Here is a 387,089-nt window from a genome sequence, read left to right on the forward strand (position 1 = left end):
TGCTTAGCAAGCTTTAATTCTCTATCGGGGGTCTTTTGAGTTTTCTTTATAAAGCTATGAAGCATGACAATTTTTTGTTTTACAACTAAGCAAAAGAAAACACGCGCAATACCCTCTGCACCTTTAAGCCTTAGTTCAAATAGGCCACCTCCAAATGCATCGGTATGAGGTAAGCCTAAGTTGGGTCCATGCTCCATCATTCGGTCAGTTAAGCCGATATATCGGGCTTGAAGCGTAACTGGCAAATTCATGATTTCTTCCTGAACCTCTTGACTGTAATAAATGATGGAGTATTTCATCGAACGATGATAACAAATTTGTTATCGTTGGGCAAGAGTAAAAAATTGCTGTTGCATTTATCAATGCAATCAAAGCAGTTACAAGCGCATTCTTTAATCTCTTGGATAATGGATCCATTCGATTGATATTTGGAGAACTTAAATGACTCTCAAAGAGCAAATTACCGAAGACATGAAGTCAGCTATGCGTGCCAAAGAGGCCGAGCGTCTTGGCACCATTCGCTTGCTGTTAGCGGCAATCAAACAGCGAGAAGTCGATGAGCGTATTACGGTGGATGATGCTGGAATTATTGCCATCATTGAAAAACTCATCAAGCAGCGCAAAGATTCAATTGAGCAGTTTCAGAAAGCAGGGCGCACTGACCTAGTTGACCAAGAATCAAAAGAGTTAGGTATCTTGCAAGCGTATATGCCAGCCCAACTATCAGAGGCTGAAGTGCAGGCGGCGATTCAAAAGACAATTTCGAGCTTAGGAGCTGCAGGCCCACAAGATATGGGCAAAGTGATTGGGGCGCTCAAGTCGCAACTTGCTGGGAAAGCAGATATGGGAATGGTATCTGGATTAGTAAAAGCCGCTCTCGCAAAATAATGCTTTAATCCATGGCGCTCATTCCTCAATCCTTTATCTCCGATTTACTTAATCGGGTCGATATTGTTGATGTGGTCGGAAAGCACGTCAAACTCAAAAAGGCAGGCGCTAACTACCAAGGCTTGTGCCCCTTTCATCAAGAGAAGTCACCCTCGTTTTCAGTATCTCCCACGAAGCAGTTTTATCACTGCTTTGGTTGTGGGGCGCATGGCTCGGCAATCGGTTTCATGATGGAGTACTCTGGTCAATCGTATGTCGATGCCATCGAAGATCTTGCTCGCTCGGTAGGTCTCACTGTTCCACGTGAGGAGCGCAATGTTCGTGATGTGATTGCGCAAAAGCAGGCCCTCGCGCTTGGTGAGGTGATGACGATAGCGAGCGATTGGTATTCCCAGCAACTAAAAGGATCGCAGCGGGCCATTGACTATCTGAAGGGGCGTGGTTTGACCGGCGAGATTGCAAAGCGCTATGGCCTTGGTTATGCGCCCGATGGCTGGCAGGGGCTCGAAGCGGTGTTTGATTCGTATAGTAAGGATGAAACCGCCAAATTACTGATTGAGGCTGGCTTAATTATTCAGGGAGAGGGGACGGATAACCAGGGTAAGACCAAGCGTTATGACCGCTTTCGCGATCGAATCATGTTCCCCATTCGTAATCCCAAAGGACAAGTCATTGCCTTTGGCGGCCGCATCTTAGATCAAGGAGAGCCTAAGTATTTAAATTCTCCGGAGACTCCTTTGTTCTCCAAAGGAAATACTCTCTACGGATTATTTGAGGGGCGCTTGGCAATTCGAGATCGGGGATTTGTGTTGGTGTGTGAGGGCTATATGGATGTTGTGGCCTTGGCTCAACTGGGATTCGCCAATGCAGTCGCTACTCTAGGTACTGCGTGCACGCCATTCCACGTTCGTACGTTATTACGCCAAACCGATCGGATCGTATTCTCATTCGATGGGGATGCGGCTGGTCAACGTGCCGCGCAGCGTGCGCTGGAGGCAACCCTACCCATCTTGAGTGACGATAAAGAAATTCGTTTTTTATTCTTGCCTAGTGAGCACGATCCCGATAGCTATATTCGCCAATATGGCGCTGCCGCGTTTGAGCAAGCGATTCAGCAAGCGATGTCATTATCGGGATTCTTTTTCAAGCTCGCGAGCGAAGGCAATGATCTCGGAACCCCTGAGGGTCGAGCTAAAACCCACCATGTTGCTAAGCCCTGGTTGCAATCGATGCCAGCAATTGCTTTGCGCTCTCAACTGCTGCGTGAGCTTGCGAATCGCACCGCATCGAGTGTGAGTGAGCTCGAGCAATTTTGTGCATTGACTCCTGCTACTAAAACTCCGCTCCCTACCACTCAAGCCCAAACTAAACCGCAGACTATCAAACCAGCAATTACAAAACCGATCGCCCCACGATCGGCAAAACAGTCCCGTGCCAACATTGAGCCGCCCAAGCCAACCGATTTATCAGAACATATCATGCGATTACTGATCCAGTTCCCGATTCTTGGAAAAGGCATGAACCCTGATCAACGTCAATTGGCATTGGAGGTCGCCAAAAAACGATCGAACAAGGCGCACGATTTAATGAGCGATCTGATTCATCAGTGTGACATTCTGGAGATTAATTCGCAAAATCCAAATTCCTCTTTTGCGGTTTTCCAAGATCAGTTGGCATCTAGCCCATTAGCCGAGCTCTATCAAATTCTCCGCCAACGCATTTTGGGGTCTGAGATCGAGTATCTTGGGGCAAAAGAAGATCTCGATGGGGTCCTCAGTAAGTTGGAATTGGGTCATCTAAAAGTCGAAATGACTGAAATTGCCGAAAAAATGACTCAGGGAACTGCAAATACACAAGATTTAGAGCGCTACCGGGAAATTAGCCAGCGTTTGAGTAAGGGGTAGGAAAAACAGAAGATCGATGACTTAAATCGATATTTTTTATGCTTTTGTAGGTCTTACTTGACTCAATCGAGTATAATACGCATTTCCAGAAAAAACTATTTGAATCAGCCACTTACCTCCTTGGCCTGAGAACCTTTGGATGATCGATACGGGTAAATGAACCAGATCGTCCGGACATATGGCTTAAGTAAGTAATCACTAACTTATTAGATTGATCGATTGCAAAGATACCCATGAAAAAACCAGCATCCAAAGCCGCTTCTAAAAAATTAGCAAAACCTGTGGCAAAAGCAAAAGCTCCAGTTAAAAAGGCAAAGCCAGCTCCTGCAAAGAAGTCAGTAAAGGCGGTTGCTAAAAAGCCAGCTAAGACCCCAGTAAAAAAAGTTAGCAAACCAGCGGGTAAGGCAATTAAGGCGCCAGCCAAAAAAGTTGTTTCTAAAAGCACAAAGCCCGCGGCAAAGACTGCCAAGCCAAGTGCTAAATCAGTGAAGGCCGCACCAAAGCTGACCGCGAAAGAATTGGCCAAAAAAGCAGCCGAAGAAAAAGCCTTAAAGAAGGCCCAAGAAAAAGCAGCTAAAGAGCAGGCAAAGGCAGAAGCCAAAGCTGCCAAGTTAAAAGCCAAAGAGGCTGCTGTCGAGCTTGATGAAAATGGTCAGCCGATTAAAAAAACCCGTGGTCGTAAACCAAAGGTCGAAGTGGCGGGCGAGCCTGGTGTTGACAATCGCACCGATCGCCAAAAGGCGCGCGACCGCAAAGCAAAAGAAAAGGCCCTCCTCAAAGAGTTTGCTGCACAACAATTAGGTAGTGAAGAGCAACAAGAGTTGCGTCGCGCACGCTTGAAGACCCTCATCAAAATGGGTAAATCCAAGGGTTACCTAACCCATGGCGAGATGAACGACGTGATGTCCGATGAGTTGTCGGAAGTAGATGCCCTTGAAACTCTGATCGGTCTGCTTAATGACATCGGAATTACCGTTTACGAGCAAGCCCCCGATGCAGAAACACTACTCTTAAATGAGCATGGCCCTACCGCAACCTCAGAAGAGGAAGCGGAAGAAGAGGCAGAGGCCGCACTATCGACCGTTGACTCGGAGTTTGGTCGAACCACCGACCCCGTGCGCATGTATATGCGTGAGATGGGCACCGTTGATCTGTTAACCCGTGAGGGTGAGATCGTCATTGCCAAAAAGATCGAAGCCGGTCTCAAAGATATGGTGATGGCTTTGTCTGCTTGCCCGGTCACAATCTCGGAGATCCTTACCAATGTCGACAAGATCGTTTCTGGTGAAATGGAAATCGATCAATTTGTTGATGGCTTAGTAGATCCCAATGCCGAAGATATTCCGATGGCTGCTGATGAGCCTGAGGATCTGGAGATGATGGATGAGGGCGAAGAGGGCGATGATGAGGAAGGTGGCGGTGGTGGTGCAAGCACTGCCAGTGCGAAGCAACTCGAAGAGCTAAAGCAGCGTTCCCTCGAAAAGTTTGCGGTGATTCGGACGCAGTTTGACAAGATGCGTCGCGCCCATGATCGCGACGGCTACAACTCACCCGGTTACCTAAAGGCGCAAGACGCGATTCGTAACGAGTTACTTGGCTTTCGCTTAACGGCAAAGAGTGTTGAAAAACTCTGCGATACCATGCGTGCGCAAGTCGATGAAGTTTGGAAGCTTGAGCGTGGCATTGTGAGTATTCTGGTTGATAAGATCGGAATCCCCCGCGCTGAAGTTCTGCAAGCATTTCCAAAAATGGCCATGAACTTGCGTTGGACCGCAAATCTTCTTAAAGACCCAAAACCCTATAGCGCTCTCTTAGAGCGTAATGTCCCAGCGATTCAAGAGCTACAACAAAAGTTGATTGATATTCAAACGAAGGTGGTCTTGCCCCTTAATGAGCTTAAAGAAGTCAATAAGCAAATGATTGCGGGCGAGAAGAGAGCACGTGAAGCGAAGCGCGAAATGACCGTTGCAAACTTACGCTTGGTCATCTCGATTGCTAAGAAATACACCAACCGTGGCTTGCAGTTCTTGGATCTGATTCAAGAGGGCAATATTGGTCTCATGAAAGCAGTCGATAAGTTTGAGTATCGTCGCGGTTATAAGTTCTCTACTTATGCGACCTGGTGGATTCGTCAGGCGATTACTCGCTCGATTGCAGATCAGGCGAGAACCATCCGTATCCCAGTGCATATGATTGAAACCATCAACAAGATGAATCGCATTAGTCGTCAGATTTTGCAAGAGACAGGACATGAGCCCGATGCCGCAACCTTGGCTCAGAAGATGGAGATTCCAGAAGATAAGATTCGGAAGATCATGAAGATCGCGAAAGAGCCAATCTCGATGGAAACACCGATTGGCGATGATGAGGATTCGCATTTGGGTGATTTCATCGAAGATTCCAATACTCTGGCTCCTGCCGAGGCAGCATTGCATGACTCGATGCGCGATGTGGTGAAGGATGTACTTGATTCATTAACACCACGTGAGGCAAAAGTATTGCGGATGCGCTTTGGTGTCGAGATGAGTACGGATCACACACTCGAAGAAGTTGGTAAACAGTTTGATGTAACGCGTGAGCGCATTCGTCAGATTGAAGCGAAGGCATTGCGTAAGATGCGTCATCCCAGCCGCAGTGATAAGCTGAAGACCTTCCTCGAAGAAGATTGATGAATTCTTAGGGGCCCATAGCTCAGTTGGTTAGAGCAGAGGACTCATAATGGACTTAACCATGAGGTCTAGTAGCAAAGACCTCAATGATTTCAAGCGGTTAGTGGTGAAAACGATGGTTTAAATTCACTACACACCGCTTACACACCAGGGCGTTTTTCATGGTGTGTAGTGAATAGAGTTTTAGTGTGGTTTTTGTGTAGTAAAACAAGTTAAGTAGGGCCCATAGCTCAGTTGGTTAGAGCAGAGGACTTAAGGGTGGTAAACCTAAAGCATTGCAAAATGTCATGGTTTACCGCCAATGGGTTGCATGCGAGCAAGTTCACTCTGCTTGTATGTAGAACTACTCAAATTCGGGGAAACCTCTGCATAACAGCGTGGCGATCCCGAGCCAAGCTAACTAGCAATAGTTAGAAGGTGTAGAGACTGTACGGGTAGGTCGTAATGACAAGAGACAGTCCAGACTACAAACCGGAAACGGGCAGTGAAAACTGTAGTAGTAAGCATAATCCTTTGGTCCCAGGTTCAAGTCCTGGTGGGCCCACCAGAAAACAAAAGGTACGTACTGATCACATCCTTTACAGTTCGTACCGAGCACATGGTTTACACTTTTTACCGTTCACACGCCAAGCACTTTGGGACCAAATGGATTGTCTAAGGCTTGCACCTTATTCGATTCCAAATCAAAGCACCCTAAATCGTAATCCATAAAGCTGACGAGCCAGAGAGCGTTACTTTAAGTAACGCTTGTTAAGATTGCTTACCTATGCTATTATGCATGAAATTTCATTAAAAAATCATGCAAAAAGAGCCTGCAAAACCCCCCTTAAATACTTCGCCTGAATTACGCGATAGCGCATTGGGGAGACTTCTCTCGCGTCTAAAGAAGGGTCATGTTTATAGAAGAGAGGATCTTTTAGGAGACTCCAATGCGGTTGACCGCCATTTAAAACAATTGGTTGATGCGGGTGATTTAGAAAAGCTGGCGCAAGGGCTGTATTACGCACCTAAGTCCTCCACTTTTGGCAGGGTGCCTCCAAAAGACGATGAGCTAGTAGAAGCTTTTTTAAAAGACGAGAACTTTTTGTTACTTTCACCTAATAGCTACAACTCCTTGGGGCTAGGAACAACCCAGCTCTATAACAAAACTGTGGTGTACAACCATAAACGCCATGGCGTCTTTAAATTGGGTAATAGAAGTTTTGAATTTCGGGTAAAACCGCGCTTTCCAAAAAAGCTGGATAAAGAATTCTTATTGGTGGATCTACTGAATAACCTAGATTCGCTTGCCGAGAATAAAGATGATGTATTGGCTAAGGCAGAGAAGCAGTTAAATAAGTTTGAAACTTCTAAATTGCAAAAAACAGTTAGCGCTTATGGGGCGGGAAGAACGAAGAAGCGGGTTTCATCTTGGTTGCGCAATACGCAGAGAGCGAGTACATAGTGCTTTTGCATGAACATAAGGATTTCAAAGATCTGATTGCTTCTATATCAGACAATATGGGTATTGATCCCACATTGGTTGAAAAGGATTATTGGATCATGCATTGCCTTTGGGGATTGCAGCAACAAGGATTTACATTTGAATTAAAGGGCGGAACTTCATTATCCAAGGGGTTTGAATTAATTTATCGCTTTTCCGAAGATATTGATATCCGCATTGAGCCGCCAGTAGGCATGGATGTTAAGACTGGCAAAAATCAAGATAAAGAAGCGCACATAAAATCTCGATCTGACTTTTACGATTGGGTGGCCGGTGAACTGAAGATTCATGGTATACAAGATGTTGTGCGAGATCATGCATTTGATGACTCAGAAAAAATGCGCAGTGGTGGGATCCGCTTAAATTACCAATCAATAATGCCATCGTTAGGTGGTTTAAAGGATGGTGTTTTATTAGAGTTAGGCTTTGACGATACGGCACCCAATCAGCCGGTAGATATTTCATCGTGGGCATACGATCATGCGATTAAGTATGCCAAAAACATTGATGACAATAGAGCCAAAAATGTCTCGTGTTACTTGCCTGAATATACTTTTGTAGAAAAATTGCAAACCATCTCTACGAAGTATCGTCAATACAAAGATGGCAAAGGATTTCCCAAGAACTTCCTAAGGCATTACTACGACGTATATTGCCTCTTGGATTGCTCATCAGTATTGGAATTTATTAAGACTGATAGGTATCAAACTAGGAAGGTAGAGCGTTTTTCCAAGTCCGATAACTTAAATATTTCTCAAAACCCAGCTTTTCTTCTAAGTGATTCGGAAGACCGAAAGTTGTTTGAATCGGAATATCAAAAAGTAGCTAGCCTATATTACAAAGGCCAGCCAAATTTTTCTGATCTATTAAATCGAATTAGTCAGCATCTAAAGGTCTTGTAGGTAAATCCACTTTGGAGCAGCGAAGTCGAAGATGGTTGCTCCAAAAATCCTTTGGTTTCGAAAACCAAAGCTGGAGAGGCCACTTCCTTTAAATCCATGAATTTGCTTGCACATTTGCTCACACACCGATCCTTAGGCGACGTAACCTCTTGATATCATAGAGGTCTGCTATGGATATCTGTGCTCATAATCCTTTGGTCCCAGGTTCAAGTCCTGGTGGGCCCACCAGAAATCAAAACCCTCATCATCAATCCTGGGGGTTTTGTCTTTTGAGTGTTACTTTGGATCGCATCATGCCTAGAATGGACCCTATTTTGGCTCACATTGACTGCAGTCAATCATGTTTCAGACCCAGCTTTTTATGATTTATTCAATGAGTAGAAGAGTAAGAGAGTAAAAAGAACACATGGAATTCGAAATACCAGAAACTCTGGCCAATTCCCTACTTAGAATGATCGATCAGGATTCATTGCTTGCTAGGCGGCTCGGCGAGTACGGCCTTTCCCGTGGCAAACGTGTGGTATCCAGCCGTCTTTTCGACGCTACCTCATTGAACGCACTCTACAGTCTGAGCCGTACAGCCAACGAGCGTGAACTGATGTTCCAAATGATTGCGTTAGACAATATCCACGCCGCGCCGGCTGCCCGAAAAATCCCCAGCTTAGAGCATCTGATTCCCGGTCTGATCGCTTGGCTGTCACGCGACATGATCGATGGATGGCTTTATAGGTTCGGCAAAGATGGCGTGTTACTGCCCTGGTTGGTCCATTCTATGCGCTATGTACAGCCTGTCGATGGCGCAGCTTACGTCATCATCGGCCTTCTAGCCAATACCTTGCAGGCCGCAGAACGTGAGCCGATTACCGATCCAAGGCTAAGGCGTACCGGCATGACAAACAGCATTACCTTTTATGCCGAAGATATTCAAGATCGCACGATTCCCGAATTGATGACGGGTTATGGATACTTCAAAGAATGTGTGGAATTCAAGAACGAACACGAGACACATTTAAAGCGTTTCATGCAGATGCAGCCGAAGTTTGGTGCGCAGTTTGTTGTTTCTGGTACCGTCTGGATGTCTAGCGAGGGACATCGCCCACAACTCGAATGCGTGCGGCTGCAGGCGGGCACAACTGCTCGCTGCGTTAATGACGAAGAGTTACTGGAACGCCACTTTGATACCACCGCCGAAGCAAGCTTCTGGCGCGAAAGCGGTATCAGCGAGGGTTTTGAGAGAATCCCCCAGCATTGCTATCTTTACTTATTTCACCTGGATTATCACCGCAGCATATGGGCGCATGTGCAAAATGTGAAGGCCTATCGTTATAAGCCAGAATTACGTGACAAGCTCGTTCTGCCAAATGCTCATCGCGACTTGATTGATATCTTGACCGCTAATCGTAACTTCTTAATGGAAGACATTGTCGAGGGTAAGTCAGGCGGCACAACCATTCTGTGTAAAGGCGCGCCTGGTCTTGGCAAGACGCTGACAGCAGAGGTCTATGCTGAAGTCGTGGAGAAACCGTTATACCGGGTACATTCTGGTCAACTCGGGGTGACGGCAAGCTCAGTGGAGGCTAACCTTTCGAAAATCCTGCGGCGCGCGGCGCGCTGGGATTCGGTGCTATTACTCGACGAGGCTGACGTCTACATTCGCCGCCGCGACAATGATCTTGACCATAACGCTATCGTGGCCGAGTTTCTGCGGACCCTGGAGTACTTCAACGGTTTGCTGTTCATGACCACCAACCGCGTAGCGGATATTGATGACGCTGTCCTATCGCGCTGCATTGCTATCATCCAGTTCGAGACACCGACACAAGAGCAGGCGAAACAACTATGGAAATCGCTCGCGCAGCAGTTCAACACCGAGCTGTCTGATGAACTAGTTGAGCGCTTGATAGTAACTTACCCAGCTGCCAGCGGCCGCGATATTAAGGAGTTGCTCAAGCTGACGCTCAAATTCTGCAAGGGTAGGAATTTGTTACTGAACGAAGAAGCATTTGCGCAGTGCGCGGCCTTTCGCAGCATCAGCAAATCTGTCTAAGATGGCAACGTTTGACACGTCTCTCCTGGGTGATTTGCTACTGGGCCGACTCAGTTTTCGACCAGGCGCTGTGCCCGACAGGGAAGCTTTGCCCGCTGGTCGTCACAACCTAGGTATTGCTAGCGAGCGCGATGCTGTATTGATCGTGCCTGAAGGCCTGCAACCTGGAGTTTCAGTCGCTCTGCTTGTGATGTTTCATGGTGCTGGTGGCAGCGCTGATAAGGTGCTGCCATTTTTGATCGAGCATGCGCGTCAGCATGGCTTTTTACTTCTGCTGCCGCAGTCTCAGTTTCCGACTTGGGACTTAGTGGTGGGCGGTAATGGCCCAGATCTAGAGCGGCTAGACAAAGCATTGCGCGAAGTGGCCTCACGTTTTTCTATTAATCCATCCCACTTGGGATTTGCTGGGTTTTCAGACGGAGGCAGCTATGCGCTGTCAGTGGGTTTGACCAATGGCGACGTTGTTAGTCATGTGATCGTATTTTCTGGAGGCTTTATGTCAGTCCTTCAGCAAAATGGCGCACCCCGTATTTTCATCGCCCACGGTTTGGAGGATGAGCAACTGTCAATTGAAACTAGTGCACGTCCCCACGTAACCAAACTTAAAGCCGCAGGTTATGACGTAACTTCTTTAGAATTCAGAGGCCCGCACCGTATCGAGCCACCAGTAGTTGCGTTGGCGATTGATTTCTTCCTGAAACCGACGGCGTAGCCGTAATAAGCTGGGCGTTTACTTTTTGATTAATAGTATCTTGCGGATATAGCTTTACAATTTCAGCATCATGATTCCTTCTGAACCAAATAATACAAATTCAATTGATCAAGCAAAGGAAGAAGATCAATCCTTAAGCCAAGCCAAGCCTGAGATTAAGTCTGAACCCAAGCCCACCATGAGTAAGCGAGAGATCATGGAAGAGTTATCACGCCAACGTTTTCCATGGGAAGAGTAATTGTTCACTCTTAGGTATTGCTAGTGCAGTCCGGTTTTTATCTCTCAATGATTCTTGCGAGTTTGGGCGCTATCTTATTTGCTGCTAAAGCGATTGTGGTGAAATTTTCCTACCAATATGGTGCGACTGCGGATGTCGTCCTGACCTTGCGCATGGTATTTTCACTGCCCATCTTTTGGCTAGCAGTTTGGTGGAACCAACGAGCCACATCACCACAGCCACTCCTTAGGAGAGATGTAACCAAAGTTTGTGCGATTGGCTTATTGGGATACTTTTTATCAAGTTATCTGGATTTTCTGGGATTGCATTACATCTCTGCAGGATTAGAGCGTGTGATTTTATATTTGACCCCAGCGATTGTGTTGGTGCTTTCCAAATTCTTTCTCAAAAAAGAGATTGATCGCAGGCAATATTCGGCAATGGCGGTTGCTTATTTAGGAATCATGATGGTATTTATGCATGATATCGAGCTCAATAACCAGAGCGCAGTCGTCTTGGGAAGTATTTTGGTATTTCTAGCAGCTGTGGTTTATTCCATCTATTTGATTTTTGCTGGTGAGTTAGTCGGCCGCGTGGGCAGTATCCGACTAGTTGCGCTTGCAAGTGCATCAGCCACCGTCGCAACTTGTATTCAGTCTCTCGTCCTAGGGGCAGACCAACTCTTTGTGCAGCAGCCCGAGGTGTATTACTTTGCTTTGATCAATGCATTGTTCTGCACCTTCATGCCCATGCTCTTTATCATGATGGCCGTTAACCGCATTGGTTCAAGTTTGACCGCTCAGGCAGGCACCATTGGCCCAGTAGGGACGGCATTTTTAGGGTGGTATTTCCTGAGTGAGCCGGTGAGTGCCTTGCAACTTGCAGGGATTGCCGTGGTGTTAATTGGGATTGCAATCCTGCTATCAATTGGCAATAAGCCCAATCAAAACACAGCGCCAACCCCAACGGAGTAGTTGCTTAGTTTTTAAATGTCACTACGTGATCAGCGCCTAAGCGAATCCCAATCTTTTCACCAATCGCATGGTTATGGTGGCTGGGGACGAATGCAAACACCTCTTGGCCTGAGCTCAGTTTGAGAGTGTATAAAAAATCAGCACCTCGAAATGCTTTACGTACCACCTCGGCTTGCATGGGGCTTTCATCATCATGCTGAATATCATCGGCGCGTAAGAGTACATCAATCTGTTTTCCAGGACTCAGTTCCTCGCCAGGATCTAATTGTAACTGCCCCAGTTCAATTTCAACAGCTCCCCCATCGTGGGTTTTGCCTTTGATAAATACACCGCGACCAATGAACTCAGCGACATAACGCGTATTAGGCTTGTGATAAAGGTCATAGGGTGTATCCCACTGAATAATTTTCCCCTCATTCATCACCCCAATATGATCCGCAATCGCAAACGCCTCAAATTGATCGTGTGTCACGAGAAGGGCAGTGACTCCATTGGCCTTGAGGATATCGCGCATCTCACTCGCCAAACGTTCTCGTAAATCAATATCCAAGTTAGAGAAGGGCTCATCGAGCAAGATGAGATCGGGTTCGGGCGCCATGGCACGTGCCAGTGCCACACGTTGCTGTTGTCCGCCTGAGAGCTCATGCGGATAAGCACTTGCTTTATCAGCGAGTGCGACGCGTTCTAACCAGAGCATCCCAATACGTTCACGCTCTGCGGCTGAACCGGTGCGGAGTCCAAACATGACATTCTCAAGAACACTCAGATGTGGGAAGAGGGCAAAGTCTTGAAAAACCATACCAACTTTACGTTCCGCTGGTGGAATTCGAATACCGGGTGAGCTCACCGTTTTGCCATAAATCTTGATTTCTCCTGCTTGCACAGACTCAAAGCCGCAAATGGCGCGTAGAACCGTAGATTTGCCACAGCCAGAGGGGCCCAAAAGACAGGCAATATCCCCTTTGGGGAGTTGGAAACTCAAGCCATTGACAATACGAATCACGCCTGAGCCTTCCTGCTTTGGAAACTCAATGGCTATGTTTTCAAGGGAAATCAGGGCTGGATTGGAATTCATCCCTATAATTTTCGCATTGAATCATAAAAATTCATAAAAACACCACAACCTACCCATCTATTTGATCCTTCACCGCAGTTGATGCGCACTAGCTCCATTCTTTTAGCCCTCGCTCTCAGTCTCCCGATTCTGGGACTGATCTTAGCGGCTCTATTAGGGCAACCTAGCCCCATCGCATCTGATGGGATAGTCGCCGAGCGTACGCTAACCCATCTCTGGAACTATGTGCTGACGGATTACATTGTCACGACGATCCTGCTGTGTTTAGGTGTCGGTATCGGCGTCTTTGTATTGGGCGTTGGAAATGCGTGGTTAGTGGCGAACTATCAATTTCCAGGAAAGGCCATCTTTGAATGGGCCTTGATCTTGCCACTCGCAGTTCCTGCCTATGTGATGGCCTATTTGTTTGTCGATTTCTTACAGCATGCTGGTCCTGTGCAAACCATGTTACGTGAGAACTTAGGTCTTTCATGGGCATTGCCCGATCCGCGCTCCTTAGGTGGGGCGATATGGACCTTCTCCATGTGTTTATATCCATACGTTTACTTAGTGGCTCGTACCTCTTTTTTAGATCGCAGCGCACGATTTATGGAGGTTGCCGAGACCCTGGGATACACCAGTGTGCAAGCATTCATGAAGCTGGTATTGCCTATGGCTAGACCCGCAATTTTTACTGGTATTGCGTTGGCATTGATGGAGGTCTTAGCCGATTTTGGAGCAGTATCGTACTTTGGCTTGCAAACCTTTGCGACCGGCATTTTTAAGGCTTGGTTATCGTTTGGTGATCGCAGTGCTGCAGTTCATCTATCCCTCATGCTCTTAAGTTTTGTCTTGATCGTATTTTATTGGGAGCGTCACAATCGAGCCAGGCAACGCTATGCCCTCACCAACACTAATACCCGACCTGCGATCCCAAAGCGCTTAGTCGGTCCGCACGCGCTCTACGCATTTTTATTCTGCGCCTTAACCCTATTTTTTGCATTTGTTTTGCCAATGGCAGTTTTATTTGATCTTCTAAGCGAGCAGGGGCTAGAGGCTGATCCGCGCTATTGGGGGTGGTTAAAAAATTCCTTAAGCTTATCCGCGTTCACTGCGATATTGGCTGTACTCTGCGCACTCTTTTTAGCGTATGCCGCACGCCTGACCCAAAGTAAAACTCTGCAAGGAGTCAATCGCTTACTCACGGTTGGCTATGCTTTGCCTGGAGCAGTTTTGGGTGTTGGTATTTTGTCTCTGTTGGGCTTATTGGATATTGCTTGGTTGATGTCGGTAAGCGTTGGTATCTTGGTCTATGCCTATCTCATTCGCTTTTTATCTGCAGGCTTGCAAAGCATTGAGACCGGGCTAACCCGTATTACCCCAGCGATGGATGGCACCGCTGCGCTCTTGGGCGCTAAACCGCTGGAGATGATTTGGCGGATTCATTTGCCATTACTAAGACGTAGTGTTTTAACGGCTCTGTTATTTGTGTTTGTGGATGTCATGAAAGAGCTACCAGCCACCTTATTATTGCGACCATTTAACTTAGACACCTTGGCGGTCGCTACCTATCAATTAGCAGCCGATGAGCGTCTGGCTGAATTAGCTTTACCTGCCTTAAGCATTGTTTTGGTTGGACTTTTACCGGTGATCTTGTTATCAAGGGCTATCGCTCAGAAACGTTAAAAACCACATAAGTATCAATATTATTGATAATCATTCTCATTCGTATTACAATGCAATCTTTGTAATCACGGACAGGAATGGTTTGACATGCAAGGAATTTGCTCAGGCTTCACATCTTCAATCAAGAAGGTATCCCTCATATTTGGTTTGGGTTTTGCAATTAGTGCACTACCTAGCCATGCTGCTGAGCCAAATACGGTTCTTAATTTGTACTCCGCGCGTCATTATCAAACCGATGAATCGCTCTACGCTAACTTCACAAAAAGTACCGGCATTAAGATTAATCGGATTGAGGCGGATGACAACGCCTTGCTTGAGCGCTTAAATAGTGAGGGCGCTAAAAGCCCAGCCGATGTGATCTTGCTTGTTGACGCAGCACGATTGTGGCGTGCTCAGGTCAATGGCATGTTTAAGCCGATTCAGTCCAAGGTATTGGATCAGCGCATACCAGCCAACCTGCGGGCCAAGGCTGATGCAGATGGAACCACCTGGTTTGGATTTTCAACTCGGGCGCGCATTATTGTGTACAACAAAGATCGCATTAAACCCGGCGATGTGAATACTTATGAGAAATTAGCTGACCCAATTAATAAAGGTAAGGTGTGCACTCGTTCCGGTTCGCACCCCTACATGTTGTCATTGGTTGGCGCCCTGATTGAGCGTGATGGCACTGCGGCTACTGAGAAGTGGGCTAAAGGTATGGTTGCCAATATGGCGCGTGCACCCAAAGGTGGTGATACGGATCAAATCCGCGCTGTCGCATCGGGTGAGTGTGCCGTTGCTTTAACTAACTCCTACTACTTAGCGCGCCTCATGCGCTCAACCAAGCCTGAGGATATTGTGGTGGTTGCTAAAGTGGGTCATATTTGGCCCAATCAAAATGCGGGTGGTGTGCACATCAATATCTCAGGAGGTGGGGTGGCCAAGAATGCGCCTAATCCTCAAGCCGCTGTGAAGTTTTTGGAGTACCTGGCTAGCGACGCGGCTCAAATCTACTTTGCTGATGGCAATAACGAGTGGCCCGTAGTGGCATCGGTTCGGGTTGATAATCCAGCCCTAAAGGCCTTAGGACCCTATCAGGTTGAAAAGGTCTCGATCGCTGCCATCGGCCGCAATCAAGTCGCAGCGCAGCGTATCTTGGATCAGGCAGGCTATCGGTAGACGGCTAACCGCGACCAACAAATGGCATCTTGCTTGCCATGATGGTCATGAACAAGATATTGCTTTCGGGCGGCAGTTTGGCCATCTGTAAAACAGCCTGCCCAACATGATCGACATCCATCCGCGGCTCGACTTTGATCGAGCCGTCGGCCTGCATAATGCCATTGGCCATGCGCTCGGTCATCTCGGTGGCGGCATTGCCAATATCAATTTGACCGCAGTTAATATTAAATGGCCTGCCATCAAGGGCGATGGATTTAGTTAGGCCGGTAATTGCATGTTTGGTCGCGGTATAGGGTGCAGTATTAGGTCTTGGCGCATGGGCTGAAATCGAGCCATTATTAATAATGCGACCACCTTGGGGTGACTGGGCTTTCATCATCCGCATAGCCTCTTGCGCACATAAGAAGGCGCCACACAGATTACTGTTGACGACATTCATCCACTGCTCATAACTCAGTTCATCCATGGGAATGGCTGGTGCGCCCATTCCTGCATTGTTAAATAACACATCAATGCGACCAAACTTGGCTTTGAGTGTTGCGAACAAAGTCTTGACCTCGTCGGGCTTGCCCACATCGCAGACTACGGCTAGGCAGTTGCTGTCATTGCCACCAATATCGTCAATTGCTTTTTGCAAACGTTCTAGATTGCGCCCAGTAAGCACGACCGAGAATCCATCGGATAGCAGGGCTTTGGCAGCGGCCTTACCAATACCAGTTCCAGCACCGGTAACAAGAGCAACACGCAGGGGATTTGAGTTCGTTGGCATGGGTTTAATCAGGGCATAATGGTTAAAAATAGAATGATAAAGCCATGAACCTTTTGTATCAGATCGCCTCTCGACCTGCCTACTTGGTGACGGCATTTATCGCGATCATTGCCAGCATCTTTTTGACGATCTGGCTGATATTACCCGGGCCTCCCAAGACGCTGACGATTGCTACTGGTTTTCCGGAGGGGCTCTACCATCAGTTTGCCAAGCAACTTCAAGCAGAGCTCGCGAAACAAAAGATCACTTTACGGATTCAGAATACGGGCGGCAGTGCGGATAACTTAGCACTAATGGCGGATCCCAAATCGGGTGTCGATTTAGCGATTATTCAGAGTGGGGTGGGCGACCCTAGTCGCTACCCAAAGCTCACTGCATTGGCAGGGCTCTTCTACGAACCTCTCTGGGTTTGGTATCGACCAGAAACGTTTGCCAAAGATGGGGGATCTTTGCAGCAACTCAGTCAACTCAAAGGAAAAAAAGTATCCATTGGTAATGAGGGGAGTGGCACCAATTTACTCTCCCGGGCGATTCTCAAACTCAATGATATTGAGCCCACGCAACTTCATTTATTAACCCTCAATCCCGACGAGGCGATTTCACAGCTACGTAAAGGGGGGATTGACGTTGCCATGATTGTTCTAGCGGGCGAGGCACCCCTCTTGAAAGATTTCTATCAATTACCGGGTATTCGCCTAATGGACTTTGATCAAGCAGAGGCATACACCCGTGTTCTGCCTTTTCTCAAGCGGGTTGATATCCCAAGGGGGATTGTGAGTATTGCGCATGATTTACCAAAAGAAGATATCCATGTGATCGCGCCTACGGCAACCTTAGTAGCACATTCGAATATCAATCCTGCAACGGTGAGTCTTTTGCTAGGTGCTTCCTATGACATATTGCGCAATTACTCGCGCTTGCAAAAACCCGGTGAGTTTCCTTCCAGTAAAGGCTTGGATTTTCCTATGGATTTAGACGCAGAGATTTTCTTAAAAGACGGCCCTTCATTTTTCTATCGACATCTGCCTTTTTGGGGTGCGGTATGGCTTGAGCGCGTCATCAAGATTTTGATCCCGTTGCTCATCATTTTATTTCCCATTTTTGCCTATCTGCCTGCGATTTTGAACCTAAGCTTGAGGATTCGACTGGGTCGACTGTATAAGGTCTTGAAGAATATTGAAAAGCGCTTTACCTCCTCAAGAAATGCAGATGATTTATTGACTGAGCTAAATGACCTTGAGAAACGCATTGAGCGACTCAATGTATCCCTAATTCAGTCAAAAGAACTCTATGATCTCCGTTCGCATATTGCTTTAGTACGTGATCAGTTAAAACAGGCAAAATAAGATTTCAATGTTAGCGCCCCCATTTACCCCTTTTGATCAACTCCAGCTTTCCTTGCAAGAGCGCGGCTATGCGGTGATATCCCCCGATAGCCTAAGCCAATTAGTGAGGGTCTCTTTCAAGGATCTGGAGACCTTGAAGACCTATTGGAATAATCTGCCGCGTGATCCGTATTTAAAGGATGGCGGGCGTTATCGCTTTCGTCGCCATGCTAGCTATTGGATTCATCAAGGAGCTCTTGAATTAGTACCCCATCGTGCCCATTGGCAATCAGTTGATTACAACGCTCTGCATGGCGGGATCGAGCGTTGGTTTGAGCCCATAGAGCCCGAATTGCAGAACAACTCTACTTGGCAACAATTAATGTTGGGGATCTCGCAATTATTTCCTGCATCTCCAAGATGGTATGTTGAAGCCCATCCTTTTCGGATCGATACCAGCGATGGTATTGGACGCCCTACACCTGAAGGGGCGCATCGCGACGGTGTCGACTATGTTGTGGTGATTTTGGTGGATCGAGTGGGTGTCAAAGGCGGGGAGACCCGTATTTTTGAAGCACAAGGCTCGATTGGTTTGCGGTTTACCTTACAGGATTCTTGGACAGCCTTAGTTTTGAATGATGCGAAGATGATTCATGAGACCACACCAATTCAACCGATCGGAACCCATGGCTATCGAGACACCTTGGTGATTACCTTTCGGCGTAACGGTTTTCAAGAGCCACCACACCGGCAAGATCAGCAATAAATCATTATGAGCATTCTGAAAGGGAATACACCATGGATGTTGGTAGCCCAGGTCGGTGCTCTATTAGGCTTTGCTGCATACGCCGTGACCCTGACCACTTTGCAAGGCGAGTGGGGCCTCTCTAATTTTGAATCCGGTCTAATTGCTAGTGCATTCTTTGTTGGATATATCGCAGTAGTACCATTTGCCACGGCGCTAACCGATCAGATGGATGCTCGGCGTATTTATATGACCGGAAGTTTGTTAGCGATTGCGGGTCAATTGGGAATGGGCTTTATCGCTAGTGGCTTTATCAGCGCTTGCGCTTGTATGATGGTGAGCGGCGCTGGGTTGGCAGCTACCTATATGCCAGGTCTCAAAATCCTTTCCGATCGAGCTATCCAAGGGGAAATCACCCGTCATATTGCGTTTTATACGGCGTTCTTTGGGGTTGGCACGGGCCTCTCCTACGTCATCTCAGGGTGGATCCTCGATCTGGGTGATTGGCATCATGTTTACCGTTGGGTCGCTTTGGGCCCAGCATGCTCCCTCCTGATCGTGTTGGTGTTGATTCAGCCAATACGTCATTCTCACTGGCAAGAAAAAATTACCATCGATTGGCGCAATATTTTTCCGATTCGGAAGTGGCAACAAGTTTTGCAAAATCGCAATGCCTCAGGATACATCCTCGGATATACCGTTCATTCACTTGAGCTCTTTGCCTCGCGCAGTTGGTTGGTTGCCTTTTTTATCCTTAGTACCCAGCTCTCGGGCGAGCAATTTATTCTGGCGGCTACGACACTTGCTGGAGTGATTAATTTCTTTGGGGTGCCTGCCTCGATTTTGGGTAACGAGCTTGCCTTAAAGGTGGGTCGCCAACAATGGGTGTGTATCGTGATGATCACCAGTGCTATTTTTGGGGTTGCTCTCGCTTACTCCATGGGGCATGCCAGTTGGATTATTTTGGCACTGGCGATTGGCCATGCTATTTTCATCATGGCGGATTCTGCTACGCTGACCGCAGGGCTGGTGACAAGCGCTGACGAGAAGCTCAAGGGAGCGGCAATGGGCTTGCACTCACTCATGGGTTTTGGGGGTGGATTATTGGGCCCAGCCATTTTTGGCTTTGTACTTGATCTCACTGGATCTCAGTCCGATCGAGTTTCTTGGATCTGGGCTTATGCTTCGATCGTCGTTTGGGGAGTGTTATTTGTGATCTATGAGCGTCGCAAGGGCTGGGTCCGCTAAGACATCAAGAAGGCATTTCTGGCTTTTTGAAGTCCACCAGCGAGGTCATGGCAGAAATACTCCGAACTCATCTTGTCATAGAGGCCAGAACGCAGCGCAATATCATGGGTTTGATGATTTAAGCCGCAGATATAGACCGATACACCCTGGGTTTGGCAATGGTGTATGAACTCCATCAAACTATCCATCCCAGTCGCATCCATGTAAATTACATTCTTAAAATCCAATATCACTGCACATTGGGGAAGCCGCTGCTCGATTTTCTCAAGTAGCTGAATGGCTCCAAAAAAGAGGGCGCCATAAATGCGATACGCCGCTACCTTATCCTCTTGACCCTCAAGAAATGGAAAGTCAGCGATGGGTGCGTTTTCAATGCGTGAGAGACTGGAAATCCGATAGACAAAGGTTACAAATGCCAAGATTAATCCCACTTGCACGGCAACCGTTAAATCCACTGTGACTGTGAGTAAAAAGACACTGATCATGGTGATGCGGTAGGGCAGACGAAATTGTTGGACATCGATGAACTTTTTCCAATCCCCCATGTTCCAGGCAATAAAAATGAGGATGGCGGCCAAGCAGGCCAAGGGAATATTTTTTGCCAACGGTGCTGCCAATACGATGATGAGCAGTAGAGTCACCGAATGAACAATCGCTGAGATTGGGGTTCTGGCCCCAGATTCAATATTGGTGACTGTGCGGGCAATGGTGCCAGTAACCGGCATCCCACCAAAGAAAGGCATGAAAAAGTTAGCAATCCCTTGGCCCATGAGTTCTTGATTGGGACGATGGCGCTCATGCGTTAAGCCATCAGCAATGCGAGCGCAGAGAAGGGATTCAATAGCACCTAATAGTGCCAGGGTCATCGCTGGGGCAATCACCAATTGAGCGCTCTCCCAAGTAATTCCTTGCCATTGAGGGCTGGGAAGGCCAGACGGAATCCCTCCAAATCGAGTGCCAATCGTCTCCACTGGTAACGAAAAGATGGTGGTCACCAAAGTTGCGAGTACCAGAACCCAAATGGTTCCTGGAATCATCCCCAGCTTGCCGAGGCGCTTATTAAACAGTCGCCATAGAATCAGAAAGATCAGACTTGATAGTGACAGAGCCAGCGTCGCTGGGTTCCAGGTACTAGCCAGATCAATGAGTGTTTGTACCATGCTAACGAATTGCGATGGCAATTGCGGAATTTGCAAACCAAAGAAATCTTTAATTTGCGAGAGGATGATGAGAACTGCAATGCCATTCGTAAAGCCAACAATTACGGCGATCGGAATAAAGCGAACTAGAGTTCCTAGGCGAAACAGTCCCATCAGAAATAAAAAAACGCCCGAGATGGTAGTGGCTAATAAGAGATTGGCAACCCCATACCGATCAACAATGGCATAAACAATGACGATAAAGGCACCAGCAGGCCCCGCAATTTGTACTTTAGTACCGCCAAATAGGGCAACAATCAATCCCCCAATGATGGCGGCAAAGATTCCAGCTTCGGGATTCAAGCCGCTGGCAATTGCAAACGCCATTGCTAGTGGCAGTGCAATCACTCCTACCGTGATACCAGCCAATATATCCTGTGAGAACTGTTGACGCGAATATTCGCTAAACGAATCAAGGATGGCTGGTCGAAAGAAAGCCATTGTGGGTTTTTAGGCTTTAAACCAATTCCCTAACCACTGAGTAATCCCATAGGCCAACAGTGAGCATGATGCTGTCAGAATACTGCCCCAGGCGATATCAATCAGAGCAAGCTTACTTGGAAAATCACGAATCACGGCTAGATTGGTGAGGTTATAGGTCATGTAGCAAAAGAGTCCAAAAAGCGCACCATAAATGAGTGCATCAAGCCACACTTGTTTTTGTAGGGCGGGATAAATCACAAAAATTAGGGCTCCAAGTCCGTACAACAAATAAAAGCCTAAAGCGGCCATCAGATTGGGATTGGGGGACATGAGGGTGCCCATTTCACTGCGATACAGGCCTTTAGCAATTCCTAATAACCAAATTAAATCAATCACTAAGAGGCAAAGCAGGAAGGCAAGGTAGGGGATTAAATACTTGAGCATTTTGGTCAGAACCAGCCGCACCGAACGTCAATCAGACTTAACATAGTAGTTCCAGTATAAATCGTTCAATTACTTCGTTGGAGGTCTCTATGTTTCAGAATTTAATCGTACCCGTTGATGGCAGCGATGTCAGTATGAAATCCTTAAAGAAAGTGGCTGAGTTAGCAAGGGCGGATGCTGCTAAAGTCACCCTAGTATATGTATCGGATCCATTGCCACCAATCGCTTATGCCGATAGCACCATGGGTGTTGTTTTTACCGATACTGAGCATAAAAAGACCTGCGAGGCCTTTGCAAAAAAAGTGTTGGCTAAATCTGCTGAAAAACTAGGCAAAGGATTAGTGATTGATACCCGCCATGTTTTCCATGTCAATTTGTACGAAGGAATTATTGAAGCCGCCAAGAAATCAAAGGGCGATGTGATTGTGATGGCATCCCATAAAAATACTGGTCTCAAAGGGATTATGCTCGGCAGTGAAACCCACGCAGTGATCGTGCACACCAAATTGCCAGTGTTAGTTTTGGGCTAGTTTCTATTTCTTTTTCTGTTGGCCCGCCTCAGCGCGGGCTGCAGCAATGTTTTCATCCATGCCACGTGCAAACTCGCTATCAGCAGGAACTAAGCCTTTTGCTTTGGCCCAATATTCTTCTGCCTTTTTGTAGTCACCCATTTCAAAATAAGCGGTGCCTCCCAGGGCAAGTGCTTTGAGATTATTGGGGTCGATCTGCAGTGCTTTTTGTACCAGGCGCATCGGCTCACCTTTAATGCTCTTATTCTCAAACGCCAAGAGATCAGCATAGTCCACTAAGAGTTGGGCATTATTGGGGTTGAGTTCCAATGCCTTTTTATAAGCCGCCCGAGCCTCTGCCATCCGGTTTAATGCAGCATATGAGCGACCCAGCATTTGCCAGCCCTCAGCGTTATTGGGCTCCTTCTCGAGCCGTTGCGCTAAACGCTCAACCATCCCCTCAATATCTTGTTGCGTCAGTTGCGGTTGGCCTTGATTGGCCTCTGGCAAGTACAGGGCCAATGGGGACCCGACCAAGAGGTATAAAACAATCGCCCCAATGGGTAGTATGGTGGCAATGAAAATGGTCGACCATTTTTTCTTGCGTTGATGTAACTCGCCATCTAAAACAAGTTGATCGGCCGCGATCGCTCGCTCTTCTTGGAGTAAGCGTTTTTCAATGTCAAGGCGCGAGTCGTGCAATTGCTCTTGGGTGATGCGACCTTCTTGGTGATCTAGTTCAAATTGACGCAATTGATTTCGAAGAATGGCAATATTTTCGTCTTGCTCAAGGCTAATTTTTTCTGGATTGAGCTTACTTTTGCGAAACGGAATAATGATGAGCAAAACTGCAACCACGGTCATCAATACAGCAATCAGGATGAAAAGAGTCATTACTGGTTTCCTAGTTTGCGGTCTAGCAGTTGTCTGGCGCGCTCAATGTCTTCTGCTGAAAACGTTTCTTGGGACAACTCTTGTTTGCGTTGCTTAATCTGGCGAACCAATAAGATGAGACCAAGCAGCATCAGCAAGAATGGACCAACCCAAAGCATTAAGGTGGATGCATTGAAGGGCGGTTTATACAGTACAAAGTCCCCATAGCGCTCGGTCATGTACTTTAAAATTTCTTGTTTTGAGCGCCCCTCACTCAGTTGTTGGCGAACCTGGTTTTTCAGATCCACTGCGAGATCAGCATTCGATTCCGCAATTGTTTGATTTTGACAGACCAGGCAACGCAATTCATTGGCAAGCTCTAAAACCTTCTTTTCTAGAACTGGATTGTCAGAGACCGTGGGAGCTGTATTATTTTGCGCAAATCCGCTACCGGGAATAGCAAAGCTAAACAAGAGTCCAGTCAAAAGAATAGACAGGTATTTCATGATTGGAGGCTGGAAATCAAGGGGATAATTTTTTTCTCAATCGCATCTTTGGTAAGTGGCCCGATGTGTTTGAGGCGAATCACGCCAGAGCGATCGATCACAAAGGTTTCGGGAACCCCATAAACCCCATAATCAATTCCGACTTGACCCTTAATGTCTGATACCGAGAGTTGATATGGGTCGCCAAATTGCTTGAGCCACGCTTGCGCCGCCTCAGGCTTATCTTTGTAGTCAAGTCCAATGAGGGGCGTACTTTGGGTTTTTGCAAAGTCAACCAGCAAAGGATGTTCATCCCGACATGCTGCACACCACGAGGCCCACACATTCAAAACCCATACCTGCCCCTTCATCTGATCAGGAGAAAAACTTGTTTGCTCTTTACCAAGCACAGGTAAGTTAAACATCGGAGCAGGTTTACCAATAAACGGCGAGGGCACCTCACGCGGCTTCAGTTGTAAGCCGATTCCTAAAAAAATCAGTAGAACTAAAAAGATGGCGAAGGGAAGCAGGTAACGCCGCATCTCACGCCTCTTTCTTGCGATAACGACGATCGGTAATTGCTAGGAAGCCACCGAGAGCCATGAGGAAGCATCCGCCCCAGATCCAATCAACAAATGGTTTGTGATAGATCCGCACACTCCATTCACTTTCATTAATTGGCTCCCCTAGGGACACGTATAGGTCGCGTGTCAGACCAGAATCAATCGCAGCCTCAGTCATGGGCATTTGGCTTGCGGTGTAAATCCGTTTCTCGGGGAACAAGCTAGTTACTGGCTTGCCATTCTTGCTGACATCAAATTGCCCCTGAATGGCGGCATAGTTAGGACCATTGATGGTTTTTAAGCCAACCATCTTGAAGTCGTAGCCACCTGACTGCGATACGCTACCAATTTGCATACGAACATCTTGCTCGGTTTCGAAGCCGCGCACTGCAGTAACGCCGATGATAAATACCGCTACCCCAAAGTGCGCTACTAGCATGCCGTAATAACCAGCCGGCTGAATCCGTAGGTTTTGCCACCAGGTTTTCGTGGGATTAATTCGAGCACGATCAATTAATTGACTAACTCCAGAGCTAATAATCCAGGCGGCAATTAATAGCCCAAAGCCAATCATGGGAGTCCAGGATCGCAACACGAGGGGGGCAATAATCGCGGAGATGGCGCTGGCTGCAAGTGCCCACTTCAATTTAGTTGCCAGTTCGATTGGGGGTGATTGGCGCCAGCGTGCAATTGGACCAACCCCCATTAAAAATAATGCAGGCGTCATGAGCGGCACGAATACTGCCTCAAAGTAAGGTTCGCCCACTGAGATCTTGCCAAGATTTAAGGCATCTAAGATCAGGGGATAGAGGGTGCCTAGCAATACTGCGGCGGCGGCAACCAATAAGAGAACATTGTTGACGAGAAGCATACCTTCGCGAGAGACGGTCTCAAAGTTACCCCCGATATTGGCTTTTGGGGCTCTCCATGCAAATAGCAATAATGAGCCACCAACGATTAGACCTAAAAAGCCCAGAATAAATACACCACGCTCAGGATCGGTGGCAAAGGCATGAACCGAAGTGATCACACCCGAGCGAACCAAGAAGGTTCCTAAGAGCGATAGTGAGAAAGCCAAAATCGCCAAAAGGGCGGTCCACATTTTGAAGCCACCTCGTTTTTCAGTAACGGCAAGCGAGTGCATCAATGCAGTACCGACGAGCCATGGCATAAAGGAAGCATTCTCAACGGGGTCCCAGAACCACCAGCCACCCCAGCCGAGTTCGTAATATGCCCAAGCGCTTCCAAGCGCAATACCAATCGTTAAGAAGCACCAGGCGGTGGTAACCCAAGGGCGTGACCAACGTGCCCAGGCAGCATCGAGTCGACCAGATAAAAGCGCAGCAATTGCGAATGCAAAGGCAACGGCTGAGCCCACATAACCCATGTATAAAAATGGCGGATGAATAATCATCCCAGGGTCTTGTAATAAGGGATTTAGATCACGTCCTTCGGGCGCTGGTGGAAAGAGCCGATCAAAGGGGTTAGAGGTCAGGATGGTAAATAGCAAAACACCCACGCTCAAAATACCCAACACGGCCAGAATGCGCGCAATCATTTTGTCTGGTAAGTGTTTCGAGAAAACGGCCACAGCTAAGGTCCAGGCCGCCAACATTAATGCCCATAGCAAGATGGAGCCCTCATGACCACCCCAGACAGCGCAGATTCGATAAATCAAGGGCAAATTGGAATTAGAGTTTTGTGCCACGTACAACACACTGAAATCATTTTGAATAAAGTTCACTGTGAGGCAAACGAAGGCAATTGCGACCCAGATAAAGAGGGCCCAAGAAGCAGGCCTGGCAATGGCCATCAGATGGGGGCGATTACTCTGGGCGCCCACCATTGGAAACACTGAGAGGATCAGCGCAGTTACCAGCGCCAAGATCATCGCGTATTGGCCGATTTCAGCAATCATTTTTTACCCCCATACTCTTTCAGAGTGGGTGCGGCTTGAGGATCCTTTGATTTGGCTTTTTCTAGAGCCTCGGCGGCTTCAGGTGGCATATAGTTCTCATCATGTTTAGCAAGCACTTGCTTTGCCTGAAAGATTCCGTTTTGATCGAGCTGACCTTGAGCAACCACTCCTTTGCCTTCCTTAAATAAATCCGGCAAAAGACCTTCGTATTGGACGGGGACATCATGTGCAGTATCGGTCACGATAAAGTTCACCTTCAAACCGCCAGGATCGCGTGCAATGCTACCTTCCTTAACCAAGCCGCCAATGCGGAATAGTTTGTTCTTTGGTGCCTCATTGGCATAGACCTGAGATGGACTAAAGAAGAACACTAAATTACTTTGGAAAGTCTGTAATACCAAGTAGGCTGCAACGCCTAATGAGGCCAGACCACCAGCGATCGCAAGACCGCGCTTTGTACGGGGTTTCATAACCCCCTATTTTGCCTAATTTCTTTGGGACTCGCGAATTTCAGAAATTAGGGTTTTTCGAAGGGTCTTATTCCTTCTTCGCAGCAGGGCTATCTCAATGACTAGTGCCAAAATGGTGACCAGATAAGACCCCCAAACAAAGAGGGCGTAGCCACCCATGTGAAGAAAGTCGGAGAAGCTGGACCAATAAAACATTACAGAACCTCCTTGACCCAGTCGGCATGGCGCTCACGTTCAAGAATTAGATTCCGACACCGATACAGGGCAACCGCAATCGAATACATCCAAAAAGCAAAAACCATGATCAGCATGCCCGTGAGCATCTGAGTAGCCATGGTTGGCGCCTTGGTCAAGCTGACAGACGCCCCCTGATGGAGGGTATTCCACCATTTCACCGAGAAGTAAATAATGGGGACGTTGATCACCCCCACAATGGCTAACAATGCTGCGCTACGGTCGGCCTTGCGCACATCTTCAATCGAGGCATGGAGCGATAAGAAGCCAAAATACAGAAAAAGTAACACGAGCTCTGAGGTGAGGCGAGCATCCCAGACCCACCAGGTACCCCAGGTTGGTTTACCCCAAACGGCACCGGTCCACAGCGCAATGAAGGTCATGATGGCTCCGGTGGGCGCTAGGGAGAGTGCCAGCATACTGGCCAAGCGAGCATTAAAAATGAGACCAATTGCTGCCCAAAATGCCATGACCAGATAAATCAGCATCGACATCCACGCTGCCGGAACATGGATAAAAATGATGCGATACGAGTCACCCTGCTGATGATCGGTGGGGGCAATACCTAAGCCGATCACTAAACCAATGATGGTCAGGATCACGCCGCTCACCACAAACCAAGGGATTAGCGATCCAGCAAGCCCATAAAAACGTTGGGGGGCTGCATACTTAAACCAATTTAGATTGAGTAAAGACAAAGTGATAAAACCCAACAGATTAATAAACTAAAAAGTATTGTAAGTCGATTGCGTGCGACCGTCTTTTATTCCAAGGCAATCCGAATGCTAGCGGCACTGGCAAAGGGGGCTAAAAATAATGCGATGGCGAGCATGGCGCCAAGTAAAGAAAAGTGGGCCGCAACCCCAAGACCACTCTGGTAAGACTCGACCGCCCCGGCTCCAAAAATGAGTACAGGAGTTACTAAGGGCAAAATGATCAGAGCCAACAGGGTCCCGCCCCCGCGACTTGCTAGAGTTAAGCCGGCACCAATAGAACCGATTAGGCTCAATAGAGGCGTTCCCAGTAGAAGGGATAAAAACAAAACACCGACCGTATCCATCGGTAAATTAAATTGCAAGGCAAGGATTGGTGAGATGAGGGCAAGCAATAGACCACTGCTCATCCAATGCGCAATGGTTTTGGCAAGCACCACCAGTGGCAAGGGTAGGGCGGTTAGAGCAATTTGATCTAAAGACCCATCGATAAAGTCCTCTGAAAATATTTTGTGAAGCGAGAGCATGGCCGCCAGCAAGGCAGCAATCCAAAGCATCCCTGGCGCAATTTGCATCAACAAGTTTTGCTCTGGTCCAATACCTAAAGGAAAAAGACTGGCTACTACGGCAAAGAAGATGAGGACCGCAAGGCTATCGCTTTTGCGTCGTAGAGCGAGTCGCAGGTCGCGCGCAATCACGCCTTGGAAGATTGCAAATCCGGAAGCGCTTTGACTCATAGCTCCAACCGAATCACACAAGGGTCGCCATCGATCTGTAAATCTTGATGACTGCTAAGTGCCACGATCCCTCCATGATTAACATGGTTGATTAATAGGCTTTGTAGGGCAAGGTTGGCCTCTCGATCCAAGGCATTGAATGGCTCATCCAAAACCCAAATTGTTTTTGCTTGAGGAAGACGCAAGCGACTGAGCGCGATGCGTTGCTTTTGACCTTGCGATAAGGTGCGAATAAAACGATGGGCTTGGCGTTCTAAGCCCGCTTCACGAAGAGCCTGCATAGCCTCTTCATCGGAAATCAATTGTCCGCCTAACAATGCCAATGACAGGAGATTCTCGAGCGCGCTGAAGTCTGGCTTTAGGGCGGGGATATGCCCAAGATATATCAGCTCACCATGAAATTGATCGCGGTCCTCAGTGATTGGATCCGACCCCCAAAATACCTGACCAGCATGGGGTGATAGTAGGCCGCAAAGAATGCGCAGAAGGCTTGATTTACCTGAACCATTATCCCCAGAAATGCGCAGAATAGACCCTGGTTTGATTTCAAGGCGGAGATCTTCAAATAAAGTGCGACCTCCGCGCACGCATGCAATAGACTCAAGCCGTAAGGATTTAGACATGCGTTCTCATTCTTTTGGAATGCTACCTAACATTAATAGCTGTTTGGTGAACGAGCCACTATCGCTTGGGCGCATGGTCCACAAATCGAGCTGAATTTTTGGGTTATAGGGATCCACATAGATGCCATTTTTTCGTAATTCGTAATGCAAATGGGGGCCGGTGGAACGGCCGGTCGAGCCAACATAGCCAATCTCCATCCCACGCCGAATATCATTGCCGACGACTAATTCATTATTGTAATTACTCAAGTGGGCATAATAAGTTCGATAGTTGCCTGGATGGTCAATGATGATGAGTTTGCCGTACGCCCCGCTATATCCCAGAAATGCCACTTTCCCATTTGCCACACTGAATACTGGCGTGCCAGTAGGCGCCGCATAGTCAATCCCCATATGGGTTCGATAGCGTCGGTCTTTGCCTTGGGCTTGCGGATTATTGGGATTGGTTCGTGAGCGAATCGGGACTTGCCCAACACCCCGTGAGATCCGTCGATAGCTCAGAGGGTTGGTCCAAAAGCTACGCTCAATGGAGTCGCCGTTGGTAGTAAAGAATGATCCCGGAATATCATCACGATCCAACCAAAACGCATCGGCGAGCACTTGATTGGTTGCCAGATTCAGAATCTCGACCGCCCAAATTTGTGCCCAGCGATCCCGGGTGCCAAAATCAACAATGACGCGCACTTGCTTAGGACTATTTTCTAGTGAGGCAGAGTCATCTGGATAGAGTTGCTTCACGATCGAGTTGAGTTCCCAGGCAAGCTCAACCGGCAATCTATCCCCTAAACGCTGGGGGTCATAGAGAACCTCTTGCAAGGGGATAAATAGCTCGGTCCAAAACTGCATTTGATCAGCAAGGTTTTCTTCTTGAACGAGGTATCCTCCAAATCCCGAGGTAGTAAAAGTCAAAATTTGAGATTTCTCATTTCGGCTTGGCCCATTCATGATGCTAAGTGACTCAAAGCGTCCCCGTTTTCCGAAAGCAACGACATAAGGAATGCAGGGACCACTTGCGGAGTCGAAGAACCGACCCGTTTGATTCTTAAAATATTCCAAAAACTCAGGATCGTTGATTCCAATCCGACTCGGAAGGTTGCTTTCTCGAAAGCCTCGTTTGAGGCAGCCACGTTGAACCTGAAAATCAGGGAGCGCATCGAATTGGCTGTACTCCTCGGTGCCGGGATCAGTCAGCTGTTGGTTTTGCTCTGCAGCCGATTTGCTCTGCAAGCCAGAGCCACCACTAACTGTTTTACTTTGTGCTCGTTGATTGACCTGAATCCCCTTTTGGGGAGCAGCCACTTTTTTGTTCGCCGGATTCGATTTAGTATTTGGGCTGGATTGAGACAGCACTAGCTGACTGCACAGTATGAGACCAATTCCAAAACATACTTTGCCCCAAAGAGCCAAAGATCGAACACTGAATCGAGAGGTATGGGATTGATACACACCTCAATTATCCAATATCAAGAAGGGTAATCGAGGCATTTATGCCGTAGTGCAACAATTTCGCATCTAAAAACTGGGTATGATCAGGCATTGACCTTAACGGAGCGGTAATCGATGCAAGCTGTGATGATTCGTCTGATGACCGCTGCCTGTGTATTGAGCGCCCCTTCCTCGCAGGCCTGGGCCAAAAGTTGCTCAGAACCATTGGCTCCACAAAATACTGCCCGCCCAGGATCCAAGCCAGTGAGCTACGACGATTGTGTCAAGCAGGCTCGTATGGATTGTGAGCGAACTGCACGAGATCGTAAGTTGATCGACGTTGCTAAAGAGAGTTTTATGAAACGGTGCCTCGCAGAATCCATCGGCAAATAATCGCTACAATCATTTTCTTTGATTGGTTAACCAAAAGAGGAAAAAATGCCGATTATTGAATCCGTTCAAGTGGCCAGCGTGCCAGTTCCCTTAGATGTTGTCACATCGTTTGCGACTCGAACCGTGAGCGAGCGCCATTACTGCATCGTTAAAGTTCGCAGTAAAGATGGTCACGAGGGGGTTGGCTTCTGTTACGTCGGATCTGCCGCCGGCAGTATCGCCAAAGTGGCCGTTGAGCAATTATTGGCTCCGAAATTGATTGGGCAGAATAGCCATCGCAGCGAAGGACTTTGGTCTGAGATGTATGCGGAATCGATTTTGCAGGGCCGTTCGGGCTCTGTCATGCGTGGTATCTCGATTCTGGATACTGCAATTTGGGATCTCAATGCCCGCTCCGTTGGTTTGCCTCTTCATCAATACTTGGGATGCGTGGTAGATGATCGTGTCCCCGCCTATGCCAGCGGTGGTTACTACTTAGAAGGTAAAACCCCAGCCAAATTGGGCAAGGAGATGGAATCCTTTGTGAAGCTTGGCTTTAAGGCAGTGAAAATGAAGGTTGGTCGCCTATCACCTCGCGAGGAGGAGGCTCGAGTCAAAGCTGCTCGCAGTGCCGTTGGTGACGATGTCCTCTTAACGCTCGATGCGAATAATGCCTGGCGCGATTTGCCAACCGCCATGGAGTATGTACGCCGCTTTGAGAAGTACAACCCCTATTGGCTAGAGGAGCCGTTTTCTCCTGATGCTATTGATTTACATGCCCGCTTAGCAAAAAATACCTCCATTACGATCGCCACCGGCGAAATTGAGGTCGGCCGTTGGCGCTTTCGTGAGCTGGTTGATGCCGGTGGCGCAACGATCCTGCAGGCGGATGCGGCAGTGTGTGGTGGCATTAGTGAATTCAGACGGATTGCTGCCTATGCAGACTCCAAAGGAATTACGGTTTGCCCTCATTGGTTCCATGATCTACATGCACCCTTAGTTGCAGCAACACCCAATGCTCGCTTTGTGGAGTTTTTCCCAGATAACCAAGTCTTAAACTTCAGACGCCTCATTAATAAGCAATTGGCATTTAAGAACGGTGATCTGATTTTGCATAAAACACCAGGATTGGGATTTGAGTTTGATGAAGCTGCGGTTAAGAAATACGCCGGCAAATCAGCTTGGACGACAATCAAAAAATAGTACGAAACGAATCATAAAAAAAGCCGCTTGATGAAAGCGGCTTTTTAATTGGTGACCCTGCTAGGCGGTGGGCTTGGGCTTGGCCTTAAAGTACTTAAAGAACTGCAAAATGAGTACAAAGCCAAATCCAGCAAAGCCAATCATATCGGCAGTTGGCGAGGTATAGGCCAAGGCAACACCAGAAACAATCATTAAGGTGCGCTCCAGAATGTTGGTCTTTTCAATAAACCAACCCTGTAGACCACCGGCCAGCGCCACAATTCCGACGATGGCGGTTAGCGTTGACCAAACAATTTCCATCCAATTGGCCTCGGCCAAAGCAGTGGTAGAACCCATCAGTAAGAGGCTAACCCCTGATTTATCGAGTACGAACATAAAGGGCACCAAAATCGCAGGCGCCACGTATTTCCAGCTTTGTAAAGTTGTTTTATATGGATTACCTTTACAAATCGCTGCCGCCGCAAAGGGCGATAGGGCAGTTGGTGGTGAAACCTCCGATAACACTGCGTAGTAAAAGATAAACATATGCGCCGCAAAAGCGGGAACGCCCAAGTTGATGAGTGCGGGTGCCGCAATCACAGCACAAATAATGTAGGAGGCTGTGACTGGTACAGCTAGACCCACAATCCAGACAATGAAGGCAGTAAATATGGCGGTGAGTAATAAAGAGCCGCCTGCATACTGAATTACAATCGAACTGAACTTTAAGCCCAAACCAGTTAATACCACGGTACCCACAATCAGACCAGCACCAGCGCAGGTTGCCGCAATGGCCAGAACACCGGTTGAGCCAGAAGCGAGCGCCTTGGTTAAATTGGATTCATAAAGACCTTTGAGGATGGGTTGCTTACCCATAAACCACTCGTAGGGGATGATGGCAGTGTCTCTGCGCAGCATGCTGGTTAACGCAGAAATAATCGTTGCCCATAACACAGCCATGACGGGCGTGAAGCCCATCATCATGAATAAAACAATGGAAATCAGTGAAAAGAAATGGAACCAGTATTTTTTACTAAGGGACCATGCGCTCTCGACCGCCTCAAAATGCATCGCTTTCATGCCGTACTTACGAACATCGATTTCCACCATCGTAAAAAGTCCGAGATAAAACAAAATGGTCGGAATAATCGACATTAATAAAACATCGAGATACGAAATCTTCAAAAAGTCGGCAATCAAGAAGGCTGCTGCACCCAATACCGGCGGAGAAATGATCGCCCCTAGGCCACCAGCTGCTAAGAGGCCGCCAGCTGCGTTTTTCTCGTAACCTACCTTATCGAGCATTGGGGCTGCTACTGAGCCGACGGTGACGGTGGTGGCTACGCCGGACCCAGAGGGGCCGCCCAGCAAGAATGAAGAGAGAACAATGGTGCGTCCTACACCAGATGATTTACCGCCCATGGCAGCAAATGAGAAGTCGATAAAAAACTTGCCCGCACCCGTAAATTGCAAGAATGCCCCAAAGATCGTAAAGAGAATAATGAGGGTAGCGGATACATCAACCGCGGTACCGTAGATACCCTCTAGGGTCATATACATAAACCCAACCAGACGGTCTACTGAGTAGCCTTTATGGGTCCAGGGGGCTGGAAGCAAGTCTCCAAAAAGTGCGTAGAGTAAAAATAGTATGGTCACTGATACCAAAATAGCGCCACTGGTGCGACGCACAGCCTCTAGGATTAATAGGATCAGTATGGAGCCCCAAACCACATCCATGCGGTCGGGCGCAGTATTGCGATCGCCAAAATCATCTCCACCGGCAATTGCGTAATAGGCAATATAAATCGCCAACAGGGCGCAAATCACATCCCACCACTTCACTTGATTCTTGTACCGCGCCAACATCGGAAAGCTTAAGAAGACCAAAAAAAGCATAAAGCTCACGTGTACTGTTCTAAGCACTTGGGTTGGAACAATGGAGTAAGCGGCGTACAAATGAAACAGCGACATACCAACCGCCATCAAGGTCAAAAAGATCGCAAAGATCCCTTTGTAATTATTGGAGTCACCCTCTTCTTGTTTAATCAGCGCATCTAATTTTTCTTGGGTTGCGCTATCAATTGCACTTTGGCTCATGGTATAGGTCTTTACTGAAAAATGGCCGCATTAGCGGCCATTCAAACAAAACGAAGAAACGAATTAATTGACTTTAATGTTTTTCTCTTTGAAGTACTTCAAAGCACCAGGATGAAATGGAACTGGTGTTGACGCAGCTTTTTGACCTTCGGGGGTCACATTGATGTACTCAAAGTGTGAACGTACCAAGTCAATCTTGTTATCAAACACGGCTTTCACGATGTCATAGGCCTCTTTTTCAGACATCTTTGAGCTGGTGACCAAGATATTGGCAACAGAGATCACGTTATTGTCTTTATCCATACCCTTATAAGTGGTCTTTGGAATCACATCCTTGAAGTAGAGGTTGCCATATTTTTTGTTCATGGCATCGACTTCTTTGGAGTGATCAATCATCACAATCTTAGTACCAGGAGTATTAGCCAAGTCAGTAACAGCGGCAGTTGGTAAGCCACCTACCCAGAAGAACGCATCAATCTTACGGTCTTTCACAGCATTGACTGACTCTGCCACACCAAGACGCTCACGCTTCATGTCTTTATCTTTATCGAGACCAGCAGCTTCAATGACGCGAAAAGCCATCACCTCAGTAGCGCTGCCAGGGCTTCCTGTGCTCACACGCTTGCCTTTGAGATCTTGCATCGTTTTGATGCCCGATGCCTCGGTGGTCACAATGTGCATCCGATTAGGATAGAGAACTAACAAGGTGTTGAGGTCAATTTTTTTACCCGAGAACTTGCCTTGACCAGTTTGTGCATCTTTAGCGGCATCGGCCATTGAGAAGCCAATGTAAGGCTTACCAGTGCCGATCAGGTTGAGGTTATCCACTGAGCCGCCAGTTACCTCAGCAGTCGCAGACATCCCAGGCACTTTTTTGGACAGAACAGCTGCTAGGCCGCCACCCATGGGATAGTAAACACCGCCGGTACCGCCAGTCGCGACCGAAAGATTTTGAGCTTGAACGCTGCCCCAAAGCAGTGCAAAGCACAGAGGCAACAATTTAAGTAGTTTCATGTAGATATCTCCTGTAATCATTATTGATCGTTACTACAAGCCGTAAGTCTATACCAATTTAATGGCCTTAAAGCCCTTCCATCTGGAAGTTAATTTTTTGCAGTTCGCAAACCAGTCTGTTTTGCTGCTCTGCATCGAGGGATAGTAAAGGAGGTCTCACGCGTAACCAATCAGGATCGCCGCTGTAGTGTGCGACCGCTGCCTTCATGCCAGGAATCATCGGGAACTGGGCAAAAATGGCCCGTACTACCGATAGGGACTCTTGGAGGGCATCTGCCCCTGGTTCTAGCCATCGCGTTGCCAGTTGGGCAATTGCTTTTGGATTGACATTCGCAGTAGCTGAGATGCAACCCACGCCCCCGGCTTTTAAGGTGCGCAGTAAAAATACCTCACTGCCTGCATAGACCCGAAATGCTGAACCCGCCAAGGCTTTAATCACAGATTCGGTATATGGCCAATCCCCCGAACTATCTTTCATCCCAATGACGGTATTGGGATAAGCTTTCACCAAGCGCTCCAAAAGGGGAATACTTAGGCCAATTTTGGTCACCGGAGGAATGTTATAGACATAGATTTTTAAGTTTGTATCAGCCACTTTTTCGATGACCTCAGCGTAAAACGCAAATAAACCGTCATCGGCGACGTCCTTGTAATAAAAGGGCGGGAGCATCAATACCCCAGCGCAACCAGCATTCACCGCGGCTCTTGTCATAGCAACTGCATCATCAACCGAGCATGCACCAGTACCGGGCATCACATTGTTTGGATTGAGTCCACCATCAATTAATTCCTCTAACACCATGATCTTTTGGCGCGCCGACATGGAGTTGGCCTCGGAGTTTGTTCCAAATACTGCTTGACCCACTCCATGACTTTGCAACCACTGGCATTGCCGTAGGAGTTTTTTGGCATTCGGACTACCATCGGCATTAAATGGGGTTAGCACTGGGGATAAAACGGCAGAAAAACTTGAGGGATGTACGGGCATCACAATCTCCAATTACATGGCAATAGGGGTTGGTAGAGGACGTTGATTAAAAAAAGCATCGAGATTATCAATCGCAAGATTCGTCATTGCTTGACGCGTCTCTTGGGTGGCGCTGCCAATATGTGGCGTGAGTAAAACATTGGAAAGCTCTAAAAAACGTGGATCAGGATTTGGCTCATTTTCAAATACATCCAAGGCGGCCCCAGCAATGATTTGGTTTTGCAAGGCGAATAGCAGATCTGATTCATTGACAACACTTCCGCGAGCAACATTAATCAAGTAGGACGAGGGGCCTAAAGCCTCAAGCACCTCCCGATCAATCATGCGCTCAGTTTCCTTACCGCCGGGGCAGCTCAGAATTAAGATATCGCTCATGCTTGCTAGCTCAATTAATGAGGAAATGTATGGATAGGAGAGGTGCTTGTCATGCGGACCATGGTAGGCAATCTTTACCTTAAACGGCACGAGGCGAGCTGCCAGCTCTTGACCAATTCGTCCCATGCCCACAATCCCAATTGTTTTGCCTGCCAAGGAAGTTGTAAACGGAAATGCTCCCTTACTCCAATTTTTATGAAGTACAAATTCATGCGCTTTTGGAATTTGACGGAGTAGAGCAAACAACATGCCGATCGTGAGCTCGCACACTGCATCGTTGAGTACCCCTGGCGTGTTCGATGCCATGATTCCTCTTTGCTTTAAATAATCGAGCGGAAGATTGTCATATCCAACGCCACAGCAGGCAATCATTTTGACCTGGGGTAATTGATCTAACAGAATGGGGGTAATCGGATAGCTGGGTCTCGTCAAAATCGCCTGAACATCTTTTTGTGGAATGGGACCTTGGGGGTCAGGCATCATGACTGGTGTTAGGCGGCGCAAGACCTCATCTTGCATGATTTCAGGGAAAAATCCCACTTGTAATACGCTATTGACTGGAATCATGTCTCGATTCTATTTTTATTGGAATAATGTGACATTGTAAGTCGATATTTTTAACATTTTGGATACCACCCATTGAGCACCATTAACGATCCTAAAGCTGCATCGAACAGCGCACCCCAAACCGGAATTCGCAAGGGCCTCACTCGCTACGGCGATACCGAATTTTCTCTATTCATGCGTAAAGCCTTCATTAAGGCAATGGGATTTAGTGATAGCGCTCTTGACCGGCCGATCGTTGGAATCACGAATACCTATAGTGACTTCAACCCTTGCCATGGCAATGTGCCACAAATGATTGAGGCGATTAAGCGGGGTGTGATGCAGGCAGGGGGGATGCCGATGGTGTTCCCAACCATCTCCATTCACGAGTCGTTTGCATTTCCAACCAGCATGTATTTGCGCAATTTGATGGCGCTTGATACCGAAGAGATGATGCGCTCGCAACCGGTGGATGCTGTAGTGCTTGTTGGTGGTTGCGATAAAACCATCCCCGCCCAATTAATGGCTGCCGCCAGCCTTGATGTGCCAGTGTTATCCATTCCGACGGGCCCAATGTTGACCACCTTGCATCAAGGCGATCGCTTGGGGGCTTGCACCGATTGCCGTCGATATTGGGGAAAGTTTCGGGCTGGAGAAATTGATCAGGCAGAAATTGATGAGATCAATGGCAAATTAGCCCCAACGACCGGTACTTGTATGGTGATGGGAACCGCCAGCACCATCGCCTGCATGGTTGAGACCGCTGGTTTGAGTTTGCCTGGCACAGCTGCTGCCCCAGCAGTCACTGCCGAACGCTTTCGTTTATCGGAGCTCACCGGCCGCAGAGCGGTTGAGCTGGGTAAAACGGCGAGCGAGGGTCGCTTTTCGCCTCGCACCATTTTAAGTCCCGAAGCGTTGACGAATGCGCTTGTGGTCCTGCATGCGATCGGCGGCTCAACCAATGCCTTGATTCATTTCACGGCGATCGCAGCACGTCTGGGAATCAAACTGGATTTGGAACGCTTTGATCGCTTGGGTCAAAATATTCCAGTCTTGGTGGATTTAAAGCCCAGCGGCTCCCACTATATGGAGCACTTATACGAAGACGGTGGCTTGATGGGTGTCTTGCGAGAGTTAAAGCCCCATTTGCACCTCGATTGCTTAACGGTATCTGGTAGAACATTGGGCGAGGAGATTGATGCAGCAAAAGTTACCAAAGCCCGCAAAGTAATCCGGATTGCGAGTGAACCAATTTACCCTGTGGGCGGCTTGGCTGTTTTGAAGGGCAATTTAGCACCACGCGGGGCAGTGATTAAGCACTCAGCAGCCAGCCCCAATTTGCTCAAACATCGCGGTCGGGCGGTGGTCTTTAAGTCTTTGGAGGATTTAGCTTTACGCGTGGACAGTCCAGATTTAGACGTTACGGCAGACGACATCTTGGTCTTACAAAATGCGGGCCCTAAAGGTGCGCCAGGTATGCCCGAAGCAGGCTACTTACCAATTCCCAAAAAACTCGCTCAAGCCGGAGTTAAGGATATGGTTCGGATCTCGGATGCGCGCATGAGCGGTACCGCCTTTGGCACGATTGTGTTGCACGTTACTCCAGAATCGGCAGAGAACGGACCACTTGCCATTGTTCAAGATGGCGACATGATTACGCTGGATGTTGAAAAACGTCTATTGCAATTAGAACTGGATGATGCAGAAATTGCGCGTCGAATTGCTGCTCTTGAAACACCAGCGAAGCGCTTGAATATTCCAAAAACGGGCTATCGTCATCTCTATCAAACGACGGTTACGCAAGCGGATGTTGGGTGTGATTTTGACTTTATGGTTCCATCCGCACATGGCGTGGTTCCACTATTGAAGGGAAATTGAGATGTTATTTAATCCAGCCGAAACCAAAGTATTAATTGTGGGTGGCGGAACCATGGGGGCTGATGTTGCCCTGGTCTGTGCTCGCGGAGGGTGCGCAACCCAAGTGTTTGAAGCAAGCGCCGAGCGCCGTGCTGTATTACCTAATTATTTTGAGACTAAATTGCAAGAAATTGGCTATCCGCAACGACTGCACCTACTATCAGTGGTTGATTCGCTCAACCATTTTGATTGGTCAGAAATTGACTTAGTGATTGAGTGCGTTCCAGAAAAGCTTGAAGTCAAGCAGGATTTATTTGCTCAACTCGAGCAGGTAGTTAATCCTGAAACTGTTCTAGCCAGCAACAGTTCTAGTTTTCCCATTAGCGAAATCGCTAAGGGTTTAAAAAGTCCTGCTCGTATGATTGGCCTGCATTTTTTTATGCCCGCACATTTAGTTCCTTGTGTGGAGGTGATCTATGGTGAAAAAACATCACGTTTGGTAGCAGACAGTTTGAGTCGTTTAATGACCGCGTGTGGCATGGTTCCAGTTACAGTCAAAAAAGATCTGCCAGGTTTTTTAGCTAATCGTTTGCAACACGCGCTCTCTCGTGAAGCCTTTGATCTTATCGATGCAGGGATTGTGACTCCCGAGGATGTTGATAAAGCGGTTCGTTTTGGTTTCGGGTTCCGTTACTTGGCTGCGGGCCCAGTATTACAGCGTGATCATGCCGGTGTTGAGGTTCATGCGGCAGCCGGAGCCAGTATCTATCCCTCGCTGAATAATAAAGGTGAGATTGCGCAATGCCTTAAGGAAAAGGTTGACTCTGGAAATCTCGGAATGAAAACAGGCCAAGGGTTTTATTCCTGGGATGCCGAGGCGATCAAAGCAGAGCGCCAGCGGTATGATGATTTGCTTCGTGCTGGATTGAAGCTCTTACAAAAAGAACTTCCTGAAATCAAATAAAGTGAGCACGCCGGTTCGTATTTGGGATTTGCCAACGCGCCTATTTCATTGGGCTTTGGCGATCTGTATTGTGCTCGGTATTGTGTTTGTGAAAATCGGTGGCAATGCTATTCAGTGGCATGCCTATTGTGGCTACACTGCGCTCGCACTGATCTTATTTCGAGTGATTTGGGGTTTTGTGGGATCGCAGCATGCACGCTTTGCTAATTTCGTGCCCAGCCCCGCAAGGTTAATTGCCTTTCTTCGGGGTCAAGCCGATGGCGGACTTGGTCATAACCCGCTCGGCGCCTTATCCGTTATCGCTCTGCTGACAGTCGTTTTGATCCAGGCTCTGACAGGCCTATTTGCTGATGATGATATTTTTTTCCAGGGGCCGCTCGCAAAATACGTCTCTAATGACACAGTTGCGCTACTCACTAGTATTCATCGCTTCAATCAATACCTCATTTTTGCTTTGGTCGGACTGCATATTGCTGCAATCTTGTACTACTATTTCATTAAGCGAGAAAATCTGGTCGGACCTATGGTGACTGGCGATAAATTAACCGATACAACTCCGAAGGTGGAGGAGACGGTTGATTCATCTCGCCAACGCATGCTGGCACTGGCAATATTTTTATTGATTATTCTCGGCTTATATTTTCTGATCGCTTGATCAAAAAATACAGGCCGAGTTGTGCCGAAAAATTACTTCTTACGGAAATCGTCGTGACAGGCTTTGCAGGTTTGACCTGTTGCGCCCAATGCCTTCTTCAAACTCTCCGGATTACCTGATTGGGCTGCAGTATTGAGCTCAGCAACGGCAGCTTGCATCTTATCGGCAGCAGACTTGAACTTGGCGCTTTCCTTCCAAATGGCTGGTTCAGCTTTCCCACCTTCGGTGCCAGGGCCAAATGCTTGCCAAGGTAAGCTTGAGAGTGTGCTAATAATGGCCGCATTACGAGCGACATCATCTTTGTTGTAAGGAACCTCACCCTTCACCACTGCAGACAATCGACCCATATGTGCACCCATCAGAGCAAAGGCGCTTTGGCGATATTTGATGGCATCTTCTGGTTTGGCAAATTGGGCCATCGCGGGTGTGGCCAAGGTAAGAGTAAGGGCCGGGATGAGAGTTTTGATGGAAATGCGAAGTGATTGAGTATTCATAAATCCTCCATGAGACTAATCAGAATTGATTCAGATTTAAGAATACTCTAATTTTGTGATCGGGATGTGGCAGGTCACCCAAGCGCACTAAGCGCCAAAAATCATCCTGATGGGGTAGGTGAGGCCCCGCACGATTGAGATGAAGAACTCACTTAAGGGAACCATCCACCATTGAGAGATAACTCCGGTAAACACCAGGCCCAAGACAATAAAAAAGCCCCAGGGCTCTAATTTCCCTAATAACAGGGCTTGGCGGTACGGTAATAATCCCGCCAGAATGCGGCCACCGTCCAATGGAGGGAGGGGAAATAAATTAAAGACCAAGAGGCCAATGTTCCAAAAGACACCCGCCTTAGCCATGGAGATCAAAAACGGCTCATTAATACCTGACCCTTGAAGCAAGATCCAAGCAATAGCCCAAGCGATCGCCTGAAAAAAATTAGAACCAGGCCCAGCGAGTGCAACCCAAATCATATCGATCCGAGGATTGCGCAAGTGATCAAAGCGCACTGGAACCGGTTTGGCGTAGCCAACTAAGAAAGGGGAGTTTGCCAGGATGAGCCCAATCGGGATTAAAACGGTGCCAATTGGATCAATATGTTTTAGAGGATTTAGGGTAACTCGACCAAGCAAGAAAGCGGTGTTATCGCCAAAGCGTTTGGCCGCATAGCCATGAGCCGCCTCATGGATCGTAATGGCAAAAACCAAAGGAATCGCATTAATTGCAATAGCTTGGATAGAATAGTCAGAAATCATATTAAGATCATATCGAGAGGAGACTATTGTGACCGATGAGAAGAAACCCCTAGCCAAATCTGCTGTGAAGGCGCCCAAGCTTCCAACCCGTCCGCCCGTCGGCAAGGGGCCTCAAAGTATGGGGGGAAAGCCGCAACAGGGGTTTGGGGGCGGTAAAGGCATGATGCGCAAGGCCGGCCGAGGTCGTTAGGCGCCCAAAATGTGGATAATAATACTTATGTCGTTTAGATAAAGGGGCGGACCATGAACGAATGGCAAAACGAAAGCAAAGACGTCATCAATAAAAAGATGATTACCTTGATTGTGATGTTGGCAGCCGCTACCAGCCTGGCGATTTTGTTTGCCTTGGTCGCAGCCCATATGGGTTACGTGTTTGGTTAAATACCAGTGCTTCTAGCACGATGAAGTAAATCGGTAACGCTTGCCATGATGTCAAGTAATTCCGCAAGTTATTCACCTCCCGGGGGCATTAAGGCCCCGGCTGCACTCGAACAAATCCTTCAGCAAGCCGGTATTACCGTTAACGGCACTCAGCCTTGGGACATGCAAGTTCATGACCCAATGGTTTTTGATCGGATTTTGCAAACATGGTCTCTGGGTCTTGGGGAGTCGTACATGGATGGTCAGTGGGACTGCCAGCGTCTTGACGAGTTCTTTTATCGTTTAATGCGCGATGAATTGGATGAGAGCGTGCAGGGTTTGGCTAAAGTCCGCCTCCTTTATGAAATCGCCCGCTCAAAACTATTCAATTTGCAATCCAAAGATCGAGCCTTTCAAGTGGGCGAGCAGCACTATAACGCGGGCAATGATCTCTTTGAAGCCATGCTTGATCCTCGCATGACCTACTCGTGCGCCTATTGGGCCCATGCGAAGAATTTAACCGAAGCACAAGAGCACAAGCTTGATCTGATTTGTAAGAAATTACAGTTAAAACCAGGTGAGTCGCTCCTAGAAATTGGCTGCGGTTGGGGTGGGTTGGCCAAATTTGCGGCTGAGCTCTATGGTGTGAACGTTTTAGGTATCACCGTATCGAGCGAGCAGCAGGCCTTGGCTACCGAACGGTGCCAAGGTCTGCCAGTTGAAATTCGATTAATTGATTATCGAGATCTTACGGGATCGTTCGATAAGATCGTTTCAGTTGGGATGTTTGAGCACGTTGGGCAAAAAAATTATGCAGAGTACTTTGATATCGCTCATCGCTTGTTAAGTGATCAAGGAATTTTTCTCTTACACACCATCGGCAGTTACGCAACGGTTAAAAAAACCGATGCTTGGATTGATCGCTATATATTTCCGAATGGGCATTTACCGTCTTTGGTCGAGCTATCGCAAGCATTGGAGCGTCGGTTCTTGGTCGAGGATTTGCATAACTTTGGACATGATTACGACAAAACGCTGATGGCGTGGTTAAGCAATTTTGAGCGTGCTTGGCCGCAGTTACAGACTCAGTATTCCAAGCGTTTTTATCGGATGTGGCGCTATTACCTGTGCTGTTGTGCTGGATTTTTCCGCTCTGGCCAAGGGCAACTTTGGCAACTGGTACTGACCAAACGTTCTCGTGAGCAAACCTATTTGGGCTATCGACCCAGTTTGTAATCATTCATAATCCCAGTTATGGGAACATCTAATGCCTTTGGATCAGTCATTGCTATCTTTTGTGGCGCAGGCCTTGGGGCGCTCTTACGAGCCTGGTTTATTTCATTATCAGTCCCGATTTCAAGTCTCATTCCGATGGGAACCTTAATTTCGAACTTAGTCGGCTCCTATCTGATTGGAATTGCGCTCGCATTCTTTTTGGATCATCCAGCGATCTCCCCCCAATGGCGACTTTTTATCATCACTGGGTTCTTGGGTGGGCTCACCACGTTTTCAAGTTTCTCGGCTGATGTTGTGATGTTGATGCAGCGCGATCAATTGATGCTCGCTTTGGGCCTTGCCCTCATGCATGTCTGCGGATCTTTATTACTAACCTTTTTAGGGATTTGGACTGTCCACGCCCTCAAATAAACCCAAAAAATCCCAGGATTGCGCCCAGGCCAATAAGATAAAGAGGGTGGCGTTTACTGAGCAAGACAAACAGAATGCTAAAGATAGTTAATGCATAGGCTGCCCAATTGCCATTAATCCGAATGGCAATTTGCCAGGCAGATGCAAGCACTAAGCCAACCGCAAGAGCACTTGCTGAGTACTCAATCGTTTTCTTCCATTGCAAATGTTGCAGTTTGGCGATCACCTGCTGAAGGTAAAAAATCAAAATGCATGATGGCCAGCAAACGGCTAGAGTCGCTAACAGTGCGCCCGCCAAGCCAAAGGCATTCCAGCCAATTAAGGTGACGGTTAGTAGGTTAGGGCCCGGAGCTGCTTGAGCAATCGCAAAATAATGAATGAATGTTTGCGGGTCAATCCAGCCCTCTTGATTAACCGAAATGTCATACAGGGTTGGGAGAAGGGCGTTGACCCCACCAAATGCAATTAAGGAGAACAGGGACAGTTTGATAAATAGTCCTAAGAGGCCAATCATCATCGCGCTTTTCTCCAAGCAACCAGTAGCGCGAGCGGCAAGGTGATGGCGACGACCCAGCCAAGTGCTAATTGATAGATCGTGGCGATCACGATGCTAATTGCAATCACTATCAGCATCGGTGGGTAAGTCAATTCATCTTTAAGCATCTTAAATCCGGTAGCGGCGATTAAGCCAACGCCCACCGAGGAGATGCCTCGCAAAATACCTTGTACCCGCTCAAACTCTCCATAGTGGTCATAGAGTAAAGCTAGCAAAATCACAACGGTCATGGGAGCTAGCATCAACCCACCAACAGCGGCGAATGCCCCTCGTACACCCCCAAAACGCTCGCCGACACACACAGCGAGGTTGACAATATTAGGACCCGGAACTAATTGGCAAACACCCAATAGCGCATTGAATTCTTGAGAGCTGAGCCACTGTTTTTGTTCAACCAAAGCTCTCCTAGCCCACGGCAGAACGCCACCAAAACCCGATAAGCCAATGAATGTAAACGTAATGAATAAACGAGCTGGGCTGAGCCGCATATCTTATGAATTGGCAGGGTAGGGCATCGGGACGGGCTTGCCATTGAGCCAGGCATCAAGCGTATCAACAAGGCCTTGGGCAAAACCCTGAAAAATAGGCTCAGCCACAAAGCCTAAATGGGGGGTCATCAGCAAATTTGGGATGCGATGAAGCTCCGAGTCTTTTGGAAGTGGCTCTTGATCAAAGACATCGAGGGCGGCTTGAGATGGTCTACCGGATTTGAGTGCTGCGATTAAGTCTTCGGTCACAATGAGACTCGAGCGTGAGGTATTTACCAATACAGAGTCCGTTCGCATCATCGCTAAGCGATCCTGATGAATGAGGCCTTTGGTGCGCTCACTGGCGACCAAATGCAAACTCACAATTTTTGAGGTTTGAAGGAGGGTTTCTAGCGGCAAGAACTCACACCCAGCCGCATTGGCGCGTTCGTGGGTCATATTCGGGCTCCAGCAAACCAATTCCATTCCAAATGCAGCGCCTACTTTGGCGACTAAGCTACCGATGCCGCCTAGTCCAATAATCCCAAGACGTTGCCCATGGAGCATGGGCAACACCGAATGGGCATTACGCCATTGGCCGTCACCTATCATCTGAGACTGATCAACCACCTGCTTGCTGGCAGCCAGAATGAGGGCCCAAGTGAGTTCAGCGGTGGTTTCTTTGGATGGCCCACCGCGCGTACAAGCGACCGTCACCCCTTGATTGAGGAGGGCGGCGTGATCAAGTAAAGCATTGCGTATCCCGGTAAAAACAAATAACTTAAGCTTTGGTAAGCGCCCGATGAGCGATGCATCAAATCGGGACCGATCACGAACTAATGCAATGGCATGTGCATCCTTAACCGCTTGGAAGAGCGATTCACCATCGAGGGGCTCATGGAAAAATCGCACATCGGCACGCGATTGAATGTGCGACCAATCCGCATAGTCTTGCAAGCAACGCTCGTAGTCTCCTAAGACGGCAATAATCGGTTTGGTATGCATACAGATTCGCAGAATCAATGAATAAATCGATGATAATTGATGTTTAACCGTAATCCTGAGGAAGCAAAATGATTCTAGAAGTGGTTGATATTCGTATCGATGAAAGCAAGCAAGCTGAATTTAATGAGGCAATCTTACGGGGCGTTCGCACCACCATCGCTCCTGCTAAGGGCTTTCGGGGCTTTAAAGTCAATCACAGCATTGAGTCACCTAACCGCTATCTATTGATGATTTATTGGGATACCCTTGAGAACCATATGGTGGATTTTCGGGGATCCCCAGCGTTTACCGAGTGGCGCAGCATTGTTGGCCCATTTTTTACCCAAGCACCTGCCGTTGAGCATTTCAACTTAGTTGGTAAGTCTGACTAAGTTCGACTAAGTCTGATTTTTCTTGGGCTTGAGTCTACCCTGGGGTTTGGCGGCAAGGCTGGGCTCTAGGGTTTCACGCTCATCAAAGACGAAGCAATCGCCCACATAGTGATCGCCACCAATATCTTCAAAGTATTGCAAGATCCCACCGTCTAATTGATAGCTGTGCTCAAGACCGCGTTCTCGCAAATATAGCCCTGATTTTTCACAGCGGATCCCACCCGTACAAAAACTGACCAAGGTCTTATTACTCAGTTCGGGAAGATGCTCCTCAATCGCCTGTGGAAATTCACTGAATTTATTGATATTGAAATGCAATGCATTCTTGAACGTTCCGTACTCCACTTCAAACCCGTTACGCGTATCAATCATCACCACAGGGCGTCCCAAATCATCTTGGCCTCGATCGAGCCATTCCTTTAATTTCTGCGGAGAAATAAATTTAGCCCGACCTTTTTCCGGGGCGATGGTCGGATGATTCATGCGAATAATCTCTTTTTTGATCTTGATCAAAAGCTTACGAAAGGGTTGCGTTGCTGACCAACTATCCTTCGTTTGAAACGACGCCAGTCGTGGATCATTTCGTAAAAAGACCAAAAAACTCTGAATATTGGTTTCGAGACCAGCCAGAAATAGATTGATACCTTCTTCTGATAGCAGAATTGTCCCTTTAAGGCGAAGTTCTGAGGCAACTTGATGCAGCGATTCTTTCAGTTGCTCGAGCTCGTTCAGACGGACAAACTGATAGCCGGCAATATTAAGGATGGAAGGGGTGCTTAAGTTCGAACGCTCATGATTCATGACACTATTATCGATCAAGTTTATGGGTACACTAATAGCACCGAAACACACCCACTTTATTCAATGACAATCGATCGTTTAATTCCGTACCAACCCCTTGATTTAGCAGAACCTGCCGATCTAGTTGCCGAGATTCGTAAACGCCGTGGCGGTCAGCTGATTAATCTGGATCGAATGCTGTTGCATAGTGAGCCTGTGGCCCGTGGCTGGAATCATTTTATTGGTAATGTGCGACAGCAACTCTCACTCGATCCAAAGTTACGCGAACTCGGAATGTGTGGTGTTGCGGTTCTCAATGGCGCCGAGTATGAGTTTTTCCATCATGCCCCACCGTTTCTGAAAGCGGGAGGCACACAAGCCCAAGTTGATGCAATGCGGTATTTGGGAGGTGACAACTTTGACCCTAGCTCCTTTAGCCCATTAGAGCGAGACGCTCTCGAACTAACCTTACAAATGACCCGAGCCATTCAGGTTGATCCTGCGTTGATGAAGCGCCTGCAAGAAGCCTTAGGTAATACTGCATTAGTTGAGTTGGTAACGGTGATTGCGGCGTACAACATGGTGTCACGCTTTCTGATTGCTTTAGATATTCATCCTGAAGATCAGGCTCCAAAGGCTTAAATAATGGACCGTCAAATTATTCAGGTGATTCCAAGTGTTGCAACCTCTGATGGGGCGGGCGTTCGCTTACGTCGTAGCTTGGGCGGTCAAGATCGGCAGCGCTTAGATCCATTTTTGATGCTCGATGAGTTTTCATCCAACGATCCGAATGATTATGTTGCTGGATTTCCACCCCATCCCCATCGTGGTTTCGAAACGGTGACCTATATGATCGAGGGCCATATGTTGCATGAGGATCATTTGGGTAATCGTGGTCACTTAAAAAGTGGTGGTGTGCAATGGATGACCGCCGGTCGCGGAATTATTCATTCAGAAATGCCTCAGCAGGAGAGTGGTGCAATGCGCGGATTTCAGCTATGGATTAATTTGCCCGCTCGCGAAAAAATGAAGCCTGCAGGGTATCAGGACATTCAAGATGCATCCATTCCAAGAGTGTATCTACCCCAAGGCGGATTGGTTAAAGTGATCGCAGGAGATTACCAGTCGCCTGATGGCTCTATCATTCAAGGCCCTATTCATGGATTGAGTACCGAGCCACTATTTTTTGATATTCACTTATCTGGCCACGATACTTTTAGCCATCCAATACCGATCCTCCATCACAGTTTTATCTATGTGTATGAAGGTGATTTAGCCGTTGGTGGCCAAGTGGAGCGAGTGCCATCTCAGGCGGCGCTCGTTTTGGGTGAGGGCGATCAAGTGACGATGCAATCTGGTGCACAGGGGGCTAAAGCCATTTGGGTGGCTGCAAAACCACTCCACGAGCCGATTGTTCAGCATGGACCCTTTGTCATGAATACCCAAGAAGAAATTATGCAAGCGATCACAGACTATCAGCAGAATCGACTGACCTGAAAGTCTGACTGGCACATTTATAAAACCGATTGTTTGCCGTAATATCGCTTATAGACATCAATCCCAAACTTACAGATTGAGATAAATAACAGGGCTCCCAAAATATCGCCAATGAGCATGGCAATCGCATTTGAGAGACTGCCGCTCGGGATACCCATTAGTACAAACCACACTTGATGTAATCCGGTACTCAAAAGAGCAAAGACTAAGACGCTAATCGCGATCATCTGTATATTGAGGTTGCTCAAATCCGGATTAATTTTGAGATTACGAATCACAAGCAGGCGCGCGAGATAGGGGCCAAAACCTGAAATAAGTCCAATTCCTACAATACTGATGATGTCTTCGCCCAGATCGCGCCCAAAGGTAATGAGAGCGGATGCAGTAGCAATGCCTAAGGCTCCAGATAGCCCAAAAATCAGGACCAGAAATAGCCTGAGTCCAGCGGGTAGATAAATCCAATTCACGCCGGGAGACACTTCCAAAAATGCCATCAGCCAATCATTGGCATAAAATAAAATGGCATATGCAAGGCCGCATCCAATGACCACCCTAAAGGAAACCGCAGATTCCTTTGAAAGATTTGCTGGGTCCATAAAACTTGATGCCGATTATTGTGATTAGAAGTCTTTTAGTATAGTGTTGATATTATTTTTTTGATTGGTGAATTCCGCTCATGCCACAACGCTCCTTGTCTTATTTACGTTTTCTGAATTGCCTAGATACGCTTGATCGTATCAATCCAGGGAAGAAATTGGATTTCACGGAGGAGCAGTTGTTAAATCGGGTGATGTTGGCCTGGGATCGTCAACAAACGATCTTGGTTGGGGATTTATTAACCGCCCATGAGCTTGGCTCGCAAGCCACCCTTCATGGACGGATCAAAAATTTGCAGGCGATGGGCTATATCAAACTGTCCATTGACAAAGCTGATGCTCGCAAGAAACACATCATCCCAACTAAATTGGCTTTAAGTCACTACGAAAAGCTCTCCATGCAGATGGAGAGTGTTCTGCAAACACCTTAGGTTAGAAGCGGTTTCCAAACAGTACCAACATCAAATCGGTGGAGTCGGCTGGAATCGAACAAAAACTTACTTTCAGGTAACTGATCACGTGTTCATATATCGGCAATAAATTCATTTTAGGGAGTACCAAACCCCGCGACCTTGACCGTGTTGTTCTAGATGGCTTAATTGAGTCAACTTTCTAAAATGCACCTTTAGAGCGTTTCGATTGGCGCCAGTATGATGAACGGCATCGCTGATGGTAATCTTGCCATGTTCACGAGCAAGTTCAACAATTTTGAGCGATAGGTTTGGCAAAGGGGCTAAGGTAATCTTTTCCTGCTCTACTTTTTTCTCAAGTTTTTGGACTTGTGTAGCCAAAGACTGAAAGAAAAACTTAACCCATTGCTGCCAGTTGGGGCTCTCAGTTCTGATCGTTCCCTGGGTCTGGCGGAGGGCAAGATAGTAGCCTTCTTTATTCTGCTCAATAATGCTTTCCAGGGAGCTGTATGGCACATAGATGTAACCAGTCTTTAGTAACAGCAATGTTGTTAGCACACGCGATAGGCGACCATTGCCATCCTGAAATGGATGAATTTCTAGGAAGATGACGGTCCATAGGGAAATAATGATGAGTGGATGCAATTCATCTTTATCAAGTTCTGTCCTAACCCATTCAATCACCTCTGTCATTAGGCGTGGTGTATCAAATGGTGTTGCTGTTTCAAAAACAATCCCGATTTGCACACCTTGTTCATTAAAGGCGGCAACACTGTTTGAGCTCGTTTTATATTGACCTCGATGCCATTCATCTTTTGAGCTAAAGCCCAATAGTTTCTGGTGTAACTGTTTGATGTAATTTTCGGTAAAGGGGATTTCATCCCAAGCTGAGAAAATCAAATCCATAACCTCTGCGTAGCCCGCAACTTCTTGTTCATCACGAGTTGAGAATTCTTTTATCTGTAGGTTTGATAGCAGTTGCTCGACTTCTCGGTCGGATAACTTGCTGCCTTCAATGCGTGTTGAGGAGCCGATGCTTTCGATAGTGGCTACATGACGTAGTTTTGAGAGTCTCTCGGGAGCAAGCGCCCCTAGTGCGCGCCATGCGCCCTTGAATTCATCAATTTTTGAGATGAGCTTAAGGAGTTCAGGGCTAATTTTTAGGGTGCTTGACTTGATCATGCCTCATTTTACACCCATTTTTACACCCAATTACACCCAATTATTAAGGATTTTTTACATATTTCCAATTTTTTACACCCAATTACACCCATTTTGATTTCCTTAATGAGCCCCCAAAATGTTGGCGGATATAAGCTTGGTGGATAGGGCCAGGAATAAGCGGGATAAGCAATTCCCCCGGGGGTTAACCAGAATAAAGAGGTGGAAAAGGGGGTAAAAGAGCCCCAAATCTACTTGACAAATTGGTGGAGTCGGCGGGAATCGAACCCGCGTCCGCAAACACGCTACAACAAGTTCTACATACTTAGTCTAATTATTTGATTTAACCAAGGCAACGCGAATCGACACGCTTTGCATTAGCGATTCACTCAGTTTTCGTATCAACTCTCGTGACGCGGGTTGATCTTATCTCTTGTAAATGACCCTGATGTAGCTTGCGCTACCTGACCCAAGAGAGAATCAGTTCAGGGGCAGCCGCAATCAAGCGGCTAGTGCGTAACGTTCGTCGTTAGCAGTTATTGCATTCCCATTGATTTACGAGATAACGGGTCCTCGGTATGCCCTTGATGCTTTGTAATCCACGTCGAAACCATGTCGACCCCGAATTATTTTCACACTAGGACAAATATTTTAAGTCTTTGGGGAATAAATTGCACAGCTATTTTGTAAACAGAATTTGGCGCAGATCCTGTGGGCGATGAATCAGGTAGTCTGCACCCCAGGCGTGCGGCGGCTCTTCGCACCCACAATAGCCATAGAGAGCGGCTGCTGTCTGCATCCCAGCAGCCTTACCAGACACAATGTCACGAATATCATCACCAATATAAACGGCTCTCTTGGGATCGACCTTGGCCAAGCGAGCGGCGTGCAAAATCGGTTCTGGATGGGGCTTGGAGTGGGGCGTGGTATCGCCTGAGACCACGCAATGGGCTCTTTTCAGTAAGCCCATTTGCTCCGTGAGCGGTTGGGTGAATCGTTGTTGTTTATTGGTGACAATCCCCCACGGAATCTTTTGCTCATCAAGTTCTTGTAAAAGCGCTTCCATCCCCTCATACAGTTTGCTGTGAACTAAGAGCGCTTCTTCGTAAAAGTGTAAGAAGCGATCGCGCAGGGAAATAAACTCAGGGTGATCGGGATCAATTCCAAAACTTTTCTGGATTAGTCCCCGCGCTCCAGCGGATGCCATGGGTCGGAGGACCTCATAGGCCATGGGCGGACGCTGGTTGGCAATCAGCAGACGATTGGCTGCTGCAACTAAATCTGGTGCGGTATCCGCGAGCGTGCCATCGAGATCAAAAAAGACCCCCTCAAATACTGGCGTGCCCATTATTGAGGCTTGCGGGTTGCCATCATGTAATTCACATCCGTATCACTACCCAAGCGATAAATTTGTGTGATGGGGTTATAGGTCATACCCTTGAGTTGCAATACCTCTAGGCCGGCAGTCCGAGTAAATTGTGCCAGTTCAGAAGGCTTAATAAATTTCTCATACTGATGCGTACCCTTGGGCAGGAGTTGCAAAATATACTCCGCACCAATAATCGCTAAGAGGTAGGATTTTGGGTTGCGATTGAGGGTGGAAAAGAAGAGATGGCCACCAGGTTTACAGAGATTTGCACACGCTTGTACCACGGAGGCTGGATCAGGTACATGCTCAAGCATTTCCATGCAGGTGACCACGTCATATGAATGGGGTTCTTCTTTTGATAAATCCTCCGCTGAAATCGAGCGATATCGCACGGTAGTACCGCTCTCTAATTGGTGCAATTCAGCGACTTTGAGTGCTTTGGTCGATAAATCGATACCAGTCACGCTTGCCCCCACCTTGGAGAGTGATTCAGTAAGAATGCCGCCGCCACATCCGACGTCGAGCACTCGCTTACCTTCTAAATTCGTGATCGATTCAATCCAGCCAAGGCGCAAGGGATTGATCGCATGCAAAGGTTTAAATTCGCTGGTCGGATCCCACCAGCGATGCGCTAGGGCGCTAAATTTATCAATCTCAGCTTGGTCAACATTGCTCATTGAAAATACCATTTAAGGAGTTAAGTAAGACTATACAAAAAAAGCAATAAAAAAGCCCGGCAAGCCGGGCTTTTGAAGTCCAAGGGACTAAATTACTTGACAGCTTGTGTGCCAACCACTTCGATCACAGCGCGACGGTTCTTGGCACGGCCTTCAGCAGTTGCATTGCTAGCGACTGGATCAGCCTTACCTTTACTTTCGGTGTAAACACGAGTAGCTTCAACACCACCATCATTGGTCAAGAATGCCTTAACCGCATTGGCACGGCGTTGACCGAGGGCAATGTTGTATGCATCAGTACCGATGCTATCGGTGTAACCAACAATAATGACTACCTCAAGCTTCATCTTTTTGATGTCTTGAGCAAGCTTATTCAAAGTAGCAACACCTTCAGACTTCAAATTGGACTTGTCAAAGTCAAACAAGGTGTCTGCTTGCAAGGTGATTTTCTTCTGAGTCACTTTGCTTGGTGCTGGTTTTGCAGGAGCAGCAGCAGGCTTAGGGGCGAGCCAGCCGTCGCAATTTGGAGCGGCGGTTGCTGGGGTCCAGCTAGCATCACGCCAGCAGAGTGTGCCGTCACCGTTTCTCCATGGAGTGCCGGTGGAGTTTACCCAGTTATCAACATTCTTTGGCTGGGCCATGACTGAACCGGCAGAAATCGTAATAACTGCAGCAAGCATCAGTTTTAGGGTTTTGTTCATTTTTTATCCTCAAAAAACATTTAATAAATTAATGCAACCGAATCGCCTAAAAGCCCAAAAAAGCCTAAAGCGCTACAACATAAATAGGTACTAACTATCGGAATATTAGCACAGGTTATGTGTCTGTGAAATGATATTATTTCGAGATGGAACAAGCCGCTAAAGAAACTCTCCCGATATCCCTAGAAGACGAAATGCGGCGGTCCTATCTGGACTACGCCATGAGCGTAATCGTCGGCCGAGCCTTGCCGGACGTGCGGGATGGGTTAAAACCCGTACACCGCCGGGTTTTATACGCCATGTATGAATTAAACAACGATTGGAACCGGGCTTTTAAGAAATCTGCCCGTATCGTGGGTGATGTGATCGGTAAATACCATCCCCATGGCGATACGGCGGTTTATGACACGATCGTTCGCATGGCCCAGGATTTCTCGTTGCGCTACATGTTGGTCGATGGTCAGGGTAACTTTGGATCGGTCGATGGCGACAACGCCGCGGCGATGCGTTATACCGAGATTCGTCTGCGCAAGATCGCCCATGAGCTATTAGCTGACCTAGATAAAGAAACCGTTGATTTTGGGCCCAACTACGACGGCAGTGAAAAAGAACCGCTCATTCTTCCTGCAAAAGTTCCCAACCTACTAATTAACGGCTCCTCCGGCATTGCGGTGGGTATGGCCACCAATATTCCTCCCCATAATTTGGATGAAGTGATCAGGGCCTGTTTGCATGTCTTGCATCAGCCGGATTGCACGATCGATGAGCTCATTGAGATCATTCCGGCACCTGATTTCCCGACCGCTGGAATTATTTATGGCGTTCAAGGAGTTCGCGAGGGGTATCGCACTGGACGAGGCCGCGTCGTGATGCGGGCCAAGACCCATTTTGAAGACATGGACAAGGGCCAGCGTCAAGCGATTATTGTGGATGAGTTGCCTTATCAAGTAAATAAGAAAAACCTGCTTGAGCGCATTGCTGAGCTGGTTAACGAGAAGAAAATTGAGGGCATCTCAGATTTGCGCGATGAGTCTGACAAGTCGGGGATGCGGGTTGTGATTGAACTCAAGCGCGGTGAAGTGCCCGAAGTCGTTCTGAATAATTTATACAAGAGTACTCAGCTTCAAGATAACTTCGGTATGAATATGGTGGCCTTGGTCGACAATCAGCCAAGACTCCTCAATCTCAAACAAATGCTCGAGTATTTCTTGGCGCATCGCCGTGAGGTGATTACCCGGCGCACCATATTTGAGTTACGCAAAGCGCGCGAACGGGGCCATGTGCTTGAGGGCTTGGCCGTTGCCCTTGCCAATATCGATCGATTCATTGCCATCATCAAGGCAGCTGCTAATCCAGTCGTTGCCAAACAGGAGTTAATGGCAGAGGCCTGGGACTCTTCATTAGTGCGTGAGATGCTAGCTCGTGCTGAGGGCGAGGCTCCCGGTGGTCGCAATGCCTTCCGGCCCGAGGGCCTCTTGCCAGAATATGGCATGCAAGACAGCGGACTCTATCGCTTATCCGATGATCAAGCCCAAGAAATTTTGCAAATGCGCCTGCAGCGCTTAACTGGTCTTGAACAAGACAAGATCGTGAATGAGTATAAAGAGGTGATGGATCAGATTGCTGATTTATTGGATCTGCTCGCAAAGCCTGAGCGTGTCACCAAAGTCATTGAAACTGAGTTACTTGAGGTGAAGGCAGAGTTTGGTTCAGAGGGCAGTGACTCGGGTCGTCGTTCTTATATTGAAATGAACGCCACAGAGCTGTTTACGGAAGATCTAATTACTCCGACCGATATGGTGGTCACACTCTCTCACGCTGGATATATGAAGAGCCAGCCTTTAAGCGAATACCGGGCGCAAAAGCGTGGGGGTCGAGGTAAGCAAGCTGCGGCTACTAAAGACGAGGACTGGATCGATACTCTGTTTGTCGCCAATACCCACGATACGATTTTGTGTTTCTCCGACCGAGGTCGGATGTATTGGTTAAAAGTTTGGGAGGTTCCGCAAGGAAGTCGGACTTCGCGCGGCAAGCCAATTGTCAACATGTTCCCACTGGTAGAGGGCGAAAAGATCACAGTGATTCTGCCGATTCAGGGCTATCAAGAGGATCACTATGTGTTTATGGCAACTCGCCGAGGCACTGTGAAGAAAACCCGTTTATCGGATTTTTCGAATCCTCGTAAGGCCGGAATCATTGCGGTTGACTTGGATGAGGGCGACTTTTTGGTTGGGGCAGCCATCACAGACGGCAAGCATGATGTGATGTTGTTCTCGGATGCAGGTAAAGCTGTTCGTTTTGATGAGAATGATGTGCGACCCATGGGTCGAACCGCGCGCGGTGTCCGTGGCATGAATTTGTCTGACGGTCAAGAGGTGATTGCCATGCTAGTTGCGCCTGCGGAAGTTGCCGAGGGGGCTGTGGCCGTAGTTGAAGATGCAGCAGCGCCAAATAGTGTGTTAACCGCAACCGAGAATGGTTACGGTAAGCGCACCCCGATTGCTGAGTACACCCGTCATGGGCGCGGTACGAAAGGCATGATTGCGATTCAGACGAGTGAGCGAAATGGTAAGGTCGTTGCTGCAGCTTTGGTTTCCCCAGAGGATCAAATTATGTTGATTACTACTGGTGGAGTACTCGTTCGTACGCGGGTATCAGAGATTCGGGAGATGGGTCGTGCCACACAGGGCGTTACTCTGATTAACGTCGATGAGGGAACCCATTTATCTGGATTGCAGCGCATCGCAGAGAGTGATTCGGATGAAGATGGCGACGACGTAGGCGATGCGCAAAGCAATAGCGAATCCGATGCAGCACCTGATGCCTAAGCAAAGCTTCAACTAACCGGACTTCATGATGAGTTTTGACCGCCGCATTTATAACTTCGCAGCGGGGCCAGCAACCTTACCTGAAGAGGTATTACAGCAAGCTCGCGATGAACTGTTGAATTGGCAGGGCCTCGGCACCAGCGTGATGGAGATTAGTCACCGCAGCAAAGAGTTTATGGCGGTCTATGAAAAAACCTTAGCCGATCTTCGCGAGCTTATGGCCATTCCAAACGATTACGAAATCTTGCTCTTGCAGGGTGGCGGAATTGGTCAAAATGCGGCGATTCCGATGAACCTGATGCCCTTAGCCAAGGAACCCAAGGCAGATTTTGTAGTGACCGGGATTTGGTCTGAGAAATCAGTCAAAGAAGCGCAAAAATACGGGGAAGCCCACATCGCTGCGAGTTCACAAGCGCAAGGGTTTCGGTCGATTCCCGAACAACAGACATGGACCCTGTCCGAAGATGCGGCCTACGTGCATATTTGTGCCAATGAGACGATTGGCGGCGTTGAATTTGCTGAGTTTCCAAAGCTTGGCAAGACCCCTTTAGTTGCTGATATCTCGAGCAATATTCTTTCAAAAGCCATGAACGTGAGCGAGTGTGGCGTACTTTTCGCTGGTGCTCAGAAGAATATTGGCCCCGCTGGGGTCACTATTGTGATTGTGCGCAAGGACTTAATGGGGCACGCGATGCCGATTACTCCTTCAATCTGGGATTGGGCTAAAGAGGCAGCAAATCAATCGATGTTCAATACTCCTCCTACTTTCCCAATTTATGTTTCCGGCTTAGTATTTGAATGGATCAAGCGGCAAGGTGGCGTGGCGGAGATGGAGCGCCGCAGTCAACAGAAATCATCCCTACTGTATGGATTCATTGATCAAAGCTCTCTCTATGAAAACCGCGTGGATCCAAAGTGCCGCTCGAGAACCAATGTCACATTCTTTCTGAAAGACGAAGGTTTAAATGCAGAGTTTTTGGAACAATCTAGCGCTGCGGGCTTGGCGGCTTTACGTGGCCATAAGGCTGCAGGAGGGATGCGCGCCAGTGTCTACAACGCCATGCCGATTGCTGGCGTTGAGACCTTGGTGGAGTTCATGCGTGAGTTTGAAAGGCGTGCCTAATGTCAAATGATGATCAACGGTTAGCTCCGCTACGTGCTCAGATTGATGCGATCGATCAAGAGCTCTTAGAGCTTTTATCGAAGCGTGCAAGGGCTGCTCAAGAAGTGGGTCACATTAAGAACGAGTCATCAACCCCGATTTTTCGTCCTGAGCGAGAGAACCAGGTGATTCAGAATGTTTTACAAAAGAATCCTGGCCCATTATTGCCAGATGGCCTTGCTTCGATCTGGCGCGAAATCATGTCGGCATGTCGCGCACTCGAATCCAAACAAACCATCGCATATTTGGGTCCAACCGGTACCTTCTCGGAGCAAGCAGCGCATCAATTCTTTGGGCAGTCGATTGATGGCTTACCATGCGCGAGTTTGGATGAGGTCTTTAAGGCGGTTGAAAAGGGGGCTGCCACCTTTGGAGTTGTTCCTGTTGAGAACTCCAGTGAAGGCGCGGTTTCGCGAACCTTGGATTTATTGCTAGAAAGTCCATTGCAAATTAGCGGTGAGGTAGTCTTGCCCATTCGGCATCACCTCTTAACCAAGCATGGAAGTTTGGATGGTGTAAAAACAGTTTGTGCTCATGCTCAGGCCTTGGCTCAATGCCAACAATGGTTAAGCGTGCATGCGCCTCAATTGCATCGGCAGGCTGTTAGTAGCAATGCCGAGGCTGCTCGGATGGCCAGTCAAGATCCAAGTATTGCTGCGATTGCTGGTGAGCCAGCTCAATTGGCCTATGGTTTGCAAATTGTTTCAGCGCAGATCCAGGATGATCCAAACAACCGTACACGGTTTGTGGTGATCGGCCAATACGCTTGTCAGCCATGTGGTCAAGATCAAACATCTCTGGTGTTGTCAGTCGCCAATCAACCCGGGGCTGTTCATCACCTACTGGGGCCATTAGCAAAACATGGGGTTTCGATGACGCGGTTTGAGTCGCGGCCGGCTCGCAAGGGGTCTTGGGAATACCACTTTTATATCGATATTGATGGACATGCGAGTGATGGCAAAGTAGCTACGGCGATTGCTGAGTTAAAAACGATTGCTGCTTTTTATAAAAACCTGGGCTCCTATCCCCGCGCTAAAAATTAAGAGTCTGATTCATGACCAAAAAAATTGGCTTAGATCATGTGCATGCAATTGCACCCTATGTTGGCGGTAGACCCATTAGCGAGGTAGCGCGTGAGTTTGGTTTAGACGAAAGCGCGATCGTAAAGTTGGCCTCCAATGAAAACCCTTTAGGTATGCCAACGTCGGCTAAGGAAGCGATGTTGCGTGCTGCCAATGATCTGGGCCGCTATCCAGATTCCAATGGTTTTGAGCTTAAACGTGTTTTATCCAAGCGTCTGGGGGTTCCAGAAGACTGGATTACCTTGGGAAATGGTAGCAACGATATTTTGGAGCTCACCGCTAGAGCGGTAGCACATGCTGGCGACGCCGTCGTATTTTCTGAACACGCGTTTGCGGTTTACCCTTTGGCAACCCAAGCGATTGGCGCAAAAGCAGTGGAGGTTGCTGCCGATGCAGGGTATGGACATGATCTGTCGGCCATGCTGCAGACCGTGCAATCACTGGGGGAAACTGCCAAGTTAGTATTCGTAGCGAACCCAAATAATCCAACCGGTAGTTACTTGCAACCAAAAGCCATTGAAGCATTTTTATCTGCGATGCCTGCACATGTGGTGGTGGTATTAGACGAGGCATATAACGAATACCTTGCCCCAGAGCAGCGCTACGACGCAATTGCTTGGGTAAAAAAATATCCCAATTTAGTGGTCTCACGCAGCTTTTCAAAAGCCTATGGATTAGCAGGGCTTCGCATCGGATATGGTATCGCGCAACCCCATTTAACCGATTTGTTAAATCGAATTCGACAGCCCTTTAATGTGAATAGTTTGGCGCAAGCAGCGGCTATTGCCGCCTTGGGTGACGAAGCATTTTTACAGCAAGGCTATGAGTTAAATCGAGCCGGTTATCAACAGTTGACCCAGGCGTTTGATCAAATGGGCTTAGCCTATTTACCTTCATCCGGAAATTTTGTTTTAGTGAAGGTGGGCAATGACAACGAAGCCGGTGGACGCGTTAACCGCGAGTTATTAAAGCGGGGTGTGATTGTGCGGCCTGTTGGTAACTATGGGCTGCCACAGTGGCTCAGAATCTCGATCGGCTTGCCAGAAGAGAATGCTATTTGCATTCAAGCCCTCAACGCCATTCTGAATCAGTCACAGGGCAGCGCATGAGCCGCAATCAGTTTGGAACGGTCGCCATTGTTGGTGTTGGTCTGATTGGTGGATCGATTGGCTTAGCGCTTAAGAAGGCGGGGGTCGTTACTGAAGTGATCGGCGTAGGTCGAAGCGCAAGCAATCTTGAAGAGGCCAAAAAACTAGGCGCGATTGATCGTATTGATGACCTTGAGGGTGCAAGTAAAAAGGCCCAGTGGATTGTTTTGTGCGTCCCCGTTGCACAAATGCGCGCATGTTTTCAAACGATTGAACCGCATCTCAATCCGCACACATTAATTACCGACGCAGGTAGTACTAAAAGTGATTTGATTGTGGCGGCCAAAGAGGTTTTGGGCAAGAAGGCTTGTCAATTTGTTCCAGCCCATCCCATTGCGGGTGGAGCGCAGCATGGCGTGGTAGCAGCGAAGGCCGATTTATTTCAGGGAAAGCAAACCATTATTTGTCAGTTGCAAGAGAACTCCGCAGCGGATGTGGCTTTGGTCGAGAGTTTTTGGCAGGCATTGGGGTCGCGCATTAAACGGATATCGGCAATTCAGCACGATGCAATCTACGCAGCGGTTTCGCATTTGCCTCATTTACTGTCGTATGCATTAATGACAAGCGTGCTGAACTCCGAAGATGCAGATCAAAAGCTTGGTCATGCCGGCGCTGGATTTCGGGATTTCACGCGGATTGCTGCCTCGAGCCCTGAGATGTGGCGCGATATTTGCCTTGCTAATAAATCGGCGATCCTGAAAGAGCTAGATCAATACCTCGTGATTGCGCATGCTTTACGTGAGCTGATTGCTAAGGAGGATTCGCAAGCGCTTGAGAAAGTTTTTCTGAAAGCCAGTGAAGCTCGCAAACGGTGGGAAGAGTCGTAATGGCGAGTGAGTCATTGCAGATTGGACCGTTCCAAGGCGCCAAGGGTCAGATGACCCTGCCTGGATCAAAAAGTATTTCGAATCGCGCATTGTTGCTCGCTGCATTAGCAAGCGGTACGACTACTCTTAAGCAACTACTTGATGCCGATGACACTCAGGTGATGCGTAATGCCTTACGTCAATTGGGCGTGAAGGCTGAGGATCATGGTCATGATTGTGAGGTGACAGGTTGCGCCGGTGTTTTCCCAGTCAAGCGCGCTGACTTATTCATGGGCAATGCAGGAACTGCGATTCGGCCGCTCACCGCGGCATTAGTGATGCAAGAGGGTGAGTATCGACTCTCTGGAGTGCCACGGATGCATGAGCGACCGATTGGTGATTTGGTTGATGGACTTTCGCAAATTGGTGCGCAGATTGATTATGAGCAAGCGGTCGGTTATCCACCCATTCAAATCCATGCAGGTAAGCTTGCCTTACCTGAGGTGATTCGGGTTAGGGGCGATGTCTCCAGTCAATTTCTGACGGCTCTATTAATGGCGCTGCCTCTCCTAGCCCGTAAACCAATTCAAATTGAAGTGATTGGTGAGTTAATTTCTAGACCGTACATCGATATCACCATTCAATTGATGGCTCGGTTTGGTGTAGAGGTTAGCAATCCAACGCCCCAACAGTTTGTGATTGCGCCCACTCAAGCTGGAGTTGTGTACAAAAGTCCTCAAACACTCTGGGTCGAGGGTGACGCATCCTCGGCATCCTATTTTTTGGCAGCCGGCGTGCTTGGTCGTGGTCCAGTGCGGGTTCTTGGGGTTGGTAAGGCCAGTATTCAGGGCGATATTGCCTTTGCAGATGCCATCGAGCAAATGGGGGCAAGAGTGCTGCGCGGCGATGATTTTCTTGAGACGGGCGGTGTTGTTCATGCCGATGGAAGATTGCGAGGCATTACGATTGATTGCACCACAATCCCAGATGCAGCGATGACCTTAGCCGTGATGGCATTATTTGCTCAAGGAAAAACACGCTTAGAGAAGATTGCTAGCTGGCGGGTGAAAGAAACAGACCGAATTGCAGCGATGGCAACCGAACTGCGTAAATTAGGGGCAGTGGTTCATGAGGGTGAGGATTTCATTGAGATTCATCCATTAAGTAATGAGCAATGGCAGACCCCGCCGCAGGGAATCGATACTTATGACGATCATCGGATGGCGATGTGCTTCTCCTTAGCAGCATTCGGTCCAAAGCCAATGGTGATTAACGATCCTCAGTGCGTTGCTAAAACATTTCCGCATTACTTTTCAGAGTTGGCACGAATTACGTATTAATTTCCTATGAAGGAGTATTTGGGTTGAGCCTTCCCCCGGTCATTGCAATTGATGGGCCCACCGCCTCAGGCAAAGGGACGGTGGCAATGCAAGTTGCCAACCGTCTTGGCTTCCATTATTTGGATAGTGGCGCCCTGTATCGTCTGGTAGCGCTTGCCAGCCAACAAAAGGGTATTTCGCCATCTGATAGCCGCGCTTTGGGTGAGCTTGCCCTCGCCATGCGGATTGAATTTAAAAACGGTCTGATTTTTCTTGGAAATATGGATGTCACAGAGGCTATTCGAGATGAGTCCATTGGGGTTTTGGCATCCCAAATCGCGGTTTATCCAGAGGTGCGAGATGCCCTGTTGGCACTCCAAAAAGGGTTTCGGAGGCCCCCAGGCTTAGTGGCCGATGGCCGGGACATGGCAAGCCGGATCTTTACGGATGCCGTTTTAAAGGTATTTTTGACGGCCAGTGTGCAGGCTCGAGCGGAGCGTCGATATAAGCAATTGATCGCTAAGGGAATTTCTGCTAGAATGGATGTCCTTTTGCAAGATTTGCAGGAACGAGACGCTCGAGACATTCAACGAGCAACCGCGCCTCTAAAACAAGTTGAAGGGGCGCATTTGCTCGATACCTCGAACTTATCGATTGATCAGGCAGTTGAGCAGGTACTTTCTTGGTACCAAGAAGTAAATAGAAATTAGAAGTAGAAGTTGAAGTTTGGCGCTTAAGTTAGCACCTACGGTAAAAACCGCTAGCTTAAGTTTTATTAACCTAACCCGTCAGTAATTGGCGGCACAAAGTGAACCTCATGTCTGAATCTTTTGCAGCACTATTTGAAGAATCCCTAACTCGTTCTAATATGAAAACCGGCCAGGTTATTTCGGCCGAAGTCGTTCGTATTGATCATAATTTTGTGGTTGTAAATGCCGGCCTAAAGTCCGAAGCATTCATACCCGTTGAAGAATTCCAAAATGACCAGGGCGAACTCGAAGTTAACCCTGGTGATTTCGTATCTGTCGCAATTGACGCCTTAGAAAATGGCTATGGCGATACGATTTTGTCGCGTGATAAAGCAAAACGCCTTGCGTCTTGGATGAACCTCGAGAAAGCTCTTGAAGGGGCTGAGATCGTTACCGGTACGGTGACTGGTAAGGTGAAGGGCGGCTTGACCGTCATGGTAAATGGCATTCGTGCCTTTTTGCCTGGATCGCTCGTCGATACCCGTCCAATTAAAGATACCAGCCCTTATGAAGGCAAGACCATGGAGTTTAAGGTCATTAAGCTAGATCGTAAGCGTAATAACGTGGTTCTTTCGCGTCGCGCCGTGGTTGAAGCTAGCCAAGGTGAAGAGCGTGCGAAGATGATGTCTAACCTTCAAGAGGGTAGCGTTGTTCAGGGCACCATTAAGAACATTACCGATTACGGTGCATTCGTTGATCTTGGCGGTATTGATGGTCTTCTCCACATTACTGACTTGGCTTGGCGTCGTGTGCGTCACCCCAGCGAAATGCTGACGGTGGGTCAAGAAGTAACCGCTAAGATTCTGAAGTTTGACCAAGAGAAAAACCGCGTTTCATTAGGCATTAAGCAATTAGGCGACGATCCTTGGGTTGGTATTGCCCGTCGTTACCCACCCAATACACGCCTCTTTGGTAAGGTCACCAATCTGACTGATTACGGCGCGTTCGTTGAAATCGAGAGTGGCATTGAAGGCTTGGTACACGTCTCTGAAATGGATTGGACCAATAAGAATGTGGCCCCAAGCAAGGCAGTCGCTTTGGGAACCGAAGTAGAAGTGATGGTCTTAGACATTGATGAAGATAAGCGTCGTATTAGCTTAGGTATTAAGCAATGCAAAGCAAATCCATGGGAAGAGTTCTCGCGCAGCCATCAAAAGGGTGACAAGATCAAAGGGGCAATTAAGTCCATCACCGACTTCGGCGTCTTTATTGGCCTGCCCGGTGGAATCGATGGTTTAGTTCACCTGTCTGACTTATCTTGGAATGAGCCTGGCGAAGAGGCCGTTAAGGCCTTCAAGAAAGGCGATGAATTAGAAGCTGTTGTCTTAGCGATTGATGTTGAGAAGGAGCGTATCTCCCTGGGCATCAAGCAAATGTCAGGCGACCCCTTTAACAACTTTACGTCGACCAGTGATAAAGGCAGCATGGTGACTGGTACCGTGAAGAGCGTTGATGCTAAAGGTGCTGTGATTGCCCTCGCTGATGAGGTCGAAGGTTATCTGCGCGCCTCAGAGATCTCAACCGATCGGGTTGAAGATGCACGCAATGCGCTGAAAGAGGGTGATTCTGTTACTGCCATGATCATTAATATCGATCGTAAATCGCGTTCGATTAATTTATCGATCAAGGCAAAAGATAGTGCTGATCAACAAGATGCCATGAATAAGTTACAGGGTGATGCTGGCTCTGGTACAACCAATCTTGGCGCCCTGTTGAAGGCGAAGATGGATAATCAAAGCTAAGGTGATTCCGCCACCCCTTGGGTGGCGGGCTAATTAGACTATGTCAGATCAAGAGCACCAAGCGATAACCCGTTCTGAGCTGGTTGAGAGCCTTGCGGAGCAATTTCCGCAACTCTTGCCTCGCGATGTGGAGCTAGCAGTAAAAACCTTGCTAGACACCATGACCCAAGCCTTAGCTGAAGGCAAGCGTATTGAGTTACGTGGTGTGGGCAGTTTTGTTTTGCATCATCGACCTGCTCGTACTGGACGCAATCCAAAATCGGGTGAGAAGGTCCTTATTCCAGAAAAGCGCGTCCCCCATTTCAAGCCAGGCAAAGAACTCCGTGAGCGCGTTGATTACAAGCCGCTCGATCAAAAAATTATTCTTGACTCAGGTAGCTCGGGTGCCTAATTCTGTAGTGGCAGATCTCCTAGGGATCTAAACTATTCATTCGCCACTGAAATGATTCAAATTGAAACCGGTTGGTTACTCCTAATCCCCATCTTCTTCGGTTTGGGTTGGCTAGCCTCTCGTTGGGATCTGCGTTTAGAGGCGCGTCAAGATGAGCGTGAGCGACTAAAACAACAACGCTCAACGTTTAAGGGTTTGAACCTATTGCTCAATGAGCAGCCCGATCAGGCGATTGAAACCTTGGTCAAGGTTGCCCAATTGGATCCAGAGACAGTGGATCTGCATTTTTCATTAGGTAATTTGTTTCGCCGTCGTGGTGAGACCGAGCGCGCGATTCGCGTTCATCAACATCTGGCCAACCGTGAAGATCTGAAACCGCGTGATCGAGATCATGCCGCATATGAGTTAGGCCGGGATTTCTTGCGTGCCGGTCTATTGGATCGTGCTGAGGCGTCTCTCAATCAAGTCGGTGCTGGCAAATATGCCATACCGGCCAAAGAAAGTCTTCTCGAGATGTATCAAATTGAGAAGGATTGGAAAAAAGCCATTATTGCTGCCAATGAACTTCAGGGTTTGCAAGATAAAAGCCATCAATTGGAAATTGCGCAGTTTTATTGCGAGATTGCGCAAGAGGCGCTGCGACGCACTGATTTTCCTGAGGCTGAGGGGGCGATCCATCATGCCCTATCTGCAATTCCAAACCATGCTAGAGCCTTAATCTTGCAGGGTGATTACTATTTGGCCAACGAGCGCCCCCAGCAGGCGATTGATGTTTGGGCAATTGTGGCGAAAGAGAATCCTGCCTATATGCATTTAGTAGCCGATCGGTGGATGGCTGCACATCATGCTGTCAACCAAGTAGATCTTGGTTTAGATCAATTACTCGCTCTCCTCAAAACTCAAGCCATTGGTGAGCTCTTGGACATCGTGCATAAGCATATGATGCAAATTCGGGGGGCTCAGGCGGCTGAAGCCATGTTGGTCGATGTCATGCAGCATTCTCCGACGCTCAGTGCTTTATCGAAGCTGGCGGAGACTCGTTTAGCCTTGGCAGAAGTTACTGGTCCAGAGACACGGGTGGCGGATTTAAAGTCAACACTTGGCTTACTTAAGCAGCGGACAACTGCTTTGGCACGGTATACCTGTGGAAATTGTGGATTTCGGGCAAGGCGTTTTTATTGGCAATGTCCTGGCTGTAATCATTGGGAGGCATACTCACCCCGACGCACTGAGGGCGCGGTTCCGAGTGGTCCGTCAATGTAATTAAGCACGCAAATCATCCAGTTAATATTCGACATTTGGGGATAAAGATTGAAAGTTACCATTGTTGGCAGTGGCTATGTGGGTCTGGTTACCGGGGCGTGTCTAGCCGAACTCGGTAATACCGTTTTTTGTTTAGATCTCGACCAGAAAAAGATCGATATCTTAAATTCGGGCGGCGTTCCAATATACGAACCAGGATTGCAGGAGATGATTGCCCGTAATCGCGCAGCTGGACGCATTCAATTCTCGACCAATGTGGCAGCGGCTGTTCAACATGGTGAAATTCAGTTTATTGCGGTGGGTACACCGCCGGATGAAGATGGCTCAGCCGATTTGCAGTATGTGATTGCTGCAGCACGTAATATTGGCAAACATATGAATGGCCCTAAGGTCATCGTCGATAAGTCAACGGTGCCGGTTGGCACTGCTGAGAAGGTGACCGAAGCCATCACCGAAGAATTAAAAAAGCGCAATTTAGATCCTGCATGGTGCTCAGTGGTCTCCAACCCTGAGTTTTTGAAGGAGGGTGCTGCGGTTGAGGATTTCATGCGCCCCGATCGCATTGTGATTGGTACTCATCAGGATGCCGCAGGACTGCGCGCCAAAGAATTGATGCGCAAACTTTATGCTCCATTTAATCGTCATCACGAGCGCACCTATTACATGGATGTGAAGAGTGCTGAGCTCACAAAATACGCTGCTAATGCAATGCTGGCTACCCGCATCTCCTTTATGAATGAGCTTGCCAATTTAGCGGATGCGGTTGGAGCTGATATTGAGGCCGTTCGCCAAGGGATTGGTTCAGACTCACGGATTGGCTATGGATTTTTATACGCAGGAACGGGCTATGGAGGCTCTTGCTTTCCAAAGGATGTATCGGCCTTGACCAAAACTGCTTTACAGCATGGGCGTGATTTAAAAATCTTAGAAGCTGTCGAGGCAGTGAATCGCCAACAAAAAACGATCTTGATTGAGAAGATCACCAAACGTTTTGGTGACGATCTTTCGAATCATCGATTTGCGGTATGGGGTTTGGCTTTTAAACCTAATACGGATGATATGCGTGAAGCACCCAGTCGTTTCATTATTGCAGAGTTGGTCAAGCGTGGAGCACAGGTGATGGCTCATGATCCTGTTGCAATGCCTGAGGCACACCATGCCTTTGAGATCGATTTTCAAGGAAAACCCGATCAACTTCAAAAAGTTTCCTTAGTAAAAACTCCGGAAGATGCCTTAGCAGGGGCTAGCGCACTAATCATTGTGACCGAATGGAAGGCATTCCGTAGCCCTGATTTTGATCATCTAAAGCAGGCGATGAGAAACCCGATCATTTTTGATGGGCGTAATCTGTATGAGCCCCAGTCGATGACTGAGCTGGGTTTTGAGTATTACGGGATTGGTCGGCATAATTGAGCTATAAATTGAATCTAAAGTAATGACCGAGAAAGCCGATCGAACCCAATTTAGTAAAGCCCGCCTGTTGGTGGTGGGTGATGTCATGCTTGATCGCTATTGGTTTGGTGATACCAGTCGCATATCGCCTGAAGCCCCAGTTCCTGTGGTACAGGTTAGCAAGATTGATGAGCGTTTGGGGGGCGCAGCTAACGTGGCCCGCAACGCCTCTGCGCTAGGAGCGCAAACCAGCCTTCTGGGGGTGATTGGAGTCGATGAGGCCGGCAAACGTGTGGAGGCCCTATTGCGAGATAGTGGTGTGCACAGCTGCTTACAGGCGGATTCACAAGTACCCACGACCGTTAAGTTAAGAGTGATTGCCCGGCAGCAGCAACTGATTCGTTTGGATTTTGAGGAGACCCCGAGTTCGGGTTCACTCGCTCAGAAGCTCAAGCAGTTCGAGGCACTATTACCCGAGACCGATGTGGTTATCTTGTCCGATTACGGCAAGGGCGCGTTGGAGCAAGTGGCCAGTATGATTGCTTTAGCAAGAGCGAATCATAAGATTGTGTTGGTCGACCCGAAAGGTGATGCGTATGCGAAGTATCGGGGTGCAACAGTGCTTACCCCCAATCGAAGTGAATTGCGGCAAGTGGTTGGAGCATGGTCCAGTGAAGCGGAGCTCACCCAAAAAGCTCAAGCCTTGCGAGAACAGCTTCAGGTTGAGGCTTTGCTCTTAACTCGCTCTGAGGAAGGCATGACATTATTTACATCAGCGGGTGCAAGTCATGTACGTGCGCAGGCCCGCGAGGTATTTGATGTATCAGGCGCTGGCGATACCGTCATTGCTACTCTGGCAGTAGCCTTGGCAGCCAAATGGCCCTTAGAGCGTGCGATGGCCCTAGCCAATCGCGCTGGAGGAATCGTAGTCGGTAAACTGGGAACAGCAACCGTTTGTGCAGAGGAGCTACAGTGACCTATATCGTGACTGGTGCCGCCGGATTTGTGGGTGCGAATATTGTTCGTGCTTTGAATGCCCGTGGTGAAAAAAATATTATTGCCGTCGATGATTTGCGACCCGCAGATAAATATCGCAATCTAGCTGATTTGGATATCGCCGATTACATTGATAAGAATGATTTTTTAGAAGGCTTTCATGAGGGCTGGTTTGGCAAAGTGAAAGCCGTATTTCATGAAGGCGCTTGTTCAGACACGATGGAGACCGATGGGGTTTTCATGATGAACAATAACTATCAATACTCCATCAATCTCTATGAGATTTGCACTGACCAAAAAGTTCCATTTCTTTATGCATCATCGGCTGCGACCTATGGAGGGTCCGATACGTTTGTAGAGGATCGTCAATATGAGAAGCCTTTAAACATTTATGGCTACTCAAAATTTCTGTTTGACCAATACATGCGTGCTCGGATGGCTGAAAAGGCGCCGACGGCTCAGGTGGTCGGCTTTCGGTATTTCAATGTATATGGCCCACGCGAGTCCCATAAAGGGAGGATGGCCTCGGTCGCATTTCATCATTACCATCAGTTCAAAAAAAATCAAACGGTCAAATTATTTGGTGAATATGGCGGCTATGCACCCGGTCAGCAATCGCGGGATTTTGTATCGGTTGAGGATGTAGTGAAAGTGAATCTCTTCTTTTTGGATCATCCAGAAAAAAGTGGTATTTTTAATCTCGGCACAGGTCGCGCTCAACCCTTTAATGACGTTGCACTGGCAACTGTAAATACCATGCGTAAACTAGCCAATCAACCAGCGTTACCATTGGCAGATTTAGTGCAGCAAGGTTTGATTCAATACATTCCGTTCCCAGACGACTTGCGCGGCAAATATCAGTGCTTCACCCAAGCGGACCTGACGCAATTAAGAGCTGCAGGTTACTCGGGAGACTTCTTAGATGTTGAGCATGGTGTCAGTCAATACATTGCCTGGCTATCAGCAAATTCTGATTTTTTAGCAAATCCCCTCTAGACCATTTATTTCGTCAACCCAATCGACCATTGGGCGTTGAAGAAGGCCATGACACATTCGTCATGGTTTGTTCATCAACCTCAAAGGAGAAATTATGGGTTTATCAACTCTGTTTCACACATCTGCTAATGTCTTATCCAAACGATCGATGATTGGCATGATGGTTTTGGCGCTCGCACTTCCTCTTAGTATGTCGCTTGCAAATGCCGCTCCAGTCAATGTCAACTCAGCCAGTCAGACCGAGTTAGAGAGCATTCGTGGACTTGGGCCATCAAAAGCGAAGGCAATTATTGCTGAGCGAGAAAAGGGCGGTGCATTTTATGATTCATATGATTTGCAATCACGGGTTCGAGGTATTGGTGAGCGCTCGGTTAGTAAATTAATGGAGAATGGTTTGAAAATCGAGGGTCAAAGCGGATACCGTGAGACAAAAAGTGGCCCACGCTCAGAGGCGCGTTCCACAAAAAAGAACCCCAAGTATCAAGCTAAAGCGTCTGCGGCGGAGAACGAGCGGTCGACTGGTTCGCGTCAGCGCTATTGAAATCAGCGGTATTGGGTGAAGTTATCGCTAAAATAACTCCATGACCCAATCCAATCCATCTGCGGCACTCTATCCAACGATTTCTCAAACCATTGGTAATACTCCTTTGGTTCGCTTACAGCGTATTCCTGGCGTGGAGAACGAGCGGCGCGGTAATGTGATTTTAGGTAAGTTAGAAGGTAATAATCCAGCCGGGTCGGTCAAGGACCGACCCGCGCTCTCCATGATTAGGCATGCTGAGTTACGTGGCGATATTAAGCCTGGCGATACCTTAATTGAGGCAACGAGTGGTAATACCGGTATCGCGATCGCGATGGTTGGGGCGATGTTGGGCTACAAAATTATTTTGGTCATGCCTGAAAACCAAAGCCTTGAGCGTCGACAGAGTATGGCTGCATATGGTGCAGAACTTATTTTGACCTCAAGTTCAGGCGGGATGGAGTTGGCTCGCGATTACGCAGAGCAATTGCAAAAAGAGGGTCGCGGCAAGCTATTAGATCAATTTGCTAACTCAGATAATCCGCGAGCTCATATTGAGACCACGGGTCCTGAGATTTGGCGTGATACACACGGGCAAATTACCCATTTTGTTTCTGCGATGGGTACCACGGGAACGATTACTGGCGTATCGACCTATCTAAAGTCCATGAATCCAGAGATCCAAATTATTGGTGGACAGCCTGAAGAGGGCTCGCAGATTCCTGGAATAAGGAAATGGGCACCTGCCTACTTGCCTAAAATCTACCAAGCTGAACGTGTCGATCGAATTGAGTATGTGACCCAGGCGGAGGCGGAGGAAATGGCCCGCCGTATGGCTAAAGAGGAAGGTATATTTTGCGGCGTGTCAGCTGCAGGCGCTCTGGTGATCGCATTGCGCGTTGCTCAAACGGTTGAAAATGCCACGATTGTATTTATAGTGTGTGATCGGGGCGATCGCTATTTGTCAACGGGCGTATTTCCAGCCTAATTACTTGGCTTTGGCGGCTTACTCGATTTCTTCGCTTTACTATCTTTCTTGACTGCTTTAGCTGGCGTGGATCGATTTTTACTAGCGGGCGCAGGCCCTGGTTTCTCGATTTGGTCACGTGCAAGCGCACTTTTGTTTTGATACCCTAGCGCCTGTGCAAATTCAGCAACACTTTGGGCATAAAAGTAACTACGGTTGTAGTTCACGATGCTGAGGAAGTTTTGGAGTCCAACAACATAAAGGATATCGGGCTCCTGATTGACTCCGGGCGATGGCAAATCAACAATCAAGGCTTTACTGCCAGGCTCAACCCCGCCTTGCAGAAGATCACCATTGCTGGGCTCCAGAATACCGAGTTGAATTAACTCTGCAACAGTAATTTTGGCAATCGGCTGGCCATCGGCTAGCTCAATAATTTTTGCCTGGGTTTGCTCATTTTGAATGACAGGAAAGTAGATGGGCATACCAGGTTGCCAGCCATGCACTTTGAGAAAGTTGGCTACGCTAAAGATTGCATCACGCCGACTATTGCGAAGATCAATTACGCCATCCCCATCCCCATCGGTGGCAAATTGCAAAATACTTCCAGGCATAAACTGGGGAAGGCCAATTGCACCTGCATAGGAGCTACTTTGATTGAGGCAGCGATTAAAGGCATCCTGCCGATTCTTGGCTTCTTGCCAGCACAAAATAATGAGGTCTTTCAGTTGATTCTGAAAAAGCAGCTCACGCGCTGCTTGATTAGGAGCCTCTGGGTAGTCAAAAGCAAGCGTACTTAATACGTCCTTGACCCGAAAGTTTCCCATTTGTCGACCATAAATCGTCTCCACCCCAATAATGGCCGCAATGACTTGGTGAGGAACTCCAGATTCCGATTCGGCAGCTTCTAGAGCGGCACGATTTTGCTCGATAAAGGTAAGGCCAGCCCGAATGCGAACCGATTCAACAAAGCGCGAACGGTATACCCGCCAGTTTTTTTGAAAGCTAACGGGTGGGGGAGCAACTAATTTTTTGACTTGAGATAAGTTTTGAACATCTTTAAAGCCGCTATCCAGAAATACCAAAGGGATGTTTTGCTGCCGAGAAACCTGATCAAGAAGCTCCTTGAGTGAAGACGGATCTCGTTTAGCGCTGGATATAGTGGATTTGCCAGTATGAGTCTCTACTTCGTTATTTGTAGGTTGTTGATTGGGTGTTGTGGTTGGTTGGGTGGGCGATGCGCAGGCACCTAACAAAACCGTTAGTGTCAGGCTGGATAAAAACGGTAGAAAGTTCAAGATCGCGCTAAGATAATAAAAAGATAGTATTTTTAATACAAATTCACACTAAGTATAGTTAGTTGTTATTCGATAAGAGACAAATATGAGCACAGCCTACATTAGCCATCCCGATTTTATGAAACACGAGATGGGCCGCCATCATCCAGAGTGCCCTGAACGAATTGCTGCGATTGAGGATCAGTTAATTCAGAGTCGTCTTGATGCGCATCTGAAGCGGATTGATCCACCGCTTGCATCGGACGCTGATATCACACGAGTACATAGCGAAGATCATTTGGCATTTGTGAAGAGTAAGGCTCCGAGTAGTGGCTACTCGATGATTGATGGCGATACCATCATGAACCCAGCAACGTTGACAGTCTCCTTGCGTGCAGCCGGCGCAGCAATAGCAGCAGTCGATGCCGTGATGCAAGGTGAGGTCAATAATGCTTTTTGTGCGATTCGCCCTCCGGGACATCATGCTGAGCCTCATCGCTCAATGGGATTTTGTGTATTTAATAATGTGGCAATCGCGACACGTTATGCGATCGAAAAGTATGATTTAGACCGAGTGGCCGTGATTGATTTTGATGTCCATCACGGTAATGGCACAGAGGCTGCATTCATCAATGACCCGCATATATTAATGTGTAGTTTCTTTCAGCATCCCTTTTACCCCTACAGTGGTTTAGATGGCGGGGAAAATATGGTCAATGTCCCACTGCCGGCAACCACCAATGGCAAGATCGTCCGTGACATGATTAGTAAAACCTGGATTCCACGACTTGATGAATTTAAACCCCAGCTGATTATTATTTCAGCGGGTTTTGATGCTCACCGTGAGGATGATTTGGGCCAAATGGGTCTGGTTGAAGACGATTACGTATGGATGACCAAGCAGTTAATGGAGGTTGCCAATCGCTATTGTGGCGGCAAGATTGTGAGTTGCCTTGAGGGTGGATACAACCTCTCGGCATTGGGCCGCAGCGTTGCTGCCCACCTGAAAACCTTGGCCGAGATTTAATCTGAATCACGATAAAATAGAGGTTTAGATAAGTAAAAAGGTTGTCTTTCATGAAGGTTTTGGTCGCAGTTAAGCGAGTGGTCGATTACAACGTGAAGGTTCGCGTCAAATCGGATCAATCGGGGGTGGACATAGCCAATGTCAAAATGAGCATGAATCCCTTTGATGAAATTGCCGTTGAAGAGGCGGTTCGACTCAAAGAGGCTGGCCTTGTTACAGAGATTATTGCTTTTTCAGCAGGCCCCCAAGCATGCCAAGAGACCTTAAGAACTGCCTTGGCGATCGGTGCAGATCGCGCTATCTTATGTGAGACCGATATCGAATTGCAGCCTCTGGCAGTCGCTAAATTACTTCAAGCAATCTATTCCAAAGAGCAGCCTCAGCTCATCATTATGGGTAAGCAGGCGATTGATGATGATAGTAACCAAACCGGCCAAATGGTGGCCGCCTTACTCAATCTTCCCCAGGCAACATTTGCTTCTAAGGTGACCATTAGTAATGGGCAGGCATCGGTCACACGTGAGGTTGATGGTGGTCTTGAGACCGTTGCAGTTTCTTTACCTGCGGTGATCACAACCGATCTTCGCTTAAATGAGCCGCGCTACGTCACTCTACCCAACATTATGAAGGCCAAGAAAAAGCAGTTAGATATCGTAAAGCCTGATGATCTAGGAATTGATATCACCCCGCGGCTGAAAACCATTCGGGTCGAGGAGCCGCCAAAGCGCTCAGCAGGTATCAAAGTACCCGATGTGGCAACTTTGATTGATAAATTAAAAAATGAAGCAAAGGTACTGTAATGACTGCACTGGTTCTAGCTGAGCACGATCAGCAATCATTAAAAATGGCCACGCATCATGCGGTAAGCGCTGCCAAGCAGTGCGCCAATGCGGTCGATATTTTGGTAGTGGGCCATGATGTGAATGCGATAGTCCAGGAAGCCAGCAAGATTGAGGGGGTTGGAAAGGTTCTTTATGCCAATGCACCGCATTTTGCGAATCAGTTGCCAGAGGCGGTTGCGGAGCAAATTCTTGCCCTTGCTTCTAGTTATGACTATTTTTTGGCACCTGCGACGGCACACGGTAAGAGTGTGATGCCCCGGGTTGCAGCCAAGCTGGATGTTGCGCAACTCTCCGATATCACCAAGGTTGTATCCGCCGATCAATTTGAGCGGCCCATTTACGCGGGTAACGCGATTGCGACGGTACAAACGATTGACCCTAAAAAGGTAATTACGGTACGGACCACGAATTTTGATCCTGCCGAGACTAGTGGATCATGCGCTATTGAATCAATCTCTCCAGTAGAGCCATTTACTGCTAGTCAATTTGTGGGTCGCGAGTTAACCAAATCGGATCGTCCTGAGTTAGCTGCTGCAAAAATTATTGTTTCTGGTGGTCGTGGACTTGGCTCTGCAGAGAAATACAAGGAGTTGATTGAGCCATTGGCAGACAAGCTTGGCGCTGCTCTCGGCGCTTCCCGTGCCGCAGTGGATGCAGGTTATGTACCCAATGATTATCAAGTGGGTCAAACTGGGAAAATTGTGGCTCCACAGCTTTATATTGCGGTAGGTATCTCTGGAGCAATCCAGCATCTTGCTGGCATGAAGGACTCCAAAGTGATTGTGGCGATTAACAAAGATCCTGATGCTCCGATCTTTGGAGTCGCCGACTACGGATTAGTTGGCGATTTGTTTACTCTTGTGCCTGAGTTAACTGCCTCGATCTAGGCCCAACTTATTGGCTGAGCTTTTTGGCCTCTTCAATTTGGTAGATAAAGAATTGTTCAAAGCCAATAGCCAGAAAGCTCATCATGACCCCTGCGCCAATCACCAGCGAGAGGATTACGCAAATCACGACAGGCCAACCCGATTCCGTTTTTTGTTTACCTTGAAATGAAGCATTAAATTGCGCATCCCACTTCTCATCGGGACGTAATCCAAACACAATCGTACTTAGCCAACTTGCTTCTATGGCAATAAACCCAAGAACAATTAATACCCAGGCTGCTGCAGAAGACTCTGGGCTTGTATTTAACAGCATAAAACCCAGAATGCCCGCGATTAGGGATGCAAACTGAATCCATGCCCAAAAATTTTTGATACCGAGCAAATAAAAGCAATTCAATCCAGTTCCTGGAAGAAAAAGTCCCAGCGCAGAAAATAGTAATTTGGACCGAAATGGAGTGCTCATGGATTGCTTCGTTGGATTAAGTTAAAACCTAATACTTCGCGGTTGGGTCCAATGATAAGTAAATAATTACCATCCCGTGCAATGCTTCGGTAATCCCTCAGTAAATATAAGAAATCGCGTTCAATATCCTCACGATTTGAAGCGCAGGCCATGCGAGTGGTGGCGATCTGTTCAATTTGAAAGCCCCGAGGATCTTCGATGATTTGGGCAGTGAAGCGATTGCAGCCACTATAACCACTCATTCGACTCTGGCTAAATTGCAAACTAATTTTTGGCCCACCATCATTGGGCATCGTACGAAGACGAACCTCACCCATACTGTTGGGTGTCATATTCCAGCGATTTAGTTCCCATTGAGTGCCAACCAGTTCGGAATAGGGTGGGGTCGTTTTCCCAGGGCAGGGCGGCACTATATTGGCGCAACCGATCAAAAAAATTGGAGATGAACTGATGAGCCCTATTAGCCTTCTCCTGGATTGAGAGATCTGTAGCCCGGAGTTTTTTATATAAGCGATTGATTTATATGTATTTTTATTGGTCACGGTCAATAATCTTTGGTGAAATGATGGAGTTTTTTGGGTATTTCGTCTAGAATATGAGGTTTTCTGTGGTCGTCGCACTCGTTGGTCAAAAACCCTTTTGAGCAACGACGATTCAGTCAACCATTTTGTAATCATTTGATTTTAAGGAAATACCTATGGTCGTCATTCGACTTGCCCGCGGCGGTTCTAAAAAGCGCCCTTTTTTTAGCATCGTTGCTACTGACAAACGCAATCGTCGCGACTCGAATTTCATCGAGCGCTTGGGTTACTTTAATCCCCAAGCTTCTGAAAAAGAGCAGGCAATGCGCCTTTCTCAGGACCGTTTAACGTATTGGTCCGGCGTTGGTGCGCAAATTTCGCCAACCGTAAAGCGTTTGATCAAGGATCATCCAGCGGCCTAAGCTTGGCCATGATTGAAGGGGGAGTGGTGAGCGGTCATCAGCCCCCATCTGATTTGATTGAATTGGGTATCGTCTACGATGCTCAGGGCCTAAAAGGCTACATCAAAGTCCGCCCGTACTCCCCAGACCCGATTGCTCTTTTGGCTTGTAAAGAGGCTTACGTACAAGGCCCTCACTCTGCTGCACTTCCCGCTATTTACCGCGTACAAAGTGCAAAAATTCATTCTGGTTATGTGGTAATGCTGTTGGATGGCATTTGTGATCGGGATGCTGCGTTAGCTCTTAAAGGTCAGACGGTTTTGCTCCCAAGAAAGGCATTTCCAGAACCTGAGCAAGATACCTATTACTGGATTGATTTAATTGGGTGTGAGGTTTACAACGAGCAGGGGATTCGTCTAGGCAATATTGAGGACATGGCTGAATTCGGGGCTCATCCAATTATGACGATTGGCAGTGAGCTGATTCCCTTTGTCCCTGCGATTGTCAAATCGGTTCAGTTGAAGTCGCCTGACTTACCCTCAGGCAGAGTCGTGGTGGATTGGCAACCCAATTGGAGTCAATGAGCATGGATGCGACCAAGATGAATTTTGATGTGTTGACACTTTTTCCTGAGATGTTTGCTGCTCTCACGCAATATGGGGTGACCGGCCGCGCCTGTGAGCAAGGGTTAACTTCTGTAACTACTTGGAATATAAGAGATTTTTCTGAGGATTCCCGAAAAACGGTCGATGATCGGGCTTATGGTGGTGGTCCTGGCATGGTGATGATGGCTAAACCCTTAGACTCTTGTCTTGAGGCTGTGGGCCGCTCCCACCTCAATCAAGGAATTAATCCCGGGCCGGTTTGTTTATTGAGTCCCCAGGGAGAGCAATTTTCACAAAAGTTAGCGACAGATATGCTCAGTTATCGACAATTAACCCTAATTTGTGGTCGATATGAGGCTATTGATCAACGGTTTATTGACGACAAAGTGGATCTTGAGATCTCAATTGGGGATTTTGTCGTCTCGGGGGGTGAATTGCCCGCCATGATCCTCATGGATGCTGTAATCCGCTTAATTCCGGGGGCTTTAGGGGATGAAGACTCAGCTCTACAAGATAGCTTTATGAATGGCCTTTTGGACCATCCCCATTACACCCGTCCAGAGGTTTATGGAAATAAATCGGTGCCAGACGTGCTTTTGGGCGGACATCACGCTAAAATAGTGGATTGGCGTCGGCAAAAGTCTTTGGAGCTGACGCTTAAGCGCCGCCCAGATCTCATTATCAAAGCGCGTGCAAATGGGTTGCTAAGCCCCAAGGATGAGGCGTTTTTAAAGACGCTTGAGTCTTAAAGGGTTTTGCGAAATTAAATTGCATCCTCTATTGAGTCCACTGATGTGGAATTAACGTCAATACGATGCCAAAGGAGTTGAAATGAATTTGATTCAAACGATTGAGCAAGAAGAAATTGCTCGCCTAACTGCCAACAAAACGATTCCGAGTTTTGCTCCTGGCGATACCGTTGTTGTTAGTGTGAATGTAGTTGAGGGTACCCGTAAACGCGCTCAGGCATTTGAGGGTGTGGTGATTGCCAAACGCAATCGCGGTCTTAACTCCAGCTTCATTGTTCGTAAGATTTCATCGGGTGAAGGTGTTGAGCGTACATTCCAAACCTACTCACCATTGATTGCTAGTATTGAAGTGAAGCGTCGTGGTGATGTGCGTCGTGCTAAGTTGTATTACTTGCGCGATCGTTCCGGTAAGTCGGCGCGTATTAAAGAGAAGTTAACTGCCCGTGCTAAAGAGGTCGTTGCTGAGCAAAGCGCTGAGTAATTAATCTGACACCAGCAATCAAGGCGACTTCGGTCGCCTTTTTGTTTATTTAAATCACCTAAAATGATGGCATGGTTAATTCGTCTGCATCCATCCGAAAAAGCTTAGCAGCGCCACCAGGTTTTAATCCACGAAGCGTACCCATTGTGCAGCGCTGCGAGGATCAGGTGCGGGTGGCTGAGCAACGGTTTGATGCCAATGTTCTACGACGGCATTTTGCTACTCCACCACCCTGGACCCTTGAAATTACCGATGAAAATCGGTATGTGTTGGCGAGCAATATCATCGCGCAACGCGAGGCGGAAGGGTTGATAACAGAAGCGGCTATTTTGTTACCACTCGTAATGCAGCCAAACGGCTTAAACGTTCTTTTAACGCAGCGAACTGACCATTTGCATGATCATGCTGGGCAAATTAGTTTTCCTGGCGGTCGCAAGGATTATGCGGATGAATCAATTATTACCACCGCATTGCGCGAAAGCGAGGAAGAGATCGGCTTGCCCAGTGATCATATTGATGTGATTGGGACCATGCCGGAGTATTTGACTGTGTCCGGTTATCGCGTGACCCCCGTAGTTGCTTTGGTTGAGCCCCCTCATGCATATCGTCCAGACCCATTTGAAGTGGCGGATGTTTTTGAGGTTCCTCTGCCATTTCTGATGAACCCAGCGAATCACGAGATACGGGTGTGGCATAGTGATGAGGGTTCGCGGCGGTTTTATGCCATTCCGTATGCGGATCGCTTTATTTGGGGCGCTACTGCTGGGATGTTACGAAATCTATATCATTTATTAAAAGCATGACCTTTTTCTCAATTCTCTTCGCTCTCATTGCCGAGCAATACCGGCCCGTTACCGCATCGCATTGGATTCGGAGGATGAGTGCCACATGGCTCGATTGGGTTGCTAAAGAGTTTGGTGGCAAATCCGAGCAGGGTGCAACTCCCGTGGGCGCCCGTTTGGCCTGCTTGGTTGGATTTGGCTTACCAACGGTGTTGGTATTCGCAGTCTATGTATTTGCATACATCGTGAACCCATTATTAGCATTTGTCTGGAACATCATCATCGTGTATTTGTTCTTCGGTTTTCGGCAATTTAGCCACTCATTTACCGAGGTCCATGAATCGATTCAAAATCATGATCTTCCTGCCGCGCGGCTTGCGCTCCAAGCGTGGGTGGGTGATGAGTTTGATACCTCGCATTTATCCGAAAGTGAGATCATCGCAATTGCTCTAGAGCGAGCCATTATTGGGGCTCATCGCCATGTATTTGGGGTATTTTTCTGGTTCTTAATGCCAATTGGCCCCGCCGGAGTTGTTTTATATCGGCTCGCAGATAAGGCGAGTGAGCGTTGGGAGAAGTTTGGTCTGAATTTATCTGAGGCGGCAAAACATTTTTTCTTTATTTTGGATTGGGTCCCAGTTCGCCTCAGTGCGATTAGCTTTGCTATCGTGGGTAATTTTGAAGATGCCATTTATGCATGGCGCAACTTAACTGGTAAGTGGGCAGATCCACTCTCTGCTGTTTTATTGGCTTCAGGTAGTGGTGCGCTCGGTGTTCGTTTAGGAGAGCCTCTGCGAGAGCCAACCAGTGATGAGGCGTTAGCACGTGCTGAGGCCGGTGAGCCACCCATCTACGAAATTGGTCATGAGCCTAGCGAGCGATCCATGCGCTCGGCAATCGGGCTGGTGTGGCGCGCTCTTATCGTTTGTATGGTGGTTTTAGCGATGTTGACCATCGCTCTTTGGCTGGGCTAATCCCCTGGATCTGAATATCGGCTGTCCTCGAGTCTGAGACCAGCTGTTTAAAGAGTGCCAAGCGCTCGCCTGCAATGACTCCTGCTAAGACGGCCGCTTGAACCGCACAATCAGGCTCATTATCGTGTTTGCAATTATGAAAGCGACACTGACCCAAATAAGGTTTGAACTCCCGAAACGCATGCTGTAACTGACTCTCCGATACATGCGCCAGGCCAAATTCCTGAAAGCCTGGTGAGTCAATGATCGCTCCCAAACCATTTGCATCGCGACCCCATTCTGGTAGATCAAAATAGCGGCAGGCTGTGGTGGTGTGTTTACCGCTATCCAGTTTTTGAGAGTATTCTTGGGTGACAGCAGCTGCATTGGGGACCCAGGCATTCAGAAGTGTTGATTTGCCCATGCCGGATTGACCGACCAAAACCGATACTTTGCCCTTTAAGAGGGGCATTAGCGCGTCGAGCGATTGGGGATTAAATTTTGCAGAGACTTCATGCACCGCGTAACCCATCGATTTATATGGGGCAAGCTGATCACGTGCCGCTTCAAGCTTATCGTGCAGGTCGCATTTGTTCAAAATGATATGAAGATCAATTTGATTTAGTTCAGCCGCAATCACGGCGCGTCCAAGAAGATCGGGCGAGAATGCGGGGGCGGTTGCTAGAACAATCAGTATTTGATCAACATTGGCAGCAATGCTTTTACTCTTAAATGCATCTGAACGATAGAGCAAATTCTTGCGAGGTTCAATCTCCAGAATACGGGCCTGATCCGCCGAGGTAGTTTCTAAAATCAACCGATCACCCACTGCCCCAAGGTGTTGTTTACCAGGAGCACTCACATGAATGAATGGGCCATGATGGGATCCATCGGCCTCAATCCGTTGCGCCAAGTAGTGCCTGCCATACGAAGCGCTTAGAAGGGCACGAAAAGGACCCATTACCGAATATCACTCATGCAAATCGTTGTAGATGCGCAATCCGCAATGGAGCGGGAGGGTGAGAACTATAGAAAGCCGTATAGATTGGATCGGGAGTGAGGGTAGAAGCATTATCTTGATATAGCTTCACCAAGGCAGAGATCAGGGCGCTTGCCGATGACTTCTGGGCTGCAAAATGATCTGCTTCGTATTCATGTTTACGCGAAGCAAGACTTCCTAGTGGCGTGAAGAAAAATCCAAATACAGGCGCCACCAGCATAAAGAGGGCAAGGGCTAGACCGCCGTTATAACCATTGAGATCGGGGGTTACGCCCAGACCAAAATAGAACCAGGGCTGTGAACTAATCCATCCCAAAATGGCTAGCATGACAAAACTGAGAGCAAATGAGACCAGTAAACGCTTACGGATATGTTGACGCTTGAAATGACCTAGCTCATGCGCTAAAACAGCCTCCACTTCTAGAGGCTCTAATTTTTCAATCAGAGTATCAAAAAAGACAATGCGTTTGGCTTTGCCGATGCCCGTGAAATAGGCATTGCCATGGGCACTTCGTTTACTACCATCCATAACGAAAAGACCTTGACTAGCAAAGTCACAACGTTTTAAGAGTTGCTCGATTTGGGCTTTGAGGGGACCATCTTCGAGCTCCTTAAACTTGTTGAATAAGGGCGCGATTACCGTCGGAAAGAGCCATAGCAGTAGGGCATTAAATAGCGTCCAAACCACCCAAGTCCACAACCACCAATACGAGCCACTAGTTGCCATGAGCTCGAGCACCACCCAGAGGAGCGGTAAGGCAAGCGCAGCCGCCAAAGCAATTCCTTTGAGGGTATCGAGCCAAAAGAGGCGTGGAGTCATTCGATTAAAGCCAAAGGCTGCTTCAATCCCAAATTGTTTTTTCCAGGTAAAGGGCAAATCTAAAATGCCGGAAATGAAGGCCAGAGAAACTAAAAGAAGGATTTGCTGGGCAATACCAGGCCCCATAACGCTCAATAGGGTTTGATTGAGCCACTCCAAGCCCCCCAGCAAGGTAAAGCCGATCAACACAAATGTACCAAAGGCATTTTCGAGAAGACCTAAGCGTAATTTAGCAATGGTGTAATCAGCTGCTTTTTGATGATCAGCCAAAGAAACTCGGGAAGCAAATTCATTCGGTACACTAGCGCGGTGGAGAGCGACGTGGCGTATCTGTCGCATGGCCAACCAGTGGCGCATACCGACGCTTAACAGGAGGGCGGCAATGAAGATCAATGTAAAGGTCATGAAAGTATTATAGAGATGAGTGAACAAACGAAGCACACCGCTAATGGGAATGATCCTCTAGTTTGGGTCGATATGGAAATGTCGGGCCTAAAGCCCGATAGCGACCGAATCTTAGAGATCGCGATGATCGTCACTGATGCTCACTTAAACGTAATAGCCACAGCGCCGGTATGGGTTGTTCACCAAACTGATGAGGTATTAAATGGCATGGATGCCTGGAACAAAGGAACGCATAGTAAATCCGGTCTGGTCGATAAAGTGAAGGCTTCCTCGCTAAGTGAGTCGGAGGTTGAGCAGCAATGCATTGCCTTTTTAAAGCAATATGTAAAAGCGAATACTGCGCCAATGTGCGGTAACTCAATTTGCCAAGATCGGCGCTTTATGGCTCGATATATGCCTCAGCTTGAAGCCTATTTCCATTATCGAAATGTTGATGTTTCAACCGTTAAAGAATTGTCAAAACGTTGGCAGCCTAATTTGGTAAAAGGTTTTGAAAAGCAACAGGCCCACACAGCATTGGCCGATATTATGGAATCAATCGAGGAGCTAAAGTACTACCGAGAACATTTTTTTCGGATGCCTGTGCCAAGTAGTAATTAACTACTTCTTTTTCTTAGGCCTAAAGGCTTTAACAATGGCCTCATCGGTTTCGATGCACGGCCCACCCATGAGCTCTATGCAATACGGTACAGCTGCAAAAATCCCATGAACTAAGACTTTGCCCTCGGGGTCCTTCAAACCTTCCAAGGTTTCTTGAATGGATTTAGGTTGCCCCGGAAGATTGAGGATCAGGGCGCTATGACCTTCAATTTCTCGTAGGACAGCCACTTGTCTTGACAAAATTGCGGTGGGTACAAAGTGCAGACTAATTTGACGCATTTGCTCGCCAAAACCAGGCATCTCCCGAGTTCCCACTTCTAGAGTTGCCTCTGGGGTGACATCCCGGCGTGCGGGGCCGGTGCCGCCGGTGGTCAAGACCAGATCACAGCCCATTTCATCAACGAGTTCAATCAAGCTTGAGGTGATGTGTTCTATTTCATCGGGGATTAGTCGCTCATGGAAAACAACCGGCGTGGTGATGGCGCGCGCTAGCCAACTTCGCAGGCTAGGAATGCCCTCATCGACATAAACCCCTTGACTGGCTCGATCTGAAATCGAGACCAAGCCAATTTTGGCTTCATTGGGAAAACTGCGTTCAAAAGGGCTTGGCTGCTTCATACTTCTATTCTAGCTATCATTAGAGGATGTTCGCATATTCACACGATCAGTTCAGAATCATTATTGACTTTATTTTGGCAGAAGCCAAGCGAGTTGGGGCCACAGACGCCGCTGCTGAAATTTCAGAGGGCCATGGCTTATCCGTCACGGTTCGCAAAGGGGCGGTAGAAACGATTGAGCAGAGTGTTGATAAGCAAGTCGGGGTTAGTATTTATTTGGGTCAGCGCCGAGGCAATGCCAGCACCAGTGACTTCTCACCTGAGTCATTACGAACCACGGTGCAAGCCGCTTTCCACATTGCTAAACACACTGCAGAAGATGATTGCGCAGGATTGGCCGACCCGGATCTGCTCGAGCACCACCCATTGGATTTAGATTTATTTCATCCGTGGGAAATCGACAGTAAAAAAGCAATCGCAATTGCACGGCAGGCAGAGAAAGCCGCTTTTGCGGTCGATCGGGCCATTGTTAATAGCGATGGAGCTTCGGTATCTGCACATCAGGCCCACTTTATGTTGGGGACCAGTAACGGATTTATTGGGGGTTATCCATACTCGAGGCACTTTATCTCATGCGCTCCGATTGCAAATGCGGCGGGGAAGACCAGTTCGATGCAGCGCGATGATTGGTACAGTACCTCTCGGGTACCCACCGAACTTGCTAAACCAAGCTTGATTGGTCGATATGCAGCCCAACGCGCCCTGTCTCGTTTAAATGCGAAGTCATTGAGTACACGTCGTTGCCCAGTCATTTTTGAGGCTCCTATTGCAGTTGGGCTGATCGGATCTTTAGTTCAAGCCACTTCAGGCGCCGCACTTTACCGACGCTCTAGTTTTTTACTAGACAGTCTTGGTAAACCGGTGATGCCAAGCCATCTTGATTTATTTGAGTTGCCGCACTTAAAACGACAGACCGGCAGCGCTCCTTTTGATGAAGAGGGGGTTCGTACCCAAGCACGCTCAGTCGTCGCCAAGGGAGAGCTGCAAGGGTATTTTTTGTCGAGTTATTCAGCTCGCAAGTTAGGAATGCAAACCACCGGCAATGCTGGCGGTGCCCATCATCTGAGATTGCACAGTCAACATACACCATCGGGTGGTTTACCCGGTTTACTTAAAGAAATGGGCACTGGTCTGCTGGTGACAGAGCTCATGGGGCAGGGCGTTAACTACGTGACCGGCGATTATTCACGCGGTGCGTTTGGTTACTGGGTAGAAAATGGCGAGATTCAACATCCGGTTGAAGAAATTACGATTGCAGGCAATCTAAAAGAGATGTTGATGGATATTGCCGCAGTGGGAGACGACACCATTATTCGTGGCACTAAGGAAACGGGCTCGATTTTGATCGGTTCGATGACGATTGGTGGTAAATAGTTAGTGGCGAACTCGATTTAGGGTCACATAACTGAACTGAATATCACCTTCGCTTGCCGAAATCTGTTCCACGATTTGCCAATTCTGTGGATCGGGGATTTCAAAAAAGGTATCACCCTCAACCTCAAGCTCAATCTCGGTAATGAAGACCTGATCTGCTAGGGGGAAAGCTTGATTAAATAATTGTTGACCACCGATCACAAACACTCGTTCAAACTCGCGCAATGATTGCAAGGCCTCTTCAAGCGATGAGACCAACTCAGCACCCTTTGCCTGATAGTTAGAATTACGACTGACCACCATATTGCGTCTTCCAGGTAAGGGTCTACCAATCGATTCCCAGGTCTTGCGCCCCATAATAATGGGGTAACCCATGGTTACTTTCTTAAAAAATTGCAAATCAGCCGAGATCTTCCACGGCATTTGATTGTCTTTGCCGATCACATGATTGCGTGAGCGAGCAACGATCATCGAGATGGCAGGTTTTGTTTTCAATGAATTCAGACCGCAACCGGCGCTTTTATATGGGGGTGAGACTCATAGCCCACGATTTCAAAGTCTTCAAACTGGTAATCAAAGATTGACTCTGGTTTGCGATGAATCTTAAGGCTCGGCAATGGATAGGGTGTACGTGATAGCTGAAGCTTCACTTGCTCCAAGTGATTAATGTACAAATGACAATCACCTCCGGTCCAAATAAACTCACCGGGCTGTAAATTACATTGCTCTGCAACCATATGCGTCAGCAATGCGTAGCTGGCAATATTAAAAGGCACGCCCAGAAAAATATCAGCACTGCGCTGATAGAGTTGGCAGGAGAGTTTTCCATTGGCGACATAAAACTGAAAAAAGGCATGACAAGGCGCCAAGGCCATTTTGGGAATATCAGCGACATTCCAAGCGGAAACAATAATGCGGCGAGAATCCGGATTGGTTTTGATGGTATGAATGATCTCTTTAATTTGATCGATATGCTCGCCATTGGGTGTGGGCCAGGATCGCCATTGGTAGCCATAAACCGGTCCAAGATCTCCGTTGGGAGCGGCCCACTCGTCCCAAATGGATACACCACGCTCTTTGAGCCATTGATTGTTGGTATTACCGCTCAGAAACCACAAGAGCTCATAAATGATGGATTTCAGGTGAAGCTTCTTCGTGGTAACAAGTGGAAAGCCCTCTGCGAGATCAAAGCGCATCTGATAGCCAAAAACCGATAAGGTTCCAGTACCGGTGCGATCCGATTTTTGGGCGCCATGCTCGAGAACATGGTGCATGAGTTCATGAAATTGGCGCATGCGAAATTAAGTCAATGCAATTTGGTATTACTTCTCGAGATGCTCAAGCTTACTTTTGACATCTTTCCAATCATCCGCATCGGCTAGAGGCGCCTTGGATTTTGTAATACTTGGCCACTGCTTTGCGAGCTCAAGATTGATTGCAATAAAGTTTTGTTGATCACCTGGCACATCATCTTCTGCGTAAATCGCATTGACAGGACACTCTGGTACACATACCGCACAATCGATGCATTCATCTGGATCAATTGCCAAGAAGTTTGGACCTTCGCGAAAACAGTCAACGGGGCATACATCAACGCAATCGGTGTATTTACAACGAATGCAGGATTCAGTGACAACGTAGGTCATAGCTCGCTCTGAAGAATAAATACCATCAAAAACACGAAAATAATCAATCACTGGATTTTATCCCAAATGGTGTAAAGTCTTGATTCCACCGATATCGCACCCCTATATAGAGCCATGACAACCAAACCAACAATCCTTGTTGCCCGTGCCATTTTTCCGGATGATTTAGCAAAATTGCAGGATCGTTACAAGGTGTTATCCAATCAGGCTGATCAGGTATTTACCCCAGATGAATTGCGTAATCATCTGGCGAATGTCGATGGCGCATTAGTCACTGGTAGCGAGCGAATCGATCAAAGTGCCTTGGCCGATGCCAAGCGCCTGAAAATCGTAGCTAATATTTCAGTCGGCTATAACAATTTTGATGTGCCAGCGATGACCGCAGCCAAGGTCATGGCAACGAATACTCCCGATGTATTGACCGACACAACCGCTGATTTCGGCTTTGCGCTTTTAATGGCGACTGCCCGACGGATCACGGAATCAGAGCATTGGATCCGAAATGGTCAATGGGATAAATGGTCTATCGTGCACAACCCCCTGGGAATGGATTTGCACCACAGCACTCTTGGCATTATTGGGATGGGTCGAATTGGGCAAGGTATTGCTAAACGGGCCTTAGGTTTTGGAATGAAAGTGATGTATCACAACCGCAAACGCTTAAGCGAGGCGGATGAAAGAGCGTGTGGCGCTCAATATGTTGATAAAGAAACCTTACTCCGCGAAGCCGACCATGTCGTCTTGGTGGTGCCATACTCTGCAGAGAGCCATCATCTAATTGGCGCTAAAGAAATTGCGCTAATGAAACCGACTGCTACGTTAGTCAATATTGCGCGTGGCGGTATTGTTGACGACGCAGCTTTGGCGGCTGCATTAAAAGCAAAAACAATCTTTGCGGCAGGCCTTGATGTCTTTGAGGGCGAACCGAAAGTTCATCCGGAATTGCTCAAGTTAAGTAATGTGGTGCTGGCACCGCATATCGCTAGTGCGACTGAAAAAACTCGACGCGCGATGATTGCGCTAGCGGCTGAAAACCTAGGCGCAGCCCTCGAGGGAAAGCGTCCGCCGATTTTGATCAATACCGAATTGTGGAAAGCCTAATCCACTCAGCTGTTATTGCTGTATATCGTCGGTCTCTTCGGTGAGCTCTTTGAGGGCAAGCTCAATGCCGCCAAATTTCTCTGCAACCCAGTTATAGACCTTACAGGCGATCCATAAGAGGCCAAAGCCCAAAATCGCATTTAGGACCAGGGCGGAAATCACCGTAAATCCAGGAATTGACCCGTCTCGAATAAAGGCGACAAAGAGCGCCAATAAAACGATGGGGACCGAAAAGCATAAGTAAACCAAAACCAAGGTTTTGGCGGTATGCATGGGATCTAAAAATACAATCTCTTTTTTAGTAAATTTCATGATCCCGCCATCTTAAAGCAGTCCATCAAAAATCTCCACATCCACCCAATCGCCAGGCGCAATATTTCCTTGGTCATGATGAAGAACGATGAAACAATTGGCTTCACTCATGGAGCGCAAAATCCCAGCACCTTGGCTGCCCGTGGTTTTAACTGCCCATTGACCCTGAGGATCCTGAAACAGGATCCCCCGTTGAAATTCGGTGCGACCGGATTTCTTTCGAATTCCTGTGGCAGATCGAACTGGAATCAAAGGGATCTCAACCCGTTTGGCACCATTCAGTTGTAATAGCGCATTGCGAACAAATTGATAAAAGGTCACCATCACCGCTACGGGGTTACCCGGTAAGCCAAAAAATACGGTGGGAGTAGACTTACTCGAACTTGGCTTTAGGCTACCGAATGCCATAGGTCGACCGGGGCGCATGGCAATTTTCCAAAATCCAACTTCACCCAGCTCTTCCATCATTTGCTTGGTGAAATCCGCCTCCCCAACCGAGACCCCACCTGAGGAGATGATGACATCAGCCGATTGGGCTGCCGCAATGAAAGCCTTGCGAAGATCATCGGGGTTATCTCGCACGATGCCGCAATCCATCACCTCCATACCCAGTCGCTCAATGCAGGCGCGTAGACTGTAGCGATTGCTGTCGAAGATCTTGCCAGGTGTTAACGATTCATGGATATCACAGAGTTCATTGCCGGAGGAGAGAATTGCCACCTTGGTCAGTTGATAGACTTCAAGCTGATGAATGCCCAAAGATGCCGCAAGACCGAGGTCAGCGGGGCGCAAAATACGGCCCTGCAAAATGGCTGCTTTGTCGGACTGCAAATCCTCACCCCGTAAGCGACGATTCTCGCCAGCACGAACGATGCTCCTGGAAAAGCTCACCAGACCATTGCTAAGAGTCTTGGTAAATTCCTGGGGGACAACCGTGTCGCACGTTGCGGGCATCAAGGCACCCGTCATGATCTTGATGCATTGACCAGGTTCAACGGTCAGCATTTCAGTTTGCCCAGCATGCAGTGTTCCAATGATGGTTAATGCAAGATCTTGGCGATCATCAGATAGTTCACTACTATTGAATGCATACCCATCCATGGCAGAGTTGTCATGGGCAGGAACATCGATGGGGGATAAAAGATCGCTCGCCAAGATTCGACCGAGGCATTGATGGAGAGGTAAGGTCTCTTTTCTGAGATGCATTGCCGACGATTTGTAACTTGATGTGATTAGGTCAGCAATGGCTTGCCGCGCATCCGTTACAGATAAAAAATCCGACTGGAATTCTTGATTTGCTTTATTGGTTTCCATACCTTTAGGTGGTAAATTTTTCTAATTGAGCCAGCTCCTCTGGAGTGTTGGCATTGGCAAACGCAGATTCATTTGTAAAAATAGTGGTGCAAGCATCATGAGACGCAAACCAGCGATCAATCTTGCGTTGCCCATCAGCCAAAAATTGTTCCAAGGAAAGAAGTACTTCTCGTTTCATTAGGCAAAAGACAGGTTGTGCCCAAATCTTCCCTTCAGAATCTTGACTAGATGCATAGGCAATATTCGCCCCTTGCTTTTCTAGTCGATCGGCGAGTGCCACGACTAAATCGGTTGGAAAAAGGGGAGAATCGCAGGGAGCAGTCACCATATAAGGCGTATCGCAAGCCTTAAGGCCAACCAGATAGCCCGCTAAGGGACCAGCAAAATCCTGACTCTCGTCGGTCACAATGGGGTAGCCATAGTGCGAATAAATATCCTGATTGCGATTAGCGTTAATTAATAAGCCTGAGACTTGTGGTGCAAGGCGATGAATGGCATGTTCGATTAAAGGCTTACCTTGAAACGGCACGAGGCCTTTATCGATTCCGCCCATGCGTTGCGCACGACCGCCTGCAAGTAATAGACCGGTAATTTCAGAACGCGCAATCATCCGCAGGCCTAACCACCAATATAGGACATTTCAACTTTGCGTTGCTTGCGTTCTAAATCCTTAGTGTGAAGGTGTCTGATCTCGGAGTAGCGATCATCGCGGTTCGACCATGTTTGCATAACAGCGTTTGCAATTTCAAGATCGGAGCGACCAGATCGCATGAGGGTTTTGAAATCAAATCCTTCGGTGGCAAATAAACATAAAAATAGCTGCCCATCTGTAGATAGCCGGGCACGGGAGCATTCATGACAAAACGCTTGGGTCACACTCGAGATCACACCAATTTCGCCCGCCCCATCCAGATAACGCCAGCGTTGAGCGACTTCGCCGGTGTAATTTGGATCAATTTGCTCAAGAGGGAAGTGTTCAGAAATCATGGCAATCACCTCGGCGGATGGCAACACTTGATCTAGATTCCATCCATTCGAGGAGCCTACATCCATGAATTCAATGAAGCGGAGCGTGATGCCGCGATTACGAAAATACTTGGCCATTGGCAAGATCTCGTGATCGTTTACCCCTTTTTTGACCACCATATTGACTTTGATGCCTTCGAAGCCCGCCTTTTGCGCTGCCTCAATTCCTTTGAGCACATCGCTAACTGGATAGTCGACATCATTCATCGCCTTGAAAATCGCATCATCGAGCGCATCCAAACTCACCGTTAGTCGTTGTAAGCCAGCCTCTTTTAGGAGGACTGACTTCTTACTTAAAAGACTACCATTGGTTGTTAAGGTTAAGTCCAGCGCTTGATGTTGTGGAGTTCGAAGCTTGGCCAGCATAGAAATTAAGGTTTCTAGATCTTTTCGAAGCAAGGGTTCGCCACCGGTTAAGCGAATTTTTTCAACCCCAAGAGAAACAAAAATCGTGGCTAAGCGATGAATCTCCTCAAAACTTAATAATTCGGATTGCGCCAGGTATGGATAGTCTTGATTAAATACCTCTTTAGGCATGCAGTAAGTGCACCGAAAATTACACCGATCGGTGACCGAGATGCGCAAATCGCGCAATGGCCGCTGACGACGATCAAGGGTGCGGCCATGCGCCTCGCTGAGTGTATTTGGGATCAACGGCAAAGGACCCCTGGGGGTCTCTTTGCGTATCGGTATGACAGGCTTCACCATAATTCACATTATGGCCTTAAACGACTAAATCGTTTTATCGATGGTTTTTTCTTGGCCGCCTGTTTCGATTAGCACCATTGGGCCTGTTGGCAGGCTTGCAGGCGCTTTGGGCACTCGCGGAACGCGGGGTGCCGGGCTTTCTGCCTGAATCTGGGTTTGAACTTCTGCCAATTTCGATTGATCTGTTCCCACCCAAACCATTCCTGCGCCTTGCACCACATCCTTTAATGGTTCTTCAGCTAAGGGTGTGAATGCTACTTTGGGTAATTCAGGTAGAGGTGCCGCAGTAAGCACTTCTAGGTTCATCGCAGGTATAGCAATCGGTTCAATTGCAGTTGGAGTCGCTTCTTCACGTCGCTCCCGACGCTGACTGGGACGCCGTCCTCCGGTGGATTCTCGGAAGGTGCTGACAATTCGAGTCAGTGGCACCGATGCTGAGCGACCACCGAGCCCCATCGGAAAGCCTGGATTGGATTCTGATGGCATTGCTGAGTTACCAGCCTCATTGCGCTCCGTTCGTTCGCCACGGTTGCGACCGCGACCTCGACGGTTACGACCCCGGCGGCGTTCTTCCCCAGCGTTTTCAGACTCATCAGCTGCACCTATCACTTGCGGTGCAGGATTAGCAGTTTCTAGCTTCTCTTGAGTATTTTGACGCTCACCCCGGTTACGACCACGACCTTCTGAACGTGGCGGGCGATTTCCTGCAGCCTCGGCCGGCTCGGCAGTTTTCTCAGTGCGATCGGATGAGTCGGCACGCTGATTTTTTTCATTGCGATTGCGACCCCTGTTGCGGTTGCGATCACCATTACGGCCACGATTTTCAGATCGGGGATTTGGTTTTGTCTCTGGAGCTGCCGGTGGCGTGCTCGAAGAAAAAAGTTTTTTGATAAACCCGAGGAAACCGCCTGACTCAGGAGTGGAGGAACTGGGTTTTGGATCCCGAACTGGACGCGGTGATGCGGCGGGCGCTGGTTGACTTGGGGTAATCCCTTTTACTGCAGCCTCAGGGCGAGCACGCACCTCATCATTTTTGCGACCAATGACTGCATCGGTTTCGAGTTCGCGCGAGGCTTCCTCCACCATGACATAGCTCAGTTTTTGCTCATCTAAGCGGGGGTCATCATGACGCAGACGTTCTAATTTGTAATGAGGGGTCTCCAGATGCTTATTGGGGATCATCAAAATATGCACCTTAAAGCGCGTCTCAATCTTGATCACTTCAGCCCGCTTTTCATTGAGCAAGAAGGCAACCACCTCCACTGGCACCTGGCAGTGGATCGCGGCGGTATTCTCTTTCATAGCCTCTTCCTGAATAATTCTCAGGACTTGCAATGCAGAGGATTCGGTATCACGAATATGACCTGTTCCATTGCAACGTGGGCAAGTAACGTGACTGCCTTCTGATAGAGCTGGGCGCAAACGCTGACGCGAGAGCTCCATCAAACCAAATTTAGAAATCTTGCCCATTTGCACCCGTGCCCGATCGTGGCGCAAGGCATCGCGTAGGCGATTTTCAACATCTCGCTGACTCTTCGAGGACTCCATGTCAATGAAGTCAATCACGATTAGGCCGCCAAGATCACGCAGGCGCATTTGCCGTGCAATTTCATCGGCCGCCTCGAGATTGGTTCGAGTTGCGGTCTCCTCAATATCTGACCCACGCGTTGCGCGCGCAGAGTTCACATCGACTGATACCAAGGCCTCCGTGTGATCAATGACGATTGCGCCGCCAGAGGGCAGGGGAACCGTTCTGGAATAGGCGGTTTCAATTTGATGCTCAATTTGGAATCGTGAGAAAAGAGGGACATCATCTTGATAGCGCTTTACCCGAGGCAAGTTATCTGGCATCACCACTGACATGAATGCCTGGGCTTGCTCATAAATATCATCGGTATCAATCAGAATCTCGCCAATGTCGGGCTGGAAATAATCGCGAATAGCTCGGATCACAAGACTCGACTCTAAGTAAATGAGTAAGGGCGCCGAGTTTCCTTTGGCTGCCTCATCAATGGCTTTCCACAATTGCATGAGGTAATTAAGGTCCCACTGCAACTCGGTGGCATCCCGACCAATTCCTGCGGTTCTGGCAATAATGCTCATTCCATCGGGTACCTCAAGTTGCGCCATGGCTTCACGTAACTCTTGCCGATCCTCGCCTTCAATGCGGCGTGATACACCACCTCCGCGCGGATTGTTTGGCATTAATACTAGATAACGTCCCGCTAGAGAGATAAAGGAGGTTAGGGCAGCGCCTTTTTGACCGCGCTCTTCTTTTTCAACCTGAACAATGATTTCTTGACCCTCCCGCAGCGCATCCTTGATCGACGCATTGCGGACATCAATGCCATCCTTAAAGTAGGTTCTAGCGACTTCCTTAAAGGGTAAAAAACCGTGCCGCTCCTCGCCATAGTTGACGAAGCAGGCCTCTAAAGACGGCTCAATTCGGGTGATGACACCTTTATAAATATTGCCTTTGCGCTGTTCGCGGCCGGCAGTTTCAATATCGATATCGATTAATTTTTGACCATCAACGATGGCAACCCGCAACTCTTCTTGTTGCGTTGCATTGAATAACATGCGCTTCATAACACTCTCCTAAATGGGAGACGGACTTGAGCGACACGAAGTGGATGACAAATAAGCTCTGAAGAAAATCCCCAGAGTTCTGGGGTGAGACAAACAAAGTTCCTAAACAGGAAAAGTACCAATTAAATTGGCTTAGGTCTCACATGAACGCTCGCCACAGAGATGTCCTTTAGTTCTCAATGTAGGCGCTCGTTTTAAAAACGGTCATCTGCTTTCGGGGGTCGCGGCAAATATCACGCCAACCCTTGCGCCTCATTAAAACGGGAGAGGGGCAACCCCGGGAGTCTATTCATGGGCGACTCCAAGCTCCGGAATTCAAATTCTTAGTCATCAATGACTTAGAGCCTTGATTATAGGACACAAAACGGTCGACAATGGGGATGATCCAATGAATAAATCCACAAAACCCCCCTCAAAACCCCGCATTTCTGGCAAGGAAGCCTCTAAAACCAAGGTTTTGGCAGCCGTTTTGGAAACCGTGGGACCTGATTTTGCCGGTCAGCGACTGGATAATTATTTATTAAGGTGGGCTAAAGGGGTTCCAAAAAGCCATATTTACCGAATTATTCGCTCAGGCGAGGTGCGGATCAACAAAAAGAGGGCCCTGCCAAGCTCTCGCCTGGTTGAGGGTGATGTGGTTCGCTTGCCTCCAACCCGATTGGCTGAGCCTAAGAAATTGGATCAAGTGATCTCGGAAGCTCAGGCTAAAACCCTGGCAACGGATATCCCCATTTTGTTTGAGGATGAATATTTGTTAGTGATTGATAAACCCTCTGGGCTGGCGGTTCATGGGGGTTCGGGTGTGCAGTTGGGGGCGATTGAGTTATTTCGTAAGGCAAGGCCAGAGAATTCATTTTTGGAACTAGTTCATCGCTTAGATCGCGACACTTCTGGAATCCTGATCATGGCAAAAAAGCGCAGTGCACTTCTGGAAATGCATCGGCAGATTCGGGAGGGCTTAACCGATAAGCGTTATCGCTTAATTGCCCATGGAGCAATGGATGCAATGACTGGCACCAAGCAGTTAAAGTTTCCTCTGCTGAAATATCTACTAGAGAACGGTGAGCGTCGGGTTCGGGTGGATCCAAAAGGACAAGCAAGTCACACGAACATTCGGGTTACAGAGCTCTTCCAACGCGATAGCACGAGTTTTACATTGGTTGAAGCGCAGTTAAAAACCGGGCGCACCCATCAAATTCGGGTGCATTTACAAAAAATCGGACATCCAATCTTGGGTGACGATAAATATGGTTTGGAATCCGGCGATAAGGAGTTGAGGGTTAAGCAACTTTTTCTCCATGCACATCTTGCGGTCTTCTCCCATCCTAAAACTTTGGAGAAAATGCGTATAGAAGCCGATCTGCCAAAACGGTTTCATGATTTTCTTGCACAATGGGACAGCCGTTTTTTGGCTAAAACGCAACAACCGAAAGAGATCGATTGAAGACAAACGAACGTCGTTATGAGTTAATCGTCTGGGACTGGGATGGCACGATTATGGATTCCACGCCAACGATCGTCCATTGCATTCAGCAGGCTTGCCGAGATCTGGATTTTCCGGTACCCGAGGACTCGATTGCGAGCTATGTGATTGGTTTGGGTATTCATGATTCACTGCGACGTGTAGTGCCAACCATCGACCCTAAGCATTTTCCAACGCTCGTCGATCGTTTTCGCTATCACTATTTAGCAAAGGATCATGAACTGCATCTTTTTGAGGGCATGCGAGACTTGCTTGAGAGCTTAAAAACCCAGGGCTTTATGTTGGGGGTAGCAACAGGCAAGCCCAGACGCGGGCTCGATCGATCGTTGCGTCATCATCAGTTAGAACATCTATTTCATGACACACGAACTGCAGATGAGTCCTTCGCCAAACCCCACCCAGGTATGTTGATGGATTTATCGGATCGTCTTCAAGTCCCAGTGCGCAAGATGTTGATGATTGGGGATACAACGCACGATCTTCAGATGGCTCAAGCTGCTGGAGTGGATGCGATCGCAGTTACTTATGGTGCCCACCCAGCCGATGCCTTGCGCTCTGCAAATTCTTTGGCTTGCTTTGATAATGTAGAGGTTTTAGGAAACTGGTTGATGCAGAATTTGCATCAACCATCCCAAGATCCTACCGAATTAAGTAAAGCGAGTTAAGAATATGAATCAAAACCCCGAGTCATCCAATTCAAATGCGCAGTGGGAGCGCAGTGCTCTCGAGCATTTATTGCTTGAGAACCTTAAAGAAAATCGCAAGGCAAGACGTTGGCGAGCCATTCTGCGTATCTTGACCCTGGTTGTTTTGGTGGGTCTTGTGACACAAATCTTTGATATTGGCTTACCGGGGAGCGGGGGCAGTGGCAAACATACTGCACTCGTTAGCATTGAAGGTGAGATTTCACCCAATTCGGTCGCAAATGCATTGGATATTAATTCAGCATTGAGCGCCGCATTTGAAAGCAAAGAGGCTGCCGGGGTAGTACTCCGTATCAATAGTCCGGGCGGCTCTCCTGTGCAAGCTGGCATGATTAATGATGAGATCAAACGTTTGCGTGGCCTGTATCCCGATAAACCTTTTTATGTCGTAGTTGAAGATGTTTGTGCTTCGGGTGGGTACTATGTGGCGGTGGCCGGAGACAAGATTTTGGTGGATAAAGCCAGTATTGTTGGCTCGATTGGAGTCGTCATGGGCGGCTTTGGATTTACCGGGCTGATGGATAAGATGGGTATCTCGCGACGTTTGATTACGGCGGGGTCGGATAAGGGCATGCTCGATCCATTCTCTAAAGAAAATCCCAAGCAAGTCGAGATGGTTAAAAAAATGCTCGATGAAATCCATGAGCAATTTATTACTGTCGTGAAAGAGGGTCGCGGCGAGCGCCTGAAGAATGACCCGGATATTTTTTCGGGTCGAGTATGGAATGGCGAACAGGCAGTTCAGTTGGGATTGGTCGATGGTTACGGCACGGTTGATTCTGTCGCACGCGATCTTTTAAAAACACCCGATGTGGTGGAGTACACCCTCAAAGAGAATTTTGCTGAGCGAGTCGCGAAGCGCTTTGGGGCGGAGACCGGCGCTGCGATTAGCAAGGCCTTATCGCGAAGTGCGGAGATGCGCTAACACTAAGCGAGCATCAAAAAAATAGCAGGTCTATTTTTGACGAGATCGGATAGGGCTTCCGGTTTGGTATAGCGCTTGCGCCAAGATTCAGTCGACCCAGTCCATACCCATTCACTATTTAGCGTTAAATCAATCGCTACGCAGAGACGAGTTTGGGGGGATAGCGAACTTAAGCAGCTTTGCAGCATTGCAGTGTTTCGATAGGGAGTTTCAATCCAAATTTGGGTCTCGCGGTGCCGCCTGGAGTTTTCTTCTAATTCCTTAAGCTTTTTTGAACGCTCTGCGGCTTCAACAGGAAGATATCCATTGAATTGAAAGCGTTGACCATTAAGACCGCTTGCCATCAGTCCGAGCAATATTGAGCTGGGACCTACTAAGGGCTTAACTTTAGCCCCACATTGATGTGCGGCTTGGACAATCTCTGCGCCAGGATCAGCAACGCCTGGAACGCCTGCTTCTGACAATAGGCCCACATCGTGCCCCGCTTGAATGGGGGCAAGCAATTCCTCCGGTTTAAGGCTCAAGGCATGTTTGCGGTCGGGGCCGCGCCACTCTTGCATCACCATCTCTTGTAATGAATGGTGTAGTGGTTCGATTTCATGAACGGCATTTAAAAATGCACGGCTTGTTTTGGCGTCTTCCACAATCCAATATTTAATTTTTGCAATCAGTCGAAGGTTCTCGGCTGGTATGACGTGATGGAGTTGCGCAGCTCGGTTGTCACTACCTAATGTATTGGGCACCAAATACAAGTTACCAATTTGCATGCTATTCAGATTTTTGTGTTGCAGGTAGAGGAATTCCCGCTTGAAGGAGTAGGCTTGTCAGGGCAATTAAAGGTAAACCAATCAGTGCCGTTGGATCTTCGCTCTCAATTTTTTCGAGAAGAATAATTCCCATACCTTCTGATTTAGCGCTACCAGCACAGTCATAAGGCTGTTCTAAACGAAGGTATTGATCCAAAACTTGCTCGGGTAGATTGCGAAATTGAACAGCGGTTGGGACATGGATTGTTTCGCAAAAACCCTGAGCGATTAGGCAAAGTGATGTATGAAAAACAACGACTTGACCCTGCATTTGTTTGAGTTGGGCTAAAGCGGCGGCGTGCGAACCTGGCTTACCAATGATGTGACCATTTAAATCGGCGCTTTGATCGGAGCCAATCACCCAAGCGTTCGGATGCAAGGATGCGATCGCTTGTGCTTTTGCTTGTGCTAACCGAAGTGTGAGATTTTTGGGAGTCTCGCCTGGTAGCGGGGATTCATCTAGGTTAGGTGCAATCGCTACAAATGGCACCCCAAGTCGTTGAAGCAGCTGCTGTCGATAAGGTGAGCTTGAGGCAAGAATCAGGGTGGTGGCCGACGGCATAAGTGAGTAACTAAATGATGTTTGATAATGTCAATGGCTTAAATAAATTACAAATCGTCGATCGAATGACACAGAACTCGCCTTACCCAATTCAATCTCTAGAGATGAACCCCAGCTCCTTGCTTAGAGTTGATATGTTAGCGCCTGTCTCTTATCAAGGCGAGGGATTTATCCAGCTTGCCGATTTTCCACGACTTTTAGCAGAATCAGCTTCTGTGAGTCCGGGCGATGGATTTGATTGCCAAATTGTAGGTTGGCATCGCGATGATCGGCCGTTCATTGAGGTAAAGATTCGGGGGCGGATAGCGATTGCCTGTCAACGTTGCTTAGAGCCCATCGGATTGGAGTTGGAAATACACAAGACCTACGTTTTTTTAAGAACGGAATTGGAGGCGGATCAATTCCCCATGGATCGAGATGACGAGGAGGCAATGGTTGCCTCAACCCACTTTAATTTGCTTGAAGCGATCGAAGATGAGATTTTGCTAGCGCTGCCTCACGCCCCTAAACACCCGGTCGGCCAGTGTCAATTGCGGCCAGTGGAGGCTGACTTGGAACGGCCTAATCCCTTTAAGGCATTGAAAAACCTCAAGAAATAGCCATCATTTTGTTGGCGAATGCGGGTTTTTACCACTTTATATGTTAGAATTGCGCCTTGCTTAGGAGTTCATTATGGCCGTCCAACAGAATAAAAAATCCCCTTCGAAACGTGGCATGCATCGTGCTCACGATTTTTTGACTGCACCCGCGATTGCAGTAGAGTCCACCACCGGTGAGGCCCATTTGCGCCACCACGTATCCCCTAATGGTTACTACCGTGGTCGTAAAGTCGTTAAAACGAAGAACGACTAATTCCTCATTGTTTGATCGAAGCGGCTCAGGCCGCTTTTTTCTTAAACACAATCGACGTTTCATACACATTCAATGAGTATCACTCTGGCAGTGGATGCTATGGGCGGGGACTTTGGAGTTGAAGTTACGATCCCAGCCTGCTGTGATTTTCTGCGAGATCATCCCGACGCTAAGATTGTTGCCATTGGCGATGCCCAAGCGATTGGGCAGTCGATTCGCAAATCCAATCCAAATTTACTAGACCGCTTTCAGATTCTTGGCGCCTCTGAAATCGTCTTAATGGACGACCCCATTGAAGTGGCTTTGCGTCGTAAGAAAGACTCATCCATGCGCGTTGCTATCGAGCAGGTGCGTGATGGCAAGGCAGACGCTGTCATTTCTGCAGGTAATACGGGCGCGTTGATGGCAATCTCCCGCTATATCTTAAAAACCTTGGATGGGATTGATCGACCAGCAATTGCGACGGCGATACCGAATGAGTTGGGAAAGGGCACTACCGTACTTGATCTCGGTGCCAATGCCGATTGCGAGCCAATTCATCTTTTACAATTTGCGCAAATGGCTGATGTGATGTTGCGGGTGGTTAATGGCAACCCACAGCCTTCTATTGGCCTACTGAACATTGGCGAAGAAGTCATTAAGGGTAATGAGGTAGTGAAACAAACTGCGGAACTATTGCGCCAAAGCCAATTGCATTTTTATGGCAATGTCGAAGGGAACGATATATTCAAGGGGACCACGGATATTGTGGTTTGCGATGGCTTCGTTGGCAACGTTGTTTTAAAAGCCAGCGAAGGCTTGGCGAAAATGATGAGTGGCATGATCCGTGAAGAATTTAATCGATCCTTACTAACTAAATTAATGGGCCTGGCTGCTTTATTGCCGTTGAAAAGAGTGCGCCAACGGGTGGATCATCGGCGCTACAACGGCGCAGTTCTGTTGGGCCTCAAGGGTTGCGTCATCAAAAGCCATGGCTCTGCTGATCGCTTTGCCTATAAGGTATCGCTTGAGCGTGCATACGATGCCGCCAAGAATCGCATGGTCGAGAAAATTGCTGAGTCATTTACGTTGAGGTCCGCATGAGTAAGAGTCGATTTGCTCGGATTGCGGGCACCGGCAGTTATCTGCCCGCATTAAGGCTGAGTAATCAAGACTTGGTTGACCGTTTAGCCAAAGAGGGTGTTGAGACCAGTGATGATTGGATTAAGACCCGTAGTGGCATTTCAGCCAGGCATTTTGCCGCCCCCGATGAACTAACCAGTGATTTGGCGGTCAAGGCAGCACAGGGTGCGATGATGGAAGCGCAATGGAATGCCGATGACATTGAGTTAATCATTTTGGCGACCTCAACCCCCGATCATCTAGGCGGTTTTCCAAGCACGGCATGCGTGATTCAAGATAAATTAGGTCTAAGGAATGGTTGTGCTGCCTTTGATGTGCAGGCGGTGTGTGCTGGGTTTTCGTATGCCCTGAGTACGGCGGATGCGTTTATTCGGGCTGGCATGTACCAAAAGATTTTGGTCATCGGGGCTGAAGTGTTCTCTCGAATCTTGGACTTCAAGGATCGGGGTACATGCGTACTTTTTGGAGATGGAGCGGGTGCTGTTGCGCTCGAAGCCTCCGATCAGGCCGGAATCTTAGCGAGCGCCTTGCATGCAGATGGTAGTCAACGTGATATTTTGTGCGTTCCTGGACGAGCAACTTGCGGCGGGATTGAAGGAGTTCCCTTTTTACGCATGGATGGCCAATCTGTCTTTAAATTAGCCGTGAAGGTGTTAGAACAGGTCGCCCACGAGGTTTTGCAAAAAGCCAATATGCAGCCTGAACAAATTGACTGGCTCGTCCCTCACCAAGCTAATATTCGCATTATGGAAGGAACGGCCCGCAAAATGGGAATGTCCATGGATCGAGTGATTGTCACGGTGCATGAGCATGGTAATACCTCTGCCGCATCGATTCCCCTGGCGCTCGATCATGGCATTCGATCGGGTCAAATTAAGCGCGGTCAGCACATTTTGCTAGAAGGAGTTGGGGGCGGTTTTGCTTGGGGCGCGGTTGTATTGCGCTATTAATGAGAAAAAATTGATATGACATTTGCATTTGTATTTCCAGGTCAAGGCTCACAATCCGTGGGGATGCTGAACTCGCTGGCTTCGCGAACAGAGGTGCATGCCACTCTGCAAGAAGCATCCGATGCGTTGGGTGAGAACATTGGTAAGTTAATTGCGGAGGGGCCAGCTGAGGCATTGGCCTTAACCACCAACACTCAACCAGTGATGCTGACCGCCGGTGTTGCTTGCTATCGAGCCTGGTTGGCCTCTGGCGGACCCAAGCCCAGCGTGGTTGCAGGCCACAGCTTGGGGGAGTACTCAGCCTTGGTTGCTGCTGGTGTGATTCGTTTTAAAGATGCCTTACCTTTGGTACGATTTCGTGCAGAGGCCATGCAATCGGCGGTGCCGGTGGGCACAGGTGGCATGGCGGCAATTTTGGGGCTTGATGATCAAAAAGTGATCGAAGTGTGTGCGCTCGCAAGTCGCGAGTGCGGCAAAGTCGTCGAGGCTGTTAATTTCAACGCCCCTGGCCAGATTGTGATTGCCGGTGCGACCGAGGCGGTGACTAAGGCATGCGAGCTACTCAAAGCAGCTGGCGCCAAGCGTGCTCTACCCCTCCCAGTCTCTGCCCCGTTCCATTCCTCGCTCCTGCAGCCTGCATCGGAAAAGCTGAAGAGTTATTTAGAGAGCATTGAATTTCATGCACCTTGTGTGCCAGTCATTAATAATGTGGACGTATCCATTTTGGTGACCCCAGAGCAAATCAAAGACGCCTTAGTTCGTCAAGCAGCTAAGCCGGTACGTTGGCAAGAGACCATTCGTGCTATGGCTGATCGCGGAGTTACTCAGGTTGTTGAGTGTGGTCCCGGTAAAGTACTGGCTGGATTAACAAAACGCATTGATGATCGTCTTCAAGGCATGGCGATTACCGATGAGTCAAGTTTAATGGACGCATTGCAACAGTTAAAAACCTAATTTGTGAAATTCTTATGAACCTCGATTTGACGAATCAAGTAGCACTAGTAACCGGCGCATCGCGCGGTATCGGACAGGCAATCGCCGATGAATTGGCCCTTTGTGGCGCAATCGTGATCGGTACCGCAACCTCAGAGTCGGGTGCGAATGCAATCTCCGAGCGATTGAGTTCATCTAAGGGCATTGGTAAAGTCTTGAATGTCACAGAAGGAGCCGCCTGTGATGCAATGATTGAGGATATCGTCAAGCAATTTGGGCGCATTGATATTTTGGTCAACAACGCAGGCATTACCAAAGATCAATTAGCGATGCGCATGAAAGAGGATGAGTGGTCAGATGTGATTGCTACCAATCTGAGTTCGGTATTTAAGTTATCGCAAGCCGTGTTGCGACCCATGATGAAGGCCCGATCAGGCCGGATTATTAATATCACCTCGATTGTTGGTCATATGGGCAATGCTGGTCAGGCAAATTATGCGGCTGCCAAGGCGGGAGTCGCTGGCATGACCCGGGCTCTGGCACGTGAGATTGGTAGCCGTAATATCACGGTGAATTGTGTAGCACCCGGATTTATCGATACGGATATGACCCGCGCTTTAAGCGAGGACCAGCAAAATAGCCTCAAGGCCAATATTCCCCTAGCACGCTTAGGCACCCCTGAGGATGTCGCCCAGGCGGTCGCTTTCTTGGCCTCACCCGCAGCGGCATACATCACCGGAAATACCCTCCATGTCAATGGTGGCCTATATCTGGCTTGAGTCTCCTGTCAAATGATCGGCGTCACAAACAAACTGATAAAATCCTGTAATTCGTTTTAACAAGTCCCGGAGGGAATGAATGGACAACATCGAACAACGCGTTAAGAAAATTGTGGCTGAGCAGTTAGGCGTGCCAGAAGCAGACATCAAAAATGAGTCTTCTTTTGTGAATGACCTTGGCGCAGACTCTCTTGACACAGTTGAATTGGTAATGGCTTTAGAAGACGAGTTTGGTATTGAGATACCAGACGAAGAAGCTGAAAAAATTACCACTGTACAGCTTGCGATTGATTTCGCAAAAACGAAAGCTGGACAGGCTTAATTCTTATCTAGGCTAAGCCGTGCCCGCATCAAATCAACCACGTCGCGTGGTGGTCACCGGCTTAGGTCTGATTTCACCAGTTGGCAATTCAGTTGGAACCGCATGGGATAACCTGATTGCGGGTAAGACGGGTATTGCTACGGTCACTAAGTTTGACCACTCAGCGCTTAGTGTGCATTTTGCTGGTGAGGTTAAAGATTTCAATGTCGAGGAATACATCTCTGCCAAAGAGGCTCGGCATATGGACACCTTCATTCATTATGGAATTGCAGCTGGCACCCAAGCCATTAAAGATAGTGGCCTAGAGGTAACTGATCAAAATTCTGAGCGAATTGGCGTATTGGTTGGCTCAGGCATTGGCGGTTTGCCGATGATTGAGGATACCAATGCTGAGTTGCTCTCACGTGGGCCGCGGCGCATCTCCCCATTTTTTGTGCCGGGCTCGATCATTAACATGATTTCTGGGCATTTGAGCATCCTCTTTAATCTCAAGGGTCCTAATGTCGCGGCGGTTACTGCCTGTACGACGGGTTTACATAGTATTGGTTTGGCTGCCCGCTTGATTCAGTATGGCGACGCAGATGTGATGATCGCTGGCGGCGCTGAGTCGACTATTTCTGCTTTGGGTATCGGCGGCTTTGCTGCTGCGAGAGCATTGTCGACCCGTAATGATGATCCCGCAACTGCCTCGCGCCCCTGGGACAAAGACCGCGATGGATTTGTTTTAGGTGAGGGTGCCGGCGTAATGGTGCTCGAAGAGTACGAGCATGCGAAAGCACGTGGCGCCAAAATTTATGCGGAGTTATGTGGTTTTGGAATGAGCGGTGATGCCTATCATATGACCGCACCAAATATGGATGGCCCGCGTCGTTGCATGGTGAATGCAATGCGTGATGCAGGGATTACGGCAGATCAAATTCAGTATGTCAACGCACATGGCACATCAACACCCTTGGGTGATAAGAATGAAACGGATGCCATCAAGGCGGCTTTGGGTGATCATGCCAAAAAAGTGGTGGTGAACTCTACGAAATCGATGACTGGGCATTTATTGGGTGGCGCTGGAGGCCTAGAATCGGTCTTTACCGTTCTTGCATTGCACCATCAAAAATCACCACCGACTATCAATATTTTCAATCAAGACCCCGAATGCGACCTTGATTACTGCGCCAATACCGCTAGGGATCTCAAAATCGATTTCGCCGTTAAAAACAATTTTGGATTTGGGGGTACCAACGGTACCTTGATATTTGGGAAAAAGCCCTAATATCTAGAGTATTGCAACTAATGGGTTGAGCAAAGCTCAATTTCGTATGAAAAAAATTCTATTGGTCGTTTTCTCGGTATTTAGCTGGGGAATTCTGTCGTTTTCACCGATGGTTTCCTCTCAAACAAACACTCAGCCACCTCGGGTCGCAATCCCAGATTTTGTGGAATTAGTTGAAAAGGCTAGTCCCGCAGTGGTTAATATTCGCACCACTGAGAGGTTATCCAATCAACAGGCTCAAGGTTCTGCTCCAGGCATACCTGATGAACAAGCAGAATTCTTCCGTCGCTTTTTTGGGGTACCCCTTCCAGGAGCACCAAATACCCCACGCGGTCAGGGCAACCGACGTGGCCAACCAGAAGAGATTGAACGTGGCGTTGGTTCGGGATTCATTATTGACTCCAATGGAATTGTGATGACCAATGCACACGTGGTTGAGGGTGCAACAACGATTTATGTCACCTTAACGGATAAGCGTGAGTTCAAGGCAAAACTACTCGGTGCTGACAAACGTACCGATCTCGCAGTCTTAAAAATTGACGCTACCGGCTTACCAAAACTCCCTCTAGGCGACTCCTCCAAGGTGAAGGTGGGTGAGTGGGTTGTGGCGATTGGCTCTCCCTTTGGTCTGGAAAATACCGTGACCGCGGGAATTGTCTCTGCTAAAAGCCGTGACACCGGAGACTACTTGCCATTCATTCAAACCGATGTCGCAGTTAATCCCGGAAACTCTGGTGGACCATTGCTCAATACGGCTGGCCAAGTGATTGGTATTAATTCTCAAATCTTCAGTCGCTCAGGTGGCTATATGGGAATTTCATTTGCAATCCCGATCGATGAGGCTATTCGGGTCGCGGATCAACTAAGAACCACTGGCCGTTTAGTGCGCGGACGAATTGGCGTGGCGATTGGTGAGATCAATAAAGAGGTGGCTGAAAGCCTTGGTCTTGGCAAACCACGTGGCGCTTTTGTCCGTAATGTAGAACCTGGTGCGCCTGCAGCCAAGGGCGGCATTGAGGCTGGTGATGTGATCTTAAGCTTTAACGGGCGCGATATTAATAAGTCCACCGACCTGCCTCGTATTGTGGGTGAGACCAAACCCGGCACCTCGGCAACGGTTAAAGTTTGGCGCAAAGGGGCAACCCGTGATTTAACGGTTGTGGTTGCAGATGCAGAGCCTGATAAAGCGGTTGCACGCAAGTCAGAGGCTCCAGCTTCGCAAGCTGGTACGGCAAACAAATCATTGGGTATCAGTGTTACCGAATTGACTGAAGCCAAAAATAAGGAATTGGGCGGCAAAGGCGGGGTTGAGATTACCAATGTGGGTGATGGCGCCGCTGCTAGAGCTGGCTTGCGGGTTGGAGACGTGATTGTCCGAATTGGTGATGCCGATATTACCGGGATCAAGCAATTTGAGTCTGTGACCAAAGCCCTTGACCCTAGCAAGGCAGTACCTATTTTTGTGCGTCGCGGGGATGCCACCATCGTAGTACCCATCCGACCCGCTCAGAAATAAATTCGGATACAGGATCAAAAAACCATCAAGGGGTGACCAAAAGTCACCCCTTTTTGCTTGGGTTATTTCCCTTGAGGGCAAGGAAAAGCGCTGATTTTTCTGCTCCCAGTACAATAAAGGAAAGACATCTTATTGCAGCGCATCATTGTGTTGCGTTGCGACAAGGCGTTTTATCAAGACCCCTATCGAACAGCGCCAATGGATCACATCCGTAATTTCTCCATCATTGCCCATATTGACCATGGTAAATCGACCCTAGCGGATCGCATTATTCAGCTGTGCGGCGGTCTTTCCGACCGTGAAATGGAGGAACAAGTTCTTGATTCCATGGACATTGAGCGCGAGCGGGGTATTACCATTAAGGCCCAAACCGCTGCCCTTACGTACAAGGCAAAAGATGGGAAAACCTACAACCTCAATTTGATTGATACCCCAGGGCACGTCGATTTCTCTTATGAGGTCAGTCGCTCTCTGTCTGCCTGTGAAGGGGCATTGTTAGTTGTCGATGCCAGCCAAGGGGTTGAGGCGCAAACGGTGGCTAACTGCTATACCGCCACAGAGCTTGGTGTAGAAGTCATTCCGATTCTTAATAAGATCGATTTACCATCCGCGGATCCTGAGTCGGCTAAGAAAGAGATTGAGGATGTCATCGGTATTGATGCAACCGATGCCATTACCTGTTCTGCTAAAACAGGACTGGGCGTCGCTGATGTTTTAGAAGAAATGATTCGGCGCGTGCCACCACCAAAGGGTGATGCCACACAAGCTCTGCAAGCCTTAATTATTGATTCATGGTTTGATAACTATGTGGGCGTAGTGATGTTGGTGCGAGTGGTGAACGGTACCCTAAAACCAAAAGACAAAATTACCTTGATGGCTACAGGCTCTACCCATTTAGTGGAACAGCTTGGTGTTTTTACTCCAAAGTCAGTGACGCGTCCCCAGCTCAGTGCTGGCGAGGTTGGATTCATTATTGCTGGTATCAAAGAACTGAAGGCCGCCAAAGTGGGCGATACCGTGACCCATGCATCTGGTCAACAGGGTCGCACCCCTGCGCCACAGCCACTGCCAGGGTTTAAAGAGGTTAAGCCGCAGGTGTTTGCAGGTTTATATCCAGTAGAAGCCAATCAATACGATGCGTTACGCGAGTCGCTTGAAAAGCTCAAATTGAACGACGCATCTTTGCAGTTCGATCCGGAGGTCTCTCAAGCTTTAGGGTTTGGATTTCGGTGCGGATTCTTAGGTCTATTGCATATGGAAATTGTGCAAGAGCGTTTAGAGCGGCAGTTTGATATGAGCTTGATTACAACCGCACCAACGGTTGTTTACCAGGTTGAGCAACGCGATGGTACGAATGTGGTGGTGGACAACCCATCCAAAATGCCCGACCCCAGCAAGATCGAAACAATCTTAGAGCCGATTGTGACAGTCAATTTGTATATGCCCCAAGAATACGTTGGTTCGGTCATTACCTTGTGCACTGGTAAGCGGGGCATTCAAACCAATATGACCTATTTAGGGCGTCAGGTACAGCTCACTTATGAGTTGCCGATGGCAGAAATCGTCTTGGATTTCTTTGATCGCCTGAAATCCGTCTCACGAGGTTATGCCTCGATGGATTATGAGTTTAAAGAGTACCGACCAGCGGATGTGGTGAAGGTCGATATCTTAATTAATGGCGATCGGGTTGATGCCTTGTCCATCATTGTGCATCGAAGTAATAGTCAATCGCGCGGTCGCGAGGTGGTTGCTAAGATGCGCGGCATTATTCCTAGACAAATGTTTGATGTCGCAATTCAGGCGGCAATTGGTAGCAATATTATTGCCAGAGAAAACGTCAAGGCTTTACGAAAGAATGTATTGGCGAAGTGCTATGGTGGTGACATTACCCGCAAGCGCAAGTTACTCGAGAAGCAAAAAGAGGGCAAGAAGCGTATGAAGCAAGTGGGTAATGTTGAAATTCCGCAAGAAGCATTTTTGGCCATCCTGCAGGTGGAAGAAAAATGAACTTTGCCCTCATCCTATTCATCTTGGCCATCATTACAGGCATTGCATGGGTTGCCGATAAACTCTACTTTGCCCCACAACGCAAAGCTGCCGGAATTGAGCGGATGCCACTTTGGCTGGAGTATTCGGCAAGTTTCTTCCCGGTTATTTTGGCGGTATTCATTCTGCGCTCATTTTTGATTGAGCCATTTAAGATTCCATCTGGATCGATGATTCCAACTTTGCAAATTGGAGATTTCATTGTCGTCAATAAATACACCTATGGCATTCGTTTGCCAGTAATCAATCAGAAAATCATTGAGATCGGCACCCCAAAACGGGGTGATGTGGTTGTCTTTCGTTACCCCAAAGATCAGTCAGTTGATTACATCAAACGCGTGATTGCGATTCCGGGTGATGACATCCTCTATGAGGATAAAAAGGTCACGATTAACGGCAAGCCACTTCAATATGCAGGTGGGGCGCCTTACCTTGATCCTGAGAGCATGCGGTATTCCAAGCTCTACCAAGAGAGCTTTCCAGCGGATCTTGGAGGTAATGTCCACGAGATTTTGAATGATCCCGATCGCAGCACGATCTATCAAGGCGAGAACTTTCCTGGATCGGAGAACTGCCAATATCAAGGAACTGCACTGCGCTGTAAGGTGCCAGCAGGTCATTATTTTGTGATGGGCGATAACCGCGACAACAGTCTAGATTCACGGTTCTGGGGATTTGTGCCCGATCAAAACTTAGTCGGTCGCGCCTTTTTCATTTGGCTCAATATGGGCTCACTCGGCCGGATTGGAAGTTTTCAGTAATGAACGCCCGGGCAACGCTCGATCTTGGCCCATTGCAGGATCGTTTGGCCTATCAATTTAAAAAACCTGATTTATTAAATCAAGCCTTAACCCATCGCAGTCATAGCAAAAAGAATAATGAGCGCCTCGAGTTTTTGGGAGACTCCGTATTGAACTGTGTTGTTGCCGAGATTTTGTATGAGCGTTATGCCGATCTTGATGAGGGTGACCTATCGCGAGTACGGGCAAATTTAGTGAAACAACAAGCGCTCTATGAAATTGCTCAAGCCTTGATGCTATCGGACTATCTCAAGCTTGGAGAAGGTGAGTTAAAAAGCGGTGGATTTCGAAGGCCCTCCATCCTGGCGGATACGCTCGAAGCCATTGCGGGCGCCATTTTTATTGATGGAGGATTTGATGCAGCGAAAGCGAGTCTGCGCAAACTGTACTCCACCATCTTGCAAAACGTGGATCCTAAAACTTTGGGCAAAGACGATAAAACCTTGCTGCAAGAGTATTTACAAGGCTTTCAGTTACCCCTACCCACATATAACGTGGTGGCCACCACCGGTGCTGCTCATAATCAGCAGTTTGAGGTTGAGTGCATTGTCCCGAATCTCAAGGTGAGCGTGAAGGGCGAGGGTGCATCGCGGCGCGCTGCAGAACAGGGCGCCGCAAAAATTGCTCTAGTTGCTGTCCAAAAAGCCTTGCCACAAGAGTCGCGCAAGCCCAAGAAGACCCGTGCTGCAAAAAAGAAAGCTGCCAAAGCCGATCCGGTTAAAGGCCAACTCCCCCTTAAGTTAAAGGACTAATATGTTTAGGTGCGGCACGATCGCATTAGTGGGCAGGCCCAATATGGGTAAATCCACCCTATTAAATGCACTCGTAGGGCAAAAAATTAGCATCACATCGCGCAAAGCGCAAACGACCCGCTACCGAATTGCTGGGGTGCAGACGCGTGAGCATGCACAGTTTATTTTTATCGATACTCCGGGCTTTCAGACGCGCGTCATGAATACCCTTAACCAAACCCTCAATCGAACCGTAACCAGCACTTTGCACGACGTTGATGTCATCTGCTTCATTGTAGAGGCGGGCTACTGGGGTGCCGATGATGTCAAAGTTTTGCGATTATTACCAAGTGACAAACCGGTACTGTTAGTTGCAAATAAGTTAGATTTATTTGCGTCGCGTTTTGATGATTCTGAAGAGCGTGATTTAGCACTCTTTGAGTTCATGAAAAAAATGGCACAGCCATGGGCAGCAATTGCTCAGCAAACCAAGGGTTGCGAAGCAGAAACGATTGCAAGCCCAGAGCAAACTTTTGCTGAGGTGATTCCAATGAGCGGCAAAAATAAGGATGATATTGAACGTTTGTTGGATGTGATTGCAGAGTATTTGCCGGAGGGCGAGGTGCGATACGAGCCTGACACCCTGACGGATCGAAGCGAACGCTTTATGGCTGCGGAGATCTTACGTGAGAAGGTATTTCGCTATACCGGCGATGAGTTGCCGTATTCAAGCTCTGTGGTGATTGATCAATTCAAGCTCGACGGTACGATGCGACGCATAGCTGCAACTATTCTGGTGGATCGCGACAGCCATAAGGCAATGATCATTGGTCAGAAAGGCGAGCGGCTAAAGAAGATCTCGACTGAAGCCCGTTTAGATATGGAAGCATTATTTGATAGCAAAGTTTTCTTAGAAACCTGGGTTAAGGTCAAGCGGGGATGGGCTGATGATCTTGCCGAACTACGTGCTCAGGGTTTGGAATAAATGGCAGGAGCTCGTGTTCTGGATGAGCCGGGATTTGTACTGCACAGCATCCCCTATAAAGAAACAAGCCTAATTCTGGATGTATTTACCCGTTCGCACGGACGACTGGCATTAATCGCTAAAGGTGCGAAGCGCCCTCATTCGAGCTTACGACCAGTTCTGCAGCGCTTTCAGCCACTGCTCATCTCGTGGAGTGGTAAATCAGAACTGAGAACTCTCACTAAATCAGAATGGGTCGGAGGTTCTCCGGCTTTGGTTGGAGATGCACTTTTGTGTGGTTTCTATCTCAATGAGCTGCTGGTGAAGTTTTTGGCTAGAGAAGATGCCTACGAGTCGCTCTACGATCATTATGCCGAGACAGTTTATGCGCTCTCACAAATCGAGTCCTCCGGACCATCAATCGAGCAAACCTTAAGACCATTTGAGCTGGCCCTTTTGCGAGAGACTGGATATGCTGCAGCTCTTGATCATTGTGTGGAGACCCGCTTGCAACCAATTGATGGCGAGCGATATGTCTATCAGCCCGAGAGGGGGATCCGTCCATGGCAACCCGATGACCCCAATCATTGGCCGGTACTTGAGGGGTCGGCACTGCGAGCCATGGCGCAGGGAGACTTTTCGGGATCAGAGACCCTAAGCCAGAGCAAACAATTAATGCGTTTTCTCTTGGGTATTCACTTGCAAGATCAGGCTTTGACCACTCGTCAAATCTTGATTGATCTAAAAAAGATCTAAGTGGGACTATGGCTTTAATATTCGGTATGGCCCCACTAGAGCTCGGAATTAATATCGATCACGTTGCAACCCTGCGTAATGCTAGGGGGACATCCTATCCCGATCCACTCATGGCCGCACAAATTGCCGAAGCAGCAGGCGCTGATTTGATCACCTTGCATTTGCGTGAGGATCGACGTCATATCAAAGATGCCGATTTATTTGCGCTTCGACCCTTGATTCGCACCCGTATGAACTTGGAATGCGCAATTACAGCGGAGATGCTGGGCATTGCGATTCAGGTTAAGCCGCAGGATGTGTGCTTGGTTCCTGAGAAGCGGACCGAAATTACTACCGAAGGTGGGCTCGATGTAACCACTCACCGGGATCAAGTGCACTCTGCCATCAAGCAACTGCAGGCTGCTGGTATTCGGGTCTCACTCTTTATTGATCCAGACTCTCGTCAAATTGATGTCGCTAAGGAGCTTGGAGCACATGTAATTGAGTTACACACTGGAGCCTATGCAGATGCTCAAATAGAGCATCAATCATTTGAGCTGCAGCGAATTGCAGAGGCTGCACGCTATGCAAAGAGTTTAGGTTTTCGAGTCAATGCCGGGCATGGTTTAAATGAGCAAAATGTTCAGCCCATCGCCAAAATCACTGAAATTAGCGAGCTAAATATTGGGCATGCGATCATTGCAGAGGCAATTTTTAAGGGTCTACCCAATGCGATTCGGGATATGCGCAGACTCATGAATGAGGCGCGTTCGTAATGATTGTCGGGATCGGGACTGATCTCTTACAGATGGGTCGACTGCAGTCGGCTTATGAGCGCACCCAAGGTCGCTTAGCCAAGCGGGTTTTGGGGGATGAGGAGTATCAGGTGTTTCAACAGCGACTTAGCCGTAATCACAAGCGGGGGATGGCCTACTTAGCTACCCGTTTTGCCGCTAAGGAGGCGTTTTCAAAAGCGATTGGCTTGGGTATGCATATGCCGATGAGTTGGCGGTCTTTGCAAACACTCAATGAGCCTAGCGGCAAGCCTTATACAAAATATTCAGGGGCTCTGTTGCAGTTTATGGAAGATAAACAATGGCATGCGCATGTGACGGTGACTGACGAACAAGAAATGGTGATGGCGTTTGTGGTCGTCAGTTATGGCACACCCATTGTTACCAGCTTTGATCCACAAAACTATCTTGGATGAGACCGTGGCAACCCAAAAAAAATTGACTCATAATCCAGGCCCCATTATTTTGGATGTTGAGGGGCTTACCTTAAACCAACACGATATCCGACGCATTAAAAATCCCTTGACGGGGGGCGTAATTTTATTTGGGCGGAACTTTCAATCTCGTAAACAATTAACTGCGCTTACTAAGTCAATCAAGCAAGTCCGCTCCGACATTCTGATTTGCATAGATCATGAGGGTGGTCGAGTTCAGCGTTGTAGGACGGATGGATTTACGCATCTTCCCGCAATGCGCCGTCTGGGTGATCTATGGATGCAAACTGGCACCGGGGCAAGCTCTGCTATTACTGCGATGAAAGCTGCAACCGCATGTGGTTATGTGCTTGCAGCTGAGCTAAGAGCATGCGGAATTGACTTTAGTTTCACACCCGTTTTGGACTTGGATTATGCCCGCAGTGGCGTGATTGGCGATCGCGCATTTCATCGCAATCCCGAAATTGTGTATATGTTAGCAAAATGCTTGAATGAGGGGCTTCGTTTGGGTGATATGGCCAATTGCGGTAAGCACTTTCCAGGGCATGGCTGGGCTGAGGCAGACTCCCATATTGCTATTCCGAAAGACGAACGTTCACTGAAATCCATTGAGAGAGATGATATGAAGCCATATCAGTGGCTTGATATCAGTCTTGCCTCAGTGATGCCTGCTCACGTCATTTATCCCAAGGTTGATGCATTACCCGCCGGCTTTTCTAGTATTTGGTTGCAAACCATCTTGCGCAAAAAGCTAAAGTTTGGTGGAGTGATTTTTAGTGACGACCTCTCCATGGAGGGGGCCAGTGTCGCTGGTGATGTGGTTCAGGGTGCTCAATTAGCACTCAAGGCAGGATGTGACGCGGTACTGATTTGTAATCGCCCCGATCTTGCTGATCGCTTACTCAATGAACTAAGCGTTACTCCAAAAAAATTCACGGAGTCTTCAAGACGGCTCAAGAAATTATTTCCAAAGGGTGAATCCCAGTCCTGGGATGAATTGCAGAAAGACGCTGAGTATCTGCATGCCAAGGATTTATTAAAAACCCTTGGCCTTATTCATTAGTTAGCGCGACTACGATATTCGCCGGTACGGGTATCGATTTCAATCTTATCCCCAGTACTACAGAACAAGGGAACTTGAATCTCAAAGCCGGTTGCAATTTTGGCGCTTTTAAGAACCTTACCGGAGCTGGTGTCACCTTTTACGGCTGGCTCAGTATAGGTAATCTCACGCACAACCGAGGTAGGTAATTCAACAGAAATCGCGCGACCGTCATAGAACACAACCTCAACCGCCATCCCTTCCTCAAGGTAATTGAGTGAATCACCCATATTGTCTTTCTCGACCTCATATTGGTTGAAGTCGCCATCCATGAATGTGTACATCGGGTCTGCAAAATAGGAGTAGGTGCATTCTTTCTTCTCAAGAATCACAACATCGAATTTATCATCCGCTTTGTAAACACCCTCATTCGGGGCTGCTGTTAATAAGTTCTTGTACTTCATTTTGACTACGGCCGAGTTACGGCCGGAGCGGCTGTATTCGTGTTTCTGGACGACCATAGGGTCACCATTAATCATGACAACATTACCCACGCGGAGTTCTTGAGCGATTTTCATAATAATTCCTGATATTTACGGATATTGGCCCCCATTGGAGCCAATTGATTCAAACCCAGCATTTTAACTGGTTAATGATTTAACTGACAAACCGAACTAATCTGCCCGCCAAGCCGCCATCGAATTGTCGATTAATTAGAGTTTTTTGCCAGTGTTGGGCGTGTTCTGACCACATCGCTAGCTGGTCCCACCAGTCTTGAGCCCCCCGCCAATCCATTGCATCTGTAATGAGATTTTGCAGTTGTGGATCGACACCCTCAAGGTACAGATCTAAAAATGCTTTGAGCTTCGTAAGATGGGCGCCGTCGTCTTGGGGATAGATATTCCAAATAAAGGGCTTGCCTGCTAACTGCGCTCGAATAAACGAATCTTCCCCGCGCACGATATTGAAGTCACAGTGCGCCAAGAGCCAGTCGTAATCATCTTGGGGAATAAATGGCATCGAAATCAGATTTAAATTTGGCCAGTGGTGCTGCTGCAGATTGAGCAATTGCGCATTACCAAATGCTAAAAAAATATCAAAGGGCTCTTCCAGTTGATTGAGGTTTGCGAGCCATTCTTTAATTGGCGCTCCTGGGTAGGAAAAAATACTCATTTTTTTTGAGTGGGAGTGAGACTGATTCCAGATTATCTTTAGGCTGTTGGGGCAGTGGTTCTGATGATTCTTTGGAATGGGATCAAGCAACAGCCCTCCGGTATTAGGTTGAAATCCCGGGAAGAAGAAATATTTTTGTAAACCATGCGTATTGGGGGATGGTTTGCCATGAAAGTCCGCAACCCATGGCTCTGCACTTAAATACTCGAGATGAATCAGAATCGGCTTTTGGGGCGCGACCAAAATGCTATTGAGATAGCGGGTGGGTAGCTCGCATGAGAACGCTTGGATTACAACATCCGGCAGCTCTGGCGGATGGCGGGTATTTTGATAACTGGTTTCCCAGGGAAGAACCTCAATACCCTTAAGATGGGATTGCTCCATCATGATGAGTTGCAGGGTATGCAAATCATCGCAAAATAGGCGTATATTTTGATCGTATTGAGTTGCCAGTGACCGCGCTAGACGCCAGCAAATACCCGCATCGCCATAGTTATCGATAATTTGGCAGAAAATATCCCAACGCATGACTAATTTACTTCCTGAATCCTTACGAATTGATTTAAAGGGACTTCCTGGGCTACCAGGCGTCTATCGTTTTTTTGATGAGTCAGGTCATATCTTATATGTTGGCAAAGCCAAGGATCTTAAAAGGCGAGTCTCGAGTTATTTTCAGAAAAATAACCATTCCCCCCGAATTGAGCGAATGGTCAAGCGCATTATCCGTTTCGAAATCACGATTACTCGCACCGAAACGGAGGCCTTGATTCTTGAAAATAATCTGATTAAAGAATACAGCCCACCGTTCAATATTCTTTTTCGAGATGACAAATCCTATCCCTATCTGATGCTCACAGGACACGATTACCCTCGTTTAGCCTCCTATCGCGGCAAGATTGATCGACGCAATCGTTACTTTGGACCCTTCCCAAACTCCTGGGCGGTTCGTAATAGTGTGCAAATTTTGCAAAAGGTGTTTCGCTTGCGAACCTGTGAGGATACGATTTTTCGTAATCGAAGTCGCCCCTGTCTCTTGCATCAAATTCATCGCTGTAGTGCACCATGCGTTGGTAAATTAAGCAAGGAGCAGTATGCGCAGGATGTCGGCCAAGCCCTGCGTTTTCTGGAGGGTAACCATCAAGTTGTTCTGGCTGAGCTTGAGCGTGAGATGGAAAACTACAGCGCAGCTATGGAGTTTGAGATGGCTGCTGTGATTCGTGATCGCATTGCTGACTTATCCAATGTTCTTCAGCAGCAGTCTATGGATGTGGCGGCCGAAGGGGAGGGTGATGTTGATATTTTGGCCGCTGCCGAAATCGATGGCCAAATTTGTGTCAATTTAGCGATGGTTCGTGGCGGCCGTCACTTGGGAGATCGTGCCTATTTTTCCAAGGGTATTAAGTTATCCGAAGACGAGCCAATTGATCTGCAGATTATTCTTGAAACATTTATTCAGCAACACTATTTATCGGCTGATTCGTCCACTGAGCTGGCTGTGATTACGCCCCCCGTCATGATTACGAACGTGCCATTAAAGGGCGAGCGAGCTGAAGTGATCTGCCAAGCGCTAATGGAACGCTCGACACGCCCCATTTCGTTTTTGTATCAACCACAGGGCCAGCGCAAGCATTGGTTAGCGATGGCCGAGGGGAATGCCAAGATTGCCTTACTGCGCCGCATTGCAGAAGCGGGCGGACAGCTTGCTCGGGTTCGAGCACTCACAGATGCCCTTGGTATTGATTTAGAGCAGCTTGATCAATTGCGCATTGAGTGCTTTGATATCAGTCATACATCCGGTGAAGCCACCCAAGCATCCTGCGTAGTCTTTGCCAAAAACGAACTCCAACCCAGTGAGTATCGACGCTTTAACATTACCGGAATTACAGCCGGAGATGATTACGCAGCGATGCAGCAAGTATTGCAACGCCGCTACGCAAATTTTCAGGAAATCCCGTCTGATAAAGTACCGCAACTTGTCCTCATTGATGGTGGTAAAGGTCAGGTGGAAGTAGCCAGGAAGGTTTTTAGCGAACTAGGGATTGATATTGGGCTGATTGTTGGTGTTGCAAAAGGCGAGGACCGTAAGGTTGGCCTAGAAACTCTGATCTTTGCTGATGAGCGGGAGCCAATCCGACTAGGTTCAGATAGTCAGGCGCTCATGTTGATTGCGCAGATTCGGGATGAAGCGCATCGTTTTGCAATTACCGGGATGCGCGCCAAGCGGGCTAAGTCAAGGACTGTTTCTAGACTTGAGGAGATGGAGGGCATCGGGGCCAAGCGCCGACAAAAACTATTAGCGCGCTTTGGTGGGCTGCGGGGGGTTGCAAACGCAACCGTTGAGGAGTTGGCGAGCGTGGAGGGAATTTCCCAAACTCTGGCAGAGCAGATATACCGTCAGCTTCATTAATCGATCGATTAAATCGTTTATTCTCCAAAAATGCCATTTAATTTACCCATCGCCTTGACCTGGCTGCGTGTAGCGGCCATTCCATTATTGGTGGGCATTTTCTATTTACCCAATGATTGGTTGTCGCTCACTGAGAAAAATATATTCTCAACTGGACTTTTTATTTTTGCCGCGATTACGGACTGGTTAGATGGATTTTTAGCAAGACGGATGAACCAAGAGTCGGCCTTTGGTCAGTTTTTAGATCCTGTGGCTGATAAATTAATTGTGGCCGCTGCTTTGTTGGTATTGCTCAATTTGGATCGGGTGCAGGCTTGGGTGGCATTGGTCATTATTGGGCGTGAGATCACGATTTCTGCTCTGCGTGAGTGGATGGCGCAAGTTGGTGCCTCACGCAGCGTTGCCGTGCATATGGTTGGTAAATTAAAAACGACCGCCCAGCTAATTGCTATCCCCTTTTTGCTATTCAATGGGCAAATTTTGGGTATCCACAGCTCTCTTTTGGGAACTTGGCTGATTTGGATTGCAGCTTTTCTGACGCTTTGGTCCATGTTTTACTACCTACAAAAAGCCTTACCGCAATTAACCAATAAGCCGTAATGACGGGAAATTTTGTTAATTAGGACCCCATCCCTGAATCTTTGCTAAACTGTCGATCCTGTAATGCGGGAATAGCTCAGTTGGTAGAGCGCAACCTTGCCAAGGTTGAGGTCGCGAGTTCGAGCCTCGTTTCCCGCTCCATTCATTGATGGGAAGCCCCAAAAGCTTCCCATTTTGTTTGAGTTGAAGTTTGGTGCATTCCAAACTAACTAGGGCGCGTTGGCCGAGTGGTTAGGCAGGAGCCTGCAAAGCTTCGTACGGGGGTTCGATTCCCTCACGCGCCTCCACCCATTATTGTTGACGAATTAACCCCCTGCCCTAAAATAAGGATAACTGCTACTTTTTATCCATTAGCCTTGGAACAAATCATGAATCGATTGATCTCGAAAACACATTTTGTTGCTCTTGCTGCTGCTGCGATGTTGGGAGCCTGTGCCACCAGTGATAGCCCTACTGGAACCCAGGAAGAAATCAATCAAATTCAGTCGCAGTTACTGGGCGATATGCCCTTGCCAACTGGGGCCAAAATTATTGGGTCTGATTCATTGATTATTGGTCGTGGTGATGGCTGGGTAGGCCGTGTCAATATCAGTGCCTTACAAGGCGCAACCGATGTGTATGCCTTCTTTCAGTCTGAGTATCCCAAAGCGGGGTGGACGACCGTTACCGCCACTAAATCAAAAACCAGCTTCTTGGTTTTTACCAAAGGCGAACGCACTTGCACGGTTGAAATTAATGAGGGATCCCTGACGGGCCCTAAATCGATGATCACCATCACCTCTTCGCCTAAAAATGCGAATGTGATTGCGCCGACCCGTAAGCCTTAAAGTCCGTTTGCTCGGATCAGCCCAACCGCTTGCCCTTCAAGGGCAAAGTTGGAATCTGCGCGAACGATGATGTTCTCAAAGTCAGGATTTTCAGCTTGGAGCTCGAGGTAGGAGCCGGCAGCCCCTTTCTTTTGCAAAAAGCGCTTCACTGTGACCTCATCGTCGATGCGAGCAACCACGATGTCGCCATTGCGCGCGTCAACAGTCTTTTTAACGGCTAAATAATCACCATCGAGAATACCTGCATCACGCATGCTCATCCCCTTGACCCGCAGTAGGTAATCAGCTCCCTTACTAAACAAGCTTGGGTCAACTGGAATATGTTTCTCAATATGTTCAATCGCAGTAATGGGTGAGCCTGCAGCAACCCGGCCAATCAAGGGAAGGGTGAGTTGTTGCAAACTGCCCGAAGGTAAATTCAATTGACGAAAATTTTTACCTTGCGAAACCGGTTGCATATTTGTAACCCGAATGCCTCGTGAGGTTCCAGGACTTAATTCGATATAGCCTTTTTTGGCTAACGCACGCAGATGTTCCTCAGCAGCATTGGCCGATGCAAAACCGAGCCGGTTAGCAATTTCAGCGCGGGTGGGAGGAAGTCCACTTTCCTCAATGGCCAAGGTAATAAGCCCCAAAATCTCTTCTTGCCGAGCAGTCAGTTTTGGTAAAGATGAGCTGTCAATTACTGTATTTATGTTCATACTGGGATTGTATACAGTAAAAAATGGCATTTCAAGAACTTTGCTTGGTTGGATAATGCTTAGATGTCAAATTCCTCTATTCCTTCATTCATTTTGGTGATTGGTACTGGTGGTACCATCGCAGGTCTCACGACTGATTCGGGCAATGGGGGCTATCAAGCTGGTCAGGTACCAATTTCAACGCTTTTGACCCAAATTAATACTAAATTTCCTATAAAAAACATGCAGTTATCAAATATTGATAGCTGTGATTTGAGTGAGCCCCATCTTAGCAAATTAGGTGCCCAGGTTCGCACGGGACTAGCAGACACCGAAGTAATAGGGATCGTAATTACCCATGGCACCGATACGATGGAAGAAACGGCTACTTTCTTGGAGTTTATTTGCGGTGGATCTGCCAGAAATTTCGGCAAGAAGGTCGTTTTAACTGGAGCGATGCTCCCTTCTGATCATCGCGAGGCCGATGGCCCGCAGAATTTATCCAATGCAATTGAATTTGCTGGGAAAAGGGATGGTCAGAGTGGAATTTGGGCTGTAATGGGCTCTAAGCCCATACCGGGCCTTGCATTGGTTAAAGGGCATAGCTCCCATATAGATGCCTTTTTTGAGGAAACCCTATCTCCTGATTGGATTCAAGTTAGCAATGACTTACCGATACCACCAGATAACCAATGGCCCTGGGTCGAAATTATTACAAGCCATTCGGGTGCCAGGCCGGATACCATTCGATCTTTAGAGGGTCTCGGGGTTCAGGGCATTGTTCTAGCGGGCACTGGTGCTGGTACCGTGCATGAGAACCTTGCGCCCGCTCTGGAGCGGTTTATGGAGGCTGGTGGAGCTGTGGTGCGTGCCTCCCGAATCGGTAGGGGCTATGTTGGTGGAAGTCTTGCCAATGGCCGATTAGCAAAGGCATTGAGCGCGGGTTATTTAAATCCTGCAAAAGCCCGTATTGCTCTGCAGCTAGCCTTATTCGCTAGCACCCAATCAAGTCCTAATCCATTGAGTTGGCAGGATTATTTTGCTAGAATGGTGGGCTTACCGGAATTTCGGTAAGCAATTTAAACAATTTGTTCCACCCTTGCTGCACTGGTGCTTGATTCTTGACAGCGGAATTAAGCAAGACGCCTAGGCAGTTTTATCCATAAGGAGTGATTAATGCGTCATTATGAAATCGTTTTTATCGTCCATCCGGACCAAAGCGAGCAGGTTCCAGCGATGATTGATCGCTACAAGTCGATCCTAACCACCCATGGTGGCAAAGTGCATCGCATCGAAGATTGGGGCCGTCGTCAGATGGCTTACATGATCGACAAGCTTGCTAAAGCTCACTACGTTTGCATGAATATTGAATGCGATCAAAAAACGCTTGACGAACTCGAGCATGCATTTAAATTCAATGATGCAGTGTTGCGTCACCTCATTGTCAAGATGAAGAAGGCTGAGACTGAGCCATCCATCATGATGAAAGAGGTGCAGCGTGAGGAAGCTCGTAAGCTTGCCCAGGCTGACGCACCGGCAGCAGCTTAATTATTGTTGAAAAGGAGGCTTTGATTCGTAAAAGTCGGTCTGATTGTGAAGCGTAGTTCAAACCTTCTCATCCTGACTGCTTCTCTGATCGCAAAAGACGCCATTCGATATACCCCAGCAGGTTTGCCAGTCATTCATTGTCAGTTACATCATGATGGTGAGTTAAGTGAAGCAAAGCAAATTCGGCAAATTCGGATGAATGTTGAAGCAGTGGCAATTGGTGAGATTCATCAAGAGTTGCTAACGATGGATTTGGGAGCAGAAGCAGTATTTGAAGGGTTCTTAACGCAAAAGACCTTACGAAATGAGCGCCTCGTTTTTCATATTACGAAGATCACATTGAATAAATAGGAAACCATTATGGCTTTTGGAAAAATGAACAAAAAGACAGACTTCAAAAAGAAGCCTGCACAGAACCCACTCTTTAAACGTAAGCGCTATTGCCGCTTTACGGTTGGTGGTGTTGAGCAAATTGACTACAAGGATGTCGATACGCTCAAAGATTTTATTGGTGAGAACGCCAAGATTACCCCAGCTCGTTTAACGGGTACCAAGGCGCTGTATCAGCGTCAGTTGGATACCGCGATTAAACGCGCTCGCTTTTTGGCATTACTGCCATTTTCAGATCAACATAAGAAATAATTAGGAGCCCACGATGCAAGTTATTCTGCTTGAGAAGGTAACCAATTTGGGCAACCTTGGTGATGTCGTTCGAGTCAAAGATGGTTTTGCTCGCAACTTTTTAATTCCACAGCGTAAAGCGCGTCGCGCAACCGAGGCGGCCATTGCTGACTTCGCTGCTCGTCGTGCCGAGCTTGAGAAGATTGCTGCAGAGAAGCTCGTAGCTGCGCAAGCAGTTGGTGAGAAACTCAAAGGCTTAGTGTTGGAGATTAGTCAAAAGGCCGGCGTTGATGGCCGTTTGTTTGGCTCGGTCACCAATCACGATATCGCTGAAGCTTTGGCGAAAAAGAGTTTTCAAATCGAGAAAGCTGCAGTTCGGATGCCAACTGGCCCATTGAAAGTGGTCGGCGACCACCCAGTGGCTGTTGCTGTTCATACGGACGTTATTGTTGATATTAATATTCGTGTGATTGGTGAGCAGGCCTAGTTGACTTCGGTACACTAGCTCCATGGCTGAACCTCGCAACCGTCCCGTAGCAATGAACCCAGGCATGCCTGGGCCTGGCGATGCGGTTGTGCAGGCTCTCAAAGTCCCACCCCATTCCGTCGAGGCTGAGCAATCGGTTCTCGGCGGTTTGCTTTTGGATAACACCGCATGGGATCGTTTAGGCGGCATTCTCTCCGAGCGGGATTTCTATCGCAGTGAGCATGCTTTGATTTATCGGGTCATCGAGCGTTTAATCGGCGATAACCGACCGGCTGACGTGATCACTGTGTTTGAGGCGATCAAGAATGAGCCCGAAGCGGATCTCATCGGTATCGATTATTTAAATTCCTTAGCGCAAAATACCCCAAGTGCAGCCAATATCAAAGGCTATGCAGAGATCATTCGGGATCGCAGTATCTTGCGGCGTTTAATTGAGGTCTCAGACAGTATTGTCAATACAGCATTCATGCCTGAGGGCCGCTCAGTTCGTACTTTGCTCGATGAGGCAGAATCTCGCATTCTGCAAATTGGTGAAGAGGGTAGTCGCAAAGCCGATTACCTGGAAATCGAGCCCCTCTTGAAAGCAGTGGTTGCGCGCATTGATGAACTATATAACCGCGATGGTGGCAGCGACATTACTGGAATCGCAACCGGTTTTATTGATCTCGATAAACAAACCAGTGGTCTGCAAAAAGGCGATCTGGTCATTGTGGCTGGAAGGCCCTCGATGGGTAAATCTTCATTGGCAATCAATATGGCTGAGCATGTAGCATTAAATGAAGGTCTTCCAGTCGCTATTTTTTCTATGGAAATGTCAGGTGCACAGCTGGCAGCGAGGATGCTAGGATCCGTCGGCCGAGTTGACCAAAGTCGGATGCGGACCGGTAAGTTAAACGATGATGAATGGCCACGAGTCACCGATGCGATTGCGCGACTAAGTAATACCCAAATCCTAATCGATGAGACCGGTTCCTTAACCTGCCTTGAGTTACGTGCGCGCGCTCGTCGTATTGCGCGTAATTATGGCGGCACCCTAGGAATGGTTGTGGTCGATTACCTGCAATTAATGAGTGGTAGCTCGGGCGGTAGCGGAGAAAACAGAGCCACCGAAATCTCTGAGATCTCACGTTCTTTAAAGTCGCTGGCCAAAGAGTTGCAGTGTCCAGTGGTCGCTTTATCTCAGCTCAATCGTGGTCTTGAGCAGCGCCCTAATAAACGACCCGTGATGTCCGATCTGCGTGAGTCTGGAGCCATTGAGCAAGACGCTGATTTGATCCTGTTTATTTATCGTGATGAGGTCTATCACCCAGACACCACAACCGATAAAGGTGTTGCCGAAGTCATTATTGGCAAGCAACGTAATGGTCCAATTGGTACGGTCCGCCTGAGTTGGCAAGGACAGTTCACCAAGTTCGATAACCTAGCCCCCAATACAGCTTCTTATGGTGGCGGCTTTAGCCCCTTTTAATTACTCTTAATCCGGCGGGCTTCGGTATAGCGCGCTGCCCAGTACGGCGAATCAATCCGCTCAAGACGTACCGTACCTCCTGCACTAGGAGCGTGCACAAAACGCCCTTGGCCGACATAAATTCCAGCATGCGAGTAGCGCTCACCGGTGGTATTAAAGAACACCAAATCTCCGGGCGCAGGGGCTTGCTGACCAATACCGGTACCAACATTACTCATTTGCTGGACTGTTCTTGGTAGTTTGATCCCTGAGCTATTCTGATAAACATAAACAATTAATCCACTGCAATCAAAGCCGCCGGCTGGGGTATTGCCGCCATAGCGATAAGGGACCCCAACCAAGCCCATGGCTGCAATGGATATCCCTTCATTGCCAACGCTTGTATCGTTCTTAAAGTGGGCAATCCGCGGGTTACTAACCACACCGCCAGATTTACGAGTTGGAGTGGTGGAGCAAGCACTGAGTGTTAATACACTCAGTGCGACCACTGCTGTGACTAGTAAATTGGTATTACAGCGCTTCGGCAGCATGATCGGCTAGTCGCGAACGTTCGCCACGAGCCAAGGTGATATGACCACTGTGACGCCAACCTTTAAAACGATCGACCACATAGGTAAGACCGGATGAGCCCTCAGTAAGATAAGGGGTATCGATTTGAGCAATATTACCGAGGCATACGATTTTGGTTCCTGGGCCAGCTCGTGTAACAAGCGTTTTCATCTGTTTAGGTGTTAAGTTCTGCGCTTCATCAATAATCAGAAATTTACTCACAAACGTACGACCCCGCATGAAGTTCATGCTTTTAACCTTAATTCGAGAACGAATAAGTTCTTGAGTAGCGGCACGACCCCATTCACCTGCAGTATCGTCACTGCGATGCAAAACTTCTAGGTTGTCGTCAAAAGCGCCCATCCAAGGCTGCATTTTTTCTTCTTCGGTACCTGGTAAAAATCCAATATCTTCACCGACCGGAACGGTTGCTCGAGTAATGATGATCTCGTTATAGCGTTTACTATCCAATACTTGCTCGAGGCCGGCTGCAAGGGCAAGTAAGGTTTTGCCGGTACCAGCTTGACCCAGCAGAGTCACAAAATCAATGTCTGGGTTCATGAGAAGGTTCATGGCAAAGTTTTGCTCGCGATTACGCGCGGTGATGCTCCACACATTATTTTTCTGATGGGAGTAATCCTTCAGAGTTTGAAGCAAAGCGGTCTTGCCATTGATTTCTCGAACCAGGGCATAAAAGGGTGTCGTGCCATCCGGATTTTCTTGATACACAAATTGATTGATGAGCATGCTGGGCACCAGTGGGCCAGTAACTCGATAAAACATCGTGCCACTCTTACCGTCTGCCCAGCTTTCCATGGCCTTACCATGCTTAGGCCAAAAGTCACTCGGTAATGCCATTACACCCGAGTACATTAAATCTCGATCTTCTAATACCTGGTCATTAAAGTAATCTTCAGCCGGAAGGCCAAGAGCTCTGGCCTTGATCCGCATATTGATATCTTTCGATACCAAAACAACTTCTTGCTGCGGCTTAGCCTTTTGTAGATCACGAACCACACCTAAAATCAGGTTATCGCCTTTACCCTCGGGCAGCCCTTCGGGTAGAGGGGCGGTGGAAAACTGGGTCTGGAAAAATAATCGCCCGGTTGCATCTTGGTTACCCAATTTGTTGAGCGGAATTCCCTCATCGAGCTGACCACTAGTAGCGGCAATGAGTTGGTCGAGTGAACGACTTACCATGCGCGCATTACGAGCAACCTCACTCATTCCCTTTTTATGGTTGTCGAGCTCTTCAAGGGTTGTCATCGGCAGATACAAATCGTGTTCCTCAAACCGAAAGAGAGAGGATGGGTCATGCATCAATACATTGGTGTCCAGGACAAATAGACTTGGTGGACCTGTGCGCACCGTGCGTTTTGGCCGCTCTGGCTTGGACTCCAATTGCCTTTCAAGGTGTTGGGCTGGAGCAATGGTCTTAATCTGTTCCAATGCTGCCTCGGCGGCTGACAGATCATCGTCTACATCAATATTGGGTTCTACCTCATGGGCCCAGCTTGGTGCTTGCGCTTTTTTTACCTTCTTGGGGGGATTTTTGAGATCCGGCGTTTTCTGACGACTTAAATTGACTTGATCGGCAATTTGGGTGGGCAGTGGAGGCAATGGCATGCGAGAACTTCTCCTAAATGAAAAAACCGCCTGCTAAGAGCGAAAGGCGGTTTTGAGGGGTGAGGCAGAGGACGGGACTATATGCACGATTTACAAGGGGACCGGTGTCCCATCGTGGTCTAGATAGACCTCGGTGCGGGTTTAATGGCATCCATCGCTTACGGTGCATATAGCCATACTGTAACCCAAATTGATGTCTTTGCAAGTACCGTACAAATCCCTAGGACATTGCCTTGGCGGCAGCGAGTACCTCGGCCACATGGCCTGCAACCTTAATACCACGCCACTCCTTTTGGAGAACGCCTTTGCTGTCAAATAAGAAGGTGCTGCGGTCAACGCCACGAACTTGTTTGCCATACATATTCTTCATTTTGATGACATTAAAGATCGTGCATAGTTTTTCTTCGGTATCGGCAACCAATTCAAAGGGTAAACCTAATTTTTGGCGAAAGTTCTCGTGCGAGCGCAAATTATCCCGTGATACCCCAACCACTAAAGCATTGGCTTGATTAAATGCATCAATATGATCTCGAAACTCTCCTGCCTCCACCGTGCATCCCGGTGTTGAATCTTTAGGATAAAAATAGAGCACCAGTTTTTTGCCTTGGTATGCTTTTGGCGAGAAGGTGAGGTTTGATGTTGCCGGAATCTCACACATTGGCATGGTCTGCCCAATCTTAATCGTCATCGTAATTCCCCTCGTCAATGGTTATGTGAAATTAGTTGCATGGCGCATTTGGATCATCAGTTCACCGCTGCGATTGGCAATACTGCCATACTGAAATGGCTCAGTGGCTATTTTATCGAGTTGCCCAGTCGCCAGCCAAGATTTGTGCAATTGGCCCATCGTAACCAGTTCGTGACCTTGCGCCATCCACCCTTGGAGTAATGCCTTGAAGGCAGGCAACAACTTTTGTCCTTCTAGCTCGGCATGCAGGGTAAAGACTTGATCATTCGGATTGCTTTGAGTGAGATCAAGAATTGCCTGAGCCGCCCCAAAAGCATCTCTTCCATCCACTCCAATAAGCTCATCAAAGGTTGGAAGTGTGGTGGGGTATTGAATATGCTTGCTTCGCTGATGATTAAATTGAATGCGGTAAGGCGCGAGATTTGGGGCAGAGCGCCCATCAGAGGCATATTGCATCCCCCAATCGTCCAGTTGCATTAGGGCTGCTTCATTCATTTGCCAGCCTGCAGCACCATGGGTTAGCGGTGGGTGTTTAAATATCTCGCAAAAACGATCATAGGCTTTTTGCATTTGGATTCGAGTCCATGCTACATCGCGTTGATAGACATGATCTTGCCAATAGACGTGATCCCAGGTATGGATCCCCGTTTCATGACCGGCCTCATCAACAGCGCGCATTTCATGTGCAGCAGTTTTGCCAATGTCAGGTGCCGGGAGAAGAACTCCGTATAAAAGGGTTTTGATGCCGTAGTGTTCTACCACCGAAGTTCGGGATACTTTTTTCAGAAAACCTGGCCGAAAAACTCGTTTTAATGCCCAACCCGTATGGTCGGGCCCAAGACTAAATAAAAAAGTCGCTTGAATACCGAGCTCTGCAAAAAGCTTGGCTAGATTTGGAGTTCCAACTTGGGTTCCAAGTAAGGTATCAATATCAACTTTCAGTGCAATTTTTGCCATGGGACTCAGTGCTATTCAACCAGATGCCGCGCTTTATCGACATCGTGGCGATAGGCTTCAAATATCTTGCTTAATGCATCGTTCATCGCAATAGTAGGTTTCCAGCCTAGCTCTGTCATCGTATTTTCGATGGCTGGAACTCGATTTTGAACATCTTGATATCCAGCACCATAGTAGTTTTTTGAGGTTGTTTCTACCAATTGGACTCGATCAGCTGTGACCGCATACTCCGGGATTTGCTTGGCAATCGTAAGCATCATGGTAGCCAACTCTTTGACTGAGTAATTATTTTTAGGGTTACCTACGTTATAGATCTTGCCATTGGCAATATCACCCTCATTGGTGATGATACGCATCAGAGCATCAATGCCATCGTCAATGTATGTAAAGGCACGTTTTTGCGAGCCCCCATCGACCAAATTAATCGGCTCGCCACGCACAATATGCCCCAGGAACTGGGTGACCACTCGTGAAGAACCCTCTTTAGGGGTGTAAATACTATCCAGGCCAGGGCCAATCCAGTTAAATGGTCTAAATAAAGTAAAGCGTAAGCCCTCCATGCCATAGCCCCAGATGACTCGATCCATTAATTGCTTAGCGCAAGCATAAATCCAGCGCGGTTTATTGATGGGACCATAAACCAAATTGGATGAGGCTGGATCAAATTCAGCATCTGTGCACATGCCGTAGACCTCGGAGGTTGAGGGGAAGACGAGGTGCTTGCCATACTTCACAGCCGAGCGCACGATGGGAAGATTGGCCTCAAAGTCGAGTTCAAAGACGCGCAGTGGTTGTTGAACGTAGGTTGCTGGTGTGGCGATTGCAACGAGCGGTAGGATCACATCGCATTTGCGAACGTGATATTCCACCCACTCGCGATTAATGGTGATATCGCCCTCAAAGAAATGCATGCGTGGGTGGTTGAGAAGATCACCAATCCGGTCGTTTTGCATATCCATGCCGTAGACCTCCCACGATGTGGTCTCCAATATGCGCTTTGAGAGGTGATGGCCAATAAATCCATTCACACCCAATATCAAAATCTTTTTCATAAAACCATTCCTTTGATGAACTTCAGAGGCCAGCGACCGACTACTCTTGCATTGAAAATAGCTCAAGAGCCTTGCCATCGCCGCACAGGCCAAAGTAACGATTATCGACGAGATGCATCCCCAACCCGGATTTTGTGAGGAATGCTGCGATTGAGGGGGGTAGGTCTACGCTAGGCTCGAGTGGTAGGGAGCTTTTGGTCAGAATCACCTTTTGCCCACTTAATTCGGTAAAGGCACCAGGGTAGGGCGGCGCCACCGCCCGAATTAGGTTGTAAATGGCCATTGCAGAGTTTGTCCAATCGATGCGACCATCCTCGGGTTTGCGACCCCCAAAATAAGAACCTTCTGTTAATCGATTGGCGTGCCGAGGAACCTTTCCTTGCATGAGCTGGGGTAAAACCCTATCCATTACCTGTTTTGCGGCTTGACTGACCTTATCAAACACTTCTTTGCCTGTCTCATGAATTTCAATGGGAACAGCCACTTGCCCCACAATATCCCCGGCATCAGGTTTTGCTTCCATGACATGTAGGGTTGCCCCCGTTTCGGTCTCGCCATGCAATACGGCCCAGTTCACAGGCGCGCGGCCACGGTACTTGGGTAATAGAGAGCCATGCATATTGAGAGCCGCAATGCTTGCAGTCTCAAGTAACTCGCTAGGCAGCATGAAGCGGTAATAAAAGGAAAAGAGATAGTCGGGAGCAATCGCCTTAATCTCGGGCAGCAACGTTAACAACTCACTTTGTTGCACGATTCGGCATGGTAGGCCCTGTTGATCACAGAGTTTTTGAACACTGCCAAACCAAATCGTTTCGTTAGGGTCATCGGCATGGGTGATCACTAAATCAATTTGCATACCTGCATCAATTAAGGCTTGCAAACAAGCAACACCGACATCGTGGTAGGCAAAAATAACCGCGTGCTTAGGTGTTTGATTCAAGATCTACGATTTAGATTGCTCTAAGACGGCACTAACCATATAGCGAGGCCGTTGACGAACCTGTTGGTAAATTCGGCCAATGTATTCCCCGAGGAGCCCAAGGCCAAATAGCATGACGCCAATTAAAAAGAAGGTGAGCGCAAAGAGTGTGAACACACCCTCGACTTCAGCGCCTAATACAAAGCGACGAATTAAAAGGAGAAGGAATAGTGAGCCTGCTGCTCCGGCCAATAACATGCCGAGGATCGAAAAGAGTTGCAGCGGCATTACTGAGAAGCCAGTGACCAAATCAAAATTAAGACGAATCAATTGATATAAGCTGTATTTCGATTCTCCAGCAAACCGTTCTTCGTGTTTGACAGTAATTTCAATCGGATTGTTAGCAAAGGTGTATGCCAAGGCTGGAATGAAGGTATTCGCTTCCTCACACTGCCGCACTAAATCAATGATGCGACGATGGTAGCCGCGCATCATGCAGCCTTGGTCAGTCATGGTGATGCGAGTGAGCTTATCGCGTAATCGATTCATGGCGCGCGAGGCCGTCTTTCGGAACCAGGAGTCTTGGCGGTTTTCTCGAATCGTACCGACATAGTCATGACCTTCCTCGAGCTGGCGCACAATTTTCCCAATCTCTTCGGGAGGATTTTGTAGATCGGCATCCAAAGTTATGACGTACTCGCCACGCGCATATTCAAAACCAGCCATGATCGCCATGTGTTGGCCAAAGTTATTTGCAAATAAAACCACGCGCGTTACATCAGGCCGCTTTTCATATTGCATAGCGAGCATGGCAGCGGAGCGATCTTTACTGCCATCGTTGATAAACACGAGTTCATAGCTCAGCGCATACTGACTGGCCACATGATCAAGCGCAGGGTAGAGGCGATCAAATAGGGCCTGTAAGCCCTCTTCTTCGTTGTAAACCGGGATCACGACACTTAGGCGTGGATGAGTAAAGCTGTTCATGACCCCATTTTGCCTGATCTAGAGGCGGTTACGCTAAAACCCCTTCTAGTGCCTTGACCACACGATCGACGTCGGCATTGGTCATGGTGGGGAAAAGCGGCAGAGTCAAGATGGATTGACCAATCGTATTGGCAACTGGAGTTGCCTGTGCAGAGTACCCATGCTGACGATACAGTGCAAAGCCGGTAATGATTGGGTAATGCACCCCAGTACCAATGCCACGTTCTTTTAAGGCAAGCATGATTTGGCTACGTGATTGACCTAAGCGCTCTAAGGGCAATACCACTTGGAACATATGCCAATTACTATTTGCAAAATCGGCGACCGGTAGGCCCAAGCCTATTTTGCTCAAACCCGATTGTTCGAAGCGATCAAAATAATGACGTGCGAGAGCGATACGTTGGGCTTGAAAACGATCCAATTGCTTTAATTGATGAAGACCAATAACGGCGTTGACATCCGTTAAGTTGTCCTTGCCGCCCAGAACATCCACTTCCATGCCATCGGGACCATGGCGTACTAATCCTTGCAGGCGTAGTTTCTCGGCCAGACTCACTTGATGTTCACCAAAGCGCTCGGTGTTAAAAACTAAGCAACCACCTTCGATGGTGGTTAGATTTTTATTCGCCTGAAAACTAAAACTGACTAAATCGTGCCGACCTTTTGTGCCAATGCGCAATCCCTTCCATGAGGATCCGAGTGCTTGAGCGGCATCTTCAATCACGCGCAATCGATGATTCTCTGCTATCGCATACAAGGCATCAATATCGAGAGGTAATCCAGCCAAATATACCGGCATGATGGCCTTGGTCTTGGCGTTAATGGCAGAGCGAACTTGATCAAGATCTAAATTACGGGTTTTTGGATCAATATCAACAAAAATAGGCTTTGCGCCCACAGCTAGGATCACATTGGAGGTTGCTACCCACGAAATTGGAGTCGTGATCACCTCATCGCCTGGGCCAATCCCAGCAACTTGAAGAGCAATTTTCATGGTGGCTGTACCGTTCGCAAAGCAACGAACAGTCGCGCCTCCTAAATACTGACTCAAGGCAGCTTCAAACTCTAAAACCTTTGGGCCGGACGTAATCCAGCCGGAGCGTAATACATCAGCCACTGCTGCAATGGTGGCCTCATCTATCGTCGGCTTCGTAAAGGGGATGAATGGCTGACTCATTTGCTCCATCCGCCTATTGTCGCAAAGGCTCTTGTGGATGTCGAACTACAACGCGTCGACTATCCCGACCCAATTCTTCCATAGGAAGCCCCAGGGATTTGAGTTCGTCGTACTTTACCGGACTCATGATTGCGACGGCATTGGGATCTTGGTTCCAGACGATAACAAACTCATTGAGCGTCGGAATCCATTTTTGAGGTTCTTGTTTGGCGCCAAAGGTCAGCTCATCGGTAAACTCGACCATGATGGTATTGCGTTCAAGGTAAAAGGGAACAGTGTGATCGAGTAAACGAACCGAATAAATTTTGGCATCGCTTGGGATTTGTGATTTAATCTTTTGCACTAGGTCATACCCAGAAACAGCGCGACCAAGAGTCTCATGCCCCGTTCCAGCGATGGTAGCGGTTAAGAAAAAACCAAAAGCAAATAGGGCAATACTGAGTAGCGCGTTGCGCTTAGCAAGGAGACTTGCTACCAAACTAAATGCCAATAAGCAGGACAGAGCGATGACAATCCAGAGGGTGTAAGCCTGGTATGCGTCCACTTCATCCGGTTGACCGTTGCGCCCAATTTCAGATAGGAAGAAAAATCCCGTGATGGCAAGTAAGGTAAAAAATAAGGTTTGTAATCGCCACCCAATGGAATGATGCGCATGCGATTCCAAATAATCAGCGATCGATTTGGCTGCCAAAATAGCCAAGGCTGGAAATACCGGCATGATGTAGCCCGGTAATTTTGAGCGGGAGATACTAAAAAAAATTAGGATGACTGCGAACCATGCCCAGAGCATCCATGGTGCCGAGAATGATCCGATTCGGTATTGTCTGAGCGTTTGCCATGCAGACCGAAAGAACTGGGGCATCCACGGTAAGAAACCAATTGCTACTAATGGCAAAAAAAAGTAAACCGGTGCTGTGCGGCGATGCGCTGTTGCCGTAAAGCGCTCAAAATGTTCATGAATAAAAAAGAAATGGGCAAATTCTGGATTCTGGATTGATACAGCAATAAACCAGGGAGCAGTGACGATTAAAAAAATTACGAGTCCACTAACAATATGCAAGCGAGCCAGAATTTTCCAGTCAAAGCGCGTCACGATATATGCAAATAGCACCATTCCCGGAATCACAATGCCAATTAGGCCTTTTGATAGGGTCGCCAGACCCATTGCCAGCCAGCAGACCCACATCCAATAGCGACCCGATTGTGGGCGATGGTGTTCGTAGGCATGTTGAGCCAGTAAGAGTGAGCACAAAGCCAAATTTAGAAAGGCTGATAAGCCCATATCGAGCGCATTGAAATGCCCGCCTACGACCCACATGGGACTCGATAACAAAATGAGTGCTGCTAAATATCCGGTCACCCGCCCAAACAATTTAGCCGCAGTAAATCCAACCAATAAAATGGTGAGATAACCAGTCAGTCCGCTCCAAAAGCGCGCTTGCCATTCCCCCAGCCCAAAGAGCTGAAACGTAATCGCTGAGGCCCAAATATGCAGTGGCGGCTTTTCAAAATATTTGTAGTCGTTATAGCGAGGCGTGATGTAATCGCCGCTCACCATCATCTCGCGGGCCATTTGTGCGTAGCGACCTTCGTCCGTCGGAATTAGATGCCGATAGTCCAGGGTGGCAAACCATAATATGCTCGCAAGGACGAAGACAATCAACAATGCAACTGCATTTAGTGGCGTGAGTTGGCGCTCAGCAAGCATCTGATTAATTTTTCTCTAAGATGATGGCGGCAAGCACTTTACGTCCCTCACCCATCAAGATGTTATAGGTGCGGCATGCTGCTTGGGAATCCATCATTTCAAAACCAATTTTGGCTTTAATGAGTGGTTGCAGAATCTTAGGGTTTAGAAATATCTGCTTCTTGCCGGTGCCTATGATCACCAACTCAGGTTGCAAACCACTAATCATCGAGAAATGATCTTCTGTGAGCTCGGGTCCTTCTTCAACCGGCCACGCCATCACTGCGCGATCAGGCTGAACGATCAGGGCGTGCGAATATGGGGTTTTGTTGACCTCAATAAAGCCAATTCCGTAGCCGGTAATCGTATTTTGGCTAGATTGTGGGTCAGAATGTAACTTCACGCTGAGGCTCTGTCATAATTAGGGGATTATAGCTAGCAAATTATCCCTAAATTTCAATGGCTTAACCCTGTAGAAGATCCGATTGTGAAACCCATACAAAAGTCCGACAAATTAAACAACGTCTGCTACGACATTCGTGGCCCTGTCCTTGAACTTGCACAACGCATGGAGGAGGAAGGGCACAAAATTATCAAGCTCAATATTGGTAATGTCGGGGTGTTCGGCTTTGATCCCCCAGAGGAAATCCAGCTCGATATGATTCGTAATCTGGGAAACGCGTCCGCTTATTCGGATTCCAAAGGGATTTTTGCGGCCCGTAAAGCCATCATGCAGTACTGCCAAGAAAAAGGGATTCAGGGCGTTACCTTAGATGATATTTACACCGGCAATGGGGCTTCTGAGCTAATTGTTCTGGCGATGAATGCACTCTTAAACAATGGCGATGAGGTGTTGGTACCAGCACCCGATTACCCGCTATGGACTGCGGCTGTTTCTTTATCAGGCGGGACCCCGCATCACTATTTGTGCGATGAGTCGAAGGATTGGCAGCCCGACTTGAGTGATATTCGCTCCAAGATTACGCCGCGCACCAAGGCCATCGTAGTGATTAATCCCAATAATCCAACGGGTGCTTTGTATTCCAAAGAGGTATTGCTGGAAATTATTGCGGTTGCACGACAGCATAATTTGATCCTATTCGTCGATGAAATCTATGACAAGATGCTCTTTGATGGTGAGAAGCACATTTCGCTAGCATCGTTATCGACCGACGTGGTCACCATTACCTTCAATGGTTTGTCAAAGAACTACCGCTCCTGTGGTTATCGCTCTGGTTGGATGGTTGTTTCTGGTGATAAGGCGATGGTTACCGATTACATCGAGGGTTTAAATATGCTGTCCTCGATGCGGCTTTGCGCCAATGTTCCCGGGCAATATGCGATTCAAACGGCATTAGGCGGCTACCAGAGTATTAATGATCTGGTAGCCAAGGATGGTCGCTTAACTCGTCAACGTGACTTGGCCTATAAGCTCATGAGTGAGATTCCTGGGGTTAGTGTCGCTAAACCAAAAGCAGCTTTATATTTATTTCCAAAGCTCGATCCACAGATGTATCCGATTAAAGATGATCAACAATTCATTGCCGATCTTCTCAAAGAGGAGAAAGTTCTTTTGGTGCAGGGTACTGGTTTTAATTGGCCCAAACCGGATCATTTCCGGATTACCTTCTTACCTCATGAAGACACCTTGCGTGAGGCTATCAAACGGATTTCACACTTTCTTGAACGCTATCGCACGAAACACGCAACTAATTCGGTCGCGGCAACCACAGTAAAAGCATGATGAAACCCATTCAAGTTGGACTTCTTGGTATTGGTACCGTTGGCAGCGGAGTCTTTACCGTTCTCGCTCGCAATCAAGAGGAGATTCAGCGGCGCGCAGGTCGCGGCATCCGGATTCATACGGTGGCCGATTTGAATACCCAGCGCGCTCAAGAGCTTGTACAAGGCCATGCCGAGGTGGTTAATGACGCACGAAAGGTGATTCAGAACCCCGAGATTGATATTGTGGTCGAGCTAATTGGCGGCTATGGTATCGCCAAGGACTTGGTTCTTGAGGCAATTGCCCACGGAAAACATGTGGTGACTGCTAACAAAGCATTAATTGCTGTGCATGGCAATGAAATCTTTAAAGCAGCGCATGCTAAAGGAGTGATGGTGGCATTTGAGGCTGCTGTCGCAGGTGGGATCCCCATCATTAAGGCATTGCGTGAGGGCTTGAGCGCTAATCGGATCGAATGGATTGCTGGAATTATTAATGGCACCACTAACTTCATCTTGTCAGAAATGCGCGACAAGGGTTTGGACTTTAATACGGTATTAAAAGAGGCGCAACGCTTGGGCTATGCCGAAGCAGATCCAACCTTTGATATTGAAGGAATTGATGCGGCCCATAAAGCAACCATCATGAGTGCTATCGCCTTTGGGGTGCCGATGCAATTTGCACAAGCACATGTTGAAGGAATTACCAAGCTATCCGCTATCGACATTCGGTATGCTGAGCAATTGGGCTATCGCATCAAGCTTCTAGGGATTACCAAGAAAACCCCGAGTGGTATCGAGTTACGCGTCCACCCAACCCTGGTCCCTGCGAAGCGTTTGTTGGCTAATGTTGAAGGCGCGATGAATGCAGTACAAGTTTTTGGTGATGCCGTAGGCACCACTCTCTATTACGGCAAAGGCGCTGGTTCGGAGCCAACTGCTTCAGCCGTGATTGCCGATTTGGTTGATGTTACGCGTTTACAAACTGCAGATTCTGAAAATCGGGTACCCCATTTGGCGTTTCAGCCTGATGCTCTGCAAAATACCCCGATCCTACCGATCGCAGAGGTAACGACGAGTTATTACTTACGCTTAGCAGTTGCTGATCAGGCTGGCGTTTTAGCCGATATCACACGAATTTTGGCTGCGCATGGCGTATCGATCGATGCACTGTTACAAAAAGAAGCTGCTGAAGGGGAAAGTCAGACGGATCTTGTAATCTTGACCCATGAGACCAAAGAAAAGAATATGAGCGCTGCTTTGCTGGAGATGCAAGATCTAAAAACAGTAATCGGCGAGATTGTGAAGATTCGTCTTGAAAATCTTTCCTAGACCAAGTCTCTACATATGCGTTATCAATCAACTCGAGGCGCAAGCCCAGAACAAACTTTTCAGGGAATCTTATTAGGTGGCTTAGCACCTGATGGGGGTTTGTATTTGCCAACTCACTATCCTCAGGTAACGAAGGCGCAGTTGGATTCTTGGAGGGGTCTCTCTTACCCCGACTTAGCATTTGAAATTATTCGGCTGTATTGCGACGATATTACCGCTGATGATTTAAAAGCCTTGCTTCAAAAGACCTATACCCCGCAGGTCTATTGCAATGGCCGTTCCAGTGACGCGGCAAGTGACATTACCCCGGTGCATTGGTTGGGTCAGGAGCAGGGCGCACAGTTAGGGCTCTTGAGTTTATCGAATGGCCCAACCCTTGCCTTTAAAGACATGGCCATGCAGTTATTAGGCAATCTCTTTGAGTACGCATTAAAGCGTGCTAAGCATGATCTCAATATCTTAGGAGCCACTTCTGGCGATACTGGAAGTGCGGCTGAATATGCCATGCGAGGCAAAGAGGGTATTAAAGTATTTATGCTGTCGCCGCGTGGCAAGATGAGCCCCTTCCAGTCAGCACAAATGTACTCCCTGCAAGACCCCAATATTTTTAATCTGGCCGTCGACGGGGTGTTTGATGATTGCCAGGACATCGTTAAAGCGGTTAGTAATGATTTGGAGTTCAAAGCCAAGTATCGGATTGGGACGGTGAACTCCATTAATTGGGGACGTGTTCTAGCGCAGGTGGTGTATTACTTTCAGGGCTACTTATTAGCAACTACGTCGAGTGAGGAAAAAATCTCCTATGCGGTGCCATCTGGTAATTTCGGAAACGTTTGCGCAGGACATATTGCCCGGATGATGGGTTTACCGATTGCGCAATTAGTAGTTGCAACCAATGAAAACGATGTGCTCGATGAGTTCTTCAAAACCGGTATTTACCGGGCACGCAAATCGGCGGAGACTTTGCATACCTCTAGCCCGTCGATGGATATTTCGAAGGCAAGTAATTTTGAGCGTTTTATTTTTGATCTACTTGGTCGAGACGGCAAGCGCACTGCCCAATTATTTAAACAAGTAGAAACGGATGGCGGATTTGATTTATCGAATGATCCGGCATTTAAAACCATCTCTACATTTGGCTTTGTTTCTGGTCGAAGTACCCATCAAAATCGTTTAGAGACGATTCGGGATATGGATGAGCGCTACGGTGTCATGATTGATACCCATACTGCTGATGGGATTAAAGTGGCGCGCGAGCATTTGCAAGAAGGGATTCCGATGTTAGTGCTTGAGACCGCCTTACCAATTAAGTTTGAAGAAACGATTCAAGAGGCATTGGGTCGTCCTGCAGATTGCCCAGCCGCATTTCGGGACATCAAAAATAAGCCACAACGTGTGACGAATGTACCGGCTAGCACTTTGACGGTGAAGGCCTTTATCCAAGATCACGTCAATTGATCATGGCCATTAGCGCATCCTCGAGTAACAAACCACCACTGCTAACTGCGGCCGACGCTTTATCGCATTTACTGAAAAATCCTGTACCTGTTGAGGCCCAAGAGTTAGTGCCAACCCAAGATGCGCTAGGGCGTGTGCTTGCTGAAGACATTGTTAGTATGGTTGATGTGCCGCCGCTCGATAACACATCAATGGATGGTTATGCGCTAGCCACTCAGGATATTTCGGAGCCAGGCGTGATCTTAAAAGTGGATCAGCGCATTCCTGCGGGATCAGTCGGCGAGCCGCTCAAGCCCAAGACCATTGCCAGGATCTTTACGGGTGCACCGATACCCCCAGGGGCCGATGCGGTTGTGATGCAAGAGGATTGCGTAACTCAGACTCAATCGGATTTGGTGCAAATTAACACTATTCCTGGTGTGGGGCAGTGGATTCGTCGACGTGGCGAGGATTTAAGTGTCGGAAAGGTCGCTTTATCGGCCGGCACTGTTTTAAGACCCCAGCACCTGGGCGTTGCTGCGTCTGCTGGTTATGCTCAGCTACCCGTCAAGCGGAGGGTGAGGGTGGCAGCCTTTTTTACGGGCGATGAACTTTCCTTGCCCGGCGAACCTTTAAAGCCAGGCGGTATTTATAACTCCAATCGGGACACCTTATTGGGACTGATTCGGAGTATGGGATGTGTTGGGACGGATTATGGGATTGTTCCCGATCGATTGGAGTCAACTCGCCAAGCCTTGCGAACTGCTAGCGAGGATCATGATCTGATCATTACTTCGGGCGGAGTCTCGGTGGGCGAAGAGGATCACATTAAGCCAGCCGTTCTTGCGGAAGGTCGACTGGATTTATGGCAGATTGGTATCAAGCCAGGTAAACCGCTGGCATTTGGAGCGGTTCGTAAACAAAACCAGGTAAATCACGAAGCATGGTTTATCGGTCTTCCTGGCAATCCAGTATCAAGCTTTGTGACCTTCATTCTATTTGTGCGTCCGTTTATCTTAAAACTTCAAGGGCGATCCGATTTAACGCCACCATCTTTTCATGTGAGAGCCGATTTTGATTGGCTAAAGCCAGATCGTCGCAATGAGTTTTTGCGAGTCAAAATGAATGCAGAAGGCGGCCTTGATCTGTTTCCTAATCAGAGCTCGGGTGTTTTAACAAGCGCAGCCTGGGGGGATGGCTTGATTGATTGCCCTGCCGGACAGGGATTTAAAAAGGGTGATATGGTTCGATATATCCCCTTTAGCGGACTACTTTACTAACCCATGACCATGAAACTGCATCTGCGTTTTTTTGCTTCGATTCGGGAGGGCTTAGGTGTGGCGCAAGAAGAGATTGTGATTCCCGACTCGGTCAAAACCATTGCGGATCTTCGCGCTTTCTTAACAATGCGAGGTGCGCCATGGTCCGATGTATTGTCTAAGGATCGCGTCTTGCGCTGTGCCCTCAATCAGCAAATGGTTAGTGCGGACACCACTCTATTGGAGGGTGCCGAGATCGCTTTCTTCCCTCCAGTAACCGGGGGCTAAGATGCCAGTTCGTATTCAAGAGCAGGATTTTGATCTAAGCACTGAAATCGCCAATTTGCGCAGTGGTAACGGTTCAGTTGGTGCAGTCGCTATTTTTATTGGCACGGTTCGTGATTTGAATGACGGTACCGCTGTACGGCAAATGACTTTGGAGCATTATCCGGGAATGACTGAAGCAGCCTTACAGTCAATTATTGACCATGCCAAGGGTCGCTGGGATCTTCATCAAGCGCTGATTGTTCATCGGGTCGGCCCCTTGCAACCGCTCGATCAGATTGTGCTGGTGGCCGTCACCAGCGCTCATCGCGGAGAAGCCTTTGCTGCATGCGAGTTCATCATGGACTACCTAAAGACACAGGCACCGTTTTGGAAAAAAGAGGATACTCCAAACGGCGCGCGCTGGGTCGATGCTCGCGTTTCAGACGATGAGGCTTTGGCCCGCTGGACTAAAACCTAGGACTGACTACCAAAGAATGCTCTTTTTTGTGAGCGCGGCAGACGCTTAACAGCACTTTCTGCTTTAGATGCGCCTGAGCGGTCAGGATAGGACCTTACTTCCAGCAACTTCACTGGCCCTCGTCCGCGCGTATAACGCGCACCAAGCCCTCCGTTATGCGCGTTGATCCGCTCCTCAAGCCTATTGGTAATGCCAGTGTAATAGCTACCATCGGCGCATTCGAGTAAGTAGAGGTACCAAGCCATCGCACGTTGCATTGAAATAAAAAACTTGAATAATGGGGTTTTACCCCCATATTCTAAGTAGACTTATTAATTAGTAAATAAATTCATTTAAATCATGCGGATCGATAAATTAACCACTAAATTCCAGGAAGCGTTAGGGGATGCACAAAGCCTTGCCCTAAGTAACGATAACCAGTTCATTGAACCCGAACACTTGCTCCTTGCCATGCTACGCCAGCAAGATGGAGGGGCGCGAAGCTTATTAACTCGGGCCGGTACCAATGTTGCTGGCCTTGAAAAAGCGGCTGAGGCGATGATCGCCAAATTGCCTCAGGTGCAGGGCGCCGGGGGCGATGTTCAGGTCGGTCGAACTTTATTAAGTTGGCTCAATCAAACCGAAAAAGAGGCAAGTAAACGCGGCGATCAATTTATTGCTGGCGAGCTATTTCTATTGGTTTTGGCAGACGATAAAGGTGAGCTTGGCAAAGCTGCCCGTGAGAATGGTTTAAGCCGCAAGGCCTTAGAGGCGGCGATTGATCTCGTTCGTGGTGGGGAATCGGTGAACTCAGCCGATGCCGAAGGGCAGCGCGAGGCTCTAAAGAAATACACCCTTGATCTGACCGAGCGTGCTCGACTTGGAAAGCTCGATCCAGTGATCGGGCGGGATGACGAGATCCGTCGTGCGATTCAGATTCTTCAGCGGCGTAGCAAAAACAACCCAGTCTTAATTGGTGAGCCAGGGGTCGGTAAAACCGCCATCGTTGAAGGCCTTGCGCAACGCATTGTGAACGGTGAAGTACCTGAAACCTTAAAAGACAAGCGCGTCTTGGTGCTGGATATGGCTCTTTTGCTAGCGGGCGCCAAGTATCGCGGCGAGTTTGAAGAACGCTTAAAAGCCGTTCTTAATGATGTTGCAAAAGACGAAGGCCGCACCATTATGTTTATTGATGAAATTCATACGATGGTTGGAGCCGGCAAGGCCGATGGAGCGATGGATGCTGGCAACATGTTAAAGCCCGCACTGGCGAGGGGTGAGCTCCACTGTATTGGTGCCACCACGCTGGATGAATATCGTAAATACATTGAAAAAGATGCTGCTCTAGAGCGCCGCTTCCAAAAAGTGATGGTTGACGAGCCCAGTGTTGAGGCGACGATTGCGATCTTGCGTGGCTTACAAGAGAAATATGAACTTCATCATGGAATTGAGATTACCGATCCTGCGATTGTGGCCGCAGCCGAGCTCTCCCACCGCTACATCACTGATCGTTTTTTGCCGGACAAAGCAATTGATCTCATCGATGAGGCTGGCTCTCGCATTAAGATGGAAATTGATTCAAAGCCCGAGGTGATGGATAAATTGGATCGCCGCCTGATCCAATTAAAGATCGAGCGTGAAGCGGTCAAGAAAGAGAAGGACGACGCCTCCAAAAAACGCCTAGATCTTATTGAAGAGGAAATCACCCGTTTGGGTGCCGAGTACGCCGACCTTGAAGAAATTTGGAAGGCAGAAAAGGGTGCAGCCTTGGGTGCTGCTTCCGTGAAGGAAGAGATTGAACGCGTCAAAGCAGAAATCGCCAAGCTGCAGCGTGAGGGTAAGCTCGAGAAAGTAGCTGAACTTCAATACGGTAAATTGCCTGAGCTCGAGCAAAAGCTAAAGTCAGCGGCTGCTGCTGAAGCAAAAGCAGAGCAAAACGACACAAGCCGGCCAAAATTGCTTCGCACCCAAGTTGGTGCCGAAGAGATTGCGGAGGTGGTCTCGCGTGCTACCGGTATTCCTGTTTCCAAAATGATGCAAGGTGAGCGCGACAAGCTCTTAAAAATGGAGGAGCATTTACATGAACGCGTGGTGGGGCAAGATGAAGCTATCCGGGCGGTATCGGATGCGATTCGTCGCTCGCGCGCTGGCCTCTCTGAAGAAAATAAACCCTATGGCTCATTTATGTTCTTAGGACCTACTGGCGTCGGCAAAACAGAGCTCTGCAAAGCGTTGGCTGAGTTTTTGTTTGATAGCGATGACCGACTCATCCGCATTGACATGAGTGAGTTCATGGAAAAGCACAGTGTCGCTCGCTTAATTGGCGCACCTCCTGGATATGTCGGCTATGAAGAGGGCGGTTATCTTACCGAGCAGGTTCGTCGCAAACCTTATAGTGTGATTTTGTTTGATGAGATCGAAAAAGCGCATCCTGATGTGTTTAATGTTTTGCTGCAGGTATTGGATGATGGGCGCTTAACCGATGGTCAGGGTCGCACGGTTGATTTTAAAAACACCGTGATTGTGATGACCAGTAACATCGGTTCTCATTTGATCCAGTCCATGACAGGTAAAAACCAAGCTGAGGTGAAAGAAGCAGTTTTTGGAGAGCTTAAGAATCATTTCCGACCTGAGTTCCTAAATCGAGTCGATGAGATCGTGGTCTTCCATGGACTTGATCAAAAGAATATTGCCTCGATCGCAAAAATCCTCTTGCAAAACCTATCCGAGCGCTTAGCTCGTCTTGATATGCAGTTGGATATTAGCGATGCAGCGTTGAATAAGTTAGCCGAGGTTGGCTTTGACCCCGTTTTTGGAGCCAGACCACTCAAGCGAGCGATTCAGCAACACATTGAAAATCCAGTATCGAAGATGATCTTGGAGGGTAAATTTGGCCCACAGGATGTAATTCCGGTGGATGTGGATAAAAAGGGCGATTTCAGCTTTTCACGTCTTGTGCATTAAGTATTTTGGAGGATTGGGCGACTGGCGCTAAACTAGTGCCATGTCGCTTGCCCAAGGCAGTTTTTACTCTAGTGATAACCGTACGATTGGCTTGATTAGCCTTGCGCACGGTACCTCGCATTTTTACCATTTAGTTCTTCCCCCGCTATTTCCCTGGCTCAAGATTGAATTCGGCCTGTCGTATGCCGAACTCGGTTTATTGATGACCGTGTTCTTTGTGGTCTCCTGCATCGTGCAAGCATCTTCTGGCTTTTTGGTGGATCATAAAGGCGCTCGTCCAGTCTTATTCGCTGGAATTGGATTGTTGGCCTTATCAGCAGTGACCTATGCTGTGAGTTCAAGCTATTTAGGATTAATGATTGGTGCGATTTTGATGGGGTGTGGTAACGGTGTTTTTCATCCAGTTGATTACACACTCATTAACCATAAGATTTCACCAAAACGATTGCCCTATGCGTATTCCTTCCATGGCGTTACTGGGTATCTAGGCTGGGCTTTGGCACCAGTCTTTATGGTGGCCATTGCCGAACTGGCAAACTGGCGAACGGCGATGATGGCGGCAGCTATCTTGGCACTCTCAGTTCTGGTATTACTGTGGTTTAACCGCGATTTGTTAACGGATGATGCAAAAGAACGTCAAGCTAGTAATTTGGCGAATGCCCGTAAGGAAGACCCAAACCATAGCCCCCTGGGAACTTTTGATTTCTTAAAGTTGCCTGCCGTTTGGCTATGCTGGCTGTTTTTCTTCTTTAGCATGGTGGCCATGTCAGGTATTCAATCATTTGCCCCAAGTGCCTTGTTTAAGACTTATGAAATCTCGGTTGCCTCCGGGAACTTTTTCCTGACGCTGCTTGCGCTTGGAACTGCTGGGGGTATGTTGCTTGGGGGTTATCTGGCAAGTCGTTTTGCTGCACCAGAACGTACAGTCGTGATCTGCTTATTTGTTAGTGCACTTATGTCCCTCATCATTGGTGCAGAGTTGGTGTCGGCTACCGTGATTCCAACTCTGTTTGTTGTGATTGGAATTGGCTTAGGTATCGCCGCACCCTCACGCGATTTAATGATTCGGTCAGCAACGCCACAAGGCGCCTCAGGTCGAGTCTATGGCATTGTCTACTCAGGCATCGACCTTGGCGCCTCAGTCGGCCCTCTTGCCTTTGGCATTTTGCTCGATGCCGGCAGACCCAATTGGCTCTTCTTAGGGGTTGCATTTATTCAATGTTTGATTATCTTTACGGCATTCAGAGTTGCAGGTAGCATCCCCAATCGACAAGCTAAAGCAGGTTAAATCTAATTCCCATCTGATGAAATCGAAATTTCATTAGATGGAATCATGGAAAAATGAAAATTGTTAGTACATTTCATTTTCTAAATCAATATTTCATATCATAAAATTATATTAATAAGTAACTGAATCTATTGATTTAATTTATTTATTGAACCAAAGCCATTTTTGGCATTATTTACAAGCAGCTCTCTAAACTCTTATATAAGACATAAGAGTTTGGGTTTCTCAAGCCCTCGTCGATATCCATTTTTATCGTGAATGAAGGAGAGCAATATGGTGACTCGTAAAGCAGAAGCAGCAATTATTCAGAAGGATTGGGATACCAATCCACGTTGGCAAGGGGTAAAGCGTGGCTATACCGCAGAAGACGTCGTTCGTCTTCGTGGTTCTGTTCGCCCGGAGTACACCTTAGCGAAGCAGGGTGCTGAGAAATTATGGAATTTAGTGAACAACGAAGCCTATGTAAATTGCTTGGGCGCATTGACCGGTGGTCAAGCCATGCAGCAAGTGAAGGCAGGCGTTAAAGCAATCTATTTGTCAGGCTGGCAAGTAGCTGCTGATAACAATACCTACGCAGCAATGTATCCTGATCAATCCCTCTATCCAGTGGATTCAGTACCTAAGGTGGTTGAGCGGATTAACAATACCTTTGAGCGCGCAGATCAGATTCAGTGGTCTAAAGGAATCAATCCAGGCGATCCTGGCTATATCGATTACTTTGCACCAATCGTTGCCGATGCTGAAGCGGGCTTTGGTGGTGTTCTGAATGCCTACGAATTAAGTAAGGCGCTAATTAAAAATGGCGCAGCCGGCGTGCACTTTGAAGATCAATTGTCATCCGTTAAAAAATGCGGACATTTAGGCGGTAAGGTGCTGTTACCCACTCAAGAGTCTGTACAGAAATTAATTGCCGCTCGATTAGCTGCCGATGTCATGGGTGTGCCAACCATTATTTTGGCAAGAACCGATGCTGAGGCTGCTGACTTATTAACCTCGGATTACGATGAAAACGATAAACCGTTCTTGACTGGCGAGAGAACCCCTGAAGGTTTCTATAAAACTCGCAAAGGTCTAGGACAGGCGATTTCTCGTGGTTTGGCGTATGCAGAATATGCCGATATGGTCTGGTGTGAGACAGGTACTCCGGATTTGGATTTTGCGAAGAAGTTTGCTGAAGCCATTCGTGAGAAGTTCCCCGGAAAAATGTTGGCCTACAACTGCTCACCGTCGTTTAACTGGAAGAAGAACTTAGACGATGCAACGATTGCTAAGTTCCAGCGCGAGTTAGGTGCGATGGGTTATAAGTACCAGTTCATTACCTTGGCCGGTATCCATTCGATGTGGTACAACATGTATGACCTTTCACAGGACTACGTCAAGCGCGGTATGACAGCCTATGTTGAGAAGGTTCAAGAGCCAGAGTTTGCAGCGCGGGATCGGGGCTATACCTTTGTTTCGCACCAGCAAGAAGTTGGCACCGGCTACTTCGATGATGTTACGACCGTGATTCAAGGTGGTAAATCATCGGTAACTGCCTTGACTGGATCGACCGAAGAAGAGCAATTTCATTAATCATTCATTCGCCTAATCGGCGGCTAATGCAGTTATGGCAGGCGCCTTAAGCATCTCAAAAGGGTGACTTAGGCGCCTTTCTGTTTTACAGTACTGACTATGAACCATTGCATTCTTTGCCAAGACGAGGGCGGGCATCTAGTGTGGCGCGGCGATGATGCGCGCGTTGTTCTGGTTGACGCTCCCGATTTGCCCGGCTTTTGTCGGGTCATTTGGAATCGACATATTGCAGAGATGAGTGAGTTATCACGAGTTGAGCGAGAAATCTTGCTGGCCTTGGTGGATGTAGTTGAGTTTGCTGTGCGCCGCGTCATGCGACCCCAAAAAATAAACCTAGCGTCATTAGGTAATCAAGTTCCGCATCTTCATTGGCATGTGATTCCCCGTTTTGCCGATGATCCATACTTCCCAGATTCAATTTGGTCGCCAAAACAACGCGATACAGCGGATACCGTGCTTAAATCGCGACGTGAGCTTGCTAAGGGAATTCCGGAAGCGATCCGATCAGGTATTGCCGACTTAGCTTAAGCGTTGATAGGCACGGGCTTGATGAAAACCGTGGGCATCCAGTAAGGCTTCCTTATGAAAGCCTGCCTGGTGAGCAAGCGATTGATATTCAGAGGGGCTCAAAGGAAAGTCATTGGCTCGAACATGCTCAGTAATGCGGGCGCGTTCGATGGGGTTGATCGCCACCCAGTCCTTTTCAACCATATATAAATATTGATCGAGATAATCATCTCGACTTTGTCCATCATTACGCATCACATCGATCAACACAAACGACCCTGAGTGTTTTAAGACCCGAAAGCATTCCTTAAAAAGAGTCAATTTGGATTGATCGGTCAAATGATGAATGGCATAACTTGAAAATACTAAATCAAGCGCGCAGTCTGGTATTTGACGAAGTTGCTCAAGCATATCTAAGCAATTTAATTCCAATTGCGAGGACCAGGGTGCCAAATTAACTTTAGCAAGCTGTAGTGCTGGTTGCGAAAGATCGCATGCTATGTAGCGTGAGACTTGGTTGTTTTTAAAAAGTATTTGACAGAGCGAGGCGTCTCCGCAACCAAGATCTACAAGAGACAGTGGTTGATTAATTGATTGAATCAGCCGTTGACTAGCATGAACTAATTCGTGATGAAACATGTAGTTATGCTCAAGTAGTTTTTGATAGGTTGCCCAATTGGAACGAAATAGAGTAATTGGGTCGGATTCAAAAGCTTGATTCATTAAAAGCCTAGATTAATTTTCGGATGGAATCAATGTATGCTAGAGCATCTAAAGCTTGACCGTTACGCTGCGATTCCCAAAGCATACGCCCTAAGCATTCCATAATTTGATGCTGGGCTTCATGCTCTGAATCTAATTTTCGACTAAGTTGCTCGGCCACCAACTTGATTCCCGGAGGCTGATCAATTGAAATCTGCTCACTAATCGATAGATGCATGGCTAAATGCAAAAAAGGGTTGGTTTGCCCTTGTTCGGGCGTGAATTCATGAGCAAGCGCTTGGTTGCTCGTCAAAATAGTGTGATATTCGGGGTGAAGCTTGATCCATGAGCAGGCCATCATCTCAAGGGGTGTTAATACACCTCCAGATAACTGTTTTTGCCACGCTCCGCAAAAGAATTGTCGAACCTCATCGCGACTTGGGTTAAACAGCGCCACGTATTTTTCCTTGATTGGTTTTATATCGATAGGAGCATAAAGGCTCGACGATGCATTGCGCACAATCCGGATTGCGAGCTTTACATACATAGCGGCCATGCAAAATCAGCCAATGGTGGGCATCCATGAGGTAGTCCTTGGGAATCCGTTTCATGAGTTTGCTTTCAACCTCAAGGACATTTTTGCCAGGGGCAAGACCTGTGCGGTTGGATACTCGGAAAATATGGGTATCGACTGCAATTATTGGTTCCCCAAATGCCGTATTGAGGATGACATTGGCGGTTTTGCGTCCAACGCCAGGAAGCGCCTCAAGGTCAGATCGGTTTCTCGGTACTTCACCACCATGGCGCTCAAGCAAGATTCGACAGGTCTCCTGTAAATGTTTACCTTTTGTTCGATACAGTCCAATATGTTGAATGTAAGGACGCACCCCTTCTTCGCCAAGCTCTAGGATAGCTTTAGGAGTATTGGCGACTGCGAACAATTGACGAGTACCCTTATTCACCGATACATCGGTTGCTTGCGCAGATAGTAAGACCGCAGTTAATAGTTCGAATGGCGAGCTGTATTCGAGTTCAGTAGTCGGCTTTGGATTGTTTGTCTTCAATTGCTCAAAAAAAGCAATGCGCTGCTCAAGATTCATGATGTTGATGAACCCGATTGCTTTACTCGCGCAATGGCTGCAGCAATAATCGCTCGTTTTCGTTCGATTTCATCGAGTTGCGTTTGGCTTGTGGCTTGATTCTGATCCAATGCGGCCAGTTTCGCTTTAGCTTTAGTAGCCAATCGCTCCTGTTGATCGCGCTCCTCACGTTCGAATCGATTTAAATGCGACTCGTAGCGAGCTCTGGCAAGATCGGCTTGAGCGGGTGACCAGGCATTCCAGCCGGTCTGCTCACCCGTTACATTCAGCATATGAATGCAATCCACTGGGCAGGGGGCAACGCATAAATCACAGCCGGTACACCATTCAGGAAGAACGGTGTGCATTTGTTTTGACGCCCCAACGATCGCATCGACTGGGCATGCCTGGATACATAGTGTGCAGCCAATGCAGGCTTGCGGATCAATCCAGGCGACTGGACGGGGGCGTTCAACCCCACACTCCGGATCAATCGTGCGGGTTTCTTCATTTAATGGGTAATTCAGAATTTGGCTAAGACGAATGATTCCTTCTGCGCCGCCTGGGGGGCAGCGATTGGGTTTTTCGCCCTCAGCGAGCGCCTCTGCGTAACCGCGGCAATCGGGATAGCCGCACTTTGTACACTGTGTTTGCGGAAGTGCGTCTTCGAGTAGGTCAGCCAGCTTGGTTGAGGGCATGGACTTTAAATCCGATGCAATTTAATTCGCGTCTTGATTGCTGGGGTTCGATGAGTGGTGAGCGCGAATAAATTGTTGGATGCGGGGATAGACCTTATTGCGCCAGCGACTTCCAGAAAAAATACCATAATGACCGGCACCGCTCACTTCGTAATGCTCTTTCCTCGATTCCTCGATTCCCTTGCACAATTTATGAGCCGCACGCGTTTGACCGCTCCCAGAAATATCATCCATCTCCCCCTCAATCGTCAGTAAGGCGGACTGCTGAATGTCTTGTGGCTTAACGAGCTCATTACGAACCATCCAAGTCCCATTGGGTAGAGCATAGTCCTTGAAGACAGTACGAATGGTATCTAAGTAATAGTGGGCATCCATATCCAGCACCGCGTTGTATTCGTCATAAAAGCGGATATGGGCTTGTGCATCTTGTTCGTCACCGCGCACTAAGTTTTGAAAATAGTCCCAGTGCGATTGAAGATGATTGCTTGGGTTCATGGCGATAAAACCCATGTGCTGCAAGAACCCTGGGTAGACTCGTCGTCCGACCCCGGGGTGGGGTGGAGGTACATTGTGAATCGTATTTGCCTCAAACCACTCAATCGATTTGCTCATCGCTAAAGAGTTCACTGCGGTCGGTGATTTACGGGCGTCAATTGGACCGCCCATCATGACCAAAGAGCGGGGCGTGTTTTCACCGCGCGAAGCCATTAGAGAGACAGCACCTAGTACTGGTACGGTTGGTTGGCATACTGATATCACATGCAAGTTTTCAGCGCCAATATGACGAATGAAATCTTCAACGTAATGGACGTAATCGTCTAAACCAAACACACCCTGATCATTTGGAACCATGCGGGCATCGATCCAATCAGTAATGTAGACCTTGTGATCTTGCAACATGGTACGCACGGTATCGCGCAGTAAGGTCGAGTGATGACCTGAGAGTGGGGCAACAATTAAAACAACCGGGTCTTGCTTCATTTTGGAGATGACTTCAACATCATCTGAAAAACGCTTAAAGCGGACCAAATTACAAAAGGGCTTGGCTAGGGCAGTAAATTCTTGGACAACAACCTCTTTACCATGCGCTTTAACAGTACGAATTCCAAACTCGGGTTTTTTATAGTCCTTGCCAAGACGGTGCAAAAGTTCGTAACTCGCTGCTAGACGCTCTGCGCCGGGTACCAAAGAGAGCGGGTTAGCAGGATTAACAAAAGTCTCAGCAGTCGTTTTTGCCCACTCCGTTAGGGGTTGCAATAATGCTTTTTGGAAATCGTAGATTTGATAAAGCATTCAATACTCTCCAGAACCAGCAAAGATCCTATTTTGACATGAGAACCCGGGCAATTGCCTGAGCGACCCGATCTATATTTTTGGTATTTAAGGCAGCAACACAAATTCGTCCTGTGGATAAGGCATAAATGCCATCTTGCTCTTGCAGTTTGGCGACCTGATCCGAAGTCAATCCTGAGTAAGAGAACATTCCTCTTTGTGCCTCAATAAATGAAAAGTCTTGCGATACACCAGCTGCCGCCAGTTTCTCTTTTAAACCATGGCGCATGGATTTAATTCGATCGCGCATTTGAGCTAACTCATCCTCCCACATTTGACGCAGCTTAGGTGAGTTGAGAACCGTCGCCACAATCGCAGCACCATGGGTTGGCGGGTTCGAGTAATTGGTTCGAATCACACGTTTGAGCTGAGAGAGCACGCGAGCAGATTCTTCTTTACTTTGTGTCACGATAGACAAGGCGCCAACGCGCTCACCATACAAAGAGAATGATTTGGAGAAAGAGCTCGATACAAAGAACGAAATTCCCGAATCAGCAAACATACGTACGGCAGAGCCATCTTCTTCAATGCCATCCGCAAAGCCTTGGTAGGCAATATCAAGAAATGGAATCAACTGTTTTTGTTGGCAAATCGAAATAATGGTTTGCCATTGATCTTTGGTGAGATCCGCTCCCGTTGGATTGTGGCAGCAGGCGTGGAGGATGACTAGGGTTTTCGCAGGAAAAGACTCTAGCGATTTCACCATGCCATCAAAGTCTACGCCCCGTGTTTTTGGGTCAAAGTAGGTGTACTCCAAAACCTCGTATCCAGCAGCTTCAAAAATACCGCGATGGTTTTCCCAGCTTGGGGAGCTAATGGCTGCCTTCGCAGTGGGTTCGAGGCGTTTTACAAAATCTCCACCAACGCGAAGGGCCCCGGTGCCACCAAGGCACTCGGCAGTGACCACTCGCCCAGCTTGAATCAATGCCGAGTCTTCACCAAAAAGTAAGTTCTGCACTGCTGAGTTATATGGATTCGGTCCTTCAATCGGAATGTAGGCGCGCGGCGCTTCTTTAGCAACGACTTCTTTTTCGGCCTCAAGGACAGCGCGTAAGAGGGGAACTTTGCCTTCGTCGGTGTAGTAAACCCCCACCCCTAAATTAACTTTGCTTGGTCTTTGGTCGGCGTTGTAAGCCTCAGTTAGGCCAAAAATCGGATCTTTGGGAGCAAGCTGGACGGAAGAAAACAGGTTCATGGTGGCAATGTCGATTAATTGTTGTAAATCAGGCTCTTAGAAGCGGTTGGTGTAAACGGAATAAAAACGGCAAAATTGAAGATTGTTTATAAATTGCTAGGTAGTTCATCCTTAGCCGTAAATGATAGCCGAGATGCCAAAGCTCACCCCAAAATCGACCAACAAAAAAAAGAATCCAGATTCAGTCGTTTTTACCGATTCGACTAGAGCTGATGAGGATGTTGCACTCAAGATTGAGCAGGCAGCGACTCTGGATGAATCGAAGTTTGTTTCCTTTCCCAATTCACCCTATCAACTCTATCAACCATTTCCTCCAGCTGGCGATCAGCCAGCTGCGATTGATCAGTTATGCGAAGGACTCGAGGATGGATTGCTTTTTCAAACTCTGTTAGGGGTTACGGGTTCGGGCAAAACATTCACCATGGCCAATGTCATTGCGAGGATGGGACGACCGGCCATTATCTTTGCGCCCAATAAAACACTCGCAGCACAGTTGTACTCTGAGTTTCGGGAATTTTTCCCCAGAAATGCAGTTGAATATTTTGTGAGTTATTACGACTACTATCAGCCAGAAGCCTACGTTCCTCAGCGCGATTTGTTCATCGAAAAGGATTCATCGATTAATGAGCATATTGAGCAGATGCGCTTATCTGCTACGAAAAGTTTATTGGAACGCCGAGATGTGGTGATTGTGGCAACGGTGTCGGCCATTTATGGCATTGGCAATCCAGGCGATTATCACAGCATGGTGTTGACCTTACGTCCCGGTGATAAATTAAGTCAACGCGATATTGTGACGCGACTCATTTCAATGCAGTATGAGCGCAATGAAATGGACTTTCAGCGAGGCATTTTTCGAGTCCGCGGCGATACGATCGATATTTTCCCGGCTGAGCATAACGAGCTGGCAATTCGGGTTGAGCTGTTTGATGACCAGGTCGAATCACTCCATTTCTTTGACCCCTTAACTGGAAAGATCAAGCAGAAATTACCGCGTTTTACGGTCTACCCGAGTTCGCATTATGTGACCCCGAGAGAAACGGTTTTAAGGGCCATTGAAACCATTAAAGCCGAGTTACGTGAACGCTTAGACGAGTTTGTTAAAGACAATAAATTAGTGGAAGCTCAGCGTTTAGAGCAACGTACCCGATTTGATCTTGAGATGCTCTCGGAGCTCGGCTTTTGCAAAGGGATTGAAAACTATTCACGTCATTTATCAGGTGCGAAACCGGGTGAAGCGCCACCAACTTTAGTCGATTACCTGCCGGATGACGCGCTGATGTTCTTGGATGAGAGCCATGTTTTGATTGGGCAGCTCAATGGGATGTATAACGGGGACCGCTCTCGCAAGCACACCTTGGTGGAGTATGGCTTTCGTTTGCCATCGGCAATGGATAACCGCCCACTGAAATTTCCAGAGTTTGAGACCAAGATGCGTCAAGCAATTTTTGTCTCAGCAACCCCAGCTGATTACGAAAACCAAAAAACGGGCCAAGTGGTTGAGCAAGTCGTGCGACCTACTGGATTGGTGGACCCTGCGATTGAGGTTCTACCCGCTAGCTCTCAGGTGGATGATTTGCTGGGTCAAATCCATGAACGTGTTCAAGCGGGTGAGCGTGTATTGGTCACAGTGCTTACTAAGCGTATGGCCGAGCAATTAACAGAGTATTTGGCTGATAACGGCGTCAAAGTACGCTACGTTCACTCGGATATTGATACGGTCGAGCGTGTCGAAATTATTCGTGATTTACGTTTAGGCGTTTTTGATGTGTTAGTTGGTATCAACTTGTTGCGGGAGGGTCTCGATATTCCCGAGGTATCCCTAGTCGCAATTTTGGACGCGGATAAAGAGGGATTCTTACGAGCAGAGCGGAGCTTGATTCAGACCATTGGAAGGGCGGCGCGAAATGTTCATGGCAAAGCGATTTTGTATGCCGACAAAATAACGGACTCGATGAAAAGAGCGATGGGGGAAACTGAGCGTCGCAGAAATAAGCAAATTGCGTTTAACTTGCAGCATGGTATTAAGCCTAAAGGGGTGCAAAAACGGATTAAAGACATTATTGATGGCGTCTACGATGTTCAAGAAAAGCGCGTAGAGTTGCAAGTTGCTCAGCGTAAGGCGCAATACGAGATGATGAGTGAGCGTGAGTTGGCAAATGAGATTGGTCGCCTTGAGAAGCAAATGATGGCTGAGGCTAAAAATCTCGAGTTTGAGAAGGCAGCAGCGACTCGAGATCAGATTGCTAAAATCAAAGAGATGGCATTCGGGGCGCTTGCTAAAGATTCTATATAAATCAAGCGGTTATCGTTTTTATCCCCACATTACCCCTATGGCTTATTCCTGATAAAAATACTCGGGAATATGTTATACTTGACCAGAATTGTCAGGTATTACCCTTCTGACAATGGCTGTCCATATCAACCCACAACCAAGGTGATTTATGAGACTTACTACTAAAGGTCGTTTTGCCGTAACCGCGATGATTGATTTAGCCCTGCGTGAAGCGCATGGCCCCGTAACCTTAGCTGGGATTAGCCAGCGCCAGAAGATTTCTCTTTCGTATCTAGAGCAACTCTTTGGAAAATTGCGTCGCTTCAACATTGTTGAGAGCACACGCGGTCCAGGCGGAGGCTATACCTTAGCCCGTAAAGCCGAGGAGGTTAGTGTGGCCGACATTATTGTGGCCGTGGATGAGCCCCTAGACGCTACCCAGTGCGGTGGTAAGGGAAATTGCCATAGCGAGGAAGACACCCATAGTCGCTGTATGACCCATGACTTATGGACCAATTTGAATGCCAAGATGGTTGAGTATTTAGACTCGGTCACCTTGCGCGATTTAGTGAAGCAGCAAGAAAGCCGCGGAGTAGTGATTGCTGATATGCGCGAGAAAAAAGTGCGTGTTGAGCCTGCGAAGTTGAAAAAGCCAGCAGTCGCTGCAGTTGCTAAAAAAGAAGAGGCTCCTAAGCGGCCCCTAATTAACTCAGTATTCAATTTAGCAAGACAAGGTTAAGTATGAACGCTCCACTCAAGGCGGCATTGCAGCCCGTTTCGATTTATAGCCCGAAGCATTTCCCGGTCTATATGGATTACTCGGCAACGACGCCGATTGATCAGCGCGTGGTTGACAAAATGCTGCCTTATTTGCGGGAGCAATTTGGTAATGCGGCCTCCCGTAGCCATGCATTTGGATGGGCGGCCGAAGAAGCGGTCGAGGAGGCGCGGGTTGAGGTGGCCAAATTAGTTCATGCCGATCCCCGTGAGATCGTATGGACGAGTGGTGCGACCGAGAGTATTAACTTGGCTCTAAAGGGTGCGGCCCATTTTTATAAAGAAAAAGGTAAGCACATTATTACCGTGAAGACTGAGCACAAGGCGACACTTGACACCTGCCGCGAGCTCGAGCGCGAGGGATATGACGTCACTTACCTCGACGTCATGGAAAACGGTCTGATTGATTTTGCTCAGTTTGAAGCCGCTATTCGTCCAGACACCATCTTGGCATCGGTGATGTATGTCAATAACGAAATTGGAGTGATTCAAGACATTCCCCGGCTTGGCGAGTTGTGCCGCTCGCGTGGAGTTATTTTTCATGTGGATGCTGCGCAAGCAACGGGTAAAGTTGAGATTGATTTGGAGAAGCTCAAGGTTGATCTCATGAGTTTCTCAGCACATAAGACCTATGGTCCCAAAGGGATTGGTGCTCTATTTGTACGCCGCAAGCCCCGAGTAAGGATCGAGGCGCAAATTCATGGCGGCGGTCACGAGCGCGGAATGCGTTCGGGAACCTTGCCTGTTCACCAAATTGTTGGCATGGGTGAGGCGTTCCGGATTGCTCGGATTGAGATGGCCGAGGAATCCGCTCGCATCCGCAAATTGCGTGACCGCTTACTAGCTGGTCTAAAAGACATTGAAGAGGTTTATGTCAATGGTGATATGGACCAACGAGTTGCCCATAACCTCAATATTAGTTTTAACTATGTTGAAGGCGAATCGATGTTGATGGCATTAAAAGACATTGCGATCTCTTCTGGATCTGCCTGTACCTCTGCATCTTTGGAGCCTTCTTATGTATTACGCGCTTTGGGGCGCAACGATGAGCTTGCCCACAGCTCGATTCGTTTTACGATCGGCCGCTTCACCACTGAAGAAGAAGTAGATTTCACGATTGCGTTGGTTAAAGACAAGATTGCAAAATTGCGGGAACTTTCTCCCTTATGGGAAATGTACAAAGACGGCATTGATCTCAATACGATTCAATGGGCTGCTCATTAATGATGTTTGTTGTTCTAAACGAGGTAAATTGAAATGGCATATAGCGATAAAGTAATCGATCATTATGAAAACCCCCGAAACGTTGGCTCCTTTGCGAAGGGTGACGAGCAGGTTGGCACGGGAATGGTTGGTGCGCCCGCATGTGGCGACGTGATGAAATTGCAAATTCGCGTAAACGATCATGGCGTCATTGAAGATGCAAAATTCAAGACCTATGGTTGCGGTTCTGCGATTGCATCCTCCTCATTGGTGACAGAATGGGTAAAAGGTAAAACGCTTGATCAAGCTTTGGAGATTAAGAACTCCCAAATTGCTCAAGAGTTGTCATTGCCACCCGTGAAAATTCATTGCTCGATCTTGGCTGAAGATGCCATTAAGGCAGCAGTAAAAGATTACAAAGATAAGCATTCTGTTAAATAAAAATCACCATGTCCATCACCCTGACTGAAAAAGCCGCTAACCACGTCAACCGCAGTTTGCAAAAGCGCGGCAAGGGCTGTGGTTTGCGCTTGGGTGTGCGCACCACCGGATGTTCAGGCCTTGCTTATCAATTGGAGTATGTTGATGAAGCGGCACCAGAAGATCAAGTGTTTGAATCTCACGGCATCAAGATTTTTGTTGACCCAAAGAGCCTGACCTATATCGATGGTACTGAGCTTGATTTTGTCCGTGAGGGCTTAAACGAAGGTTTTAAGTTTCAGAATCCCAATGTGAAAGATGAGTGTGGTTGTGGCGAATCTTTCCGCGTCTGACAACTACTTCACTTTTTTTGGCCTTACTCCCCGATTCGTATTTGATACGTCGGCATTGGATCAAGCTTATTTAGCAATTCAAAAAGAAGTTCACCCCGACCGTCACGCCTCGGGATCTGATGCCGAGCAACGGTTGGCGATGCAAATGGCAACCTATGCCAATGGCGCTTACCGAACCCTGAAAGACCCCATCGCGCGCGGCCTCTACCTATGCCAGCTTCATGGTGTTGAGGCAAATCTAGAAACGAATACTGCGATGCCAGCCCAGTTCTTGATGAAACAAATGGAGTGGCGTGAAGCACTGGATGATCACGCTGATGATTTAGAGGCTCTGGAGCGCCTTGCTACCGAAGTTGAACAATCACGTCATGATTCCTTGTTGGAACTCAACGATGCGTTTGAGCAATCGGCATATACCCAGGCGGTGGATATCCTCCGAGGCCTACTCTTTATCAATAAATTTTCTACCGAGCTCGATGATGCAATCGCGCAACTGGTCTAAGACAAACGAATATGGCCTTATTGCAAATCGCTGAACCTGGAATGGCACTCGCGCCCCATGAGCGTAAGGTGGCTATTGGTATTGATTTGGGAACAACCAACTCCTTAGTTGCGGTCGTTCGTGATGCCTTACCCAAAGTCTTAACGGATGCTGCTGGTCAGGCTCTATTTCCATCGGTGATTCGGTATTTACCAAATGGCGGCACGCAAGGCGGATTTGAGGCTTTGGCTCACGTGATCGAGGATCCAAAAAATACCATTGTCTCGGTAAAGCGTTTCATGGGACGCGGCTTAAATGATTTCAGACAACAAGACTTTCCGTATGCATTGATTGATGAGCCTGGCATGGTCAAGTTACGAACCGTCGCAGGGGATAAAAGCCCAGTGGAAGTGAGTGCAGAGATCTTGGCACGATTACGACAACTGGCCGAGGATTCTGTGCAAGATGAAATCGTCGGGGCGGTAATCACAGTTCCCGCTTATTTTGATGATGCCCAACGTCAGGCCACGAAAGACGCTGCCAAGCTTGCCGGGCTCCACGTCCTGCGGCTATTAAACGAGCCCACAGCGGCTGCGATTGCGTACGGCCTAGATAATGCCTCCGAGGGTATTTATGCCGTCTATGATCTTGGCGGCGGAACCTTTGATATCTCGATTTTGCGAATGAGTAAGGGCGTGTTTGAAGTTTTATCCACTGGCGGAGATTCTGCCTTGGGCGGTGATGACTTTGATCGATCAGTGTATGACTGGGTTATTGAAGAAGCTAAGCTGATAAACCTTGAGCCTAGGGATCAGCGAGCGCTACTGAGCGCAGCCAAGCGTGCCAAAGAAGAGTTAAGCAATGTGACCGAGACCCTTATTGAGCTCACCCTCATGAACGGACAATCCATCTCCCTAATTCTGACTCGCGATCAGTTCGGAGTGCTTACAAAGCCATTGGTGGATAAGACCATGGTTTCGGTTCGTAAAGCACTGCGAGATGCTCAACTCCAAGTAGGTGAGGTGAAGGGTGTTGTGATGGTTGGCGGCGCCACTCGAATGCCGCAAGTGCAAACTGCAGTCGGGGCATTTTTTAAGACCCAGCCCTTAAATAACCTTGATCCCGATCAGGTAGTTGCCCTTGGCGCAGCAATGCAGGCCGATCTTCTAGCGGGCAATCAAAGCAAGAACAATGAGTGGTTATTACTTGATGTTATCCCGCTATCCCTTGGTTTGGAAACCATGGGTGGACTCGTAGAAAAAATTATTCCGCGCAATACGCCAATTCCGGTTGCCAGGGCACAAGATTTCACGACCTTTAAAGATGGTCAGACCGGTTTATCGCTCCATATTGTGCAGGGGGAGCGTGAGGTCGTCGATGCTTGCCGATCCCTGGGGCGATTTGAGCTTAAGGGTATTCCTCCAATGGTTGCTGGTGCTGCGCGGATTCGTGTCACGTTTCAAGTGGACGCAGATGGGCTTTTATCAGTACATGCGATCGAGCAAAGTTCTGGGGTTCAGGCATCCATTGAAATCAAGCCATCGTATGGACTCAATGATTCTGAGATTGCACGCATGCTGCAAGATGGATTTCAGGCCGCAGGCGATGATATGCGCGCGCGCGCATTACGCGAGGAGCAGGTGGAGGCAAGGCGCTTATTAGAGGCAGTAAGCGCAGCACTGCAGGAGGATGGTGATCTACTAACCGATGTCGAGCGGGCCCTGATTCGTAAGGAAATGACTCAGTTGCAGGCACTTTTAGAATCCGAAACAAGCAGCGATATGTTGCGTAAAGCGATTGAAAAAGCCGCCAAGACCACCGATCCGTTTGCCGAAAAACGTATGAATGCGAGCATTCAGCGTGCACTGACAGGAAAAAATGTTGCTGAAATTTAACTCTTGAGAATAATGTAATGACCCAAATTGTTGTGTTGCCACATTCTGAATATTGTCCTGATGGCGCAGTGATTGAAGCCGAGCCAGGAACCAGTATTTGTGAGACCTTGCTTGCCAATGATATTGAAATTGAACATGCGTGCGATATGGTGTGCGCTTGCACCACGTGTCATGTCATTGTGCGCGAAGGCTTTGCGAGTCTTAATGAGCCCGATGAAAACGAAGAGGATATGCTTGATCGCGCCTGGGGTCTGTCGCCACAGTCCCGTCTGTCGTGTCAGGCCATCGTGGCTAAAACGGATTTGGTGATTGAAATCCCTAAATATTCGATCAATCACGCCAAAGAAAATCATTAGCCCTAAATTTTATGTTGGGTCGGATTCGCCAAAAGCAAATTGATTCAATCGAAGCGGCATCAGTCAGCTCTAATCCAATTATTTGCCCTATTTGCGAGCGTGAGATTCCTTCTGCACAAATGGATGCGCATCATCTGATTCCACGCTCTAAGGGTGGCAAGGAGACGCAGTATTTGCACCGAATCTGCCATCGTCAGATCCACGCTTTATTTACCGAGACGGAGTTAGCGAAGCGTTTGAACTCTGCGGATGCAATTCGCCAACATCCGCAAATGCAGCGCTTTATTGAGTGGGTCAAAAATAAGCCAGACGGCTTTTACGAGCGGGTTTCCAAAAGTTCCCGCTTAAAAGAGCGGTAAGTTTATTCGTCTTCCCGACGTAAATGCGGAAACAGGATCACATCACGAATATTGGGTACGTCGGTGAGCAGCATGACTAATCGATCGATGCCAATACCGCAGCCTCCGGTAGGGGGCATGCCATATTCAAGGGCCCGAATGAAGTCGTGGTCAAAATACATGGCCTCTTCGTCGCCAGCATCCTTTTGGGCGACTTGCTTTCGAAAGCGCTCAGCCTGATCCTCGGCATCATTTAGTTCTGAGAAACCATTTGCAATTTCACGGCCTGTAATAAAAAGCTCAAAACGCTCGGTTACTCCTTTACGAGTATCGGACTCGCGCGCCAAGGGACTTACTTCGATGGGGTAATCAATAATGTAGGTAGGATCCCAAAGATGTTCTTCGGCCACCAGTTCAAATAAGGCAAGCTGTAAGGCTCCCAAGCCAGCATTTTTTAGTGGCGGAGAGTTCAGGTCTTCACCACCTTTTTTAAGCTCGCCGCGAATAAATTCAGGATCCTCTAGCTGATTAGCAGAGTAGGATTTTTTCGAAAGAGGGCTGTACTTTAAGATCGCCTCGGTAATGGTCAGACGGTCAAAGGGTTTGGCAAGATCCAGTGGGCGACCTTGGTGGGTCAGGGTTGCGGTCCCCTGGGCATCGATGGCTGCACTGCGAATCAGGTTCTCCGTGAAATCCATGAGCCACCGATAGTCGGTATAAGCCGCATAAAACTCCATCATGGTGAACTCGGGGTTATGGCGGGGACTTACACCTTCATTGCGGAAATTACGATTAATCTCAAAAACGCGTTCAAACCCCCCCACGATTAAACGCTTTAGATACAACTCTGGAGCGATACGCAAAAACATTTGCATATCAAGTGCATTATGGTGGGTAATAAATGGTTTGGCTGCAGCGCCACCAGGAATCGGATGGAGCATGGGCGTCTCGACTTCCATAAACTGTGCGTCAGTCATGTGGCGACGCAGCGAAGTAATCACTTTGCTACGCGCTAAGAACGTATTTCGGCTATCTGAATTCACAATCAGATCTACATAGCGTTGCCGATATTTCAATTCTTGATCGGCAAGCCCATGGAATTTATCGGGCAGGGGGCGTAAAGACTTGCTTAAAAGTCTCAGTGTGGAGCACTCAATCGATAACTCACCCTTGTTCGTTTTAAATAAATAGCCTTCGGCAGCAATAATGTCACCAAGATCCCAATGCTTAAATGCCGCATGAACTTCACCGCCGGTGACATCATCACTGATATAAAACTGAATTTGACCACTGCGATCTTGAATGGTCGCGAAGCTGGCTTTACCCATCACTCGCTTTAGAACCATCCGGCCGGCAACTTTGACATGAATACGCTTGCTGGTTAATTCTTCTTTATTAAATGAGTCGTAATGCTGATGAAGGTCAGCCGCCAAGTGAGTTGGAACAAAGTCATTGGGGTATGCAATTCCTGCTTGGCGTAGCTTTGCTAATTTCTCACGCCGCTCGGCAATGATGTGATTTTCATCTTGCGCTGGAATCGGTGGGTCTTGTTGGTCTAAGTTACTCATAGCAGAATCTTACACGCCCTGTTTAAGGCTGGCCTCAATAAATGCGTCAAGATCACCATCCAAGACTTTCTGGGTATTGGAGATCTCAACATTGGTTCGTAAATCTTTAATACGACTTTGATCAAGTACGTAAGAGCGGATTTGATGTCCCCAACCAACATCGGTTTTGCTGGCCTCTAACTTGTCTTGCTCGGCACGTCGTTTACGCATCTCATGTTCATATAAGCGTGACTTGAGCATGCTCATTGCCTCAGCCCGGTTGCGATGCTGGCTGCGATCATTTTGACACTGCACCACAATGCCTGTTGGAATATGTGTGAGTCGAACTGCAGAGTCAGTCTTATTAATGTGTTGACCGCCAGCACCAGAAGCGCGATAGGTATCAGTACGAATATCGGCAGGATTGATTTCAATCTCGATCGAGTCATCAATCTCGGGGTACACATAAATACTGGCAAATGAGGTATGGCGACCGCCAGAGGAGTCAAACGGTGATTTACGGACTAAGCGGTGCACACCCGTTTCGGAGCGGAGATGACCATACGCATATTCCCCATCAACCTTAATCGTGGCGCTTTTAATGCCGGCGACATCACCGTCAGACTCTTCCAAAATCTCTGTTTTGTAGCCTTTGCGCTCACAGTATTTGAGGTATTGGCGATACAGCATACTGGCCCAATCACAAGCTTCAGTACCGCCAGCCCCCGCCTGAATATCAATAAAGCAATTGCAAGGATCCATTTCATTATGGAACATCCGCCTAAATTCGAGATCGGCAATAATTTTTTCATAAGCACCAGCATCCGCTTCAAGGGATAGCAGGGTATCCAAATCATTCTCGGCGCGAGCGAGATCCATTAGTTCCATGCTGCTAATAATGTTTTGCTGTAAATCAGTTAGGGTACTCACTACACCTTCGAGTAACTTTTTTTCTTTCCCAAAGGCTTGTGCTTGTTTTGGATCATCCCAAATTTTGGGATCCTCCAAAATACGATTGACTTCAATTAGGCGGTTTGTTTTGGCATCAAAGTCAAAGATACCCCCGAAGGGCTTGCTCGCGAGCGAGGAGATCTTTGAAGGCGTTGGTAATTTGATTCAGTTGTTCGGCTTCCATGAGCGAATTATACGGGTAAGAGCCTATTGGAGTGGGTCATCGATGGCTTCAATGATCAGTTGGATACGGGCCTCGTCACGAAAACGATCGCTCACTAGACGAAATGCTAGAAATGCGAGTTGCGGTAGCGTTTGAGTGCGATTAAACCAAACTGCCGATACGACGGGCGTATGGTTTTCATCATTCGCAATCGGGCGAAGTAAAAGACGTAAGTGCTTATCCTTCATCAGCGACTGCTGTAGCACCTCAAATTTGCCATAGAAAAGCGGTTGCGGAAAACCTTGACCCCAGATCTCTTGCATCAAGCGATCGGCAATTTCAACGGTGAATTGATCTGGATCCAAAGAGCCATCATGGATACAGCGCCTTTGCAAAATTTCATCACCGAGTAGGCTAGTGCTGATCTCTCGAAAGTAATTTTCAAAGTCATCAAAGTCGGATTGGCGAATCGTGAGGCCTGCTGCCATGGCATGGCCGCCAAACTTCAAAATAAGCCCAGGGTATTTTTTTGAAACTAAGTCAAGGGCATCACGCAGATGAAAGCCCTGAATCGATCGACCGGAACCACGCAGCAATCGAGTACCAGAATCATCATCCGCAGGTGCAAAAACAATCGTTGGGCGATTGAAGCGTTCCTTTAGTCGCGAGGCAACAATGCCCACTACACCCTGATGCCAATCAGGATGCCATAAGCAGAGTGCTGGTTGTTCATTAACGGATAAATTAGCAAGGCTCGCAAGCGCGGATTCTTGCATGCCGGACTCGATCACGCGCCGCTCTCGATTAATCCGATCAAGTTCCTGTGCAAGCGATGTTGCGCGAACCTGATCGTCACATAGCAGTAATTGAATTCCTAAGCTCATATCGGCTAAGCGACCAGCTGCATTTAAGCGAGGCCCAATTGCAAATCCTAGATCAAAGGGGCTGGCAGACCTGGGATCTCGCCCGGCTACCTCAAATAAGGCCAGCAATCCTGCTGGCGCGAGACCCTGACGTATTTTTCTAAGACCTTGTGAGACCAAAATACGGTTATTGCGATCGAGTTGGGCAACGTCTGCAACCGTGCCAAGTGCTACCAAGCTAAAGAGCTGCTCGAGTTTTGGTTGAGTCTCGACTGTAAATACACCTCGTTCTCGTAATAGGGTGCGTAAGGCAATCAAAATATAAAACATCACCCCAACACCCGCCAGCGCCTTACTTGAAAACGCACACTCCGGCTGATTGGGATTGACGATTGCAAGTGCGTTTGGCAGCTGATCGCTGGGTAGATGGTGATCGGTAACCAGAACATCGATGCCGTGTGTCTTGGCATAGTCAATTCCTTGATGGCTAGCAATCCCGTTATCAACCGTAATTAAGAGCGATGGTCTTGGATTGAGTTCAAGTGCCATATCAACCACCTCTGGGGTTAGCCCATATCCCATCGTGAAGCGATTTGGAACCAGGTAACCCAATTGCTCGTCAGATGCCCCCAGCATCCGTAATCCTCGCATCCCAACGGCACAGGCGGTTGCGCCATCACAGTCGTAATCAGCGACAATCACCATCGGTCGTTTTGCGCTGATTGCATCGGCCAATAATCTCGCCGCTATCTCACATTCCTTGAGTGAAGAGGGCGGTAGTAAATGCTTCGCCTCAAGACTTAGATCTGAGTAATCCTGAATGCCTCGAGCAGCGTATAAGCGGGCAAAGAGTGGATCAATGCCATGCCCTTCTAAGCTCGCAGTAATTTCATTTGGATAGGTGCGTTGGCTAAAAATACTCATGCCTGTAATTCTTCCCAGGTCGGTGGCTGATTTTTATACCAAAACTTCCATGCAGGGCCCCGATAGTCTTTGGCTCGGAGCGTGCGTTTGCGAATGCTGCCGGGAAAATCAATTAAGGTAATTTCAAGGTCGGACTCAAGCATTGCTTGGATCAAGCGAGGCCATTGCTTATCAATATGCTTTAACCATACAAAGGTATTACTTGCTTGTTGTTCCCATTGAATAGACTCAGAGCTCAAAAGAGGGATGCCACACTGTGCAGCAATCGATGTCATCCAGGGATGATCACTAATCATTTGAGTTGCATTGGTTAATTCAGGCGAATAAGTAATATCGGTTGCTTTACCAATCCCGTAGACCCATACCGAATTAATCCGGGGTAATCCTTGCGCCTCCCGCGCCTCATTGATGGGGTGAATATGCCAGCGCATTTGGATCTCATTCTGAATCCTGCGCCAACATTTAGCTAAACCTGATACAACGGTATCTTTTGGAAGCCACCAATCGATATTGCGCCCTGTAGCCTGCGCAACGCTGTGGGTGTAGAGTGATTCATAATCGTTTGCAGCATAAATCCAAGCATTTGGACTACGCGAGATTGGAATAATTCCTTCTTCATTCAGAATGGTATTTGCCTCTTCCATCAAGATCATGATTTCATCAGTGGGTATCGATAACTCTGATAGTGGAAGCAGGACAAGATGATCGCGCGTCGCATGTAAATGAACTGGTTCAATACACAGTTGAATTTGATCATTTGGATTTGCATGAAGAACGCTGCCAAGAGCAAAGGAGTCGCCAATCAGATAGCGCTCATGCGGCAGGGCCTTGGGTGCATACGCAATGTCATGGTTGAGCTGATCCTCCCCGGAAAGAAGAATGTTAATTTGTTGACTCATGACCCTAATTTTAGGTGGCAATTACTCAACTTGCTCAGTAGGTGGTGCCAATTGCTTAAACTGTGAAGATGTGGAAGATTCCGATTGAACTGGAGATTGGCCTAAAGTACACTCGCTCGCGGCGTAGGAAGGCCGTTGGTCAGCGCGATGGGTTTCTATCCTTTATTTCTGGGATCTCTATGGCGGGGATCGCGCTTGGGGTTGCAGCCCTAATTGTGGTGCTCTCAGTTATGAATGGATTTCAGAAAGAGGTGCGAGACCGCATGCTTTCGGTTCTCTCGCATATTGAGATCACTTCCCCGAATGGTTTATCTGACTGGGAACCGCTCGCCGAGACACTCGCAAAGCAAGCTCATGTTCTAGGGGTTGCCCCGATGGTGAGTTCTCAAGGTCTTCTCTCCCGAGCTGAATCGATGCGCGGGGTTGTTCTTCGCGGGGTTGATCCAGCTTTAGAGAGTCGAGTATCCGATCTACCCAAGCAATTGATTGTGGGTTCAATCAGCGATCTGAAGCCCGGGCAATTTGGGGTTGTTCTTGGAACGCAACTGGCAGGCACGCTTGGTGTGCGGGTTGGTGATCGTGTAAACCTATTAGTTCCAGAAGGTGACTTAACCCCTGCTGGAATGATGCCCCGAATGAGGGCTCTTCAGGTTGTTGGCATGGTCGATAGTGGCCATTATGAATACGATAGTACTTTGGCAGTCATGCACTGGAAAGACGCCGCTGCCTTATTACGAATGACCGACCCAACTGGTTTGCGAGTGAAGGTCGATGATATGCAAAAGGCCCCTGAAATTGCTGTGCGCTTAGCCCAGGTGGTACCGCAAGCGCTTTGGGTCAGTGATTGGTCACGCTCAAATCGTAATTGGTTTGCTGCAGTCCAAACCGAGAAAAAAATGATGTTCATTATCTTGACCTTAATTATTGCAGTAGCAGCATTTAACTTAGTTTCCACTCTAGTAATGACGGTGACGGATAAGCAGGCAGATATTGCAATTTTGCGAACCATGGGAGCGAGTGCGGGACTGGTACAACGAATATTCTTAGTTCAAGGTTTGGCAATTGGTTTATTGGGCTCGCTGCTCGGGGTGGCGTTTGGATTACTCATTGCCCTCAATATTGACGTGATCGTGCCGTTTATTGAGACTCTTTTCCGAGTCCAGTTCTTGCCCAGAGATATTTACTTCATTAGTCAGTTGCCATCGGATGTGCGTCTCGATGACGTGCTAAAGGTGGGAATCATGGCATTTGTTCTATCGATTCTTGCAACGATTTACCCAAGCCGAAGGGCGGCACAGGTTAAACCAGCCGAGGCATTGCGCTATGAGTAAACCAGTTCTCAAAGCCTCTCATCTTGCAAAAACCTATGGCGCAGGTTTGAATGCGGTGGAGGTACTGAAAGCAGTCGATTTGGAGCTAAGTCCAGCCGAGAAGGTTGCCATTGTGGGATCCTCCGGCTCAGGTAAAAGTACTTTGCTCCATCTCTTGGGAGGATTGGATACAGCTAGTGCTGGTGAGGTGGAGTTGGCCGGTCAATTACTCAATCGGATGAGTCCGAAGGAGCTTGATCGGATTCGTAATCAACATTTAGGCTTTGTGTACCAGTTTCATCATCTGCTTGATGAATTAACAGCGCTTGAGAATGTCGCCTTACCTTTACGCATTAGAGGTTTAAGTCAGGAGGATGCTCAAGCCCCAGCACAGGTTTTATTGGATGCGGTTGGTTTAGGAGCGCGCTTGCATCACACCCCAGCGGAGTTATCGGGGGGTGAGCGTCAACGGGTTGCGGTAGCGCGTGCTTTAGTTGGAAAACCCGATTGTGTGTTGGCCGACGAGCCAACGGGTAACTTGGATACGGAGACTGCTGATCGGGTATTCGATTTAATGCTCGATATTGCTAAAGAGCAGGGCACCGGATTTTTGATCGTGACCCATGATCCCGTTCGGGCAAAACGGTGCGATCGTATTTTGCGCTTGACCCGCGGCGTACTCGAGCCATTTGGGGAATAGTGATCGATGTGGCTTGATACCCATTGCCACCTCGATGCCCCAGAATTTTTGAGTGATATCGAGAGCATCGTAGAGCGTGCAAAACACGCTGGCGTAGCTGGTATCTTATTGCCTGCGGTACGAGCTCAGGATTTTGAGACTGTTCAAGAGCTTACCCATCGGTTTAAGCATGAGATTCCGTATTTAGTCTATACCCTTGGCATTCATCCGCTATATACCGATCACGCTAGTGAAGGTGATCTAAAAACGCTAGAGGCTGCGGTAGCCAATGCTAAAAATGATCCTCACTTTGTCGGAATTGGAGAAATTGGCCTCGATTATTTTGTCGCTGAGTTGGATCCACATCGACAAGCCCTCTTTTTTCATGCGCAACTAGATCTGGCCCAACACTATCAACTGCCGGTGATCTTGCATGTCCGTCGTTCACAAGACATGATTTTGAAGGCGCTTCGTCAACGAACCATTAGTGGCGGAATTGCCCATGCATTTAATGGCAGTTTTCAGCAGGCTCAGCAATTTATAGATTTAGGATTCAAATTGGGTTTTGGAGGCGCAGCGACCTATGAGCGTGCTTTACAAATTCGCCGGCTTGTTCAAGAACTGCCACTTGATGTGATCGTGACCGAGACCGATTCGCCAGATATTCCACCAGCATGGTTACGCTCCGAACAAGGGCGTCGTAATGAGCCCGCATTTTTACCTCGTATTGCGCAGGTGTTGGCAGAAATCCGCGGTGTCCAGCCAAACTCTCTTTCAGAAGCCGTCATTCACAATGTAAGTCAGGCCCTACCGCGCTGGGGCCAACTTCTGAACCAATAACGTGCTACGCATCGCAATTACGGCATGGATTGCCGGAGGGTCGGCTTTTCTCTTTTTAGCCAAATTACCAAATCACGGCCCAGAAGTAAGCATTATTTCTGGAATCTTTTTTCTGATCATTAGCTATTATTTGCGAGATCGCAATCGCATTCTCTCGTTCTTCGCAGTATCACTAGCTCTAGCATTATTGGGATGGGGCTATCACTTTCATTATGCAAAGGAGAGACTTGCATCGCCCTTACCAATTTCTCTTGAAGATCAAGAATTAACGATACGGGGATATGTCGATCAACTACCTAGTGGTGATCATCAACATCAGCGCTTTGCCTTTGATGTAGTTGACTGGAATGATGTTCAATCTGAGACCTTGCCAAGAAAAATCTACTTGAGTTGGAGTGGGGCATGGCAAAAAAATCGTTTGATTCCAGAGCTCGCTCCGGGTGAAGAGTGGCAATTTGTTGTCAAACTCAAAAGACCACATACCTTAATGAATGACCATGGATTTGATTTTGAACGATGGATGTTTCATCAAGGCTTTGGAGCACATGGTTCAGTTAGGTCGGGTAAGCGAATTCAAGAATCCCGATGGATTTCATTAAAAACAGCCATCGAGTATCAACGCTGGCGACTTCGTAATAAGATCAAAGCGGCTCTTGAGCCTTCTGCTCCCTATGTTGGGGTATTAATTGCCTTAGTGATTGGCGATCAAAATGCCATTGCGCAATCCGATTGGCGGGTATTTAATGCCACCGGTGTCGGCCACTTAATCTCCATATCGGGCTTACATGTCACGATGCTCTCTGGATTGGGTGCCATGCTGGGGGCTTGGGTATGGCGACGTCGTGAATGGCCGCTCATCATTCCTGTGCAAAAAGTTGCAGCTGCCACTGGGTTGTTGACTGCGTTTTTATACGCATGGTTAGCTGGATTTCAAATTCCCGCCCAACGAACGCTCTACATGGTTGGAATCGTGGCTTTTGCGCTCTGGACCTCCAGAATTCCACGCGCCTTTGATATTTGGTGGATTGCCCTCTTGCTGGTTCTGGTGATTGATCCTATGGCTTCTTACACCCCAGGATTCTGGTTGTCGTTTGGAGCGGTAGCAATCATTTTGTATGGAATGGGCTCCTCATCAAGTCTCATTGGCATCCCGAATGGGAGTGAGTGGGAGCGCAGTCGACTCGAACGACTCAAACAAGCCTTTTTTGAATCCTGCCGCTTGCAATGGATTGTGACCATTGCGTTGATACCGTGCACTTTATATTGGTTTTACCAGGTATCCATCGTGTCGCCATTCGCCAATGCGCTAGCAATCCCGGCGATTAGTTTTATTGTTACGCCCTTGGCAATTGCTGGCGCGATTCTTCCTGAGTGGTTTGCGCCAATCCTTCTCCATCTTGCACATGGAGCAATGGAATGTACGGCGAAGTACCTAAATTGGCTTGCAAAATTTGACTGGGCAGTCCATTGGTCCCGCCAACCGACCCTCTGGGCAATGGCTTTATCGTTTTTAGGGATCTATTGGCATATTCGTCCGGGTCCGATGGCAAGTCATCTGATGAGTCGGATTGTGGGACTTGCCCTTTGTGCCCCATTATTTTGGCAGGCGACCCATACGATCAATCATGGTCAATTTAAAGCATATGTATTTGATATTGGGCAGGGCACCGCAGTCCTCATTGAGACAAGATCGCATCGGCTCTTATATGATGCTGGCCCACTTTCCGGAAAAAACGACAATGCTGGGGAGCGGGTATTGCTACCGTACTTTCGTGGAGAGGGAATTAATCGATTGGATCGCTTGGTCATAAGCCATAAAGACTTAGATCACATTGCTGGCGCCAGCACACTAATGAAGAGCCTACAGATCGAATCATTCTTAGGCACGATGCCAGAGCATCATCCCTTAATGAATGATGTTAAACAATCATCCATACCAGCGCTGCCCTGTCAGTTTGGTCAAGAATGGCAATGGGATGGCGTGGACTTTAAAGTTTGGCATCCGTCTGAGGAAGTAAGCTTTAAAGCAAATACGCACCGAGGAAAGCCTAATGAAAACAGTTGTGTGCTGGAAATCCGAAATAACAACACGAGTTTTTGGTTAACAGGCGATATTGAAAAACGAGGAGAGCATGAGCATGCTCGACGTCTAGAGGAGATGGGCTACCAAAAGCCCAACAAAGTGGTCGCAATGGCTCCGCATCACGGTAGTAAAACATCGTCATCACAGATATGGCTAGATGCCATTCAGCCAACTGCGGCATTTTCTCAGCACGGATATCGAAACCGATACGGGCATCCACATAGCGTTGTGAGAGAGCGATATCGAGACAATCAAATTCCACTTCTTGAAACTACCCATACTGGCGCACAGCATTGGCACGCCACTACTGATGACCTTACCGTTGAGTTCCTAAGGCCCAAGCAAAAGCGATTGTGGCATCACGACTAGTTTGGAAAAATGAATACCTAAAACTAAGTATTCTGATTGGGGTAAGCGTGAGAGATTGGTTGCGGGGATAGGATTTGAACCTATGACCTTCGGGTTATGAGCCCGACGAGCTGCCAGACTGCTCCACCCCGCGCCTGAGCCTTAGATTCTACCATTTTTTACTTTCACCTGTCGAGCTTTTCCCTGTTTTAAGTGATTTAAAGGGCGTATCATAGCCACAAGATCATTTTTACCCAATTGTTGAATGACGATTAGTAAGCCTGAGTACTCCAATTCATCTCTATTAGAGCCGGTTGAGATTCCTAATAGTGGTGAGCATCAGAAGAAGAGTTTGCCAATCATGATGCTTGCGGCAATGGGCATTGTCTTCGGGGATATTGGCACTAGCCCGTTGTACGCTCTCAAAGAATGTTTTAGCCCAGAACATGGCATTGCGTTCTCGAACGAAGCCCTATTTGGTGTGATCTCGATGATGATCTGGGCTCTTCTAATTGTGGTGACCTTCAAGTATGTCTTCATAGTGATGCGCGCTGACAACAAAGGCGAGGGCGGGATTCTATCTTTAATGGCACTTGCTTTGCGATCCATGAAGAGTGATTCGAAGCAATATTTCTTGGTGATGGTGCTCGGGATGCTGGGTGCTTGTATGTTGTTAGGTGAGTCTGTGATTACCCCAGCAATTTCTGTGCTTTCTGCTGTTGAGGGTATCGCAATCGCAACCCCCAACTTGGCAGATGCAGTAATCCCAATCTCGTTACTAATTTTGGTTTGTCTATTTTTAATCCAGAAATATGGCACTGCCGCTGTGGGGCAATTCTTTGGGCCCATCACTTTAGTTTGGTTTTTGGTCTTGGCTGGTTTGGGTGTGATGAATATTACCAAGTCGCCCGACATTATTTATGCGTTTAATCCCCTCTATGCCATCAACTTTATCTCCGATCATCCGGTTACGGCTTACATTGTTCTAGGTGCTGTTGTGTTGGTAGTAACCGGTGTTGAGGCGCTATATCTTGATATGGGGCACTTTGGAAAAAATCCTGTACGTCTTACATGGCTAACAATTGCTTTGCCTTGCTTGCTCCTTAACTATCTGGGTCAAGGTGCTCTGCTGTTATCAAATCCGAATGCCATATCAAACCCATTTTATCTCATGGTTCCGGAGTGGGCTTTGTGGCCTATCGTCGGTCTGGCAACGGCGGCAACCGTGATTGCATCTCAGGCGGTCATCTCTGGTGCCTATTCCATGGTGAATCAAGGAATTCTGCTGGGCTTCATTCCCCGTATGAATATTTTGCATACCTCAGACTCTGAGCGCGGTCAGATTTACATACCAGCTGTAAATTGGGCGCTTCTAATCATGGTGATCGTCACCGTATTGGAGTTTAGGGAGTCTGTCAGCTTGGCAGCGGCATACGGACTATCCGTTACCTCCACGATGCTGGTGACCACAATTTTGCTAAGCATTGTGATGCGTCGTGAGTGGCATATTAATCCGATCATTATTTTGTGCATGATCGTGATCTTTTTGATGATTGATATTGGCTTTTGGACCGCTACCTTGATCAAGATTAAGGATGGTGGCTGGTATCCCATCACACTCGCTCTGGTGATGTTCACCTGCTCGCTGACTTGGTATCGCGGACGCAAACTCTTGCGCGATAAGTTGATTGTTGAATCCATTCCGCTTGAGGGATTCATTAAGAATCTGTTGGCTCATCCACCGCATCGAGTCGAGGGCACCGCTATTTTTCTGACGCCGCATATCGATTTTGTACCGGCGGCAATGCTGCATAACTTAAAGCATAACCATGTGATGCATGAGCGAGTCTTCTTCTTAAAACTGAGTACCTGGGATGTGCCTTTTGTACGCGATGAGGATCGCTTATCTTTGAAAGACCTTGGTGGAAATGTGTATGTGGTGCGCAGTGTGCATGGCTTTAAAGAAACGCCCGATATTAATAAAGTACTTGAATTAATTACCAAACAGTATGGGCTGCCATTTGATCTGATGGATACCACCTTCTTCCTCGCGCGTGATGCAATTACCCCATCCAAATCACCAGGCATGGCGGTATGGCGTGAGCGCCTCTTTGCCTGGATGATGCAAAACGCTGCCAAGCCATCGGATTTTTACAACATTCCCGCTAATCGCTTAGTCGAGCTAGGCGCCAAGGTTGAGATCTGATGAAGCATATCAAGCTATCTTTAGCTTTCGCCATTCTTTATGGATTGACGATTGCTCCAGTCAATGCATCGACAAGTGACGAGCTGGAGCTTGAAAAGCTTAATCAAATCGAGGCTCAACTAACTTTGCAGCGGGAATGGGTTGAATATCGTTGGAAGAAAGCGAGTGCAGAGTGCTATGACAAGTTCTTTGTCAACTCCTGCCTTAGTGATGCGCGTGCAAAGTATCGGCGTGAAATTGATCCGATTCGGGCGCAAGAGGTTTTGCTTAATGAAAACCAGCGCATCATTAAAGAGCGAATTAAGACTGAGCGCGATGCCCGCCGGGCTGCTGAACGAGCCGACCCAAAGCGTGCACAAGAGCGTGCTGAGAATGAGAAAGCGTTTTTACAAAAGCAAAAAGATGCAGCTGCACGTGCTGCAGACCTAGAGGAGCGTCGCAAGGATGCCCCACGACGTGCTCAAGAAAATAAATCTGGCGTTAAATTAGACTGAGATGGCGAAGACCAAAACCCTCTATGTTTGCCAGGCGTGTGGAGGTAGTTCTCCTAAATGGCAGGGGCAATGTCCTGCGTGCGATGCTTGGAACACGCTTGAAGAGTCTTTGGCCGAGACCACTAACCACCGTTTTCAAGGACTTGCGAAATCAATCCCTCGACAAAAATTAGTGAGCATTGAAGCTCAGGATTCGCCACGTTTGCCCACAGGAATTACAGAGCTCGATCGCGTCCTGGGTGGGGGATTAGTCGCGGGCGGCGTAGTCTTACTCGGCGGTGATCCTGGGATTGGTAAGTCCACCTTATTATTGCAAGCCTTAGCTGAGCTGAGTATGCAAGGGATTGATGTTTTATATAGCTCCGGAGAGGAGTCTGCCGCTCAAATTGCATTGCGTGCTCAGCGAATTTCCCTCAATGCGCCTCAACTTGAAATCTTGGCAGAGATTCAGTTAGAAAAGTTATTGCTATCGGTTGAGGCTGCTCAACCACAGGTATTGGTAGTTGACTCCATCCAGACGTTGTATTCCGAGGCATTTACATCCGCACCTGGATCGGTTGCACAAGTTCGTGAGTGCGCCGCTCAGTTAACGCGTCTCGCAAAGTCAAGTGGCATCTGTGTTTTATTAGTTGGTCACGTGACCAAGGATGGTCATCTAGCTGGTCCACGCGTACTTGAACATATTGTCGATACGGTTTTGTATTTCGAGGGCGATACGCATTCGTCATTTCGCTTGGTCCGCTCGATTAAAAACCGCTTTGGCGCGGTCAACGAGCTCGGCGTCTTTGCGATGACCGAGAAAGGTCTTAAGGGTGTCAACAATCCCTCCGCTCTTTTTCTATCGCAACATCCGCAAACGGTGCCTGGCTCCTGTGTATTGGTAACGCAAGAGGGGAGTCGGCCGCTATTGGTTGAGATTCAGGCATTGGTTGATACGGCCCATATTCCCAATCCTAGACGCCTAGCAGTCGGTTTGGAACAGGCGCGTTTGGCTATGCTGTTAGCTGTTTTGCACCGTCATGCTGGAATTGCTTGCTTTGATCAAGATGTCTTCCTCAACGCAGTGGGTGGGGTCAAGATTACCGAGCCTGCCGCTGACCTTGCTGTTCTCCTTGCAATTACCTCCTCAATCCGCAATCGTGCTTTGCCAAAACATTTGGTGGTATTCGGTGAAGTTGGTTTGGCTGGGGAAATTCGCCCATGTCCGCGAGGTCAGGAGAGACTCAAGGAAGCAGCTAAATTAGGCTTTAAGATCGCGATTATTCCAAAGACTAATTTGCCAAAATCAAAAATTGCTGATTTACAAATGATTGCAGTCGAGCGAATTGATGAGGCGATTGCTGCCGTAAACGACCTGTTCTAGGAAGTGCTAGCGGCGTAAATCCTCTGCCTCAATCAAGCATACCTGCCGATCACCCGCCGATACCTCCAACCAGATTGGGGAAAGATACCCAAAGGCTTTTTGGAAATGTTCATACTCATTACCGATCTCAAGTACTAATGCACCACGTTCATGGAGGTATTCGCCGGCGGAGTGAATGATCTGACGAATCAGATCCATGCCATCTGATCCACCAGCAAGTGCTTCGCGTGGCTCAGCACGGTACTCTGGCGGAAGGACTTGCATCGATAGTTCATTCACATAAGGTGGATTGCAAACAATTAGATCAAATCGTAAATCCTGTTGGGCAATCGGTTCCCATAGGTCGCCATGCAGTAATTCAATGCGATCGCTTAAGTGATGGCGATCGAGATTGCGAGCAGCCAGAGCCAGAGCTGGCAAAGAGAGATCGCTCGCCACAACTTGCAAGTCCGGATAGTGAAGGGCCATGAGAACTGCCAGTGAACCATTGCCGGTGCATAAATCAAGCACCTTGCCATCCGCGGGTAACCAAGACTCAAGTGATTCATGAGCGATTAGCTCGGCGATGAATGAGCGCGGGATGATGCTTTGCGGAGTGCAGTCAAACGGCACCCCCATCAACCAAGCCTCGCCCAAAAGGTAGGCGAGAGGTTGACGTGACTCAATCCGTTTTTGAGCCACCGCGAAAGCCTTTTGGCTAAGTTCTCCAGAAATCATCGAGTCTAAATGCTCAAGAGTTTCTGAGGGCGATTGCTCTAATTGCTTGCTAACAATCCACAATGCCTCGGCCTCTGCATTGCTCGCACCATGTCCGTAATGAAGATCGGCTGATTCCAAAAGACTCTGAATACGTTGACAACACGCATCAATTGTCATCACGGACAAATTAGTTGATATGGGAATGGGGTCCATGCGAATAGGATAACCCAGCAAATCCTTAGGCAATTAGCTTTTCGAGTGCGCGACGATAGATATTCTTTAGAGGCTCAATCGAGTTGAGCGCCACGCGTTCATCAATCTTGTGACTAGTTGCGTTCACAGGTCCAAACTCAATCAGCTGCGAGCAAATTTTGGCAATGAACCGACCATCGCTGGTACCGCCGGTAGTTGAGAGTTCCGTTTGAACCTGGGTTTCGGCCAAAATGGCCTCACGCATAGCGCCAGCTAATTCGCCATCGCCAGTTAAAAACGGTTCGCCACCTAAGGTCCAGTCGATGCTGAACTGAAGCTTGGCGTCTCGCAAGATCGATTCAACCCCGGCTTTTAACTGCTCTGGTGTACTCTCGGTTGAGAATCGGAAATTAAAGTCAATCACTAACTCGCCCGGAATGATATTGTTTGCACCGGTACCTGCATGAATATTTGAGATCTGAAAACTGGTCGGTTGAAAGTATTGATTGCCGCGATCCCACTCTTTGGCAACCAATGCTGCTAGCGCTGGAGCGATCTCATGAATTGGATTGCGACCTAAATGAGGGTAAGCAATATGCGCCTGAATCCCTTTGACTTTTAATTTTCCTGAAAGCGATCCACGTCGCCCATTTTTGATCATGTCACCGAGGTGCTCTACGGAAGTGGGCTCACCAATGATGCAGTAATCCAGTTTCTGACCCCGCTTTTTAAGGAGGTCGCATACGATCACGGTGCCATCATGGGCAGGACCCTCCTCATCACTGGTGATTAAAAAGGCAATCGACCCAGAGTGTTTGGGGTACTTTTTTACAAATTCTTCGCTTGCCACCACAAAACCGGCAAGGGAGGTTTTCATATCCGCCGCGCCACGACCGTACAAAAACTGATCGCGTTCGGTAGGGGCAAAGGGGTCATTGGTCCACTGCTCGAGTGGTCCGGTTGGAACAACATCCGTATGCCCAGCAAAAGCCAGTACCTTACCTTGAGGGTCTAACCCTCGTTTGATCGCCCAAAGATTGGTGACCGAGAAGTGTTCGGGCCCGCTGACGATGGTTTCGACCTCAAAGCCAATTGCTGCTAAGCGCTTCGCAATCAGTTCTTGGCATCCGCCATCTGCAGGAGTAACCGAGCGACACGCAATTAGCTCTTTGGTAAGCGAAAGGGCCGAGGTCATCAATTAGTCACGCAGGAGTTCGTTAATCGCCGTCTTCGCCCGAGTTTGAGCGTCCACTTTTTTCACAATCACTGCGGCATACAAACTGTATTTGCCATTACTCGCTGGAATCGATCCTGGAACTACGACGGATCCTGCAGGGACACGACCATAATGAACCTCACCGGTTTCGCGGTCATAAATTTTGGTGCTCTGGCCAATATAGACGCCCATCGAGAGAACGCTGTTTTCTTCAATCACCACTCCTTCAACCACCTCAGAGCGAGCACCAATAAAGCAGTTGTCTTCGATGATGACAGGGCCCGCTTGAATCGGCTCTAGAACACCGCCAATGCCAACGCCGCCAGAGAGATGTACGTTTTTACCAATTTGTGCACACGATCCAACCGTGGCCCAGGTATCGACCATCGTACCTTCGTCCACGTAGGCGCCAATATTCACATAGGAGGGCATGAGCACAACGTTTTTGCCAATGAATGAGCCGCGACGCGCAAAAGCCGGTGGCACCACCCGAAATCCACCCTTTGCAAAGTCTTCGGGTGAGTAATTTGCAAATTTGCTGGGCACCTTGTCGTAAAACTGGGTAAACCCACCGGCAGACATCGGTTGATTGTCCTCAAGGCGAAACGAAAGCAAAACCGCTTTTTTGACCCACTGATTGACGTCCCATTGACCGATGGCCCGTTTCTGAGCAACCCGGATTGAGCCATTGTTAAGACCCTCTAAAACAGTGCTAACCGCTTGTTTAATCTCGGCCGGTGCTGAGCTCGGAGATAGATTGCCACGGTTTTCCCAGGCTTGATCAATGGTGTTTTGTAGGGCTTGCGTCATAAGGTGTGGATAACTATAGGATTGATAAGGATTTTTAGAAAAAACTCAATTTTGAATGCTTAGTAATCATTATATTGGGGCTTGCACGGAAGGGTTAAATGGTCCTGGGATTGTTATCATCATGGATTAGAACGTTTGGACCATTAATCCCCTAATTTGCCTCACTAAGAAGAACATCCGTGCAACTGAAATCAATCAAATTATCTGGCTTTAAATCTTTTGTTGACCCAACCCATTTTGAGCTACCTGGCCAGTTAATTGGTGTGGTTGGTCCCAATGGTTGCGGCAAGTCGAACATCATTGATGCGGTTCGTTGGGTACTCGGAGAGTCACGGGCAAGTGAGTTGCGCGGTGAGTCGATGCAGGACGTCATCTTTAATGGCTCTGGTTTACGTAAGCCATCTGGTCGCGCCAGTGTGGAGCTCATTTTTGATAATGCTGATGGTCGTGCGCAGGGTCAGTGGTCTAGTTTTGCTGAGCTCTCGGTTAAGCGTGTCTTGACCCGCGACGGTAACTCGAGCTATTACATTAATAATCAAGTGGTGCGTCGCAAAGACGTGCAAGACATTTTTCTGGGAACCGGTCTTGGTCCACGTGCTTATGCCATTATTGGTCAGGGCACGATTTCTCGTATTTTGGAGTCCAAGCCTGAGGAGCTGCGGGTGTTTTTGGAGGAGGCTGCTGGCGTCTCAAAATACAAGGAGCGTCGCAAAGAAACTGCTGCCCGTTTAGAAGACACCCAAGAGAACCTGGTCCGCGTACAGGACATTTTGCGGGAGCTTGAGCAGCAGCTAGCCCGCTTGGAAGCGCAGGCGGAGGTGGCTAGCCGCCATAACGAACTGCTGACGCAAATGAAATCCCAGCAGCAACTGCTCTGGTTTGTAAAGCAAACGGAGTCGGGTAAGGAACAAGAGAAACACGCCAACTCGATTCGTGAAACCCAGGTCAAATTAGAAGAGGAAACTGCAAAGCTGCGTCACGCAGAGTCTGAGCTAGAAACGATGCGTACACAGCAGTATGCACTGCAAGATGTGGTGTCAAAAGCACAGGGCGATTTGTACGAGACCAATGCGGAAATTAGTCAAGTTGAAGCCGAGATTAAATACGTTCATGAATCACGCCAACGCCTTCAAGAGCAAGTCGCTGATTTGCAAGCCCAGCTTGATCGCTGGACCACGCAAGAGAAAGAGGCCGCTCAAGCTCAGCGTCAGGCCGAGCAGGAGTTTCGGTCTGCGAGTGAGAACGAAACAAAACTACAAGCAGAGTTTCAGGCACTTCAATCACAAGCACCTTCTTACGATGAGCGTTTCCAATCGGCAACCCAGGCACTCGATGCGGCGCGCGCTTCATTAGCGAGCCTTGAGCAGCGACTTGTTAGTTTGCAAGAACGGATTCATGCTGGTGAAGCCCAGTTTGAAGACGCCACCTCACGGTCGACTCGTTTACAGGATGAGTTGGCGACGATGCGTAAACCAGATGAAGAAGCCCTGCAAATGGCTACAGATCGTCACATCATGGCTTTGCGTAAAGCGGAAGAGGCAAAAGCGAAGGCTCTTCAAAACCAAGAGCACGTGCCTGTCACTGACGCCAAGCGTCAGGCCGCATTGGATCAGATTCAAAAAGCCAATCAGGATGTGCAGCAAAGCGAGGCCAAACTCAGCGCCCTTACTGCTTTACAGGCTAGCGTTCAAGCACAAGGCAAGATTGGCCCCTGGTTAGAAAGCAAAGGTTTAAAAGAGAGCAAACGCTTATGGCAAGAGCTCAAAGTTGAAAAGGGATGGGAGCCTGCTCTCGAATCAGTATTGCGCGAACGTTTAGCAGCATTAACTGGTAAAAGTTTGAATGAGACTCTAAGCCTTGCTAAAGAAGCACCGCCAAGCCGCCTGGCCATTCTCTTGACTGATGATTTGGAGTCGGGGGAGATGAAGGCTCCATCCGGATTTGTGCCATTCATCTCACGTGTACAGGCATCCGGTGTCATCGCCAATGTTTTGCAAGAGTGGTTGAGTAATATTTATATTGCCGATACCTTGGAGGATGCGTTACGGCGACGCACACAACTCACCCGTGGCGCCGCTTTAGTCACCGCAGAGGGGCATTTAGTGACACGCGCTGGAGTTCAGTTGTATGCACCGGATTCTGAGCAGGCGGGGATGTTGGCTCGCGCACAGGAGATGGCGAGTCTTGAGAAGCAACTTAAGGCACAGCAGTTGATTCAGAGTGAGTTGCAAAGTGAGCTCGAGCAAGCCAATGCAAACTATCAAGCTGCACTTGCTGCCGCCGATCAATCTCGAGTTGCAGCTGAACAAGCAGTTCAAGAAGCACATGCCTTTGAAGTTGAAAAAATGCAGCTGGTGCAAGCCAAAGAGCAGTACAGCACTCGGGCCGCACAAATCGATTCTGAGTTATCGGAAATCAATCAACAGTTGAGGGGTATTTCAGAGGCGAAGACTCAAACCGAAGGGCAGCTGCATGATGCGAATGCTCAAAAAGTGGATCTGGAGTCCCAGCTCACGACTACTCAGAATGGTTTAGAGCAAGCCAGTGCCGCGCGCGAACAATTGCGCCTTGCCTTGCGTCAAGCAGAAATGACCGCCCAAGAAGCTGCATTTAATAGTCGTTCCTTGCAACAACGCATTAACGACCTGCAGCGTGATCAAAGTACCGCTAGAACCCAAATTATGGAGCTTCAAGACCGCTTTGATGCGAATCAAAACGAGCTAAAGACCTTAAGTGATGAGGCGGCACAAAATAAATTACAAAGCTTGTTGGTCACCCGTTCTGAGCGCGAGGCTTCCTTAGCGAAGGCAAGAACAGAGCAAGAGGCGATGCAGCACCAGCTACGCCAGGCCGATGAGGCACGTTTAATGCTTGAGCAAACCCTGCAGCCAATGCGCGAGCGGGTGGTTGATCTGCAGTTGCGAGAGCAGGCAGCTCGCTTAAGTTATGAGCAGTTCACAACTCTATTGAATGACGATGAGGCGGATTACCAAGCACTTGCTGAGCGCTACAGCCCTGATCTGCGTGCAAGCAGTCTGCAGGGGGAGGTCACGCGTCTTAATAATGAGATTCAATCATTGGGACCGGTCAATATGGCGGCCCTTGATGAACTATCGAGTAGCCGTGAGCGCAAGTCATTCTTAGATGCACAATCAGCCGATTTAAATGAAGCCATCCAGACATTGACGGATGCGATTGCGAAGATTGATGCAGAGACGCGTGATCTATTGCAAGGCACGTTTGATCAGGTAAATACCCATTTTGGGCGATTATTCCCTGAGCTCTTTGGTGGCGGTCATGCGCAGTTAGTCATGACCGGTGAAGAGATCTTGGATGCGGGTGTCCAGGTGATGGCACAACCGCCTGGTAAGAAAAACAGCACGATTCATTTGCTCTCCGGAGGGGAGAAGGCTCTAACGGCCATTGCTCTGGTCTTCTCCTTATTCTTGCTAAATCCCGCACCGTTCTGTTTGCTCGATGAGGTGGATGCACCACTTGATGATGCGAATACGATGCGATATTCTGATATGGTCGCAAGGATGTCGGATAAAACCCAATTTGTCTTTATTTCACACAATAAGATCACCATGGAAATTGCTAGCCAGTTAATTGGCGTCACGATGCAGGAACAAGGCGTATCGCGGATTGTTGCTGTTGATATTGCATCGGCTGTTTCGATGGTGGAGGCGGCTTAATGCCGCTTGACCAGTTCGCATCTCAATTGGGTTTGTCTGAGCTTCAACTGGCCCTTGGAGCGGTTGGGGTTCTTTTCTTAGTTTGGGTGGTAATCTATAACGTTCGTAATGCTCGAGCAAAATCCAAAGCAGGTGAAGAGCGTATTGAGCCAAGTTCCAATGCCGCCATTGACGAGCCAAGCGAGTCCCCCTCTGTTACTGTTGATACAGCAAACCAATTTCCGACACCTCAAACGATCGATCCCCGGATTGATTGCGTGATTACTTTGCGTTTTAACCAAGCCATTTCTGGAGTGGAAATCTTAGATGCTCTCAAATCTTGGAGCGATCTTTCAGTTGCATGGATGGCTGATGGGCTACATGTAACCGGCGCAAATGAGGGTGTTTGGGAGACCCTTGAGGCAGATCATTCATATCTTGAGATTCAGCTTGCGGTTCAACTTGCCAGTCGACGGGGCCCCATTGGAGTTCTTGAGTTGTCGGACTTCTGTTCCCGCGTTCAGGCATTGGCTGAGTCCTTAGATGCTCAAATTGATATGCCGGCTGTAAATATGATGCTTGACAGCGCAAAAGAATTGGATGCCCTTGCTGCACAAAGCGATATCTTGTTGGGAATGAACATTGTCTTTGATCAGCAAACATGGTCTTGGCCTCAAATTGAGTCAGCTTTTACCCAAAGAGGCTACCGCATCAGCCCACAGGGTTACGCCTTTGAATATGCAGTGGATGGTAAGCCGGTATTTCGGACCGGGACATTTGATCGGCAGGCACCGATTGGACAAATCACCTTCTTATTGGAAGTACCTGTCGTTGCACAGCATTTGCGGCCTTTTGAGCTCATGCTCAATGAGGCTGCCGATGTGGCGCAGGCCTTGCAAGGACGCTTAGTTGATGACAATGGGGTTCACTTGACCGAGAACTCGGTGTATGTGATTCGCCAGCAACTTGACTCTCTTTATGCTCAGCTCGACAAAGCAGGCATCCCAGCAGGGTCAAGCACGGCACTCCGTTTATTCTCTTAGGGCTGGATCTTGAGTCAAGGTAGATCCTCGGCCGCGGATCGTTATCACTATTTACAGCAAGAACTTGCTCGTCTTGAGCATGCGTATTACGTCTTAGACCAGCCCTTAGTTCCCGATGCTGAGTACGACCGTTTATATCGCGAGTTATTGGATCTTGAGGTGCAGCACCCCGACTGGGTGACCCCCGACTCTTTATCGCAGCGGGTGGGAGGTACTCCCCTTAAAGAATTTATGGAGATCAAGCACTCGGTCCCGATGCTCTCCTTAAACAATGCCTTTGAAGAGTCTGAACTCATTGGGTTTGATCGACGCTGTCGTGAGGGCTTGGGTTTAGATCGTGTGGAGTACGCATGTGAACTGAAGTTTGATGGATTGGCAATCTCATTGCGCTACGAGAACGGCGTTTTGGTCCAGGCAGCAACCCGCGGCGACGGGGCGAGTGGCGAGGATGTGACGAGTAATATCCGAACGATTCGGGCAATCCCTTTGCGTTTGCTGGGGCCCAATCTTCCAAAGGTGATCGAAGTTCGTGGCGAAGTATTTATGCATCGAGCGGATTTTGAGAAGATGAACAAAATGGCTGCAGCCAATGGTGAGAAGGAATTTGCCAATCCTAGAAATGCGGCTGCAGGAAGTTTGCGTCAGCTGGATTCAAAGATCACTGCAAAACGCCCCTTAAGCTTCTTTGCCTATGGTCTAGGTGCTTTAGAGCCAAGTCAATGGCTACCCTTAACCCATAGTGAGTTGCTCAATCAGTACGAGGTGCTTGGTTTACCTGTTTGCCGAGAGCGCACGGTAGTCGATTCGCTCGAGGGCTTAATGACGTTCTACACTGAAATTGCTGCCAAGCGTCAACAGTTGCCGTATGAGATTGATGGCGTGGTTTATAAGGTGAACTCCTTTGCCGAGCAAACGCAACTGGGGTATGTATCGCGTGCACCACGCTTTGCCATCGCGCATAAATATCCTGCCCAAGAAGAAATCACCACGGTCCTTGGAATTGATGTGCAAGTAGGCAGAACCGGAGCGATTACCCCTGTGGCTCGCTTAGCACCTATTTTGGTAGGTGGCGTCACCGTAACCAATGCCACCTTGCATAATGAGGATGAAGTACGACGTAAAGATGTCCGAATCGGTGACACGGTGGTCGTTCGTCGCGCGGGGGATGTGATCCCAGAAGTAGTGTCGGTCGTTTTGGATCGTAGACCAGCTGATGCACAGATCTTTCTCATGCCAACCCGCTGCCCGGTGTGTGAGTCGCACATTGAGCGCTTATCGGATGAAGCAGTTGCCCGCTGTAGCGGCGGCCTATTTTGTGCCGCACAGCGCAAGCAAGCACTATTGCATTTTGCACAGCGCCGTGCGATGGATATTGAAGGCTTGGGTGACAAAATTGTGGATCAATTAGTTGATCTCAATTTGGTTCGAACTCCAGCAGATCTCTATCGCTTGGGATTTACTGCTTTAGTCAACATGGAGCGTATGGGGGAAAAGTCTGCGGATAACCTCTTGCAATCCATTGCTCAATCCAAGAAAACCACCTTAGCACGGTTTATCTTTGGATTAGGAATTCGTCATGTGGGAGAAAGTACTGCCAAGGATCTGGCGAAGCACTTTGGAGGCATCCATGCCTTAATGGATGCCCAAATGGATGAATTACTCATGGTCAATGATGTTGGACCGGTGGTCGCTGATTCAATCATGAGCTTTATGTCAGAACCCCATAACCGCGAGGTGATTGAGCAACTGCTGGCATCTGGAATTGAGTTTCAAAAGGAGGAGAGAACAACTACCGTTGATCTAAGTGGTAAGACCTTTGTTCTGACCGGAACACTACCAACACTCTCTCGAGACCAAGCAAAAGAATTACTAGAAGCAGCCGGAGCCAAAGTGGCAGGCTCAGTCTCTCAAAAAACCTCATTCGTCGTTGCTGGCTCAGAAGCGGGAAGTAAGCTTGAGAAAGCGACAGAGCTTGGTATACCCATCTTGGATGAGGGAGCATTGCTCTCAATGCTCAATGTAGGAAAAAACTGACAACAAAATCAGTTTGGTATTTAGGGCTCTGAGTCTTATTCTTTTGGTTTCTCAATTGACCAATAAATATGAATTCAGCCCATTTACTTACAAAGTACTTTGTCACCAATCCTGTTGAGTTACTTCGTCAAATCAATCAATTAATTTTGATCAACTCAAAGTTGATGTGGAACAATAAGTTCCAAATTCACGGCCACATCACCGCCAGTGGACTTGTTATCAAGAACGACAAGGTTCTTCTAATTCGACATCCATTTATTGGTAAGTATTTTCAGCCCGGAGGCCATATTGATGAGAATGAGACACCTCTAGAAGCTGCCATTCGTGAGGTATACGAGGAAACTGGTTGGAAATGTAGCCCATATCGTGCGCATCAACAGATTTTGGATATCGATATCCATTTAATTCCTGAAAATAAGAAAAAGCTTGAGGCTGCCCATTGGCACATTGATCTGTGCTATCAGCTGAATCCGACAGAGCAAACTCCTGCAAGCGAGAGCCTATCTGCCACATGGGTCGAGATCAGTCGTGTTGAATCCCCAAGAGTTCAAAGGGCATTTAAAAAAGCCATGCGTCTTGATCAGGCCGCTAACACTTCCAATAACTCAGTCTCGAGCTGAATTTGTAGTTTCGGATTCTTACTAAGATTGCGACCATCAAGCAGCATGATGTCTTCCACACGCTCGCCCAGTGTATTAATTCGGGCAGTATGAAGCGAGATTTGGTGCTTAACAAGCGCTTTGGCTACTGCGTATAAAAGTCCTGAGCGATCTGATGCGGATAGGCTCAAGGCAAAGTACTGATTGCGTTCATCTGGTTGCAAACTAACTCGCGCTTGGATTGGAAAGCTCTTCGATTGTCGGGATAGGCGTCCCATATTGGGTTCAGGTAGAGGTGCGGATTTTTTGATGGACTCCGCAAGCTCATACTCAACTAGCTGAATCAAGTCGCGATAGCTGCCACCTTCATCAACCAAATGACTGCCAGATATTTGGAAGGTATCCAAGGCATAGCCATGCTTTGTCGTATGTATTCGTGCATCCCAAATGGAAAAATGATGGCGCTCAAAATAGGCGCAGATGCGGGCGAATAAATCCAATTGGTCTTTGACATAAACCGCGACTTGCAAACCTTCGCCTGCTTGAGAGAGTCGGGCGCGGACAATGGGCTCATCCGTATGCACATGTGAAAAGAGATGTCGAGTAAGCCACGCAATATCGCTTGCTTCTTGGCGCAAGAAAAATGCCACATCTAACTGCTGCCATAAAGCTTGTGGCGCATCGTCATCAATTCCTGCCAGACGCAGTTGGGTTAGCGCTTCTTCTTTATGCTGAATCAACTCAGACGATGGATCGGGTTTGGCGCCCCCCAGGACCCGAAGGGTTGCTCGATAGAGGTCTTCCAGTAACTTGCCTTTCCAGGCATTCCAGACTTTAGGGCTAGTACCCCGAATATCCGCAACGGTTAGTAAATAGAGTGCGGTTAAATGACGCTCATCACGCATGCGTTTTGCAAAGGCAGTAATGACCGCGGGATCCGTAATATCTTGCTTTTGAGCAATTTGGCTCATCGTTAGATGTTCGGCAACTAACCAAACCAATAGTTCGGTTTCATCAGGGGCTAAGCCATGATCTTTGGCAAAAGTACGCGCATCGCGTTTTCCCAGCTCGGAGTGATCACCACCACGCCCTTTGGCAATGTCATGGAAGAGAGCAGCCAAGACAATAATCCAGTTTTTATCAAAGCTTGCGATCAGGTTGCTGCAGAAGGGAAACTCATGCGTATGCTCAAGGATCATGAAACGTCGCACATTACGTAAGACCATCAAGATGTGTTGATCAACGGTGTACACATGAAATAAATCATGTTGCATTTGACCGACGATGCGACGGAAGGATGGCAAGTAACGCCCTAGAACGCTGGTTTGGTTCATGAGGCGAAAGGCGGTGGTTACCCCATCTGGTAGTTTGAGTAATTCCATGAACACAACACGATTACGTGGATCTTTACGCCACGAGGCATTCATGAGCTGCCGTGCGTTATAGAGCGCCCGAAAGACACTGGCTGATAGACCATTGATCGCGGGGTTTTGGGCAAATACCAAAAACGTCCGCAAAATTTGCTCGGGGTGTTTTTGGTATAGCTGAGGATCGACAATATCTAATAAACCTTGGCGCTCGATAAACATCGTGTTATCGGGACCTGAGATGGGATAGGTTGTACGGGATTCATTAGGAAATAAGATTGCTTCGATATTTTGGAGCAGAATCGTATTGAGTTGACTCACGGCCTTGGCCGCCCAGTAATAACGACGCATCAGCTCTTCGCTGGCCAGTCGGCCAGATTCTTGATCAATCCCGATTTGCTTAGCTAAACCTGCTTGAAGATCAAATACCAGAACGTCCTGACGGCGTTTGGCAAGCAAATGCAAATTCGCTCGAATGTTTTGCAGTAACTTCTGATTGCGATTGAGCTCTTTCAGCTCACGCTCCGTGATTAACCCTTTTTTGAATAAATCAGCAAAGCTATTACCAAGGGTTGCAGCTTTACTAACCCAAAGGATGATTTGCAAATCACGCAATCCCCCTGGACTCTCTTTGCAATTGGGCTCAAGCGCATAGGGCGTTTCCTGAAACTTATAGTGGCGCTGCTGTTGTTCGAGTAACTTCGCCTGGAAGAATGCTTTGGGATCCATTGCCTCATCAAGGCTGCGCTTGAATAATTTAAATAAACCACGATGACCGCCTAAGAGGCGCGCCTCTAAAACCGAGGTACGCACGGTGATATCTTGTTGGGCCTCTGATAAACACTCGGACAGCGTGCGAACCGCGGAGCCGATTTCTAGACCCGAGTCCCAACACAGCGCAATAAAGGATTCTAGGTTGGACTGTAGTTGGGGATCCTCGCTGCGCGCATCATCAAGCAAAATTAAGATATCAATATCTGAATGAGGAAATAATTCAGAGCGACCATAGCCACCAACGGCTAGTAAGGCAGCATCTGTACTGAGATTGCAGCGATTCCATAAATCCAGCAACTGCTGATCGGTTGCTTGGGTTAAACGCTGCATTAATTTGCCAACATTCTGGTGGACTAAAAAATCAGAACACGCCAAGCTCCGTGCATCTTTGAGTGGATGGGATTCCGAACTCATGAGCGCGTTTTAAAGATGAGGAGAATCTAAGCAGCTATTACGCTGGGTCGATAGATTAGATTGCCAACACAAGTGGGCGCCTTGGGCGTATCTGCAGACCAGGTTAAAACCTCAACGCCATGGTGAGTGACCAAAACGGTGTGTTCCCATTGGGCTGAAAGACTACGATCTTTTGTTTTCACGGTCCACTGATCGGGCATGGTTCGGATCTCGCGTCGACCAGCATTAATCATGGGTTCAATCGTGAAGGTCATCCCTTCTTCTAATACTTCCCCAGTCCCTGGTTTTCCATAATGAAGAATTTGAGGATCTTGATGGAATACTTTACCAATACCATGGCCGCAGTACTCGCGCACTACCGAGTAGCCAGCCTGCTCGGCATGCGACTGAATCGCAAAGCCAATATCTCCTAAACGCGCTCCAGGTTTTACCTGGGCGATGCCAAGCCACATGCATTCAAACGTGATTTGGTTCAGTCTGGCGGCCAAGATCGAGATGTCGCCAACTGCAAACATCCGGCTGGTGTCGCCATAGTAGCCGGCTTGGGTAATGACTGTGATATCGAGATTAACCACATCCCCATTTTTAAGCACCTTGTCACCTGGAATGCCATGGCAAATGACATCATTGACCGAGGTGCAGATTGATGCCGGAAAAGGGGGGTAGCCTGGAGGTTGATAATTTAATGGGGCGGGAATAGTCTTTTGCACATCACGCATATACGCATGACAAAGACGGTCTAGTTCCCCAGTACTTACACCGGGTTTGACAAAGGGGCCAATGTAATCGAGAACCTCGCTCGCAAGGCGGCCAGCTTCTCGCATCCCTTGTAGATCTTTTTCATCAGTAAATACGCTGTGCATAGTGCATATTATGGCCGAATCTGGTCGATTTCGAGTAACTGCTAAATCACTAGTGGATTGATATTTAAGGTATAATTCGCAAATCGGTCTCATGGTGAGACTGAAATCCCAGATCAAGCCATCCAGGGTGGCGCTTTTGAGCGCAGTCAGGACTTGATCTTAGAACCAACCCTTAGGAGATTGTAATGTCAGTGACAATGCGTGAAATGCTGGAAGCTGGGTGCCATTTTGGCCACCAAACGCGCTTCTGGTCCCCCAATATGGCCCCCTACATTTTTGGCCATCGTAACAAAATTCATATTATTAATTTAGAGAAGACCCTGCCCATGTTTCAGGATGCCCTGAAATTTGTGCGACAGGTAGCTGCTAACCGCGGCACGATTCTCTTTGTTGGTACGAAGCGCCAGTCTCGGGAAATTATTGCCCAAGAGGCAACCCGTGCTGGTATGCCTTACGTAGATAGCCGTTGGCTTGGAGGCACTCTGACCAATTTCAAAACGGTTAAAGGTTCGATCAAGCGCTTAAAAGATATGGCTGCCGCAAAAGAGGCGGGCGATTGGGAGAAGCTCTCGAAAAAAGATGCCCTCACCAACGAGCGTGAGTTTGATAAGTTGCAAAAATCACTTGGTGGTATTCAAGACCTTAACGGTGTACCTGACGCTATTTTTGTCGTGGACGTGGGTTATCACAAAATTGCAATTACCGAAGCCAATAAACTGGGTATTCCCGTGATTGCTGTGGTCGATACCAATCACTCGCCAGAGGGCGTTGATTACATTATTCCGGGTAACGATGATTCGAGTAAAGCGGTCATTCTTTATGTTCGCGGTATTGCAGATGCCATCCTAGAAGGTAAGGCAAATGCGGTACAGCAGGTCCTCGAGTCTGTTAAAGAGGGCGAAGAAGAGTTTGTTGAAGAAGGGAAGGAAGACTGATGCCCGCGATTACCGCAGCAATGGTTGGCGAACTCCGCGCCAAAACCGATGCTCCCATGATGGAGTGCAAAAAAGCATTAACGGAAGCCGATGGTGATTTAGTTAAAGCCGAAGAGATTCTGCGTGTGAAGTTGGGAAGCAAGGCTAGTAAAGCTGCATCACGCATTGCCGCAGAGGGTGTGATTGTTTCCTATATTGATGGAACAACCGGTGCTTTATTGGAAGTGAACTGCGAGACGGATTTCGTATCGAAAAACGATGACTTCTTAGCATTTAGCAATGGCTGCGCCAAACTCGTTGCTGAGAAAAATCCCGCAGATGTCACCGCCTTGGCTGCTTTAGAGCTCAATGGCAAGCCTGTCGAGGCAGTGCGTACTGAGTTGATCGGTAAGATCGGTGAGAACATGAACCCCCGTCGTTTTAAGCGTTTTGCTGGTGGCGGGCAATTGGTTTCTTATCTCCATGGCAACCGAATTGGTGTGATGGTGGAGTACGAGGGTGATGCAACAGCGGCTAAAGATGTCGCTATGCACATTGCTGCAATGAAGCCCGTTTCTTTATCGACTGCAGATGTTCCCGCAGAAAATATTGCAACCGAGCGTAAGATTGCTGAGCAAAAGGCTTTGGAGTCTGGCAAGCCAGCTGATATTGCTGCCAAAATGGTTGAGGGTTCGGTTCAAAAGTATTTGAAGGAAGTCTCTTTGCTAAATCAAGCCTTTGTAAAGAACGACAAACAAACCGTTGAGCAAATGCTAAAAGCAGCTAATACGACCATTAAATCCTTCACTCTGTATGTTGTTGGTGAGGGCATTGAAAAGCGTCAAGACGATTTTGCTGCAGAAGTTGCTGCCCAAGTTGCTGCTGCAAAGGCAACTGCCTAAGGTATATGCCGGGATATCAGCGCGTTCTATTGAAGTTGTCGGGCGAGGCCCTGATGGGTGAGGATGCCTATGGAATCAATCCGAAAACGATTGATTCCATGGTCACCGAAATCGCTGAGGTGGTTCAATTGGGCGTTGAAATCGCCATCGTGATTGGTGGCGGCAATATCTTTCGTGGTGTAGCAGGCGGTGCAGCTGGGATGGATCGGGCCACGGCTGATTACATGGGGATGTTGGCCACCATGATGAACTCGTTGGCCTTACAAGATGCGCTAAGACAAAAAGGCGTTGAGGCAAGAGTGCAGTCTGCTTTGCGAATGGATCAAGTGGTCGAGCCTTATATTCGGCCGCGAGCCATTCGAGCCATGAAAGAGGGCAAGGTCGTAATTTTTGCTGCTGGTACGGGTAACCCATTCTTTACAACCGATACTGCGGCCGCATTGCGTGCCGCGGAAATGGGTGTCGAGGTGATGCTCAAAGCAACTAAGGTGGATGGCATCTACAGCAGCGATCCTAATAAAGATCCAAGTGCAACGTTGTATTCCACTATTACTTTTGATGAGTGCCTCATCAAAAATCTTCAGGTGATGGATGCAACTGCATTTGCTTTATGCCGCGATCGAAAATTACCTATCCGCGTGTTTTCGATCTTAAAACCAGGTGCATTATTGAGTGTTGTGCGGGGCGAGCCAGAAGGTACCCTAGTTCACGTTTAAAAGGAGAGTGGCATGTCGGCTGGACAAATAAAGACCAATGCAGATCAAAAAATGCAAAAGTCAATTGAGGCATTTAAAGCTAATCTCGCAAAAATCAGAACGGGTCGTGCCAACCCAGGTATTTTGGAGCACCTAATGGTGGATTACTACGGTAATCCCACGCCAATCTCGCAAGTGGCTAATCTAGGGCTTGCCGATGCGCGCACCATTAATGTGACCCCATGGGAAAAAAATATGGTCGCGGTCGTTGAGAAGGCGATTCGCGAATCAGACCTTGGTCTTAATCCTGCAACTCAGGGTACGGTGATTCGGGTGCCAATGCCCCCATTGACTGAGGAGCGTCGCAAAGAGCTGACCAAGGTCGTCAAAGCAGAGGGCGAAGAGACCAAAGTGGCAATTCGTAATTTACGACGCGATGCCAATGAGCATTTAAAGCGTTTGACCAAAGATAAAGAAATCTCTGAGGACGATGAGCGTCGTGCCCAGGACGAGATCCAGAAATTGACCGATAAGTTTGTGGCCGATGTGGATAAATTGGTGGTTGAAAAGGAAAAGGAAATCATGACGGTTTAACCGTCATGATTTGGTCAAATGACCCAAGCAGCTACCAGCTCTACGCTTGCTGTTCCTGCCGTTGGTAGTGTTCCTAGGCATGTTGCTATCATCATGGATGGCAATGGTCGTTGGGCAACTAAACGGTTTATGCCGCGTGTCGCTGGGCATTCAGAAGGGCTTGAGGCGGTACGCAAGGTGGTTGAGGAGTGCGTCAAGCAAAACGTTGAATACCTGACCTTATTTGCCTTTAGTTCAGAGAACTGGCGAAGACCCCCTGAGGAAGTTGGATTTTTAACAAAACTGTTTCTCAAATCCCTCCGTAAAGAGGTTGCTCGTCTTGCTGAAAATAATATTCGTCTGAAGATGATTGGCGACCTTAGTCGCTTTGGAACTGCGATCACCGAAATGGTCGAGTTCTCGGAAGAAAAAACCAAGGATTGCAACCGCTTAACCCTGACGATTGCCGCCAATTACGGTGGGCGCTGGGATATTTTGCAAGCGGTGCAAAAAGCATTGGCGCAAAACCCCCATCTTGATCCAGAGGGTATTTCCGAGGAGTGGTTGGCCCCCCATCTTTCGATGGCCTATGCCCCTGAGCCTGATTTATTCATTCGGACCGGTGGTGAGCAGCGGGTGAGTAATTTCCTCTTGTGGCAATTGGCATATACCGAACTCTATTTCACGGATATTCTTTGGCCAGACTTTAATGCGACTGAGTTGCAAAAAGCATTTCTTTGGTACGCCCAGCGGGAGCGTCGCTTTGGTCGCACTAGTGCCCAGCTGGTAGAAGAGTCCAACCCCATTCCCTTCTCTGATGCCGTCTAATTGGCATGCTTAAAACTCGGATCGTAACTGCCGTCATCATGCTGGCCATTTTGTTGCCAGTATTGTTTTTGTTACCCCCGATCTATCTCTCAGGATTATTTTTACTAATCCTAGTAACGGCCGCTTGGGAGTGGAGTCGCTTGATTGCCCCCAATGCATCGTATGCAGCCTATTTTTATGCGCTGATCTGCGCCATGGTCGTTCTTTTCCTCTGGCTCTTTGCAATTCCAACGGTGGAAATCGCTTTACTGAGTATCGCGCTTGCGTTTTGGATCATTGGTATGCCAATGATCCTATCTCAAGGGATTCATCTTTCCTTGTTACGGTGGCGATTTATTTTTAGCGTCCTTGGCTTCATTATTTTGCCAACCGCGTGGCTATCTCTGGATGTGCTTCGTGAAATCGGCTTATGGTGGTTATTAAGCGCTTTGATATTGGTTTGGCTCGCTGATATTGGCGCCTATTTTGTTGGTAAGTCTTTTGGTCGACGAAAGCTCGCTAGCCAAATTAGTCCAGGTAAGTCTGTGGAAGGGGCTCTCGGTGGCTTAGCCCTCTGTTTGGTGTACGCCATCGGCTGCGCACACTATTTACCAGCGGGCGATACCCTATTTGGATCGTTCCAGTCGAAATGGGGCTGGGGATGGATGCTTCTCATGACTGCAGTTTTGGCGGCTTACAGCATTATGGGAGATCTATTTGAGTCGCAACTCAAGCGGATCGCAAAAGTGAAGGACAGTAGCCATTTATTGCCGGGGCATGGAGGGTTCTTGGATCGTGTCGATGCTTTATTGCCGGTCATGCCAATCGCTGCATTATTCTCGATAATGGTGAGAAGTTAAAAACGACCCCCCCTTATGCACGATCTCATCACCCGAAATCTCTGTATCTTAGGATCCACCGGATCGATCGGCATGAATACGCTTGATGTGGTGCGCGCTCATCGAGATCAATTTAAGGTAAGTGCACTCACTGCCGGTCGGCAAATCGAACGTTTGGCTGAGCAATGTTTGGAGTTCAGACCCAAGATCGCAGTGGTTCACTCTGCGACTGACGCAAAAACGCTAAAGGAACTCCTAGAAGGCAAGGGTCTATCGATTGCTGTGCATCATGGCGAGGCGGGTCTCATTGCCGCAGTCTCAGAAAGTGACTGCGATACCGTGATGGCAGCCATTGTTGGTGCCGCTGGTCTGTTGCCCACCTTACGCGCGGCCGAACTTGGTAAGCGCGTATTGCTTGCGAATAAAGAGTCTCTAGTGATGTCTGGAGATATTTTTATGAGTGCCGCAATCCGAGGTGGCGCAGAGTTATTGCCAATCGATAGTGAACACAATGCAATTTTTCAGTGCTTACCACCGCACTTCACGAGTCCCAAAAATACCTCGCGGATGAAAGAGCATTTGGGGGTTGAGGAAATTTGGTTAACGGCTTCTGGGGGCCCTTTCCGGAATACTCCAATCGATCAACTGGCCAATATCACACCAGATCAGGCATGTGCTCATCCGAATTGGGTGATGGGTCGCAAAATTTCAGTTGATTCTGCAACCATGATGAACAAGGGGCTTGAAGTAATCGAGGCGCATTGGTTATTTGGTTTGCCGCTCGACCAAATTAAGGTGCTCATTCATCCGGAGAGCGTGGTGCACTCCATGGTGCGCTATCGAGATGGTTCGGTCATGGCTCAGCTCGGACAGCCAGATATGCGCACACCCATCGCATTTGGCTTGGCTTGGCCCAATCGCATTGATGCTGGTGTTGCGCCTCTCAATTTGACTCAGTTATCCGGTTTGCACTTTACCGAGCCCGATCTTTTGCGTTTTCCATGTTTAGGTCTTGCCTTTGCTGCTGCGAGGCAAGGGGGGACAAGCCCCACGGTTCTAAATGCTGCCAATGAGATTGCCGTCGCTGCATTTTTAGAAGGCCGCTTGCCATACTTGAAAATTGCGCAGGCCGTTGAGTTCGCGCTCAATCAGCTTCCTAACCAAAAGGCGGGATCTTTGGATGAGGTTCTATCGGTTGATCGAGAGGCCCGCCTCAAAACCAGTGATTGGATTACACGCCAATAAGCATGGAAGCGATTTCAACACTTCTTTATTTCTTAATCACCATTGGGATCTTGGTGAGTTTTCATGAGTTTGGTCATTACAGCGCCGCTCGGATGTGCGGGGTGAAGGTATTGCGGTTTGCTGTTGGTTTTGGCAAACCACTCCTAACCCTGAAATCAAAATCTGGAACCGAATGGGTCATTGCTGCGATTCCTTTGGGCGGTTATGTGAAGCTTTTGGATGGGCGAGATTCCGAGCAGCAGATATCGGCAGAGGAGCAAGCGGTTGCCTTTGATACTCAGCCCTTATGGCAGCGCTCATTGATTGTGGCTGCCGGTCCACTAGCTAACTTCTTGTTAGCCATTGTTCTGTTGGCGTTCATCTATATCAATGGCGTACCTCAATTGCCTGCACAAATACAGGCGCCTGCTGAGCAAACCATTGCAGCCCAGTTGAATATGGAAAAGGGCGATGAGATCTTGGCCTGGAAGTCTGCTGGGGATTCTCAATTTATACCGATTGTGAGTTGGAATGATCTACGCTGGCGTTTATTGGATGCAATCACCGCGGAGCGCGGCTTCTCCCTGGAGCTTGAGGCGGAGTCTGGTAAGCGCCATATTGTGGAATTTAAGGGCGATGCATTGCCTCGCCTGTCACCGGGGACGGACCCCTTTGCACGTTTGGGCATCCTACCCATTCCAGGTAAAGATTCCGAGGGAGAATCTACATGGTTTGAGCTCCAGCTCGGTCCAATTGACTCTCTGGTTTATGCCAGTGAACGGGTTTGGTTGATTACCAAGGTCTCGACCCGAATGATGATCGGCTTAATTACTGGGGAGACCTCCTTAAAACAGCTAAGTGGCCCGATTAGCATTGCCGATATGGCGGGTAAATCTGCCCAGTTTGGCTGGCAATCCTTCGTTTCTTTTCTGGCACTTCTTAGCATTAGCATTGGATTACTAAACCTCATCCCTTTGCCAATGTTAGATGGCGGTCAGCTCCTGTATGATGCATGGGAGTTGGTCTCTGGAAAGCGCTTATCCACTCAGTTGCAGGCAGTTTTTCAGCGATTTGGCTTTATATTGATTATTGCGCTCACACTATTTGCTGTATTTAACGATCTACAACGCTTATTTCTGTCTTCATGATCCGTTTTTCGTCACTTCCTAATCGCCTGATGCAATATTTAGCCTCGTGCTTTTGCATCATTCTGTTGGCCATTGCTGGATTCAATCAGCCGGCTCTTGCTGCGGACTCATTTATTGTCAAAGATATTCGGATTGAAGGTTTGCAGCGGGTTGAGCCTGGCACCGTATTTAGTTATCTACCTGTTCAAGTCGGTGAGCGGTTTACCCCTGAAAAGGCGGCTGACTCAATTAAAGCTTTATATGCCACCGGATTTTTTCGGGATGTTCAGATTCAGGCGCAGGGGGATGTCTTAATTGTGATTGTGGACGAGCGTCCCACAATCTCGCGGATTGAGTTCACCGGCATGAAGGAATTTGATCCTGAAGTGGTTCGCAAATCATTACGAAGCGTCGGGGTAGCAGACGCACGTTTTTATGACAAGGCCTTAATTGATAAAGCAGAGCAGGAGCTCAAGCGTCAATATGTGAGTAAAGGATTGTTTGCCGCTGAGGTGGTTACAACGGTTACTCCAGGAGCTCGCAATCAGGTGGCGATCTTCTTTAATATTGATGAAGGACCAGTAGCCAAGATTAAAGAGATTAATTTCATTGGCAACCAAGTATTTAGTGAAAGTACTTTGCGCAGTCAGATGCAGCTACAAACCGGTGGTTGGTTATCGTGGTACTCCAAAGATAATTTGTACTCAAAGCAAAAGCTAACTGCTGACCTCGAGACCATTCGTTCGTATTACCTCAATCGGGGCTATCTCGAGTTTGTGATCGAGTCCACCCAGGTTTCAATTACTCCTGATAAGCGCGACATCTATTTAACGATCAGTATTCGTGAGGGTAATAAATTTACCGTGAAGAATATTAGCCTCGCCGGGGAATTGCTGGGTAAAGAAAAAGAGTTTCAGTCACTCTTGACGATTAAAGCGGGTGATACTTTCTCATCGGCAAAGTTAGCGGAAAGTACCAAGGCTATTGCTGAGAAGTTAGGTTCGTATGGCTACGCCTTTGCGGTGATTAATCCGCAACCCGATATCCGGCGCGATTTGAATGAGGTCGATATCACGCTGGTGATTGATGCGGGTCGGCGCGTGTATGTGCGTAAAGTCGAAATTACGGGGAACTCAAAGACTCGCGATCTGGTGATTCGGCGTGAAATGCGACAGTTTGAGAGTGCCTGGTTTGATAGTGAAAAGATCCGCATTTCTAAGGAGCGGATTGGTCGAACTGGTTATGTGAAGGATAGTGAAATCACTACTGCCGATGTTCCTGGCTCACCCGATCAGGTGGATGTGAACGTGAAGGTTGAGGAAAAGCCAACCGGCGCGATCTCGATTGGTGCTGGATTTTCTTCTACTGAAAAATTGATCCTGACCGCTGGTATTAATCAAGAGAATGCGTTTGGAACCGGAACCAGTATTGGTCTTAATTTCTCGCTCGGTAAGATTAATCAATCCTTAGCGCTTTCGCAGTACGACCCTTACTTTACCGAAGATGGCATTAGTCGCTATACCGACTTTTTCTATCGTTCCAATAAGCCGCTGTATTACGTGGGAGATCCTGATTATCAGATTAAGTCTTTTGGTACCAACTTAAAGTTTGGAGTGCCTTACACCGAAGTGGATCGGGTATTTTTTGGAACCGGCCTCGAGTTTTTTGATATTTACGTGACTCAAAATACTCCGCAACCCTATCAGACCTATGTGCAAGACTGGGGCCAAACCATCCCAAGTCGATTGCAAACTTATAACATTCCAATTACGGTTGGCTGGGCACGCGATGGCCGTGATAGTGCACTGATTCCATCGAAAGGATCTTTACAGCGTTTATCAGGAGAGGTTGGAACGCCTTTGGGTAATTTGCTGTTCTACCAATTGAATGCTCAATATCAGCAATACCACTCATTCTCCAAGGGCAATATCTTGTCTTTCAATGGTGAAATTGGCTATGGTGAAGGCTACGGTAACAAGCCATACCCGATTACCAAGAACTACTTTGTGGGCGGCATTGGTTCGGTTAGGGGCTACGCACCGGGATCGCTTGGGCCGAAGTATTTCAACACTACCACGGGTACTTTCTTGCCTACCGGTGGCCAGTCGAAGATCGTCACCAATATTGAATACACCTTCCCAGTTCCTGGCTCGGGGGCAGACAAGACCTTGCGCCTCTTCACCTTTGCGGATGGCGGTAATGCCTTCCAGGACATTAACTTAGTACTACGGTATTCCTACGGGGTCGGTTTATCATGGATATCCCCATTGGGTCCGTTAAAATTTAGCTACGGTATTCCAATCAATGCACAGCCGACGGATAATATCCAAAGACTGCAGTTTCAGGTGGGTACAGCGTTTTAATCGTAAGGAAAATGATGATGATTCAGGGATTAATGACCAAAGGGTCTAAATTAGTTATAACCGCATTCTTGACGGGTGTTTGTTCCGTCGCTTTTGCTCAAGAAGCTGCACCTCGTATTGCGTTTGTGAATGCCGAGAAGATTTTTGTTGAGTCCAATATGGCAAAAGCAGCTCAATCGCGTTTGCAAAATGAGTTTGCAAAACGTCAAAATGAAATTCGGGATGGCGCACAGAAAATTAAGGCCGCGGCTGAGAAGTTGGATAAAGAGGCTGCCGTAATGCCTGAGGCTGAGAGAATTCGAAAGCAGAGAGAGTTGGCTGACTTTGATCGTGAGTTGCAACGTAAGAATCGTGAGCTAAACGATGATGCCAATCAACGTAATGCTGAAGAGCGAGCAAAAATTGCTGAAAAGGCAAATATTGCAATTCGACAAGTGGCTGAACAGCGTAAGATCGACGTGATTTTTCAAGAACCCCCAGCGTACCTCAATCCAAGACTTGATGTGACCGATGAGGTTATCAGGGTGTTAAATAACCTCAAGTAATTCAGATGCCAACCGCCATCGAGCTAGCCGAACAATTTCAAGTTAGCTTGGTGGGGGATGGTTCACGATTATTACGAGGGCTTGCTCCGCTTGAGCGAGCCCAGTCGGACGAGATCTCCTTTTTATCGAATCCCCTCTATCGCCAACAGGCGCTTGATAGTGATGCGGGTGCATTAATTGTCAGTGAAGCGGATTTAAAGTTCTTGCAAGGCCATTCTCAGTCAGCAAAGACAAGTTATCTGGTATCAAAAAATCCCTACGCCAGCTTCGCTAAGATGGCACAGTGGTTTGCAAAGCAAAGTGCCCCAATCTACCCCCCGGGAATTAGTCCTATGGCAGTCGTGGATACTACTGCTGTGATCCCCGCCTCATGCCATATTGGACCCTTTGTTCAGATTGGCCCTGGAGTTCGCTTGGGAGAGCGTACAGTTCTTCTGGGTCAAATTAGTATTGGTGAGGGCACCACCTTAGGCGATGATTGCCTCATTTACCCCAACGTGACGATTTATCACGATTGTTTAGTGGGCGATCGTTGCATTATTCATAGCGGTGCCGTGATAGGGGCTGATGGCTTTGGCTTTGCCCCTGACTTTTCATCGCAAGGCGGCCAATGGCTCAAAATCCCACAAACGGGTGGAGTGCGGATTGGTCAGGATGTTGAAGTGGGAGCCTGTACGACGATTGATCGGGGAGCAATGGCGAATACCGCCATTGGCGATGGTTGCAAGATCGATAACCAAGTACAAATTGCACACAATGTGGTGATTGGTGTTCATACCGTGATTGCTGGTTGTGCTGCCATCGCTGGTAGCACGACCATTGGTAATTACTGTGTGATTGGTGGCAATGCCAATTTCGCGGGCCATCTTCAGATTGCAGACTGTACCACCGTATCGGGCGGCACCCCTGTAATTCGTTCTATAACAGAGCCTGGTACGCACATTACCGGTGTTTTTCCTTCCATGCCCCATTCCGCCTGGGAGCGAAATGCAGCCATTTTGCGCGGACTGGATAAAATACGGGAGCGGATTCGGGGTCTTGAAAGCAAATCATCCGATTCGGTTGGTAAACCCGATTAGTAACTTTTTTATGGATACGCTATGAGTCAAGCAGTGATTGATATTCACAGGATTCTGAAACTACTACCCCATCGATATCCATTTTTATTGGTCGATCGGGTCATTGAGTTGGATCCTGGAAAAACCATCAAGGCATTGAAAAATGTCACGATGAATGAGCCATTCTTCCAAGGTCATTTCCCTGACTTTCCGGTCATGCCAGGTGTTCTCATTATTGAAGCCCTAGCTCAAACCGCAGCACTCTTAACATTTTCTGAGGAGCACGACCCCGAGGATGTGTATTACTTTGCCGGAATCGATGGCGCACGTTTTAAACGGATCGTATTACCTGGTGACCAGCTCATCATGCACGCTACATTTGAGCGCGGTAAGGCGGGAATTTATAAGTTTCAGGTCAAGGCGACCGTCCAAGATGAATTAGCGGCTGAGGCATCGATTACCTGTGCGGTTCGAAAGAAGAGTGCGTAATGGCCACAATTCATGCAAGTGCCATCGTTGATTCCAAGGCCCAACTAGCCGATAGCGTCGTTATTGGTCCCTATGCTGTGATTGGGCCTCATGTCACCATGAGTTCAGGTTGTACGGTTGGTTCACACAGCGTGATTGAGGGGCACACAACGCTCGGACAAGATAACCGGATTGGTCACTTTGCAGCCATCGGCGGCGAACCGCAGGACATGAAATACCGTGGTGAGCCCACCCAATTGATCATTGGTGACCGAAATACGATTCGGGAGTTCACCACCATTCATACGGGTACTGCCCAAGATCGGGGAATCACTCGAATCGGTAATGACAATTGGATCATGGCCTATGTGCATATTGCGCATGATTGCCAAATTGGTAATCACACCATCTTCTCAAGCAATGCCCAGATTGCAGGGCATGTTGAAGTAGGGGATTGGGCGATTCTTGGTGGAATGTCCGGCGTTCATCAGTTTGTGCGCATTGGTGCGCATGCCATGTTAGGTGGGGCCTCGGCGCTCGTGCAAGATATCCCCCCCTTTGTGATGGCGGCGGGTGATAAAGCTGGACCGCATGGAATCAATGTCGAGGGCCTAAAGCGACGTGGTTATTTACCGGAGGCGATTATGGAGCTTCGTAATGCCTATAAGGTTTTATATAAAGATGGGCTAAGTTTTGAAGAGGCGAAAGTCGCTATCGATGCCATGGCAAAGCAACAAACTGATCCCAAAACCCAAGGGGCCTTGGTTCAGTTCTATCAATTCTTAGCCGCCTCCAGTCGCGGCATCATCCGGTAACTGATTTTGCCGAGTCTGGCTTGTGTTGCAGGAGAGCCGTCTGGGGATTTAATCGCAGCCCCTGCGCTTTCAGCCCTAAAGCAAATACCGTACACCCGTGATCTTAGGATGTTTGGGATTGGCGGGCCAGCGATGCAAGCAGAAGGTTTTAATTCCCGTTGGCCGATGGAGACCTTAAGTGTGCGGGGATACGTCGAAGCGCTTGCGCAACTACCTGCCATTTTGCGATTACGCTCTGAGTTATTGCACTACCTTTTAAAGGTCGAGCGGCCCGATGTCTTTTTAGGTGTTGATGCGCCTGACTTTAATTTGGGGGTCGAGACCCGCTTAAAGCAGCATGGAGTCCCAACGCTTCATTTAGTCTCCCCATCCATTTGGGCCTGGCGTGGTGGCCGCATTCATAAGATTGCTCGCGCGGTCGATCGGGTTCTGTGTTTATTTCCATTTGAGCCGGAGATTTATGAGAAGGCTGGGATTGCTGCAAGTTATGTTGGTCACCCCTTAGCAAGTGAGATCCCAGAAATCGTGGATCAGACTGCAGCGAAGAACAGTTTGGGCATTGATGGCATCGCGATTGCGGTGTTACCTGGCAGTCGTCAGTCGGAAATTGAACTAATCGGCCCACTATTTTTTGAGACTATTGCCATTCTTGCAAAACAATTGAAGGGGCAAAAGCTTCATTTTGTGCTTCCTATTGCCGCACCTCATTTACGACCTGCCGTTGAACGTTTACAGCAACAATTAGTAGCCAACAATCCCGATATTCAATTAATCTTATTGGATGGAGATGCCAATCTGGCCTTAGCCGCTGCCGATGTGGTCTTGATCGCAAGTGGAACCGCAACCTTACAGGCGGCCCTTTGGAAAAAACCCATGGTGATTTCATATAAGGTGCCTTGGCTAACGGCCCAGATTATGAAACGACAGGGGTATTTGCCATACGTGGGTTTGCCCAATATTCTGTGTGGCGAGTTTGTGGTGCCCGAGCTTTTACAAGATGCAGCCAAGCCCGAGGTCTTGGTTCGCGAAGTGATGCATTGGTTGAATCACCCCGCCGCGGTTCAAAAACTCCAAAAGCGCTTTGAAGAGCTGCATCGAATACTGAAACGGCCAACTGGGCTTTTAGTAGCCCAAGCAATTGAGCAAACCTTGCGTGAGAGAGCCTAGTTCACCATGAGTATTTGGATATGCGGGGTTGATGAGGCGGGGCGCGGTCCATTGGTTGGTGCAGTCGTCGCAGGAGCGGTCGTACTAGATTCTCAGCAACCCATTGTTGGATTAAAAGACTCAAAAAAGTTGAGTCCTGCCAAGCGCGAAGCACTTTATGCTGAAATTACGTCAAAGGCGAAGGCCTGGGGTATTGGTGAGGCATCCCCTGGGGAGATCGATAAGCTCAATATCTTGCAAGCGACCATGTTGGCGATGCAACGAGCGATACAGTCCTTAGTTGATCAGATGGGTGAGTGGCCAGGCGAAGCCCTGATCGATGGCAATCGTTGCCCATCCCTGCCTATTCCAGCGCGCGCAATTATTCAGGGGGACGCAAAAGAGCCAGCTATCTCAGCTGCATCGATCTTGGCTAAGGTACATCGCGATCGACAGATGCAAATCCTGCATGAACAGTTTCCTCAATATGGCTTTAATCAGCACATGGGCTATCCAACCGAGGCCCATATTGCCGCTCTTAAGCACTATGGCCCATGTGCGGAGCATCGGCGCTCATTTGCGCCAGTGCGGGAGCTCATCAATGCATAACTCCAAGGGTGTCATTTCATCGAAAGAAAATAATTTACTCAAGCGCATTCGTCAGCTTCAGCAAGCCGGTAGTAAAGGGCAGAAGGCTCGCCAGGAGTCTCAGCTTGCGGTCATGGAAGGCATCCATTTATTGCAAGTCTGGCAAGGCGACCCGCGTTTGCAGAGCATCTTGATTACTCCAGCAGCACTCACGAATGCGGAGATTGCAGCGATTATTGATAGCCATTGTGAACAATGTCCGGAGGTTGAGATTCAGTTGGTTGATGAGTCTTTATGGTCTTCCATCACTGAGCTAGAGCGTGCTCCGCAAATCATGGGCTTGGTTCGCCTAGAGCCTCCAAAAAATACCTCGAAGAATCTACTGGGGGACACTATTGTTTTGGATGCCATTCAGGATGCTGGGAATGTCGGAACGATTTTGCGTACCGCCTTGGCCTGTCATTTCAATCAGATTGTGTGTACGGCAGGAACTGCCCATATTTGGTCGCCGAAGGTGCTTCGTGCGGCCATGGGAGCGCATCGTTACCTGACTTTTTATGAGGCACAAAGCATCGATGCCGTGACCAGTAATATTGAGGCACCCTTATTGGCAACGACCATGAGCGCGGAGCACTCACTGTATTCAATCGAAGCAAGTCTACAAAAGCCGGTTGCTTGGGTATTTGGTAATGAGGGGCAAGGAGTGTCTCCAAAGCTCTTGGGGCAAGCTACCCTGATTCGGGTTCCTCAAAATCCGAAGCTGGAGTCTTTAAATGTGGCGAGCACCGCCGCGGTTTGTTTGTACGAGACTCTGCGTGCGCGAGGGCAATTTAATTCCTAGGCATCCCTAGCCAAGGATGGTTTTATCGGAGCGAATGGCCTGAAGAATGGTGGTTGCAATCTCTTCAATCGATTTGCTAGTGGTCGAGACCCATGGAATAGACTCGCGTCGCATCATGGCAGTGGCTTCATTAATCTCATATCGACAGTTTTCTAGCTTGGCATAGTTACTTCCCGGCCGGCGTTCGTTTCTGATCTCAGAGAGGCGTTCGGGGTCGATCGTTAAACCAAAAATCTTTTGTTTATGAGAGAGAAGATCCTTGGGCAACTGGCCGCGCTCAAAATCTTCGGGGATTAAGGGGTAATTGGCTGCCTTTAATCCATACTGCATCGCCAGGTAAAGGCTGGTTGGTGTTTTGCCAACTCGAGATACGCCCACCAAAATCACATTCGCATCGACTAGATTTTGATTAGACTGGCCGTCGTCATGGGCTAAGGAATAGTTAATCGCTTCAATGCGATTTTTATAGGCATCGGTATCGGCATTGTGATGCAGGCGATTAATCGCATGGGTTGAGCGCATTCCTAGAGTTTGTTCAAGGGGCGCCACAAAGGTTTGGAACATATCAAGTACCAGGGCCTTGGCTTGGCCAACGATCTGATTCACCTCTGGATTGACGAGGGTGGTAAAGACAATCGCTTGGCCATACTTGGGATCGGTGCCATTGATTTGAGATACCGCGTCATGCGCTTTATCCACAGTATCCACAAAAGGAATGCGAACCTGTCGAAAGCTGGTCTCGAACTGCGCCAGGATCGATTGACTAAAGTTTTCAGCGGTAATACCTGTTCCATCCGAGACGATGTAAACAATGCGAGGTAGGGTATTGGCGGAAAGAGTCATGGTGTTTAGCGAGACAAAGATTGATTAAAAAATAGGCAAATTAGGGTCCAGTAATACAATAATGTTTATTCAAGTATGCCCGATTTTAGGAGCAACGCTTTACCCAGTTTTTTAACTTTACGAGAGTCTTTATGTCTATGCAAAATAAGCAAAACGCCTATGTTTTGCCTTTTGAGGAGCTGCGTGTCGGCGATGTTGAGTCGGTAGGCGGTAAAAATTCCTCACTAGGTGAAATGATTTCACAATTGGCATCTGCAGGGGTGCGTGTTCCAACCGGTTTTGCCACTACATCGATCGCATTTCGGGATTTCTTAAAACATAATCAACTGGATCAAAAGATTTCAGAGCGGCTTGCTAAGCTCAATGTTGATGATGTTCGCGCTTTAGCAGAAGCGGGTGCGCAGATTCGTTCATGGATCGAGGGAGCCAATTTTCAACCTCAATTAGAAGCCGATATACGAGAGGCGTTTCAAAAACTCGATGCATCGGGCAAGGGATCCTTCGCGGTCCGCTCCTCAGCAACGGCTGAGGATCTGCCAGATGCCTCTTTTGCTGGTCAGCAAGAAACCTTTTTGAACGTATCGGGTATCGATGATGTGCTAAAAAAGATACGGGAGGTATTTGCATCCCTGTATAACGATCGCGCGATTTCCTATCGCGTTCACAAAGGATTTGCCCACGCCGATGTGGCGCTTTCTGCGGGTGTGCAACGCATGGTACGCTCAGATCTTGGAGCAGCAGGCGTGATGTTCACGCTCGATACCGAGTCTGGTTTTCCTGGGGTGGTCTTTATTACCTCAAGCTATGGTTTGGGCGAGACCGTGGTGCAGGGCGCAGTCAACCCCGATGAGTTTTATGTCTTCAAAGAAACCTTAGCAAAAGGCAAAAAAGCCATCATCAGGAAGTCATTGGGATCGAAATTAATTCAGATGCAATTTGCTCCCCAAGGTTCTGCAGAGCGCGTACAAACCGTTGAGGTAGCCCCCGAAGAGCGCAATCGTTTCTCAATTAGCGATGAAGATGTCACAGAACTTGCCAAGTATGCGGTCATTATCGAGAAACACTATGGTCGACCCATGGATATCGAATGGGGCAAAGACGGTGTGGATGGCAAGATCTACATCCTTCAAGCCCGTCCAGAGACCGTGAAGAGCCAAGCGGCCGATCAAGTGGAACTGCGGTATCACTTAAAGGGAAATTCAAAAGTCATTACAACGGGCCGAGCCATTGGTCAAAAAATTGGAGGTGGCCCGGTTCGTGTGATTCGGGACGCCAGCGAAATGGATCGGGTTCAGCCTGGTGATGTGTTGGTAGCCGACATGACCGACCCGAATTGGGAGCCCGTGATGAAGCGTGCCGCGGCGATTGTTACCAATCGAGGTGGGAGAACCTGTCATGCCGCCATCATTGCGCGTGAACTTGGTGTTCCTGCAGTTGTGGGTTGCAGTAATGCAACCGATGTCTTACAAGATGGTGCGGTAGTTACCGTTTCCTGCGCTGAGGGTGATGAAGGACGTATTTATGACGGCCTGATTGAAACCGAGGTTACTGAGGTGAAGCGCGGTGTTTTGCCAGAGATACCAGTCAAAATCACCATGAACATCGGCAACCCTCAGTTAGCGTTTGACTTCTGCCAACTGCCCAATGCAGGGGTTGGCTTAGCTCGCTTGGAATTTATTATCAATAACTACATTGGCGTGCATCCACGAGCTGTGTTGGAGTATCCCAATATTGATGCTGATCTAAAGCGGGCGGTAGAGAGTGTGGCCCGCGGCTATTCTAGTCCTCGAGCATTTTATGAGGATAAATTGGTCGAAGGCGTAGCAACCATTGCAGCGGCTTTTTATCCCAAGCCAGTGATTGTGCGCTTATCTGACTTTAAGTCCAATGAGTATAAAAAGTTGATCGGTGGATCGCGTTACGAACCAGATGAAGAAAATCCGATGCTCGGTTTTCGGGGGGCATCGCGGTATGTGTCGGAGGATTTTGGCGAGGCCTTTGCTCTCGAATGCGCTGCGATGAAGCGGGTGCGCGAGGAAATGGGCTTAGATAATGTCGAGATCATGGTGCCGTTTGTGCGTACGATTGCACAAGCAAAGCGTGTGATTGACATGATGGCCAAGTTTGGTCTACAACGTGGAGTGAATGGCCTGAAATTGATCATGATGTGTGAGATTCCATCGAATGCTATTCTGGCCGATCAATTCCTGGAATACTTTGATGGCTTCTCAATCGGTTCAAACGACATGACCCAGTTAACCCTGGGACTTGATCGCGACTCTGGCATGGAACTCTTAGCAATTGATTTCGATGAGCGCGATCCTGCTGTGGAGTTCATGATTGAGCGCTCGATCGATGCCTGCGTCAAACAAGGGAAGTACGTTGGTATTTGTGGACAGGGCCCATCGGACCACCCAGACTTTGCCAAGTGGCTAGTAAGAAAGGGAATTACCTCAATCTCACTAAACCCAGATAGTGTCGTACAAACCTGGGAGTTTTTGGCCAAGAACGGATCGTAGGTCTAATCCAGAACGACCAATAAGGCGGGCAAGACCCGCCTTATTTATTTGCTTCTTGGTCGTTTTACTTGTCTTGAAGATTTGCCTTTGGGCTTATGAATAGGCACCGTACCCAGTTTCTTTGAAGGCGATTGAATGGAAATACTTTTCTTGGAGCCATTCCAACTGGGCTCTGGAATGCTGAGCGCCACTTCCTTGAGTTTCTCTCCCCAAATTCGGTGCATCATCTCAAAGTAGGGATTATCTTCATCAATCGTGATTAACTTATCTAAATTGAAAGAGTCTTTCTCATAGACCAAAAGATCGAGTGGTAAGCCAACGGAGATATTACTTTTGATGGTTGAGTCCATCGAGATCAGGACACATTTAGTGGCTAAATTCAGTGGCGTATTAAAACGAATCACTCGATCGAGAATAGGTTTACCGTATTTAGATTCGCCAATTTGAAAGTAGGGAGTCTCTGGTGTGGTTTCAATGAAGTTACCGGCAGCATAAATATTGAATAAACGGGGTTTCTCACCCTGGATTTGTCCACCAAAAATTAAGTTGCAATTGAACTCAATCCCTGACTTTTGCAGATCCTCAAAATCGCGCTCCCGTACTTTTTTAACGGCTGAACCAACCACTGTCGCTGCCTCGTGACAGCTTTTGGCATTCCAAAGATTGATGCCATCAAACATTTCGCCCTGGAGGAGGATCTCTTTGACTGCTTGGGTAATGGCTAAGTTACCCGAGCTCATGAGAACAAAAAAGCGCTCGTGATCTTGATGAAAGAGGGCCATCTTACGAAAGGTGCCAATTTGATCAACTCCCGCATTGGTCCGAGTATCGGCCAAGAACACCAGGCCCTCATTTAGGCAAAGGGCAACGCAATAGGTCATGGTTAAAGCACTTTCACTTGTTGGATGGCAATGCGAGCCTGAAGCTCTTCTTGGCCACCACCGGAACGGATTCCTTTGATGGGCGCAGCTGAATAATAATCCCTTCCAGTTGCCAAACGAATATGCCGTTGATCCGTCAGGCAGGCATGGGTTACATCAATGCTAATCCAGCGACCTTGATTTGCATTCAAACAAACATCCACCCAGGCGTGACTCGCTAGGTTTGGGGATTCTTCGGCAAAAAAGTAGCCGCTGACATAGCGCGCAGGAATATTGGCATACCGACATAGGCTCAGCATGATGTGGCTATGGTCTTGGCATACCCCAGTTTGCATCGCAAATGATTGGGCCGCGGTCGTTGCAAAGGTTGTGACACCCGCTTGATAGCGAATGCCTACACGAATCGCATCGGCTAAAGCCAAAACGGAGTCAATGTCACGTTTTTTTGGAAGTGCCGATTCAAAATACGATTGCATTGGTTCCGATATTTGTGTCAGGGTAGTGGGCTGCAAAAGATAGTACGGGGATACTGCATGGGCATCATCCTGGTACTCATAGCATCCAAAGCTTTTAACTTCTCCTTTGGCAGTAATGCTCATTGATTTATAGGGCGTGTCGAGCACTAATGTTTGGCAGGTATTCCCAAAAGTATCTTGAGTGGATTTTGCTTTCACGGGCGACTGAATTTGCCATTTCACAATCGTTTGCCCTTTGCTATCGAGAGGGCTTAGTCTTAACTCCTGAATCGAATAGCGAACTAGATTGTCATATTGGTATTCGGTACGGTGCTCAATTTGTAAGTGCATAGATTTCATCTTAGGCAACGGCAAGGGGGATGAGATATGCATTACTGAGCTCGTCACCGATGTGGTTAATTCGTTTTAAAAACTGCTTGGTGAACTCTTCAAGACCCACATGAAAGACTTCATTGATATCCGAGTAATCAAGGTCTGCTTGGAGTTTGCCAATAAGACGTTCTATCTCTTTAGAATTCTGATTTCGAACTTCACCCAGCAGCACAATTAAATCCCCCACGCAATAGCGCAATGAGCGGGGCATTTGTTGATTAAAGATTAGGAGTTCTGCTGCCTTTTGAGGAGTAATTTGGTCTGAGTAAATCTGCCGATAGATCTCAAAAGCAGATACAGAACGCAACAGGGCAGCCCAATGATAGAAATCAAAGAATGCTGAATCCGCCTCCTCATGGACATCTTGAATGGGTTTTAGTTGACGCAAGCTGGCTGGATCTTGGTACTTGGTTTCTAAGATGCGAGCAGTATTATCGGCGCGCTCCAGTAGGGTGCCAATTCGCATGAAGTAGTAAGCCTCATTTTTTAGCATGGTGCCATGCATGACCCCCCGTGAGAGGTGGCAGCGATATTTAACCCAATCTAAGAGGCTGCTAGGATCCGCATAATCCTGTCTAGCAAGTAATTGCGATAATTCAAGCCAGGTAGTGTTCTGAGTTTCCCACAGCTCAGAGGTAATCCGTCCACGAATCGCCCGGGCATTCTCGCGAGCGGCGCGCAAGCAAGACACAATGCTCGATGGATTATTCGCATCCGCGATCATGAACCGCAAAATGGATTCCTGGTTCATCTGAGAATGGCTCGCTAGGAACGCCGGTTCCAGTTTGGAGATGGTGAGTAATTTACGCCAACTTTGGTCTCGATATTCAGAGGGCTGCGGCAGCAACGAGGTTTGATAGTTCACATCGAGCATACGCGCGGTATTCTCAGCCCGCTCGGTATAACGAGCCATCCAATAGAGGCAATCGGCGGTGCGGCTTAACATGAACTAGTCCTCCAATACCCAAGTATCTTTAGTACCACCGCCTTGTGAAGAGTTCACAACCAAGGAGCCCTCCTTGAGGGCAACGCGAGTTAGTCCTCCTGGAACCATCTTGATGGTTTCGCCAGAGAGCACAAAGGGTCTAAGATCAATATGGCGCGGAGCTATCCCAGATTCAACAAAGGTTGGGCAGGTTGATAGGGAGAGGGTGGGTTGGGCGATGTACTGGTCGGGGTGTTGGATTAAGTTTGCTCGAAAGCGCTCAATCTCCTCTTTGGTGGATGCTGGGCCTACCAGCATGCCATAGCCACCGGCGCCATGGGTCTCTTTGACGACCAGCTCATTAAGATGAGCTAGCGTGTACGCCAGATCTTCAGCCTTGCGGCATTGATAAGTGGGCACGTTGTTAAGGATAGGCTTTTCACCTAAGTAGAACTCAATCATTTGCGGTACATAAGGATAAATGGATTTGTCGTCCGCAATTCCAGTGCCAATCACGTTGGCTAGGGTGACATTGCCCGCACGGTAAGCATTGAGTAGACCCGCTACGCCCAATGCAGAATCCGCCCGAAACGCTAGAGGATCTAAGAAGTCATCGTCAATGCGTCGATAGATCACATCGACCCGCTGAGGCCCTTGGGTGGTTCGCATGAACACTTCTTCATCTTTGACATAAAGGTCCTTACCTTCGACTAGTTCGACACCCATTTGTTGAGCAAGGTAAGTATGTTCAAAGTAGGCCGAGTTAAACATGCCTGGTGTGAGTACAACCACATTTGGTTTTTTCACTCCCTCAGGTTTAACGGACTTGAGGCACTCTAAAAGAAGGTCAGGGTAGTGCTCAACAGGGGCAACTCGATAGCGCTGGAATAGATCGGGAAAGAGTCGCATCATCATCTTGCGATCTTCGACCATATAGGACACGCCAGATGGAACGCGCAGATTGTCTTCTAAAACATAAAACTCACCGGCACCCGCACGCACAATATCAATCCCTGCGATTTGGGCATAAATATTGCGTGGGACCTCCACATATCGCATTTCAGGGCGATATTGGGCATTATTAAAAATCTGCTCCCCGGGAATAATCCCGGCTTTGATGATTGCCTCGTCGTGATAGATATCATGAATAAAGTGATTGAGTGCGGTCACGCGTTGCCGCAGACCTGCCTCAAGTGTTGACCACTCTTGGGCCGTAAATATCCGCGGTACTTGATCAAATGGAATGGTGCGTTCAGTCCCTAAGTCGTCACCATAGACCGCAAAGGTGATGCCAACCCGCCGAAAGATGAGATCGGCCTCAGCCCGTTTAAGGGCCATCAGAGCATCACTTTGCTCAGTCAACCATTGCTGAAAGATGGCATAGTGGGGTCTAGCCGCACCATGTGCATCCAACATTTCGTCATACGGGGTTTTCATAGCCTTTACGGTATTACGCCAGCATGACAAATCAACCGGAAATTGGCATGCCTTGGTGCAAATATGCACCTAAATGGTGCAAAAGAGAGGATTATGATAATTGGCCACGCACGATTCTGGCCTTTTCTCGTTCCCAGTCGCGCTCTTTACTGGCTTCGCGCTTATCGTGCTGTTTCTTGCCGCGGGCAAGTCCAATTTCACATTTGACTCGACCTTTTGAGAAGTGCAAATTGAGTGGGACCAAGGTATAGCCCCGCTGCTCAACTTTACCAATTAGTTTCCGAATCTCGCTCTCATTTAAGAGGAGCTTGCGGGTTCGGGTGGGGTCAGCATGAATGTGAGTCGATATCGATGAGAGTGGGCTGATGTGAGAACCAATCAAATAAATCTCAGCATTTCGCACCACAACATATGCTTCTTTAATTTGCGCACGCCCAGCACGAATTGCCTTAACCTCCCACCCTTCGAGGACAAGGCCCGCTTCATAGCGTTCTTCAATAAAATAATCAAAGAACGCTTTTTTGTTATCAACGATACTCATGGTTTAGAGTTTTTATAGGTTCCACGGTTTCATTATGGCAGACGTCAATAAGACGGTTTTGATTGGTCAGTCCGCTGACCGCATGTACAGCCTAGTAACGGATGTTGCCCGCTATCCAGAGTTTTTACCCTGGTGCGGCGGTGTGGATATTTATGAGCAAACTGAGACGGTGCTCGATGCCAAAATCAAGATTCACTTTAAAGGAATTGAGCAATTCTTTCACACCCGGAACACCAATCATCGCCCTGATTCAATTGACATGCAATTTGTCGATGGTCCCTTTAAAAAGTTCACTGGCCAGTGGCGCTTCATTCCCTTGCGTGATGATGCGTGCAAGATTGAGTTCAATTTGCACTGGGAGTTCAAAAGTGCCATATTGGATAAGATTATTGGCCCGGTGTTTTCCTACATCGCCAGCACCTTTGTGGATTGTTTTGTAAAGCGTGCGGAGCAACTGTATGACCACTAAAACCCAGTCTATTGAAATACTCGTATGCGATGCGCGCCAGGATCCACCAGCGCTGCAGATTCATCATCTTCCTTTAAATGGTGTTCTAAAGCCTACGGTGGGGTGGGCGCTTCAAATCTTGGGCATTGCCAAAGATCAAGATGATCCAGTAATTAGCCGTAAGGGCTGCTATGGGGTATTTGGTAAGCGCAAGGATTGGAGTAGTCCGCTATATGCCGGCGACCGTTTGGAGCTCTATGCGCCATTACGTATTGATCCAAAATTAGCCAGACGAAAGAAGGCCAATCGTGATAAAGATAGCCTTTTAAAGGCCAAAGCCCTGCGCCGTCAAGCTGCAAAACCGAGACCTTAAAGGGCCCTCGACCCAGAACCTTTATAATCGGATTTTGCGACTAGGGGTTTTGCATGCGACTCATACAAAAAGCACTGACCTTTGATGACGTGCTCCTTGTGCCGGCCTATTCGGCCGTCCTTCCTCGTGACACCAGTTTGGTCACCCAATTAACGCGCGATATTACGATCAACATTCCCTTGGTATCGGCCGCGATGGATACGGTCACTGAGGGTAGGCTCGCGATCGCCATGGCAAGTGAGGGCGGTATTGGAATCATCCACAAAAATTTAAAGCCTGCCGAGCAGGCCAAAGAAGTGGCCAAAGTAAAACGCTTTGAGTCAGGGGTTCTGCGTGACCCCATCACCATTCCTCCAGAAATGACCGTCCGTCAGGTGATTGCTCTATCGAGGGAGCATGGTTTTTCAGGATTCCCCGTGCTTCAAGGAAAAACGGTGGTTGGCATCATTACCAATCGCGATCTTCGGTTCGAAGAAGATTTAGATGCAAGCGTGAAGACCAAGATGACCCCGCGTGAGCGCCTTATCACCGTGAAGGAGGGCGCCAGTCTTGAAGAGGCCAAGCGCTTGATGAGTAAGCATCGCTTAGAGCGCGTACTTGTTGTGAACGATGCCTTCGAGTTACGCGGCTTAGTAACCGTTAAGGATATTTTGAAGGCGACCGAGCATCCTAATGCTGCTAAAGATAGTGAAGGAAAGTTGCGCGTTGGCGCTGCCGTTGGTGTGGGTCCAGACAACGATGAACGTGTAGAGCTGCTGGTAAAGGCCGGCGTTGATGTCATTGTGGTCGACACCGCGCATGGCCATAGCCAAGGCGTTCTTGATCGCGTGAAATGGGTCAAGAAGCACTACCCTCAGGTTCAAGTGATTGGCGGCAATATTGCGACTGGCGATGCTGCAAAAGCACTCGCAGACCATGGCGCTGATGGTGTGAAAGTTGGCATTGGTCCAGGCTCGATTTGTACCACCCGCATCGTGGCAGGTGTCGGTGTTCCGCAAATCACCGCCGTGGTGAATGTTGCTAATGCGCTTAAGGGAAGCGGTATTCCATTAATTGCAGACGGAGGTGTGCGCTACTCAGGAGATGTTGCAAAAGCCCTTGCAGCGGGCGCCAATAGCGTCATGATGGGCGGCATGTTTGCTGGGACGGAAGAAGCCCCGGGTGAGGTCTTTTTATATCAAGGACGATCGTACAAGAGTTATCGTGGCATGGGTTCATTAGGCGCCATGGCCGATGGTGCTGCTGATCGTTACTTCCAAGAAGATATCAGCGCAGCGAATGCCGAGAAATTAGTCCCCGAGGGGATTGAGGGGCAGGTGCCTTACAAAGGAAGTGTCCTGAGTATCTTGCATCAACTGAGTGGTGGTATTCGTTCGTCGATGGGTTATTGTGGTTGCAAAACCATTGCGGAATTACATGAGAAGGCCAGTTTTGTGGAGATTACTTCTGCAGGCGTGCGTGAGTCGCATGTCCATGATGTGAAGATCACGAAGGAAGCCCCTAACTATCACGTTGACTAAGAGTCGCTTGGGCAAAACTGTGCACGATACGATTCTGATTCTGGATTTTGGTTCGCAAGTTACTCAATTGATTGCTCGCCGTGTGCGGGACTCAAAAGTCTATTCCGAGATCTGGCCGTATGACTCGGATCCGGAGCGAATCAAAACATTTATTCAAGAGCGTCGCTGCAAAGGAATCATTCTTTCGGGTGGACCAAGTTCGGTGACGGAGCCCAATAGCCCCAGGGCCCCTGAGATTGTTTTTCAACTGAATGTTCCAGTTCTAGGTATTTGTTACGGCATGCAAACGATGGCCACCCAACTGGGCGGTCAGGTTGCCTCGGCAGAGTCCTTGGGCAAAGCGCGTGAGTTTGGGTATGCCGAGGTACGCGCCCGTGGCCATACCGATTTGCTAAAGGATATTGAGGACCATCGCACCGCCGAGGGACATGGAATTCTCAAAGTGTGGATGAGTCACGGTGACTCGGTGACCGAGTTGCCACCCGGATTTAAATTAATGGCCTCGACGCCATCATGCCCGATTGCGGGAATGGCTAATGAAGAGAAGCATTTTTATGGTGTCCAATTTCATCCTGAGGTCACTCACACCTTAAAGGGCAAAGAGATCTTAAATCGTTTTGTACATGAAATTTGCCAATGCCGAGCTGACTGGGTAATGGGTGACTACATTGCGGAAGCAGTAGCCAAAATTAAGGAGCAAGTCGGTAATGATGAAGTCATTTTGGGATTATCGGGCGGTGTCGACTCCAGCGTGGCTGCAGCCCTTATTCATCGAGCGATTGGACCTCAGCTAACGTGCGTATTTGTCGATCATGGCTTGCTGCGCCTTCATGAAGGCAAGATGGTCATGGATATGTTTGCCCGGAACTTAGGGGTCAAAGTGATTCATGTGGACGCCGCTCATGAGTTCCTATCCCGATTAAAGGGTGTGACCGATCCCGAGCAAAAGCGCAAGATTATCGGTAAAGAGTTTGTTGAGGTATTTCAGAGCGAGTCTGGCAAGATCAAAAACGCGAAGTGGCTTGCACAGGGCACGATTTATCCGGATGTCATTGAGTCAGCAGGTAAGGGTAAAAATAGTGCCCATACCATCAAGAGCCATCACAATGTTGGTGGATTGCCTGAGGATATGCACCTCAAACTTCTTGAGCCATTACGAGAGTTATTTAAAGATGAAGTGCGAGCCTTGGGCGTTGAACTGGGCTTACCAAAAGAGATGGTCGATCGCCATCCCTTCCCAGGTCCAGGACTGGGCGTCCGAATTTTAGGAGAGGTCAAACCTGAGTTTGCCGATCTTTTGCGCAGAGCAGATGCCATCTTTATCGAAGAACTTCGTAATACGATTGATCCAAGCACCAAGCAATCCTGGTACGCATTGACGAGTCAGGCATTTGCAGTCTTTCTGCCCGTGAAATCGGTTGGGGTCATGGGCGATGGACGTACCTATGAATACGTCGTCGCACTGCGTGCAGTGCAAACCCAAGACTTCATGACTGCGCATTGGGCGCATCTGCCACACGAACTGCTAGGTAAGGTATCGAATCGCATCATTAATGAAGTGCGCGGTATCAATCGTGTGGTCTTTGATATCAGTGGTAAACCACCCTCCACAATCGAGTGGGAATAGCTATTTGTCTTTAGGAGTTTCTATGAACCCCCTACGTCGCCTTGTGATTAGTTCGGCTGCTTTAGCCCCTTTGGGGTGCGCAACCGCTACCTTTGACCGCGGAATTCCGGTAGCCGCTCCTAAAAAAATCCCCAGTGTGCGTTCACCCCAATTGGGCCAGGAGTGGACTTATCTGCAGTTCGATACATTCTCAAGTAAGTTACTCGATGTGGTGACCGAGCGTGTTGAGATTGTGGGGCCAGGAGTCACGATCTCCCGCAGCAATCGTGACGGCGCAAATCTTGCCAGTGAGATTCAATCTTCGTGGGGAATGATTGCAACCGATCCGCACTGGGGTCGTATTCAGAACTATAGCCCTCCAATTCCTCTTTGGCCTGAGCAAATGCAGGCCAATTGGAGTAAGCAATTCACAACACGCTATTCGATTGCAGGATATTCAGATAACTCCTTTGGTTGGCAGCAGTATATGTATTGTGCTGGATGGGAAAAGCTCAAGGTTCCAGCAGGAGAGTTCACCTGTTTGCGCTATCAGAACCTAATTAATTTTCAGAGTGATGATGCCAATAAGGTGGATTGCATTCGCCATGAAATCATTTGGTTTGCGCCAGAAATTGGCCGCTGGGTCGCACACGAATCCTCTGGTTCCTATCAGATCCAAGGCCAAATCGGCCCAGTGCTACTTGAGAACAGCACGGCTTGGCAACTACGCTCCTGGAAGTAGTCCAGATGCTATTTAGATACCTTTCTTGGCGAAGCGCAGCCACGGTTACGGCTAGTTTGTTATTGACCGCATGCCTGGGTTCCGTGTCGCATATTCCAAAGACTGAGATTGCACCCCCTCAATCAATCCCCATGGTTCGAGCACCAGCGGTTGGTCAGCAGTGGGTCTATGAGGTTCGCAATGTTTTTAATGGTGAGTTGGTTGATATTTTGACCGAGACAGTGGTCTCAGTGGGCCCCAAAGTACAGATTGCCAGAGAGGGTAAAAAACTAGGGAAGTTACCTGATGAGATTCAAGAGCCTTGGGGAATGATTTTGCAAGATCCCCACTGGACCCCGCCGCAACGGTTTACTATGGTTGTACGACTCTGGCCACAAGAAATGAAGCCTGGCTGGTCTGGGTTTTACCGGACCCGCTATCAAGTACTGGGAGTTCCAGACAATGATTTTTATTGGGGCCTAACCATTCAAGCAAATGCTTGGAATCGGATTAAAACGCAGGCCGGTGAGTTTGATGCTCTCTACTATGTGAGTACGGCGGATAATTTTGAGAGTGACGATTGGTTTAGATTGGCCAGTAATCGCCGCGATCGTGTTTGGTTCGTCCCACAAATTGGACGCTGGGTGGTGCGCGAGAGTTTTGGCGAGTACCTCTGGTTAGGTATGACCGGCTGGTCCCAATCCATCAAGGAGGACTATCTACGCTGGGAACTAATTTCTTGGAAGTAAGTCTGGTTTATGTATTCCGTTAAAGAGATCTTTGCAACCTTGCAAGGTGAGGGCGCACAGGCTGGGCGCGCCGCAGTATTTTGCCGATTTGCAGGTTGCAATCTGTGGTCTGGGCGCGAGGAGGATCGATCATCCGCCATTTGCCAGTTTTGTGACACGGATTTTGTCGGAACCGATGGCATCGGGGGTGGTAAGTTCGCTAGTCCCGAAGAGCTTGCGCAGGCCATTGAAAACGCCTGGATTGATACGATGCGAACCCGTCGTTATCGCTATGTAGTCATGACCGGGGGAGAGCCCTTGTTACAGCTCGACGAACCTTTAATCAAAGCCTTGCATGCCAAGCAGTTTGAGATCGCGATTGAATCGAATGGCACGATTGCGGTTCCCAAGGGGATTGACTGGGTTTGCTTAAGCCCTAAGGCTGGGGCTGAATTGGTTGTGAAGCAGGCCCATGAAATTAAGTTAGTCGTTCCGCAAGCGGGGCATCAGCCAATTGAATCGGTTTTGCAACGCTTTGAGGCCATGGACTTTCGCCACCGTTATATCCAAGCGATGGACGGGCCAAATCTAAGCGACAATATGGCCTTTGCGGTTCAACTGTGCCAAAAGCACCCACTATGGCGCTTAAGTGTGCAAACCCACAAAATGATTGGAATTCGGTAATGCAGCAACTCACGATTACACGCCGCCTCGAATTTGATGCGGGACATCGCATTCCCAATCATGGCGGGCAATGCCGCCACTTGCACGGTCATCGTTATGCAATTGAGTTAACCGTTCAAGGCCCTGTCCATGAAAGTCGCGGGCAGGCAGATGATGGCATGGTGATTGACTTTGGTGAAATTAAGCGTATTGCATTGACCCATTTGGTTGAGCCTTGGGATCATGCATTTTTGGTGGCCAAGCAAGATACTTTATTAGTTCAATTCTTGGAAAGCCTGCCTAACCATAAAACCGTGGTGTTAGATGATGTGCCAACGGTTGAGAACTTAGTCAAGTTTGCCTTTGATCGTCTGGCACCAATTTTTGCAGCCGAGACCCAAGGAAAACTTTCGCTCTTTAGTGTGCGGCTCTACGAGACCCCTAATTGCTGGGCTGATTATCCTGTTCGAGTGGCTTAAGGACTAATGGTATTGCCACAAGACGAATCCTTTATGCGTCTTGCCATTTTGCAAGCTCAAAAGGCAGCAGCATGTAACGAGGTTCCGGTGGGCGCGGTCCTGGTATTTGACGATCAGGTCATTGGTCAAGGTTACAACCAGCCAATTGGATTGCACGATCCCAGCGCTCATGCTGAGATGATGGCGATTCGGGAGGCGGCAAAATCCCTTCAGAACTACCGAATTCCACAATCAACCCTATATGTGACATTGGAACCCTGCGCAATGTGCTGTGGAGCTATTCTTCATGCTAGAGTCAAACGTGTGGTGTTTGGAGCAACTGATCCAAAAACTGGAATGGCTGGTAGCGTCGCCAACCTCTTTGACCTGAAAGCGATTAATCATCAAACTGACATTGAGGGTGGTGTTCTGGCGGATGAATGTGGCAACTTATTAAGAGAGTTTTTTAAACAACGACGTTCATGAAGATTCATTTAATTGCTCCGTCTGGCGCAAGCCCCGATATGCGTAGCCCAGAAGCTGGCTTGCGCTGGCTCAAAGAGCAGGGCGTTGTGGTGCATAACGCGGGCTGCACTGAGCGGGTGTTTGAGCGTTTTGCGGGGACCGATCACGAGCGATTAGCAGAGATGAATGCGATTCCCACAATTGATCCAAATGAGGTCGTCATGGCGGTTCGGGGTGGTTACGGCCTACATCGCCTGCTTGATGCAATTGCCTGGAAAGAAATTGCGATCTCAGTAAAGCAAGGTTTGCAGATTTGTGGACATAGTGATTTTACGGGATTTCATTTGGGACTGCTTGCTAAAACTGGGGCGATGAGTTTGGCTGGACCGATGCTGAATTATGATTTTGGACCGCTGAACGAGTATGGTGAGCCTCAGACCCCAAGTGCTTTCACCTGGCGCCACTTTCAAACTGCGATTCAGTCGCGCCGCATGAGTGTTGCGGTACCCGATCTTCAGCACTTTGCTGGCGAAGTCGATCTCTCCCAAAATATTCAGGGGATGCTGTGGGGCGGCAATCTCAGTATTCTGACTACGCTATTAGGAACTGCCTATTTTCCGAATGCGAAGCAGATTCAGGGTGGCATCTTATTCCTTGAAGATGTGAATGAGCATCCCTATCGCATTGAACGAATGCTCTTGCAACTGCATGAGGCTGGGGTACTTGCTAGTCAACAAGCCATTATTTTGGGACACTTTAATCAATATCGCTTATACGAAGTGGATCGTGGTTATCAATTAGACAGTGCGATTCGATACATTCGGGAGCGTTTGCCAAAGAAGATCCCAATTCTTACGGGCCTGCCATTTGGTCATGTGACCGATAAATTAACCTTACCTGTAGGTGCCCAAGTGAGCCTACAAGCAAGCTTAAAAGGATTTGTATTGGAAGGAAAATGGTAAAACGTGCATTGCAAGCAATTATCCCTAGCCTGATTTTTTTGGTATCCACACCACTCATGGCACTCGAAGAACCCAAATACACCGTGATCGAAAGTGCTGCTCCATTTGAGTTACGCCAATATGCGCCCATGATCATCGCTGAGGTCACTGTCGATGGGGATATGAGTGATGCGGGAAGCAAGGGGTTTCGCTTAATTGCTGGATATATTTTTGGTAAGAATCAAACCAAAGCCAATCGATCGGACGACGCCAAATCAAATGAAAAGATTGCAATGACCGTTCCAGTGACCATGGAGCCTGCCAGTGAGAAGATTGCCATGACCGCACCAGTCACGATGGAAAATCAAGCGGGTCCCAATCAATGGCGTATGTTCTTTGTCATGCCTAGTCAGTACACCTTAGCCACCTTACCAACACCGCTAAGCCCAGAGGTTAAGCTCAAGGAGATTCCGGCGCAGCGTAAAGCCGTGATTAGTTTTACTGGGTTTAACTCAGAAGAAAAGACCCAAGAGAAAACTGCGGAACTCAGGGCTTGGATGAAATCGAAGAATCTTACCCCATTGGGTGAGCCACAATTGGCACGTTACAACCCGCCTTGGAGTATTCCCTTTTTGCGACGCAATGAGGTTATGCTGGACTACTAGTTTCCAAGACAAAAGTTGCGCTAGTATCTTCACCCAAGACCCTTTGCAAAATCGGTAAGGTCCTTTCTAGGAAGGGCGCTAAGGTCCAAACTGGATTAATGACCCATACCCCGCTCGCTTGGAGTCGCCTCTCACCAAGCGAATGAGCGATACGCAGCTCGGCTCTTAACCATGGACGTTGAAATTCCTCAGATAAAGCACGTAAGCGTTTGATGAGTTGCTTGGACTCTGGGCGTTGTAAGACCGGATACCAAATGAGATACGTGCCAGTTGCAAATCGGTCTAAGGCCTCACGCACACTCTCTTCAACCGCTTGGTAATCGGTCTTGAGCTCATACGATGGATCCATTAGGATCAAGCCCCGCCGGCTTGGCGGTGGTAGCAAGGACTTTAAGAAGGCAAAACCATCCTGTTGGCGTATGTCAATCTGGGAGCGCTTGTCTAAGCTTGCAATATTGGTTTGCAAAATACCAGTATCACTTGGGTGAAGCTCAAATAGTCTGAGGCGATCTTGAGGGCGCAGGAGATGCGCCATGATAAATGGAGAACCGGGATACACATCCAGCACACCTTTGGGATTGAACTGACCAATTGCCTCTCGATACGGCCCGAAGTCGGGCTCATCAAACTCCTGGCTTGACCATAGACGATCGATTCCACCTTGGCATTCTTGGCTAATTGCCGCATAACCATCGCGCAGTGAATAGATACCTGCACCCGCATGGGTATCAATAAACATTACTGCCCCATCCTTTTCTTGCAGGTATTGAATGCTATGAATCAGTACCAAGTGTTTTATAACATCGGCATGATTACCCGCATGAAATGCGTGGCGGTAACTAAACATTGGATTGCGGTTTATTCTGGCGCATCACAAACGCCAGCAACGTGATGAGAACGAGTGCACTGCCGAGGTATTGCAAGACTTGGTTGTGCGGAAAATCCAAGACCGTGGTTTGTAAGATATAGAGCTCTAAGATTCCAGCGACGGCAATGATTCGAGGAATGAGGCTCGTTGGGGTGAGCTGTTGATTCTTCACATAACTGATGAGGCGACTGGCAATCAGGCCACACCAGATACCGAGGGCCGACCCCACCAAAATATCCCCGGGCCAATGAGCACCAACAGCACTACGTGAGATACCGGTTAGAGTGGCAATCACAAATAACACCAGTAATAAATTACGACGTGCCGGGGTGGTGGCAAAAAATATGGCGCTCGCTACCGAGAACACCGTGAGGGTATGACCAGAAGGGAGCGCATGTTGAAGTAAGGGGTTGCCCAAAATCGTAAAACTGTTCTCGGCTAGTACACCGGCGGGTCTGGGTAAATTAATCAAGGGTTTTAGAATGAGGCTGATGATGGCGGCAAAGCCGCCTGCAAGCAGAGCCGCACAGAGCTGCCGGGGGGCAATTAAGAGCAGGGGGAAGCACAAGGCAAACACTCCCCAGCCATTGCCTAAGAATGTAAACCATGCCCAAACCCAGTTTGGTAGGATTTGCGCTGCTTGATTCATCCACAAAAAGAGTTCAACTTCGTGCCCACTCAATACCAAAGCGAGCCAGAGGATGAGTGGCAGAAGTGGAACTGCCCAAGCACGACCCAGCGACATGGGCATCCTTATGACGCGCGGACGCGATCAGCCGCAGTAATTTGCACGGCCAACTGCTCCATCACCTGCGACACCGAAATGGATTTCATGCAAACATTATCCTGACAGGGTGTCTTGCGATGGTTAGCGGCACTGACGCACGGTGAGCAGGCGAGATTTGCGGTAATCGGAATGGAGTTACCGAGTGAGCCATATAGAGCCGGGGTCTCTGGTCCAAATAAGACGACCGTATGCAATGCAGTAACGGATGAGAAATGCCCAGGACCAGAATCATTGGTGACCATGGCATGTGCAAGCGAATAGAGGGCAGGGAGCTCAGAGAAGCGAACATGGCCCGCAAAATTAAGAGCACGTTTGACGTTGGCTGCTAGGCGTACACCCTCAACATAGGTGTGCTCCGCGGGCGACCCAGTAATCAGAATTAAATCTTCCGGATAGCGCTGATGAACTGCCATGATTAGTTCTGAAAAACGTTCAGGAGCCCAACGCCGCTGGGGTAATAAATCACTTGCGTTTGGATTGATCAAAATGATGCGTTGCTGACCTACTTTAAATGGAATGAGGGCTTGCTGAGCCAAATTCTCAATCCGGATTTGCAAGTTTTGTTTGACACTCGGATCGATGACCGCTTGGGCTAGCCGGATCTCATCATCAGCAATCGCAATTTTGCTAAATGGCAACTCTTCCTGCTCAGCAAAGGCTGCGTACACCAAGGAAATAAAATTCTTGGCAATATGAATATGGGGGTTGTAATGCACCTTGCGTGTGAGCATGGTGCCACGCCATAAACCTTCACCATGAAAAATATCGTATCCCACTCGCCGTCTTGCGCCGCATAAACCAGTTAATAGGGCGGTAAAGCGTGAGAAGAGTTCCAGGTCAATGACTGTATCGATACGATGAAAGCGGGCTTTGATCAAAAATCCCAAGGTATCGAGTGCTAATTTCCAAAGACTCGATGAGTCAATCGTAAAAATATGCTTGGGGTTCACGGTGTTGAGTAAACCCAAGCTTGCCGCATTGCTTTTAAAGATTAAGAAGTAAATCTCCGCGCCATTTGCTTGTGCTTTACGCATGGCAGGATCCACCAAAATTGCACTGCCCATCTCAGAGAGTTCAATGAAGAGGAGTCGCTTGGGCGGGCCTGGCTTTCTGAATGGTTTTGCAATCAAATCGAATAAAGCCACGATTGGACTGGCAAGTGCGCAAAGCGGTATACCCACCCAGTGATCAATGGTTCGCATTGCGTTAACGCTGATTGCCATTCTATTTTCCTAACAGTCGAAGACTGTATTTTATGCTGAGAGGGGCCTACTTCCGTTTGAGGAGTTGATAGGCGCCCGGAAGAACGCATAACAGGGTAATGGCGCCATAACTAATTGACCCTAAAACAGTCAATGATGGGCTCACGCCCCAGAGGGCCAACACTGATGCCAAGGTGGCCTCACGCAGACCCCAACCAGAAATACTAATGGGTAGCATTAATAGCAAACTCAAGGCTGGTAAACCGATCATAAGAGCTTCAGTGGGAACATCCGCTCCATAGGCTTTTAAACAGAACCCAAGCGCCAGAATATTAAAACAATGAATGCCTACGGCAAAAATAGCCTGCCCAATATTGGTTGGCCAAGCAAAGGCAAACCGAATTCCAGGTAAGGCATGATCCAAAGAAAAGCGTGTTAGTAGCGAACGAATCATGGTCATTAATGGTTGATAGGTCAGCGCAAAGGCTAATACAACGCCGCCCCCCAGCATCAGTGCCAAGACCCAATAGCCTAATTCAGTTCCCCAGGAGGCCAGGGTAGCCCCACCCAATACCAAACCAATCCCACCCAAAATGTTATTACCCATGAGGCCGACCACGCGATCCAAGAGGGTCATTGCAAAGCCTAGCCGTAATTTTGGGTTCTGCTTAGCAAGGTCATCAGCATGAGAAAGCTCTTTTGTAAGCTCTTGTTGTTGACTGAGCTGGCCGCTAGGAGTTAAGTGCGTACCGGCAATGGCTCGGTAACTATCACCACCTAAAGTGCTTGGTAAGCCCTGATTAATTAATCCCCCCGAGAAATACAGTCCAATGTATCCCATTAGACTCCCCTGGAACCCTGCTCGTCGCATGAACAATCCCCAACGCAGGCCACCGCATATAAAGGCGGCAGTGATGCACAGCGCACCAGCAATCAACCATTGGGCTTCTAGTTGCAACTCGGATTCAAAAAGGGTTTTCCAATCAATCCCACTCGTCGCTTTCCACAACAATGCAATCGATAGAACAATCCGAATCGTGGGCCAACTCTTCTTTAGTACGGTTTTCCATGAGGCGCTCATGGGCGTAAGGATAATGCCTCTCGTTGTGGGTTTGCCTTTCCACCCCAACCCTGACAGTAACTCAGTTCAAATTGGCTTAGTGCTTCACCCATATGCCCAATACTGAGTCGATCCAAGGGGCGGCAGGTCCGAAATTGACCTTCCCCCACCGGAGGCTTAAAGGACATTTGCGACCAATTGAGCAAAATAACATTCGATCCCTCGGGCAGTGACCCAAACCATAGATCAAATTGATCAAATCGATCATCCAATACAAAAACAGAGGTTGGTCTGGCATACCATGCGACTCGGCTTGCCAAGGTCCAGTTCTGGACTGCAATACCACTTGCCTTGAGTTCTTTCACTAAGAGATTAGCAAGCGTCGATGCGGAGCGCCAGCCGTATAAATCAGCTAGCGGATTTGATTTCATCTGATTAGCAATCGGATAGCCAGCAGTCATTACGAGTGTTAGTCCGACTGCAACCAGCGTCCCTTGTATGGCCAAAAATAAACTGATTAACCAATGCTTACCTTGCTCCCACCATAGTGCGAGACCAACACCCGCCAAGGGGGCTAAGCAAAACCATGCCGGTGTAGTCCAATGAGGCAAGCCGCCACCTCCGGATAATGCAGCAAACACTGTAAAGGGGAGGGCAAAGAAAATAAATAACACCACCAACTTCTTGGAAGATTGGGCTAATGACCAGCGCAGTACACTCCATGAGCCCAGCAAGGGCAGAAATCCAAAGACACCAATCTGAATTCCAATAAAGGCAGCCACTCGGCGCCATTTCCATTCACCACCGGCACCATGATCCATTTGATATCGAAATGAGATCCAGTCATGGGTGGCATTCCACAGAAGTACGGGACTAATGAGGAGCAGTGCAAACAGAATAGCAATATAAAACCCTGGCTCCCTTAAGGCGCTCCACCGTGGGACGCTCAAGCATGCGATGCAAAAGGCCAGTGCATATAAAACAGCTGTGTATTTACTTAGTCCAGCCAATCCAAACAACGCCCCTAATAAAATCCATTGGCTAAAACGATATTGCCCATCTTGCACAATCCACCGCAGGGCCATCCACACAATACCGAGGGCAAGGGGCGTTAATAGGGAGTCCGGAACCAATCCCACCGCAAGGACATGCGGTAGGGGAGCAAAAACAACCACAGTAACTGCAAACAATCCCGCACGTGAGAACGATTGTGTCTCTGATTGTGGGTGATAAAGATTCCATACTTGCTCGGCAATTTGATAGACCATTACGCAGGAAATGATCCACAGCACAATCGGGATGAGACGCAAAATACCATCAGGTGCATTGATCGCTACCAGTGGCCACTGTATCCACCCTACCAGTGGTGGATGATCAAAATAACTCCAGGCAAGACGATCCGCATAGAGGGCGTAATGCGCCTCATCAACCGATAGCTCGGTCGTAAAGCCCAATGCCAAATGAATAATTGTGCCGATCGCAACCAGAATAAATGCCCAAGCATAGGGTGTTTGCTTGGTAATTAGCGTCGACATAGAACGTCAGACTTTATTAGCTATGTAAAGTTGGTAAAGAGCGTGATAGCCATCCCGTGCCATGCCGTCATCGAGCATCAGTTGGTAGAGACGCTTCGCTTGCTCCAAGCCTGGCAAACGAAGCCCCATCTGCTCTGCAGACTCAATGGCTAAACCAATATCCTTCATAAAGTGCTCAGCCATGAATCCCGGGGCAAAGTCGCCTTTAATCATGCGCGGTCCTTGCACATTCAGTTGGGTACCGCCTGCCGCACCACTTCCAATGACTTTGAGGACCGCCGAGGCATCAAGCCCCGCCGCTTGGGCATAGCGAATGCCCTCACAGACCCCCATGATGGTGGAGGCAATCACAATCTGATTACAGAGTTTGGCATGCTGACCAGATCCAGCAGGACCCAGGAGCGCGATGTTATTGCCCATGCATTGCAAGATAGGTAAAGCGCATTCATAAGCGCTTGGAACACCACCGACCATGATTGAAAGACGCGCATCGCGTGCACCAATATCACCACCGGATACCGGTGCATCTAGAACAAAGACTTGACGCTCATCAGCGAGTTTTGCAATACGCACAGCCAATGCCGGACTTGAGGTGGTCATATCGATGGCAATGCAGTTTGGCTTTGCGCCAGCCAAAATACCATTTGTGCCTAGATAAACCTCCTCAACATCTTTGGGATAGCCAATAATAGTGATGACCACATCACATTGAGCAGCCAACTCTTTTGGGGAAGAATGCCAAATAGCACCTTGCTCAAGTAATGCCGCTGCTTTCTCGGGAGAGCGGTTAAAAAGGTGCAATGGATAGCCCGCCTTTAATAGGTGCGAAGCCATGCTCTTGCCCATAATGCCGGTGCCAATAAAGCCGATGGTAGGTAAGGATGTCACTGGAGAGTTCATCGGCCTATTTTAAAGGGGCTGGGGCCGAACAGGTTTGCGCTGGACCCCAAGCCAGATCAGGGCAAGGGCAATGATTGTGAGCGGAACAATTGATCCTAAATTAAGGAGGGTCCAGCCTTGCGTCGTGATTAGAACGCCGGAGCTCAATGCAGACAAAGCGGTGGCTAGAAACACAAAGAAATTAATGGCACCTTGAGCCTTATCACGCTCCGATGGGCGATAAGCCTCTAAGGCTAGGGTGGTACTACTCGTAAATAGAAAGTTCCAACCCACCCCCAGTAAAAATAGTGCAGTCAAAAAATGGAAAAAAGTAATGCCTGATAGAGCAATCATGACGCAGGCGATGTTGAGTACCACTCCCATTCGCAAGACCCACATCACGCCGATACGCTTAATGAGGGCGCCAGTAAAAAATCCAGGAGCAAACATGCCAATCACATGCCACTCAAGAACCCATGCGGTTTTATCAAAACTAAATTGACAGGCTTCCATCGCTAAGGGTGTTGCCGCCATGAGTAGGTTCATTACACCGTAGGCGAGTGCGGCAGTAAGAGTGCAAACAATAAATAAGGGCTGGCGCATGATTTCGGAGAGAGGGCGACCTGGCTCTTGGTTTGGATCCACGCGTTTTTCAGGAAAGTGAATCTGACTAATCACTGCAAATGCGATCACCGCAACACCAGCTAAGGTGATATAGGCACCCGCAAAGGGTTGCATGAACCAATCGCGTGTCCAGCTTGCCATATTGGGCCCTAAAACAGCACCTAAAATGCCTCCAGCCAACACCCATGAGATCGCTTTCTCTTTGGCTGTTTTATCCGCGAGCTCAGCGGCCGCAAACCGATAGAGTTGGGCATTAGCGTTATAAAACCCAGCAATCACCGTGCCAAAATTTAGTAGCCAAAATTGTTTCTCTAAGGTCGCAAAAGCACACAAGAGCGACGAGAATAGGGCCACGAGTAAGGCAATCTGAAAGGAGCGCTTTCGACCCAAGCGCTGTTGAACTTTAGCCACCAGGGTGGTTGCCATAGCACTGCCCACCACATAGGCCATGACCGGTAGAGTTGCCAACCAAGGCTCTGGTGCCAGAGCAAAACCCACTAAGCCATTAATGGCGATAAAGGTAACGTTATTGGTGAGATAAAGCCCTTGTGCCAGGGTCAGAAACCAGAGATTTTTATTCATTCTGCACAGTCATAAAAGCTCTACGATAATGCATTGCATGATGCGCAGGCATATTGGTCTAATCCCTCTGTACCTCTTCCTAGGCTATCTGTTACAAGGTTGCGCCGGGTTTAGTGCTGACTCTAGTCAGTCCAGCGCAGATAAGCTCGACCCCTTGGTGGCGCGTGACGATATTAAGAAGTTTTCAGCACAACCTGCGAATGAACCCCTACGTGGCTGGAGTTTTTATCGCTTGGCACCCTATAAGAAGAATACCGCTTATCGCCTTGAGAACTATCAGGGTCGAACGGTGCTCAGTGCGAATGCAAAAAAATCAGCATCCGGGTTAGCGGTGAAACTCAAACCCCGGCCATCGCAACATCTTTGGCTGGAGTGGGAATGGAAAGCCACTGGTACTTTAGATCAGGCTAATAATTTAGATCGGTATGCGGATGATGCACCACTCCGAATCTTGGTTGCATTTGATGGTGATCGATCAAAGTTAACTTTAAAAGACAAAATGGTCGGTGAGCTTGCTCAGATCATGAGTGGACAAGAAATGCCATACGCCACATTAATGTATATCTGGTCGCCCAATGGTCAGCTCAATCAAATCAAGCCTAATTCACATACGAATCGGATCAAGATGATTGCAGTCGATGCCGGTAAAGAAAATCTTGGTCAATGGCGCAAGCACAGTAGAGACCTAACCGCTGACTATGAAGCGGCTTATGGTTACGCGCCAGGGAATTTGATTGGTATTGCGCTGTTGACCGATACGGACAATACCAACGCAGAGACCAAAGCGTATTACGGCGATATTGAGCTGAAATATAAGAACTACAAGCCCAATTAACTACTAGCTTGGGAAATTTCTGCTAGTTCCCGTTATGATCAGCTTTAAAGGACATATTTCTTGCATTAAAACGCTTTAAGGAGACAAAATTGGCGGTTAGTACGGAACAGGTTCAGCAAGCCCTCAAAGGGGTAAAAGATCCAAATACCCAAATTGATTTTGTGAGCTCAAAATCAGTTCGTAATCTCAAAGTCAATGATGGAGATGTCTCCCTTGATATTGTTTTGGGTTATCCAGCCAAAAGCCAAATTGATCTGATTCGTCAATTGGTGGTCAGTGCGATTCGTGAGCTTCCAGGTATAAAAAATGTCAGCGTGGCGATTACCACCGATATCGTTGCGCACGCAGTGCAACGCGGCGTGAAGTTGCTGCCTGGGGTAAAAAATATTATTGCGGTCGCCAGCGGTAAGGGTGGCGTTGGAAAATCTACCACCGCAGTGAATCTCGCCTTGGCATTGGCTGCTGAGGGTGCCCAAGTTGGAATCTTGGATGCTGATATCTATGGCCCAAGTCAACCGATGATGCTGGGCATCACTGGGCGTCCCGAGTCGCTTGCTGAGAACACGATTGAACCAATGGAAGGGCATGGCTTGCAAGCAAGTTCAATTGGATTTCTGATTGAGCCCGATAACCCCATGGTTTGGCGAGGCCCTATGGTGACCTCGGCCTTAGAGCAACTGTTACGCCAAACACGTTGGCGCGATCTTGATTACCTGATTGTGGATATGCCACCAGGCACTGGTGATATTCAGTTAACACTCTCACAAAAAGTTCCGGTCACTGGATCCGTGATTGTCACCACACCTCAAGATATTGCATTACTTGACGCTCGCAAGGGCCTCAAAATGTTTGAGAAAGTGGGGATACCCATCATCGGCATTATTGAGAACATGAGCACGTATGTGTGTCCCAAGTGCAATCATGAGGAACATATATTTGGTGAGGGCGGTGGCAAGAAAATGTGCCAGGACTATGGCGTTGACTTCCTTGGGGCCCTCCCATTAAATCTCTCCATTCGTGAGCAGGCGGACTCGGGAAGACCAACCGTTGTGGCTGATCCCGATAGTGCAATCAGCGCGATTTATAAAGGAATTGCGCGTCAAGTCGCCATTCGAATTGCGAACCTGAGCAAAGACATGACCAGTAAGTTCCCCAGCATTGTGGTGCAAAAGACCTAACCGGGCACATACCATGCGGTTTGCCATCGTCATTCGAAAGCAAAAGATTGATAATCCATGGCAAAACTATCGTTGGCGCTTGCTTGAAGTTGTTCCTGATATTGGGCAGTTTGGTAGCGCTTTGGAACAGGCTGGTACAGAGATCAACCCTAAGGTGGTGGGGCGATTTCTGGAGCGGGACGATGATGGTGAGTCTTGGTTATTTGCAGGATTTGACTTCCAGTTCTTTCGGGATGAAGCTGAAGGCTACTATTTAAATTCCACCTCACCCGATCCATGTTGGTTTGTGATGTGGCGTCTTGAGACTGATTTCGAGTCTTATTTAGAGCCAAATTCAATTCCGATGGTAAGTAATGATGATGGGGCGGGGCTTGCAATACCTCATCGATTAATGTTGAGCTACAACGAGGCAGCCCGATTGATTGATGGGGGGGAGCAGGTCGATACAAGCCCACTGCAAGACGAGATGAAAGTATTCTTAGCCCAATACGTTGGGGAAAATTACAAACCAGAACCAAAAAAACGTGCGAAGCCAGCCTCCTTTAAAGGGGCCAATCGACCGGCGGAGCCTTAATGGCTGAGAACAATTTTTTATCTCGCTGGTCTCGAAAAAAAGCTGGGCTTGCAGAAGAGGCCGCTCCAGTGCCATCGACTGCTCCCATTATTAAAGCACCCGATGCACTATTAAAAGAAGTAAATGATGAAGTAAGTAATGAAGAAAAAAAAGAAACTTCTACCCCAGATCAGACGCAGCAGCCCCCAGCTCCAACCATTGAGGATGTTGAAAAAATCGATGTGAAATCACCTGATTTCTCGGCCTTTATGCGTCCCGATGTCGATCCTGTCGTGCAGCAGGCCGCCCTTAAGAAAATGTTCAGTGATCCACATTTTAATGTGATGGATGGTTTGGATATTTACATTGACGATTACTCAAAACCCGATCCAATTCCACTGGATATGCTCAAACGCATGCAGCAATCAGAGCTCTTGGGTATCTTCAAATCGACCGAGGAGCTCTATCCCGAGAGTAAGCAAGATGCCCTGGATCAAGCGAATGCGATTCAGACACCGGCTGAAGAACCTACGCAAATTGAGGAATCATCACAAGCGGCTCCCATGGTCACCAAAGACAGTGCCCAACCAATGGATATAGAATCAGAGTCATTAAAACCAAAAGTGGTTAATGAGAAACCGAGTGGAGAGAGACAAGCGAAACGCGATTTCGATTCATCAGAGTCTTAGCGTAAAGCTTTAAAACAAAATGAGTAAAAAATTAGTCTGCGATTGTAATCGCAGCATGCCGCTTGACCCAAAAGAAATGGGTATGCCCATTCATACATCCTTATGTCGCCAAGAGGTGGGACAGTTTTTGAATGCCTTAAATGAGTCCGAGCCCATTGTGGTCGCTTGTACCCAAGAGCGTGCTCTGTTCTCTGAGCTTGCAAGTCAGGTAGAAAAGCCACTGATTGCGCCTCTTAAGTTTGTCAACATTCGCGAGATGGCTGGTTGGTCTAGGGATGCGAAGGAGTCCCACCCAAAGATCAAAGCTTTACTTTCAGTAAGTGATTTGCCCGAGCCCGATGCGGTACCGATTGTTGACTATCACAGCGATGGACGTGTACTGATCATTGGACCGGGAGATCAAGCCATCTATTGGGCACAAAGGCTTGGCCAGTCATTAGAAGTGAGTGTCTTGTTAACGGAGGCTAGTACCTTGCCTACTGGGCGTAGCTACCCAGTATTTACTGGAAACATCACAAGTCTCGAGGGCTATCTGGGGCGCTTTATCGCCAAATGGGAGCTTAACAATCCAATTGATCCTGAGATGTGTACGCGGTGCGGAGCATGCGTTACCGTATGCCCTGAAAATGCGATCGATTTATCGTTTCAGATTGATTTGGATAAATGTAAGTCCCACCGTGCCTGTGTCAACGCGTGCGCTGGTATCGGTGCAATTAATTTTGAGCGAGCTGAACGTTCTCGTGAGGGTGAGTTTGATCTAATTCTTGATCTGCAAACGAATCCTAGTATTCAAATTAGTCAAAAACCTCAGGGATATTTTGCGCCTGGCCCAGACCGATTTGAGCAATCTTTGGCAGCCAGTCAATTGCTCGGAATGGTTGGTGAGTTTGAGAAGCCAAAATATTTTGTCTATACCGAAAAAATTTGTGCACATGGACGTAATGGCAAGGTCGGTTGCTCCGCATGTATTGATGTGTGTTCAACAAAAGCAATTCAGTCGGTGTTTAAGGATGGACAGGGTAAGGTAGAAGTCAATCCAAACCTCTGTATGGGATGCGGTGCTTGTGCGACGGTTTGTCCATCAGGTGCGATGCGTTATAACTTTCCAAGCGTCCCGTATCAGGGGCGGCAGATCAAAACACTGGCACAAACCTACTTGAACGGAATTGTTAGCTCAAAGCCTGGTCAGAATGCTCCAAGCTTATTGATTCATAGCCAGCAGGCTGGCACCACTCTTTTGGAGAATCTCGGGCGTGCCGCTCGCACAAAAGCGAAAGAAGTAATTGGGCTGCCTGCATTTGTGATTCCGTTTGCTGTTGAGCATATCGCCTCAACTGGAATTGATTTATGGGTTGGTGCAATGTCTTATGGTTTTGGTGAGGTCATATTGCTGCTGAGTGGTGACGAAGACCCTGGATACCGAAGTGCGCTTGCCGAGCAGGTCGACTTAGCGAATTCCATTTCTCAAGCATTAGGCTATGGCCAGCGTGTGCGCTGCATCATGGCCTCTTCAAGCTCAGACGTGGATACAGTCAATCAGGTCATGGCTGAATTGCTCACTCGCAAAGCCCAAAAATTGATGGCACCTCCAGCCAGCTTTGCGTTAGCGATGCAAAAGCGCGAGACCCTTGAAATGAGTTTGGAGCATTTATTGCAATTTGCTCCACAGGCTTTACCTGCCGAGGGTGTGCCATTGCCAGCGCACTCACCTTTGGGGGCAATTGCGGTGAATAAAGACGCGTGCACGCTTTGCATGTCCTGTGTGGGAGCATGCCCTGAGGGTGCTTTATTAGATAACCCCGATGAGCCACAGCTCTCGTTTATTGAGAAACAATGCGTGCAATGCGGACTTTGTGAACAAACCTGCCCTGAGAACGCAATCACTTTAAGCCCCCGTTTGAGTTCGATTGAACAGCGAAAGCAAAAGGTCTTGCTCAATAAAACCGAGCCATTCCATTGCATCAGCTGTGGCAAGGCATTTGGAACCCTGAAGATGGTTGAGCTGATGCTGGGTCGAATTGGCACCCATCACGCCTTCTCAGGTGAGGCCTTGAATCGCCTGAAAATGTGTAGTGATTGCCGGGTCGTGGATATGATGAAAAAAGAACTGTGAACAACATTCATGAGCGAAGCAAATATTCCCCAGACACCAGAACTTAGCCAAGAGGGCTTAGCTGAAGACTTGGCACGTGCCGATTTGTACGGCCTCCTTGCGAACTTATTTTTTCAACCCCCGGATCAGGTATTGCTTGATCAAATTAGTGCATCAGGAAATACAGATGCTCCAGATAATCAGGCACCATTGGCAAGTGTTTGGACCGACTTGGTTGAGGCAGCCAAGCATAGTAAGGCATCGGATTGGAAGGCTGAATACGACAGTAGTTTTTTGGGAGTTGGCAAACCCAATGTGTTTTTATATGGCTCCTACTATCTCGCTGGGCATTTGCATGAAAAGCCGCTCCTAGACATTAGGCGCTCACTTTTGCAATTTGGACTGGAGGCCTCTGATTCAGTTGCCGAAACCGAGGACCATATTGCAGCCTTATTTGAGGTCATGCGTTACCTTATCGCAGGGGAGGATGTGGAGGTAGCAAATTTGACCAATCAGCGAATATTCTTCAACGATCATATTCGCCCTTGGTATGAGGAATTGTGCGATGCAATCGACGCCGATCCGGAAACCCATTTGTACAAAGCCGTCTCGGCGCTGACCCGAGAGTTTTTGGCGATTGAGGGTCAAAGTTTTGATATGGTTTAGTCAAATTCAATTGACACCATAGTTCTTGCATTTAAGGGTAAATCCTAGCGTATAAAACATGCAAAAACTTACATAAATATTTCAATTCTTCTACACTCAAAGTGTTGATATGCATCAACTATATTCGTGTAAAGGAATATTTATGGATAGCAAAAAAGTTGTAGACGCTCAAGAAAAATCCAAACCATCTCGTCGTAAATTTTTCATTGGCGCGGGAGTCACAGTTGGTGCCGCTGCTGTTGCTTCTCAAACACCGCTTGGTCAGGCAATTGTTCAGGATGTTGCTGAGGCAGTTACCAGTAAGCCTGATGGCTATCATCTGACTGCTCATATTAAGAAGTATTACCAAACAACGCTCGTTTAATCGAGCGTTTTTTATTGAACAAAACTATTTATTGCTTATCGCAGGAGTCTCATCATGAGCCTAACTCGCAAATCAACCTCAACCTCTAGCCGGGTTTCTTCCCAACTGATTGGTAGCCTATCCCGCGGATTGCGTTCAGCAGTTCCGACTATGGACCGCCGTACGTTCCTAAAACGTTCCGGTATTGGTGTTGGTGCTGGTATTGCCGCCACTCAATTAAATATGCTCCAAAAAGCGAATGCGGCTGAGACCAAAGCGATGCTTGATGGCAAAGGCAAGATTGAAGTGAAGCGCACAGTTTGCACCCATTGCTCAGTAGGGTGCTCGTTTGATGCAACCGTTGAAAATGGGGTTTGGGTTCGTCAAGATCCCGTGTTTGAATCGCCTATCAATATGGGTGGCGCATGCGCAAAGGGTGCTGCATTACGTGAGCATGGGCATGGCGACTATCGTTTGCGCACTCCCATGAAGTTAGTGGATGGCAAATACCAGAAAATTTCTTGGGATCAGGCGCTTGATGAGATTACCACCAAGATGAAAGATCTGCGTTCAAAGTACACGCCAGACTCCATCTTCTTTATTGGCTCATCAAAGTACAACAACGAGCAAGCCTATTTGCTCCGTAAGTTTGTGTCGTTCTACGGCACCAATAATACCGACCACCAAGCGCGTATTTGCCACTCGACTACCGTTGCAGGTGTAGCAAATACCTGGGGTTATGGTGCAATGACCAATAGCTACAACGACATGATGAATTCGAAGGCTGCGTTGTACATCGGCTCGAATGCCGCTGAAGCGCATCCCGTATCCATGTTGCATATGTTGCATGCGAAAGAGAATGGCTGCAAAGTGATCGTGGTTGATCCACGCTATACGCGAACCGCTGCAAAATCGGATCAGTACGTACGGATTCGTTCTGGCACTGACATCCCATTCCTCTTTGGTGTGCTGTATCACATTTTCCAAAACGGTTGGGAAGATAAGAAATATATCAACGATCGCGTCTTTGGGATGGATGACATTCGCAAAGAGGTCATGGAAAAGTGGACTCCAGCCAATGTCGAAGCGGCTTGCGGAGTGCCAGAGGCACAAGTGAAGAAGGTTGCAGAAACTATGGCCAAGAATCGTCCAGGAACGATTGTTTGGTGTATGGGACAAACGCAGCACACGATTGGTAATGCCATGGTTCGTGCATCTTGCATCTTGCAATTAGCACTCGGTAATATCGGTGTATCTGGTGGTGGCGCAAATATCTTCCGCGGCCACGATAACGTTCAGGGCGCAACGGACGTTGGTCCAAACCCAGATTCTTTGCCAGGCTACTATGGTCTCGCCGCTGGTTCCTGGAAACACTACGCTGCTGTGTGGGGCGTTGACTATGAGTGGATCAAGGGTCGCTATGCCCCTGACATGATGGAGAAGTCAGGCACCACCGTTTCTCGTTGGGTTGACGCTGTCCTTGAAAAAGATGACATGGTCGATCAGGCAACCGCGGTCAAAGGCGTGTTCTTCTGGGGCCATGCACCAAACTCCCAAACCCGTGGCTTGGATATGAAGCGCGCCATGGACAAATTAGACCTTTTAGTAGTGGTGGATCCCTATCCAAGCGCAACGGCCGCAATGGCAGCAATGCCACCTGCTCCTGGCGGTACAGTCAATAAAAACCGTGCTGTGTATTTGCTACCAACAACCACTCAGTTTGAGTGCGCAGGTTCCGCAACCGCATCCAATCGTTCAGTGCAGTGGCGCGAGAAGGTCATCGACCCGCTCTTCGAGTCTGTGCCTGACCATGTACTCATGCAGGCTTTTGCTGACCGCTTGGGCTTTGGTAAAGAGCTCTCGAAGAACTACAAGATGCTTGATTCCAAGTTTGCTGGCAAAAACTGGAAAGAGCCTGAAGTTGAATCCATTCTGCGCGAAATTAATCAAGCGGTTTGGACCATTGGTTACACAGGTCATACCCCAGAGCGCTTAAAGGCGCATATGCGCATGATGAGTGTCTTTGATCCAAAGACCTTGCGTTCACGTGGCGGTAAAGATCCAGTGAGTGGCTACGATACCGCAGGGGATTATTTTGGATTGCCATGGCCTTGCTTTGGTAACGCTGCCCTCAAGCACCCTGGTTCACCCAACCTCTATGACACCAGTAAGCATGTGATGGATGGTGGCGGTAATTTCCGAGCCAACTTTGGTGTCGAGAAGGATGGTAAGTCCCTCTTAGCGGCGGATGGCTCGTTCTCGAAAGGCGCTGACATCAAGACCGGCTACCCCGAGGTCGATCATATTTTCTTGAAGAAGTTAGGTTGGTGGAATGAGCTAACCGAGGATGAGAAAAAAGCTGCCGAAGGAAAGAACTGGAAGACAGACCTTTCGGGTGGAATCATCCGAGTCACCATGAAAAACCATGGCTGCCACCCATTTGGAAATGCGAAGGCGCGTGCTGTGGTGTGGAACTTCCCAGATGCAATTCCGATTCACCGTGAAGCGCTTTATAGCACTCGTCCAGACATGGTTGCGAAGTATCCAACCCACGATGACGTGAAGACTTTCTGGCGCTTACCGACTCTGTTTAAGACAGTTCAGGACAAAGCAATTGAAGATAAGCTCTATGAAAAGTTCCCCATCATTCTGACTTCGGGTCGTTTAGTGGAGTACGAGGGCGGTGGTGAGGAAACTCGCTCGAACCCATGGCTTGCTGAGTTGCAGCAAGAGAACTTCGTGGAGATTAATCCAAGTGCAGCAGCCCGGCGCGGTATCAAAAACTGGGACTTTGTTTGGGTGAAATCGCCAACTGGTGCCAAGATCAAGGTGCGCGCATTGGTGACCGAACGGGTTGCGCCAGATACTGCCTTTGTGCCTTTCCATTTCTCGGGATGGTGGGAAGGAAAAGATCTGCTCGATTTTTATCCAAAAGGAGCCTATCCGATTGTTCGTGGTGAGGCCGTTAATACAGGCACTACTTATGGATATGACCGCGTCACCATGATGCAAGAGACCAAGACCACGATCTGTCAGATCGAAAAGGCTGCTTAACTAACACCGCAAAGTCAGGAGATTAACTATGGCAAGAATGAAATTTATCTGCGACGCAGAACGGTGTATTGAATGCAACGGTTGCGTTACAGCATGTAAGAACGAGAATGAGGTACCTTGGGGTGTTAATCGCCGAAGGGTAGTTACCATTAATGATGGTGTCGTTGGCGCTGAAAAATCCATCTCAGTAGCATGTATGCATTGTGCAGACGCACCATGTATGGCTGTTTGCCCAGTCGATTGCTTCTATCGAACCGATGAGGGCGTGGTACTTCATAACAAGGACACTTGTATTGGATGTGGCTATTGTTCATATGCCTGTCCATTTGGCGCACCTCAGTTCCCAAGCTCTGGTGTATTTGGTTTGCGTGGCAAGATGGATAAGTGCACCTTCTGCAGCGGTGGTCCCGAGAAGAACGGTAGCGTCGCTGAGTTCGAGAAGTATGGCCGTAATCGTTTGGCCGAAGGCAAATTACCACTTTGCGCTGAGCTTTGCTCAACTAAAGCATTGATTGGTGGCGATGGCGATGTCATTGCGGATGTGTTCCGAACCCGTGTGGTCAAGCGGATGGCTGCTGGTAAGAATGCTGGAGCCGATGTATTTGGTTGGGCAACTGCTTACGGCAAACCCAATACTCCCGCACCCGCTGCTAAACCAGCCGCTGGAGGTAAATCATGAAACTCGCTATAACGAGCGCCTTAGTTGCAACCGCTTTATTGGCTGGCTGTAACGAGGCGAATGTAGGTACCTCGGCGTCTAAGCGACCCGATATGGCTCCTTACATGGGTGCTGATAATGGGTTTATGGCGAAAGGTTGGAAACCAGGTGATCAGGCGAGCTGGAATGCTGAGATTACGAAGCGGAATCAGTTTCAGTCTGAGTACAGCAGAATCAAATAAAAATTAGAATAATTTGGAGATGATCCGATGAATGCATCATTTGGCTCTGTAATACGATCTATCCTGTTGGCAGCAGGTCTTGCTATCAGCTCTCTAAGTATTGCTCAACAAGGAACCGCCCAGTCGCCGACTCCTCAGAAGGTTGAGTCAGTCAATATTCTGGATGTTGGACGGTCATCGAATGCAACTACTCAAGCTGCCGTTGAGGCGGGTAAAAATCAACCAGGAAACAATGCACCAATCTGGAGAATGGTGAATAGCGACGAGGTGCATTACACCTCGCTACCAGGAGCTGAAAATGGTGTATTGATCCAAAAGACCGGGCAAGAGTGGCGTTTAATTCGTAACGGCGTAATTACTGTTTATGGAGCCTGGCTTTTAACCCTTGCACTCTGTGGCGTAGTCGCGATGTATATCTTCAAGGGAACTATCAAGCTACATGAGCCGATGTCGGGACGTAAAATCCAGCGCTTTACCTTGTTAGAGCGAATTACCCATTGGACCATGGCGTTTACCTTTGTCGCACTTGCCTTTACCGGCATCATGATCTTATGGGGTAAGTACTTCTTATTACCATTAACAGGGCCAGCATTCTTTGGAACCTTCTTATTGGTATGCAAAAACGTGCATAACTTTGTGGGGCCGGCATTCACGGTAAGCATCGTGGTGTTCTTTATCCTGTTTGTCCGCAGAAACCTTCCAGAGAAGGGCGATATGGCCTGGGCGCTTGGCTTTGGTGGTTTGATCTCAGGCAAGCATATCCCTGCTGGATTTTTTAATTTCGGTGAGAAGTTCTGGTTTTGGGTTGGAATGGTGATTTTGGGATCAGCAGTGTCCGCTTCGGGTTGGGTGCTCGATATGATCGTGCCATTTATTCAAATTGAATACTGGCGCGGCACCATGCAGATTGCCAACATCATTCATGGCGTTGGAGCGATTTTGATGACTGCGCTCGCGCTTGGGCATATCTACATCGGCACGATTGGTATGCAAGGCTCAATCGATGCCATGAAAACGGGATATTGCGATGAGACTTGGGCTAAAGAACACCATGAGCTTTGGTATAAAAAATTAGGAAAGGGGTAATTCACATGAAACGTTTGCTTGTTGGTTCTGTCTGTTTAATCGGATCAACCGTCGCCTTAGCTGCATTACCGCCCCCAACCCCACAGCAAGCCGAGGCGGCTGCTCTTGCTAAAGCAAAAACTGCTTATGCAGGAACCGTTGCCAGCTATCAGCTTTGCCAATCCATAAATGCCATTGCGATGAAATATAAAACAGCAGGTACGCCCAATCCTGCTCCTTGTGTTGCGCCACCCCCATTTGTACCTCCGGCAACAGCCGCAGTCGCACCAGCGCCTGCACCTGCTAAAAAATAACTCAATATTTCTTAATAGGAATCCCCAAGGCGCACCTTGGGGATTTTTTATTTGACTGCTGGATTAAGGGTATATCGCCCAGTGATCTGCGCACTTCCCAAAATATGACGCTGAAGAGCTGCTACAGCGGTTTTGCCATCAAAGGTAGTGCCTAAACCAAGTGATGGGGTATCGAGAGCGTAAATCGTAAAAATATAGTGGTGCCAAATGCTGTCATTCCATGGCGGGCAAGGGCCATCGTAACCAAAGTAATTGCCCTTCATTTCAGCATCACTTGAGAACCACGCGGTGTAATCATTGATCCCATGTAAGGCGCCATGGTGGGTTCCCGGTCCGGATTTACCTCGGGGCACCACCTCGGTTGAGTAGTGACCAGCTGGGATCTCAGTGATCGTATTGGGAATATCGACCATCACCCAGTGAAAGAAATCAATGCGGGGTAGGGATGCGGGTACCGTTTTACCTTCTTGATTGACGTCATCCGGTTTGGAGGGAACATCTGGATCATGGCAAATCAAAGCAAATGATTGCGTGCCAGCAGGAATATCCTCCCACCGTAAATGGGGATTGTGATTTGACCCAAGACATACATGTCCACGATCATTGGGAATGCAAAACGCATACTGTCCTGGAATCACTGCATCATCTTGAAAGCTTGAACTGGTGAGTCGCATAGGGTCTCCTAAAATTGAATAATTGACTTATTGTGCAATAAATTCGCGAGCAAGAAACTGGGAACCCTCTTTGGTCTGAGGGTTTTTAAAGAAGGCATCGGGGTGGGTAATTTCTAGGATTTTGCCGTCTTGCATGAAGATGAGATTGGACGCTAGGCGCTTCACCTGGGCCATATTATGAGAGGCAAATAAAACCGCCTTTCCATCTCTGGCTAACTCAGCAATCATCTGCTCTACATCATCGCTCGCGTTCGGGTCTAGATTGGCGGTGGGTTCATCGAGAAGTACTAATTTGGGGTTTTGCAAGCGAGCTCGGGCAAAGCAAAGCTTTTGGCGTTCCCCAGCAGAAAGGCGTTGAGCGGGATTATTGGCTAAATGTGCAATTCCAACAGATTGCAGGGCCTCATCAATTGCTTGATCGCTAATGGTTCGATGGGTATCCCTTAACAAGCTAAGGTGCTCTCTAACTGTGGCTTTGAGCATGGGGGTGTAATGAAACACCAGTGCACTCTCATCGGACGTGAAGGGGCGCTGGCATTGACCCTGCGATGGCTCAATTAAGCCATGGATTAAGCGTAATAAGGTGGTTTTCCCAGCACCATTGGGACCAATCAGGGCAGTAATACCCGCTAGGGGAACTTGAAGATCGCCAGATTGCAAAATAATGCGCCCATCACGGATGACTTCAACATTATGTAGACTAAGCAATTTATCCATAACGTCGCTCCGCAACTTGTCGAACGACAAATATGAATATATTTGCCACTATCACAATACCAAGAAGGACAATTCCCAAAGACAAGGCAAACGCAAGATCGCCTTTGCTGGTTTCTAGTGCAATCGCGGTGGTCATGGTGCGCGTTACCCGATCAATATTGCCGCCCACAATCATTACTGCCCCGACTTCTGAGATCGCCCGGGCAAAACCAGCCAGAATGGCGATCGTGAGTGAGAAACGACAATCCCAAATGAGCCACTTAAGACGAGCAAAGTAGGGTAGACGCAGAGCCATGAAGGTGTCGCGATGGATTTTCCAAGAATCTTCTAGTAATTGGCGGCTAAGCGCTGCAATTAAAGGGGTAGTGATAAAAAACTGAGCCACGATCATTCCCTTGACCGTAAATAACCAGCCCCACTCGCCAAAAGGACCGCTTCTTGACAGAATCAAGTACACCAAGACGCCCACGATCACCGTCGGAATCCCCATCATGCTATTCAGGATCACGATTGCAACGCGCTTACCCGCAAACTCTTCGGTGGCTAGCCAAGCCCCAAGCGGCAAGCCCACCAAGGTCCCCAATATTAGGGCCGTGATACTAACCTGCAAAGAGGTGATGACAATGCGCACAATTGCCGCATCGAGATGGGCTAGCAGTGCAAAGGCATCAAGAAAGGTGGAGCTCATGAGCAAAAATCATTAAAAGATCATTGGATTCTAACAATCAATGCTCCCTAAGTCTCGGTGGCACAATGGTGTGATGTCAATTACTGTTTGTGTCTTTTGTGGATCCCGACCTGGTTCTAATCCGAGCTGGTCGACTGCCAGTAGCCAATTGGGCTCTGAAATTGCTATGCATGGCTGGCGACTCGTGTTTGGGGGTGGCGGGGGAGGTTTAATGGGCGAGCTCGCACGGGGTGCGCTTGCGTCCCATGGGACGGTGATTGGGATCATCCCGAACTTTCTGACGGAAGCGGAGCCCGTCATTCAGGATCTATCCGAGCTGTATGTGGTTGAAAGCATGATTGAGCGCAAGGAGATGATGGTTGACGTCTCCGATATCTTTGTGGTGATGCCGGGTGGTATTGGGACCATTGAGGAGCTCTTTGAGGTATGGACCGGTAACCATGTCAAAGCCTACTCCAAGCCTATTCTGATCGTGAATCTCGACGGATTTTTTGATGAACTACTGACCTTTGCTAAGAAGCAATATGAGAATGGGTTTTTAATTGAACGTCATTTCAGCTATATCACAGTGGTGAACACAATCCCTGAGGCAATTGCCTTTCTCCAATTGAAGGCGCGGTAATTCAGTATCATGATCGCTATGGCGGATGTCATTTGTTTATGTAACCAAATTTGGGACGAGGATTTGCGAGAGTACTTGGCAGCCCATGAAATTAACTCCATCGAGGAGTTGCGCCAAGAGGCATCGATTTGTAATAAGTGCATGCAATGCGAAGAGCTCGTTCAAACCGAAATTTATCATGCGCGCATTCGACGCCAGCAGCATTCATCCTAGTGCAATCCAGCCTGCCTCTGGTTTGCGGGTGGTCACGATTAATATGCATAAAGGGATGTCTCCCCTCAAAATTGATTCGACCGTCTATCGTTTACGTCAGCGTTTGAGATCTCAACATCCCGATTTAATTTTCATTCAAGAGCTACAACAAGAGAACATCCGTCGACAGAAACGTTTATCCACCTGGCCGAAGCAAGAAATCACCCATTTTCTGGCTGATGGATTTTATGCAGATTGGCATTACGGCAAAAATGCCGAGTATCGACATGGTCATCACGGTAATGCCATTCTTTCTAAGTTTCCATTGCACAAAGGAGATAACTACGATATTTCAGCCTATCGGTTTGAGCGTCGCGGTCTCTTGCATTCCACCATTCAATTAGCAGAGGGACCGCCCATTCATTGCTTTTGTGTGCACCTCGCCTTATTGCAACGTGGACGTGAGCGCCAAGTCGATACCATCTTGCAGCATATTGAGACTCTATCAAAGCATGAGCCTAGCATCATTGCGGGCGACTTTAATGACTGGCGTAATTCTGCGAGTGAGCCGATGGGTGAGGCTGGCTTTGTGGATGCGTTTGAGAGTTTGTATGGTGCCCCGGCTAAAACCTTCCCAAGTGCGAAGCCGATGTTAGCGATGGATCGTATTTATGTGCGTGGCTTAAAGATTCAGAAGGCACAGGTATTAACCGAATGGTCGAAATTATCGGATCATTTGGCTGTATACGCAGAGTTGGATCACTAATATGATGCATCTGTTCACCGGCACGATTTTTGGTTATCACGTCCCGTGGTTTGTGATCCTGCACGTCGTGATTGCGATCTTATTTTTCCTGCGGATCATTTGGGTTCGACGCCCAGTAGGTGTAGCAGTCTCATGGCTACTGATTATTGTTTCCTTCCCAATTATTGGCTTGATTCTTTATTTGACCATTGGTGAGCGACCCGTTGGCCGAACACTCACAAGCAAGATCATTCGCATGGAAAAGGAGTACGCCAAAATTAGTAAGGCGATGCGTCAGCTGCATGAGCCCGACCGAACCCTTCTACATCCCGATGCGCATGCCATCAGTCTACTGGCGCAGGCCAAGAACGGCACACCAGTAGCCGCTGGTAACCAGATCGAACTGTTTACCAACTCGCTGGAGATCCTGCAGCACTTTATTGATGAGATCAATCGTGCCCAAAAATCCATTCATATGGAGTTTTATATTTGGTCGCTCGGTTGTGATGCTGACCGAGTGGGCGAGGCCCTGATTGCGGCTTCCAAGCGCGGAGTGAAGTGCCGTGTTTTGCTTGATTCTTTGGGAAGTTCTAGCTGGTTTAAATCAGCTTGGCCAAAGCGCTTTGGAAAAGCCAAGATTGAGGTGACCGAAGCTCTACCAATTCAGTTTGGCCGTTTTCAGTTCCGGCGCGCCGATCTGCGTTTGCACCGCAAGATATTCATCATTGATGGTGAGACAGCATGGACTGGAAGTATGAACTTGGTTGATCCGCGAACCTTTAAACAGGACTCTGGAGTAGGGGAGTGGGTCGATGCCATGGTTCGTATTCAGGGACCCGTGGTGTCCCAGTTTGAGCTTACCTTTTCATACGATTGGAGTGTTGATAACCCAAGGGTGATGCACTTTAGTGATCGCGATGGCCTCAATAAGAAGCCCGCAGGAAATGCTTTGGCTCAGGAGTTCTCGTCTGGACCAGTTTATCGTGATGACATTCTTTATCAGGTCTTGCTCTCTGCGGTACTCGATGCGCGCCAGGAGCTCGTGATTACCACCCCGTACTTTGTTCCGGATGAGGGTCTGGTACAAGCCTTAATGGCCGCCGCTCACCGTGGAGTGAAGGTGAAGCTAATCGTACCGCGCTTGAATGATTCAACTTTGGTTGCTTGGAGCAGTCGAAGTTTTTATAGTACGTTGCTGGGTGCCGGAGTCGAAATCGCAGAATTCAAAGGCGGTTTACTACACACTAAGAGTCTCCTGATTGACGAGAGGATAGCTATTTTTGGTTCAGTTAATTTTGATCAGCGTAGCTTACGCCTTAATTTTGAAATCAGCCTTATTGTGTACGACCAAACCTTTTGTGCTCAACTTAAAGAATTAACCACTAGTTATCTAAAACGCTCACAAATTATTAATCGGATCGGCTGGGAACGACGACCACGGTGGCGCAGACTGCTGGAGAACACAGCACATCTGGCATCGCCTTTACTTTAAGGCCCTGCCAAATAAATATTCAGCAGGGCATACTCTAATTAGTAGGTCTTATAGGCCAGATATTTCCCAGACAATACAACCTGAACTCGATCACCTTTTGGGTCGGGTTCGCGTTGAATATCCATTGAGAAGTCAATCGCACTCATAATGCCATCCCCAAACTCTTCATGAATTAACTCTTTGATGGTTGTGCCGTACACGCTAACAATTTCATACCAGCGATAAATCAGTGGATCGGTTGGCACTGCTGTAGGAAGTGATCCTTTATAGGGAACGATTTGTAGCCATGCCATCTCTTCATCCGTTAGGTCAAATAATTTCCCGGCGGCTTCTGCCTGAGCCTTAGTAAAAGTCATTTGCCCCAAGCATCCAGCGGTAACCCATTCTTTGGATTCCCCAATGGATTTAGCAATATCAGCCCACTTTAATTTCTTTCTAACTTTTGCCTCAATAATTTTTTGAGTGACAACTTCACGATTCATCATTTCGAAAGCTCCTTAGTTGATTTGAGTTGATTGATTTGTAAGTATTTGATCTTTTCCAGGTCGAACAAGCCGCGGCTTTAAGCGCTGAGTGATATCCCGGACATTATTTTGATTCTGCGTGGCATGCGAGCTTTGTTGTACCAATTTTGAGCGATGCACTAGGAAATCAACGAGATGATTGCGCATGGGGTAGTACATAGGATCGTGGTGCATGGTGGCGCGCTCACGATTTTTGGGAAGCGTATTCTCAACAATTTCTGCAATTCGAGCATTTGGACCATTACTCATGAGCATGATTTTGTCGGACAGTAAAATTGCTTCATCTACATCATGCGTAATCATGAATACGGTTTGCTTGGTTGATGCACAGATTTTGAGTAGCTCATCTTGGATTACCCCACGGGTTAGGGCATCAAGTGCTCCAAAAGGCTCATCTAATAACAGCATTTTTGGTTCGATGGCGAAGGCGCGAGCGATGCCGACCCGTTGCTTCATGCCACCGGATAATTCAGATGGCTTTTTTTGCTTCGCAGCATCGAGGCCAACTAATTCAATGTATTTCTCTGAATGAGCCGTAATTTTTGCTTTGGACCAGTCTGGATATTTGGATTTCACTGCAAAATTGATGTTCTGCAATACCGTCATCCATGGCATTAAAGCATGCCCTTGAAATACCACACCACGTTCAAGGCTGGGCCCCTTAATTTCACGACCCAACATATACGCATACCCCGAGCTTGCCTCTTCTAAACCAGCTAAAACATTCAAAATAGTGGTTTTGCCACAACCCGAGTGACCAATAATGCAAACAAATTCACCTTGCTGAATATCGAAATTGACATTCTCAAATACGGGAGGGGATCCAGCGACATACGTTTTGGAGAGGTTTTCAACCTTCAAGAAATCAATATTAGTCTGCATAAGTCACCATCTTTTGTAATTTGGCAAACAACATATCGAGAAGCATTCCTACAAAACCAATTACCACGATGGCAAATAACACACTTGAGATTGCTAAGTTATTCCATTCGTTCCAAAGAAAGTAGCCAATTCCAGTCCCGCCAACTAACATTTCAGCGGCAACGATTACCAGCCAAGCAATTCCCATTGAAATCCGCATGCCCGTGAGAATAGTTGGTGCTGCCGCTGGCAGAATTACTTTGAATGCCTTGCGGATCGGATTGACCTCTAGAGTCTTCGCAACGTTTAGAAGTTCTTTACGAACGCTTGCGACTCCAAAGGCTGTGTTAATTAACATCGGCCAGATTGAGCAGATGAAAATTACAAATACACCAGATACTGAAGAATCCTTAATCGTATAGAGAGCAATCGGCATCCAGGCGAGCGGTGAGATCGGTTTTAATATTTGAATAAATGGATTGAGTGCCGCCGAGAGTAGGGGGGACATGCCAATTAAAAAGCCAACTGGCAACGCTACTACGAGAGCCAATAAAAATCCAAGGCTGACTCGAGCTAATGAGTAAGCCAGCTGAATCCCAATCCCTTTATCGTTTGGACCTTTGTCATAAAAGGGATCAGAAAGTTGTTTGTAAAAAGTCTCTCCCATTTGCGATAGGGTTGGAAATCCGGATTTTTGATCAGGGGCTACATCTTTACTCCCCTTGCCCATTAATAAGTCATATTCAGAATTTCCACTCGATGCACTTGAAGTGGATACTCGGTCCGGTGAATTGCTCCCAGATTTGGGAGCCGTGGCAAGATGCCATACCGCCAACATCATTAAAAATAGAATGACGGACAGTAGGGCACCTTTTAGCTTGATGGAATTCATCATTAATCCTATGCCTTTGAAATCGCAAACGACTTACTGTAAGCGGCCGCATTCGCAGGATCAAATTCACGACCCATAATCTTGAACTTTGGATTTCCAGTGCTGGCCTTGGCTTGCGCAGTCATCGGTGCATTGGTTTCTTGCATATACTTGCGCGCGTCAGTCAGCAGGAATACTTTCTCAGAAATGTCTTTATAGTTCACATCCCCTTTGACATATCCCCAGCGCTGCATTTGGGTGAGCATCCAAGTTGCCATGGAGTACCAAGGAATGGGGTTGAAATCGATTCGATCCGGTACGTTTTGTACATTACCCAGTCCATCAGCAAACTTACCAGTCAATACTTGCATCACGACTGTCTCAGGTTGGTTGAGGTAGTTTTGTGGTGAGATCACTTTGGCAATCAATGGACGATTTTCAGGATTGCGAGCCATTGTTGATGCATTGATCACGGCGCGATAGAGCGCTGCAAAGGTATTGGGGTTCTTCCGAATAAATTCCTCAGAAGTGCCAAATGCACAGCAAGGATGGCCATCCCAGATATCTTTTGTCAGAATGGTGATAAACCCAACCTCATCGTAAACGGCACGTTGATTAAATGGATCGGGACCCAAGAAGCCATCGATATTACCGGCGCGCAAGTTGGCAACCATTTCAGGTGGCGGCGTTACCCGAATCTGGATATCTTTATCAGGATCGAGTCCTGCCTGGGCTACGTAATAGCGGAGTAAAAAGTTATGCATGGAGTACTCAAAAGGAACTGCAAACTTCATTCCTTTCCACATCTTTGGATCGCGCTTGTCTTTATGTTTATTGGCTAGGGTAATCGCTTGACCGTTGGTGTTTTGAATCGTGGCAACCCGCATCTGACTGGGATCGGAGCCTAATCCCATCGACATCGCAATTGGCATTGGCGAGAGAAAATGCGAGGCATCATGTTCTTTGCTCAGCATTTTGTCGCGAATCAAAGCCCAGCCAGCAGTCTTATTTAATGTGACGTTTAAGCCCTGTTTTTTATAAAAGCCTAGCGGGTCGGCCATGATGAGCGGTGTTGCGCAGGTAATCGCAATAAATCCAATTTTGAGGTCTCTTTTTTCTAAAGGAGCCTTCTCTTGAGCCATCGCCTGCAAAGCGCCAACTGGAAGGAATCCTGAGAGGGCGCTCATCGCACCACCTGTCCCTACCGCTCTTAAGAAGGCACGACGGCGTGCTTCTTGAGGGAAAAGAGCCTTTACAAGACTAGCCTCAATGAAATTGGCACTTTCTTGCTCTTCATTAATTTTTTGTAGATTAGCAGCCTCGTGTTCAGCAGCCGATGCATGCTTGCCACAACTGCAGCGATTGCTAAAGAGAGGACGATCAGGATCAAACGGCTTATGAATACTCATTGCTGGCTCCTTATAGAAATGTTCTATAAGTAACCCTGCAAGAATCGTGCCAGTTCTAATGCGCCCGCTTAATAAGGGCGCAAATTAGTGCAATGCCTAATTTAGGTGCTTTATAGGGATTTAAATCCCAAATTGGTGCATCAATGCACCAAAGAACTAAATACTCTGATCCTCTTTGAGATTTTGAATCTGCTCATCCGAATAGCCCAGCTCTCGCAAGATTCTCTCGGTATGTTCACCAACCGCTGGGATCTTGTCCATGCGATATTCATACGCAGTATTGATACCTGGTGGCAATAGGGCGGGGATTGGGCCATTGGGAGATTCCACCGAATGCCAGCGTCCGCGCGCGCGCAATTGTGGGTGATCCCAAAACTGATGCATATCATTTAGAGAGGCGTTAGCAATCCGAGCCTCCTCGAGTTTGGCTAAAACCTGCTCGCTCGTCATCTCAGAGAAGATCTTCAAGATAATGGCATTGAGTTCCACACGGTTCTCATTGCGCTTAAAGTTCTTATCAAAACGTGGATCAGTCGCCAGTTCGGGTTGTGAGAGGACTTTCTCGCAAAATAATGCCCACTCCCGCTCATTCTGAAGGCCCAACATAATCGTTTTGCCATCGCCAGCTAAATAAGGACCGTAGGGAAAGATGGTGGCATGCGAAGCGCCGGTGCGCGGTGGAGGAGAGGCGCCATCCATGCTGTAATACATCGGGTAGCCCATCCACTCTCCAAGCGCCTCTAGCATGGAAATATCAATCACAGACCCTTTGCCCGTCTTTTGACGTTGCAGCAGCGCTGCCAAGATATTGGTATAGGTATACATACCTGCCGCAATGTCTGCAATGGAAATACCAACCTTGCTAGGAGTTTCAGGGGTGCCCGTAATGGATAAAAGTCCTGCTTCACTCTGAATCAGTAGATCATAGGCTTTTTTATCCCGATACGGCCCATTCTCACCATAGCCCGAGAGATTGCAATAAATTAATTTAGGATTACTTGCTTGTAATGCTTGGGCGTTGAGCCCCATCCGAGCTGCTGCACCGGGAGCGAGGTTTTGGACAAACACATCGGCGGTCTCTAGCAATTGACGCAGGATAGCAAGCGCAGAATCCTGTTTGAGATCAAGGGTCAAACTTTCTTTGGAGCGATTCACCCAGGTGAAATGCGAGGACATCCCTTTGGCACGCTCATCGTAGTTACGTGCAAAGTCACCCGCACCGGGTCGCTCAATCTTAATCACGCGTGCGCCAAGATCGGCTAATTGACGCGTGGCAAAAGGTGCCGCAATGACGTGCTCGAGAGCAACGACTGTAATACCGTCTAAGGGTCGCATCACTAGAAAGAGCGTGGTAAGCCTAGCAAGTGCTCGGCTACATAAGAGTAAATAAGGTTGGTCGAGATTGGGGCGACTTGATAGAGTCTCGTCTCTCTGAACTTGCGTTCGACATCGTATTCGCAGGCAAAACCAAAGCCACCATGGGTTTGTAAGCAAACATTAGCAGCTTCCCAGGATGCCTTGGCTGCTAAATACTTCGCCATATTCGACTCAGCCCCACAGGGTTCTTGACGATCAAAAAGCTCGCAGGCCTTAAAGCGCATTAAGTTGGCCGCCTCGGTCTCGATGTAGCTATCTGCGATCGGAAACTGAATACCTTGGTTCATACCGATCGGACGATCAAAGACTACGCGCTCAGTGGCGTAGCGACGCGCGCGCTCAATAAACCAATAGGCATCACCAATACATTCCGCAGCAATCAGAGTTCGTTCTGCATTTAAGCCATCCAATATGTACTTAAAACCCTGACCTTCGGCGCCGATTAGATTCTCTGTCGGGATTTCTAATTGATCAAAGAAAACCTCATTGGTTTCATGATTGACCATATTCGCGATAGGGCGCACATCCATCCCCTTGCCAATCGCCTCATGGAGATTGACGATAAAGATCGACATCCCCTCAGACTTCTTTTTAACCTCTGTAAGGGGGGTGGTGCGCGCTAGCAAAATCATTAAATCCGAATGCTGAATTCGCGAGATCCAGACTTTCTGACCATTGATGATGTAGCGATCACCTTTTTTGGTCGCAGTAGTCTTTAACTTAGTCGTATCGGTTCCGGTGGTGGGCTCGGTGACCGCCATACTTTGCAGTCGCCATTCACCTGAGGCGATCTTCGGCAGATACTGTTGCTTCTGCTGCTCTGAACCGTGGCGCAGTAAAGTACCCATGTTGTACATCTGACCATGGCAAGAGCCAGCATTGCCTCCCGAGAGATTAATTTCTTCCATGATGACGGAGGCCTCGGCAAGCCCTAGTCCTGAACCACCATATTCCTCTGGGATCAGTGCTGCCAACCAACCCGCATCGGTCATCGCTTTAACAAACGCTTCAGGATAGCCGCGTTCATGATCAATTTTTTGCCAATAGGCAGAGTCATAACGCGAACAAAGATCTCGAAGCGCCTCGCGCATCTCCTGATATTGATCCGGTTTTGGAATCGTCAATGCCATAATTAGTTTAGGATTTTGTTGGTGATATCGATGCTTTGATAGGGGAGTTGGTCGACTGGCCAGGCCCCTGATTTATTACTCTCAAAAATCTTTTTTAGATCCAAGGTGACATAGCTGGTGCGATTTGCATAATTAGAAATATGCCATTGCTGATTATTGAGATCCTTGATGTTCACCCACTGGGTGTAATCAGAAATCACTTTATCACCATCTTTTGAGGCAGCCACACCCACTGGAATATCGACATTGTTCAAAATATGACCAGTGAGTTGTACGCCCTCAGCTCGATTGTTGGGTGGTGTAGCAAGTTGGCGCAAGTAGGCTGCCCGAATAAATCGGGAGGGCGGGGTGTAATCCGCAGGCAAGCCCATCAGCCCACCACCTTGACCAATCTCAGTGACATTTTGGCCATTCACGGTGACTGAGCTTCTAGCAAAGTTTGTTAGGTTTAAGTAATTTCTGGCATTCAGAATATGCCAATCGTAGGTGGGTGCGTTGGTTAATACCTGCGCAACATTGTCATGAATGCGCATTTGGCCCTTTACAAATTCCACCACAATGCTGGCGCCAGTGCGATCGGTGAATACAAAATGTAACCAGGGGGGTGTTGGGCCTGCAGGTAAGCTCGAGTCATACCAAACCTTGTAACGGGGCAAGTCTTTGCGTAATTCGGCGACATTAGCAAACATGCCTAAAGCAAGTGTCCCAAAATCCAGAATCGAGACATAGTCCAAATCTTTAGCGGTGACGGTTTGGTACTCGGTAAATCCTGGTAAGAAATTACCACTCATTGCTAGCCCGGCGCTATTCTGACCCTCAAGAAGAGCAGGTGCACCTGGCAAGATTCCTGGGGAAATTCCGAGAACAGCATATTTAGTGATGAACTGGATTGGAGGCAATTTGAGATTCTCGGGGGCCGTGGTGCGAAATTTGGTTCCTTGCGGGATGCTATTGATAGTCCATTTCATATCAAAGGCCCACTCCATCGTGCGACCGGCGATGACTGTGCCGTCTTTAGCCTGAATATTCACGGCAGTGCAAGCAAATGAACTATGAAAAAAACTCAGCAGCGTGAGACCAACCAACCATTGTTTCATTGTGATTCTCCAACTCAGGATTCGGAATCTTGTAGTTTAATCTAGATACTTTCTTGATTGATGGGGCTGATTGCCATGCAACAAATCCTCTCCGGTATTCGTGTTCTAGAGCTTGGCCAATTAATTGCAGGACCTTTTGCTGCCAAGACCTTGGCGGACTTTGGGGCAGAGATTATTAAAGTTGAATCACCTCAAGAGGGTGATCCATTGCGTAAGTGGCGCATGCTGCATGAGGGAACCTCGGTCTGGTGGCAAGCGCAGTCACGTAATAAGCAGTCGATTTGCATCGATTTGCGCCAACCCGAGGGTCAGGAGATTGTGCGACATTTAGCCCAAGACGCTGATGTTCTGATTGAAAACTTTCGACCCGGTACTATGGAGAAATGGGGCATGGGTTGGGATGCGTTGCATGCGCTTAATCCGAAATTGATTATGTTGCGCGTTTCTGGCTATGGACAAGATGGACCGCGTCGGGATGAGCCTGGCTTTGCCGCCATTGCAGAAGCGACCGCTGGATTACGTTATTTAACAGGGCATCCTGGACAGGTGCCTGCGCGTGCGGGCTTATCGCTCGGTGACACGATTGCTGGTTTGCATGGCGCTCTGGGCGTCTTGCTTGCACTATACGAGCGTGACGCGAGGGGTGGTCAAGGGCAGATGATCGATGTGGCACTCTATGAAGCGGTCTTTAATTTGACCGAGAGCCTCTTGCCGGAGTACCACGTCTTTGGTGCAATCCGTCAACCAGCAGGGGGTGCATTGCCAGGAATTGCTCCCTCGAATGCTTACCCTTGTATTGATGGCCAGTACGTATTAATTGCTGCCAATGGAGATTCTTTATTTAAGCGATTGATGGATCTGATCGGTCGTAACGATTTAGGCAACGATCCTGAATTGGCGCGTAACGATGGGCGGGCTAAACGTGCTGACGCCATTGATGAAGCAATTGGGCAATGGACGAGCCAACGAACCCTTGAAGAGATTCTGGCTGCTTTGCAGAGTATTGCTGTTCCTGCTGGACGTATCTATAGTGCGAAAGATATTGCGGAGGATCCTCACTACCGTGCGCGCGGTGTGATTGAAACCATTGAGAGTGCAGACGGTTTGAAAGTAGAGATGCCAGGCATCATTCCAAGGCTCTCTCAAAATCCTGGGCAAATTCGGCATCGCGCACCGACCCTTGGCGAACATACTGAATCCATTCTCATGCAACATGGATTTACTGCCGAGCAGATTCAGACCTTGAGGGACGCTGGCGTACTACAGTAATGGAAGCGCTTATTCATTCGGTAATGGATTGGTTTGGTATGCCCACCGTGGGTCTACCGGCAGTATTTATTGTGGCAGCAGTATCCGCCACGCTAATCCCGATGGGCTCAGAACCCGTTTTGTTTGCATACGTCAGCTTAAATCCAGAGGATTATTGGTTGGCGATTGGCGTGGCAACCCTGGGCAATACCTTGGGTGGGATGGTTAACTGGTGGTTGGGATTGCTCGCTCGAAATACCTATGAGTCATTGCGGGGAGAAACCCATTCACGCGCCCAAGCGTGGCTAGAAAAACGAGGGCCACCGATGTTGTTACTCTCGTGGCTGCCAATCATTGGCGACCCTTTGTGTTTGGTAGCGGGTTGGCTACGTCTGAAATGGTTACCGTGCATGATTTACATGGCGATTGGTAAGTTACTGCGGTACATCACTCTCACATGGCTGCTAACCTCGATACCCAAGTCCTTTTGGCAAGAATTAGGCCGACTCATAGGTCTATGAGAAGATAGTTGTTTTATTGGTTTAAACGAGGGCTTCAGGATGCTTTTAAAAGGGAAAACCGCTTTAGTGACGGGATCAACAAGCGGTATTGGACTGGCGATGGCTAAGGCCATGGCAGGCCAAGGCGCCAATGTGATGGTGAATGGGTTTGGTGAGAAAGATGCGGCGATCGCCGAGGTCAAGGCTTATGGCGTTGAAGTGGATTATCACGGTGCCGACATGAGTAAGCCCGATGAAATCGCGCAGATGATTGCTGCCACTGAAAAACGCTTTGGTGCAATTGATGTGCTCATTAATAATGCCGGGATTCAGCATGTCGCAAGCGTGGAAGATTTTCCAGCAGAGCGCTGGGATGCAGTGATTGCGATTAACTTGAGTTCGGCGTTTCATGCCACGCGCTTGGCACTTCCGGGAATGAAAGAACGTAATTGGGGCCGCATTATTAATATTGCCTCGGTCCATGGTCTTGTGGCCTCAATGCAAAAAGCAGCATACGTGGCGGCAAAACATGGCATCGTTGGTTTAACCAAAGTCGTTGCTTTAGAAACTGCGCGCACGGGAGTGACTTGTAATGCTATTTGCCCAGGTTGGGTGTTAACCCCGCTCGTTCAAAAGCAAGTCGATGCACGCGCGGAACGCGAGAAGATTTCCAATGATGCGGCTAAATTAGCGTTGGTCTCCGAGAAGCAGCCCTCTGGCGAGTTTGTGAAACCCGAGCAACTCGCTGCATTAGCCGTATTTTTGTGCGGACCCGATGCATCAGAGGTTCGTGGTGTCGCATGGAATATGGATGGCGGTTGGACTGCACAATAAATCATTAGTCAAATTAGAATAAGAAGAACTTCGTCATGCATCGAATTGTCATCGTAGGTGGTGGAGCAGGAGGGTTGGAGCTAGCAACTCGTCTAGGCGATCGATTTGGTCCTCGCAAAGGTAAATCGGGAAAACTATCCATTACTCTGATTGATAAGAATCGTACGCATATTTGGAAACCAAAACTCCATGAGATTGCGGCTGGCAGTATGGATTTGGGTGACCATGAAGTTGATTACATTGCACAGGCCCACTGGCATCACTTTACTTATCGCATTGGTGAGATGATTGGCTTGGATCGCGATCGCAAAGAGGTGATTGTTGCGCCGTATAAGGATCATCTGGGCACCGAAATTACTCCGCAGCGTTCAGTACCGTATGACATCTTAGTGATGAGCATTGGAAGTCTCAGTAATGATTTTGCGACCCCTGGCGTTGAGGAATACGCCTTACGCTTAGAGTCTCAGGACGATGCCAAAAACTTTCATCATCAAATGCTCAATGCGATTATTCGGGCACAGGCACAAAGCAATCCACTCTCGCCCGACCAATTACACGTGGCCATTATTGGTGCAGGGGCAACCGGTGTTGAGCTTGCTGCCGAACTGCATCGCACCACGCGCGAAGTTGTTTCGTACGGTCTTGATCGGGTAGACCCCAATAAAGATTTAAAGGTAAGCGTGATTGAGGCGGCCCCCCGAATCTTGCCAGCCTTACCGGCGCGACTCTCAAATGCAACCGAAGCCTTATTGCAAAAGATGGGTGTTGAGGTCATTACGAATAAGAAAGTGGCGCGGGTGTTTCCCAAAGAGGTGCAGTTTAGTGACAACACGAGTCTGCCCGCTGAATTGATTGTTTGGGCAGCTGGAGTCAAGGCGCCTGATTTTCTCAAAGACATCGGGGGCTTGGAGACGAATCGAATTAATCAGCTGGTGGTGCTGCCGACCTTACAAACGACACGTGACCCCGACATCTTTGCCATGGGCGACTGCGCGGCCTGTCCTTGGCCAGAAGCAAACGAGGGGCAGGGCGGCTTTGTACCGCCGCGAGCCCAAGCAGCCCATCAACAAGCCTCTCATTTGTTTAAACAAATCCAATTGCATCTAGAAAACAAGCCCCTGAAACCATACCGCTACCGTGATTTTGGTTCTTTAGTATCTTTAGGAAAGTACAGCACCGTTGGCAATATGATGGGCGGCCTGATTGGTGGCAACCTCATGATCGAAGGCGTCTTTGCCAAGCTAATGTATTTGTCTTTGTACAAAATGCATGAGCTGGCATTGCATGGCTGGGCCAAAGTGAGCCTTGATACCTTGGCGCGCATGATAACGCGCCGCACCGAGCCCCACGTCAAATTGCACTAACTAAGTTCGGAGCGAACTTGAGCAGAGCGATCCCAAAGATTAGGGATCTGCGACGAGGAGTAACCCGAAACAAAGTTTTTGACAGACCCTGTTTGCGGGTCGTAGACATGGCGCTTCACTGCCCCAATATTGCCTCCATAGACATGGATGCTAATTGATGGCTTGTCGTCAAAGGCATTCTTCACAATATGAATATCCCCAATGCTCGGGCTGACCTCATCCACATCACCAGGCAATAAGGTTTCTTCATGACCGACAGCTTCTAATTGGCCAGCTGAATTACGGATATAGCGTTGACCTTTTTCAGAGCCCCGCAGCATGCCAATTAGACCCCAAACCATGTGATCATGAATTGGAGTGGCTTGGCCTGGTCCCCAAACAAAACTGACGACCGAGAATCGCTCCAGTGGGTCGGCGTGCAATAAATACTGCTGGTAATACTGAGGGTGAGGAACTGCGCAGAAATCCGGTAACCAATCATCGGTCTTAATTAAATCCTGTAATAAAGCCTTGGCTTTTGGACGAACAATATCTTCAGCTTGACTCTGGCCAACCAATTGGGTCATTTGAGCCACAAAATGCCGTAAAGGGGCGATTTGATCGATTACAGCAGGATTTGTCATATGACCATTATATGAATACTTTGGGGATTTCCCCAGCAAGCAGCGATAGGCAAAGACCCTTAAAATAGAGATATTCCATTCATTACACCCTAGGGGAAATATATGTTTGACCCCATCATGTTGAGCCGGATCCAGTTTGCTGCCAACATCACCTTTCATATCTTATTTCCCACTATTACGATTGCCTTAGGCTGGGTTCTGTTTTATTTCAAGATTAAGTTCAATCGTACAGGTGAAGTCTATTGGCAAGAGGCGTATCAATTTTGGGTCAAAGTATTTGCCCTGACCTTCGCTTTGGGAGTTGTGAGCGGCATCACGATGAGTTTTCAGTTTGGTACTAATTGGCCAGGGTATATGGAGACCGTCGGCAATATTGCTGGACCGCTACTTGCTTATGAAGTACTGACCGCCTTCTTCCTTGAGGCTACATTTCTTGGCATCATGTTATTTGGTGCAAAGCGCGTTTCACAAAGGGTGCATACCTTAGCAACTTTCTTAGTCGCTTTCGGAACCACTTTGTCTGCATTCTGGATCATTGTTCTCAATTCCTGGATGCAAACTCCGCAAGGCTTTGAGATGATCGATGGCCAAGCGCATGCGGTGAGTTGGATGGAAATCGTATTTAACCCATCGATGCCATACCGCTTTGCACACATGATGACCGCTTCATTCCTAACCGTGTTTTTCCTGTTAGCAGGTTTATCCGCCTATCGCTATTTACAAGGTAGTCGTACTCAAGCGAATAAGGCTATCCTCAAATTTGGTATCGTGGCGGCCGCGATTGTGACCCCCATCCAAATTTTCTTGGGGGATATGCACGGACTCAATACCCTCAAATACCAACCAGCCAAATTAGCCGCGATGGAAGGAATTTGGGAAACGGGTAATGGCGTTCCTGCTGTTTTATTTGCTATCCCCGATGAAAAAACGCAATCCAATAAGTTTGAGATCGCGATTCCGAAATTGGCTTCTTTCTATCTAACCCACGATTGGAATGGTGAGGTCAAGGGCCTAAAAGATTTTGATAAGACACCGCCAGTCAAACCAGTCTTCTTTGCCTTTCGCATCATGGTTGGAATCGGTGTCCTGATGCTGGTTTTGTCTTGGTATGGATGGTGGCGGATGCGACGCGGACAGAACTTACCCAATTGGTTAGCCCGCGCTTTTGTCTGGATGACCTTTTCAGGATGGGTAGCAGTGGTTGCTGGTTGGTATGTCACTGAAATCGGACGTCAGCCTTATTTAGTGCATGGCGTTTTGACAACTGCAGAAGCTGCCACAAAATTGCCAGGTGGCATGGTATTTAGCAGTTTGATGATGTATTTGTTTCTCTACCTCACCTTGATCGTTGCGTATATCTGGGCCATTTTCTATATGGCACGACAGGCAGACAAAAAGAGTGCAGAGGCAGAGGCTCCAATTTCAATTCAGCCCTCATCCACTTCACTGCAAACCTAAATGATCCCAGCCGACTGGTCGCAAGCCTCTGTATGGCTCCCCCTGTTTTTCTTGGGGGCAATGGGCTTTGCCATGTTGTCGTATGTGGTGTTGGATGGCTACGATTTGGGAGTTGGTATTTTGCTCAATCGTGCTAGCGATGCTGACAAAGATGTGATGATCTCCTCGATCGGACCTTTTTGGGATGCCAATGAGACCTGGTTGGTGCTTGGTGTGGGTATTTTGCTGGTTGCATTTCCATTCGCACACGGCATTGTTCTGACCGAACTCTATTTGCCAGTGGCGATTATGTTGGCTGGACTCATTTTGCGCGGGGTGTCATTTGATTTTCGGGCTAAGGTGAACTTAGCGCAAAAGCCGCTTTGGAACTTCTTATTCTATTTTGGTAGCTTAGTAACCGCGGTATCTCAAGGCGTAATGATTGGACGTCATATTATTGGTTATGAGTCTGGCTTATTAGGCTGGATTTTTGCTGCACTTGTCGGAATTTGCTTGCCAGCAGGATACGCCTTGCTGGGCTCAACCTGGCTCATCATGAAAACCGAGGGGGCGTTGCAGTTGCGAGCGATTTTGTGGGCGCGGGCAAGTTTATGGTTAACCGGATTAGGCATAGCCTTGATCTCAGCAGCAACTCCGTATTTCAGCCCAGAGATCATGAGTCGTTGGTTTAGTTATCCCAACATTGTTTGGTTGGCACCGATTCCGATTGCGACCGCGCTCTTGTTTCTAATCACGGATCGTGCACTGCATCAGCTCAAAGCGAACCCCAGCCGGCGGGAATGGCTGCCATTCACATCAACGGTCGCGATCTTTTGGTTATCGTTCTTCGGGATTGCCTATAGTTTATTTCCTTACTTGGTCGTTGATCGCATGACGGTGTGGCAAGCGGCTGCATCCACTCAATCGCTGTGGGTCATCTTCTGGGGTGCGATTGTGGTCTTACCAACGATCTTGGCCTACACCTTGTTCTCCTACCGCATTTTTAAGGGCAAAACACAGCCACTGAGCTACTACTAAAGAGATCGTTAGAATAGGGTGTTCCATTTAAAAGAGTGCCTATGAACACCACTGATCTTTCTGCCTTAAAACCACTTGCCGGAATTCGTGTTCTCGAGATTTGCAATGTCGCTGCAGGACCATTTTGTGCTTTGCTGCTTGCCGACCTCGGAGCCGATGTCATCAAACTAGAGAACCCCGGTGCGGGGGACACATTACGTGCCTGGCCTCCCCATACTGGTCCTGAGAATGACCGCTTAAGTGAGAACTTTGCATCTTTAAATCGCAATAAACGGTCAATTACCCTGGACCTAAAAAACCCAGACGATAACGCGAAGGCTAAAGATTTGATTGCCAATGCGGATGTACTGATTGAGAACAACCGCCCTGGTGTGATGAAACGTCTCGGCCTGGATTTTGACTCAGCCCTTGCCATTAATCCAAAACTAATTTATTGCTCGATCTCGGCCTATGGTCAAACTGGACCACGTGCTAATGAGGGCGGTTTTGATGTCACCATTCAGGCGATGAGCGGCATCATGAGTGTGACCGGAGAACCCGATGGCGCCCCCGTCAAATGCGGTGTGCCGGTTGCGGATTTCACGGCAGGGCTATATGGGGCTATGAGTATTTGTGCCCAATTGCGCGCCGTGGCACAAACTGGCAAGGGCGTTCATATTGATGTGCCAATGATGGGCACCTCGTTAGCAATTGCCGCCTTGCAAACCTCGGAGTACTTTGGAGTTGGCAAAGATCCAGTTAAATTAGGTTCAGCTCATCCTCGCAATGCCCCTTATCAAGCATTTAAGGCTAAAGACGACTATTTAGTAATGGCAGCCGGTACACAGGCCCTTTGGGAAACCGTTTGCCAGATCTTGAAGAGCCCTGAGCTTTTAAAAGACGAACGTTTTACTAGCACAGCGCTGCGGGCAAAAAATCAAATCGCTTTAAAAGAGTTGATCGAAGCAATCTTACAAAAAGATACCGCTACTAATTGGATTACACAATTTAGCCAAGCGGGTGTGCCATGCTGTCCAATCAATCAGTATTCCGCTGTTTTGAATGATCCACAAACCCTTGCAATGGGTTGGGTACAGCCCATGGTGATGGCCAATGGCCAACAAACCAAAACCGTCATTAATCCCATTAAATTTAATGGTACAACGGCTCCCATCGAGCGCAGACCACCGCGCTTGGGTGAGCATAATTCTGAGATCGTGGAGTAAATATGAACACCTTACGGGTAGAGCATTCGGGTCACATCAAACGAGTCACCCTTAATCGTCCAGAGAAGCGCAATGCGATTAGCTATGAGTTAGCTTGTGAGCTGCTCGCCGTCACCAAGGAGGCGGAGACCGATGGTACCCGCTTGCTGATACTGCGAGGCGAGGGCCAGGGCTTCTGTGCTGGCTTTGATTTCTCAAACTTTGATGACGCAAGCCCAGGCGATTTGCTATTGCATTTTGTGCGTATTGAGCAAATGCTCCAAGCCATTGCGCATGCACCATATGACACGATGGCATTAGCGCATGGACAAACGATTGGAGCGGGGGCGGATTTACTCTTGGCATGTCGTCACCGGGCGGGTTCGGAGGATATGCGCATGATGTTTCCTGGGGCCCGTTTTGGTTTGATCTTGGGTTCCCGTCGATTAGCCGAGTGTGTGGGCCCTGATCGCGCACAGCAGCTGATTGGAAATCCGCGCCGTATTGATGCGCATCAAGCTAAAGATTTTGGGATTCTGACCGCTGTCCTGGAGGCGACCGATTGGCATGCCTATGAAGCACAAGTTCTTGAGCATATTTTGGAGATGCCGGCGGACGCGCGTGCGATGGCACTGCATGCCTGCAAACGCGATACCCGTGCCGTTGATTTATACGATTTGGTGCAATCGGGTTCGGTGCCTGATATTAAGCACCGTGTTGCTGAGTATCTAGCAAAAGTGAAAGCCGCAGCGAAGAAGTAACTAAGAAGTAACGAAGAAGTAATTTAGTCCTGACAGATCTTGTCGTAGAGTCGATCAACCTTGCCTGCAAGCAGAACCTGACTTGGCAAGGGGCGATCGACCAAAGTGCGCAACTCCGCTGCACACTCGAGTAATAAATCAAGGTTCATATTGGTATGAAAGCCCATCAGATCGAACATATGAACCAATTCCTCGGTGCAGATATTGCCAGTCGCTCCTGGGGCATAAGGGCAGCCACCTAAACCACCCAAAGATGAATCAAAGCGCACAATCCCCGCTTGAACAGCAGCTAAGGCATTCGCTAAACCCATACCACGGGTATTATGAAAATGCAGGGTCCATTGCGTATCGGGATACTTGGATTGCGCCTTCTCGCAAATTTCAGTGACTTGCCGAGGATTAGCCATACCAGTGGTGTCGCAAATACTAATGCCCCGAACGCCTTGGTCAACAAAATGATCAATCCAATGCATCAGTTCGTTCATGGGGGTCATGCCACTCATCGGGCAACCAAAGCTGGTGGAAAGGGAGATGTTGACGGCCACCTTGGATTGATGTGCCAAGGAAATTACTTCACCAAGAGCTTTGGCTGAATCAGCACGGGACATTCGTAGATTGGATTGATTGTGGGTTTCGCTGACCGACATCACGAGATTGAATTCATCAACGCCGACTCCAAGGGCGCGCTCAGCACCGCGTAGATTTGGAATTAAGACGGTGTATTCGACCCCAGGAACGCGCTCAATGCCATGCATCACGGCCTCCGCATCGGCAAGCATTGGAATGGCCTTAGGGCTTGTAAAGGAGGTCACCTCAATCTTGGCATAGCCCGCACGACTTAAGCGATTAATTAAGCGAATCTTCTCTTCTGTAGGAATGAAACGCGGTTCTGCCTGAAAGCCATCGCGGGTAACCACCTCTTGGATGTAAATCCGACTTGACGGATTGACGTGTGTTTGACTATGCATACGACCTCGTTGATTCGACGAATGGTTATATAAATCCTTATTTTAATTAAGAAAACCCCATTTCGGGATGGATAAAACAAAAATTCCAGAATGGTCTATAGTTACAGCACTGAGTATTTATCAACGTGTTCGCTCTGTTACTAAAAAAGGAAAAAAATGGAACATACATTGCCCCAGTTGCCTTATGCGCTTGATGCGCTCGCACCTTATATTTCAAAAGAGACATTGGAGTATCACTATGGCAAGCATCATCAGACTTATGTGACCAATCTCAATAATCTCATCAAAGGAACCGAGTTTGAGAACTCGAGTCTCGAAGACATTGTCAAGAAATCATCCGGCGGTATCTTTAATAACGCAGCCCAGGTCTGGAACCATACGTTTTATTGGTTTGGTTTAAAGCCAAACGGTGGCGGTGCTCCAACCGGTGCCTTGGCAGATGCCATCAATGCGAAGTGGGGCTCATTTGATAAGTTCAAAGAAGAGTTCACCAAGTGCGCAGTGGGTACTTTTGGATCGGGTTGGGCCTGGTTGGTCAAGAAAGCCGATGGTAGCCTCGATTTAGTATCGACTAGCAATGCTGCGACACCATTAACAACTGATGCAAAGCCACTGTTGACCTGTGACGTATGGGAGCACGCGTATTACATTGACACTCGTAATGCTCGCCCTAAGTATGTCGAGAACTTCTGGAATCTCGTGAATTGGGATTTTGTTAGCAAAAACTTTGCAGCGTAATTCCTCTAAGAAATCCATATGACATCCATTCTGAGCTCATTAGGCAAGACCGTTCTGGTCGGATTTATCCTGCTTGCCCTCATTGTGATCACCCTAGGCGGATCCAATGTGGGGAGCTCAGCGTGGGTTACCTTTGTATTTCGCTTCCTGCACGTGATTTCAGGGGTGATGTGGGTGGGTCTATTGTGGTATTTCAACTTTGTACAGATTCCATCCATGGCAAAGATTCCGGATGAACAAAAGCCTGCGGTGGCAAAGGTGATTGCACCAATGGCCTTGAAATGGTTTCGTTACGCAGCGATGGCTACGGTATTAACCGGATTTATTCTGGCTGTACTCAATGGCTACGCGCATCAAGCATTCACACTTCAGCAACCTTTTTTGGCAATTGGCCTGGGAATGTGGATTGCTTTAGTTATGGCCTTTAATGTTTGGTTCGTAATTTGGCCCAATCAGAAGCGCGCCCTCGGAATTGTGGAAGTAGACGCAGCGACTAAAGCAAAGTCTGCACGCGTCGCGATGCTCACTTCGCGGATCAATACCATTTTGTCGATCCCCATGTTGTATTTAATGGTAGCTCAGCAAAACGGCGGTTTGTAAATCTAATAAATCTTAGCCTCTCCAGCGGGTCGATTCTTAAAGCGCTTATGGACCCAATAGTATTCGGCTGGGCGCAGCCGGATCTCATCTTCAAAGTATTGATTAAGGCGGGCCGTATCGGCATTTTCATCATCACTTGGAAATGACTCAAGTGCTTTACCGATATGGCAAATATAACCAGAGCGATCAGGATTGAGGGTCGTTTGCATAATGCACACTTCGGCGCCACTGAGTTTGGCTAAACGTGAAATCGCAGTAATGGTATTCGTTTGAACGCCAAAGAAGGGCACAAATACGGAGTCCTTGGTGCCGAGATCAATATCGGGTGCGATAAAAACAAAGTTTCCTTTTTTGATCTCGCGGACTGTTTCGATGAGATGACCTTGTCTTGGAATGGATCGTCCGCCAAAGCGACCGCGCCACTCAATAATCTTCTGATCAAAATATGGATTTTTCATCTTTTGATAGAGGGTGACTCCGCGTGGCCAATTCATCTTCTCAGCCAAGGCGCACAAAGCAATGCCACCTTCAATGCCTACAAAATGGGGGTTGACCAAAATGCGGGGCTTTCGATCCCCTAATTCAATCTCAGAATCAATCTGAATCATCTCATTGATCTGTGCAGGGGTTCCCAGCCAAATACGACTACGCTCTAAAATGCTACGACCAAATAGCTGCCAGTGCAGCAAAGCCAGAGCCTCAATTTCTTGAGTTGATAGTTGTGGAAAACAAAGACGTAAGTTAATTAAGACCACACGCTGACGATCACTTGGTATGTGCGCGACGATCCATCCCAAGCCATTGCCAAGACTGATAATCCATGCATACGGAAAAACAAGGACGACGCGAAGAGCGGATACCGTTAGGTAATTTAGAAAAGTTTGCAAGCAGGCCTTATAGAACCCTCACTATATACCTTGATTCGTATTTGGGTTGACATACCGTAAACTAGACCCATGAAACAAACCATTTTGCGGATCCTCTGGGTATTGAGTGGCGCAAGTGTGGCCTTGTTTTTGGCTCTCCATGTGGTCCGTCCACAAGATTCCACCTTATTACTTGCCTCCTTGGGTGGTTCAACCCTATTCTTGTTTGGTCTAACAACGCTGCCGCCGACGCAGCCCAGGGCATTATTTGGTGGTCATCTCCTATCTGCCTTGATTGGGGTGATCTGTTACCAAACCTTGGGTGATGCAACCTGGGTATTGGTTTTATCGGTACTCATTACGATTGCGGTGTTATTGCTAACAAAGACTGTTCATCCGCCCGCAGGAGCCAATCCGCTGATCATGATTCATGCGCATGCAGGATTTATGGATATCTGGACCCATGTTTTATTGGGTGTCATAGCGCTGGCTGCCACAGCATTTGTCTGGTCACGTCTTGGGCCTGGAAAGGTCAAATATCCCGTGAAATGGAACCAAGAGTCTCCACCCGGACCCCATTGGGGCCCATGGGGATCAATCTAAGCTTGATTAATTAATTTACGAACTGCCTTAGCTAACTCAAGTGCGGTCATGCCATTGGGCCCAATTCCGGATTGAACCAGTTGATCGGCAGCGCTCGCGTGAAGCTCAACTGCAAGACAGCTTGCCTCCCATAAATTGAGATGATGGCAAATTCCTTGGGCTGCAAGTGAGGCGATGAGACCCGTTAAGACATCCCCCATGCCACCGGTTGCCATCCCAGGATTGCCTGCATTGCAGGTATAGATCACATCAGCTGGCGAACCAACTAATGTATGGTGACCTTTGAGAACCACATAGCATTGAAATCGATCAATCAGTAACTGAATTGCCCCAGATCGATTGGCTTGAACTTGTTCCGCCGATATTCCTAATAGACGGGCTGCTTCACCGGGATGAGGCGTGATTGTGCAAGGACCTTTACGCTCTCGCAATAATTGAGCTAACCGTGGATGGTCAGCAATAAGATTTAAGGCATCCGCATCTAAGATCAGTGGACCGGAGAAGGCAAGACCTACCTCTAAGAAATGCAGAGCTTGGTCACTCAAACCTAAGCCGGGACCAAGCCCTAAACAGTCAGGCGCAATACCCTTTATGAAATGATTGGCATCAACTATCTGAGAGGCATCTTGAATCATTAATTCAGGTTGATCAACCTGCACATGAGCCGATTTAGAATCCAAGACCCCAATAATGGTCCACCCAGCGCCGCTATAAAGCGATCCATACGCCGATAAAAAAATTGCACCCGCCATACCCGGTGCGCCACCCACAAGCAATACCTTCCCCATATCGCCTTTGTGTTCATCCGATTTTCGAATCAGGCGGGAACGCAGCGCAAGGACATTTAGGTTTGGCATGATTAGAGAGGGTAGGTGCTGTGGAGCTGAGGTAGATGAACATGCTCCCAGCCCAGTTGTGAGTGAATGACTGCTTTCAGTTGCTCTGCGGCGTGGGGTTCTCCATGCGTAATATAAACATGTGATGGGGCTTGTCGAAATCCCTTTAACCAACGAATGAGTCCGGCTTGATCGGCGTGGGCTGATAGCCCCCCAATGGTATGAATCGAGGCTTTCACAGCAACTTCCTTACCGAACAAGTGCACGAGTTTGGCTTGGTCAACTAAACGCCTACCCAAGCTGCCTTGTGCCTGAAAACCGGTGATGATGATGGCATTATTGCGGTGAGGAAGATTCCATTTGAGGTGGTGCACAATCCGACCAGCCTCGCACATGCCGCTAGCAGAAATTACGATGGCGCCACCCTTAATTCGATTGAGTGCTTTGGACTCTTCAACGTCGGCAATAAATCGCAGATCTAAGCGATTAGGATTGGCTTGATGCCAATCGTAGACAGCTTGTGCGGCTTCATCGAGTGAAGAACGATATTCCTCGGTCAATCGAGTCACAGATGTAGCCATTGGCGAGTCAACCCAGATCGTGAGATAGGGCAGGCGTTTGCGTCGAATTAAATCCATTAATACAAAAATGATTTCTTGAGTACGCCCAACCGCAAATGCGGGAATGATGATATTGCCGTTGTGCTTGAGCGTATTCGTAATGACCTCTACGAGCTCATCTTCTGTGTCCTGCAGCGATCGATGTAAGCGATCACCATAGGTCGATTCCACAATTAAGGCGTCAGCATATTCAATCAGCTCAGGATCATTCATTAAAGGTCGCTCGAACATTCCTAAGTCACCCGAGAAAACGGTACGGTGGCTTTGTTGATTCTCTTTTTGAATATCGATGACGGTAATCGCAGCCCCCAAAATATGGCCCGCATCCAAAAATTCAATTTCGATTCCTTGACCTGGACTAAAGCGCCGGTGATAAGGTACGGTCTTTAGGTGTGCTAAGCAATCGATTGCCTCGAGGGTGCTATAGAGAGGAACTGGAAGATCGCCCTTCCAATGACCCTGAGCTTGTTTGCGTTGGGCGCGTTCATAATCGGCTTCTTGTAGATGAGCGCTATCTAAAAGCATAATTTTGAGTAAAGAGGCTGTTGCAGGTGTGCAATAGATGGCCCCTCGAAATCCTTGAGCACATAAGCGCGGCAACAATCCGCTATGGTCAATGTGTGCGTGGGTCAGAACTACAAAATCGAGCTCATCGGCAGGAATTGGGAGTTCAGCCAAATTTTTATCGTCCGCCTCACGGCCTCCTTGAAACATCCCATAATCAACCATGAAGCAGTGATTAATCCCACATGCTTTGCCGCGGATAAGGTATTTAGAGCCGGTGACCTCTTGGCCTGCGCCAAGGAATTGAATATGCATAAAAAAATTAGGGATATAGGCGGCTGAATTTGATATGGATCAAGGGAATACCTAATAATATTGCTACACTGCTAGCACTAATTACATTGTGGAGGGAGATCATATGAAAATACTACTACCAATTGACGGTTCAAAGACTTCGTTGAGTGCGGCCAAATACGTTGCTCAATTAGTTGGCAATATGCGCAGCAAATGCTCTGTTACCTTGATTAATGTCCATGATGACTTCGGACTTAATCACGTTAAGCAATTTGTCAGCAAAAGCGTAGTGGATGACTATTTACGTGAAATCAGTGAGAAAGAGTTAAAGCCCGCCCAGAAAGTTCTGGATGCGGCAGGCGTTAAGCACAACATGATCATCAAGCGTGGCCATGTATCAAAAGAAATCCTGGATACTGCTACCAAAGAAAAGTTTGACATGATTGTGATGGGTGCCAAAGGTCGTGGCGGCGTGCTCGATCTCTTGATTGGATCGGTAGCTCAACGGGTTGTATCGTCGGCCAAGCAGCCTGTTCTCTTGGTGAAATAATTTGCCATGAACTCGATAGAAGGGCTGCCTTGGCAGCCCTTTGTTTTTGTAAGCCCGCATGACCATTTCATCGACACCGTGTTACCACTGCGGTAGTGATACCGATGCAGCAGATGCCTTGCATGCTGATTTAGGTGGGATCCAGCGCCCATTTTGCTGTGCTGGCTGCATGGCAGTCGCGCAAACTATCTATGGGGAAGGGCTTGAAAGTTTTTATCAGCGCCAGATCCCTGCTGGCGAACGCCCTGACTATTTAGTAGCTGGTGATGAATTACCTGAAACACTCGAAGTCTATAACGATCCAACCCTGCAGGCGCGCTTTGTGAAGGTTCTGGATTCCGGCCTTGCTGAATCGATCTTATCGCTCGAAAAAATCCGTTGTGCGGCCTGTGTTTGGCTTTGTGATCATCATCTGCAGCGTGTTTTAGGAATTGATGATGTACAGATTAATTACGTTACCCTAAAAGCGATTGTGCGTTTTGATCCTCAGAAAATATCTTTACCAAAAATATTGTATGAGGTGCAGCGCATTGGGTATCTAGCCTGGCCTTATGAGCCTTCGGAGTTAGCTCTTCGCAGTAAGCGCGAGCGTAGAAATTTATTGTTTCGTTTGGGGGTTGCTCTATTGGGCATGATGCAGGTCATGATGTATGCCTGGCCAATTTATACCGACTCCGTTGACCTATCCCCCGAAAACAACCTCTTACTGAACTGGACGAGTTGGTTACTAACAGTACCCGTCGTTCTCTATTCCGCGGCCCCAATCTTTGGCTCTGCATGGCGCAGTGTGCGATCTTTTGTGCAAACGCGATCTTTAGGGATGGATGTACCAATTGCATTAGCGCTGGGTATGGCCTTTACCGTAGGTACCGTCAATTTATTGGTGGGGGATGGCCCAAGTTATTTTGATTCGATCACGATGTTTGTGGCCTTTACCCTCGGCGCGCGTTATATCGAATTGATTGCTAGGCAGGACGCTCAAAGTGGTTCAGAGGCTTTGGCCAAACAGCTTCCGGCCAGCTGTGAATGCTATCTTGATTATCCCAAGAGCACTTCGGTTGAGCGCATACCTGTTGTGCGTTGCCTCGTTGGCGATCGAGTTCGGGTGGGTCCTGGCGAGATTATCCCCGCAGATGGCGTGCTCATAGATTCGTATACCAGCGTGAGTGAAGCGTTATTAACCGGTGAATCTAGACCGGTGCAAAAGTCACCGGGTGACCGCTTGTTTGCGGGTACACATAATATTCAAAATAGTATTGCGATGGAGATTACAGCGGTAGGTCAAACCACGCGCTTAGCTGGTATTGCAATCCTATTGGATCGTGCTCTTCAGGCAAAGCCGCCTATGCTGGGATTGGCTGAGGTATGGGCCGGTCGATTTGTGATTCTTCTAATCATCGCTGCGATCATTAGTAGTGCCACCTGGTTACTGGTCGATCCAAGCCGAGCTTGGCCTGTAATGCTCGGTGTGTTGGTGGCTAGTTGTCCGTGCGCATTATCGTTAGCGATACCCACAGCACTGGCCGCTGCTCAGGGTGCACTAACCAAGATTGGTCTATTTGTAATTCATGGTCGGGCCCTTGAGGGTTTGAGTAAAGCAAACACTTTGGTCATGGATAAAACTGGAACCCTAACGATCGGTGAACCTCGTTTACAAACCATCACCATATTTCGAGATGGTATGAGCGAACAGGATGCATTGGCGCTAGCGGTCGGTATGGAGGAGGGTCAAAATCATCCCTTGGGGATAGCGCTTGGTGATGCGCTACGTGAACGCAACCTTCCGCCCCATCATTTTTTGTCACGAAGTGAAAATCACTTGGGCAAGGGACTATCGAATGGTAACTACCGCCTTGGTAAGGCCGACTGGGTGGGCGTGGAGGCGTTACCTACCCCATTTGATGCTCTCTATAGTCATGTTTACTTAGGCGATGATCAAGGACTCATCGCTCAATTTAGCTTCTTAGATCGCCCCAGAGAGGGCGTTGAAGCTTTATTGCAATATGCCCGTGCCCATGGGATTGCGGTTCATTTATTGTCGGGTGATGCGCAGGCTACTGTTGAGGCTTGGGCACGCTATCACGGAATTACGCAGTACCTTGGTGGCGCCAGCCCCGAAGAAAAATATGAGTTTATTCGTGATCTACAGGCAAATGGTGCCAAGGTATGTGCGATTGGTGATGGGGTGAATGATGCACCGTTCTTGGCAAAGGCCGATGTATCCATCGCAATGGGAAGTGGTGCTCCGTTGGCAGCTGCCGGTGCAGACGCTGTATTGATTAGCCCTAATTTTGAGACCTTGGTGAAGGCATTTACCTTGGCACATCGCACCCAACGAATCATTCGCCAAAACCTTCTATGGGCATTCCTATACAACGTCACGATTATTCCAGTGGCGATGATGGCTTGGATTAATCCTTGGGTTGCTGGGATTGGGATGGCATCCTCATCGCTTTTAGTAACGCTCAATGCATGGCGTTTGCGTAAGGTCTAGATTAGACTATCCACATGGAAAGCCTGTATCTTCTGATCCCCTTATCGCTCCTTCTAGTAGCTGGCCTTGCCTACCTACTGTATTGGTCAATTCAGGGTGGTCAGTTTGACGACCTGCAGGGCCCCGGGGAGTCAATCTTGCTCGATGATGACAGCCCGCAGCGCAAAGACCCCCCTAATATTTGATCTACATCAAAATACCAACATTGCGCTAACTCGATAATTTCCCAAAGCTTTTAGCCCAGTCATTTTGCTTAGGGAGGTTGTATGGCGTTAGCCATCAGTGGGTCGCAGGACGCGAACTTTAACTATAAGGTTGTTAGCCAATTTGCCATCGTCACGGTGTTGTGGGGCATTGTTGGCATGTTTGTGGGGGTGGTTCTGGCAGCTCAGCTGATTTGGCCAGAAATCACGATGAACATTCCCTGGTTAAGCTATGGTCGCTTACGACCTTTGCATACGAATGCGGTGATCTTTGCCTTCGGGGGTAGCGCTTTATTTGCAACCTCGTATTACATTGTGCAACGCACCTGTCAGGTCCGACTATTTAGTGACAAATTAGCTGCATTTACCTTCTGGGGTTGGCAGCTCGTCATTGTGGCAGCTGCGATTACCTTGCCACTTGGTATTACTACTTCAAAAGAGTATGCCGAATTGGAGTGGCCCATCGATATCTTGATCACGATTGTTTGGGTTGCTTATGCAATTGTGTTTTTTGGCACCATCATGAAGCGCAAGACCAAGCATATTTATGTATCGAACTGGTTCTTTGGTGCCTACATTCTGACAATCGCTATTTTGCATATTGTGAACAATATTGAGATGCCAGCGAGTTTATGGAAGTCATACTCGGCATACTCTGGCGCACAAGATGCCATGATTCAATGGTGGTATGGTCATAATGCTGTAGGCTTTTTCTTGACCACTAGCTTCTTGGGCATGATGTATTACTTTATTCCCAAGCAGGCTGATCGCCCAATTTATTCTTATCGCTTATCGATTGTGCATTTTTGGGCTCTTAACTTCACGTATATGTGGGCAGGCCCCCATCATTTGCAGTACACCTCATTACCGGATTGGACCCAATCGCTAGGGATGGTGTTCTCATTAATTCTGTTGGCACCTTCGTGGGGCGGCATGATTAACGGCATCATGACCCTATCAGGGGCTTGGTACAAATTACGCAGCGACCCCATCCTCAAATTCCTAATCGTGGCGCTGTCGTTCTACGGTATGTCAACTTTTGAAGGTTCGATGATGTCGATTAAGACCGTCAATGGCTTGTCGCACTACACCGACTGGACCATTGGTCACGTTCATTCTGGCGCTCTCGGCTGGGTTGCCATGATCACGATTGGATCTTTGTACTACCTGATTCCACGTTTGGTAGGAAAGAAGGAGATGTATAGCACCCGCCTGATTGAGTTGCATTTCTGGATTGCCACTATTGGTGTGGTTCTTTATATCGCTGCGATGTGGATTGCTGGTGTAATGCAGGGCTTGATGTGGAGAGCTTTTGAGGCCGATGGCACATTGACTTACAGCTTTGTTGAGTCGGTTAAGGCCAGTTATCCCTTCTACGTGATTCGACTCTTGGGTGGTATTTGCTATCTGGGCGGCATGTTCTTGATGGCGTACAACGTATTCAAGACCTTGTATGGTGAGCGTTTTGTGGATGCGCCGATTCCAGCAAACGTTCAAGTGGCTCATTAATCGGGGGGGAAAAATGTCAGATCAAAATAAATTTTTCTCTCACGCCACTCTCGAAAAGAACGTCGGTTGGCTCATCATCACGACCATTTTGGTTGTCAGTGTGGCTGGCTTGGTACAGATTGTGCCGCTCTTTTTCCAGCACTCAACCACCGAGCCAAGCCCAGGAATCAAGCCCTTTACAGCATTGCAATTGGCTGGACGTGATATTTACCAGCGTGAGGGTTGCGTTGGTTGTCATTCGCAGCAAATTCGCACATTGCGTTCAGAGACCGAGCGCTATGGCCCATATTCTGTTGCCGGCGAATCGGTTTTTGACCATCCATTCCTTTGGGGTAGTAAGCGGACAGGACCCGATCTTGCCCGTGTGGGTGGACGCTACTCCGATGACTGGCAACGTATCCATTTACGCAATCCTCGTGATGTCGTCCCGGAATCCAATATGCCAGCTTACCCTTATTTGCAAAATGCGCCAGCGGATGCGTCGAGTATTCAAAAACACATGCGTGCATTAAAGCGTTTAGGTGTTCCATATACCGATGAAGAAATTGCGAATGCCCCCAAAGAGCTTGAAGGGAAAACGGAAGAGGACGCCTTAGTCGCCTATCTGCAGGGCTTGGGTCTTAATCGTCGCGCCACCACCAAAACTGCCAGCCAATAAAGGAGATCAGCATGCAAGCATTTACCGCTTATCTATCGGCAATATCGAGCACCTTTGGCTTGTTTGTGTTTTTAGGAATTATTTGGTGGGCTTGGTCTAAGCATCGCAAGGCCGCTAATGAGGAGTCAGCAAATTTACCATTTGCACTTCCGGATGAGTTTCAGAAGGATCAATCATGAGTGATTTTTTTAGTCCCGGTTGGAGTATTTTTATTGCGATCGTAACGATCGTCGGCATTATTTGGTGCTTGTGGCTATTGATGTCGCAACGTAAAACCAAAGTACCAACCGATTCTTCGGGCAATGTAACCGATACGGGCCATGTTTGGGACGATGATTTGCGTGAATTGAACAATCCGCTGCCACGTTGGTGGATGTGGATGTTCATTATCTCGTGCATCTTCGGAGGTATTTATCTGGTTCTTTATCCCGGCTTGGGCGCCTATCAAGGTATCTTGGGATATAGCACTCAAGCGGAGCATGACCAATCCGTGCAGACTGCAAATAAAGATCTGCAACCGGTTTATGCCAAATACATGCAGATGAGCATTGAGCAGGTTGCGGCTGATCCTAAAGCTAAAGAAATGGGACAGCGCTTATTTTTGAACTATTGCGCACAATGCCATGGATCGGATGCGGGGGGTTCTAAGGGGTTTCCTAATCTGCATGACAAAGATTATTTATATGGTGGCGAACCAGAGATGATTCGGGCATCGATTGTGCAAGGACGGGCAGGCGTTATGCCCGCCTTTGGCCACCTAAGCTCTGCCCAAATTAGCGAGGTGGTCGCTTATGTCCGAAGCCTCTCGAACTTACCTGCCGATGATCTTCGTGTTGCTCAGGGCGAGGCTGTTTATAAAACGAATTGCGCCGCCTGTCATGGAGCAGACGGCAAAGGAAATATTGTTCTGGGCGCACCTAACTTAACCGATAAAGTTTGGCTCTACGGCAGTTCCGAGAAGGCGATTACTGAATCGGTACAGAAAGGTCGTAACGGCGTCATGCCGGGTCATGAGGCAATCCTAACTCCAGAAAAGATTCAGATTCTGACGGCGTATGTCTGGGGTTTATCGCATCAGCCGATGAGTACAAAGAAGTAAGCTCATGAATCAAACTTCATCGACACAGACTGCTGGCGACAGTAAGCCTGTGATCGAGATCGTGGAGCAGTCGCTTTACGAAGTTCGTAAACATATCTATCCGCGCTCGGTTAGCGGACCCTTTGCAAGTTGGCGTTTGGTCTTTGTGGTTCTGACCCAGTTGCTGTATTACGGATTGCCATGGCTCAGTTGGAATGATCGTCAGGCCGTTTTATTTGATTTGGTGCAGCGTAAGTTTTACATCTTTGGCTTGGTGTTGTGGCCGCAGGATGTGATCTATCTTACGCTTCTTCTGATTTTGTCGGCGCTTAGTCTCTTTCTATTTACTGCAGTCGCAGGCCGTTTATTTTGTGGCTACGCTTGTCCACAAACGGTCTATACCGAAATTTTCATGTGGATAGAGCGCAAAGTGGAGGGCGATCGGTTTGCTCGCATTCGCTTGGATGGAGAAGAGTGGCCTTGGAGTTTTAAAAAATGGCGACTGAAGATCACCAAGCATGCTTTGTGGATTGCAATCGCTTTGTGGACTGGATTTACCTTTATTGGATATTTCACGCCCATTAAAGAGCTAAGTGCCAACATCTTGGCTTTTTCTTTGGGGCCATGGCAAACCTTTTGGCTGTTCTTTTATAGCTTTGCAACATGGGGCAATGCGGGCTTTATGCGCGAGCAGGTTTGTAAATATATGTGCCCGTATGCCCGTTTTCAAAGTGTGATGGTCGACAAAGACACCTTTGTGGTGACCTATGACAAGATGCGTGGTGAGCCGCGGGGTAGTCGTAATAAATCAGACAATCAAGCTCAGAAGGGCTTAGGGGATTGTGTCGATTGCAGTATCTGTGTGCAGGTATGCCCCACGGGGATTGATATTCGTGATGGTTTGCAATATATGTGCATCGGCTGCGGCGCCTGTATCGATGCTTGTAATCAAGTCATGGATAAGATGCACTATCCCAAGGGCTTGGTGCGCTATACCACGGAGCGCGCCATGCTCAATCGCGAGTCAAATCAATCAGCACGTAGTCATTTGTTTCGCCCGCGCATCTTGATCTACACCTCAATTGTTTTGGTGTTGACTTCGGTGTTCTTATTTTCGCTCTTGACGCGCAACCCTTTGCGAGTCGATGTAATGCGTGACCGCGGTGCTCTAGCCCGTGAGGTTGATGGGCGCTATATTGAGAATGTCTATCGGGTCCAACTCATGAACTCTTCTGAGTCGCCGATGCGAGTCGATATTAAAGCAACCGGTTTGCCAGACATTGCAGTATTGGATTCTAGCGGCAAGGTTCTTCATAGTGTGGTGATTGCGCCAGCTAGTAATTTATTGATTCCAGTGAAGGCAAGCGTAGCGATCAATGAAGTGATATCCGGATCGCACCCGATTCAGTTCCAGTTTCGTGGGCAAGAGGGCGAATATATTCGCTCGCGCGATGAAAAATCAAGTTTTATTGTGCCACGCCAATAAAGGGAGTTCGTTATGAAATCAGAATCACAAATTTCAAAACCTTGGTGGAAACAGCTCTGGCCCTGGTTATTAATTCTGGGACCTGCCTTGGCAGCGATTGGTTGTGCGATCACCATTTATTTGGCATTTACCGTACATGCTGATGAACCCGTGCGCGATGGCATTAAGCGGGGCCTGAAGGTTGAACAGGTGCAACCGTGAAACTCAAGACAGCCATTTGGATTCTTTGGCCATCCTTTTTGGCAGCCATTATTGCTGAAGGTTTGGTATTTAGTTTATTTAAGCCTGAGGATTTACTGCTGTTTGGCCAGCCGCATCAATTATCGAACGAGGCGATTTACTCAATTGGTTTTTTTGCCTTTTGGTCGATTTGCGCGATTTCAAGCGCGATCTCATTATTTATCGTACGCGACTGTTTCTTAAACTCTAAGTCAGCAGACGATGATCTGCTTAACTAAGTCGCACGGGCGATGAGCAGTTGGTTTTCTCATTCGCGTTTGGCACTCCAGCGAGTTGATAAAGCCCCTCAATATCAATCAGTTTGACGTGCCGTTGTTTGATTTGCAATAAACCCGACTCGGTAAAGCGTGACAACATTCGACTTACTGTTTCAATTTGAATCCCAAGATAGCTACCAATGTCCTCACGACTCATCTTTAAATCAAATTCAGTAAATTCATATCCGCGAGCGGCATATCGTTGGGATAGGTTAATTAAAAAACCTGCGAGTCGTTCTTCGGCTCTGAGAGTTCCCAATGACAGTAAATGATGTTGATCCTGAGTTAGTTCACGACTTAAGATGCGATGGAATTGATGCTGCAAACTGGGAATTTGTGATGCTAAGTTCTCGAATTCGGAGAAGCGAATGATACAAACCTCACTCTCTTCAAGCGCAATTGCATTGGATTGGTATTGGTGCTCGCCAATGCCGTCTAAACCCAAAATCTCACCAGGCATATGAAAGCCAATGATTTGTGCGCGACCATCCGGTAATGAGTGCTCAGTTTTTAGGGTACCAAAACGAACGCTGTATATGGCGTTGAGCGGTTCACCGTGTCGGTATAAAGTGTCACCCTTGTGGAGATGGACTCGATCTTTGACGAGGGTGTCCACTTGGGTCACTTCGTTGGCAGAAAGACCAAGTGGCAAGCAAAATTGCCCCAAGACGCAGGTGGAGCATTTGTTCAGAATTTCTTTACTGGAAGAAATATTCATGATGATGCATATTCTAGTCGAGTGTCCAAAAAACTTCTATTTCACGCCCCATGCTCAGTAGCACATTATTTATCGGAATTCTCCTAGCCACAATGGCTAGCAGTTGGCATTGTGCCCTGATGTGCGGGGGAATTGCAGCCTCGATTGATCAATCGGTGGCAAAAATTAAGGTTTACCCCAATCGGTCAAAGGTCGTTTGGGATCAAATGGTGGTTCATTTGGCGAGGATTGCCAGTTATATGGCTTTGGGAGCGGGGGCTGCCTGGCTGGGAATTGCTTTTTGGAGACAAGAGGTGATCCCAATTCAGCGAGCATTATTTGGGATTACTGCCGGGATTCTCTTCTATCAAGCCTATCGGTTGATCAATCCAAGCGGTAAGAAAATCACCCATCTTTTTGGACAAAAGATTGCACAGGCCTTATCGCAATGGTGGGCAAAACACTTCGCAAAATCTCGCACTGGCCTGGCGCGCTGGATGACGGGGATGCTGTGGGGCTTGGTGCCGTGTAGTTTGGTGTATGGAGTCCTGGCCCTTGCATTTTTGTCGGGCGATCCAATCGTAGGCGCATTACTAATGCTGGCAATGGGATTGGGTACCTTGCCTAGCCTATTGGTATTTACTAAGGTCAGCGGTGCCTTGATGCAGTTCGGACAGAAGGTCTGGGTGAGATACCTTGCCGCACTCTTATTGATAGCAACCGCTGTGTATGGGTTTTATCGTGGCATGACCTTGCCAGCAGAGTTATTAAAGGGCGGCTTTTGTTTGACTTAAAGCGCCTTCATTGCCAAACCAATCGCAACGAGCCCCGAGAAGCCCGCAAAAATGAGTTGAGTCCATTGGCTACTGATGCCAGGGGCAATTAGGCGACCCGCCATCATTCCGACAATGGCGCCAATTGCGAATGGAATTGCGACTAACCAGTTCATGGTCCCAGCGAGCCCGGAGCCTGCAACACCCCCTAATGAAATCAGAGACAGAACGCCCAAGGAGGTCGCAACGATCGATTGCATTGGTAGATCACTAATGCGTTTGAGTGCGGGAACAATCACAAAGCCACCCCCAACGCCTAAAAGCCCTGATAAAAATCCTGCCAGTGCTCCAGAGCCAATCAGGGCACGTGCGCAAGGAACGGTCCAAATTAAGCGACCTATGGATAAGTCAAGGGAGCAGGGTACTGCCTTGGGTTCTTTGTAAATCCCCTTTGATTGTTGGTAGGCATCAACAAAAATTCGGACAGCGACGTAGAGGAGAACGATCGCAAAAATCAGCATCAAGGGTTGATTGGGAATTTGGTGCGCTAACCAAAGCCCTGCGGGGGATAGTAGCAAGCCGGCAAAGGCCAACAGCATGGCGGCGCGGTAGCGTAACAATCCAGTTTTCAAAGCCATGATGGCGCCTAGGGCAGATGATACGGTGACCGCCAATAGTCCAATCGGACTTGCCTCAACCATGGGCAGATGGAGTACAAAGACGAGCAAAGGAACCGACAAGATCCCACCCCCGGCACCCGTTAGCGCCATGATGAGGCCAACGAATACGCCAAGCCCTGCAGGGATGAGGTGGGGTTGTAAAAGACCGATTAAATCCATCAAGATAGTATCAACGACTTGCCTTTAGTTAAATCATAATATATTATATATTTATATATATTGTAATTCACCTTGGATAAGGAGTAAAGCATGCAAAAGCCAATCGTCAAAGCCTTTTTTGATCAGGGAACATGGACCTTTACCTACGTGGTTTATGAAAAACCGAATACGCCATGCGTGGTGATCGATTCGGTACTGAACTATGACCCAAAATCCGGTCGTACTAAAACCAAGTCTGCAGACGAGGTGATTGCCTTTGTCAAAGAGCAGGGGTTAACTGTCGATTGGATTTTAGAGACCCATGCGCATGCGGATCATCTCAGTGCTGCGCCGTATCTTCAAAAGCATCTTGGTGGCAAGATCGCCATTGGTTCGCATATTCAGGATGTGCAAAAAGTATTTAAAGGAATTTTCAATCTTGAGAGTGAGTTTCCAACCAATGGCTCCCAATTTGATTACTTGATCGAAGAGGGCCTGGATTTGCATGCGGGTAACTTAACTATCCACCCCTTATTTGTTCCCGGACATACACCAGCATGCATGGCCTACGTGATTGGCGACGCCATCTTTGTTGGCGATACGATCTTCATGCCCGATGTTGGAACTGCGCGTTGTGATTTCCCGGGCGGGAACGCCAATACGCTTTACCAGTCGATGCAAAAGATTTTGTCCTACCCAGATGACACGCGTTTATTCATGTGCCACGACTATCCCCCTGCCGACCGTCCGATTGCCTATGAAACCACCGTGGGTGAAGAGAAGCGGAAAAATATTCATGTACATCAGGGGGTGACCGAAGCGCAGTTTGTAGAGATGCGTAATCAGCGTGATAAGACCTTGGAGATGCCAGTTTTGATCTTGCCCTCAATTCAGGTCAACATCCGTGCCGGTCATCCACCGCCTGCTGAGACGAATGGCAAGACTTATCTCAAAATCCCGTTCAATGTTCTCTAATTGCCAACTGAGTGACTATGAATATCAATTTAAAGAAAATGCGCCAATCGGCTGATAAAGCAGTTGACTTAATGAAGGTTTTGGGAAATCGAGATCGAATGATGTTGTTGTGCGAAATTAACCAAGGGGAAAAATGCGTGGGTGAGTTGGAAGATTCCTTGGATATTCATCAGCCAACCCTCTCACAGCAACTAACGGTATTACGTAAGAAAAAGCTAGTGAAAACCCGTCGCGAGGGTAAGCAAATTTATTACTCCAGCGCTAATCCCGTGGCGATGTCGGTGATGAACTTGCTCTACCAAAATTACTGTAAATAACCAATTGATTTAAAAGGAGGTTTATGATGCAATGTAACGTCGGCCATACAGATCGGGTCCTGCGAATTACGGCAGGAAGTTTATTAATTCTTTTATCTTTAAGCGGAGTGATTGGAGCATGGGGCTGGATCGGGGTTGTGCCATTAGCAACCGGCATCTTTCGTTTCTGCCCAGCATATCCGCTCTTAGGGATGAATACCGCCAAGAAAAAGTAGCGCATTAATTATGGGCAGTTTCAAGGAAGACTTCAAAGATACCGTTGTTGCCCTTCTTGAAACGGCTCAGGACCAGTACCGTGATGCCGTTAGTTTCGTTAAAGAAACATGGCCACTGCTTGTCCTTTTGGCCATTATTTTAATTGGCCTCATCGCCTACTGGAATCCACCGCCCCCGCGTTACGTCATGATGGCCTCAGGTATCGAAGGGGGGTCGTACGAGCAATTAGCGGCCAAGTATGTGGAGTTCTTTGCAAAAAAAGGCGTCACCATTGAGCTGGTACGCACCGAAGGTTCCCAAGAAAATATTAATCGCCTCGCGGATCGTAAAGATCCAGTTCAAGCAGCGTTTGTTCAGGGCGGTTCCTTGCATGCCAAACAAGTTCCTGGTGTTGAGTCGCTTGGCAGTATTGACTATGAGCCGATTTGGGTCTTCTACAGAGGACCGTTTCTAAAAAATGGTGCCTTAGATCTTGATCGACTTGCCAAGGCTCGGGTAGCGATTGGCCCTGAGGGTAGCGGCACTCATGTTCAAGCAACGAAAATCTTTGGTGCTGGGCAAGTGATACACATGCCAACCTTCTTGTCCTTAGAAAACGAACAGGCAGTCAGCGCCTTACAAAAGGGTGAGATTGATATGGTAGTGATGGTCGATGGCTTGCGTGCAAAAAATGTACAAACTCTGTTAAATGATCCGAATATTAAAATTCTTAACTTTGTTCGCGCCGCAGCTTACACCAAAAATATTCATTACCTAGAAGAGCTTGAGGTACCAATGGGCGCTTTTAATATTGCGCGTAATTTTCCACCCACCGATATCAACATGATTTCCACGGTCACTAATTTGCTGATTGATGATCGGATGCACCCAGCGATTCAGTTTCTATTTTTAATGGCGGCGCAAGAGATCAATGGCAAAGAATCATTTTTTGCCAAGCGGGGCCAGTTTCCAGCTTTTATGAACTCGGAGTTTCCGGAAAGTCCAATTGCGCAACAGTTTCAGCAGCGCGGTTTGCCGGTCTTAATGGATTTCTTACCATTTTGGGTGGCTGAATTTATCCATCGCATGTTCTTTACCTTGCTGCCATTCTTTGCGATTGCCTATCCGATCCTTCTCTCCCTGCCTAGCTATCGCTTGAGGCGTGTGCGAGCAAAACTCAATCGTATTTATGGTGAATTAAAGTTTTTTGAGAATGATTTGTTAATCAGCTACGATCCCAACAAGATGCCTGAGTATTTGGAAACGTTATCCGATATGGAAAGACGTGCCTTGGCTTTGAAAGTTCCAAAGAGTGCCTCCAGTGATTTTTACACGCTCAGAAGTAGCATTGATTATGTACGTAATGCGCTTAATCGGGGCGATCACCAGATTCTGGGTCGTGAGAGTTCAATTTGATTTGGGATGCCATCATTGTTGGTGGCGGAGCTGCCGGACTCTTTTGCGCTGGAATTGCTGGACAGCGTGGTAAAAAAGTTCTGGTACTGGATCATGCTCCAGTATTAGGAGAGAAGATTCGTATTAGTGGTGGCGGGCGGTGTAATTTCACAAATCTGAACTCAGCCCCCGAGCATTTTTTATCCCTCAATCCCCACTTTGTAAAAAGCCCCCTGGCGCGGTATTCATCAAAGGACTTCATTAATCTCGTACGTGAGTACCGCATTCCGTTTCATGAGAAACATCGCGGCCAATTATTTTGTGACGACTCTGCAAAAGACATTATCCAGATGCTGTTGACTGAGTGTCATAAGGGTGGAGTCACTATTGAGCACCCAGTATCCGTTACCCAAATTATCAAATCGCAATCGAACTGGACTTTAGAAACAACGGATGGAATCAAGAAAGCGACCCATTTAATCATTGCGACCGGAGGATTACCGGTACCGGCGATTGGTGCAAGTGATTTCGGTCTACAAATTGCCAAGCAGTTTGAAATCCCAACCACTTCGGTGCGTCCTGCATTGGTACCACTCGCATTCACCTCAGACGAGTTTTCAGTATTCACCAGCTTGGCTGGGATAAGCTTGGAAGCTAGCGTCCAGGCAGGACAGCGTAACCACGGTTATGGAACCTATCGTTTTGATGAAGATCTTTTGATAACCCATAAAGGGCTCTCAGGACCGGCCATTTTGCAAGCCAGTAGCTATTGGCATGAGGGCGAAGCGATCCACATCAATTGGCTAGGAAAGACTGATTTTGATGCGATCTTTTCTGAGGCGCACCAGAAAACAGTTGATACCGCTCTTGCAGAGGTATTGCCGCAACGCGTTGCACAATTGTTGACCGAGCAACTCAATCTTACAAAACGTAATTGGGCAGAAGTCTCTAAGAAAGATCGAGAAGCCTTGCGTACCCATTTAACCAAGGCACAGATGAAGCCTGCGGGAACTCTAGGTTGGAAAAAGGCAGAGGTCATGTTGGGTGGGGTCGATACCAAAGCATTAGATGGCAAAACGATGATGGCCAAACAACATCAAAATCTTTACTTCATTGGCGAGTGTGTGGATGTTACGGGTCATCTTGGAGGGCATAATTTTCAGTGGGCCTGGTCATCAGCGTTTGTTTGCGCAAATGCCCTATTAAATTAGTCGACTTAAGTAGTCTTAAGGGTTTTTACTGACTCGTTTGCAAGACCCTTGTTCTTCATTCCCCTTGTCCGTAATATGGAAGAAAATAAGCAAAATTATCATTTACTTGATGGGGACTTTCTAATGCAGAAATCATTATTAATTAATGCTGATAAATGCACGGGTTGCTTGCAATGCGAAATGGCATGTAGTTATGAAAACTACGGCGTCTTTAATACTGCTAAATCCCGCATTAAGGTCTTTGATTTTCATACTACTGGAAAAAAGGTTCCTTATACCTGCACTCAATGCGATGAGGCGTGGTGTTTAAAGGCCTGCCCAGTTGATGCAATTCGGATTGATGCAAGCACTGGAGCAAAAGTAGTCATTGAAGATGTGTGCGTCGGTTGCAAAGTCTGTACCATCTCATGCCCATTTGGCACGATTAATTATGTTCAGGATTCCGGTAAAGTCCAGAAATGCGATCTCTGCGGGGGCGATCCAGCATGCGCCACCTCCTGCCCGACGGGCGCCATTACCTATGTCGACGCCGATTGGACTGGCCTAGATCGAATGAGAGCTTGGGCAGACAAGCTTGGCAACCAACCCGCCGCTTAAGAGGAGATCATTATGTCTTGGTCAGGAAAAATTCTTCGTGTCAATTTAACCAAGGGAACTTGTCAGTCTGAGCCACTCAATATGGAGTGGGCTAAAGAGTATCTCGGTTCGCGTGGCCTAGCCTCCAAATATCTTGTCGAGGAGATCGATCCTAAAGTTGATCCTTTGTCTTCCGAAAACAAAATCATTTGGGCTACAGGTCCACTAACTGGAACCATGGCATCGACCGGTGGGCGCTATACCGTCGTGACTAAAGGCCCGCTGACCGGAGCCATTGCCTGCTCGAATTCCGGCGGATATTGGGGGGCTGAGCTCAAAATGGCAGGCTGGGACATGATTATTTTTGAAGGTAAATCACCCAAACCGGTGTATTTATTTATTCAAGATGATGATGTGCAATTATTGGATGCCAGTTCGCTTTGGGGCAAATCCGTTTGGGAGACAGAGCCAAGCATTAAAGCCAAACACCAAGATCCGCAAATTCGTGTTTCATGCATTGGCAAGGCTGGTGAGAATCAGGTTTTATTTGCATCCGTTGTGAATGATTTACACAGAGCTGCAGGGCGTTCTGGAGTGGGCGCAGTGATGGGGAGTAAAAATCTGAAGGCGATTGCCGTTCGGGGAACCAAGGGGGTTGGCAATCTGAAAGACCCCAAAGGCTTTATGAAAGCGACAGCGGCAGCGAAGGCTGTTCTAGCTGGACATGCAGTGACCGGAGAAGGATTGCCGACCTATGGCACGCAAGTGCTGATGAATGTGATTAATGAGGTTGGGGCATTGCCAACCCGTAATCATCAAGATGTTCAATTCGAGGGCGCCAAAGATATTTCAGCGGAAGCAATGGCTTCCCCGCGTGAAACGGACGGTAAACCCCATTTAGTTACGAATCAGGCCTGTTTTGGTTGCACGATTGCCTGTGGGCGCATCTCAAAGATTGATGAAACGCATTTCTCGATTCAGAATCGCCCTCAATACATCAATGCCTCTGGCGGTCTGGAGTATGAAGCTGCATGGGCTCTTGGTGCCGCTAATGGCGTGAATGATCTTGAAGCTTTGCAATTTGCCAATATGGTTTGTAATGAGCAGGGTATGGATCCCATCAGCTTCGGCGCAACGATTGGCGCCGTAATGGAAATGTACGAAATGGGGGTGCTTAAGAAAGAACAGTTAGGCATTGAAGCCCCATTTGGCTCTGCTAAGGCACTTTGTTACTTTGCTGAAATTACTGCAAACGGCGAGGGCTTTGGAAAGGAGATTGGACTTGGTTCAGCAAAGTTAACCAAAAAATATGGTCAGCCAGATTTGTCGATGAGCGTGAAGGGTCAAGAGTTTCCGGCCTATGATGGGCGCGTTGTTCAGGGAATGGGTTTAGCCTATGCCACTTCTAATCGAGGCGCTTGCCATCTTCGGGGTTATACGGTTGCATCCGAGGTCTTGGGTATCCCTGTAAAAACTGAGCCTACCGAAACGAATGGTAAACCCGAGTTAGTCAAAGCATTTCAAGATGCGACGGCTGCTTTTGACTCAGCGGGTATTTGCTTGTTTACCAGCTTTGCATGGACTCTTGCTGACGTAGCACCTCAGGTGCAAGCAGCCTGTGGTGAAGAATTTACGGTTGAAAATTTAAATACGATCGGTGAGCGCATTTGGAATATGGAGCGTGACTTTAATAATCGTGCCGGCTTTACAAGTAAAGACGACAATTTGCCAAAGCGCCTGATGACTGAGCCTGCAAAAACAGGACCCGGTAAGGGCACCGTAAGCGGTCTCGACAAAATGCTTCCCGAGTACTACAAAGTCCGCGGATGGGATAGTGAAGGTCGTCTAAACGCTGAAACACGCAAACGTCTAGGTCTTTGATCGATGATGAATCACGTCATTCTGGGCAATGGCCCAGCGGGAGTTATCGCTGCCGAGCAAATACGTCGTCTAAGACCAAATGATTCGATTATTCTGATTGGATCAGAGGACTCCCCGCCGTATTCACGGATGGCGATACCTTATCTCTTGGTTGGAAATATTTCTGAAGAAGGAACATTTCTGCGAAAAGATACACACCATTTTGCAAATCTAAAGATTAACCTGAAAAAAGCGCGCGCTACACAAGTCGATTCCGGAAAGAAGCACGTAAGCCTTGATTCGGGCGAGACCATTTCTTACGATCGACTACTCATTGCCACTGGCTCTAAGCCAATTCGCCCCAATATTCCAGGCATTGATTTGCCTGGTGTGCATCCCTGCTGGACTCTAGAAGATGCTCGTGCGATCCAAAAGATTGCAAAGCCAGGCGCCAGAGTGCTCCAGATGGGTGCAGGGTTTATTGGCTGCATTATTTTGGAGGCTCTTGCCAGTCAAGGTGTCAAACTGACGGTCGTAGAGATGGGTGATCGCATGGTGCCACGCATGATGACCGAAAAGGCAGGTGGACTCATTAAGCAATGGGTTGAGCAAAAAGGAATCACGGTTTATACGAAGACGAAGGTGGAGGCTATTCATCAAGGAGGCTCTGGTCTGCAAGTGAGCCTGTCGAATGGCGAGCGTATCGAGGTTGATCTGGTGATTTCAGCCACAGGTGTAAAGCCTAATATTGAATTCCTAAAAGATGCTAACTTAGAAATTAATACGGGAGTTGTGGTCAATGATCGGATGCAAACTTCGGACCCCAATATTTATGCTGCTGGTGATGTTACCGAATCAACGGATTTCTGTACCGGCAAATCGATTGTGAATGCTATTCAACCGAATGCGGCAGATCAAGCCATGATTGCTGCAACGAATATGGCTGGCGGTAATGCACAAACCCGGGGTGCTTTGCAGGTAAACGTTCTTGATACATTGGGCCTAATTTCTAGCTCATTCGGTCAATGGGCTGGCGTAGAGGGCGGTGAATACGTTGAAAAAGCCAATCCTGACCAATATCAGTACATTCGACTGGAGTTTGATCAAGATCGTTTAATCGGCGCAACAAGCTTGGGCCTCACAGACCACATTGGAGCACTGCGGGGGTTGATTCAGACCCGCGTTGCCCTAGGGGAATGGAAAGAGAAATTACTTGAGGATCCAACCCAAATAATGGCTGCGTATCTTGCCAAAGGGCAATCTCAAGCAGCCTGGGTCTCTTAAAATTAAGTGATGCAAGTCACCCTTAAACTTTTTGCAAGCCTTTCTCCCTATTTGCCAAAACATGCTAAACGCAATGAGGTGCAATTAGATGTGCCAGAGGGCATTACCGTTGCCCAGATGATTCAAATGCAAAATTTGCCCAACCAGCTAGTACACCTAGTTTTGCTAAATGGTCATTTTGTTGCTCCAGATCAACGGGCTACTACGGTTATTCAAGAAAATGACGCTCTTGCTCTGTGCCCACCCGTTGCGGGCGGGTAATGCAATTTGAGCGCCTGATGGGCTGTACAGCTCATGATTTGCAACGCTGGCTTCCGGATGCTCTTGGCAGTTATTACCCACGGTGCTCACTTGAAATTGATGGAATCACGATGATTCATGCTGAGAATCCACTGATTCAGATGGTTGGGTTCACAAAAAATGATCGTCAAATTGCATTACTCCGAATTCCTCAACTTCAGCTTCAATTAAAATTTACTGATCTTGCCGATCATCAAATTCAAGCACTGTTAGAGCGGTTTGATCTTTACACTCGTAGAGGTGGCGGTTAGATCATCAGGAGAATTGATATGACTTTATTTATTGACCGTGTCGATCACCTTGTATTGACGGTGACTGATATTGAGAAAACCACTCAGTTTTATGAAAAGGCACTCGGTTTTGAACGGGAATTCTTTAAAGGACCCGAAGGGCAGCCTCGTTATGCCTTGTTATTTGGGCAATACAAGATCAATCTGCAAGATAAAAATACCGAGACCCCGACTAAAGCAAAAGTACCGACCATTGGAGCAGGGGATTTTTGCTTGATCTCTAAAGTTCCACTCGATGACTTCATTGCTCACCTTCAAAAGGTTGGCATAACCATCGATACTGGACCCGTACAACGGCGTGGCGCCCTGGGGCCCATTCGCTCGGTGTACTTCAGGGACCCAGACGGAAACCTGGTTGAAGTAGCCGAATACATCTAATTTTCACCTGCACGACCATCAAAAGCCCCATATTGGGGCTTTTTTCTATTTTATTAACCAATTGATTTAAAAGGATATTTTTATCCTAATTCCCATATAAAGGCATATTGACACCCAAATATGTATATTTATATTGACAAAGATATATGTAAATTTAGAATTACACTTAAGAAAAGTAGGTTATTAAGATTTTGTGGCAGAGGGTGTCATAAAACCCGCGTGCGGGTGGAGCACGAGCAGTAGGGTGTCTTTCAAAGGGAGAAAACTATGTCAGACCCAAACAAGGTATGGCCCACCGGCTTAACGGAGGCTGAATCTGAAGAGTTACACCGTAATCTGATTCAAGGCACGCAGTTTTTTGGCATGATCGCAGCTCTTGCCCATTTGCTTGCGTACATTTATTCGCCTTGGCTGAAATAAGGAGATAAAAATGATTTACGGAAAAATGTGGTGTGTCGTAAAACCATCCGTCGGGATCCCATTGTTCTTGGGCGCCTGCGCAGTTGGTTCATTTGCTGTTCATACAATGATTCTCAACAATACAACGTGGGTTAAAGCATTTTTGAATGGCAATGCTGATAAAGTGGCTAGCGCTTCAGCATCGGCAGCAGCAGCACCTGCAGCACCTGCAGTGAAGAAGTAAAGTACTTTAATTTTTCACTAGTCCGAGGTCGGCGGGCCTCGGACTTTTTGCATTTTGATAGTGAGTCTTGACGCCGGTTGATCCTGATGGTGAGATAGCTATACATGAAACGCTTGAGCGAGAAACTAGTGCAATCCTGGGCCAGCCTTGGTCCTAAGTTTCTGCCGTTTGCAGACGCTGCTACTCCCGATTTACCCCTCTCGCGACTTCTGCGACTCTCTTTATTTCAAGTTTCGGTTGGCATGGCCCTGGTCTTACTAATCGGCACGCTCAATCGTGTCATGATTGTCGAGCTTGGCGTGCCTGCTTCCCTAGTGGCGATGATGGTTTCTTTGCCGCTCGTATTTGCACCATTTCGAGCATTGATTGGTTTTCGCTCCGACACCCATCGCTCTGAGCTTGGCTGGCGACGCGTTCCCTATATTTGGATGGGAACGCTCGTGCAGTTTGGTGGTTTAGCAATCATGCCATTTGCATTGCTGGTTCTATCTGGCGGCGGTCAGTCCGCAAATGCTCCTGCTTGGATTGGTCAGGCGTCTGCCGCACTCGCATTCTTGTTGGTGGGCGCTGGCATTCATATTACCCAGACCGTTGGATTGGCACTAGCGACCGACTTAGCGCCACAAGAATCGCAGCCCAAAGTGGTTGGGCTCATGTATGTGATGTTGCTCCTTGGAATGATTGTGAGCGCTTTTGTGTTTGCGGCGGTCTTAGAGGATTTCTCACCAGGTCGCCTGATTCAGGTGATTCAAGGCTGCGCGATTACCACGATGATTCTGAATGTCATTGCCTTGTGGAAGCAGGAGACCCGTGACCGCAATCGACGCTTTAAGAATCCCAATCAGCCAACCTTTAAGCAATCCTGGGAACTCTTTTGTAAAGGCGATCATGCGATTCGTCGCTTAACCGCAGTTGGTTTGGGGACGATGGCGTTCACCATGGAGGACGTTTTATTAGAGCCCTATGGGGGCGAGATTCTGAAACTCAGTGTTAGTTCAACGACATTCTTGACTGCAACTTTGGCAATGGGTGGCTTGATCGGATTTGGACTGGCATCGCGCGTGCTCAGTCGTGGGGCGGATCCATTTCGGATGGCAAGTATGGGCGCGATGCTTGGCTTACCCGCCTTTATAGCAGTGATTCTGGCAGCCCCGTTAGCCTCTGCATCACTATTTAGCTTTGGGGTCTTCCTGATTGGATTTGGAGGTGGCTTATTTGGTCATGGCACATTAACAGCCACCATGAATCTTGCACCGCCGGAGCAGCGGGGATTGGCTCTGGGCGCCTGGGGTGCTGTGCAGGCCACGGGGGCAGGGATTGCAATGGCCTTGGGCGGAGTGATTCGTGACCTTGTCAATTACTTCGCCATGAACAGTTTCTTCGGAGCTGCTCTCGTTGACCCAAGCACGGGATATATTGCTGTGTATACCATTGAGATCGCGCTCTTAATAGCAACGATTGTTGCGATGGCCCCATTAATAAAGCAACGGGTAATGCCGCAACCCTTGCAAACAAGTTCAGGCGGCATGGGTCGTAGTTCTTAATCAAGGAGAAAGCAATGGAAGCAGGGTACGTTGTTGCAATTTTGATCGTTGCGATTGGCGCCATGGTCACCATTCGGAATATGAATCGCCGCAAGTAAGTATTGCTTAAGAATCGCCTTTGCGCTTTTTGCCTAAGAACGATTCCACGATGATCGAGCAAAATACTGCTCCCAGAAGGGCGGTAATTACCGCCATGATCGGACCGCTGATTTGCATACCAAACGCATAGCCAAATTTCAGGCCGATACCCACTGCAATCAGGTAAGGGATCAAAAAGAGGTAGTTGCGAAGCTTCTTCATAGGTATGATCTTAGCGGCAGAAATTCCTCTAAGCAATTTTGATGGGCTTGGATCATAATGAATCTTCAATCGGAGGGTTCATCATGGCGATCAAACAGTTTGCTATTTCAGTGTTCTCAATTTTCTCAATCGTGTTTTCATTGGGGGCATTCGCTGCCGACACCGGCCCAAGCGAGTCGGCTCCATCCTGGCAAGCGGAAGCTCAAAAAGAGATTAAGGCCAATAAATACGATGCTGCCATCAAAACACTACTGGCAGCCAATCAACCCAATTCGGCAGATTGGAACAATTTGCTCGGTTATGCGCAACGCAAAAAGACTCCGCCGGATTTAACTGCTGCTGAGCGCTACTATCAGGCCGCACTCAAAATTGATCCAAAACATCGTGGCGCTTTGGAGTACTACGGCGAGTTATTTTTAATGAAAAATGATTTAGCCGGAGCCGAACAGATGCTTGCTCGACTCAATAAGGCCTGCTTCTTACCGTGCGAGGAGTATCGCGAGCTAAAAGATGAAATTACCAAGTACAAGGCTCAAAAAGGCATAAAGTAGCCTTTAGCTGAAAATCGGGGCTTGGGTCTCAATATCTGAGAAAATAGAGTTTTGATTAATGAGTTTAAAGACCCGCCATCATGCCAGCAGGGAGAACCACGCTTTCAGAGTATTTAAGCCAGCAATCGGCTCAGCACCCATCGCTCCACCCTGATCTTGGTTCGCTCGTATTAGAAATTGCCAAAGCTGTTCAAGAAATCGCTTTATTAACCTCCCAAGGGGCGCTTGCGGGCGTATTGGGCAGTTTAGAGAGTCAAAACGTTCAGGGTGAGACCCAAAAAAAATTAGATGTTCTCTCCGATGAGATTTTGATTCAGACCTTTCGATCTGGCAATCTCGTCGCTGGAATTGCATCCGAAGAGAATGATGAGCCACTGAGTAATCCCAAGGGTGGATCCTTTCTATGTTTATTTGACCCACTCGATGGCTCATCCAATATTGACGTCAACGTCTCAGTCGGAACCATTTTTTCAATACTGCCTACAAGCCCGAACGCCACGCTGAAGGTAAGCGATTACCTGCGTGCGGGTCGCCAGCAGATTGCGGCAGGGTATGCGATTTATGGACCGGCAACCATGCTGGTTTTTAGTTTGGGGCATGGTACGCATGGCTTTACCTTTGATGCGGCGTCGGGCGAATTCATATTGACGCATCCTGCGATTCAAGTACCCGCCGATACCAGTGAATTTGCCATCAACGCCAGCAATGAGCGCTTCTGGGAGCCGCCTGTGAGTCGCTATATCAGCGAATGCAAGCAAGGTAAAACCAGTGTGCGAGGACGTGACTTTAATATGCGCTGGATTGCGAGCATGGTGGCGGATGTCCACCGGATCTTGATGCGCGGTGGAGTCTTTATGTATCCCAAAGATACAAAGGATCCGAGTAAACCAGGACGCTTGCGTCTGATGTACGAAGCCAACCCAATGACATTTGTGGTAGAGCAGGCCGGCGGCTTGGGTTCTACTGGACGTCAACGTATTTTGGATGTTCAGCCGGAAAGTATTCATCAACGGATCCCTGTGATTTTGGGATCCAAAAATGAAGTAGAGCGCATCGAGGACTATCACCGCGAACACGATCGCGCGTAACACCAATAAAAAGAATGGATATGAGTACAACATCACTAAATCGTCGCGAACTGGCTAATGCCATTCGCTTTTTGGCCATCGATGCCGTTGAAAAATCGAAGTCGGGTCATCCAGGTGCGCCGATGGGGATGGCTGACATTGCCGAGGTCTTATGGCGCGATCATCTACACCATAATCCTGCCGATCCAGCATGGATTAATCGGGATCGCTTTGTCCTTTCCAATGGCCATGGATCAATGCTGATCTATGCCTTATTGCATCTCACCGGCTATGCCGTCAGCATTGACGATCTTCAGAAGTTCCGCCAGTTGCACAGTATTACGGCTGGCCACCCCGAAGTCGGCATCACGCCCGGCGTAGAAACTACTACCGGCCCCCTTGGCCAAGGCCTTGCCAATGCGGTGGGGATGGCTCTGGCAGAGTCCCTCTTAGCCAAGCGCTTTAACCGCCCAAACCACTCCATCATTGATCACCACACCTATACCTTCTTAGGGGATGGTTGCCTGATGGAGGGCGTGAGTCATGAGGCCTGCTCCTTGGCGGGAGTCTGGGGCTTAAATAAACTCATTTGCTTTTATGACGACAATGGCATCTCAATTGACGGGCATGTCGATGGTTGGTTTCGAGACGATACCGCCAAGCGTTTTGAAGCCTACGGTTGGAATGTGATTGGTCCAATTGACGGTCACGATGCCAACGCCATCTCACACGCCATCGGGCAAGCCAAGAGCGAGTCCAAGCGCCCAAGCTTGATTATTTGTAAGACCACCATTGGTTGGGGAGCCCCCAATATGGCGGGCACCCATGATGTACACGGCGCCCCCTTGGGTGAAAAAGAAGCCCAGGCAACCCGCCAAGCATTGGGCTGGACCCACGCACCGTTTGTGATCCCTGCATCAATCAAAGAGGCATGGAGTGCGATCGCGGCAGGTAAGGCTAAACAGGCTGCTTGGGATGCAGCGTTTGCCAACTACCAGCGTGAGTTCCCTGAGCTTGCCAAAGAATTACTACGCCGCGTTGATCAAAACTTCCCCGAGGGTTGGAACAATACCAAGTCCCAACTCTTTGCTAGCATGAAAGCGACTGAGGCGCCAACAGCCAGTCGTAAATCATCGCAACAGGTTTTAGAGGTTTTGGTTCCAGCATTACCTGAGCTATTGGGTGGTTCTGCTGATCTCACTGGTTCTAACCTCACTGCTGCGAAAGCCAGCATCACCTGGCACCAAAAGCCCGATCAAGTGGCGAACTATTTATCCTATGGCGTGCGCGAATTTGGTATGAGCGCCATCATGAATGGCATTGCATTGCATAAAGGCTTTATCCCCTATGGCGGCACCTTCGCAGTGTTCTCGGATTACGCCCGCAATGCCATGCGCATGAGTGCTCTCATGCACCAACGTGTCATTTATGTGTTGACGCACGACTCGATTGGTCTGGGGGAGGATGGGCCTACCCACCAACCGATTGAACATGCGGCTAGCTTACGACTCATTCCAAACCTCGATCTCTGGCGACCCTGCGATGGATTTGAAACGGCTGTCGCATGGACTGCTGCAATCGAGCGCACCGATGGACCCAGCGCACTCTTTTTATCTCGCCAAAATTTACCCCAGCTCACCCAGGCGATTACGGAAGCTCAGGTATTAAAGGGTGCTTATGTCCTATCAGATGCTCCCAATCCCGAAGCAGTGCTGATCGCAACCGGCTCCGAAGTGAGTCTAGCGATGCAAGCCCAAGCGCTCTTACGCACCAAAGGTAAGTCGGTACGCGTGGTATCCATGCCATGTACCTCGGCCTTTGATCGTCAGTCTCGCGAGTGGCAAGACGAGGTCTTGCCCAAGGGTGTGCGCCGAATTGCGATTGAAGCCGGGCAGGGCGATCTCTGGTGGAAGTATGTCGGCTTAGACGGCGCCGTCGTTGGTATTAATCGGTTTGGAGAATCAGCGCCTGCACCAGCGGTTTATCAAGCCTTGGGTGTTACCGTTGACCGAATTGTTGAACTTGTTTTGTCCTAGAGGAAAAAATGGCATTAATTTCATTAAGACAGCTTTTAGATCACGCCGCTGAGCACCATTACGGACTGCCAGCATTCAATGTCAATAACATGGAGCAGATCCATGCCATCATGCAGGCCGCTGATCAGGTTGATAGCCCTGTAATTTTGCAAGCCTCAGCAGGCGCTCGCAAATATGCGGGTGAGCCATTCCTGCGGATGCTAGTGCTCGCAGCGGTTGAGCAGTACCCTCACATTCCAATTTGTATGCATCAGGATCATGGCGCATCACCCGCCGTCTGCCAAGCATCGATTCGTAGTGGCTTTTCTAGTGTGATGATGGATGGCTCACTAAAAGAAGATGCCAAGACCCCAGCTGATTTTGCCTATAACGTGGATGTGACCCGTCGAGTGGTCGATATGGCGCATGCGGTTGGTGTCTCAGTGGAAGGTGAGTTAGGTTGCTTAGGTTCATTAGAAACTGGACAAGCGGGCGATGAGGATGGCAGTGGGGCAGAGGGCGTACTTGATCACTCGCAGCTCCTCACAGATCCAGACGAGGCAGCCGAGTTCGTTGCGAAGACCCAGGTGGATGCGCTCGCGATTGCGATTGGTACCAGTCATGGTGCGTATAAGTTCACCAGACCACCCACTGGAGATATTTTGGCAATCGATCGCATTAAGGCCATCAATCAGCGGATTCCGAATACGCATTTGGTGATGCATGGATCATCGAGTGTGCCGCAAGAGTGGTTGGCGATTATTCGTGAACATGGAGGCACAATTAAAGAAACCTATGGTGTGCCAGTAGAAGAGATCGTTGAAGGAATTAAGCACGGCGTGCGCAAGATTAATATTGACACTGATATTCGTTTGGCGATGACCGGAGCGATCCGGAAATTTTTCTCAGAACACCCAGAAGAATTTGATCCACGCGCTTTTCTCAAGGTTGCTACGGCAGCCGCCAAAGGGATTTGCGAGGCGCGCTTCAAATCGTTTGGATGCGCTGGGCAAGCGAGCAAGATTAAGGTGATTCCCTTGGAGAAGATGGCAGTGCGCTACGCCAAGGGAGAACTAAAAGCCGTTGTGCAGTAATGATTGAGTACAAGAAATCAAGAGGAAAACATGACGATCCGAGTTGCAATTAATGGATATGGCCGGATTGGCCGGATGGTATTGCGCGCGCTCTACGAAGAGGCGATGCAGAATAAAAAACGTGATATTCAAATTGTCGCCATTAATGCGATGGGCGATATTGATATCAATGCGCATCTCACCCAATATGACTCCGCCCATGGCCGTTTTCCGGGAACAGTAAGCGTTGACGGCGATTACATGGTGGTGAATGGCGATCGGATTCGGATGTACTCGACTCGCAATCCCCTTGAAACCCCATGGGGCAAAGAGGGCGTTGATCTGGTGCTCGAGTGCTCAGGTAAGTTCACTTCGAAAGAAAAGGCCATGGTGCACATTCAGCAGGGAGCTAAGAAGGTATTGATCTCAGCCCCCGGTGAAAAGGATGTGGATGCCACAATTGTGTATGGCGTCAATGAGAAGGTCTTAAAACCAACCGATGTGGTGGTCTCCAACGCGAGCTGTACCACCAATTGCTTAGCACCCCTCGTTAAGCCCTTACTGGAGAAGATTGGAATTGAATCTGGCCTGATGACCACGATTCATGCGTTTACCAACGATCAAGTACTTACCGATGTGTATCACAAGGATAAGCGTCGGGCACGCTCAGCCGTGAGTAGCATGATCCCCACCAAAACCGGTGCTGCTAAAGCGGTTGGTCTCGTACTACCAGAACTGGCTGGCCGCTTTGATGGCTTTGCGATGCGCGTACCCACCATCAATGTCTCGGTCGTTGATCTCACCTTTATTGCCAAGCGTCCTACCTCGGTGGATGAGGTTCATCAAATACTGCAGGCGGCAAGTGAGCATGAGCTCAAAGGCATTTTGGGCTTTAATACCTTGCCTTTGGTATCGATTGACTTTAATCATGACCCCCGACCCAGTATTTATGACGCTTCACAAACACGGGTCTCGAGCGATGGCAAGCTGGTCAAGGTCTTGGCGTGGTACGACAACGAATGGGGCTACTCCGTGCAAATGCTCAATGCGGCAGAAGCCCTGATGGCGGTATAAGGCATTGGCCAGCCGACCCCCTACCCGAAAACAAGACCCTGACTCGGCCTTGGTTGACGATATTCGTCTGCTTGGGCGCATTCTAGGGGATGTGATTCGGGAGCAAGAGGGCGTTGCAGTATTTAATTTGATTGAGCAGATTCGGGTCCTATCGGTCCGGTTTCATCGCCATGGTGATGAGAATACCAACAAGGAGCTTAAGAAGCTTTTAAAAGGATTGAGTGCCGATGATGCGGTGAAGGTCATTCGTGCCTTTACCTACTTTAGTCACTTGGCAAATTTGGCAGAGGATCGTCATCAATTACGACGTCAAGCCGCCCAAGAGCGGATTGCCAGCCAACAGCCCGGTAGTATTGATTTGGCCTTAGAACGAATTCATGCGGCAGGTATTAGTAAAGAGACCATTGTTAAGACCCTTACTGATAGTTATTTGTCACCCGTACTGACTGCGCACCCAACCGAAGTGCAACGCAAAAGTATTTTGGATGCAGAGCGGAGCATTGCTCAATTATTGCTAAATCGCGATCAGATTAAGGATCGAGCAAAAGCGTATCAGCTCAAAAAAGATCGTTTATGCGAGCGTGAGCTTGCCGACAATGAATTGCAAATCAAAGCACGCGTGATTCAGTTATGGCAAACCCGTTTATTGCGTTACACCAAACTGAAGGTTGCCGACGAAATTGAAAATGCTTTGAGTTACTACGAGGCTACTTTTTTACGGGAGATCCCCAAGCTCTATGCTGAGCTGGAAGACCGTTTGGGGCAACCGCATATCGCATCCTTTTTGCGGATGGGTCAATGGACCGGGGGCGATCGGGACGGCAACCCGAATGTTACTGCCCAAACCTTGGAATATGCTCTAAAACGGCAGGCCGAGATGATATTGCGGCACTACTTAACCGAGGTGCATTATCTGGGTACGGAGCTCTCGCTGTCCGCATTCTTAGTGGGTTTTCCAAAGCCTATGCAAGCCTTGGCAAATCGCTCCCCCGATGAGAATGAACATCGCATGGATGAGCCTTATCGGCGAGCCTTGACCGGGATTTACTCGCGACTCGCCGCCACACTCAAAGACTTAACCGGGGGCGATGCAGCGCGACACGCAGTACCACCCCAAAATCCCTATCAAACTGCTGAAGAATTCTTGGGCGATCTACAGATTATTGAGAGCTCATTACGGTCTCACTCTGCAGAGGCTCTCATTAATCAGCGTTTAAGGGCGCTCATCCGTGCGGTTGAAGTATTTGGATTTCATTTGGCCACTGTGGACTTACGCCAGAGCTCGGATCAGCATGAGGAGGTATTGCAAGAGTTGCTGGCTGTCGCCAAGATTGAGAACAACTACCGAGATTTAGACGAGACCGCTAAGCAGGCATTATTAATTCGCTTACTCAATGAAGCACGACCGCTGAGGGTGGTTGGCGCAGCGTATTCCCCCCACACGATGAGTGAGCTTGCTATTTTTGCCCTTGCCAAAGGCCTGCGTGAGCGTTTTGGTGCGGATGCGATCCGACATTACATTATTAGTCACACTGAGACCGTCAGCGATTTGTTGGAGGTGATGTTGCTGCAAAAGGAACTAGGCCTGTTGCATGGCACCTTGGATTCGAAGGCACGCATTGATCTCATCACAGTACCCTTATTTGAAACCATTGAAGATCTTCGTAATGCAGCACCCATCATGCGCGACTTTTATGCTTTGCCAGGCATTGCTAATTTAGTAAAACGGTCAGGTGGCGAGCAAGACATTATGTTGGGCTATTCCGACAGTAACAAAGACGGCGGGATCTTTACCAGTAATTGGGAGCTGTACCGCGCTGAGATTGCTTTGGTAGAGCTCTTTGAGCGTTTAGCCAACAGTCACAATATCCAGCTGCGCTTATTTCATGGGCGTGGTGGAACAGTAGGACGGGGTGGCGGCCCTAGTTATGAAGCCATTCTGGCACAACCACCTGGGACTGTTCGAGGTCAAATTCGCTTGACGGAGCAGGGTGAAGTGATCGGTTCTAAATACGCCAACCCAGCAATCGGCCGACAAAATCTAGAGGCATTAATTGCAGCTACTCTTGAGGCAACACTCTTACAGCCAACCAAGCCCGCAACACCCTTATTCCTTAAAACGGCTGCACAGATTTCAGAGTCCAGCATGCGGGCCTACCGCCGTTTGATCTATGAGACCGAGGGATTCGCTGAATACTTTTTCCAGGCTACTCCGATTCGTGAGATTGCCGAGCTCAATATTGGTTCACGACCTGCATCCCGTAAAGCGACGCAGCGTATTGAGGATCTTCGAGCCATTCCATGGGGATTTAGTTGGGGCCAATGCCGTCTAACACTCCCTGGTTGGTTTGGTTTCGGATCTGCCATTTACGAGTTATTACATGACGTCAAGCCCAAAGAGCGCGCTACGAACTTGGCTCTATTAAAACGGATGTATCGTCAGTGGCCATTCTTTCGAACCCTCTTATCGAATATGGATATGGCTTTATCCAAAGCAGACCTTGATTTGGCTGCTCTTTACAGTGAGCTGGTTGCGGACTCGCGCTTACGCAAAAAGATCTTTACGGCCATGTGCGAGGAGTGGGATAAGACCATTGATGCACTTGTGCAGATCACGGGGGAGAAGCAACGCCTTGCTAATAACCCAATCTTAGCTCGGTCGATTCGCCATCGCTTTCCTTACATCGACCCTTTACATCACATTCAGGTTGAATTGGTGAGGCGCTATCGAGCTGGGCAAAGCGATGAGCGGGTCAAGCGCGGCATCCACTTATCCATCAATGGCATTGCATCGGGTTTACGAAATACAGGATAAAGCCGCTAATCACTTGTGGTGATCGGCAGGAAGCTCAACACCACATGCACGACAGTATCTATCCGTTGCATTGAGATCATCGGCTAAGCAGTTTGGACAGGTTCTTGGATCTTGGTCTGGCCGATGGCGCCGCAGTGCCATTTCGCTCGTCACAATTCCAGTGGGAACCGCTAAAGTACCCCAGCCCATGAGCATCATGATGGATGCAATGAGCTTGCCTAAGTCGGTTTGTGGAGTGATATCGCCGAAGCCAACCGTTGTCATGGTTGTAATCGCCCAATAGATGCTAATTGGGATATTGGTAAATCCATTCTGGGGCCCCTCCACAACATACATGAGGGTGCCCATCACCATGACAATCATTAGAACAACCGATAAAAACACCATGATTTTGCGACGACTGGCCGCTAGGGCATTTGCTAGATGGTTGTACTCGACCAAGAAACTCGTGAGCTTGAAGATTCGGAATATGCGTAAAAGACGCAGAACCCGAACATCAATCAGTGAATGTAACTCTGGGAAGAAGAGTGCGAGGTAGGTGGGTAAAAATGCGATGAGGTCAATGATTCCAAAAAAGCTCAGCGCATATTTACGTCGATCGGGAGCGCAGTAGAGGCGCGCAAGGTATTCAATAGTAAAGATGAAGGTAAAAAACCACTCCATGGCAAAGAGGATGGAGTGAAATTTGGCCGATACGCTTTGCACACTATCGAGCACCACCACCAGAATGGAAACCAGAATGACAAAGATTAGGATCCGGTCAAAGAGCCGGCCGGCATGGGTATCGGACTCAAAAATAACCCGATACAAGGTCTCTTTCAGAGTCTGCTCTTCATGGATCTCAGGCTTGGCGGTCATATCGGCCTTGGGGGTTCAAAACAATTAGAATAACGGTTTACCAAGTAATCATTCATTTAGCTTAAATAATAAGGAATTTGTATGCCAAGCCTTTTGCCCAATGTAGACCCGGATGGTCTATTGGAATTCTCGGTAGTCTATACCGATCGTTCTTTGAATCACATGTCAGCGGAATTTAAAAAAGTTATCACTGATATTTCTGCAATTCTCAAGGATGTGTATAAAGCGCATTCCACCGTCGTGGTACCTGGAAGTGGAACCTACGGTATGGAAGCAGTGGCACGGCAGTTTGCTCCTGGCAAAAAATGCTTAATTATTCGTAACGGCTGGTTTAGTTATCGCTGGACGCAAATTTTTGATCTCGAACAGTTCACCCAAGACGTTCATGTGATTAAGGGCCGCCAAGTTGAGCAGACTGCGCAAGGTGCGTATGCACCCCCTCCGATTGAAGAGGTTGTTGCCTTTATTCAGAAAGAGAAGCCAGACGTCGTATTTGCTCCGCATGTTGAAACGTCCGCTGGAATTATTCTGCCCCCCGAGTATTTGAGGGCGATTGGCGACGCCGTGGAATCGGTTAATGGATTATTTGTGTTGGATTGCATTGCTTCTGGTGCAATGTGGGTCGATATGAAGGCCAGCAAAGTGGACGTCTTGATTAGCGCTCCGCAAAAAGGGTGGAGTAGCTCCCCATGTTGTGCTTTGATTGGGCTCTCCGAGCGGGCTCGTCAAAAAATTGAGCATACTCAAAGCAATAGCTTCTCAATCGATCTCAAGAAGTGGTTACAGATTATGGAGACCTACGAGAAGGGTGCGCATGTGTATCACACCACCATGCCAACCGATGCATTGAAGATCCTTCGTAACGCCATGAAAGAGACCCAATCGCATGGATTTGATTATCTCAAGCAGCAGCAGATTGAGTTGGGCGCCAGAGTCAGAGCCTTAATGGTTGCCAAGGGCTTCCCAAGCGTAGCCGCTACGGGTTATCAAGCACCATGTGTCGTCGTGAGTTACACCACTGATCCGGATATGCAGTCTGGTAAGAAGTTTATGGAGGTTGGTCTGCAAACTGCAGCGGGTGTGCCATTGCAGGTGGGCGAGGGCCCTGAGTTTAGGACCTTCCGTATCGGATTATTTGGTCTTGAGAAGTTACTTCATATTGAGCGCGCCATCACGCATCTTGAAGCTGCGATGGACAAGATCACAGCGAAGTAATTACTTTTCGATCTTTAAAACCGCAAAGGCAGCCTGAAGGCGCTTGGAGTAAATCTCCTTAAGCGCCTTTACTTTTTCAGGGGTCCATGACCAAAAGCCAGCAAGACTTTTGGTTCCTGTTCTACCACTCTGAACCATATCTAGAATCGATGCAGGCATTGCGGTGTCATTGCAAAGCGCTGGATAGATCTCCTTAGCCGCATTGCAATTGACATCCCAGCCCGATAATTCTTTTTGGGTGATGGGCCCGACTGCAGCATACCGAAATCCAAAACTATAGCGGACCGCGTCATCCACATCCTCGGGCGTTGCGATACCGCGATCGATTAAGTAAAGCGCCTCTCGCATTAAGGCGTGCTGGATACGATTGGCCAAAAACCCTGGAATATCTTGCTTCACCAGAACCGGTTTCTTATCAATGGATTGATAAAAGGCATACACTGCATCTGCAATCTTTGGATCGGTTTTCTCACCCAATACGATTTCGACTAAAGGCACCAGTTCAGCGGGCATAAAGTAATGCGCCCCCATCATACGATGGGCTGTTTTCAAACCCTGTGCGATTTTGCTAATTGGGTAGGCGGAGCTATTACTCCCAATCGGTATTGCCTCTGGGACACGTTGGTCTAGCGAACAAAATAAGGCTTGCTTGGTTGGCAAATCCTCAATAATCGTTTCTACAATCCAGCGGCAGTCAGCCCAGTCGTTCCATGTATCAATTTCTCCAGCGCGAGATGATCCAGCGGCACCCCGTTTTTCAGGGGAGCATAATGCGATCGCATCGTTTAGGCATTGCTGCGCCTTTTCTTGGGTACGCCCCAAAACCACGACGGGGACGCTCGCCTCCAAGAAGCCAGCCGCAATGCCAGTTGCCATGGTTCCAGTTCCAATTACCGTCACATAAGCCATCAAAAGCCCCTATTAGCGTCATGAAATAAACAAGAGTCTAATTCAGTTTGGCAAATGTCAGCCTGGCTTGACAGGCCATCGCACCCAGTTGGCCAAATAGGTAATACCCCATACAGGTCAAGGCAAGTGAGCCCTGAAACTGGTATAAATGGAACTTCGCTTTTTTAAGCCATTGCCATTCATAACGACAACGACAGACAAACTATGCTGAAACTTGACCAACATCCATCCGGTAGACATTTTTTACACATCCCAGGACCCAGTCCGGTTCCTTCCAGGATCTTACGTGCGATTAGCTATCAAACGATTGATCATCGCGGCCCAGAGTTCGGTGAGTTGGGTCTCCAATTATTGGCTGGTATGCAAACCATCTTCAAGACCAAGCATCCAGTGATCATTTATCCAAGTTCGGGAACGGGTGCGTGGGAAGGTGCTCTCGTAAATACCCTGTCACCTGGTGATCTCGTCCTGATGTACGAGACCGGTCATTTTGCAACCCTTTGGAATAAATTGGCTCAACGCTTAGGCATTAAAACCGAGTTCATCGGCTTGCCCGGTGCCCAAGGTTGGCGTCATGGGGTTGATGCGGCCAAAATTGAAGAGCGCCTCAAGGCGGATACGGGCCATCAAATTAAAGCGGTCTGTGTGGTTCATAACGAGACCTCAACGGGTGTTACTTCCAATATCGCTGCGGTACGTAAAGCCATTGATGCGGCAAAGCATCCTGCGCTTTTAATGGTTGATACGATCTCCGGTCTGGCCTCAGCTGATTTTCGTCACGATGAGTGGGGCGTTGATGTGACCGTGAGCGGTTCGCAAAAGGGTTTAATGCTCCCTCCAGGCATCGGATTTAATGCGATTTCACCAAAAGCGCTGGAGGCTAGTAAGCGTGCGACCTTGCCCAAAGCATATTGGGCTTGGGATGAAATTCTAGAGTCCAATAAGACTGGTTATTGGCCCTCAACGCCTGCAACCAATTTGCTCTATGGCTTGCACGAGGCGATTGAGATGATTTTGAACGAAGGCATGGACAATGTGTTTGCTCGCCATCAGCGCCTTGCCAAGGCTTGCCGCGCAGCGGTTGAGGCATGGGGCTTGGAGGTGCAGTGCAAAGATCCTGCGGTTTATTCCCCGGTATTGACTGGTGTGCGTACCCCAGAGGGTGTGGATGCCGATGCCTTGCGTAAATTAATCTTTGAACGCTACAACCTATCCCTTGGTACAGGCTTGGGTAAGGTAAAAGGTCAATTGTTCCGCATCGGACACTTGGGTGACTGCAATGAGTTGTCTTTGCTTGCTGCCATCAGCGGTTGCGAAATGGGTATGAACCGGTTTGGTATCAAACTCAAAGGCAGCGGTATTCTTGCCGCTCAAGAAGCCCTGCAGTAATTACGATTGATTGAGTTGTTTCCGTAGCGCTTCGATCTCCTCGAGGAGGTCAAGCGCCAATGCAACCCCTGGGGTATTGACCTCGAGATCTCGCACTAAACGGCTAGCGATCTTGGCGCGACGCAACGAATGCCCCGTAAAGCGCCATTCACTCTGGCTCGAGCCTTGCGGCTGAAGGACGCCCTCGGCGACCCATTCTTCTATATGCGTATGGGTGATTGAGCATGCTTGGCAGATTTCAGTAACGGTCAAATGCAGTTGCTCTTCAACCACCACGCCCTCTAGTAACACTGAACGATTTGTACTCATATCGATTACTCCTAAGCGTTTGCACGTGGATTAAATGCAGCAAATGACTTTGCCATTGCTTGATAAGCCTCTTTATCTGAATCGGAGACAGCTGGTGGGGTAACCAGACGAATGGCTGCGTATAGATCGCCCGGCTCTTGACTCGGAATACCCTTGCCCTTGAGGCGGAGTTTCTTGCCCGCCATGGTATTGGCTGGTATGTTCAATTCAACTTTGCCAGTGGGAGTGGGGAGGTCTACGGTTGCTCCTAATGCCGCCTCCCAGGGAGCAAGGTTTAAGTCAACCGTGACATCCTTGCCATCAACCTTAAACAGACTGTTTGGTTTGATCACAATCTCTAAATAGAGGTCACCCGCTTTGCCATTACCAAATCCTGGACTTCCTTGGCCAGCGAGGCGTAAATGTTGACCGCTTCGAATACCCTTGGGTATTTTGACCTCTAAGGTGCGCTCTTGCATGCGCAGATGACCTTGATCATCCAGTGCAGGCATTTTGAGTCCGATGCTTCGTTGTGCACCTAGATACGAATCAACCAAATCAATCTCGATCTTAGCGTGGTGATCTTCACCCGGAATATTGAACTGAGCACTTTGTTGATTCGCCTGTTGAGCGCGGCGCCCAAAAATGGATTCAAAGAACTCACTATGGTCGGGATTGGCACTATCACCCCAACCATTGCCCCGAAACTCGTAACCAGAATCCCAGTTAGGCGGGGGATTAAAGCCTTGACCACCTGACCAGTTGCTACCCATCTGATCATACGCTGCTTTTTTCTCGGGATCTTTCAAAACGGCGTAGGCCTCACCGATTTCCTTAAAGCGCTTTTCAGCATCCGCCTCTTTACTGACGTCGGGGTGGTACTTGCGCGCCAGCTTGCGATAGGCCTGTTTGATTTGATCAGGCGTTGCATCCCGCTCAAGGCCGAGTATTTTGTAATAGTCTTGGTATTCCATGAAGGCACAAAGAAAGTCAATCAATAATCCTCGATTTTAATCGGATTAAACCATTCAGTAGAATGGGCGCATGCCTGAAATTGATCCCTTAACCGCTGACGATGATTTACCACCTAGTAAATCAGAGCTCAAACGTCAAATGGCCGAGCGCCAAAAATTAGCTGAAGCGTTAAGCACTCTTACAAGTGATGCCTTAAAGTCGATTCCAATCGATGAAGATTTGCGCGATGCGATTGCAGAAACCTCACGCATTCGCTCTTTTGAAGGGATTCGGCGCCACAAGCAATACCTGGGTAAACGGATGCGCTCATTATCGGACGAGGATATTGCAGCCATTAAGAGGCAGCTTGAAGTGATTGAAGGACCCGGTCGGGTCGAAACTGCAAAGTTACACCGCTTAGAGCGTCTGCGTGAGCGCTTATTGCAAAGTGATGAGGCACTCCAAGAGCTCATTTCCCAACATCCCACGCTCGATATTCAGAATATTCGGACCTTGATTCGTAACGCGAAGAAGGAGCGCGAGGCCAATAAACCTCCAAAAGCCTATCGCGAGATTTTTCAATACCTAAGAGAGCTTGAGGCCTAAATGAGTAAAACTAAACAGGATCGTGGTGAAATCTACGTATTCATCCAGGCGATCTTATTGATTGCATTATTTTTTGGACCCACCGATCTCTTTGGCAAGCCAGAAACGATCTACTATCCATTATGGCTGGCAGGTAGAGCCCTTTTTTATATAGGACTGGGTATTGCGCTCTGGGCTGCCATTGCCTTGGGACCCAATCTCACTCCAATGCCAAAACCTAAACGCAATGGTGAGCTGATCCAAACAGGGATTTATAAGCTGGTTCGGCACCCGATTTATTTTGGAGTGATTGTATTGAGCTTTGGCTGGGCAGCAACCCTACAAAGTTGGTATACCCTAGCCGTTGCAATTGTTCTGCTCATCTTTTTTGATCTGAAGTCCCGCAAAGAAGAGGAGTGGTTGCTGGAAAAATTTCCGAGCTATCAAGACTATCAACGGCGAACTAAAAAACTAATTCCGCTGATTTATTAAATCAACATCTAATTTATTTAACCGCTTTATACCCCGGCGTTTTATTAGAGCGATTCTGGATAGCCTTAACGAATGCGGTTAAGGTTTTATTACGTCTGAACTCTGGTTTCATGGCGAGATAAAACGTTTCAGTCTCTAGAGGAATAAAGTGCAACTTATATTCCTTAGCGATGTACTGCAGGCCGACGCCAACATCGGCCTGTTCAGCCAGAATGCTGGTCGCTACGGCGCTATGGGTAAACTCTTCGTGCCCATATCCTTTAATTAGCTTGGTCTTAAGACCTTCGCGCTCTAAGAGTCGATCGAGCAAGAGGCGTGTGCCCGCACCCTTTTGACGATTAATCATGCGCACTTCAGGTCGGGCTAGATCCCGAATGGAGTGGATCTTGAGGGGATTGCCCCTTGCTAACAAAAGTCCTTGGACACGCTGCATTAAAGGAATAGTGATAAGACCGGCGCGTCGCAGATGTTCTTCGATGGCTTTGATCTCGCCTGGATCCGATACATGAAAACCAGCAACCGTCGCCTTATTCTCCATGAGGCGATCCAATGCATGTCCCGATCCCATGGTTTTATATTCAATCTCGTCAAATTTTGAATGAATTTGCTCAATCAAGGGATCGTTGCTGCTGCAAAAGATGTATCGATCAAATGTCTTATTGAGATGATTGGAAAGCTTCTCACTAATATCGGTTGCTAATCGCTGTGCTTCGCCAGATAGCTGCAAATCTAAGCGTTCTAGGGAATGAATCAGCAATTGTCCGGCGGGAGTAATTTTGGAGCCATGCCCCTTAATTCGTTCTAAGAGCCGGCAACCCAATTCCTGCTCGGCCTCTTGTAGCTCATTCCAGACCGTGCGATAGGACACATTCAGATCCTTTGCTGCCGCAGCTAGCGTACGCCCCTGATCCACGCTGCGTAATAAATTACCAATATGCGTTAGATCGAGGGTGTGCTGATGGTAGTTTGGGGTCTTCAGTAGCAGGGTGGGTTGGATCACGAGCTTCATATGAATATTTTTGCATATTGATTATTTAAACCGATCTCTTGATGATAAAACGTTTTCAACCAACTATTCATCATCATGAAAAATCTTCGCTCTATTCTTTCTATACTGACCCTCTCTTTATTGCTGTCCACCGCTGCGTATGCACAAAAGAGCATCGTTGTTTCTTCGACCACTTCGACGGAGCAATCGGGTTTATTTGGCCATATCCTGCCGCCCTTTGAGAAGAAGACCGGGATTCAGGTCAAAGTCGTTGCAGTGGGAACAGGGCAGGCTCTGGACATTGGCCGCCGCGGTGATGCCGATGTGGTAATGGTCCACGATAAAGTTGCTGAGGAGAAATTTGTTGCCGAAGGATTTGCCGATAAGCGGATTGAAGTGATGTATAACGACTTTGTCTTAATTGGACCGAAGAGCGATCCAGCCAAAGTTGCTGGTGGCAAAGATATTCAAGCGGCCCTTAAGAAAATCGCTGACAGTAAGTCAACCTTTGTATCGCGAGGCGACAAGAGTGGAACTCATGCGGCAGAACTTCGATATTGGAAAGGTGCTGGGGTTGAAGTATCACCCACCATGCCTTGGTATAAAGAAACTGGATCTGGAATGGGTCCTGCCTTAAACACGGCATCCGGTATGAATGGTTATATCTTGTCGGACCGAGCAACCTGGCTCACCTTTAAGAACCGCGGTGATCTGGCTATTTTGGTACAAGGCGATCCCAAGCTCTTTAATCAGTATGGCGTGATGCTGGTAAGCCCAGCCAAACATCCCAAGGTCAAAAAAGCCGAAGGCCAGGCCTTTATCGATTGGATTACCTCAAAAGAAGGTCAAGATACGATTGCCAGCTATAAGGTGGGCGGCGAGCAGTTATTTTTCCCAAACGCCAAGTAATAACTTAGTAGGTCCCCGGCACCAAAATATCGCTGGTGACATTATGGATATCACGGTGGCCTGTAAATGCCATCGTGAGATCCAGTTCCTTATGAATAATCTCTAAACATTTAGTTACGCCCGGGCCACCCATCGCTCCCAGACCATAGAGGAACGAGCGACCAATCATCGTGCCGCGCGCACCCAAGGCCCATGCTTTAAGAACATCCTGCCCGGAACGAATACCGCCATCCATCCAAACCTCGATGTTCTTGCCAACCGCATCTACAATTGGAGGCAGTGCCTGAATGCTCGACATTGCTCCATCGAGTTGTCGACCGCCGTGATTGGAGACCACAATCGCATCGGCACCCGATCCAACGGCCGCACGCGCATCCTCTGGATCCAAGATACCTTTGATAATTAGTTTGCCGTCCCAGTGTTTCTTAATCCACTCGACATCACCCCAATTGAGGCCGGGATCAAATTGTTCAGCAGTCCACGATGACAGGGATGACATATTCCCAACGCCTGTGGCATGCCCAACAATGTTTCTAAAGGTACGACGCGGGGTTTGCAGCATTCCCATGCACCAACGTGGTTTGGTCATCATATTAATAATGTTTGGAATGGTGAGTTTCGGTGGCGCGCTCAAGCCATTTTTGATATCTTTGTGACGCTGACCTAAGATTTGTAAGTCCAAGGTGAGAACAAGGGCTGAACATTTAGCCGCCTTAGCCCGTTCAATCAGACGTTCAATAAAACCACGATCTTTCATGACGTAGAGCTGGAACCAAAATGGTTTAGTGGTTCGCTCTGCCACATCTTCGATGGAGCAAATGCTCATGGTCGATAAGCAGAAGGGGACGCCAAATTTTTCAGCAGCCTGTGCAGCCAAAATCTCCCCATCGGGATACTGCATTCCGGTTAAGCCGGTGGGTGCCAGCGCAACCGGCATCGCCACCTCCTGGCCAACCATGGTCGTCTTGGTGGTGCGATTTTGCATATTGACGGCGACCCGCTGGCGTAACTTAATCTTCTGAAAATCCGACTCGTTGGCTCGGTAAGTAGATTCAGTCCAAGAGCCTGAATCTGCATAGTCATAGAACATCTTGGGGGTACGCTTTTGATGGAGAACGCGCAGATCTTCAATATTGGTAATAATTGGCATGATGAGTTTTTTTAAGGTAAATACAACTGACTGTATCAGACAGGCTAATGATTTGTCTATTATGAATGATCCTAAGTAAACCCCAAATCCTAAGATGAAACCAACCGTACTAGCCTTTGATGTATTTGGAACAGTGGTCGATTGGCATGGCTCGATTGCGGCTGAGGTCTCTCAACTGATTCCCCAGGTGGACCCCATTGCTTTTGCCAGCGCCTGGCGCTCCGGCTATAAACCTGCCATGGCAAGAGTCCGCAGTGGCGAGTTGGGCTGGACTCGGATTGACGATCTGCATCGGATGATTTTGGATCAAGTGCTAGATGATCTAAAAATTGATCATCTAACCGAATCTCAAAAGAAACATCTCAACCTGGCCTGGCACCGATTAAAACCATGGCCAGATACGGTGCGCGGTTTAACACTCCTAAAACAAGACTTTACGATCGTCACCCTGTCAAACGGTAATTTAGGTTTGCTTGCCAATATGGCAAAAAATGGTGGCTTACCTTGGGATCTGATTCTCTCCGCTGAAGTGTTTCGGCACTACAAACCCGATCCAGAGACCTATCTGGGTGTTTGCCAAACCTTTGACCTAGAGCCCCAAGACGTGATGCTAGTTGCCGCCCATAAAGACGATTTAGAAGCTGCGCATGCTTGTGGCTTGCAAACGGCCTTTATTGAGCGGCCCACTGAATTTGGACCGAGGGTGATTCGAGCGGACCTTGGGCAAGAGTCCTGGACTACCTACCATGCTAAAGACTTTATTGACCTGTCAAACCAACTAAAAGCCGTCTCGTAAAATAATGATCTAGATCAAACGTAAACCGAAAGAAAAGATCATACTTAGAGGACTAAAGGGAGGATCCTATGGCAAATCTAACGATTGAAATTGAGAACCTAAAATGCGGTGGCTGTGAGAACACCATCGTGAAGGGCTTAAAAGCGATTACAGGTGTCCAAGCGGTCACAGTCGATCATGCAAATAGAGCCGTTGTTCTGGATGCGGACTCTAATTTGCGCCAGCAGATTGTTGATAAGTTACTCAGTATGGGCTACCCAGAAAAGGGCTCTGTCGCGGGTCTTGATAAAGGAATTGCGACTGCTAAGTCATTTGTGAGTTGCGCGATCGGCCGCATCGGCTAAGTGATCTATCAATCAGCTAAGATGCCAGGATGTTTCATATTGACATCATTGGATACTTAGCCGCTTTGCTGACCACCTTCTCCTTTCTGGTTCAAGCCATCCAATCTTGGCGAAGCAGAGATCTCTCGGGCATCTCACTTGGCATGTACAGCATGTTTACCCTAGGGGTGGCATTGTGGTTAATCTATGGCATTGTGATTGAGAGTTGGCCCTTAATTGTGACCAATGCCTTAACCTTCTTATTTGCCCTGAGCATCTTGCTCATGAAACTAAAACAAATGTCAAAATAAGAGATGCACACTGTATTCTGATTCGATTCTGATAATGAAAATTCTGAAGATGCTAACAATTTTGATCGTACTGGCGATAGCAACTGCAATTGGTGTCGCGTACTACACGGCCAGTAAATTGGATGGGTATGTAAAGCGTTCGATCGAGAACTATGCCACGCAATCCCTTGGCACAAAAGTAACGGTTGGAGAGGTTAATCTTAGTCTGCGTCAAACCCAAGCAACGATTCGTGATCTGGAGGTTGCCAACCCTCCGGGTTTTGAAGGGGCTCATGCATTTAAAGCGGGAACGATTGAGATTGCGCTAAACCCTAAGGAATCCAAATTAGACTCCGTAGTGATTGATCGCGTGCTCTTGAATCATCCGAGTGTGCGCTATGTCAAAACGAAAGATTCAGACAATCTATCGGTTCTACAAAATCATGCCAAGCAATATAGTGCAGCCAACCAAAAGGAAGATACTCAAAACAAAAGCGATAAGGCGAGTAATTCTAGGCAGCCACGCATTCTCATAAAGCAATTTGATATTCAAGGGGCTGATCTGGTGTATCAGGATATGCGAATCCTAGGCACAAGCGTTAACCTTAAGTTAGATGACATTCAAATCATAAATATTGATACCGGTAAAGATGGTGCAGGAACCAAAGAAGCCGTCGGAAAAATCATCGATGCCATCATTCCAGTAGTCAAGAATGCGGCCCTAAAAAGTGTTAATAGTTATTTGAATATTGCTTCTGATACTTTGCGGGACGTGACGGGTAACGCCCAGCAATACGGTAAGGATGCGATTAACACCATCAAGAAGCTTTTTCAAAAATAACCAACACAAACCCATGACCCTTAATGCATACAACGGACGCCTGACCTCACTCTCGCATGGAGGTGGCTGTGGCTGCAAAATTGCCCCCGGCGTCTTGAGTGATATCTTGCGAGCCTCACCCCTCAAAATGATTCCATCTGCTTTGTTGGCTGGCTCAGAAAATAATGAGGATGCAGCGGTTTATCAAATTAATGATCATCAGGCGATTGTGGCTACAACAGACTTCTTTATGCCAATCGTCGATGATCCCTTTGACTTTGGTCGAATCGCTGCCACTAATGCGATTTCAGATATTTATGCGATGGGTGCTCAGCCCTTATTTGCGCTCGCCTTGCTAGGTATGCCAATCAATGTGTTACCCCTGGAGGTGATTCAGAAGATCATCGCGGGCGGCGAGTCAGTATGTCAATCAGCGGGGATTCCCATTGCTGGTGGGCATTCGATTGATACGGTTGAGCCTATCTATGGCTTGGTTGCGATTGGTATTGTTGATCCGGCCAACTTGAAGCGCAACAGCGGTGCAGAAGAGGGGGATGTAATCATTTTGAGTAAACCCCTGGGGGTTGGTATTTTGAGTGCCGCTCTTAAGAAAGAGCGTTTATCAGCCAAGGGATATGAGTCAATGATTGCCTACACCACTCAGCTAAATCTGCCTGGTATAGCCCTCTCAAAGATGCCAGAAGTTCATGCCCTGACCGACGTCACGGGCTTTGGCTTGGCAGGGCATCTTTTGGAGATGAGTCGCGGGGCAAACCTGAGAGCCAATTTGAACTGGAGTGATATTCCACTCATTGCCGAGGCGGTGGAGTTTGTTAAAGAAGATATCTATACCGGCGCCTCAACCCGAAATTGGCAAGCTTATGGTGGGGAGATTTCGTTTAGTTCAGATACACAACCCTGGCAACAGCATTTATTGACCGATCCACAAACCAGTGGTGGCTTACTGATTGCTTGTGCACCGGATGCCAAAGACCAGGTTCTGGGTTTGCTCCATCGCTCGGGATTTCATGAGGCGAGAGCAATTGGCCATTTTGGGGGCGGTCAAGGCCTTGCCATGACCTAGAAATGAGTCTGGGCCTCGGTCTCACCAATTGCCATAAAACTGGCTACAATCAATATTCATTTGAAAGTAAAGGCCTCACCATGAAAAACCAGAGTTTTGCAGCGTGTTTTCAGTCCTTCATGCAAAGCATGATGGGTTCCCCAATGAAGCGGGGCGAATGGTTTTTGCAGCTGATGATCGATAAGCGTGATGAGCGCTTGCGTAAAAAGATCTATTAATCGTGGTTTGATCGAATGCGATCAATCGTGACTCGATGGGGCACACACTTAGCGGTGTGCCTTTTTATTTTCCCAATTAGTGCATCCGCAGCCGGTCTTGCGGATGTGGTTGGTGAAGGGCAGATTCGGTTTCTCAAAACCAAGCCTGATCCCAATTCCTACACCTACGAATCAAAGGTCACCATCCTAGAGACCAGTCTTGATTCTGGCTTGGTACAAATCCAGACTTGCCACAAAAAATTGGATCCGATTCGCAAAGTGGTCATTTTGTTTAATAAAGATCGAATCCGAGATATTCAAGTTCGGACCATGGATGGTATTGCGATGGCCGAAGTCAAAGACAATCGCGTCACCCTCAGTGAGGTGCAAAAGGGTGGATCGATTTGCATTGATTTGCAGTCGAAGGCGTTGGACTCACTGGGTAACGGCCTCTATCAACTCAATGCTGGCCCTTTAATGCGCAGACTCTTTGATGGCTATTTACCCATGACCGCAAACATGAAGTTCTCTTGGCCAGACAAACTGCTCGCCGTTCAAGAAACCAAGCCAGCCACTCAAGATGGAGTTGATATTAAGTCTGCTAATGATGGTCTAGAGATGGACTTGGTGTTTGCCGGAAAAATGACAGCGCAGATCCTACTCAAGCGCTCCGATTAAAGCCTAGAGCTTTTCACAGCGGTATTGCTCCGAGCCGATGGTTAAGCGCGATTCGCTCTGAATCAATTGCGCAATCGATGCCTTGACATCGCCAACCTTGCAGCTTTCATCAAAATAGCTGACTAGCCCGAGACTGCCACAAAAGCGCAGCTGCCGATCGCCAATCATCATGGTCGATTGCTGCAAGACCATGACTACTTTTTTGCTGGGGTCATTCTCGGGAATGCAGTTCCAGGTGGTGTAGTCGGCTTGACCGCATGCCGAAAGTGAAAGAACTAGGGGTAGAAAGTAAAAAACGCGCATTTACAGGACAATAGAAATTACATTCGATCTATTGTATGAGTCAAACCTTATTGCCGCTGACCCTGTTCTATGATGGCGCCTGCCCACTGTGTCAGGCAGAGATTCTTTATCTGCAGACCCGCAATCAACAGCAATTACTTCAATTTGTCGATGTCAACAGCAGCGCATTCGACCCAGAGCGCGTTGGCGTTTCGTGCCAGGCTGCGCTTGATCAGATGGTTGGGCAAATTGAGGGGCAGGCCCCGATTCATGGCGTCCCTGTCTTTGCAGAGGCCTATCGGCGTGCCAATCTACCCATCTTAGCTTGGCTATTTTCAAGAAAATCTCTGAGACCCATTTTGAACCTAGGGTATCGGATCTTTGCAAAGAATCGTCATGCGATATCAGGTGCCATCGGACCCTTCGCATTAAAACTGGTCAAGCGGATGACTCAATCACCCCGGTGAAGTAGCGCAAGATTTTGTTGGCCGATTGAGCATTCGCGAGGCCCAGGAATAACCATGACGGCATCGCCTGCTTGAATTCGTCCTTCTTGCAGTACGCGAAGGTACCAACCGCTGCGAGCGCCTTGGATCATGGCCTTAGCTGCTGTTGCAAGACCGGTCTTCGCTGTGAACTTATAGCAGGGCTCGCGTAATTTCGTAACCGCGCATTCAATGGTACCAATGCGAAGGCGATCGCCAACGTAGACATCGTACTCACTAAGACCACTAATGGTTAGGTTCTCACCCAAGTAGCCATGCTCTAAATGAATGGATTGGCCTTTGGACTCAGAGAGTAGCGAGGACCAAAAGGGATAATGCTCTTGCGGATACATATAGAGGGCTTTTTCAGTCCCTCCATGCACTTGAGGATCGGCTTGCTCATCACCAACAATGCCGGTTGATATAACTTGAATCGTCCGGGGTTGAGTGATGGTGCTAATTGGAGTTTTGTTGATAGCTGATATGACCGTACGGAGGTCCTCTCCGTCACGAACCCACAAGGGTTTTGCCAGCCCAGCACTAATGGTTTCTAGACGAATTGCCATAACCCATTATGCCGAAGAAAGCCCCAAGCTCAAACTCGGGGCCATATGGATTCATTTACTTCTTCTCGGCGCGAATCGATTGATCGCACTCGCGAATACTGTGGTTATAGCGCTGATGGTGATTATTTTTATCCAGCGATGCTTTGCAATCGGCGATGGAGTAGCGTACGTTCGCTTGACTGTAATTTGACATAAAGACTCCTTTATTGATTTATTAAAAAAGGCCAGGAAAAGTCCTGCGAAAGAAATATAGAGCCCTGTTCGTGAAAATTCAAGGGCGATCGATTAAGATGAAACGATGAACTGGTTAAAGAGGCTTCCCTCAGCGCGTCGAGAGCCCCCTGGCTTTGAGTGGGTCATCTTGCGCCATACGCCGAAGCTAATGTTCTATGGCACCAGCGTATTTGTTATACCGCTTGCCATTTTGCAATACGGAATAGAGCCCAGCGGATCATCTAAGCTCTGGGAGCTTTACTTAATAGCGGGACTCATCTTCTTCTGGACGATGCTTTTCACTGCCGCTTTATGTGCTTTCATTGTGTATTTAATGAAAGGCCCGGCATTTGTTGCTGATGCGTACTACTTGGAAGATTCGGATTTACCAAAATGAAGGGTAGCGCAGGGGTCGGCGCGCTCGATGCTGGGGGTAATCCAAACAAAATCATAGAGTTTGGCTAGCTCCGCTAGTGCTTTAGGGTTATGTCGATCCTCTTCAACAAAACCAACGCTCACCCGTTTTTTGGAGGGGTCAAGAGATCTTAAAACTTGGGGAACTCCATAATCATTGCGAATATGGCCATTACCGGCAAACAGAATCGCGGGGGAATGGCGCATCATGATCTGCGCCATGGAGATATCTGTTAAGCGCTGTACCCGAAACATGGGTTCTAAATACTGGGCGGGAAGCTTGCCACAATGCCCGTCGATCAAATCCTTCTCAAGACTGCGTTTTGCCTCACCTGTCAAAGCACTTTTTTGGTAATCCGATTCCATTGCAGCTGGGATGGGCCCACCAGAGAAGATGGTTTTGGAAATTGAACGATCTAAATTAGAGCCATAGAGCGGGAATCCAGATACCCGAATCGCTTCAAATAGGGGTTGATAAAGCTTCCAAGGCCATGCCTTTGAGGAGAATCCTGCTTGCTCGAGAGACTGCAGAGTCGATCCAGTCCATCGGACCAATGGACCGTTGGGTAGATACTCAACAACCGCTACATATTTTTTGCTGGCAATTGCAGCAATCAATCGACCGCGTGCCTCGTGGTGATGGGGGTTATCGTGGAGCTCGCCAAGCAAAATATAGTTAGCGCTGATGAGCTCGGCAGTCAACTGATCTTGATTAATGGCGGTCTGACTACGAAGATCAATGATTGGACTTGCCGTCGTAGCAATACTCACCAAAAGAAGGCAGCAGCCTAAATAAATTTTCTTAATGGCATTCATTAAGAATATTTCTCGAGTGCAGCAAAAAAACGTTGCCCCATCGGCGATACAGGTTCATGCGGGACGCCGACTTTACCAGTAATGCGTTGGACCTCCTGCACCAGCTTACGACCAAAACCCATTAGCCGGTACATGGGTTGAACATAGATGTACTCAATATCACCGTTATTGGAATACCAGCAGTAAGCGATTGTGGTGTTTTGGTTCTTAATCCAAATCGTTTGCTGATCAACTTCGATTGAATAGTCCATGGGGTTGACTAATTGCATTATTTCCTAAATCGCTTGTAGAATGAATCTTGATATTTTATGTTTAGTTTTGAATTCTAGTATTGCAAGCCTATTTGTATTTCCTAGCATTTATGTACCGAATAATAAAAATCGACCCCGTCAAAGAGCTGGTCTACGTTGCAGACGAACCAAAAGGGAAATCCTTTGAGTTTTACTTCCCAAAGCTTAGTGACGCTGTTTTCATTGAGGAATACACCTTAAAAGTAATGAGTAGCGACGGTCGCTACAAAATTATCTCGCTGCTAGGCCGATAACGACCGGCATGCCGTTCTCCCGCGTTGAGCCAGGTCTTGATAATCAATTTATGCCCATCGAGGCCCAGTTGATCTTGGATAGCTATGAGCATTTTTTAGGTAAGTCTTGCATTGAATTAACTAGTTCAACGAATGCAGCGCAAGTGCTTTATGAAGCCCCTTTTGCGGTGGTAGCGCACGATACGCAAGCCGATCCAATCTTTGGCTACGCCAATCGCATAGCTCAGAATGTATTTGAAATGGCTTGGGCTGAAATCACATCGATTCCATCACGCCAATCGGCAGAGCCGGTCTTACAAGAAGAGCGCCAATCCTTATTGCAGCGCGTGCAACAGTTTGGTTTTATCGATGATTACTCCGGAATTCGGATATCCAAGACTGGCAAACGGTTTTGGATTCGTAATGCCACGGTCTGGAATTTAATCGACACGAATGGAGTACAGGTGGGTCAAGCCGCCCGATTTGATCACTGGGATTATTTGTCAGCCTAAAGATCGCGAAGCTCAGCGGCTTTATCTTGAATTGCCTGTTTGGTTTGATCGGTCATGCGCCCAAGATTGCGAACCTGCATGAGCATGCGCGGATTCTTGCTCATGGCGCTCTCATGACGAATCAGAAAATCCCAATACAGCGTGGTAAATGGACAGGCATTAGGACCAGTGGATTGATCGGGATTAAAGACGCATTGCTTGCAATAGTTACTCATACGATCAATGTATTTGCCGGTTGCAATATAAGGCTTGCTTGCCATTAAACCTCCATCCGCAAACTGGCTCATGCCAATGACATTGGGGAGCTCAACCCACTCAACGGCATCCACATACATACTCAGATACCACGCATGAATCTCCTTTGGCTTGACTCCAAGAAGTAGGGCGTAGAGACCGGTAACCATGAGTCGTTGAATATGGTGTGCATAGCCTGTACGCAAACTCTGGGTAATGGTTTGCGACAGACAATGCATTGGGGTATTGCCGTCCCAGAAGAATGCCGGTAGAGCTTGATTGGCGTTTAACGCATTGAGTTCAAGATACTTTGGCATGTTCATCCAATAGATGCCGCGGACATATTCGCGCCAGCCTAAGATTTGACGAATAAAGCCCTCCACTGCAGCAATCGGCGCGCGACCCTGATGATAGGCTTTCTCTGCAGCAGTTACTACTTCTTGAGCCGATAGCAACTTGAGATTTAGGGCGCTTGCGATATGCGAATGAAATAACCACGGCTCATCAGTCCACATCGCGTCTTGGTACAGGCCAAACTCTGGAAGACGATTTTGAATAAAGTCATTCAAGACACGCAGAGCCTGTTGCCGATCGACCGGCCAGCCAAAGCCAGAAGTGCTTGCGGCGATCGAACCCGGATGAGATGCAAAGCGACTCTCAACCAGTTTGATCACCTCTTGGGTAATGTGATCGGGCTTTAGGCGTAATGGTGGCGGGATGGGTGGGGGACCCTCTTTGCCAAAGGAGGAGCGGTTTTCGGAATCAAAGTTCCATTCGCCACCAGTAGGGGAGTCCCCATCCATGAGGACGCTATGCTTTTTGCGAAGCTCGCGATACCAATACTCCAATCGCAGTTGCTTACGACCTTTGGCATGTTCAAAAAACTCCCGAACGGTCGAGAAAAAATACCGATCCTCACGGATTTCTAGTTCAATGCCGGTTTGCAAGGATAGCTGCTTGATTTTCTCGAGAACACGCCAATCCCCAGGGGCAGTCATGATCAAACGGTTCGGTTTAGATTGACCAGTGACCCTTAAAAGCTCACCCTCAAGCATTTGGGTATTGCTAGGATCATCGAGCTTGCTGTAATGCAAGACAACTTTTTCTTGACGTAACGACTCTGCAAAATGCCGCATCGCACTAACAAATAATGCAATACGTTGCTTTGAAGACCAAATGTGGGTGGATTCTTCATCCACTTCTGCCATCCACACCGCATCTTGCTTAGGATCAAATCCATCAAACGCGCTCGCATCCCGATTGAGCTGGTCGCCAAGAACGAGGATTAGGTTTCGCATGACTTAGGAACCATAGACATTGAGGTGCGATTGATCATGAGATCAATTATCCTTGAAAGATTGATAACTTATTGTTAATGCCATGACGAGTATTGATTTCAGTAAAGATGCAGCCCAATTCTGGGATAAACGTTTTTCTCAGTCCGAGTATGTGTTTGGTAGAGAGCCAAATGCCTATTTAAAGATTCAGGCATCAAAGTATGTGAAGCCTGGTGCTAATGCCCTATGTGTCGCTGATGGTGAGGGGCGTAATAGTGTGTGGTTAGCAAAGCAGGGAATGACGGTGGAGGCCTTTGATATATCGCCGGTAGCGGTAGAAAAAGCAAAGGAGTTAGCAAAACACGAACAAGTATCGGTTGCCTTCAGTATTGCCAGTACCCATTCTTGGGAATGGAAACCCGAGCACTACGATTTGATCGCAGCTATTTTTATTCAGTTTGCAACCCCCAATATGCGCGTTGATCTATTTGCCCAAATGCGCGATTCCTTAAAACCCGGCGGATATTTAATCCTTCAAGGCTATACGCCCAAGCAATTGGATTACAAGACTGGTGGCCCACCGAGCATTGACCACCTTTACACCACTGAATTAATTCAGGACCTCTTAAGAGGGATGGAGATCTGCGATTGGCAAGAATACGAAGCGGAAATCCATGAGGGTGAGGGGCACCGTGGAATGTCCGCTCTCATGGGCGTCGTCGCTCGCAAACGCTAAGGTCTCACACGGTCAATTGCTGTTGGATATAGCGATCCAGATCTCCATGCCCTAGTGCGCCACTGACTCGATTCGTTTCTTTTCCACCCTTAAAGAATGCGAGGGTGGGGATAGATCGGATCCCAAACTGAGCAGCAATACCCTGTTCCTCCTCGGTATTGAGTTTCACAAACAAAACTTGATTGGTGTATTTTTTAGCAAGCTGATTGAAGGTGGGCGCAAACATTTTGCAAGGCCCACACCATGGTGCCCAGAAATCCACGATAACGGGTATCTGAGTTTGTTGAATTAGCTCCCCAAAGTCACCTGTATTCGCCTCGATCGGTGCGGAGAAGAGGTCGTGCTGGCAACTACCGCAAATCGGCTTGCTAGCCACTTTTTCAGGGGATAAGCGGTTTAATTTGTTACATGACGGGCATTGAATCAGCATTTAGTTTGCTCCCCAATCAGAAAGAATCAGCAAATTTTTCTAAAGAGTGCTAGGATTATTCCATGGTAAAGCAACTCCTATTGACTCTTTTGGTCGCCATTCTGCCCATTCAATCTTGGGCGGTGGTGGATATGAGTCTGCAAAAAGAGGCTTTACAGTTTGGCAGTACATCGATTTCCTCCCAAGGCATCCATCATCCTTGCCACCAAGAGGTGGTACTAAATTCCGATGATCAGGGCACTGAAAGCAAGCAGACCAGTTGTTATGCTTGCAGTTTATGTATGGCCTTTGGTGCTACCTTAATCACTAATCCTATTTTGCGCTTTGAATCACCAACGCAAAGTTTATTTACCGATCTTCAAAGATTTAGTAGTGAAGATCTTGTTTTAGGAATTAAGCCCCCGATTCTTTAACTCCCTAGGATAAGTCCGCCCAAATTTTGGGCACCTTTTACTTTGGAGAGTTAAATGAAATACCTTTTATTACTAATCGTTAGCCTGTTTTCCCTATCGGCTGCTGCAGCCTCAGAGTGGGTTAGGGCAGAAGTCGTTCGTGTGGATACCGCAAAACAGCGGATCGTTCTTAAGCATGAGCCGATTCCCAGTATCAAAATGCCGGCTATGACTATGCGCTTTGACGTGGTTAAAGAAGTGCCACTGGATTCGTATCGGCCTGGAGATCGTGTGCAATTTCAGTTTAAGGAAGCCGGTGGCAGTCTAGATGTCACCGCGCTGGAGAAGCTGAAATGAATCGACTCTCCCAACTCCTATTGCTTGGGATATCTGTGTTAGCTAGTCAGGTAAGTGCTGCCCCCATGGGGTTTAAGAACAGCTGGATGATCATGGGGGACTTCTCGAAGACCTACCAAGAGTTTGCTGTGAACTATGCAACTACAGCGAACGATGCATTTGGGTTCTCGACTAGCGCAATGCAGACCGATAACTCGGTATCGAAACAGCAAAATGCTGAGGCAGTCTATACCCGTAAGCTCGCGCGCTGGAATATGCCCGAAGCACAAGCCAATATTTGGTTTATTGGTGGGTTGGGCGCTACAACGGGTAACACCTTTGTGGGAACTAAGGCAATGGCCTCTCCAGGTATTCAGGTGGATTATGAAACCACTCGGTTTTATTCCATGGCATCGGCCCGAGTGTATGCCGCGGAGGGGGCAACTAGCAATATCACGACGGCACGATTGGGAGCGTCATTTTATGAAGTTGATTATGACGAGGCTCAACCTTGGCTGGTGATTGAGGCGAGGCGGATGACCTTTGTCTCTAAGCAGTATGAATTCACCCCGATGTTACGAGTGATTCATAACCGTTATTTCGTGGAAGCAGGTGCCAATTTATCAGGACAGTGGCGCTTTAACTTTATGTACAACTATTAGGAGAATCATGATGAAATCAATTTATTCCATTCTATTTATTGCACTCATGGGTTTGGGGTCTGCAGCACATGCCAGTATGAAGGTGACGGTAAACGGTATGGTGTGCTCCTTCTGTGCCCAAGGAATTGAGAAGAGCATTTCGAAGATGGGTGAAACTAAGGCAGTGTTTGTAGACCTCAAGAATAAGGTCGTCGTCATTGAGCCCAAAGAAGGAAAAACACTCAATGAGAAAGAAATTTCTGCCGAGATTAAAGATGCGGGCTACGATGTAGTGAAGATTGAGACCATTCCGCAGACCGTTGCGCAATTTAGAGCTCAGCAGAAAGAGAAGAAATGACCACCGATGGTTTACAGGAATCAAAATCGGGATTTATCAGCTCGGTCATTACCTTACTGGCAAGCTCCAGCACGCTCATCTGCTGCGCGATTCCTGCGCTACTGGTTAGCTTGGGTGCTGGGGCTGCGCTGGCCTCATTGGTTGCGGTTTTCCCTCAAATCGTTTGGATTAGTGAAAATAAAGAAGCTATCTTTGCGATCAGTGCTTTGCTAATGGTGCTCGGTGGAATTTTGCAGTGGCGGAATCGCAATGCACCTTGCCCAGTTAACCCAGCACTGCGCGACGCCTGTCTAAAAACCCGAAAAAATTCTTTGCGGATTTACTGGTTTAGCGTAATTCTGCTACTAATTGGGGCTTGGTTTGCATTCATCCAACCCTTGATCTAATCGATTGACCCAATTCGTTTGATTGATTTGGGTCAATTTTTGATAAAGACCAGCGCATCTTTGGAAAGGCCTACAAGGATTCGGTCTTTTTAGGGCCTGATCTTTGTTATCATCCAAGATGGTTTTATCGTAGGTCAGGCATTGATTGCCGGCTTGTGATGCGTGCTTTGATCACCCCAACAGTGACATTTGCTTTATGACCTTATTGACGATTATTTTATTGCCACTGCTTGTTGGAACAACCTTGGCTTTGTTGGCTGCTCGCTTTAGTCGAGTAGCCTCTGCTTGGGCCGTGGCAGGGGTCACAGCGACTAGTCTTGGACTGCTACTCAGTTATAGCAGTCGTATCTTTAGTGGTGAAAAGATCATCGCGAAGTACACCTGGCTTCCCGAGCTTGGTATTGATTTTGCCTTTCGTCTCGATGGACTTGCTTATTTATTTGCTCTTCTGATTCTGTGTATTGGCTTACTGATTATTTTGTATGCCAAATACTATTTATCCGATACCGATCCCATTGGTAAGTTTTATGCCTACCTCATGCTCTTTATGGCAGCGATGTTGGGGATTGTTCTAACTGAGAACATTTTGCTCACAATTGTTTTTTGGGAGCTCACCAGTATTTCATCATTCTTGTTGATTGGATATTGGAACTTTAAGTCTGAGTCTCGACGTGGGGCTCGCATGGCTTTAACAGTGACCGGTGGCGGAGGCTTAGCAATGCTTGCCGGTTTCTTATTGCTGGGGCATGTGGCTGGCACCTATGAGTTATCCGGGATCTTTGCCGCACGCGAGACCATTCAATCAAGCCCGCTTTACTTGCCGATCTTAATCTTAATTTTGTTGGGCGTATTTACAAAATCAGCACAATTCCCATTCCACTTTTGGTTACCGCAGGCTATGGCGGCCCCAACTCCTGTATCGGCCTATCTGCACTCGGCCACGATGGTGAAAGCAGGGGTTTTCATGTTGGCCCGTTTATATCCAGCCTTAGGTGGTACCTACGATTTTGAAATCATTGTTTCAGTGATTGGCTTAATCACGATGGCATTCGCTGCTTATGTGGCCATCTTTAAGCACGATTTAAAAGGACTCTTGGCGTATTCCACGATCAGCCATCTCGGACTGATTATCTTTTTGATTGGCTTAAGTTCGCCGCTCTCAGCTGCGGCAGCGGTCTTTCATATCATCAACCATGCGACCTTCAAGGCGTCGCTATTCATGGTAGCAGGCATCATTGACCACGAGTGCGGAACCCGCGATATGCGCCGTTTGCGAGGGCTCTATAAGTTCATGCCCTACACCGCAACGCTGGCGATGGTGGCTGCAGCCTCGATGGCGGGCATCCCATTATTTAATGGGTTCTTATCCAAAGAGATGTTCTTTACAGAGTCTTTGACCTTATCGCATCTTGGATGGTTTGGTGTGATCGCACCAGTGGTAGTAACCTTTGGGGGAATGTGTAGCGTTGCCTACTCCGCACGCTTTGTACACAACGTGTTCTTTAATGGCACAGCCAAAGATTTGCCTCATACTCCGCATGAGCCACCGCGCTTCATGAAGATCCCAGTTGAGTTATTAGTGGTGATTTGTATTGCTGTTGGCGTATTACCAGCGATTACCGTAGCGCCTCTCGTATTCCTGGCTGCTTACGACGTCTTTGGTGGCCCAATTCCTCCCTATACGATTGCAATTTGGCATGGATTTAATACACCGCTCATCATGAGCATCATTGCTGTATTCGGCGGAGTCGTGATGTTCTGGTTATTACAGCATCGCTTTAATTTGCATTTGCATGCACCCAAAGAGTTAAACGGCACGCGGATTTTTGTGCACTTTATTGAGTCCTTACTAGGCACTGCCCGTTGGATCACCCGGACCATCCAGAATGGCTCCTTGCAACGCTATCTTGCTGTCTTGATTGCTGCGGTTCTTCTAATTGGATTGTGGCCATTCATGCAATATGGCTACACCACGGGCGATGCTTCTCTGACCCCAGCTAATCCAGTAGCCATCGTGATTTGGGCCATTGCTGTCTTGGCTGCGATTGCAACTGCCGTGGTTCATCGTCACCGTTTAACGGCAGTGATCTTAGTTGGGGTGGTGGGGTTGGCAACCGCGCTGACTTTTGCGTATTTCTCGGCACCGGATTTGGCCCTAACGCAGTTATCGGTGGAAGTGGTAAGCACCGCGCTCATGCTAATGGCCTTAGCTTTGATTCCTCGTAATGGTCCTAAGGAGTCTAGCTCAAGCCGCAGAACCCGTGACATTGTTTTATCAATTCTGGCAGGCGCTGGGGTATCCGCTTTACTGTGGGCGGTATTAACTCGACCCCATGAATCAATTGCCTGGTATTACTTGGCACAAAGTGTGCCATTGGGCGGTGGTAGCAATGTGGTGAACGTAATCCTGGTCGACTTCCGGGGCTTTGATACCTTTGGTGAAATCATCGTTCTTGGGATTGCGGCAATTGGCGCATTGAGTCTGATGGATGGATTAAAAATCGAGCGTCAACTACTACCAGGTTCATTAAATTCCGTGATGCTCTCGGTTGCAGCCCGAACTCTCTTGCCCTTTGCGGTTCTGGTTAGTGTTTATATCTTCTTGCGTGGCCATAATCTGCCAGGTGGGGGATTCATTGCGGGATTGATTACATCGGTTGCTTTAGTGATGCAGTACATGGCCGGCGGACTAGTTGCAACATCTGCCAAGCTCAAAATGGATTTCCCCAAGCTGATTGGTAGTGGTGTGCTGATTGCCGGAATCACTGGACTCGGAAGCTTTATCTTTGGGGCAGGATTCTTGACGAGCACCTACGGTTACCCGGCCTTACCCCTCATTGGAAAAATTCCACTTGCGAGTGCGGCAGCTTTTGATCTAGGGGTCTATCTCACCGTCGTTGGGGCAACCTTGTTAACCATCTCTGCGCTCTCAGGCGCAAGCCAACGGGATTCCAACGCGAAAGGGATCGCCTAGATGGAACTTTTGCTTGCATCCGCCTTAGGCATTGTGACTGCGTGCGCGGTGTATCTGATGCTACGTGGACGAACCTTCTCCGTAGTTCTCGGCCTATCACTACTCGGTTATGCCATCAACCTCTTTATCTTTGCAATGGGTCGTCTCACCAGTGGTAAGCCTCCCGTGATTGATCAAGCCGTATCGTCTTATGCCGATCCGATTCCTCAAGCGCTTGTATTAACGGCCATTGTGATTGGTTTTGGAATGACTGGTTTTATTGTGGAATTAGCCTTACGGGCTCGGAATGACACTAAATCCGATCACGTGGATGGTGAGGAGCCGGGTAAAGGTTCAAGCTCAGAGTCAGATCAAGAGCCAAGTGCCAAGCATAAGGAAGAGCAGGGATCATGAGTCACCTTCTTGTGCTGCCGATTGTCTTGCCTGCGCTTACAGCGGCTCTATTACTTCTCATGGGGCGCCAACTCGCAATTAGTCGCGTGATTAGTTTTGTTGCTAGTGCATTATTGCTACTCATCGGAATCCAATTATTTCAGGATGCGAATAGCGGGGCGATTCAGACCTATGTATTGGGTGATTGGGCTGCACCGTTTGGCATCGTATTAGTTCTGGATCGTTTATCAGGATTAATGGTATTGCTGACCTCGATTGTGGCAATTGCTGCACTGTTTTATGCGATGCAGGGCTGGGACCAGCGTGGTAAGTACTTTCATGCTTTATTTCAGTTTCAATTGATGGGCATCAATGGGGCGTTCTTAACCGGCGACTTATTTAACCTATTCGTTTTCTTTGAAGTCTTATTAATCGCCTCCTATTGCTTATTAGTTTATGGATTTGGTGAGCGCCGTTTGCGGGCAGCGGTTCACTATGTGGTGATTAACCTGACTGGTTCTGCCTTATTCTTAATTGGGGTCAGCATTCTATATGGTCTGACTGGCACCTTAAATATGGCCCAGTTGGCAGAGCGGATTGCTAGTTCAGCCGCGGACGACATCGCCTTGATACGTTCAGCTAGTTTATTGCTAATCGCTGTCTTCGGAATTAAAGCAGCACTATTTCCTCTGTATTTCTGGCTTCCCAATGCCTACTCGAGTGCATCGGCACCGGTTGCTGCCTTGTTTGCCATCATGACCAAGATTGGTATCTATGCCATTTTCCGCTTTAACAGCTTGATATTTGGTGGCTCTGAGGGCGTGACGGCTGATATCACTAGCCCTTGGCTGATGCCTGTGGCTATGTTGACCCTGATACTTGGGGGATTGGGTGCATTGGCTGCAAAGCGTCTTTTAGAGCTAATTGCTTACTTAACGGTGGCATCCGTTGGAATGATCTTGATGGCCTATTCGATTGGCAATCAGGCTTCGTTCTCAGGGGCCTTGTTTTACATGGTCCACAGCACCTTAATTTCAGCGGCACTCTTTTTGCTAGCCGAGATGATCGGACAGGCGAGGGGATCGATCGAGGAAAAACTTCAAACGGGGCCGCTCATGAAGCAGGGGGTTGCCTTGGGAATCGCCGTTCTAATTGCTGGGGCAATTGCGATTGGTCTACCTCTGTCATCTGGCTTCTTGGCAAAGCTAATGATCTTACAAAGCGCAACATTAAATCCACACATGCCATTGATTTGGACCCTCATCTTGCTAGCAAGTTTTATTGGCTTAATTGGTTTATCTCGGGCCGGAAGCACCTTGTTCTGGAAAACATCCCATGTATATGCCGCTGATGCGCATTCCCCAAGTTTTGGTCAGTGGTTGCCGATTCTTTTCTTACTCGGTGCAAGTTTATTGATGGTGGTTTATGCGGCCCCCTTAAAGCAAATAACCGATCAAACCGCTGCACAAATGAAAGCGCCACAACGCTATATTGAAGCGGTGGTTGGCCAAACTGCAGATCGTGCACCGCGGGCCTTGCCACGGGAGTTGAGACCATGAAGCGTTGGTTGCCGCACCCAGTTCTATCGATCCTGCTTTTTATTGCATGGCTACTTTTATCTGCTGATTTCTCTTTAGCGCATATTGTGTTGGCGGCCATCTTGGCGTGGGCTATTCCTTATGTATGCCGGTCATTTTTAGCGGGTTTGCCTCCCGTTAAAAGTCCTTGGGCAGCATTGCGGCTTCTTTTTGTGGTTACCTACGATATTGTGGTGGCGAATGTGGTGGTTGCTCGGCTGATATTGGGGTCTCCCAAAAAACTCAGACCGCTGTTTGTGGAAATGCCAATCACATTGACCCAGCCCATGTCGATTTCATTATTGGCCAGCATTATTACCATGACCCCCGGGACGGTATCTGCTGAGCTCACGGATGATAATCGCGTATTAATCATCCACGCCCTCGATTGTGCTGACCCAAGTGCCCTAATTGCCGAAATTCAGAATCGATACGAAAAACCTCTCATGGAGATTTTTGGATGCTAGATCTTTCTATCAAAATCACCTTAGTCGCAATTGCGCTCTCAATGGGCATTACGGTGTATCGCTTAATTAAGGGGCCCGATGCGCCGGATCGTATTTTGGCTTTAGATACCTTGTATGTCACTGCGGTAGCACTTTTAATTGTGCTCGGTATTTATGATGGTAGCCCCATCTATTTTGAAGCCGCATTATTAATTGCCTTGATGGGTTTCGTGGGCACGGTTGCGCTATCGCGCTATTTGGCTCGTGGCGATGTGATGGACTAAATCGGGGATATGCCATGCTTGAACTAATCACCTCTGTCTTATTGCTCATCGGCGCCTTCTTTATTTTCGTTGGCTCTTTGGGATTATTACGTTTGCCCGATTTCTTTATGCGCTTGCATGCGCCCACCAAAGCATCAACCCTGGGAGTGGGTGGAGTTCTGCTTGCATCCATGGCCTATGCCCTAAAAGACGGTCTGCTTATTCACGAGTTGATCATCACCTTGTTTGTATTTCTGACTGCCCCTGTAAGCGCTCATCTCCTGGCACAGGCTGCATTACGCCTGCGCCTCTACTCGAAAGCAAAGCTACCAGATTAATAATCGAATTAATTGGCAGACCGTGGCGGAATCCGTCGCCACAGATAGATCACCCAGATACTACAGAGTAGGTAGAGTCCCAAAAAGAATGCGGGCGGTAAATCCCAGTAGAGCAGTTGATTAAGTTGGTAAGCCCAGAAAGACTCTGGGGCGTTTATTTCTCGAAGCCAGGATTCCAAAACGGTTAAAGGACAGGTGATGGCAAACACTGCCTCAATCGCAACAAAGAGCATGAGACCCGCATGAATCTGCCTAAAGCGACGATTACGAATCCAGGACCAAGAACAAATAAATCCAAGCGGAATGAGCAGTAAGCCCAGCGTAATAAAGAGGGCGATACCAAAGTGAAGGGCCAAGACAAGATCTGCAATGAGTGCCATACGTAATTTTAGGATCAAAAAACCTTCGTCATCGATTCGATATAGAATGAACTGATACCGATTTGACTTAATTCACTAGGAGTCTTCTATTATGAAATCATTCTTACAGTTTTTTATTGGATTAGGGGTGCTTATTGCTACCAGTGTATTTGCTGCCGGTCAGCCAATTACAGCGACACAGCTAGCTGAAATTGAGAAGCAAGGTAAGTCAGCGGTGATCTCCGTCCATGCGGATTGGTGCTCCACATGCAAAACGCAAGACAAAATCTTGTCAGAGTTCATGAAAAATCCAGAGTATAAAAATGTTACTTTTTATCAGCTTGAATACGATACTCAGAAAGATCTTTTAAAAACGCTCAAGGTGCGCTCGCAAAGCACAATTATTGTTTTCAAGAATGGTAAAGAAGTTGCACGCGCGACAGGGGATACAAAAGAGTCAGCACTTGCGAAGTTAACGAAGCAGGCGATTTGATGGATTTTGGGATTGGGTCATTCCTCTTTGCATTTCTAGCGGGCGTTTTATCGACTCTATCCCCTTGTGTTTTACCTCTAATTCCCATCATTATTGGGGCAGCCACTAATCAGCATCGACTGGGACCACTTGCGTTGGCAGGCGGCCTGACATTGTCGTTTGCTGTGATTGGTACGGCCTTGGCTAGTCTTGGGTCTTCGATTGGGATTGCTCAGGATGGATTTCGCTTGTTTGCAGCAATCATCATGGGTCTGATTGGTATTGTCTTGATTTCTACACACTTACAAGAGCGTTTTGCGGTTGCCATGTCGGGTATTAGTGGCGCGGGCAACACCTTGTTATCCAAAGTGAGTATTGATGGCTTATTTGGCCAGCTTCTGATTGGTATCTTGCTTGGCTTGGTCTGGACTCCCTGCGTAGGGCCCACCCTCGGGGCAGCCATTACCCTGGCTAGTCAAGGTAAGGATCTTGAGAAAATCGTATTTGTTATGCTGGTCTTTGGTCTAGGAGCGGGCTTACCACTGGCATTGCTCGGTGTTTTATCGAGAAATGCTCTGATGACAGCCAAGGGAAAGCTTGGTCACGCAGGTAAGTTTGGTAAACAATTTCTAGGGGGATTTTTGATCCTCATTAGTGCGTTGGTTTTAACTGGATTAGATAAGCCTGTAGAAGCCTTCCTTCTAAAGCATTCACCCGCGTGGCTTACAGACTTAACCACGATGTTCTAAATCCAGATTTATGGATGTTGATTTTGTGATGAGTAATAAAACGATTCGCCATTGCTTGGGTTTAATCGTGCTTTCTTGGACTGGGCTGGCCTCAGCTGCTTCGATTTCAGTTGAGATTCGTCAAACTGGGGGCGGATTTGATATTCAGGGGAGCTATATGTCACCCCTAACCCAATGTCAGGCCTATGTGTTGTTAACTGATTTTTCCTCCGACGAGCCATCCGAGGGAATTAAATCCTCAAAAATTACTCGTTTGTCAGATCAGACTATTCGGGTAGAGCAAAAGGTGGAGGATCGATTTCTATTCTTCACCACGAAATTTGAATCCATCATTGATTACACCGAGTATCCAATGCGCGGTATGGATCTCCAACAGGTCAAAGGCTACTTCAAAGAATATCGTGGTAGTTGGCGCTTAATCCCTAAAGAGGGTGGTACCTTATTTACCTATCAAGCGTTTATCCTGCCCGAATCATCAATCCCGATGTTTCTGATTGAGCATTTCATGAACAATCGAGTCCAGCAACGCTTTGAGAAAATGGCCAATCGTGCCAACCGAAAAAAAGACTTCATACCTGAGCGCTGCCAATGAAAAAAATCCTAGTGCTATTTGTAAAAGACTGGGATCAGCTCGCGATTCAAACCTATCAAGAGAGTAGTCGATACCAGTTCTATTTTGAAGGCTTTGATTTATTCCAGTTCCCGCAAAATGCTCGATTACTTCATTTTCAGGTCCTTGAGTACATTGGTCATCTGGAACGAAAGTACCGCAAAATTGGACTTGATGGCATTGTCAGCAATCACGAGCAGTACGGCGCTTTAATTGCCGCGGTTCTAGCGGAGCGCTTGGGCCTGCCTGGGAATGATCCACGAGCGATCATCGCCTGCCAGCACAAGTATTACAGCCGTATGATTCAAGAAAAGGTTGTTCCGGAAGCGGTCCCGCGCTACGCCCCAATTGCATTTCCTCTAAAAAAGGATCAAATCATCGATTTGCCGTACCCATTTTTTGTGAAGCCGATTAAAGCAACGTATTCAGTTTTAGCAAAAGCCATTCAGCAGCGATCGGAATTGGTTGATCTTCTCCATTTTGGCTATTTTGAGGAATGGATTATTCGTCGTCTTGTAAAACCCTTTGCCGATATCATGCCTCTCTATAGTGACCATACTGTTGATCCCAGCGGAATGCTTGCCGAAGAAATCATGATTGGGGATCAAATCAATATTGATGGCTATTGCCATCAGGGCCAAGTATTTTTTCTGGGAACAATTGATGAAGTGATGTATCCCGGCACTAACGCCTTCATGCGTTTTGAATATCCATCGCAGTTATCGCCATCGATTCAAGAGCGCGCCAAGACTATCACTAAAAAAGTACTTGAAGCCATTCATTATCAGCATGGATTTTTTAATATTGAATTCATTTACAACAAGAGTAATGATCAACTTAATATCATTGAAATTAATCCTCGGATGGCATCTCAGCTGGTTAATTTATACCAGCGGGTAGATGGCTATAACCCATACGACATTCTTTTTGAACTCGCAGTTGGAGAAGAGCCAAAAGTAAGGCAAGAACCGTCGCAATTTCAATCGGCTGCCAGCTTTATTTTTCGGAAGTTTCATGAGCCCGCAGCCCAAAGTATTCCGACGTCAGACCAGATCCAACAAGCTCTCGTACCTTACCCGGATGCCAATCTGATGCTCTACTTCAAAAAGGGATCGCAATTAAAGCGGGAGTTGAAATGGCTAGGAAGTTATCGGTATGCCGTCCTCAATCTTGGCGGAATCAATCGAAGTGATCTTTTTGAGCGATGTCGGTCAATTTCCCATAGACTGCAGTTTGATTATCCATTTGAAGCAAACATTACATGACGCAATCCGTGATTCCTGATTACTTGCGATACACCCCATATCCTAGTCAAGCAACGCTGCTGACTTGGCTTGGGGATTCAAATTCCTTGACCAGGCATATCCTGCAAAATCTGCAAGCCGGGCAAGAATCGGTTCCAGAGCAGGAGATTCTAAATCCTCCTCATTGGGAGTTCGGCCATATCAGCTGGTTTCATGAGTTTTGGGTTCATCGACGCGGATTAGAGACCAATCAATCCCGGCTTTCCAACGCGGATGGATTGTTTAATTCATCACTGGTATCGCATCGTTCGCGCTGGGGACTTCGGATTCCTGATCTCGATACACTTTTTACCTATAACCAAGCAACATTTGAGCGCACCGCTGATCTATTGGGGCGACCTTTAGACAATGAACAGCTGTACTTCATTACGCTATCGATTTTTCATCAGGATATGCATAATGAGGCTTTTGCCTATATGTGGCAAACCCTTGGCTATCCTCAACCCTTCATGCCAAACCATCAAAGTATGAACCCCCAAATTCCAGAGCGTGATCTGGAGTTTTCTGGCCAAACCCGACAATTTGGATCCCAGTTAGGTGAAGGCTTTGTATTTGACAACGAAAAGTGGGCCCACCCAATTCAACTCAAGCCTTTTTCAATCGCATCCCATCCGGTGACAAATGGCGAATATCTGGAGTTTTTACAATCTCAATCCAATCAGTTGGAGACTTGGATCCCCCGCTACTGGAAGCAGGATGCTGGTCAATGGTATGAACGCTATTTTGATCAATGGCAAATTTTGCAAGAAAATATGCCTGTGCGACATGTTCGGCATGATCAGGCTCAGAGTTATTGTGAGTGGCGCCATCGACGACTACCTACGGAGCATGAACTGACGGTTTTGTATTCTAGCGGGGCGAATACCTATCAATCCTCAGGGCTATGGGAATGGAGCAGTAGCGTTTTTCAACCGTTCCCAGGCTTTACTGAAGACCCATACCGAGATTATTCGAGGCCATGGTTTGATGGTCGTCATCAAGTCTTGAAGGGTTGGAGTACTTATACGCCAGAGCGTCTGCGCCGTGCGGCGTTTCGTAATTTTTATCAGCCCCAGCGCGCAGACATGTTTTGTGGATTTCGTACCTGTTTAATCGAGTGATATGACATTGGCAATCAAAAGCAAAATTTTCCAAGAAATTGTTGATGGCTTACAAGCGAATCCGGCTTCAATTTCCCCAAAGTTTTTTTATGATGAATTGGGTTCCAGTCTTTTTCAGGCGATTACCCACCTTGAGGAGTATTACCCAACCCGTGTAGAGCGGGGGATCATGCATTCCAAGCTTGCCGAGATTACAAAAGCGATTGCTGCAGTTGATGTCATTGTGGAGCTAGGGGCCGGTAATTGCGAAAAGGTTAGGCCGCTATTGGATAGCATTGTGCCTAAACAATATCGAGCCTTAGATATTTCAGTGGATTTTTTAGAGGCTGCCTTAGCTGATTTACATCAAGATTATCCAGCGATCGATATGCAGGCCATCGCCACGGACATTACAGAAGAACTCTTATTTACAGATTTACAAGATCAGAAAATACTATTCTTTTATCCTGGTTCATCGATTGGGAACTTTGATCCCCCCGAGGCCTCCCGTTTGTTCTCAAATCTGGCCAGGGAGTGTCATGGAAGCGGCGGTTTGCTGATTGGGGTTGATTTAATCAAGGACATTCACGTATTAGAGCGAGCTTACAACGATTCCCTGGGCGTAACCGCAGCATTTAATTTGAACGTGCTACGACAACTTAATCACGTGATCGGAAGTAATTTTTCTATTCCGGATTGGGAGCATTATGCCTTCTTTAATCAAACCCGCGATCGCATTGAAATGCATCTTCGAGCCAAATCGGATCAGTTGGTAAGTTGGCCTGGTGGACATCGTCAGTTTTATGCTGGAGAAATGATTCATACTGAAAATAGCTATAAATACCCTAATGCTACGTTTCTAAAAATGCTCCAGGAGGCTGGTTTTACTGAAGTGACAGCTTGGACTGATCCAGAGTCTAATTTCTTAGTCTGTTTTGCTGGATTTAAGTAAGCGAGTCACGAGTTTTTGTATAGAAGACCGTTCATGGCCGGGTTGGACAAGCTTTTGTAATTTCTTCACTTGATCTTGAAGTTTCTTGTAGAACAATTGATCGGTTTCTGCGCGATGCAGAAGTTTGGCAAGGGCTTTTTCACTGCCAACCGGAAAATATCCCAAATAATCTTTCCCAAGCAGCCCACAATTGCCTGCTATCTTTGAGGCAAGGACTGGAACATCTGCGGTAATTGCCTCAGAAACTACATGAGCACCACCTTCCATGCGACTGGAGATAACCATGATGTGACTGCGCGCCAGGGTTCTTAGTGTCGTCTGATGACTCACCTTGCCTTGCCAGGTATAGCAACCATATTGTTTGGTGGCTTGCAACGCGATTTTTTCCATCTCCCCACTCATGGCCATCCCCAAGTGTTGAATAGTGATTTGACTATCGCTATGTAAGTGGGGTAGTGCGCGTACGATACAAAAGGGATCTTTCTCAGGGCGAAGATGCCCAATCACACATATCCTGAATTGATCCTTAGGCTTCTGCTGTTTAGGTATCCGAGGTACCGACTGATGAATAACCGTTACCTTATGATGCCATTTTGCGGGAATGATTCGTAATGCCTCTGTTTGTAAAACTACCAATGCATTTGCTAATACCATCGATTCATGAACTTCAGGGTGGTTTGCCATATCCCGGTACAGATCGGTGCCTGTCAGAATCAGAATTAAAGGACGATTAGGGTGTGCTAACTTAAATGCATCAATTGATGCATGGCTTCGGTAGGCATGTAAGGCAATCAAGAGATCGGCATCTTTTCCAGACCAGGATTCGGTGATGGGGACTTGATAGCCAAGTTGTCTTAAAAAACCTTGCCATCGTTTGGCGGTCATACGATTACCGTGAAGGCTCCCGGGAGGAGCAGGGGTAACGATTTCGATACGGTGCATATTCAAGACCTATTCTTTGAAATGCGATTCAGAAAAACAAGCCCCAATACAGGACCCGGCAATAATAACCATGTGATGTAGTGATTCATAAGTGGTAAGACTAGGGTGCTGATTTGAATGGAGATCATCGTAATGGTGAAGCCAATCGCATTTTGAATCGTCAATGCAGTACCGACGATTTCGGGAGGGCAGGCTTGAGCTGATAGGGCCGAGAACTGTGGTGAGTCAGCGACGACACTCATGCCCCAAATAAGCCAAAACAGAATTTGTGCCCATAGTGGTAGCCCAGTAATCCATGGATACAGCAGACAACAGAGACCGGACAGTGCCAGGGCAGTTGAGGCAACCTTTATGCCACCCACCGATTTGCTAAGCTGCCCTCCAAGGAAACAGCCAAGTGCCCCAACACCGATCACCGAAAATGCCAACCCAGACAAATCTAAGGGGTTTTGAATGGGATATGTACTGGCAATCAGAAATGGCACCAGTGCCCAGAAGGCATAAAGCTCCCACATATGACCAAAATAGCCCAATGCAGATCGACGATATTCGGGGATTGCAAAGAGCTGACGAAAGCCGCTTAGCTTCACCCGCGAGGCGGTACCTAATTTCAGGTGGGGACCATCGCCAAGCCAAAAAATAATTGCCATCGCAATGACGGCTAGGAAGGAGGAGAACAGAATTACCTCTTGCCAAGGCCAATCCACACCGAAGAAGCGTGTGGCATGTGGGATGGCCGTTCCCAGTGTTAGCATGCCGACCAGTTGAGCAATGCGTGATGATGCCTTCTGGGGATCCCAGGTCATGATCAGTTTCATGCCAATGGGGTATATGCCTGCTAAACAAATCCCAACCAAGAAGCGCAGCATCGATCCCATCCAGATGCTATCGGCCCAGATAGCAAATGCAGTATTAAATAGTGCACCGAGCAGGGCGCAGGCAGCAAAAAGATGGCTGGGCTTAAACCGATCTGCGATGCCGCTTAAAGCAAATACCAAGGTGCCTGCTACAAAACCTAATTGCACGGCATTGGTCAAAACACCAATGCCCGCAAGATTAATATCCCATGAATCAATCAAATTATCGGCTACTCCATTGATGGAGAACCATAAAGAAGTGCCCATCAGCTCGGCAATCACAATCAATAGCGAGGCTAAATTGGGGCTAATCGATCGAGCGGGTTTTGTAATATTCAATTGAGGTGAAAAATTAGGGGTAGCCGAAGCTACCCCTATTATGGTACTGCCTAAGGTCGGGTATTAGTCAAACCGATCTGCATTCATCACTTTGACCCAGGCCGCGATGAAGTCATTGACAAATTTTGTCTGGTTATCATCTTGGGCATAAACCTCAGCATAGGCGCGCAGTATGGAGTTGGATCCAAATACAAGATCTACTCGGGTTGCGGTCCAGCGCTTTTTACCTGAAGCACGCTCGACAATATCGTAGCTATTCTTGCCAGTGGGTTGCCACGCGTAGTTCATATCGGTGAGATTGACAAAGAAATCGTTTGTGAGAACGCCTTCTCGATCCGTAAACACACCATGCTTACTGCCACCATAATTAGTGCCCAGTACACGCATGCCACCAATTAATACGGTCATTTCATTGGCGGTTAAGCGCATGAGTTGAGTACGGTCGAGCAACAGTTCTTCAGGCGTGACCACGTAGTCTTGCTTTAACCAATTTCGATAGCCATCGGCTAAGGGTTCTAGCACTTCAAACGATTCAATATCCGTCATTTCCTGGGTAGCATCCCCACGACCAGGTTTGAAGGGGACGACTACAGTGTGGCCGGCTGCTTTGGCAGCTTCTTCAATTCCCACGTTACCAGCAAGTACGATGACATCGGCTACGCTTATGCCAGCTTCCTTAGCAATCGCTTCATAGACAGCAAGAACTTTGGCTAGACGCTGCGGCTCATTACCAACCCAATCTTTCTGGGGTAACAAACGAATCCGTGCACCATTAGCACCACCACGCTTATCCGAACCTCGGTATGTGCGTGCACTATCCCATGCGGTTGCAATCATCTCGCTATTGCTTAGACCAGCTGCCTTGATTTTGGCTTTGACCGAGTTCACGTCATAGTCTTTACGTCCGGCTGGTATAGGATCTTGCCAAATCAGCTCCTCTTTCGGTACATCAGGACCAAAATAACGTGCCTTGGGGCCCATATCACGATGCGTTAATTTGAACCATGCACGAGCAAAGGTCTCTGAGAAGTAGGTAGGATCTTTGTAAAAACGCTCAGAGATCTTGCGGTACTCAGGATCAACTTTCATGGCCATATCGGCATCGGTCATGATGGGATTGCAGCGAATGGATGGATCTTCCACATCCACCGGCTTATCCTCTTCCTTGATGTTAACTGGCTCATACTGCCATGCACCCGCAGGACTCTTTTTGAGCTCCCAGTCGTAGTTCAATAACAAATGGAAGTAGCCGTTATCCCATTGTGTGGGATGTGTGGTCCAGGCACCTTCGATGCCGCTAGTGACGGTATCGCGACCAATGCCACGTGTTTTGTGATTCATCCAGCCAAATCCTTGCTCCTCAATCGGAGCGCCCTCGGGCGCAGGACCTAAGTTGGCAGCATTCCCATTCCCGTGGGCCTTACCAACAGTATGTCCACCAGCAGTAAGCGCCACTGTTTCTTCATCGTTCATTGCCATGCGTGCAAACGTAACGCGCACATCGTTGGCTGTTTTTAATGGATCTGGCTTGCCATCCACACCTTCTGGATTGACATAAATGAGACCCATCATCACCGCAGCCAATGGGTTGGCTAAATCGCGCTCACCCGAGTAACGACTACCCTCGCCACCACTCTTTTGTAGCCACTCCTTTTCAGAGCCCCAGAAGATATCCTGTTCTGGGTGCCAGATGTCTTCCCGGCCAAACGAGAAGCCAAAGGTTTTGAGACCCATGGACTCATAGGCCATATTGCCGGCCAAGATCATGAGATCAGCCCAGCTCACGGCGTTGCCATATTTCTTTTTGATGGGCCATAAGAGACGACGTGCTTTATCAAGATTGGCATTATCTGGCCATGAATTAATTGGGGCGAATCGTTGGTTACCAGTTCCAGCACCGCCACGACCATCGGCAATTCGGTAGCTTCCTGCAGAGTGCCAAGCCATGCGGATCATTAAGCCGCCATAGTGACCCCAATCGGCGGGCCACCATGCTTGACTATCGGTCATCAAGGCCTTCATATCCTTTTTTAAAGCCTCGACGTCTAGAGTTTTGAGTGCATCTCGGTAATTAAATGACGGGCCCATAGGATTGGTCTTGCTATCGTGCTGATGCAAGATATCGAGGTTCAGTGCCTTAGGCCACCAAACCATTGGGCCATCGCTGGCCTGCGTATTGGCGCCATGCATGACAGGGCATTGGCCGGAGGGTGTTTGATTGGGTTTCATATTGATATCCTTTCGAGTGGTGGATTAAGCGGTGTAAGCTAAGTTTGCTAATAGCTTAATTAAAGTGTTGTGTGCAGATGACAGTGAGATGGCTGCTGTTTTCATGTTTCCTCCATTTGATGTGGTGTGTCCAATGTAATGGTAGGAAATTAATCTGTAAAACAAATTAATTTGATAAATATAATCGTTTAAATCGATTAAAGAATCATCACCAATCGAAGGTGATTAGTTTAGTGTAACCAGGCTTGAGGCAGTCAGTTACTCCAAGCTTGCATCCGCGTAGAGGGGCAAATTCCGAGTCAGCATGCTGCGGATACAAAATTCACTAATTTCTTCATTATCTTGATTACCAAGCTTTAATTCATAGCCCGGGAAGGGATGCTGCTCAAGCTGGTATTGCTCTTCTAGGGTGTCGAGCATTTCTTCAATCTGGTCTTTTAAGCTTGGAGGCAATTCCGGACAGCGATTGAGAGCGCGTAAGGAAATAGTGGTTTGCTCGGCAAGCACTGAACAATGCGTTCTAGAAAGTTCCATGACTTTTGCAAGTGCGCCCATGAGTAAAACAGTATGCTGGGTATTCATCATCGTATCCTTATTGATAATCATTCTCATTTATAGTATCATACGAATACATACAAAGGAATGCAAGGATGATTGAAAAAAATAATATTCAGCCAAAGGATCGGGCAATTTTGGCCATGAGCCTACTGACGATTACTGGAAGCATTCTTTTATGGATTGCAATCTAGAGTGAATGGATCTTCTATGACTCGAGAGGAAGAAACATTAAAACCATCGGCGCCGATATCAAAAAATAATATGTGGGTATACCGCAGCGAAGTGCTGTTTGGTTCGAAAAGCGCGATTCAGATTAATCATCATGGTGTGATTTACACCTTACGAGTTACCCAATTAGGTAAATTGATCTTAACCAAGTGATATGAATTCAGAACAGTTACTGCGTTCGTCTTCATTCAAAATTACTCTATCGGTATGCATAGGACATGCCATGCTAATTGGTTGGATGATGACTGCAATAACTAATCATCGGCCTGAGTCGCCTGCCATCCTTTATGGACAATTGGTTGAGCGCGAGTCGAATACGATTCAAAAAACAGTAACTTCGCCTATTCATGCAAAGCAAGATCCCATTAATCAAGCGAGTGTACCGATTGTTGAGAGTAGCCAGGGGATCACAACCAGTCAACAGTCAGATAGCAGAAGCCCAAATGTTTCATCTGCACCCATATCCTTACCATCCGCTGCTGACCCTAGGTTCAATAACCCAAAGCCGCCGTATCCGATCGCTAGTCGAGAAAACGGCGAGGAGGGCAGGGTATGGCTTTCATTATGCGTATCTGAGCATGGCGCTATCAGTCGCTTGCAATTAGCTCAATCATCTGGTCATCCAGCGCTCGATCGTTCGGCCTTGAATACGGTGACTCATTGGAAATTTCATCCGGCGCGCCAAAATGGTGCTGCTATTCCTTACTGTTATCGATTGCCTATCGTCTTTGTATTAGCTTAATTTCCATACAAGAAATATTGTCAATAGCACTTGACAATGAGAATCATTCTCATTAAAGTAGAGATTCGTTTAAACTAAAAAACGATTATGTAAACGTCACAGCCCGCCGTCGCTAGCTAGTGTCATCAAATTCTAGCGAGCATGAGTCTAAGAAAACACCCATTTGCGGCTATTGCAGCCATCACCATGGCGAGTATTGCCATGAGTGCCCATAGTCAGACAGCAACCACTGAAGATGGAAGACCCATTGAACAATCCCGTGGCGAGCGGGGCGAGGTGGATGTCATTCTGAAAGAGGTTACCGTAACATCGACTCGGTCCCCTCGGAAGGTGGATAACGTACCCAATGTTGTTACCGTAACAACGGCCGAAGAAATCCAAGAAAAGGGCGACCGGAATATTAAAGACCTTTTTAATAACTCCGTAGATGTTACGGTTCCCCAGCAAACGCAACGTTTCAGTTTGGCTGTCGGATCTCAGGGGCGGGCAGGAAATGAAAGTATCAATATTCGTGGTCTGCAAGGCAATAATGTTTTACTGCTTGTGGATGGGATTCGGGTGCCAAACGCGTTCTCGTTTGGGGCCCTATCGGTCGGGCGAGGAAACTTTCTGGATGTTGATGGGTTTCGTCGAGTCGAGGTAGTACGCGGCCCATCGTCAACCCAGTATGGCAGTGATGGCCTTGCTGGGATTGTGAACTTTCAGACCTTTAATCCAAGTGATTTCATCAAAAAGGGTGAGACTCACGGCGGATTTGCTCGTACCGGCTACTCGAGCGTCGATACATCTTCGAATACGACGTTTGGCTATGGCGGTATTCAGGACCATTTGCAAGGGATGGTGCTTGGAAACTTTCAAGCTGGCCATCAATATCAAAATCAAGGATCCAATAACTCAACCGGCATCACCAGGACGGCGCCCAATCCAGCAGATTACAGCAATTGGTATGTTCTGACTAAGGGATTTGCCCAAATCGATCGCAACCAAAAACTGGGCATTACCTATGAGTCTCAAAACGTCACGCAAAACGTGAATAACTTATCGGATTTGGGAACCGGCGGAGGTTGGATTTCCTTTGGAGGGCCTGGTGGATTTACCTATAACAATGTCGTGACATCCACCAGCCAAGATAAGACCACCCGCAATCGCGTCTCGGGTGAGTACGACTTTAAGGACAGTGGGGCGCTGTATGTTCAAAAAGCCAATGTCATGGTGTATTACCAAGATGCAGATGTCACTCAAAATGCCTACCAGCAGCAAGTTGGCAATTCACGTCTCTCATCATGGCGCAGCCGCAACAACACCTATAGCCAAGATACCTACGGCATCAATACGACTCTAGAGAGTAATACCACCAGTATCGTCAATCAGCGACTGACCTATGGATTTGATTGGAGTTCTTCACGTATCTCGAGTCAACTCAATGCGGCGGGTAATGGAAGCTCAATTACACCCGCACCCAAATCAACTTATAACTTAGGCGGCGCGTTTTTGCAAAGTGAAATGGAGTTTAATCAAGTGAGTGTGATTACAGCACTTCGCTATGATAGTTACTCGATTACACCAGTTACTGGTTCATTGCCATCGAACTCCGGATCAGCAGTATCCCCTCGAATTGGGGCTATCTGGAATATAGCTCGCGAGTTTCGTCCGTTTGCAAACTGGGGAACTGGATTTACTGCGCCTACACCGGATCAAACGCTATCTTATTTTGCGGGTAGCGGATATACCAACATCCCAAATCCCAATCTAAAACCGCAAACTGGCAATGGCTTTGAGGTCGGTGCTCGCGGTCAGCTTCAGCAGTTTCGTTATCAGGCATCGGGGTACGCAAACTATTACAAAGACTTTATCTCTCAGGTTAATTACTTAGGTTCGTATAACGGTAGTGCACCTCAGACCTTGTATCAATTTCAGAACTTATCTAACGTCAATATTTGGGGATGGGATGTTCGAACGGATTGGGCGTTTGCTCAGGGTTGGCAGGCGAATGCAGCGATGGCCTATAGCTATGGTGAGCAAACCCAAAATGGGATTTCAGCACCGCTAAATACGATTCAACCTTTGCGCGCCATTGCAGGATTGCGGTATGACGCTAGTACTTGGGGAGCGTTTGCCAATGTCATTTGGAATCAGGGTAAATCGGCTGATCGTGTGAACTTTAATAACGCTACCGGTGGTACAGCCAATCAATTTTTGTCGCCCACATCCACCGTTCTTAATCTGACCGGTTATTGGAAGCCTCTTAAAAAACTAACGATCAATGCCAATCTCAATAATGTGTTCAACACCACCTATTGGAACTGGTCGGATGTTCAAGGTTCGGTTTTAACTCAAAACCGAGCAGCGGCTGGCGGATTTTCGGGGTACAACGCCCAAGCTGCTCAACAATCAGCCACGGCAGCGCCGCGGAACTGGCAAATCTCAGCTCGTTATGACTTTTAAGGAGGCATTATGAAACCGACTATTCATCGCATTCGTCAATCGTTTATCACCTTGCGCAAAGAGGGACGCTTACGGCATCGAGAAATTGCTGCGATGCTTACTATTTCTGAGGGTGAGTTGATTGCCGCTCACGTTGGACTTGGTGCTACGGCAGCTAAGGGCTTAAGAGCAATTCGTCTGGATGCTAATTGGCCTGTGCTGATAGCCTCGATTGAGTCGATTGGGGAGGTCATGGCTCTCACCCGTAACGAAGCCTGCGTCCATGAAAAAATTGGTCAATACCGTCAAGTAAGTCAAGAGGGGTCGGTAGGTCTGGTCGTGGGTGAGATTGACTTGCGGATCTTTTATCAACAGTGGTTTGCAGGATTTGCGGTTACTGAAAGTAGTTCTCAGGGAGAGCAGCGCAGCTTGCAATTCTTTGATGCGCAGGGACGGGCGATTCATAAGGTTCATCTGAAGCCACAGAGTGATGTGTCGGCATTTGACGCAATCGTTTCATTGTTTGCGACCCCTCAACAAGAGCCTGGTCTTGAGGTATTAACGCTCAAGGTAAAGCCAACCCCAGCCCCAGATTCAGAGATCGATCGCGCCGGATTTTGGCAGGCATGGAGAGATCTCAAGGATACCCATGACTTTTATCCACTCTTACGAAAATACACACTTACACGCACTCAGGCACTTCGTTTAGCGGAGCCAGAGTTTGTTCGGGAAGTTTCTAAAGACTGCCTACGATCAATGTTGCAGCGTGCAGCACAGACTAAAACCCCCATCATGGTTTTTGTTGGTAATCCTGGAATGATTCAGATACATTCGGGACCCATTAATCGGATCATGGAACAGGGGTCTTGGATCAATGTGATGGATCCCCGCTTTAATTTACACCTTCGTCAGGATCTGATTGAGCGTGCCTGGATTGTTCGTAAGCCAACGGTCGATGGCATCGTTACTTCCATTGAGTTTTTTGATCAGGGCGGCGAGGCCATTGCAATGTTTTTTGGAGAGCGCAAGCCTGGTAAAGCTGAACTTGCATCCTGGCGAGATCTGGTAACCGAGATTGAGGGTGAACATGGATTAATGGAGGCCTGCCAATGAATAATCTTAGTCATACAGGGCGTCGTCGTTTTCTGTGCGCAATGGCAGCCATCCCGATGGCATGGCTTGAGAAGCCAGCTTGGGCAGAGCGAACTCAAGCTACCCTAGGTCGCCAACGTCTGATTTGTATTGGATCGGCAGTTACAGAAATTGTGTATGCACTAAATGCTAGTAATTTGATTGTGGGGGTTGATACGACCTCGATTTATCCGGATGCCGCACGCACGTTACCCAGTGTTGGGTATTCAAGAACCTTATCGGCAGAGGGCGTTTTATCGCTATCCCCAACCCAAATCTTATGTACCGAGGATGCCGGACCTCCGGTAGTTATTCGCCAGATTCAAGATGCTGGGATTCAGATACGGCGCTTGCCTGCCCATCACACCTTTACCGGAATCTGCGATCGGGTGATTGCGATTGGTCAAGCGATTCATCAACAAACTCGAGCCGATCAATTGAAGCTTCAGTTGCAGCAGCAGTGGGCTCGTATCGAAGATGAGATGCAAGCCAAACCCTTTCCAAGCACAACCCCTCGTGTGCTCTACATTCATTCAATGAACCCCTCCCAAGTGATGGTCTCTGGCCAAGAAACCAATGCCAATGCCATGATCCGGTACGCTGGTCTACGAAATGCGCTCGATGGTTTTAAAGGGTACAAACCGCTAACTCCCGAAGCAGTGATTATGGCCAACCCCGATTTAATCCTGGTCACAGATCAAGGGCTGCAAGCGATTGGCGGACGTAGTCAGCTTGCACGCCTGCCCGGTATGGAAAGAACGAAAGCGATTCTGCGTCAGAAGATTATTTCAATGGATGCCGTTTATTTATTGGGATTTGGTCCACGAATGCCGGATGCAGTCTTAACGCTTCATCGTCAGGCACGCACCTTGTTAGGATGAGACAGGTCGTCAGTCCACTTGACTACTCAGCCTGGGGTGCGAGGCTTGGGTTACTTCTTGTAGGGTTAACTGCATTTCTAATCGCAGTGAACTTAGGTGCTGTGGATATTCATGGTTTGGACTGGTTGCAAGTTTTTAATCCACAGAATGGTTATGAGGGTGCCAGTTATGTGCTTTGGAACATTCGGATCCCGCGCGCCTTATTGGCCATTACGGTTGGAGCAGCACTGGGCGTTGCAGGCGCTCTCGCACAAAGCTTATTTCGTAACCCCTTAGCTGATCCAGGCCTATTGGGGGTCTCTGCGGGAGCCAGTTGTAGCGTAGCGATCGGTATCGTGATATTTGATGGCTTTCGTTTTATTCCGACGGAGGAGCTACGGGTCTGGGCAATCCCAGTTTTTGCATTCTTGGGTGCTATAGCGGTTTGTTTCTGCCTTGATTATGTCGCCCGTGTTATATCTCCGGGATCGATTGCGGGTCTGCTATTAACCGGCATTGCATTGAATGCCCTAGCGGGTGCCGTGATCGGTCTATGTACCTATTTAGCCAACGATGAACAATTGCGCAGCTTTACCTTTTGGACCCTTGGGTCTCTCGCAAGCGCACGCTGGATGATGGTCGGGGTGTTGGTTGGAGCCATAGTTATCGGATGGGTCTGGATTCGAACTCTTTTACAGGATCTCAATGCCTTGACATTGGGTGAGAACATTGCCAATCATCTCGGGGTAGATGTTTCACACCTACGAACCAAGGTCATCGTTTTGGTTGCCACTCTTTCTGGATTGGCTGTTGCATGGTGCGGCATGATTGGCTTTATTGGTTTAATGGCGCCCAACCTTGTGCGTATTTGCTTGGGGTCTGATCAAAAGAGGGTAGTTCCCTATTCCGCAGGGGTGGGGGCTATTCTGCTACTCATTGCCGACACAATTGCCAGAACCATTGCAATCCCTGCAGAGGTGCCAGTCGGTATTTTCACTGCCCTGTTAGGCGGCCCATTATTTTTGATCTTATTACGGCAATATCGATCAAGGCTTGATTGATATGAAATTACAACTCCATCATGCCTCTTTACAGCTTGGAAAAAAACTCTTTGGGCCATTTGATTTCACGATCAAGCCGGGTGAGCGGATTGCGATCCTGGGTAAAAGCGGTGCCGGTAAGTCAACGATTATTCGACTGATTGCGCGAGAGTATCAAATTAAAAGCGGCTCAATTTTGATGAATGGCACCTCGATTGAGCAGTATTCCTCGGCGCAACTAAGTCGGATACGAGGGGTCTTACCTCAGAATACTCAGATTGCCTTTGGGCTGATGACTGATCTTGTGATTGAGCTAGGACGAGTGAGCGCCACTAATAAGATCAACCACGAAACGATCGTTATACACGCAGCCCAGATGGCGTGCGCAGAGCATCTTTTGGGGCGTGCATTTAATACTCTGTCTGGCGGTGAGCAAGCACGAATTCATCTGGCAAGAGTATTTGCTCAGCTATGGGATGTCCGCGATGGTCTGATTTTGGTGGATGAGCCAGTGGCAGCATTAGACCCAGGGCTGCAGTATCAATTGCTGGATACCATTGACCGTTTTGCGAGAGAAAGAAACCACGCGGTGCTAGCAGTTTTGCATGATATTAATCATGCCCTTGATTTTGATCGATTGCTTCTAGTGGAGCAGGGGCGCATTATTTTGGATTGTTCAGCTGATCATCATGCCCTAGAAGACCTAGAGCGTTTATATGGAATTCAGTTAGAGCATCTACGCGATAGTCAGGGTAGGAGTGTGCTGATTCAGGTTCGCCCATCCGGTATTTACTCATAACCGAACACTTTAATTTATTTGTTGAATGTCATATGATCCATTCATTAGCAACTGTCATGGAGGGGACATGATTGATCATCTGGATCATTTGGTTTTGACAACAGCGCACGAGGAACAGTGCATTCATTTCTATACGAGCGTACTTGGTATGAAACTCGAGTCATTTATTGGCGGCACACCACCGGTTGAGCGCAAAGCATTCAAGTTCGGTCAGCAGAAGATTAATCTTCACATCAAGGGTAAAGAATTTGAACCCAAGGCGGATCTTCCAACACCCGGTTCCTTGGATCTGTGTTTTATTGCAGACCGTCCCTTGAGAGAGGTGATTGAGCAATTGAATGCTAAAAACTGGCCCATTATCGAGGGACCGGTGGTTCGCACTGGCGCAACGACCAAAATCAATTCAGTCTATGTGCGCGATCCCGACCAAAATCTAATCGAGATTAGCGAGCTACTTTAAGAGCGCGCTTTCAGGTAGCTTTCGAGTCCTTGAGCCGCTCTTGAAGAAAGTAATACCAATTAGCCTGGCGCTGCCAATACTCCTTCCATAGCGATCGCCAGCTCGCCTTAGGTAAGCGCATATGTCCCTCGACATCGCCGTAGATATTCCTCGATTGCAAGCCATGCTTAGCGCATAAATATCGGATCGCTTGATTTTCGATCACGCAGTGCATATAGAGAGTGCGATATCCACGGTTTTGGGCCCAGGTGATTGCTTCACTGAGTAGCTGATCAGCTATTCCTTGGCGACGAAACTCTTTTTTCACAATCACCCCAAATTCAACTGCATCATTGAGACAGGCAATATGAATCACGCCAGCCCAATGACCATCATGATGAGCAATCAGAAAATGATGATTTGCTTTGTCCTGTTTAAATTTACGGACGAGGCGATTGATGCCCTCAGCGCTTAAGCTAATCCCAAAGTAGTTTCTAAGTGTCTGCGGATCCAAGGTTTTCAGCCACGATCCATACCGATTGATTTGGGTATTGGGCAGAAAGTGGGTAAAGACCGTCATCTTAGGACCCCATGGGGTAACTTTTTCGGTTTCTTGCGATGTACGCTAAGCGAGCCTCAGACCAGGCTTCAATGATGCTTTTTAGGTATTTCACTAGATTTTTCATATTCTATCCTCTTGTAAAGGGTTGATTTCAATAGGAATTAACTCTTTTTAAGGGTTAACCCTAGTTACACTATACGCCCTTTTTCAGAATGCTGCATGACAGCAAAAAAAAGAGGAATCCAAACCCATACTCACAGATCCCAAAGGGTTGGCCATGGTTGATTGGCTAAGTTCATCACCTGTTCACTAAATACGGAACAAATTACAACTTGGGGTTATCAGTACGGGGCAGTACAAAATCAAAACTGATACCATCGAATGGTTCAATTCATTAAAAATAACAAGACCGATCGATGCCGCATGACGTTACCTTAATTGCAATTCTGGCTGGAGGCTTTGGGCTCGCTCTTGTTTTTGGGCTTGCGGTCTCTTACCTGAAGATGCCACCGTTATTAGGCTATCTAATTGCAGGCGTGGTAATTGGCCCGGCAACGCCAGGCTTTGTTGCCGACATTGGTTTATCGACTCAGCTTGCAGAAATTGGAGTGATGTTACTGATGTTTGGGGTGGGACTTCATTTCTCAATTAATGATCTGCTGGCAGTCAAAAAAATTGCGGTTCCTGGTGCACTTTTCCAAATGGCAGTTGCCACTGCACTTGGTTATTTGGTGGCGCATTACTGGGGCTGGTCCTTAATTGGCTCCATCATATTTGGCTTAAGTTTATCGGTAGCTAGTACCGTTGTTTTACTGCGAGCCCTCGAGTCAAAGGGGCTTTTAGAGACCGTGAATGGCCAGATTGCAGTCGGGTGGTTGGTGGTTGAGGACTTGATGATGGTTCTAGCCTTAGTGTTGGTACCGGTGATGGCTGAGATCTATGGCAATGATGGATCGGCTGCACACTCCACCAGCCCCAGTGAATTACTAAGCTTGGTCGGAATAACCTTGGCCAAGGTCACTGCATTTATCGTTTTGATGTTGGTCGTGGGCAAACGCTTGCTACCAAAAATGCTATGGATCGTTGCGAAGAGTGGTTCACGCGAGCTCTTTACCTTAGCGGTGATTGCAGCAGCAATTGGGATTGCTTTCTTAGCCGCAGAACTATTTGACGTCTCGTTTGCTCTGGGCGCTTTCTTTGCTGGCATGATGCTTGGTGAGTCTGAGCTTAGTAAGCGAGCAGCCGATGAGTCATTACCGCTCCGCGACGCATTTGCAGTATTGTTCTTTGTATCCGTCGGCATGCTTTTTAATCCAGAGATTATTTGGCAAGAGCCCATCAAATTACTGATTGTGATTGCCATCATCATGGTTGGTAAAACATTAGCGGCAATTTTGTTGGTGTTGTTATTTAAGTACCCCTTGGGCACTGCCTTGACCGTTGGCGTTAGTTTGGCGCAGATTGGCGAGTTCTCATTCATTCTCGCTGGTATGGGCCTTGCCATGAATCTAATTCCGAATGAGGCATACAGCCTAATTCTGGCGGGAGCGATTTTATCGATCGCCTTTAACTCCTTCTTATTTAATGGGATCGAACCAGCCTTAGTATGGGCCAGAAAGCGCTCACACCTGGCACGTAAGCTTGATGAGCGCTTGGACCCCCTGTCATTATTACCCACCACCGTTAATGAATCGCTCTTGCATAAGCAAGTGGTGATTGTTGGTTACGGTCGTGTTGGTAAGAAAGTCTTTGAGAACCTCAAAGCACAAAATATTAACTGTGTGATCGCTGAAAAAGAGCGTGGCATGGTTGAAGAGCTACGCAAGCAAAATATCCCAGCGGTGACTGGTGATGCAGCCGACCCCTTTGTTTTGATTCAGGCACATATCGCCCGTGCAGCAATCTTGGTCATTGCAACCAAGGATTCAATTGATATTAGTAAGATGGTGGAGACTGCGCGCACCCTTAATCCCGAGGTCAAAATCTTTATCCGAGCGCGAAGTCCTGAAGAGATCGAGCTCTATGAGAAAGAGGGCTGGGGTAAATCCTTTACGCCCGAGGATGAGTTGGCAGCACGCATAGCTGGTGAGGTCATCGCGGAGATGGCAAAATAATTTATCTATTTGTTTAGTACTGAAAATAATGGACCACAAAACCTTGATGGCTAAACCAAAAAAGCCCATTTGCATTGCAGTAAGTATTGCGGCGACCTTATTGCTAGGTGCTTGTGCGGGAGGCCAGTCCAATAATAACTTTGGGAATGCTGCAAACGTGAGTGCGAGCCCTCAAATGTTATCGAGTGCACAGTTGGAGTCATTGGTTTCTCCAATCGCCCTATACCCTGATTCATTACTATCCATTATGTTGTTGGCTTCAACCTACCCACTTGAAGTTGCTGAGGCCTATAACTGGCGCTCGAGCAATGCAAGTTTGCAAGGTAGTGCGCTTACGAATGCACTCAATGCCCAATCATGGAACGATAGCGTCAAGTCATTGATTTCATTTTCTCAGGCATTAAGCATGATGGGTAAGCAGTTGCAGTGGACACAAAATCTCGGAAATGCTTATAAGTTGCAACCGGCAGATACGATGAAAGCCGTGCAAGCACTGCGCAAGAAAGCACTAACCGCCGGTACCTTAAAAAGCAATGCCCAAATGACTGTGAGCACTGATGCCAGCGGGAACATCATTATCGCGCCGCCCAATACACAAATTGTGTATGTACCAACCTATAACCCAACCCAAGTTTATGGTCCTTGGCCCTATCCTGATTACCCGCCATACCCCGCGTACGATCCAGCCTGGGGCGCAATGTCATTTGGTGTGGGTTTAGCCGTTGGAGGGGCCTTATGGGCAACGCCGGCTTGGTCAAGTGGCACGATTAATGTAAACAATAATGAGCAACGTCCTAACCGAGGCTTAATTGGTCCGAGCAGTATTGCCAATCAGCAACGCCTCTTAAACGATTGGAAAAATAACGCCACTCCACAAGAGCGACAAGATGCCCGCAATGCTGCGCAGCGTGCCGATAGTGCATTTGAGAAAAATGCTACAGCCCAAGAGAAGGCTCAAGCCAGCCGTCTTGATCAAGAAGGGCGTTCCGCAATTGCAGCGGATCGAGCCAACCCCAATGCAACTCGGGAGGCCGCTCAAGAAAATGCGATGCGGGAACAGGCGCGCTTTGATGAGAGTCGGGATCGCTTCGGAGGCTTCCGTGGAGGAGGTTTTGGCGGTGGTCGCATGGGTGGATTTAGGCGCTAATCATGCTATCAATCAAAATACGATCAATGAAAACAATGAAGATACTTTTGGGATTGACATTCGGATATTTGGCCATCATTCCGGCAATCAGTTATGGGCAAGCAAAACCGCATGATGCGTCGACTGCTGCCATGGTAGAACTTTGCAAGGCGCGAAACGATATTGATGCTCAGAACTTTTGTTTTGGATTTGGTGAGGGGGTGTATCAGGCTTATTTAGCCAGTCGCCCAGCGGGCTCAAAGCCTAGCATCTGCTTTGCATCCAGCAACCACACGCGCGAGCAAGTGCTAGAGGATTTTCTGAAATGGAATCAACAAAATCCTCAATTTAATCAAGAGCAGGCCGCCAAAACCCTGGTACGTTTCTTTAGACAGCGCTACCCCTGCAAATAGTGGCTTATTAAGGCAATCGTTATACAATCATTTTGAGTCCCGCCGATCCTCTTTGCTGAAAGGAAAAAAACATGCTCCAGATGCTAATTAATGATTCAATGAGTACCACTGACAAGATCATGAAAATTGCTGGTTTTATTGGTATGGTGGTTAGTATTACGGTTGCGTTTTACTTAATCTTCTCCGCAAGCGCCCCTGACTCAAAAACCGCTGTGTTTGTCTTCTCTCTGGGCTCTGGTCTTGCCCTTGGTTATTTGTCATTTGCGATTAAACAAAAATCCCGAAACTAATTAAATAGACTCAACCCTTGATGGCTCCATTGCGGAGCCATTTTATTTTTAAGAGCACTCAATGAAAAATGAAACCAAAGGCATGCTGATTGGTTTCATTGGTATTTTTATATTCAGCCTGACCCTACCAGTTACCAAAATAACCGTTGAGACTCTTAATCCCTATTTTTTGTGCTTCGCGCGTGCATTGCTCGCTGGAATCTTGGCGGGAGGCTATCTAATCTATACCAAAGCACCCATTCCAGATACGAAACAAATTCGTCAATTTGCAATTGTGGCGCTTGGCGTGGTCTTTATCTTCCCGCTATTCATTAATATCGCGATGACTACGGGTGAGGCCTCTCACGCTGGGGTTATTTTGGGAATCATGCCATTGGCTACGGTCGTTGCAGGAGTGTTGCTCTTTCAAGAGCGCCCGTCCTTGGGCTTTTGGGCGAGCGCTTTAACAGGCTGCTTCTTAGTTTGCACCTACGCATATTTAAATAGTGAAGGGGGGTTTCGGTATACCGATCTCTTATTATTAATTGCTTGTGCAGCCAATGGAATTGCCTATGCAATTGGCGGCAACTTGTCGCGTACGATGAATGCCAAACAAGTGATCTCATGGACCTTAGTTCTCTCATTGCCGATCAACTTGATTGGAAGTGTCTTCACGTTTCAAGAGTCTTACTTAGTAGCGAGTGCCAGTATCTGGATTAGCTTTTTATACCTCGGGATCTTTTCAATGTTTATTGGATTCTTCTTTTGGTATGGCGGTATGGCGATTGGCGGAATCTCACGCGTGAGTCAGGTTCAATTATTGCAACCCTTTTGTACCTTACTAGCCTCTGCTATTTTGGTCTCCGAGCCCATTACATGGATGAACATCCTATTTGCCGGTCTGGTGATTACAACAGTCATGATTGGGCGCAAGATGTTGGTGCGTCGGGGACCGGCTGTCTAATTGGATTGACGGATAAATGGATTCAGATTATGAAATTAACCGCAGAATCAAGCCAGTAAAGGGTCTGATGGCGGTCAAGATCCCAAAAAAATGCGGGATTATCCCTAGAGTAATCCCCTTGTGTTCATGGAATCTGTGTTGCAAACTCTAATCGTTATCAGTTGCAAATCACTCGGTAATTGGTAATAAAGATTTAGGAGACTTCTATTTTGGGCTGCTGATGCAGTCCATTTTTGTAAAGTTTATTAATTGTTTGTTTAAAGGAAAAATATGAATAAAGCTGAACTCGTAGAAAAAATTGCTGATGATGCTGAACTTTCAAAAGCTAGTGCAGAGCGCGCTCTAAACTCCGCAATTGAAAATATTATCAAAGCAGTAACGAAAGGTGACTCTGTTCAGTTAGTTGGTTTTGGAACCTTTAGCCAAGGTAAGCGCTCAGCACGTACTGGCCGCAATCCAAAGACTGGTGAAGCAATTAAGATTGCTGCATCAAAGACCGCAAAGTTCTCTGCTGGTAAGGCGTTCAAAGACGCTGTCAACAAGCGCAAGTAATACCAATTCGGTATTTCCAAAAAGCCGCCCACGAGGCGGTTTTTTGTTGCCACGCATCATTTTTAAACGCCTAAATACTCAGCGTTACCTATTTAATGGGCTAGAATCCAAACATGCTTGAGTTCATTCGCAAAAAATTGGTTCATACCTTTGTGATTGCCTCCATTATTTTTGGATGCTCAGTTCAGGCCGCCACCCCGTCTTTTAAAGAAGATTTAGACGATTTTGAAGAGATGCACTATGTGCATCAGGAGGGCTTATCTGTATTACAAGCTGAGCCCCTGGTTATTTTGTGGCAAAACGAAGATTTAGCGCAGGCGCTCATTTGCTCGTGTGGTGCAACCGATGACCTTGAGCAATATTCGCCGGTGATTTCTCACAGTCATTTTGTTCTTACCTTAAGTAATCGCCCGCATTTCTTTTCCCATCGTGGGCTACCAAAACATCCAATAGGCCTTTCTCAGGCCAGAGCACCGCCATCGTTTATTTGAGTTAGAACGATTGGGGTAGAGCTTGCTCTACATGTGTATGCCTCTTGCTCGGAGGGTCAATGTATTTTTTAAAACTGCAACTTTGTTTGCTGCTATGTTGCCTAAGCATCAATCAAAGTTTTGCTCAACAGCCATCAAAGGGGATGGATTTGAGGCAATTGTGGAGTGAGTTGAAACTCCATAATCCTCAACTTACCTCTTTGCGCGAGAATTACTTATCGGTTAAGGCAACGGTGCCGCAGATTGCTGCGCCCGCTAATCCTCAATTGGGGTTGGTATGGTCAGGAATGCCGCCCAATTCGCCGTTGGGACTTGGCGGTGCAAACGCGAATGATATTAGTAGTAACAATTCAATATCCATTGCTCAGCCTTTTCAATTTCCCGGTAAAAAAAGTCTCGCATCAGAAATTGCTAATACCTCGGCAGAATCACTTTTGGCTCAGAGTGAGGCCTCTTACCTGAGCCTTGGGGCGCAGTTATCAACCCTGTATTACAGTGCACTCTCGGCGCAGAAGCAATTGGAGGTCTCAAAAGAGGTGGTTGCACGATTTGAGTTGGTAAAGAATGTATCACGTGCTCGATATGCCAATAATTCAGCTGCCTACGTTGAGTTTTTAAATACTCAGGTCGCCCAGAGTGCGGCGATTGCGGATCAGTTCAATATAGAAAAACAACTTCAAACCGCCTATCGGAGCATTAATCAATTAATCGGTCGAGATCCACGTGAAAAAATTACTTTATCCGGAAATGTTCAGCAGGCGATTCGAATGGTACCAACCCTTATGGAGCTTGAGAACTATGCAGAAACTAGCCACCCTCTATTGCGAAGCTCCCAACTCGATGTAGATGCTGCCCGCAAAGGAGTCAGCCTTGCTCGAAAAGCCTATCTCCCAGATTTTCAAATTATTGGATCTTCTTACACCCCCCGGGGCCCATTTGCATCCAATAATGGAGCACTCTTTTATCAATTGGAATTCGATATCGTGATCCCTCTTTATTTCTTCATGAAGGAGAAATATGGAGTAGAGCAGGCAATTCGAAAACAAGCTTCGGTCGAAGCAAGCAATATTGCCAATCGACAGCAAATTATTTTGGGCGTTACCAATGCTTATACCGCCTATGAGCAAGCCAAAAATCGTATGCAGTTTATTCGTGACAGTCAGCTATCACAGGCCGATGCAGCTTACAAGGTTTCGCTTGCGCAGTACTCAAATAATGGTCAGGGATTCAATGACTTGCTAACTGCACAAAATCAATTACGACTTATTCAAAACCAACTGACAGTAGCGGAAAGTGATGTTTTACAAACTTACGCTGTACTGATGGTTGCTGCTGGACGTGAACCTTTTTAGGACATATTGTGAAACACCATTTCAATCCAAAACTGATTGCCTACCTAGAGTCATTGTTTAGTCAATTAGCCAATCAGATCGTTACCCTCCCTAATTATTACTGGAAGCTGTCGCCAGAAAAGCGTTATCGACTTCGGTTGGCTGCATTTGCATTTGCAATCTTGGTAATTGGATTTACCATCGGCCGTATTACGAATGTTAATCGTGAAGTTCGCATTGAGGCGCAGGAACGGCAGCTGATGGTTGATAAGACTGGAGCTATGTCGCTTCAGTTGCCTGGGGTTACTTTAAATCCAGAAATATACCGATTTGAGCGATTAAAGTTAGAAACGCTTCCACAAGAATTAAAAGTGCCCGGGCGCCTTACATTCAATGCCGAACAGGGGAAATTACTTAGTTCGAGAGTCACTGGTCGGGTTGAAAGAATCTATACCTTTGAGGGCTCTCCCGTAAAAGTTGGAAGTCCCGTGCTGGAGCTCTACAGCCCTGAATTTCAATCGGCTCAACAGGAGTATTTAATAACAAATCGAACAGTCAAGATATTGAGTGAAGGGACGACCCTGACCAACTTATTGGCTGATGCAAAGATTACTCTCGATGCAGCGACTAATCGACTGCGTAATCTTGGATTTGCTGATGCGGATATTCTGCAACTAGGCAAAACTGGTCAGGCCAATCCAAATCTAATCATGCGCTCGCCAATCTCGGGAATTGTGGTGAAGCGGCATATTGAGCCTGGTGCCAGCGTTGCGGTAGGTGAGCCCTTGGTATTTCTTGCGAACCCCAATGCACTATGGTTTGTAGGAAATGTTTTTGAGCAAGACGCGCGTTTGATTGAGCGGGGACAAAGCATCAAAATTTCCTTAGAGGCATTTCCAGACCGCGAAATTTTTGCCAAAGTAAATTATGTGGCGCCAACTATTGATTCGCAAACGCGCGGGTTGCTAATACGAGCAGATATTACCAATCCTGATGGATTTTTACGTCCCGATATGTTTGCTAATGCTAGGTTACAAATTGGATTAGCGCAAGCTATCGCTGTTCCACAGGCAGCAATTGTGCGAGATAAAGATATCCGTTATGCCTTTATTCGTACCTCTTCAGAAAGTTATCGACGAGTGATTGTTAAAGGGTATGACCTTGATGGTCGACGTTTTGCAATTACTGAAGGGGTGAGCCCAAATGATGAAATACTCACTCAGGGTGCCGTTTTGCTTAATGAACGATTTAGTAAGCAGGACTAATAATGAGCTTAATCACTTCATTAGTCCGGGGCGTTATTCATAAACGGGGCATTGTTTTAGCTTGTTGCGCTGTGTTGCTCATTCTGGGGGTATTGGCACTCCGATCGCTCCCAATCCAACCTTACCCTGGGGTTGCTCCTTTGACGATACAGGCTATTTCCCAATGGCCGGGTCGCGGAACAACCGAGGTCGAGCAGCAAATCACAATTCCTGTTGAGAATGCGCTTGCTGGTATTCCTGGTGTGCAAACATTTCGGTCAGTGTCCTTATTTGGCCTGTCCGTTGTGACCCTGAAATTTGATAATCGAAGCGATGCATTTAAAGCAAGACAAATTTTTACTGCAAACCTTTCTAAGGTTGAGTTTCCTCCTGGCGTGATTTCAACCATAAGTCCCGACTCCGATGCGACGGGTGAGATCATGCGCTATCAAGTAACTTCCAATCATGCCGACTCACAACAATTAAAAACACTTCAGAACTATGAAATTTACAAAGAGTTAAAGCAAACACCTGGGGTTGCTGAGGTATCTTCGTTCGGTGGCAAAGTTCGTCAATATCAGGTGATCATCCGCCCCGAGGCTCTGCAGGCAAAAAATATAACGCTAACTCAGCTGATTGATGCTCTTTCGGCCTCAAATATTAATACTGGTGGCGGTTTATTTCCAAGTGGTGAGCAACAATTTGTTGTGCGAGGCGTTGGACTGCTCAAAAACGTAAACGATATTAAGCAAGTTGTAGTAACCAATAACAATGGCATCCCCATTCGCATCGGAGATATTGCTGAAGTCAAAATAGGACATGCTCCGCGATTGGGTATGTTTCAGTTTAATGATCAGCCCGATGAGGTTGAGGGCATTATCTATTTACGTCGAGGGGAAAAGGCAACCGAAGTGCTGGCTCGTGTTCGGGAGCGTATTCACAACTTAAATACGAATGTCCTGCCGCCAGGGATTGAGATTAAGCCATTTTATGATCGTCAAAATTTATTGGATATTACAGTTGGTACCGTAAAACACACATTATTTTTTGGCATCTCACTAGTGCTGGTGGTTTTATATGTTTTCTTAGGTAATTTGCGCGCTGCCGCAGTTGTTGCAGCGATTATTCCCCTGGCATTATGTTTTTCATTTATCCAGATGGATTTATTTTCAGTCCCTGCCAATTTGATTTCGTTGGGGGCAATTGATTTCGGAATCATTGTAGACGCCGCGGTGATTGTGACCGAAAACGTCATGCGGCATCTGGAGGATGGCAAAAAGCGTCTAAACCAAAGCATCGTGCTGGCTGTCAGCGAGGTTCAGCGAGCGATGATTTATTCGGTTTGCATCATCATTGTGGCCTACTCTCCATTATTTTTAATGGGTGGGGTAGAGGGCATTATTTTTAAACCAATGGCATTTACCATGGGTTTTGCATTAATTGCAGCCATGATTCTCAGCTTAACGTTTCTACCGGCAATCATGTCATTGATCTTTGGAGAAAACTTCCATCATCGGCCACCAAAATTCATTACCTCCATTCTGATTTGGTACAAGCCATTACTGCGTGGTTGGATGGATAAGCCGCGTACCATTGCCGCAGCCTCTGTTTTTATTTTGGGCCTAACGCTATTGAGTGCCACCCGACTAGGAACTGCCTTTCTACCGACACTTGAAGAAAATAATATTTGGCTTCGCGTGACCCTACCTAATACGGTTGACTTGGATTACTCGGTCAAAATTGCCAATCAACTGCGGGAGTTGTTTCGAAAACAGCCAGAGATTCAAAATGTAGCAGTTCAAATTGGTCGCCCAGATGATGGGACGGATCCTACCGGGGTCTTTAACCAAGAGTATGGGTTATATCTTAAGCCGCCAGATCAGATGCCAAAGGGCAGTAGTAAGAAATTATTGATTAATCATCTAGAGGATGAGCTCAACACAATTCCGGGAATTACGTACAGCTTCTCGCAGTACATTCAAGATAATGTGAATGAAGCTATTTCAGGTGTGAAGGGTGAGAATTCCATCAAAATTTATGGCCCTGATCTAGAGATATTGGATCAGAAGGCGAATGAGGTTCTTAAGGTCCTTCGGCAAGTCAAGGGTGTTACGGATGAGGGAATATTAAAAGAGCTCGGTCAACCTACTCTAAATATTGAAATTGATCGAGAGCGTGCCGCACGTTATAACATTGAGATGGATGAAATCCAAGTCGTGGTATCCAATGCGATTGGAGGAACTCCTATCACGCAGTTATTAGAAGACGAAAAGAGCTTTGGTATAGCGATTCGTTTAAATGAGAATAATCGTAACGATACAACCGACATTGCCAGTTTGCTAATTGATACACCCAGTGGCGCGCGAATACCGTTATCAATGGTTGCCAATGTCAAGATAGGTGATGGCCCATTCTTTATTTATCGTGAATCTGGCAAGCGCTATATTGCGATTAAATTTAGTGTTCGAGATCGAGACCTTGGAAGTACTGTCGAGGATGCGAAATACTTAGTTGGCAAATCGATCTCCCTTCCCCCTAATTACTCCATTTCGTGGGATGGTCAGTTCAATCAGATGAAAGAGGCACAAAAACGCCTAATGTTTATTGTGCCACTTGCATTATTGGCTATCTTGCTATTGTTAATTAGTGTCTTTGGCAATTTAAGAGATGCATTAATTGTATTGATCAACGTTCCATTTGCCGCAATCGGAGGGATTGTTGCTTTGCACTTAGCTGGTGAGACATTAAGCATTTCTGCGCTTTTTGGATTCTTGTCATTATTTGGTATCGCGATTTTGGATGGCGTTATTTTGATCTCGTTTATTAACAAAGTACAAATTGAAAACCTGTCTGACATGAAAAATGCCATGGTCGAAGGTGCTAGCTTAAGGGTCCGCCCTGTTTTAATGACAGCGCTACTATCAGGCCTGGGCCTATTGCCCGCCGCGCTCTCTCAATCAATTGGCTCGGAAGCGCAGCGACCCTTGGCTCTCGTGATTGTGGGAGGAATGGTGACTGCCGCCACCTTAACTCTCTTTGTTCTTCCAGTGCTGTATGCATGGGTTCGATCAAGATCATTCGCCAAGAACTATACTGTCTAAAATAATTCAAAAAAGTTATGTAGGTGAATAAAGAGACGGATATCTTAATCATTGGCGATGGTTTCTCAGCCGCTGTCGCCTTGATTCATCTGCTGCGTCAAGGGATCGATGCGCAGTCAATTACGATTCTTGGTAAGCATTCTCCCGGACGGGGTAATGCATATGGGTGCACAAGCCCAGCATTTCGGTTAAATGTCCGTGAAGATCTTCCAATTATCTTCTCCGAAGACCCGCTGCATTTTGCCAGGTGGGCAAATGAGCATATTAAGGATCCCCAAGCTAAAACAAGCGCAGGCTACTTCTATCGCCGCAGTGATTTTGGCACTTACATGAATCAATTGGTTAATCACCAACTCGACGGTAGAGACCTTAATCATATTCAAGGTGAGGCACAGCGCATCACCGGGTCTGATGGTCGGTGGAGAGTGGAGCTCAAGACTGGTGAGTATATCGATGCAAAGGTAATGATTCTGGCGACTGGCAATGCCACGCCGACCTGGCCATGCCCAGTTCACATTGAGCAGACCTCAAGTCAGCTCACTCTGACTGAGAACCCATGGCCGGGTGACTACCTTCATCGGATACCCGTAAATGATCATGTCCTATTACTCGGCGGTGGATTAACCGCATTGGATGCCATTAATGGTTTGGTAGAGCAGGGCCACCAAGGAAAAGTCTCAGTGATTTCTCCACGAGTACTTTTTCCCCCATCTCAGGCGCCATGGACCAGAACCAAGCAACCACAATGGCCTAATCCCATTACACCTGCACGATTGGTACGCTTCATGCGCCACTATCTCCCGAATACCCCAACCGATCAATCGGAATGGCAATGTGCCTGGGAAGAGCTGCGACCCGATCTCAATCGTATTTGGCAGGGATTTAATGCTTATCAGCGCAGAATCTTGATGAAACGCTTTGGCTGGCTTTGGAATCTCTATCGATTTCGGGCTTCACCCCAAACTATTGCGGCTTACCATCAAATGCGCGATCAGCAACAGATTGAGTTTCGATGCGGACGCGCCAAGAATATTACTGTTCGTGATGGTGCGATTCATGTAACACTTCATGATGGAGAAGTAGTACATGGCCACCATTTAATTAATTGCACTGGGGTAGCGCGCGATCGATTACTTGATCAATTGATAAGCGACGCCATTGCAAGCCCTGATGCACTCAAGAGTTCGATCGCAATCGATTCACAGCTTAGTGTTCTTGATCCAAGGGGCAGGGCCCATCAAAGCCTTTGGATGATTGGACCAGCAACTATGGGCAGTTTGGGGGACGTGATTGCGGCAAGCGCAATTGCTAAGCAAGCCGAGCAACTCGCTAAAGCAATCCGATTAAACTGGATGCCTAGTTCAAATGTTCAATAACGCTATTATGAAACGACTCTCGACTTCCTCCCAGTGCAAATTCATCGTATTGGCCGCATTAATAATGCTGCAGGGCTGCGCTGCTGTCTTTACGGATGCATCGGACGCCAATCATGTCACCTTTTTGAATAGCGCAGATGAGTCACTTCCTCAACTGACAGAGAAAGCAAATGCCTACTGCCAACAGTACGGCAAGAGAGCGGTGTATCGCAAGGGCGATAATTTACTAGTCGCTGTATTTGACTGCCGCTAAGCTTACTTTGTTTTCTTGGGAGTCGGTTTAGTATTCAAAAGCTCAGGCTGCATCGTCGTATCTTCCTCGATTGATTTACGATAGCCCGGCGGGTACTTGCTCCAGTCATAGCCTTTGCGAGCTCGCTGATAAGCGTAGTCATAGAGCGCCTGCATGTATTTGGTATCAAATTCTTCAACATGCGGGAAAGTAAAGTCTGCGCCAATATAAGCTAGATTGAATCCAACTCGATCATCCTGGGTGATGTTGTAAATACGATAAAGATCGCCGAGGCCTTGCGATTGAATCAATTGCGAGATCGCACGACCCGCGATACTCAGGGTGCGACGCTCGGTTTGCTGCCAATCGACATCCAGGCGAGCATTGCGAATGATGTAGGCCTGGCGATTCGTATTACGCTTCACACCAATTTCCTTGGCACGGTTTGCTGCCGCCCCAGGATAGAGAAAAACCTGAGTGGTTGCACCACCATCAACATGCATCTCCTGAAACTCTTTGCCATCGATCATGAAATCAAACATTACAGGGGGAAAGGCCGCTGGAATCGAAGCCGAGGCTAGCAAGATCTTACGAAAGAGCTCTAGAGATTCAGGGGTGCCGATACTCGCGATTTGCCCCATATTCCAGATCACTGGAGTGCCTGCATCAATATTGGTTGTACCAATCAAAAGCCAGCGACCCCGGTTGTTGTACTCATGCGCCACTTTTTTCAAAAAGTCGGCGGTGACATATTTGGATATCAACTGAAACAAAGGGGAAGTATCCGCTAAGCCATCACCAAAGAACCCGGATAAAAAGCCGCGCGACTTAAAAATATCACTGGGCTTAACTTTAGTATAGACCTCGGTGAGAACAGGATCATAGTCTTTGCCTAAATAGGCAAAGGGTGCAATGAGGGCCCCGGTGCTAATGCCAGTCACCAAATTGAATTCAGGGCGCGTGCCTTGCTCAGTCCAGCCAACCAAAAGACCTGCACCAAATGCCCCATTATCACCACCACCGGATAGGGATAGATAATTGCTCTTGCCATCAAGAACCGTTTTGCCCAAGCGTTTATTGAGTTGATTGACATCATCAACAAAGCTGTTAATTCCGGCGGAAGTGGCGATTAAATAGCGCGAACTTTGCATGCCAGCAATTTGTGCACGGGTTAAATCCGAAGCTGGAACAGCGGCTTTGCGCTCTAAGGTACCGCAAGCGCTAAGCGCTAAAGTACTAAGAATGAAAACGGCATAACGGATGAATGGCGAGCGCATAGAGAGTTTCAATCAAAAAATAAAGGGATAAAAAAGTTCAGGTATGAAAGAGTCTAAGGAGTAGCGGAGCCACCTAAGGCAAGGTATAGATTGACTCGTTGGGTTAGGGCATCAACTTGCCCCTGACGGAAATTGATCTCAGTAGTATTTGTTTTGATCTTCTGTTGCTGAATCTGACGTTGGTCAATACGACCAATCACAAACTCTTGTTCGGTATTTTGTAGGATTTGTTTTTGCTCCTTCAGTTGGGTCTGCAGTGCGAGGGTGCGCTCGCGCCAAGTCATTTCACCATTGAGGGCATTCTCAACATCACCAAACGCATTTAGAACGACTTTCCCATAGTTGGCTAATGCTGCTTGTGCCTCTGCATTCTGATAGGCAATTTGTGCCTCAATCGCACCACCCTGAAAGAGTGGCATCATGACATTTGCCCCAACACCCAAACTACTGCTTGGGCCACTGATCAAACTAAACACTTGGCTATTGATATAGCCAAATCCAGCGGTCAAGCTAATCTTGGGAAGACGCGCCATGCGTTTCTCGGCAGCGGCATAGAAGGCGCTGTTCACACGTGCCTCGGCCGCCATAATATCGGGGCGACGCTCTAAAATATCAGTTGGAATACCTGGCGCAACTGGAGGTGGTAAGGCAGGAAGCTGTGTGCTCTTGAGTGGTTTGGCGTGGGGATAGCGCCCCACTAAAATCTCAACGGCGCGCAGTGCCTGATCGCGTGCCTGTTTCGCAATCAGTTCCGCCTCTTTGCTTTGTGCAGCGCTTGCTTTTGCTGTCGAGACCTCGGACTTCGATGAGGCGCCAATATCTTCCCGTATGGCAGTGAGCTCGGCATAGCGTGCTGCAGCATTGGCATTCTCTTCGGCTAAGCGTGCCTGATCTTGTAGTCCTCTGGCAAGCCATACCGTTTTGGTCAAGGTTCCCACCAGCGAGAGTTGGGCTGCCTCTTGTTCTGCATTGAGGGCACGTGCATTCTCACGCGCACCAGCGACCTGATTACGTACTCGACCCCAGAGGTCTAGTTCCCAATTGGCACCAATGTAATAACCAGTTAAGCCTGTACCACTTGATCCAACCCGACCGCCCGTATTGCCAACCACCCCTAAGCTTGGGTATTGCGCACCACCTGCCGCATCAATCAAAGCCTGGGCCTGTAAGCGCCGTGCAGCCATCACCCGAATGTCGGGCTGATTTAGTAGTGCCTCGGCTACTAACTCATTCAGTTCTGGATCATTAAATTGTGCAAGCCATGCCTTATCGAGCGCTGGTCCGCTTACGCTTGGGGTGCTAAATTGATTGGGGATGGCGACCTTGGGTAAGGACTGCTCACGTAGCGCCTGACCTGTTAATGGATCTTGAATTGCGCATGCACTTAGCCCCAGTGCTAGAGCACCGCTAATGCTGGTAATGAATCGAGTGCGCATCCGCCTAAATATCATTTAGTGCAGCTTTGGAATGATGTAATTGAGTTTGGTGCCGACTCTTAACATCACCTTACGAATAATATGTAAAAAGGCTAAGTGATTGGTATAGACCGCACCTTCGCCAACTGCACCTGCAGGAAGGAGGGGATAGTTCTTGGTCTCATCCAGGGACAACTTAACGGCAAAGCGATTCGCAGTAATGTCTCTCAGGCCAATCGTAGGCAGATTGCCGCTGACATTGAGCTGACCTTGACCCTCGGCATAAATGATCGATTCAACTTTAGCCTTGAGGATCTCCCCTGGAAGACTCGGAATGAAGAACTCTGCTTCATTCCCAGGCTCAATCTGATGCAACTCATTTTGTTTAAAGAGGGCATAAATTTGTGGGGTGTCCTCCATAAAGGTCATCACCGAGGAGATCGGAAAGGCTGCCACATAAGCACCTGGTCGCAGTTGCACATTCACTATGATGCCGTCAGACGGAGCGCGCATCACCGTTTGCTCGAGATCATATTGCGCATGCTTGAACTGTTCTTGAAGATCAAGTAAATCCGCCTCTGCCTTCTCAAGATCAAAACGATTGCCAGCACCTGCGGCAACTAAGCGTTGATTTTCTGAGACCCGAAGTTTGGCTAGATCCAGTTTTGCCTTAATCGAATTTACCTGGGCTTGGTATTGGGTCGCATCAATCTTAAACAGCACATCTCCCTGTTTGACACGCTGATTAATATGCACAGGAACTTCAACGACGCGGCCTTTCACCTGACTCACAATCCCTACGCTATTGCGAACAACGATCACATCCCCAGAGGATGGGGCAAAGACGTTGAGCAACAAAATCATCGTAATCATGCCGACTACTGGAATGGTCACCACAATGACCTTGGCCGAGGTGGTCCAAGGCAACAGCTTGAACTTAAAAAAGATGAGCCAAACAATCGTGGCATAGATGGCAAGGAGTAATGCTTCCATTATGTGTTACTCGACTCGGGTTTGGATTTGGTATCGGCCTCGTTAATCGGTGAGTACCGATCCGTTCCATAGGCGAGCTTGTACATGGTCGGACGCGTATAGGCCCATAAATAGGCAAAGGGCCACAGAAGACCCCCAAAGAATAAGGAGAGAACGCAGAGCGCATGAATGGCATCGCGTTGCGGATGCTGACGTCGCTTTGCAACCGTATCGGGCCAAATATGGACAAACCAAAAGAGCGCAATTAGCGCAATTGGCAACACAATAATCACCACCCAGGAAACAATATTTGCAAAGCCATCAATTAAATGAGCTGGCATGAATGAAGCATGGGCGGGTAGGGGCAGGAGTAATACAACCATCATCGCAAAAAGGAGGGCGCGAGTATTCATTGGCAATTCCTTAAGTTGGCATGAATTGGGCAAGGCAAATCATACATTGCCCATAGTATTGTCGGTAGTCTAGGGTAAGGCTATTAGCTATAAGGCTAATATTCCTCTCTTCTTTTAGAAGGCTTCTTTCTCAGCTTCTAAATAGGCAAGGCTCGTGTACTTACCAATATTTCCATCAAAACCCTGCATTGTTTTGGCTCGCTTACTGACACGAGGATCTTTCAACACCAATGATTTGGCCACACTTAAATCTTGACCATCTTTGACCGCTTTGACACAGGTATCGTAAATACCCGCTAAGAACTCGCCGTATTCATTGAGAAGCTGTTTGCTGGGTTCACCGTGCCCAGGCACCCACAACTGATCACCTTCGGTTGCTTGTAAATTCTGATAGGTCTTAAAGGTGCCGACATAGGAGCCGTCATCAATATTGGCAATGCGATTGCCCATTGCAATATCACCGACATAGGTCACCTTATCTTCGATCACCTGCATGCATATATCACCAGGGGTGTGCGCAGTGCCATGGTGATGCACCTTGATGCGCACATCGCCAAAATTAAATACATCACCTTGATTGGCGTCGTGAGTCGGCGGAATCACTTTGGTACCCGCGGTCGCTTGATTGGTCCAGCGCTCCATCAAATTACGCCAGGCATTACCTTCAATTCCTTTGATCTGTTTGATGGAATAAGGATGTGCATAAATGGGCATGTCCTTACTGTAGGTTTCTACAAATGCTTGATTACCTAAAAAATGATCGCCGTGGTAGTGCGAATTAAAAATCGCAATCACCGGTTTATTCGTGACCTTCTTAATCATGCGGATTGCCATCTCACCAATTTGCAAGGAGGCACCGGTATCTAATATGACCACCCCTTTGCTAGTGTCCACGAAGGTTACATTAGCCATCATGCCGCGGTTCTCGGGTGTTGGGAAGCCATCGGGCGAGTAGATTAACCAAACGTGCTTACTAATCTGCTTGGCAGGAATATCCTTAACTGGCGGTCCCTTGAAAAAATCCTCCGCCGCACTGGCAAACTGCATGGCTTGCGGGGCAAGCATGATTCCCCCAGCTCCTGCGATCCATTTGAGTGCTTGACGACGTGTATCAGCAACCATTGAATACTCCCATTGATATATTCAGTTTAGCGAATATTTGCCCAGCCTATCAATTTCAATGATTACTTGAGTAATTTGTTCATCAATCGCTATCCCATGACCAATTTAGCAATCTGGGTGTAGAGCGGGATCCCAAGGATTAAATTGAGTGGGAATGTGATACCCAGAGACATACCCATGTACAAAGCAGGGCTCACCTCGGGCAAAGCATGTCGTAATACAGCGGGCACCGCAATGTAAGACGCGCTAGCAGCTAGCACCATCAACAAAATCGTATTACCCAATTCCACCTTGAAGATGTAGCAGAGTAAAAGCGCAAAGAGAGAATGGCAAAGGGGTGCTACAAAGGCATACACAATCAAACGTCTGGGCTTGCCCTTGAGATCCACAAAACTCTTGGCGCTCATTAAACCCATATCCAGTAAGAAAAATGCCAACATCCCTTTAAACAAATCCACGGAGAACGGTGCCATTACCTTTTGCCCATCGGGTCCCGAGATGATGCCAATTAACATCGCACCAAGCAGCAATAGTTGCGCGCCGTCCGTAAATGACTCGTGTAGCAGTTTGCCAACTCGCATAGGTTGCTTGGTTTGCAATACAGAGGATTTCGCACGATTGGCGAGGAAGATCGCCAAAATAATTGCTGGGGATTCCATCAGCGCCATGGCAGCAGCCATATGGCCACCATATTCGATCTGAACATGGTTGAGATATTGAGTGGCAGTAATAAAAGTCACCGCACTGACCGACCCATACGTCGCGGCAATCGCTGCTGAATCAAGAGCGTTGAGTTTGGTCTTTAGAAAGTAATAACTAACGAGCGGAATAATGCAAGCAAGGGCAATCGCAATCCCCAAACTGGTGGTAATTGCGAAGGTAAGCCCAGATTGGTGCAAAGCGAACCCGCCCTTGAGGCCCAAAGCCATTAAAAGGTAAAGAGACAGAAAGCGGGTGATGGGTTGCGGGATCTCAAGGTTGGAACGAACCAATCCTGCAAACACGCCAAAGATAAAAAACAGAATGGCGGGATCAATAATGGTACTCATGAGTTCTTATTTTCTCATTTTTATAAAACGTCCAGCAAAAAAGCGATTTAACCCCCAAAAAGTGCTTGAGTAGAATAGACCCATGTTTACTAGGGAAATCACTAATTCGCGATCTATGGTCAAATTCACCTATCGATTTTGGGGAGTAGCCTGCCTAGCAATGGGTCTTGCGCATCGACATTCCGGAAAGCCGTTAAGAGCCAACCCGGTGCGCGAGGGGAATCAGTCCTTGGCCAGACCAGTTTTAAGTATTGGAAAACTGTGGACCCCTATTTAAGCGTGATTCGCCGAGTAGTTCATATTGCCCTAATTTGGGCATGTGCTGCATTCCCCACCTGGGCGCAACCGCAATCCACCAAAACCGTCTTTACTCTTGATCAGCTCATTCAACTTGCCTTAGAAAGTAATCCGCAGGTGATGGCCGCACGCGATCAGACTCGGGCGGTTAGCGGTCAATTGCGTAGCGCGAGAGCGATTCCGAACCCGGAGTTTGAGGTCAATACCGGTCAGCAGCGTGGTACCTCGGGTGGACTGAGCACCGGTAACCTCTCCCAATGGGTTGTGACCCAGCCTCTCGATATGCCGTATACCCGTTTCCCACGGGTGAATGCTGCTGAGGCCAGCATGCGTGCCGCTGAAGCAAATCGGATTGCGTTTGAAGTTGAGACGATTGCGCGTGTGCGCCAAAGTTTCTATGAGCTGGTGCGTCGTGAAGCCGAGTCACGCGCTGCGGATGAGGACTTGGATCTCACCAAACAAATCCGCGATCGCATGCAATTGCGCTACGACGTGGGTGAGACCGCACGCTTTGAGTTGATTCGTGCACAGACCGAGTTTCTGAATGCTGAGATTGTGGCCCAAGGAAGCAAGCTCCGGATTGAACAGGCACGCAGTCAATTGCGTAAGGTCGTGGGCTTTAATCTTCCTGCAAACTTTGAGATCGCAGCCAAACTAGATTCCATCCCTAAACTGCCCGATTTCAAAGTCTTATTGGATAACCTGCGCAATCAGAGTCCTGAGCTAAAGCGCGCCAAGGCCGAGGTTGAAGCCAGCGAGTCACGCCTAAGTTTTGAGCAAAACTCGCGCTTACCGCAATTGGCAATTAAGGCTCAGCAATACAACGACCCGAACTTTACCGATCGCCTCTATGGTTTGGTGGTCAGTATCCCGATTTGGGATTTCCGCCAAGGCCAAATTACAGAAGCCGAGGCCAATGCCTCGAAAGCCCGTAATCAATTGAATGCTCAGATGCAAAGCCTCGAGACTCAGCTCGAGTCAGCCTACAAACTCTTTGAGATCACGAGCTTTCAGGTCAAAACTTTGGACGAGCGGGTCGTGCAACTTGCGGCCAGTGCTCGCAAGATTGCGGAGACCTCTTATCGCTTTGGTGAACGTGGCATGTTGGAGTTCTTAGATGCGCAACGAACCTTTCGGGCCGCTCGTAATGATTTAATCCGAGCCCGCTTTGAGTTGGCATCGATTGTGAATGAGATTGAACGTTTAAGTGCCTCGCCAGAATGGGTGGCCATGATTGAAGGTAAAAAATAATGAGTGCCGAACCAAAACTCACTAAAAAGTTAACTGACCACATTCAAAAAGGGCGTACCCTGATTGGGGAGCAAATCACCGCTGCAATTCATGCAATACGGGATTGGCAAAAGCAGGGCTACGGCCAAATTCGCGAGTTTGCAAATCAAAAAGCTCCCGCAGTTTTACAAAAGTATGATGCCAGTCCAGCTTGGGTCAAGTCAGGATTCTTCGTTTTGCCTTGGGTGGTGGTTGTTTTATTAACTCTGTATTACTTCGATGTATTTGATTCCAAGCCAACGCCTCGCCTAGTGCAAGACCCAAGCATTGTGTATGTGAACGATGATCTCGGTAACTTGATCAAAAACGGCAAAGTTGAGTTAGCCCCATTTGTCGAGGAGCTGCGAGTCTCTGGCCGAATTGATTTCAATGAGCGCTTCTTGGCACGAATTGGTGCCAATGTAACCGGACGTGTCTCTGAAATCTTAGGTGTGCCTGGTCAAGAAGTTCAGCAGGGTGAGATCTTGGCGAAGATCACCTCAACCGAGCTCACTCAGTCACAACTTGCGTACTTGAAAGCACGAACCGCTAGCCAGCTAGCCGAGCAAGCCGCTAATCGCGCACGCATTCTCTATAAAGAAGACGTAATTGCTCTGGCTGAGTTGCAACGCCGTGAAGCTGAGGCCATGAGTGCCAAGGCTGAGTTACGTGCTGCGAACGATCAACTGCGAGTGCAGGGCATGGATCAGAAGAGTATTGATCGACTTGCTAAATCGGGTGTGATTGAGTCGATTAATAATGTTGTAGCAACAATCCCCGGTCAAATTGTGGAGCGCAAGATCAATAAAGGGCAGGTAGTGCAACCTTCTGAGGCGCTCTTTACGATTGCAGACCTCAGTACTCTGTGGGCGGTAGCTGAAGTGCCCGAAGGCAACTCTTCATTGCTCCAAAAGGGTCAAAAATCCTCGGTGATTATTCCTGCGCTGCGTAATCGCGTGATTGAAGGGGTGATCTCGCATGTGGATGCCATCGTTAACCCACAAACGCGGACAGTCGTGGTGCGAATGGACATTCCCAACTCGACTGGGCAAATACGTCCCGGAATGTTAGCGACCATGTTGATTGATAGTGAGCCAGTGGAGCGCTTAGTCGTACCTAATTCTGCAGTGATTCGGGATGATAACCAAGATTACGTATTTGTACGAGGCGAGGACGATCAATACAAAATGGTTCCCGTCAAAGCAGGGCCTGAGGGCAAGGGGATGCGCGCGATTCTTTCTGGCCTCAAAGAGGGTGACGAGATTGCCATTGAAGGCGCATTTCATCTAAACGCGGAACGCAAGCGTCAGCTTAGTGGTGGCGGCTAAGGCCATTCAATATGATTGAGCGCATTGTCCGTTTTGCTCTTCAGCAACGCCTACTGGTGGTGGTGATCTCCGTTTGCCTATTCTTCGTGGGCTTATTTGCTACGAAGCGCTTATCAGTTGATGCCTTTCCAGATGTCACGAATATCCAGGTGCAAATCGCAACCGAGGCTCCAGGTAAATCACCCGAAGAGGTCGAGCGTTTTGTCACCATCCCGATTGAGTTAGGCATGACGGGCTTGCCAGGGCTCGTAGAGATGCGTTCACTTAATCGCAACGGTATTTCCATTGTGACCCTGGTCTTCACTGATAAGACCAGTATCTACTTCGCTCGTCAACTTGTTCTGGAACGTTTGATTGAGGTTGCCTCTCGCATGCCTGATGGGGTCACTCCTGTCTTGGCGCCACCGACCACGGGACTAGGGGAGGTTTATCAGTACACCCTAGAACATCCGTCCGATGGTAATCGCGAGTTGACTGAAGACGAATTACAAGAGCGGCGCACGATTCAGGATTGGGTAGTACGGCCGATGTTGCGCTCGATTCCAGGTGTTGCTGAGATCAACACCATGGGCGGCTTTGCCAAAGAGTATCAAGTGCTGGTTAATCCTGAGCGCTTGCGACACTATGGGATTACTTTGCAAGATGTGTATGTCGCGCTGGCTCGGAATAATGCCAATTCTGGTGGCGGCCAATTACCGACCTATGCAGAGCGGTATTTGATTCGTGGGGTTGGTCTTGTGGCAAAGCCAGAAGACATTGGCAAGATCATTCTGAAAGAAGTGAAGGGCACCCCAGTTTATGTACGCAACGTAGCTGAGGTCATGATTGGTAATGAGATTCGGCAGGGCGCCATTATTAAAAATGGTGTTACCGAGGGTGTCGCCGGCATTATTCAGATGAACCGCGGCGCGAATGCTCGAGAGGTGGTCAATCGCATTAAGACCAAGGTCGCCGAGATTAACGAGCGTAAGTTATTGCCTGAGGGTTTGCAGATTGTTCCGTTCTATGACCGAACTGATCTGGTCAATGCGGCGATGTTCAATGTTGCCAAGGTCTTAGTTGAGGGCATCATCTTGGTGATCGTGTTGCTCTTCTTGTTCTTGGGCGATGTGCGTTCATCGATCATTGTGGTGGCCACTCTGATCTTGACCCCGCTACTCACATTTTTTGTGATGAACCGCTATGGCATCTCTGCGAACTTGATGTCCTTGGGTGGTCTCGCAATCGCAATCGGCATTATGGTCGATGGCTCAGTCGTGGTGGTTGAAAACACTTTTGCTAAGTTAGGCGCTCGCCTAAAAATGGGTGAGTCCCGCAACCGTATTATCTTGGAGGCCGCTACCGAAGTTGGTAAACCTGTGCTCTTTGGTGTGGGCATCATCATTTTGGTATTTATGCCCTTACTTGCGCTCGAAGGCATGGAAGGCAAGATGTTTGCCCCGATGGCGATCACGATTGCGATTGCGCTAACGATTTCATTAATTCTCTCGTTTGTACTATCTCCCGTCCTATGCTCATACATCCTCAAAGGCGGTAGCGAGGACGACACGAAGATTGTGGCAAAGCTGCGTAAACCCTATAACTTTATGCTCGATTGGAGCTTAAAGCATCCGCGTTTAGTCGTAAAACGCGCTCTGATCGCGCTGGGTGCCAGCGTTGTTCTATTTATCTTTTTGGGTAAATCATTTATCCCGGTGATGCAAGAGGGTTCAATCACTCCCGTGATTGTGCGCTCCGCCAATATTGCGCTCGATGAGTCGATTAAATTGGAGTTTGAGGCCCTCAAACGAATCATGACTATTCCTGGTGTGGAAATGGCGGTATCCCGTCTAGGACGTGGCGAATCCCCAGCCGATCCTGGTCAGCCATTCGAGTCCGATCCGATCGTAACCTTGAAGCCCTTGGGTGACCGGGACTTGAGTCAAGAGGAGATTGCCAATCAAATCCGTGAGAAATTAAAGACCTTGCCCGGTGTGGAGTTGGTGATCTCTCAACCGATTGCGGCACGGGTTGATGAAATGGTCTCGGGTGTACGCTCACAGGTGGCGATCAAGATTTTTGGTGACGATATTGAGACGCTCATCAAACTGGGTACTCAGATCAGCCAAATTTTGTCGCGCATGAAGGGCAGTACTGATCTGCGAATTGAGCAAGCCTCTGGCCAAAACTACCTCAATATCAAGATTGATCGCGATGCGATTGCGCGCTACGGTATCAATGTGGCCGATGTCAACGACGTGATCGAAACGGCAATCGGTGGAAAGCAGGCCTCCACGGTTTATGAGGGCGAGCGCCGTTTCCCAATGGTATTGCGCTATCCAGCTCCTTACCGTGACAAGATCGATGCTATTGAAAACATCATCCTGCTATCGCCTAACGGCGCCCAGGTGCTCATGAAGGATCTGGCGAAGATTGAGTTACTTGATGGTCCGCCGCAAATCTCACGCGAGTCGGGTAAGCGTCGCTTAGTGATTGGAGTCAATGTACAGGGTCGAGATTTGGGCGGTTTTGTGGATGAGGCCCAAAAGAAAATTGCTCAGGATGTGAAGTTGCCCGAGGGCTACACCTTAGTGTGGGGCGGTCAGTTTGAGAACATGGAGCGCGCCATGGCACGACTCATGATCATTATTCCGCTCACCATTGCTGCGATTTTCTTCTTACTCTTTATGCTATTCCAATCGATTCGCTTGGCTGGACTGATTATTTTGGTTCTGCCGTTTGCATCGATTGGGGGCATCTTCGGTCTTTTTATTACCGGCGAGTATTTATCGGTACCCGCCGCGGTCGGATTCATTAATCTTTGGGGTATTGCGGTACTAAATGGAGTGGTGTTGATCTCCTTTATCAAGCAATTGCGCGACGATGGCATGCCTTTGCGTGAGGCTCTCATTGATGGGTGCGCACATCGTTTTAGACCTGTGATGATGACCGCCTCCGTCGCGATGTTGGCCTTAATTCCCATGCTGTTCTCGGGAGGTCCAGGATCGGAGGTCACAAGACCTCTTGCTATTGTGGTTATTTCAGGTTTAATTACCTCAACGGGCTTAACATTATTGGTATTACCGGTCTTATACGGTTGGTTTGAAGAGAAAAAGGTTGAAGCGTGATTGAAATAAAAGCAGTCATTCGTCCCAATAAATTACCGATGGTGCGGGCCGCACTGATGGATACTCCTGGCTTTCCTGGGATGACAGTCACGAAGGTTGAGGGTTGCAGTGCCCCCACTCGAGTTGAAAAAACTACTATCAAAGATGAGCTAACCGATTACTCAGCAAAAGTTCGGATTGAGATCGTTTGCAACGATGAGGTAGCCGATACGATCATGGATCGCTTAGTTCAGGCTTGTCAGACCGGACAGGTGGGAGATGGCATTGTGTGGAAGGTGAATGTCGACCGTGCCTTCTTTATTGCGAAGAACTACCCAAACCCCATTAGTTAAGTGCGCGACTGCTGATGGCTTTGCCTTGTGCGTTCACTTTTACAAGAAGCATTTGTCCTACACCAACCGACATACCTGTGTAGGCATAGGTATTGACCTGATGGGTCACCAAAATCAGCGGTAACTTACTCGACTTTGATAGTTGCTGCCGCACAAATACCTCTAACTCCCTGGTCTGTTTACCGCTCTCGCTCATTTCATTAAAGAATGAACCGAGTGAACGCTCCGAGGTTACTGGCCCTTTATTCAGTAGAACCGCCGTATCGAGGCAGCGGCACCAGGGGCTACTGAAGACACGCGCTTCACTAATGCCCTGCTTACTTAACCATGCACCAATCTCTTTGGCTTGCTGACGTCCATACTCACCAAGATTGCGTTGGGTCGAGCAATCGCCAATCCGATAACCTTGGGGATCGCCGATCCCAGGGGCATCGGCATGACGCATGATGATGAGACTTGAGCCTGATTGAAGTTCAGAGAGCAGGTTGGCATTTGCCAATGGCATGAGCACCAGCCACGCCCAGAGCGCGACAAGGATTCGGATCAAGGTAATACCTTACCTGGATTCATGATGTTCTTGGGGTCTAGCGCAGTTTTAATGGAGCGCATCAGCTGGTGCGCCACCGATCCGCGATGCGCTTCAAGGTCAGGGAGTTTGAGTTGCCCAATGCCATGTTCGGCCGAAATGGAGCCGTAGTGTTTCTCGACCTGAGAATAGACCACATCATGAATGGCTGCTTCATGAGCACGATTGAACTCGCTAGGATTAGCACCAAGTGGTGGCGCAATGTTGTAATGCAAATTACCGTCGCCCAAATGCCCAAAATTGATGATGCGTACCCCAGCAAATTTCCCCCGAATCAATTGATCGGTCTCGGTGATAAAGGCATCAAGACCTGAGATTGGTAGCGAGATATCGTGTTTTAGATTGGCGCCTTCTTGCGCTTGTGCCATGGTGATATGCTCACGCATGGTCCAAAACGATTGGGCTTGCGAGAGATTGCTCGCAATCACCGCATCACTCGCAATACCCGCTTCAAACGCAGATTCAAGAACTTGTTCCATTAGATTACGAGCGTGTTCTTCGCCCTCATGATCGGATAACTCGACCAAGACCGTATAAAGAGGGTCATTGGCAAGAGGGTTTTTCATGTGAGGAAATTGCTTAGCGGTGAGGTCCAAGGAGTCCTTTGACATCATTTCAAAGCCAGTGAGTAGGGCAGCAGTACGTTTCTGAAAAAGACTCAGCAACTCAATCGTCGCCGGAATATTCGGGACGGCCACTAAAGCAGTCCATTGGGTCACCGGTAAGGGATATAGCTTCATCACCGCGGCGGTAATGATGCCAAGACACCCCTCGGAACCAATGTATAAATCACGCAAATCAAATCCGGTGTTGTCCTTACGTAAGCTACGCAGGCCATGCAAGATCTCGCCCTGGGCAGTGATCACCTCAAGGCCCAAACACAACTCACGGGCGTTGCCATAGCGTAAAACATTAGTGCCCCCCGCATTGGTGGCTAGATTGCCGCCAATCTGACAGCTACCCTGGGCGCCAAGACTAAGTGGAAATAAGAACCCCTGTGCTTTGGCAGCCTCTTGCAAGGTTTGCAAAATACAGCCTGACTCGACCACCATGGTTTGGTTGCTCGAATTAATTTCGCGGATCGCATTCATCCGCTTAAGATTCAGAACGATTTGCTTGCCCGAGTCATTGGGGGTCGCTGCCCCGCACATACTGGTATTGCCGCCTTGTGGAACAATGGAAATCGAAGCTTGATCGCACGCTTTGACAATCTTGGCAACCTCTTCGGTCGTTTTAGGAAGTAAAACGGCGAGCGCTTTACCGTGATAGCGATTGCGCCAATCGCTTAGATAAGGTGCTTGATCATTGGGGTCGACCAATACATAAGCATTTCCAACAATCGACTGACAATGGGAAATAAATTCAGAGTGATTCATGGGATGATTCTAGTGCTTTGCTTCATCAGCTGCTTTTGCCTTAGCCGCTGCCTTAATGGGTTTGAGATACATTAATAAGGCAATAAAAACTGTTACCGATAGGATCAGTTCTAGGATCGCCATCCACATATTCCAACCTGGTTCGGTAATCCGGGTCAAGGCTTCGGTGGTGTAAATCAGGATCGCCATGCTACTCCATTGCATGGTGTACACATTTGCGCGCCATACCCCTGGTAGCATGATGATTAAAGGTACTGCCTTTAATACTAACCATGAGCCCCCCGGCCGCAGCGGTGAAATAATCCACTCCCAAGCCACGCACAATACAATTAAGTCAACGATTGCAGCACTCGCAATCAGTACATACTTATCTTTCTTTAGCAATCCACTTAGCATGACTTATTTGCTACCGTGAAGACGTAAAGCGACCTCAGCCAAACGCTTTCCCTGGGCGATGGCTAAGCGAGATTCCTCTGCACTAATCGGGGCACTGCCATCAGCGTGCGCAAGGTGCGATACACCATACGGTGTTCCACCGCTCGTGGTGCTCATGAGTTCGGGATTGCTATAGGGCAGACCAAGCAAGACCATGCCATGATGAAAAAGAGGGATCATCATGGAGAGGAGGGTGGTCTCCTGACCACCATGCAAACTACCGGTGCTGGTAAATACACAGGCGGGCTTGCCTTGCAATGCACCGCTTAACCATTGTGAGGTACTGCCGTCCAAAAAATACTTGAGCGGTGCAGCCATATTCCCAAAGCGGGTCGGTGATCCCAGCGCTAGACCAATGCATTCCTCTAAATCAGCATACTCGACATACGGAGGTCCATCCTTCGGTACGGGTGGCTCGCTGGCTTCACAAACGGTTGACACAGCAGGCACCGTTCGTAGACGCGCGCTAACTCCGGGCACACTTTCTATTCCTTGGCTAATCAGTCGAGCGAGCTGCTCAGTCGCGCCGTAGCGGGAGTAGTACAACACCAGGATCTCGAATGAACGCATACGCTGCACTTTCTTTGGAATTTCAGATAGATCCCCTATGATACGGTCATGCCATTATCTTTTCCGATCGAGCGTTGGTTGCCCTTAGGCAAAGAGCTCTGGGATCGCAATCAACATTTACGCTTGAGCCAGGTATCGGCCAGTTTGGCCTTCACCACGATTTTGTCCCTAGTACCAATGCTGACCATCGGGTCGATCCTACTGAGTCAATTCCCGGCGGTGATTAATCTACGTAATGCCTTTCAAACCTGGCTACTAAAGAACTATTTCCCGGGTGGCATCAGCCAACAAGTATTTAGTTACTTCAACCAGTTCTCAGCCAAAGTCAAGGGATTAACCATTGTGGGCTCGCTTGGGCTAGTGATTACGACGATTCTAACGATGGTGGTGATTGAGCGCGCCTTTAATGAGATCTGGAAGGTCAAGGAGCGCCGACCCTTTTTAAAAAAACTCATCATCTATTTAGTAGCAACCGTGATCGGCCCCATTCTCTTGGGCCTAGGGATTTATCTCAGCAGCGTATTGCTGGGTTCGGCTAGCGGCTGGTTCCCGACCTTATCGGCAGGATTTAAATTCATCAGCACCATCATTCCTAGTCTATTAGCATTCATTGTTTTTGCTCTAGCCTACCGAATCCTGCCCTATGCCCCAGTGACCTGGCGTGATGCATTTGTGGGGGCCGCTTTTGTGGCCGCGGCCTATGAGATTACCAAGTTTGGATTTGCCTATTTCATGACCCAGGCCGCCTTCTATAAAACCGTTTATGGCACCTTTGCGATCGTACCCCTCATGTTGATTTGGATCTATATCACCTGGTGGCTCACCCTTGCCGGTGCCGTGATCGTTGCAAACTTGCCTACGATTCGGCAAAACCGCCTGCGGGAACGGTCGCCTACCTAATGCCATAATGACGGTATGTCTGGAAATACCTTAGGCCTTCTATTTACTGTGACCACCTTTGGTGAGTCACACGGTCCTGCGATCGGTGCAGTGGTGGATGGTTGTCCTCCTGGAATGGAGCTATCGGTCGATGATATTCAGGTGGATCTGGACCGTCGCAAACCTGGGACCTCGCGCCATGTGACCCAACGTAAGGAAGAGGACAAGGTTGAGATTTTGTCCGGCGTCTTCGAGGGCAAAACCACGGGCACCCCCATTTGTTTATTGATTCGCAATACCGATCAACGTAGCCAAGATTACAGCGAGATCCTGCAAACCTTTCGTCCCGGTCATGCTGATTACACCTATCACTATAAGTACGGCTTTCGCGATCCACGCGGTGGTGGGCGCTCCTCGGCGCGTTTAACTGCTCCCGTGGTTGCTGCTGCCGCAATCGCAAAAAAATGGTTGCGGGAACACTACGGCACCCAAATCGTGGCACATATGAGCCAACTGGGTGAGATTGCCATTCCATTTGAGGACGCAAAAGAAATTGCTCGCAATCCATTCTTTGCCGCGAATACCAGCATCATTCCAAAGCTCGAAGAGTATATGGATCGGCTCCGTAAAGCCGGGGATTCGTGTGGGGCCAAGATTGAGGTTGTGGCGCATCAGGTGCCGATTGGTTTGGGCGAGCCGCTCTTTGATAAGTTAGATGCCGATATCGCTCATGTGATGATGGGTATTAATGCCGTGAAGGGTGTTGAGATTGGCGAAGGATTTGGGGTAGTGGCCCAAAAGGGTAGCGCTCATGGTGATGAGATGCATCCAGATGGCTTTGCGAGTAATAATGCCGGCGGTGTATTGGGCGGGATTAGCACCGGGCAAGATATTCGTGTATCGATTGCGATTAAGCCGACTTCAAGCATCATGAGCCCCAAAGAGACCATTGACTTGCACGGTAAGCCCGCAACGATTCAGACCAAAGGGCGTCATGATCCCTGCGTCGGAATTCGTGCCGCACCAATTGCTGAGGCGATGTTGGCTTTGGTGCTGATGGATCATGCTTTGCGTCATCGTGCTCAGTGCGGTGATGTCGTGGTGAACCCTCCCGCAATTGCTGCCTCTCGTAGCACCTAAGGATTCATGACAGCGTCTTCGCGTTGGGCCTTCGGGGCCTTTTTCTTTTTGTACTTCGCCTACATTGGCCTCATGTCGCCGTATGCAAGCTTGTACTTCTCGGAACTGGGGTTTGGGGCAATCGAGATTGCTGCTTTGATGTCGATGTTGCAGGTAACCCGCATCTTGGGGCCGTTCTCTTGGGGATGGCTCTCGGATTATTTATCCAACCGGGTGGGCATCATGCGTTTTTGTGGCGTCCTAGCGGTTCTATGTTTCTTGGTCATTTTCTATTTGGAGCAGTACATCCCATTTTTAATCTGGATGTTTATTCTGCACACCATTTTGAGCAGTATGGTTCCTCTTGGAGAGGCAGCCACTGTTCATGCCTTATTTAAAGATAACTCGTTTGACCATCGTTATGGGCGCTTGCGCCTGTGGGGATCGATTGGATTTATTGCCATGGTCTTACTCGCTGGTGAAGTATTTCAATGGTGGGGGATTGAAGTCTTTCCATGGTTGGGTCTAGGCGTATTGATTGCATTAGCCATTGATACCTTTTTACTACGAGAGCCAAAAATAGAGCGTCAACCCTTGGTGCGCGGGGAGCTTCGTACGGTATTGCGGCGTGTAGAGGTGCGCTGGTTTTTGGTCTCCGCATTTGCCATGATCTTTGGTCATGCTGCACTCTATGTGTTCTATTCTCTATACCTTGCAGATTTGGGTTACAGCAAATCCGAGATTGGGTTTTTCTGGACATTGGGAGTGACCGCGGAAGTGATCTTCTTTTACTTTCAAAGTAAGGTCATGTCGCGATTCTCACCAACGAGTGTGTTGCAAGCAACATTCATCATCGCGGTGATCCGTTTTGTGTTGATTGGCTACTTTGCAAGTACCAGTCTCTTGATCCTAGCGCAGCTCATGCATGCTGCTACCTTTGCGGCACACCATAGTGCGAGTACCAAATTAATTCAGGGTTGGTTCAGTGGCCCCTTGCAAGCTCGCGGTCAGGCACTCTTTACGACGGTTGCCTATGGCTTTGGTGGAACCTTGGGTGGCTTATGCGCAGGCTGGATTTGGGATCATTGGGGCCCCAATCAAGTGTTTGGTATGGCAGCGGTGGCGTGCGCCTTGGCCGGTGTTGCGATTGCGCAGGTTAAAACCAAACAAATTGCTTTACATTCCTGAGTAATTGGGTCCACCGCCCCCTTCAGGGGTAACCCATACAATATTTTGGGTGGGATCTTTGATGTCACAGGTTTTGCAATGTACGCAATTTTGGGCATTGATTTGGAGCTTGGGCTTACCTTCCACCTCGATGTATTCGTAAACACCGGCAGGGCAATAGCGTTGCTCAGGACCCGCATAAATATCCAAATTAATGGCTACCGGCACACTTTCATCCTTGAGGGTTAAGTGGGCTGGTTGATTCTCTTCATGATTGGTATTGGAGATAAATACTGAGGAGAGTCGATCAAAGGTAATCCTGCCATCGGGTTTTGGATATTCAATGACCTGATGTAAGCGAGCCGGTTCGAGATATTCGTAATCGGCTTTTTTCTGATGAATGGTCCATGGCACATTGCCACCAAACACTTTCTGTTCAATGCCAACCATGAGGGTGCCGAGATATAAACCTTTGGACATCCACGCCTTAAAGTTGCGCGCCTGCTTGAGTTCGGTATACAGCCAACTGTTTTTAAAGGCGCTGGGGTAAGCGCTCAAAATATCATTGGCCCGATTTTCAGAAAGTGCAGACATGGCTGCCTGGGCCGCTAACATGCCGGATTTAATCGCTGCATGACTGCCCTTAATGCGGGATGCGTTGAGGTAGCCCGCATCGCAGCCAATCAGGGCACCGCCGGGGAATACCGTTTGCGGCAAACTATTTAAGCCGCCAGCAGTAATGGCGCGCGCACCATAGGCCAAGCGCTTGCCACCCTCGAACGTCGGACGAATCGCGGGGTGCAATTTATAGCGCTGGAACTCATCAAAGGGACTGAGATAAGGGTTGCGATAGGAGAGGCCAACCACCATTCCGACTGCAACCTTGTTCTCGCCAAAGTGATACAAAAATGATCCGCCATAGGTTTGGCGATCCAAGGGCCATCCTGCCGTATGAATCACAAGACCCGGGCGATGGTTCTCAGGTGTTACTTCCCAGAGTTCTTTAATGCCAATGCCATAACTCTGCGGATCGGACTCACGATCGAGTTGGTATTTAGTGATGAGTTGTTTACCAAGATGACCGCGTGAGCCCTCGGCAAATAAGGTGTACTTAGCTCGCAATTCCATGCCGAGCTGAAACTGTTCAGAGACCTGCCCATCTTTATGGATTCCTAAATTACCGGTAGCGACCCCACACACCGCACCCTGGGCATTGAACAAAATTTCTGCAGCAGCAAACCCAGGGAAAATATCAACCCCCAGTTGCTCGGCTTGACCACCCAGCCAGCGCGTGAAATTACTTAAACTCAAAATGTAATTACCGCGGTTGCTAAAACAATTCGGGAGCAGAAGGTGGGGAACCGTGAAGGAGCTCGATTCGGTCAAAAAGATGAATTGATCCTGACTAACTGGGGTCTCGAGCGGAGCCCCCAGTGCTTGCCAATCGGGAAATAATTCAGTGAGGGCACGCGGATCCATGATCGCGCCCGACAAAATATGAGCACCGACCTCAGAACCCTTTTCTAACACGCAAACCGAGATCTCGCGACCCTCGCGTTGGGCAATTTGTTTGGCATGGATTGCGGCCGATAGTCCAGCGGCACCACCCCCAACGATCACGAGATCATAGTCCATGGCCTCGCGCGGGCCGTATTGAGCAAGTAATTCCTCGGTATTCATATCCCTAGTTTAGTGCTTTTGAGCCACGAATCGGTCATGCAGAGCGGTTATCATTTAGGTGATATGAGGTATTGATTGAAGAACGTGAAAGAAAGTTAGGCGAATGAACAAGATATATCCCAATGCCCGCGCTGCTCTTGAGGACATTATGAAAGATGGGCAAACCATCGCGGTTGGCGGTTTTGGTTTGTGCGGTATCCCAGAGGCACTGATTGCTGCAGTTAAAGACTTGGGTACCAAAAATCTCACAGCAATATCTAATAATGCTGGAGTCGATGATTTTGGCTTGGGGATTCTTCTGGCGACTCGGCAGATCAAAAAAATGATTGCTTCCTATGTCGGAGAAAACAAAGAGTTTGAGCGTCAATATTTGGCCGGCGAACTCGAACTGGAATTTACCCCTCAAGGTACGCTCGCAGAAAAGTTGCGTGCGGGTGGCTGTGGTATCCCTGCGTTTTATACGAAGACTGGAGTTGGAACGATTGTGGCCGAGGGTAAGGATATGCGCGAGTTTGATGGCGAGCAATACATCCTGGAGCGCTCATTGGTTGCTGATGTCTCGCTTGTTAAGGCATGGAAAGCCGATAAAGCGGGTAACTTGCTGTATCGCTTAACGGCTCGTAACTTTAATCCAGTCGTCGCGATGGCAGGAAAGATCACCGTGGTGGAAGTTGAAGAGATCGTGGAGAACGGAGAGCTTATTCCAGATCAAATTCATACCCCTGGTATTTATGCCCATCGGATTGTGCTTAACCCTCAACCTGAAAAACGGATTGAGCAACGCACGCTTACTCAATAACCGCTCACTTGAAAAGATTACACAGAGGAAATTGCAATGCCTTGGAATCGCGATGAAATGGCAGCCCGTGCTGCAAAAGAGTTAAAAGATGGTTACTACGTCAACTTAGGTATTGGTATGCCCACCTTGGTGGCAAACCATGTTCCTGCTGGGATGGAAGTTTGGCTCCAGTCTGAGAATGGCTTGTTAGGGATTGGACCATTTCCCACGGAGGCGCAAGTGGATGCCGACATGATTAATGCCGGCAAGCAAACCGTGACCACTTTGCCAGGATCCGCTATTTTTTCATCGGCTGATTCGTTTGGAATGATTCGGGGCGGCAAGATCAATATTGCGATCTTGGGCGCGATGCAGGTCAGTGAGCATGGCGATTTAGCCAACTGGATGATTCCCGGAAAAATGGTGAAGGGCATGGGTGGTGCGATGGACTTGGTTGCTGGCGTGAAACACGTCGTGGTATTGATGGAACACGTGGCCAAGAAAAAAGACGGTACCGAAGAAATCAAAATTCTGCCCAAGTGCACCTTGCCATTAACCGGATTGGGTGTAATTGATCGCATCATCACCGATTTGGGTGTTCTCGATATTACGCCCAAAGGATTGAAGTTGGTGGAGTTAGCGCCTGGCGTAACCAAAGAAGAGATTCAGGCGAAGACCGGCGCCCCCATCGATACTAGCGCGGTGCATTGAAGAGCGATCCACTTCATGCTCATAAACGCGGGGATGCGCGCCATACCCACGCGGTAGCCGATCGCAAGCAATCCTTTTTGTGGATTGCCATGCTTTTTACACTGGGCTTTGCATGCGTTGAGTTCTTTGCAGGTCTAATCTCAGGTTCCTTGGCACTGATGTCCGATGCCGGACATATGGTGACCGACTCTGCGGCACTGGGGCTTGCCATTCTGGCGCAATACATTGCAAGGCGCCCACCTTCAGCAAAGCATTCCTTTGGATTCGGTCGCGCCGAAGCGTTAGCGGCTTTTGTGAATAGCTTGGTGATGGTTGGTCTAGTCATTTGGATTGCGATTGAAGCCGTGAGTCGCATTCAGGACCCGCATCCAGTAGCAGGGATGACCGTGACGATTGTGGCTGCTCTGGGTCTTGCTGTAAATCTGATCGTTGCTTGGGTACTATCACGCGATCAAAAGAGCGTCAATACCCGCGCCGCACTGGTGCATGTGATGGGCGATCTCTTGGGATCGATTGCTGCCTTGGTTTCGGGAGTGGTGATTCAGCTCACAGGGTGGATGCCGATTGATCCCATCTTATCGATCTTTGTGGCGCTCTTGATCCTCAAATCCACGGCAGCCATTCTCAAAGAGTCCTATCACTTTTTGATGGAGGGTGTGCCGCTTCATATTGACTACGTGAAGGTCGGTGAAGACTTATCCCGTATTGAAGGGGTTATGGCAATTCATGATTTGCATGTTTGGGAGATGAGCCCTGGTCACCCTGCATTAATCGCCCATGTGGAGATCAAACAATTTAAGCAGTGGCCGCGGATTCTTGCAAACTTGACCACCATGCTGCGGGAGTCTTACGGCATTGACCACATTACGCTACAACCCGAAGAGGCTGGCAAACAAGAGCTTGAATCGCCTCCGGTCAGTGTTGAGCAAGCGCGTCATACCGCCTTACTCAATCGTGACCATCATGGTCATACGGATTACGTGCAATGCACCAGTCCAGCTGGATCGCACCGTATGGCGTTTCATACCTGGGGCGATCCACAGAATCCGAGCGTGCTGTATTGCGTGCATGGTCTATCGCGCCGGGGTAGTGATTTTCGGGCTATGGCTGAGGCCTTGTGCGATCGCCATTTTGTGGTTTGCCCAGACATCGTCGGCCGAGGAGATTCTGATTACTTAAGTAATCCGATGTTCTACACCGTTCCCCAATACGTGACCGATATGACCGCCCTAAGCGCTAAATTAGGCGTTCACTCGGTCAATTGGTTTGGAACCTCGATGGGTGGCTTAATTGGTATGGTGTATGCAGCCATTCCTGGCAACGGCGTCAAGCGACTATTACTCAATGATGTCGGACCACGAATTGAACCGACGGCACTGATTCGGTTGGCGAGTTATGTCGGTAAACCCTTTTCCTATGTCAATCGTGATGTAGCGATGGATAAGCTCAAATCGATTTGTGCTCCCTTCGGAAAACACACGGATGCCGAATGGGAGCTTCTCAATGGACCCATGCTGATTGAGAAAGATCAGCAGTGGGTCCTGCACTATGACCCAGCTATTTCAGTGCCATTTGCCTCAGTAACTCCGGCCTTGGCTCAAGCGGGTGAGCTAGCCATGTGGCAAAGTTTTCAGCAAATCGAGTGTCCAATTTTGATTGTGCGTGGTGCGGATTCGGATTTACTGTCAAGGCAAACAGTGGATGAGATGTGCCAATTAAATCCTCATGCAAAGAGCATTGAGATCCCCAATACTGGTCATGCCCCGGCCTTTATCAAAAAAGAGCAAATTGACATTGCGCGCCAATTCTTTCTATAGTGGCTTATCTGCTAATAACGATTGATTGCTGTGAGTCCAAACGAGTCAGTATTGCCGTCGTCGACAAATCCCATCCAAGCGCTTGAGGGCGATGCCTGGTTTGGTGAGCCTGAAGAGGCTCATTCCCATGCTGTCGCAGAGATTTTACAAACGCTACGTCTGGATGAGGCAAGCATCATTGCTGCGCATCATTTACACAGCACCTTAGGCAAAGAAGCTTTAGTCAAGCAACTCGGACAAGATGCTGCCACCTTATTGATTGGGTACCGCGGCCTGCGTCAGGCGCAAGCGAAGCTGATTAAGCACGACGGGCAGTCACGGGTAGCAGGCCAAGAAGAGATCTTGCGCAAAATGCTATTGGCATTTGGCAATGATCTTCGTGTGGTACTTATTTATTTAGCATCACGCTTACAAACCCTACGCTGGATTGCAAGACATCGGATTGCAACACACGCTTCATGGGCTCAGGAGATCTTGGATATTGATGCGAGTCTCGCGAATCGCTTAGGTATTTGGCAAATGAAATGGGAGATGGAGGATCTGGCGTTTCGGGTTGTAGCGCCAGATACCTATAAAGAAATTGCGGGGCTATTGGATGCCAAACGCGTAGAGCGTGAGCAATTCATTGCCGATGTTATCAAGCGCCTCAATCACGAGCTATCGCTTGCCCACATTACAGCTGATGTCCAAGGAAGACCCAAGCACATCTACAGCATTTGGAAAAAAATGCAGGGCAAATCATTGGAGTTTGCCAATCTCTATGATGTGCGGGCATTTCGGGTATTGGTTGATGATGTCAAAGCCTGTTATGCGACTCTGGGCTTAGTGCACAACATTTGGCAACCGGTGCCAAAAGAGTTTGATGACTATATTGCTAGGCCCAAACCAAACGGTTATCAATCCCTGCACACGGTTGTGATTGATGAGAATGGGATTGCATTTGAGATTCAGATTCGCACGCAAGAGATGCACCGTCAGGCAGAGTACGGCTTAGCAGCACACTGGCGCTACAAAGAGGGCGCGTACGCAGCTCAAGCAAAAGATCTTGGAACCTATAGCGCTGCAGTAGCCTATGAGCGCCAAATCGCTTGGGCGCGACAGTTGATTTCATGGAAAGAAGATGCCTGGGAACAGCTCAAGCATCACGAGATTGATGATCATATTTATGTGCTCACTCCACTAGGAAAAGTAATCGCTTTGGAAAAGGGTTCGTCGCCGATCGACTTTGCATATGCAGTGCATACCGATCTTGGCCATCGCTGTCGTGGCGCTCGGATTGATGGAGCCATGGTGCCACTCGATACTGCCTTAGACAATGGCCAGACTGTGGAAATTATTTCGGTGAAGCAAGGTGGGCCCTCAAGGGATTGGCTAAACCCTGAGCGTGGCTATTTGCGTTCACAACGGGCACGGGCACGGGTGCGTGCGTGGTTCAATGCGCTTGATGATGAGGCGAGCCAAGCGCCCAGTAAAGCAAGTGATAGCAAGATTGATAAGGGCACAGATAAGACACCCGATAAGAAGGAAGAGATTCAGATTCGCACGCGCGCAACCGCAGCCAATCAGCGCGGAGATGTATTGGTCGTGGGAGTGGATTCCTTACTCACGCAATTGGCCAAATGCTGTCGACCGGTCCCCCCCGATCCAATCGCTGGATTTGTGACTCAAGGCCGTGGGGTATCGATTCATCGACGCAGTTGCAGAACCTTTCGAGGGCTCTTGGAGCGTGCTCCAGAGCGTGTGATCCAAACCGCATGGAGTGCCAAATTAGATCCAGAGCAGGGCAGTAACAAAGAACGCGTTTTCCCTGCCGATTTATCAATCATTGGCCTTGATCGACCTGAGCTGATGCGGGAACTCTTTGAGATTACTTCCAAGATTGGCATCCATGTGATTGATCTCAAAAAATCGGTTCGCAAAGGCGTGGCGCATATTCAATTAACCGTTGAAATCTCCAATGCGGAGGCCCTTCGTTCAGTACAAACGGGGCTTGAGGGATTGCGCGGCGTTACCGAAGTGCGCCGGCGGTGATAAACTCTTGATAAATATAGGCTCGTAGCTCAGCTGGTTAGAGCACCACCTTGACATGGTGGGGGTCGTTGGTTCGAGTCCAATCGAGCCTACCAACGAAACAGATCGGATGCGCGTTGTGTTCATAGTGTTTGGGACGAACGCGCATTCTCTTTTATGCATGGAGTGTGTATGGTTGCGGTTACTCTTCCCGATGGTTCGAAGCGCGAGTTTGCTGCGCCAGTGACCATTGCTGAAGTTGCCCAATCCATTGGTAGCGGCCTAGCCAAAGCTGCACTTGCAGGCTCCGTGGATGGTCGCCTAGTGGACCTGAGTCACACGATTGACCATGATGTGCAATTGGCCATCATTACCGACAAAAATCCCGAGGGCCTGGACATCATTCGTCATTCCACCGCCCATCTACTTGCATATGCTGTTAAAGAATTGTTCCCCGATGCGCAGGTTACGATTGGCCCTGTGATTGAGAACGGCTTCTATTACGACTTCTCGTATCACCGACCCTTCACCCCAGATGACCTAGCCGCCCTAGAGAAAAAAATGTTGGAGCTGTCAAAGAAGGATGAGCCCGTTGTTCGTCAAGTGATGCCCCGAGATCAAGCGGTTGAGTTCTTCAAAAAGCAAGGCGAAATTTATAAAGCCGAGATCATTGCGAGCATTCCGCAAAATGAAGAGGTCTCGCTTTACACCGAGGGTAAATTTACCGACCTCTGCCGTGGTCCTCACGTGCCCTCGACTGGAAAACTCAAGGTATTCAAACTCATGAAGCTCGCCGGTGCGTATTGGCGCGGTGATAGCAAGAATGAGATGTTGCAACGGATTTATGGTACCGCTTGGACCAAGAAGGAAGATCAAGACGCCTACTTGCATATGCTGGAGGAGGCTGAGAAGCGTGATCATCGCCGCTTAGGTAAACAGCTTGATTTATTTCATTTTCAGGATGAGGCGCCAGGTCTGGTGTTCTGGCACCCCAAGGGTTGGGCCATTTGGCAAGAGGTTGAGCAGTACATGCGCCGCGTGTATCAGCAAGAGGGCTATCAGGAGGTCAAGGCTCCGCAAATCCTCGATCGTGGTCTTTGGGAAAAATCCGGACACTGGGACAACTACAAAGAGAATATGTTCACGACTGAGTCGGAGAACCGTGCCTATGCATTAAAGCCCATGAACTGCCCAGGCCATGTGCAAATCTTTAATTCAGGGTTGCATAGTTATCGTGAGTTACCGCTGCGCTTTGGTGAGTTTGGACAATGCCATCGTAACGAACCCTCAGGCGCACTTCACGGATTGATGCGGGTGCGTGGATTCACCCAAGACGATGGCCACATCTTTTGTACCGAGGATCAGATTCAGGCAGAGGTCGCCGCATTTGACCAAGCAGTTCGAGCGGTCTATCGCGATTTTGGCTTTACAGAAGTCGCCGTGAAATTAGCCCTGCGCCCTGCTAAGCGGGTTGGGGATGATGCCATTTGGGATAAAGCCGAGGCATCGCTGCGGGGAGCACTCAAAGCATCCGGCCAAACCTGGGAAGAGCTTCCTGGTGAGGGCGCTTTCTACGGACCCAAGATTGAATACCACCTAAAGGATTCGATTGGACGTTCTTGGCAATGCGGCACCATGCAAGTCGACTTTTCCATGCCAGCCCGCTTAGGTGCTGAGTACGTGGCCGAAGATAACAGTCGTAAAGTACCCGTGATGCTGCATCGGGCCATTGTAGGTTCCTTGGAGCGATTTATCGGGATTCTGATTGAAAATCATGCCGGCGCCATGCCGGTTTGGCTCGCTCCAACCCAGGCAATCGTCCTCAATATCTCTGAAAATTCCGCCGAATATGCCCAAAAAATCCAGCAAATGCTGAAAAAACAAGGGTTTAGGGTGGAATCTGATTTGCGAAACGAGAAAATTACGTATAAAATACGCGAGCACGCATTACAAAAACTGCCTTATTTGCTTGTTGTTGGCGATAAAGAGCGTGAAAGTAATACGGTGGCCGTTCGTGCCCGTGGCGGAATTGATCTAGGGGTAATGCCCGTAGATGCCTTCGTCACCCGACTCCAGCAGGATATTGCCCAGAAAGTCGGACCCGAGCCTAGCTAGGGGGTGTGATGGCTTTTGATTGTTTTTGAGAGAGGAATTAGAAGATCGCTACTGAAAAATTGCAACGCATCAATCAGGAAATTACTGCCCCTGTAGTGCGTTTGATCGGATCCGACGGCAATGTGGTCGGTGTAGTTAAGTTGAACGAAGCCTTGCGGTTGGCTGAGGAAGAAGATACCGATTTAGTCGAGATTGCTCCGAATGCTGATCCACCCGTAGTCCGAGTGATGGACTTTGGTAAGTTCAAATACCAAGAAGCCAAGCGTCAGCACGAAGCTAAGCTGAAGCAAAAGGTGATTCAGGTAAAGGAAGTGAAATTCCGGCCTGGTACCGATGACGGTGATTATGGTGTGAAGCTACGGAATCTGATCCGCTTTTTAGAAGACGGCGATAAAACAAAAATTACGCTTCGGTTTCGGGGTCGCGAAATGGCCCATCAAGAAATCGGTGCAAAGATGTTGGATCGACTGAAGGTAGATTTAGAGCCTTATGGTCAAGTCGAGCAGTTTCCCAAGATGGAAGGCCGACAAATGGTGATGGTCTTAGCGCCCGCCAAGAAGAAGTAAGAGTTTGTAGTAGTAGGCAGTACTAAGTAGCGAATCATCGGTACAGGAAGAGCAGCCGTCGGTTGCCACCGTAATCGCACAGAGAAGAAAAGGGAGCAGTCATGCCCAAAATGAAGACCAAAAGTGGCGCAGCCAAGCGCTTCAAGGTCCGCGCAAGTGGATCAATTAAGCGAGGACAGGCATTCAAGCGTCACATCCTCACCAAGAAAACCACCAAGAACAAGCGTCAATTGCGGGGTTCCGCTCCGGTCGCGAAATCCGATGTTAAGTCGATTCGCGCCATGATGCCTTACGCATAAATCTTAGGAGAGCACAATGCCAAGAGTAAAACGTGGGGTTACAGCGAGAGCCCGTCATAAGAAAGTCACCGATGCCGCAACCGGCTATCGTGGACGTCGTAAAAACGTATTCCGAATTGCTAAAGAAGCGGTCATGCGCGCTGGGCAATACGCCTATCGCGATCGTCGTAACAAGAAGCGCGTATTCCGTGCTTTATGGATTGCTAGGATCAACGCTGCTGTGCGTGAACACGATATGACCTATAGCGTGTTCATGAATGGCATGAAGAAAGCGTCGATCGAACTCGATCGTAAAGTTCTCTCGGATATGGCTGTGTTTGACAAGGATGCATTTGCTGCCTTGGTCACACGCGTCAAATCTGCTGTAGCACACGCTTAAGTTCCTGCAGCCATGGTTTCTCTCGACCAACTTGTCGAGGATGCCAAACGCGATTTCTCCAAAGCCAGCGACCCCGCTGCTTTGGAGGATGCAAAAGCTCGGTATCTCGGTAAATCAGGACTCTTAACTGAGCGCTTAAAGGCGCTTGGTGGAATGTCGCCTGAAGAGCGCAAAAGCGCGGGTGCGGAGATTAACCGAGCCAAAACAGCCGTTGAGGACGCCTTAAACGCGCGCCGTCAAGCCTTAGTAGACCAAGTATTGCAAGCCCGACTTGCTGCCGAAGCAATTGATGTCTCATTACCAGGTCGTGGGCAGGCGTTCGGTAGTTTGCATCCTGTGATGCGAACCTGGGAACGAGTTGAAACGATTTTTCATTCGATTGGTTTTGATGTCGCCGATGGCCCTGAGATTGAAACTGATTGGTTTAATTTCACTGCCCTCAATAGCCCTGAGAATCACCCAGCACGTTCCATGCAAGATACCTTTTATGTTGACGGCAAGGATGCGCAAGGCAAACCACTTTTACTAAGAACGCATACCAGTCCGATTCAGGTGCGTTATGCCAGTGAACATGTCAAGCGTTACGGACAGGACGATATGCCGCCAATCAAAGTGATTGCGCCGGGCCGGACCTACCGCGTGGATAGCGATGCAACGCATTCCCCCATGTTCCATCAAGTGGAGGGCCTGTGGATTGCGAAGGATGTGTCCTTTGCTGATCTCAAAGGTGTTTACACCGATTTCTTGCGGACCTTTTTTGAGACTGACGCCTTACAAGTGCGCTTTCGGCCATCGTATTTTCCATTTACTGAGCCCTCGGCTGAGATTGATATGGCCTTTGCGAGCGGTAAATTAGCGGGTCGATGGTTGGAGATTTCGGGGGCGGGCCAAGTTCATCCTAATGTATTGCGTAATATGGGCATCGATCCTGAGCGGTATATGGGCTTTGCCTTTGGATCGGGGCTCGAGCGTCTAACCATGTTACGTTATGGTATCGACGATCTGCGTCTTTTCTTTGATAACGATCTGCGCTTTCTTGCGCAATTTCCGGCCTAGTTCCCATCATGCATTTTTCTGAATCCTGGTTACGCCAGTTCGTTAATCCACCCATTGATAGTGAGGCACTGTCGCATGCTCTGACCATGGCCGGTCTTGAGGTTGAGGAACGACGCTCACTAGCGCCACCATTTACTAAGATCGTGGTTGCTGAAATTATTTCAGCAGAGCAGCACCCCGATGCTGATCGCTTACGGGTATGCCGCGTGAATGCAGGACCCGATCATCCCAATTTGCAAATTGTGTGTGGCGCGCCGAATGCACGTGCTGGCATCAAAATTCCCTGCGCCTTGGTTGGGGCTGAGTTGCCGCCGAGTGAAGTTGGTGGAAAACCATTTCAGATCAAGGTTGGCAAGTTACGTGGTGTGGAAAGTAATGGGATGTTATGTTCGGGACGCGAGTTGGGTCTCGGCGAAGATCATGCCGGGATTTTGGAGCTGCCCAGTGATGCGCCGATCGGTCAAGATCTGCGAACCTATTTGCACCTTGACGATCAACTCTTTACGATCAAATTAACTCCCAATAAAGCCGACTGCTTATCCATCATCGGGATTGCGAGAGAAGTTGCTGCGATTACAGGCGCTGCTCTTTGTGTTCCAAAGCGCGAGCCACTTGCGTCAACAATTAACGACCGTGTGCCGGTCAACATCATGGATTCAGATCTGTGCGGCCGCTTTGCCGGTCGCGTGATCCGTGGAGTGAACGTCAGGGTAGAGACACCAGCTTGGATCAAAGACCGCCTAGCGAGCGCTGGTCAGCGTAGTATTTCACCATTGGTAGATATCTCCAACTATGTGATGCTCGAGATCGGCCAACCTAATCATATTTTCGATCTCGACCAACTCAAGGCTCCGATTGAAGTGCGTTGGGGTAAGCCAGGCGAGTCATTGAAGTTACTCAACGATCAAACCGTGGAAGCTCATTTAGAAGGACTACGCGTTGGAGTGGTTGCGGATCAAGCAGGCCCCATCAGTCTTGCTGGCATCATGGGCGGCGATCGTACCGCAGTGAGTGATGCAACTCAGAACATTTATGTTGAGGCAGCCTTTTGGTGGCCTGCTGCGATAGCAGGGCGTGCAAGGCGCTATCACTTTACGACCGATGCGGGACACCGCTTTGAGCGTGGCGTTGATCCGCAATTAACCATTTCTGCATTGGACTACCTAAGTCAGCTTATTGT

At 48.1% G+C, this 387,089-nt stretch carries 406 protein-coding genes, 4 tRNA genes, 1 other RNA gene and 1 pseudogene (1 of these 412 only partly in view); 274 read left to right on the forward strand and 138 right to left on the reverse strand.

The window, feature by feature from the left end; translation table 11 throughout:
- A protein-coding gene (locus tag AOC32_RS02085) for a type II toxin-antitoxin system RelE/ParE family toxin (protein ID WP_108507907.1) crosses the window boundary here: on the reverse strand, positions 1 to 299 show its 5' portion. It extends 25 nt beyond the left edge of the window; the window shows 299 of its 324 coding nt (coding positions 1-299); its start codon is at positions 297 to 299; its stop codon lies beyond the left edge, outside the window.
- Positions 300 to 441: 142 nt separating this feature from the next.
- Here AOC32_RS02085 and AOC32_RS02090 point away from each other — a divergent pair, with 142 nt between their 5' ends.
- The 9 genes from AOC32_RS02090 to AOC32_RS02125 all read left to right on the forward strand — a co-directional run bounded on the left by AOC32_RS02090 (position 442) and on the right by AOC32_RS02125 (position 11,796).
- Positions 442 to 888, forward strand: a complete 447-nt coding sequence (locus AOC32_RS02090; protein ID WP_108507908.1) for a GatB/YqeY domain-containing protein — start codon at positions 442 to 444, stop codon at positions 886 to 888.
- Between the two features lie 11 nt (positions 889 to 899).
- Positions 900 to 2,792 (forward strand): DNA primase, encoded by a 1,893-nt coding sequence (dnaG, locus tag AOC32_RS02095; RefSeq protein WP_108507909.1) that lies wholly within the window; start codon positions 900 to 902, stop codon positions 2,790 to 2,792.
- A gap of 233 nt (positions 2,793 to 3,025) precedes the next feature.
- A complete protein-coding gene (gene rpoD, locus AOC32_RS02100; RefSeq protein WP_407675547.1) occupies positions 3,026 to 5,461 on the forward strand; it encodes an RNA polymerase sigma factor RpoD in 2,436 nt (811 codons plus the stop codon).
- Positions 5,462 to 6,260: 799 nt separating this feature from the next.
- Entirely contained in the window at positions 6,261 to 6,905 is a 645-nt protein-coding gene (locus tag AOC32_RS09835; protein ID WP_234409777.1) for a DUF6088 family protein, read from the forward strand.
- Positions 6,872 to 7,846, forward strand: coding sequence for a nucleotidyl transferase AbiEii/AbiGii toxin family protein (locus tag AOC32_RS02110; protein WP_234409778.1), 975 nt, complete (start codon positions 6,872 to 6,874; stop codon positions 7,844 to 7,846). The genes AOC32_RS09835 and AOC32_RS02110 overlap by 34 nt, the downstream gene beginning before the upstream one ends.
- Before the next feature lie 406 nt (positions 7,847 to 8,252).
- Complete coding sequence (locus AOC32_RS02115; RefSeq protein WP_108507911.1) at positions 8,253 to 9,893, forward strand: ATP-binding protein; 1,641 nt, start codon at positions 8,253 to 8,255, stop codon at positions 9,891 to 9,893.
- A gap of 1 nt (position 9,894) precedes the next feature.
- Positions 9,895 to 10,605: an alpha/beta hydrolase gene (locus AOC32_RS02120; protein ID WP_108507912.1), complete on the forward strand. Its 711-nt coding sequence runs from the start codon at positions 9,895 to 9,897 to the stop codon at positions 10,603 to 10,605.
- 70 nt (positions 10,606 to 10,675) lie between these two features.
- Positions 10,676 to 10,843 (forward strand): hypothetical protein, encoded by a 168-nt coding sequence (locus AOC32_RS09725; RefSeq protein ID WP_159074879.1) that lies wholly within the window; start codon positions 10,676 to 10,678, stop codon positions 10,841 to 10,843.
- Positions 10,844 to 10,890: 47 nt separating this feature from the next.
- Entirely contained in the window at positions 10,891 to 11,796 is a 906-nt protein-coding gene (locus AOC32_RS02125; RefSeq protein ID WP_108507913.1) for a DMT family transporter, read from the forward strand.
- A gap of 4 nt (positions 11,797 to 11,800) precedes the next feature.
- On the opposite strand, the gene AOC32_RS02130 is transcribed toward AOC32_RS02125, so the two are convergent.
- On the reverse strand, positions 11,801 to 12,871 hold the full coding sequence (locus AOC32_RS02130) for an ABC transporter ATP-binding protein (RefSeq protein ID WP_108507914.1): 1,071 nt from the start codon (positions 12,869 to 12,871) through the stop codon (positions 11,801 to 11,803).
- Positions 12,872 to 12,952: 81 nt separating this feature from the next.
- Between AOC32_RS02130 and AOC32_RS02135 the strand changes: the two genes are divergently transcribed.
- Together AOC32_RS02135 and AOC32_RS02140 are read left to right on the forward strand one after the other, a co-directional pair.
- Positions 12,953 to 14,536, forward strand: coding sequence for an ABC transporter permease (locus tag AOC32_RS02135; RefSeq protein ID WP_108507915.1), 1,584 nt, complete (start codon positions 12,953 to 12,955; stop codon positions 14,534 to 14,536).
- A gap of 87 nt (positions 14,537 to 14,623) precedes the next feature.
- A complete protein-coding gene (locus tag AOC32_RS02140) occupies positions 14,624 to 15,697 on the forward strand; it encodes an extracellular solute-binding protein (RefSeq protein ID WP_108507916.1) in 1,074 nt (357 codons plus the stop codon).
- A gap of 4 nt (positions 15,698 to 15,701) precedes the next feature.
- Here the strand turns inward: AOC32_RS02140 and AOC32_RS02145 are convergent, their stop codons facing one another.
- The gene (locus tag AOC32_RS02145) at positions 15,702 to 16,469 is read right to left on the reverse strand and encodes an SDR family oxidoreductase (protein WP_108507917.1); all 768 of its coding nucleotides are present in this window, start codon (positions 16,467 to 16,469) and stop codon (positions 15,702 to 15,704) included.
- A gap of 44 nt (positions 16,470 to 16,513) precedes the next feature.
- Between AOC32_RS02145 and AOC32_RS02150 the strand changes: the two genes are divergently transcribed.
- From AOC32_RS02150 to AOC32_RS02160, 3 genes are read left to right on the forward strand one after another with little or no spacing between them, the layout of a single operon-like run.
- Positions 16,514 to 17,815 (forward strand): TAXI family TRAP transporter solute-binding subunit, encoded by a 1,302-nt coding sequence (locus AOC32_RS02150; protein WP_108507918.1) that lies wholly within the window; start codon positions 16,514 to 16,516, stop codon positions 17,813 to 17,815.
- Positions 17,816 to 17,822: 7 nt separating this feature from the next.
- Positions 17,823 to 18,560, forward strand: coding sequence for a 2OG-Fe dioxygenase family protein (locus AOC32_RS02155; protein ID WP_108507919.1), 738 nt, complete (start codon positions 17,823 to 17,825; stop codon positions 18,558 to 18,560).
- Between the two features lie 6 nt (positions 18,561 to 18,566).
- A complete protein-coding gene (locus AOC32_RS02160; protein WP_108507920.1) occupies positions 18,567 to 19,787 on the forward strand; it encodes an MFS transporter in 1,221 nt (406 codons plus the stop codon).
- Here AOC32_RS02160 and AOC32_RS02165 read toward each other — a convergent pair.
- Both AOC32_RS02165 and AOC32_RS02170 read right to left on the reverse strand, forming a co-directional pair.
- On the reverse strand, positions 19,784 to 21,427 hold the full coding sequence (locus AOC32_RS02165; protein WP_108507921.1) for a SulP family inorganic anion transporter: 1,644 nt from the start codon (positions 21,425 to 21,427) through the stop codon (positions 19,784 to 19,786). The two genes, AOC32_RS02160 and AOC32_RS02165, sit on opposite strands and share 4 nt — an antisense overlap.
- Positions 21,428 to 21,436: 9 nt before the next feature.
- Positions 21,437 to 21,874: a DUF2177 family protein gene (locus tag AOC32_RS02170; protein WP_234409779.1), complete on the reverse strand. Its 438-nt coding sequence runs from the start codon at positions 21,872 to 21,874 to the stop codon at positions 21,437 to 21,439.
- Between the two features lie 68 nt (positions 21,875 to 21,942).
- Between AOC32_RS02170 and AOC32_RS02175 the strand changes: the two genes are divergently transcribed.
- The gene (locus AOC32_RS02175; RefSeq protein WP_108507923.1) at positions 21,943 to 22,383 is read left to right on the forward strand and encodes a universal stress protein; all 441 of its coding nucleotides are present in this window, start codon (positions 21,943 to 21,945) and stop codon (positions 22,381 to 22,383) included.
- 3 nt (positions 22,384 to 22,386) lie between these two features.
- On the opposite strand, the gene ccmI is transcribed toward AOC32_RS02175, so the two are convergent.
- The 10 genes from ccmI to AOC32_RS02225 form a co-directional block, all read right to left on the reverse strand.
- The gene (gene ccmI / locus AOC32_RS02180) at positions 22,387 to 23,256 is read right to left on the reverse strand and encodes a c-type cytochrome biogenesis protein CcmI (RefSeq protein ID WP_108507924.1); all 870 of its coding nucleotides are present in this window, start codon (positions 23,254 to 23,256) and stop codon (positions 22,387 to 22,389) included.
- Positions 23,256 to 23,741, reverse strand: coding sequence for a cytochrome c-type biogenesis protein (locus tag AOC32_RS02185; RefSeq protein WP_108507925.1), 486 nt, complete (start codon positions 23,739 to 23,741; stop codon positions 23,256 to 23,258). The genes ccmI and AOC32_RS02185 overlap by 1 nt, the downstream gene beginning before the upstream one ends.
- Complete coding sequence (locus tag AOC32_RS02190; RefSeq protein ID WP_108507926.1) at positions 23,738 to 24,262, reverse strand: DsbE family thiol:disulfide interchange protein; 525 nt, start codon at positions 24,260 to 24,262, stop codon at positions 23,738 to 23,740. Before AOC32_RS02190 ends, AOC32_RS02185 begins: the two co-directional genes overlap by 4 nt.
- A gap of 1 nt (position 24,263) precedes the next feature.
- The gene (locus tag AOC32_RS02195; RefSeq protein ID WP_108507927.1) at positions 24,264 to 26,201 is read right to left on the reverse strand and encodes a heme lyase CcmF/NrfE family subunit; all 1,938 of its coding nucleotides are present in this window, start codon (positions 26,199 to 26,201) and stop codon (positions 24,264 to 24,266) included.
- The gene (ccmE, locus tag AOC32_RS02200; RefSeq protein ID WP_108507928.1) at positions 26,198 to 26,671 is read right to left on the reverse strand and encodes a cytochrome c maturation protein CcmE; all 474 of its coding nucleotides are present in this window, start codon (positions 26,669 to 26,671) and stop codon (positions 26,198 to 26,200) included. The genes AOC32_RS02195 and ccmE overlap by 4 nt, the downstream gene beginning before the upstream one ends.
- A gap of 15 nt (positions 26,672 to 26,686) precedes the next feature.
- On the reverse strand, positions 26,687 to 26,866 hold the full coding sequence (gene ccmD / locus AOC32_RS02205; protein WP_108507929.1) for a heme exporter protein CcmD: 180 nt from the start codon (positions 26,864 to 26,866) through the stop codon (positions 26,687 to 26,689).
- The gene (ccmC, locus tag AOC32_RS02210; RefSeq protein WP_108507930.1) at positions 26,866 to 27,603 is read right to left on the reverse strand and encodes a heme ABC transporter permease CcmC; all 738 of its coding nucleotides are present in this window, start codon (positions 27,601 to 27,603) and stop codon (positions 26,866 to 26,868) included. Before ccmC ends, ccmD begins: the two co-directional genes overlap by 1 nt.
- Positions 27,604 to 27,668: 65 nt before the next feature.
- Entirely contained in the window at positions 27,669 to 28,355 is a 687-nt protein-coding gene (gene ccmB / locus AOC32_RS02215) for a heme exporter protein CcmB (RefSeq protein WP_199908514.1), read from the reverse strand.
- Positions 28,352 to 28,978: a cytochrome c biogenesis heme-transporting ATPase CcmA gene (ccmA, locus tag AOC32_RS02220; protein WP_108507931.1), complete on the reverse strand. Its 627-nt coding sequence runs from the start codon at positions 28,976 to 28,978 to the stop codon at positions 28,352 to 28,354. Before ccmA ends, ccmB begins: the two co-directional genes overlap by 4 nt.
- A 6-nt stretch (positions 28,979 to 28,984) precedes the next feature.
- Positions 28,985 to 30,277 carry a M23 family metallopeptidase gene (locus AOC32_RS02225; protein ID WP_234409780.1) on the reverse strand — a complete coding sequence of 431 codons (1,293 nt, stop codon included), beginning with the start codon at positions 30,275 to 30,277 and terminating at the stop codon, positions 28,985 to 28,987.
- A gap of 261 nt (positions 30,278 to 30,538) precedes the next feature.
- On the opposite strand from AOC32_RS02225, the gene AOC32_RS02230 reads away from it, so the two are divergent.
- Complete coding sequence (locus AOC32_RS02230) at positions 30,539 to 30,796, forward strand: hypothetical protein (protein ID WP_108507932.1); 258 nt, start codon at positions 30,539 to 30,541, stop codon at positions 30,794 to 30,796.
- Positions 30,797 to 30,841: 45 nt separating this feature from the next.
- Positions 30,842 to 31,978: a mandelate racemase/muconate lactonizing enzyme family protein gene (locus AOC32_RS02235; RefSeq protein WP_108507933.1), complete on the forward strand. Its 1,137-nt coding sequence runs from the start codon at positions 30,842 to 30,844 to the stop codon at positions 31,976 to 31,978.
- Between the two features lie 60 nt (positions 31,979 to 32,038).
- Here AOC32_RS02235 and AOC32_RS02240 read toward each other — a convergent pair whose 3' ends face one another.
- The 4 genes from AOC32_RS02240 to AOC32_RS02255 all read right to left on the reverse strand — a co-directional run bounded on the left by AOC32_RS02240 (position 32,039) and on the right by AOC32_RS02255 (position 36,998).
- Entirely contained in the window at positions 32,039 to 34,054 is a 2,016-nt protein-coding gene (locus AOC32_RS02240) for a TRAP transporter permease (protein ID WP_108507934.1), read from the reverse strand.
- Between the two features lie 63 nt (positions 34,055 to 34,117).
- A complete protein-coding gene (locus tag AOC32_RS02245; protein WP_108507935.1) occupies positions 34,118 to 35,068 on the reverse strand; it encodes a TAXI family TRAP transporter solute-binding subunit in 951 nt (316 codons plus the stop codon).
- Positions 35,069 to 35,135: 67 nt separating this feature from the next.
- Positions 35,136 to 36,056, reverse strand: coding sequence for a dihydrodipicolinate synthase family protein (locus AOC32_RS02250; RefSeq protein WP_325051153.1), 921 nt, complete (start codon positions 36,054 to 36,056; stop codon positions 35,136 to 35,138).
- A 12-nt stretch (positions 36,057 to 36,068) separates the two neighbouring features.
- The gene (locus AOC32_RS02255; protein ID WP_108507936.1) at positions 36,069 to 36,998 is read right to left on the reverse strand and encodes a 2-hydroxyacid dehydrogenase; all 930 of its coding nucleotides are present in this window, start codon (positions 36,996 to 36,998) and stop codon (positions 36,069 to 36,071) included.
- Between the two features lie 72 nt (positions 36,999 to 37,070).
- Between AOC32_RS02255 and AOC32_RS02260 the strand changes: the two genes are divergently transcribed.
- Genes AOC32_RS02260 through AOC32_RS02270 form a run of 3 tightly spaced genes read left to right on the forward strand, consistent with a single transcriptional unit; the run spans position 37,071 to position 40,453 of the window.
- The gene (locus AOC32_RS02260; RefSeq protein ID WP_199908515.1) at positions 37,071 to 38,855 is read left to right on the forward strand and encodes an IlvD/Edd family dehydratase; all 1,785 of its coding nucleotides are present in this window, start codon (positions 37,071 to 37,073) and stop codon (positions 38,853 to 38,855) included.
- Position 38,856: 1 nt separating this feature from the next.
- Positions 38,857 to 39,798: a 3-hydroxyacyl-CoA dehydrogenase family protein gene (locus AOC32_RS02265; protein WP_108507937.1), complete on the forward strand. Its 942-nt coding sequence runs from the start codon at positions 38,857 to 38,859 to the stop codon at positions 39,796 to 39,798.
- 1 nt (position 39,799) lies between these two features.
- Positions 39,800 to 40,453: a cytochrome b/b6 domain-containing protein gene (locus tag AOC32_RS02270; protein WP_108507938.1), complete on the forward strand. Its 654-nt coding sequence runs from the start codon at positions 39,800 to 39,802 to the stop codon at positions 40,451 to 40,453.
- Between the two features lie 32 nt (positions 40,454 to 40,485).
- Here AOC32_RS02270 and AOC32_RS02275 read toward each other — a convergent pair whose 3' ends face one another.
- Both AOC32_RS02275 and AOC32_RS02280 read right to left on the reverse strand, forming a co-directional pair.
- A complete protein-coding gene (locus tag AOC32_RS02275; protein ID WP_108507939.1) occupies positions 40,486 to 40,947 on the reverse strand; it encodes a c-type cytochrome in 462 nt (153 codons plus the stop codon).
- Positions 40,948 to 41,034: 87 nt separating this feature from the next.
- Positions 41,035 to 41,703 (reverse strand): site-2 protease family protein, encoded by a 669-nt coding sequence (locus AOC32_RS02280; protein WP_108507940.1) that lies wholly within the window; start codon positions 41,701 to 41,703, stop codon positions 41,035 to 41,037.
- Positions 41,704 to 41,731: 28 nt separating this feature from the next.
- Here AOC32_RS02280 and AOC32_RS09730 point away from each other — a divergent pair, with 28 nt between their 5' ends.
- The 4 genes from AOC32_RS09730 to crcB are packed head-to-tail and all read left to right on the forward strand — an operon-like array spanning position 41,732 to position 43,710.
- Entirely contained in the window at positions 41,732 to 41,893 is a 162-nt protein-coding gene (locus AOC32_RS09730; RefSeq protein ID WP_159074880.1) for a hypothetical protein, read from the forward strand.
- Between the two features lie 53 nt (positions 41,894 to 41,946).
- Positions 41,947 to 42,084 (forward strand): hypothetical protein, encoded by a 138-nt coding sequence (locus tag AOC32_RS09800; RefSeq protein WP_199908516.1) that lies wholly within the window; start codon positions 41,947 to 41,949, stop codon positions 42,082 to 42,084.
- A gap of 45 nt (positions 42,085 to 42,129) precedes the next feature.
- Entirely contained in the window at positions 42,130 to 43,299 is a 1,170-nt protein-coding gene (cfa, locus tag AOC32_RS02285) for a cyclopropane fatty acyl phospholipid synthase (RefSeq protein ID WP_199908517.1), read from the forward strand.
- Between the two features lie 18 nt (positions 43,300 to 43,317).
- The gene (gene crcB, locus AOC32_RS02290) at positions 43,318 to 43,710 is read left to right on the forward strand and encodes a fluoride efflux transporter CrcB (RefSeq protein WP_108507942.1); all 393 of its coding nucleotides are present in this window, start codon (positions 43,318 to 43,320) and stop codon (positions 43,708 to 43,710) included.
- Here crcB and AOC32_RS02295 read toward each other — a convergent pair.
- From AOC32_RS02295 to AOC32_RS02305, 3 genes are read right to left on the reverse strand one after another with little or no spacing between them, the layout of a single operon-like run.
- Positions 43,703 to 44,227: a chromate transporter gene (locus AOC32_RS02295; RefSeq protein WP_234409781.1), complete on the reverse strand. Its 525-nt coding sequence runs from the start codon at positions 44,225 to 44,227 to the stop codon at positions 43,703 to 43,705. The genes crcB and AOC32_RS02295 overlap by 8 nt on opposite strands.
- Positions 44,224 to 44,754: a chromate transporter gene (locus tag AOC32_RS02300; protein WP_108507943.1), complete on the reverse strand. Its 531-nt coding sequence runs from the start codon at positions 44,752 to 44,754 to the stop codon at positions 44,224 to 44,226. The genes AOC32_RS02295 and AOC32_RS02300 overlap by 4 nt, the downstream gene beginning before the upstream one ends.
- A gap of 3 nt (positions 44,755 to 44,757) precedes the next feature.
- Entirely contained in the window at positions 44,758 to 45,738 is a 981-nt protein-coding gene (locus AOC32_RS02305; protein ID WP_108507944.1) for a D-2-hydroxyacid dehydrogenase family protein, read from the reverse strand.
- A gap of 68 nt (positions 45,739 to 45,806) precedes the next feature.
- Here AOC32_RS02305 and AOC32_RS02310 point away from each other — a divergent pair, with 68 nt between their 5' ends.
- Positions 45,807 to 46,109, forward strand: coding sequence for an antibiotic biosynthesis monooxygenase family protein (locus tag AOC32_RS02310; RefSeq protein ID WP_108507945.1), 303 nt, complete (start codon positions 45,807 to 45,809; stop codon positions 46,107 to 46,109).
- Between the two features lie 6 nt (positions 46,110 to 46,115).
- Here AOC32_RS02310 and AOC32_RS02315 read toward each other — a convergent pair whose 3' ends face one another.
- Entirely contained in the window at positions 46,116 to 46,910 is a 795-nt protein-coding gene (locus tag AOC32_RS02315; RefSeq protein ID WP_108507946.1) for a sulfurtransferase, read from the reverse strand.
- Between the two features lie 63 nt (positions 46,911 to 46,973).
- Between AOC32_RS02315 and AOC32_RS02320 the strand changes: the two genes are divergently transcribed.
- Complete coding sequence (locus tag AOC32_RS02320; protein WP_108509302.1) at positions 46,974 to 47,531, forward strand: carboxymuconolactone decarboxylase family protein; 558 nt, start codon at positions 46,974 to 46,976, stop codon at positions 47,529 to 47,531.
- A gap of 3 nt (positions 47,532 to 47,534) precedes the next feature.
- The gene (locus AOC32_RS02325; RefSeq protein ID WP_108507947.1) at positions 47,535 to 48,386 is read left to right on the forward strand and encodes a pirin family protein; all 852 of its coding nucleotides are present in this window, start codon (positions 47,535 to 47,537) and stop codon (positions 48,384 to 48,386) included.
- Between the two features lie 17 nt (positions 48,387 to 48,403).
- Here the strand turns inward: AOC32_RS02325 and AOC32_RS02330 are convergent, their stop codons facing one another.
- A complete protein-coding gene (locus tag AOC32_RS02330) occupies positions 48,404 to 48,982 on the reverse strand; it encodes a hypothetical protein (protein ID WP_234409782.1) in 579 nt (192 codons plus the stop codon).
- An 80-nt stretch (positions 48,983 to 49,062) separates the two neighbouring features.
- On the opposite strand from AOC32_RS02330, the gene AOC32_RS02335 reads away from it, so the two are divergent.
- The gene (locus AOC32_RS02335) at positions 49,063 to 49,413 is read left to right on the forward strand and encodes a hypothetical protein (protein WP_108507948.1); all 351 of its coding nucleotides are present in this window, start codon (positions 49,063 to 49,065) and stop codon (positions 49,411 to 49,413) included.
- Between the two features lie 111 nt (positions 49,414 to 49,524).
- Here the strand turns inward: AOC32_RS02335 and AOC32_RS02340 are convergent, their stop codons facing one another.
- The 5 genes from AOC32_RS02340 to ompA form a co-directional block, all read right to left on the reverse strand.
- Positions 49,525 to 50,574 carry a Fic family protein gene (locus tag AOC32_RS02340; protein WP_108507949.1) on the reverse strand — a complete coding sequence of 350 codons (1,050 nt, stop codon included), beginning with the start codon at positions 50,572 to 50,574 and terminating at the stop codon, positions 49,525 to 49,527.
- Positions 50,575 to 50,817: 243 nt separating this feature from the next.
- Positions 50,818 to 51,176: a transfer-messenger RNA gene (ssrA, locus tag AOC32_RS02345) on the reverse strand.
- A 56-nt stretch (positions 51,177 to 51,232) separates the two neighbouring features.
- Positions 51,233 to 51,901, reverse strand: coding sequence for an HAD family hydrolase (locus AOC32_RS02350; protein WP_108507950.1), 669 nt, complete (start codon positions 51,899 to 51,901; stop codon positions 51,233 to 51,235).
- Positions 51,901 to 52,599 (reverse strand): bifunctional 2-polyprenyl-6-hydroxyphenol methylase/3-demethylubiquinol 3-O-methyltransferase UbiG, encoded by a 699-nt coding sequence (gene ubiG / locus AOC32_RS02355; RefSeq protein WP_108507951.1) that lies wholly within the window; start codon positions 52,597 to 52,599, stop codon positions 51,901 to 51,903. The genes AOC32_RS02350 and ubiG overlap by 1 nt, the downstream gene beginning before the upstream one ends.
- 92 nt (positions 52,600 to 52,691) lie before the next feature.
- A complete protein-coding gene (gene ompA / locus AOC32_RS02360; RefSeq protein WP_108507952.1) occupies positions 52,692 to 53,300 on the reverse strand; it encodes an outer membrane protein OmpA in 609 nt (202 codons plus the stop codon).
- A 146-nt stretch (positions 53,301 to 53,446) separates the two neighbouring features.
- Here ompA and gyrA point away from each other — a divergent pair, with 146 nt between their 5' ends.
- The 15 genes and pseudogenes from gyrA (at position 53,447) to cysM (ending at position 70,682) form a co-directional block, all read left to right on the forward strand.
- Entirely contained in the window at positions 53,447 to 56,128 is a 2,682-nt protein-coding gene (gene gyrA / locus AOC32_RS02365) for a DNA gyrase subunit A (protein WP_108507953.1), read from the forward strand.
- Positions 56,129 to 56,156: 28 nt separating this feature from the next.
- Positions 56,157 to 57,251 carry a 3-phosphoserine/phosphohydroxythreonine transaminase gene (gene serC, locus AOC32_RS02370; protein ID WP_108509304.1) on the forward strand — a complete coding sequence of 365 codons (1,095 nt, stop codon included), beginning with the start codon at positions 56,157 to 56,159 and terminating at the stop codon, positions 57,249 to 57,251.
- A complete protein-coding gene (gene pheA / locus AOC32_RS02375) occupies positions 57,251 to 58,333 on the forward strand; it encodes a prephenate dehydratase (RefSeq protein WP_108507954.1) in 1,083 nt (360 codons plus the stop codon). Before serC ends, pheA begins: the two co-directional genes overlap by 1 nt.
- 11 nt (positions 58,334 to 58,344) lie before the next feature.
- Positions 58,345 to 59,481 carry a histidinol-phosphate transaminase gene (gene hisC / locus AOC32_RS02380; protein ID WP_108507955.1) on the forward strand — a complete coding sequence of 379 codons (1,137 nt, stop codon included), beginning with the start codon at positions 58,345 to 58,347 and terminating at the stop codon, positions 59,479 to 59,481.
- Positions 59,478 to 60,347 carry a prephenate dehydrogenase gene (locus AOC32_RS02385; RefSeq protein WP_108507956.1) on the forward strand — a complete coding sequence of 290 codons (870 nt, stop codon included), beginning with the start codon at positions 59,478 to 59,480 and terminating at the stop codon, positions 60,345 to 60,347. Before hisC ends, AOC32_RS02385 begins: the two co-directional genes overlap by 4 nt.
- On the forward strand, positions 60,347 to 61,666 hold the full coding sequence (gene aroA, locus AOC32_RS02390; protein WP_108507957.1) for a 3-phosphoshikimate 1-carboxyvinyltransferase: 1,320 nt from the start codon (positions 60,347 to 60,349) through the stop codon (positions 61,664 to 61,666). Before AOC32_RS02385 ends, aroA begins: the two co-directional genes overlap by 1 nt.
- A gap of 23 nt (positions 61,667 to 61,689) precedes the next feature.
- Positions 61,690 to 62,355, forward strand: coding sequence for a (d)CMP kinase (cmk, locus tag AOC32_RS02395; RefSeq protein WP_108507958.1), 666 nt, complete (start codon positions 61,690 to 61,692; stop codon positions 62,353 to 62,355).
- A 107-nt stretch (positions 62,356 to 62,462) separates the two neighbouring features.
- Positions 62,463 to 64,136, forward strand: coding sequence for a 30S ribosomal protein S1 (gene rpsA / locus AOC32_RS02400; protein WP_108507959.1), 1,674 nt, complete (start codon positions 62,463 to 62,465; stop codon positions 64,134 to 64,136).
- A 40-nt stretch (positions 64,137 to 64,176) separates the two neighbouring features.
- Positions 64,177 to 64,473: pseudogene (locus AOC32_RS02405) on the forward strand (integration host factor subunit beta); the annotation flags it as partial.
- A gap of 105 nt (positions 64,474 to 64,578) precedes the next feature.
- Complete coding sequence (lapB, locus tag AOC32_RS02410) at positions 64,579 to 65,790, forward strand: lipopolysaccharide assembly protein LapB (protein WP_108507961.1); 1,212 nt, start codon at positions 64,579 to 64,581, stop codon at positions 65,788 to 65,790.
- Positions 65,791 to 65,838: 48 nt separating this feature from the next.
- Positions 65,839 to 67,203 (forward strand): UDP-glucose dehydrogenase family protein, encoded by a 1,365-nt coding sequence (locus tag AOC32_RS02415; RefSeq protein ID WP_108507962.1) that lies wholly within the window; start codon positions 65,839 to 65,841, stop codon positions 67,201 to 67,203.
- A gap of 22 nt (positions 67,204 to 67,225) precedes the next feature.
- Positions 67,226 to 68,158, forward strand: a complete 933-nt coding sequence (gene rfaE1 / locus AOC32_RS02420; protein ID WP_108507963.1) for a D-glycero-beta-D-manno-heptose-7-phosphate kinase — start codon at positions 67,226 to 67,228, stop codon at positions 68,156 to 68,158.
- Positions 68,155 to 69,174, forward strand: a complete 1,020-nt coding sequence (gene rfaD, locus AOC32_RS02425; protein WP_108507964.1) for an ADP-glyceromanno-heptose 6-epimerase — start codon at positions 68,155 to 68,157, stop codon at positions 69,172 to 69,174. The genes rfaE1 and rfaD overlap by 4 nt, the downstream gene beginning before the upstream one ends.
- 94 nt (positions 69,175 to 69,268) lie before the next feature.
- A complete protein-coding gene (locus AOC32_RS02430) occupies positions 69,269 to 69,715 on the forward strand; it encodes a ComEA family DNA-binding protein (RefSeq protein WP_234409783.1) in 447 nt (148 codons plus the stop codon).
- 40 nt (positions 69,716 to 69,755) lie between these two features.
- Positions 69,756 to 70,682, forward strand: coding sequence for a cysteine synthase CysM (cysM, locus tag AOC32_RS02435; RefSeq protein WP_108507965.1), 927 nt, complete (start codon positions 69,756 to 69,758; stop codon positions 70,680 to 70,682).
- Here the strand turns inward: cysM and AOC32_RS02440 are convergent.
- On the reverse strand, positions 70,679 to 71,959 hold the full coding sequence (locus AOC32_RS02440) for a lytic murein transglycosylase (protein ID WP_108507966.1): 1,281 nt from the start codon (positions 71,957 to 71,959) through the stop codon (positions 70,679 to 70,681). The two genes, cysM and AOC32_RS02440, sit on opposite strands and share 4 nt — an antisense overlap.
- 85 nt (positions 71,960 to 72,044) lie before the next feature.
- Between AOC32_RS02440 and AOC32_RS02445 the strand changes: the two genes are divergently transcribed.
- The 3 genes from AOC32_RS02445 to AOC32_RS02455 are packed head-to-tail and all read left to right on the forward strand — an operon-like array spanning position 72,045 to position 74,694.
- Positions 72,045 to 72,965: a histone deacetylase family protein gene (locus AOC32_RS02445; RefSeq protein ID WP_108507967.1), complete on the forward strand. Its 921-nt coding sequence runs from the start codon at positions 72,045 to 72,047 to the stop codon at positions 72,963 to 72,965.
- Positions 72,966 to 73,015: 50 nt separating this feature from the next.
- On the forward strand, positions 73,016 to 73,765 hold the full coding sequence (locus AOC32_RS02450) for an electron transfer flavoprotein subunit beta/FixA family protein (RefSeq protein ID WP_108507968.1): 750 nt from the start codon (positions 73,016 to 73,018) through the stop codon (positions 73,763 to 73,765).
- On the forward strand, positions 73,765 to 74,694 hold the full coding sequence (locus tag AOC32_RS02455; protein ID WP_108507969.1) for an electron transfer flavoprotein subunit alpha/FixB family protein: 930 nt from the start codon (positions 73,765 to 73,767) through the stop codon (positions 74,692 to 74,694). Before AOC32_RS02450 ends, AOC32_RS02455 begins: the two co-directional genes overlap by 1 nt.
- Before the next feature lie 7 nt (positions 74,695 to 74,701).
- On the opposite strand, the gene AOC32_RS02460 is transcribed toward AOC32_RS02455, so the two are convergent.
- On the reverse strand, positions 74,702 to 75,157 hold the full coding sequence (locus tag AOC32_RS02460) for a hypothetical protein (RefSeq protein WP_108507970.1): 456 nt from the start codon (positions 75,155 to 75,157) through the stop codon (positions 74,702 to 74,704).
- On the reverse strand, positions 75,154 to 75,834 hold the full coding sequence (locus AOC32_RS09900) for an META domain-containing protein (RefSeq protein ID WP_108507971.1): 681 nt from the start codon (positions 75,832 to 75,834) through the stop codon (positions 75,154 to 75,156). The genes AOC32_RS02460 and AOC32_RS09900 overlap by 4 nt, the downstream gene beginning before the upstream one ends.
- A 20-nt stretch (positions 75,835 to 75,854) precedes the next feature.
- Between AOC32_RS09900 and rpsP the strand changes: the two genes are divergently transcribed.
- The 6 genes from rpsP (at position 75,855) to AOC32_RS02495 (ending at position 79,670) form a co-directional block, all read left to right on the forward strand.
- The gene (gene rpsP / locus AOC32_RS02470; RefSeq protein ID WP_108507972.1) at positions 75,855 to 76,100 is read left to right on the forward strand and encodes a 30S ribosomal protein S16; all 246 of its coding nucleotides are present in this window, start codon (positions 75,855 to 75,857) and stop codon (positions 76,098 to 76,100) included.
- Between the two features lie 8 nt (positions 76,101 to 76,108).
- Entirely contained in the window at positions 76,109 to 76,663 is a 555-nt protein-coding gene (gene rimM / locus AOC32_RS02475; protein ID WP_108509306.1) for a ribosome maturation factor RimM, read from the forward strand.
- 17 nt (positions 76,664 to 76,680) lie between these two features.
- Positions 76,681 to 77,433 (forward strand): tRNA (guanosine(37)-N1)-methyltransferase TrmD, encoded by a 753-nt coding sequence (gene trmD, locus AOC32_RS02480; RefSeq protein ID WP_108509307.1) that lies wholly within the window; start codon positions 76,681 to 76,683, stop codon positions 77,431 to 77,433.
- 82 nt (positions 77,434 to 77,515) lie between these two features.
- The gene (rplS, locus tag AOC32_RS02485; RefSeq protein ID WP_108507973.1) at positions 77,516 to 77,914 is read left to right on the forward strand and encodes a 50S ribosomal protein L19; all 399 of its coding nucleotides are present in this window, start codon (positions 77,516 to 77,518) and stop codon (positions 77,912 to 77,914) included.
- 71 nt (positions 77,915 to 77,985) lie between these two features.
- Positions 77,986 to 78,717, forward strand: a complete 732-nt coding sequence (locus AOC32_RS02490; RefSeq protein ID WP_108507974.1) for a CoA pyrophosphatase — start codon at positions 77,986 to 77,988, stop codon at positions 78,715 to 78,717.
- A complete protein-coding gene (locus AOC32_RS02495) occupies positions 78,714 to 79,670 on the forward strand; it encodes a CobD/CbiB family protein (RefSeq protein WP_108507975.1) in 957 nt (318 codons plus the stop codon). The genes AOC32_RS02490 and AOC32_RS02495 overlap by 4 nt, the downstream gene beginning before the upstream one ends.
- On the opposite strand, the gene rsgA is transcribed toward AOC32_RS02495, so the two are convergent.
- Both rsgA and AOC32_RS02505 read right to left on the reverse strand, forming a co-directional pair.
- Positions 79,615 to 80,610 (reverse strand): ribosome small subunit-dependent GTPase A, encoded by a 996-nt coding sequence (gene rsgA / locus AOC32_RS02500; protein ID WP_108507976.1) that lies wholly within the window; start codon positions 80,608 to 80,610, stop codon positions 79,615 to 79,617. The genes AOC32_RS02495 and rsgA overlap by 56 nt on opposite strands.
- Before the next feature lie 13 nt (positions 80,611 to 80,623).
- Entirely contained in the window at positions 80,624 to 81,874 is a 1,251-nt protein-coding gene (locus AOC32_RS02505) for a M48 family metallopeptidase (protein WP_108507977.1), read from the reverse strand.
- 15 nt (positions 81,875 to 81,889) lie between these two features.
- Between AOC32_RS02505 and orn the strand changes: the two genes are divergently transcribed.
- Positions 81,890 to 82,474 (forward strand): oligoribonuclease, encoded by a 585-nt coding sequence (gene orn, locus AOC32_RS02510; protein ID WP_108507978.1) that lies wholly within the window; start codon positions 81,890 to 81,892, stop codon positions 82,472 to 82,474.
- Here orn and mog read toward each other — a convergent pair whose 3' ends face one another.
- The gene (gene mog, locus AOC32_RS02515) at positions 82,475 to 83,092 is read right to left on the reverse strand and encodes a molybdopterin adenylyltransferase (protein ID WP_108507979.1); all 618 of its coding nucleotides are present in this window, start codon (positions 83,090 to 83,092) and stop codon (positions 82,475 to 82,477) included.
- Positions 83,093 to 83,118: 26 nt separating this feature from the next.
- Between mog and pmbA the strand changes: the two genes are divergently transcribed.
- Positions 83,119 to 84,465 (forward strand): metalloprotease PmbA, encoded by a 1,347-nt coding sequence (pmbA, locus tag AOC32_RS02520; RefSeq protein ID WP_108507980.1) that lies wholly within the window; start codon positions 83,119 to 83,121, stop codon positions 84,463 to 84,465.
- Here pmbA and AOC32_RS02525 read toward each other — a convergent pair whose 3' ends face one another.
- From AOC32_RS02525 to fdxA, 3 genes are read right to left on the reverse strand one after another with little or no spacing between them, the layout of a single operon-like run.
- Positions 84,466 to 84,960 carry a dihydrofolate reductase gene (locus AOC32_RS02525; protein ID WP_234409785.1) on the reverse strand — a complete coding sequence of 165 codons (495 nt, stop codon included), beginning with the start codon at positions 84,958 to 84,960 and terminating at the stop codon, positions 84,466 to 84,468.
- Positions 84,961 to 84,965: 5 nt separating this feature from the next.
- Positions 84,966 to 85,760 (reverse strand): thymidylate synthase, encoded by a 795-nt coding sequence (locus tag AOC32_RS02530; RefSeq protein ID WP_108507982.1) that lies wholly within the window; start codon positions 85,758 to 85,760, stop codon positions 84,966 to 84,968.
- A gap of 27 nt (positions 85,761 to 85,787) precedes the next feature.
- The gene (fdxA, locus tag AOC32_RS02535; RefSeq protein ID WP_108509308.1) at positions 85,788 to 86,111 is read right to left on the reverse strand and encodes a ferredoxin FdxA; all 324 of its coding nucleotides are present in this window, start codon (positions 86,109 to 86,111) and stop codon (positions 85,788 to 85,790) included.
- A gap of 114 nt (positions 86,112 to 86,225) precedes the next feature.
- Between fdxA and AOC32_RS02540 the strand changes: the two genes are divergently transcribed.
- On the forward strand, positions 86,226 to 87,212 hold the full coding sequence (locus AOC32_RS02540; RefSeq protein WP_108507983.1) for a 2-hydroxyacid dehydrogenase: 987 nt from the start codon (positions 86,226 to 86,228) through the stop codon (positions 87,210 to 87,212).
- Between the two features lie 12 nt (positions 87,213 to 87,224).
- On the opposite strand, the gene AOC32_RS02545 is transcribed toward AOC32_RS02540, so the two are convergent.
- Genes AOC32_RS02545 through AOC32_RS02565 form a run of 5 tightly spaced genes read right to left on the reverse strand, consistent with a single transcriptional unit; the run spans position 87,225 to position 93,161 of the window.
- Positions 87,225 to 87,524 (reverse strand): hypothetical protein, encoded by a 300-nt coding sequence (locus AOC32_RS02545; RefSeq protein ID WP_108507984.1) that lies wholly within the window; start codon positions 87,522 to 87,524, stop codon positions 87,225 to 87,227.
- Between the two features lie 12 nt (positions 87,525 to 87,536).
- Positions 87,537 to 88,838: a molybdopterin molybdotransferase MoeA gene (moeA, locus tag AOC32_RS02550; RefSeq protein WP_108507985.1), complete on the reverse strand. Its 1,302-nt coding sequence runs from the start codon at positions 88,836 to 88,838 to the stop codon at positions 87,537 to 87,539.
- Positions 88,839 to 88,842: 4 nt separating this feature from the next.
- The gene (gene mobA / locus AOC32_RS02555) at positions 88,843 to 89,448 is read right to left on the reverse strand and encodes a molybdenum cofactor guanylyltransferase MobA (protein ID WP_108507986.1); all 606 of its coding nucleotides are present in this window, start codon (positions 89,446 to 89,448) and stop codon (positions 88,843 to 88,845) included.
- An 8-nt stretch (positions 89,449 to 89,456) separates the two neighbouring features.
- Positions 89,457 to 90,572 (reverse strand): GTP 3',8-cyclase MoaA, encoded by a 1,116-nt coding sequence (moaA, locus tag AOC32_RS02560; RefSeq protein WP_108507987.1) that lies wholly within the window; start codon positions 90,570 to 90,572, stop codon positions 89,457 to 89,459.
- Positions 90,573 to 90,596: 24 nt separating this feature from the next.
- Complete coding sequence (locus tag AOC32_RS02565; RefSeq protein ID WP_108507988.1) at positions 90,597 to 93,161, reverse strand: Rne/Rng family ribonuclease; 2,565 nt, start codon at positions 93,159 to 93,161, stop codon at positions 90,597 to 90,599.
- Positions 93,162 to 93,549: 388 nt separating this feature from the next.
- On the opposite strand from AOC32_RS02565, the gene AOC32_RS02570 reads away from it, so the two are divergent.
- Genes AOC32_RS02570 through AOC32_RS02580 form a run of 3 tightly spaced genes read left to right on the forward strand, consistent with a single transcriptional unit; the run spans position 93,550 to position 96,273 of the window.
- The gene (locus AOC32_RS02570; RefSeq protein ID WP_108507989.1) at positions 93,550 to 94,605 is read left to right on the forward strand and encodes an RluA family pseudouridine synthase; all 1,056 of its coding nucleotides are present in this window, start codon (positions 93,550 to 93,552) and stop codon (positions 94,603 to 94,605) included.
- Positions 94,602 to 95,309, forward strand: a complete 708-nt coding sequence (locus AOC32_RS02575; protein ID WP_267895630.1) for an HAD family hydrolase — start codon at positions 94,602 to 94,604, stop codon at positions 95,307 to 95,309. The genes AOC32_RS02570 and AOC32_RS02575 overlap by 4 nt, the downstream gene beginning before the upstream one ends.
- A 4-nt stretch (positions 95,310 to 95,313) precedes the next feature.
- Positions 95,314 to 96,273: a S49 family peptidase gene (locus AOC32_RS02580; RefSeq protein WP_108507991.1), complete on the forward strand. Its 960-nt coding sequence runs from the start codon at positions 95,314 to 95,316 to the stop codon at positions 96,271 to 96,273.
- 2 nt (positions 96,274 to 96,275) lie between these two features.
- Here AOC32_RS02580 and AOC32_RS02585 read toward each other — a convergent pair whose 3' ends face one another.
- Positions 96,276 to 97,040, reverse strand: a complete 765-nt coding sequence (locus AOC32_RS02585) for an SAM-dependent methyltransferase (protein ID WP_108507992.1) — start codon at positions 97,038 to 97,040, stop codon at positions 96,276 to 96,278.
- A 1-nt stretch (position 97,041) separates the two neighbouring features.
- Entirely contained in the window at positions 97,042 to 97,641 is a 600-nt protein-coding gene (locus AOC32_RS02590) for a Maf family nucleotide pyrophosphatase (RefSeq protein ID WP_108507993.1), read from the reverse strand.
- 14 nt (positions 97,642 to 97,655) lie between these two features.
- On the opposite strand from AOC32_RS02590, the gene AOC32_RS02595 reads away from it, so the two are divergent.
- The 17 genes from AOC32_RS02595 to nagZ all read left to right on the forward strand — a co-directional run bounded on the left by AOC32_RS02595 (position 97,656) and on the right by nagZ (position 112,949).
- On the forward strand, positions 97,656 to 98,240 hold the full coding sequence (locus AOC32_RS02595) for a YceD family protein (RefSeq protein ID WP_108507994.1): 585 nt from the start codon (positions 97,656 to 97,658) through the stop codon (positions 98,238 to 98,240).
- A 73-nt stretch (positions 98,241 to 98,313) separates the two neighbouring features.
- Positions 98,314 to 98,493 (forward strand): 50S ribosomal protein L32, encoded by a 180-nt coding sequence (gene rpmF, locus AOC32_RS02600; protein ID WP_108507995.1) that lies wholly within the window; start codon positions 98,314 to 98,316, stop codon positions 98,491 to 98,493.
- A 72-nt stretch (positions 98,494 to 98,565) separates the two neighbouring features.
- Positions 98,566 to 99,576, forward strand: a complete 1,011-nt coding sequence (gene plsX / locus AOC32_RS02605; protein ID WP_108507996.1) for a phosphate acyltransferase PlsX — start codon at positions 98,566 to 98,568, stop codon at positions 99,574 to 99,576.
- Complete coding sequence (locus AOC32_RS02610) at positions 99,573 to 100,565, forward strand: beta-ketoacyl-ACP synthase III (protein ID WP_108507997.1); 993 nt, start codon at positions 99,573 to 99,575, stop codon at positions 100,563 to 100,565. The genes plsX and AOC32_RS02610 overlap by 4 nt, the downstream gene beginning before the upstream one ends.
- A gap of 15 nt (positions 100,566 to 100,580) precedes the next feature.
- Positions 100,581 to 101,519: an ACP S-malonyltransferase gene (gene fabD, locus AOC32_RS02615; RefSeq protein ID WP_108507998.1), complete on the forward strand. Its 939-nt coding sequence runs from the start codon at positions 100,581 to 100,583 to the stop codon at positions 101,517 to 101,519.
- Positions 101,520 to 101,533: 14 nt separating this feature from the next.
- Positions 101,534 to 102,277 carry a 3-oxoacyl-ACP reductase FabG gene (fabG, locus tag AOC32_RS02620; RefSeq protein WP_108507999.1) on the forward strand — a complete coding sequence of 248 codons (744 nt, stop codon included), beginning with the start codon at positions 101,534 to 101,536 and terminating at the stop codon, positions 102,275 to 102,277.
- 79 nt (positions 102,278 to 102,356) lie between these two features.
- A complete protein-coding gene (gene acpP / locus AOC32_RS02625) occupies positions 102,357 to 102,599 on the forward strand; it encodes an acyl carrier protein (protein WP_108508000.1) in 243 nt (80 codons plus the stop codon).
- A gap of 19 nt (positions 102,600 to 102,618) precedes the next feature.
- A complete protein-coding gene (gene fabF, locus AOC32_RS02630) occupies positions 102,619 to 103,866 on the forward strand; it encodes a beta-ketoacyl-ACP synthase II (protein WP_108508001.1) in 1,248 nt (415 codons plus the stop codon).
- A gap of 46 nt (positions 103,867 to 103,912) precedes the next feature.
- Positions 103,913 to 105,382 (forward strand): DegQ family serine endoprotease, encoded by a 1,470-nt coding sequence (locus AOC32_RS02635; RefSeq protein ID WP_108508002.1) that lies wholly within the window; start codon positions 103,913 to 103,915, stop codon positions 105,380 to 105,382.
- A 198-nt stretch (positions 105,383 to 105,580) separates the two neighbouring features.
- Positions 105,581 to 107,389 (forward strand): translation elongation factor 4, encoded by a 1,809-nt coding sequence (gene lepA, locus AOC32_RS02640; protein ID WP_108509309.1) that lies wholly within the window; start codon positions 105,581 to 105,583, stop codon positions 107,387 to 107,389.
- Positions 107,386 to 108,189 (forward strand): signal peptidase I, encoded by an 804-nt coding sequence (lepB, locus tag AOC32_RS02645; RefSeq protein WP_108508003.1) that lies wholly within the window; start codon positions 107,386 to 107,388, stop codon positions 108,187 to 108,189. The genes lepA and lepB overlap by 4 nt, the downstream gene beginning before the upstream one ends.
- Complete coding sequence (gene rnc, locus AOC32_RS02650; protein ID WP_108508004.1) at positions 108,189 to 108,980, forward strand: ribonuclease III; 792 nt, start codon at positions 108,189 to 108,191, stop codon at positions 108,978 to 108,980. Before lepB ends, rnc begins: the two co-directional genes overlap by 1 nt.
- Position 108,981: 1 nt before the next feature.
- Positions 108,982 to 109,944, forward strand: coding sequence for a GTPase Era (gene era / locus AOC32_RS02655; protein WP_108508005.1), 963 nt, complete (start codon positions 108,982 to 108,984; stop codon positions 109,942 to 109,944).
- Positions 109,945 to 110,679, forward strand: a complete 735-nt coding sequence (gene recO / locus AOC32_RS02660) for a DNA repair protein RecO (RefSeq protein WP_108508006.1) — start codon at positions 109,945 to 109,947, stop codon at positions 110,677 to 110,679.
- An 8-nt stretch (positions 110,680 to 110,687) separates the two neighbouring features.
- Positions 110,688 to 111,434, forward strand: coding sequence for a pyridoxine 5'-phosphate synthase (pdxJ, locus tag AOC32_RS02665; RefSeq protein WP_108508007.1), 747 nt, complete (start codon positions 110,688 to 110,690; stop codon positions 111,432 to 111,434).
- Positions 111,434 to 111,868: a holo-ACP synthase gene (gene acpS, locus AOC32_RS02670; RefSeq protein ID WP_108508008.1), complete on the forward strand. Its 435-nt coding sequence runs from the start codon at positions 111,434 to 111,436 to the stop codon at positions 111,866 to 111,868. The genes pdxJ and acpS overlap by 1 nt, the downstream gene beginning before the upstream one ends.
- A gap of 4 nt (positions 111,869 to 111,872) precedes the next feature.
- On the forward strand, positions 111,873 to 112,949 hold the full coding sequence (nagZ, locus tag AOC32_RS02675) for a beta-N-acetylhexosaminidase (protein WP_234409786.1): 1,077 nt from the start codon (positions 111,873 to 111,875) through the stop codon (positions 112,947 to 112,949).
- Here nagZ and efp read toward each other — a convergent pair.
- Together efp and earP are read right to left on the reverse strand one after the other, a co-directional pair.
- Positions 112,946 to 113,506, reverse strand: a complete 561-nt coding sequence (gene efp, locus AOC32_RS02680) for an elongation factor P (RefSeq protein ID WP_108508010.1) — start codon at positions 113,504 to 113,506, stop codon at positions 112,946 to 112,948. The genes nagZ and efp overlap by 4 nt on opposite strands.
- A 79-nt stretch (positions 113,507 to 113,585) precedes the next feature.
- Positions 113,586 to 114,629 (reverse strand): elongation factor P maturation arginine rhamnosyltransferase EarP, encoded by a 1,044-nt coding sequence (gene earP / locus AOC32_RS02685; RefSeq protein ID WP_108508011.1) that lies wholly within the window; start codon positions 114,627 to 114,629, stop codon positions 113,586 to 113,588.
- On the opposite strand from earP, the gene uvrC reads away from it, so the two are divergent.
- The 5 genes from uvrC (at position 114,628) to AOC32_RS02710 (ending at position 117,935) form a co-directional block, all read left to right on the forward strand.
- Positions 114,628 to 116,508 carry an excinuclease ABC subunit UvrC gene (gene uvrC, locus AOC32_RS02690; RefSeq protein ID WP_108508012.1) on the forward strand — a complete coding sequence of 627 codons (1,881 nt, stop codon included), beginning with the start codon at positions 114,628 to 114,630 and terminating at the stop codon, positions 116,506 to 116,508. The genes earP and uvrC overlap by 2 nt on opposite strands.
- 30 nt (positions 116,509 to 116,538) lie before the next feature.
- A complete protein-coding gene (gene pgsA / locus AOC32_RS02695) occupies positions 116,539 to 117,108 on the forward strand; it encodes a CDP-diacylglycerol--glycerol-3-phosphate 3-phosphatidyltransferase (RefSeq protein WP_108508013.1) in 570 nt (189 codons plus the stop codon).
- 65 nt (positions 117,109 to 117,173) lie between these two features.
- Positions 117,174 to 117,249, forward strand: a tRNA-Gly gene (locus AOC32_RS02700).
- Between the two features lie 72 nt (positions 117,250 to 117,321).
- Positions 117,322 to 117,395: transfer RNA gene (locus AOC32_RS02705), tRNA-Cys, on the forward strand.
- An 81-nt stretch (positions 117,396 to 117,476) separates the two neighbouring features.
- Positions 117,477 to 117,935 (forward strand): hypothetical protein, encoded by a 459-nt coding sequence (locus tag AOC32_RS02710; protein ID WP_108508014.1) that lies wholly within the window; start codon positions 117,477 to 117,479, stop codon positions 117,933 to 117,935.
- On the opposite strand, the gene lexA is transcribed toward AOC32_RS02710, so the two are convergent.
- Positions 117,932 to 118,636 (reverse strand): transcriptional repressor LexA, encoded by a 705-nt coding sequence (gene lexA, locus AOC32_RS02715; protein WP_108508015.1) that lies wholly within the window; start codon positions 118,634 to 118,636, stop codon positions 117,932 to 117,934. The two genes, AOC32_RS02710 and lexA, sit on opposite strands and share 4 nt — an antisense overlap.
- A gap of 63 nt (positions 118,637 to 118,699) precedes the next feature.
- Between lexA and AOC32_RS02720 the strand changes: the two genes are divergently transcribed.
- The 6 genes from AOC32_RS02720 to dnaB all read left to right on the forward strand — a co-directional run bounded on the left by AOC32_RS02720 (position 118,700) and on the right by dnaB (position 122,739).
- Positions 118,700 to 119,689 (forward strand): asparaginase, encoded by a 990-nt coding sequence (locus tag AOC32_RS02720; protein ID WP_108508016.1) that lies wholly within the window; start codon positions 118,700 to 118,702, stop codon positions 119,687 to 119,689.
- A 102-nt stretch (positions 119,690 to 119,791) separates the two neighbouring features.
- A complete protein-coding gene (gene rpsF / locus AOC32_RS02725; protein ID WP_108508017.1) occupies positions 119,792 to 120,163 on the forward strand; it encodes a 30S ribosomal protein S6 in 372 nt (123 codons plus the stop codon).
- A 45-nt stretch (positions 120,164 to 120,208) separates the two neighbouring features.
- Positions 120,209 to 120,514 carry a primosomal replication protein N gene (priB, locus tag AOC32_RS02730; protein ID WP_234409787.1) on the forward strand — a complete coding sequence of 102 codons (306 nt, stop codon included), beginning with the start codon at positions 120,209 to 120,211 and terminating at the stop codon, positions 120,512 to 120,514.
- Positions 120,515 to 120,523: 9 nt separating this feature from the next.
- Complete coding sequence (gene rpsR / locus AOC32_RS02735; RefSeq protein WP_108508018.1) at positions 120,524 to 120,805, forward strand: 30S ribosomal protein S18; 282 nt, start codon at positions 120,524 to 120,526, stop codon at positions 120,803 to 120,805.
- A 13-nt stretch (positions 120,806 to 120,818) separates the two neighbouring features.
- Positions 120,819 to 121,271: a 50S ribosomal protein L9 gene (gene rplI, locus AOC32_RS02740; protein ID WP_108508019.1), complete on the forward strand. Its 453-nt coding sequence runs from the start codon at positions 120,819 to 120,821 to the stop codon at positions 121,269 to 121,271.
- A gap of 22 nt (positions 121,272 to 121,293) precedes the next feature.
- On the forward strand, positions 121,294 to 122,739 hold the full coding sequence (dnaB, locus tag AOC32_RS02745; protein WP_108508020.1) for a replicative DNA helicase: 1,446 nt from the start codon (positions 121,294 to 121,296) through the stop codon (positions 122,737 to 122,739).
- On the opposite strand, the gene AOC32_RS02750 is transcribed toward dnaB, so the two are convergent.
- The 10 genes from AOC32_RS02750 to AOC32_RS02795 form a co-directional block, all read right to left on the reverse strand.
- The gene (locus AOC32_RS02750) at positions 122,736 to 123,269 is read right to left on the reverse strand and encodes a C40 family peptidase (RefSeq protein ID WP_108508021.1); all 534 of its coding nucleotides are present in this window, start codon (positions 123,267 to 123,269) and stop codon (positions 122,736 to 122,738) included. The genes dnaB and AOC32_RS02750 overlap by 4 nt on opposite strands.
- Positions 123,250 to 124,914 (reverse strand): PhoH family protein, encoded by a 1,665-nt coding sequence (locus tag AOC32_RS02755; RefSeq protein WP_108508022.1) that lies wholly within the window; start codon positions 124,912 to 124,914, stop codon positions 123,250 to 123,252. The genes AOC32_RS02750 and AOC32_RS02755 overlap by 20 nt, the downstream gene beginning before the upstream one ends.
- Before the next feature lie 220 nt (positions 124,915 to 125,134).
- Positions 125,135 to 125,602 (reverse strand): peroxiredoxin, encoded by a 468-nt coding sequence (locus AOC32_RS02760; protein WP_108508023.1) that lies wholly within the window; start codon positions 125,600 to 125,602, stop codon positions 125,135 to 125,137.
- 21 nt (positions 125,603 to 125,623) lie between these two features.
- Complete coding sequence (locus AOC32_RS02765) at positions 125,624 to 126,559, reverse strand: polysaccharide deacetylase family protein (protein WP_108508024.1); 936 nt, start codon at positions 126,557 to 126,559, stop codon at positions 125,624 to 125,626.
- Positions 126,560 to 126,570: 11 nt separating this feature from the next.
- Positions 126,571 to 127,611 (reverse strand): bifunctional UDP-4-keto-pentose/UDP-xylose synthase, encoded by a 1,041-nt coding sequence (locus AOC32_RS02770; RefSeq protein ID WP_108508025.1) that lies wholly within the window; start codon positions 127,609 to 127,611, stop codon positions 126,571 to 126,573.
- Positions 127,612 to 127,651: 40 nt separating this feature from the next.
- Positions 127,652 to 128,551, reverse strand: coding sequence for a formyltransferase (locus AOC32_RS02775; protein ID WP_234409788.1), 900 nt, complete (start codon positions 128,549 to 128,551; stop codon positions 127,652 to 127,654).
- Positions 128,552 to 128,554: 3 nt separating this feature from the next.
- On the reverse strand, positions 128,555 to 129,517 hold the full coding sequence (locus AOC32_RS02780; RefSeq protein ID WP_108508027.1) for a glycosyltransferase: 963 nt from the start codon (positions 129,515 to 129,517) through the stop codon (positions 128,555 to 128,557).
- Between the two features lie 28 nt (positions 129,518 to 129,545).
- Positions 129,546 to 130,703 (reverse strand): DegT/DnrJ/EryC1/StrS family aminotransferase, encoded by a 1,158-nt coding sequence (locus tag AOC32_RS02785; RefSeq protein WP_108508028.1) that lies wholly within the window; start codon positions 130,701 to 130,703, stop codon positions 129,546 to 129,548.
- Positions 130,704 to 130,707: 4 nt separating this feature from the next.
- Positions 130,708 to 132,402, reverse strand: coding sequence for a glycosyltransferase family 39 protein (locus AOC32_RS02790; RefSeq protein ID WP_108508029.1), 1,695 nt, complete (start codon positions 132,400 to 132,402; stop codon positions 130,708 to 130,710).
- 4 nt (positions 132,403 to 132,406) lie between these two features.
- A complete protein-coding gene (locus AOC32_RS02795; protein WP_108508030.1) occupies positions 132,407 to 132,784 on the reverse strand; it encodes an Mth938-like domain-containing protein in 378 nt (125 codons plus the stop codon).
- Between the two features lie 84 nt (positions 132,785 to 132,868).
- Here AOC32_RS02795 and AOC32_RS02800 point away from each other — a divergent pair, with 84 nt between their 5' ends.
- Genes AOC32_RS02800 through moaE form a run of 6 tightly spaced genes read left to right on the forward strand, consistent with a single transcriptional unit; the run spans position 132,869 to position 138,876 of the window.
- Positions 132,869 to 134,125 carry a pyridoxal phosphate-dependent aminotransferase gene (locus tag AOC32_RS02800; protein ID WP_108508031.1) on the forward strand — a complete coding sequence of 419 codons (1,257 nt, stop codon included), beginning with the start codon at positions 132,869 to 132,871 and terminating at the stop codon, positions 134,123 to 134,125.
- On the forward strand, positions 134,125 to 135,435 hold the full coding sequence (locus AOC32_RS02805; RefSeq protein WP_108508032.1) for a homoserine dehydrogenase: 1,311 nt from the start codon (positions 134,125 to 134,127) through the stop codon (positions 135,433 to 135,435). The genes AOC32_RS02800 and AOC32_RS02805 overlap by 1 nt, the downstream gene beginning before the upstream one ends.
- A gap of 15 nt (positions 135,436 to 135,450) precedes the next feature.
- Positions 135,451 to 136,893 carry a threonine synthase gene (gene thrC, locus AOC32_RS02810; protein ID WP_108508033.1) on the forward strand — a complete coding sequence of 481 codons (1,443 nt, stop codon included), beginning with the start codon at positions 135,451 to 135,453 and terminating at the stop codon, positions 136,891 to 136,893.
- 2 nt (positions 136,894 to 136,895) lie between these two features.
- Positions 136,896 to 138,152 (forward strand): molybdopterin molybdotransferase MoeA, encoded by a 1,257-nt coding sequence (locus AOC32_RS02815; protein ID WP_108508034.1) that lies wholly within the window; start codon positions 136,896 to 136,898, stop codon positions 138,150 to 138,152.
- Between the two features lie 9 nt (positions 138,153 to 138,161).
- Positions 138,162 to 138,419, forward strand: coding sequence for a molybdopterin converting factor subunit 1 (gene moaD, locus AOC32_RS02820; RefSeq protein ID WP_108509311.1), 258 nt, complete (start codon positions 138,162 to 138,164; stop codon positions 138,417 to 138,419).
- A 1-nt stretch (position 138,420) separates the two neighbouring features.
- Positions 138,421 to 138,876: a molybdopterin synthase catalytic subunit MoaE gene (moaE, locus tag AOC32_RS02825; RefSeq protein WP_108508035.1), complete on the forward strand. Its 456-nt coding sequence runs from the start codon at positions 138,421 to 138,423 to the stop codon at positions 138,874 to 138,876.
- On the opposite strand, the gene AOC32_RS02830 is transcribed toward moaE, so the two are convergent.
- Positions 138,873 to 139,121 (reverse strand): GIY-YIG nuclease family protein, encoded by a 249-nt coding sequence (locus tag AOC32_RS02830; protein ID WP_199908520.1) that lies wholly within the window; start codon positions 139,119 to 139,121, stop codon positions 138,873 to 138,875. The two genes, moaE and AOC32_RS02830, sit on opposite strands and share 4 nt — an antisense overlap.
- A 94-nt stretch (positions 139,122 to 139,215) precedes the next feature.
- Here AOC32_RS02830 and clpB point away from each other — a divergent pair, with 94 nt between their 5' ends.
- The 4 genes from clpB (at position 139,216) to AOC32_RS02850 (ending at position 145,207) form a co-directional block, all read left to right on the forward strand.
- Positions 139,216 to 141,819: an ATP-dependent chaperone ClpB gene (clpB, locus tag AOC32_RS02835; protein ID WP_108508037.1), complete on the forward strand. Its 2,604-nt coding sequence runs from the start codon at positions 139,216 to 139,218 to the stop codon at positions 141,817 to 141,819.
- Between the two features lie 40 nt (positions 141,820 to 141,859).
- Positions 141,860 to 143,107 (forward strand): MFS transporter, encoded by a 1,248-nt coding sequence (locus AOC32_RS02840; protein WP_108508038.1) that lies wholly within the window; start codon positions 141,860 to 141,862, stop codon positions 143,105 to 143,107.
- Between the two features lie 273 nt (positions 143,108 to 143,380).
- Positions 143,381 to 144,679 carry an isocitrate lyase gene (gene aceA, locus AOC32_RS02845; protein ID WP_108508039.1) on the forward strand — a complete coding sequence of 433 codons (1,299 nt, stop codon included), beginning with the start codon at positions 143,381 to 143,383 and terminating at the stop codon, positions 144,677 to 144,679.
- A gap of 99 nt (positions 144,680 to 144,778) precedes the next feature.
- Positions 144,779 to 145,207, forward strand: a complete 429-nt coding sequence (locus tag AOC32_RS02850; protein ID WP_108508040.1) for an HIT family protein — start codon at positions 144,779 to 144,781, stop codon at positions 145,205 to 145,207.
- On the opposite strand, the gene AOC32_RS02855 is transcribed toward AOC32_RS02850, so the two are convergent.
- Genes AOC32_RS02855 through AOC32_RS02880 form a run of 6 tightly spaced genes read right to left on the reverse strand, consistent with a single transcriptional unit; the run spans position 145,199 to position 150,192 of the window.
- Complete coding sequence (locus tag AOC32_RS02855; protein WP_108508041.1) at positions 145,199 to 145,909, reverse strand: class I SAM-dependent methyltransferase; 711 nt, start codon at positions 145,907 to 145,909, stop codon at positions 145,199 to 145,201. The two genes, AOC32_RS02850 and AOC32_RS02855, sit on opposite strands and share 9 nt — an antisense overlap.
- Positions 145,910 to 145,916: 7 nt before the next feature.
- Complete coding sequence (locus tag AOC32_RS02860) at positions 145,917 to 146,339, reverse strand: DUF1841 family protein (protein WP_108509312.1); 423 nt, start codon at positions 146,337 to 146,339, stop codon at positions 145,917 to 145,919.
- Positions 146,332 to 146,988 carry an endonuclease III gene (gene nth / locus AOC32_RS02865; protein ID WP_108508042.1) on the reverse strand — a complete coding sequence of 219 codons (657 nt, stop codon included), beginning with the start codon at positions 146,986 to 146,988 and terminating at the stop codon, positions 146,332 to 146,334. Before nth ends, AOC32_RS02860 begins: the two co-directional genes overlap by 8 nt.
- Positions 146,985 to 147,665, reverse strand: coding sequence for an electron transport complex subunit RsxB (gene rsxB, locus AOC32_RS02870; RefSeq protein WP_108508043.1), 681 nt, complete (start codon positions 147,663 to 147,665; stop codon positions 146,985 to 146,987). Before rsxB ends, nth begins: the two co-directional genes overlap by 4 nt.
- A gap of 21 nt (positions 147,666 to 147,686) precedes the next feature.
- Positions 147,687 to 148,958 (reverse strand): polyhydroxyalkanoate depolymerase, encoded by a 1,272-nt coding sequence (locus tag AOC32_RS02875; RefSeq protein WP_108508044.1) that lies wholly within the window; start codon positions 148,956 to 148,958, stop codon positions 147,687 to 147,689.
- Between the two features lie 28 nt (positions 148,959 to 148,986).
- On the reverse strand, positions 148,987 to 150,192 hold the full coding sequence (locus AOC32_RS02880; RefSeq protein WP_108508045.1) for an amino acid aminotransferase: 1,206 nt from the start codon (positions 150,190 to 150,192) through the stop codon (positions 148,987 to 148,989).
- Positions 150,193 to 150,325: 133 nt separating this feature from the next.
- On the opposite strand from AOC32_RS02880, the gene uvrB reads away from it, so the two are divergent.
- From uvrB to AOC32_RS02925, 9 genes are all read left to right on the forward strand, one after another.
- Positions 150,326 to 152,488 (forward strand): excinuclease ABC subunit UvrB, encoded by a 2,163-nt coding sequence (gene uvrB, locus AOC32_RS02885; protein ID WP_234409789.1) that lies wholly within the window; start codon positions 150,326 to 150,328, stop codon positions 152,486 to 152,488.
- Positions 152,489 to 152,636: 148 nt separating this feature from the next.
- A complete protein-coding gene (gene iscR, locus AOC32_RS02890) occupies positions 152,637 to 153,206 on the forward strand; it encodes a Fe-S cluster assembly transcriptional regulator IscR (protein WP_108508047.1) in 570 nt (189 codons plus the stop codon).
- 2 nt (positions 153,207 to 153,208) lie between these two features.
- Positions 153,209 to 154,468 (forward strand): IscS subfamily cysteine desulfurase, encoded by a 1,260-nt coding sequence (locus AOC32_RS02895; protein WP_108508048.1) that lies wholly within the window; start codon positions 153,209 to 153,211, stop codon positions 154,466 to 154,468.
- Between the two features lie 33 nt (positions 154,469 to 154,501).
- On the forward strand, positions 154,502 to 154,888 hold the full coding sequence (iscU, locus tag AOC32_RS02900) for a Fe-S cluster assembly scaffold IscU (RefSeq protein WP_108508049.1): 387 nt from the start codon (positions 154,502 to 154,504) through the stop codon (positions 154,886 to 154,888).
- Positions 154,889 to 154,896: 8 nt separating this feature from the next.
- Positions 154,897 to 155,220: an iron-sulfur cluster assembly protein IscA gene (gene iscA, locus AOC32_RS02905; protein WP_108508050.1), complete on the forward strand. Its 324-nt coding sequence runs from the start codon at positions 154,897 to 154,899 to the stop codon at positions 155,218 to 155,220.
- Positions 155,198 to 155,722, forward strand: a complete 525-nt coding sequence (gene hscB, locus AOC32_RS02910) for a Fe-S protein assembly co-chaperone HscB (RefSeq protein ID WP_234409790.1) — start codon at positions 155,198 to 155,200, stop codon at positions 155,720 to 155,722. Before iscA ends, hscB begins: the two co-directional genes overlap by 23 nt.
- 11 nt (positions 155,723 to 155,733) lie before the next feature.
- On the forward strand, positions 155,734 to 157,596 hold the full coding sequence (gene hscA, locus AOC32_RS02915) for a Fe-S protein assembly chaperone HscA (RefSeq protein ID WP_108508052.1): 1,863 nt from the start codon (positions 155,734 to 155,736) through the stop codon (positions 157,594 to 157,596).
- Positions 157,597 to 157,613: 17 nt separating this feature from the next.
- Entirely contained in the window at positions 157,614 to 157,952 is a 339-nt protein-coding gene (gene fdx / locus AOC32_RS02920) for an ISC system 2Fe-2S type ferredoxin (RefSeq protein ID WP_108508053.1), read from the forward strand.
- Between the two features lie 11 nt (positions 157,953 to 157,963).
- Entirely contained in the window at positions 157,964 to 158,311 is a 348-nt protein-coding gene (locus AOC32_RS02925) for an HNH endonuclease (RefSeq protein ID WP_108508054.1), read from the forward strand.
- Between the two features lie 2 nt (positions 158,312 to 158,313).
- On the opposite strand, the gene lysS is transcribed toward AOC32_RS02925, so the two are convergent.
- From lysS to AOC32_RS02945, 4 genes are all read right to left on the reverse strand, one after another.
- Entirely contained in the window at positions 158,314 to 159,858 is a 1,545-nt protein-coding gene (lysS, locus tag AOC32_RS02930) for a lysine--tRNA ligase (protein ID WP_108508055.1), read from the reverse strand.
- A 9-nt stretch (positions 159,859 to 159,867) separates the two neighbouring features.
- A protein-coding gene (gene prfB / locus AOC32_RS02935) for a peptide chain release factor 2 (protein ID WP_108508056.1) occupies positions 159,868 to 160,972 on the reverse strand; the annotation gives its coding sequence in 2 pieces (ribosomal slippage) (positions 159,868 to 160,890 and positions 160,892 to 160,972; 1,104 coding nt in all).
- A 23-nt stretch (positions 160,973 to 160,995) separates the two neighbouring features.
- On the reverse strand, positions 160,996 to 162,738 hold the full coding sequence (gene recJ / locus AOC32_RS02940) for a single-stranded-DNA-specific exonuclease RecJ (RefSeq protein WP_108508057.1): 1,743 nt from the start codon (positions 162,736 to 162,738) through the stop codon (positions 160,996 to 160,998).
- A complete protein-coding gene (locus AOC32_RS02945) occupies positions 162,735 to 163,637 on the reverse strand; it encodes a hypothetical protein (RefSeq protein ID WP_108508058.1) in 903 nt (300 codons plus the stop codon). Before AOC32_RS02945 ends, recJ begins: the two co-directional genes overlap by 4 nt.
- A gap of 68 nt (positions 163,638 to 163,705) precedes the next feature.
- Here AOC32_RS02945 and AOC32_RS02950 point away from each other — a divergent pair, with 68 nt between their 5' ends.
- The 4 genes from AOC32_RS02950 to AOC32_RS02965 are packed head-to-tail and all read left to right on the forward strand — an operon-like array spanning position 163,706 to position 168,918.
- Complete coding sequence (locus tag AOC32_RS02950) at positions 163,706 to 164,968, forward strand: lipoprotein-releasing ABC transporter permease subunit (RefSeq protein WP_108508059.1); 1,263 nt, start codon at positions 163,706 to 163,708, stop codon at positions 164,966 to 164,968.
- Positions 164,961 to 165,647, forward strand: a complete 687-nt coding sequence (locus AOC32_RS02955; protein WP_108508060.1) for an ABC transporter ATP-binding protein — start codon at positions 164,961 to 164,963, stop codon at positions 165,645 to 165,647. The genes AOC32_RS02950 and AOC32_RS02955 overlap by 8 nt, the downstream gene beginning before the upstream one ends.
- Positions 165,648 to 165,653: 6 nt before the next feature.
- The gene (locus AOC32_RS02960) at positions 165,654 to 166,466 is read left to right on the forward strand and encodes a TatD family hydrolase (RefSeq protein ID WP_108508061.1); all 813 of its coding nucleotides are present in this window, start codon (positions 165,654 to 165,656) and stop codon (positions 166,464 to 166,466) included.
- A 1-nt stretch (position 166,467) separates the two neighbouring features.
- Positions 166,468 to 168,918 (forward strand): DNA internalization-related competence protein ComEC/Rec2, encoded by a 2,451-nt coding sequence (locus AOC32_RS02965; protein ID WP_108508062.1) that lies wholly within the window; start codon positions 166,468 to 166,470, stop codon positions 168,916 to 168,918.
- A 56-nt stretch (positions 168,919 to 168,974) separates the two neighbouring features.
- On the opposite strand, the gene AOC32_RS02970 is transcribed toward AOC32_RS02965, so the two are convergent.
- A tRNA-Met gene (locus AOC32_RS02970) sits at positions 168,975 to 169,051 on the reverse strand.
- Between the two features lie 207 nt (positions 169,052 to 169,258).
- Here AOC32_RS02970 and AOC32_RS02975 point away from each other — a divergent pair.
- The 3 genes from AOC32_RS02975 to radA are packed head-to-tail and all read left to right on the forward strand — an operon-like array spanning position 169,259 to position 172,960.
- Complete coding sequence (locus tag AOC32_RS02975; protein WP_234409828.1) at positions 169,259 to 171,103, forward strand: potassium transporter Kup; 1,845 nt, start codon at positions 169,259 to 169,261, stop codon at positions 171,101 to 171,103.
- Complete coding sequence (locus AOC32_RS02980; RefSeq protein ID WP_108508064.1) at positions 171,103 to 171,597, forward strand: hypothetical protein; 495 nt, start codon at positions 171,103 to 171,105, stop codon at positions 171,595 to 171,597. Before AOC32_RS02975 ends, AOC32_RS02980 begins: the two co-directional genes overlap by 1 nt.
- Position 171,598: 1 nt before the next feature.
- Positions 171,599 to 172,960: a DNA repair protein RadA gene (gene radA / locus AOC32_RS02985; RefSeq protein ID WP_108508065.1), complete on the forward strand. Its 1,362-nt coding sequence runs from the start codon at positions 171,599 to 171,601 to the stop codon at positions 172,958 to 172,960.
- A 6-nt stretch (positions 172,961 to 172,966) separates the two neighbouring features.
- Here the strand turns inward: radA and prmB are convergent, their stop codons facing one another.
- From prmB to dapD, 3 genes are all read right to left on the reverse strand, one after another.
- On the reverse strand, positions 172,967 to 173,836 hold the full coding sequence (gene prmB / locus AOC32_RS02990; RefSeq protein ID WP_199908541.1) for a 50S ribosomal protein L3 N(5)-glutamine methyltransferase: 870 nt from the start codon (positions 173,834 to 173,836) through the stop codon (positions 172,967 to 172,969).
- A gap of 61 nt (positions 173,837 to 173,897) precedes the next feature.
- Positions 173,898 to 175,046: a succinyl-diaminopimelate desuccinylase gene (gene dapE / locus AOC32_RS02995; RefSeq protein ID WP_108508067.1), complete on the reverse strand. Its 1,149-nt coding sequence runs from the start codon at positions 175,044 to 175,046 to the stop codon at positions 173,898 to 173,900.
- 3 nt (positions 175,047 to 175,049) lie between these two features.
- Complete coding sequence (gene dapD, locus AOC32_RS03000; RefSeq protein ID WP_108508068.1) at positions 175,050 to 175,877, reverse strand: 2,3,4,5-tetrahydropyridine-2,6-dicarboxylate N-succinyltransferase; 828 nt, start codon at positions 175,875 to 175,877, stop codon at positions 175,050 to 175,052.
- Positions 175,878 to 176,056: 179 nt separating this feature from the next.
- On the opposite strand from dapD, the gene smc reads away from it, so the two are divergent.
- The 4 genes from smc (at position 176,057) to AOC32_RS03020 (ending at position 183,248) form a co-directional block, all read left to right on the forward strand.
- Positions 176,057 to 179,572, forward strand: coding sequence for a chromosome segregation protein SMC (gene smc / locus AOC32_RS03005; protein WP_108508069.1), 3,516 nt, complete (start codon positions 176,057 to 176,059; stop codon positions 179,570 to 179,572).
- On the forward strand, positions 179,572 to 180,594 hold the full coding sequence (locus tag AOC32_RS03010) for a cell division protein ZipA C-terminal FtsZ-binding domain-containing protein (protein WP_108508070.1): 1,023 nt from the start codon (positions 179,572 to 179,574) through the stop codon (positions 180,592 to 180,594). Before smc ends, AOC32_RS03010 begins: the two co-directional genes overlap by 1 nt.
- Positions 180,595 to 180,603: 9 nt before the next feature.
- Positions 180,604 to 182,628 (forward strand): NAD-dependent DNA ligase LigA, encoded by a 2,025-nt coding sequence (ligA, locus tag AOC32_RS03015; protein WP_234409791.1) that lies wholly within the window; start codon positions 180,604 to 180,606, stop codon positions 182,626 to 182,628.
- A 68-nt stretch (positions 182,629 to 182,696) separates the two neighbouring features.
- Positions 182,697 to 183,248: an NUDIX hydrolase gene (locus AOC32_RS03020; protein ID WP_234409792.1), complete on the forward strand. Its 552-nt coding sequence runs from the start codon at positions 182,697 to 182,699 to the stop codon at positions 183,246 to 183,248.
- Here AOC32_RS03020 and AOC32_RS03025 read toward each other — a convergent pair.
- Positions 183,209 to 185,782: a [protein-PII] uridylyltransferase gene (locus tag AOC32_RS03025; RefSeq protein WP_108508072.1), complete on the reverse strand. Its 2,574-nt coding sequence runs from the start codon at positions 185,780 to 185,782 to the stop codon at positions 183,209 to 183,211. The genes AOC32_RS03020 and AOC32_RS03025 overlap by 40 nt on opposite strands.
- Positions 185,783 to 185,808: 26 nt before the next feature.
- Complete coding sequence (map, locus tag AOC32_RS03030; protein ID WP_108508073.1) at positions 185,809 to 186,645, reverse strand: type I methionyl aminopeptidase; 837 nt, start codon at positions 186,643 to 186,645, stop codon at positions 185,809 to 185,811.
- A gap of 185 nt (positions 186,646 to 186,830) precedes the next feature.
- On the opposite strand from map, the gene rpsB reads away from it, so the two are divergent.
- The 16 genes from rpsB to AOC32_RS03110 are packed head-to-tail and all read left to right on the forward strand — an operon-like array spanning position 186,831 to position 201,550.
- A complete protein-coding gene (gene rpsB / locus AOC32_RS03035) occupies positions 186,831 to 187,580 on the forward strand; it encodes a 30S ribosomal protein S2 (protein WP_108508074.1) in 750 nt (249 codons plus the stop codon).
- Positions 187,580 to 188,461 carry a translation elongation factor Ts gene (tsf, locus tag AOC32_RS03040; protein ID WP_108508075.1) on the forward strand — a complete coding sequence of 294 codons (882 nt, stop codon included), beginning with the start codon at positions 187,580 to 187,582 and terminating at the stop codon, positions 188,459 to 188,461. The genes rpsB and tsf overlap by 1 nt, the downstream gene beginning before the upstream one ends.
- 5 nt (positions 188,462 to 188,466) lie before the next feature.
- Positions 188,467 to 189,177 carry a UMP kinase gene (gene pyrH, locus AOC32_RS03045; protein WP_108508076.1) on the forward strand — a complete coding sequence of 237 codons (711 nt, stop codon included), beginning with the start codon at positions 188,467 to 188,469 and terminating at the stop codon, positions 189,175 to 189,177.
- A 12-nt stretch (positions 189,178 to 189,189) separates the two neighbouring features.
- Positions 189,190 to 189,750 (forward strand): ribosome recycling factor, encoded by a 561-nt coding sequence (gene frr, locus AOC32_RS03050; protein ID WP_108508077.1) that lies wholly within the window; start codon positions 189,190 to 189,192, stop codon positions 189,748 to 189,750.
- Positions 189,751 to 189,768: 18 nt separating this feature from the next.
- Positions 189,769 to 190,557, forward strand: coding sequence for a polyprenyl diphosphate synthase (uppS, locus tag AOC32_RS03055; RefSeq protein ID WP_108508078.1), 789 nt, complete (start codon positions 189,769 to 189,771; stop codon positions 190,555 to 190,557).
- A gap of 5 nt (positions 190,558 to 190,562) precedes the next feature.
- Positions 190,563 to 191,396, forward strand: coding sequence for a phosphatidate cytidylyltransferase (locus AOC32_RS03060; RefSeq protein ID WP_108508079.1), 834 nt, complete (start codon positions 190,563 to 190,565; stop codon positions 191,394 to 191,396).
- A gap of 15 nt (positions 191,397 to 191,411) precedes the next feature.
- A complete protein-coding gene (ispC, locus tag AOC32_RS03065; protein WP_108508080.1) occupies positions 191,412 to 192,620 on the forward strand; it encodes a 1-deoxy-D-xylulose-5-phosphate reductoisomerase in 1,209 nt (402 codons plus the stop codon).
- Positions 192,621 to 192,622: 2 nt separating this feature from the next.
- Positions 192,623 to 193,747: a M50 family metallopeptidase gene (locus tag AOC32_RS03070; protein ID WP_108508081.1), complete on the forward strand. Its 1,125-nt coding sequence runs from the start codon at positions 192,623 to 192,625 to the stop codon at positions 193,745 to 193,747.
- A gap of 29 nt (positions 193,748 to 193,776) precedes the next feature.
- The gene (gene bamA / locus AOC32_RS03075) at positions 193,777 to 196,089 is read left to right on the forward strand and encodes an outer membrane protein assembly factor BamA (RefSeq protein ID WP_108508082.1); all 2,313 of its coding nucleotides are present in this window, start codon (positions 193,777 to 193,779) and stop codon (positions 196,087 to 196,089) included.
- A gap of 11 nt (positions 196,090 to 196,100) precedes the next feature.
- Positions 196,101 to 196,634: an OmpH family outer membrane protein gene (locus tag AOC32_RS03080; protein ID WP_234409793.1), complete on the forward strand. Its 534-nt coding sequence runs from the start codon at positions 196,101 to 196,103 to the stop codon at positions 196,632 to 196,634.
- A 5-nt stretch (positions 196,635 to 196,639) separates the two neighbouring features.
- The gene (gene lpxD / locus AOC32_RS03085) at positions 196,640 to 197,713 is read left to right on the forward strand and encodes a UDP-3-O-(3-hydroxymyristoyl)glucosamine N-acyltransferase (RefSeq protein ID WP_108508083.1); all 1,074 of its coding nucleotides are present in this window, start codon (positions 196,640 to 196,642) and stop codon (positions 197,711 to 197,713) included.
- 21 nt (positions 197,714 to 197,734) lie between these two features.
- Positions 197,735 to 198,181: a 3-hydroxyacyl-ACP dehydratase FabZ gene (fabZ, locus tag AOC32_RS03090; protein WP_108508084.1), complete on the forward strand. Its 447-nt coding sequence runs from the start codon at positions 197,735 to 197,737 to the stop codon at positions 198,179 to 198,181.
- A complete protein-coding gene (lpxA, locus tag AOC32_RS03095; RefSeq protein ID WP_108508085.1) occupies positions 198,181 to 198,975 on the forward strand; it encodes an acyl-ACP--UDP-N-acetylglucosamine O-acyltransferase in 795 nt (264 codons plus the stop codon). Before fabZ ends, lpxA begins: the two co-directional genes overlap by 1 nt.
- Positions 198,976 to 198,981: 6 nt before the next feature.
- Complete coding sequence (gene lpxB, locus AOC32_RS03100) at positions 198,982 to 200,142, forward strand: lipid-A-disaccharide synthase (RefSeq protein WP_108508086.1); 1,161 nt, start codon at positions 198,982 to 198,984, stop codon at positions 200,140 to 200,142.
- Between the two features lie 6 nt (positions 200,143 to 200,148).
- Positions 200,149 to 200,730: a ribonuclease HII gene (gene rnhB, locus AOC32_RS03105; RefSeq protein WP_108508087.1), complete on the forward strand. Its 582-nt coding sequence runs from the start codon at positions 200,149 to 200,151 to the stop codon at positions 200,728 to 200,730.
- A complete protein-coding gene (locus tag AOC32_RS03110; RefSeq protein ID WP_108508088.1) occupies positions 200,723 to 201,550 on the forward strand; it encodes a TrmH family RNA methyltransferase in 828 nt (275 codons plus the stop codon). Before rnhB ends, AOC32_RS03110 begins: the two co-directional genes overlap by 8 nt.
- Before the next feature lie 6 nt (positions 201,551 to 201,556).
- Here the strand turns inward: AOC32_RS03110 and ppsR are convergent, their stop codons facing one another.
- A complete protein-coding gene (gene ppsR, locus AOC32_RS03115; protein WP_108508089.1) occupies positions 201,557 to 202,393 on the reverse strand; it encodes a posphoenolpyruvate synthetase regulatory kinase/phosphorylase PpsR in 837 nt (278 codons plus the stop codon).
- A 131-nt stretch (positions 202,394 to 202,524) separates the two neighbouring features.
- On the opposite strand from ppsR, the gene ppsA reads away from it, so the two are divergent.
- On the forward strand, positions 202,525 to 204,912 hold the full coding sequence (gene ppsA / locus AOC32_RS03120; protein ID WP_108508090.1) for a phosphoenolpyruvate synthase: 2,388 nt from the start codon (positions 202,525 to 202,527) through the stop codon (positions 204,910 to 204,912).
- A 44-nt stretch (positions 204,913 to 204,956) separates the two neighbouring features.
- Here the strand turns inward: ppsA and AOC32_RS03125 are convergent, their stop codons facing one another.
- The 5 genes from AOC32_RS03125 to smpB all read right to left on the reverse strand — a co-directional run bounded on the left by AOC32_RS03125 (position 204,957) and on the right by smpB (position 209,544).
- A complete protein-coding gene (locus tag AOC32_RS03125; protein WP_108508091.1) occupies positions 204,957 to 205,793 on the reverse strand; it encodes a peptidase in 837 nt (278 codons plus the stop codon).
- 2 nt (positions 205,794 to 205,795) lie between these two features.
- Positions 205,796 to 206,599 carry a transglutaminase family protein gene (locus tag AOC32_RS03130; protein ID WP_108509315.1) on the reverse strand — a complete coding sequence of 268 codons (804 nt, stop codon included), beginning with the start codon at positions 206,597 to 206,599 and terminating at the stop codon, positions 205,796 to 205,798.
- Between the two features lie 10 nt (positions 206,600 to 206,609).
- Positions 206,610 to 207,587 (reverse strand): alpha-E domain-containing protein, encoded by a 978-nt coding sequence (locus AOC32_RS03135; protein WP_108508092.1) that lies wholly within the window; start codon positions 207,585 to 207,587, stop codon positions 206,610 to 206,612.
- Between the two features lie 3 nt (positions 207,588 to 207,590).
- On the reverse strand, positions 207,591 to 209,003 hold the full coding sequence (locus tag AOC32_RS03140) for a circularly permuted type 2 ATP-grasp protein (RefSeq protein ID WP_108508093.1): 1,413 nt from the start codon (positions 209,001 to 209,003) through the stop codon (positions 207,591 to 207,593).
- Positions 209,004 to 209,094: 91 nt separating this feature from the next.
- Positions 209,095 to 209,544, reverse strand: coding sequence for an SsrA-binding protein SmpB (gene smpB / locus AOC32_RS03145; RefSeq protein WP_108508094.1), 450 nt, complete (start codon positions 209,542 to 209,544; stop codon positions 209,095 to 209,097).
- 34 nt (positions 209,545 to 209,578) lie between these two features.
- On the opposite strand from smpB, the gene AOC32_RS03150 reads away from it, so the two are divergent.
- The 11 genes from AOC32_RS03150 to AOC32_RS03200 are packed head-to-tail and all read left to right on the forward strand — an operon-like array spanning position 209,579 to position 218,132.
- Entirely contained in the window at positions 209,579 to 210,013 is a 435-nt protein-coding gene (locus AOC32_RS03150) for a type II toxin-antitoxin system RatA family toxin (protein WP_108508095.1), read from the forward strand.
- The gene (locus tag AOC32_RS03155; protein ID WP_108508096.1) at positions 210,003 to 210,365 is read left to right on the forward strand and encodes an RnfH family protein; all 363 of its coding nucleotides are present in this window, start codon (positions 210,003 to 210,005) and stop codon (positions 210,363 to 210,365) included. The genes AOC32_RS03150 and AOC32_RS03155 overlap by 11 nt, the downstream gene beginning before the upstream one ends.
- Positions 210,366 to 210,418: 53 nt before the next feature.
- Entirely contained in the window at positions 210,419 to 211,885 is a 1,467-nt protein-coding gene (guaB, locus tag AOC32_RS03160; protein ID WP_108508097.1) for an IMP dehydrogenase, read from the forward strand.
- Positions 211,886 to 211,904: 19 nt separating this feature from the next.
- Entirely contained in the window at positions 211,905 to 213,512 is a 1,608-nt protein-coding gene (guaA, locus tag AOC32_RS03165) for a glutamine-hydrolyzing GMP synthase (protein WP_108509316.1), read from the forward strand.
- Between the two features lie 22 nt (positions 213,513 to 213,534).
- Entirely contained in the window at positions 213,535 to 214,233 is a 699-nt protein-coding gene (locus AOC32_RS03170; RefSeq protein ID WP_108508098.1) for a hypothetical protein, read from the forward strand.
- Positions 214,234 to 214,238: 5 nt separating this feature from the next.
- Positions 214,239 to 214,961 carry a hypothetical protein gene (locus tag AOC32_RS03175; protein WP_159074881.1) on the forward strand — a complete coding sequence of 241 codons (723 nt, stop codon included), beginning with the start codon at positions 214,239 to 214,241 and terminating at the stop codon, positions 214,959 to 214,961.
- A gap of 9 nt (positions 214,962 to 214,970) precedes the next feature.
- Complete coding sequence (queE, locus tag AOC32_RS03180) at positions 214,971 to 215,624, forward strand: 7-carboxy-7-deazaguanine synthase (protein WP_108508100.1); 654 nt, start codon at positions 214,971 to 214,973, stop codon at positions 215,622 to 215,624.
- The gene (locus tag AOC32_RS03185) at positions 215,624 to 216,082 is read left to right on the forward strand and encodes a 6-pyruvoyl trahydropterin synthase family protein (RefSeq protein ID WP_234409794.1); all 459 of its coding nucleotides are present in this window, start codon (positions 215,624 to 215,626) and stop codon (positions 216,080 to 216,082) included. The genes queE and AOC32_RS03185 overlap by 1 nt, the downstream gene beginning before the upstream one ends.
- Before the next feature lie 6 nt (positions 216,083 to 216,088).
- Positions 216,089 to 216,547: a tRNA adenosine(34) deaminase TadA gene (gene tadA, locus AOC32_RS03190; protein WP_199908521.1), complete on the forward strand. Its 459-nt coding sequence runs from the start codon at positions 216,089 to 216,091 to the stop codon at positions 216,545 to 216,547.
- Positions 216,544 to 217,488, forward strand: a complete 945-nt coding sequence (locus AOC32_RS03195) for an LD-carboxypeptidase (protein WP_108508102.1) — start codon at positions 216,544 to 216,546, stop codon at positions 217,486 to 217,488. Before tadA ends, AOC32_RS03195 begins: the two co-directional genes overlap by 4 nt.
- Entirely contained in the window at positions 217,482 to 218,132 is a 651-nt protein-coding gene (locus tag AOC32_RS03200) for an SOUL family heme-binding protein (RefSeq protein WP_234409795.1), read from the forward strand. Before AOC32_RS03195 ends, AOC32_RS03200 begins: the two co-directional genes overlap by 7 nt.
- Here AOC32_RS03200 and AOC32_RS03205 read toward each other — a convergent pair.
- Genes AOC32_RS03205 through AOC32_RS03235 form a run of 7 tightly spaced genes read right to left on the reverse strand, consistent with a single transcriptional unit; the run spans position 218,116 to position 225,669 of the window.
- Positions 218,116 to 218,979, reverse strand: a complete 864-nt coding sequence (locus AOC32_RS03205) for a 23S rRNA (adenine(2030)-N(6))-methyltransferase RlmJ (RefSeq protein ID WP_108508103.1) — start codon at positions 218,977 to 218,979, stop codon at positions 218,116 to 218,118. The genes AOC32_RS03200 and AOC32_RS03205 overlap by 17 nt on opposite strands.
- Positions 218,972 to 219,745 (reverse strand): phosphatase PAP2 family protein, encoded by a 774-nt coding sequence (locus AOC32_RS03210; RefSeq protein ID WP_159074882.1) that lies wholly within the window; start codon positions 219,743 to 219,745, stop codon positions 218,972 to 218,974. The genes AOC32_RS03205 and AOC32_RS03210 overlap by 8 nt, the downstream gene beginning before the upstream one ends.
- A gap of 8 nt (positions 219,746 to 219,753) precedes the next feature.
- Positions 219,754 to 221,010 (reverse strand): glycosyltransferase family 9 protein, encoded by a 1,257-nt coding sequence (locus AOC32_RS03215; RefSeq protein ID WP_199908522.1) that lies wholly within the window; start codon positions 221,008 to 221,010, stop codon positions 219,754 to 219,756.
- 46 nt (positions 221,011 to 221,056) lie between these two features.
- Positions 221,057 to 222,070, reverse strand: coding sequence for a lysylphosphatidylglycerol synthase transmembrane domain-containing protein (locus AOC32_RS03220; protein ID WP_108508105.1), 1,014 nt, complete (start codon positions 222,068 to 222,070; stop codon positions 221,057 to 221,059).
- Positions 222,067 to 223,584, reverse strand: a complete 1,518-nt coding sequence (locus AOC32_RS03225) for an ArnT family glycosyltransferase (protein ID WP_234409796.1) — start codon at positions 223,582 to 223,584, stop codon at positions 222,067 to 222,069. Before AOC32_RS03225 ends, AOC32_RS03220 begins: the two co-directional genes overlap by 4 nt.
- A gap of 6 nt (positions 223,585 to 223,590) precedes the next feature.
- Complete coding sequence (locus tag AOC32_RS03230; protein WP_108508106.1) at positions 223,591 to 224,484, reverse strand: NAD(P)-dependent oxidoreductase; 894 nt, start codon at positions 224,482 to 224,484, stop codon at positions 223,591 to 223,593.
- Positions 224,485 to 224,493: 9 nt separating this feature from the next.
- Positions 224,494 to 225,669: an MFS transporter gene (locus AOC32_RS03235; protein ID WP_108508107.1), complete on the reverse strand. Its 1,176-nt coding sequence runs from the start codon at positions 225,667 to 225,669 to the stop codon at positions 224,494 to 224,496.
- 37 nt (positions 225,670 to 225,706) lie between these two features.
- Here AOC32_RS03235 and AOC32_RS03240 point away from each other — a divergent pair, with 37 nt between their 5' ends.
- The 12 genes from AOC32_RS03240 to AOC32_RS03295 all read left to right on the forward strand — a co-directional run bounded on the left by AOC32_RS03240 (position 225,707) and on the right by AOC32_RS03295 (position 237,358).
- Complete coding sequence (locus AOC32_RS03240; protein ID WP_108508108.1) at positions 225,707 to 226,504, forward strand: DUF3047 domain-containing protein; 798 nt, start codon at positions 225,707 to 225,709, stop codon at positions 226,502 to 226,504.
- Between the two features lie 89 nt (positions 226,505 to 226,593).
- Positions 226,594 to 227,682, forward strand: a complete 1,089-nt coding sequence (gene apbC / locus AOC32_RS03245) for an iron-sulfur cluster carrier protein ApbC (protein ID WP_108508109.1) — start codon at positions 226,594 to 226,596, stop codon at positions 227,680 to 227,682.
- 13 nt (positions 227,683 to 227,695) lie between these two features.
- Positions 227,696 to 228,256 (forward strand): DUF3305 domain-containing protein, encoded by a 561-nt coding sequence (locus AOC32_RS03250; protein ID WP_108508110.1) that lies wholly within the window; start codon positions 227,696 to 227,698, stop codon positions 228,254 to 228,256.
- Positions 228,256 to 228,924: a DUF3306 domain-containing protein gene (locus AOC32_RS03255; protein ID WP_108508111.1), complete on the forward strand. Its 669-nt coding sequence runs from the start codon at positions 228,256 to 228,258 to the stop codon at positions 228,922 to 228,924. The genes AOC32_RS03250 and AOC32_RS03255 overlap by 1 nt, the downstream gene beginning before the upstream one ends.
- 55 nt (positions 228,925 to 228,979) lie before the next feature.
- Positions 228,980 to 231,037 carry a 4Fe-4S binding protein gene (locus AOC32_RS03260; protein WP_234409797.1) on the forward strand — a complete coding sequence of 686 codons (2,058 nt, stop codon included), beginning with the start codon at positions 228,980 to 228,982 and terminating at the stop codon, positions 231,035 to 231,037.
- Between the two features lie 9 nt (positions 231,038 to 231,046).
- A complete protein-coding gene (locus AOC32_RS03265) occupies positions 231,047 to 231,682 on the forward strand; it encodes a TorD/DmsD family molecular chaperone (RefSeq protein ID WP_108508113.1) in 636 nt (211 codons plus the stop codon).
- A gap of 142 nt (positions 231,683 to 231,824) precedes the next feature.
- Positions 231,825 to 232,046: a formate dehydrogenase gene (locus AOC32_RS03270; RefSeq protein ID WP_108508114.1), complete on the forward strand. Its 222-nt coding sequence runs from the start codon at positions 231,825 to 231,827 to the stop codon at positions 232,044 to 232,046.
- Between the two features lie 54 nt (positions 232,047 to 232,100).
- The gene (locus tag AOC32_RS03275; protein ID WP_108508115.1) at positions 232,101 to 235,079 is read left to right on the forward strand and encodes a formate dehydrogenase subunit alpha; all 2,979 of its coding nucleotides are present in this window, start codon (positions 232,101 to 232,103) and stop codon (positions 235,077 to 235,079) included.
- Positions 235,080 to 235,107: 28 nt separating this feature from the next.
- The gene (gene fdh3B / locus AOC32_RS03280) at positions 235,108 to 235,758 is read left to right on the forward strand and encodes a formate dehydrogenase FDH3 subunit beta (protein ID WP_108508116.1); all 651 of its coding nucleotides are present in this window, start codon (positions 235,108 to 235,110) and stop codon (positions 235,756 to 235,758) included.
- Positions 235,755 to 235,979: a hypothetical protein gene (locus AOC32_RS03285; RefSeq protein WP_108508117.1), complete on the forward strand. Its 225-nt coding sequence runs from the start codon at positions 235,755 to 235,757 to the stop codon at positions 235,977 to 235,979. Before fdh3B ends, AOC32_RS03285 begins: the two co-directional genes overlap by 4 nt.
- 27 nt (positions 235,980 to 236,006) lie before the next feature.
- Complete coding sequence (locus tag AOC32_RS03290) at positions 236,007 to 237,065, forward strand: formate dehydrogenase subunit gamma (protein ID WP_108508118.1); 1,059 nt, start codon at positions 236,007 to 236,009, stop codon at positions 237,063 to 237,065.
- A 5-nt stretch (positions 237,066 to 237,070) separates the two neighbouring features.
- A complete protein-coding gene (locus AOC32_RS03295) occupies positions 237,071 to 237,358 on the forward strand; it encodes a hypothetical protein (protein ID WP_108508119.1) in 288 nt (95 codons plus the stop codon).
- A 47-nt stretch (positions 237,359 to 237,405) separates the two neighbouring features.
- On the opposite strand, the gene AOC32_RS03300 is transcribed toward AOC32_RS03295, so the two are convergent.
- The 3 genes from AOC32_RS03300 to AOC32_RS03310 are packed head-to-tail and all read right to left on the reverse strand — an operon-like array spanning position 237,406 to position 239,437.
- Positions 237,406 to 238,032 (reverse strand): YbhB/YbcL family Raf kinase inhibitor-like protein, encoded by a 627-nt coding sequence (locus AOC32_RS03300; protein ID WP_108508120.1) that lies wholly within the window; start codon positions 238,030 to 238,032, stop codon positions 237,406 to 237,408.
- Between the two features lie 27 nt (positions 238,033 to 238,059).
- Positions 238,060 to 238,749 carry an ATP-binding cassette domain-containing protein gene (locus AOC32_RS03305; RefSeq protein WP_108508121.1) on the reverse strand — a complete coding sequence of 230 codons (690 nt, stop codon included), beginning with the start codon at positions 238,747 to 238,749 and terminating at the stop codon, positions 238,060 to 238,062.
- A complete protein-coding gene (locus tag AOC32_RS03310) occupies positions 238,742 to 239,437 on the reverse strand; it encodes an ABC transporter permease (RefSeq protein WP_108508122.1) in 696 nt (231 codons plus the stop codon). Before AOC32_RS03310 ends, AOC32_RS03305 begins: the two co-directional genes overlap by 8 nt.
- Before the next feature lie 73 nt (positions 239,438 to 239,510).
- Between AOC32_RS03310 and AOC32_RS03315 the strand changes: the two genes are divergently transcribed.
- From AOC32_RS03315 to cls, 4 genes are read left to right on the forward strand one after another with little or no spacing between them, the layout of a single operon-like run.
- Complete coding sequence (locus tag AOC32_RS03315; RefSeq protein WP_159074883.1) at positions 239,511 to 240,059, forward strand: LOG family protein; 549 nt, start codon at positions 239,511 to 239,513, stop codon at positions 240,057 to 240,059.
- 18 nt (positions 240,060 to 240,077) lie between these two features.
- Positions 240,078 to 240,272: a (2Fe-2S)-binding protein gene (locus AOC32_RS03320; RefSeq protein WP_159074884.1), complete on the forward strand. Its 195-nt coding sequence runs from the start codon at positions 240,078 to 240,080 to the stop codon at positions 240,270 to 240,272.
- Positions 240,238 to 241,017 carry an endonuclease/exonuclease/phosphatase family protein gene (locus tag AOC32_RS03325; protein ID WP_108508125.1) on the forward strand — a complete coding sequence of 260 codons (780 nt, stop codon included), beginning with the start codon at positions 240,238 to 240,240 and terminating at the stop codon, positions 241,015 to 241,017. Before AOC32_RS03320 ends, AOC32_RS03325 begins: the two co-directional genes overlap by 35 nt.
- Before the next feature lies 1 nt (position 241,018).
- Complete coding sequence (gene cls / locus AOC32_RS03330) at positions 241,019 to 242,488, forward strand: cardiolipin synthase (protein ID WP_108508126.1); 1,470 nt, start codon at positions 241,019 to 241,021, stop codon at positions 242,486 to 242,488.
- Positions 242,489 to 242,526: 38 nt separating this feature from the next.
- Here cls and cynS read toward each other — a convergent pair whose 3' ends face one another.
- The 7 genes from cynS to AOC32_RS03365 form a co-directional block, all read right to left on the reverse strand.
- Complete coding sequence (gene cynS / locus AOC32_RS03335) at positions 242,527 to 242,970, reverse strand: cyanase (RefSeq protein WP_108509321.1); 444 nt, start codon at positions 242,968 to 242,970, stop codon at positions 242,527 to 242,529.
- 15 nt (positions 242,971 to 242,985) lie between these two features.
- Positions 242,986 to 243,894: an ABC transporter ATP-binding protein gene (locus AOC32_RS03340; protein ID WP_108508127.1), complete on the reverse strand. Its 909-nt coding sequence runs from the start codon at positions 243,892 to 243,894 to the stop codon at positions 242,986 to 242,988.
- The gene (ntrB, locus tag AOC32_RS03345) at positions 243,884 to 244,768 is read right to left on the reverse strand and encodes a nitrate ABC transporter permease (RefSeq protein ID WP_108508128.1); all 885 of its coding nucleotides are present in this window, start codon (positions 244,766 to 244,768) and stop codon (positions 243,884 to 243,886) included. Before ntrB ends, AOC32_RS03340 begins: the two co-directional genes overlap by 11 nt.
- Positions 244,769 to 244,773: 5 nt before the next feature.
- The gene (locus AOC32_RS03350) at positions 244,774 to 246,153 is read right to left on the reverse strand and encodes a CmpA/NrtA family ABC transporter substrate-binding protein (protein WP_108508129.1); all 1,380 of its coding nucleotides are present in this window, start codon (positions 246,151 to 246,153) and stop codon (positions 244,774 to 244,776) included.
- A 156-nt stretch (positions 246,154 to 246,309) separates the two neighbouring features.
- Positions 246,310 to 247,488, reverse strand: a complete 1,179-nt coding sequence (locus tag AOC32_RS03355; protein ID WP_108508130.1) for a CaiB/BaiF CoA transferase family protein — start codon at positions 247,486 to 247,488, stop codon at positions 246,310 to 246,312.
- Positions 247,489 to 247,490: 2 nt separating this feature from the next.
- Complete coding sequence (locus AOC32_RS03360) at positions 247,491 to 248,660, reverse strand: acyl-CoA dehydrogenase family protein (protein WP_108508131.1); 1,170 nt, start codon at positions 248,658 to 248,660, stop codon at positions 247,491 to 247,493.
- A gap of 2 nt (positions 248,661 to 248,662) precedes the next feature.
- Positions 248,663 to 249,757, reverse strand: coding sequence for a choloylglycine hydrolase family protein (locus tag AOC32_RS03365; protein WP_108508132.1), 1,095 nt, complete (start codon positions 249,755 to 249,757; stop codon positions 248,663 to 248,665).
- A 75-nt stretch (positions 249,758 to 249,832) separates the two neighbouring features.
- Between AOC32_RS03365 and AOC32_RS03370 the strand changes: the two genes are divergently transcribed.
- Genes AOC32_RS03370 through AOC32_RS03385 form a run of 4 tightly spaced genes read left to right on the forward strand, consistent with a single transcriptional unit; the run spans position 249,833 to position 253,703 of the window.
- On the forward strand, positions 249,833 to 251,026 hold the full coding sequence (locus tag AOC32_RS03370) for a CaiB/BaiF CoA transferase family protein (RefSeq protein ID WP_108509322.1): 1,194 nt from the start codon (positions 249,833 to 249,835) through the stop codon (positions 251,024 to 251,026).
- Complete coding sequence (locus AOC32_RS03375; protein WP_108508133.1) at positions 251,026 to 251,526, forward strand: YqaA family protein; 501 nt, start codon at positions 251,026 to 251,028, stop codon at positions 251,524 to 251,526. Before AOC32_RS03370 ends, AOC32_RS03375 begins: the two co-directional genes overlap by 1 nt.
- Positions 251,527 to 251,565: 39 nt before the next feature.
- Complete coding sequence (locus tag AOC32_RS03380) at positions 251,566 to 252,339, forward strand: 3-hydroxybutyrate dehydrogenase (RefSeq protein WP_108508134.1); 774 nt, start codon at positions 251,566 to 251,568, stop codon at positions 252,337 to 252,339.
- 35 nt (positions 252,340 to 252,374) lie between these two features.
- Complete coding sequence (locus tag AOC32_RS03385; protein ID WP_108508135.1) at positions 252,375 to 253,703, forward strand: NAD(P)/FAD-dependent oxidoreductase; 1,329 nt, start codon at positions 252,375 to 252,377, stop codon at positions 253,701 to 253,703.
- Here the strand turns inward: AOC32_RS03385 and AOC32_RS03390 are convergent.
- Positions 253,700 to 254,326: a cysteine dioxygenase family protein gene (locus AOC32_RS03390; RefSeq protein WP_108508136.1), complete on the reverse strand. Its 627-nt coding sequence runs from the start codon at positions 254,324 to 254,326 to the stop codon at positions 253,700 to 253,702. The genes AOC32_RS03385 and AOC32_RS03390 overlap by 4 nt on opposite strands.
- A gap of 102 nt (positions 254,327 to 254,428) precedes the next feature.
- Here AOC32_RS03390 and AOC32_RS03395 point away from each other — a divergent pair, with 102 nt between their 5' ends.
- The 4 genes from AOC32_RS03395 to AOC32_RS03410 are packed head-to-tail and all read left to right on the forward strand — an operon-like array spanning position 254,429 to position 258,746.
- Complete coding sequence (locus AOC32_RS03395) at positions 254,429 to 255,784, forward strand: cytochrome ubiquinol oxidase subunit I (protein WP_108508137.1); 1,356 nt, start codon at positions 254,429 to 254,431, stop codon at positions 255,782 to 255,784.
- Positions 255,785 to 256,801, forward strand: coding sequence for a cytochrome d ubiquinol oxidase subunit II (locus AOC32_RS03400; RefSeq protein ID WP_108508138.1), 1,017 nt, complete (start codon positions 255,785 to 255,787; stop codon positions 256,799 to 256,801).
- Between the two features lie 41 nt (positions 256,802 to 256,842).
- The gene (locus AOC32_RS03405; protein WP_108508139.1) at positions 256,843 to 258,006 is read left to right on the forward strand and encodes a CaiB/BaiF CoA transferase family protein; all 1,164 of its coding nucleotides are present in this window, start codon (positions 256,843 to 256,845) and stop codon (positions 258,004 to 258,006) included.
- Between the two features lie 2 nt (positions 258,007 to 258,008).
- Positions 258,009 to 258,746, forward strand: coding sequence for an enoyl-CoA hydratase/isomerase family protein (locus tag AOC32_RS03410; protein WP_108508140.1), 738 nt, complete (start codon positions 258,009 to 258,011; stop codon positions 258,744 to 258,746).
- A 23-nt stretch (positions 258,747 to 258,769) separates the two neighbouring features.
- Here the strand turns inward: AOC32_RS03410 and AOC32_RS03415 are convergent, their stop codons facing one another.
- On the reverse strand, positions 258,770 to 259,714 hold the full coding sequence (locus AOC32_RS03415) for a hydroxymethylglutaryl-CoA lyase (protein ID WP_108508141.1): 945 nt from the start codon (positions 259,712 to 259,714) through the stop codon (positions 258,770 to 258,772).
- Between the two features lie 156 nt (positions 259,715 to 259,870).
- Between AOC32_RS03415 and sodB the strand changes: the two genes are divergently transcribed.
- Positions 259,871 to 260,452: a superoxide dismutase [Fe] gene (sodB, locus tag AOC32_RS03420; protein WP_108508142.1), complete on the forward strand. Its 582-nt coding sequence runs from the start codon at positions 259,871 to 259,873 to the stop codon at positions 260,450 to 260,452.
- A gap of 18 nt (positions 260,453 to 260,470) precedes the next feature.
- Positions 260,471 to 261,052 carry a urate hydroxylase PuuD gene (locus tag AOC32_RS03425; protein WP_108508143.1) on the forward strand — a complete coding sequence of 194 codons (582 nt, stop codon included), beginning with the start codon at positions 260,471 to 260,473 and terminating at the stop codon, positions 261,050 to 261,052.
- Between the two features lie 2 nt (positions 261,053 to 261,054).
- Here the strand turns inward: AOC32_RS03425 and AOC32_RS03430 are convergent, their stop codons facing one another.
- Positions 261,055 to 261,939, reverse strand: a complete 885-nt coding sequence (locus AOC32_RS03430) for an LpxL/LpxP family acyltransferase (RefSeq protein WP_108508144.1) — start codon at positions 261,937 to 261,939, stop codon at positions 261,055 to 261,057.
- A 69-nt stretch (positions 261,940 to 262,008) separates the two neighbouring features.
- Here AOC32_RS03430 and AOC32_RS03435 point away from each other — a divergent pair, with 69 nt between their 5' ends.
- Positions 262,009 to 262,521: an HPP family protein gene (locus AOC32_RS03435; protein WP_108508145.1), complete on the forward strand. Its 513-nt coding sequence runs from the start codon at positions 262,009 to 262,011 to the stop codon at positions 262,519 to 262,521.
- Here the strand turns inward: AOC32_RS03435 and AOC32_RS03440 are convergent.
- Together AOC32_RS03440 and AOC32_RS03445 are read right to left on the reverse strand one after the other, a co-directional pair.
- Positions 262,518 to 263,378, reverse strand: a complete 861-nt coding sequence (locus AOC32_RS03440; RefSeq protein WP_108508146.1) for an NAD(P)H-hydrate dehydratase — start codon at positions 263,376 to 263,378, stop codon at positions 262,518 to 262,520. The genes AOC32_RS03435 and AOC32_RS03440 overlap by 4 nt on opposite strands.
- Before the next feature lie 2 nt (positions 263,379 to 263,380).
- Positions 263,381 to 264,796, reverse strand: a complete 1,416-nt coding sequence (locus AOC32_RS03445) for an MBL fold metallo-hydrolase RNA specificity domain-containing protein (RefSeq protein WP_108508147.1) — start codon at positions 264,794 to 264,796, stop codon at positions 263,381 to 263,383.
- Between the two features lie 103 nt (positions 264,797 to 264,899).
- On the opposite strand from AOC32_RS03445, the gene AOC32_RS03450 reads away from it, so the two are divergent.
- The 10 genes from AOC32_RS03450 (at position 264,900) to AOC32_RS03495 (ending at position 273,211) form a co-directional block, all read left to right on the forward strand.
- Positions 264,900 to 265,325, forward strand: a complete 426-nt coding sequence (locus tag AOC32_RS03450; RefSeq protein WP_108508148.1) for a universal stress protein — start codon at positions 264,900 to 264,902, stop codon at positions 265,323 to 265,325.
- Between the two features lie 58 nt (positions 265,326 to 265,383).
- Positions 265,384 to 267,819, forward strand: a complete 2,436-nt coding sequence (locus AOC32_RS03455) for a heavy metal translocating P-type ATPase (protein ID WP_108508149.1) — start codon at positions 265,384 to 265,386, stop codon at positions 267,817 to 267,819.
- A gap of 14 nt (positions 267,820 to 267,833) precedes the next feature.
- Positions 267,834 to 268,004 carry a cbb3-type cytochrome oxidase assembly protein CcoS gene (ccoS, locus tag AOC32_RS03460; RefSeq protein WP_108508150.1) on the forward strand — a complete coding sequence of 57 codons (171 nt, stop codon included), beginning with the start codon at positions 267,834 to 267,836 and terminating at the stop codon, positions 268,002 to 268,004.
- A gap of 81 nt (positions 268,005 to 268,085) precedes the next feature.
- A complete protein-coding gene (gene ccoN, locus AOC32_RS03465; RefSeq protein ID WP_108508151.1) occupies positions 268,086 to 269,531 on the forward strand; it encodes a cytochrome-c oxidase, cbb3-type subunit I in 1,446 nt (481 codons plus the stop codon).
- Between the two features lie 13 nt (positions 269,532 to 269,544).
- On the forward strand, positions 269,545 to 270,189 hold the full coding sequence (ccoO, locus tag AOC32_RS03470; RefSeq protein WP_108508152.1) for a cytochrome-c oxidase, cbb3-type subunit II: 645 nt from the start codon (positions 269,545 to 269,547) through the stop codon (positions 270,187 to 270,189).
- An 11-nt stretch (positions 270,190 to 270,200) separates the two neighbouring features.
- Positions 270,201 to 270,368 (forward strand): cbb3-type cytochrome oxidase subunit 3, encoded by a 168-nt coding sequence (locus AOC32_RS03475; protein WP_108508153.1) that lies wholly within the window; start codon positions 270,201 to 270,203, stop codon positions 270,366 to 270,368.
- On the forward strand, positions 270,365 to 271,288 hold the full coding sequence (gene ccoP, locus AOC32_RS03480) for a cytochrome-c oxidase, cbb3-type subunit III (RefSeq protein WP_108508154.1): 924 nt from the start codon (positions 270,365 to 270,367) through the stop codon (positions 271,286 to 271,288). Before AOC32_RS03475 ends, ccoP begins: the two co-directional genes overlap by 4 nt.
- A gap of 4 nt (positions 271,289 to 271,292) precedes the next feature.
- Positions 271,293 to 272,753: a cytochrome c oxidase accessory protein CcoG gene (gene ccoG / locus AOC32_RS03485; RefSeq protein WP_108508155.1), complete on the forward strand. Its 1,461-nt coding sequence runs from the start codon at positions 271,293 to 271,295 to the stop codon at positions 272,751 to 272,753.
- 12 nt (positions 272,754 to 272,765) lie between these two features.
- Positions 272,766 to 272,954, forward strand: coding sequence for a hypothetical protein (locus tag AOC32_RS03490; protein ID WP_108508156.1), 189 nt, complete (start codon positions 272,766 to 272,768; stop codon positions 272,952 to 272,954).
- Positions 272,951 to 273,211 carry a hypothetical protein gene (locus tag AOC32_RS03495; protein ID WP_108508157.1) on the forward strand — a complete coding sequence of 87 codons (261 nt, stop codon included), beginning with the start codon at positions 272,951 to 272,953 and terminating at the stop codon, positions 273,209 to 273,211. The genes AOC32_RS03490 and AOC32_RS03495 overlap by 4 nt, the downstream gene beginning before the upstream one ends.
- Here the strand turns inward: AOC32_RS03495 and fnr are convergent.
- Positions 273,204 to 273,968, reverse strand: a complete 765-nt coding sequence (fnr, locus tag AOC32_RS03500) for a fumarate/nitrate reduction transcriptional regulator Fnr (protein WP_108508158.1) — start codon at positions 273,966 to 273,968, stop codon at positions 273,204 to 273,206. The two genes, AOC32_RS03495 and fnr, sit on opposite strands and share 8 nt — an antisense overlap.
- 50 nt (positions 273,969 to 274,018) lie before the next feature.
- Here fnr and AOC32_RS03505 point away from each other — a divergent pair, with 50 nt between their 5' ends.
- Positions 274,019 to 274,741: a sulfite exporter TauE/SafE family protein gene (locus tag AOC32_RS03505; RefSeq protein WP_108508159.1), complete on the forward strand. Its 723-nt coding sequence runs from the start codon at positions 274,019 to 274,021 to the stop codon at positions 274,739 to 274,741.
- Here the strand turns inward: AOC32_RS03505 and AOC32_RS03510 are convergent.
- Positions 274,738 to 275,559, reverse strand: a complete 822-nt coding sequence (locus AOC32_RS03510) for a sulfite exporter TauE/SafE family protein (protein WP_108508160.1) — start codon at positions 275,557 to 275,559, stop codon at positions 274,738 to 274,740. The genes AOC32_RS03505 and AOC32_RS03510 overlap by 4 nt on opposite strands.
- A 90-nt stretch (positions 275,560 to 275,649) precedes the next feature.
- Between AOC32_RS03510 and AOC32_RS03515 the strand changes: the two genes are divergently transcribed.
- The 14 genes from AOC32_RS03515 (at position 275,650) to AOC32_RS03580 (ending at position 286,506) form a co-directional block, all read left to right on the forward strand.
- Entirely contained in the window at positions 275,650 to 276,513 is an 864-nt protein-coding gene (locus tag AOC32_RS03515; RefSeq protein WP_108508161.1) for an MBL fold metallo-hydrolase, read from the forward strand.
- Positions 276,514 to 276,530: 17 nt separating this feature from the next.
- On the forward strand, positions 276,531 to 276,830 hold the full coding sequence (locus tag AOC32_RS03520) for an ArsR/SmtB family transcription factor (RefSeq protein ID WP_108508162.1): 300 nt from the start codon (positions 276,531 to 276,533) through the stop codon (positions 276,828 to 276,830).
- Positions 276,831 to 276,856: 26 nt separating this feature from the next.
- Complete coding sequence (locus tag AOC32_RS03525; protein ID WP_108509323.1) at positions 276,857 to 277,045, forward strand: YgaP family membrane protein; 189 nt, start codon at positions 276,857 to 276,859, stop codon at positions 277,043 to 277,045.
- Between the two features lie 10 nt (positions 277,046 to 277,055).
- On the forward strand, positions 277,056 to 278,441 hold the full coding sequence (locus tag AOC32_RS03530; RefSeq protein WP_108508163.1) for a TAXI family TRAP transporter solute-binding subunit: 1,386 nt from the start codon (positions 277,056 to 277,058) through the stop codon (positions 278,439 to 278,441).
- Entirely contained in the window at positions 278,438 to 279,631 is a 1,194-nt protein-coding gene (locus AOC32_RS03535) for a BaiN/RdsA family NAD(P)/FAD-dependent oxidoreductase (RefSeq protein WP_108508164.1), read from the forward strand. The genes AOC32_RS03530 and AOC32_RS03535 overlap by 4 nt, the downstream gene beginning before the upstream one ends.
- Before the next feature lie 123 nt (positions 279,632 to 279,754).
- Positions 279,755 to 280,228 (forward strand): 4Fe-4S dicluster domain-containing protein, encoded by a 474-nt coding sequence (locus tag AOC32_RS03540; RefSeq protein ID WP_108509324.1) that lies wholly within the window; start codon positions 279,755 to 279,757, stop codon positions 280,226 to 280,228.
- Positions 280,229 to 280,240: 12 nt separating this feature from the next.
- The gene (locus tag AOC32_RS03545; protein WP_108508165.1) at positions 280,241 to 282,088 is read left to right on the forward strand and encodes an aldehyde ferredoxin oxidoreductase family protein; all 1,848 of its coding nucleotides are present in this window, start codon (positions 280,241 to 280,243) and stop codon (positions 282,086 to 282,088) included.
- Positions 282,089 to 282,094: 6 nt separating this feature from the next.
- Positions 282,095 to 283,351, forward strand: coding sequence for an NAD(P)/FAD-dependent oxidoreductase (locus AOC32_RS03550; protein ID WP_108508166.1), 1,257 nt, complete (start codon positions 282,095 to 282,097; stop codon positions 283,349 to 283,351).
- Positions 283,352 to 283,360: 9 nt separating this feature from the next.
- Complete coding sequence (locus AOC32_RS03555) at positions 283,361 to 283,612, forward strand: MoaD/ThiS family protein (protein ID WP_108508167.1); 252 nt, start codon at positions 283,361 to 283,363, stop codon at positions 283,610 to 283,612.
- Complete coding sequence (locus tag AOC32_RS03560; protein WP_108508168.1) at positions 283,612 to 283,902, forward strand: hypothetical protein; 291 nt, start codon at positions 283,612 to 283,614, stop codon at positions 283,900 to 283,902. Before AOC32_RS03555 ends, AOC32_RS03560 begins: the two co-directional genes overlap by 1 nt.
- Before the next feature lie 18 nt (positions 283,903 to 283,920).
- Positions 283,921 to 284,319 (forward strand): VOC family protein, encoded by a 399-nt coding sequence (locus tag AOC32_RS03565; RefSeq protein ID WP_108508169.1) that lies wholly within the window; start codon positions 283,921 to 283,923, stop codon positions 284,317 to 284,319.
- Between the two features lie 267 nt (positions 284,320 to 284,586).
- Positions 284,587 to 284,739, forward strand: a complete 153-nt coding sequence (gene pufB, locus AOC32_RS03570) for a light-harvesting antenna LH1, beta subunit (RefSeq protein WP_108508170.1) — start codon at positions 284,587 to 284,589, stop codon at positions 284,737 to 284,739.
- Positions 284,740 to 284,749: 10 nt separating this feature from the next.
- Positions 284,750 to 284,962 carry a light-harvesting protein gene (locus AOC32_RS03575; protein WP_108508171.1) on the forward strand — a complete coding sequence of 71 codons (213 nt, stop codon included), beginning with the start codon at positions 284,750 to 284,752 and terminating at the stop codon, positions 284,960 to 284,962.
- Between the two features lie 104 nt (positions 284,963 to 285,066).
- The gene (locus AOC32_RS03580) at positions 285,067 to 286,506 is read left to right on the forward strand and encodes a PucC family protein (RefSeq protein ID WP_108508172.1); all 1,440 of its coding nucleotides are present in this window, start codon (positions 285,067 to 285,069) and stop codon (positions 286,504 to 286,506) included.
- Positions 286,507 to 286,611: 105 nt separating this feature from the next.
- Here AOC32_RS03580 and AOC32_RS03585 read toward each other — a convergent pair whose 3' ends face one another.
- Entirely contained in the window at positions 286,612 to 286,806 is a 195-nt protein-coding gene (locus tag AOC32_RS03585; protein WP_108508173.1) for a hypothetical protein, read from the reverse strand.
- An 83-nt stretch (positions 286,807 to 286,889) separates the two neighbouring features.
- Here AOC32_RS03585 and AOC32_RS03590 point away from each other — a divergent pair, with 83 nt between their 5' ends.
- The 6 genes from AOC32_RS03590 to ppc all read left to right on the forward strand — a co-directional run bounded on the left by AOC32_RS03590 (position 286,890) and on the right by ppc (position 295,401).
- The gene (locus tag AOC32_RS03590; protein WP_108509325.1) at positions 286,890 to 287,357 is read left to right on the forward strand and encodes a tetratricopeptide repeat protein; all 468 of its coding nucleotides are present in this window, start codon (positions 286,890 to 286,892) and stop codon (positions 287,355 to 287,357) included.
- Between the two features lie 80 nt (positions 287,358 to 287,437).
- Positions 287,438 to 288,445 (forward strand): class 1 fructose-bisphosphatase, encoded by a 1,008-nt coding sequence (locus tag AOC32_RS03595; RefSeq protein WP_108508174.1) that lies wholly within the window; start codon positions 287,438 to 287,440, stop codon positions 288,443 to 288,445.
- A gap of 20 nt (positions 288,446 to 288,465) precedes the next feature.
- Entirely contained in the window at positions 288,466 to 290,460 is a 1,995-nt protein-coding gene (gene tkt / locus AOC32_RS03600; RefSeq protein ID WP_108508175.1) for a transketolase, read from the forward strand.
- An 8-nt stretch (positions 290,461 to 290,468) separates the two neighbouring features.
- Positions 290,469 to 291,533: a class II fructose-bisphosphate aldolase gene (gene fba / locus AOC32_RS03605; protein ID WP_108508176.1), complete on the forward strand. Its 1,065-nt coding sequence runs from the start codon at positions 290,469 to 290,471 to the stop codon at positions 291,531 to 291,533.
- 30 nt (positions 291,534 to 291,563) lie between these two features.
- A complete protein-coding gene (gene gap, locus AOC32_RS03610; RefSeq protein ID WP_108508177.1) occupies positions 291,564 to 292,586 on the forward strand; it encodes a type I glyceraldehyde-3-phosphate dehydrogenase in 1,023 nt (340 codons plus the stop codon).
- A 4-nt stretch (positions 292,587 to 292,590) separates the two neighbouring features.
- Positions 292,591 to 295,401, forward strand: a complete 2,811-nt coding sequence (gene ppc / locus AOC32_RS03615) for a phosphoenolpyruvate carboxylase (protein WP_108508178.1) — start codon at positions 292,591 to 292,593, stop codon at positions 295,399 to 295,401.
- Between the two features lie 9 nt (positions 295,402 to 295,410).
- Here ppc and AOC32_RS03620 read toward each other — a convergent pair whose 3' ends face one another.
- Positions 295,411 to 296,259, reverse strand: a complete 849-nt coding sequence (locus tag AOC32_RS03620; RefSeq protein WP_108508179.1) for an ion transporter — start codon at positions 296,257 to 296,259, stop codon at positions 295,411 to 295,413.
- An 81-nt stretch (positions 296,260 to 296,340) separates the two neighbouring features.
- On the opposite strand from AOC32_RS03620, the gene AOC32_RS03625 reads away from it, so the two are divergent.
- A complete protein-coding gene (locus AOC32_RS03625; protein ID WP_108508180.1) occupies positions 296,341 to 297,474 on the forward strand; it encodes an aminotransferase class V-fold PLP-dependent enzyme in 1,134 nt (377 codons plus the stop codon).
- Here AOC32_RS03625 and AOC32_RS03630 read toward each other — a convergent pair whose 3' ends face one another.
- Complete coding sequence (locus AOC32_RS03630; RefSeq protein WP_199908524.1) at positions 297,475 to 298,383, reverse strand: 3-hydroxyacyl-CoA dehydrogenase family protein; 909 nt, start codon at positions 298,381 to 298,383, stop codon at positions 297,475 to 297,477. It lies immediately after the preceding gene.
- A gap of 204 nt (positions 298,384 to 298,587) precedes the next feature.
- Between AOC32_RS03630 and AOC32_RS03635 the strand changes: the two genes are divergently transcribed.
- On the forward strand, positions 298,588 to 299,772 hold the full coding sequence (locus AOC32_RS03635) for a pyridoxal-phosphate-dependent aminotransferase family protein (RefSeq protein WP_108508182.1): 1,185 nt from the start codon (positions 298,588 to 298,590) through the stop codon (positions 299,770 to 299,772).
- Here the strand turns inward: AOC32_RS03635 and AOC32_RS03640 are convergent, their stop codons facing one another.
- Both AOC32_RS03640 and AOC32_RS03645 read right to left on the reverse strand, forming a co-directional pair.
- The gene (locus AOC32_RS03640; RefSeq protein ID WP_108508183.1) at positions 299,773 to 300,081 is read right to left on the reverse strand and encodes a chaperone modulator CbpM; all 309 of its coding nucleotides are present in this window, start codon (positions 300,079 to 300,081) and stop codon (positions 299,773 to 299,775) included. It abuts the gene before it with no gap.
- 11 nt (positions 300,082 to 300,092) lie between these two features.
- Entirely contained in the window at positions 300,093 to 301,034 is a 942-nt protein-coding gene (locus AOC32_RS03645; protein WP_108508184.1) for a DnaJ C-terminal domain-containing protein, read from the reverse strand.
- Between the two features lie 70 nt (positions 301,035 to 301,104).
- On the opposite strand from AOC32_RS03645, the gene yjgA reads away from it, so the two are divergent.
- The gene (yjgA, locus tag AOC32_RS03650; protein WP_108508185.1) at positions 301,105 to 301,620 is read left to right on the forward strand and encodes a ribosome biogenesis factor YjgA; all 516 of its coding nucleotides are present in this window, start codon (positions 301,105 to 301,107) and stop codon (positions 301,618 to 301,620) included.
- Positions 301,621 to 302,091, forward strand: a complete 471-nt coding sequence (locus tag AOC32_RS03655) for a methyltransferase family protein (RefSeq protein WP_108508186.1) — start codon at positions 301,621 to 301,623, stop codon at positions 302,089 to 302,091.
- Positions 302,092 to 302,104: 13 nt separating this feature from the next.
- Here AOC32_RS03655 and AOC32_RS03660 read toward each other — a convergent pair whose 3' ends face one another.
- On the reverse strand, positions 302,105 to 303,100 hold the full coding sequence (locus AOC32_RS03660; protein WP_108508187.1) for a substrate-binding domain-containing protein: 996 nt from the start codon (positions 303,098 to 303,100) through the stop codon (positions 302,105 to 302,107).
- Positions 303,101 to 303,175: 75 nt separating this feature from the next.
- Between AOC32_RS03660 and AOC32_RS03665 the strand changes: the two genes are divergently transcribed.
- Positions 303,176 to 303,988, forward strand: a complete 813-nt coding sequence (locus AOC32_RS03665) for an extracellular solute-binding protein (RefSeq protein WP_108508188.1) — start codon at positions 303,176 to 303,178, stop codon at positions 303,986 to 303,988.
- Between the two features lie 4 nt (positions 303,989 to 303,992).
- Here AOC32_RS03665 and AOC32_RS03670 read toward each other — a convergent pair whose 3' ends face one another.
- Positions 303,993 to 305,138, reverse strand: a complete 1,146-nt coding sequence (locus AOC32_RS03670; RefSeq protein WP_108508189.1) for an alpha-hydroxy acid oxidase — start codon at positions 305,136 to 305,138, stop codon at positions 303,993 to 303,995.
- 94 nt (positions 305,139 to 305,232) lie between these two features.
- Between AOC32_RS03670 and AOC32_RS03675 the strand changes: the two genes are divergently transcribed.
- From AOC32_RS03675 to AOC32_RS03705, 7 genes are all read left to right on the forward strand, one after another.
- Positions 305,233 to 305,934, forward strand: coding sequence for a haloacid dehalogenase type II (locus AOC32_RS03675; RefSeq protein ID WP_108508190.1), 702 nt, complete (start codon positions 305,233 to 305,235; stop codon positions 305,932 to 305,934).
- Between the two features lie 68 nt (positions 305,935 to 306,002).
- The gene (locus tag AOC32_RS03680) at positions 306,003 to 306,278 is read left to right on the forward strand and encodes a heavy-metal-associated domain-containing protein (protein WP_108508191.1); all 276 of its coding nucleotides are present in this window, start codon (positions 306,003 to 306,005) and stop codon (positions 306,276 to 306,278) included.
- A gap of 29 nt (positions 306,279 to 306,307) precedes the next feature.
- The gene (locus AOC32_RS03685; protein ID WP_108508192.1) at positions 306,308 to 306,568 is read left to right on the forward strand and encodes a SemiSWEET transporter; all 261 of its coding nucleotides are present in this window, start codon (positions 306,308 to 306,310) and stop codon (positions 306,566 to 306,568) included.
- Between the two features lie 34 nt (positions 306,569 to 306,602).
- Positions 306,603 to 307,388: a DUF748 domain-containing protein gene (locus tag AOC32_RS03690; RefSeq protein ID WP_108508193.1), complete on the forward strand. Its 786-nt coding sequence runs from the start codon at positions 306,603 to 306,605 to the stop codon at positions 307,386 to 307,388.
- Positions 307,389 to 307,401: 13 nt separating this feature from the next.
- Entirely contained in the window at positions 307,402 to 308,451 is a 1,050-nt protein-coding gene (gene selD / locus AOC32_RS03695; RefSeq protein ID WP_108508194.1) for a selenide, water dikinase SelD, read from the forward strand.
- A 2-nt stretch (positions 308,452 to 308,453) separates the two neighbouring features.
- Positions 308,454 to 308,669: a hypothetical protein gene (locus tag AOC32_RS03700; protein WP_108508195.1), complete on the forward strand. Its 216-nt coding sequence runs from the start codon at positions 308,454 to 308,456 to the stop codon at positions 308,667 to 308,669.
- A gap of 27 nt (positions 308,670 to 308,696) precedes the next feature.
- The gene (locus AOC32_RS03705) at positions 308,697 to 309,326 is read left to right on the forward strand and encodes a hypothetical protein (protein WP_159074885.1); all 630 of its coding nucleotides are present in this window, start codon (positions 308,697 to 308,699) and stop codon (positions 309,324 to 309,326) included.
- Between the two features lie 3 nt (positions 309,327 to 309,329).
- Here AOC32_RS03705 and AOC32_RS03710 read toward each other — a convergent pair whose 3' ends face one another.
- Complete coding sequence (locus AOC32_RS03710) at positions 309,330 to 309,629, reverse strand: hypothetical protein (RefSeq protein ID WP_108508197.1); 300 nt, start codon at positions 309,627 to 309,629, stop codon at positions 309,330 to 309,332.
- A gap of 35 nt (positions 309,630 to 309,664) precedes the next feature.
- Here AOC32_RS03710 and AOC32_RS03715 point away from each other — a divergent pair, with 35 nt between their 5' ends.
- Positions 309,665 to 310,075, forward strand: a complete 411-nt coding sequence (locus AOC32_RS03715; RefSeq protein WP_108508198.1) for a thiol-disulfide oxidoreductase DCC family protein — start codon at positions 309,665 to 309,667, stop codon at positions 310,073 to 310,075.
- On the opposite strand, the gene AOC32_RS03720 is transcribed toward AOC32_RS03715, so the two are convergent.
- The gene (locus AOC32_RS03720; RefSeq protein WP_108508199.1) at positions 310,060 to 310,659 is read right to left on the reverse strand and encodes an MOSC domain-containing protein; all 600 of its coding nucleotides are present in this window, start codon (positions 310,657 to 310,659) and stop codon (positions 310,060 to 310,062) included. The genes AOC32_RS03715 and AOC32_RS03720 overlap by 16 nt on opposite strands.
- Positions 310,660 to 310,714: 55 nt before the next feature.
- Positions 310,715 to 310,852: a hypothetical protein gene (locus AOC32_RS09735; RefSeq protein ID WP_159074886.1), complete on the reverse strand. Its 138-nt coding sequence runs from the start codon at positions 310,850 to 310,852 to the stop codon at positions 310,715 to 310,717.
- A 105-nt stretch (positions 310,853 to 310,957) separates the two neighbouring features.
- Here AOC32_RS09735 and AOC32_RS03725 point away from each other — a divergent pair, with 105 nt between their 5' ends.
- Positions 310,958 to 311,269 carry a hypothetical protein gene (locus AOC32_RS03725; RefSeq protein ID WP_108508200.1) on the forward strand — a complete coding sequence of 104 codons (312 nt, stop codon included), beginning with the start codon at positions 310,958 to 310,960 and terminating at the stop codon, positions 311,267 to 311,269.
- Here AOC32_RS03725 and AOC32_RS03730 read toward each other — a convergent pair.
- Positions 311,239 to 312,102 carry a ChaN family lipoprotein gene (locus AOC32_RS03730; protein ID WP_108508201.1) on the reverse strand — a complete coding sequence of 288 codons (864 nt, stop codon included), beginning with the start codon at positions 312,100 to 312,102 and terminating at the stop codon, positions 311,239 to 311,241. The genes AOC32_RS03725 and AOC32_RS03730 overlap by 31 nt on opposite strands.
- Positions 312,102 to 312,371, reverse strand: coding sequence for a GNAT family N-acetyltransferase (locus AOC32_RS03735; protein WP_108508202.1), 270 nt, complete (start codon positions 312,369 to 312,371; stop codon positions 312,102 to 312,104). The genes AOC32_RS03730 and AOC32_RS03735 overlap by 1 nt, the downstream gene beginning before the upstream one ends.
- A 92-nt stretch (positions 312,372 to 312,463) precedes the next feature.
- On the opposite strand from AOC32_RS03735, the gene AOC32_RS03740 reads away from it, so the two are divergent.
- Positions 312,464 to 312,646: a hypothetical protein gene (locus tag AOC32_RS03740; RefSeq protein ID WP_159074887.1), complete on the forward strand. Its 183-nt coding sequence runs from the start codon at positions 312,464 to 312,466 to the stop codon at positions 312,644 to 312,646.
- A gap of 8 nt (positions 312,647 to 312,654) precedes the next feature.
- The gene (locus tag AOC32_RS03745) at positions 312,655 to 313,137 is read left to right on the forward strand and encodes an MEKHLA domain-containing protein (protein WP_108508204.1); all 483 of its coding nucleotides are present in this window, start codon (positions 312,655 to 312,657) and stop codon (positions 313,135 to 313,137) included.
- Here AOC32_RS03745 and AOC32_RS03750 read toward each other — a convergent pair.
- Entirely contained in the window at positions 313,134 to 314,669 is a 1,536-nt protein-coding gene (locus AOC32_RS03750) for a cryptochrome/photolyase family protein (protein ID WP_108508205.1), read from the reverse strand. The two genes, AOC32_RS03745 and AOC32_RS03750, sit on opposite strands and share 4 nt — an antisense overlap.
- An 82-nt stretch (positions 314,670 to 314,751) precedes the next feature.
- Between AOC32_RS03750 and AOC32_RS03755 the strand changes: the two genes are divergently transcribed.
- Complete coding sequence (locus AOC32_RS03755; RefSeq protein ID WP_108508206.1) at positions 314,752 to 315,384, forward strand: class I SAM-dependent methyltransferase; 633 nt, start codon at positions 314,752 to 314,754, stop codon at positions 315,382 to 315,384.
- A 4-nt stretch (positions 315,385 to 315,388) separates the two neighbouring features.
- On the opposite strand, the gene trxC is transcribed toward AOC32_RS03755, so the two are convergent.
- On the reverse strand, positions 315,389 to 315,814 hold the full coding sequence (trxC, locus tag AOC32_RS03760; protein ID WP_108508207.1) for a thioredoxin TrxC: 426 nt from the start codon (positions 315,812 to 315,814) through the stop codon (positions 315,389 to 315,391).
- Between the two features lie 62 nt (positions 315,815 to 315,876).
- Here trxC and AOC32_RS03765 point away from each other — a divergent pair, with 62 nt between their 5' ends.
- The 11 genes from AOC32_RS03765 (at position 315,877) to AOC32_RS03815 (ending at position 323,897) form a co-directional block, all read left to right on the forward strand.
- A complete protein-coding gene (locus tag AOC32_RS03765; RefSeq protein WP_108508208.1) occupies positions 315,877 to 316,227 on the forward strand; it encodes a hypothetical protein in 351 nt (116 codons plus the stop codon).
- 54 nt (positions 316,228 to 316,281) lie between these two features.
- Positions 316,282 to 316,563, forward strand: a complete 282-nt coding sequence (locus tag AOC32_RS03770; RefSeq protein ID WP_108508209.1) for a copper-binding protein — start codon at positions 316,282 to 316,284, stop codon at positions 316,561 to 316,563.
- A complete protein-coding gene (locus AOC32_RS03775; RefSeq protein ID WP_108508210.1) occupies positions 316,560 to 317,204 on the forward strand; it encodes a hypothetical protein in 645 nt (214 codons plus the stop codon). The genes AOC32_RS03770 and AOC32_RS03775 overlap by 4 nt, the downstream gene beginning before the upstream one ends.
- A gap of 7 nt (positions 317,205 to 317,211) precedes the next feature.
- Positions 317,212 to 317,541 carry a heavy-metal-associated domain-containing protein gene (locus AOC32_RS03780; protein WP_234409799.1) on the forward strand — a complete coding sequence of 110 codons (330 nt, stop codon included), beginning with the start codon at positions 317,212 to 317,214 and terminating at the stop codon, positions 317,539 to 317,541.
- Positions 317,538 to 317,927, forward strand: coding sequence for a hypothetical protein (locus AOC32_RS03785; RefSeq protein ID WP_108508212.1), 390 nt, complete (start codon positions 317,538 to 317,540; stop codon positions 317,925 to 317,927). The genes AOC32_RS03780 and AOC32_RS03785 overlap by 4 nt, the downstream gene beginning before the upstream one ends.
- 196 nt (positions 317,928 to 318,123) lie before the next feature.
- Positions 318,124 to 320,901, forward strand: a complete 2,778-nt coding sequence (locus AOC32_RS03790) for a monovalent cation/H+ antiporter subunit A (RefSeq protein WP_108508213.1) — start codon at positions 318,124 to 318,126, stop codon at positions 320,899 to 320,901.
- Positions 320,902 to 321,294 (forward strand): Na+/H+ antiporter subunit C, encoded by a 393-nt coding sequence (locus tag AOC32_RS03795; protein ID WP_108508214.1) that lies wholly within the window; start codon positions 320,902 to 320,904, stop codon positions 321,292 to 321,294.
- The gene (locus AOC32_RS03800; protein WP_108508215.1) at positions 321,291 to 322,832 is read left to right on the forward strand and encodes a monovalent cation/H+ antiporter subunit D; all 1,542 of its coding nucleotides are present in this window, start codon (positions 321,291 to 321,293) and stop codon (positions 322,830 to 322,832) included. Before AOC32_RS03795 ends, AOC32_RS03800 begins: the two co-directional genes overlap by 4 nt.
- Entirely contained in the window at positions 322,829 to 323,317 is a 489-nt protein-coding gene (locus tag AOC32_RS03805; protein ID WP_108508216.1) for a Na+/H+ antiporter subunit E, read from the forward strand. Before AOC32_RS03800 ends, AOC32_RS03805 begins: the two co-directional genes overlap by 4 nt.
- Complete coding sequence (locus AOC32_RS03810) at positions 323,311 to 323,580, forward strand: K+/H+ antiporter subunit F (protein WP_108508217.1); 270 nt, start codon at positions 323,311 to 323,313, stop codon at positions 323,578 to 323,580. Before AOC32_RS03805 ends, AOC32_RS03810 begins: the two co-directional genes overlap by 7 nt.
- Before the next feature lie 14 nt (positions 323,581 to 323,594).
- Positions 323,595 to 323,897 (forward strand): Na+/H+ antiporter subunit G, encoded by a 303-nt coding sequence (locus tag AOC32_RS03815; RefSeq protein ID WP_108508218.1) that lies wholly within the window; start codon positions 323,595 to 323,597, stop codon positions 323,895 to 323,897.
- Between the two features lie 8 nt (positions 323,898 to 323,905).
- Here the strand turns inward: AOC32_RS03815 and AOC32_RS03820 are convergent, their stop codons facing one another.
- Positions 323,906 to 324,277 carry a DUF2784 domain-containing protein gene (locus AOC32_RS03820; protein ID WP_108508219.1) on the reverse strand — a complete coding sequence of 124 codons (372 nt, stop codon included), beginning with the start codon at positions 324,275 to 324,277 and terminating at the stop codon, positions 323,906 to 323,908.
- Between the two features lie 91 nt (positions 324,278 to 324,368).
- Here AOC32_RS03820 and AOC32_RS03825 point away from each other — a divergent pair, with 91 nt between their 5' ends.
- Genes AOC32_RS03825 through egtD form a run of 6 tightly spaced genes read left to right on the forward strand, consistent with a single transcriptional unit; the run spans position 324,369 to position 329,422 of the window.
- The gene (locus AOC32_RS03825) at positions 324,369 to 324,749 is read left to right on the forward strand and encodes a thioredoxin family protein (RefSeq protein ID WP_108508220.1); all 381 of its coding nucleotides are present in this window, start codon (positions 324,369 to 324,371) and stop codon (positions 324,747 to 324,749) included.
- Positions 324,749 to 325,477, forward strand: coding sequence for a cytochrome c biogenesis CcdA family protein (locus tag AOC32_RS03830; protein WP_108508221.1), 729 nt, complete (start codon positions 324,749 to 324,751; stop codon positions 325,475 to 325,477). The genes AOC32_RS03825 and AOC32_RS03830 overlap by 1 nt, the downstream gene beginning before the upstream one ends.
- A 10-nt stretch (positions 325,478 to 325,487) precedes the next feature.
- Positions 325,488 to 326,069: an SRPBCC family protein gene (locus tag AOC32_RS03835; protein WP_108508222.1), complete on the forward strand. Its 582-nt coding sequence runs from the start codon at positions 325,488 to 325,490 to the stop codon at positions 326,067 to 326,069.
- Positions 326,066 to 327,352 carry an ATP-grasp domain-containing protein gene (locus AOC32_RS03840; RefSeq protein ID WP_108508223.1) on the forward strand — a complete coding sequence of 429 codons (1,287 nt, stop codon included), beginning with the start codon at positions 326,066 to 326,068 and terminating at the stop codon, positions 327,350 to 327,352. Before AOC32_RS03835 ends, AOC32_RS03840 begins: the two co-directional genes overlap by 4 nt.
- Positions 327,349 to 328,491, forward strand: coding sequence for an SUMF1/EgtB/PvdO family nonheme iron enzyme (locus AOC32_RS03845; RefSeq protein ID WP_108508224.1), 1,143 nt, complete (start codon positions 327,349 to 327,351; stop codon positions 328,489 to 328,491). The genes AOC32_RS03840 and AOC32_RS03845 overlap by 4 nt, the downstream gene beginning before the upstream one ends.
- Position 328,492: 1 nt before the next feature.
- Positions 328,493 to 329,422 (forward strand): L-histidine N(alpha)-methyltransferase, encoded by a 930-nt coding sequence (gene egtD, locus AOC32_RS03850; RefSeq protein WP_108508225.1) that lies wholly within the window; start codon positions 328,493 to 328,495, stop codon positions 329,420 to 329,422.
- Here the strand turns inward: egtD and senB are convergent.
- The 4 genes from senB to AOC32_RS03870 all read right to left on the reverse strand — a co-directional run bounded on the left by senB (position 329,396) and on the right by AOC32_RS03870 (position 334,401).
- On the reverse strand, positions 329,396 to 330,307 hold the full coding sequence (gene senB, locus AOC32_RS03855) for a selenoneine biosynthesis selenosugar synthase SenB (protein WP_234409800.1): 912 nt from the start codon (positions 330,305 to 330,307) through the stop codon (positions 329,396 to 329,398). The two genes, egtD and senB, sit on opposite strands and share 27 nt — an antisense overlap.
- 59 nt (positions 330,308 to 330,366) lie before the next feature.
- Positions 330,367 to 331,560 carry an MFS transporter gene (locus tag AOC32_RS03860; protein ID WP_234409801.1) on the reverse strand — a complete coding sequence of 398 codons (1,194 nt, stop codon included), beginning with the start codon at positions 331,558 to 331,560 and terminating at the stop codon, positions 330,367 to 330,369.
- 63 nt (positions 331,561 to 331,623) lie between these two features.
- The gene (gene katG / locus AOC32_RS03865) at positions 331,624 to 333,789 is read right to left on the reverse strand and encodes a catalase/peroxidase HPI (RefSeq protein WP_108508227.1); all 2,166 of its coding nucleotides are present in this window, start codon (positions 333,787 to 333,789) and stop codon (positions 331,624 to 331,626) included.
- A gap of 258 nt (positions 333,790 to 334,047) precedes the next feature.
- Entirely contained in the window at positions 334,048 to 334,401 is a 354-nt protein-coding gene (locus AOC32_RS03870) for a hypothetical protein (protein WP_159074888.1), read from the reverse strand.
- Between the two features lie 207 nt (positions 334,402 to 334,608).
- On the opposite strand from AOC32_RS03870, the gene hemP reads away from it, so the two are divergent.
- The 8 genes from hemP to AOC32_RS03910 all read left to right on the forward strand — a co-directional run bounded on the left by hemP (position 334,609) and on the right by AOC32_RS03910 (position 342,031).
- The gene (hemP, locus tag AOC32_RS09845; protein WP_407675548.1) at positions 334,609 to 334,728 is read left to right on the forward strand and encodes a hemin uptake protein HemP; all 120 of its coding nucleotides are present in this window, start codon (positions 334,609 to 334,611) and stop codon (positions 334,726 to 334,728) included.
- 1 nt (position 334,729) lies between these two features.
- Positions 334,730 to 335,317 carry an energy transducer TonB gene (locus AOC32_RS03880; RefSeq protein WP_108508230.1) on the forward strand — a complete coding sequence of 196 codons (588 nt, stop codon included), beginning with the start codon at positions 334,730 to 334,732 and terminating at the stop codon, positions 335,315 to 335,317.
- Between the two features lie 141 nt (positions 335,318 to 335,458).
- On the forward strand, positions 335,459 to 337,762 hold the full coding sequence (locus AOC32_RS03885) for a TonB-dependent hemoglobin/transferrin/lactoferrin family receptor (protein ID WP_108508231.1): 2,304 nt from the start codon (positions 335,459 to 335,461) through the stop codon (positions 337,760 to 337,762).
- Positions 337,763 to 337,771: 9 nt separating this feature from the next.
- Entirely contained in the window at positions 337,772 to 338,854 is a 1,083-nt protein-coding gene (locus tag AOC32_RS03890; RefSeq protein ID WP_108508232.1) for a hemin-degrading factor, read from the forward strand.
- Entirely contained in the window at positions 338,851 to 339,753 is a 903-nt protein-coding gene (locus tag AOC32_RS03895) for a heme/hemin ABC transporter substrate-binding protein (RefSeq protein WP_108508233.1), read from the forward strand. Before AOC32_RS03890 ends, AOC32_RS03895 begins: the two co-directional genes overlap by 4 nt.
- The gene (locus tag AOC32_RS03900) at positions 339,750 to 340,793 is read left to right on the forward strand and encodes a FecCD family ABC transporter permease (RefSeq protein WP_108508234.1); all 1,044 of its coding nucleotides are present in this window, start codon (positions 339,750 to 339,752) and stop codon (positions 340,791 to 340,793) included. Before AOC32_RS03895 ends, AOC32_RS03900 begins: the two co-directional genes overlap by 4 nt.
- Position 340,794: 1 nt before the next feature.
- Complete coding sequence (locus AOC32_RS03905; protein ID WP_108508235.1) at positions 340,795 to 341,571, forward strand: ATP-binding cassette domain-containing protein; 777 nt, start codon at positions 340,795 to 340,797, stop codon at positions 341,569 to 341,571.
- A 67-nt stretch (positions 341,572 to 341,638) separates the two neighbouring features.
- Complete coding sequence (locus AOC32_RS03910; RefSeq protein ID WP_108508236.1) at positions 341,639 to 342,031, forward strand: VOC family protein; 393 nt, start codon at positions 341,639 to 341,641, stop codon at positions 342,029 to 342,031.
- 10 nt (positions 342,032 to 342,041) lie between these two features.
- On the opposite strand, the gene AOC32_RS03915 is transcribed toward AOC32_RS03910, so the two are convergent.
- Positions 342,042 to 342,590: a GNAT family N-acetyltransferase gene (locus AOC32_RS03915; RefSeq protein WP_108508237.1), complete on the reverse strand. Its 549-nt coding sequence runs from the start codon at positions 342,588 to 342,590 to the stop codon at positions 342,042 to 342,044.
- 398 nt (positions 342,591 to 342,988) lie between these two features.
- Here AOC32_RS03915 and AOC32_RS03920 point away from each other — a divergent pair, with 398 nt between their 5' ends.
- From AOC32_RS03920 to AOC32_RS03975, 12 genes are all read left to right on the forward strand, one after another.
- Complete coding sequence (locus AOC32_RS03920; protein WP_108508238.1) at positions 342,989 to 344,686, forward strand: cation:proton antiporter domain-containing protein; 1,698 nt, start codon at positions 342,989 to 342,991, stop codon at positions 344,684 to 344,686.
- Positions 344,687 to 344,732: 46 nt separating this feature from the next.
- On the forward strand, positions 344,733 to 345,833 hold the full coding sequence (locus AOC32_RS03925; RefSeq protein WP_159074889.1) for a DUF3300 domain-containing protein: 1,101 nt from the start codon (positions 344,733 to 344,735) through the stop codon (positions 345,831 to 345,833).
- 35 nt (positions 345,834 to 345,868) lie between these two features.
- A complete protein-coding gene (locus AOC32_RS03930) occupies positions 345,869 to 346,225 on the forward strand; it encodes a Rap1a/Tai family immunity protein (RefSeq protein WP_108508240.1) in 357 nt (118 codons plus the stop codon).
- Between the two features lie 98 nt (positions 346,226 to 346,323).
- Entirely contained in the window at positions 346,324 to 346,515 is a 192-nt protein-coding gene (locus AOC32_RS03935; RefSeq protein ID WP_159074890.1) for a hypothetical protein, read from the forward strand.
- A 61-nt stretch (positions 346,516 to 346,576) separates the two neighbouring features.
- The gene (locus AOC32_RS03940) at positions 346,577 to 347,458 is read left to right on the forward strand and encodes a DMT family transporter (RefSeq protein ID WP_108508242.1); all 882 of its coding nucleotides are present in this window, start codon (positions 346,577 to 346,579) and stop codon (positions 347,456 to 347,458) included.
- 270 nt (positions 347,459 to 347,728) lie between these two features.
- Positions 347,729 to 348,010, forward strand: a complete 282-nt coding sequence (locus tag AOC32_RS03945; RefSeq protein ID WP_108508243.1) for an HU family DNA-binding protein — start codon at positions 347,729 to 347,731, stop codon at positions 348,008 to 348,010.
- Positions 348,011 to 348,123: 113 nt separating this feature from the next.
- Positions 348,124 to 348,501 (forward strand): hypothetical protein, encoded by a 378-nt coding sequence (locus tag AOC32_RS03950; protein ID WP_108508244.1) that lies wholly within the window; start codon positions 348,124 to 348,126, stop codon positions 348,499 to 348,501.
- A gap of 143 nt (positions 348,502 to 348,644) precedes the next feature.
- Positions 348,645 to 349,853, forward strand: a complete 1,209-nt coding sequence (locus tag AOC32_RS03955; protein ID WP_267895631.1) for a TolC family protein — start codon at positions 348,645 to 348,647, stop codon at positions 349,851 to 349,853.
- An 8-nt stretch (positions 349,854 to 349,861) separates the two neighbouring features.
- Complete coding sequence (locus AOC32_RS03960) at positions 349,862 to 351,097, forward strand: efflux RND transporter periplasmic adaptor subunit (RefSeq protein WP_108508246.1); 1,236 nt, start codon at positions 349,862 to 349,864, stop codon at positions 351,095 to 351,097.
- A 2-nt stretch (positions 351,098 to 351,099) separates the two neighbouring features.
- On the forward strand, positions 351,100 to 354,177 hold the full coding sequence (locus AOC32_RS03965; RefSeq protein WP_108508247.1) for an efflux RND transporter permease subunit: 3,078 nt from the start codon (positions 351,100 to 351,102) through the stop codon (positions 354,175 to 354,177).
- 23 nt (positions 354,178 to 354,200) lie between these two features.
- Positions 354,201 to 355,553: an FAD/NAD(P)-binding protein gene (locus tag AOC32_RS03970; RefSeq protein ID WP_108508248.1), complete on the forward strand. Its 1,353-nt coding sequence runs from the start codon at positions 354,201 to 354,203 to the stop codon at positions 355,551 to 355,553.
- Positions 355,554 to 355,560: 7 nt separating this feature from the next.
- Positions 355,561 to 355,806, forward strand: coding sequence for a hypothetical protein (locus tag AOC32_RS03975; protein WP_159074891.1), 246 nt, complete (start codon positions 355,561 to 355,563; stop codon positions 355,804 to 355,806).
- A 2-nt stretch (positions 355,807 to 355,808) separates the two neighbouring features.
- Here the strand turns inward: AOC32_RS03975 and AOC32_RS03980 are convergent, their stop codons facing one another.
- The 6 genes from AOC32_RS03980 to AOC32_RS04005 form a co-directional block, all read right to left on the reverse strand.
- Entirely contained in the window at positions 355,809 to 357,062 is a 1,254-nt protein-coding gene (locus tag AOC32_RS03980; protein WP_108508250.1) for a patatin-like phospholipase family protein, read from the reverse strand.
- Between the two features lie 53 nt (positions 357,063 to 357,115).
- Entirely contained in the window at positions 357,116 to 358,498 is a 1,383-nt protein-coding gene (locus AOC32_RS03985; protein ID WP_159074892.1) for an efflux transporter outer membrane subunit, read from the reverse strand.
- Between the two features lie 15 nt (positions 358,499 to 358,513).
- Complete coding sequence (locus AOC32_RS03990) at positions 358,514 to 359,470, reverse strand: HlyD family secretion protein (RefSeq protein WP_108508252.1); 957 nt, start codon at positions 359,468 to 359,470, stop codon at positions 358,514 to 358,516.
- The gene (locus tag AOC32_RS03995) at positions 359,470 to 359,862 is read right to left on the reverse strand and encodes a DUF3302 domain-containing protein (RefSeq protein ID WP_108508253.1); all 393 of its coding nucleotides are present in this window, start codon (positions 359,860 to 359,862) and stop codon (positions 359,470 to 359,472) included. Before AOC32_RS03995 ends, AOC32_RS03990 begins: the two co-directional genes overlap by 1 nt.
- A gap of 114 nt (positions 359,863 to 359,976) precedes the next feature.
- Positions 359,977 to 360,984 carry an MBL fold metallo-hydrolase gene (locus tag AOC32_RS04000; protein WP_108508254.1) on the reverse strand — a complete coding sequence of 336 codons (1,008 nt, stop codon included), beginning with the start codon at positions 360,982 to 360,984 and terminating at the stop codon, positions 359,977 to 359,979.
- A gap of 89 nt (positions 360,985 to 361,073) precedes the next feature.
- Positions 361,074 to 362,033 carry a sodium-dependent bicarbonate transport family permease gene (locus tag AOC32_RS04005; RefSeq protein WP_108508255.1) on the reverse strand — a complete coding sequence of 320 codons (960 nt, stop codon included), beginning with the start codon at positions 362,031 to 362,033 and terminating at the stop codon, positions 361,074 to 361,076.
- A 261-nt stretch (positions 362,034 to 362,294) separates the two neighbouring features.
- Between AOC32_RS04005 and AOC32_RS04010 the strand changes: the two genes are divergently transcribed.
- Genes AOC32_RS04010 through AOC32_RS04025 form a run of 4 tightly spaced genes read left to right on the forward strand, consistent with a single transcriptional unit; the run spans position 362,295 to position 368,366 of the window.
- Positions 362,295 to 363,581, forward strand: a complete 1,287-nt coding sequence (locus tag AOC32_RS04010) for a TolC family protein (protein ID WP_108508256.1) — start codon at positions 362,295 to 362,297, stop codon at positions 363,579 to 363,581.
- Positions 363,581 to 364,927 (forward strand): efflux RND transporter periplasmic adaptor subunit, encoded by a 1,347-nt coding sequence (locus tag AOC32_RS04015; protein WP_108508257.1) that lies wholly within the window; start codon positions 363,581 to 363,583, stop codon positions 364,925 to 364,927. The genes AOC32_RS04010 and AOC32_RS04015 overlap by 1 nt, the downstream gene beginning before the upstream one ends.
- Positions 364,928 to 364,938: 11 nt before the next feature.
- Positions 364,939 to 368,034: an efflux RND transporter permease subunit gene (locus tag AOC32_RS04020; protein WP_108508258.1), complete on the forward strand. Its 3,096-nt coding sequence runs from the start codon at positions 364,939 to 364,941 to the stop codon at positions 368,032 to 368,034.
- On the forward strand, positions 368,031 to 368,366 hold the full coding sequence (locus AOC32_RS04025) for a P-II family nitrogen regulator (protein WP_108508259.1): 336 nt from the start codon (positions 368,031 to 368,033) through the stop codon (positions 368,364 to 368,366). The genes AOC32_RS04020 and AOC32_RS04025 overlap by 4 nt, the downstream gene beginning before the upstream one ends.
- Here AOC32_RS04025 and AOC32_RS04030 read toward each other — a convergent pair.
- The 4 genes from AOC32_RS04030 to wrbA are packed head-to-tail and all read right to left on the reverse strand — an operon-like array spanning position 368,359 to position 371,333.
- Entirely contained in the window at positions 368,359 to 368,913 is a 555-nt protein-coding gene (locus AOC32_RS04030; protein WP_234409803.1) for a histidine phosphatase family protein, read from the reverse strand. The two genes, AOC32_RS04025 and AOC32_RS04030, sit on opposite strands and share 8 nt — an antisense overlap.
- Positions 368,910 to 370,328, reverse strand: coding sequence for an FAD-binding oxidoreductase (locus AOC32_RS04035; protein ID WP_108508260.1), 1,419 nt, complete (start codon positions 370,326 to 370,328; stop codon positions 368,910 to 368,912). Before AOC32_RS04035 ends, AOC32_RS04030 begins: the two co-directional genes overlap by 4 nt.
- A gap of 9 nt (positions 370,329 to 370,337) precedes the next feature.
- Positions 370,338 to 370,724 carry a DUF2069 domain-containing protein gene (locus AOC32_RS04040; RefSeq protein WP_108508261.1) on the reverse strand — a complete coding sequence of 129 codons (387 nt, stop codon included), beginning with the start codon at positions 370,722 to 370,724 and terminating at the stop codon, positions 370,338 to 370,340.
- A gap of 3 nt (positions 370,725 to 370,727) precedes the next feature.
- Positions 370,728 to 371,333: an NAD(P)H:quinone oxidoreductase gene (gene wrbA / locus AOC32_RS04045; RefSeq protein ID WP_108508262.1), complete on the reverse strand. Its 606-nt coding sequence runs from the start codon at positions 371,331 to 371,333 to the stop codon at positions 370,728 to 370,730.
- Between the two features lie 48 nt (positions 371,334 to 371,381).
- On the opposite strand from wrbA, the gene AOC32_RS04050 reads away from it, so the two are divergent.
- Genes AOC32_RS04050 through AOC32_RS04060 form a run of 3 tightly spaced genes read left to right on the forward strand, consistent with a single transcriptional unit; the run spans position 371,382 to position 374,519 of the window.
- The gene (locus AOC32_RS04050; RefSeq protein ID WP_108508263.1) at positions 371,382 to 372,233 is read left to right on the forward strand and encodes a YihY family inner membrane protein; all 852 of its coding nucleotides are present in this window, start codon (positions 371,382 to 371,384) and stop codon (positions 372,231 to 372,233) included.
- A gap of 15 nt (positions 372,234 to 372,248) precedes the next feature.
- Entirely contained in the window at positions 372,249 to 373,352 is a 1,104-nt protein-coding gene (gene aroC / locus AOC32_RS04055; RefSeq protein ID WP_108508264.1) for a chorismate synthase, read from the forward strand.
- A 6-nt stretch (positions 373,353 to 373,358) separates the two neighbouring features.
- Positions 373,359 to 374,519, forward strand: coding sequence for an MFS transporter (locus AOC32_RS04060; RefSeq protein WP_108508265.1), 1,161 nt, complete (start codon positions 373,359 to 373,361; stop codon positions 374,517 to 374,519).
- On the opposite strand, the gene AOC32_RS04065 is transcribed toward AOC32_RS04060, so the two are convergent.
- Positions 374,508 to 376,178 carry an electron transfer flavoprotein-ubiquinone oxidoreductase gene (locus tag AOC32_RS04065; RefSeq protein ID WP_108508266.1) on the reverse strand — a complete coding sequence of 557 codons (1,671 nt, stop codon included), beginning with the start codon at positions 376,176 to 376,178 and terminating at the stop codon, positions 374,508 to 374,510. The genes AOC32_RS04060 and AOC32_RS04065 overlap by 12 nt on opposite strands.
- A 103-nt stretch (positions 376,179 to 376,281) precedes the next feature.
- Between AOC32_RS04065 and AOC32_RS04070 the strand changes: the two genes are divergently transcribed.
- The 11 genes from AOC32_RS04070 to pheT form a co-directional block, all read left to right on the forward strand.
- Positions 376,282 to 376,977 carry a CoA transferase subunit A gene (locus tag AOC32_RS04070; protein WP_108508267.1) on the forward strand — a complete coding sequence of 232 codons (696 nt, stop codon included), beginning with the start codon at positions 376,282 to 376,284 and terminating at the stop codon, positions 376,975 to 376,977.
- Between the two features lie 36 nt (positions 376,978 to 377,013).
- On the forward strand, positions 377,014 to 377,667 hold the full coding sequence (locus tag AOC32_RS04075) for a CoA transferase subunit B (protein ID WP_108508268.1): 654 nt from the start codon (positions 377,014 to 377,016) through the stop codon (positions 377,665 to 377,667).
- Positions 377,664 to 379,484 (forward strand): alpha/beta fold hydrolase, encoded by a 1,821-nt coding sequence (locus AOC32_RS04080; protein WP_234409804.1) that lies wholly within the window; start codon positions 377,664 to 377,666, stop codon positions 379,482 to 379,484. Before AOC32_RS04075 ends, AOC32_RS04080 begins: the two co-directional genes overlap by 4 nt.
- Before the next feature lie 51 nt (positions 379,485 to 379,535).
- The gene (locus tag AOC32_RS04085) at positions 379,536 to 381,515 is read left to right on the forward strand and encodes a RelA/SpoT family protein (RefSeq protein WP_108509329.1); all 1,980 of its coding nucleotides are present in this window, start codon (positions 379,536 to 379,538) and stop codon (positions 381,513 to 381,515) included.
- Between the two features lie 18 nt (positions 381,516 to 381,533).
- Positions 381,534 to 381,610: transfer RNA gene (locus tag AOC32_RS04090), tRNA-Val, on the forward strand.
- A gap of 76 nt (positions 381,611 to 381,686) precedes the next feature.
- Positions 381,687 to 383,609 carry a threonine--tRNA ligase gene (gene thrS, locus AOC32_RS04095; protein WP_108508269.1) on the forward strand — a complete coding sequence of 641 codons (1,923 nt, stop codon included), beginning with the start codon at positions 381,687 to 381,689 and terminating at the stop codon, positions 383,607 to 383,609.
- A 44-nt stretch (positions 383,610 to 383,653) separates the two neighbouring features.
- Positions 383,654 to 384,175: a translation initiation factor IF-3 gene (gene infC, locus AOC32_RS04100; RefSeq protein ID WP_215372542.1), complete on the forward strand. Its 522-nt coding sequence runs from the start codon at positions 383,654 to 383,656 to the stop codon at positions 384,173 to 384,175.
- 101 nt (positions 384,176 to 384,276) lie between these two features.
- Positions 384,277 to 384,474 carry a 50S ribosomal protein L35 gene (gene rpmI, locus AOC32_RS04105; RefSeq protein WP_108508271.1) on the forward strand — a complete coding sequence of 66 codons (198 nt, stop codon included), beginning with the start codon at positions 384,277 to 384,279 and terminating at the stop codon, positions 384,472 to 384,474.
- A gap of 16 nt (positions 384,475 to 384,490) precedes the next feature.
- Positions 384,491 to 384,853, forward strand: coding sequence for a 50S ribosomal protein L20 (rplT, locus tag AOC32_RS04110; protein ID WP_108508272.1), 363 nt, complete (start codon positions 384,491 to 384,493; stop codon positions 384,851 to 384,853).
- 12 nt (positions 384,854 to 384,865) lie between these two features.
- Positions 384,866 to 385,909: a phenylalanine--tRNA ligase subunit alpha gene (gene pheS, locus AOC32_RS04115; RefSeq protein ID WP_108508273.1), complete on the forward strand. Its 1,044-nt coding sequence runs from the start codon at positions 384,866 to 384,868 to the stop codon at positions 385,907 to 385,909.
- A gap of 8 nt (positions 385,910 to 385,917) precedes the next feature.
- Positions 385,918 to 387,089, forward strand: a 1,172-nt coding sequence (gene pheT / locus AOC32_RS09850) for a phenylalanine--tRNA ligase subunit beta (protein ID WP_234409831.1), incomplete at its 3' end; no start/stop codon positions are given.

The sequence above is a fragment of the Polynucleobacter acidiphobus genome (assembly GCF_003065385.1).
GTDB lineage: Bacteria > Pseudomonadota > Gammaproteobacteria > Burkholderiales > Burkholderiaceae > Polynucleobacter > Polynucleobacter acidiphobus.

Excerpts from the sequence above, each read along its gene's own strand:
- AOC32_RS02090 (WP_108507908.1), top strand. The coding sequence starts at position 442 with ATGACTCTCAAAGAGCAAATTACCGAAGACATGAAGTCAGCTATGCGT.
- dnaG (WP_108507909.1), top strand. The coding sequence starts at position 900 with ATGGCGCTCATTCCTCAATCCTTTATCTCCGATTTACTTAATCGGGTC.
- rpoD (WP_407675547.1), top strand. The coding sequence starts at position 3,026 with ATGAAAAAACCAGCATCCAAAGCCGCTTCTAAAAAATTAGCAAAACCT.
- AOC32_RS09835 (WP_234409777.1), top strand. The coding sequence starts at position 6,261 with ATGCAAAAAGAGCCTGCAAAACCCCCCTTAAATACTTCGCCTGAATTA.
- AOC32_RS02115 (WP_108507911.1), top strand. The coding sequence starts at position 8,253 with ATGGAATTCGAAATACCAGAAACTCTGGCCAATTCCCTACTTAGAATG.
- AOC32_RS02120 (WP_108507912.1), top strand. The coding sequence starts at position 9,895 with ATGGCAACGTTTGACACGTCTCTCCTGGGTGATTTGCTACTGGGCCGA.
- AOC32_RS09725 (WP_159074879.1), top strand. The coding sequence starts at position 10,676 with ATGATTCCTTCTGAACCAAATAATACAAATTCAATTGATCAAGCAAAG.
- AOC32_RS02125 (WP_108507913.1), top strand. The coding sequence starts at position 10,891 with ATGATTCTTGCGAGTTTGGGCGCTATCTTATTTGCTGCTAAAGCGATT.
- AOC32_RS02130 (WP_108507914.1), bottom strand. The coding sequence starts at position 12,871 with ATGAATTCCAATCCAGCCCTGATTTCCCTTGAAAACATAGCCATTGAG.
- AOC32_RS02135 (WP_108507915.1), top strand. The coding sequence starts at position 12,953 with ATGCGCACTAGCTCCATTCTTTTAGCCCTCGCTCTCAGTCTCCCGATT.
- AOC32_RS02140 (WP_108507916.1), top strand. The coding sequence starts at position 14,624 with ATGCAAGGAATTTGCTCAGGCTTCACATCTTCAATCAAGAAGGTATCC.
- AOC32_RS02145 (WP_108507917.1), bottom strand. The coding sequence starts at position 16,469 with ATGCCAACGAACTCAAATCCCCTGCGTGTTGCTCTTGTTACCGGTGCT.
- AOC32_RS02150 (WP_108507918.1), top strand. The coding sequence starts at position 16,514 with ATGAACCTTTTGTATCAGATCGCCTCTCGACCTGCCTACTTGGTGACG.
- AOC32_RS02155 (WP_108507919.1), top strand. The coding sequence starts at position 17,823 with ATGTTAGCGCCCCCATTTACCCCTTTTGATCAACTCCAGCTTTCCTTG.
- AOC32_RS02160 (WP_108507920.1), top strand. The coding sequence starts at position 18,567 with ATGAGCATTCTGAAAGGGAATACACCATGGATGTTGGTAGCCCAGGTC.
- AOC32_RS02165 (WP_108507921.1), bottom strand. The coding sequence starts at position 21,427 with ATGGCTTTCTTTCGACCAGCCATCCTTGATTCGTTTAGCGAATATTCG.
- AOC32_RS02175 (WP_108507923.1), top strand. The coding sequence starts at position 21,943 with ATGTTTCAGAATTTAATCGTACCCGTTGATGGCAGCGATGTCAGTATG.
- ccmI (WP_108507924.1), bottom strand. The coding sequence starts at position 23,256 with ATGACTCTTTTCATCCTGATTGCTGTATTGATGACCGTGGTTGCAGTT.
- AOC32_RS02185 (WP_108507925.1), bottom strand. The coding sequence starts at position 23,741 with ATGAAATACCTGTCTATTCTTTTGACTGGACTCTTGTTTAGCTTTGCT.
- AOC32_RS02190 (WP_108507926.1), bottom strand. The coding sequence starts at position 24,262 with ATGCGGCGTTACCTGCTTCCCTTCGCCATCTTTTTAGTTCTACTGATT.
- AOC32_RS02195 (WP_108507927.1), bottom strand. The coding sequence starts at position 26,201 with ATGATTGCTGAAATCGGCCAATACGCGATGATCTTGGCGCTGGTAACT.
- ccmE (WP_108507928.1), bottom strand. The coding sequence starts at position 26,671 with ATGAAACCCCGTACAAAGCGCGGTCTTGCGATCGCTGGTGGTCTGGCC.
- ccmD (WP_108507929.1), bottom strand. The coding sequence starts at position 26,866 with ATGTTTTATTGGTCCAGCTTCTCCGACTTTCTTCACATGGGTGGCTAC.
- ccmB (WP_199908514.1), bottom strand. The coding sequence starts at position 28,355 with ATGAGTCAAAGCGCTTCCGGATTTGCAATCTTCCAAGGCGTGATTGCG.
- ccmA (WP_108507931.1), bottom strand. The coding sequence starts at position 28,978 with ATGTCTAAATCCTTACGGCTTGAGTCTATTGCATGCGTGCGCGGAGGT.
- AOC32_RS02230 (WP_108507932.1), top strand. The coding sequence starts at position 30,539 with ATGCAAGCTGTGATGATTCGTCTGATGACCGCTGCCTGTGTATTGAGC.
- AOC32_RS02235 (WP_108507933.1), top strand. The coding sequence starts at position 30,842 with ATGCCGATTATTGAATCCGTTCAAGTGGCCAGCGTGCCAGTTCCCTTA.
- AOC32_RS02240 (WP_108507934.1), bottom strand. The coding sequence starts at position 34,054 with ATGAGCCAAAGTGCAATTGATAGCGCAACCCAAGAAAAATTAGATGCG.
- AOC32_RS02245 (WP_108507935.1), bottom strand. The coding sequence starts at position 35,068 with ATGAAACTACTTAAATTGTTGCCTCTGTGCTTTGCACTGCTTTGGGGC.
- AOC32_RS02250 (WP_325051153.1), bottom strand. The coding sequence starts at position 36,056 with ATGCCCGTACATCCCTCAAGTTTTTCTGCCGTTTTATCCCCAGTGCTA.
- AOC32_RS02255 (WP_108507936.1), bottom strand. The coding sequence starts at position 36,998 with ATGATTCCAGTCAATAGCGTATTACAAGTGGGATTTTTCCCTGAAATC.
- AOC32_RS02265 (WP_108507937.1), top strand. The coding sequence starts at position 38,857 with ATGTTATTTAATCCAGCCGAAACCAAAGTATTAATTGTGGGTGGCGGA.
- AOC32_RS02275 (WP_108507939.1), bottom strand. The coding sequence starts at position 40,947 with ATGAATACTCAATCACTTCGCATTTCCATCAAAACTCTCATCCCGGCC.
- AOC32_RS02280 (WP_108507940.1), bottom strand. The coding sequence starts at position 41,703 with ATGATTTCTGACTATTCTATCCAAGCTATTGCAATTAATGCGATTCCT.
- AOC32_RS09800 (WP_199908516.1), top strand. The coding sequence starts at position 41,947 with ATGAACGAATGGCAAAACGAAAGCAAAGACGTCATCAATAAAAAGATG.
- cfa (WP_199908517.1), top strand. The coding sequence starts at position 42,130 with ATGATGTCAAGTAATTCCGCAAGTTATTCACCTCCCGGGGGCATTAAG.
- crcB (WP_108507942.1), top strand. The coding sequence starts at position 43,318 with ATGGGAACATCTAATGCCTTTGGATCAGTCATTGCTATCTTTTGTGGC.
- AOC32_RS02295 (WP_234409781.1), bottom strand. The coding sequence starts at position 44,227 with ATGATGATTGGCCTCTTAGGACTATTTATCAAACTGTCCCTGTTCTCC.
- AOC32_RS02300 (WP_108507943.1), bottom strand. The coding sequence starts at position 44,754 with ATGCGGCTCAGCCCAGCTCGTTTATTCATTACGTTTACATTCATTGGC.
- AOC32_RS02305 (WP_108507944.1), bottom strand. The coding sequence starts at position 45,738 with ATGCATACCAAACCGATTATTGCCGTCTTAGGAGACTACGAGCGTTGC.
- AOC32_RS02310 (WP_108507945.1), top strand. The coding sequence starts at position 45,807 with ATGATTCTAGAAGTGGTTGATATTCGTATCGATGAAAGCAAGCAAGCT.
- AOC32_RS02315 (WP_108507946.1), bottom strand. The coding sequence starts at position 46,910 with ATGAATCATGAGCGTTCGAACTTAAGCACCCCTTCCATCCTTAATATT.
- AOC32_RS02320 (WP_108509302.1), top strand. The coding sequence starts at position 46,974 with ATGACAATCGATCGTTTAATTCCGTACCAACCCCTTGATTTAGCAGAA.
- AOC32_RS02325 (WP_108507947.1), top strand. The coding sequence starts at position 47,535 with ATGGACCGTCAAATTATTCAGGTGATTCCAAGTGTTGCAACCTCTGAT.
- AOC32_RS02330 (WP_234409782.1), bottom strand. The coding sequence starts at position 48,982 with ATGGACCCAGCAAATCTTTCAAAGGAATCTGCGGTTTCCTTTAGGGTG.
- AOC32_RS02335 (WP_108507948.1), top strand. The coding sequence starts at position 49,063 with ATGCCACAACGCTCCTTGTCTTATTTACGTTTTCTGAATTGCCTAGAT.
- AOC32_RS02340 (WP_108507949.1), bottom strand. The coding sequence starts at position 50,574 with ATGATCAAGTCAAGCACCCTAAAAATTAGCCCTGAACTCCTTAAGCTC.
- AOC32_RS02350 (WP_108507950.1), bottom strand. The coding sequence starts at position 51,901 with ATGGGCACGCCAGTATTTGAGGGGGTCTTTTTTGATCTCGATGGCACG.
- ubiG (WP_108507951.1), bottom strand. The coding sequence starts at position 52,599 with ATGAGCAATGTTGACCAAGCTGAGATTGATAAATTTAGCGCCCTAGCG.
- ompA (WP_108507952.1), bottom strand. The coding sequence starts at position 53,300 with ATGAACAAAACCCTAAAACTGATGCTTGCTGCAGTTATTACGATTTCT.
- gyrA (WP_108507953.1), top strand. The coding sequence starts at position 53,447 with ATGGAACAAGCCGCTAAAGAAACTCTCCCGATATCCCTAGAAGACGAA.
- serC (WP_108509304.1), top strand. The coding sequence starts at position 56,157 with ATGAGTTTTGACCGCCGCATTTATAACTTCGCAGCGGGGCCAGCAACC.
- pheA (WP_108507954.1), top strand. The coding sequence starts at position 57,251 with ATGTCAAATGATGATCAACGGTTAGCTCCGCTACGTGCTCAGATTGAT.
- hisC (WP_108507955.1), top strand. The coding sequence starts at position 58,345 with ATGACCAAAAAAATTGGCTTAGATCATGTGCATGCAATTGCACCCTAT.
- AOC32_RS02385 (WP_108507956.1), top strand. The coding sequence starts at position 59,478 with ATGAGCCGCAATCAGTTTGGAACGGTCGCCATTGTTGGTGTTGGTCTG.
- aroA (WP_108507957.1), top strand. The coding sequence starts at position 60,347 with ATGGCGAGTGAGTCATTGCAGATTGGACCGTTCCAAGGCGCCAAGGGT.
- rpsA (WP_108507959.1), top strand. The coding sequence starts at position 62,463 with ATGTCTGAATCTTTTGCAGCACTATTTGAAGAATCCCTAACTCGTTCT.
- lapB (WP_108507961.1), top strand. The coding sequence starts at position 64,579 with ATGATTCAAATTGAAACCGGTTGGTTACTCCTAATCCCCATCTTCTTC.
- rfaE1 (WP_108507963.1), top strand. The coding sequence starts at position 67,226 with ATGACCGAGAAAGCCGATCGAACCCAATTTAGTAAAGCCCGCCTGTTG.
- AOC32_RS02430 (WP_234409783.1), top strand. The coding sequence starts at position 69,269 with ATGGGTTTATCAACTCTGTTTCACACATCTGCTAATGTCTTATCCAAA.
- cysM (WP_108507965.1), top strand. The coding sequence starts at position 69,756 with ATGACCCAATCCAATCCATCTGCGGCACTCTATCCAACGATTTCTCAA.
- AOC32_RS02445 (WP_108507967.1), top strand. The coding sequence starts at position 72,045 with ATGAGCACAGCCTACATTAGCCATCCCGATTTTATGAAACACGAGATG.
- AOC32_RS02450 (WP_108507968.1), top strand. The coding sequence starts at position 73,016 with ATGAAGGTTTTGGTCGCAGTTAAGCGAGTGGTCGATTACAACGTGAAG.
- AOC32_RS02455 (WP_108507969.1), top strand. The coding sequence starts at position 73,765 with ATGACTGCACTGGTTCTAGCTGAGCACGATCAGCAATCATTAAAAATG.
- AOC32_RS02460 (WP_108507970.1), bottom strand. The coding sequence starts at position 75,157 with ATGAGCACTCCATTTCGGTCCAAATTACTATTTTCTGCGCTGGGACTT.
- AOC32_RS09900 (WP_108507971.1), bottom strand. The coding sequence starts at position 75,834 with ATGATTACAAAATGGTTGACTGAATCGTCGTTGCTCAAAAGGGTTTTT.
- rpsP (WP_108507972.1), top strand. The coding sequence starts at position 75,855 with ATGGTCGTCATTCGACTTGCCCGCGGCGGTTCTAAAAAGCGCCCTTTT.
- rimM (WP_108509306.1), top strand. The coding sequence starts at position 76,109 with ATGATTGAAGGGGGAGTGGTGAGCGGTCATCAGCCCCCATCTGATTTG.
- trmD (WP_108509307.1), top strand. The coding sequence starts at position 76,681 with ATGAATTTTGATGTGTTGACACTTTTTCCTGAGATGTTTGCTGCTCTC.
- rplS (WP_108507973.1), top strand. The coding sequence starts at position 77,516 with ATGAATTTGATTCAAACGATTGAGCAAGAAGAAATTGCTCGCCTAACT.
- AOC32_RS02490 (WP_108507974.1), top strand. The coding sequence starts at position 77,986 with ATGGTTAATTCGTCTGCATCCATCCGAAAAAGCTTAGCAGCGCCACCA.
- AOC32_RS02495 (WP_108507975.1), top strand. The coding sequence starts at position 78,714 with ATGACCTTTTTCTCAATTCTCTTCGCTCTCATTGCCGAGCAATACCGG.
- rsgA (WP_108507976.1), bottom strand. The coding sequence starts at position 80,610 with ATGGGTCCTTTTCGTGCCCTTCTAAGCGCTTCGTATGGCAGGCACTAC.
- AOC32_RS02505 (WP_108507977.1), bottom strand. The coding sequence starts at position 81,874 with ATGACCTTTACATTGATCTTCATTGCCGCCCTCCTGTTAAGCGTCGGT.
- orn (WP_108507978.1), top strand. The coding sequence starts at position 81,890 with ATGAGTGAACAAACGAAGCACACCGCTAATGGGAATGATCCTCTAGTT.
- mog (WP_108507979.1), bottom strand. The coding sequence starts at position 83,092 with ATGAAGCAGCCAAGCCCTTTTGAACGCAGTTTTCCCAATGAAGCCAAA.
- pmbA (WP_108507980.1), top strand. The coding sequence starts at position 83,119 with ATGTTCGCATATTCACACGATCAGTTCAGAATCATTATTGACTTTATT.
- AOC32_RS02530 (WP_108507982.1), bottom strand. The coding sequence starts at position 85,760 with ATGCGCCAATTTCATGAACTCATGCACCATGTTCTCGAGCATGGCGCC.
- fdxA (WP_108509308.1), bottom strand. The coding sequence starts at position 86,111 with ATGACCTACGTTGTCACTGAATCCTGCATTCGTTGTAAATACACCGAT.
- AOC32_RS02540 (WP_108507983.1), top strand. The coding sequence starts at position 86,226 with ATGACAACCAAACCAACAATCCTTGTTGCCCGTGCCATTTTTCCGGAT.
- AOC32_RS02545 (WP_108507984.1), bottom strand. The coding sequence starts at position 87,524 with ATGAAATTTACTAAAAAAGAGATTGTATTTTTAGATCCCATGCATACC.
- moeA (WP_108507985.1), bottom strand. The coding sequence starts at position 88,838 with ATGGAAACCAATAAAGCAAATCAAGAATTCCAGTCGGATTTTTTATCT.
- mobA (WP_108507986.1), bottom strand. The coding sequence starts at position 89,448 with ATGATTGCGCGTTCTGAAATTACCGGTCTATTACTTGCAGGCGGTCGT.
- moaA (WP_108507987.1), bottom strand. The coding sequence starts at position 90,572 with ATGGTGAAGCCTGTCATACCGATACGCAAAGAGACCCCCAGGGGTCCT.
- AOC32_RS02565 (WP_108507988.1), bottom strand. The coding sequence starts at position 93,161 with ATGAAGCGCATGTTATTCAATGCAACGCAACAAGAAGAGTTGCGGGTT.
- AOC32_RS02570 (WP_108507989.1), top strand. The coding sequence starts at position 93,550 with ATGAATAAATCCACAAAACCCCCCTCAAAACCCCGCATTTCTGGCAAG.
- AOC32_RS02580 (WP_108507991.1), top strand. The coding sequence starts at position 95,314 with ATGAATCAAAACCCCGAGTCATCCAATTCAAATGCGCAGTGGGAGCGC.
- AOC32_RS02585 (WP_108507992.1), bottom strand. The coding sequence starts at position 97,040 with ATGCAAATTGGTAACTTGTATTTGGTGCCCAATACATTAGGTAGTGAC.
- AOC32_RS02590 (WP_108507993.1), bottom strand. The coding sequence starts at position 97,641 with ATGCCGTCGGCCACCACCCTGATTCTTGCCTCAAGCTCACCTTATCGA.
- AOC32_RS02595 (WP_108507994.1), top strand. The coding sequence starts at position 97,656 with ATGATGTTTGATAATGTCAATGGCTTAAATAAATTACAAATCGTCGAT.
- rpmF (WP_108507995.1), top strand. The coding sequence starts at position 98,314 with ATGGCCGTCCAACAGAATAAAAAATCCCCTTCGAAACGTGGCATGCAT.
- plsX (WP_108507996.1), top strand. The coding sequence starts at position 98,566 with ATGAGTATCACTCTGGCAGTGGATGCTATGGGCGGGGACTTTGGAGTT.
- AOC32_RS02610 (WP_108507997.1), top strand. The coding sequence starts at position 99,573 with ATGAGTAAGAGTCGATTTGCTCGGATTGCGGGCACCGGCAGTTATCTG.
- fabD (WP_108507998.1), top strand. The coding sequence starts at position 100,581 with ATGACATTTGCATTTGTATTTCCAGGTCAAGGCTCACAATCCGTGGGG.
- fabG (WP_108507999.1), top strand. The coding sequence starts at position 101,534 with ATGAACCTCGATTTGACGAATCAAGTAGCACTAGTAACCGGCGCATCG.
- acpP (WP_108508000.1), top strand. The coding sequence starts at position 102,357 with ATGGACAACATCGAACAACGCGTTAAGAAAATTGTGGCTGAGCAGTTA.
- AOC32_RS02635 (WP_108508002.1), top strand. The coding sequence starts at position 103,913 with ATGAAAAAAATTCTATTGGTCGTTTTCTCGGTATTTAGCTGGGGAATT.
- lepA (WP_108509309.1), top strand. The coding sequence starts at position 105,581 with ATGGATCACATCCGTAATTTCTCCATCATTGCCCATATTGACCATGGT.
- lepB (WP_108508003.1), top strand. The coding sequence starts at position 107,386 with ATGAACTTTGCCCTCATCCTATTCATCTTGGCCATCATTACAGGCATT.
- rnc (WP_108508004.1), top strand. The coding sequence starts at position 108,189 with ATGAACGCCCGGGCAACGCTCGATCTTGGCCCATTGCAGGATCGTTTG.
- era (WP_108508005.1), top strand. The coding sequence starts at position 108,982 with ATGTTTAGGTGCGGCACGATCGCATTAGTGGGCAGGCCCAATATGGGT.
- recO (WP_108508006.1), top strand. The coding sequence starts at position 109,945 with ATGGCAGGAGCTCGTGTTCTGGATGAGCCGGGATTTGTACTGCACAGC.
- pdxJ (WP_108508007.1), top strand. The coding sequence starts at position 110,688 with ATGGCTTTAATATTCGGTATGGCCCCACTAGAGCTCGGAATTAATATC.
- acpS (WP_108508008.1), top strand. The coding sequence starts at position 111,434 with ATGATTGTCGGGATCGGGACTGATCTCTTACAGATGGGTCGACTGCAG.
- efp (WP_108508010.1), bottom strand. The coding sequence starts at position 113,506 with ATGAAAATCGCTCAAGAACTCCGCGTGGGTAATGTTGTCATGATTAAT.
- uvrC (WP_108508012.1), top strand. The coding sequence starts at position 114,628 with ATGACTAATTTACTTCCTGAATCCTTACGAATTGATTTAAAGGGACTT.
- earP (WP_108508011.1), bottom strand. The coding sequence starts at position 114,629 with ATGCGTTGGGATATTTTCTGCCAAATTATCGATAACTATGGCGATGCG.
- pgsA (WP_108508013.1), top strand. The coding sequence starts at position 116,539 with ATGCCATTTAATTTACCCATCGCCTTGACCTGGCTGCGTGTAGCGGCC.
- AOC32_RS02710 (WP_108508014.1), top strand. The coding sequence starts at position 117,477 with ATGAATCGATTGATCTCGAAAACACATTTTGTTGCTCTTGCTGCTGCT.
- lexA (WP_108508015.1), bottom strand. The coding sequence starts at position 118,636 with ATGAACATAAATACAGTAATTGACAGCTCATCTTTACCAAAACTGACT.
- AOC32_RS02720 (WP_108508016.1), top strand. The coding sequence starts at position 118,700 with ATGTCAAATTCCTCTATTCCTTCATTCATTTTGGTGATTGGTACTGGT.
- rpsF (WP_108508017.1), top strand. The coding sequence starts at position 119,792 with ATGCGTCATTATGAAATCGTTTTTATCGTCCATCCGGACCAAAGCGAG.
- rpsR (WP_108508018.1), top strand. The coding sequence starts at position 120,524 with ATGGCTTTTGGAAAAATGAACAAAAAGACAGACTTCAAAAAGAAGCCT.
- rplI (WP_108508019.1), top strand. The coding sequence starts at position 120,819 with ATGCAAGTTATTCTGCTTGAGAAGGTAACCAATTTGGGCAACCTTGGT.
- dnaB (WP_108508020.1), top strand. The coding sequence starts at position 121,294 with ATGGCTGAACCTCGCAACCGTCCCGTAGCAATGAACCCAGGCATGCCT.
- AOC32_RS02750 (WP_108508021.1), bottom strand. The coding sequence starts at position 123,269 with ATGCTGCCGAAGCGCTGTAATACCAATTTACTAGTCACAGCAGTGGTC.
- AOC32_RS02755 (WP_108508022.1), bottom strand. The coding sequence starts at position 124,914 with ATGCCATTGCCTCCACTGCCCACCCAAATTGCCGATCAAGTCAATTTA.
- AOC32_RS02760 (WP_108508023.1), bottom strand. The coding sequence starts at position 125,602 with ATGACGATTAAGATTGGGCAGACCATGCCAATGTGTGAGATTCCGGCA.
- AOC32_RS02765 (WP_108508024.1), bottom strand. The coding sequence starts at position 126,559 with ATGGCAAAAATTGCACTGAAAGTTGATATTGATACCTTACTTGGAACC.
- AOC32_RS02770 (WP_108508025.1), bottom strand. The coding sequence starts at position 127,611 with ATGAAAAAGATTTTGATATTGGGTGTGAATGGATTTATTGGCCATCAC.
- AOC32_RS02780 (WP_108508027.1), bottom strand. The coding sequence starts at position 129,517 with ATGAACAGCTTTACTCATCCACGCCTAAGTGTCGTGATCCCGGTTTAC.
- AOC32_RS02785 (WP_108508028.1), bottom strand. The coding sequence starts at position 130,703 with ATGGAGCAAATGAGTCAGCCATTCATCCCCTTTACGAAGCCGACGATA.
- AOC32_RS02790 (WP_108508029.1), bottom strand. The coding sequence starts at position 132,402 with ATGCTTGCTGAGCGCCAACTCACGCCACTAAATGCAGTTGCATTGTTG.
- AOC32_RS02805 (WP_108508032.1), top strand. The coding sequence starts at position 134,125 with ATGAAACCCATTCAAGTTGGACTTCTTGGTATTGGTACCGTTGGCAGC.
- thrC (WP_108508033.1), top strand. The coding sequence starts at position 135,451 with ATGCGTTATCAATCAACTCGAGGCGCAAGCCCAGAACAAACTTTTCAG.
- AOC32_RS02815 (WP_108508034.1), top strand. The coding sequence starts at position 136,896 with ATGGCCATTAGCGCATCCTCGAGTAACAAACCACCACTGCTAACTGCG.
- moaD (WP_108509311.1), top strand. The coding sequence starts at position 138,162 with ATGAAACTGCATCTGCGTTTTTTTGCTTCGATTCGGGAGGGCTTAGGT.
- moaE (WP_108508035.1), top strand. The coding sequence starts at position 138,421 with ATGCCAGTTCGTATTCAAGAGCAGGATTTTGATCTAAGCACTGAAATC.
- AOC32_RS02830 (WP_199908520.1), bottom strand. The coding sequence starts at position 139,121 with ATGGCTTGGTACCTCTACTTACTCGAATGCGCCGATGGTAGCTATTAC.
- clpB (WP_108508037.1), top strand. The coding sequence starts at position 139,216 with ATGCGGATCGATAAATTAACCACTAAATTCCAGGAAGCGTTAGGGGAT.
- AOC32_RS02840 (WP_108508038.1), top strand. The coding sequence starts at position 141,860 with ATGTCGCTTGCCCAAGGCAGTTTTTACTCTAGTGATAACCGTACGATT.
- aceA (WP_108508039.1), top strand. The coding sequence starts at position 143,381 with ATGGTGACTCGTAAAGCAGAAGCAGCAATTATTCAGAAGGATTGGGAT.
- AOC32_RS02850 (WP_108508040.1), top strand. The coding sequence starts at position 144,779 with ATGAACCATTGCATTCTTTGCCAAGACGAGGGCGGGCATCTAGTGTGG.
- AOC32_RS02855 (WP_108508041.1), bottom strand. The coding sequence starts at position 145,909 with ATGAATCAAGCTTTTGAATCCGACCCAATTACTCTATTTCGTTCCAAT.
- nth (WP_108508042.1), bottom strand. The coding sequence starts at position 146,988 with ATGAATCTTGAGCAGCGCATTGCTTTTTTTGAGCAATTGAAGACAAAC.
- rsxB (WP_108508043.1), bottom strand. The coding sequence starts at position 147,665 with ATGCCCTCAACCAAGCTGGCTGACCTACTCGAAGACGCACTTCCGCAA.
- AOC32_RS02875 (WP_108508044.1), bottom strand. The coding sequence starts at position 148,958 with ATGCTTTATCAAATCTACGATTTCCAAAAAGCATTATTGCAACCCCTA.
- AOC32_RS02880 (WP_108508045.1), bottom strand. The coding sequence starts at position 150,192 with ATGAACCTGTTTTCTTCCGTCCAGCTTGCTCCCAAAGATCCGATTTTT.
- uvrB (WP_234409789.1), top strand. The coding sequence starts at position 150,326 with ATGCCAAAGCTCACCCCAAAATCGACCAACAAAAAAAAGAATCCAGAT.
- iscR (WP_108508047.1), top strand. The coding sequence starts at position 152,637 with ATGAGACTTACTACTAAAGGTCGTTTTGCCGTAACCGCGATGATTGAT.
- AOC32_RS02895 (WP_108508048.1), top strand. The coding sequence starts at position 153,209 with ATGAACGCTCCACTCAAGGCGGCATTGCAGCCCGTTTCGATTTATAGC.
- iscU (WP_108508049.1), top strand. The coding sequence starts at position 154,502 with ATGGCATATAGCGATAAAGTAATCGATCATTATGAAAACCCCCGAAAC.
- iscA (WP_108508050.1), top strand. The coding sequence starts at position 154,897 with ATGTCCATCACCCTGACTGAAAAAGCCGCTAACCACGTCAACCGCAGT.
- hscA (WP_108508052.1), top strand. The coding sequence starts at position 155,734 with ATGGCCTTATTGCAAATCGCTGAACCTGGAATGGCACTCGCGCCCCAT.
- fdx (WP_108508053.1), top strand. The coding sequence starts at position 157,614 with ATGACCCAAATTGTTGTGTTGCCACATTCTGAATATTGTCCTGATGGC.
- AOC32_RS02925 (WP_108508054.1), top strand. The coding sequence starts at position 157,964 with ATGTTGGGTCGGATTCGCCAAAAGCAAATTGATTCAATCGAAGCGGCA.
- lysS (WP_108508055.1), bottom strand. The coding sequence starts at position 159,858 with ATGAGTAACTTAGACCAACAAGACCCACCGATTCCAGCGCAAGATGAA.
- recJ (WP_108508057.1), bottom strand. The coding sequence starts at position 162,738 with ATGAGTATTTTTAGCCAACGCACCTATCCAAATGAAATTACTGCGAGC.
- AOC32_RS02945 (WP_108508058.1), bottom strand. The coding sequence starts at position 163,637 with ATGAGTCAACAAATTAACATTCTTCTTTCCGGGGAGGATCAGCTCAAC.
- AOC32_RS02950 (WP_108508059.1), top strand. The coding sequence starts at position 163,706 with ATGTGGAAGATTCCGATTGAACTGGAGATTGGCCTAAAGTACACTCGC.
- AOC32_RS02955 (WP_108508060.1), top strand. The coding sequence starts at position 164,961 with ATGAGTAAACCAGTTCTCAAAGCCTCTCATCTTGCAAAAACCTATGGC.
- AOC32_RS02960 (WP_108508061.1), top strand. The coding sequence starts at position 165,654 with ATGTGGCTTGATACCCATTGCCACCTCGATGCCCCAGAATTTTTGAGT.
- AOC32_RS02975 (WP_234409828.1), top strand. The coding sequence starts at position 169,259 with ATGATGCTTGCGGCAATGGGCATTGTCTTCGGGGATATTGGCACTAGC.
- AOC32_RS02980 (WP_108508064.1), top strand. The coding sequence starts at position 171,103 with ATGAAGCATATCAAGCTATCTTTAGCTTTCGCCATTCTTTATGGATTG.
- radA (WP_108508065.1), top strand. The coding sequence starts at position 171,599 with ATGGCGAAGACCAAAACCCTCTATGTTTGCCAGGCGTGTGGAGGTAGT.
- prmB (WP_199908541.1), bottom strand. The coding sequence starts at position 173,836 with ATGACAATTGATGCGTGTTGTCAACGTATTCAGAGTCTTTTGGAATCA.
- dapE (WP_108508067.1), bottom strand. The coding sequence starts at position 175,046 with ATGACCTCGGCCCTTTCGCTTACCAAAGAGCTAATTGCGTGTCGCTCG.
- dapD (WP_108508068.1), bottom strand. The coding sequence starts at position 175,877 with ATGACGCAAGCCCTACAAAACACCATTGATCAAGCCTGGGAAAACCGT.
- AOC32_RS03010 (WP_108508070.1), top strand. The coding sequence starts at position 179,572 with ATGCCGCTTGACCAGTTCGCATCTCAATTGGGTTTGTCTGAGCTTCAA.
- AOC32_RS03020 (WP_234409792.1), top strand. The coding sequence starts at position 182,697 with ATGAATTCAGCCCATTTACTTACAAAGTACTTTGTCACCAATCCTGTT.
- AOC32_RS03025 (WP_108508072.1), bottom strand. The coding sequence starts at position 185,782 with ATGAGTTCGGAATCCCATCCACTCAAAGATGCACGGAGCTTGGCGTGT.
- map (WP_108508073.1), bottom strand. The coding sequence starts at position 186,645 with ATGCACAGCGTATTTACTGATGAAAAAGATCTACAAGGGATGCGAGAA.
- rpsB (WP_108508074.1), top strand. The coding sequence starts at position 186,831 with ATGTCAGTGACAATGCGTGAAATGCTGGAAGCTGGGTGCCATTTTGGC.
- tsf (WP_108508075.1), top strand. The coding sequence starts at position 187,580 with ATGCCCGCGATTACCGCAGCAATGGTTGGCGAACTCCGCGCCAAAACC.
- pyrH (WP_108508076.1), top strand. The coding sequence starts at position 188,467 with ATGCCGGGATATCAGCGCGTTCTATTGAAGTTGTCGGGCGAGGCCCTG.
- frr (WP_108508077.1), top strand. The coding sequence starts at position 189,190 with ATGTCGGCTGGACAAATAAAGACCAATGCAGATCAAAAAATGCAAAAG.
- uppS (WP_108508078.1), top strand. The coding sequence starts at position 189,769 with ATGACCCAAGCAGCTACCAGCTCTACGCTTGCTGTTCCTGCCGTTGGT.
- AOC32_RS03060 (WP_108508079.1), top strand. The coding sequence starts at position 190,563 with ATGCTTAAAACTCGGATCGTAACTGCCGTCATCATGCTGGCCATTTTG.
- ispC (WP_108508080.1), top strand. The coding sequence starts at position 191,412 with ATGCACGATCTCATCACCCGAAATCTCTGTATCTTAGGATCCACCGGA.
- AOC32_RS03070 (WP_108508081.1), top strand. The coding sequence starts at position 192,623 with ATGGAAGCGATTTCAACACTTCTTTATTTCTTAATCACCATTGGGATC.
- bamA (WP_108508082.1), top strand. The coding sequence starts at position 193,777 with ATGCAATATTTAGCCTCGTGCTTTTGCATCATTCTGTTGGCCATTGCT.
- AOC32_RS03080 (WP_234409793.1), top strand. The coding sequence starts at position 196,101 with ATGATGATGATTCAGGGATTAATGACCAAAGGGTCTAAATTAGTTATA.
- lpxD (WP_108508083.1), top strand. The coding sequence starts at position 196,640 with ATGCCAACCGCCATCGAGCTAGCCGAACAATTTCAAGTTAGCTTGGTG.
- fabZ (WP_108508084.1), top strand. The coding sequence starts at position 197,735 with ATGAGTCAAGCAGTGATTGATATTCACAGGATTCTGAAACTACTACCC.
- lpxA (WP_108508085.1), top strand. The coding sequence starts at position 198,181 with ATGGCCACAATTCATGCAAGTGCCATCGTTGATTCCAAGGCCCAACTA.
- rnhB (WP_108508087.1), top strand. The coding sequence starts at position 200,149 with ATGAGTATTTGGATATGCGGGGTTGATGAGGCGGGGCGCGGTCCATTG.
- AOC32_RS03110 (WP_108508088.1), top strand. The coding sequence starts at position 200,723 with ATGCATAACTCCAAGGGTGTCATTTCATCGAAAGAAAATAATTTACTC.
- ppsR (WP_108508089.1), bottom strand. The coding sequence starts at position 202,393 with ATGACTCTTTCCGCCAATACCCTACCTCGCATTGTTTACATCGTCTCG.
- ppsA (WP_108508090.1), top strand. The coding sequence starts at position 202,525 with ATGTCTATGCAAAATAAGCAAAACGCCTATGTTTTGCCTTTTGAGGAG.
- AOC32_RS03125 (WP_108508091.1), bottom strand. The coding sequence starts at position 205,793 with ATGACCTATTGCGTTGCCCTTTGCCTAAATGAGGGCCTGGTGTTCTTG.
- AOC32_RS03130 (WP_108509315.1), bottom strand. The coding sequence starts at position 206,599 with ATGCACTTACAAATTGAGCACCGTACCGAATACCAATATGACAATCTA.
- AOC32_RS03135 (WP_108508092.1), bottom strand. The coding sequence starts at position 207,587 with ATGTTAAGCCGCACCGCCGATTGCCTCTATTGGATGGCTCGTTATACC.
- AOC32_RS03140 (WP_108508093.1), bottom strand. The coding sequence starts at position 209,003 with ATGAAAACCCCGTATGACGAAATGTTGGATGCACATGGTGCGGCTAGA.
- smpB (WP_108508094.1), bottom strand. The coding sequence starts at position 209,544 with ATGAGTATCGTTGATAACAAAAAAGCGTTCTTTGATTATTTTATTGAA.
- AOC32_RS03150 (WP_108508095.1), top strand. The coding sequence starts at position 209,579 with ATGGCAGACGTCAATAAGACGGTTTTGATTGGTCAGTCCGCTGACCGC.
- AOC32_RS03155 (WP_108508096.1), top strand. The coding sequence starts at position 210,003 with ATGACCACTAAAACCCAGTCTATTGAAATACTCGTATGCGATGCGCGC.
- guaB (WP_108508097.1), top strand. The coding sequence starts at position 210,419 with ATGCGACTCATACAAAAAGCACTGACCTTTGATGACGTGCTCCTTGTG.
- AOC32_RS03170 (WP_108508098.1), top strand. The coding sequence starts at position 213,535 with ATGAACCCCCTACGTCGCCTTGTGATTAGTTCGGCTGCTTTAGCCCCT.
- AOC32_RS03175 (WP_159074881.1), top strand. The coding sequence starts at position 214,239 with ATGCTATTTAGATACCTTTCTTGGCGAAGCGCAGCCACGGTTACGGCT.
- queE (WP_108508100.1), top strand. The coding sequence starts at position 214,971 with ATGTATTCCGTTAAAGAGATCTTTGCAACCTTGCAAGGTGAGGGCGCA.
- AOC32_RS03185 (WP_234409794.1), top strand. The coding sequence starts at position 215,624 with ATGCAGCAACTCACGATTACACGCCGCCTCGAATTTGATGCGGGACAT.
- tadA (WP_199908521.1), top strand. The coding sequence starts at position 216,089 with ATGGTATTGCCACAAGACGAATCCTTTATGCGTCTTGCCATTTTGCAA.
- AOC32_RS03195 (WP_108508102.1), top strand. The coding sequence starts at position 216,544 with ATGAAGATTCATTTAATTGCTCCGTCTGGCGCAAGCCCCGATATGCGT.
- AOC32_RS03200 (WP_234409795.1), top strand. The coding sequence starts at position 217,482 with ATGGTAAAACGTGCATTGCAAGCAATTATCCCTAGCCTGATTTTTTTG.
- AOC32_RS03205 (WP_108508103.1), bottom strand. The coding sequence starts at position 218,979 with ATGTTTAGTTACCGCCACGCATTTCATGCGGGTAATCATGCCGATGTT.
- AOC32_RS03210 (WP_159074882.1), bottom strand. The coding sequence starts at position 219,745 with ATGTCGCTGGGTCGTGCTTGGGCAGTTCCACTTCTGCCACTCATCCTC.
- AOC32_RS03215 (WP_199908522.1), bottom strand. The coding sequence starts at position 221,010 with ATGGCAATCAGCGTTAACGCAATGCGAACCATTGATCACTGGGTGGGT.
- AOC32_RS03220 (WP_108508105.1), bottom strand. The coding sequence starts at position 222,070 with ATGAGCGCCTCATGGAAAACCGTACTAAAGAAGAGTTGGCCCACGATT.
- AOC32_RS03225 (WP_234409796.1), bottom strand. The coding sequence starts at position 223,584 with ATGTCGACGCTAATTACCAAGCAAACACCCTATGCTTGGGCATTTATT.
- AOC32_RS03230 (WP_108508106.1), bottom strand. The coding sequence starts at position 224,484 with ATGAACTCTCCAGTGACATCCTTACCTACCATCGGCTTTATTGGCACC.
- AOC32_RS03235 (WP_108508107.1), bottom strand. The coding sequence starts at position 225,669 with ATGAATAAAAATCTCTGGTTTCTGACCCTGGCACAAGGGCTTTATCTC.
- AOC32_RS03240 (WP_108508108.1), top strand. The coding sequence starts at position 225,707 with ATGATGCGCAGGCATATTGGTCTAATCCCTCTGTACCTCTTCCTAGGC.
- AOC32_RS03250 (WP_108508110.1), top strand. The coding sequence starts at position 227,696 with ATGCGGTTTGCCATCGTCATTCGAAAGCAAAAGATTGATAATCCATGG.
- AOC32_RS03255 (WP_108508111.1), top strand. The coding sequence starts at position 228,256 with ATGGCTGAGAACAATTTTTTATCTCGCTGGTCTCGAAAAAAAGCTGGG.
- AOC32_RS03260 (WP_234409797.1), top strand. The coding sequence starts at position 228,980 with ATGCCGCTTGACCCAAAAGAAATGGGTATGCCCATTCATACATCCTTA.
- AOC32_RS03265 (WP_108508113.1), top strand. The coding sequence starts at position 231,047 with ATGAGCGAAGCAAATATTCCCCAGACACCAGAACTTAGCCAAGAGGGC.
- AOC32_RS03270 (WP_108508114.1), top strand. The coding sequence starts at position 231,825 with ATGGATAGCAAAAAAGTTGTAGACGCTCAAGAAAAATCCAAACCATCT.
- AOC32_RS03275 (WP_108508115.1), top strand. The coding sequence starts at position 232,101 with ATGAGCCTAACTCGCAAATCAACCTCAACCTCTAGCCGGGTTTCTTCC.
- fdh3B (WP_108508116.1), top strand. The coding sequence starts at position 235,108 with ATGGCAAGAATGAAATTTATCTGCGACGCAGAACGGTGTATTGAATGC.
- AOC32_RS03285 (WP_108508117.1), top strand. The coding sequence starts at position 235,755 with ATGAAACTCGCTATAACGAGCGCCTTAGTTGCAACCGCTTTATTGGCT.
- AOC32_RS03290 (WP_108508118.1), top strand. The coding sequence starts at position 236,007 with ATGAATGCATCATTTGGCTCTGTAATACGATCTATCCTGTTGGCAGCA.
- AOC32_RS03295 (WP_108508119.1), top strand. The coding sequence starts at position 237,071 with ATGAAACGTTTGCTTGTTGGTTCTGTCTGTTTAATCGGATCAACCGTC.
- AOC32_RS03300 (WP_108508120.1), bottom strand. The coding sequence starts at position 238,032 with ATGCGACTCACCAGTTCAAGCTTTCAAGATGATGCAGTGATTCCAGGA.
- AOC32_RS03305 (WP_108508121.1), bottom strand. The coding sequence starts at position 238,749 with ATGGATAAATTGCTTAGTCTACATAATGTTGAAGTCATCCGTGATGGG.
- AOC32_RS03310 (WP_108508122.1), bottom strand. The coding sequence starts at position 239,437 with ATGAGCTCCACCTTTCTTGATGCCTTTGCACTGCTAGCCCATCTCGAT.
- AOC32_RS03315 (WP_159074883.1), top strand. The coding sequence starts at position 239,511 with ATGTCAATTACTGTTTGTGTCTTTTGTGGATCCCGACCTGGTTCTAAT.
- AOC32_RS03320 (WP_159074884.1), top strand. The coding sequence starts at position 240,078 with ATGGCGGATGTCATTTGTTTATGTAACCAAATTTGGGACGAGGATTTG.
- AOC32_RS03325 (WP_108508125.1), top strand. The coding sequence starts at position 240,238 with ATGCGCGCATTCGACGCCAGCAGCATTCATCCTAGTGCAATCCAGCCT.
- cls (WP_108508126.1), top strand. The coding sequence starts at position 241,019 with ATGATGCATCTGTTCACCGGCACGATTTTTGGTTATCACGTCCCGTGG.
- cynS (WP_108509321.1), bottom strand. The coding sequence starts at position 242,970 with ATGAATCGTGAAGTTGTCACTCAAAAAATTATTGAGGCAAAAGTTAGA.
- AOC32_RS03340 (WP_108508127.1), bottom strand. The coding sequence starts at position 243,894 with ATGCAGACTAATATTGATTTCTTGAAGGTTGAAAACCTCTCCAAAACG.
- ntrB (WP_108508128.1), bottom strand. The coding sequence starts at position 244,768 with ATGATGAATTCCATCAAGCTAAAAGGTGCCCTACTGTCCGTCATTCTA.
- AOC32_RS03350 (WP_108508129.1), bottom strand. The coding sequence starts at position 246,153 with ATGAGTATTCATAAGCCGTTTGATCCTGATCGTCCTCTCTTTAGCAAT.
- AOC32_RS03355 (WP_108508130.1), bottom strand. The coding sequence starts at position 247,488 with ATGCGACCCTTAGACGGTATTACAGTCGTTGCTCTCGAGCACGTCATT.
- AOC32_RS03360 (WP_108508131.1), bottom strand. The coding sequence starts at position 248,660 with ATGGCATTGACGATTCCAAAACCGGATCAATATCAGGAGATGCGCGAG.
- AOC32_RS03365 (WP_108508132.1), bottom strand. The coding sequence starts at position 249,757 with ATGAAACAATGGTTGGTTGGTCTCACGCTGCTGAGTTTTTTTCATAGT.
- AOC32_RS03370 (WP_108509322.1), top strand. The coding sequence starts at position 249,833 with ATGCAACAAATCCTCTCCGGTATTCGTGTTCTAGAGCTTGGCCAATTA.
- AOC32_RS03375 (WP_108508133.1), top strand. The coding sequence starts at position 251,026 with ATGGAAGCGCTTATTCATTCGGTAATGGATTGGTTTGGTATGCCCACC.
- AOC32_RS03380 (WP_108508134.1), top strand. The coding sequence starts at position 251,566 with ATGCTTTTAAAAGGGAAAACCGCTTTAGTGACGGGATCAACAAGCGGT.
- AOC32_RS03385 (WP_108508135.1), top strand. The coding sequence starts at position 252,375 with ATGCATCGAATTGTCATCGTAGGTGGTGGAGCAGGAGGGTTGGAGCTA.
- AOC32_RS03390 (WP_108508136.1), bottom strand. The coding sequence starts at position 254,326 with ATGACAAATCCTGCTGTAATCGATCAAATCGCCCCTTTACGGCATTTT.
- AOC32_RS03395 (WP_108508137.1), top strand. The coding sequence starts at position 254,429 with ATGTTTGACCCCATCATGTTGAGCCGGATCCAGTTTGCTGCCAACATC.
- AOC32_RS03400 (WP_108508138.1), top strand. The coding sequence starts at position 255,785 with ATGATCCCAGCCGACTGGTCGCAAGCCTCTGTATGGCTCCCCCTGTTT.
- AOC32_RS03405 (WP_108508139.1), top strand. The coding sequence starts at position 256,843 with ATGAACACCACTGATCTTTCTGCCTTAAAACCACTTGCCGGAATTCGT.
- AOC32_RS03410 (WP_108508140.1), top strand. The coding sequence starts at position 258,009 with ATGAACACCTTACGGGTAGAGCATTCGGGTCACATCAAACGAGTCACC.
- AOC32_RS03415 (WP_108508141.1), bottom strand. The coding sequence starts at position 259,714 with ATGCATAGTCAAACACACGTCAATCCGTCAAGTCGGATTTACATCCAA.
- sodB (WP_108508142.1), top strand. The coding sequence starts at position 259,871 with ATGGAACATACATTGCCCCAGTTGCCTTATGCGCTTGATGCGCTCGCA.
- AOC32_RS03425 (WP_108508143.1), top strand. The coding sequence starts at position 260,471 with ATGACATCCATTCTGAGCTCATTAGGCAAGACCGTTCTGGTCGGATTT.
- AOC32_RS03435 (WP_108508145.1), top strand. The coding sequence starts at position 262,009 with ATGAAACAAACCATTTTGCGGATCCTCTGGGTATTGAGTGGCGCAAGT.
- AOC32_RS03440 (WP_108508146.1), bottom strand. The coding sequence starts at position 263,378 with ATGCCAAACCTAAATGTCCTTGCGCTGCGTTCCCGCCTGATTCGAAAA.
- AOC32_RS03445 (WP_108508147.1), bottom strand. The coding sequence starts at position 264,796 with ATGCATATTCAATTCCTTGGCGCAGGCCAAGAGGTCACCGGCTCTAAA.
- AOC32_RS03450 (WP_108508148.1), top strand. The coding sequence starts at position 264,900 with ATGAAAATACTACTACCAATTGACGGTTCAAAGACTTCGTTGAGTGCG.
- AOC32_RS03455 (WP_108508149.1), top strand. The coding sequence starts at position 265,384 with ATGACCATTTCATCGACACCGTGTTACCACTGCGGTAGTGATACCGAT.
- ccoS (WP_108508150.1), top strand. The coding sequence starts at position 267,834 with ATGGAAAGCCTGTATCTTCTGATCCCCTTATCGCTCCTTCTAGTAGCT.
- ccoN (WP_108508151.1), top strand. The coding sequence starts at position 268,086 with ATGGCGTTAGCCATCAGTGGGTCGCAGGACGCGAACTTTAACTATAAG.
- ccoO (WP_108508152.1), top strand. The coding sequence starts at position 269,545 with ATGTCAGATCAAAATAAATTTTTCTCTCACGCCACTCTCGAAAAGAAC.
- AOC32_RS03475 (WP_108508153.1), top strand. The coding sequence starts at position 270,201 with ATGCAAGCATTTACCGCTTATCTATCGGCAATATCGAGCACCTTTGGC.
- ccoP (WP_108508154.1), top strand. The coding sequence starts at position 270,365 with ATGAGTGATTTTTTTAGTCCCGGTTGGAGTATTTTTATTGCGATCGTA.
- ccoG (WP_108508155.1), top strand. The coding sequence starts at position 271,293 with ATGAATCAAACTTCATCGACACAGACTGCTGGCGACAGTAAGCCTGTG.
- AOC32_RS03490 (WP_108508156.1), top strand. The coding sequence starts at position 272,766 with ATGAAATCAGAATCACAAATTTCAAAACCTTGGTGGAAACAGCTCTGG.
- fnr (WP_108508158.1), bottom strand. The coding sequence starts at position 273,968 with ATGAATATTTCTTCCAGTAAAGAAATTCTGAACAAATGCTCCACCTGC.
- AOC32_RS03505 (WP_108508159.1), top strand. The coding sequence starts at position 274,019 with ATGCTCAGTAGCACATTATTTATCGGAATTCTCCTAGCCACAATGGCT.
- AOC32_RS03510 (WP_108508160.1), bottom strand. The coding sequence starts at position 275,559 with ATGGATTTAATCGGTCTTTTACAACCCCACCTCATCCCTGCAGGGCTT.
- AOC32_RS03515 (WP_108508161.1), top strand. The coding sequence starts at position 275,650 with ATGCAAAAGCCAATCGTCAAAGCCTTTTTTGATCAGGGAACATGGACC.
- AOC32_RS03520 (WP_108508162.1), top strand. The coding sequence starts at position 276,531 with ATGAATATCAATTTAAAGAAAATGCGCCAATCGGCTGATAAAGCAGTT.
- AOC32_RS03525 (WP_108509323.1), top strand. The coding sequence starts at position 276,857 with ATGCAATGTAACGTCGGCCATACAGATCGGGTCCTGCGAATTACGGCA.
- AOC32_RS03530 (WP_108508163.1), top strand. The coding sequence starts at position 277,056 with ATGGGCAGTTTCAAGGAAGACTTCAAAGATACCGTTGTTGCCCTTCTT.
- AOC32_RS03540 (WP_108509324.1), top strand. The coding sequence starts at position 279,755 with ATGCAGAAATCATTATTAATTAATGCTGATAAATGCACGGGTTGCTTG.
- AOC32_RS03545 (WP_108508165.1), top strand. The coding sequence starts at position 280,241 with ATGTCTTGGTCAGGAAAAATTCTTCGTGTCAATTTAACCAAGGGAACT.
- AOC32_RS03550 (WP_108508166.1), top strand. The coding sequence starts at position 282,095 with ATGAATCACGTCATTCTGGGCAATGGCCCAGCGGGAGTTATCGCTGCC.
- AOC32_RS03555 (WP_108508167.1), top strand. The coding sequence starts at position 283,361 with ATGCAAGTCACCCTTAAACTTTTTGCAAGCCTTTCTCCCTATTTGCCA.
- AOC32_RS03560 (WP_108508168.1), top strand. The coding sequence starts at position 283,612 with ATGCAATTTGAGCGCCTGATGGGCTGTACAGCTCATGATTTGCAACGC.
- AOC32_RS03565 (WP_108508169.1), top strand. The coding sequence starts at position 283,921 with ATGACTTTATTTATTGACCGTGTCGATCACCTTGTATTGACGGTGACT.
- pufB (WP_108508170.1), top strand. The coding sequence starts at position 284,587 with ATGTCAGACCCAAACAAGGTATGGCCCACCGGCTTAACGGAGGCTGAA.
- AOC32_RS03575 (WP_108508171.1), top strand. The coding sequence starts at position 284,750 with ATGATTTACGGAAAAATGTGGTGTGTCGTAAAACCATCCGTCGGGATC.
- AOC32_RS03580 (WP_108508172.1), top strand. The coding sequence starts at position 285,067 with ATGAAACGCTTGAGCGAGAAACTAGTGCAATCCTGGGCCAGCCTTGGT.
- AOC32_RS03585 (WP_108508173.1), bottom strand. The coding sequence starts at position 286,806 with ATGAAGAAGCTTCGCAACTACCTCTTTTTGATCCCTTACCTGATTGCA.
- AOC32_RS03590 (WP_108509325.1), top strand. The coding sequence starts at position 286,890 with ATGGCGATCAAACAGTTTGCTATTTCAGTGTTCTCAATTTTCTCAATC.
- AOC32_RS03595 (WP_108508174.1), top strand. The coding sequence starts at position 287,438 with ATGCCAGCAGGGAGAACCACGCTTTCAGAGTATTTAAGCCAGCAATCG.
- tkt (WP_108508175.1), top strand. The coding sequence starts at position 288,466 with ATGAGTACAACATCACTAAATCGTCGCGAACTGGCTAATGCCATTCGC.
- fba (WP_108508176.1), top strand. The coding sequence starts at position 290,469 with ATGGCATTAATTTCATTAAGACAGCTTTTAGATCACGCCGCTGAGCAC.
- gap (WP_108508177.1), top strand. The coding sequence starts at position 291,564 with ATGACGATCCGAGTTGCAATTAATGGATATGGCCGGATTGGCCGGATG.
- AOC32_RS03620 (WP_108508179.1), bottom strand. The coding sequence starts at position 296,259 with ATGACCGCCAAGCCTGAGATCCATGAAGAGCAGACTCTGAAAGAGACC.
- AOC32_RS03625 (WP_108508180.1), top strand. The coding sequence starts at position 296,341 with ATGCCAAGCCTTTTGCCCAATGTAGACCCGGATGGTCTATTGGAATTC.
- AOC32_RS03630 (WP_199908524.1), bottom strand. The coding sequence starts at position 298,383 with ATGGCTTATGTGACGGTAATTGGAACTGGAACCATGGCAACTGGCATT.
- AOC32_RS03635 (WP_108508182.1), top strand. The coding sequence starts at position 298,588 with ATGCTGAAACTTGACCAACATCCATCCGGTAGACATTTTTTACACATC.
- AOC32_RS03640 (WP_108508183.1), bottom strand. The coding sequence starts at position 300,081 with ATGAGTACAAATCGTTCAGTGTTACTAGAGGGCGTGGTGGTTGAAGAG.
- AOC32_RS03645 (WP_108508184.1), bottom strand. The coding sequence starts at position 301,034 with ATGGAATACCAAGACTATTACAAAATACTCGGCCTTGAGCGGGATGCA.
- yjgA (WP_108508185.1), top strand. The coding sequence starts at position 301,105 with ATGCCTGAAATTGATCCCTTAACCGCTGACGATGATTTACCACCTAGT.
- AOC32_RS03655 (WP_108508186.1), top strand. The coding sequence starts at position 301,621 with ATGAGTAAAACTAAACAGGATCGTGGTGAAATCTACGTATTCATCCAG.
- AOC32_RS03660 (WP_108508187.1), bottom strand. The coding sequence starts at position 303,100 with ATGAAGCTCGTGATCCAACCCACCCTGCTACTGAAGACCCCAAACTAC.
- AOC32_RS03665 (WP_108508188.1), top strand. The coding sequence starts at position 303,176 with ATGAAAAATCTTCGCTCTATTCTTTCTATACTGACCCTCTCTTTATTG.
- AOC32_RS03670 (WP_108508189.1), bottom strand. The coding sequence starts at position 305,138 with ATGCCAATTATTACCAATATTGAAGATCTGCGCGTTCTCCATCAAAAG.
- AOC32_RS03675 (WP_108508190.1), top strand. The coding sequence starts at position 305,233 with ATGAAACCAACCGTACTAGCCTTTGATGTATTTGGAACAGTGGTCGAT.
- AOC32_RS03680 (WP_108508191.1), top strand. The coding sequence starts at position 306,003 with ATGGCAAATCTAACGATTGAAATTGAGAACCTAAAATGCGGTGGCTGT.
- AOC32_RS03685 (WP_108508192.1), top strand. The coding sequence starts at position 306,308 with ATGTTTCATATTGACATCATTGGATACTTAGCCGCTTTGCTGACCACC.
- AOC32_RS03690 (WP_108508193.1), top strand. The coding sequence starts at position 306,603 with ATGAAAATTCTGAAGATGCTAACAATTTTGATCGTACTGGCGATAGCA.
- selD (WP_108508194.1), top strand. The coding sequence starts at position 307,402 with ATGACCCTTAATGCATACAACGGACGCCTGACCTCACTCTCGCATGGA.
- AOC32_RS03700 (WP_108508195.1), top strand. The coding sequence starts at position 308,454 with ATGAGTCTGGGCCTCGGTCTCACCAATTGCCATAAAACTGGCTACAAT.
- AOC32_RS03710 (WP_108508197.1), bottom strand. The coding sequence starts at position 309,629 with ATGCGCGTTTTTTACTTTCTACCCCTAGTTCTTTCACTTTCGGCATGC.
- AOC32_RS03715 (WP_108508198.1), top strand. The coding sequence starts at position 309,665 with ATGAGTCAAACCTTATTGCCGCTGACCCTGTTCTATGATGGCGCCTGC.
- AOC32_RS03720 (WP_108508199.1), bottom strand. The coding sequence starts at position 310,659 with ATGGCAATTCGTCTAGAAACCATTAGTGCTGGGCTGGCAAAACCCTTG.
- AOC32_RS09735 (WP_159074886.1), bottom strand. The coding sequence starts at position 310,852 with ATGTCAAATTACAGTCAAGCGAACGTACGCTACTCCATCGCCGATTGC.
- AOC32_RS03725 (WP_108508200.1), top strand. The coding sequence starts at position 310,958 with ATGAACTGGTTAAAGAGGCTTCCCTCAGCGCGTCGAGAGCCCCCTGGC.
- AOC32_RS03730 (WP_108508201.1), bottom strand. The coding sequence starts at position 312,102 with ATGAATGCCATTAAGAAAATTTATTTAGGCTGCTGCCTTCTTTTGGTG.
- AOC32_RS03735 (WP_108508202.1), bottom strand. The coding sequence starts at position 312,371 with ATGCAATTAGTCAACCCCATGGACTATTCAATCGAAGTTGATCAGCAA.
- AOC32_RS03740 (WP_159074887.1), top strand. The coding sequence starts at position 312,464 with ATGTACCGAATAATAAAAATCGACCCCGTCAAAGAGCTGGTCTACGTT.
- AOC32_RS03745 (WP_108508204.1), top strand. The coding sequence starts at position 312,655 with ATGCCGTTCTCCCGCGTTGAGCCAGGTCTTGATAATCAATTTATGCCC.
- AOC32_RS03750 (WP_108508205.1), bottom strand. The coding sequence starts at position 314,669 with ATGCGAAACCTAATCCTCGTTCTTGGCGACCAGCTCAATCGGGATGCG.
- AOC32_RS03755 (WP_108508206.1), top strand. The coding sequence starts at position 314,752 with ATGACGAGTATTGATTTCAGTAAAGATGCAGCCCAATTCTGGGATAAA.
- trxC (WP_108508207.1), bottom strand. The coding sequence starts at position 315,814 with ATGCTGATTCAATGCCCGTCATGTAACAAATTAAACCGCTTATCCCCT.
- AOC32_RS03765 (WP_108508208.1), top strand. The coding sequence starts at position 315,877 with ATGGTAAAGCAACTCCTATTGACTCTTTTGGTCGCCATTCTGCCCATT.
- AOC32_RS03770 (WP_108508209.1), top strand. The coding sequence starts at position 316,282 with ATGAAATACCTTTTATTACTAATCGTTAGCCTGTTTTCCCTATCGGCT.
- AOC32_RS03775 (WP_108508210.1), top strand. The coding sequence starts at position 316,560 with ATGAATCGACTCTCCCAACTCCTATTGCTTGGGATATCTGTGTTAGCT.
- AOC32_RS03780 (WP_234409799.1), top strand. The coding sequence starts at position 317,212 with ATGATGAAATCAATTTATTCCATTCTATTTATTGCACTCATGGGTTTG.
- AOC32_RS03785 (WP_108508212.1), top strand. The coding sequence starts at position 317,538 with ATGACCACCGATGGTTTACAGGAATCAAAATCGGGATTTATCAGCTCG.
- AOC32_RS03790 (WP_108508213.1), top strand. The coding sequence starts at position 318,124 with ATGACCTTATTGACGATTATTTTATTGCCACTGCTTGTTGGAACAACC.
- AOC32_RS03795 (WP_108508214.1), top strand. The coding sequence starts at position 320,902 with ATGGAACTTTTGCTTGCATCCGCCTTAGGCATTGTGACTGCGTGCGCG.
- AOC32_RS03800 (WP_108508215.1), top strand. The coding sequence starts at position 321,291 with ATGAGTCACCTTCTTGTGCTGCCGATTGTCTTGCCTGCGCTTACAGCG.
- AOC32_RS03805 (WP_108508216.1), top strand. The coding sequence starts at position 322,829 with ATGAAGCGTTGGTTGCCGCACCCAGTTCTATCGATCCTGCTTTTTATT.
- AOC32_RS03810 (WP_108508217.1), top strand. The coding sequence starts at position 323,311 with ATGCTAGATCTTTCTATCAAAATCACCTTAGTCGCAATTGCGCTCTCA.
- AOC32_RS03815 (WP_108508218.1), top strand. The coding sequence starts at position 323,595 with ATGCTTGAACTAATCACCTCTGTCTTATTGCTCATCGGCGCCTTCTTT.
- AOC32_RS03820 (WP_108508219.1), bottom strand. The coding sequence starts at position 324,277 with ATGGCACTCATTGCAGATCTTGTCTTGGCCCTTCACTTTGGTATCGCC.
- AOC32_RS03825 (WP_108508220.1), top strand. The coding sequence starts at position 324,369 with ATGAAATCATTCTTACAGTTTTTTATTGGATTAGGGGTGCTTATTGCT.
- AOC32_RS03830 (WP_108508221.1), top strand. The coding sequence starts at position 324,749 with ATGGATTTTGGGATTGGGTCATTCCTCTTTGCATTTCTAGCGGGCGTT.
- AOC32_RS03835 (WP_108508222.1), top strand. The coding sequence starts at position 325,488 with ATGGATGTTGATTTTGTGATGAGTAATAAAACGATTCGCCATTGCTTG.
- AOC32_RS03840 (WP_108508223.1), top strand. The coding sequence starts at position 326,066 with ATGAAAAAAATCCTAGTGCTATTTGTAAAAGACTGGGATCAGCTCGCG.
- AOC32_RS03845 (WP_108508224.1), top strand. The coding sequence starts at position 327,349 with ATGACGCAATCCGTGATTCCTGATTACTTGCGATACACCCCATATCCT.
- egtD (WP_108508225.1), top strand. The coding sequence starts at position 328,493 with ATGACATTGGCAATCAAAAGCAAAATTTTCCAAGAAATTGTTGATGGC.
- senB (WP_234409800.1), bottom strand. The coding sequence starts at position 330,307 with ATGACCGCCAAACGATGGCAAGGTTTTTTAAGACAACTTGGCTATCAA.
- katG (WP_108508227.1), bottom strand. The coding sequence starts at position 333,789 with ATGAAACCCAATCAAACACCCTCCGGCCAATGCCCTGTCATGCATGGC.
- AOC32_RS03870 (WP_159074888.1), bottom strand. The coding sequence starts at position 334,401 with ATGAGAATGATTATCAATAAGGATACGATGATGAATACCCAGCATACT.
- hemP (WP_407675548.1), top strand. The coding sequence starts at position 334,609 with ATGTGGGTATACCGCAGCGAAGTGCTGTTTGGTTCGAAAAGCGCGATT.
- AOC32_RS03880 (WP_108508230.1), top strand. The coding sequence starts at position 334,730 with ATGAATTCAGAACAGTTACTGCGTTCGTCTTCATTCAAAATTACTCTA.
- AOC32_RS03885 (WP_108508231.1), top strand. The coding sequence starts at position 335,459 with ATGAGTCTAAGAAAACACCCATTTGCGGCTATTGCAGCCATCACCATG.
- AOC32_RS03890 (WP_108508232.1), top strand. The coding sequence starts at position 337,772 with ATGAAACCGACTATTCATCGCATTCGTCAATCGTTTATCACCTTGCGC.
- AOC32_RS03895 (WP_108508233.1), top strand. The coding sequence starts at position 338,851 with ATGAATAATCTTAGTCATACAGGGCGTCGTCGTTTTCTGTGCGCAATG.
- AOC32_RS03900 (WP_108508234.1), top strand. The coding sequence starts at position 339,750 with ATGAGACAGGTCGTCAGTCCACTTGACTACTCAGCCTGGGGTGCGAGG.
- AOC32_RS03905 (WP_108508235.1), top strand. The coding sequence starts at position 340,795 with ATGAAATTACAACTCCATCATGCCTCTTTACAGCTTGGAAAAAAACTC.
- AOC32_RS03910 (WP_108508236.1), top strand. The coding sequence starts at position 341,639 with ATGATTGATCATCTGGATCATTTGGTTTTGACAACAGCGCACGAGGAA.
- AOC32_RS03915 (WP_108508237.1), bottom strand. The coding sequence starts at position 342,590 with ATGACGGTCTTTACCCACTTTCTGCCCAATACCCAAATCAATCGGTAT.
- AOC32_RS03920 (WP_108508238.1), top strand. The coding sequence starts at position 342,989 with ATGCCGCATGACGTTACCTTAATTGCAATTCTGGCTGGAGGCTTTGGG.
- AOC32_RS03925 (WP_159074889.1), top strand. The coding sequence starts at position 344,733 with ATGGCTAAACCAAAAAAGCCCATTTGCATTGCAGTAAGTATTGCGGCG.
- AOC32_RS03930 (WP_108508240.1), top strand. The coding sequence starts at position 345,869 with ATGAAGATACTTTTGGGATTGACATTCGGATATTTGGCCATCATTCCG.
- AOC32_RS03935 (WP_159074890.1), top strand. The coding sequence starts at position 346,324 with ATGAGTACCACTGACAAGATCATGAAAATTGCTGGTTTTATTGGTATG.
- AOC32_RS03940 (WP_108508242.1), top strand. The coding sequence starts at position 346,577 with ATGAAAAATGAAACCAAAGGCATGCTGATTGGTTTCATTGGTATTTTT.
- AOC32_RS03945 (WP_108508243.1), top strand. The coding sequence starts at position 347,729 with ATGAATAAAGCTGAACTCGTAGAAAAAATTGCTGATGATGCTGAACTT.
- AOC32_RS03950 (WP_108508244.1), top strand. The coding sequence starts at position 348,124 with ATGCTTGAGTTCATTCGCAAAAAATTGGTTCATACCTTTGTGATTGCC.
- AOC32_RS03955 (WP_267895631.1), top strand. The coding sequence starts at position 348,645 with ATGGATTTGAGGCAATTGTGGAGTGAGTTGAAACTCCATAATCCTCAA.
- AOC32_RS03965 (WP_108508247.1), top strand. The coding sequence starts at position 351,100 with ATGAGCTTAATCACTTCATTAGTCCGGGGCGTTATTCATAAACGGGGC.
- AOC32_RS03975 (WP_159074891.1), top strand. The coding sequence starts at position 355,561 with ATGAAACGACTCTCGACTTCCTCCCAGTGCAAATTCATCGTATTGGCC.
- AOC32_RS03980 (WP_108508250.1), bottom strand. The coding sequence starts at position 357,062 with ATGCGCTCGCCATTCATCCGTTATGCCGTTTTCATTCTTAGTACTTTA.
- AOC32_RS03985 (WP_159074892.1), bottom strand. The coding sequence starts at position 358,498 with ATGCGCACTCGATTCATTACCAGCATTAGCGGTGCTCTAGCACTGGGG.
- AOC32_RS03990 (WP_108508252.1), bottom strand. The coding sequence starts at position 359,470 with ATGGAAGCATTACTCCTTGCCATCTATGCCACGATTGTTTGGCTCATC.
- AOC32_RS03995 (WP_108508253.1), bottom strand. The coding sequence starts at position 359,862 with ATGAATACTCGCGCCCTCCTTTTTGCGATGATGGTTGTATTACTCCTG.
- AOC32_RS04000 (WP_108508254.1), bottom strand. The coding sequence starts at position 360,984 with ATGGTTGCTGATACACGTCGTCAAGCACTCAAATGGATCGCAGGAGCT.
- AOC32_RS04005 (WP_108508255.1), bottom strand. The coding sequence starts at position 362,033 with ATGAGTACCATTATTGATCCCGCCATTCTGTTTTTTATCTTTGGCGTG.
- AOC32_RS04015 (WP_108508257.1), top strand. The coding sequence starts at position 363,581 with ATGAGTGCCGAACCAAAACTCACTAAAAAGTTAACTGACCACATTCAA.
- AOC32_RS04020 (WP_108508258.1), top strand. The coding sequence starts at position 364,939 with ATGATTGAGCGCATTGTCCGTTTTGCTCTTCAGCAACGCCTACTGGTG.
- AOC32_RS04035 (WP_108508260.1), bottom strand. The coding sequence starts at position 370,328 with ATGAATCACTCTGAATTTATTTCCCATTGTCAGTCGATTGTTGGAAAT.
- AOC32_RS04040 (WP_108508261.1), bottom strand. The coding sequence starts at position 370,724 with ATGCTAAGTGGATTGCTAAAGAAAGATAAGTATGTACTGATTGCGAGT.
- wrbA (WP_108508262.1), bottom strand. The coding sequence starts at position 371,333 with ATGCGTTCATTCGAGATCCTGGTGTTGTACTACTCCCGCTACGGCGCG.
- AOC32_RS04050 (WP_108508263.1), top strand. The coding sequence starts at position 371,382 with ATGCCATTATCTTTTCCGATCGAGCGTTGGTTGCCCTTAGGCAAAGAG.
- aroC (WP_108508264.1), top strand. The coding sequence starts at position 372,249 with ATGTCTGGAAATACCTTAGGCCTTCTATTTACTGTGACCACCTTTGGT.
- AOC32_RS04060 (WP_108508265.1), top strand. The coding sequence starts at position 373,359 with ATGACAGCGTCTTCGCGTTGGGCCTTCGGGGCCTTTTTCTTTTTGTAC.
- AOC32_RS04065 (WP_108508266.1), bottom strand. The coding sequence starts at position 376,178 with ATGAATACCGAGGAATTACTTGCTCAATACGGCCCGCGCGAGGCCATG.
- AOC32_RS04070 (WP_108508267.1), top strand. The coding sequence starts at position 376,282 with ATGAACAAGATATATCCCAATGCCCGCGCTGCTCTTGAGGACATTATG.
- AOC32_RS04075 (WP_108508268.1), top strand. The coding sequence starts at position 377,014 with ATGCCTTGGAATCGCGATGAAATGGCAGCCCGTGCTGCAAAAGAGTTA.
- thrS (WP_108508269.1), top strand. The coding sequence starts at position 381,687 with ATGGTTGCGGTTACTCTTCCCGATGGTTCGAAGCGCGAGTTTGCTGCG.
- rpmI (WP_108508271.1), top strand. The coding sequence starts at position 384,277 with ATGCCCAAAATGAAGACCAAAAGTGGCGCAGCCAAGCGCTTCAAGGTC.
- rplT (WP_108508272.1), top strand. The coding sequence starts at position 384,491 with ATGCCAAGAGTAAAACGTGGGGTTACAGCGAGAGCCCGTCATAAGAAA.
- pheS (WP_108508273.1), top strand. The coding sequence starts at position 384,866 with ATGGTTTCTCTCGACCAACTTGTCGAGGATGCCAAACGCGATTTCTCC.